419 protein-coding genes, 5 tRNA genes, 1 other RNA gene, 2 pseudogenes and 3 riboswitches (2 of these 430 running past the window's edge) are annotated in these 446,685 nt (G+C 67.4%); of the genes and pseudogenes, 215 read left to right on the plus strand and 212 right to left on the minus strand.

Annotated features, from left to right (window positions below):
• Nucleotides 1–7: the 5' portion of an adenine deaminase gene (gene ade, locus H1343_RS12335; protein WP_185983185.1), read on the minus strand. The gene continues 1,796 nt to the left of window position 1, outside the view; only the first 7 of its 1,803 coding nucleotides appear in the window; its start codon is at nt 5–7; its stop codon lies beyond the left edge, outside the window.
• A 44-nt stretch (nt 8–51) separates the two neighbouring features.
• Nucleotides 52–136: transfer RNA gene (locus H1343_RS12340), tRNA-Leu, on the minus strand.
• A gap of 275 nt (nt 137–411) precedes the next feature.
• On the opposite strand from H1343_RS12340, the gene H1343_RS12345 reads away from it, so the two are divergent.
• On the plus strand, nt 412–606 hold the full coding sequence (locus H1343_RS12345; RefSeq protein ID WP_185983186.1) for a hypothetical protein: 195 nt from the start codon (nt 412–414) through the stop codon (nt 604–606).
• 250 nt (nt 607–856) lie between these two features.
• On the opposite strand, the gene wrbA is transcribed toward H1343_RS12345, so the two are convergent.
• Nucleotides 857–1,456, minus strand: a complete 600-nt coding sequence (wrbA, locus tag H1343_RS12350; RefSeq protein WP_185983187.1) for an NAD(P)H:quinone oxidoreductase — start codon at nt 1,454–1,456, stop codon at nt 857–859.
• Nucleotides 1,457–1,674: 218 nt separating this feature from the next.
• Here wrbA and H1343_RS12355 point away from each other — a divergent pair, with 218 nt between their 5' ends.
• Nucleotides 1,675–2,421, plus strand: coding sequence for a competence/damage-inducible protein A (locus H1343_RS12355; RefSeq protein WP_246333021.1), 747 nt, complete (start codon nt 1,675–1,677; stop codon nt 2,419–2,421).
• A gap of 81 nt (nt 2,422–2,502) precedes the next feature.
• Here the strand turns inward: H1343_RS12355 and H1343_RS12360 are convergent, their stop codons facing one another.
• Nucleotides 2,503–3,174 carry an LssY C-terminal domain-containing protein gene (locus tag H1343_RS12360; protein ID WP_246333023.1) on the minus strand — a complete coding sequence of 224 codons (672 nt, stop codon included), beginning with the start codon at nt 3,172–3,174 and terminating at the stop codon, nt 2,503–2,505.
• Nucleotides 3,175–3,290: 116 nt separating this feature from the next.
• On the opposite strand from H1343_RS12360, the gene gpt reads away from it, so the two are divergent.
• On the plus strand, nt 3,291–3,788 hold the full coding sequence (gene gpt / locus H1343_RS12365) for a xanthine phosphoribosyltransferase (RefSeq protein WP_185983188.1): 498 nt from the start codon (nt 3,291–3,293) through the stop codon (nt 3,786–3,788).
• Between the two features lie 41 nt (nt 3,789–3,829).
• Here gpt and H1343_RS12370 read toward each other — a convergent pair whose 3' ends face one another.
• A complete protein-coding gene (locus H1343_RS12370; RefSeq protein WP_185983189.1) occupies nt 3,830–4,972 on the minus strand; it encodes an NADH:flavin oxidoreductase in 1,143 nt (380 codons plus the stop codon).
• A 98-nt stretch (nt 4,973–5,070) separates the two neighbouring features.
• Between H1343_RS12370 and H1343_RS12375 the strand changes: the two genes are divergently transcribed.
• From H1343_RS12375 to H1343_RS12400, 6 genes are all read left to right on the plus strand, one after another.
• Complete coding sequence (locus tag H1343_RS12375) at nt 5,071–5,448, plus strand: winged helix-turn-helix transcriptional regulator (protein WP_185983190.1); 378 nt, start codon at nt 5,071–5,073, stop codon at nt 5,446–5,448.
• Nucleotides 5,449–5,554: 106 nt separating this feature from the next.
• Nucleotides 5,555–7,033 (plus strand): alkaline phosphatase, encoded by a 1,479-nt coding sequence (locus H1343_RS12380; protein WP_185983191.1) that lies wholly within the window; start codon nt 5,555–5,557, stop codon nt 7,031–7,033.
• A gap of 126 nt (nt 7,034–7,159) precedes the next feature.
• Nucleotides 7,160–7,594, plus strand: a complete 435-nt coding sequence (locus tag H1343_RS12385; RefSeq protein WP_185983192.1) for a hypothetical protein — start codon at nt 7,160–7,162, stop codon at nt 7,592–7,594.
• 6 nt (nt 7,595–7,600) lie between these two features.
• Nucleotides 7,601–8,284, plus strand: a complete 684-nt coding sequence (locus H1343_RS12390) for an ABC transporter ATP-binding protein (protein ID WP_185983193.1) — start codon at nt 7,601–7,603, stop codon at nt 8,282–8,284.
• Nucleotides 8,281–9,609, plus strand: coding sequence for an FtsX-like permease family protein (locus H1343_RS12395; RefSeq protein WP_210270034.1), 1,329 nt, complete (start codon nt 8,281–8,283; stop codon nt 9,607–9,609). The genes H1343_RS12390 and H1343_RS12395 overlap by 4 nt, the downstream gene beginning before the upstream one ends.
• A 43-nt stretch (nt 9,610–9,652) precedes the next feature.
• Nucleotides 9,653–10,117 carry a thiol-disulfide oxidoreductase DCC family protein gene (locus H1343_RS12400; RefSeq protein WP_185983194.1) on the plus strand — a complete coding sequence of 155 codons (465 nt, stop codon included), beginning with the start codon at nt 9,653–9,655 and terminating at the stop codon, nt 10,115–10,117.
• A 39-nt stretch (nt 10,118–10,156) separates the two neighbouring features.
• On the opposite strand, the gene H1343_RS12405 is transcribed toward H1343_RS12400, so the two are convergent.
• Complete coding sequence (locus H1343_RS12405) at nt 10,157–10,849, minus strand: DUF4166 domain-containing protein (protein WP_185983195.1); 693 nt, start codon at nt 10,847–10,849, stop codon at nt 10,157–10,159.
• A 70-nt stretch (nt 10,850–10,919) separates the two neighbouring features.
• Nucleotides 10,920–11,753, minus strand: coding sequence for a MipA/OmpV family protein (locus tag H1343_RS12410; RefSeq protein WP_185983196.1), 834 nt, complete (start codon nt 11,751–11,753; stop codon nt 10,920–10,922).
• Nucleotides 11,754–11,982: 229 nt separating this feature from the next.
• On the opposite strand from H1343_RS12410, the gene H1343_RS12415 reads away from it, so the two are divergent.
• A complete protein-coding gene (locus tag H1343_RS12415) occupies nt 11,983–12,717 on the plus strand; it encodes a response regulator transcription factor (RefSeq protein WP_185985640.1) in 735 nt (244 codons plus the stop codon).
• Nucleotides 12,717–14,042 (plus strand): ATP-binding protein, encoded by a 1,326-nt coding sequence (locus H1343_RS12420; protein ID WP_185983197.1) that lies wholly within the window; start codon nt 12,717–12,719, stop codon nt 14,040–14,042. The genes H1343_RS12415 and H1343_RS12420 overlap by 1 nt, the downstream gene beginning before the upstream one ends.
• Nucleotides 14,043–14,052: 10 nt before the next feature.
• Here the strand turns inward: H1343_RS12420 and H1343_RS12425 are convergent, their stop codons facing one another.
• Both H1343_RS12425 and H1343_RS12430 read right to left on the minus strand, forming a co-directional pair.
• Nucleotides 14,053–14,253, minus strand: a complete 201-nt coding sequence (locus H1343_RS12425; protein WP_246333033.1) for an I78 family peptidase inhibitor — start codon at nt 14,251–14,253, stop codon at nt 14,053–14,055.
• Between the two features lie 162 nt (nt 14,254–14,415).
• Complete coding sequence (locus H1343_RS12430; RefSeq protein WP_210270035.1) at nt 14,416–15,039, minus strand: TetR family transcriptional regulator; 624 nt, start codon at nt 15,037–15,039, stop codon at nt 14,416–14,418.
• A gap of 132 nt (nt 15,040–15,171) precedes the next feature.
• On the opposite strand from H1343_RS12430, the gene H1343_RS12435 reads away from it, so the two are divergent.
• Nucleotides 15,172–16,575, plus strand: a complete 1,404-nt coding sequence (locus H1343_RS12435) for an efflux RND transporter periplasmic adaptor subunit (RefSeq protein ID WP_185983200.1) — start codon at nt 15,172–15,174, stop codon at nt 16,573–16,575.
• A 10-nt stretch (nt 16,576–16,585) separates the two neighbouring features.
• Entirely contained in the window at nt 16,586–19,762 is a 3,177-nt protein-coding gene (locus H1343_RS12440; protein ID WP_185983201.1) for an efflux RND transporter permease subunit, read from the plus strand.
• Between the two features lie 415 nt (nt 19,763–20,177).
• On the opposite strand, the gene H1343_RS12445 is transcribed toward H1343_RS12440, so the two are convergent.
• The 6 genes from H1343_RS12445 to H1343_RS12470 form a co-directional block, all read right to left on the minus strand.
• Nucleotides 20,178–20,717, minus strand: a complete 540-nt coding sequence (locus tag H1343_RS12445; RefSeq protein WP_185983202.1) for a MerR family transcriptional regulator — start codon at nt 20,715–20,717, stop codon at nt 20,178–20,180.
• A gap of 19 nt (nt 20,718–20,736) precedes the next feature.
• Nucleotides 20,737–21,078, minus strand: coding sequence for an integration host factor subunit alpha (locus tag H1343_RS12450; protein WP_185983203.1), 342 nt, complete (start codon nt 21,076–21,078; stop codon nt 20,737–20,739).
• Nucleotides 21,079–21,184: 106 nt separating this feature from the next.
• Nucleotides 21,185–22,162, minus strand: coding sequence for a beta-ketoacyl-ACP synthase III (locus H1343_RS12455; RefSeq protein ID WP_185983204.1), 978 nt, complete (start codon nt 22,160–22,162; stop codon nt 21,185–21,187).
• Nucleotides 22,159–23,193: a phosphate acyltransferase PlsX gene (gene plsX, locus H1343_RS12460; RefSeq protein ID WP_210270114.1), complete on the minus strand. Its 1,035-nt coding sequence runs from the start codon at nt 23,191–23,193 to the stop codon at nt 22,159–22,161. Before plsX ends, H1343_RS12455 begins: the two co-directional genes overlap by 4 nt.
• Nucleotides 23,194–23,311: 118 nt before the next feature.
• Nucleotides 23,312–23,884, minus strand: a complete 573-nt coding sequence (locus H1343_RS12465; RefSeq protein ID WP_185983206.1) for a DUF177 domain-containing protein — start codon at nt 23,882–23,884, stop codon at nt 23,312–23,314.
• Nucleotides 23,874–24,419, minus strand: a complete 546-nt coding sequence (locus H1343_RS12470; protein ID WP_185983207.1) for a ubiquinol-cytochrome C chaperone family protein — start codon at nt 24,417–24,419, stop codon at nt 23,874–23,876. The genes H1343_RS12465 and H1343_RS12470 overlap by 11 nt, the downstream gene beginning before the upstream one ends.
• A gap of 179 nt (nt 24,420–24,598) precedes the next feature.
• On the opposite strand from H1343_RS12470, the gene H1343_RS12475 reads away from it, so the two are divergent.
• Nucleotides 24,599–25,108, plus strand: a complete 510-nt coding sequence (locus H1343_RS12475; RefSeq protein WP_185983208.1) for an outer membrane protein assembly factor BamE — start codon at nt 24,599–24,601, stop codon at nt 25,106–25,108.
• A 135-nt stretch (nt 25,109–25,243) separates the two neighbouring features.
• Here H1343_RS12475 and nusB read toward each other — a convergent pair whose 3' ends face one another.
• From nusB to H1343_RS12520, 9 genes are all read right to left on the minus strand, one after another.
• Nucleotides 25,244–25,747, minus strand: coding sequence for a transcription antitermination factor NusB (gene nusB / locus H1343_RS12480; RefSeq protein ID WP_185983209.1), 504 nt, complete (start codon nt 25,745–25,747; stop codon nt 25,244–25,246).
• Nucleotides 25,748–25,751: 4 nt separating this feature from the next.
• Entirely contained in the window at nt 25,752–26,201 is a 450-nt protein-coding gene (ribH, locus tag H1343_RS12485; protein WP_185983210.1) for a 6,7-dimethyl-8-ribityllumazine synthase, read from the minus strand.
• Nucleotides 26,202–26,279: 78 nt separating this feature from the next.
• Nucleotides 26,280–26,897, minus strand: coding sequence for a riboflavin synthase (locus tag H1343_RS12490; RefSeq protein WP_185985641.1), 618 nt, complete (start codon nt 26,895–26,897; stop codon nt 26,280–26,282).
• Complete coding sequence (gene ribD / locus H1343_RS12495; RefSeq protein ID WP_246333617.1) at nt 26,894–27,976, minus strand: bifunctional diaminohydroxyphosphoribosylaminopyrimidine deaminase/5-amino-6-(5-phosphoribosylamino)uracil reductase RibD; 1,083 nt, start codon at nt 27,974–27,976, stop codon at nt 26,894–26,896. Before ribD ends, H1343_RS12490 begins: the two co-directional genes overlap by 4 nt.
• 26 nt (nt 27,977–28,002) lie before the next feature.
• On the minus strand, nt 28,003–28,488 hold the full coding sequence (gene nrdR, locus H1343_RS12500; protein WP_185983212.1) for a transcriptional regulator NrdR: 486 nt from the start codon (nt 28,486–28,488) through the stop codon (nt 28,003–28,005).
• A gap of 6 nt (nt 28,489–28,494) precedes the next feature.
• On the minus strand, nt 28,495–29,814 hold the full coding sequence (gene glyA, locus H1343_RS12505; protein WP_185983213.1) for a serine hydroxymethyltransferase: 1,320 nt from the start codon (nt 29,812–29,814) through the stop codon (nt 28,495–28,497).
• Between the two features lie 174 nt (nt 29,815–29,988).
• Nucleotides 29,989–31,314 carry a L,D-transpeptidase family protein gene (locus H1343_RS12510; protein ID WP_185983214.1) on the minus strand — a complete coding sequence of 442 codons (1,326 nt, stop codon included), beginning with the start codon at nt 31,312–31,314 and terminating at the stop codon, nt 29,989–29,991.
• Nucleotides 31,315–31,631: 317 nt separating this feature from the next.
• On the minus strand, nt 31,632–32,141 hold the full coding sequence (gene ldtR, locus H1343_RS12515; protein ID WP_185983215.1) for a transcriptional regulator LdtR: 510 nt from the start codon (nt 32,139–32,141) through the stop codon (nt 31,632–31,634).
• Nucleotides 32,142–32,311: 170 nt separating this feature from the next.
• Nucleotides 32,312–32,734: a DUF6163 family protein gene (locus tag H1343_RS12520; RefSeq protein WP_185983216.1), complete on the minus strand. Its 423-nt coding sequence runs from the start codon at nt 32,732–32,734 to the stop codon at nt 32,312–32,314.
• 185 nt (nt 32,735–32,919) lie between these two features.
• Here H1343_RS12520 and hemB point away from each other — a divergent pair, with 185 nt between their 5' ends.
• The 3 genes from hemB to H1343_RS12535 all read left to right on the plus strand — a co-directional run bounded on the left by hemB (nt 32,920) and on the right by H1343_RS12535 (nt 35,365).
• Nucleotides 32,920–33,945, plus strand: coding sequence for a porphobilinogen synthase (hemB, locus tag H1343_RS12525; protein ID WP_246333035.1), 1,026 nt, complete (start codon nt 32,920–32,922; stop codon nt 33,943–33,945).
• A 71-nt stretch (nt 33,946–34,016) separates the two neighbouring features.
• Nucleotides 34,017–34,478 (plus strand): RDD family protein, encoded by a 462-nt coding sequence (locus H1343_RS12530; RefSeq protein ID WP_185983218.1) that lies wholly within the window; start codon nt 34,017–34,019, stop codon nt 34,476–34,478.
• A 125-nt stretch (nt 34,479–34,603) separates the two neighbouring features.
• Nucleotides 34,604–35,365, plus strand: a complete 762-nt coding sequence (locus H1343_RS12535) for an arginyltransferase (RefSeq protein ID WP_185983219.1) — start codon at nt 34,604–34,606, stop codon at nt 35,363–35,365.
• Nucleotides 35,366–35,382: 17 nt separating this feature from the next.
• Here the strand turns inward: H1343_RS12535 and H1343_RS12540 are convergent, their stop codons facing one another.
• Nucleotides 35,383–35,883, minus strand: a complete 501-nt coding sequence (locus H1343_RS12540; RefSeq protein WP_185983220.1) for a MarR family winged helix-turn-helix transcriptional regulator — start codon at nt 35,881–35,883, stop codon at nt 35,383–35,385.
• Nucleotides 35,880–36,071, minus strand: a complete 192-nt coding sequence (locus H1343_RS12545; RefSeq protein WP_185983221.1) for a hypothetical protein — start codon at nt 36,069–36,071, stop codon at nt 35,880–35,882. Before H1343_RS12545 ends, H1343_RS12540 begins: the two co-directional genes overlap by 4 nt.
• Here H1343_RS12545 and H1343_RS12550 point away from each other — a divergent pair.
• The 3 genes from H1343_RS12550 to H1343_RS12565 all read left to right on the plus strand — a co-directional run bounded on the left by H1343_RS12550 (nt 36,070) and on the right by H1343_RS12565 (nt 40,250).
• The gene (locus tag H1343_RS12550) at nt 36,070–38,244 is read left to right on the plus strand and encodes a TonB-dependent receptor domain-containing protein (RefSeq protein WP_185983222.1); all 2,175 of its coding nucleotides are present in this window, start codon (nt 36,070–36,072) and stop codon (nt 38,242–38,244) included. The two genes, H1343_RS12545 and H1343_RS12550, sit on opposite strands and share 2 nt — an antisense overlap.
• A gap of 68 nt (nt 38,245–38,312) precedes the next feature.
• Nucleotides 38,313–39,233 carry a siderophore ABC transporter substrate-binding protein gene (locus H1343_RS12555; protein ID WP_210270036.1) on the plus strand — a complete coding sequence of 307 codons (921 nt, stop codon included), beginning with the start codon at nt 38,313–38,315 and terminating at the stop codon, nt 39,231–39,233.
• Nucleotides 39,234–39,839: 606 nt separating this feature from the next.
• The gene (locus H1343_RS12565; protein WP_185983223.1) at nt 39,840–40,250 is read left to right on the plus strand and encodes a hypothetical protein; all 411 of its coding nucleotides are present in this window, start codon (nt 39,840–39,842) and stop codon (nt 40,248–40,250) included.
• 93 nt (nt 40,251–40,343) lie between these two features.
• On the opposite strand, the gene parC is transcribed toward H1343_RS12565, so the two are convergent.
• Complete coding sequence (gene parC, locus H1343_RS12570; RefSeq protein WP_185983224.1) at nt 40,344–42,593, minus strand: DNA topoisomerase IV subunit A; 2,250 nt, start codon at nt 42,591–42,593, stop codon at nt 40,344–40,346.
• A gap of 167 nt (nt 42,594–42,760) precedes the next feature.
• Here parC and H1343_RS12575 point away from each other — a divergent pair, with 167 nt between their 5' ends.
• Nucleotides 42,761–43,963: a hypothetical protein gene (locus H1343_RS12575; protein WP_185983225.1), complete on the plus strand. Its 1,203-nt coding sequence runs from the start codon at nt 42,761–42,763 to the stop codon at nt 43,961–43,963.
• Nucleotides 43,964–43,987: 24 nt separating this feature from the next.
• Nucleotides 43,988–44,581: a 2'-5' RNA ligase family protein gene (locus H1343_RS12580; RefSeq protein ID WP_185983226.1), complete on the plus strand. Its 594-nt coding sequence runs from the start codon at nt 43,988–43,990 to the stop codon at nt 44,579–44,581.
• 58 nt (nt 44,582–44,639) lie between these two features.
• Here the strand turns inward: H1343_RS12580 and aspS are convergent, their stop codons facing one another.
• Nucleotides 44,640–46,430 (minus strand): aspartate--tRNA ligase, encoded by a 1,791-nt coding sequence (gene aspS, locus H1343_RS12585; RefSeq protein ID WP_185983227.1) that lies wholly within the window; start codon nt 46,428–46,430, stop codon nt 44,640–44,642.
• A 220-nt stretch (nt 46,431–46,650) separates the two neighbouring features.
• Here aspS and rnd point away from each other — a divergent pair, with 220 nt between their 5' ends.
• Complete coding sequence (gene rnd / locus H1343_RS12590; protein WP_185983228.1) at nt 46,651–47,805, plus strand: ribonuclease D; 1,155 nt, start codon at nt 46,651–46,653, stop codon at nt 47,803–47,805.
• Nucleotides 47,806–47,828: 23 nt separating this feature from the next.
• Here the strand turns inward: rnd and H1343_RS12595 are convergent, their stop codons facing one another.
• The 5 genes from H1343_RS12595 to H1343_RS12615 all read right to left on the minus strand — a co-directional run bounded on the left by H1343_RS12595 (nt 47,829) and on the right by H1343_RS12615 (nt 54,529).
• Nucleotides 47,829–48,212, minus strand: coding sequence for an ester cyclase (locus tag H1343_RS12595; protein ID WP_185983229.1), 384 nt, complete (start codon nt 48,210–48,212; stop codon nt 47,829–47,831).
• Between the two features lie 317 nt (nt 48,213–48,529).
• Entirely contained in the window at nt 48,530–50,056 is a 1,527-nt protein-coding gene (locus tag H1343_RS12600; RefSeq protein ID WP_185983230.1) for a Ppx/GppA phosphatase family protein, read from the minus strand.
• Nucleotides 50,040–52,232: an RNA degradosome polyphosphate kinase gene (locus H1343_RS12605; protein ID WP_185985643.1), complete on the minus strand. Its 2,193-nt coding sequence runs from the start codon at nt 52,230–52,232 to the stop codon at nt 50,040–50,042. The genes H1343_RS12600 and H1343_RS12605 overlap by 17 nt, the downstream gene beginning before the upstream one ends.
• A gap of 444 nt (nt 52,233–52,676) precedes the next feature.
• Nucleotides 52,677–53,360, minus strand: a complete 684-nt coding sequence (locus tag H1343_RS12610; protein WP_246333037.1) for a P-loop NTPase family protein — start codon at nt 53,358–53,360, stop codon at nt 52,677–52,679.
• Nucleotides 53,357–54,529, minus strand: a complete 1,173-nt coding sequence (locus H1343_RS12615; protein WP_185983231.1) for an AI-2E family transporter — start codon at nt 54,527–54,529, stop codon at nt 53,357–53,359. Before H1343_RS12615 ends, H1343_RS12610 begins: the two co-directional genes overlap by 4 nt.
• Before the next feature lie 152 nt (nt 54,530–54,681).
• Here H1343_RS12615 and purM point away from each other — a divergent pair, with 152 nt between their 5' ends.
• From purM to H1343_RS12630, 3 genes are read left to right on the plus strand one after another with little or no spacing between them, the layout of a single operon-like run.
• Nucleotides 54,682–55,755, plus strand: a complete 1,074-nt coding sequence (purM, locus tag H1343_RS12620; RefSeq protein WP_185983232.1) for a phosphoribosylformylglycinamidine cyclo-ligase — start codon at nt 54,682–54,684, stop codon at nt 55,753–55,755.
• Complete coding sequence (gene purN, locus H1343_RS12625; RefSeq protein WP_185983233.1) at nt 55,752–56,414, plus strand: phosphoribosylglycinamide formyltransferase; 663 nt, start codon at nt 55,752–55,754, stop codon at nt 56,412–56,414. The genes purM and purN overlap by 4 nt, the downstream gene beginning before the upstream one ends.
• Before the next feature lie 29 nt (nt 56,415–56,443).
• Nucleotides 56,444–57,379 carry an acetamidase/formamidase family protein gene (locus tag H1343_RS12630; protein ID WP_185983234.1) on the plus strand — a complete coding sequence of 312 codons (936 nt, stop codon included), beginning with the start codon at nt 56,444–56,446 and terminating at the stop codon, nt 57,377–57,379.
• A 99-nt stretch (nt 57,380–57,478) separates the two neighbouring features.
• Here H1343_RS12630 and H1343_RS12635 read toward each other — a convergent pair whose 3' ends face one another.
• The 3 genes from H1343_RS12635 to H1343_RS12645 all read right to left on the minus strand — a co-directional run bounded on the left by H1343_RS12635 (nt 57,479) and on the right by H1343_RS12645 (nt 61,071).
• Complete coding sequence (locus tag H1343_RS12635; RefSeq protein ID WP_185983235.1) at nt 57,479–57,631, minus strand: hypothetical protein; 153 nt, start codon at nt 57,629–57,631, stop codon at nt 57,479–57,481.
• 111 nt (nt 57,632–57,742) lie between these two features.
• Nucleotides 57,743–59,848, minus strand: coding sequence for a molybdopterin-containing oxidoreductase family protein (locus H1343_RS12640; protein WP_185985645.1), 2,106 nt, complete (start codon nt 59,846–59,848; stop codon nt 57,743–57,745).
• Between the two features lie 110 nt (nt 59,849–59,958).
• On the minus strand, nt 59,959–61,071 hold the full coding sequence (locus H1343_RS12645; RefSeq protein ID WP_185983236.1) for an alkene reductase: 1,113 nt from the start codon (nt 61,069–61,071) through the stop codon (nt 59,959–59,961).
• 140 nt (nt 61,072–61,211) lie between these two features.
• Between H1343_RS12645 and H1343_RS12650 the strand changes: the two genes are divergently transcribed.
• The 3 genes from H1343_RS12650 to H1343_RS12660 are packed head-to-tail and all read left to right on the plus strand — an operon-like array spanning nt 61,212 to nt 63,239.
• Nucleotides 61,212–62,060, plus strand: a complete 849-nt coding sequence (locus H1343_RS12650) for a 23S rRNA (adenine(2030)-N(6))-methyltransferase RlmJ (RefSeq protein ID WP_185983237.1) — start codon at nt 61,212–61,214, stop codon at nt 62,058–62,060.
• A gap of 44 nt (nt 62,061–62,104) precedes the next feature.
• Nucleotides 62,105–62,584, plus strand: coding sequence for a hypothetical protein (locus H1343_RS12655; RefSeq protein WP_185983238.1), 480 nt, complete (start codon nt 62,105–62,107; stop codon nt 62,582–62,584).
• A 58-nt stretch (nt 62,585–62,642) separates the two neighbouring features.
• Complete coding sequence (locus H1343_RS12660) at nt 62,643–63,239, plus strand: glutathione S-transferase family protein (RefSeq protein ID WP_185983239.1); 597 nt, start codon at nt 62,643–62,645, stop codon at nt 63,237–63,239.
• A gap of 76 nt (nt 63,240–63,315) precedes the next feature.
• On the opposite strand, the gene H1343_RS12665 is transcribed toward H1343_RS12660, so the two are convergent.
• Nucleotides 63,316–63,972 (minus strand): outer membrane protein, encoded by a 657-nt coding sequence (locus H1343_RS12665; protein WP_185983240.1) that lies wholly within the window; start codon nt 63,970–63,972, stop codon nt 63,316–63,318.
• Nucleotides 63,973–64,305: 333 nt separating this feature from the next.
• On the opposite strand from H1343_RS12665, the gene uvrC reads away from it, so the two are divergent.
• From uvrC to H1343_RS12685, 4 genes are all read left to right on the plus strand, one after another.
• A complete protein-coding gene (gene uvrC / locus H1343_RS12670; protein ID WP_246333039.1) occupies nt 64,306–66,333 on the plus strand; it encodes an excinuclease ABC subunit UvrC in 2,028 nt (675 codons plus the stop codon).
• Between the two features lie 94 nt (nt 66,334–66,427).
• Entirely contained in the window at nt 66,428–67,009 is a 582-nt protein-coding gene (gene pgsA, locus H1343_RS12675; RefSeq protein ID WP_185983241.1) for a CDP-diacylglycerol--glycerol-3-phosphate 3-phosphatidyltransferase, read from the plus strand.
• A 48-nt stretch (nt 67,010–67,057) separates the two neighbouring features.
• A complete protein-coding gene (moaD, locus tag H1343_RS12680; protein WP_185983242.1) occupies nt 67,058–67,309 on the plus strand; it encodes a molybdopterin converting factor subunit 1 in 252 nt (83 codons plus the stop codon).
• A 61-nt stretch (nt 67,310–67,370) separates the two neighbouring features.
• The gene (locus H1343_RS12685; protein ID WP_185985647.1) at nt 67,371–67,769 is read left to right on the plus strand and encodes a molybdenum cofactor biosynthesis protein MoaE; all 399 of its coding nucleotides are present in this window, start codon (nt 67,371–67,373) and stop codon (nt 67,767–67,769) included.
• Nucleotides 67,770–67,824: 55 nt separating this feature from the next.
• Here H1343_RS12685 and ndk read toward each other — a convergent pair whose 3' ends face one another.
• The 4 genes from ndk to H1343_RS12705 form a co-directional block, all read right to left on the minus strand.
• Nucleotides 67,825–68,247, minus strand: coding sequence for a nucleoside-diphosphate kinase (gene ndk / locus H1343_RS12690; protein WP_185983243.1), 423 nt, complete (start codon nt 68,245–68,247; stop codon nt 67,825–67,827).
• Between the two features lie 71 nt (nt 68,248–68,318).
• The gene (locus H1343_RS12695; RefSeq protein ID WP_185983244.1) at nt 68,319–69,020 is read right to left on the minus strand and encodes a glutathione S-transferase family protein; all 702 of its coding nucleotides are present in this window, start codon (nt 69,018–69,020) and stop codon (nt 68,319–68,321) included.
• A gap of 57 nt (nt 69,021–69,077) precedes the next feature.
• On the minus strand, nt 69,078–69,467 hold the full coding sequence (vapC, locus tag H1343_RS12700; protein ID WP_185983245.1) for a type II toxin-antitoxin system VapC family toxin: 390 nt from the start codon (nt 69,465–69,467) through the stop codon (nt 69,078–69,080).
• Entirely contained in the window at nt 69,468–69,674 is a 207-nt protein-coding gene (locus H1343_RS12705) for a type II toxin-antitoxin system VapB family antitoxin (protein WP_185983246.1), read from the minus strand.
• A gap of 99 nt (nt 69,675–69,773) precedes the next feature.
• Here H1343_RS12705 and H1343_RS12710 point away from each other — a divergent pair, with 99 nt between their 5' ends.
• Nucleotides 69,774–71,672: an ABC-F family ATP-binding cassette domain-containing protein gene (locus H1343_RS12710; protein WP_185983247.1), complete on the plus strand. Its 1,899-nt coding sequence runs from the start codon at nt 69,774–69,776 to the stop codon at nt 71,670–71,672.
• Nucleotides 71,673–71,686: 14 nt separating this feature from the next.
• Nucleotides 71,687–72,844 (plus strand): aminodeoxychorismate synthase component I, encoded by a 1,158-nt coding sequence (locus tag H1343_RS12715; RefSeq protein WP_185983248.1) that lies wholly within the window; start codon nt 71,687–71,689, stop codon nt 72,842–72,844.
• A gap of 109 nt (nt 72,845–72,953) precedes the next feature.
• On the opposite strand, the gene H1343_RS12720 is transcribed toward H1343_RS12715, so the two are convergent.
• Together H1343_RS12720 and H1343_RS12725 are read right to left on the minus strand one after the other, a co-directional pair.
• Entirely contained in the window at nt 72,954–73,406 is a 453-nt protein-coding gene (locus tag H1343_RS12720) for a DNA polymerase III subunit chi (RefSeq protein WP_185983249.1), read from the minus strand.
• 8 nt (nt 73,407–73,414) lie between these two features.
• Nucleotides 73,415–74,920 carry a leucyl aminopeptidase gene (locus tag H1343_RS12725; protein ID WP_185983250.1) on the minus strand — a complete coding sequence of 502 codons (1,506 nt, stop codon included), beginning with the start codon at nt 74,918–74,920 and terminating at the stop codon, nt 73,415–73,417.
• A 247-nt stretch (nt 74,921–75,167) separates the two neighbouring features.
• On the opposite strand from H1343_RS12725, the gene H1343_RS12730 reads away from it, so the two are divergent.
• The 6 genes from H1343_RS12730 to rsmA all read left to right on the plus strand — a co-directional run bounded on the left by H1343_RS12730 (nt 75,168) and on the right by rsmA (nt 82,859).
• A complete protein-coding gene (locus H1343_RS12730; RefSeq protein WP_185983251.1) occupies nt 75,168–76,361 on the plus strand; it encodes an LptF/LptG family permease in 1,194 nt (397 codons plus the stop codon).
• Nucleotides 76,358–77,437, plus strand: coding sequence for an LPS export ABC transporter permease LptG (gene lptG / locus H1343_RS12735; RefSeq protein WP_185983252.1), 1,080 nt, complete (start codon nt 76,358–76,360; stop codon nt 77,435–77,437). The genes H1343_RS12730 and lptG overlap by 4 nt, the downstream gene beginning before the upstream one ends.
• A 1-nt stretch (nt 77,438) precedes the next feature.
• A complete protein-coding gene (locus H1343_RS12740) occupies nt 77,439–79,898 on the plus strand; it encodes an LPS-assembly protein LptD (RefSeq protein WP_246333042.1) in 2,460 nt (819 codons plus the stop codon).
• Between the two features lie 167 nt (nt 79,899–80,065).
• Nucleotides 80,066–81,010 (plus strand): SurA N-terminal domain-containing protein, encoded by a 945-nt coding sequence (locus H1343_RS12745; protein WP_185983253.1) that lies wholly within the window; start codon nt 80,066–80,068, stop codon nt 81,008–81,010.
• On the plus strand, nt 81,007–82,038 hold the full coding sequence (gene pdxA, locus H1343_RS12750) for a 4-hydroxythreonine-4-phosphate dehydrogenase PdxA (protein WP_185983254.1): 1,032 nt from the start codon (nt 81,007–81,009) through the stop codon (nt 82,036–82,038). Before H1343_RS12745 ends, pdxA begins: the two co-directional genes overlap by 4 nt.
• 2 nt (nt 82,039–82,040) lie before the next feature.
• Nucleotides 82,041–82,859, plus strand: a complete 819-nt coding sequence (rsmA, locus tag H1343_RS12755; protein ID WP_185983255.1) for a 16S rRNA (adenine(1518)-N(6)/adenine(1519)-N(6))-dimethyltransferase RsmA — start codon at nt 82,041–82,043, stop codon at nt 82,857–82,859.
• A 31-nt stretch (nt 82,860–82,890) separates the two neighbouring features.
• Here rsmA and gmk read toward each other — a convergent pair whose 3' ends face one another.
• The 7 genes from gmk to fabD all read right to left on the minus strand — a co-directional run bounded on the left by gmk (nt 82,891) and on the right by fabD (nt 89,126).
• The gene (gmk, locus tag H1343_RS12760; RefSeq protein ID WP_185983256.1) at nt 82,891–83,559 is read right to left on the minus strand and encodes a guanylate kinase; all 669 of its coding nucleotides are present in this window, start codon (nt 83,557–83,559) and stop codon (nt 82,891–82,893) included.
• A complete protein-coding gene (locus H1343_RS12765) occupies nt 83,556–84,440 on the minus strand; it encodes a YicC/YloC family endoribonuclease (RefSeq protein WP_185983257.1) in 885 nt (294 codons plus the stop codon). Before H1343_RS12765 ends, gmk begins: the two co-directional genes overlap by 4 nt.
• Nucleotides 84,441–84,462: 22 nt before the next feature.
• Complete coding sequence (mltG, locus tag H1343_RS12770) at nt 84,463–85,593, minus strand: endolytic transglycosylase MltG (protein ID WP_246333044.1); 1,131 nt, start codon at nt 85,591–85,593, stop codon at nt 84,463–84,465.
• 129 nt (nt 85,594–85,722) lie between these two features.
• Complete coding sequence (gene fabF, locus H1343_RS12775; RefSeq protein ID WP_185983258.1) at nt 85,723–86,982, minus strand: beta-ketoacyl-ACP synthase II; 1,260 nt, start codon at nt 86,980–86,982, stop codon at nt 85,723–85,725.
• 43 nt (nt 86,983–87,025) lie between these two features.
• Complete coding sequence (locus H1343_RS12780; RefSeq protein ID WP_185983259.1) at nt 87,026–87,262, minus strand: acyl carrier protein; 237 nt, start codon at nt 87,260–87,262, stop codon at nt 87,026–87,028.
• A gap of 157 nt (nt 87,263–87,419) precedes the next feature.
• Nucleotides 87,420–88,157, minus strand: coding sequence for a 3-oxoacyl-[acyl-carrier-protein] reductase (gene fabG, locus H1343_RS12785; protein ID WP_185983260.1), 738 nt, complete (start codon nt 88,155–88,157; stop codon nt 87,420–87,422).
• A 30-nt stretch (nt 88,158–88,187) separates the two neighbouring features.
• The gene (gene fabD / locus H1343_RS12790; RefSeq protein ID WP_185983261.1) at nt 88,188–89,126 is read right to left on the minus strand and encodes an ACP S-malonyltransferase; all 939 of its coding nucleotides are present in this window, start codon (nt 89,124–89,126) and stop codon (nt 88,188–88,190) included.
• Nucleotides 89,127–89,471: 345 nt separating this feature from the next.
• Here fabD and rpsF point away from each other — a divergent pair, with 345 nt between their 5' ends.
• The 10 genes from rpsF to H1343_RS12840 all read left to right on the plus strand — a co-directional run bounded on the left by rpsF (nt 89,472) and on the right by H1343_RS12840 (nt 99,279).
• Nucleotides 89,472–89,909 carry a 30S ribosomal protein S6 gene (gene rpsF, locus H1343_RS12795; RefSeq protein WP_185983262.1) on the plus strand — a complete coding sequence of 146 codons (438 nt, stop codon included), beginning with the start codon at nt 89,472–89,474 and terminating at the stop codon, nt 89,907–89,909.
• Nucleotides 89,910–90,158, plus strand: a complete 249-nt coding sequence (rpsR, locus tag H1343_RS12800; protein WP_062011642.1) for a 30S ribosomal protein S18 — start codon at nt 89,910–89,912, stop codon at nt 90,156–90,158.
• Between the two features lie 132 nt (nt 90,159–90,290).
• Nucleotides 90,291–91,256, plus strand: a complete 966-nt coding sequence (locus tag H1343_RS12805) for a hypothetical protein (RefSeq protein ID WP_185983263.1) — start codon at nt 90,291–90,293, stop codon at nt 91,254–91,256.
• A gap of 26 nt (nt 91,257–91,282) precedes the next feature.
• Nucleotides 91,283–91,897, plus strand: coding sequence for a 50S ribosomal protein L9 (gene rplI, locus H1343_RS12810; RefSeq protein WP_185983264.1), 615 nt, complete (start codon nt 91,283–91,285; stop codon nt 91,895–91,897).
• A gap of 239 nt (nt 91,898–92,136) precedes the next feature.
• Nucleotides 92,137–93,648: a replicative DNA helicase gene (locus H1343_RS12815; RefSeq protein WP_185983265.1), complete on the plus strand. Its 1,512-nt coding sequence runs from the start codon at nt 92,137–92,139 to the stop codon at nt 93,646–93,648.
• Between the two features lie 14 nt (nt 93,649–93,662).
• The gene (alr, locus tag H1343_RS12820; protein WP_185983266.1) at nt 93,663–94,811 is read left to right on the plus strand and encodes an alanine racemase; all 1,149 of its coding nucleotides are present in this window, start codon (nt 93,663–93,665) and stop codon (nt 94,809–94,811) included.
• On the plus strand, nt 94,811–96,208 hold the full coding sequence (radA, locus tag H1343_RS12825; protein WP_185983267.1) for a DNA repair protein RadA: 1,398 nt from the start codon (nt 94,811–94,813) through the stop codon (nt 96,206–96,208). The genes alr and radA overlap by 1 nt, the downstream gene beginning before the upstream one ends.
• Nucleotides 96,209–96,289: 81 nt before the next feature.
• Nucleotides 96,290–96,895 (plus strand): CvpA family protein, encoded by a 606-nt coding sequence (locus H1343_RS12830; RefSeq protein ID WP_185983268.1) that lies wholly within the window; start codon nt 96,290–96,292, stop codon nt 96,893–96,895.
• A 139-nt stretch (nt 96,896–97,034) separates the two neighbouring features.
• On the plus strand, nt 97,035–98,516 hold the full coding sequence (gene purF / locus H1343_RS12835) for an amidophosphoribosyltransferase (protein WP_185983269.1): 1,482 nt from the start codon (nt 97,035–97,037) through the stop codon (nt 98,514–98,516).
• Between the two features lie 22 nt (nt 98,517–98,538).
• Nucleotides 98,539–99,279 (plus strand): SDR family NAD(P)-dependent oxidoreductase, encoded by a 741-nt coding sequence (locus H1343_RS12840; RefSeq protein WP_185983270.1) that lies wholly within the window; start codon nt 98,539–98,541, stop codon nt 99,277–99,279.
• Nucleotides 99,280–99,289: 10 nt separating this feature from the next.
• Here H1343_RS12840 and pssA read toward each other — a convergent pair whose 3' ends face one another.
• The 5 genes from pssA to H1343_RS12865 form a co-directional block, all read right to left on the minus strand.
• Entirely contained in the window at nt 99,290–100,093 is an 804-nt protein-coding gene (gene pssA, locus H1343_RS12845) for a CDP-diacylglycerol--serine O-phosphatidyltransferase (RefSeq protein ID WP_185983271.1), read from the minus strand.
• Between the two features lie 5 nt (nt 100,094–100,098).
• Nucleotides 100,099–100,797 (minus strand): phosphatidylserine decarboxylase, encoded by a 699-nt coding sequence (locus tag H1343_RS12850; RefSeq protein ID WP_185983272.1) that lies wholly within the window; start codon nt 100,795–100,797, stop codon nt 100,099–100,101.
• An 88-nt stretch (nt 100,798–100,885) separates the two neighbouring features.
• Nucleotides 100,886–102,811: an ABCB family ABC transporter ATP-binding protein/permease gene (locus H1343_RS12855; RefSeq protein ID WP_185983273.1), complete on the minus strand. Its 1,926-nt coding sequence runs from the start codon at nt 102,809–102,811 to the stop codon at nt 100,886–100,888.
• A 92-nt stretch (nt 102,812–102,903) separates the two neighbouring features.
• Nucleotides 102,904–104,163: a LysM peptidoglycan-binding domain-containing protein gene (locus tag H1343_RS12860; protein WP_185983274.1), complete on the minus strand. Its 1,260-nt coding sequence runs from the start codon at nt 104,161–104,163 to the stop codon at nt 102,904–102,906.
• 200 nt (nt 104,164–104,363) lie between these two features.
• A tRNA-Met gene (locus tag H1343_RS12865) sits at nt 104,364–104,440 on the minus strand.
• A 176-nt stretch (nt 104,441–104,616) separates the two neighbouring features.
• Between H1343_RS12865 and H1343_RS12870 the strand changes: the two genes are divergently transcribed.
• Nucleotides 104,617–105,567 carry a Gfo/Idh/MocA family protein gene (locus tag H1343_RS12870; protein WP_185983275.1) on the plus strand — a complete coding sequence of 317 codons (951 nt, stop codon included), beginning with the start codon at nt 104,617–104,619 and terminating at the stop codon, nt 105,565–105,567.
• Between the two features lie 4 nt (nt 105,568–105,571).
• Here H1343_RS12870 and mnmA read toward each other — a convergent pair whose 3' ends face one another.
• Nucleotides 105,572–106,744, minus strand: a complete 1,173-nt coding sequence (gene mnmA / locus H1343_RS12875) for a tRNA 2-thiouridine(34) synthase MnmA (RefSeq protein WP_246333053.1) — start codon at nt 106,742–106,744, stop codon at nt 105,572–105,574.
• A gap of 218 nt (nt 106,745–106,962) precedes the next feature.
• On the opposite strand from mnmA, the gene sciP reads away from it, so the two are divergent.
• A complete protein-coding gene (gene sciP, locus H1343_RS12880) occupies nt 106,963–107,256 on the plus strand; it encodes a CtrA inhibitor SciP (RefSeq protein WP_185983276.1) in 294 nt (97 codons plus the stop codon).
• A 377-nt stretch (nt 107,257–107,633) separates the two neighbouring features.
• On the opposite strand, the gene H1343_RS12885 is transcribed toward sciP, so the two are convergent.
• Complete coding sequence (locus tag H1343_RS12885; protein ID WP_185983277.1) at nt 107,634–107,993, minus strand: flagellar FliJ family protein; 360 nt, start codon at nt 107,991–107,993, stop codon at nt 107,634–107,636.
• Nucleotides 107,994–108,377: 384 nt separating this feature from the next.
• Here H1343_RS12885 and ctrA point away from each other — a divergent pair, with 384 nt between their 5' ends.
• On the plus strand, nt 108,378–109,073 hold the full coding sequence (ctrA, locus tag H1343_RS12890; protein WP_185983278.1) for a response regulator transcription factor CtrA: 696 nt from the start codon (nt 108,378–108,380) through the stop codon (nt 109,071–109,073).
• A 55-nt stretch (nt 109,074–109,128) separates the two neighbouring features.
• Here ctrA and H1343_RS12895 read toward each other — a convergent pair whose 3' ends face one another.
• Together H1343_RS12895 and chpT are read right to left on the minus strand one after the other, a co-directional pair.
• Nucleotides 109,129–109,524: a response regulator gene (locus tag H1343_RS12895; protein WP_185983279.1), complete on the minus strand. Its 396-nt coding sequence runs from the start codon at nt 109,522–109,524 to the stop codon at nt 109,129–109,131.
• 146 nt (nt 109,525–109,670) lie between these two features.
• A complete protein-coding gene (chpT, locus tag H1343_RS12900; RefSeq protein ID WP_185985651.1) occupies nt 109,671–110,336 on the minus strand; it encodes a histidine phosphotransferase ChpT in 666 nt (221 codons plus the stop codon).
• 322 nt (nt 110,337–110,658) lie between these two features.
• On the opposite strand from chpT, the gene H1343_RS12905 reads away from it, so the two are divergent.
• Entirely contained in the window at nt 110,659–111,234 is a 576-nt protein-coding gene (locus tag H1343_RS12905) for a DUF1134 domain-containing protein (RefSeq protein ID WP_185983280.1), read from the plus strand.
• Nucleotides 111,235–111,484: 250 nt separating this feature from the next.
• Entirely contained in the window at nt 111,485–112,534 is a 1,050-nt protein-coding gene (locus tag H1343_RS12910) for a hypothetical protein (protein ID WP_185983281.1), read from the plus strand.
• Here H1343_RS12910 and H1343_RS12915 read toward each other — a convergent pair.
• Nucleotides 112,467–113,291 (minus strand): TrmH family RNA methyltransferase, encoded by an 825-nt coding sequence (locus tag H1343_RS12915; protein WP_185983282.1) that lies wholly within the window; start codon nt 113,289–113,291, stop codon nt 112,467–112,469. The two genes, H1343_RS12910 and H1343_RS12915, sit on opposite strands and share 68 nt — an antisense overlap.
• Before the next feature lie 140 nt (nt 113,292–113,431).
• Nucleotides 113,432–113,633, plus strand: a riboswitch (cobalamin riboswitch).
• Between the two features lie 116 nt (nt 113,634–113,749).
• On the opposite strand from H1343_RS12915, the gene H1343_RS12920 reads away from it, so the two are divergent.
• Genes H1343_RS12920 through H1343_RS12935 form a run of 4 tightly spaced genes read left to right on the plus strand, consistent with a single transcriptional unit; the run spans nt 113,750 to nt 118,294 of the window.
• Nucleotides 113,750–115,684 (plus strand): TonB-dependent receptor plug domain-containing protein, encoded by a 1,935-nt coding sequence (locus H1343_RS12920; protein WP_185983283.1) that lies wholly within the window; start codon nt 113,750–113,752, stop codon nt 115,682–115,684.
• A gap of 5 nt (nt 115,685–115,689) precedes the next feature.
• A complete protein-coding gene (locus tag H1343_RS12925; RefSeq protein ID WP_185983284.1) occupies nt 115,690–116,547 on the plus strand; it encodes an ABC transporter substrate-binding protein in 858 nt (285 codons plus the stop codon).
• Nucleotides 116,544–117,533, plus strand: coding sequence for a FecCD family ABC transporter permease (locus H1343_RS12930; RefSeq protein WP_425484587.1), 990 nt, complete (start codon nt 116,544–116,546; stop codon nt 117,531–117,533). Before H1343_RS12925 ends, H1343_RS12930 begins: the two co-directional genes overlap by 4 nt.
• The gene (locus H1343_RS12935; RefSeq protein ID WP_185983285.1) at nt 117,533–118,294 is read left to right on the plus strand and encodes an ABC transporter ATP-binding protein; all 762 of its coding nucleotides are present in this window, start codon (nt 117,533–117,535) and stop codon (nt 118,292–118,294) included. Before H1343_RS12930 ends, H1343_RS12935 begins: the two co-directional genes overlap by 1 nt.
• A 50-nt stretch (nt 118,295–118,344) precedes the next feature.
• Here the strand turns inward: H1343_RS12935 and H1343_RS12940 are convergent, their stop codons facing one another.
• Complete coding sequence (locus H1343_RS12940) at nt 118,345–119,085, minus strand: metallophosphoesterase family protein (RefSeq protein WP_185983286.1); 741 nt, start codon at nt 119,083–119,085, stop codon at nt 118,345–118,347.
• Between the two features lie 587 nt (nt 119,086–119,672).
• Here H1343_RS12940 and H1343_RS12945 point away from each other — a divergent pair.
• Genes H1343_RS12945 through H1343_RS12965 form a run of 5 tightly spaced genes read left to right on the plus strand, consistent with a single transcriptional unit; the run spans nt 119,673 to nt 124,858 of the window.
• Entirely contained in the window at nt 119,673–120,350 is a 678-nt protein-coding gene (locus tag H1343_RS12945; RefSeq protein ID WP_185983287.1) for a sugar transferase, read from the plus strand.
• Nucleotides 120,350–121,582, plus strand: a complete 1,233-nt coding sequence (locus tag H1343_RS12950; RefSeq protein ID WP_185983288.1) for a polysaccharide biosynthesis/export family protein — start codon at nt 120,350–120,352, stop codon at nt 121,580–121,582. The genes H1343_RS12945 and H1343_RS12950 overlap by 1 nt, the downstream gene beginning before the upstream one ends.
• Nucleotides 121,583–121,600: 18 nt before the next feature.
• Entirely contained in the window at nt 121,601–122,872 is a 1,272-nt protein-coding gene (locus tag H1343_RS12955; protein WP_185983289.1) for an O-antigen ligase family protein, read from the plus strand.
• Between the two features lie 4 nt (nt 122,873–122,876).
• Complete coding sequence (locus tag H1343_RS12960; RefSeq protein ID WP_185983290.1) at nt 122,877–123,839, plus strand: glycosyltransferase; 963 nt, start codon at nt 122,877–122,879, stop codon at nt 123,837–123,839.
• Nucleotides 123,836–124,858, plus strand: a complete 1,023-nt coding sequence (locus tag H1343_RS12965; protein WP_185983291.1) for a glycosyltransferase family 2 protein — start codon at nt 123,836–123,838, stop codon at nt 124,856–124,858. Before H1343_RS12960 ends, H1343_RS12965 begins: the two co-directional genes overlap by 4 nt.
• A 3-nt stretch (nt 124,859–124,861) precedes the next feature.
• Here H1343_RS12965 and H1343_RS12970 read toward each other — a convergent pair whose 3' ends face one another.
• The 4 genes from H1343_RS12970 to galU (H1343_RS12985) all read right to left on the minus strand — a co-directional run bounded on the left by H1343_RS12970 (nt 124,862) and on the right by galU (H1343_RS12985) (nt 129,553).
• On the minus strand, nt 124,862–125,899 hold the full coding sequence (locus H1343_RS12970) for a polysaccharide pyruvyl transferase family protein (protein WP_185983292.1): 1,038 nt from the start codon (nt 125,897–125,899) through the stop codon (nt 124,862–124,864).
• Nucleotides 125,896–127,386 carry an oligosaccharide flippase family protein gene (locus H1343_RS12975; RefSeq protein ID WP_185983293.1) on the minus strand — a complete coding sequence of 497 codons (1,491 nt, stop codon included), beginning with the start codon at nt 127,384–127,386 and terminating at the stop codon, nt 125,896–125,898. Before H1343_RS12975 ends, H1343_RS12970 begins: the two co-directional genes overlap by 4 nt.
• Before the next feature lie 10 nt (nt 127,387–127,396).
• Nucleotides 127,397–128,548, minus strand: a complete 1,152-nt coding sequence (locus H1343_RS12980) for an acyltransferase family protein (protein WP_185983294.1) — start codon at nt 128,546–128,548, stop codon at nt 127,397–127,399.
• A gap of 102 nt (nt 128,549–128,650) precedes the next feature.
• Complete coding sequence (gene galU / locus H1343_RS12985; protein ID WP_185983295.1) at nt 128,651–129,553, minus strand: UTP--glucose-1-phosphate uridylyltransferase GalU; 903 nt, start codon at nt 129,551–129,553, stop codon at nt 128,651–128,653.
• A 376-nt stretch (nt 129,554–129,929) separates the two neighbouring features.
• On the opposite strand from galU (H1343_RS12985), the gene H1343_RS12990 reads away from it, so the two are divergent.
• The gene (locus H1343_RS12990) at nt 129,930–130,094 is read left to right on the plus strand and encodes a hypothetical protein (RefSeq protein WP_185983296.1); all 165 of its coding nucleotides are present in this window, start codon (nt 129,930–129,932) and stop codon (nt 130,092–130,094) included.
• Between the two features lie 52 nt (nt 130,095–130,146).
• Here H1343_RS12990 and H1343_RS12995 read toward each other — a convergent pair whose 3' ends face one another.
• On the minus strand, nt 130,147–130,452 hold the full coding sequence (locus H1343_RS12995; protein WP_185985736.1) for a hypothetical protein: 306 nt from the start codon (nt 130,450–130,452) through the stop codon (nt 130,147–130,149).
• A gap of 67 nt (nt 130,453–130,519) precedes the next feature.
• On the opposite strand from H1343_RS12995, the gene H1343_RS13000 reads away from it, so the two are divergent.
• From H1343_RS13000 to H1343_RS13035, 8 genes are all read left to right on the plus strand, one after another.
• On the plus strand, nt 130,520–131,578 hold the full coding sequence (locus H1343_RS13000; protein WP_246333055.1) for a glycosyltransferase family 2 protein: 1,059 nt from the start codon (nt 130,520–130,522) through the stop codon (nt 131,576–131,578).
• Nucleotides 131,572–132,546, plus strand: coding sequence for a UDP-glucose 4-epimerase GalE (gene galE, locus H1343_RS13005; protein ID WP_185983297.1), 975 nt, complete (start codon nt 131,572–131,574; stop codon nt 132,544–132,546). The genes H1343_RS13000 and galE overlap by 7 nt, the downstream gene beginning before the upstream one ends.
• A 29-nt stretch (nt 132,547–132,575) precedes the next feature.
• Complete coding sequence (locus tag H1343_RS13010) at nt 132,576–133,364, plus strand: family 16 glycosylhydrolase (RefSeq protein ID WP_246333057.1); 789 nt, start codon at nt 132,576–132,578, stop codon at nt 133,362–133,364.
• Between the two features lie 94 nt (nt 133,365–133,458).
• Entirely contained in the window at nt 133,459–134,607 is a 1,149-nt protein-coding gene (locus H1343_RS13015; RefSeq protein ID WP_185983299.1) for a glycosyltransferase family protein, read from the plus strand.
• Nucleotides 134,604–135,581, plus strand: a complete 978-nt coding sequence (locus tag H1343_RS13020) for a glycosyltransferase family 2 protein (RefSeq protein ID WP_185983300.1) — start codon at nt 134,604–134,606, stop codon at nt 135,579–135,581. Before H1343_RS13015 ends, H1343_RS13020 begins: the two co-directional genes overlap by 4 nt.
• The gene (locus H1343_RS13025; protein ID WP_185983301.1) at nt 135,578–136,504 is read left to right on the plus strand and encodes a glycosyltransferase family 2 protein; all 927 of its coding nucleotides are present in this window, start codon (nt 135,578–135,580) and stop codon (nt 136,502–136,504) included. Before H1343_RS13020 ends, H1343_RS13025 begins: the two co-directional genes overlap by 4 nt.
• A complete protein-coding gene (locus tag H1343_RS13030) occupies nt 136,494–137,480 on the plus strand; it encodes a glycosyltransferase family 2 protein (RefSeq protein WP_185983302.1) in 987 nt (328 codons plus the stop codon). Before H1343_RS13025 ends, H1343_RS13030 begins: the two co-directional genes overlap by 11 nt.
• A 5-nt stretch (nt 137,481–137,485) precedes the next feature.
• Nucleotides 137,486–139,846: a Wzz/FepE/Etk N-terminal domain-containing protein gene (locus H1343_RS13035; protein WP_246333620.1), complete on the plus strand. Its 2,361-nt coding sequence runs from the start codon at nt 137,486–137,488 to the stop codon at nt 139,844–139,846.
• A 170-nt stretch (nt 139,847–140,016) separates the two neighbouring features.
• Here H1343_RS13035 and H1343_RS13040 read toward each other — a convergent pair.
• Both H1343_RS13040 and H1343_RS13045 read right to left on the minus strand, forming a co-directional pair.
• Nucleotides 140,017–140,091 (minus strand) — tRNA-Glu (locus H1343_RS13040).
• A 90-nt stretch (nt 140,092–140,181) separates the two neighbouring features.
• Nucleotides 140,182–140,520 carry a hypothetical protein gene (locus tag H1343_RS13045; protein WP_185985737.1) on the minus strand — a complete coding sequence of 113 codons (339 nt, stop codon included), beginning with the start codon at nt 140,518–140,520 and terminating at the stop codon, nt 140,182–140,184.
• 75 nt (nt 140,521–140,595) lie between these two features.
• On the opposite strand from H1343_RS13045, the gene H1343_RS13050 reads away from it, so the two are divergent.
• Together H1343_RS13050 and rpoH are read left to right on the plus strand one after the other, a co-directional pair.
• Nucleotides 140,596–141,567, plus strand: coding sequence for an RluA family pseudouridine synthase (locus H1343_RS13050; RefSeq protein ID WP_246333059.1), 972 nt, complete (start codon nt 140,596–140,598; stop codon nt 141,565–141,567).
• 192 nt (nt 141,568–141,759) lie between these two features.
• Entirely contained in the window at nt 141,760–142,671 is a 912-nt protein-coding gene (gene rpoH / locus H1343_RS13055; protein ID WP_185983304.1) for an RNA polymerase sigma factor RpoH, read from the plus strand.
• 78 nt (nt 142,672–142,749) lie between these two features.
• Here the strand turns inward: rpoH and H1343_RS13060 are convergent, their stop codons facing one another.
• Nucleotides 142,750–144,405, minus strand: a complete 1,656-nt coding sequence (locus H1343_RS13060) for a hypothetical protein (protein WP_185983305.1) — start codon at nt 144,403–144,405, stop codon at nt 142,750–142,752.
• A gap of 48 nt (nt 144,406–144,453) precedes the next feature.
• The gene (locus tag H1343_RS13065; RefSeq protein WP_185983306.1) at nt 144,454–145,746 is read right to left on the minus strand and encodes an adenylosuccinate synthase; all 1,293 of its coding nucleotides are present in this window, start codon (nt 145,744–145,746) and stop codon (nt 144,454–144,456) included.
• Between the two features lie 160 nt (nt 145,747–145,906).
• Here H1343_RS13065 and H1343_RS13070 point away from each other — a divergent pair, with 160 nt between their 5' ends.
• Nucleotides 145,907–146,812: a DMT family transporter gene (locus tag H1343_RS13070; protein ID WP_185983307.1), complete on the plus strand. Its 906-nt coding sequence runs from the start codon at nt 145,907–145,909 to the stop codon at nt 146,810–146,812.
• 52 nt (nt 146,813–146,864) lie between these two features.
• Here H1343_RS13070 and serA read toward each other — a convergent pair whose 3' ends face one another.
• Together serA and H1343_RS13080 are read right to left on the minus strand one after the other, a co-directional pair.
• Nucleotides 146,865–148,457: a phosphoglycerate dehydrogenase gene (gene serA / locus H1343_RS13075; protein ID WP_185983308.1), complete on the minus strand. Its 1,593-nt coding sequence runs from the start codon at nt 148,455–148,457 to the stop codon at nt 146,865–146,867.
• A 142-nt stretch (nt 148,458–148,599) separates the two neighbouring features.
• Nucleotides 148,600–149,775 (minus strand): phosphoserine transaminase, encoded by a 1,176-nt coding sequence (locus tag H1343_RS13080; protein ID WP_185983309.1) that lies wholly within the window; start codon nt 149,773–149,775, stop codon nt 148,600–148,602.
• Between the two features lie 161 nt (nt 149,776–149,936).
• On the opposite strand from H1343_RS13080, the gene H1343_RS13085 reads away from it, so the two are divergent.
• Together H1343_RS13085 and H1343_RS13090 are read left to right on the plus strand one after the other, a co-directional pair.
• On the plus strand, nt 149,937–150,449 hold the full coding sequence (locus H1343_RS13085) for a hypothetical protein (protein WP_185983310.1): 513 nt from the start codon (nt 149,937–149,939) through the stop codon (nt 150,447–150,449).
• Nucleotides 150,450–150,545: 96 nt separating this feature from the next.
• Nucleotides 150,546–150,878 carry a DUF1236 domain-containing protein gene (locus H1343_RS13090; protein ID WP_185983311.1) on the plus strand — a complete coding sequence of 111 codons (333 nt, stop codon included), beginning with the start codon at nt 150,546–150,548 and terminating at the stop codon, nt 150,876–150,878.
• A gap of 74 nt (nt 150,879–150,952) precedes the next feature.
• On the opposite strand, the gene H1343_RS13095 is transcribed toward H1343_RS13090, so the two are convergent.
• From H1343_RS13095 to ybgC, 12 genes are all read right to left on the minus strand, one after another.
• Nucleotides 150,953–151,756, minus strand: coding sequence for an outer membrane protein (locus tag H1343_RS13095; RefSeq protein WP_185983312.1), 804 nt, complete (start codon nt 151,754–151,756; stop codon nt 150,953–150,955).
• A gap of 199 nt (nt 151,757–151,955) precedes the next feature.
• Complete coding sequence (locus H1343_RS13100) at nt 151,956–152,801, minus strand: outer membrane protein (RefSeq protein ID WP_185983313.1); 846 nt, start codon at nt 152,799–152,801, stop codon at nt 151,956–151,958.
• Between the two features lie 120 nt (nt 152,802–152,921).
• Nucleotides 152,922–154,268, minus strand: coding sequence for a phosphoglucosamine mutase (glmM, locus tag H1343_RS13105; RefSeq protein ID WP_185983314.1), 1,347 nt, complete (start codon nt 154,266–154,268; stop codon nt 152,922–152,924).
• A 144-nt stretch (nt 154,269–154,412) separates the two neighbouring features.
• Complete coding sequence (gene ftsH, locus H1343_RS13110) at nt 154,413–156,347, minus strand: ATP-dependent zinc metalloprotease FtsH (protein WP_185983315.1); 1,935 nt, start codon at nt 156,345–156,347, stop codon at nt 154,413–154,415.
• 63 nt (nt 156,348–156,410) lie between these two features.
• On the minus strand, nt 156,411–157,769 hold the full coding sequence (gene tilS / locus H1343_RS13115; protein ID WP_185983316.1) for a tRNA lysidine(34) synthetase TilS: 1,359 nt from the start codon (nt 157,767–157,769) through the stop codon (nt 156,411–156,413).
• A gap of 37 nt (nt 157,770–157,806) precedes the next feature.
• Complete coding sequence (gene ybgF, locus H1343_RS13120; protein WP_185983317.1) at nt 157,807–158,772, minus strand: tol-pal system protein YbgF; 966 nt, start codon at nt 158,770–158,772, stop codon at nt 157,807–157,809.
• A gap of 189 nt (nt 158,773–158,961) precedes the next feature.
• Complete coding sequence (gene pal, locus H1343_RS13125) at nt 158,962–159,495, minus strand: peptidoglycan-associated lipoprotein Pal (protein ID WP_185983318.1); 534 nt, start codon at nt 159,493–159,495, stop codon at nt 158,962–158,964.
• A gap of 192 nt (nt 159,496–159,687) precedes the next feature.
• Nucleotides 159,688–160,932, minus strand: a complete 1,245-nt coding sequence (tolB, locus tag H1343_RS13130; RefSeq protein WP_425484661.1) for a Tol-Pal system beta propeller repeat protein TolB — start codon at nt 160,930–160,932, stop codon at nt 159,688–159,690.
• 178 nt (nt 160,933–161,110) lie between these two features.
• Complete coding sequence (locus H1343_RS13135) at nt 161,111–162,193, minus strand: hypothetical protein (RefSeq protein WP_185983320.1); 1,083 nt, start codon at nt 162,191–162,193, stop codon at nt 161,111–161,113.
• Between the two features lie 10 nt (nt 162,194–162,203).
• On the minus strand, nt 162,204–162,659 hold the full coding sequence (gene tolR, locus H1343_RS13140; protein WP_185983321.1) for a protein TolR: 456 nt from the start codon (nt 162,657–162,659) through the stop codon (nt 162,204–162,206).
• 51 nt (nt 162,660–162,710) lie between these two features.
• Complete coding sequence (gene tolQ / locus H1343_RS13145) at nt 162,711–163,427, minus strand: protein TolQ (RefSeq protein ID WP_185983322.1); 717 nt, start codon at nt 163,425–163,427, stop codon at nt 162,711–162,713.
• A 239-nt stretch (nt 163,428–163,666) separates the two neighbouring features.
• Nucleotides 163,667–164,116, minus strand: a complete 450-nt coding sequence (gene ybgC, locus H1343_RS13150) for a tol-pal system-associated acyl-CoA thioesterase (RefSeq protein WP_185983323.1) — start codon at nt 164,114–164,116, stop codon at nt 163,667–163,669.
• Nucleotides 164,117–164,367: 251 nt separating this feature from the next.
• Here ybgC and H1343_RS13155 point away from each other — a divergent pair, with 251 nt between their 5' ends.
• Nucleotides 164,368–165,774, plus strand: coding sequence for a DUF2254 domain-containing protein (locus H1343_RS13155; RefSeq protein WP_185983324.1), 1,407 nt, complete (start codon nt 164,368–164,370; stop codon nt 165,772–165,774).
• Here the strand turns inward: H1343_RS13155 and ruvB are convergent.
• The 5 genes from ruvB to ruvC all read right to left on the minus strand — a co-directional run bounded on the left by ruvB (nt 165,771) and on the right by ruvC (nt 168,746).
• Entirely contained in the window at nt 165,771–166,811 is a 1,041-nt protein-coding gene (gene ruvB / locus H1343_RS13160) for a Holliday junction branch migration DNA helicase RuvB (protein ID WP_185983325.1), read from the minus strand. The two genes, H1343_RS13155 and ruvB, sit on opposite strands and share 4 nt — an antisense overlap.
• Nucleotides 166,812–166,863: 52 nt before the next feature.
• Nucleotides 166,864–167,484 carry a Holliday junction branch migration protein RuvA gene (gene ruvA, locus H1343_RS13165; RefSeq protein ID WP_185983326.1) on the minus strand — a complete coding sequence of 207 codons (621 nt, stop codon included), beginning with the start codon at nt 167,482–167,484 and terminating at the stop codon, nt 166,864–166,866.
• Nucleotides 167,481–167,906 carry a type II toxin-antitoxin system VapC family toxin gene (locus H1343_RS13170; protein WP_185983327.1) on the minus strand — a complete coding sequence of 142 codons (426 nt, stop codon included), beginning with the start codon at nt 167,904–167,906 and terminating at the stop codon, nt 167,481–167,483. The genes ruvA and H1343_RS13170 overlap by 4 nt, the downstream gene beginning before the upstream one ends.
• Complete coding sequence (locus H1343_RS13175) at nt 167,884–168,159, minus strand: AbrB/MazE/SpoVT family DNA-binding domain-containing protein (RefSeq protein ID WP_185983328.1); 276 nt, start codon at nt 168,157–168,159, stop codon at nt 167,884–167,886. Before H1343_RS13175 ends, H1343_RS13170 begins: the two co-directional genes overlap by 23 nt.
• A 68-nt stretch (nt 168,160–168,227) precedes the next feature.
• A complete protein-coding gene (ruvC, locus tag H1343_RS13180; protein ID WP_185985655.1) occupies nt 168,228–168,746 on the minus strand; it encodes a crossover junction endodeoxyribonuclease RuvC in 519 nt (172 codons plus the stop codon).
• 137 nt (nt 168,747–168,883) lie between these two features.
• On the opposite strand from ruvC, the gene H1343_RS13185 reads away from it, so the two are divergent.
• A complete protein-coding gene (locus tag H1343_RS13185) occupies nt 168,884–169,915 on the plus strand; it encodes a serine hydrolase domain-containing protein (protein ID WP_185983329.1) in 1,032 nt (343 codons plus the stop codon).
• Here H1343_RS13185 and H1343_RS17215 read toward each other — a convergent pair whose 3' ends face one another.
• Nucleotides 169,916–170,566, minus strand: coding sequence for a cell wall hydrolase (locus H1343_RS17215; RefSeq protein WP_185983330.1), 651 nt, complete (start codon nt 170,564–170,566; stop codon nt 169,916–169,918).
• A gap of 172 nt (nt 170,567–170,738) precedes the next feature.
• Nucleotides 170,739–171,488, minus strand: coding sequence for a YebC/PmpR family DNA-binding transcriptional regulator (locus H1343_RS13195; RefSeq protein ID WP_185983331.1), 750 nt, complete (start codon nt 171,486–171,488; stop codon nt 170,739–170,741).
• Between the two features lie 337 nt (nt 171,489–171,825).
• On the opposite strand from H1343_RS13195, the gene H1343_RS13200 reads away from it, so the two are divergent.
• Nucleotides 171,826–172,461, plus strand: a complete 636-nt coding sequence (locus H1343_RS13200; protein WP_343048878.1) for an MBL fold metallo-hydrolase — start codon at nt 171,826–171,828, stop codon at nt 172,459–172,461.
• 23 nt (nt 172,462–172,484) lie between these two features.
• On the opposite strand, the gene H1343_RS13205 is transcribed toward H1343_RS13200, so the two are convergent.
• From H1343_RS13205 to H1343_RS13215, 3 genes are all read right to left on the minus strand, one after another.
• Nucleotides 172,485–174,158, minus strand: coding sequence for a peptide chain release factor 3 (locus H1343_RS13205; protein ID WP_185983332.1), 1,674 nt, complete (start codon nt 174,156–174,158; stop codon nt 172,485–172,487).
• Between the two features lie 116 nt (nt 174,159–174,274).
• Entirely contained in the window at nt 174,275–175,096 is an 822-nt protein-coding gene (locus H1343_RS13210) for a TIGR00282 family metallophosphoesterase (RefSeq protein WP_185983333.1), read from the minus strand.
• Nucleotides 175,093–175,716 carry a glutathione S-transferase N-terminal domain-containing protein gene (locus H1343_RS13215; protein ID WP_185983334.1) on the minus strand — a complete coding sequence of 208 codons (624 nt, stop codon included), beginning with the start codon at nt 175,714–175,716 and terminating at the stop codon, nt 175,093–175,095. Before H1343_RS13215 ends, H1343_RS13210 begins: the two co-directional genes overlap by 4 nt.
• Before the next feature lie 84 nt (nt 175,717–175,800).
• On the opposite strand from H1343_RS13215, the gene H1343_RS13220 reads away from it, so the two are divergent.
• Nucleotides 175,801–176,346: a CAP domain-containing protein gene (locus H1343_RS13220; protein ID WP_185983335.1), complete on the plus strand. Its 546-nt coding sequence runs from the start codon at nt 175,801–175,803 to the stop codon at nt 176,344–176,346.
• Here H1343_RS13220 and H1343_RS13225 read toward each other — a convergent pair.
• The 4 genes from H1343_RS13225 to H1343_RS13240 form a co-directional block, all read right to left on the minus strand.
• Complete coding sequence (locus H1343_RS13225; RefSeq protein WP_185983336.1) at nt 176,312–176,899, minus strand: 5-formyltetrahydrofolate cyclo-ligase; 588 nt, start codon at nt 176,897–176,899, stop codon at nt 176,312–176,314. The two genes, H1343_RS13220 and H1343_RS13225, sit on opposite strands and share 35 nt — an antisense overlap.
• 44 nt (nt 176,900–176,943) lie before the next feature.
• Nucleotides 176,944–177,102: non-coding RNA, 6S RNA (gene ssrS, locus H1343_RS13230), on the minus strand.
• A 65-nt stretch (nt 177,103–177,167) separates the two neighbouring features.
• The gene (locus tag H1343_RS13235) at nt 177,168–177,533 is read right to left on the minus strand and encodes a cell division protein ZapA (protein ID WP_185983337.1); all 366 of its coding nucleotides are present in this window, start codon (nt 177,531–177,533) and stop codon (nt 177,168–177,170) included.
• Between the two features lie 20 nt (nt 177,534–177,553).
• The gene (locus tag H1343_RS13240; protein WP_425484662.1) at nt 177,554–177,856 is read right to left on the minus strand and encodes a DUF4164 domain-containing protein; all 303 of its coding nucleotides are present in this window, start codon (nt 177,854–177,856) and stop codon (nt 177,554–177,556) included.
• Nucleotides 177,857–178,048: 192 nt separating this feature from the next.
• Here H1343_RS13240 and gap point away from each other — a divergent pair, with 192 nt between their 5' ends.
• The 4 genes from gap to H1343_RS13260 all read left to right on the plus strand — a co-directional run bounded on the left by gap (nt 178,049) and on the right by H1343_RS13260 (nt 182,896).
• Nucleotides 178,049–179,062, plus strand: coding sequence for a type I glyceraldehyde-3-phosphate dehydrogenase (gap, locus tag H1343_RS13245; RefSeq protein ID WP_185983338.1), 1,014 nt, complete (start codon nt 178,049–178,051; stop codon nt 179,060–179,062).
• A gap of 11 nt (nt 179,063–179,073) precedes the next feature.
• Nucleotides 179,074–179,637 (plus strand): putative glycolipid-binding domain-containing protein, encoded by a 564-nt coding sequence (locus H1343_RS13250; protein ID WP_185985658.1) that lies wholly within the window; start codon nt 179,074–179,076, stop codon nt 179,635–179,637.
• A gap of 11 nt (nt 179,638–179,648) precedes the next feature.
• Nucleotides 179,649–180,842: a phosphoglycerate kinase gene (locus H1343_RS13255; protein ID WP_185983339.1), complete on the plus strand. Its 1,194-nt coding sequence runs from the start codon at nt 179,649–179,651 to the stop codon at nt 180,840–180,842.
• Between the two features lie 143 nt (nt 180,843–180,985).
• Entirely contained in the window at nt 180,986–182,896 is a 1,911-nt protein-coding gene (locus H1343_RS13260; protein ID WP_185983340.1) for an autotransporter domain-containing protein, read from the plus strand.
• A gap of 200 nt (nt 182,897–183,096) precedes the next feature.
• Here H1343_RS13260 and H1343_RS13265 read toward each other — a convergent pair whose 3' ends face one another.
• Entirely contained in the window at nt 183,097–184,113 is a 1,017-nt protein-coding gene (locus H1343_RS13265; RefSeq protein WP_185983341.1) for an LLM class flavin-dependent oxidoreductase, read from the minus strand.
• Nucleotides 184,114–184,395: 282 nt separating this feature from the next.
• Between H1343_RS13265 and H1343_RS13270 the strand changes: the two genes are divergently transcribed.
• On the plus strand, nt 184,396–185,334 hold the full coding sequence (locus H1343_RS13270) for an alpha/beta hydrolase (protein ID WP_246333061.1): 939 nt from the start codon (nt 184,396–184,398) through the stop codon (nt 185,332–185,334).
• A 114-nt stretch (nt 185,335–185,448) separates the two neighbouring features.
• On the opposite strand, the gene H1343_RS13275 is transcribed toward H1343_RS13270, so the two are convergent.
• Complete coding sequence (locus H1343_RS13275; protein WP_185983342.1) at nt 185,449–186,204, minus strand: SDR family oxidoreductase; 756 nt, start codon at nt 186,202–186,204, stop codon at nt 185,449–185,451.
• 76 nt (nt 186,205–186,280) lie between these two features.
• Here H1343_RS13275 and H1343_RS13280 point away from each other — a divergent pair, with 76 nt between their 5' ends.
• Entirely contained in the window at nt 186,281–187,234 is a 954-nt protein-coding gene (locus tag H1343_RS13280) for an AraC family transcriptional regulator (protein WP_343048879.1), read from the plus strand.
• On the opposite strand, the gene H1343_RS13285 is transcribed toward H1343_RS13280, so the two are convergent.
• The gene (locus tag H1343_RS13285; RefSeq protein WP_185983343.1) at nt 187,213–188,226 is read right to left on the minus strand and encodes a ligase-associated DNA damage response exonuclease; all 1,014 of its coding nucleotides are present in this window, start codon (nt 188,224–188,226) and stop codon (nt 187,213–187,215) included. The genes H1343_RS13280 and H1343_RS13285 overlap by 22 nt on opposite strands.
• Nucleotides 188,227–188,324: 98 nt before the next feature.
• On the opposite strand from H1343_RS13285, the gene H1343_RS13290 reads away from it, so the two are divergent.
• The 5 genes from H1343_RS13290 (at nt 188,325) to pdeM (ending at nt 194,761) form a co-directional block, all read left to right on the plus strand.
• The gene (locus H1343_RS13290) at nt 188,325–189,251 is read left to right on the plus strand and encodes a methyltransferase (protein ID WP_246333063.1); all 927 of its coding nucleotides are present in this window, start codon (nt 188,325–188,327) and stop codon (nt 189,249–189,251) included.
• Between the two features lie 62 nt (nt 189,252–189,313).
• A complete protein-coding gene (locus H1343_RS13295) occupies nt 189,314–189,985 on the plus strand; it encodes a YitT family protein (RefSeq protein ID WP_185983344.1) in 672 nt (223 codons plus the stop codon).
• Between the two features lie 49 nt (nt 189,986–190,034).
• Nucleotides 190,035–192,569, plus strand: a complete 2,535-nt coding sequence (locus H1343_RS13300; RefSeq protein WP_425484663.1) for a ligase-associated DNA damage response DEXH box helicase — start codon at nt 190,035–190,037, stop codon at nt 192,567–192,569.
• Nucleotides 192,570–192,637: 68 nt separating this feature from the next.
• Nucleotides 192,638–193,924: an acetamidase/formamidase family protein gene (locus H1343_RS13305; RefSeq protein ID WP_210270037.1), complete on the plus strand. Its 1,287-nt coding sequence runs from the start codon at nt 192,638–192,640 to the stop codon at nt 193,922–193,924.
• A 120-nt stretch (nt 193,925–194,044) separates the two neighbouring features.
• Complete coding sequence (gene pdeM / locus H1343_RS13310) at nt 194,045–194,761, plus strand: ligase-associated DNA damage response endonuclease PdeM (RefSeq protein WP_185983346.1); 717 nt, start codon at nt 194,045–194,047, stop codon at nt 194,759–194,761.
• Between the two features lies 1 nt (nt 194,762).
• On the opposite strand, the gene H1343_RS13315 is transcribed toward pdeM, so the two are convergent.
• Nucleotides 194,763–195,656, minus strand: a complete 894-nt coding sequence (locus H1343_RS13315; protein ID WP_185983347.1) for an SDR family oxidoreductase — start codon at nt 195,654–195,656, stop codon at nt 194,763–194,765.
• 78 nt (nt 195,657–195,734) lie between these two features.
• On the opposite strand from H1343_RS13315, the gene H1343_RS13320 reads away from it, so the two are divergent.
• On the plus strand, nt 195,735–196,577 hold the full coding sequence (locus H1343_RS13320) for a helix-turn-helix transcriptional regulator (RefSeq protein WP_185983348.1): 843 nt from the start codon (nt 195,735–195,737) through the stop codon (nt 196,575–196,577).
• On the opposite strand, the gene H1343_RS13325 is transcribed toward H1343_RS13320, so the two are convergent.
• From H1343_RS13325 to H1343_RS13335, 3 genes are all read right to left on the minus strand, one after another.
• Nucleotides 196,564–197,337 (minus strand): TIGR02186 family protein, encoded by a 774-nt coding sequence (locus H1343_RS13325; RefSeq protein WP_185983349.1) that lies wholly within the window; start codon nt 197,335–197,337, stop codon nt 196,564–196,566. The two genes, H1343_RS13320 and H1343_RS13325, sit on opposite strands and share 14 nt — an antisense overlap.
• Complete coding sequence (locus tag H1343_RS13330) at nt 197,334–198,263, minus strand: sulfite exporter TauE/SafE family protein (RefSeq protein ID WP_185983350.1); 930 nt, start codon at nt 198,261–198,263, stop codon at nt 197,334–197,336. Before H1343_RS13330 ends, H1343_RS13325 begins: the two co-directional genes overlap by 4 nt.
• A 123-nt stretch (nt 198,264–198,386) precedes the next feature.
• Nucleotides 198,387–202,301 (minus strand): peptidoglycan-binding protein, encoded by a 3,915-nt coding sequence (locus H1343_RS13335; RefSeq protein ID WP_185983351.1) that lies wholly within the window; start codon nt 202,299–202,301, stop codon nt 198,387–198,389.
• Nucleotides 202,302–202,608: 307 nt separating this feature from the next.
• Between H1343_RS13335 and H1343_RS13340 the strand changes: the two genes are divergently transcribed.
• The 4 genes from H1343_RS13340 to H1343_RS13355 all read left to right on the plus strand — a co-directional run bounded on the left by H1343_RS13340 (nt 202,609) and on the right by H1343_RS13355 (nt 208,743).
• Nucleotides 202,609–203,022, plus strand: a complete 414-nt coding sequence (locus tag H1343_RS13340) for a MerR family transcriptional regulator (RefSeq protein ID WP_246333065.1) — start codon at nt 202,609–202,611, stop codon at nt 203,020–203,022.
• Nucleotides 203,023–203,350: 328 nt separating this feature from the next.
• Nucleotides 203,351–205,144 carry an acyl-CoA dehydrogenase C-terminal domain-containing protein gene (locus H1343_RS13345; protein WP_185983353.1) on the plus strand — a complete coding sequence of 598 codons (1,794 nt, stop codon included), beginning with the start codon at nt 203,351–203,353 and terminating at the stop codon, nt 205,142–205,144.
• A gap of 174 nt (nt 205,145–205,318) precedes the next feature.
• A complete protein-coding gene (locus H1343_RS13350) occupies nt 205,319–206,527 on the plus strand; it encodes an acetyl-CoA C-acetyltransferase (RefSeq protein WP_185983354.1) in 1,209 nt (402 codons plus the stop codon).
• Between the two features lie 14 nt (nt 206,528–206,541).
• Nucleotides 206,542–208,743 (plus strand): 3-hydroxyacyl-CoA dehydrogenase NAD-binding domain-containing protein, encoded by a 2,202-nt coding sequence (locus H1343_RS13355; RefSeq protein ID WP_185983355.1) that lies wholly within the window; start codon nt 206,542–206,544, stop codon nt 208,741–208,743.
• 81 nt (nt 208,744–208,824) lie between these two features.
• Here H1343_RS13355 and H1343_RS13360 read toward each other — a convergent pair whose 3' ends face one another.
• A complete protein-coding gene (locus H1343_RS13360) occupies nt 208,825–209,898 on the minus strand; it encodes a YihY/virulence factor BrkB family protein (protein WP_185983356.1) in 1,074 nt (357 codons plus the stop codon).
• A 176-nt stretch (nt 209,899–210,074) separates the two neighbouring features.
• Here H1343_RS13360 and H1343_RS13365 point away from each other — a divergent pair, with 176 nt between their 5' ends.
• Together H1343_RS13365 and H1343_RS13370 are read left to right on the plus strand one after the other, a co-directional pair.
• Nucleotides 210,075–210,707, plus strand: coding sequence for a S24 family peptidase (locus H1343_RS13365; protein ID WP_185983357.1), 633 nt, complete (start codon nt 210,075–210,077; stop codon nt 210,705–210,707).
• Nucleotides 210,708–210,747: 40 nt separating this feature from the next.
• Complete coding sequence (locus H1343_RS13370) at nt 210,748–211,554, plus strand: thermonuclease family protein (RefSeq protein ID WP_185983358.1); 807 nt, start codon at nt 210,748–210,750, stop codon at nt 211,552–211,554.
• Between the two features lie 18 nt (nt 211,555–211,572).
• Here H1343_RS13370 and H1343_RS13375 read toward each other — a convergent pair whose 3' ends face one another.
• Both H1343_RS13375 and H1343_RS13380 read right to left on the minus strand, forming a co-directional pair.
• Nucleotides 211,573–213,213 (minus strand): lysine--tRNA ligase, encoded by a 1,641-nt coding sequence (locus H1343_RS13375; RefSeq protein ID WP_185983359.1) that lies wholly within the window; start codon nt 213,211–213,213, stop codon nt 211,573–211,575.
• A gap of 121 nt (nt 213,214–213,334) precedes the next feature.
• Nucleotides 213,335–214,099, minus strand: a complete 765-nt coding sequence (locus tag H1343_RS13380; RefSeq protein WP_246333073.1) for a transporter substrate-binding domain-containing protein — start codon at nt 214,097–214,099, stop codon at nt 213,335–213,337.
• Nucleotides 214,100–214,265: 166 nt separating this feature from the next.
• On the opposite strand from H1343_RS13380, the gene H1343_RS13385 reads away from it, so the two are divergent.
• Nucleotides 214,266–216,176, plus strand: a complete 1,911-nt coding sequence (locus H1343_RS13385; protein ID WP_210270038.1) for a glycosyltransferase — start codon at nt 214,266–214,268, stop codon at nt 216,174–216,176.
• 28 nt (nt 216,177–216,204) lie between these two features.
• Here H1343_RS13385 and H1343_RS13390 read toward each other — a convergent pair whose 3' ends face one another.
• Together H1343_RS13390 and H1343_RS13395 are read right to left on the minus strand one after the other, a co-directional pair.
• Nucleotides 216,205–216,453 carry a DUF2188 domain-containing protein gene (locus H1343_RS13390; protein WP_185983361.1) on the minus strand — a complete coding sequence of 83 codons (249 nt, stop codon included), beginning with the start codon at nt 216,451–216,453 and terminating at the stop codon, nt 216,205–216,207.
• 64 nt (nt 216,454–216,517) lie between these two features.
• Complete coding sequence (locus H1343_RS13395) at nt 216,518–217,234, minus strand: L,D-transpeptidase (protein WP_246333075.1); 717 nt, start codon at nt 217,232–217,234, stop codon at nt 216,518–216,520.
• A gap of 397 nt (nt 217,235–217,631) precedes the next feature.
• On the opposite strand from H1343_RS13395, the gene exbB reads away from it, so the two are divergent.
• From exbB to H1343_RS13420, 5 genes are read left to right on the plus strand one after another with little or no spacing between them, the layout of a single operon-like run.
• Nucleotides 217,632–218,762 carry a tonB-system energizer ExbB gene (gene exbB / locus H1343_RS13400; protein WP_185983362.1) on the plus strand — a complete coding sequence of 377 codons (1,131 nt, stop codon included), beginning with the start codon at nt 217,632–217,634 and terminating at the stop codon, nt 218,760–218,762.
• A 7-nt stretch (nt 218,763–218,769) separates the two neighbouring features.
• Nucleotides 218,770–219,234 carry a TonB system transport protein ExbD gene (gene exbD / locus H1343_RS13405; RefSeq protein ID WP_185983363.1) on the plus strand — a complete coding sequence of 155 codons (465 nt, stop codon included), beginning with the start codon at nt 218,770–218,772 and terminating at the stop codon, nt 219,232–219,234.
• Between the two features lie 5 nt (nt 219,235–219,239).
• Complete coding sequence (locus H1343_RS13410; RefSeq protein WP_185983364.1) at nt 219,240–220,184, plus strand: energy transducer TonB; 945 nt, start codon at nt 219,240–219,242, stop codon at nt 220,182–220,184.
• 36 nt (nt 220,185–220,220) lie between these two features.
• Nucleotides 220,221–220,598: a YbaN family protein gene (locus tag H1343_RS13415; protein ID WP_185983365.1), complete on the plus strand. Its 378-nt coding sequence runs from the start codon at nt 220,221–220,223 to the stop codon at nt 220,596–220,598.
• A gap of 32 nt (nt 220,599–220,630) precedes the next feature.
• On the plus strand, nt 220,631–220,858 hold the full coding sequence (locus H1343_RS13420) for a hypothetical protein (protein WP_185983366.1): 228 nt from the start codon (nt 220,631–220,633) through the stop codon (nt 220,856–220,858).
• 65 nt (nt 220,859–220,923) lie between these two features.
• Here H1343_RS13420 and H1343_RS17110 read toward each other — a convergent pair whose 3' ends face one another.
• Complete coding sequence (locus H1343_RS17110) at nt 220,924–221,100, minus strand: DUF2934 domain-containing protein (RefSeq protein WP_185983367.1); 177 nt, start codon at nt 221,098–221,100, stop codon at nt 220,924–220,926.
• Between the two features lie 157 nt (nt 221,101–221,257).
• Complete coding sequence (locus H1343_RS13430; protein WP_246333077.1) at nt 221,258–221,704, minus strand: PaaI family thioesterase; 447 nt, start codon at nt 221,702–221,704, stop codon at nt 221,258–221,260.
• Nucleotides 221,705–221,945: 241 nt separating this feature from the next.
• Between H1343_RS13430 and H1343_RS13435 the strand changes: the two genes are divergently transcribed.
• The 6 genes from H1343_RS13435 (at nt 221,946) to H1343_RS13460 (ending at nt 226,512) form a co-directional block, all read left to right on the plus strand.
• On the plus strand, nt 221,946–222,911 hold the full coding sequence (locus H1343_RS13435) for a sulfate ABC transporter substrate-binding protein (RefSeq protein WP_246333622.1): 966 nt from the start codon (nt 221,946–221,948) through the stop codon (nt 222,909–222,911).
• A gap of 110 nt (nt 222,912–223,021) precedes the next feature.
• Nucleotides 223,022–223,912, plus strand: a complete 891-nt coding sequence (gene cysT / locus H1343_RS13440) for a sulfate ABC transporter permease subunit CysT (protein ID WP_185983370.1) — start codon at nt 223,022–223,024, stop codon at nt 223,910–223,912.
• Entirely contained in the window at nt 223,896–224,768 is an 873-nt protein-coding gene (gene cysW / locus H1343_RS13445) for a sulfate ABC transporter permease subunit CysW (protein WP_185983371.1), read from the plus strand. The genes cysT and cysW overlap by 17 nt, the downstream gene beginning before the upstream one ends.
• Nucleotides 224,769–224,785: 17 nt before the next feature.
• Entirely contained in the window at nt 224,786–225,817 is a 1,032-nt protein-coding gene (locus H1343_RS13450; protein WP_185983372.1) for a sulfate/molybdate ABC transporter ATP-binding protein, read from the plus strand.
• 48 nt (nt 225,818–225,865) lie between these two features.
• The gene (tsaA, locus tag H1343_RS13455; RefSeq protein WP_185983373.1) at nt 225,866–226,360 is read left to right on the plus strand and encodes a tRNA (N6-threonylcarbamoyladenosine(37)-N6)-methyltransferase TrmO; all 495 of its coding nucleotides are present in this window, start codon (nt 225,866–225,868) and stop codon (nt 226,358–226,360) included.
• A 77-nt stretch (nt 226,361–226,437) separates the two neighbouring features.
• Nucleotides 226,438–226,512: transfer RNA gene (locus H1343_RS13460), tRNA-Gly, on the plus strand.
• A gap of 21 nt (nt 226,513–226,533) precedes the next feature.
• Here the strand turns inward: H1343_RS13460 and H1343_RS13465 are convergent.
• Nucleotides 226,534–227,622, minus strand: a complete 1,089-nt coding sequence (locus tag H1343_RS13465; protein ID WP_185983374.1) for a 2'-deoxycytidine 5'-triphosphate deaminase — start codon at nt 227,620–227,622, stop codon at nt 226,534–226,536.
• Between the two features lie 101 nt (nt 227,623–227,723).
• Nucleotides 227,724–227,801, plus strand: a riboswitch (SAM riboswitch).
• An 86-nt stretch (nt 227,802–227,887) separates the two neighbouring features.
• Here H1343_RS13465 and H1343_RS13470 point away from each other — a divergent pair.
• Nucleotides 227,888–229,081, plus strand: a complete 1,194-nt coding sequence (locus tag H1343_RS13470; RefSeq protein WP_185983375.1) for an O-succinylhomoserine sulfhydrylase — start codon at nt 227,888–227,890, stop codon at nt 229,079–229,081.
• 127 nt (nt 229,082–229,208) lie between these two features.
• A complete protein-coding gene (gene apaG / locus H1343_RS13475) occupies nt 229,209–229,601 on the plus strand; it encodes a Co2+/Mg2+ efflux protein ApaG (protein ID WP_185983376.1) in 393 nt (130 codons plus the stop codon).
• On the opposite strand, the gene H1343_RS13480 is transcribed toward apaG, so the two are convergent.
• The 3 genes from H1343_RS13480 to H1343_RS13490 are packed head-to-tail and all read right to left on the minus strand — an operon-like array spanning nt 229,594 to nt 232,744.
• A complete protein-coding gene (locus tag H1343_RS13480) occupies nt 229,594–230,616 on the minus strand; it encodes an Hsp33 family molecular chaperone (RefSeq protein WP_185983377.1) in 1,023 nt (340 codons plus the stop codon). The genes apaG and H1343_RS13480 overlap by 8 nt on opposite strands.
• Entirely contained in the window at nt 230,613–231,539 is a 927-nt protein-coding gene (argF, locus tag H1343_RS13485; RefSeq protein ID WP_185983378.1) for an ornithine carbamoyltransferase, read from the minus strand. The genes H1343_RS13480 and argF overlap by 4 nt, the downstream gene beginning before the upstream one ends.
• Nucleotides 231,536–232,744, minus strand: coding sequence for an aspartate aminotransferase family protein (locus H1343_RS13490; protein ID WP_185983379.1), 1,209 nt, complete (start codon nt 232,742–232,744; stop codon nt 231,536–231,538). The genes argF and H1343_RS13490 overlap by 4 nt, the downstream gene beginning before the upstream one ends.
• Nucleotides 232,745–233,150: 406 nt before the next feature.
• Here H1343_RS13490 and H1343_RS13495 point away from each other — a divergent pair, with 406 nt between their 5' ends.
• Entirely contained in the window at nt 233,151–233,717 is a 567-nt protein-coding gene (locus H1343_RS13495) for a GcrA family cell cycle regulator (RefSeq protein WP_185983380.1), read from the plus strand.
• A 3-nt stretch (nt 233,718–233,720) separates the two neighbouring features.
• The gene (locus tag H1343_RS13500) at nt 233,721–233,984 is read left to right on the plus strand and encodes a DUF3297 family protein (protein ID WP_246333080.1); all 264 of its coding nucleotides are present in this window, start codon (nt 233,721–233,723) and stop codon (nt 233,982–233,984) included.
• 129 nt (nt 233,985–234,113) lie between these two features.
• Here the strand turns inward: H1343_RS13500 and phoB are convergent, their stop codons facing one another.
• The 7 genes from phoB to H1343_RS13535 all read right to left on the minus strand — a co-directional run bounded on the left by phoB (nt 234,114) and on the right by H1343_RS13535 (nt 241,710).
• Entirely contained in the window at nt 234,114–234,818 is a 705-nt protein-coding gene (gene phoB, locus H1343_RS13505) for a phosphate regulon transcriptional regulator PhoB (protein WP_185985666.1), read from the minus strand.
• 59 nt (nt 234,819–234,877) lie between these two features.
• Complete coding sequence (gene phoU / locus H1343_RS13510) at nt 234,878–235,594, minus strand: phosphate signaling complex protein PhoU (protein ID WP_185983381.1); 717 nt, start codon at nt 235,592–235,594, stop codon at nt 234,878–234,880.
• 35 nt (nt 235,595–235,629) lie between these two features.
• The gene (pstB, locus tag H1343_RS13515; RefSeq protein ID WP_246333623.1) at nt 235,630–236,376 is read right to left on the minus strand and encodes a phosphate ABC transporter ATP-binding protein PstB; all 747 of its coding nucleotides are present in this window, start codon (nt 236,374–236,376) and stop codon (nt 235,630–235,632) included.
• Between the two features lie 89 nt (nt 236,377–236,465).
• Complete coding sequence (pstA, locus tag H1343_RS13520) at nt 236,466–237,782, minus strand: phosphate ABC transporter permease PstA (RefSeq protein WP_185983383.1); 1,317 nt, start codon at nt 237,780–237,782, stop codon at nt 236,466–236,468.
• Entirely contained in the window at nt 237,779–239,257 is a 1,479-nt protein-coding gene (gene pstC / locus H1343_RS13525; RefSeq protein ID WP_185983384.1) for a phosphate ABC transporter permease subunit PstC, read from the minus strand. Before pstC ends, pstA begins: the two co-directional genes overlap by 4 nt.
• A gap of 189 nt (nt 239,258–239,446) precedes the next feature.
• A complete protein-coding gene (locus tag H1343_RS13530; protein ID WP_185983385.1) occupies nt 239,447–240,721 on the minus strand; it encodes an ATP-binding protein in 1,275 nt (424 codons plus the stop codon).
• Complete coding sequence (locus H1343_RS13535; RefSeq protein WP_185983386.1) at nt 240,718–241,710, minus strand: hypothetical protein; 993 nt, start codon at nt 241,708–241,710, stop codon at nt 240,718–240,720. Before H1343_RS13535 ends, H1343_RS13530 begins: the two co-directional genes overlap by 4 nt.
• A 172-nt stretch (nt 241,711–241,882) precedes the next feature.
• Between H1343_RS13535 and H1343_RS13540 the strand changes: the two genes are divergently transcribed.
• Together H1343_RS13540 and H1343_RS13545 are read left to right on the plus strand one after the other, a co-directional pair.
• Nucleotides 241,883–243,739 (plus strand): glycoside hydrolase family 15 protein, encoded by a 1,857-nt coding sequence (locus H1343_RS13540; protein ID WP_246333088.1) that lies wholly within the window; start codon nt 241,883–241,885, stop codon nt 243,737–243,739.
• Nucleotides 243,726–244,532 (plus strand): SDR family oxidoreductase, encoded by an 807-nt coding sequence (locus H1343_RS13545; RefSeq protein WP_185983387.1) that lies wholly within the window; start codon nt 243,726–243,728, stop codon nt 244,530–244,532. The genes H1343_RS13540 and H1343_RS13545 overlap by 14 nt, the downstream gene beginning before the upstream one ends.
• A gap of 68 nt (nt 244,533–244,600) precedes the next feature.
• Here H1343_RS13545 and H1343_RS13550 read toward each other — a convergent pair whose 3' ends face one another.
• Both H1343_RS13550 and H1343_RS13555 read right to left on the minus strand, forming a co-directional pair.
• Entirely contained in the window at nt 244,601–245,302 is a 702-nt protein-coding gene (locus H1343_RS13550; RefSeq protein WP_185983388.1) for a DUF1013 domain-containing protein, read from the minus strand.
• A 127-nt stretch (nt 245,303–245,429) separates the two neighbouring features.
• Nucleotides 245,430–246,425, minus strand: a complete 996-nt coding sequence (locus H1343_RS13555; protein WP_185985668.1) for an NAD(P)H-quinone oxidoreductase — start codon at nt 246,423–246,425, stop codon at nt 245,430–245,432.
• 391 nt (nt 246,426–246,816) lie between these two features.
• Between H1343_RS13555 and rcdA the strand changes: the two genes are divergently transcribed.
• Both rcdA and H1343_RS13565 read left to right on the plus strand, forming a co-directional pair.
• Nucleotides 246,817–247,341, plus strand: a complete 525-nt coding sequence (gene rcdA, locus H1343_RS13560; protein ID WP_185983389.1) for a protease adaptor protein RcdA — start codon at nt 246,817–246,819, stop codon at nt 247,339–247,341.
• A gap of 11 nt (nt 247,342–247,352) precedes the next feature.
• Complete coding sequence (locus H1343_RS13565) at nt 247,353–247,835, plus strand: GNAT family N-acetyltransferase (RefSeq protein WP_185983390.1); 483 nt, start codon at nt 247,353–247,355, stop codon at nt 247,833–247,835.
• Here H1343_RS13565 and H1343_RS13570 read toward each other — a convergent pair.
• A complete protein-coding gene (locus tag H1343_RS13570; protein WP_185983391.1) occupies nt 247,832–248,833 on the minus strand; it encodes a GlxA family transcriptional regulator in 1,002 nt (333 codons plus the stop codon). The genes H1343_RS13565 and H1343_RS13570 overlap by 4 nt on opposite strands.
• 108 nt (nt 248,834–248,941) lie before the next feature.
• Here H1343_RS13570 and H1343_RS13575 point away from each other — a divergent pair, with 108 nt between their 5' ends.
• Complete coding sequence (locus H1343_RS13575) at nt 248,942–249,907, plus strand: alpha/beta fold hydrolase (protein ID WP_185983392.1); 966 nt, start codon at nt 248,942–248,944, stop codon at nt 249,905–249,907.
• A 72-nt stretch (nt 249,908–249,979) separates the two neighbouring features.
• Here H1343_RS13575 and rpmE read toward each other — a convergent pair whose 3' ends face one another.
• Entirely contained in the window at nt 249,980–250,201 is a 222-nt protein-coding gene (rpmE, locus tag H1343_RS13580) for a 50S ribosomal protein L31 (protein ID WP_185983393.1), read from the minus strand.
• A 172-nt stretch (nt 250,202–250,373) separates the two neighbouring features.
• Between rpmE and H1343_RS13585 the strand changes: the two genes are divergently transcribed.
• Nucleotides 250,374–252,167 (plus strand): ABC transporter transmembrane domain-containing protein, encoded by a 1,794-nt coding sequence (locus H1343_RS13585; protein WP_246333089.1) that lies wholly within the window; start codon nt 250,374–250,376, stop codon nt 252,165–252,167.
• Nucleotides 252,168–252,170: 3 nt separating this feature from the next.
• Here H1343_RS13585 and H1343_RS13590 read toward each other — a convergent pair whose 3' ends face one another.
• The 7 genes from H1343_RS13590 to H1343_RS13620 form a co-directional block, all read right to left on the minus strand.
• Nucleotides 252,171–253,196: a peptidoglycan -binding protein gene (locus H1343_RS13590; RefSeq protein ID WP_185983394.1), complete on the minus strand. Its 1,026-nt coding sequence runs from the start codon at nt 253,194–253,196 to the stop codon at nt 252,171–252,173.
• Between the two features lie 3 nt (nt 253,197–253,199).
• Nucleotides 253,200–254,240: a flagellar motor protein MotA gene (locus tag H1343_RS13595; protein WP_185983395.1), complete on the minus strand. Its 1,041-nt coding sequence runs from the start codon at nt 254,238–254,240 to the stop codon at nt 253,200–253,202.
• 114 nt (nt 254,241–254,354) lie between these two features.
• Entirely contained in the window at nt 254,355–255,170 is an 816-nt protein-coding gene (locus H1343_RS13600) for an inositol monophosphatase family protein (RefSeq protein WP_185983396.1), read from the minus strand.
• Between the two features lie 51 nt (nt 255,171–255,221).
• Complete coding sequence (gene efp, locus H1343_RS13605) at nt 255,222–255,785, minus strand: elongation factor P (protein WP_185983397.1); 564 nt, start codon at nt 255,783–255,785, stop codon at nt 255,222–255,224.
• A gap of 103 nt (nt 255,786–255,888) precedes the next feature.
• Nucleotides 255,889–256,929 (minus strand): tetratricopeptide repeat protein, encoded by a 1,041-nt coding sequence (locus tag H1343_RS13610; RefSeq protein ID WP_246333090.1) that lies wholly within the window; start codon nt 256,927–256,929, stop codon nt 255,889–255,891.
• A complete protein-coding gene (locus tag H1343_RS13615) occupies nt 256,926–257,585 on the minus strand; it encodes a thiamine phosphate synthase (protein WP_185983398.1) in 660 nt (219 codons plus the stop codon). Before H1343_RS13615 ends, H1343_RS13610 begins: the two co-directional genes overlap by 4 nt.
• A 175-nt stretch (nt 257,586–257,760) precedes the next feature.
• Nucleotides 257,761–257,931, minus strand: coding sequence for a YdcH family protein (locus H1343_RS13620; protein ID WP_185983399.1), 171 nt, complete (start codon nt 257,929–257,931; stop codon nt 257,761–257,763).
• 198 nt (nt 257,932–258,129) lie between these two features.
• Between H1343_RS13620 and H1343_RS13625 the strand changes: the two genes are divergently transcribed.
• The 5 genes from H1343_RS13625 to H1343_RS13645 all read left to right on the plus strand — a co-directional run bounded on the left by H1343_RS13625 (nt 258,130) and on the right by H1343_RS13645 (nt 260,973).
• Complete coding sequence (locus tag H1343_RS13625) at nt 258,130–258,333, plus strand: YdcH family protein (RefSeq protein ID WP_185983400.1); 204 nt, start codon at nt 258,130–258,132, stop codon at nt 258,331–258,333.
• Entirely contained in the window at nt 258,330–258,854 is a 525-nt protein-coding gene (gene purE, locus H1343_RS13630) for a 5-(carboxyamino)imidazole ribonucleotide mutase (protein WP_281374657.1), read from the plus strand. Before H1343_RS13625 ends, purE begins: the two co-directional genes overlap by 4 nt.
• 5 nt (nt 258,855–258,859) lie before the next feature.
• Nucleotides 258,860–259,969 (plus strand): 5-(carboxyamino)imidazole ribonucleotide synthase, encoded by a 1,110-nt coding sequence (locus H1343_RS13635; protein ID WP_185985671.1) that lies wholly within the window; start codon nt 258,860–258,862, stop codon nt 259,967–259,969.
• Nucleotides 259,970–260,087: 118 nt separating this feature from the next.
• On the plus strand, nt 260,088–260,213 hold the full coding sequence (ykgO, locus tag H1343_RS13640) for a type B 50S ribosomal protein L36 (protein ID WP_185983401.1): 126 nt from the start codon (nt 260,088–260,090) through the stop codon (nt 260,211–260,213).
• An 85-nt stretch (nt 260,214–260,298) separates the two neighbouring features.
• Nucleotides 260,299–260,973: a tetratricopeptide repeat protein gene (locus H1343_RS13645; RefSeq protein WP_185983402.1), complete on the plus strand. Its 675-nt coding sequence runs from the start codon at nt 260,299–260,301 to the stop codon at nt 260,971–260,973.
• A gap of 18 nt (nt 260,974–260,991) precedes the next feature.
• Here H1343_RS13645 and pyk read toward each other — a convergent pair whose 3' ends face one another.
• Nucleotides 260,992–262,428, minus strand: a complete 1,437-nt coding sequence (pyk, locus tag H1343_RS13650; RefSeq protein ID WP_185983403.1) for a pyruvate kinase — start codon at nt 262,426–262,428, stop codon at nt 260,992–260,994.
• Between the two features lie 104 nt (nt 262,429–262,532).
• Nucleotides 262,533–262,997, minus strand: a pseudogene (locus H1343_RS13655) (DUF1036 domain-containing protein); the annotation flags it as partial.
• Between the two features lie 188 nt (nt 262,998–263,185).
• Here H1343_RS13655 and H1343_RS13660 point away from each other — a divergent pair.
• Together H1343_RS13660 and H1343_RS13665 are read left to right on the plus strand one after the other, a co-directional pair.
• A complete protein-coding gene (locus H1343_RS13660) occupies nt 263,186–263,485 on the plus strand; it encodes a DUF1244 domain-containing protein (RefSeq protein ID WP_185983405.1) in 300 nt (99 codons plus the stop codon).
• A 99-nt stretch (nt 263,486–263,584) separates the two neighbouring features.
• Nucleotides 263,585–263,845 (plus strand): DUF2312 domain-containing protein, encoded by a 261-nt coding sequence (locus tag H1343_RS13665; RefSeq protein ID WP_185983406.1) that lies wholly within the window; start codon nt 263,585–263,587, stop codon nt 263,843–263,845.
• A gap of 96 nt (nt 263,846–263,941) precedes the next feature.
• On the opposite strand, the gene H1343_RS13670 is transcribed toward H1343_RS13665, so the two are convergent.
• A complete protein-coding gene (locus H1343_RS13670; RefSeq protein ID WP_185983407.1) occupies nt 263,942–264,370 on the minus strand; it encodes a Ros/MucR family transcriptional regulator in 429 nt (142 codons plus the stop codon).
• Between the two features lie 403 nt (nt 264,371–264,773).
• Entirely contained in the window at nt 264,774–266,576 is a 1,803-nt protein-coding gene (locus H1343_RS13675) for a peptidoglycan L,D-endopeptidase MepK (RefSeq protein WP_185983408.1), read from the minus strand.
• A 272-nt stretch (nt 266,577–266,848) separates the two neighbouring features.
• On the opposite strand from H1343_RS13675, the gene H1343_RS13680 reads away from it, so the two are divergent.
• Both H1343_RS13680 and H1343_RS13685 read left to right on the plus strand, forming a co-directional pair.
• A complete protein-coding gene (locus H1343_RS13680) occupies nt 266,849–268,678 on the plus strand; it encodes a M3 family oligoendopeptidase (protein ID WP_185983409.1) in 1,830 nt (609 codons plus the stop codon).
• A 295-nt stretch (nt 268,679–268,973) separates the two neighbouring features.
• Nucleotides 268,974–269,260: pseudogene (locus H1343_RS13685) on the plus strand (GIY-YIG nuclease family protein).
• Nucleotides 269,261–269,326: 66 nt separating this feature from the next.
• Here H1343_RS13685 and H1343_RS13690 read toward each other — a convergent pair.
• Nucleotides 269,327–270,289 (minus strand): small ribosomal subunit Rsm22 family protein, encoded by a 963-nt coding sequence (locus H1343_RS13690; RefSeq protein ID WP_185983410.1) that lies wholly within the window; start codon nt 270,287–270,289, stop codon nt 269,327–269,329.
• A 140-nt stretch (nt 270,290–270,429) separates the two neighbouring features.
• Here H1343_RS13690 and H1343_RS13695 point away from each other — a divergent pair, with 140 nt between their 5' ends.
• From H1343_RS13695 to H1343_RS13720, 6 genes are all read left to right on the plus strand, one after another.
• Nucleotides 270,430–271,875, plus strand: coding sequence for a homospermidine synthase (locus H1343_RS13695; protein WP_185983411.1), 1,446 nt, complete (start codon nt 270,430–270,432; stop codon nt 271,873–271,875).
• A gap of 126 nt (nt 271,876–272,001) precedes the next feature.
• Nucleotides 272,002–272,466, plus strand: coding sequence for a nuclear transport factor 2 family protein (locus tag H1343_RS13700; RefSeq protein ID WP_185983412.1), 465 nt, complete (start codon nt 272,002–272,004; stop codon nt 272,464–272,466).
• 119 nt (nt 272,467–272,585) lie between these two features.
• Nucleotides 272,586–272,966, plus strand: a complete 381-nt coding sequence (locus H1343_RS13705; protein ID WP_185983413.1) for an Omp10 family outer membrane lipoprotein — start codon at nt 272,586–272,588, stop codon at nt 272,964–272,966.
• Between the two features lie 226 nt (nt 272,967–273,192).
• Nucleotides 273,193–274,254 (plus strand): ferrochelatase, encoded by a 1,062-nt coding sequence (gene hemH / locus H1343_RS13710; RefSeq protein ID WP_185983414.1) that lies wholly within the window; start codon nt 273,193–273,195, stop codon nt 274,252–274,254.
• A gap of 149 nt (nt 274,255–274,403) precedes the next feature.
• Nucleotides 274,404–275,411, plus strand: coding sequence for an SPFH domain-containing protein (locus tag H1343_RS13715; RefSeq protein ID WP_185983415.1), 1,008 nt, complete (start codon nt 274,404–274,406; stop codon nt 275,409–275,411).
• Nucleotides 275,412–275,416: 5 nt separating this feature from the next.
• Complete coding sequence (locus tag H1343_RS13720) at nt 275,417–275,866, plus strand: NfeD family protein (RefSeq protein WP_185983416.1); 450 nt, start codon at nt 275,417–275,419, stop codon at nt 275,864–275,866.
• A 2-nt stretch (nt 275,867–275,868) separates the two neighbouring features.
• Here the strand turns inward: H1343_RS13720 and H1343_RS13725 are convergent, their stop codons facing one another.
• Nucleotides 275,869–276,852 carry a KpsF/GutQ family sugar-phosphate isomerase gene (locus tag H1343_RS13725; RefSeq protein WP_185983417.1) on the minus strand — a complete coding sequence of 328 codons (984 nt, stop codon included), beginning with the start codon at nt 276,850–276,852 and terminating at the stop codon, nt 275,869–275,871.
• Between the two features lie 184 nt (nt 276,853–277,036).
• Here H1343_RS13725 and H1343_RS13730 point away from each other — a divergent pair, with 184 nt between their 5' ends.
• Nucleotides 277,037–278,677: an outer membrane beta-barrel protein gene (locus H1343_RS13730; RefSeq protein WP_185983418.1), complete on the plus strand. Its 1,641-nt coding sequence runs from the start codon at nt 277,037–277,039 to the stop codon at nt 278,675–278,677.
• Nucleotides 278,678–278,708: 31 nt separating this feature from the next.
• On the opposite strand, the gene galU (H1343_RS13735) is transcribed toward H1343_RS13730, so the two are convergent.
• The gene (gene galU, locus H1343_RS13735; RefSeq protein ID WP_185983419.1) at nt 278,709–279,611 is read right to left on the minus strand and encodes a UTP--glucose-1-phosphate uridylyltransferase GalU; all 903 of its coding nucleotides are present in this window, start codon (nt 279,609–279,611) and stop codon (nt 278,709–278,711) included.
• Between the two features lie 199 nt (nt 279,612–279,810).
• On the opposite strand from galU (H1343_RS13735), the gene H1343_RS13740 reads away from it, so the two are divergent.
• Together H1343_RS13740 and H1343_RS13745 are read left to right on the plus strand one after the other, a co-directional pair.
• Nucleotides 279,811–280,230, plus strand: a complete 420-nt coding sequence (locus H1343_RS13740; protein ID WP_185983420.1) for a PaaI family thioesterase — start codon at nt 279,811–279,813, stop codon at nt 280,228–280,230.
• A gap of 64 nt (nt 280,231–280,294) precedes the next feature.
• Nucleotides 280,295–280,370 (plus strand) — tRNA-Ile (locus H1343_RS13745).
• Between the two features lie 232 nt (nt 280,371–280,602).
• On the opposite strand, the gene H1343_RS13750 is transcribed toward H1343_RS13745, so the two are convergent.
• The 5 genes from H1343_RS13750 to H1343_RS13770 are packed head-to-tail and all read right to left on the minus strand — an operon-like array spanning nt 280,603 to nt 285,235.
• Nucleotides 280,603–281,664 (minus strand): L-idonate 5-dehydrogenase, encoded by a 1,062-nt coding sequence (locus H1343_RS13750; RefSeq protein WP_185983421.1) that lies wholly within the window; start codon nt 281,662–281,664, stop codon nt 280,603–280,605.
• 3 nt (nt 281,665–281,667) lie between these two features.
• Complete coding sequence (locus H1343_RS13755; RefSeq protein ID WP_185983422.1) at nt 281,668–282,948, minus strand: TRAP transporter large permease; 1,281 nt, start codon at nt 282,946–282,948, stop codon at nt 281,668–281,670.
• Nucleotides 282,949–282,951: 3 nt separating this feature from the next.
• Nucleotides 282,952–283,458, minus strand: coding sequence for a TRAP transporter small permease (locus tag H1343_RS13760; RefSeq protein WP_185983423.1), 507 nt, complete (start codon nt 283,456–283,458; stop codon nt 282,952–282,954).
• Between the two features lie 57 nt (nt 283,459–283,515).
• On the minus strand, nt 283,516–284,484 hold the full coding sequence (locus tag H1343_RS13765; protein ID WP_185983424.1) for a TRAP transporter substrate-binding protein: 969 nt from the start codon (nt 284,482–284,484) through the stop codon (nt 283,516–283,518).
• A 31-nt stretch (nt 284,485–284,515) separates the two neighbouring features.
• Nucleotides 284,516–285,235: a GntR family transcriptional regulator gene (locus H1343_RS13770; RefSeq protein ID WP_185983425.1), complete on the minus strand. Its 720-nt coding sequence runs from the start codon at nt 285,233–285,235 to the stop codon at nt 284,516–284,518.
• Between the two features lie 101 nt (nt 285,236–285,336).
• Between H1343_RS13770 and uxuA the strand changes: the two genes are divergently transcribed.
• From uxuA to H1343_RS13785, 3 genes are read left to right on the plus strand one after another with little or no spacing between them, the layout of a single operon-like run.
• Complete coding sequence (gene uxuA / locus H1343_RS13775) at nt 285,337–286,554, plus strand: mannonate dehydratase (protein ID WP_185983426.1); 1,218 nt, start codon at nt 285,337–285,339, stop codon at nt 286,552–286,554.
• Nucleotides 286,551–288,008, plus strand: coding sequence for a mannitol dehydrogenase family protein (locus H1343_RS13780; protein ID WP_246333091.1), 1,458 nt, complete (start codon nt 286,551–286,553; stop codon nt 288,006–288,008). Before uxuA ends, H1343_RS13780 begins: the two co-directional genes overlap by 4 nt.
• Before the next feature lie 12 nt (nt 288,009–288,020).
• Nucleotides 288,021–289,091 carry an Ldh family oxidoreductase gene (locus H1343_RS13785; RefSeq protein WP_185983427.1) on the plus strand — a complete coding sequence of 357 codons (1,071 nt, stop codon included), beginning with the start codon at nt 288,021–288,023 and terminating at the stop codon, nt 289,089–289,091.
• 18 nt (nt 289,092–289,109) lie between these two features.
• Here H1343_RS13785 and H1343_RS13790 read toward each other — a convergent pair whose 3' ends face one another.
• The 6 genes from H1343_RS13790 to H1343_RS13815 all read right to left on the minus strand — a co-directional run bounded on the left by H1343_RS13790 (nt 289,110) and on the right by H1343_RS13815 (nt 295,517).
• Nucleotides 289,110–290,111 (minus strand): 4-hydroxyproline epimerase, encoded by a 1,002-nt coding sequence (locus H1343_RS13790; RefSeq protein WP_185983428.1) that lies wholly within the window; start codon nt 290,109–290,111, stop codon nt 289,110–289,112.
• 14 nt (nt 290,112–290,125) lie between these two features.
• Complete coding sequence (locus H1343_RS13795) at nt 290,126–291,379, minus strand: NAD(P)/FAD-dependent oxidoreductase (RefSeq protein WP_185983429.1); 1,254 nt, start codon at nt 291,377–291,379, stop codon at nt 290,126–290,128.
• Between the two features lie 22 nt (nt 291,380–291,401).
• A complete protein-coding gene (locus tag H1343_RS13800; protein ID WP_185983430.1) occupies nt 291,402–292,343 on the minus strand; it encodes a dihydrodipicolinate synthase family protein in 942 nt (313 codons plus the stop codon).
• Between the two features lie 105 nt (nt 292,344–292,448).
• Nucleotides 292,449–293,165, minus strand: coding sequence for a GntR family transcriptional regulator (locus H1343_RS13805; RefSeq protein WP_246333093.1), 717 nt, complete (start codon nt 293,163–293,165; stop codon nt 292,449–292,451).
• 49 nt (nt 293,166–293,214) lie between these two features.
• Complete coding sequence (locus H1343_RS13810; RefSeq protein ID WP_185983432.1) at nt 293,215–294,438, minus strand: M24 family metallopeptidase; 1,224 nt, start codon at nt 294,436–294,438, stop codon at nt 293,215–293,217.
• A 38-nt stretch (nt 294,439–294,476) separates the two neighbouring features.
• The gene (locus H1343_RS13815; protein WP_185983433.1) at nt 294,477–295,517 is read right to left on the minus strand and encodes a CobW family GTP-binding protein; all 1,041 of its coding nucleotides are present in this window, start codon (nt 295,515–295,517) and stop codon (nt 294,477–294,479) included.
• Between the two features lie 191 nt (nt 295,518–295,708).
• Between H1343_RS13815 and H1343_RS13820 the strand changes: the two genes are divergently transcribed.
• The 15 genes from H1343_RS13820 to H1343_RS13890 all read left to right on the plus strand — a co-directional run bounded on the left by H1343_RS13820 (nt 295,709) and on the right by H1343_RS13890 (nt 313,848).
• Nucleotides 295,709–296,941: a metal-dependent hydrolase family protein gene (locus tag H1343_RS13820; protein ID WP_185983434.1), complete on the plus strand. Its 1,233-nt coding sequence runs from the start codon at nt 295,709–295,711 to the stop codon at nt 296,939–296,941.
• A gap of 43 nt (nt 296,942–296,984) precedes the next feature.
• A complete protein-coding gene (locus H1343_RS13825; protein WP_185983435.1) occupies nt 296,985–298,253 on the plus strand; it encodes a metal-dependent hydrolase family protein in 1,269 nt (422 codons plus the stop codon).
• Entirely contained in the window at nt 298,250–299,092 is an 843-nt protein-coding gene (locus H1343_RS13830; protein WP_185985738.1) for an ABC transporter permease, read from the plus strand. Before H1343_RS13825 ends, H1343_RS13830 begins: the two co-directional genes overlap by 4 nt.
• A gap of 4 nt (nt 299,093–299,096) precedes the next feature.
• The gene (locus H1343_RS13835; protein ID WP_185983436.1) at nt 299,097–300,158 is read left to right on the plus strand and encodes an ABC transporter ATP-binding protein; all 1,062 of its coding nucleotides are present in this window, start codon (nt 299,097–299,099) and stop codon (nt 300,156–300,158) included.
• A 72-nt stretch (nt 300,159–300,230) separates the two neighbouring features.
• A complete protein-coding gene (locus H1343_RS13840) occupies nt 300,231–301,289 on the plus strand; it encodes an ABC transporter substrate-binding protein (protein WP_185983437.1) in 1,059 nt (352 codons plus the stop codon).
• Nucleotides 301,290–301,353: 64 nt separating this feature from the next.
• Nucleotides 301,354–302,220 carry an ABC transporter permease gene (locus H1343_RS13845; protein WP_185983438.1) on the plus strand — a complete coding sequence of 289 codons (867 nt, stop codon included), beginning with the start codon at nt 301,354–301,356 and terminating at the stop codon, nt 302,218–302,220.
• A 325-nt stretch (nt 302,221–302,545) separates the two neighbouring features.
• Nucleotides 302,546–303,325 (plus strand): FadR/GntR family transcriptional regulator, encoded by a 780-nt coding sequence (locus H1343_RS13850; protein WP_185983439.1) that lies wholly within the window; start codon nt 302,546–302,548, stop codon nt 303,323–303,325.
• The gene (locus tag H1343_RS13855; protein WP_185983440.1) at nt 303,322–304,344 is read left to right on the plus strand and encodes an ABC transporter ATP-binding protein; all 1,023 of its coding nucleotides are present in this window, start codon (nt 303,322–303,324) and stop codon (nt 304,342–304,344) included. Before H1343_RS13850 ends, H1343_RS13855 begins: the two co-directional genes overlap by 4 nt.
• Entirely contained in the window at nt 304,341–305,459 is a 1,119-nt protein-coding gene (locus tag H1343_RS13860) for an ABC transporter ATP-binding protein (RefSeq protein WP_185983441.1), read from the plus strand. Before H1343_RS13855 ends, H1343_RS13860 begins: the two co-directional genes overlap by 4 nt.
• A 54-nt stretch (nt 305,460–305,513) precedes the next feature.
• The gene (locus H1343_RS13865; RefSeq protein WP_185983442.1) at nt 305,514–307,040 is read left to right on the plus strand and encodes an ABC transporter substrate-binding protein; all 1,527 of its coding nucleotides are present in this window, start codon (nt 305,514–305,516) and stop codon (nt 307,038–307,040) included.
• Between the two features lie 14 nt (nt 307,041–307,054).
• On the plus strand, nt 307,055–308,560 hold the full coding sequence (locus tag H1343_RS13870) for an ABC transporter substrate-binding protein (RefSeq protein WP_185983443.1): 1,506 nt from the start codon (nt 307,055–307,057) through the stop codon (nt 308,558–308,560).
• Between the two features lie 64 nt (nt 308,561–308,624).
• Entirely contained in the window at nt 308,625–310,127 is a 1,503-nt protein-coding gene (locus H1343_RS13875; RefSeq protein ID WP_185983444.1) for an ABC transporter substrate-binding protein, read from the plus strand.
• A gap of 66 nt (nt 310,128–310,193) precedes the next feature.
• The gene (locus H1343_RS13880) at nt 310,194–311,138 is read left to right on the plus strand and encodes an ABC transporter permease (RefSeq protein ID WP_185983445.1); all 945 of its coding nucleotides are present in this window, start codon (nt 310,194–310,196) and stop codon (nt 311,136–311,138) included.
• On the plus strand, nt 311,138–312,025 hold the full coding sequence (locus H1343_RS13885; RefSeq protein ID WP_185983446.1) for an ABC transporter permease: 888 nt from the start codon (nt 311,138–311,140) through the stop codon (nt 312,023–312,025). The genes H1343_RS13880 and H1343_RS13885 overlap by 1 nt, the downstream gene beginning before the upstream one ends.
• Nucleotides 312,026–312,054: 29 nt before the next feature.
• Nucleotides 312,055–313,848 (plus strand): gamma-glutamyltransferase family protein, encoded by a 1,794-nt coding sequence (locus H1343_RS13890; protein ID WP_185983447.1) that lies wholly within the window; start codon nt 312,055–312,057, stop codon nt 313,846–313,848.
• Between the two features lie 79 nt (nt 313,849–313,927).
• Here the strand turns inward: H1343_RS13890 and H1343_RS13895 are convergent, their stop codons facing one another.
• Nucleotides 313,928–316,498 carry a GAF domain-containing protein gene (locus tag H1343_RS13895; protein WP_185983448.1) on the minus strand — a complete coding sequence of 857 codons (2,571 nt, stop codon included), beginning with the start codon at nt 316,496–316,498 and terminating at the stop codon, nt 313,928–313,930.
• Between the two features lie 313 nt (nt 316,499–316,811).
• Between H1343_RS13895 and H1343_RS13900 the strand changes: the two genes are divergently transcribed.
• Nucleotides 316,812–317,543 carry a Crp/Fnr family transcriptional regulator gene (locus H1343_RS13900; protein WP_246333095.1) on the plus strand — a complete coding sequence of 244 codons (732 nt, stop codon included), beginning with the start codon at nt 316,812–316,814 and terminating at the stop codon, nt 317,541–317,543.
• A gap of 286 nt (nt 317,544–317,829) precedes the next feature.
• On the opposite strand, the gene H1343_RS13905 is transcribed toward H1343_RS13900, so the two are convergent.
• The 15 genes from H1343_RS13905 to H1343_RS13975 form a co-directional block, all read right to left on the minus strand.
• Nucleotides 317,830–320,634, minus strand: coding sequence for a glycosyltransferase family 4 protein (locus H1343_RS13905; RefSeq protein WP_185983449.1), 2,805 nt, complete (start codon nt 320,632–320,634; stop codon nt 317,830–317,832).
• A gap of 65 nt (nt 320,635–320,699) precedes the next feature.
• Complete coding sequence (locus tag H1343_RS13910; RefSeq protein ID WP_185983450.1) at nt 320,700–322,664, minus strand: methyltransferase domain-containing protein; 1,965 nt, start codon at nt 322,662–322,664, stop codon at nt 320,700–320,702.
• Entirely contained in the window at nt 322,661–323,893 is a 1,233-nt protein-coding gene (locus H1343_RS13915; RefSeq protein WP_185983451.1) for an ABC transporter ATP-binding protein, read from the minus strand. The genes H1343_RS13910 and H1343_RS13915 overlap by 4 nt, the downstream gene beginning before the upstream one ends.
• Nucleotides 323,890–324,675: an ABC transporter permease gene (locus H1343_RS13920; protein ID WP_185983452.1), complete on the minus strand. Its 786-nt coding sequence runs from the start codon at nt 324,673–324,675 to the stop codon at nt 323,890–323,892. The genes H1343_RS13915 and H1343_RS13920 overlap by 4 nt, the downstream gene beginning before the upstream one ends.
• Entirely contained in the window at nt 324,668–325,606 is a 939-nt protein-coding gene (locus H1343_RS13925) for a GDP-mannose 4,6-dehydratase (protein ID WP_425484592.1), read from the minus strand. The genes H1343_RS13920 and H1343_RS13925 overlap by 8 nt, the downstream gene beginning before the upstream one ends.
• 179 nt (nt 325,607–325,785) lie before the next feature.
• Nucleotides 325,786–326,772, minus strand: a complete 987-nt coding sequence (locus H1343_RS13930; protein ID WP_210270040.1) for a GDP-mannose 4,6-dehydratase — start codon at nt 326,770–326,772, stop codon at nt 325,786–325,788.
• A gap of 155 nt (nt 326,773–326,927) precedes the next feature.
• Nucleotides 326,928–327,698, minus strand: a complete 771-nt coding sequence (locus H1343_RS13935) for an ABC transporter ATP-binding protein (RefSeq protein WP_185985675.1) — start codon at nt 327,696–327,698, stop codon at nt 326,928–326,930.
• A gap of 5 nt (nt 327,699–327,703) precedes the next feature.
• A complete protein-coding gene (locus H1343_RS13940; RefSeq protein ID WP_185983455.1) occupies nt 327,704–328,684 on the minus strand; it encodes a FecCD family ABC transporter permease in 981 nt (326 codons plus the stop codon).
• Nucleotides 328,681–329,655, minus strand: coding sequence for a FecCD family ABC transporter permease (locus H1343_RS13945; RefSeq protein ID WP_185983456.1), 975 nt, complete (start codon nt 329,653–329,655; stop codon nt 328,681–328,683). Before H1343_RS13945 ends, H1343_RS13940 begins: the two co-directional genes overlap by 4 nt.
• An 8-nt stretch (nt 329,656–329,663) precedes the next feature.
• Nucleotides 329,664–330,695: an ABC transporter substrate-binding protein gene (locus H1343_RS13950; RefSeq protein ID WP_185983457.1), complete on the minus strand. Its 1,032-nt coding sequence runs from the start codon at nt 330,693–330,695 to the stop codon at nt 329,664–329,666.
• Between the two features lie 18 nt (nt 330,696–330,713).
• A complete protein-coding gene (locus H1343_RS13955; protein WP_185983458.1) occupies nt 330,714–332,876 on the minus strand; it encodes a TonB-dependent siderophore receptor in 2,163 nt (720 codons plus the stop codon).
• 295 nt (nt 332,877–333,171) lie between these two features.
• Nucleotides 333,172–333,933 (minus strand): malonate transporter subunit MadM, encoded by a 762-nt coding sequence (madM, locus tag H1343_RS13960; protein WP_185983459.1) that lies wholly within the window; start codon nt 333,931–333,933, stop codon nt 333,172–333,174.
• Nucleotides 333,926–334,324 (minus strand): malonate transporter subunit MadL, encoded by a 399-nt coding sequence (gene madL / locus H1343_RS13965; RefSeq protein WP_185983460.1) that lies wholly within the window; start codon nt 334,322–334,324, stop codon nt 333,926–333,928. The genes madM and madL overlap by 8 nt, the downstream gene beginning before the upstream one ends.
• Nucleotides 334,325–334,397: 73 nt before the next feature.
• Nucleotides 334,398–335,933, minus strand: coding sequence for a malonate--CoA ligase (locus tag H1343_RS13970; protein ID WP_185983461.1), 1,536 nt, complete (start codon nt 335,931–335,933; stop codon nt 334,398–334,400).
• 44 nt (nt 335,934–335,977) lie between these two features.
• Nucleotides 335,978–337,303: a malonyl-CoA decarboxylase domain-containing protein gene (locus H1343_RS13975; RefSeq protein WP_185983462.1), complete on the minus strand. Its 1,326-nt coding sequence runs from the start codon at nt 337,301–337,303 to the stop codon at nt 335,978–335,980.
• Between the two features lie 198 nt (nt 337,304–337,501).
• Between H1343_RS13975 and H1343_RS13980 the strand changes: the two genes are divergently transcribed.
• Nucleotides 337,502–338,164, plus strand: a complete 663-nt coding sequence (locus H1343_RS13980; protein ID WP_185983463.1) for a GntR family transcriptional regulator — start codon at nt 337,502–337,504, stop codon at nt 338,162–338,164.
• Between the two features lie 3 nt (nt 338,165–338,167).
• Here H1343_RS13980 and H1343_RS13985 read toward each other — a convergent pair whose 3' ends face one another.
• Nucleotides 338,168–339,367 carry a pyridoxal-phosphate-dependent aminotransferase family protein gene (locus H1343_RS13985; protein ID WP_185983464.1) on the minus strand — a complete coding sequence of 400 codons (1,200 nt, stop codon included), beginning with the start codon at nt 339,365–339,367 and terminating at the stop codon, nt 338,168–338,170.
• A gap of 160 nt (nt 339,368–339,527) precedes the next feature.
• On the opposite strand from H1343_RS13985, the gene H1343_RS13990 reads away from it, so the two are divergent.
• Nucleotides 339,528–342,482, plus strand: a complete 2,955-nt coding sequence (locus H1343_RS13990; protein ID WP_185983465.1) for an FAD-binding and (Fe-S)-binding domain-containing protein — start codon at nt 339,528–339,530, stop codon at nt 342,480–342,482.
• Complete coding sequence (locus tag H1343_RS13995; RefSeq protein ID WP_185983466.1) at nt 342,479–343,144, plus strand: GntR family transcriptional regulator; 666 nt, start codon at nt 342,479–342,481, stop codon at nt 343,142–343,144. Before H1343_RS13990 ends, H1343_RS13995 begins: the two co-directional genes overlap by 4 nt.
• 4 nt (nt 343,145–343,148) lie before the next feature.
• Here the strand turns inward: H1343_RS13995 and H1343_RS14000 are convergent, their stop codons facing one another.
• From H1343_RS14000 to H1343_RS14020, 5 genes are all read right to left on the minus strand, one after another.
• Nucleotides 343,149–343,934, minus strand: coding sequence for an enoyl-CoA hydratase (locus H1343_RS14000; protein WP_185983467.1), 786 nt, complete (start codon nt 343,932–343,934; stop codon nt 343,149–343,151).
• Nucleotides 343,927–345,114 (minus strand): CaiB/BaiF CoA transferase family protein, encoded by a 1,188-nt coding sequence (locus H1343_RS14005; RefSeq protein ID WP_185983468.1) that lies wholly within the window; start codon nt 345,112–345,114, stop codon nt 343,927–343,929. Before H1343_RS14005 ends, H1343_RS14000 begins: the two co-directional genes overlap by 8 nt.
• Nucleotides 345,115–345,169: 55 nt before the next feature.
• Nucleotides 345,170–346,453 (minus strand): TRAP transporter large permease, encoded by a 1,284-nt coding sequence (locus H1343_RS14010; RefSeq protein ID WP_185983469.1) that lies wholly within the window; start codon nt 346,451–346,453, stop codon nt 345,170–345,172.
• The gene (locus H1343_RS14015) at nt 346,450–347,058 is read right to left on the minus strand and encodes a TRAP transporter small permease (RefSeq protein ID WP_185983470.1); all 609 of its coding nucleotides are present in this window, start codon (nt 347,056–347,058) and stop codon (nt 346,450–346,452) included. Before H1343_RS14015 ends, H1343_RS14010 begins: the two co-directional genes overlap by 4 nt.
• A gap of 77 nt (nt 347,059–347,135) precedes the next feature.
• A complete protein-coding gene (locus H1343_RS14020; protein ID WP_185983471.1) occupies nt 347,136–348,113 on the minus strand; it encodes a TRAP transporter substrate-binding protein in 978 nt (325 codons plus the stop codon).
• A gap of 346 nt (nt 348,114–348,459) precedes the next feature.
• Between H1343_RS14020 and H1343_RS14025 the strand changes: the two genes are divergently transcribed.
• Entirely contained in the window at nt 348,460–349,068 is a 609-nt protein-coding gene (locus tag H1343_RS14025; RefSeq protein WP_246333625.1) for a GntR family transcriptional regulator, read from the plus strand.
• Between the two features lie 253 nt (nt 349,069–349,321).
• Here the strand turns inward: H1343_RS14025 and H1343_RS14030 are convergent, their stop codons facing one another.
• Nucleotides 349,322–350,113: a TetR/AcrR family transcriptional regulator gene (locus H1343_RS14030; RefSeq protein ID WP_343048883.1), complete on the minus strand. Its 792-nt coding sequence runs from the start codon at nt 350,111–350,113 to the stop codon at nt 349,322–349,324.
• 375 nt (nt 350,114–350,488) lie between these two features.
• Between H1343_RS14030 and H1343_RS14035 the strand changes: the two genes are divergently transcribed.
• The 4 genes from H1343_RS14035 (at nt 350,489) to H1343_RS14050 (ending at nt 353,827) form a co-directional block, all read left to right on the plus strand.
• Nucleotides 350,489–350,797 (plus strand): hypothetical protein, encoded by a 309-nt coding sequence (locus H1343_RS14035; RefSeq protein ID WP_185983472.1) that lies wholly within the window; start codon nt 350,489–350,491, stop codon nt 350,795–350,797.
• Nucleotides 350,798–350,850: 53 nt separating this feature from the next.
• Nucleotides 350,851–351,159 carry a hypothetical protein gene (locus H1343_RS14040; RefSeq protein ID WP_185983473.1) on the plus strand — a complete coding sequence of 103 codons (309 nt, stop codon included), beginning with the start codon at nt 350,851–350,853 and terminating at the stop codon, nt 351,157–351,159.
• A gap of 160 nt (nt 351,160–351,319) precedes the next feature.
• The gene (locus H1343_RS14045) at nt 351,320–352,075 is read left to right on the plus strand and encodes an SIMPL domain-containing protein (protein ID WP_246333098.1); all 756 of its coding nucleotides are present in this window, start codon (nt 351,320–351,322) and stop codon (nt 352,073–352,075) included.
• 183 nt (nt 352,076–352,258) lie between these two features.
• Nucleotides 352,259–353,827, plus strand: coding sequence for an EAL domain-containing protein (locus H1343_RS14050; RefSeq protein ID WP_185983474.1), 1,569 nt, complete (start codon nt 352,259–352,261; stop codon nt 353,825–353,827).
• Nucleotides 353,828–353,890: 63 nt separating this feature from the next.
• On the opposite strand, the gene rpoD is transcribed toward H1343_RS14050, so the two are convergent.
• Both rpoD and dnaG read right to left on the minus strand, forming a co-directional pair.
• Complete coding sequence (gene rpoD, locus H1343_RS14055) at nt 353,891–355,903, minus strand: RNA polymerase sigma factor RpoD (protein ID WP_185983475.1); 2,013 nt, start codon at nt 355,901–355,903, stop codon at nt 353,891–353,893.
• A 326-nt stretch (nt 355,904–356,229) separates the two neighbouring features.
• Nucleotides 356,230–358,176, minus strand: a complete 1,947-nt coding sequence (gene dnaG, locus H1343_RS14060) for a DNA primase (RefSeq protein WP_185983476.1) — start codon at nt 358,174–358,176, stop codon at nt 356,230–356,232.
• Nucleotides 358,177–358,310: 134 nt separating this feature from the next.
• Between dnaG and H1343_RS14065 the strand changes: the two genes are divergently transcribed.
• From H1343_RS14065 to carA, 3 genes are all read left to right on the plus strand, one after another.
• Nucleotides 358,311–358,667, plus strand: coding sequence for a CidA/LrgA family protein (locus H1343_RS14065; RefSeq protein WP_185983477.1), 357 nt, complete (start codon nt 358,311–358,313; stop codon nt 358,665–358,667).
• Entirely contained in the window at nt 358,664–359,386 is a 723-nt protein-coding gene (locus H1343_RS14070; RefSeq protein ID WP_185983478.1) for an LrgB family protein, read from the plus strand. Before H1343_RS14065 ends, H1343_RS14070 begins: the two co-directional genes overlap by 4 nt.
• A gap of 75 nt (nt 359,387–359,461) precedes the next feature.
• Entirely contained in the window at nt 359,462–360,646 is a 1,185-nt protein-coding gene (carA, locus tag H1343_RS14075) for a glutamine-hydrolyzing carbamoyl-phosphate synthase small subunit (protein ID WP_185983479.1), read from the plus strand.
• Nucleotides 360,647–360,735: 89 nt separating this feature from the next.
• Here the strand turns inward: carA and H1343_RS14080 are convergent, their stop codons facing one another.
• Nucleotides 360,736–360,873 carry a hypothetical protein gene (locus H1343_RS14080; protein WP_185983480.1) on the minus strand — a complete coding sequence of 46 codons (138 nt, stop codon included), beginning with the start codon at nt 360,871–360,873 and terminating at the stop codon, nt 360,736–360,738.
• 211 nt (nt 360,874–361,084) lie between these two features.
• Between H1343_RS14080 and H1343_RS14085 the strand changes: the two genes are divergently transcribed.
• From H1343_RS14085 to H1343_RS14100, 5 genes are all read left to right on the plus strand, one after another.
• Nucleotides 361,085–361,378, plus strand: a complete 294-nt coding sequence (locus H1343_RS14085) for a helix-turn-helix domain-containing protein (protein ID WP_246333099.1) — start codon at nt 361,085–361,087, stop codon at nt 361,376–361,378.
• A 131-nt stretch (nt 361,379–361,509) separates the two neighbouring features.
• Entirely contained in the window at nt 361,510–364,941 is a 3,432-nt protein-coding gene (carB, locus tag H1343_RS14090; RefSeq protein ID WP_185983481.1) for a carbamoyl-phosphate synthase large subunit, read from the plus strand.
• A gap of 159 nt (nt 364,942–365,100) precedes the next feature.
• Nucleotides 365,101–365,574: a transcription elongation factor GreA gene (gene greA / locus H1343_RS14095; RefSeq protein WP_185983482.1), complete on the plus strand. Its 474-nt coding sequence runs from the start codon at nt 365,101–365,103 to the stop codon at nt 365,572–365,574.
• A gap of 19 nt (nt 365,575–365,593) precedes the next feature.
• Nucleotides 365,594–366,184: a Uma2 family endonuclease gene (locus H1343_RS17035; protein ID WP_246333100.1), complete on the plus strand. Its 591-nt coding sequence runs from the start codon at nt 365,594–365,596 to the stop codon at nt 366,182–366,184.
• A 4-nt stretch (nt 366,185–366,188) separates the two neighbouring features.
• Nucleotides 366,189–367,280, plus strand: a complete 1,092-nt coding sequence (locus H1343_RS14100; protein WP_246333101.1) for a glycosyltransferase family 4 protein — start codon at nt 366,189–366,191, stop codon at nt 367,278–367,280.
• Here H1343_RS14100 and H1343_RS14105 read toward each other — a convergent pair.
• The 3 genes from H1343_RS14105 to H1343_RS14115 all read right to left on the minus strand — a co-directional run bounded on the left by H1343_RS14105 (nt 367,223) and on the right by H1343_RS14115 (nt 371,356).
• Entirely contained in the window at nt 367,223–368,017 is a 795-nt protein-coding gene (locus tag H1343_RS14105; RefSeq protein ID WP_185983484.1) for a glycosyltransferase family 25 protein, read from the minus strand. The two genes, H1343_RS14100 and H1343_RS14105, sit on opposite strands and share 58 nt — an antisense overlap.
• 5 nt (nt 368,018–368,022) lie before the next feature.
• A complete protein-coding gene (locus H1343_RS14110; RefSeq protein ID WP_185985680.1) occupies nt 368,023–369,420 on the minus strand; it encodes a TrkH family potassium uptake protein in 1,398 nt (465 codons plus the stop codon).
• 151 nt (nt 369,421–369,571) lie between these two features.
• Nucleotides 369,572–371,356 (minus strand): ABC transporter ATP-binding protein, encoded by a 1,785-nt coding sequence (locus H1343_RS14115; protein ID WP_185983485.1) that lies wholly within the window; start codon nt 371,354–371,356, stop codon nt 369,572–369,574.
• A gap of 411 nt (nt 371,357–371,767) precedes the next feature.
• Between H1343_RS14115 and trxB the strand changes: the two genes are divergently transcribed.
• The 3 genes from trxB (at nt 371,768) to H1343_RS14130 (ending at nt 375,879) form a co-directional block, all read left to right on the plus strand.
• Nucleotides 371,768–372,742, plus strand: a complete 975-nt coding sequence (trxB, locus tag H1343_RS14120) for a thioredoxin-disulfide reductase (RefSeq protein ID WP_185983486.1) — start codon at nt 371,768–371,770, stop codon at nt 372,740–372,742.
• Between the two features lie 109 nt (nt 372,743–372,851).
• Complete coding sequence (locus H1343_RS14125; protein WP_185983487.1) at nt 372,852–373,748, plus strand: LysR family transcriptional regulator; 897 nt, start codon at nt 372,852–372,854, stop codon at nt 373,746–373,748.
• A 343-nt stretch (nt 373,749–374,091) separates the two neighbouring features.
• The gene (locus H1343_RS14130; protein ID WP_185983488.1) at nt 374,092–375,879 is read left to right on the plus strand and encodes a DEAD/DEAH box helicase; all 1,788 of its coding nucleotides are present in this window, start codon (nt 374,092–374,094) and stop codon (nt 375,877–375,879) included.
• Between the two features lie 57 nt (nt 375,880–375,936).
• On the opposite strand, the gene H1343_RS14135 is transcribed toward H1343_RS14130, so the two are convergent.
• The 3 genes from H1343_RS14135 to H1343_RS14145 form a co-directional block, all read right to left on the minus strand.
• The gene (locus H1343_RS14135) at nt 375,937–377,142 is read right to left on the minus strand and encodes a pyridoxal phosphate-dependent aminotransferase (protein WP_185983489.1); all 1,206 of its coding nucleotides are present in this window, start codon (nt 377,140–377,142) and stop codon (nt 375,937–375,939) included.
• A gap of 188 nt (nt 377,143–377,330) precedes the next feature.
• Nucleotides 377,331–377,735 carry a hypothetical protein gene (locus tag H1343_RS14140; protein ID WP_185983490.1) on the minus strand — a complete coding sequence of 135 codons (405 nt, stop codon included), beginning with the start codon at nt 377,733–377,735 and terminating at the stop codon, nt 377,331–377,333.
• Between the two features lie 144 nt (nt 377,736–377,879).
• On the minus strand, nt 377,880–378,374 hold the full coding sequence (locus H1343_RS14145) for a PRC-barrel domain-containing protein (protein ID WP_185983491.1): 495 nt from the start codon (nt 378,372–378,374) through the stop codon (nt 377,880–377,882).
• Between the two features lie 222 nt (nt 378,375–378,596).
• Here H1343_RS14145 and H1343_RS14150 point away from each other — a divergent pair, with 222 nt between their 5' ends.
• Nucleotides 378,597–378,986, plus strand: a complete 390-nt coding sequence (locus H1343_RS14150; RefSeq protein WP_246333626.1) for an acyl-CoA thioesterase — start codon at nt 378,597–378,599, stop codon at nt 378,984–378,986.
• A gap of 12 nt (nt 378,987–378,998) precedes the next feature.
• Here H1343_RS14150 and H1343_RS14155 read toward each other — a convergent pair whose 3' ends face one another.
• Nucleotides 378,999–379,493 carry a hypothetical protein gene (locus H1343_RS14155; RefSeq protein WP_185983493.1) on the minus strand — a complete coding sequence of 165 codons (495 nt, stop codon included), beginning with the start codon at nt 379,491–379,493 and terminating at the stop codon, nt 378,999–379,001.
• A gap of 103 nt (nt 379,494–379,596) precedes the next feature.
• Nucleotides 379,597–380,889: an extensin-like domain-containing protein gene (locus tag H1343_RS17040; RefSeq protein ID WP_246333102.1), complete on the minus strand. Its 1,293-nt coding sequence runs from the start codon at nt 380,887–380,889 to the stop codon at nt 379,597–379,599.
• 214 nt (nt 380,890–381,103) lie between these two features.
• On the opposite strand from H1343_RS17040, the gene H1343_RS14165 reads away from it, so the two are divergent.
• Nucleotides 381,104–382,120, plus strand: a complete 1,017-nt coding sequence (locus tag H1343_RS14165; RefSeq protein ID WP_185983494.1) for a LysM peptidoglycan-binding domain-containing protein — start codon at nt 381,104–381,106, stop codon at nt 382,118–382,120.
• A 77-nt stretch (nt 382,121–382,197) separates the two neighbouring features.
• Nucleotides 382,198–385,206 carry an excinuclease ABC subunit UvrB gene (uvrB, locus tag H1343_RS14170; RefSeq protein WP_185983495.1) on the plus strand — a complete coding sequence of 1,003 codons (3,009 nt, stop codon included), beginning with the start codon at nt 382,198–382,200 and terminating at the stop codon, nt 385,204–385,206.
• 137 nt (nt 385,207–385,343) lie between these two features.
• On the opposite strand, the gene H1343_RS14175 is transcribed toward uvrB, so the two are convergent.
• On the minus strand, nt 385,344–386,243 hold the full coding sequence (locus tag H1343_RS14175) for a LysR family transcriptional regulator (RefSeq protein WP_185983496.1): 900 nt from the start codon (nt 386,241–386,243) through the stop codon (nt 385,344–385,346).
• 163 nt (nt 386,244–386,406) lie between these two features.
• On the opposite strand from H1343_RS14175, the gene H1343_RS14180 reads away from it, so the two are divergent.
• The gene (locus H1343_RS14180; RefSeq protein WP_185983497.1) at nt 386,407–387,546 is read left to right on the plus strand and encodes an epoxide hydrolase family protein; all 1,140 of its coding nucleotides are present in this window, start codon (nt 386,407–386,409) and stop codon (nt 387,544–387,546) included.
• 1,203 nt (nt 387,547–388,749) lie between these two features.
• Here H1343_RS14180 and H1343_RS14185 read toward each other — a convergent pair.
• Nucleotides 388,750–389,157: a hypothetical protein gene (locus tag H1343_RS14185; RefSeq protein ID WP_185983498.1), complete on the minus strand. Its 408-nt coding sequence runs from the start codon at nt 389,155–389,157 to the stop codon at nt 388,750–388,752.
• A 428-nt stretch (nt 389,158–389,585) separates the two neighbouring features.
• On the opposite strand from H1343_RS14185, the gene H1343_RS14190 reads away from it, so the two are divergent.
• Together H1343_RS14190 and H1343_RS14195 are read left to right on the plus strand one after the other, a co-directional pair.
• Nucleotides 389,586–389,801: a cold-shock protein gene (locus H1343_RS14190; protein ID WP_185983499.1), complete on the plus strand. Its 216-nt coding sequence runs from the start codon at nt 389,586–389,588 to the stop codon at nt 389,799–389,801.
• Nucleotides 389,802–390,453: 652 nt separating this feature from the next.
• Nucleotides 390,454–391,269, plus strand: a complete 816-nt coding sequence (locus H1343_RS14195; protein ID WP_185983500.1) for a BA14K family protein — start codon at nt 390,454–390,456, stop codon at nt 391,267–391,269.
• On the opposite strand, the gene H1343_RS14200 is transcribed toward H1343_RS14195, so the two are convergent.
• From H1343_RS14200 to H1343_RS14210, 3 genes are all read right to left on the minus strand, one after another.
• Entirely contained in the window at nt 391,270–391,911 is a 642-nt protein-coding gene (locus H1343_RS14200) for an MBL fold metallo-hydrolase (protein ID WP_185983501.1), read from the minus strand.
• Nucleotides 391,912–391,978: 67 nt separating this feature from the next.
• Nucleotides 391,979–392,845, minus strand: coding sequence for a Rossmann-fold NAD(P)-binding domain-containing protein (locus H1343_RS14205; protein WP_185983502.1), 867 nt, complete (start codon nt 392,843–392,845; stop codon nt 391,979–391,981).
• Nucleotides 392,846–392,946: 101 nt separating this feature from the next.
• Nucleotides 392,947–393,837 carry a branched-chain amino acid aminotransferase gene (locus H1343_RS14210; RefSeq protein WP_185983503.1) on the minus strand — a complete coding sequence of 297 codons (891 nt, stop codon included), beginning with the start codon at nt 393,835–393,837 and terminating at the stop codon, nt 392,947–392,949.
• Between the two features lie 190 nt (nt 393,838–394,027).
• On the opposite strand from H1343_RS14210, the gene H1343_RS14215 reads away from it, so the two are divergent.
• Genes H1343_RS14215 through H1343_RS14225 form a run of 3 tightly spaced genes read left to right on the plus strand, consistent with a single transcriptional unit; the run spans nt 394,028 to nt 396,749 of the window.
• Nucleotides 394,028–394,594: a MarR family winged helix-turn-helix transcriptional regulator gene (locus H1343_RS14215; protein WP_246333109.1), complete on the plus strand. Its 567-nt coding sequence runs from the start codon at nt 394,028–394,030 to the stop codon at nt 394,592–394,594.
• A 38-nt stretch (nt 394,595–394,632) separates the two neighbouring features.
• On the plus strand, nt 394,633–395,337 hold the full coding sequence (locus H1343_RS14220) for a response regulator (RefSeq protein WP_185985683.1): 705 nt from the start codon (nt 394,633–394,635) through the stop codon (nt 395,335–395,337).
• Entirely contained in the window at nt 395,337–396,749 is a 1,413-nt protein-coding gene (locus H1343_RS14225) for an ATP-binding protein (RefSeq protein ID WP_185983504.1), read from the plus strand. Before H1343_RS14220 ends, H1343_RS14225 begins: the two co-directional genes overlap by 1 nt.
• 25 nt (nt 396,750–396,774) lie before the next feature.
• Here the strand turns inward: H1343_RS14225 and H1343_RS14230 are convergent, their stop codons facing one another.
• The 4 genes from H1343_RS14230 to H1343_RS14245 all read right to left on the minus strand — a co-directional run bounded on the left by H1343_RS14230 (nt 396,775) and on the right by H1343_RS14245 (nt 399,108).
• Nucleotides 396,775–397,086 (minus strand): tRNA-binding protein, encoded by a 312-nt coding sequence (locus H1343_RS14230; protein WP_185985684.1) that lies wholly within the window; start codon nt 397,084–397,086, stop codon nt 396,775–396,777.
• 42 nt (nt 397,087–397,128) lie between these two features.
• Nucleotides 397,129–397,896 (minus strand): pyrroline-5-carboxylate reductase, encoded by a 768-nt coding sequence (gene proC / locus H1343_RS14235; RefSeq protein WP_246333627.1) that lies wholly within the window; start codon nt 397,894–397,896, stop codon nt 397,129–397,131.
• Nucleotides 397,897–397,955: 59 nt separating this feature from the next.
• A complete protein-coding gene (locus tag H1343_RS14240) occupies nt 397,956–398,459 on the minus strand; it encodes a type III secretion system chaperone family protein (RefSeq protein WP_185983505.1) in 504 nt (167 codons plus the stop codon).
• Nucleotides 398,460–398,802: 343 nt separating this feature from the next.
• Nucleotides 398,803–399,108: an accessory factor UbiK family protein gene (locus H1343_RS14245; RefSeq protein WP_185983506.1), complete on the minus strand. Its 306-nt coding sequence runs from the start codon at nt 399,106–399,108 to the stop codon at nt 398,803–398,805.
• Nucleotides 399,109–399,270: 162 nt separating this feature from the next.
• Between H1343_RS14245 and lgt the strand changes: the two genes are divergently transcribed.
• From lgt to H1343_RS14275, 6 genes are all read left to right on the plus strand, one after another.
• The gene (gene lgt / locus H1343_RS14250; protein WP_185983507.1) at nt 399,271–400,155 is read left to right on the plus strand and encodes a prolipoprotein diacylglyceryl transferase; all 885 of its coding nucleotides are present in this window, start codon (nt 399,271–399,273) and stop codon (nt 400,153–400,155) included.
• A complete protein-coding gene (locus tag H1343_RS14255; protein WP_246333118.1) occupies nt 400,152–401,240 on the plus strand; it encodes a class I SAM-dependent methyltransferase in 1,089 nt (362 codons plus the stop codon). Before lgt ends, H1343_RS14255 begins: the two co-directional genes overlap by 4 nt.
• 32 nt (nt 401,241–401,272) lie before the next feature.
• Complete coding sequence (pgeF, locus tag H1343_RS14260) at nt 401,273–402,082, plus strand: peptidoglycan editing factor PgeF (RefSeq protein ID WP_185983508.1); 810 nt, start codon at nt 401,273–401,275, stop codon at nt 402,080–402,082.
• Nucleotides 402,083–402,124: 42 nt separating this feature from the next.
• Nucleotides 402,125–403,276, plus strand: a complete 1,152-nt coding sequence (locus H1343_RS14265) for a M24 family metallopeptidase (protein ID WP_185983509.1) — start codon at nt 402,125–402,127, stop codon at nt 403,274–403,276.
• A 111-nt stretch (nt 403,277–403,387) separates the two neighbouring features.
• Nucleotides 403,388–404,320: a ribose-phosphate pyrophosphokinase gene (locus H1343_RS14270; protein ID WP_185983510.1), complete on the plus strand. Its 933-nt coding sequence runs from the start codon at nt 403,388–403,390 to the stop codon at nt 404,318–404,320.
• A gap of 80 nt (nt 404,321–404,400) precedes the next feature.
• Nucleotides 404,401–404,655, plus strand: a complete 255-nt coding sequence (locus tag H1343_RS14275) for a hypothetical protein (RefSeq protein ID WP_185983511.1) — start codon at nt 404,401–404,403, stop codon at nt 404,653–404,655.
• Here the strand turns inward: H1343_RS14275 and H1343_RS14280 are convergent.
• The gene (locus H1343_RS14280; protein WP_185983512.1) at nt 404,642–404,851 is read right to left on the minus strand and encodes a hypothetical protein; all 210 of its coding nucleotides are present in this window, start codon (nt 404,849–404,851) and stop codon (nt 404,642–404,644) included. The genes H1343_RS14275 and H1343_RS14280 overlap by 14 nt on opposite strands.
• A 233-nt stretch (nt 404,852–405,084) precedes the next feature.
• On the opposite strand from H1343_RS14280, the gene H1343_RS14285 reads away from it, so the two are divergent.
• The 5 genes from H1343_RS14285 (at nt 405,085) to H1343_RS14305 (ending at nt 408,916) form a co-directional block, all read left to right on the plus strand.
• Nucleotides 405,085–405,750, plus strand: coding sequence for a 50S ribosomal protein L25/general stress protein Ctc (locus H1343_RS14285; protein WP_185983513.1), 666 nt, complete (start codon nt 405,085–405,087; stop codon nt 405,748–405,750).
• 58 nt (nt 405,751–405,808) lie between these two features.
• Nucleotides 405,809–406,534: an aminoacyl-tRNA hydrolase gene (pth, locus tag H1343_RS14290; RefSeq protein WP_185983514.1), complete on the plus strand. Its 726-nt coding sequence runs from the start codon at nt 405,809–405,811 to the stop codon at nt 406,532–406,534.
• Between the two features lie 82 nt (nt 406,535–406,616).
• Nucleotides 406,617–407,720 (plus strand): redox-regulated ATPase YchF, encoded by a 1,104-nt coding sequence (gene ychF / locus H1343_RS14295; RefSeq protein ID WP_185983515.1) that lies wholly within the window; start codon nt 406,617–406,619, stop codon nt 407,718–407,720.
• Between the two features lie 276 nt (nt 407,721–407,996).
• Nucleotides 407,997–408,449 (plus strand): MaoC family dehydratase, encoded by a 453-nt coding sequence (locus H1343_RS14300; RefSeq protein WP_185983516.1) that lies wholly within the window; start codon nt 407,997–407,999, stop codon nt 408,447–408,449.
• Nucleotides 408,446–408,916 carry a MaoC family dehydratase gene (locus H1343_RS14305; RefSeq protein ID WP_185983517.1) on the plus strand — a complete coding sequence of 157 codons (471 nt, stop codon included), beginning with the start codon at nt 408,446–408,448 and terminating at the stop codon, nt 408,914–408,916. Before H1343_RS14300 ends, H1343_RS14305 begins: the two co-directional genes overlap by 4 nt.
• A gap of 73 nt (nt 408,917–408,989) precedes the next feature.
• On the opposite strand, the gene H1343_RS14310 is transcribed toward H1343_RS14305, so the two are convergent.
• The 5 genes from H1343_RS14310 to H1343_RS14330 form a co-directional block, all read right to left on the minus strand.
• Nucleotides 408,990–409,805 carry a cytochrome c1 gene (locus H1343_RS14310; RefSeq protein WP_246333629.1) on the minus strand — a complete coding sequence of 272 codons (816 nt, stop codon included), beginning with the start codon at nt 409,803–409,805 and terminating at the stop codon, nt 408,990–408,992.
• Between the two features lie 380 nt (nt 409,806–410,185).
• Nucleotides 410,186–411,475 (minus strand): cytochrome b, encoded by a 1,290-nt coding sequence (locus tag H1343_RS14315; protein ID WP_185983518.1) that lies wholly within the window; start codon nt 411,473–411,475, stop codon nt 410,186–410,188.
• 17 nt (nt 411,476–411,492) lie between these two features.
• Entirely contained in the window at nt 411,493–412,053 is a 561-nt protein-coding gene (gene petA, locus H1343_RS14320) for a ubiquinol-cytochrome c reductase iron-sulfur subunit (protein ID WP_185983519.1), read from the minus strand.
• 460 nt (nt 412,054–412,513) lie between these two features.
• Nucleotides 412,514–414,403, minus strand: coding sequence for an ABC transporter ATP-binding protein (locus H1343_RS14325; RefSeq protein ID WP_185983520.1), 1,890 nt, complete (start codon nt 414,401–414,403; stop codon nt 412,514–412,516).
• Nucleotides 414,400–416,289, minus strand: coding sequence for an ABC transporter ATP-binding protein (locus tag H1343_RS14330; protein WP_185983521.1), 1,890 nt, complete (start codon nt 416,287–416,289; stop codon nt 414,400–414,402). Before H1343_RS14330 ends, H1343_RS14325 begins: the two co-directional genes overlap by 4 nt.
• Nucleotides 416,290–416,434: 145 nt before the next feature.
• Between H1343_RS14330 and H1343_RS14335 the strand changes: the two genes are divergently transcribed.
• The 3 genes from H1343_RS14335 to H1343_RS14345 all read left to right on the plus strand — a co-directional run bounded on the left by H1343_RS14335 (nt 416,435) and on the right by H1343_RS14345 (nt 418,666).
• Entirely contained in the window at nt 416,435–416,908 is a 474-nt protein-coding gene (locus H1343_RS14335; RefSeq protein ID WP_185983522.1) for a tRNA (cytidine(34)-2'-O)-methyltransferase, read from the plus strand.
• A 73-nt stretch (nt 416,909–416,981) separates the two neighbouring features.
• Entirely contained in the window at nt 416,982–417,911 is a 930-nt protein-coding gene (locus tag H1343_RS14340; protein ID WP_185983523.1) for a calcium/sodium antiporter, read from the plus strand.
• A 45-nt stretch (nt 417,912–417,956) separates the two neighbouring features.
• Nucleotides 417,957–418,070, plus strand: a riboswitch (TPP riboswitch).
• Complete coding sequence (locus H1343_RS14345; protein WP_185983524.1) at nt 418,061–418,666, plus strand: YkoF family thiamine/hydroxymethylpyrimidine-binding protein; 606 nt, start codon at nt 418,061–418,063, stop codon at nt 418,664–418,666. Its footprint overlaps the riboswitch before it by 10 nt.
• Here the strand turns inward: H1343_RS14345 and H1343_RS14350 are convergent, their stop codons facing one another.
• The gene (locus tag H1343_RS14350; RefSeq protein WP_185983525.1) at nt 418,667–418,918 is read right to left on the minus strand and encodes a hypothetical protein; all 252 of its coding nucleotides are present in this window, start codon (nt 418,916–418,918) and stop codon (nt 418,667–418,669) included.
• A gap of 167 nt (nt 418,919–419,085) precedes the next feature.
• On the opposite strand from H1343_RS14350, the gene hemF reads away from it, so the two are divergent.
• Both hemF and H1343_RS14360 read left to right on the plus strand, forming a co-directional pair.
• On the plus strand, nt 419,086–419,994 hold the full coding sequence (gene hemF, locus H1343_RS14355; RefSeq protein ID WP_185983526.1) for an oxygen-dependent coproporphyrinogen oxidase: 909 nt from the start codon (nt 419,086–419,088) through the stop codon (nt 419,992–419,994).
• Nucleotides 419,995–420,094: 100 nt separating this feature from the next.
• Nucleotides 420,095–420,271: a DUF1059 domain-containing protein gene (locus tag H1343_RS14360; protein ID WP_185983527.1), complete on the plus strand. Its 177-nt coding sequence runs from the start codon at nt 420,095–420,097 to the stop codon at nt 420,269–420,271.
• A gap of 164 nt (nt 420,272–420,435) precedes the next feature.
• Here the strand turns inward: H1343_RS14360 and H1343_RS14365 are convergent, their stop codons facing one another.
• From H1343_RS14365 to H1343_RS14375, 3 genes are read right to left on the minus strand one after another with little or no spacing between them, the layout of a single operon-like run.
• The gene (locus H1343_RS14365) at nt 420,436–421,668 is read right to left on the minus strand and encodes a CCA tRNA nucleotidyltransferase (protein WP_185983528.1); all 1,233 of its coding nucleotides are present in this window, start codon (nt 421,666–421,668) and stop codon (nt 420,436–420,438) included.
• Nucleotides 421,665–422,309, minus strand: coding sequence for a CoA pyrophosphatase (locus H1343_RS14370; protein ID WP_185983529.1), 645 nt, complete (start codon nt 422,307–422,309; stop codon nt 421,665–421,667). Before H1343_RS14370 ends, H1343_RS14365 begins: the two co-directional genes overlap by 4 nt.
• Nucleotides 422,302–422,877: a DUF1285 domain-containing protein gene (locus tag H1343_RS14375; RefSeq protein WP_425484594.1), complete on the minus strand. Its 576-nt coding sequence runs from the start codon at nt 422,875–422,877 to the stop codon at nt 422,302–422,304. The genes H1343_RS14370 and H1343_RS14375 overlap by 8 nt, the downstream gene beginning before the upstream one ends.
• A 203-nt stretch (nt 422,878–423,080) precedes the next feature.
• Here H1343_RS14375 and H1343_RS14380 point away from each other — a divergent pair, with 203 nt between their 5' ends.
• From H1343_RS14380 to H1343_RS14400, 5 genes are read left to right on the plus strand one after another with little or no spacing between them, the layout of a single operon-like run.
• Nucleotides 423,081–424,091 (plus strand): AAA family ATPase, encoded by a 1,011-nt coding sequence (locus tag H1343_RS14380; protein WP_185983531.1) that lies wholly within the window; start codon nt 423,081–423,083, stop codon nt 424,089–424,091.
• Between the two features lie 5 nt (nt 424,092–424,096).
• Nucleotides 424,097–425,011: a DUF58 domain-containing protein gene (locus H1343_RS14385; protein WP_185983532.1), complete on the plus strand. Its 915-nt coding sequence runs from the start codon at nt 424,097–424,099 to the stop codon at nt 425,009–425,011.
• A complete protein-coding gene (locus H1343_RS14390; protein WP_185983533.1) occupies nt 425,011–427,851 on the plus strand; it encodes a DUF4159 domain-containing protein in 2,841 nt (946 codons plus the stop codon). The genes H1343_RS14385 and H1343_RS14390 overlap by 1 nt, the downstream gene beginning before the upstream one ends.
• Nucleotides 427,848–429,929, plus strand: a complete 2,082-nt coding sequence (locus tag H1343_RS14395) for a hypothetical protein (protein WP_185983534.1) — start codon at nt 427,848–427,850, stop codon at nt 429,927–429,929. The genes H1343_RS14390 and H1343_RS14395 overlap by 4 nt, the downstream gene beginning before the upstream one ends.
• A 1-nt stretch (nt 429,930) precedes the next feature.
• The gene (locus H1343_RS14400) at nt 429,931–430,962 is read left to right on the plus strand and encodes a patatin-like phospholipase family protein (protein WP_185983535.1); all 1,032 of its coding nucleotides are present in this window, start codon (nt 429,931–429,933) and stop codon (nt 430,960–430,962) included.
• Between the two features lie 11 nt (nt 430,963–430,973).
• On the opposite strand, the gene H1343_RS14405 is transcribed toward H1343_RS14400, so the two are convergent.
• Nucleotides 430,974–431,483 (minus strand): GNAT family N-acetyltransferase, encoded by a 510-nt coding sequence (locus H1343_RS14405; RefSeq protein WP_185983536.1) that lies wholly within the window; start codon nt 431,481–431,483, stop codon nt 430,974–430,976.
• Between the two features lie 310 nt (nt 431,484–431,793).
• Between H1343_RS14405 and H1343_RS14410 the strand changes: the two genes are divergently transcribed.
• The gene (locus tag H1343_RS14410; RefSeq protein ID WP_185983537.1) at nt 431,794–432,783 is read left to right on the plus strand and encodes a glutathione S-transferase family protein; all 990 of its coding nucleotides are present in this window, start codon (nt 431,794–431,796) and stop codon (nt 432,781–432,783) included.
• A gap of 3 nt (nt 432,784–432,786) precedes the next feature.
• Here the strand turns inward: H1343_RS14410 and H1343_RS14415 are convergent, their stop codons facing one another.
• Nucleotides 432,787–433,245: an NUDIX domain-containing protein gene (locus H1343_RS14415; RefSeq protein ID WP_246333120.1), complete on the minus strand. Its 459-nt coding sequence runs from the start codon at nt 433,243–433,245 to the stop codon at nt 432,787–432,789.
• 56 nt (nt 433,246–433,301) lie between these two features.
• Here H1343_RS14415 and H1343_RS14420 point away from each other — a divergent pair, with 56 nt between their 5' ends.
• Both H1343_RS14420 and H1343_RS14425 read left to right on the plus strand, forming a co-directional pair.
• On the plus strand, nt 433,302–434,264 hold the full coding sequence (locus H1343_RS14420; protein WP_185983538.1) for a metallophosphoesterase family protein: 963 nt from the start codon (nt 433,302–433,304) through the stop codon (nt 434,262–434,264).
• A gap of 150 nt (nt 434,265–434,414) precedes the next feature.
• Nucleotides 434,415–435,581 carry a benzoate/H(+) symporter BenE family transporter gene (locus H1343_RS14425; protein ID WP_185983539.1) on the plus strand — a complete coding sequence of 389 codons (1,167 nt, stop codon included), beginning with the start codon at nt 434,415–434,417 and terminating at the stop codon, nt 435,579–435,581.
• Here the strand turns inward: H1343_RS14425 and H1343_RS14430 are convergent.
• Both H1343_RS14430 and leuA read right to left on the minus strand, forming a co-directional pair.
• A complete protein-coding gene (locus H1343_RS14430; RefSeq protein WP_185983540.1) occupies nt 435,574–436,194 on the minus strand; it encodes a hypothetical protein in 621 nt (206 codons plus the stop codon). The two genes, H1343_RS14425 and H1343_RS14430, sit on opposite strands and share 8 nt — an antisense overlap.
• Nucleotides 436,195–436,292: 98 nt before the next feature.
• The gene (gene leuA / locus H1343_RS14435; protein WP_425484664.1) at nt 436,293–437,957 is read right to left on the minus strand and encodes a 2-isopropylmalate synthase; all 1,665 of its coding nucleotides are present in this window, start codon (nt 437,955–437,957) and stop codon (nt 436,293–436,295) included.
• Between the two features lie 380 nt (nt 437,958–438,337).
• Here leuA and H1343_RS14440 point away from each other — a divergent pair, with 380 nt between their 5' ends.
• Together H1343_RS14440 and H1343_RS14445 are read left to right on the plus strand one after the other, a co-directional pair.
• Complete coding sequence (locus H1343_RS14440; protein WP_185983542.1) at nt 438,338–438,880, plus strand: TetR/AcrR family transcriptional regulator; 543 nt, start codon at nt 438,338–438,340, stop codon at nt 438,878–438,880.
• A complete protein-coding gene (locus H1343_RS14445) occupies nt 438,877–440,034 on the plus strand; it encodes an MFS transporter (RefSeq protein WP_185983543.1) in 1,158 nt (385 codons plus the stop codon). Before H1343_RS14440 ends, H1343_RS14445 begins: the two co-directional genes overlap by 4 nt.
• Nucleotides 440,035–440,041: 7 nt before the next feature.
• Here the strand turns inward: H1343_RS14445 and H1343_RS14450 are convergent, their stop codons facing one another.
• The 3 genes from H1343_RS14450 to putA form a co-directional block, all read right to left on the minus strand.
• Nucleotides 440,042–440,989, minus strand: coding sequence for a cation diffusion facilitator family transporter (locus tag H1343_RS14450; protein WP_185983544.1), 948 nt, complete (start codon nt 440,987–440,989; stop codon nt 440,042–440,044).
• Nucleotides 440,990–440,993: 4 nt separating this feature from the next.
• A complete protein-coding gene (locus tag H1343_RS14455; protein WP_185983545.1) occupies nt 440,994–443,183 on the minus strand; it encodes an anthranilate synthase in 2,190 nt (729 codons plus the stop codon).
• Nucleotides 443,184–443,417: 234 nt separating this feature from the next.
• Nucleotides 443,418–446,504: a bifunctional proline dehydrogenase/L-glutamate gamma-semialdehyde dehydrogenase PutA gene (gene putA / locus H1343_RS14460; RefSeq protein WP_185983546.1), complete on the minus strand. Its 3,087-nt coding sequence runs from the start codon at nt 446,502–446,504 to the stop codon at nt 443,418–443,420.
• A gap of 111 nt (nt 446,505–446,615) precedes the next feature.
• Between putA and H1343_RS14465 the strand changes: the two genes are divergently transcribed.
• Nucleotides 446,616–446,685, plus strand: partial view of an Lrp/AsnC ligand binding domain-containing protein gene (locus H1343_RS14465; RefSeq protein ID WP_185985689.1) — the 5' end (the start) only. 404 nt of this gene lie beyond the right edge of the window; the window shows 70 of its 474 coding nt (coding positions 1–70); it begins with the start codon at nt 446,616–446,618; its stop codon lies beyond the right edge, outside the window.

Consider the following 446,685-nt stretch of genomic DNA (forward strand, 5'->3'; position numbering starts at 1 on the left):
AGGTCATGAGGGCGCTCCCTGAACGGCGACGGTCATCCGGCGCGGGCCGTGTGGTGCGGGCTGCGGGGCTCGAACCCGCACGGTTTTCACCGAGGGATTTTAAGTCCCTTGCGTCTACCAGTTTCGCCAAGCCCGCCCGGCGCAGCGCGTGCCGTGCGCTGCGGTTCTCCACGATTTGCGCCCGCATCTCAAGCACTGTGCACAACGGGGATTGCCGTGGATCGTCATCGCCCGTTCATCCGAGGTTCATGGCGCAAATGCATGAACAAGCGTCAAAGGATCGGTCTTCACGAAACCTCACGAAGACCTGTCGCATCGCAACGTCGAATCCCATTGCGGCCGCCCCTGAGCCGTGATTTGGTCCTGTTTCTACGATCTCTTTATCGGGGCGATGAACGGAGGGCTCTTCCCATGCCCGTCGAAACCCGTACGGATCTCAAAGTCCTCGGCACCAGCGCGCCCGGGATTGATCCTTCCGCCGGCACGGAAAACGCCGTGCTGACGAACCTGCGCGACGGCAACCGCGCCCTCGACAATCTGCGCCGTGCCCTTGAGATCGACGAGCGTCGTGGAGAGGAACGGCTCTACACCGACCGTCTTGTCTGACGAGCCGGCACGCCCCGCACCGTGAAAGCGCGGCAGCCTGAACTGCGTCATTCCGCCGCCTGTTCAGAGTAAGGGCTCGCGTAGCGGGTCTGCGGCCGCATGGCGCGCCGTGCCGATCAGGGCAGGTGAACCGGATACTTTCAGCCTTGGTCCGCGTCGCGGCGAGACCGATCCGATCTCGCCCAAAACGAAGAGGCGGGGCAAACCCCGCCTCTCTCCCGTCAACATACGCAAGTTGGCGTCCAGGCGCTCAACCGACGAGCTTGGCCGCGATCTGCGCGATGTGCTTGCCCTGGAAGCGGGCGCCGTCGAGTTCCTCGGCGCTCGGCTGGCGTGAGCCGTCGCCTGCGGCGATCGTCGTTGCGCCGTAGGGCGAGCCGCCGTTCACCTTATCGACGCCCATCTGCCCCTGGAAAGAGTAGGGCAAGCCGACGATGATCAGGCCGTGGTGCAGGAAGGTCTTGTGAAGGGACAGGAGCGTCGCCTCGTTGCCGCCATGCTGGGTGGCCGAGGACGAGAAGGCGCCCGCCACCTTGCCGATCAGCTTCCCCTGCGCCCACAGGCCGCCCGTGCGGTCCCAGAACGAGGCCATCTGCGAGGACATGTTGCCGAAGCGGGTCGGCGCGCCGACGATGATGGCGTCGTACTCGGCGAGTTCGGCGGGCTGAGCTTCGGGATGGTCGGTGTTGGCGCGGAAGCCGGCGGCCTGCACCACCTCGGCCGGCGCCGTTTCTGGAACCCGCTTGATGTCCACACTCGCGCCCGCACTCCGTGCGCCCTCGGCTGCGGCCTCGGCCATCGCCTCGATATGCCCGTAGCTCGAATAGTAGAGAACCAGAACCTTCGCCACGTCGTCGCTCCGTCCGTTTGATTTGCGTCGAAGGCAGACATGGCACACGAGCGGCGGATTGGCACCCATCTGCGCGTTCGACGCACCGTCAACGCTCCCTGTACAGCCCCATGGCAATGGCCAGGCGCCGATCGGAGGTGGCTTGGCGGCCGGGGCGCTTGCTTTTGGCGCTGTGATCGGTGAGCGATGGACATTGCCAATCGCCACGGGCTCACCGCATGGTTCCCTCCCCGCCGCAGACCGCCGCCATGCTCGCCATCGGCGACGAAATCCTGTCCGGGCGCACTAAGGACAAGAATATCGGCCATCTCGCCGAGGTGCTGACGCTGGCGGGCATCGACCTGAAGGAGGTGCGCATCGTCGGCGACGAGCCGCGCGCCATCTGCGATGCGCTGAACACACTGCGCCGCGCCTATGACTACGTCTTCACCTCCGGCGGCATCGGTCCGACGCATGACGACATGACGGCGGATGCCGTGGCGAGCGCCTTCAACCTGCCGATCGGCTACCACCCCGACGCCTATCGGCGGCTGGAAGAGAACTACCGGACGCGCGAACTGGAGTTCACCGAGGCGCGCAAGCGGATGGCACGCACGCCGCAGGGCGCGAGCCTCATCAACAACCCGGTCTCGGTCGCGCCGGGGTTCCGGGTGGAAAACGTCTACGTGATGGCGGGCGTGCCGTCCGTCTTCCAGGCGATGGTCGCGCAGGTGGTGGCCGGCCTCCCGCAGGGCCAGGCGATCATGAGCGAGACGATCGTCTGCCCCTTCGGCGAAGGCGAGATCGGAGGGCCTCTCGGCGCGGTGCAGAAGGCGCACCCCGCCGTAATGATCGGCTCCTACCCGAAATTCGAAGGCAATCGCTTCTACGCCGACATCGTGGTCAGATCGAGGGACGCCGCCGCGCTCGCATCGGCGCGCGAGGCCGTCGAGGCGATGCTCGCCGAGCTCGCCGCGAAGCGCTGAGGACGCCCGATCCGGTCCATCTGCACCGCGTCGCTGCACGCGGGCGCCGCGCCGCCCTGACGATGTGAGAACGGCGTCCGTTCAGGGGGCAGTTAGCGTGACGATCTCCGCCCGCCCGTCCGTCTCGTAGCGATCCCCCTCGCCGTTGCGCCCCTTCGTCGTCGGTCCCACGCCTTCGATCATGGCGGTCCCCGCCGCCTGCCCCGCCCGCTCCAGATCGTCGACGAGGCCGTCACGCGCAGCGTCGATATCGGGTGCGATGTCGTGGGTCACCGCTCCGGTATAGTGGCTGAGCCCGACGCCCTGGTCGAAGGTGACGGAGCCGAGCCACAAGGGGGTGCCGTCGCGCTCGCCGGCCTGCCAGAAGCGCACGTGCTGGCGGCGATCCGCGCTGCGCCCCACCGGCTTTTCGAAGGCGAGATCCTCGCGGCGGCCGAGATAGAAGAGCGGACTGACGGGAGCGTCCTCGTCGGGCCTGTCGAGGACGACGCTGCCGACGATCCCGACGCTCGTCTCGAGCGTCACCGGATCGGCCGGGAACCAGCCCGCGGCGTGCATGGCCGAGACGAGCACCGACTGCGTGCCGACGATGCCGACGTTCAGCGGATCTCCGGGCCGGCCGTCGCTCGTGCGCGTCACCATCGCTTCCGCGGGGAGTTCGCGATCCCGCTCGCTCCAGAAACCGGGCAGGAGGGCGTAGGCGACCGCGAGATAGGCGAGGAGCGTGACGGCGAGGCCGGATGCCAGGCGCACCCACGTGCGCGGCCTGCGGCGGGTCGGACCGATGCTCCTCGTCAAGGTCCGACTTGCCCGCAGGGCGCCGAGAAGCTATCGCAGCCCCCTTGCGCCGCCAGCCGAAGGGTTCGCCGATGTCGACGACCGAAAAGTCCTTTCCCGTCTCGTGGGAACAGTTCCACCGTGACGCCCGCGCCCTTGCCTGGCGTCTGGCGGGCCAGCGCAGCGACTGGAAGGCGATCGTGTGCATCACCCGCGGCGGTCTCGTTCCCGCGGCGATCATCGCGCGCGAGATCGGCATCCGCCTCATCGAGACGGTCTGCATCGCTTCCTATCACGACTACGACACGCAAGGTGAGCTCCAGGTCCTCAAGGATATCGCGCCGAACCTGCGCGAGGACGACGGCGAAGGCATCCTGATCGTCGACGATCTGACCGATACGGGCAAGACCGCCGCGCTCGTGCGCGCCATGCTGCCCAAGGCGCATTTCGCCACCGTCTACGCCAAGCCGAAGGGGCGGCCGCTGGTCGACACCTTCATCACCGAGGTCAGCCAGGATACCTGGATCTTTTTCCCGTGGGATCTCGGCCTGTCCTTCCAGGCCCCTCTCGGCAAAGGCATCCCCGGCTGAATGAAAACGCCGACCTTTTTCCAGGCCGGCGTTCCCTTCGATCAGACGAGTTCGCGCAGGGCCGCCGCGTCGAAGCCCTTCAGCGCCGCGCCGCCGCGTACCTTGTTCGGCCATTGCGGATCCGAGATCAGCGCGCGACCGACGGCGACGAGATCGAACTCGTCGCGCTCGAGGCGCCGCAGCACTTCGCCGAGCCCGCTCGTTCCCGAGCTCTCGCCGCCGAACGCGCCCATGAAGTCTCCCGACAGGCCGACCGAGCCGACCGTGATCGAGGCCTTGCCGGTCAGCTTCTTGGCCCATCCCGCGAAGTTCAGGCCCTTCTCGCCATCGATCTCGGCGAATTCGGGCTCCCAGAAGCGACGCTGCGAGGCGTGGAAGACATCGACGCCGGCGTCCGCCAGCGGCTGTAGCCAGGCCGCCATCTCGTCCGGCGTGTGGGCGAGCCGCGACTTGTAATCCTGCTGCTTCCACTGGCTCAGACGCAGGATGATCGGGAAGTCGGGCCCGACCGCCGCACGCATCGCCTTCACCACCTCGACCGCGAAGCGCGCGCGCTCCGGCAGCGTCCTGCCGCCATAGATGTCGGTGCGCTCGTTGGTCGGCGCCCAGAAGAACTGGTCGATCAGATAGCCGTGCGCGCCGTGAATTTCGGCGACGTCGAAGCCGAGGCGCCTGGCGTCGGCGGCCGCGCGCGCAAAGGCGGCGATCGTGTCGGCGATGTCGGCGTCGGTCATCGTCGATCCGCGCGGCTTGCCCGGCGCCTCCAGCCCGGACGGCCCCTCGACGCCTTCGGGCACCCATTCGGTGAGGAAGCTCTTCACGGAACCGACATGCCAGATCTGCGGCCCCATGCGCCCGCCCGCCGCGTGGACGGCCTCGATCACGCCGCGCCAACCGGCAAGCGCCTCCTCGCCGTGGAAGAACGGAATGCCGGGATCGTTGCGCGCGGCCGGCCGGTCGATGACGGTGCCCTCGGACAGGATGAGCCCGACCCCGCCCTCGGCACGACGACGGTAATAGTCGGCCTGGCGCTGATCCGGCACGCCGTCCCGCGCGAAGGAGCGCGTCATCGGCGCCATGACGATCCGGTTCGGCAGTTCCAGCGAGCCGATGCGGAAAGGGCGAAAGAGCGCCTCGACGTCGCCTTGAGTGGCGACGTCGGAAAGGGTCTGCGGTGCGTCCATCGGAAAGGTCTCCATTGCGGTCGCACCTAGGTATCTAATAGATACTTGGCGTCAAGAATGCACCGAAAGACTACCAGGTTTCGAGAAGGATACCGCCCATGCGCCCGGATCGCGTCGTCCCCATCAATGCCCACAGCTGTCCCAATCGTCTGGTCGTCGAGCAGATCGCGGACAAGTGGTCGCTGCTGGTCCTTGCCGCCTTGTGGGGCGGGCCGATGCGCTTCAACGCCATTCGCCGCAGTGTCGAGGGCATCACGCAGAAGGCTTTGACGCAGACGCTGCGCAAGCTCGAGCGCAACGGCATCGTGGCCCGGCGAGTGCTCGCGACCTCGCCGGTTTCGGTGGAGTATTCGGTGACGCCGATCGGCCTCTCGTTGCAGGGCGCCTTCGACGCCTTGCATGCGTGGGCCGTCGAGAACAGGCCCGCTGTCGAAGAAGCCCGCATCGCCTTCGAGGCGCGCAGCGGGGAACGCTGAAGCGTTGCGCACCGATAGCTTTTCCGCGGGGCCGCGAACCTCCTTCAATCGTCTGTCACGCAAGCGCTTTAACAGCGTTCGTCGTTGAACCGGATTGGAGGCAAACATGTTTCGTCGGACCCTGACGTCGATCACCGCGCTTGCGCTGTCAACGTCCACCCTCGTCGCCCAGGAGCTGCCGCAGGCGCAGAGCGAGTACTTCACCGCAGGCCAGAGCGCGATCGCCGAGCGCGTCGCGATGGAGAACAACACCAACCGCGCGAAGAACATCGTCCTGTTCGTCGCTGACGGCATGGGTATCGGCACCAATTACGGCATCCGCCTGTTCGACGGCCAGCAGAAGGGCATGCTCGGCGAGGAGCACAATCTCCCGCACGACCTCTTCCCGCACTCCGCGATCATGAAGACCTACAACATCAACGCCCAGACGCCGGACTCCGCGCCGACGGCCGGCTCGATGAACACCGGCGTCAAGCAGGTCTTCAACACGATCAACGTCGACGACAGCGCCGTCTACAGCGACTGCTCGACGGAAGTGCCGCTGCGCCTCTTCTCGGAGATCGTCTCGGACGCGGGTAAGTCGGTCGGCGTCGTCTCGACCGCCTCCGTCGCGCATGCCACGCCCGCCGCGGTCTACGCCAAGACGGTCGACCGCCAGTGGTTCCACGATGCGCCGGAAGGCTGCCTCGACATCGCCCAGCAGCTCGTCAACCAGTTCGAAGCTGGTGTCATCGACGTCGCGCTCGGCGGCGGCGTGCGCGACTTCGCGCCGGAGGGCACCGAGCTCGAAAAAGGCACCGGTCGCCGCCTCGACGGCCAGAACCTCTTCGAGCGTCTCGAGGAGCTGAACGTCCAGTACGTGTACGACGCCGAGACGCTGGCCGCCGCGGATCGCTCGCAGCCGATGATCGGCCTCTTCGCCAATTCCGACATGTCCTACGAGCACGATCGTCCCGAGGGCGAGCCCTCGCTCAGCGACCTCACGGCCGCCGCGCTCGACAATCTCGAATCCAACGAGGACGGCTACTACCTGATGGTTGAGGCGGGCCGCGTCGATCACGCGAACCACGCGGGCAACGCCCATCGTGCCTTCAGCGACGGCGTTGAGTTCGCCGAGGCGATCCAGACCGTTCTCGACCGCGTGAACCTCGAGGAGACGCTCGTGATCGTCACGGCCGACCACGAGCACGTCATCACCTTCCAGGGCTATTGCGGTCGTGGCAGCCCGGTTACGGGCCTGTGCATGGAAGTCGGCGAGGGCCAGGTCGAGCACACCGGTGAGCCGACGCTCGCCGACGACGGCAAGCCCTTCACCGTCGTCACCTACGGCAACGGCCCCGGCTCGGTGCTGATCCAGCAGGAAGACGGCAGCTATTCGGGCGAGCGCCCGGAGGTCACGGCCGAGGAGGCTCAGGACCCGGACTATCTGCAGCAGGCGCTGCTGCCGATGAGCTCGGAAAGCCACTCCGGCGTCGACGTCGCGCTGTGGGCGACCGGCCCGTGGGCGCACCTCTTCGGCGGCACGATGGATCAGGAGATGATCTTCCACGTCATGAACCAGGCGGCCTTCGGCTCCGACCAGTAGGCCTGCCGTCGCCTCACCGGAGAAGGGGCGGCTGCTGCCGCCCCTTCTTTTTTCGTCGAACTGTCACACGACGCGCGAGCACGCCTGCTAAAATGCGGGCACAGATCGAAGGAAAGGAGCGAACCCATGAACCGACGCGGCTTCCTCGCAGGCGCCACAGGTGCCGCCCTCATCCCCTTCACGTCCGGTCTCGGCCACGCATCCGAGCCGGCGGTTCGCCTTCGCGAACTCTACGAGAAGGACATGAGCTTCACGCCCTTCGCGCAGGAAAACGAAGGCGTTCGTGTTGCGATCAACGGCTTCATGGCTCCGCCTCTCAAGGCCGACAGCAATTTCTACGTCCTGACCAACATGCCGATGGCCGTCTGCCCATTCTGCTCCTCCGCTGCCGAATGGCCGAACGACATCCTCGCGGTCTACGCCCAGCGCGTCGTCGACGTCATCCCGTTCAACGTGCGCATCGTGACGCGCGGCACGCTGGAACTCGGCACCTACAAGGACCCCGAGCTCGGCTTCGTCAGCCGTGTGCGGCTTGTCGACGCCGTGCAGGAGCGCGCTTAAGGCCCAATGGCGCTCGGCCTGGAAATCAACGGCCTTGAGGTGCGGGCCGGCGGCGGCGCGCGCACGATCCTGTCGGTGCCGGCGCTGTCCGTCACGCCGGGCACCCTCCTCGGCATTCGCGGGCCCTCGGGCGCCGGCAAATCCACTTTCCTCTTCGCGATCGCCGGACTTGCCGAAAACGCCTCCGGCGCCGTGCGCTGGGGCGCCGACGATCTCCTTGCCCTGTCTCACGAAGCGCGGGCGCGCTTCCGGCGCGAGCATGTCGGCCTCGTCTTCCAGGACTTCCTGCTCTTCGAGGAGCTTTCCGCGCTCGCCAATGCCACCCTGCCCGCTGCCTACGGGCCACGCCGCAATGGAGCGCGGCTTCGCGAACGGGCCGGCGCCATTCTCGAGCGACTGCGCGTGCCGCACGGCACCCGCACCGTTGAAAGCTTCTCAGGCGGCGAGCGGCAACGCGTGGCCATCGCGCGCGCGCTGGCCGCGGACCCGGAAATCATCCTCGCCGACGAGCCGACGGCGAGCCTCGACCGCCAGACGGCCGACAAGCTCGTCGGCGATCTCGTTTCCGTGGCCCGCGACGAAGGCAGGACGCTTGTCGCCGTCAGCCACGACCCGGCCGTCCACGCGCATATGGACCGTGTGATCGACATCGTGGATGGAAGGCTCCAGGGCGGCGGGGGCATCGCTTGAACCCGCTCCATCCGCTCTACCGCGCCATCGAATGGATGCCCGTCGCCGCGCAGGACGTGGTGGTCTTCCTCATCCTGCTCCTTCCGGCCGTTGCGATCGGCGGCCTCGTCCTGTGGGGTTATCGCCCCTTCGCGCTGGTGCGTGCGATGCTCTGGCGCTTTCGATGGACGAGCGCGCTGTTCGTCGTCCTCATCGCCGTGTCCGTGAGCGTCGGTGTCGGTCTCATCGCGCAGGAGCGCGGGCTGAGGCAGGGCACGGCGCGCGCCGCCGCGCCCTTCGACCTCGTCGTCGCGGCGCCCGGCAGCGAAATCACCATGCTCTTTGCCGCCGTCTATCTCCAGCCTTCGGACGTGCCGCTCCTGTCCGGCGCGATCTACGAGGAGGTGGCGAACGCGCCCGACGTCTCGCTGGCCGCACCCATCGCTTATGGCGACAGCTTCGAGACCTATCCGATCGTCGGCTCGACGGCCGAGTTCGTCGGCCATCTCTCGCGCGAGCTGACAGAAGGCGCGATGTTCACCGCCCACGAGGAGGCCGTCATCGGCGCGCGCGTGGAACTCGAGATCGGCGCCGAGTTTTCGCCGGCCCACGGCGTGGGCGACGCGGCGGAGCACGGTGCCCACGCCGACGTGCACTACAGGGTGGCGGGCCGTATGGCGCCGACCGGCAGCCCGTGGGACCGGGCCATCATCGTGCCCGTCGAAGCGGTGTGGGAGGCCCACGATCTCGGCGATGGTCATTCGCCGGAAGATGCCGGACAGCTCGGCCCGCCCTTCGATCCCGAGCGCTTTCCCGGAACGCCGGCGATCCTCGTCTCCGCCGAGGAGCTCTACGCCAATTACGCCTTGCGCGCCCGCTTCACGACGGCCGAAACGATGGCGTTCTTTCCGGGCTCCGTCCTCGCCGGCCTGCATTCGCTGATGGGCGACGTGCGGCAGGTCATGAGCATCATGGCCGTGATCACGCAGATCCTCGTCACGGCCGGCGTCCTGACGGGCCTCGTCATCCTGACGCGCCTCTTCGCGCGGCGTCTCGCGCTCCTGCGCGCGCTCGGCGCGCCGCGCCGCTTCGTCTTCGCCGTCGTATGGTCCTACGCCGCGACGCTCATCGTCCTCGGCGCCGGGCTGGGCGTGGTATTCGGCTACGCGGCCGCAGCGATCATCGCGCGCATCGTCTCCGCGCGCACCGACATCCTCGTCAACGCAACGCTCGGCTGGCCCGAGTTCCATCTCGTCGCCGGCTTCACCACCGTGACGATCCTCCTTGCGCTGGTGCCGGCCTTCATCGTCCTCTCGCGACCTGTGGCCGCCGACCTGCGAAGCTGAGGGACGCCTTTTTCTCGAGCGCCAAATCCGGCACAGTACCGGGATGACGGCGCAGGGCGATGCACGAGCCAGGGCGAACGAAGCGCTCGCCCCCGACGGGCTGATGGTCTTCGACGGCTTCTGCAATTTCTGCTCGGCTCAGGTGCAGCTGCTTCTGCGCCTCGACCGCACGGGCGTGATCCGCTTCACCGCGATCCAGTCGCCTTACGGACGCCATCTCGCCGAGCGCTTCGGGCTCGATCCGGACGATCCCTCGACCTTCCTGTTCTTCGAGAAGGGCCGGCCTCTCCAGGCGAGCGACGCGGCGATCGCCGTCGCGCAGAGGCTCGGCCGTCCCTGGCACTGGCTGCGTGCCGCATCCGCCCTGCCCCGACCGATCCGCGACGGCGTCTACCGCTTCATCGCACGCAACCGCTACCGCATCGCCGGGCGCCGTCGGAGCTGCATGGCGCCGAGCCCGCAGATGCGCGCACGCTTCGTCGACGACGTGCCGCCGGGCGAAGCCTGAGGAAATGCGCCGGGCCCCTCGGCGTCTCGCCCGTTGCGTTCAGGGCGTTGTGCGCGCCAACGGCGGCGAGGGGGCACGGCTTTCGGAACGAGCAGCCGGCTCATCGAGCTTGAAACGGCCGCTGTAACGGAAGATCTCGCCGAAGAGCGGGTGGACGAGATCCATGCGCATGGTGAAGGTGTCGTGGTTCACCGGGCGCTCCTCGATATAGGCGCGGCCCAGAAGCAGCCCGAGCGGGATCGGTACGTTGATACCGAAAAGGCGCCAGACATAGCCTTCGTCATGGAAGACGAGCACACCGTTCTTGGCGCTCACCCGCAGGCGCGTGCCGACGCCGAAGCGAACGAACTCGATCACCTGCCCGCGCCCCGCATGTTCCATGCGCGAGCGGAAGTGGAAGGGCGGACGGCCCTCGAAATGGAAGACGCGGTCCCAGTAGAGCGCCTCGTCATCCGGCCGCGTCGCGTAATGGACCTCGATCGGGACGTCGCGCCCCTTGTAAGGCACGAGAGCGCCGAAAACCCGCGCCAGCGGGATCAGGAGCGCGGCGATGGCGCTGTGTTCGACCTCATCCATCGTCCCGCGCACGGTGATCGCGTCCTCGCCGAACGGCCGCAGGAAGTAATGCCGCCGGATCACCTCGCCGAGATCATGCCAAGCCTTGCCGAGCACGGTCTGGAAGATGGGTGTGCCCGCATTCGCCCGGCGGATCGGCTCGGTACCCAGTTCCATGCTGCCTCCATCGCCGCTGGGGCGCCCTTTCCGTATGCAACGGAAAAAGCCGCCCTGCCAAGACGCGGAATCAGAAGCGGTAGCCGACGAAGAGCGAGGCGGCCGGCTGTAGTTCCTCTTCGACGATCGGGCTGTCGGCCGCATCGCCCGTGAGGAAGCCGACGCCCGCCTCGCCGCGCAGCAGCCACTTCTCCGTAACGAAATAGGTGGCCGACGCGGACAGGTCGACGCGCTTCAGGCCGGCCTCCGCGGTGTATTCCGGCAGGCCGGATGCTGCCGACTGGATGGCGTCCACCCCGAAATAGGCTTCCATGTGATTGTCATCCGCGACCACCGCCTCGACATTGGCGCCTAGGATGAGGCGTTCGCTGACGGGCGCCGTCAGCGACAGCCCCGCCGTACCGATGAGGCTTTCGCTGCCGTCGATCGTCTGCTCCGCTGCAGCGTAGAGTTCGAAAGGCCCTCGCTCGTAAGCGAGCCGGCCGCCTACGGTGGCGGTGAAATCGATGTCTCCCAGCCCCTCCAGCCGATCGGCGTCGTCCTCGTCGCGCCCCGTTTCGTAGCCGACAAGGCCCGAGACAGAGAAGCCCTCATGCGCGAAGACCCGCAGCGCGACGCCGGTCGGATCGACCTCCAGCCAGTCAGAATAGGTGAAGAGGAAAACCGGCACCGGGCTCACCTCGAAATCCTCACCGCCTTCGTATTCAGGCTCGTAGGTCGCGCCCGCGCCGATGATCAGCGTCCAGTTGCGGAAGGGCTCCTGCGGCGTCTCGAAAGGCTCGAAGGCGTGTGCGGGCTCGGCAATATCCGCCGCAGATACGGTGTGCGCGGTCGCCGTGAGGCCCGCTGCGGCACAAGCGAGCACGAGGGCGGCGCGTCGGTTGTGGCGAAGATTGGAAGGCATGGTTGTTCCCCGGTGGCATGACCGGCAACTTCCTGCCACGGCAAGGTTCGAGACAGGGTGTCATCCTGTTGCGCATTGTTTCGGCTTCGCCACATTGAGGCCCTTTTGGAGCAAACTCTGCTCACCGCCCGCTGCCTGAAACACAATTTAACAGTTCACAACGCCCCCGCAGGACGCACAGCGGTCTAAGGGAACGGAACCGATGCCGACACGAAGCCCCGGCCACCCTATGCTGCCTCCTCCCAAGCGTGACCGCGACCAGCCGAGCATCCTCGTCGTCGAGGACGACATCGAGATCGCGCGCCTTGTCGCCTCCGCGCTCGCCGACGCCTCGATGACGGTGGAGACCGCGGGCAGCGGCACGGAGATGGATGCGTGGCTGAGGCGCGCCTCCTTCGACCTCATCGTGCTCGACGTGATGCTGCCGGGCGAGGACGGCTTTGCCATCTGCCGCCGCCTGCGCGCCACCAGCAGCGTGCCGATCCTGATGCTGACGGCCCAGCACGAGGAGATCGACCGGATCGTCGGTCTCGAACTCGGCGCCGACGACTACGTGACGAAGCCCTTCAGCACGCGCGAGCTCGCGGCGCGCATACGCAGCATCCTGCGCCGCGCCGGCAGCGGGCAGGACGAGCGCGACGCCTCGCGCGCGATGCGCTTCGAGGGCTGGACGATCGACCCGCAGCGCCGGCAGGTGCGCGATCCGGGCGGCGCGCGCGTCTCGATGACCACGACCGAATTCGACCTTCTTCTCGCGCTCTGCCGAAATCCGGGGCGCGTCCTGTCGCGCGAGCAGCTTCTGTCACTGACCCATGCCGGGCTCGCCGGGCCCATCGAGCGCAGCATCGACGTGCATGTGAGCCGGCTGCGCCAGAAGATCGAGCCGGACCCGAGCCAACCCACGCTGCTGACGACCGTGCGCCTCGCCGGCTACATGTTCTCGGCGCGGGTGGAACTGGTCTGATGCGGCTTCCACGCCGCTCGGCGCCCTCCATGCGCGGGCAGATGGCGGTCGTCATCCTCGTCGCGGTGATCGCGGTGGTGACGCTCGGCCGCGTCAGCGAAGCGTTGCGCGACACCTACCTTTCCATCGAGGACACCGACCAGATCGCCGACCTCGCCACTCTCGTCACCCACATCCTGACCGACGCAAGTGATGAGGAGCGGCGCTGGCTGGTCGAACGGGCCCGCACGCCCAGCTTCGACCCCGCGCTCCTCGACACGGCCGAACTCGACGGCCTCGGGCCGCCGGCTCTTGCCAGAACGGCTGCCGAACGTTGGCTGAACTGGCTGTTTCCCTTCGACGGCCAACTGCCGGCCGGCGGCCGGCAGGTCGAGTTCGAGGGGCGCCTCGCCTTCGCGATCCCGCTCGACGAGCGCACGACGCTCCTGATCCGAAACCTGCCGAGCCTGACCTCGACGAGCGACTTCCTCACGCCGCTGACCTATTATCTCCTTTCCATCATAACCCTGATCGTCCTCTTCTCCTTCTACGGCGCGCGCGCGATCTCCGGTCCGCTCGACCGCATCGTCGATGAACTCGACCGCACCGACGGCGTCGCCGAAGACAGGCATTTCGAGGAGACCGGAACGATCGAGGTGGTGAAGCTCGCCCGCGCCCTCAACGGCATGCGCGAGCGGATCCGCAACATGGTCGACATGCGAATGCGCATGCTGCGCAGCGTCAGCCACGACCTGCGCACACCACTGACGCGCCTGCGCCTGCGGGCCGAGCGCCTGGAAGACGCGGCGCTCCGCCAGTCCATGACCGCCGACATCGACGGCATCGACGCGCTCGTGACCGAGACGCTCGACTATCTGAGGGTGGACGCGCAGGGCGAGCCGCTCGAGCGTGTCGACGTCTCGAGCCTTCTCCAGACGATCCAGGCCGATTTCGCCGATGTGGGCTTCGATGTGCGCTACCAGGGCCCGGACCGGCTCGTCGCCGCCTGCCGCCCCGTGGCGCTCGCGCGCGCGGTCACCAATCTGTGCGACAACGCGGTAAAGTTCGGCACGAGCGTGACGATCTACCTCTCGCGTCTTTCCGAGGGTCTGCGCATCGACATCGCCGACGACGGCCCCGGCATCCCGGCCGACAAGCGCGCCCTCGTGCTGGAGCCGTTCTTCAAGCTCGACGCCGCGCGCGGTGCCGGCGCGCAGACCGGCTTCGGCCTCGGTCTGTCCATTGTCGCCGACATCGCACGCGCCCATGGCGGGCGCGTGGAATTTCACGACCGGGCGCCGCACGGGCTGATCGTGCGGCTCGTCCTCCCGGTTCAGGCGGCGTGAACCAGATGGATCAGCCGCAACTCGCCGCCGTGACCCTGCCGGTGGCCGGATCGGTCTCGATCGTCACGCGGTCGACGCGGAAATCGCGCGTCACCGGGTCGCCGGGGCCGATCTGGCGCACGGTGGACGCTCCGGTGGCGGTTCGCGCGGCATCGTCCGTGGGCCGGGCCTGGCCGACGAGGCGCTCGGCGGCTGCGCGATCGCAGGCCATGGGCGACGGCTCCGTCATATCGGGTGAACCCTCGGTCGTGCAGGACGCGAGCGCCAGGAGAGAAGCTGCCGCCAGGGCACCGTTGCGTATGAATTTCATAAGATCGTCCTCTACGTGGGGCGGTGCACGTAACGCGGAAATGAGGAGAGCGGGAGGCAGGGCTCAGGCGGAGCGCAGAAGCTTCTTGTCGCAAGCGCCGGCGCAGCGGAAACCTTCGAAGAGCGAGCGCATCATCCCTTCCCCGGCGAGCAGGAGGTCGAAAGGACAGTCGTATTTCAGCCAGTGCGTGATAAGCCCGGACATCGTCGACATATGCGCGATGGTCGCCGTCTCGGCGGTCCAGTCGCGCGAAAGGAAACGGCGTCGCTCGGCCTCCTCGAAGGCGGCGACCACCGTCCTGAACATCGATTCGTCAGCCTGCCGCATCCGGTCGAGAACGCGCTCCATCTCGCCCACGAACTCGCAGCGCAGGAGCATGATCGTACAGATACGCTTGGCGCGCTCGTTGCCCGACAGGAAGCGAAGGGACTCGAGGGCGGAATTCTGGATGAGATCGAGCGGATCGGGCGCGCCATGCGCCTGCACCATGCTCGCCACGTATTCCTGCGGCAGCGAGCCACGCTCCACCATCGCCTCGAACAACGCGACCTTGTCGGCGAAATGCCAATAGATCGCGCCGCGCGTCAGCCCCGCAGCGCTCGCGATGTCTGTCAGGCTGGTGCGGGAGACCCCCTTCTCGAAGAACACCGCCTCGGCCGCGTCCAGAAGGGCTTCACGGGTCTCCATCGCTTCGGCTTTGGTGCGACGCAAGATTCAATCACCTCCTCGGTTGCCAAATTTATACATACATGTATGTTGCCTGGCAACAATGTCGGACCGGTCATGGCGGTTCCGATCTGGATTCACTGGAAAACGCCTATGTCCGCCAACCGTTCGTTCGGCCCGATCCTCGCGTTCGCGCTTCTCGCGCTGGCTGCCTGCCAGGATAGCGAAGAGGCCGCCGCGCCCGCGCAGGGGGGCGGTACGCCGCCCCCGCCTCCTGTCGGCATCGTAGAGATGCAGCCGCAGGCCCTTCCCGTCACCTCGGAGCTGCCGGGCCGCATCGCGCCGACGCGGATCGCCGAAGTGCGTCCCCGCGTTGGCGGCATCGTGCTCGAGCGCGTCTTCGAGCAGGGCACCAATGTCGAGGAAGGCGACCCGCTCTTCCAGATCGACCCCGTCACGTTCGAGGTGGCTGTGGAGGCCGCGCAGGCGAGCGTTGCGCGCGCCGAGGCCGTGCTCACACAGGCGCAGGCCGAGGCCGACCGCACGCAGTCGCTCGTCCAGTCGCGCACGGTCAGCCAGGCCAATCTCGACACGGCAATCGCCAACCAGCGCCAGGCCGAGGCCGACCTCGCCGCTGCGCGCGCAAGCCTTCGTCAGGCCGAGATCGAGCTCGAGTACGCAACCATCCGCGCGCCGATCTCCGGCCGCATCGGACGCGCGCTCATCACGGAAGGCGCGCTCGTCTCCACGACCGGCACCGAAGCCCTCGCCACGATCCAGCGGCTCGACCCGGTCTATGCCGATATCCAGCAGCCGGTCGCGGAACTGCTGCGCCTGCGCGAGGCGCTCGCGGACGGCACGCTGACGCAAATCGAGCCCGATGTCGCGCAGGTTCGCCTGCTCATGGACAACGGCGATCAGTATCGTCATCCGGGCCGGCTTCTCTTCTCCGAAGCCACCGTCGACCCCACCAGCGGCCAGGTGACGCTGCGCGCCGAATTCCCGAACCCGGACGACAGCCTCCTGCCCGGAATGTACGTGCGGGTTTTGGTCGAGCAGGGCATCGACCAGGCCGCTTTCGCGGTGCCGAACCAGGCCGTCCAGCGTGATACCGCCGGCCGCGCGCTCCTCTACATCGTCAACGCCGAGAACGTCGTCGAGAGCCGTCCCGTCACCGTCGCGCGTGTCGTCGGAAATCAGTCGATCATAGACAGCGGCGTGCAGCAGGGTGACCGCGTGGTCGCAGACGGCTTCCAGAAGACCGGCCCCGGCGCGCCCGTGACACCGGTTCCGTGGGAAGCGCCCGGAGAGGCGGCCGAGCAGTCAGGCATGGAGGACGGTGCTCAGGCAGCCGAGCCCGAGGCCGGCGAAGGCCAGCAGCAGCCCGAAGCCGCGGCGCCGGAGGGTGGCGAGCCCGCCGCCGAGGCAAGCAATCCGGCCGAGGGTGGAGCCCAGGGCGACAGCACTCCCGAGGCATCCGGCACGGCCCGCGCCGCGCCTGTGCCCTCGGCCGCACCACGCGAGGCGCAGGCGCCTTCCGAAACGCGCAACGACTGAGGACTGATCGATGCCTCGCTTTTTCATCGACCGGCCCATCTTCGCATGGGTCGTCGCGATCTTCATCGTGCTCGCCGGTGTCCTCGCGCTGCCGAACCTGCCGATCGCGCAGTATCCGAACGTCGCGCCGCCGCAGATCACCATCTCCACCGCCTATCCCGGCGCCTCGCCCGAGGACCTGTATCTGCAGGTCACGCGGCCGATCGAGGAGGAGCTGAACGGCATCGAGGGCATGCTCTACTTCGAGTCCACCTCGGAGGCGACCGGTGCCGTCTCGATCAACGTCACCTTCGAGTCCGGCACGGAAGTGTCGCAGGCCGTGGTAGACACGCAGAATCGTCTGCGACGCGTGGAATCCTCCCTCCCCCAGGAGGTCATGCAGCAGGGCGTCCTCGTCGAGGAAGCAGGCACGAGCTTCCTGATGGTGGTGGCGCTCACCTCCGACGAGACGAGCGACCTCGACGCCGTGGGTCTCGGCGACTACATCGCGCGGAACGTGCTCAACGAGGTGCGGCGCGTAGAGGGCGTCGGCCGCGCTCAGCTCTTCGCCTCCGAGCGCGCCATGCGCATCTGGATCGACCCCGACAAGCTCGTCGGCCTGAACCTTTCGACCGCCGACGTCACCGCGGCGATATCGCAGCAGAACGCCCAGGTGGCTGCCGGCTCGATCGGCGCCTCCCCCAATCCGGTGAGCCAGCAGATCACCGCGACCATGCTGGTGCAGGGCCAGTTGCGCACGCCCGAGGAGTTCGGCCAGATCGTGCTGCGCTCGAACGCCGATGGCTCTCTCGTGCGCCTATCGGACGTCGCGCGTGTCGAGATCGACGCGGAAGACTATAACTTCAACACCTTCCTCAACGGTCAGCCTTCGGCGGCCATCGGCGTGCAGCTCTCGCCGACCGGCAACGCGCTGGAAGCCTCGCAGGGCGTGCGTGCGGTCATGGAGGAGCTCGCGCCCCTCTTCCCGCCGGGCGTCACCTACGCCATCCCCTACGACACGACGCCCTTCGTCTCGGCCTCGATCGAGCAGGTGCTGCACACGCTTCTCGAAGCCGTGCTCCTCGTCTTCGTCGTGATGTTCGTGTTCCTGCAGAACTTCCGCTACACGATCATCCCGACGCTTGTCGTTCCGATCGCTCTCGCGGGCACGCTTGCCGTGATGTTCGTGGCCGGATTCTCGATCAACGTCCTCACCATGTTCGCGATGGTGCTGGCTATCGGCATTCTCGTCGACGACGCCATCGTGGTCGTCGAGAACGTCGAACGCATCATGGCGAGCGAAGGGCTGCCTCCGAAGGAAGCGACCCGCAAGGCGATGGACCAGATCACCGGCGCGCTGATCGGCATCGTGCTGGTGCTGACGGCGGTGTTCATTCCGCTCGCTTTCTTCCCCGGCTCGGTCGGCATCATCTACCAGCAGTTCTCGCTGACGATGGCGACGTCCATCCTGTTCTCGGGCTTCCTCGCCCTGTCGCTGACCCCGGCGCTGTGCGCGACCTTCCTGAAACCGATCAAGGGCGGTCACGGGCATCAGAAGAAGGGGCCCTTCGGCTGGTTCAACCGCGGGTTCGACCGGACTTCGAAGGGCTATGTCTCGATGGTGGGCAGCTTCGCCAGACGTGCGGGACGGATGATGATCATCTATCTCGCGCTGCTGGTCGGGCTCGGCTACTTCTACACGCAGATTCCGTCGGCCTTCCTTCCCCAGGAAGACCAGGGCTTCCTTATCGCCAATTTCCAGGGGCCTTCGGGCGCGACCTCCAACCGTCTGCGTGAAGTAACTTCGGCCGCCGAGGATTTTGTCCTTGAGCAGCCGGGCGTCGCCAACATGATCACGATCCAGGGCTTCTCGTTCTCGGGACAGGGCCCGAACGCGGGCCTGGCCTTCATCACGCTGGACGACTGGGGCGATCGAGGGCCGGAATCGAGCGCCGACGCGCTTTCGGGTGCCATCACGGGACACATTATCCAGTTCCGCGACGCGATCGCCTTCGCGCTCTCCCCGCCGCCGATCCAGGGCCTCGGCAACACGGGCGGCTTCGCCTTCCGTCTGCAGGACCGAGCCAACAACGGCACGGCTGCCCTTCTGGCCGCCCGTGACCAGTTGATGGCAGCGGCGAGCGAAAGCCCGATCCTCGGAGACCTGCGCTTCGAGGGCCTGCCCGATGGGCCGCAGGTGGCGCTGTCGATCGATCGCGAAAAGGCCAACGCCTTCGGCGTAACCTTCGCCGACATCAACCAGACCATCTCTTCGAGCATGGGGTCCGCGTACATCAACGACTTCCCGAACGCCGGACGCATGCAACGCGTCACGGTCCAGGCGGACGAGCGAGGGCGCATGCGCGTCGAGGACGTCCTGAACCTCAACGTGCGCAATGCGCAGGGCGGCATGGTGCCGATCTCGGCCTTCGCCACGGCGGACTGGACGCTCGGCTCCTCGCAGCTCGTGGGCTACAATGGCTATCCCTCGGTGCGCCTCTCCGGAGACGCGGCTCCCGGCTACTCGTCCGGCGCGGCGATCGCGGAGATGGAGCGGCTGGCGTCCGAGCTGCCGGCGGGCTTCGCCTACGAGTGGACGGGACAGTCGCTGCAGGAGATCCAGTCGGGCAACCAGGCGCCATTCCTGATCGGCCTGTCCATCCTGTTCGTGTTCCTCTGCCTTTCCGCGCTTTACGAGAGCTGGTCGATCCCGTTCTCGGTCATGCTGGTCGTGCCGCTCGGCATCATCGGTTGCGTAGCGGCGGTGACGCTGGCGGGTCTGGAGAACGACGTCTACTTCACCGTCGGCATCATCACGATCGTGGGCCTTTCGGCCAAGAACGCGATCCTGATCGTGGAGGTCGCCAAGGACCTGATGATGGAGGGCCGCAGCCTGACGGAGGCGGCGCTGGAAGCGGCGCAGTTGCGCTTCCGCCCGATCCTGATGACCTCGCTCGCCTTCACGATGGGCGTCCTGCCCATGGCGCTCGCCTCGGGTGCCTCGGCCGCCAGCCAGAACGCCATCGGCATCACGGTGATCGGCGGCATGATCTCCGCGACGATCCTGGCGATCTTCTTCGTGCCCGTCTTCTTCGTGTTCGTCCTGCACTGGACGGGCTGGAGCAAGAAGATCGAGAAGAGGCGCGAGAGCGAAAAGAATGAAGGCGGCGGCAGCGGCAACGAAATGCACCCCGCCCCCGCCGAATAAGCCGCGGGTTCGCCCCAGCGCATCGAGCCGTCGCCCTTCGGGCGGCGGCTTTTTCGTTACGACGTGCGCTATTCGACGAAGACGCTCAGCGCCACCGCGGCGGCGAGCGTTACGTAGAACTGCAGGCTGGCTGTGGTGAAGAATTCGATGACAGTGTGCATAGCGACCTCCCGTCGGGCCGGCTGAAAACACGCCGACCGCGCTTTTCTCCAAGCGCGAAGACAGGCCGAAGGCCGCGTTTCACTTTCCTCCCGCGAACGAGCGACCTCCTTCGCTTCTCAGATTATAGCGCGGAGGAATACGTCATGAAAGGGTCATGCGGTCGCCACATTTGACGCACCGCACAATCGGCGCGGCCGAGATCACTCGTTGGGGGACAGGTATCGGGCCGGCAAAAACAGCCTCGCCGAAGACCTCAGCGCGTCTGATCGAGCAGACGCTTGAGTTCCAGAAGCTCGAGGAGGACGCGGTTGAGTTCCGCGGTCTGTGCGGGCGGAAGCGTGGATGCTGCCCTGCCCTTCTCGCCGAAGAACAGGTTCGACAAGGGGCGGCGGCGCTCGGCCACGTCGCCCGCCATCACGCCCGGCGGCTCGATCTCGTCATCATGGAGCGCGGGCTGCGGCCCATCATCCTCGCGCGGCATCGGCTTCTGGGCCTGCACGGCCTCGAGCCCCGACAGGTCGCCGGCGCCGATCGAGATGACGAAGCGGTTGCCGTTCTCCTTCAGGATGCGCTGCACGCCCTTGATGGTGAAGCCGCGCACGTAGAGAAGGAAGCGGATGCCCTTGAGCAGCGCCACGTCGTCCGGGCGATAGTAGCGCCGGCCGCCACCGCGCTTCATCGGCTTGATCTGCGGGAACCGTGTCTCCCAGAACCGCAGCACGTGCTGCGGCAGGTCCAGATCCTCGGCGACCTCCGAGATCGTGCGGAAGGCGTCTGCGCTCTTGTCGCTCATGGCCGTGCGTGCGCCGCGTCTACTCGGCGGCCTTCAACGCGCCCTCGCCGCTACCGGCCTGCGCCATGTGCGCCGCGAGGATGCGCTCCTTCATGACATTGGACGGCTTGAAGACGGCGACGCGGCGCGGCGAAATCGGGACTTCCTCACCCGTCTTCGGGTTGCGGCCCACCCGCTCGTTCTTTTCACGGACGAGGAAGGAGCCGAAGGACGAAATCTTCACGCCCTCGCCCCGGGCGATGGTGGAGCAGATCTCCTCCAGCACCGTCTCGACGAGATAGGCGGATTCGGTGCGCGAAAGGCCGATCTTGCGGAACACCGCTTCGGCAAGGTCAGCTCTCGTGATCGTCCGGTCGGCCATTTCCATCCCCTCGGAAACGCTTTGCGCCCGGCCGGCGCACCCCTCGCGCCCCGACCGAACCGTGAGGCAACAATACCGAATTCCCCAACAAGTTCAAGGCGTGAGCCTACCAGCGTACGACGACGGCGCCCCATGTGAAGCCACCGCCCATCGCCTCCAGGACCACGACATCGCCGCGCTTCACCCGCCCGTCGCGGACCGCCGTGTCCAGAGCGAGCGGGATCGAAGCGGCGGACGTGTTGCCGTGATCCTGCACCGTGGTGACGACCTTTTCCGGCGCGATGCCCAGCTTCTTGGCCGAAGCGTCGATGATGCGGCGGTTGGCCTGGTGCGGCACGAACCAGTCGATGTCGTTCGGCCCGATGCCGAGTTCGGAGAAGGAATCCTCGATCACGTCGGTGATCATGCCGACAGCATGCTTGAAGACCTCGCGGCCCTCCATCCGCAGCTTGCCGACCGTGCCCGTGGAGGACGGACCGCCGTCGACATAGAGCTTCTCGTGATGGGTGCCGTCCGAGCGCAGATGCGAGACGAGGACGCCGCGATCGGCCAGCGTGCCCTCCCCCTCGGCAACTTCGAGCACCAGCGCGCCGGCGCCGTCGCCGAACAGGACGCAGGTCGAGCGGTCCTCCCAGTCGAGAATGCGCGAGAAGGTCTCCGACCCGATCACCAGCGCGCGCCTGGCCATGCCGCTCTTCAGATAAAGATCGGCGGTGGTGACGGCGTAGACGAAGCCCGAGCACACCGCCTGCAGGTCGAAGGCGAAGCCGTGGGTGATGCCGAGGCGCTGCTGGAGTTGCACGGCGGAGGCTGGAAACGTGTTGTCGGGTGTCGCGGTGGCCAGCACGATGAGGTCGATGTCGCCCGGCTGGAGGCCAGCGGCGTCCAGCGCGCGGCGCGCGGCGGCCTCGGCCATCGAGACGGTGGTCTCGCCTTCCGCCGCGATGTGGCGGTTGCGAATGCCCGTGCGCTGCTGGATCCACTCGTCGGAGGTTTCGAGGATGCCCTCGAAGTCTCGATTGTTCATCTTGCGCGCCGGCAGGTACGAACCCGTCCCGCGCACGACGGAGCGCGTGACGCTCATTTCACCGACTCCACGGTTTTGGCGGCGTTCTCCTGCGAGACGCTGAGATAGAAGTCCTGAAGGTCGCGCTCGATCTTCCCGCGCAGACCCGAGCGCGCCATCGCATGGGCGACGTCGATCGCCGCGGCCGTGCCTTCCGCGTCCGAGCCGCCGTGGCTCTTGATGACGATGCCGTTGAGGCCGAGGAAGACGCCGCCATTGACCTTGCGCGGATCCATGCGGTCCCGAAGCTGGTCGAAGGCGCCCTTGGCGAAGAAGTAGCCGATCTTGGCCAGAAGCGTGCGAGACATGGCCGCGCGCAGATAGGTGGCGATCTGCTTGGCTGTCCCCTCGGCGGTCTTCAGCGCGATATTGCCCGTGAAACCCTCGGTCACGACGACATCGACGGTGCCCTTGCCGAGATCGTCGCCCTCGACGAACCCGTGATAGGCAAGCCCCGCGAAGCGCGTCTCGCGCAGGAGCCGGCCGGCCTCGCGGATCTCGTCCTGGCCCTTCACCTCCTCGACGCCGATGTTCAGGAGGCCGACTGTCGGACGCTCGACGCCGAAGAGAGCGCGCGCCATCGCCGCGCCCATCATGGAGAAATCGACGAGCTGCTGGGAATCGGCGCCGATCGTCGCCCCGACGTCGAGAACGACGCTCTCGCCGCGCACCGTCGGCCAGACCGCCGCGATCGCCGGACGCTCGATATTGGCCATCGTGCGCAGGCAGAACTTGGCCATGGCCATCAGCGCGCCGGTGTTGCCGGCCGAAACCGCGACATCCGCCTCGCCGGTCTTCACCGCCTCGATCGTCTTCCACATGGAGGATTTGTGCCGACCCTGGCGCAGAGCCTGCGAGGGCTTGTCGTCCATACGGACGGCGATCTCGCAATCGTGGAAGGTCGAGACGGCCTTCAGGGCGGGATGCTTTCGAAGAACCGGCTGCACCGCGTCTTCACGCCCGAACAGGGCGAAGCGCAGTTCCGGATGCCGCTCCAGCGCGATGGCCGCTCCGGCCAGGATCACCTCGGGACCGTGATCGCCTCCCATGGCGTCGAGCGCAATCGTGATGCCCGATGTCAATACCTGCTCCTCAACGCTCCGGCCACTTCCCGCGGCCGCGCGAACATAGTCATTTGCCGGCGCGCGGCAACAGGGCTGCTCTGCATCACTTCTCGCCGGGTTTCAGGCGCGAAAGGGCCGCAAAGGGCGAGACCGGCCGCTCGGGCTCGGCATCCGCCGCATCGTCCGGCGCCGGCTCGAAGCTCTCGCCACCCCCGCGCGGATAAGGATCGAGCGCCAGCGCCACGATCTCGGCGAAAGCGCCGCCAAGGGGAATGCGATCGCCCGTGAAGGTCTCGGGAACGTCATCGCCTTCGGGGTCGACGACGAGTTCGCCGTCGGCGGCCTGGCGGGGGCGCGCGAGGCGCGAGCCCTCCGGCAGAAAGACGAGGTCTACCTCCTCGTCGATCGCCTGTTCGACGGGCTCCAGCGAGACGACGGAGGCCTGCGTGACCTCGGCGGTTAGGCGGCCGCGCACCGACACGCCGTCCCGCCGCCAGGGCGAGACCGTCACGCGGGCCGTGACGCTCTCGACGTCCAGAACCGAGAGAAGGTCGGCGAGCGCGGAGCGTTCGCGTGCGTTCGCCTCGTAGGTCACCTCGAGACCCGAGCGCGGCAGCCGCGAGACGACCACGTCGCAATCGAGAACCGGCTTTTGCGCACGCCGCTCAGCGGACATCTGCATCCTCTCCCTGCGCATGCGGCGCGATGCGGCCGGACAGGATATCGTCCGCGCTCAAAGCCTCATAGCCGCGCGCCGTGGCGATCATCTGGCGGGCGAGAAAATCAGCCGCACCCTCCGGCGCCTCGCCGGCGAAGACGCGCTTGCGCAGCGCGGCGGCAAGGGCAACCTCGTCGCGCGCGGTGAGCGGGCCGTCGTAGTCCGCCACGCGCGTGTAGAAGCGCTCGGCCAGGCGCCGCATCCGACGTGGCACGCCCTGATAGCCGATGCCGATCTCGCGCAGCGAATGGTCCATGTCGAGCATGAAACGGTCCACGACGTCCTGCGAAAAGGCCCTCAAGGCGGGGTCGGCTCGGCAGCGCTCCATCAGGAGCAGCACCTCGATGCCGAGCGCCTCGTAGCGGCCGAGCACCGTATCCGGGACGGCGCCCTCCAGATAGAGCGCGGGACGACGCGCGCGCGCCACCACGGCCCCGTAGGTCCGCTCCACCACTTCGCGGTTCTGCCGCCTGCGGCGCCAGCGCTCGAACATTCGCGATCCGTCTTTCTTGCCTCGCGTGAGCGGCGGTCGCACGACGCGGCGCCGATTGCAACGGTGCGCGCCGTGCTTTACCAAGACGCAAGGTCCCGCCGCCGGACGGTTCGCCGCAATTTCGCGCCGTCGAGCCGTCTAGAGGGGCGGGGAAACGAGGTGCGAGGAGCCCCATGCGCATGAGATCGATTGCCCGTCACCGCCGCCCCCTCGCCGTCGCGGCGGGTCTGGGTGTGGCGCTGGCCCTTGCGGGCTGCACGACGGCCCAGGTCTACAACCAAGGCTACGTGATCGACGAGCAGGCGCTCTCGCTGGTTCCTGAAGGCTCCTCGCGCGAGCAGGTGCTTCTGGCGCTCGGCTCCCCCTCCACTACGGCGACCTTCGATTCGGAGGTGTTCTACTACATCTCCCAGCAGCGCGTTCGCCCCATGCAGTTCATGCAGCCGCGTCTCGTCGACCAGCGGATTCTCGCCGTCTATTTCGGGCAGGACGGGCGCGTGCGCCAGATCGCCAATTACGGCCTGCAGGACGGGCGCGTCTTCGACTTCATTTCCCGCACAACGCCGACCGGCGGGCGCGACCAGAGCTTCCTCGGCCAGCTTCTGTCCTCTGAGGCCGGCGGTGGGCTGGGTGGCCAGCCGACGCTCGGCCGGCCGCGCACGGCGGGTGACATCGGCCCGCAGCGCTGAGTCCATCCACCGCGAAAGAAAAAAGCCGGGGTCGCGAGACGCCGGCTTTTTTCATGCCCTGGAGCGCGGCGCGTCCTCTCGGACGCGCAGAGGTCGCTCCAACTTATGGAATCGACGCATCAGGCTTTCGGCCGGTCAGCTCTCGATCTCGCGCCCGCGCCCTTCGCCGCGCGAGCGACGCGCCACCCGGTCGAGGACGGCATTGACGAGGCGTGGCTCGTCGTCGGTGTAGAACGCCTTGGCGATGTCGACATATTCGGCGACGATCACCGCCATCGGCACGTCCTGCCGGTTCGTCAGCTCGTAGGCGCCAGCGCGCAGGATGGCGCGCAGCGTCGTGTCGAGCCGCGAAAGCGGCCAGTCCGCCGTCAGCGAGGAATGGACGAGCGGATCGATCGTCTTCTGGCCGCGCACGACGCCCGAGACGATGTCGCGGAACCAGGCCGCGTCGGCCTCGCGATAGGTGTCGCCGTCGAGCTCCTGGCCGAGCCGGAAGTTCTCGTGTTCCGCCATCGTCTCCAGAAGGCCGGTGCCGCCGACATCCATCTGGTAGAGCGCCTGCACGGCCGCGAGACGCGCGGCGCCGCGCTTGTTGGCGGGACGCAGCGGGCGCTGCTGTTTCTGCTCGATCTCGGACACCGGCTCAGGCTCCGAGCTTTTCGCGCAGCGCGATCATCGTCAGGGCGGCGCCCGCCGCTCCCGCGCCCTTGTCCAACCTGTCCGGCCGGGCGCGCTCCAGTGCCTGCGCCTCGTTCTCCACGGTCAGGATGCCGTTGCCGATGGCCGCGTTCTCCGCGATCGAGAGATCCATGAGGGCGCGCGAGCTTTCGCCCGCGACGATGTCGAAATGATACGTCTCGCCGCGGATGACGCAGCCGAGCGCGACGAAGCCGTCATAGTCACGCCCGCCCTCGTCCGCGCCGCTCAAAGCGAAGCCGATCGCGGCGGGGATCTCCAGCGCGCCGGGCACGGTGACGACGTCGTAGGTGCCGCCCGCCTCCTCGATGCGCGCCTTGGCGCCCGCCAGCAGGAAGTCTGCGATGTGATCGTAGAACCGGGCCTCGACGATGAGGAGATGCGGGGCGCTGGACATTTGGACAACCTTCGATCGGACAGGGCGAGGCCCGCGAAAGGTATCCGCTTCGGGCATCATCGCATTGAGAAAATTCGGTCAGGCCGCAGGGGCGGCCGAGAACAGGCGCTCGGCATAACGCGCAATCTGGTCAACCTCAAGGTTCACCGTGTCGCCAACCTGCCGCTCGCCCCAGGTCGTGACGGCCAATGAGTGCCGGATGAGGAGGACGTCGAAGACATCGTCCTCGACGCCGTTGACTGTGAGCGAGGTGCCGTCGAGGCAGACCGAGCCCTTCTGAGCGATGAAGCGCGAAAGCTCGGGCGGCGCGCGCAGGCGGAAGCGGCGCGCCTCCCCCTCGTCCTCGATCGAGACGATCTCGGCACGACCATCGACATGGCCGGACACGAGATGGCCGCCGAGTTCGTCGCCGACCTTGAGCGCGCGTTCGAGATTGAGGGAGGTGCCCTCCCCCCAGACGCCGGCGCTCGTCAGCCGCAGGGCCTCCTCCCAAGCCTCCACCTCGAACCAGCGCGCGTTGGCGCCCGCTTCCGGCAGCGCGGTCACCGTGAGGCAGACGCCGGCGCATGCGATGGAGGCGCCGATCTCGATCCCGGCCGGATCGTAGGCCGTGGCGATGCGGAAGCGCCGGCCCTCGGCGAGCGTCTCGGCATGCTCCACATGGCCGATATCGGTGACGATCCCGGTGAACATCAGCCCTCTTTCCGTTCGAACTCGTACCAGCGGTCGTCGCCGAACCGCACCTCCCGCGTCAGATAAAAACGCTCGGACGCTTCCGCCAGCCCGATCGGCCCGCGCACGCCGTCCTCTCCCACGGTGCAGGGGGCGACGACGAGCGTCAGCCTGTCCACGAGATCGTCCTCCAGGAAGCTGCGAGCCAACGCGGCGCCCCCTTCCACGAGAATGGTCGAGACGCCCCGCGCGCCGAGATCGTCGAGAAGTTCGGGCAGTGCCACGCGGCCCTTCTCGTCCGGTTCGGCGGCGAAGAAGTCGAAGCCGGCCTCGCGCAGCGCGCGGCGCCGCTCCTCGTCGGCATGGGAGGAGGCGACAAGATGGGTCGGGATCGCGCGCGCTTCCTCGGCAAGGCGTGCCGAAACCGGCGTATCGAGGCGCGGATCGACCACGATGCGCATCGGCGAGCGCTCGGTGAGGCCCGGCAGGCGGCAGGTGAGCGCCGGGTCGTCCTCCAGTACCGTGCCGACGCCGACGAGGATCGCGTCCGAGCGCGCGCGCACCAGATGGGTCTGCGCGTTGGCGACGGCGCCGGTGATCGCGACCTGGCCACGCCCGCGCGCGCCGATCATCCCGTCCGCCGAAAGCGCCATCTTCAATGTCACCTCCGGGCGGTTCAGGCGGTGGCGTGTGAGATAGCCGGAGAGCGAGCGCGCGGCCTCGGCCGCCATCACGCCGGGCACCACCTCGATGCCACCGGTGCGCAGGATCGCGTGGCCCTTGCCATCGACGCGGGGATCGGGATCGGCCGCCGCCGAGACGACGCGCGTGATGCCCGCCGCGACCAGCGCCTCCGCGCAAGGCGGCGTGCGGCCGTGATGGGCGCAGGGCTCCAGCGTGACATAGGCCGTCGCGCCGCGTGCCAGTTCGCCCGCCTCTGCAAGCGCCACCGTCTCGGCATGGGGCCGGCCGCCGAGCGCGGTGACGCCGCGCCCGACGATGCGCGGGCCACCCTCATCGAAGCGAACGACGAGGGTCGAGACGGACGGGTTGGTGCCGGTGAGCCCCGCGTGGCGCTCGCCATAGCGGATGGCGGCAGCCATCAGGCGCCGATCCGTTTCGCTGGCGCTCACTCCTCGTCCTCGCGCTCGATCGGCAAGGTCGGGCGCGTGGCAAGCTCGTTCAGGATGTCGCCGAAATCGCCCGCCTCGCGGAAGTCGCGATACACGGAAGCGAAGCGCACATAGGCGACGTCGTCGAAACCACGCAGCGCCTCCATCACCAGAAGGCCGATATCGTTGGAGGAAACCTCCGCCTCGCCCGTCTGTTCGAGGCGGCGCACGATGCCGGAGATCATACGCTCCACGCGCTCGCCCTCGACGGGGCGCTTGCGCAGCGCGGTCTGCACCGAGCGGGCGAGCTTGTCACGGTCGAACGGGACGCGACGACCCGAGCGCTTGACGACGCTGAGGTCCCGCAGCTGCACCCGCTCGAAGGTGGTGAAGCGGCCGGAGCAGTCCGGGCAGACGCGCCGGCGACGGATCGCGGCCCCGTCCTCAGCGGGGCGCGAATCCTTCACCTGGCTGTCCTGCGAGCCGCAATAGGGGCAGCGCAAGACGCGTCAGCCGAGGCTCGGATAGATCGGGAAGCGGCTCGTGAGCGCGACGACGCGCTCCTTCACCGACTGCTCGACCGCCGCATTGCCCTCGTCCGAGTTCGCAGCCTTCAGCCCGTCGAGAACCTGGACGATGAGCTGGCCGACCTCGCGGAACTCGGCCGGACCGAAGCCGCGTGTCGTCGCGGCCGGGGTGCCGAGGCGGATGCCGGAGGTGATCGTCGGCTTCTGCGGGTCGTTCGGCACGCCGTTCTTGTTGCAGGTGATGCCGGCGCGCTCGAGCGCGGCCTCCGAGGCCTTGCCCGTCAACATTTTCGGGCGAAGATCGACCAGCATCAGATGCGTGTCCGTGCCGCCGGAGACGATGTCGAGGCCGCCCTCGCGCACTGTCTGGGCCAGAACGCGGGCATTCTCGGCGACGGCCGCGATGTAGGAGCGATAGGCCGGCGTCAGCGCCTCGCCGAAGGCCACCGCCTTGCCGGCGATGACGTGCATCAGCGGGCCGCCCTGCAGGCCCGGGAAGATCGCCGAATTGATCTTCTTGGCGATGTCCTCGTCATTGGTGAGGACGAGGCCGCCGCGCGGGCCGCGCAGCGTCTTGTGCGTGGTCGAGGTCGCGACATGGGCGTGCGGGAACGGGCTCGGATGCTCGCCCGCCGCCACCAGACCGGCGAAGTGGGCCATGTCGACCCAGAGATAAGCGCCGACGCTGTCGGCGATCTCGCGGAAGCGGGCAAAATCGATCCGGCGCGAATAGGCCGAGCCGCCAGCGATCACGATCGCGGGGCGATGCTCCTGCGCGAGGGCCGCCACTTGGTCGTAGTCGATCAGGCCGGTCTCGACGTCGAGCCCGTACTGAACCGCGTTGAACCAGCGGCCGGACAGGTTGGGCTTGGCACCGTGCGTCAGATGGCCGCCGGCATCGAGGCTCATGCCGAGCAGCGTGTCGCCCGGCTTGGAGAGCGCGAACAGCACGGCCTGGTTCGCCTGGCTGCCGGAGTTCGGCTGGACGTTGGCGAAGCCGCAGGAGAAAAGCTCCTTGGCGCGGTCGATCGCGAGCTGCTCGACGACGTCGACGAACTGGCAGCCGCCGTAGTAGCGCCGGCCGGGGTAGCCCTCGGCATACTTGTTGGTCAGCACCGAGCCTTGCGCCTCGAGAACGGCACGCGAGACGATGTTCTCGGACGCGATCAGTTCGATCTCGTGCTGCTGACGGTGCAGCTCGTCCTTCATCGCCGCGAAGAGCGCGGGGTCGCCGGAGGCGATGCCGCCGGAGAAGAAGGTGTCGGCGGGTGCCTGCGGCTGGATGGCGGGGGCCTCGGACATGGGTCGTGCTCCGTAACGCGCGCTCTCGGGCGCCCAACGCGCCAACCTCGAACGTTCAGCGCGAACTCGCGCGCGCTCTATCATGGAAGCGTCACTTACGCCAACCGAAGCGGGAAAAGGAAGGACCGGCGGATCGCTCCGCCGGCCCTCGAATTTCGTGCCTGAACCGATCGATCAGAACGGCAGGTCGGCGTAGGCCTGTTCGCCCGGCTGATAGGCGGCGGGCGCCGCATCGGACATCGCCAGCTGCTGCGAACCGTCGCGGTGGTAGATGTCGTCGCGGAACTGGACGACCGTCGGGTCCGTCGCCCAGGCGGTGATGTAGGAGAAGTGCAGCGGGATCGGGTTGGCGAGATCGATGTCCTGGCGCTGGCGCGAGGCGATCTGCTGCTCGATTCGCGCCCGGTCCCAGCCCGTGTCGCGCGCGATCCAGACGATGAGATCACGCACGTTCTGGATGCGCACGCAGCCCGACGATTCGAAGCGCATGAGCTGCGAGAACGTGCTCTGCTGCGGCGTGTCGTGCATGAACACCGCATGCGGGTTCGGGAAGTTGATGCGCACTGACGACATCGCGTTGTTGCGGCCCGGCTCCTGCCGGAACAGGTAGCGCACGGCTTCCTCGGTGTTCCAGTCGATCGTCTCGGGCGGAATGACCGAGCCGTCGGAGGCGTAGATGTAGATCTCGTTGCGCTCGAGATAGGTCGGATCGTTGCGCATGAGGGGGATGATGTCCTTGCGCACGATCGAGGCCGGGGCATGCCAGTATGGGTTGAGATTGAGGTTCGTGATCCGCGAATCGAGGATCGGCGTCTGGCGGTCGACCTTGCCGACAACGACGGTGTGACGCTGCACGACGCGGCCGTTCTCGACCGCCTCGACGAAGGCGGCCGGAATGTTGACCGTGACCGAGCGGCCCGACGCCGGCTGGACCGCCTGCACGCGGCTGATATTGGTCTGGAGCTGGCCAAGGCGGATATTGGCCGGCACGTTCAGTGCAGCGAAGCTGTGTTCGGCGACGACACCATCGGCCGGCAGGCCGTGGCGCGCCTGGAAGCGGCGCACCGCGCCCTCGACATAGCTGTCGTAGGCCTGGCCGTTGCCGGCCGAGCGCGGCAGATCGCCGGAGATGGCAAGGCGCTCACGCAGCGCCTGTACGGCGGGCCCCTGAACGCCGAGCTTCATCGTGCCCTGCTCGGGCACCATCGGCCAGCCGCCGGACATGACGATCTGGTTGTAGGAATTGATGGCGCCCTGCATCGCCATCACGGTGTTCTGCGAGAAGATCGGCTGGTAGCTCGTCACGTCGTGCGAGCTGGCGCCACGCGTATCGAACTGGTCGTTCCAGCCGCCGCGCGAGGGCGCGGCGAGGAGGCCGTCCAGCGCCGACTGGGCGAAGGCCGCTCCCGGAAGGGCGGCGCCGGCCAGAGCCGCAGCGCTGGTGACGAAATGACGGCGCGAGATTTGCGAGCGCCCGTTCGCCGACTTGCCGTCGTTCATGATCTTCCCCTTGAAATTTCGGACAAGGCCGAACCTGACGCCTATTTGGGCGCAGCGTGGTAAACAACCCGGAAATCATGCGCGCACGGTCGCGTGATACCGCACGCGCGCAGCTTCGTCGTAGCCACGGCATTATGGCCAAAGCGTGGGAAGTGCCTGGCGTCGCATGTCTTTGGACGCTCTTGTGACCTCTCGGCAACGCCGGCGCCGGTCGTTCCCCTCCCCTGAAATGCAGTCGGCCCCCGGACCCTGGACGAAGGGTGCGGAGGCCGATGTGGGTCCGGCGGCTGGAGGCTCGCCGGCTGCTGTCTGTCCTCTTAAAGGCGATACATGATCGAATCGTTCCAGAAGCGATCGAGACGCTGGAGCGAGCGGTTCATTTTCTGGAATTCCTGCTCGTCGAGACCGCCCACCTTGTCGATCGAGCCGATGTGGCGCTCGTAGAGCTCGGCGACGATCTCCGCGATGGCGAGACCCTCTGGCGTCAGCGAGACGCGCACCGAACGGCGGTCGACCCGCGACTTCTGGTGATTGATGAAGCCGAGCTCGACCAGCTTCTTCAGATTGTAGGAGACGTTCGAGCCGAGATAGAAGCCGCGGGTGCGCAGCTCGCCGGCGGTGAGCACCGAGTCGCCGATATTGAAAAGCAGCAGCGCCTGCACGGCGTTGATGTCGGTGCGGCCGGCGCGGTCGAACTCGTCCTTGATGACGTCGAGCAGACGGCGGTGAAGGCGCTCGACGAGCTGGAGCGTCTCCAGATACAGCGACTTCAGATCGACCTTGTCGGTACCGGCGACGTCTTCACGCTTGAGCTGCTGATTGATCATAGTAACGGCCCCTACTGTTGCTTTGTGGAGCGTTCTCTTTGGTGCTCCATCTTGGGACCGAAATTACGCGGGGCCTCTAAAATTCGACTTAAAACCCAGCCTTAATGGGCCGTTACTCGAAGCAGATCAAAGTCTTGCCTAACGCGAAGTGTATCGCCGCTTAAGTTTCTCTACACCTTCACGGCGCGGCGCCCGCCGAGCCAGGCGTTGAGGCGCAGGCCGGCGAAGACGAGAAGGCCGAGACCGTGGGCGATGGCGATGACGCCGTTCATCTGCGCCTCCGCGCCGAAGCCGCAGGCGATTCCGGCCTCGACCAAGGCCACGATCACCCAGACGACGACGCCCCAGGACACCGCCATCCACAGGCCGACGCCGGCGACAGGACACAGGACCGCGAGCGCGGCCGCCGCCGTCTTCCACTGGGTTGGCATCAGGTCGAAGCGCCAGAGCGAACCGCCATAGATGCCGACGAGCCGGACCCAGTAGAAAAGGCCGAGGCCGAACAGTGCCAGCGCCGCCACGCGATAGAGCCAGAGCGTCAGCCTGCCGTTCAGCGTCCTATCGGGTCCTGTTCCGTCGATCTCGATCGTCATGGTCTCACGCTGGCTGGCGGAAGGTGCCGCCACCTCGGGTGCGGGACGCTATATCATCGATCCCGCGATGCGACTCGATTTTCAATCAATCTTGAAGGACCTGGTCACTCCGAGACGGGCTTTCCGTCCGCCGCGCCGATGCTGTAGACGCAAGGCCGATGAAAGACGACAGCGGGACAGGGCTCATGAACGACGGCGGCATCGGCGACATCACGCGCAAGGTGACGGCGGCGACGGGCGGGCGGCGCATGCGCCGGCTGCGCCAGAACGACTGGTCGCGAAGGCTCGTGCGCGAGACGCAGCTTCGCACCGACGATCTCATCTGGCCGATCTTCGTGCGCGAGGGAGCGGGCGCTGCCGAGCCCGTCTCATCCATGCCGGGTGTCGACCGCCTGTCGGTCGAGGGCTGCGTGGAAGCGGCACGCCGCGCGGAAGACCTCGGCATCCCGGTCGTCGCGCTGTTCCCCTATACGCAGGCCGCTGACCGCGACGAGCGCGGCTCCGCGGCGCTCGATCCGAACAACCTCGTCTGCTCCGCAACGCGCGCCATCAAGGCCGCCGTGCCGGGCGTCGGCGTCCTGTGCGACGTCGCGCTCGACCCCTACACCAGCCACGGCCATGACGGCATCGTGCGCGACGGACGCATCGTCAACGACGAGACGGTCGAGATTTTGTGCCGGCAGGCGCTGGTGCAGGCCGAGGCCGGCTGCGACATCATCGGACCGTCCGACATGATGGACGGTCGCGTCGCCTGCATCCGCGATGCGCTGGACGGGGCGGGCCTCACCGACACGATGATCATGGCCTATGCGGCCAAATACGCCTCGGCCTTCTACGGCCCCTTCCGGGACGCGGTCGGCTCGTCGGGCGCGCTGAAGGGCGACAAGCGCACCTACCAGATGGATTTCGGCAATTCCGACGAGGCGCTGCGCGAGGCGCGCCAGGACATCGCCGAGGGCGCGGACATGATCATGGTCAAGCCCGGCCTGCCCTATCTCGACATCCTGTCGCGGCTCGCACGTGAACTCGACCTGCCGACCTTCGCCTACCAGACATCCGGCGAGTACTCGATGATCATGGCGGCGGCCGAACGCGGCTTCATCGACGCGGAGGCGGCGATGATGGAGACGCTCGGCGCCTACAAGCGGGCGGGCGCGAGCGGCGTCCTCAGCTATTTCGCGCCGCGCGCGGCCGAGCGCCTGCGCAGTTGACGGCGTTGCGAGCGGGGCGTGGCATCACCATCTGAAGCCACATGACTCAAGAGTTCCGACCGGAGACGACGATGACGATGCCCGCAGGCAACACCGCCTATGCCCTCGACGAGAGCCGCGCGCTGGCGGGAACGCGCTCGCGGCGCATCGTGGCCTTCCTGTTCGACTATCTGGCGATCCTCGTTCTCTCGATCCCGGCCGCGATCGTCATCGCGCTTCTCGGCATCGTGACGCTCGGGCTCGGCTGGGGCCTCTACGCCTTCCTCCTGCCGGCGATCGCGATCCTGTATGTCGGCTTCACGCTCGGCGGCGACCGCCAGGCGACGCCCGGCATGCGCGCCTGCGGCATCCGCTTCGTGCGCCTCGACGGCCAGCCGATCGACCCGGTCTACGCCGTGCTCCACGCCGTCCTGTTCTGGGCCTCCGTCACGGTGCTGACGCCGCTTGTGCTGCTCGTCGCGCTGTTCACCGAGCGCAAGCAGACGCTGCACGACTATCTTCTCGGCACGGTGGCGGTGCGCCGGCGCGGCTGAGCGTCGCGCGTCGAGATTCAGGCGCTCGCAAAGCGAGGAGGTACCTTCCCCCAACCCGCGCTTTGCGCCAGATTGCTGGAGGCCCCGCCAGCTTTCGGATGCGGGGCGAAATGGTGCGGGCGCGCATGACCGTTCATTCCCAGACCCCGCAGTTCTTCCTGACCTCGCCATCGGTGTGCCCGTATCTGCCGGGCCAGTTCGAACGGAAGGTCTTCACGCACCTGGCCGGCAACCGCGGGCCCGAGCTTCTCGATCTCCTGACGCAAGGCGGCTTCCGCCGCTCGCAGAACATCGCCTATCGCCCGGCCTGCGAACGCTGCAGGGCCTGCGTCTCCGTGCGCATCCTCGTCGACGAGTTCCGCCCCACGCGCTCCATGCGCCGCGTTCTCGCCAGCAACTCGGACCTCGTAGGGCGCATGTCGGGTGCGGCGGCCTCCACCGAGCAGTACGCGCTCTTTCGCCGCTATCTCGAGACGCGCCACACGGGCGGCGGCATGTCGGAGATGAGCGTCCTCGACTATTCGATGATGGTGGAGGACAGCCCGGTCGACACGCGCACGATCCAGTACCGGCGGCGCGGCCCGGACTCGGCCTTCTCCGAGCGTTCTGACGGCGCACTGACCGCCGTCGCCCTGTCGGACGTGATGGCCGACGGCATGTCGATGGTCTACTCGTTCTTCGAGCCGGACGAGGCCCATCGCAGCCTCGGGACCTACATGATCCTCGACCATATCGAGCGCACGCGTACACTCGGCCTGCCGTATCTCTACCTCGGCTACTGGGTCGAGGGTTCGCGCAAGATGGACTACAAGATCCGCTTCCAGCCGCAGGAGCATCTGCGCCCGGCCGGATGGGAGCGTTACGAAGGCGAGAGCGCGGTGTCTTGAGACCCTTGCGAATGCTCTCAGGAGGCCCGCGGCCTGCCTGCGAAGCCTCGCATCACGCCGCGCATGCGCCGCAGCTTTTCCTTCAGTTCCTGCACCTCGGACACCGTCAGGCCGGAGAGCATCGTGCGCGCAAGGTCGGCGCGCCGCACCAGCATCTGCGCGAAGAGTTCCGTGCCACGGTCTGAAAGCGTCAGGAGCACAGAGCGTCTGTCCTCGGTCGAGCGCGTTCTCAGGATCAGCCCCGCCTCCTCGAGTTCGAGAGTGAGGCGCGTCACCTGTCCCCTGTCGCGCCTGGTCCGCTCGCATATTCCCGCCGGCGTGACGCCGGGGCGGCGGCCGATGATCTTGAGGACGTCGCGCTGCGGCATGGAGAGCGCCGCGGCCGGACTGTTGGGCAGGCTGCGCAGATTGGCCTTGAACGTCCGTCCGACCTCGGACAAGAGATCGACGATCTCTTCGGCCTCTTCGAGACTGAGCACCCCCGCCTGCTCTTCCTCGGTCCGGTCGATTACCTTCAACCCGTTTCCCCCTTGATGCCGAAAACCGGGCGCACCCTAACGATGGCAGCGCAGGGCGGCCACGTTTTTTTGACTGATTCCAATGTTTTGTCGCCACCACCATTTTTGTTGACTCGGTCAATCACCTTTCCGTAGTTCATCCTTTGCCGCCGGGGGGCGGCCTGAACTCCAGAGGGGATTTCGACCATGCGCGCGGACCGCGTCCTTCATCCAACGATCGCGAGTGCGCTTCTTGGCGTCTCCCTTATGGCCCTGTCGAGCGGCGCCGCCGTTGCTCAGACGGTGCAGACGGCGCCCGGCCAGACAGAGGCTCCGATCGAGGAGACCGACGACGGCATCGCTGCCGACGGCCTCGCCATCACGCTCGACACGGTCGTCGTCACCGCCGCAGGCTTCGAGCAGTCCGTTGCCGACGCGCCGGCCTCGGTTTCCGTCGTCACCCGCGAGGACCTCGACCGCGGCCAGTTCCGCGACCTGACCGACGCGTTGCGCAACGTCCAGGGCGTGTCTGTCACGGGCGTCGCCAACGAGCGCGACATCTCGATCCGCGGCTTGCCCGGACAGTACACGCTCATCCTCGTGGATGGCGTGCGGCAGGGAACGCGCGATTCGCGCGTCAACGGTTCGGCGGGCTTCGAGCAGAGCTTCATCCCGCCTCTGAATGCGATCGAGCGCATCGAGGTGCTGCGCGGCCCGGCTTCCACGCTCTACGGTTCGGACGCGGTCGGCGGCGTCATCAACATCATCACCCGCGCCGTCGCGTCAGAGCCCAGCGGCTCGGTGACGATCGAGGGCACGGCACAGGGCAGCGGGCGCCACGGCAATTCCGGCCAGGTCCAGCTCTATGCCTCGACGCCGCTGATGGAGGACATCCTCGGCCTGCAGGTCTGGAGCCGCGGCTACAAGCGCGGCGAGGACCGGCTGATCGCCGGCGACACGGAGCGCGAGGAAGGCGACCTCACTGCACGCCTGACCTACGCACCCAATCTCGACCACCGCTTCTTCCTCGAAGGCGGAATGACACGTCTCGAGCAGACGGCCACGGCCGGACGCACGCAGGCCGAAGGAACGCTCGGGCGCATCCAGGACAACGACCGCGACCATCTGCGCGCGAACTATGACGGCGTCTTCGGCTGGGGCGACGTGACGGCATCGCTCCAGCGCGAATGGGGCGAGCGTACCTATCGCAACGAGGACCGGATCAGCGGGGCCTTCATCGAGAACCCGCGTTCACCTGAGATCGTCAACACGGTGGGCGACCTGAAGACGGTCGTTCCCTTCGATGCTTTCGGCGGCCACCGCCTGTCGCTGGGCACGCAATACATCAAAAACGAACTGACCGACCAGAATCCGGGTCGGCGCACCGGAGAGGATGAGGAGTTCTCGCTCTACCAGTACGCCTTCTTCCTCGAGGACGAGTGGCAGGTGACGGACACGTTCGCCCTCACGGGCGGCGTGCGCATGGATTACCATGAGGTCTACGAGGAGAACTTCGCGCCGCGTCTCTACGGCGTGTGGCGCCCCTTCGACATGTGGACATTCAAGGGCGGCGTCTCGACAGGCTTCCGCGCGCCGGACATTCGTTCGATCACGCCGGACTATGCCTACACGACGGGCGGCGGCGGCTGCTTCTACGGTCCGGCAGAGCAGCTGGGCGGACGCAACCCGTGCGGGGTCATCGTCTCGAACGAGGATCTCGATCCCGAGACCTCGACCAATTTCGAGGCGGCCGTCCTCTTCGACGATCTCGCGGGCCTAACCGCCGGCGCGACATTCTTCTACACGGACTTCAAGGACAAGATCGCCAACGATCGCGTCTACAACGCGGATGGCTCCTTCGCGCGCTGGGACCTCGACCCGAACTACACGCTGTTCCGCGTCTTCAACATCGAATCGGCGATCATCCAGGGCGTCGAGCTGACGCTCGGCTTCCAGGCGACGGACACGATCTCGGTGCTCGGAAGCTACACCTACACGGACTCCGAGCAGCAAGGCGGCGAGTATGACGGGCTGGCGCTGACCCGCACGCCCGAGCATACCGCCAATGTGCGCGTCGACTGGCTGACCCCGATCGAAGGCCTCACGGCCTTCGCGGCAGGCTTCTACGAGGGCGAGCAGATCAATGCCGGGCTTCGCATTGGCTCGAACGGCGACCCGGTGCGCAACAAGGACGGCGACGTCGTGGCGCGCCGCTACGACGGCTACTTCACCGCCGACATCGGCGCCTCCTACCAGATCAACGAGAATTTCACGCTGAACGGCACGATCTACAACCTCTTCGACGAGGAGGTTCTGCCCGACGACTACAACACCGTCGTGGAAGGACGCCGCTTCTGGGCGAGCCTGAACGCGAGCTTCTGACGACGTCGCCCCCCGCCGGCGCATCGCCGGCGGGGGCTCATTCCAAGACGCTTTCCGGGAGACCGATCATGCTGAAGAGCCGCATGCGCGCCGCCTTTCTCGCAACCGCCCTGGCCGGTGCGGCCCTCGCTTTGCCCGCCATGGCGCAGACCACGGTCGAGCACGCGCAGGGAGAACTGGTTCTCGACACGACGCCGCAGACCGTGATCGTCACCGACTGGGCCGCTTTCGACAATCTCCAGGCGCTCGGCGTTCCGGTCGCGGGCGTGCCGGCCTCCGCGACGCCGCCCTACCTCGCGTCCTTTCTTCCAGAGGACATGCCGCGCGTCGGCTCGCTGCAGGAGCCGGACGTGGAGGGCATCGCGGCCGCTGCGCCCGATCTCGTGATCGTCGCCGCGCGCTCACGGCGCTCCTATCCGACGCTTGCGTCCGTCGCGCCGACGCTCGACATGTCGGTCGACAACACCGACATCGTCGCCGGTGTGAAGGCCAACCTCGCCAGATACGGCGAGATCTTCGCCGTGGAGGACAAGGCGGCCGAACTCTCCGCCGCTCTGGACGCGCGTATCGAGGAGGCGCGCGCGGCCGCTGAGGGCAAGGGCACGGGGCTCGTCGTCGTCACCAATGGCGGGCGCCTCGGCATCTACGGCCCGCGCTCGCGCGTCGCCTGGCTCTACGACGCGCTGGACATCCCGCCGGTGGTGGAGAATGTCGACGACCGGCGCGACGGCGGCGACGCGGCCTCCTTCGAATACGTCCTGGAGCGCAACCCGGACTGGCTGTTCGTGGTGGACCGCGATGCCGGCGTCGGCAACGAGGGCTCGGCCGAAGCGACGCTCGACAACGAGCTGATCCACGAGACGAGTTTCTGGCAGAAGGGCCAGATAATCTATCTCGATCCGGCCGCCGCCTACGTCACCATGCACGGCTACACCGGCCTGATGCGCCTGCTCGATCAGGTCATCGAAGGCTACGAGAACGCATCTTGAGCCAGAATCGCCGCCATCGTCCTGATGATGGCGAGCCCCACCATCATCAGGACGATGGCGAGGAAGGTCTTCACCAACCGAGCGGGTCGAGCCACATGACCGGCGTCACGACCGCCGCCGAGAGCATGTAGAAGACCGACAGGGCAATACCCGCGTAAAAGCCGGCGCGGCAGGTGCGCCGGAGGCGCCGGGAGGCGCCGGGAGGCGCCGAGAACGACGGCGGCGGGCAGCGCGCGCGACGAAAGCCGCATCACGCGACCGATGCGCCATCAGTCGATCCTCGACCCAGCGGACTTCCTCAGTTGGGAGGCTTTGCAGGCGGCGGAAAGCCGGCAGGTACGGCGGTTGACGATGGTCCCATCAAGCCGCGTGGGTGCGCTCTGCGCGGCTGACGTCTCCGATTTCGCTAGCCGTTCTCCCACGTAACTTTCATGTAATTCGCCGCTCCCATAACCTGATCGAACGTCCTGTCGACGAGCTCGATCGGCGCAGCGAAGATGCGCATGGGAAAGCGGCGGAGCGTTCGCCTCTTATACGCTGTCCGAGATGGACGTTACCCGGAGTGCGAGCCGTTGATCCTTCTCCTCGTCTGGAGCGCGATGCGCTTTGCTGATCGGCGAGGCCCGGTGGGCTGGCGGCGCGTTCCTGCGCATCGCGAAAACGCGTGCTCCGCAGACACGTGATCTCGTCTTTCTTCAACTGACGATTAAAGAGACTTCCACGATGACGATCCTCAATATCCGCATCGCGCGCGCCGGCGCTGTTCTTTTCATCGCCGCCGCGCTCGCCGGCTGCATGTCGGCCGAGGAACAGCGGCTGGTCAATCTGAACGAGGACCAGCGCCAGTGTGCCGGGATGGGCGCGCAATACGGCTCGCCGGCGCACACGCAGTGCATGCTCCAGCAGCAGCAGCGGCGCGACCAGCAGCAGCAGTCGGCACTCGAGCAGGCCTATCTCAGCTCCGAGATCGCCCGCAACAGCCAGCAGATGCTGCGCGAAAGGCGCAAGGACGACTGATCGAGCCGAAACGCATCGGCGGAGGCCGTGATGGCGGAACCGAGAGAAACAGCCGGGCATGTGCGCCCGGCATCGCCCGGCGCGGAATCCCGTTCAGCCGGAGAACTTGCCGCTTTTTGGGAAGCCTTTCGGCACGAGACGGCCGGCCTGGGCTCGATCCCCGCGCCACTCGAGGAGATCCTCGAAGGAGCGCTGGAAGACCCGACCGGCCGGATCGGTCCAGGCAAGGCCTTCCTCGCGCGGGAAGATGCGGATGTCGAGGATGCCGCCGTCCTTGTAGCGCTGCAGGCGCACGCCCTTGCCGCGCGTCATCTCCGGGACCTGCATCATCGGGAGGACGAGCATCTTGCGGTTCTCGCCGACGACGGCGGCGTGATCGCCGGCAACGCGCACGGCGAGCGCGAGGCGCGCGGGCGGCGCGACGTTCAGCACCTGCTTGCCTTTGCGCATGCCGGACAGAAGCTCGCCCTCGCCGACCACGAAGCCGTTGCCGTCCGAGGAGACGACGAGACGCTTGGCCGTCGGGTCGACGACGAAGCCGGCGACGATGTCCTGATCGTCCTCCAGCTCGATGGCGAGGCGCAGCGGATCCCCCTGCCCGCGCCCGCCGGGCAGCTTGTCGGCGCCCAGCGTGAATGCGCGTCCGTTGGTGGAGAGGAGCACCAGCTTGTCGGTGGTCAGCGCCGGGAAGGCGAATTTCAGCGCGTCGCCGTCGCGGAAGGACAGCGCCGAGTAATCGGTCAGATGGCCGCGAAGGGCGCGCAGAAACCCCTTCTGCGACAGGACGACGGTGATCGGCTCCTTCTCGATGAGGGCGCCCGCGATGTCGCCGAGATCATGGCTCGGCGCATCGGCGAAGGTGGTGCGGCGGCGGCCGAGCTTCGTCTTCTTGGAGAAGGCCTCGCGGACCTCGCGGATCTCGCCCGCCACGGCCTGCCACTGGAGCGTATCGGAGCCGAGAAGCGCCTCCTTCTGCGCCCTTTCGTCGGTGAGCGCGGCGTGCTCGCGCTTCAGCTCCATCTCCTCCAGCTTGCGCAACGAACGCAGGCGCAGGTTCAGGACGGCTTCGGCCTGCACGTCGGTGAGCTCGAAGGCGGCCATCAGCTCGACCTTCGGCTCGTCCTCCTCACGGATGATCCGGATCACCTCGTCGAGGTTGAGGAAGGCGACGATGTAGCCGGCCAGAACCTCCAGCCGCCGCTCGATGGCCGCGAGCCGGAAGGCGGTGCGCCGCTGCAGCACCTCGCGGCGGTGGCCGAGCCATTCGACCAGCACCTCCTTGAGCGACATGACCTTCGGCACCTTGCCGCCGGACAGGACGTTCATGTTCAGCGAGACACGGCTTTCCAGCTCCGTCAGGCGGAACAGGGATTCCATCAGCAGCGCCGGGTCCACCGTGCGCGCCTTCGGCTCGAACACGATGCGGACGTCCTCGGCCGATTCGTCCCGGACATCGGCCAGGAGCGGCAGCTTGCGCGCGTTCAGAAGCTCGGCGATCTTCTCGATCAGCTTCGACTTCTGCACCTGATACGGGATTTCGGTGACGACGCAGACATAGCCGCCGCGCCCGGCCTCCTCACGCTCCCATCGCGCGCGAACGCGGAACGAGCCGCGCCCCGTCGAGTAGGCCTCGCGGATGGACGCGCGCGTATCGATGATGATGCCGCCGGTGGGAAGGTCCGGCCCTTCGACGAGCCGCATCAGCGCGTCGATGTCGGCATCCGGCTTCTCGATGAGCTTCAGCGCCGCGTCGCAGATCTCGGCCGCGTTGTGCGGCGGGATCGAGGTCGCCATGCCGACGGCGATGCCCGAGGCGCCGTTGGCCAGAAGGTTGGGGAAGGCGCCCGGCAGGACGACGGGCTCCTCGTCCTCCTCGTTGTAGGTCGGCTTGAAGTCGACGGCGTTCTCGTCGATGCCGCGCAGAAGCAGCGTCGCGACCTCGGTCATGCGCGCCTCGGTGTAGCGCATGGCGGCCGCGGCATCGCCGTCGACATTGCCGAAATTGCCCTGCCCGTCCACCAGCGGGTAGCGGATGGCGAAATCCTGCGCGAGGCGCACCAGCGCGTCGTAGATCGATGCATCGCCGTGCGGATGGAACTTGCCCATCACGTCACCGACGATACGCGCGCATTTCTTGTAGCCCTGTCCGGGATCGAGGCGCAGCACGCGCATGGCATGGACTATGCGGCGATGAACGGGTTTCAACCCGTCCCGCACGTCCGGCAGCGCACGGCCCATGATCGTGGACAAGGCATAGGCGAGGTAGCGCTCTTCAAGCGCCGCCTTCAGGTCGATCGGTTCGATCTCGCCGCCACCGACCGGGGGTTCCACCGTCTTGCCCATGCCTTGGCGCTAGCGCATGACGGCGCCCGGAACAAGAGCGGAACAAAGCTGCCCCACAGCTTTCGCACCGACCGCTCAACTTGCCGCCCGCAAGCAAGGCCCTACCTGCGCCGCCAGGGAGCCGCTTGCGGCCCAACGACCTCACAGAAAATATGAAAGAGGACCGCATGCAGTTCACCCTACGCAACAGCCTCCTGGCGACCGCCGCCGCCCTTTGCCTGACCGGCGCCGCCGGCGCGCAGGAGATCGACGGCGACGCTTTCGCGACCCGCCTCCAGAGCCTGATGGCGGAGAGCGGCACGCCTTTCACCTACGATTCGGTGAACGTGGAGGGCCAGAACATCGTCATGGAGGGCGTGTCCATCGGCGAGGGCGACAACGTCATCCCCATCGGCACCTCGCGCTTCGAGAACGTTTCGGGCTCCAATGCCGAAGGCTGGACCGTCGAGCGTAACACGGTCGACGACTTCTCGATCGAGGCCGAGGGCACGACGACGTCGGTCGGCGGGCTCGTCGCCGAGAACGTGACGATCGCGCCCGAGGGTGCCGCTGCGCCCGAGGCCGGCGCCGCCGTGCAGACGCCGAACGGCGCGATACCGGTCTGGTTCGAGCGCCTCGTGATGGGCTCGCTCGCCATCGAGAGCGACGGTCACCAGGCCTTCGTCCTCAACGACATGAACGTCTCGAACGAGGTCGATGGCAGCGCCTTCGCCTTCGATCTCGAGGTCGCGTCCTTCACCGCCACGCCTGCTCCCGCCCCCGAGGGGCAGGCGCCCTCGCCGGCCACGCAGATGGGCTACGAGGAGATCACCGGCGATCTGTCGGCCGAAGGCCTGTGGAACACGGAGACGGGCGAACTCGCGCTGACGCCGCTGCAGGTCAACCTGGAGGACGTCGCCAACCTCACCTTCGCCTACAACGTCACCGGCTACACGCCGTCCTTTATCGAGCAGCTTTCGGCGATCCAGCAGCAGATGGCGGCCAACCCAGATGCGCAGGGCGCCAGCGGAATGGCCATGCTCGGCCTGATGTCGCAGCTGAACCTCGTCTCGGCCGAGCTGCGCGTGGAGGACCAGTCCATCACCAACCGCTTGCTCGACCGTCAGGCCGAGGAGAACGGGCAGACCCGCGAGCAAGTGATCGACCAGCTTCTCGGCATGCTGCCGGTCGCCCTCGGTTACCTGAACAACCCGCAGTTCCAGGAAGAGGTGACGGAGGCGGTCAGCAACTACCTGCGCGATCCGCAGTCGATCACCGCACAGATCGCTCCGTCCCAGCCGGTGCCGGTGACGCAGATCATCGGCGCGGCGACGGGCGCCCCGCAGACGCTGCCGGCGATCCTCTCGATGACGGTGACCTCGAACGACTGACGACCGCGAGGCGGCGCCTTTCTCATGGACGAGGCGCCGCCCCTCATCGTGACCGTCGCGCTCGATGCTGCTGCGTTCGATCGCCTCCAAGCGCTGCGCCGGCGGCATTTCCCGCCGGCGCGCAATCTCATCCCCGCGCATCTGACGCTGTTCCACAAGCTGCCCGGCGAGAGCGCAGCCGAGGTGGTAAGAACGCTCGGCGCGCTGGTCCGCCGGACGACACCCTTCGCCTTCGATCCGCAGCGCATGGGCCTGCGCTTTCTCGGCCGTGGCGTCGCGATCGAAATGCCCTCGCGCGAACTCGACGCGCTGCGCCGGACGTTGGCGGACGGCTGGCAGGACTGGCTCACGCCGCAGGATCGGCACGGTTTTCGCCCGCACGTGACGATCCAGAACAAGGTGGATGCCAGTGAGTCGCGCGCGCTGTTCGACGCGCTCACCGCGTCCTTCACGCCGTTCGACGCCAGCGCGACCGGCTTACTGCTCTGGCGTTATCTCGGCGGACCGTGGGAGGCGGCAGGGCATTTTCCGTTCACCGCTGAGACGAAGAATCAAGACGCTGAAGCCCCGCGCGAAGCGGCTGCGGATCAGATTCCGTTACGTCATCCAACATCCTGATCGCGAATCGAAAAGGGCCCGCGTGAGCGAGCCCTTTCACAGCGTCTTCCGGGTTCCGTCAGGCCTTGGGAGCCGGCGGGATCGCGCGAAGGCCGAGCTCGCGCATCTGCGCCGGGGTCGCTTCGGCCGGCGCGCCCATCAGGAGGTCGTGCGCCTGCTGGTTCATCGGGAACAGCGCAATCTCCCGCAGGTTCTTGGCCCCGCACAGGAGCATGACGATGCGGTCGACGCCCGCCGCCATGCCGCCATGCGGCGGCGCGCCGTACTGGAAAGCACGGTAGAGGCCTCCGAAGCGCTCCTCGACGTCGGCGCGCGAGTAGCCGGCGATCTCGAAGGCCTTGACCATCGTCTCGGGAAGCTGGTTGCGGATGCCGCCCGACGCGATCTCGAAGCCGTTGCAGACGATGTCGTACTGGAACGCCTTGATCTTGAGCGGTTCCTCGCTCTCCAGCGCCGCCATGCCTCCCTGCGGCATGGAGAACGGGTTGTGGGCGAAGTCGACCTTCTTGTTGTCCTCGTCCCATTCGTAGAACGGGAAGTCGACGATCCAGGCGAGCTCGAAGCGGTCACGGTCGACCAGATTGAGTTCCTCGCCGACGCGGGTGCGCGCAAGCCCGGCGAACGGGTAGAACTTGTCCGGCTTGCCAGCCACGAAGAAGCAGGCGTCGCCCGCCTCGAGGCCGAGTTGCCCGGCGATCGCCGCCGTGCGCTCCTCGCCGATGTTCTTGGCGAGAGGACCGGCGCCGCCGACCTCGCCGTTCTCCTCGCGCCAGAAGATGTAGCCGAGGCCCGGCTGCCCTTCCCCTTGCGCCCAGGAGTTCATCCGGTCACAGAACGCGCGGCTGCCACCCGTCTTGCCCGGGATCGCCCAGACCTCGACCGCCGGATCGTTCGCGATCATGTTTGCGAAGACCTTGAAGCCCGATCCCGCGAAATGCTCCGTCACGGCCTGCATCTCGATCGGGTTGCGCAGATCCGGCTTGTCGGAACCGTAGGTTCGGATGGCGTCGGCGTAGGGAATGCGCCGGAAGGCCTGCGAGACGGGCTTGCCCTCGGCGAACTCCTCGAAGATGCCGCGGATCACCGGTTCCATCGTCTGGAACACGTCCTCCTGCTCGACGAAGCTCATCTCGAGGTCGAGCTGGTAGAATTCACCGTAGAAGCGGTCGGCGCGCGGGTCCTCGTCGCGGAAGCAGGGCGCGATCTGGAAGTAGCGGTCGAAGCCCGACATCATCAGGAGCTGCTTGTACTGCTGCGGGGCCTGCGGCAGCGCGTAGAACATGCCCTGGTGAAGACGCGAGGGCACGAGGAAGTCGCGCGCGCCCTCCGGCGAGGAGGCCGTCAGGATCGGCGTCTGGAATTCGTTGAAGCCGATCTCGTTCATGCGCCGGCGCATGGCCGCCACCACCTGGCTGCGGCGCATGATGTTCCGGTGCAGCGTCTCGCGGCGCAGGTCGAGGAAGCGGTACTTGAGGCGCACGTCCTCGGGATACTCAGGCTCGCCGAAGACCGGCAGCGGCAGTTCCTTGGCCGGTCCCAGCACCTCGATCTCGCTCGCGTAGAGTTCGATCTCGCCGGTCGGCATCTTGGCGTTAACTGTCTCGGGCGCACGCTGCTTCACCTGCCCGTCGACGCGGATCACCCACTCGCCGCGCACCGTCTCGGCCACCTTGAAGGCCGGCGAGTCGGGATCGACGACGATCTGCGTCAGGCCGTAATGGTCGCGCAGGTCGATGAAGAGCAGGCCGCCGTGGTCGCGCACGCGGTGCACCCAGCCCGAGAGGCGCACGTTCGAGCCGACGTCTTCGCTGCGAAGATCCGCGCAGGTGTGGCTGCGATAACGGTGCATGGTCAAATCGTCTTCCCGGGTCTCTTGATGGGCGCGCGAAAGGGCCGCCGGCGGGCCCCTTCGGATCGCGCGGGACAAGCGCATGCCACCCCCGCGATGTCAAGATTCCGGCCGGGGCGCCACTGCCTTGCCTCGTGGCTTTGATCGCGCGGGCAAAGCGTTCTAAGACGGTTCATCACGCCGCCGGCCGCTCCAAAGGCCCCTCAGAAGACGGATGCGCATGAACCTCATCACGACCACGGCCGCGCTCGCTGAAGCCTGCGAAACGCTCGCCCGCGCGGACTTCGTGACCGTCGACACCGAGTTCATCCGCGAGACGACCTTCTGGCCGCAACTCTGCCTCGTCCAGATGGCGAGCGACGACCTCGCCGTTCTCGTCGATCCGCTGGTGGAGGGGCTCGACCTTGCGCCCTTCTTCGCGCTGATGGCCGACACGAGCGTCGTGAAGGTGTTCCACGCCGCTCGTCAGGACGTCGAGATCATCTACAAGCTCGGCAACCTCATCCCCGAGCCGCTCTTCGACACGCAGGTCGCCGCGATGGTCTGCGGCTTCGGCGAATCGATCGCCTACGACCAGCTCGTCGCGCGCACGACGGACGGGCGCATCGACAAGACCAGCCGCTTCACCGACTGGCGCCGACGTCCGCTTTCGGACAGCCAGCTTGAATACGCGCTCGCCGACGTCACCCATCTGCGCGACGTCTATCGCGCGCTCATCGCACAGCTCGACAAGGACGGCCGCACGGAATGGGTGGAAAGCGAGATGGCGATCCTCACCGCGCCCGAGACCTACGATCTGCACCCGGACGATGCGTGGACCCGGCTGAAGCTGCGCGTGCGCAAGCCGATCGAGCTCGCCGTCCTGAAGGAGGTCGCGGCCTGGCGCGAGCGTGAGGCGCGCGAGCGCGACCAGCCGCGCGGTCGGATCCTCAAGGACGACGCGATCTTCGAGATCGCCCAGCAGCAGCCCAGGGACGAGGAGGCGCTGTCGCGCCTGCGCACCATCCCGCGCGGCTTCGAGCGCTCCGCCGCCGGCAAGGCGATTCTCGCCGCCACCGCCCGCGCCCTCGCCATTCCCAAGGCCGAGCTGCCTCGCATCCCGCGCCCGCCGCAACTGCCGGAGGGAACGGCCGCTGCAGTGGAGTTCCTGCGCGTCCTCCTCAAGATCGTGACGGAGGAGCGCGGCGTCGCCGCCCGCCTCATCGCCACCGGCGACGATCTGGAGAAGATCGCGACACACGGCGCCGAGGCCAAGGTGCCCGCGATGGAGGGCTGGCGCCGCGAACTCTTCGGCGAGCGGGCGCTGGAGCTTCTGGCCGGGCGCGCCGCCCTTGCCTTCCGCGACCGCAAGGTCGTTATCGTCCCGCTGGACTGAGGCGGCTCCGGCGCTCCTCTGCCTCAGAGCTGCGCCTCGATCGCCGCCTTGTCGATGACGGACCAGACAGCCGAAATCCGACCGTCCGCGAACTCGTAGAAGGCGTTCTCGCCGAAAGAGACCGTCCGCCCGTTGACGGGAAGGCCGAGGAACTCGCCCCTCGGTGTGCAGCGGAAGAGAAGGCGCGCGGCAACATGCGGCGGATCGCAGACAATCCGCTCGGCCTCGAAGCGCAGGTCCGGGATCGCCTCGAAATCGGCGAGGAGCATGTCGCGATAGCCATCGACGCCGAGCGGCTGACCATTGTGGTGAACATCGGTCGAGACATGACGATCGAGTTCGTCCCACGCCTGCCGGTTCAGGCAATCGAGATAGGCGCGGTATCGCCGTTTCAGCGTTTCGGCCACGAATCTTTCCCTGCATGCGCCTCCGCCGGGGCAGGCCCGGCGTAGGCTGTGTGGCCTCAGGCGCCGAGTTCGACGAGGCGGCCGCCGATCTTCTCCAGCCGCGAAAGATAGGTCTCCGCCTCCAGAAGGTCGCGGGTCCTGCGCGAGGCGCTGGCACGGGCCACAGACGCTCACGGACGCCGCCACGCTGATCGCGCGGACCTATATCCATTGCGGCGTCCACAACGGCGAGGAGTGGCACGCGGTCGGCGCGGCGCTGGCGGGCAGCGAGGAGGAGGCCGCTGCCGCCCTCGCGCCATCATCGCGGGCGCTGTTTGCTAGCGCGTGATCGCACGCAGTTCGCGCCCCGTCGCCTTGGCGAAATGGCCGAGGCGCACGAGCGGGCGTTCGCCCACGATGTCGGCGAGTTCAGGCGGGAAGACCAGCGCTAGCCCCTTCCCGTCCGGCTCCCATCGAAGCGCAGGGAGTATGCCCGGCATGCCGCCCGTCAGAAGATAGGCGACGCGAAAGAGCGAGGCGAGGATACGCGCGCGCTCCAGAAGACGCGGCTCGATCAGCCGCTCGAGTGCCGGCATCTGGTCCTGGTCGAAGGTGCCCTCGTAGCGGAAGTAATTGGTGAGCCCGAGGAAGGTGCGACCGGGATGATCCACCGCCGGCAGGTTGGAATGAACGACGAGTTGCAGGCTCTGGCGTCCGCGATAGTCCGGATGGGCGCGCCAGGACACGTCGGCGATGAGGCAGGCAGCCTCGCGAAGGCGGCGCTCTTCGGTGCTCTCTTCGATGCCGAAGGCGGCGAAGGTGTGAGACGCCCAGTCCACCAGTTCGCGCTGGTGCAAAGGCGAGCGCGAACGCAGGAGCGAAAGCTCCTCGGCCGCCTCGATCAGCGGGTCTCGCTCTCGCTCGGCGTCCGGCAGCAGCGCGTGAAGATAGCCCTCGCGCACGCCCGTCGCCGAAAGGATGACGACGGACGGGTCGAGCCGGGCGATGACGCTCTGGAGCGCGACCGCGCCGTAGGCGAGGAGCGGCCGGCGGGAGCGCGCCACGGAGCGGATGCCCGCCAGCTTCTCCGGGTCGCCCGCCGCGACGTCCTTGAGGAAGCCCGCGATGTCGGCCGGGCGCATCGCATAGCCGTGCATGACGTGCAGCGGATAGCCGCTCTGCTCGATGTGCAGCTTGGCGAGATTTCGCCAGGTGCCGCCGACCGCAAAGAAGGGCCGACCCTTGCCGGCTGCGGCAAACGGCAATGCAGCCAGATGCTTGTCCGCGATCGACCGGGCCTTCGACAGGTTGCCGCCGGCCATATCCTGCAGACGCAGCCCGCCGAGCGGCATCGTCACCCCCTCACCGATCGCCCCCTTGTCGATGGTGACGAGTTCCAGGCTGCCGCCGCCGAGGTCACCCGCGATCCCGTCCGGTTCATGAAAGCCCGCGATGACGCCCTCCGCCGCATACCGCGCCTCGTCCTGACCGGAGAGGATCACGATCTCGCAGCCGATGGCGGCCTCGGCGGCCTCGATGAACTCCGGCCCGTTCTCGGCCTCGCGCGCGGCGGCGGTGGCGATCGGATGGATCTTGCTGACGCCCATGTGCCGGCAGAGCGCCCGGAAGCGGCCGAGCGCGCCCACCGCGCTCGCCACCGCCTCGTCGTTCAGCCGCCCCGTCTGAGCGATGCCCTTGCCGAGCCCGGACAGCACCTTTTCGTTGAAGAGGACTGCGGGCGCGCGGCTGTTGCGCTCGTACACGACGAGGCGCACCGAGTTCGAGCCGATGTCGACCACCGCGACGGGCTGGTGGCCCGGCAGGCGACCGAGGCCGTAAGCCTTCGCGTCAGTCGAACTTGGCATGCTCTGCGCGTTGTCGTGCAATGAGTCTCGGAGCATTGGTCTTGAGGGCCTTTCCCCGGCCCGAAAGGCTCGGGTTGGTCATGAAGTAGCGCTGCGCATTGAACGAGGGCTCCGATCCCGAAGGCTCGATGCGGCGCGACGTGCCGTCGGCCAGAACCGACCAGCTCTGCTGATTGTCGAGGATGTTGGCGAGCATGATCTGCGACAGCACCTGGCTGTGGACGGTGGGCGTGGTGATCGGGATCATCGTCTCCACGCGCCGGTCGAGATTGCGCGGCATCAGATCCGCCGAGCTCATGTAGACGATCGCGTTCTCGGAGGGGAGCCCCTGCCCCGCGCCGAAGCAGAAGATGCGGCTGTGCTCCAGGAAGCGGCCGACGATCGACTTGACGCGGATGTTCTCCGACAGGCTGGGCACGCGCGGGCGCAGGCAGCATATGCCGCGCACGATGAGGTCGATCTCCACCCCCGCCTGGCTTGCCCTGTAGAGCGCGTCGATGATCGTCGCGTCCACCAGCGAGTTCATCTTCATCCAGATCTGGCCGGGCCGGCCGGCGCGCACGTGCTCGATTTCCTCCTCGATGTTCTGAAGGATGCGCTTGCGCAGCGTCAGCGGCGAGATCGAGAGCTTGCGAAGGTCCGTCGGCTCGGCATAGCCGGTGATGTAGTTGAAGATCTGGCTGACGTCGTTGGCGATGTCCTTGTCGGCCGTGAAGTAGGAAAGGTCCGTGTAGATCTTCGCGGTGATCGGGTGGTAGTTGCCTGTGCCCACATGCACGAAGGAGACGATCTTGCCCTCCTCCCGGCGCACCACCAGGCTCAGCTTGGAGTGGGTCTTCTTCTCGATGAAGCCGAAGACCACCTGCACGCCCGCGCGCTCCAGATCGCGCGCCCACTTGATGTTGGCCTCCTCGTCGAAGCGGGCCTTCAGTTCCACCAGTGCGGTGACGGACTTGCCCGATTCGGCCGCGTCCACCAGTGCTCGCACGATCGGCGAGTCGTTCGAGGTGCGGTAGAGCGTTTGCTTGATGGCCACGACGTCCGGGTCGCGCGCGGCCTGGCGCAGGAACTGCACCACCACGTCGAAGCTCTCATAGGGGTGGTGGACGACGATATCCTTCTCGCGGATCGCGGCGAAACAGTCACCGTTGTGCTCGCGGATGCGCTCGGGGAAGCGCGGGATATAGGGCTCGAACTTCAGATCGTCGCGCGGGGCCTTCACGATCTGCGAGACCGAATCGAGCGCCAGCATCCCGTCCATCACCGAGACGCGGCTCTCCGAGACGCCGAGTTCCGTCGAGACGAAGTTGCGGAGCGATTCCGGCATGACCGAATCGTATTCGATGCGGATCACCGAGCCGCGGCGGCGACGCTTGAGCGCCGTTTCGAAGAGGCGCACGAGATCCTCGGCCTCCTCCTCCACCTCGATGTCCGAATCGCGGATGATGCGGAAGGTGCCCTGCCCGCGCACGCGGTAGCCTGGGAAGAGCCGGCCGATGAACAGCGCCACGACGCTTTCCAGGGGCACGTAGCGATACTGGCCGTCGGCCGTCGGCGGAAGCTCCACAAAGCGCGAGAGCGCCACGGGCAGGCGCAGGAGCGCGTTCATCTTGTGGCTGTCGGCCTCGCGCACCAGCGCCAGCGCCATCGAGAAGCCGAGGTTCGGGATGAACGGGAACGGGTGCGCCGGATCGATCGAGAGCGGCGTGAGAACGGGGAAGATCGCCTCGTCGAAATGGCGCTGGAGCCACGCGCGGTCGTCCTTCTTCAGGTCCCCCGCCGCCACGATGACGATCTTCTCGGCCTTAAGTTCGCGCACGAGACCGGCGAGCGCGGCCTGCTGCTCCTCCTGGAGGACGCCGACTTCCTTCAGGACGCGCTCGAGCTGTTCCTGCGGCATCAGCCCGTCGACCGAGCGCACCGGAATCTCCTCGCGCACCTGCCCGGCGAGGCCCGCGACGCGGACCATGAAGAACTCGTCGAGATTGCCTGCCGAGATCGACAGGAAGCGCAGACGCTCCAGGAGCGGATGGTTGCGGTTGCCCGCCTCCTCCAGAACGCGCCGGTTAAACTGGAGCCAGGAGATTTCGCGGTTCACGAAGCGGTCGGCCGGCAGTTCCCCCGGGGCGGCCTGCGCGGCGGCCTCGCTCGCCGGAACGGCGCCGACCGCCTGCATCGGCGAGCGGTCCGGAAGCTCGTCGGCGTCGCCCGCGGGACCGGCGATCGCCTCGGCAACGCTTTCCGGGCGACCGTCGTCTATGATCTCCGCGAGCTCGGGCCCAGCGGGAACGGGGGCGACGGGAGGCGGCTCGGTCTGTGCCTCGGCGGCGATCCTTGGCGAGGCGGGCTCGCGGCCCCGCTTCGCGGTTGCCGTCTTCGTTCCGGCAGTCCGCTTCGCCTTCGACTCAGGCGTCTCACCGTCCCCCGCCACCGTCGCGCCCGACTCCTGCATGGCGCTGGCGGCCACCGTCTTGGCGCGTGGGCGCCGCGGCGCCGCGGCGCGTGGCTTGCGAGCAGGCTGGCTGGGCGGGGTCTGCGAGGATTGGCTCATGGGCTGACTGCTGCTCTCGAATGCTGGGCCTGATGCGAGGTCAGGCCATAGCCCGTTCCCTCGTCGGATTCACGACAACGCGCCGGCATTGTCGTCCATGCGGGCGAGAAGGTCGAGGACGAGTTGGCGCGTGGGGCGGCGCTTCGTCGCCAGCGTTTCGCGGTCGAGCGCCTCGGCGAGCGCGCGCGCGGCATCCAGCGAGCGCTCCATGCGCCTGGTCATCAGTTCGAGGAGCTTCACGTCGAGCTCGATCTGGCGATCGGCGAAGAGCTTGGCGAGGACGCCGGACAAAAGCGCCTCGTCGGGCTGGCCGAGTGTGAAGGTGGTGGCGGCGCGTAGGCGCGAGGCGAGATCCGGCGTCGCAAGCTTGAGTTCGCCGGGCGCGCGGCGCGCGGTGACGAGGACCGTGCCGCCGCCGAGCCGCGCGGCGTTGAGAAGCGCGAAGATTTCCGCCTCCGAATGGCCGGCGCGGTCGAGATCGTCGAGGAGGACGGCAAAGGGGCGCTCGGCCGGCAACGCATCGCCGGGCGAAAAGCGCGCAGCGCCCGAGATCGCGCGCCACGCCGCGCCCAGATGCGACTTGCCCGAGCCCGCCGGGCCGTGGACGTAGAGGACCGGGTGCGGCCAGTTCGGCCAGGCGTCGAGCGCCGCGACGGCCAGGCGGTTGGAATCGCCCACCACGATGTCCTCGCGCGCCATCGACGGGCGATGCGGCCAATCGAGCGGAAGCTGCCGGGTGCGGGCGGCGGTCAATCCGTGCCCTTCTCGCCCGGCTCGAAGGTGGCACGCAGCGCCGAGGAGAGCTCGACGCCCTCGATCTGCGCAGGCGCTGGCCCGGCCTCGACCGTGCGGCCGAAATACATCTCGCTCTCGAGGTACTTGTTGAGCGCGAAGCGGACGAGCACGCCGATAGCCGCCGCCGCCGGCACCGCGATCAGAAGGCCGACGAAGCCGAAGATCGCGCCGGCCGCGAAGAGCGCGAACATCAGCCAGACCGGGTGCAGGCCGACGGAGGCGCCGACAAGCTTGGGCTGGAGGATGTTGCCCTCGAAGAACTGGCCGGAGAAGAAGACGGCGAGCGTCGCGACGATCCAGATCCAGTCCGGCGAGAACTGCACCAGAGCGACGCCGAGCGCGATGATGAGGCCGACGGCCGAGCCGACATAGGGAATGAACGAGATCATTCCCGCGAAGAAGCCGATGAGAAGGCCGAAATTGAGCCCGACGAGCGACAGGCCGACGGCGTAGTAGGTGCCGAGGATCAGGCAGACCGTGCTCTGCCCGCGGATGAAGCCGGCGACGGAGCGGTCGACCTCTCGCGCCAGCCGGCGCACCGTTTGGACGTGCTGACGCGGGATCCAGCCGTCGATCTTCTCGATCATCCGGTCCCAGTCCAGAAGCAGATAGAAGGCGACGACGGGCGTGACGACGAACAGCGCCATGAAGTTCACGACCGCGAGGCTCGAGCTCCAGACCTGTGCGGCGAAGGTGGTGACGTAGCTCGACGCCTCACGCGCGATGGCTGAGAAATCCTGCGTCAGCGACTGCTCCGAATCCTCGAACAGCCATGAGAGCGGCCCGGCGCGCGCCTCGATCGCCAGTTCCTGCAGGCGCTGGAGATATTGCGGCAGGCGCTCCACGAAGGCCGCGATCTGCGAGCCGATGACCGGCACGACCACGAGGATGACCGTGACGAAGAGGAAGATGAACGAGACAAGGATCACGATGGAGGCCGCGAGCCGCGAGAAACCACGCCGCTCGAACCAGTCCGCGATGGGGTCGAGGAAGTAGGCCATCGCCATGCCCAGCACGAAGGGCAAGAGAATTCCGCGAAACACCCAGAGGAAGACGCACAGGACGAGCGCGCCCAGCCCCCAGAAGAGCGCCTGACGCCGCAAAAGCCGGCTTCGATCCATGACCATGTCCCGCGCACTCCGCTCCGGTCCGCCACTGGAGATAGAGTCGTGTAAGGCAGCGGGTCAAGCGCGCCGGCCGCCTGCCCCCGCTATCCCCGCTCTTGCCTCCCGGCTGCTTCTGGTGCAACCGGGCGCAAGGCTTCAGGAGCGAGGCGAGAATGACGGGCGAGACGAAGAACGGGCTGACCTACGCGCAGGCGGGCGTCGACATCGACGCCGGCAACGAGCTGGTGCAGCGGATCAAGCCGCTGGTGCGCTCGACGCGCCGCGCGGGCGCGGACGGCGAAATCGGCGGTTTCGGCGGGCTGTTCGACCTGAAGGCCGCCGGCTTCACCGATCCGGTGCTGGTGGCCGCGAACGACGGTGTCGGCACCAAGCTGAAGATCGCGATCGACGCAGGCCGGCATGAGACGATCGGCATCGACTTGGTCGCCATGTGCGTCAACGACCTCGTCGTGCAGGGCGCCGAGCCGCTGTTCTTCCTGGACTATTTCGCCACCGGCAAGCTCGACGTCGCGCAAGGCACGGCCATCGTCTCCGGCATCGCGGAAGGCTGTCTTCTGGCGGGCTGCGCGCTCATCGGCGGCGAGACGGCCGAAATGCCGGGCCTCTACGCCGAGAAGGACTACGATCTCGCGGGCTTCGCGGTGGGCGCGGCCGAGCGCGGCCGGCTTCTGCCCTCCGCCGAACTCGCCTCGGGCGACGTCATCCTCGGCCTCGCCTCCTCCGGCTGTCATTCCAACGGCTATTCGCTGGTGCGGCGCATCGTCGAGGCGAGCGGCACTGCCTACGACGCACCCGCGCCCTTCGACGCTTCGAAGACGCTCGCCGAGGCGCTGCTCGAGCCGACACGCATCTATGTGAAGCCGCTTCTGGAGGCGATCCGCGCCGGCGAGGGCGTCAAGGCGCTGGCGCATATCACCGGCGGCGGCTTCCCGGAGAACATCCCGCGCGTCCTGCCCGAGCATCTGCGCGCGGAGATCGACCTCTCGGCGATCCCCGTGCCGCCCGTCTTCGGATGGCTGGCGCGCGAGGGCGGCGTCGCGACGAACGAAATGCTGCGAACCTTCAACTGCGGCGTCGGCATGATCGTCGTCGTCGGCGAAGCCGAGGCGGCGGAAATCTCCGCGATCCTGCAGGGCGCGGGCGAGAGCGTCGTGCCGCTCGGCCGCATCCTGCCACGCGAGGGCGGGGATGCCGTGACCTACGACGGCGAGCTTCGCCTCGCATGAGCCGCCCTGCCAAGCGCGTCGCGGTGATGATCTCCGGGCGCGGCTCCAACATGGGTGCGCTGGTGGAAGCGGCGAAGGCTCCGGGCTTTCCGGGAACGATCGCCCTCGTCCTCTCCAACAAGCCGGATGCCGGCGGGCTGGAGGCGGCACGCGAGGAGGGCATCGAGGCCGTCGCGATCGACCAGAAGGCCTACGCCTCGCGCGCCGAGCACGAGGAGGCCGTGGCCGAGGCGATCGAGGCGGCGGGCTGCGAGATCGTGTGCCTTGCCGGCTACATGCGGCTTCTGACGCCCGCCTTCGTGCAGCGCTTCAAGGGCCGGATGATCAACATCCACCCCTCGCTGCTACCGCTCTTTCCAGGTCTCGACACGCACCAGCGCGCGCTCGACGCCGGGATGCGCGTCCACGGCTGCACGGTGCACTTCGTGACCGAGGAAATGGACGAGGGGCCGATCATCGCGCAGGCCGTGATCCCCGTACGCCCCGGCGACAACGCGCAGAACCTCGCGACGCGCCTGCTCGGCGCCGAACACCACCTCTATCCGCATGCGCTGCGGCTCGTCCTCGACGGACGCGCGCGCATGGAGGGCGAGCGCGCAGTGATCGACATGGAAGAGGCCGACGGCGCCGCGATGCTCGTTTCACCGCAAGCCTCCTGAGGGCCGAGAACCGATCGAAGGGACGCCGCATGACCGCCCATCACCTGCCCGCCTCCGTCGCCAATTGCGCCTGGGGCTTCTTCGACCCGGCGCGTGAGCCGGTCCTGACGATCGACAGCGGCGAAACGGTCGTCATCGACACCGTGTCCGGAAGCCCCGAAGTCGTCCCTGAGGGCGATTTCATCGTTCCCGAGGCGCTGCGTGCGATCCATCGCGACGGGCGCATGGAGATGCCGGGCCACATCCTGACGGGTCCCGTCGCGGTGCGCGGCGCGCGTGCGGGCAGCGTTCTGGAAGTCCGCATCCGCGCGGTCGAGCTCGCGCAGGACTGGGGCTTCAACGCGATCCGGCCGCTCTCCGGCACCCTGCCCTACGACTTCACCGAAAAGCGCATCCTCAACATCCCGCTCGACCGCGAGGCGATGACGGCGCAGATGCCCTGGGGCCTGAAGCTGCCGCTCTCGCCCTTCTTCGGGGTGATGGGCGTCGCCCCGCCTCCGCACTGGGGGAGCATCTCCTCGATCCAGCCGCGCGCCCATGCCGGCAACATCGACAACAAGGAGCTCGTCGCCGGCACGACGCTCTATCTCCCCGTCTTCAACGAAGGCGCCCTTTTCTCCTGCGGCGACGGCCACGGCGCGCAGGGCGACGGCGAAGTCTGCGTGACGGCGATCGAGACGGCCCTTCGCGGCACGTTCGAGCTGGTGGTGCGCGACGATCTCGCCTTCACTTATCCGCGCGCCGAGACGCCGACGCACTTCATCACGATGGGCATGGATCCGAGCCTCGACGTCTGCGCCGAGATGGCGCTGCGCGACATGCTGGACCTCATCGTCGAAACGCGCGGCCTGTCGCGCCACGATGCCTACACGCTCTGCTCACTCGCCGGCGACCTGCGCGTCACGCAGACCGTCAACGGCTGCAAGGGCATCCACATGATGCTGGCGAAGTCGCTTCTCGCGTAGAGGCCGGAGGGGCAGACCCTCCGGCCACGCCGACCCGCGCTATTCGGCACGCGTCACCCCGCGAAGGCTGATCAGCCCGGTCGGGATCGGCTCGAAGCCCTAGATGCCGGCCGCCAGCACGTAGGGGAACGGCTGGTGGTAGACGTAGACGATCGGCAGCTTGTCCTGCATCCTGATCCGCATCTCCTGCGCCGACGCGGCCGATACGACGGCCAATAGCGACACCGCCGCGGCGATCAACGCGAGTTTCATAGCGAAAGCCTTCCCCGGATCAGGCGGCACGACGATGCGCCTACGACGAAGGCATATCAGTCCAGCGCCTTCCCAAGAGGCAATAGACCGATCGCGGCAGCGAGGAGGCCGTCAGGCGGGCCTTACCCACACCGCCGTATCGTGGAAGCCGACACCCCCGAAGGGCGCGACCGAATCGGCGCCGACGAGCGTGTTGATCCCCTCGCCGCGCACGAACGCCGCGTTCGGCCACAGCCCTTCATGGATGACGACACCCGGCTTGGCCGCAGGCGTGACCTTCGCCGGCATCTCGACCTCGCCGCGGCGATTGCCGACGAGGACAGTCTGGCCGTCCTCTAGGCCCAGCCGATCCGCGTCGTCCGGATGGACCATCAGTTCCGGCCGCCCCTCGCGGCTCGCCGATCCCTTCGTCTCCGAGAAGCTGGAGTTGAGGAACTGGCGCGCCGGCGAGGTCGCCAGCTTGAAGGGATGCGCCTCGTCCACCGGCTCGATCAGCTCGACATGGTCGGGAAAGCGCGGCAACCCATCCACAGGGCCCTGCAGGCCCATCGAGGCGGGCGGGCGGTTCGGCCCGTTCATGCCGATCCAGTCGGGCGCGAGGCGGAAGCGGCCGCTCTCGTTGTGGAAGCCGCCAAGGAAATGCGCCTCTTCGAAGGATGGCTGCACGTCGATCCAGCGCTCCGTCTCGAGCCGCTCGAGATCGCCATGTCCACTGATCGTCAACAGCGTGTCCACATGCTCGCGCTCGCTCATGCCGAAGCCCGACCGGTCCGCGACGCCGAGGCGCCTTGCCAGTTCCTCGACGACGAAATGGTTGGAACGCACGGTCTCGGGCCCATCGACGAGCTTGGGGCCGAACAGGATGTGGCTCTGCCCGCCGGCGCGGTAGATGTCATCGTGTTCCAGGAACATCGTCGCCGGCAGAACCAGATCGGCCATCTTCGCCGTGTCCGTCATGAACTGCTCGTGGACGGCGACGAACAGATCCTCGCGCGCGAAACCCTGCCGCACCAGCCGCTGCTCGGGCGCGACGTTCATCGGATTGGTGTTCTGCACGAGCATCGCCGTCACGGGCGGGCCACCGTAGAGCGCTTCCGCGTCGCCCGTCAGCACGCGGCCGATCTTCGACTGGTCGAGATGGCGCACGGCGGGATCGGCGAATTCGTGACCCTCGATCACGCGCTTGTCCAGCTTCCAGATCGCGCCGTTGTTGTGGAAGGCGCCGCCGCCCTCGCGCTGCCAATGGCCGAAGACCGTGGGCACGCAGAGCGCCGCATGCATGGCGACCGAGCCGTTTCGCTGGCGGGTGAAGCCGTAGCCGAGGCGGAAGAAGGTGCGCGGCGTCGCGCCCACAAGTGCCGCGAACGCCTCGATCTCCTCGACCGAAAGACCGGTGATGGCCGCAGCCCATTGCGGCGTGCGCGAGGCCAGATGCGCCTCCAGCCCGGCCGGATCGTCGGTGTATTTCGCCAGATAGGCGCGGTCCGCCGTCCCGTCGCGGAAGGCGACGTGCATGACGGCACAGGCGAGCGCGGCGTCCGTGCCGGGCCGCAGCTTCAGCGCCATGTCTGCCTGCTTCATCGTGGCGTTGTCGTAGATGTCGACCACGACGATCTTCGCGCCGCGCTCCTTGCGGGCGCGGATGGCGTGGGTCATCACGTTGACCTGCGTCGCCACCGCGTTGGTGCCCCAGATGACGACGCAGTCGGCCAGCGCCATCTCGCGCGGATCGACGCCCATCAGCTTGCCGGTGCCCGCCACGAACCCCGTCCACGCCGTGTTGGTGCAGATTGAATCGAACGTGTTGGAATAACGCTTGGCGTGGCGCAGGCGGTTGATGCCGTCTCGCTGAACGAGGCCCATCGTGCCGGCGTAGTAGTAGGGCCAGACGGCTTGCGAGCCGTGCGCGGCCTCGGCCTTGACGAAGGCTTCCGCGATCATGTCGAGCGCGTCGTCCCAGCCGATCTCGCCCCACGAGCCCGAGCCCTTGGCGCCGGTGCGCCGCATCGGCGTCATCAGACGATCGGGGCTGTGGATGCGCTCGGCGTAGCGTGCGACCTTGGCGCAGATGACGCCGGCCGTGTAGCTGTTGTCGCCTGCCCCGCGCACCCTGCCGATCGTGCGCGCGTCGAGGATGTCGACCTCCAGCGCGCAGGTGGAGGGGCAGTCGTGCGGGCAGGCCGTGAAGCCCGTCCTGTGATCGAGCGGCTTGTTCATTCCGGCACTTATAGCTGCCTTCGCCGCCCGGCCGAAATTCATTTCGCTCATGTCAGCGATCAACGGCCCGCCGCCCCGCCAAGAGCAGGCTCGCGGGCCGTCATCGAACGTCAGGCAGCTTCCGCGTAGCGCGCCAGATCTTCCGGCGTGAGCGCCGGATAATCGACATAGCCCTCTGCCCCGCCGGCATAGAACGTGTCCTTGTCGCCCTCGTTCAACGGCGCGCCGACCTTCAGGCGCGTGACGAGATCGGGATTGGCGATGAAGGGACGGCCGATGCAGACGAGATCGAGCTTCCCGGCCTCCAGTCGTTCGCCGGCTAGATCGGCGTCGTAGCCGTTGTTGCCCATGTAGACGCCGTCGAAGCGGGCCCGCAGGGCGTCGTAGTCGAAGGCGATGTTGTCGCGTGGGCCGCCCGTCTGACCTTCGATCACGTGCAGATAGGCAAGGCGCCGCTGCGACAGGGCCTCGACGTAACGCTCGAAGAGCGGCTGCGGATCGGTGTCGGCGAGGTCGTTGGCGGCCGTCACCGGGGAAATCCGGATGCCGACATGCTCGGCATCCCAGGCATCGACGACCGCATCGACGACCTGGAGCGGGAAGCGCATGCGGTTCTCGATCGAACCGCCATATTCGTCGTCGCGCTTGTTGGCGCCGTCGCGCAGGAACTGGTCGAGCAGGTAGCCGTTCGCGGAGTGAACCTCGACGCCGTCGAAGCCTGCCGCCCGCGCGTTGCGTGTCGCCCTGACGTAATCGGCGATCAGGCGGGGCAGTTCGCTCGCCTCCAGCGCGCGCGGCGTGACGTGAGGCTTGAAGCCATCCTCGGTGAACGCCTGCCCTTCGGGCTTGACGGCGGATGGCGCGACGGGGAGTTGTCCGCCCTCCTGCAGATCGGGATGGGAGATGCGCCCGACATGCCAGAGCTGCAGGAAGATCTTGCCGCCCTCCGCGTGGACCGCGTCCGTCACGCGCTTCCAGCCGGCGACGTGCTCGTCGGTGTAGATGCCAGGAGTGAAGGCATATCCCCGCCCTTCGACGGTGATGTTCGTGGCCTCGCTGACGATGAGCCCCGCGCCCGCGCGTTGACGGTAATACTCGACCTGCAGGTCGCCGACGTCACCCTCGCTCGTCGCGCGCGATCGCGTCAGCGGCGCCATCACGAAGCGGTTGGAGAGGCGGATCGGTCCGAGATCGAAGGGCTCGAACAGCTTGTGGTCGACCATTCCATATCCTTTCGCTGCAATCTGCCGTCGGTGCCACTGCGGCTTTGCGTCGGCGGCAACGCCGTCGCATATGGAGGCCGCAAGGGCGCCCGAAGGTGCCGTTCTGGTGAACGATCCGTTCAATACACAGCAGGCCCGCGTTGAATTACCGCCACGCCTTCCATGCCGGCAATTTCGCCGACGTCCACAAGCATGCGCTCCTGGCGCGGCTCGTCGATTATCTGAAGCGCAAGGAGAAGCCCTTCCGCGTCTTCGACACCCACGCCGGGCGCGGGCGCTACGACCTTCTGGCCGACGAGGCGCGCCGCACCGGCGAGCACGAAGCCGGCATCTCCGCGCTCCTCGCTTCGCCCGCCGCAGGCCATCCGCTTCTGGCCGACTACTGCGAGATCGTGCGCGCGCTGCGCGAGGAGACCGGCACGCTCGCCTATCCCGGCTCGCCGCTTCTCGCACGCCGCCTGATGCGCCGGCAGGACCGGCTTTCGGCCTATGAGCTGCATCCGGAGGATGCTCAGGCCCTGGCGGCGGAGTTTGCCGGCGACGTTCAGGTGAAGGCGATCCACCTCGACGGGTGGCTGGCGATGGGCGCGCATCTGCCGCCGAAGGAGCGGCGCGGGCTGGTGCTCGTCGATCCGCCCTTCGAACAGGCGGGCGAGACCGAGCGGATCGTCGAGGGGGTGGCCAAGGCCCATGCGCGCTGGGGGGGCGGCATCTACGCGCTGTGGTACCCGATCAAGCGCGCGAGCGAGCGCGAGAAGCTGCATCGGCTGCTTGCCCAAAGCGGCATTCCCGACATCGTCACGGCCGAGTTCTTCCGCGAGCCCTTCGGCCCGGACGAGAAGCTCGTCGGATCGGGGCTGGCCGTCGTCAACCCGCCCTATATCTTCGCCGAGGAAGCGCGGGCGATCATGGACGCGCTCACGCCGGTTCTCGCCGTGCGCCCCGGTGCCCATTGTGGCATCATTGCGCTGGCGGCGGAGCGGCGGTGATGCGATACAGTGCGGGTCGCCGAATGCGCCCGACAGGAGGGGTCATGCCGAAGAACCGGATCGCCGCGCTCGCCGCGCTTTGTCTTGCCGTCGCCGCGCCGCTTTCGGCCGGCGCCGCCGATTATCGGACCGTCGTCGTCGAGACGGAGCCGATGGTGATGCAGGAAGCGCCGGTGCCGGCCTGCGAGGACCCGCGCGTTCTCGCCCAGATCGAGGACCAGTTCGAATATGGCGCGCCGCGCGTCATCCCTGCGCCGCTCGAAGTCGCGCAATTCTCCAATCTCTTCGAGCGCGCCTATTTCCCGGTCGGCGGAGACCGCCAGATCGAGCGCCGCTACTGCCAGGGCGAGGCCGCTATCGCCGGCGTCGACATCAAGGACGGGAACCCGCTGACCACCGTCTACTACGTGATCGAATACCCGATGGGCTACGCCTCCATGGGCTGGCGGGCGGAAGGCTGCTTCCTCGGCTTCGACAAGTGGAAGGTCTACGGCGCCAACTGCGAATCGCTGCGCCGCTTCTGATCTTCGAACACCTCCAACGGCCGGGCCCCTACCCGGCCGTTTTCATGAAGGGACACCGATGCGCCTCCTCTGTTCGCCTGCCTCCCCCTATTCCGCCAAGGTCCGGCTCGCGGCCGCTCATTGCGACATCGCCGTCGAGGACGTGGCGACGGACACGGGAGAGCCGGCGGCGGATTTCCTTTCGGCCAACCCGCTCGGCAAAATCCCGACGCTGGTGCTTGAGGACGGCACCGGCATCTACGACAGCCGTGTCATCTGCGAATATCTCGACCGGATGAGCGGCAATCTCCTGATCCCGCAGGGCGACGCCGAATGGCTGCGCGCCAAGCGCGTCGAGGCGCTGGCGGACGGCATTGTCGATGCGGCCATCCTCGTCGTCTACGAGGCGCGCTTCCGCCCGGAGGAGAAGCGCTTTTCCGGCTGGACCGACCGGCAGTGGGCGAAAGCCGAGCGCGGCCTCGATGCGCTGGAGGCCGAGGTGGCCAGGCTGCCGGAAGCGCTCGACATCGGCCATTTCGCGATCGCGGGCCTGCTCGGCTGGATGGACCTGCGCTTCAAGGGCCAGTGGGACGAGGGGCGCCCCGCGCTCAAGGCGTGGTTCGCCGAGTTCCCGACGCGCTTCCCGGCCTACGCTCAGATCGGCCCGCGCGGCTGAGCGACCGCGAAGGGCGAAGCGGCGCGCACCCTCGCGGGCGCGGCCGCGACCCGAGACGATCGGGGCTCTCGGGAAATCAGAACTTGAGCGCGAGGCCCGCGCGGATCGAGTGCTCGTCGTAGCCCGACGAGATCGTGACGTTGCCGAGATTGTAGTCTTCGGACTCGAAGTCCGAGTACCTGTACTCGACGCGCGAGGTGATGTTGTCCGTCACCGCCGCCTCGACGCCCGCACCCACCGTGTAGCCGAAATGGGTGTTGGAATCCTGCGCCCCACCGAGCGAAAGCTCGTTGCCGGCCACCGCAAGGCCGCCCGTGGCGAAGAGGAGGATCGGATCGTAGGCGATGCCGACTCGTGCGCGCAGCGAACCGAAGGCCGTCGAATCGGCGCCGATCGGCGTGCCCGTCGCGACGTTGAAGCCGCCGGCTGAAAGATCCGAGGCGCCGATGTCGCCTTCGATGCCGTAGACGAACTGCTCGGTCTGGAGATTGTAGCCGGCGTAAACGCCGCCAACGAGCCCCTCACCGTCGAAGCTCGCGCCGCCCGCCTGATCGAAATCGGCGAAGTTGTAGCCCACGAAGCCGCCCGCATACGGGCCGGACCAAGTGTAGACCGAAGGGAATTCGGCCGAAGCCAAAGGAGGTGTGTCCACGATCACAACGTCCGCCGCAGACGCGCCGACCGTCATCGCCGCAAGGGCGCCTGCCACACTGAATGCGCGCACGATACGCATCACCCGCAACCACTCCGACCAGACCGCACTGAACGCCGCGGTCCCTGACAACATCCGCAAGGCGGATGAACGGCCGGATCAAGCCGGACGTTCCGCCTGCCCCTCAGGGGTACGGCTCCGTGACCGGGGCCGTCTTCCCCGATATAAGCGCGAGCGCGCGACGCTGCCAATGGCAGGGAAGTGACACTGGTCGGGAATCGAACTTGGCCGGAGCCTCGCGCAAGGAACACGCCTCGCAAGGGTGAAATCGCGCCCGCGAACCGACATATAGGAGCGGCAGGATTGACCGCGCCGCACGCGCCCCTGCCCGCAATGCCCCATGCATGGACCAAGATGAGCAAGATCGACGAGGATTTCGGGGCGGAGGAAGCCTTCGACGAGGACGAGACGGCCGAGGAGACGCCCGCCCCGCTCGATCCGCGCATCGCGGCGATCGACTGGAACGACGGCGGCCATCTGCCCGAGGGCGCATCGTCGGGCGCCGAACTCATCGCCTCGCTCGTCAAGCGCTTGCCGAACGGGCCAGGCGTCTACCGCATGTTCGACGAGGCCGGCGACGTTCTCTATGTCGGCAAGGCGCGCTCGCTGAAGAAGCGCGTCTCCTCCTATGCGCGCCACGGCGGCCACACCAACCGCATCGCGCGCATGATCCGCGCGACGCGGCACATGGAGTTCGTCTCGACACGCACCGAGACCGAGGCGCTGCTGCTCGAGGCGAACCTCATCAAGCGCCTGCGGCCGCGCTTCAACGTGCTGCTGCGCGACGACAAATCCTTCCCCTACATCCTCGTCGCCGAGGATCACAAAGCACCGGCGATCATGAAGCACCGCGGCGCGCGCTCGCGGAAAGGCGCCTATTTCGGCCCATTCGCCTCGGCGGGGTCGGTGGGGCGGACGGTCAATGCCCTGCAACGCGCCTTCCTCATCCGCACGTGTACGGACAGCGTCTACGCCACGCGCACCCGACCTTGCCTCCTCTACCAGATCAAGCGCTGCTCGGCGCCCTGCACACGCGAAATCTCGCTGGAGGATTACGGCGCGCTCGTCGGCGAGGCGAAGGCCTTCCTCTCCGGGCGCTCGCGCGAGGTGACGAAGGGCCTTTCGACCGCGATGCAGGAGGCCTCGGCCGACCTCGATTTCGAGCGCGCCGCCATCTATCGCGACCGCCTATCGGCCCTGTCGCACATCCAGAGCCATCAGGGCATCAACCCGCAGAGCGTGGAGGAGGCCGATGTCTTCGCCATCCATCAGGAGGGCGGGCTGACCTGCATCCAGGTCTTCTTCTTCCGCACCGGCCAGAACTGGGGCAACCGCGCCTACTTTCCGAAGGCCGATCCGTCGATCGAGCCACAGGAGGTGCTGGCCGCCTTCATCGCCCAGTTCTACGACGACAAGCCGCCCGCCCGCCTCCTCCTCCTGCCGATCGCGATGGAGGATGAGGAACTCCTCGCCGAGGCGCTGTCCGTGAAGGCGGGGCGCAAGGTGCGCCTTCAGGTGCCGGCGCGCGGCGAGAAGAAGGACCTCGTCGACCATGCCGGCGCCAACGCGCGCGAGGCGCTCGGCCGGCGGCTGGCCGAATCCTCCTCGCAGGCGCGGCTACTGGACGGGCTTCGCGAAACATTCGGGCTCGCCCATCCGCCACGACGTATCGAGGTCTACGACAACTCCCACATCATGGGCACGAACGCGGTGGGCGCGATGATCGTCGCCGGCCCCGAAGGCTTCGCCAAGGGGCAGTATCGCAAGTTCAACATCCGCGACACGACCATCACGCCCGGCGACGATTTCGGCATGATGCGCGAGGTGATGACGCGCCGGTTCTCGCGTCTTCTGAAGGAGCACGAGGACGGCCCCACCCCTGCGTCGGCCGCACTTGAGAGCGAGGACGAGGCCGGCGAGATGCCGGCCTGGCCCGACCTCGTGCTGATCGACGGCGGCAAGGGCCAGATCTCGGCGGTGCGCGAAATCCTCGACCAACTCGGCATCGCCGACAAGGTGACGACGATCGGCGTCGCCAAGGGCGTCGACCGCGACGCGGGACGCGAGCGCTTCATCGTCGACGGGCGGGAGCCCTTCTCGCTGCCGCCGCGCGACCCGGTGCTCTACTTCGTTCAGCGTCTTCGCGACGAGGCGCACCGCTTCGCCATCGGCTCCCATCGCGCGCGCCGCAAGAAGGAACTCGTCAAGAATCCGCTCGATGAGATCGCCGGTATCGGCCCCTCGCGCAAGCGCGCGCTCCTGCACCATTTCGGCACGGCGAAATCCGTCTCGCGCGCCGCGCTCGGTGATCTTCTAAAGGTCGACGGCATCTCGGAGGCGATGGCGAAGTCCATCTACGACCATTTCCACGAGCGCGGATGAAACTTGATCGAAGCCGCATGGCAGCCTGTTGACGCAGCAGGATGTCGCGGGGAAAAGAGGCGGGCCCGGCCCGACACAAGCGGACGCGAATTTCATGGCATCCAAGGCGCTGAGCCTCCCCAACATCCTCACCTACGCGCGGATCGTCGCCGTGCCGCTGGTGGTCCTGTGCTTCTTCATCGAAGGACGGCTCCATGGCTCGGACACGGCGCGGTGGTGGGCGCTCGGCCTTTTCGTGGCCGCCAGCCTCACGGACTGGCTTGACGGCTATCTTGCCCGTATCTGGCAGCAGACGTCGACGATCGGCCGGATGCTAGACCCGATCGCCGACAAACTCCTGGTCGCGGCCGCACTTCTCCTCCTGGCAGCCGACGGGACCATCGCCGGATGGACGATCTGGGCCGCCATCGTGATCCTGTGCCGGGAGATCCTCGTCTCGGGCCTGCGCGAATATCTGGCCGAGCTCAAGGTCTCCGTCCCCGTCACACGGCTCGCCAAGTGGAAAACCGGCACGCAGATGGTGGCGATCGCCTTTCTCCTTGCCGGCCCGGCGGGGGACAGGCTCGTGCCCTACATCTCGGAGACGGGCATCTTCCTGCTCTGGGTCTCGGCGATCATCACGCTCTACACGGGCTACGATTACTTCCGCGCGGGTCTGCGCCATATCGACGTCTGACGCCGCGATGCCCATCTGGAAAAGATGGGCGAAAGGAGCCCATCTGCGATGAAACTCGTCTATTTCGCCTGGATCCGCGAGCGGATCGGCATGAACGAAGAGGAGGTCGTGCTGCCCGCGGGGATTGTCACCGTGGCCGATCTCCTGCACTGGCTGAAGGGTCGCGGACCGGGCTACGATGCCGCCCTGCAGGCGCCCGAGATCGTGCGCGTGGCGCTCGATCAGGAGCATTGCGACCATTCCGACCCGATCGGCCATGCGCGAGAGATCGCGATCTTCCCGCCGATGACGGGGGGCTGAGGCGTTGATCGAGGTCGGAGTTCAGGCCGAGCGCATCGCCGTCGGCGCCGAGACCGAGGCTATGGGCGCCGACGGCAAGGCCGGGGCGGTCGTGGCCTTCGCGGGCCATTGCCGCGACGAGGACGGACGGCTCTCGGCGCTCGAGATCGAGCACTATCCAGGAATGGCGGAGCGCGAGATCGAGGCAGTGTGCCAACAGGCTGCCGAGCGCTGGGAGCTGATGCGCGTGCGCGCCGTCCATCGCTTCGGCATGATCGCCCCGGGCGAGGAGATCGTCTTCGTCGCCTGCGCCTCGCGCCACCGCCAGGCCGCCTTCGATGGCGCCAGCTTCATCATGGATTTCATGAAGACGCGTGCGCCCTTCTGGAAGCGCGAACATCTCGAGGACGGCACGACCGGTTCATGGGTCTCGGCCAGGGACACGGACGAAGCGGCCGCCGACCGCTGGCACCGGCTCTGAAAACGAAAACGCCGGCCACGAGGGCCGGCGCTTCCATGTCGCCGAAGGGGCTTCTTCAGCCGACGATTTCGGTCTCGGAGAACCAGTAGGCGATCTCGATCTTGGCCGTCTCGGGCGCGTCCGAGCCGTGCACCGAGTTCTCGCCGATCGACAGCGCGTGCGTCTTGCGGATCGTGCCCTCGTCGGCGTTCGCCGGGTTGGTCGCACCCATGATCTCGCGGTTCTTCAGGATGGCGTTCTCGCCCTCCAGAACCTGCACGACGGTCGGGCCGGAGGTCATCGTCTCGACGAGTTCGCCGAAGAACGGGCGCTCCTTGTGGACCGCGTAGAAGCCCTCGGCCTCGCGCGCGCTCATGAAGACGCGCTTGGATGCCACGACGCGCAGGCCCGCATCCTCCAGCATCTTGGTGATCGCGCCGGTCAGGTTGCGATTGGTCGCGTCGGGCTTGATCATCGAGAAGGTGCGTTCGATCGCCATGCGGTGTCTGTCCTTGTTCAAGGGCTTGGAAAGTGGCGGCTCTATAGCCGCGACCTCCCCTCACGGCAAGGTCAGGCCGCTTTTGCCGGCTCGACCTTTCGCCCGGCGCCCTCGTGGAGGTCGAGGCAGCGGGTGAACCAGTCGGTCACAAGATCGTCAGGCGCCAGCACGTTCGCGGGAGAGGAGACGCGCAACCATTGAAGCGCGCCGAAGACGATGTAGTCGGCAAAGAGCGGCGAGGAGCCGCCGATGAAGGGCTGGTGGCCGAGCATGGTGCGCAGCGGCTCCAGCGCGGCGTTCAAGGCAGCGATGCGCTCGGGCGCAGCGCCGCAGGGCACCTCCTCCAGCCTGCGGCCGAAGCGCTGCTCGCGCGTGCGCCGGAAGTGGGCACGATCGGGCTCGTCGAGCATGTCGAAGATGTCCATCAGCGCGATCTGCGTCACCAGCGGATGCAGCGTCTTGAACGACCAGGCCTCGACGAAACGGGCCGCCGCGCGGCCACCCTCCCCGGCGAAAAGCGTCGGCCGGTCGGGATAGGTCGCCTCCAGATATTCGGCAATGGCGAAGCTGTCCTGCACCACGGTGTCGCCGTCGCGGATCACCGGGATCGTCCGGTCCGTTCCGCCCTCCATCGTCTTCACGCCTGTGAAGGGCGTCGGCACGCTCTCGAACGGCAGGCCCTTGTGGGCGAGCGCCATGCGCGTCTTCCAGCAATGCGGCGAGAAGGGCCGGCCCGCGTCAGAGCCCACGAGATCGTAGAACAGAATGGTCATTCGCGCGTCTCCTGCTTCCGGTCCCCTGTACCACGACTTAAGACGACCTCGCGACGCTCAGGCGTAGGCGACGAGACCGAGATGCTCCTCCATCGCCGCCATGTCGCGGTCGTTGTGGAGGATCGGCACGCCGTTCTCGATGCACCAGGTGGCGATGATCACGTCGATCGTACCGCGGACGGTGATGCCGCGCTGGCGCATGAGGCGGTAGTTGGCTGCGGCCTTGACGGCGATCTCACGTCCTCCCAGTGGCTCGAAGTTGAACCCGGACATGACGTCCGTCACCAGTTCCACTTCGGACGGGCGCAGGCCCTGTAGCACCTCGGCCAGAACGAGATCGCCGACGATTGCGACAGAGCGATCGAGGACGCGATCGACGGCGCGCCCGAGCGGTGTATCGACCGGGCGCCAGAAGGCGATCCAGGCCGAGCTGTCGATCAGGACCATCTACTCTTCAGGCTTGTCGCGCCGCATGGCGTCGAGATCGTCGTTCCATTCGATCTTGCCACGGAGTGCCCGCATGCGCTGCTGACTCTGCTTCCAACTGACGAGCGCCCGCAGCCCTTCCTCTACCGTCTCGCGCTTGGTCTTGAGGCCCGTCGCCTCCATCGCGGAACGCATCAGTTCGTCGTCGATCTCGATATTGGTGCGCATGGCGGCCTCGATGTGTATGTTCCGCACCGAATATACACATCGCGAGAGCCGCGTTCAACGACCCTTCCCCACGCTCGCGCGCCGTGCGAAAAGCCGCCCATGCTTCAGATCACCGATCTCTCGGCGCGCGTCGCCGGCCGTCTTCTCATCGACCATGCGAGCCTGTCGATTCCCGCGGGCACGAAGGCCGGGCTCGTGGGCCGCAACGGCGCCGGCAAGTCGACGCTGTTCCGCGCGATCACCGGCGAGCTCGCGACAGAAAGCGGCTCGGTCTCCTACCCGAAGAACACGCGCGTCGGCCAGGTGGCGCAGGAGGCGCCGGGCACCGACCAGTCTCTTCTCGAGGTCGTCCTGGCCGCCGACGAGGAGCGCGTGCGCCTTCTCGCCGAGGCCGAGACGGCGAGCGATCCCGCGCGCATCGCCGACATTCACATGCGCCTTGCCGATATCGAGAGCCATTCGGCCGAGGCGCGCGCCGCCTCGATCCTCGACGGCCTCGGTTTCGACGCGCAGGCGCAGGCGCGGCCCGTCGGCTCGTTCTCGGGCGGCTGGCGCATGCGCGTCGCGCTCGCCGCCGTCCTCTTCTCCCGGCCCGATCTCCTGCTGCTCGACGAGCCGACCAACTATCTCGACCTCGAGGGCACGCTCTGGCTCGAGAACTTCGTCCAGCGCTACCCGTACACCGTGCTCCTGATCAGCCACGACCGCGACGTGTTGAACAACGCGGTCAACGCCATCGTCCATCTCGACCAGAAGAAGCTCGTCTTCTATCGCGGCGACTACGACAGCTTCGAGCGCCAGCGCGCCGAGAAGATGGAACTGCTGCAGAAGGCCATCGTCAAGCAGGACGCGGCCCGCAAGCACATGGAGGCCTTCGTCGAGCGCTTCCGCGCCAAGGCCTCCAAGGCCCGGCAGGCGCAGTCGCGCCTCAAGGCGCTGGAGAAGATGAAGCCGCTGACGGCCGTCATCGAGGAGACGGTGATCCCGTTCACCTTCCCCGAGCCGGACAAGATCCTCGCCTCGCCGATCATCCGCATGGAGAACGTCGCCGTCGGCTACGAGGCCGGACGATCGATCCTGCGCGGCCTCGACCTTCGCATCGACGCCGACGACCGCATCGCGTTGCTCGGCGCCAACGGCAACGGCAAGTCCACCTTCGCAAAGCTCCTTGCCGAACGGCTGAAGGAGCAGGCCGGCTCGATCACCCGCGCGCCGGGGCTGAAGATCGCGATGTTCGCCCAGCACCAGATCGACGATCTGCGCCCCGACGAGACCGCCGTCCAGCACGTACGCCGCTTCATGCCCGACGCGCCGGAGGCCAAGGTGCGCGCCAAGGTCGCGCGCATGGGCCTCGCCACCGCCAAGATGGACACCAAGGCCGACGACCTTTCCGGTGGTGAGAAGGCGCGGCTGCTGATGGGCCTCGCCACGATCGAGGCGCCGAACCTCCTGATCCTCGACGAGCCGACCAACCACCTCGACATCGAGGCGCGCGAAAGCCTCGTCCACGCGCTGAACGACTATCCCGGCGCCGTCATCCTCATCAGCCACGACCGGCACATGGTCGAGGCGACGATGGACCGTCTCTGGATCGTCGGCGACGGCACGGTCTCCCGCTATGACGGCGATCTCGACGACTACAAGAAGCTGATCCTCTCGGGGGCGCGCGCCGGTGCCGGCAACCAGGGCACGACCTACGAACTGCCTGTGCAGCAGGTCTCCAAGGTGGACCAGCGGCGGCAGGCGGCCGAGCGCCGCGAGGCGTTGAAGCCCCTGAAGAAGAAGATCTCGACTCTGGAAATCCAGATCTCGCGGCTCCAGAAGACGATCGGCGACCTCGACGCGCAGCTCGCCGACCCGGCGCTCTATACAAGGGAGCCGGCCAGAGCCGCGCAGCTCGCCAAGCAGAAGGCCGACGCCGACAAGACCCTGACGAAGGCCGAGGGTGAATGGCTGGAGCTCACCGAGGAGCACGACGCCGCGATGGCGGCCGAATAGGCGGCAGAGGCGCGATGACGCAGGATCATCGCGGCTTCGCCCTCTTTCGCGACGACTTCTCCGGCGAGGAGCTTCTGTTCCGCGAGCCCTCCGCGCTCATCGTCGCGCAAGAGGCGGGCGAGTTCGCTTCGGCGCTCGACGCAGTCGAGGAGGCGCGTGGCGCCGGGCGGTGGCTGGCCGGCTACGTCTCCTACGAGGCCGGCTATCTCCTGGAGCCCAAACTTGCCCCGCTCCTGCCGGCCGGGCGCCGCGCGCCGCTTCTTTGCTTCGGCGTCTTCGACGGGCCGGATGATCCACGCGCCCGCCGGCCATTCCGCCCCTCCTCCAACGAAGAGCCACGGATCGAAGCGTCCCGGCCGCGCTGGTCGCGCACGGACTACGCGCGGCGCTTCGAGCGGCTGCACGCGCATCTGCGCGCGGGCGACTGCTATCAGGCGAACCTCACCTTCCCGATCGACGCCCGCTGGCAGGGCGACCCGCTGGCGCTCTTCGACGATCTGGCGCGTCGCCAGAGCGTGCGGCACTCCGCGCTGATCGAACTCACCGGACCGGTGGTGCTCTCGCGCTCGCCGGAGCTGTTCTTCGAGGTCTCCCGCGAGGGGATGATCGAGGCGCGCCCGATGAAGGGGACGGTGCCGCGCGGGCGCACGCGCGAGGAAGACGACGCGGCCCGGCATTTTTTGGCGAACGACGCCAAGAACCGCGCCGAGAATCTGATGATCGTCGATCTCCTGCGCAACGACATCTCGCGCGTCACCGAGACGGGCTCGCTCGACGTTCCCGAGCTCTTCCGCGTCGAGAGCTTCTCGACGGTGCACCAACTCGTCAGCCATGTGCGGGCGAAGCTCGCGCCGGGTGTCGATTTCAGCGAAATCCTCGCCGCGCTCTTTCCGTGCGGCTCGATCACCGGGGCGCCGAAGATCCGGGCGATGGAGATCCTGCGCGAACTCGAAGGAGCCCCGCGCGACGTCTATTGCGGGGCCGTCGGCTGGATGGCGCCGGGTCACCGGATGGCCTTCAACGTCGCGATCCGCACGCTATCGCTCTTCGGCAACGGCGAGGCGCGCTTCGATGTCGGCGGCGGCGTGGTGTTCGATTCCACCGCCGACGGCGAGTATGACGAATGTCTCCTGAAGGCCCGTTTCGCCACGGGAGCTTCGTTGCAGGGTTGATCCTCGCATCGCACCGCCCCAAAATCAGAGACATCATGGAGTGACGGAGCGCATGCCGGAAGCGGTCTGCGCGATCCGAGAGCCGCGCATAGCGTGACCGGACGGCGCGTCAGGCCTTCTTGATCCAGCGCCGGTCCTCGCTCTGCTGCCAGTAGGTGATCGCGTGGCCGGCGGCCTTCTCGGCCTTCCAGCGCTCGCGCGCCGAGGCAAGCTGGTCCGGGTCGTGCCCGTCGAAGAGGTAGACGCCGCGCTCGTAGCCTTCAAGCGTCGCGGGCACGGCGCCCTCCACCATGAAGCGCACGGCCGGGTCGTTCGCCCGTGCTTCCGGTTCGACGGTCAGGAGAATGGGCTGGAGCGCCCCGCTGCCGCCGACATCGGTGCCGTGCGGCAGGAAGCTGTCGTCCTTGTAGGACCACAGATGAGCATCGAGCGCGTCGCGGCGCTCCTCCGTCGCGGTCTGCACCACGACGCGCCAGCCACGCGCGATCGAGCGCTCCAGAAGATCTGGAAGCGCCTCTTCCATCCGGCTCTCGGTGAGGTGGTAGAAGAGGACTTCCGTCATTGGCCCGGCTACTTCGCCTCGTAATGGTCGGCGATCAGGCGGTCGAGCAGGCGCACGCCGAAGCCCGAGGCCCAGGACTGGTTGTACTCGCTCGCGGGCGAGCCCATCGCCGTACCGGCAACGTCGAGATGGGCCCAGGGCACGTCGTTGACGAACCGCTGCAGGAACTGCGCGGCGGTGATGGAGCCCGCCGCGCGCCCGCCGCCGATGTTGCGGATGTCGGCGAACTTGCCCTCGATCATCTTGTCGTATTCCTTGCCCAGCGGCATCCGCCAGACCTTCTCGCCTGTCGCGAGGCCCGCCGCCGTCAGGCGCTGCGACAGTTCATCGTCGTTGGAGAACAGGCCCGCATGATGGTTGCCGAGCGCGACGATGATCGCGCCCGTCAGCGTGGCGAGGTTCACCATGAACTTCGGCTTGAAACGGTCCTGCGTGTACCAGAGCGCATCGGCGAGGACGAGGCGGCCTTCCGCGTCGGTGTTCAGGACCTCGATCGTGGTGCCGGACATCGCCGTCACGATGTCGCCCGGCCGCTGGGCGTTGCCGTCCACCGCGTTCTCCACGAGCCCGACGACGCCGATGGCGTTGACCTTCGCCTTGCGTCCGGCGAGCGCGCGCATCAGGCCGACGACGGCGGCCGAGCCGCCCATGTCGCCCTTCATGTCTTCCATTCCGGCGGCCGGCTTGATCGAGATGCCGCCGGTATCGAAGATGACGCCCTTGCCGACGAAGGCGACGGGCGCCTCGCCCTTCGTGCCGCCGTTCCAGCGCATGATGCAAAGGCGCGGCGGCATCGGCGAGCCCTGAGCGACGCCGAGGAGCGCGTGCATCTTCAGGTCGCGCATCGCGGCCTCGTCTAGAATCTCGACCTCGAGCCCGTGCTCCGCGAGAGCCTCGATGCGGCTCGCATATTCGGTGGTGGTCAGGATGTTCGCCGGCTCGTTGACGAGATCGCGCGCCAGCACCACCCCCTCGCCGACAGCTGCCGCGATCTCGTAGGCGGCGGTCGCGGCCTGCGGGTCGGACACGGCGAGCACGATCGAGGACGGCGCCTCCTCCTTCTCCTTCTCCTCGGCGGCCTTTTCGCCCTTGCCACTCTTGTAGCGATCGAACTTGTACGCACGCAGCACCGCGCCGAGCGCGACCTGGGCGGCATCCTGCGCCGACAGCGGGCCGTCCGGCGTCTCGCAGCGGATCGTCACGGCCTTGGAGCCTGACGTCTTGCCGGCCGCGACGCCGCCGATCTTCAGCCAATCTTCGCCCGTGGGAGCGGCGTCGCCCTTGGTGCCGATCACGAGCACACGGTCGTTCGTCTCGCCCTCCGGCGTGGTGGCCTCCACCGTGGAGAGGCTCTTGCCCTTGAACTTGCCGACGGACGCGGCGCGGCGCGCGAGCGACGCGGTCGCCTCGTTCAGGCCGCCGGGCAAGGCTCCTTCGGCGCCCGCCAGGAGGACGAGCGTCCCCTCGCCGGCTTCATCGAGCGGCGAGAAGGTGACGGAGGGTTTGGCGGCCATGACTGCTCCGGATGTGGATTGAAGGCATTTGCGGGAAGGCCGGCGGCTGGCACCGGCGCGATCACCGCCTATCTTGTCCCCGTCGGCGGGCTTTGCAAGGCAGTGTCGACCGCAACCCCGCGTTAACCCTGTTTCTTCGCCCTTCTTTAGCCAAGCTCACTCACTCTATGTTCGCCACCCAGCCGTCGCGGGTGATCGGCCCCGATCAGGCCGTCGTCGCGGCCCCCGCGGATCCTTCGGACGGTCGATGACGCTTCTGGAACGTTACATCTTCGGCCGTGCCCTCCTGTTCAGCCTGGCCTCGCTCGCCTCGCTGGTGACGGTGGTCTGGATCGTGCAGGTCCTGCAACGCATCGACATCGTGCGCACGACCGCCTCGGCGGCGGGCGATTTTCTCTGGATCGCGCTGATGCTGATGCCGGACCTTGCGGCCGGCGTCGTGCCCTTCGCCATCCTGATCGGCTGCGTTCAGGCGCTGAACGCGCTCAACGCGGATTCGGAGCGCGCGGTCATCGACGCTTCGGGCGCCGGGCGGCTGACAGTTTCCAACCCGATCATGCTTCTTGGCATGCTCGCGGGGCTGGTCGTGCTCTTCAACTCGCACGTCGTCGGCCCGGCGGCCTCCACCGCCTTCCAGAACGGGCTGCGCACGATCAACGCGGACGCCATCACCCTCTTCCTGCGCCCCGGCCGCTTCGCGCAGATCCAGGACGGGCTCGTCATCAGCATCGACGAGGCTCGTGGCTCGCGCCTGACAGGGCTGTTCCTCGCTGATTCCCGCGACGAGACGGTGGATCTCAACTATTTCGCCCGCGAAGCGCAGATCCTCGAGCGCGGAGCGGAATCCTACCTCATCCTCCAGAACGGCCAGCTCCACCGCCGCACGCGCTCCAACGGCGCGGTCTCGGTGATCGAGTTCCAGGCCTACGCCTTCGACCTGTCCAGCCTGCGCCCGACCACGAGCGGCGACTGGACGCGCATGGCCGAACGCTCGACGGCCAGCCTCCTGAACCCCGATCCGAGCGACCCCGTCTGGCAGCGCAACCCGGCCGGCTTCACGGAAGAGCTGACGGCGCGGCGCACCGACTGGCTCTATCCCATCGCCTTCGCCTTCTGGGCCGTCGTCGTGGCGGGCCACGCGCGCACCAACCGCCAGCAGTCGAGCCCGGCGATGCTCATCGCGCTCGGTGGCGCGCTCGTTCTGAAGGCGCTCGGCTTCGTCGCGCTGTCGCTTATCGAGGCGGACATGCGCCTCGCCATCGTCGCCTATCTGGTGCCAGCCGCCTCGATCGCGCTGAGCGCCGCGCTCTACGCCTTCAATATCGACGTGCTTCAGACACGCCTCGTGCGGGCGCTCGGGCGCTTCTTCTCGGCCATCGGCGCCGCCCTGCGCCGGCTCGTACCAGGACAGGGAGCGCGCCTTCGCGCGGAGCGCTCATGAGACGCACGCTCCAGTTCTATTTCCTGCGCCGCTTCATCGCGAGCTTCCTGTCGACGCTCGCGATGGTGTTCGCGCTCGCCTACCTCATTGACCTCATCGAGCTCAGCCGGCGCGGGCGCTTCGAGGACATCCCCTTCTCCACCCTCGCGATGATCTCGGCCCTGCGGGTGCCCTCCTTCGTCGAGCAGGCGTTTCCCTTCATCGTCCTCTTCGCCTCCATCTTCACCCTCCTCACGCTCAACCGGCGCATGGAGCTGACCGTGGCGCGCGCCTCGGGCGTCTCGATCTGGCAGATACTCGCCCCCTTCCTGTTCGGGGCGACGATGCTGGGCCTTCTCGCCGTCACCGCCTACAACCCGCTCGCCTCTCTGGCACAGGCCAATTCGGCTCGGATCGAGACGCTCGTGGGCGGGGGTGAACTGAGCGTCAGCGACGACCGTCCGCCCTGGCTGCGGCAGGATGCGGAAGGCGTGCGCTCAATCATCGGCGCTCGCGCCGTCGCGGATGGCGGCCGGGCGCTGGGCGGCGTCGCCGCCTTCATCTTCGATGCGGACGGCAATGTCTCCGAGCGCATCGACGCACGCGGCGCTCGGCTCGTCGATGGCGCGTGGGAGATCGACGACGCGACCGTCACGCGCATCGGCTATCCGCCCGAGCCGCGAGAAGAAATCCGCCTGCCGACCGAGCTCCTGCCCGAATATGTCGAGGAGCGCATCGCCGATCCGCAGACGATCTCCATCTGGCAGCTCGGGGAAAAGATTCGCGCCGCGCGCAGCCTCGGATACGACGCGGACGCCTTCGCAATGAGATTTCACACATTGATCGCCATGCCGGCGCTTTTCGCGGCGATGGTGCTCGTGGCTGCAACAGTGGCCGTGCGTTATGCACGCATCGGTCAGTCCGGCCCCACGATCGTCCTTGGCATCGCGGCCGGCTTCGTGCTTTACGTGGTCAACTTCCTGGCGCAGGCGCTGGGATCGAATGCACTGGCACCGGCTGTCTTGGCGGCCTGGTTCCCGGTCGTGGCGGCAGGATTGTTGGGGACGACGATCCTGCTCCATCAAGAGGACGGATAGTATGGGGCCGAGGGGGATCTCGAGCCGCGCGATGGTCGCCCAGCGGCCTTTCGCAAGGCTGGCTCTTCTCACCGGCGTGGCGCTTTTTGCGCTCGCGGCCGGAGGGAACGCCTTGGCGCAGCCGTCCGTCGGCGGCCTGGGGTCGAACGTCTCGGTTCCGGAGGGCACGCAGCTCTTCCTCGAGGCAGACACCGTCACCTATGACAGCGAGCGCTCGGTCGTCACCGCCGCCGGCGGCGTGCAGATCGACTATGGCGACTACCAGCTCGTCGCGCGCGAGGTGGTCTACGACCAGAACACACGCCGTCTCCTCGCACGCGGCGACGTCGAGCTGATCGAGCCCGGCGGCAACCGCATCTACTCCGACGCCGTCGACATCACCGACGACTTCGCCGACGGGTTCATCACCGCCCTTCGGATCGAGACGCCCGAGAACACCCGCTTCGCGGCCTCGCAGGCCGTGCGCCGCGAAGGCGAGGTCACCACCTTCGAACGCGGCGTCTACACCGCGTGCGAGGCTTGCGCGGAACGGCCGGACCGCCCGCCTTTGTGGCAGGTGAAAGCCAAGCGCATCGTCTGGGACCAGGGAGACGAGGTCGTGCGCTATTACGGCGCGCGCTTCGAGCTCTTCGGCCTGCCGTTGGCCTACCTGCCCTATTTCGCCACGCCCGATTCCCAGGCGCAGCGCCAGAGCGGCTTCCTGATGCCCGAGATCCGCCAGTCAGACGAGACGGGCACGGGCGTGCGGGTGCCGTATTTCTGGGCGATCTCGGAAGACAAGGACCTGACGGTCGCCGGGACCTACTATTCCAATCAGGGTTTCCTCGGCGAGGCCGAGTACCGGCAGGCCTTCCAGAGCGGCTACTTCACGCTGCAGGTCGCCGGCATCTCGCAGGACAATCCCGGCGATTTCAACGACTTCCGCGCCGACGGCGTCAACCCGCCCGAGTTCGACGTGACGCCGGGCGACCGCGGCATGATCGGCACCACCGGCCGCTTCGCGCTGAACGAGCGCTGGACCTTCGGCTGGGACATCCTCGCCCAGAGCGACCCGAACTTCTCCAACGTCTACGAGATCGCCAATTTCGACGATGTCTACCGCACCTCAGAAATCTATCTGACGGGCCTCGGCGACAAGAGCTTCTTCGACCTGCGCGCCCAGAAGTTCGACGTGCAGTCGATCAACACCTTCACCGAGGAACTGCAGCCCTGGGCGCTGCCCTCGCTCGACTACGAGTACATCTCCGAGAGCCCGGTTATGGGCGGCGAGGTCGAATTCGACGTCAACGTCGCCAGCCTGCGCCGCGACGAGACCTCTCCCTCAGGCATCCTCGTCTGCCGGGAAGGCTTCATCATCGACGGAGCCTGCAACGGGAGCCTCGGCTTTCCGTTCCGCGACGATGTCTTCCGTTACCGCGGGATGGAGGGCGACTACACGCGTGCCACCGCCGAGGCGAGCTGGCGGACGTCTTTCACCACGGAACAGGGCCTCGTGCTGACGCCTTCGCTCTCGACGCGCGGCGACCTCTACACCGCCGACATGAGCACGGATCCCTATCTGGCGGGCACGCCCAATGCCCTTGGTGGCGTAGACATCAGCGAGACGGGTGCGCGCGGCATGGCGACGGCCGCCATCGAGGCGCGCTATCCGTGGCTGATCGAGACGGCGAATTCCTCCCACGTCATCGAGCCGATCGCCCAGCTTCTCGTGCGCCCCGACGAGATGGACGCCGGCATGCTGCCCAACGAGGATGCCCAGAGCCTCGTCTTCAACACGACCAACCTTTTCGCGCACGACAGGTTCTCCGGCTACGACCGGATCGAGGGTGGCACGCGCGCCAATGTCGGCGTCCAGTATTCGGGCGTGATGGGCACGGGCTACCAGATCGACGCGGCTGTCGGTCAGTCCTTCCACCTGTTCGGCGAAAACCCGTTCGAGCAGCAGGACCTCGCCCTCGTCGGCTATGATTCGGGCCTGGAGAGCGACCGCTCCGACTATGTCGCCTCGGTCGGCCTGACCCTGCCGGTCGGCGTCTCGCTTGCCGTCCAGAGCCGCTTCGACGAGGAGAGCCTCGACATGGAGCGCGCTGACGTCTCCGCGTCCGCCAATTTCGGCCGCCTCGCCTCATCGCTCACCTACTCGCAGATCGCCGATCAGCCGACCTACGGCTTCGCAGAGGATCGCCAGCAGGTTTCGGCCAACGCCTCGTTCCGCGTGACCGACGAGATCGTGACCTTCGGCTCGATCGGCTACGACATCGAGAATTCGTCGGTGATCTCCAGATCCTTCGGCGTCGGCTATGCGGACGAATGCTTCTCGCTGCTCGCCGAATATCGCATGACGAACGATCGCTATCAGCTCGAGTCCGCTGAATCGCAGGTGCTTTTCCGCCTTTCGCTGCGCACCCTGGCCGAGGCCGAATACTCCTTCGACGTCGACGGCGACGAAGACCGGTTCTGAGGCTGCGTTTCTCGGCCATTGGGATAGCTCGCGAAAGGATGAGCGCACGCGGGGGTTTCCTCGCGGCGGCAGGCGATCTACAAGCCATCATTGTTTCGCCAAAGGCGCGCGCTATCCGTGCGCATGCCGCCGCGCCTGCGGTGCTTTCGATGGGAGATTGCCAGACGATGTTCGCAGGACGCCCCCTCGCCCGATCGGCTCTCGCCGTGATGCTCATGGCCGGTGCCGCCGCCGCTGCCGTGGCGGCGACCAGCGTGCCGGCCGTCGCCCAGCAGTCCGAGATCCGCGCGGTCGTGAACCGCGAGGCGATCACCAGCTATCAGATCCAGCAGCGCGCCGCTTTCCTGCGGCTGCGCCGGGCCCCTGCCTCGAACGAGGCGGCGTTGAACGAGCTGATCGACGAGACGGTGAAGAAGCAGGAAATCCGGCGGCGCGGGATCAACATTCCGGATTCGGCGGTGGATGATGCCTTCGCCAATTTCGCCCAGCAGAACCGGATGCAGCCGGCCCAGCTCAACCAGCTCCTTTCGCAGGCCGGTTTCTCGCAGGACGGCTTCAAGGACTACATCCGCACGCAGATGGGGTGGGGCCAGGCCGTGCAGGCCAATGTCCGCCAGACGGAGCGCCTGAGCGAGCAGGACGCCGTTCAGAGGATGCTTCAGCAGGGCGGCGACAAGCCGAGCACCACGGAATACACGCTGCAGCAGGTGATCCTTGTGGTACCGGCCGCCGAGCGCTCGCGCGCGCTCGACCGCCGGATGCAGGAGGCCAACGCCCTGCGCCAACGCTTCACCACCTGCCCGGCGACCTATCAGTACGCACAAGGGCTGCGGGACGTGACGGTGCGTGATCTCGGCCGCGTCACCGAGCCCGAACTGCCACCCAACTGGAAGGACGACATCGTCTCGCTCCAGCCCGGGCGCACCACCCGCGCGCAGGCGACCGAGCGCGGCGTCGAGTTCATCGGCATCTGCGATGCTCGCACCGTTTCGGACGACCGCTCGGCGACGCTCGTCCTTGAGGCGCGCGACCTCGAGGCCCTGAACAACAGCGAGCCTGACATCGCCTTCCTGAACCAGCTCAAGGAGCGGGCGACGATCATCCGTCGATGAGCGCCGCCGCCGAAAAGCCGCTCGCCGTCACGGTCGGCGAGCCATCCGGCGTCGGGCCGGACATTATCCTGTCGAGTTTCAACGACCGCGCTGCACTCGCGCTGCCGCCCTTCGTCGTGCTCGCCGATCCGGCGATGCTGGCCGCGCGTGCCGACCGTCTCGGTTTGTCCGTCGAATTCCGCACCGTCGGCATGGCGTCCGAAGCGACCGCCCTCTTCGCCGAAGTCCTTCCGGTGCTGCCGCTCGTCAACGGCCATTCCGAGGAACCCGGCCGCATCGACCCGGCCAACGCCTTCGGCACGATCGAGGCGATCGACCGCGCCGTGCGCCTTGCGCGTGACGGCGAAGCATCGGCCGTCGTCACCTGCCCGATCGACAAGAAGGCGCTCTACGACGCGGGCTTCGCCCATCCCGGCCACACCGAGTATCTCGCGGACCTGTGCGCGAAGGCCGAAGGCCGAACCTTCACCCCCGTGATGCTCCTGACCGGGCCGGACCTCTCCTGCGTGCCGGTGACGATCCACGTTCCGCTCGCCGAGGTGCCGGCGCTTCTGACGCGCGAACTGATCGAGGAAACCGCGCGCATCGTCGCTACCGATCTCAAGCGCCGCTTCGGCCTCAAGAGCCCTCGCATCGCCGTTTCCGGTCTCAACCCGCACGCCGGCGAGCGCGGAGCGCTCGGGCGCGAGGACGAGGCGGTGATCGCGCCGGCCGTCGCCGCGCTGAAGGCCGAGGGCCTCGACATCGTCGGCCCCCTGCCCGCCGACACGATGTTCCACCCGCAGGCCCGCGCGCGCTACGACGTGGCGCTGTGCATGTATCACGACCAGGCGCTGATCCCGGCCAAGACGCTCGCCTTCGACGAGACGGTGAACGTGACGCTGGGCCTGCCGCTGATCCGAACCTCACCCGATCACGGCACGGCGGCAGACATCGCCGGCACGGGCAAGGCGCGCCCGCAGAGCTTCATCGCCGCGCTCGCGCTCGCCGCGCGCATGGCCGGTATCGAACGCGGGCCCGCCGCCTGACGATGGACGATCTGCCGCCGCTGCGCGCCGTCCTCGCCGAGCACGGGCTCGACCCGAAAAAGGCGCTCGGTCAGAATTTCCTGCTCGACCTCAACCTCACCGGCCGCATCGCCCGGCAGGCCTCGCTTGCGACCATCGAGACCGTCGTCGAGATCGGCCCCGGCCCCGGCGGACTGACGCGCGCGCTGCTGGCACACGGCGCCCAGCGCGTCGTGGCGGTGGAGAAGGATCCGCGCTGCCTGCCGGCGCTTCACGCCATCGCCGCGCGATATCCGGGCCGGCTCGAGGTCGTCGAGGGCGACGCGTTGAAGGTCGATTTCGCCGCAATCGCGGCCGGGCCGTTCGCGGTGGTCGCCAATCTTCCCTACAATGTCGGCACACAGATCCTTCTCGATCTCGTCGCGGTGCCCGAATGGCCGCCGCGCTGGAGCGAACTGGTGCTGATGTTCCAGAAGGAGGTCGCGCAGCGCATCGTCGCCGGCCCCGGCGACAATCACTATGGCCGGCTCGGCGTCCTGTGCGGTTGGCGCACGCACGCCGAGATCCTGTTCGACGTCTCGCGCGAGGCCTTCACGCCGCCGCCGAAGGTCACGTCCGCCATCGTGCGCCTGACGCCGCGCGAAGAGCCTCTCCCGGCTTCGCTTCACGCCATGGAGAAGGTGACGGCCGCAGCCTTCGGCCAGCGGCGCAAGATGCTCCGCCAGAGCCTCAAGGCCATTGGCGGTGAGGCGCTGCTCGCGCGCGCGGAGATCGATCCGCAGCGTCGCGCCGAGACGCTGTCGGTCGCCGAGTTCGCCGCGCTCGCCAACGCGCTGGAATAGCGCACCGTCGGGAAAACAGCGAATAGGGCCCTCAGCCCTTCTCGGCTTCCTCCAGAAGCTTGGTGGTGAAATCGAAGAGGCCGGGGCGTCGGTCGCGGCGCAGCCGTTCGGCATTGACGATCGACAGGACCGCCGAGAAGGCGCGGTCGAGATCGTCGTTCACCACGACATACTCGTAGTCGCGCCAACGCTCGATCTCGATGCTGGCGTTCTTCAGGCGCGTTGCGATCGTCTCGCCCGAATCCTCGGCGCGGCGCAGAAGGCGCGCCTTCAGTTCCGCCATGGAAGGCGGCAGGATGAAGATGGACACGACGTCGCTCTTGGCTTGCTCGACGAGCTGGCGCGCACCCTGCCAGTCGATGTCAAAGAGCATGTCGCGGCCTTCGCGCATGGCCCTTTCGGCCGCCTCGCGCGGTGTACCGTAGAGATTGCCGTGTACCTCGGCCCATTCCAGCAGCGCATCGCCCGCGCGAAGGCGTTCGAACTCCTCGCGGCTGATGAAGTGGTAGTGCACTCCGTCGATCTCGCTCGCGCGCCGCTTGCGCGTCGTCACGCTGACGGACAGCGAGAAGCGCGAGTCTAGCTCGAGGAGATTGCGCGCGATCGTCGACTTCCCCGCGCCGGATGGCGAGGAAATGACCAGCATGAGGCCGCGGCGAGCGATCGGCAGCGGCGATTCGGTATCGATGATCGGCCTCATTCGACGTTTTGAACCTGTTCCCGGAACTGGTCGACGACCAGCTTGAGCTCCAGCCCGACGACAGTCAGGGAAGCTGCGTTCGATTTAGAACAAATCGTGTTCGATTCGCGATGGAATTCCTGCGACAGGAAATCGAGCCGTCGCCCCACCGGCCCACCCGCCGCCAGCAGCGCGCGTGCCGCCTCCACATGGGCACGCAGGCGGTCGATCTCCTCCCGGATATCGGCGCGCGTGGCGATGAGCGCCGCCTCCTGCGCCAGACGCGCCGGGTCGAGTTCCGCATCGGCCGACAGAAGCATCTCGACCTGACCCCGCAGTCTGGCCGCGATCGCGCCGGGCGTTCGGGATGGATCAGCCTCGGCCCGTTCGATCAGCGCGTCGATCTCGCCGAGGCGCGAGAGGAGCACCGCGCCGATCGCCGCGCCCTCCTCTTGCCGCGCTTCGAGAAGCCTTTCGGCCGCCACCTCGAAACCGGAAATGATCGCCTCGGACGGATGCTGGCGCCAGTCGGCCGCAGCGGTGGCACCGCGCGGCTCGATCACGCCGCGCAGCGCGAGAAGTCCGTCCGCCGTCGGCGGTGTCGCATGGCCCCTGCTGACGAGGTCGCCCGCGATCGCGACGATCCGCGCCAGAAGCGCCTCGTTGACGACGAGTTCGGGCGCCTCGTTTTCGGTCGTTATCTGGAGCGCACCCTGCACGTTCCCGCGCGTGAAGCCTGAGACGCGCCGCTTCAGCTCCGGTTCCAGCGCCTCGAAGCCGGGCGGCAGACGCAGCCGCAGGTCGAAGCCCTCGCCGTTGACCGATCGCAGTTCCCAGACGACGCGCGTCGCGCCCGTCACGCCTTCCCATCGGGCAAAGCCCGTCATGCTCGTGACGGGCATCGCCCCTCCCTTGGGCCGCGTCCTACTCGACGAGGGTCGCGTCCTCTTCGGCCTCGGCGGCGACATCCGGCGGGGCTGCGGCGCGCTCGGCCATCAGCGCGCGATAGGCGCGGACATTGGCGTTGTGCTCCTCCAGCGTGCGGGCGAAGGCATGACCGCCGGTGCCGTCCGCGACGAAGTAGAGATCGTCGGTCTCGAGCGGATGGGCCACCGCCTCCAGCGCCGCGCGGCCGGGATTGGCGATCGGGCCCGGCGGCAGGCCGTTGATGCGATAGGTGTTGTAGGGTGTGTCGGATTCGATGTGCGAGCGACGCAGAGGCTCCTCCGGCGGCTTACCCGCTCCACCCCAGATTCCGTAGATGAAGGTCGGGTCCGACTGAAGACGCATGCCCTGGCGCAGCCGGTTGATGAAGACCGAGGCAACGTGCGGGCGTTCGGCGGCAACGCCCGTCTCGCGCTCCACGATCGAGGCGAGTGTGACGAATTCCTCGATCGTGTCGATCGGCAGCCCCTCGTCGCGACCGTCCCAGATTTCCTGCACGAGCGCCCTCTGCGCCTCGACCATGCGCGCGACGATGCTGGCGCGCGTCTCACCCCGCGTGAAGGTGTAGGTGTCCGGCAGGAGCGCACCCTCGGCAACCTTTTCCGGCATCTCGCCCGTGAGCGCCTCGTTGCCTTCGATGCGTTCCCAGACGCGGTCCACCGTCCAGCCTTCCGGCATGGCCACGGCGTGCTGCACCGAGCGGCCATCGCGGATCGCCTCCATCACGGAGCGCATGGAAGCACCCGGCTCGAACTCGTATTCGCCGGCCTTCAGGTCTCCGGCAGCGCCCGAGACGCGCGCGGCCGCCTGGAACAGTTCGGCGCTGGAAATGATGCCCTCGGCCTCGAGGCCCGTCGAGATGTTCTGCAGCCCGCTTCCGCGCGGCACAAGGAACACGGCTTCCGCCTGCAGCGGTCCGGCGCGCTCGTACTCGCCCTTGCCCCAATAGAGCGCGACGCCGCCGACCACGACGGCGATCAGCGCCATCGTGAAGCAGAAGGAGAGGAAGATGACGAGGCTGTTGCGCGCACCGTTCGAGCGGCGGCGCTGCTTCGGGCGGCGGGAAAAGAAGCCTCGCCGCGTTTCCGCCGGATGATAACTGTCGGCCACGCTTGTCCCTCACGTCGATGAACGGGCAGCACGCCCGCCGGCGCGCCGCGATACCCCGGACGCCGAAGCATCACTGCTTTGTGGCGAAAGGCGGGAAGCCGGCGCAATCACGCCTGCCTCCCGAAAGGTTCAGACGCGCCGCAAGACCAGCGAGGCGTTGGTGCCGCCGAAGCCGAAGGAGTTCGACAGGGCGACATCGATCTGCTTCTCGCGCTTCTTGTGTGGCACGAGGTCGATCTTCGTCTCGACGGACGGATCGTCGAGATTGAGCGTGGGCGGCGCGACGTTGTCGCGGATCGCGAGGGCGGAGAAGATCGCCTCCACCGCGCCGGCGGCGCCGAGCAGGTGGCCGATGGCCGACTTGGTGGACGACATCGAGACGCCGGGGGCCGCATCGCCGAGAAGGCGCTCGATGGCGCGCAGCTCGATCTCGTCGCCGAGCGGCGTCGAGGTACCGTGGGCGTTGACGTAGTCGATCTGCGAGGCGTCGATGCCGGCGCGTTTGAGAGCCGCGCTCATGCAGCGATAGGCACCGTCGCCATCCTCTGCCGGTGCCGTGATGTGGTACGCGTCGCCCGAGAGGCCGTAGCCGATGATCTCGGCGTAGATGCGCGCGCCGCGCGCCACGGCGTGCTCGTATTCCTCGAGAACGACGATGCCGGCGCCCTCGCCCATGACGAAGCCGTCGCGGCCCTTGTCATAAGGGCGCGAAGCGGCGGTTGGGTCGTCGTTGTAACCGGTGGAAAGCGCGCGGCAGGCGGCAAAGCCCGCGAGCGCCAGGCGGCAGACCGGCGATTCGGCACCGCCCGCGACCATGACGTCCGCATCGCCGAGCGCGATCAGGCGCATGGCGTCACCGATGGCGTGCGCGCCTGTGGAACAGGCGGTCACGACCGAATGGTTCGGACCCTTCAGCCCGTTGCGGATCGAGACGTGGCCCGAGGCCAGGTTGATCAGCGATCCGGGAATGAAGAAGGGGCTGATGCGGCGCGGCCCCTTTTCGGCAAGGATCAGGGACGTTCTCTCGATACCCTGCAGGCCGCCGATGCCCGAGCCGATCAGAACGCCCGTGGCGGTCTGATCCTCGTAGGTCTCGGGATGCCAGTCGGCATCGTCGAGCGCCTCGGCGGCAGCGGCGACGGCGTAGGTGATGAAGTCATCGACCTTGCGCTGCTCCTTGGGCTCCATCCACTGGTCGGGATTGAAGGTGCCGTCGGAGCCGTCGCCGCGCGGAATCTGCCCGCCGATACGACAAGGGAGATCGGAGACCTCGAAGCCATCGATGCCGGAAATGCCGCTCTTTCCTTCAAGCAGACGCTTCCAGTTGATGTCGGCCGTGGCGCCCAAGGGGCTGACCATGCCGATTCCCGTAATGACGACTCGTCTCATTCAACTCCCTTCCGCTTCAGCGGACAGATCCGCACTCGAAGCGTCAGGCCTGGTTCTTCTCGATGAACTTCACCGCGTCGCCGACCGTGAGGATGGTCTCGGCAGCATCGTCGGGGATCTCGACGCCGAACTCTTCCTCGAAGGCCATCACGAGTTCGACGGTATCGAGACTGTCGGCGCCAAGGTCGTCGATGAAGCTGGCGTTCTCCGTCACCTTCTCCTGCTCGACGCCCAGATGTTCGACGACGATCTTCTTCACCCGTTCGGCGATGTCGCTCATGTTCAGTCCTCTATTGAGATGGCTTTCGCCGCTTTCGTTAGACGCCGGGCGCTCGTTAATCAAGCGTTAGACCCGCGCCGCGAGGGCGCCCGCCGGGCACCCCACACCTAAAAGACGGCCGGACGAGGCCCGGCCGTATCGTGATCGGCCAAGCCGATCAGATCATCGCCATGCCGCCGTTGACGTGGATCGTCTGCCCCGTGACGTAGGCGGCCTCCTGCGAGGCAAGGAACAGGGCGGCGGCCGCGATCTCGTCCGATTCGCCCATGCGCTTCATGGGGATCTGGCCCATGATCGCGTCCTGCTGCTTCTCGTTCAGCTTGTCGGTCATGGCCGAGCGGATGAAGCCGGGTGCGATGCAGTTCACCGTCACGCCGCGCGAGGCGATCTCCTGCGCGAGCGACTTCGACATGCCGATCATGCCGGCCTTGGCCGCGCAATAGTTCGCCTGCCCCGGATTGCCGGTGACGCCGACGATGGAGGTGATGTTCACGATGCGCCCGTAGCGGCGCCGCATCATCGGGTGCGTGAGCTGGCGGGTCAGGCGGAAGGCGGCCGTGAGGTTCACCTCCAGCACCGCGTCCCAGTCCTCGTCCGACATGCGCACGAACAGCCCGTCACGGGTGATGCCGGCGTTGTTGACGAGGATGTCGACGCCCTCGAGCGCGGCTTCGGCCGCCTCGCCGAGGCCCTTCTGGCCGTCGCGGTCCGAAAGGTCGGCGGGCAGCACGACAGCGCGCTCGCCGAGGGAGGCGGCGAGCTCCTCCAGTTTCTCGCGGCGCGTGCCGTGGAGGCCGACGGTCGCTCCCACACCGTGGAGCGTGCGGGCGATCGCCTCGCCGATGCCGCCGGAGGCGCCGGTGACGAGGGCCTTGCGGCCGGAAAGGTCGAACATGGTGTCTTTATCCTGTGTTCGGGAAAGGGTTCAGACTGCTGCTTCGAGCGCGGCGTCGATGTCTGCGGGCGCGCCGACGCTATGGGCCGCAAGGCGCTTGTCGATGCGCTTCGCCAGACCCGTCAGCACCTTGCCGCTGCCGATCTCGAGAAGCGTCGTGATGCCCTCCTCGGCGAGCCAGCCCATCGATTCGCGCCAGCGCACCTGCCCCGTCACCTGCTCGACGAGGCGCGTGCGGATCTCGTGCGGATCGGTGATCGGGCGCGCCAGGACGTTGGCGACGAGTGGCACGACGGGCGCCGCGATCTTCGCCTCGGCCAGCGCCTCCGCCATGCGCGCCGCCGCCGGCTGCATCAGGGCGCAGTGGAAGGGCGCGGAGACCGGCAGCGCGATGGCGCGCCTGGCACCTGCCTCGCTTGCCAGCGCCATCGCGCGCTCCACCGCCGCCTTGTCACCGGAGATCACGAGCTGGCCGCCGCCGTTGTCGTTGGCGATCTGGCAGACCTCGCCTTCGCGGGCCTTCTCGCAGATGGCGGCCAGCGGCTCGGCCTCGAGGCCGATGATCGCGGCCATCGCGCCGCGCCCGGCCGGGACCGCCGCCTGCATCGCCTCGCCGCGGATGCGCAGGAGACGCGCCGTCTCCGTGATCGTCAACGCACGGGCGGCGGCGAGCGCGGAATATTCGCCGAGCGAGTGGCCCGCGACATACTGCGCCTTCGCGACGTCGAAGCCGCGCGCTTCCATTGCGCGCAGGGCGGCGAGCGAGACGGCCATCAGCGCCGGCTGGGCGTTGGCCGTAAGGGTCAGCGTCTCCTCGGGGCCGTCGAACATCGTCGCCGACAGCTTCTCGCCCAGCGCCTCGTCGACCTCGTCGAAGACGGCTTTCGCCTCGGGAAAGGCTTCGGCCAGCGCGCGGCCCATGCCGACGGACTGGCTACCCTGGCCCGGAAAGATCAAAGCGAACGACATTGCGGCTCCCGTTCCTATCGTTGGCGGGGTGAATGGGTGCATGGCCGGGCAGTGTCAAGTTTACCGGCCCATGGAAGCCGCTATGGTTGCGCCGCCGCAGCGGATGGGATATGGCACCGCCCGTCAATGCCGTTGTCCCGGCCGGGGGCTGAACGGAAGGCGTGCCGGCTTGCCGGTGCGCGCGGAGGGGTTCTCCTCTCCTGCTTCCCGTGTTCCCGCTCTCGACCGTCTCTATGACGCGCCTTTCCCGTTCGCCTTCGGGCTTTATTCGGAGAGTCGCAGAGGCTTAGCCGCCGGGGCCCTGGCATCGCGAACCGAAACGCAAACGGAAAGGCCAGAACGCTCATGGCGCTCTACGAACACGTCTTTCTTGCACGACAGGACATCAGCGGCCAGCAGGTCGAGCAGCTCGTGGAGAGTCTCCGCGGCATTCTCGAGGCCAATGGCGGCACCGTCGGCAAGGTCGAGAACTGGGGTCTGAAGACCCTCACCTACCGGATCAAGAAGAACCGGAAGGCCCACTACACCCTCATGAACATCGACGCTCCGGCGGCGGCTGTCCAGGAGATGGAGCGCCAGATGCGCTTCAACGAGGACATCCTGCGCTACATGACCATCAAGGTCGAGGAGCACGACGAGGGCCAGTCGGCCATGATGCAGAAGCGCGACGACCGTCCGCGCCGTGGCCGCGACGACGAGCGTCCGCGCCGCGACCGCGAGGACCGTCCGCGCCGCGATGACGACGACCGTCCGCGCCGTCCCCGCACCGAGGAGGCCGCGTAAATGGTCGATATCGCACAGCTCCCGACCCGCCGTCCGTTCCATCGCCGGCGCAAGTCCGATCCGTTCGCGTCCGGTGAGTCGCCGAAGATCGACTACAAGGACGTCCGTCTCCTGCAGCGCTACATTTCCGAGCGCGGCAAGATCGTGCCGTCGCGCATCACGGCCGTCAGCCAGAAGAACCAGCGCGCCCTCGCCCAGGCGATCAAGCGCGCCCGCTTCCTCGGTCTGCTGCCCTACGTCCTCAAGTAGGACCTGCCTTCAGCGGGCGGCGTCGCGGAGACGCCGCCCGCTTCCCGGCGTCGTTCGGCGCCCGCCGGGAACTTCCATCAGCCGAGTTGGGGCACGCGCCCCTAACTGCGATCCGCAGGACAGCGACATAAGATGAACGCCCGAGCCCTCCTCGTCGGCCTTGCTGCCGGCCTTGCCAGCGCCCTTCTGTTCGCCGGACTGGTGACGCAGTCGGTGTCCGCGCTCGGCCTTTCGCTCGCGGCACCCATTCCGATCCTGATCGCCAGCCTCGGCTGGGGCAGCGCCGCCGGCATCGCCGCCGCGCTCGTCTCGGCCGGCGTCATCGCGGGCATCACCGGCACCCCCGCCGGCGGCCTGATGATCCTCGCCACCATCGGCGCCCCGGCCGCATTCATCGGCCATCTGTGCGGTCTCGCGCGCCCGAGCGATGACCCGCAGCGTCAGGCGACCCCACCCCTCACCGGCCCGGCGCCCGTCCCGCTGGACTGGTATCCGCTCGACCGCGTGCTCTTCGCCGCGGCGCTCTCGGCCAGCGCGGGCTGCCTCGTGATGGGCTGGCTCATCGGCTACGACGCCGAGAGCGCCGTGCCGATGCTGCAGGAAGCGCTCTCGGCGCAGGCGGGCGCGGGCCTCGACATCGACGATGCGCAGATCGAGGACCTGTCGCGCATGGTGGTCTCCATCGTGCCCTTCGTGCAGCCGGCTGTCCTGACGCTCACTCTGTGCGGATCGCTGTATCTGGCGGCCGCGATCACCCGGCTCAGCGGCCGGCTCCAGCGCCCGAAGGACGACATTCCCTCTCAGGCCGGTCTGCCGCGTCTCGCCCTGCCGATCTTTGCGGTCGCGCTCGCCATCTCCTTCCTCGAGGGTGCGCTCGGAAACGTCGCGGCGGTCTTTGCCGGCGCGCTGGGCGCGGCCTTCACCCTCGTCGGCCTCGCCGCCTTCCATCACCGCACCCGCGGGCGAAGCGGACGGGGCCTCCTCCTCTTCACTGTCTATTTCGCGATCGTCGTCCTGACGTTCCCGATCTTCGCCTTCCTCGTCTACGGCGTCTTCAAGGCCGCCCGGCCGGGCGTCGGCACCCAATCCTCGAATTGACACTCCAGAACGCAAGGAAAACCATCATGGACGTCATCCTCCTCGAACGCATCGCCCGCCTCGGCGGTCTCGGCGACACCGTGCGCGTGCGCGACGGCTACGCCCGCAACTACCTCCTGCCGACCGGCCGCGCGCTTCGCGCCAACGAGGCCAACCAGGCCAAGTTCGAAGCCCAGAAGGCGCAGCTCGTCGCGCGCAACGAGGAGCGCAAGGGCGAAGCCAGCCAGATCGGCGAGACGCTCGACGGCAAGACCTTCGTTATCGTGCGCTCGGCCGGCGAGACCGGCCAGCTCTACGGCTCGGTCTCGGCCCGCGACATCTCCGATCTTCTGAAGGCCGAGGGCTATTCGGTCTCGCGCAACGCGGTCGAGCTCAACCAGCCGATCAAGTCCATCGGCCTGCACAAGGTCACGATCGCGCTGCACGCCGAGGTCTCGATCGAGATCACGGCCAACGTCGCCCGTTCGCAGGACGAGGCCGAGCGGCAGGCGCAGGGCGAGACGCTGACCTCGGCCGACGCGATCTACGGCTACGACGAGGACGCGCTGCGCGCCGAGGACCTCGGCGGCGCGATGTTCGACGAGGACGAGGGTGAAGAGCCCCGCCGCGAAGAGGCCCCGCAGATCGGCGAAGAAGAGTAAGCGCCGTTCCGCACAGCTCTTCCAGAGCTTATCAACAGGGGAGCCGGCACGGCTGCGCGCCGGCTCCCCTTTGCATTCGAGACCGCAAGCACCGCTCGTCCACAAAGCCGGCGAGATCAGGTGCGACATCGGCGCCGCGACGCGCCAAAGCGCGAGCGTTGGCGGCGCGAAGGCATTAGATAGGGTCGCAACGGTGCCACGCGCGTACCGGGAACGACCGACGACAGGAGTGCCAGCCGATGGCCGAAGCGGCACGCAAGTTCGAGGGAGACGATGCCCGGCATCAGGGTGACCAGGGTGCCCCACTCCATCGCGAGGCGCCCGGCAACATCGAGGCCGAGCAGGCGCTGCTCGGCGCCATCCTCGTCAACAACGACGCCTATTACATCGTCCACGACTTCCTGAAGCCGGACCATTTCTACGAGCCCCTGCACCGGGACATCTTCGACAAGACGTCGCAGATGATCCGCATGGGCAAGATCGCCAATCCGGTCACGATCAAGACCTTCCTGGCCGCCAACGACCGCGTCGGCGACATCACCGTCGCGCAGTATCTCGCGCGCCTCGCGGCCGAGGCCACGACGATCATCAACGCCGCCGACTACGGCCGGGCCATCTACGACCTCGCGCTGCGCCGCTCGCTGATCCGCATCGGCGAGGACATGGTCAACGTCGCCTTCGACGCACCGCTCGACATGGAGCCGAAGGCCCAGATCGAGGATGCCGAGCGGCGCCTGTTCGAACTGGCCGAGACCGGCCGCTACGACGGCGGCTTCCAGTCCTTCACCGACGCGATGGCGCTGGCGATCGAGATGGCGGGCGCGGCCAAGGACCGCGACGGTGGCCTTTCGGGCATCTCGTCCGGCATCCGCGAGCTCGACCGGCGCATGGGCGGCCTGCAGCCCTCCGATCTCATCATCCTCGCCGGACGCCCGGCGATGGGCAAGACGTCGCTCGCCACCAACATCGCCTTCAACATCGCCGGCGCCTACGAGCCGGCCGAACAGGCCGACGGCACCTTCAAGGCCAAGAACGGCGGCGTCGTCGGCTTCTTCTCGCTGGAAATGAGTGCCGAACAGCTCGCCACGCGCATCATCTCCGAGCAGAGCGAGGTCTCCTCGTCGAAGATCCGGCGCGGCAACATCACCGACGCCGAATACTCCAAGCTCGTCGCCTGCACCGAGATGATGCAGCGCGCCCCGCTCTACATCGACCAGACGGGCGGCATCTCCATCGCCCAGCTCTCGGCGCGCGCGCGCCGCCTTAAGCGCCAGCGCGGGCTCGACGTGATGGTGATCGACTACGTGCAGCTCATGCAGGGCTCGTCCAAGAACTCGACCAACCGCGTGCAGGAGATCACCGAGATCACCACCGGCCTGAAGGCGCTGGCCAAGGAGCTGTCCGTGCCGATCATCGCGCTGTCGCAGCTCTCTCGTCAGGTCGAGAACCGCGATGACAAGCGACCGCAGCTCTCCGACCTTCGCGAATCGGGCTCGATCGAGCAGGACGCCGACGTCGTCATGTTCGTGTACCGCGAGGAGTACTATCTCCAGAGCAAGGAGCCGAAGGCCGGCACCGACGAGCATCTCAAATGGCAGCAGGAGATGAACGACGCGCGCGGCAAGGCCGAGGTCATCATCGCAAAGCAGCGCCACGGCCCCACCGGCACCGTTCCTCTCGCCTTCCAGGCCGAGTTCACGCGCTTCACCGACCTGGCCGAAGACACCCACCTTCCCGAGCGCTTCGAGTAGCAGACGAGAAGACGATGAGTACCCAGTCCGCAGTGGCCTCTTCCGGCCTTCATGCAGCCCCGGCCCTGGGCCGGCGCCCCGTCGCGCGGATCGACGGCTGGGCGCTGAAGTCGAACTGGCGCTCGGTCGCCATCCGCAGCGGGCAGGCGCGAACGGGCGCGGCGGTAAAGGCCGACGCCTACGGGCTGGGCGCGGAAATGGCGGCAAAGGCCTTGTTCGGCGCAGGCTGCCGCGACTTCTTCGTCGCCTGGGCCGAGGAAGGCGTGCGCATTCGCGAGGCGATGCCGGGCAAGAACTTCCGCGTTTTCGTGCTGCAGGGGCTCGACGCGCAGGCGGCCGCCCTCTGCCGGCTGCACCGGCTGATCCCGGTCCTTTCGACGCCGGACGATGTTGCGCTGTGGCGCGAGGCCGCGCTCGGCAGCTTTCCAGGTGTCTGCGCCGTCCAGCTCGAGACCGGAATGAACCGCCTCGGCCTCGACGAGGAGGACGCCAGGGCCGCCGCGAAGCTGGCGCGCGAGGGCGCGATCGACCTCGCCCTCGTGATGAGCCATCTGGCGAGCGGAGACGATCCTGCGTCCGGGCAGAGCGTCGTCCAGCTCGAGCGTTTCCGCGCACTATCGGCTCTGTTTCCCCATGTCGGGCGCTCGCTCGCCAATTCGGCCGGCGTCTTCCTCGGGCCCGACTACCACTTCGACCTGACGCGGCCGGGCATCGCGCTCTATGGCGGCGAGACGGCCCTCGACGGCGACGGCACGCTGCGCCCGGTCGTGACGCTTCAGGCGCACGTCCTCCAGATCCGCTGGGCGGCGAAAGGCGAGGCGATCGGATATGGCGCGACGGCGAAGCTGAAGGCGCGCCGCCGTATCGCGACGCTCGGCATCGGGTATGCCGACGGCTACCTGCGCAGCGCCTCGGCACCGGACGGCGCCACCGGCCCGCAGATGTTCGCAGCCGGGCGCCGTGTACCGGTGATCGGCCGCGTCTCGATGGACCTCACCACGATCGACGTCACCGACGTGCCGGAGGACGCGCTTGCGCCCGGCGACGCTGTCGAGGTGTTCGGCCCGAATGTCAGCGTGGACGAGACGGCCCGGCACGCCGGCACGATCGCCTATGAGATGCTGACCTCGATGGGCTCGCGCGTCCAGCGCCAGTGGGTCTGATGGCGAAGGCCAAGGCGACCTTCATCTGCCAGAACTGCGGCGCTGTCACCGCGCGCTGGCAGGGCCGCTGCGACGCGTGCGGCGAGTGGAACACCATCGTCGAGGAGAACGAGACGGGCGGCATCGGCGGCGGCCCGGCCGGCATGACGCGCGGACGCCGCAAGGGACGCGTGGCCGCGCTCGTCGGGCTGTCCGGCGAAGCCGAGGAAGCGCCACGCGTCGTCTCCGGCATCGCCGAACTCGACCGCGTCACCGGCGGCGGCTTCGTGCGCGGCTCGGCACTCCTCGTCGGCGGCGATCCCGGCATCGGCAAATCAACGCTGCTGATGCAGGCGGCCGCGGCGCTCGCGCGCGGCGGGCACAAGGTCGTCTACGTCTCGGGCGAGGAAGCGGTGGCGCAGGTGCGCCTACGCGCCCAGAGGCTCAAGGCGGCCGACACCTCCGTCGAGCTGATGGCCGAAACCAATGTCGAGGACATCCTCGCGACCCTGACGGCATCGCGGCGACCGGATCTCGTCATCATCGATTCCATCCAGACCGTGTGGACGGACATCGCCGAATCGGCCCCCGGCACCGTCACTCAGGTGCGCGCGGGCGCGCAGGCCCTCATCCGCTACGCCAAGTCCTCCGGCGCGGCCGTAATCCTCGTCGGCCACGTCACCAAGGAAGGCCAGATCGCCGGCCCGCGCGTCGTCGAGCACATGGTCGACGCGGTGCTCTACTTCGAGGGCGAAGGCGGACACCACTACCGCATCCTGCGCACGGTGAAGAACCGCTTCGGCGCGACCGACGAGATCGGCGTCTTCGAGATGGGCGATTCGGGCCTGCGCGAGGTGTCGAACCCGTCCGAGCTCTTCCTCGGCGAGCGCAACGACAAGGCGCCGGGGGCGGCCGTTTTCGGCGGCATGGAAGGCACGCGGCCGATCCTCGTCGAGATACAGGCGCTCGTCGCGCCCTCCGCGCTCGGCACCCCGCGTCGCTCGGTGCTGGGATGGGACCAGCCGCGCCTCGCCATGGTGCTGGCGGTGCTGGAGGCGCATTGCGGCGTGCGGCTCGGCCAGCACGACGTCTATCTCAACGTCGCCGGCGGCTACCGGATCAATGAGCCGGCGGCCGATCTGGCAGTCGCGGCGGCGCTGGTCTCGTCCCTGTCGGGCAAGGCTTTGCCGGCGGACTGCGTGTATTTCGGCGAGATTTCGCTGTCGGGCGCCGTGCGCCCCGTCGCGCATGGCGGCCAGCGGCTGAAGGAAGCGCAGAAGCTCGGCTTCGCGCGCGCCGTCCTGCCCTCGGCCGGGGCGGAAGCCGCGGCCACGAGGGGCCTCGGCGTGCAGGAGATCGAGACCCTCGCCCACCTCGTCGCCCACATCGCATCCGCGCCCGCGCAAACGGACGCTTGATTTTCGCCGCATCCGCGAGTGTAAGACTGATCGTCACGAGCCGCCGTGCTTGCGGGCGATGAAGAGAGACCAAGGACCGGAATGACCGTCACGCTTCTCGACGCGATCCTGATCGCCATCATGCTGATCTCGGCGATCCTGGCCATGGTGCGCGGCTTCTCGCGCGAGATCCTGTCGATCGTCGCCTGGATCGCGGCCGCTGCCGCCGCCTTCTTCTTCTATCCGACGCTGACGCCCTTCGCACGCGAGTACATCAACTCCGACACGGCCGCGATGGCGGCCTCCGCGCTCGGCATCTTCCTCGTGGCGCTGATCATCGTGTCCTTCATCACGCTGCGCATCGCCGATTTCATCATCGACAGCCGCATCGGCCCGCTCGACCGCACGCTCGGCTTTCTGTTCGGCGCCGCACGCGGCCTGCTCCTTGTCGTCGTTGCGATGGTGTTCTTCAACTGGCTGACGCCGGAGAACCAGCCCGAATGGGTGGCGAACGCCTACTCCAAGCCGACGCTCGACGATCTCGGCAACCGCCTGATCGCGGCCCTGCCGGAAAATCCCGAGGAGACGATCCGCGAGCGCTTCGGCGCGCCGGAGCCGGCGCCCGCGACCGACGGCTCGCCCGTCACGATCGAGGACGCGATCGAAGGCGCCGGACAGCCCGCCGCCGAAGAGCCGCCGGCCAACTGACCGCCAGGCTTCGGGGGGAAGTCAGGAAACGATCTGCCGCGGGGGCGCCTCGCGGCAGGTTCTTTTGTTTACCGCATGAACGCTCCCATATGAGCGGCGAACCCTCAACGAGCCCCAGCCGGCGAAGCGAGTGATCCCCATGGAAGAGACGCCTTTCGGTCTCGACGACGACACCCTCCACGAGGAGTGCGGCGTCTTCGGAATTCTCGGCCATCCCGACGCCGCGACGCTGACGGCGCTCGGCCTCCACGCGCTCCAGCATCGCGGGCAGGAAGCGGCCGGCATGGTCTCCTTCGACGGCTCGCAGTTCCATTCGGAACGCCGCATGGGGCTGGTGGGCGACCATTACACGGACCCCGCCACCCTCGCCCGTCTGCCCGGCCACATGTCGATCGGCCATGTGCGCTACTCGACGACCGGCGAGACGATCCTGCGCAACGTCCAGCCGCTTTTCGCCGAGCTGCACGACGGCGGCATCGCCATCGCCCACAACGGCAACTTCACCAACGGCCTGACGCTGCGCCGCAACCTGATCGCGTCCGGCGCGATCTGCCAGTCGACCTCCGACACCGAAGTCGTCCTTCACCTCATCGCCCGCTCCAAGCTCGCCTCCTCCGGCGAGCGCTTCGCCGACGCCATCGCGCAGGTCGAGGGCGGCTACGCGATGCTGGCGCTGACGCGCACCAAGCTGATCGCCGCGCGCGATCCGAACGGCGTGCGCCCGCTCGTCATGGGCGAACTCGACGGCAAGCCGATCTTCGCCTCCGAGACCTGCGCGCTCGACATCATCGGCGCCAAGTTCGTGCGCGACGTGGAGAACGGCGAGGTCGTGATCTGCGAGATCCAGCCCGACGGCTCGATCACGATCGATGCGCGCAAGGCGCAGGTGAAGCGTCCCGAACGCATCTGCCTGTTCGAGTACGTCTATTTCGCCCGGCCGGATTCGGTCGTCGGCGGGCGAAGCGTCTATGTCGCGCGCAAGAAGATGGGCGAGAACCTCGCAGCGGAGGCACCGGTCGAGGCCGACGTCGTCGTGCCCGTACCAGACGGCGGCACGCCGGCCGCGCTGGGTTTCGCGCAGGCGAGCGGCATTCCGTTCGAATACGGCATCATCCGCAACCATTATGTCGGGCGTACCTTCATCGAGCCGACGCAGCAGATCCGCGCTTTCGGCGTGAAGCTGAAGCATTCGGCCAACCGCGCGATGATCGAGGGCAAGCGGGTCGTCCTCATCGACGATTCCATCGTGCGCGGCACGACTTCGGTGAAGATCGTGCAGATGATGCGCGACGCGGGCGCCAGCGAAGTGCATATCCGCGTCGCGAGCCCGATGATCTTCCACCCGGACTTCTACGGCATCGACACGCCGGACGCGGAGAACCTCCTCGCCAACCAGCATCCGGACCTCGAATCCATGTGCCGGTTCATCGGGGCCGACTCCCTGCAGTTCCTCTCGATCGACGGGCTCTACCGCGCCGTCGGCGGGCGCCCGCGCGATCCGGCGAAGCCGCAGTTCACCGACCATTACTTCACCGGTGACTATCCCACGCGCCTCGTGGACCGCGACGCGACGACCCACAACAATGTGCGCCGGCTCGCGCTGATGGCCGGCAACGGCTGACGACGCTTTTCAAGGACCATTCATGACCGGAAGACTGCAGGGGCGCGTCGCGCTGGTAACGGGCGCATCGCGCGGGATCGGCTACCAGCTCGCCAAGCTTCTGGCTGCCGAAGGGGCACATGTCGTCGCCGTCGCACGCACGGTGGGCGGCCTCGAGGACCTCGACGACGAGATCCGCGCGGCGGGCGGCGCCACCACGCTCGTGCCGCTCGACCTAACCGACATGGCCGGGATCGACCGGCTCGGCGGCGCGATCCACGAGCGTTGGGGCAAGCTCGACGCGCTCGTCGTCAATGCCGGCGCGCTCGGTGTCCTCGCGCCCATCGGGCATATCCAGGCGAAGGTGTTCGACAAGACGATGCGCCTGAACGTCGACGCGACATGGCGCCTGATCCGCACGGCCGATCCTCTTCTGCGCGCGGCTCCCGCCGGGCGCGCCGTCGTGATGTCGTCGGGCGCGGCGCATTCTGCCAAGGCCTATTGGGGGCTCTACGCCGCCACCAAGGCCGCGGGAGAGGCGATGGTGAAGAGCTGGGCGAACGAGACGCGCTCGCTGCCCTTGCGCGTCAACTCCGTCAATCCGGGCGCCACGCGCACGGCGATGCGTGCGCTGGCAATGCCCGGCGAGGATCCGCAGACTCTGCCCTCGCCTGCCGAGGTCGCCGCGAGCGTGTTGCCGCTTCTGACCGATGAGACCACCGAGACGGGCCGCCTCTTCGACGTGCGCCAGAACCGCTTCCTGACCTACCGCGACCCGGACTGAGGCCCCGCCTCTACCCCTCCGCGTGGCGACGCTGTGCGCGGCGATAGGAACGGATCGAGAAGGGGATCGAGACGAAGTAGGCCAGCGTCGACAGCGACAGCGTCTGCCACGGATAGGCCAGCAGCATCGCGATGTAGAACACGACCAGAAGCATGAAGGGCACGACCCATTCGCGTTTCAAAGGCAAGCCGATGGTCTTGCCCGAATAGGTCGGGATGCGGCTCGCCATCAGAAGGCCGATGCCGACGAGATAGATCGAGGCGACGGCCGCCGTCAGCTCCGGGAAGCCCGTCTTCTGCGACAGAAGGCCGAGATAGATCGGAAAGAGCGCGAGCGCCGCGCCCGCCGGGGCCGGCACGCCGACGAAATAGGCGCTCTTCCAGGCAGGACGGTTCGGCTCGTCCAGCATCGTGTTGAAGCGCGCGAGGCGAAGCGCCGAGCCTGCGGCATAGAGAAGCGCCGCCGTCCAGCCGATCGCACCGGCGTCGTGCAGGGTGAAGGCGTAGAGCAGCATGGCCGGCGCCACGCCGAAATTGACGATATCCGCCAGCGAATCCATTTCCGCCCCGAAGCGGCTCTGGCCGTTGACGAGGCGCGCGATGCGCCCGTCGATCCCGTCGAGGAACGCCGCGCCGAGGACAAGCGCGACCGCCATCTCGATTCGTCCCTCGAAGGCGAAGCGCATACCCGTCATACCGGCGCAGATGGACAGGATGGTGACGAGGTTCGGCACGATCTGGCGCACGGGGATGCGCGCTCGCATCGCCATCGGGCCGAAGCGGCTCTCCTCCTCGCTCTCGTCTTTCGGCTCCATCGCGCTCAGTCCTTGCGGAAGGACCAGTTCGCCAGGCCCTCCCCGAACGAGGCGATCACGGTCTCGCCAGCCACCGCCTTCTGCCCCTCGCCGACACGCGCTACGGTCCCGGCCGGGAAATAGATGTCGAGCCGCGAGCCGAAGCGAATAAGGCCGAAGCGCTGGCCGGCCTCGAGCGCGTCGCCGGCCGCGCAGAACGGCACGATCCGTCGTGCGACGGCACCGGCGATCTGCACGACGCCGATCTGGCCATGCGGTCCCTCGATCACCATCGAGGAGCGTTCGTTGACCTCGCTGGCCTTGTCGAGCTCGGCGTTCCTGAACTCGCCCTCGCGATAGACCATGCGTGCGACGCGCCCGCGCACCGGGGCGCGATTGATGTGGCAGTCGAAGACGTTCATGAAGATCGAGACGCGCAGCATGGGCTCGGCAGGCAGGCCGAGCTCGACCGGCGGCACGACGGGTCCGACGAAGGAGACCTTGCCGTCCGCGGGGCTGACCGCGATGTCGCCAGCCTGCGGCGTCACGCGCTCGGGGTCGCGGAAGAAATAGGCGCACCAAAGCGTCAGGATCAGGCCGAGCCAGAAGAGCGGCTCCCACAGCAGGCCGAGCAGCACAGCGGCGACGAGGAAGGTCGCGATGAACGGGTAGCCCTGCCGGTGGACCGGCACGAGGACGTTGCGGATCGACTGGATCATGTCCATCGGAGAGGCGGTATCCTTGTCTGGCGGCCGTCGGGGTTGGTGGCGTGTGGCACCAACCCCGAGCGGATAGAAAACAACGTTGCTCTGTTCAAGGCGTCTCGTCGCCGGTGGTTCCGGCCTGCGCGGCCGGATCGTTCAAGCGGCGGCGCTCGAGAATGCCCGCCTCGTCGGCCTCGCGGGCGCGGCGAAGCGTCTCCTCCGCCTCGCTCGCCTCGCGCTGCATGGCCCACATCTCGGCATAGAGCCCGCCAGCGGCCATCAGTTCGGGATGCGCGCCGCGCTCGACGATCTCGCCGGCGCGCAGCACCAGGATCTCGTCGGCCGCGACGATCGTCGACAGGCGATGCGCGATAGTCAGCGTCGTGCGGTTGCGCGAGACGAGATCGAGCGCCGACTGGATCTCCTGCTCGGTGTGTGTGTCGAGTGCGGAGGTCGCCTCGTCCAGGATCAGGATCGGTGGAGCTTTCAGGAGCGTGCGGGCGATCGCGACCCGCTGCTTCTCGCCGCCCGAGAGCTTGAGACCGCGCTCGCCCACCATCGTCTCGAAGCCCTGCGGCAGCGCCTCGATGAAGCTTTGGATCTGCGCGCGCTCGGCGGCCTGGCGGACCTCGTCCTCGGCCGCGTCCACCCGCCCGTAGCGAATATTGTAGGCGATGGTGTCGTTGAAGAGCACCGTATCCTGCGGCACGATGCCGATCGCCGCGCGCAGCGAGTTCTGCGCGACGCCCGCGATGTCCTGCCCGTCGATCGAGATGCGCCCGCTCGTCACGTCGTAGAAGCGGAAGAGAAGCCGCGAGATCGTGGACTTGCCGGCGCCGGACGGGCCGACGATGGCCACCGACTTGCCCGGCGGCACCTCGAAGGAGATGCCCTTCAGGATCTCGCGGTCAGGGTCGTAGGAAAAGCGCACGTCCTCGAAGCGGATCGCGCCATGGCTCACCTGCAGCGGTGGCGCAGCCGGCGCGTCCACCACCTCGCGGCGCACCTGCAGGAGATCGAACATGTTCTCCATGTCGGTCAGCCCCTGCCGGATTTCGCGGTAGACGAAACCGATGAAGTTGAGCGGCACGGAAAGCTGCATGAGCAGCGCGTTCACGAAGACGAAGTCGCCGAGCGTCTGTGTGCCCGCCCGCACCTCGAGCGCGCTCATCACCATCACGATGCCCATGCCGATCGAGAAGATGACGCCCTGGCCGAAGTTCAGCCAGCCGAGCGAGGTCCAGGTCTGCGTCGCGGCGCGCTCGTAGCGCGCCATGGAGCGGTCGAACCGCTCTGCCTCCATCGCCTCGTTGCCGAAATACTTCACGGTCTCGAAGTTCAGGAGCGAATCGATCGCCTTGGTGTTCGCCTCGGTGTCGGAGTCATTCATCTCGCGCCGAATCGCGATGCGCCAGTCGCTCGCTCGGATGGTGAACCAGCCGTAGAGGAAGATCGTCGCGGCGATGACGACGACGTAGGACAGGCCGTAGGCGAAGCCGAAGATGACCGCCGTCAGCGCGAATTCGAGGACCGTGGGCACCGAGTTGAGGATCGTGAAGCGCACGATCGTCTCGATGCCCTTGGTGCCGCGCTCGATGATGCGCGAGAGACCGCCCGTCCGACGCTCCAGATGGAAACGCAGCGAAAGCTCGTGCATGTGGACGAAGGTGCGGAAGGCGAGCCGGCGCACCGCATACTGCCCGACGGACGCGAACAGGGCGTCGCGCAACTGGTTGAAGCCGACCGATACGACGCGCACCACGTTGTAGGCGACGACGAGTGTGATCGCACCCGTCAGGAACAGCGGCAGCCAGTCGGACGGCGCGACGTCGTTCAGAGAATCGGTCGCCCATTTGTAGAAATACGGGATCGCGACCGTCAGGAGCTTGGCGAGGACGAGATAGAAGCTCGCCCAGGCCACGCGCGCGCGAAGATCCGGCCTGTCGTGCGGCCACATGTAGGGCCACAGGTTATTCAGGGTGCGGAAGATCGCGCCGGAATCACCGGAAACGGCGCGCGGATCGTCGGATGCCATGGGGAAAAGTCTCGTGCCTCAGGCGCCGGTCAGCCGGTGCTCGGAGCCCTTCTAAAGCGCAGGCGCGCGAACGGCCACCCTCGGCGTGGACATCAGCCGCCGGCAGCCGCCGTCTCGTCCTGCGGCATGCGGAAGATCTGGCCGGGATAGATCAGGTCCGGGTCGCGGATCTGGTCCCCATTGGCAAGATAGATCACGGTGTAGCGCGCGCCGCGCCCGTAGGTGTCGCGCGAGATGCGCCAGAGCGTGTCGCCGCGCCGGATGATGACGCGCCCCTCCACCGGCTCAAGCGCGGCCTGCACCGGCGCGTCCTCGCCGTCAACGGCCGGGACCGCGAGCGCCGAGACGTCCCGGCCTTCCGGCCGCTCGAACGGCACCTCGACGCGCGAGACGACGTCGCCCGCCGCGTCGATCTCGTCGGCGCGCACGATTCGCGAACCGGTTGGCACCTCGGCCTGCGCGGAGGCCAGGAACTCGGCGCTCTCGCCGCGCTCCGCCTCTGCGACGAAAGCGTCATCAACATAGATGCGAACCGTCGATCCCGGCTTGCGTGTGCCGGCGACGTAGATGCGTTCGTCCTCGATCTCCACCGCAGCGATGGCGAGGTCCAACGGCCTGGCGGAAGCGATGGGTGCGGCGACGCTCTCCACGGGCGCCGCTGCCATGGGTGCGGGGGCCTGCGAGATGTCGCCCTGGGGCGCCGAGGCGACCACGGTCTGTTCGGATACGGGTAATGCCTCCGGCGCGGCCCGCGCAACCTGCGGCGTTGGCGTGACGAGAAGCTGCGAAGGCGCGTCCGTCGTCTCGATCATCACCATCAGTTCGCTCTCGCGGCCGCGTGGCGGCACGCTGACGATGGCGGTCTGCGCGGACAGCGTCGTCTCGCCGCCCTCCCCTTGCGATTCGAGCTGGAGCGTGTGATCGCCGACCGGCAGCGCCTCGTCGAGCATCATGGCAAAATCGCCGCCCGCCCCGGCCGTGTCCTGCGCGATCACCTGCCCGGCGCGGCGCAGGAGAACCTGCGAACCGGGCAGTGCGACACCCGCGACGACGGCCTGCCCGTCCGGATCGACGCGCAGGAGCTCGAAGCTCGGGCCATCGGACGTCGCGGCGGCTTCTTCAGGGCCGGCGTCCGACGTCGGCGCGCCAGCGTCTGCCGTGTCGGATTCGGTTCCCGCCGACCCTTCACGCGCTTCGGCCACCGCGGGCAAAGCCCCGCTCTCCGCCGGTGTGGAGGCGGGCGCGATCTCGCGGGCCTCCTCGCCCGTGCGCGGCAGGATGCCGCCGAAATGCCAGTAGCCGAGCGAGACGCCGAGGATGAGGACAAGCGCCAGCGCGGCGGATCCGATCATGAACCTCTTCATCTCGTCGCGCCTCCGATTCCCTGCCCGGCAGGACCACCTGCCCCTGCGCCATTCTTAACGCATGCTCCGAACACCCTCCACGGCGAGGCGCTATCGCGTGCAAGGCCGGCAAGGGGTACGCGGCGGAATTTATCACGCCTGTGTCATTCGCACGACAATGCGACAGGTCAAGATGACGGATGGAGAGGTGGTAGCAGCGGGCAGACTTGAACTGCCGACCCCCGGGTTATGAGTCCGGTGCTCTAACCAACTGAGCTACGCTGCCATGCGGAATGCGGCCGAGGCCAAGTGTCCGCTCGGCGCTCCCCCAGGGGCGCGCCGCGATGAGCGCCCGTATAGGGACAGCGGCGCCCGCCTGTCAAGAATTCAAGCGAGCCCTTCGCCTTGCCTCGCGCGGCCGCGAGGGCTAGGCCCTGCCTCGTTCGTTTCAGACGAGGCATCATGTCCGATCATTCCATCGCTGTCATCGGCTGCGGCCAATGGGGCCAGAACCACGTCCGCACGCTGAAGGAACTCGGCGCGCTCGCAGCCATCGCAGACGGCAACGCGGAGCGCGCGGCCGAAATCTCGAGCCGCGCCGGCGTGCCCGCGCGATCCGCCGAGGACATCCTCGCCGATCCCGCCATCGACGCCGTGGTCCTTGCGCTGCCCCCTCGCCTGCACGGGCCGATGGGGCGCAAGGCGATCGAGGCCGGCAAGGACGTTCTGATCGAGAAGCCGATCGCGCTCGACGTCGCAGACGCGCAGGCGACCGCCGATCTCGCGCATGCGCGCGGCCGCATCCTGATGGTGGGCCATGTCCTGCGCTTTCACCCGGTGTTCGAGGCGCTGTGCGAGGCGGTCGAGGCGGGGCGCATCGGCAAGGGCCGGCACGTCATCTCGACGCGCCTCGGCCTCGGACGTTTCCTTGGCATGGATGCGGTGTGGGACCTCGCCCCGCATGACCTCTCGCTCGTCCTGAAGATCGCCGGCGAGGCGCCATCATCGATCGAGGCCTTGCGCCGCACGGTCCTGAGCGACGAGACGGACGTCGCCGACATCCGCCTCGACTTCCCGTCGGGGCTTTCGGCCGAGGTCCATGTCTCGCGCGTGTCGCCGTTCCGAGACCGTCGCTTCACCGTGGTCGGCGACGCGGGAATGATCACCTTCGACGATCTGGCGCCCGAGGGACAGAAGCTCGCGCTCCATGCCCACCGCGTCTGGCGCGAGGGCGCGGCCTTCGCCATGCACAACGCCGATCCGGAGTATCTGGAGACCGTGCCGGGCCTGCCGCTCGACCGCGAGCTGCGCCATTTCCTGTCGTGCATCACCTCGCGCGCGCAGCCCGAGACGGGAGCGGCGGAAGCCGTGGAGACCGTCCGCATCCTCGCGGCCGCCTCGCCCCTCTCCTGAAACGTCAGGCGGCCTTCAGCGCCGCTTCGCGCACGGTGCGGGCGATGACGCCGCCGCCCAGAACGCGCGCGCCGGCGCCTTCGCCCGAGTAGAACACGCAGGCCTGGCCCGGCGACACTCCGTCCTCGCCGCCGGCGAGTTCGACCAGCGGCGCCCCGTCCTCCACCACAAGGCGCGCGGGCGCCGGCGGGCGGGTGGAGCGAACTTTCACGAAGAGATCCTTGCCAAGCGAGGCGGCCTCAGCGAAACCGCCCTCGCCCAGCCAGTTGACGTCGCGCAGCGACAGACGCCCCACCCGCAGCGCCTCGCGCGGGCCGACGGTAACGGTGCGCGTCGCCGGATCGATCGCCACCACGTAGAGCGGCTCGCCCGCGGAGACACCGAGCCCCTTTCGCTGGCCGACGGTGAAATGGACGATGCCCTCGTGGCGGCCGAGCGTGCGCCCGTCGACGTGGACGATGTCTCCCGGCTCGCCTGCGCTCGGGCGAAGCTTGGCGATGACGTCAGCGTAGCTGCCCTTGGAAACGAAGCAGATGTCCTGACTGTCGGGCTTGGCGGCGACGCCGAGGCCGTGGCGCTCGGCGATCTCACGGACCTGCGGCTTCGTCAGCGCGCCGAGCGGAAAACGCAGGAAGTCCACCTGGGCCTGCGTCGTCGCATACAGGAAATAACTCTGGTCGCGGTCCAGGTCGGCGGGGCGGAAGAGCGCCCGGTGCCCCCCGGACTGGCGCGAGTCGATGTAGTGGCCCGTCGCCATGCAATCGGCGCCCAGATCCATCGCGGTGTTCAGGAGATCCTTGAACTTGACGGTCTGGTTGCAGGCGACGCACGGGATCGGCGTCTCGCCCGCCAGATAGCTTTCCGCAAAGGGATCAATCACCTGCTCGCGGAACTTCTGCTCGTAATCGAGGACATAGTGAGGGATCTTCAGGATCTCTGCCGTGCGGCGCGCGTCATGGATGTCCTGCCCCGCGCAGCAGGCGCCGGCGCGGCGCGGCGTCGCGCCACCGTCGTACAGTTGAAGGGTGATGCCGACGACGTCGTAGCCCTCGGCCTTCAGGATCGCCGCCGTCACGGAGGAATCGACGCCGCCCGACATGGCGACGACGACGCGCGTCTGCGCGGGCGGCTTGCCGAAATCGAGGCTGTTGGTCACGGCGGTCATCTCATCGGGCATGGGGTTCGAGTGGGCGCGGCGCCTTTTTGCGCCTCGAACTCATCTAATGCAAAGGGCGAGCGAATGCGACAACCGCATGGCAGGACAGTGCCTTACGCGCGCCGTTCAGGGGCTGCCTCAAGTTGTTATCGAATCCTTGCCGGCCGTTTAGCGAATTCTTCAGCCGACGACGCCTAAGGTCTTTTGGCGATTAGGTCTTGCGTTGTGTAGAGAGTTCAATGACCGATCAGGTTAGACCCAGAGTGAAGTACGTCATCGGGCCCGATGGGAGCCCGCTGACGATCGCCGATCTTCCCCCGTCCAACACCCGTCGCTGGGTGATCCGCCGCAAGGCGGAAGTGGTGGCGGCTGTGCGCGGCGGCCTTCTGAGCCTCGACGAGGCCTGCTCCCGTTATACGCTGACGGTGGAGGAGTTCCTGTCCTGGCAGGTGTCCATCGACCAGCACGGCCTTGCGGGCCTGCGCACGACGCAGCTTCAGGAGTACCGCAAGAAGATCGACCTTCACCACTGAAGGTCCGGCCCACGAGGCTGATGGGGAAGCCGGCGCCTGCGCCGGCTTTTTTCTTTCAGGTTTTACTCGGGAAGCAAGACCCTCGGGACGCGCGGCAAAGCGGCTGGCCTGGAGACAGGAACGGCGCGATCAGCGCGCAAGTTGTCGAGATGGCATACGGGATCGCGAGGCGAATGGTGCCGGAACCGTCCGGCGCGCCCCTCCGGCGGATCACGCCGGGACGCTGACAGGTGGCCGGCGCTGCGAGGAGCGACGCGCGTCCTTTGAGACACTCGAAAGTCGCTCCGTCATTCTGTCCGACGCGTCAGCTTTCGGAAGACAGGACACGACTCTCGGGCCGGTGCCGCAGGCACCGGCCGGGATCGTTCCGCAAAGCCTCAGGCGGAAGCGGAGCGGCGCTCGTCCATCTGGTCGCGCTGCTCGAGCTTCTCGGCGTGGGCGAGTTCCGCCTCGGCCTCCTCAAGCGCGATGTTCGCCGCGCTCATCTGGCCGCGAAGGTCCTTCACGGAATCCATGAGGTTGTCGCGGCGCGTGCGGGCAGCCTTGGCGAAGGTCGGATAGGCGAAGTGGTTCACGTCGCTGATGCCGGCCTTCTTCTCTTCGCTCGAGATCTGGGCGTCGAGTTCGCTCGCCATGCGCTCGAACTCGCCCATCATCATCTGGAGTTGGTCGACCTGGCGGCGCTTCTCGCCCGTCTTGAACTTCATCAGCCTGACAAGACTGTCTCGCTTGCTCATCGAAGAAGCCCCTTCTGCGGCCTTGGCTTTGCGCACGAGGTTCGCCTCCAGCGCTGCGGCTTCGGGCAAGGCTCGGCGGCTAAACGCTTAACCGTCTGTTTACGTGCAACGTTAATCCTAGGGTCGACGACTTAAGGCCGGGTAAATCGCTTCGGGACAAAGCGCGCCATCTCCTTCGCAGAAGGGGTTTGCGTGCCCGAAGGATCGGTCGGGTGGCCGGAGATGCCGGGGATTTCGCAGCCGTGACACGCTGCCCGTCCCGCTGACGGAATGGTTACGGAAGGCTTCGTTAACCATTCAATGTCACGATCATCGACGGCTGAGAGACGAACTGTGATCGGCGGCGCGCGAGGGCGCGGGCGGATCGACGGAGAGGGAAACTGGATGCGCGTTCTTTTGATCGAAGATGACAGCGCGATCGCGCAGAGCATCGAACTGATGCTCAAATCCGAGAGCTTCAACGTCTACACGACCGACCTCGGCGAAGAGGGCGTCGACCTCGGCAAGCTCTACGACTACGACATCATCCTGCTTGACCTGAACCTTCCGGACATGTCGGGCTACGAGGTGCTGCGCACGCTGCGCCTTTCCAAGGTGAAGACGCCGATCCTCATCCTCTCCGGCATGGCCGGCATCGAGGACAAGGTACGGGGCCTCGGCTTCGGCGCCGACGACTACATGACCAAGCCCTTCCACAAGGACGAGTTGGTGGCGCGCATCCACGCCATCGTGCGCCGCTCCAAGGGCCACGCCCAGTCGGTCATCAACACGGGCGACCTGACGGTGAATCTCGATGCCAAGACCGTCGAGGTCAACGGCCAGCGCGTCCACCTCACCGGCAAGGAATACGCCATGCTGGAGCTGCTTTCGCTCCGCAAGGGCACGACGCTCACCAAGGAAATGTTCCTCAACCACCTCTATGGCGGCATGGACGAGCCCGAGCTGAAGATCATCGACGTCTTCATCTGCAAGCTGCGCAAGAAGCTGTCGACCGCGACCGAGGGCAAGAACTACATCGAGACCGTCTGGGGTCGCGGTTACGTGCTGCGCGAGCCCGAGGAAGGCACCCGCGCCGCCTGACGCGAGGCGCATCCAGAAGATCCGAAGGGCCCGCCTCGCGCGGGCCTTTCTCGTTTCAGGCCAGCTCGCGGGTCTTGGCTTCTTCGGCGGGCGCGTAGGCGCGCAGCCAGCCCGTCAGGCTCTCGCGGTCGAAGGGACGGTAGATGAAGCCGAGCGCGCCCGCGCGCTTGGCGCGCGTCATAAGCCCGAGATTGGCTTCCACCAGGGATGCCAGAACGATCGCGCGCGACGCGCCGGGCTCCTGGCGCACGCGCCGCACCGCATCGTCCACCGACGCATCCGGAAGCGTTGCCGACACGACGACGATATCCACTGTGCCGGCTTCGGCGATCATGCCGATCGCCTGCTCCAGCGTGTCGGCGACCAGCGCGTTGTAGCCCGACAGGGTCAGGATGCGGCTCGCGACCTTGCGCACCACCGCGAACTCGTCGATGACGAGGCAGGTCTGCATGGTTCGGCCCTCCACCGGCACGGAGCCCCAAGCGGGCCCGATCGAACGATGCGGCGACGTTACGGCACCGAGTTTTGCGATCGGGTTGCCGACCATGGCAAAGAAAGCATGAAACGCGGGCCTTCGCCCGCGCCCGTGCCGGCCCCTCAGGCAGCCGTCGCAGGCCCTTCCGGCGCGCTTGCGGTCTCTACGGTGAACACCGCCTGCCCCTCGCTCTGGTCGAGCGTCACCGTCAGCCCCGCCTCGTTGGCGAGAAGCAGCGTGTAGTAGGGCTGCACGCCATGCGCGTCGATCGGCTCTTCCTGCGGCTCGCCGGCGAGGAGCTGGCGAAATTTCGCCGGAACGCGCAGCGGGCTGCCTATCGCCGTGAGGACGACGCGCACGCGCGGCTCGAGGCTTTCGATCTCGACCCTTACCTCCTTGCCACGCGGGACGGAGGCGTTTGCGATGACGACGAGGTTGAGAACGAGCTTGGCGATGTTCTTTGGCACATAGGCGCGCTCGCCCGTCCAGGAGAAGTCGGCCCGCTCGAAGGACATGAAGCCCTCGGCCACGCTCTTGGCGTCGCCCGTGTCGATCTGCGCCGTGCTAGAGCCGGAAGAGCCGTAGGCAATGCGCGCGAATTGCAGCTTGGCGACCGCGCTCTTGGTGGACGAGCGTACCAGCGCCATCGACTCCTCGTCGCCCGGCATCTCGTCAAGGAGCTCGAGACCGCTCTGGACCGCGCCGACCGGCGAGATGATGTCGTGGCACAGGCGGCTGGCGAGAAGCGCGGCCAGCTCGGGCGCGGACAGGGTCGGCAGGTTGATCATCTCGGCTCCATTGTCGAGGGCGCCGGCGAGGCCGGCCTGTCTTTCGGGCCGCCAGCGCAAGGCATGTCCGCCGAGCGCTCCGCGCCGCGAATCGCTTCCGCGACACCGCCTTTCACGGCCCGCCGGGACAATGAGTCGGGCGGCCAGCGGCGTCAACCGCGCATCGAAAGGCGTTTTCCGCCCCCGGCGAAAGACACCGATTCAAGCCGCGCCGTTAGGCAATTGAAAACCTTAACGTGTTCCAATCCCAGACTGTAACGGGCGAGCCACGCCCCGACGCGCGCTATCGGTCGCGCTCATCCGGATTCGAAGGAATGCGCCGATGATCCGAATCTTCAAGGCCTTCACCGCTCCCGTCCTCGCGCTGGCCGCGCTTCTCTCCATCGCCCTCGCCGCGCCCGCAAGCGCGCAGCAGAGCGGCTACACGATGGACGAGATCGTGCAGGAGGGGCACAACTTCTTCGGGTCGACAGCAGGCGGCCTCGCCTCCGTCGTCGAGAACGCCTTCCAGCGCTTCGGTCTTCCGAACGGCTACATCCTCGGCGAGGAGGGCGGCGGCGCCTTCATCGGCGGCCTGCGCTACGGCGAGGGCACGCTCTTCACCAAGAACGCCGGCGAACACCGCCTGTTCTGGCAGGGCCCCTCCGTCGGGCTCGACGCCGGCGCGGACGGCGCGCGCATGATGATGCTGATCTACAATCTGCCGTCCGTGCAGGGCGTCTACGGCCGCTTCGGCGGCGTCACGGGCAACGCCTATCTCGTCGGCGGCCTCGGCATGACCGTGCTCCAGCGCGACAACGTCATCCTCGTGCCGATCAAGACCGGCGTCGGCGCCCGACTCGGGCTCAATCTCGGCTATCTGAAGATCACGCCCGCGCCGACCTGGAACCCCTTCTAGAGCGCCGTGCATCCTTTCGGGCGCACAAAGTCCCTCTAACCTGTTGAATCGACCCATCGGCTTTCGGGAACCGGATACGGTTCGCGGGCCGATGCTCAGAGACAGCGTCCCCCGCGAGAACGGCCGGCCGTGCGAAAGTGCGGTCGGCCGTCGCCCTTCACGCGGCACGCTTGCCAAGGCGCCGGACCGGCTCCACAATCGGAGCGAAGTGCGGTGTCCGGCCGTTTGTCATTGATCCGCTAGGTTCCGCATGATCGCCACAGGCCTCGTTTTCGCTCTCGGCGCTCTCGTCGCGACCCTCGTAGCGCTGCTGTTCGTGCCGATCCTGTGGCGCAACGCCCAGCGCCTCGCCCGCCGCGACATCGCCGCCACCATGCCCGCGACCATGAACGAGATCCGCGCCGAGGTGGACCGCGCGCGTGCGGAAGCGGCGGTCGCGATCCGCCGCAGCGAAATGGCCTCCAAGCGTGCCGCCGAGCGCGCTATCGCCGAGCGCGCTGAAGTCGGGCGGCAGGTGCGCGCCGTCGCCGACATGACGGTGGAGCGCGACCGGGCACTCGCCGAGAACGACAGCCTGCGCACCGACATTGTCGACCTCGAAGCCGTCATGCGGGAGATCGACGACGAACGCGCCCGCCTAGAGACGGAGAACGAACTTCTCCGCCGCAAGCTCGTCGAGGCCGAGACGCCGCCTCCCGAAGTAGAGACCGAAGAAGCCGATCAGCCGGCACCGGTCGCAGACGAGCGGCCGGAAATCGAGGAGGACGCGGAGGACGAAGCGGCCCATCGCCGCGTGAAGACGGCCACCGCCGCACTCTCGGCGATCCTCGCGCAGCGCGCTGCGGCACCGAAGGCCACGGGCGAGCCCACGACGACGCAGGCGGCCGCCGACGCGGAAAGGTCGGACGCCCCGCCCGCCGCCGCACCCGCGGCGGTGGCAGTGGCGAACGCGCCTTCCCCACCGGCCGGGCCGATCTCGCTGCCCGAGGCCGAGCGCGCAAAGGTAAACGAGTTGCGCGCCCTGTCGGTGCCGACGCGCCGCCCGGCCGATCCCGCCGAGCGCGCCGCCGAGAACGCCAAGGTGCTGGAAGCCGTGTCAGCCATCGCCGCGCGGGTGATCCATGATGGCGCCGAAGCGGGCAATGCGGAGGGCAGGCCCGCCGACGGCGCCAGACCGACACTTGCCGAACGCGCCGCCGCGCTCGGCACCGCCGAGCCGCAGGAAGCGACCGTCAGTCCTGCTCCGAACGGCAAGCGTAGGCGTGGTGGAGCGCGATCGCGCCGGCCGTCGCCACGTTGAGGCTGTCGAGGCCAGGCGCCATCGCGATGCGCAGCGTGCGCAGCCGCGCCATCACCGTATCCGGCAGGCCCGGCCCTTCGGCGCCGAGGAACAGCGCCACCGGCCCCTGCGGGCGCCAGAGGTCGAGCCGCCCTTCCCCCCGAGGCGAGAGCGCCACGCAGTCGAAGCCAGCCGATTGCAGGAGATCCGCCGTCGCCTCGACGCTGCCGAGGCGCGCGAAGGGCGTCGTCAACGCGCTGCCCACCGAGACGCGGATCGCCTTGCGGTAAAGCGGGTCGCACGCGGTCTCGTCGAGGAACACCGCGCGCGCACCGAAGGCAGAGGCCGCCCGGAAGATCGCGCCCATATTGTCGTGATTGGCGATGCCGGCCGCCACGACCACCAGCGCGCCGGCTCGGGCAAGGCTCGCCGGATCGGGCTCGGGAGCATCCGGCCGTCGCTCCGCATGGGCCATCACGCCGCGATGGACTGGAAACCCCGCGATGGCGTCGAAGACTTCGCGTTCGGCAACGTAGACGGGCGTCGCTCGGTCGAGGCGCGCGAGCCTGGGAAGAAGACCCTCCAGCCGGTTTCGCAGGAGGAGGAGCGCCGTGGGGCGGAAGCGCTCGGAGCGCAGCAGTTCGTCCAGCACGACCGAACCCTCGGCGATAAAGCCACCGCGCCGCACGAGATCGCGCTCGCGGATATCGCGGAACGGTTCGATGCGCTGGTCGCGCGCGTCGGCGATATGCTGGATGAGAAGATCCGCCTGTTCCATCCGGGCGCCTCTACAGCATAGGCGCCGCGCACGGTACTTCGATCTACGCTCGCGGCTCTTCGAGAGTGGCGCGTCTGCAACCCTTGCAGCCCCGCGTGAGCAGACACGCCTGCGCGCCGTTGACGCGCCGGACCCCACACCGCAAGACCTTGAGGGACGGTTCCCCTCGGGGATCAAAAGGGAATGCGGTGCGATCGGAAACTCGATCAATGCCGCAGCTGTCCCCGCAACTGTGAGCGGCGAGTCCATCGTCAACAGCCACTGGGCTTTCGGGTCCCGGGAAGGCGACGAAACGGACGGCGACCCGCGAGCCAGGAGACCTGCCGTCAGCCGTGGTCACACGCGAGCGCGCCGGGCGGGGTGTCCAGGCGGGGATCGATCCGCATGGCCTCCGGGCGTGCGGGACGAAGCCGGGTTTCGCGGTGACGTGCCACACACGCGTGACCCGAGGCCCGACCTTGCCGAAGCTTTCCCTCCGCCGCAGCGCCAGTCGCCCTGCCCTCCTCGCCCTTTCCCTGAGCGCATCCGCCGCGCTGCCCAGCCTCGCGTCGGCCCAGGAGGCCGCGCCCTTCAGCCTCCAGCTCGACGAGGTCGTCGTGTCGGCGAACCTCGTTCCGACCCCCCTCACGAAGGTCGGCAGCGCCGTCACCGCTGTCGAGGGCGAGGAGTTGGAGCATCGCCAGACGCGTCTCGTCTCCGACGTGCTGCGCGAGATTCCGGGCGTCGCCGTCAATCGCGCCGGGCCCGTCGGCCAGTTCACGCAGGTGCGCATTCGCGGCTCGGAGAGCAACCAGACGCTCGTTCTCATCGATGGCATCCGCGTCAACGACCCGTCCGCCGATTCGGAATTCGACTTCGCCCATCTCCTCGCTCAGGAAGTGGAGCGCGTCGAGGTGCTGCGCGGACCGCAGAGCGCGCTCTACGGATCCGACGCGATCGGCGGCGTCATCAACATCGTCACCCGTCGCGGTTCGGGCGCGCCCACCGTGCGCATCCGTGCCGAGGGCGGCTCCTTCGGCACGGCGATGGGCCAAGCCTCCGTCAGCGCCGGCGACGAGACATACGACTTCATCGCCAGCGGGGCCGGCTACCGCACCGACGGCATCTCGATCGCCAGCGAGGCGCGCGGCAACTCGGAGCGCGACGGCTACGAGAACGCCACGGGCTTTGCCAAGCTGAACCTTCGCCCGAGCGAAATCTTCGAGCTGTCGCTCGTCGGCCGCTATGTGGACTACAAAGCCGACGGCGACGACTTCTTCGGCGGCATCGGCGCGGTCGATGCCGACATCGAGACCGACGGCAAGCAGTTCTTCGGGCGCGCCGAGGGCAAGCTCTCGCTCCTCGACGGACGCTGGGACCACATCTTCGGCCTCGGCTACACGCGCAACGAGCGCGACACGACCACCGAGACGACACCCTACGGCTTCACCGGCGAGACGCGGCGCGTCGACTACCAGACGAACTTCTCCTTCGACACGCCGGCCCTGTTCGACACGACCCACATCTCCACTTTCGCGATCCAGCACGAGGAGAACTCGGCCGTCAGCGAGAACGCCTTCTCCTCCTTCGACCGCACGATCGACACGACGGGTTTCGTCGGGCAGCATCAGGTGACCTTCGCTGACCGGCTGTCGCTGACGGGCAGCCTGCGCCATGACGACAACGACATCTTCGAGGACGCCGACACCTACCGCCTGACGGGCGCCTATTCCTTCCTCGAGACGGGCACCAAGCTGCGCGCCTCTTTCGGCACGGGCGTCAAGAACCCGACGCTCTACGAACTTTACGGCTACTCGGAGGACTACCGGGGCAACCCGGACCTTCAGCCGGAAGAAGCGCGCGGCTGGGACGTGGGCATCGACCAGACTCTCTGGGACGGGCTGGCCTTCATCGAGGCCACCTATTTCGACCAGCGCATCGAGAACCTGATCACCGGCTCGGGCCAGACCTCGATCAACCTGCCGGGCGAATCGAAGATCGACGGCGTGGAACTCGGCCTGACGCTTCAGCTCCTCGACGGCCTGACCGCGCGCGCGGCCTACACCCGCACCAACGGGGAGGACGCCGACGGCGACGAACTCGTCCGCCGCCCGCGCGATATCGCCAGCCTGAACCTCGATTACCGCTTCGGCGAGGAAGAGCGCGCCGGCGTCAATCTCGGCATCATCTACAACGGCTCCCAGAAGGACCTCTTCTTCGACGAGTTCTTCGCCAGCCAGGTTGTCGAACTCGACAGCTACGTGCTGGTGAACGTCGCCGGCTCCTACAGGCTGACCGACAATGCGGAAATCTACGGGCGCGTCGAGAACCTCTTCGACGAGGGCTACGAGGAAGTCTTCACCTACGGAACGCCGGGGCGGGCCGCCTATGCGGGCCTCAACCTGACCTTCTGACGCGCATGCGGCAGCGTCTCCTCCCCCTCCTTTTCGCGCTTTCCGCCTTCGGGCCGGCAACCGCATGGGGAGAGGAGGCGCTGCCGCGCGTCGCATCGCTCAATCTGTGCGCGGACGAGCTCGTCCTGCGTCTCGCGGACCGCGCGCAGATCGCTTCCGTGACATCGCTTGCGCGCGACGGGCAGCTCTCGAACGTCTCGGCTCTTGCAGCGGAGGTTCCGATCAATGACGGGGCCGCAGAGGAGATCGCCCTCCAGGCGCCGGACCTCGTTCTCACCGGCGCCTTCACCACGCAGGGCGCGAGCGGCTTCCTGCGCCGTATCGGCACCCCGATCCTCGAACTCTCCATGCCGCAGACGCTGGACGGAACCTACGATCAGATCATCGAGATTGCCACCGCGCTCGGCCAGCGCGAGCGCGGTGCGGCGATTATTGGGAACATGCACGCGACGCTCGACACGTCGGCCGCCACAGGCGAGCGCCCCCGCGCGCTCGTCCTCGAACCCAACGGCTTCACGGTCGGCCCCGGCTCGCTGAGCGACGAACTTCTCGCCCGCGCGGGCCTTTCCAACGCCGCAACGGAGCTCGGCATCGCGGCATACGGGCACGTGCCGCTGGAAACTATCGTCCTCTCGGCGCCGGACATTCTCGTCGTCGATGCCGACGACGACGCCCCCTCGCTCGCGACGGAGATCCTGCGCCATCCAGCGCTGGCCCGCCTCGAAGGGCGCACGCAGATCGTGGCGGTGCCCTCTCGCCTGTGGACATGCCCCGGCCCCGGCCTCGTCGAAGCCGTCCAAAGGTTGCGTGATGGCGCGGCGCGCTGGCGCGATGCCAAGGGCGACGCCGGAGGCGGATCGTGATCGCGCGACCGGCTCTCGCGGGAACGCTCGCGGCTCTCTGCCTCCTCGCCTTCGGTGCATCACTCGCCCTCGGCTATGCGCCGCTCGACCTTCGGGCCGCCTTCTCCGACGCGCTGGCCGGCCGCCAGACGCTGCCCGCGCTCGTCCTCGTCGAACTCCGCCTGCCCCGCGCGCTGCTCGGGTTTCTCGTCGGCTTCTCGCTCGGCCTTGCGGGCGCGGCCATGCAGGGCCTCCTGCGCAATCCCCTCGCCGAACCCGGCATTGTCGGCATCTCCGGCATGGCGGCGCTGGGCGCCGTCCTCACCTTCTACACCGGGTTGGCGGGTGCCTTCGCGCTCGCTCTGCCGCTCGGCGGGATCGCAGGTGCCTTTGCCGCCACCGCGCTCCTCTTCGCCTTGGCCGGACGCACGGCCAGCACGACGACGCTCATTCTGGCCGGCGTTGCCGTCAATTCCTTCGCCGGTGCTATGACGGCGCTTGCGCTCAACCTCTCACCCAACCCCTATGCGGTGATGGAGATCGTGTTCTGGCTGATGGGCTCGCTCGCCGACCGCAGCCTCCTCCATGTCTGGCTGGCGCTACCGCTGATGCTCGTCGGCTGGGCCCTGATGCTGGCGAGCGGCCCGGCGCTCGACGCGCTGACGCTCGGCGAGGACACCGCGCGCAGCATGGGCGTGCGGCTCGCACGCCTGCGCCTTCAACTCGTTCTCGGGGCCGCGCTGGCCGTAGGCAGCGCCGTATCGGTGGCGGGTGCCATCGGCTTCGTCGGGCTCGTCGTGCCGCATCTCCTGCGCCCGCTCGTCGGCCATGGGCCAGGACGGCTCCTTCTCGTTTCGGGGCTTGGCGGCGCGCTCCTGACGCTCGGCGCCGATATCGCCGTGCGGCTCCTGCCCGTCACCCCGGAACTGAAGCTCGGCGTCGTCACCGCCATCGTCGGCGCGCCGTTCCTCTTCAGCCTGATCTGGCGCCTGCGGAGGGATGGCTGATGCGCCTCGCGGCGAAGAGCCTGCGATACGGCGCGGGTGGCACGACGATCGTCGACGGCGTCGACATCGCGGTCGAGCCCGGCCGCCTAACCGGCCTGATCGGGCCGAACGGCGCGGGCAAGACGACGCTCCTGCGGCTTCTTGCAGGGCTTCTCGAACCGCAGGCCGGTGAAATCCGTCTCGGCGACGAGGCCCGGACCGCCCCCCGCGCCCGCGCCCGGTCCCTCGCCTATCTGGCACAGGGCGGCGACGTCGCCTGGGCGATGAGCGTCGAGGCGCTGGTCGCGCTCGGGCGCCTGCCGCATCGCAGGCTCGGCGGGCCTTCGGCAGACGATCGCCGCGCCGTGGAGGAGGCGATCGCGCGCTGCGACATCGGCCATCTGCGCTCGCGCACCGTCGCCACGCTATCGGGCGGCGAGCGCAGCCGTGTGCTTCTCGCCCGCGCGCTGGCCGTCGAAGCCCCTCTGCTTCTGGCCGACGAACCGGTGACAGCGCTCGATCCCTACCACCAGCTCGCCGTGATGGAGATGCTGCGGCGCGAGGCCGATGGCGGCAAGGGCGTCGTGGTCGTCCTGCACGATCTGACGCTCGCGCACCGCTTCTGCGACGAACTCGTGCTTCTGGAGCATGGGCGCGTCGCCGCCTCCGGCGAACCCGCCGAGGTGCTCGGCGGCGGGACGGTGCGGCGCGTCTACCGGGTCGCGTTCCACAGCGGCGAGGCGCCCGGCGGCTCCTTTGTCGTGCCGTGGCAGCGGCTATGAAACGCGCGAGAAAATGAACGGCGCTCTGGCGCGCCGGTCGCCTCGCTGCGTTAGACGGAGAGAAAGCCGACGGCGCCGTCGCGGGTGATCCGCGCGGCAGTCAGTGCGCCGCCGTAGCATGCGCCCGTATCGACGGCGATCCGCCGACCGTCCGCCAAAGGACGCTCGAGCGGCGTATGCCCGTGGACGACGATCTTCGGCAGCGGCTGGCTCAACGCCAGGAAAGGCTCGCGGATCCACAACAGGTCGTCCTCGCTCTGGTCCGCGATAGGCACGCCGGGGCGGATGCCAGCATGCACGAAGAGGTGGTTCGGCATTTCGAGCAAGACCGGCAAGGCGCGCAGGAAGGCCCGATGACGCTCCGGCACGAACGTTGCGAGTTCCTGCTGCAGCCGCCGTTGGTTGAGGTGCAGGCCGCGGTGGTACTCACGCAGATCGCATCCGTAAGCTTCCAGCGTCGCCTCGACGCCAAGGGCGAGCGCGCGCTCGACCGGCAGCGTGCCATCGAGCAGCGCGTGGAACGCCCAGTCGTGGTTGCCGCAAAGACAGATGCGATGGAAACCCTCGGGCGCAGGGCCGATCAGATGTTCGATGACCGCATCGGAGCGGGCGCCCCGGTCGACATAGTCGCCCATCATCACGATCAGCTTCACGCCCTGAAACAGAGCGGCATCGGAGACGATGGCGGCTTCGAGCTCGAGAAGCTTGTCGAAGCAGCCATGCACGTCGCCGACCGCATAGGTGACATGAGGCTGGGCGGACAGGCTGTAGCGGCGGCGGCCGGAAATCATTGCATCCTAAAGCGGAAAGCGAAGGGGATCGCCAGGATAGGGTTGGGTCCGAGCGGCGACAAGACCGACCGCGCCCGCTGCCCGATGCGATTTTTTTCGCCGGTGATGGCGAGATGGAGCGGCGGCGGGAGAAAATCGCGACGCCGGCCCGCTTTCTGGACAGTTCGCATTCACCTTCCACATTCATCTAACGCAGTTGCCGATACTGAGCTGCACGCGATTTTCGAAGTCCCGGCCGACCGTTCGGGAGGTCGCACGCCCAATATCGGCGGAGGACATTACTCGAGAGATGTGAACGAAATCGAAAATCGCCACAAATCACGAGCGGCTGATGACGCTACGTCATCAAGATCAATCCAAATACAAGCAACGGTTTACGCGTTCGCACCACGCAATGCGACACAATCATGAAGCGACGCGACAACTGCGAAACTTCCTAAGCGGCAGATCATCGCCTCCACATCGCCTCATTTGGGCAACTTAGTCAGTCATGCGCAAGTTGCATTGCAGCTATGCGGCCTCACTGTTGATTGAGATGAATTTTATGTAAGGATCATCCGCACCTGAAACAGCGGGGGGCGACCGTCATGGGAACCTCGGTAAATTCGCCGTCGATCGCGGGCAGTGCCATCGGTATTCCTGCAAGCTGCCGGACGAACCACCCGGTCAAGCGCACGCTTGACGTCACTGGGGCGGTGCTGGGGATCCTGTTCCTCAGTCCGTTGCTGCTCGTCGTAGCGGCGCTGGTCAAGCTGACGGATGGCGGCTCCATCTTCTACGGGCACAAGCGTGTCGGTCGCTATGGCCGCGAGTTCCGCTGCTGGAAGTTCCGCACCATGGTGCAGAACGGCGACGAGGTGCTGGAGCGGCACCTGGCGGAAAATCCCGAGGCCCGGCAGGAGTGGCTCGCCACGCGCAAGCTGCAGAACGACCCGCGTGTCACCCGTGTCGGCGCGGTCCTGCGCAAGCTGAGCCTCGACGAACTGCCTCAGCTCCTCAACATTGTCACCGGCGAGATGAGCATCGTCGGCCCGCGCCCCGTCGTCGCGGACGAGCTGCGCTATTACGGGTCGCATGCCCATTGCTACCTGCGGGCGCGCCCGGGCCTCACGGGCCTCTGGCAGGTCTCGGGCCGCAACGACGTGTCCTACGACGCCCGCGTCGCCTTCGATCGGCACTATGTCGAGAACTGGACCTTCGTCAGCGACCTCTCGATCATAGCGCGCACCATTCCCGCCGTATGCCTGTCACGCGGAAGCTATTGATGCGCGTCCCCCGCGCCCTTGCGGCCGCACTCGCCCTCGGCGCGCTTCTGGCTGTACCAGCCGGCGCGCAGGAGGGCGCCTACACGCTCGGCCCGATGGACATGGTCAAGCTGCGCGTCGCCGAGTGGCAGACGGCGGAGGGCGCGTTCCGCGACTGGTCGTCGGTGACGGGCGACTATTCCGTGAGCCCCTCCGGCACGATCTCCATCCCCTTCATCGGCGAACTGGCCGCGACCGGCCGCACCACGGCTGAACTCGGCAAGGAAATCGGCGACGCGCTCCAGCAGCGCTTCGGCCTCGCCGACAGGCCGGAGGCCGCCGTCGAGATCGGCGAATTCCGCCCGATCTACGTTTCGGGCGACGTCCAGACGCCCGGCGCCCTTCCCTTCGCCCCGGACCTAACCGTCATCAAGGCGCTGTCGATGGCCGGCGGTCACCGGCGCGCGGCGGATGCGGGCCTGCGCGTCGAGCGCGACCTGATGCGCGCCCAGGGCGAGGTGGACGTCCTTCGTCTCGAGCACCAACGCCTTCTCATGCGTCGTGCGCGCCTCCAGGCCGAGCTCGATGGTGCGGAAAGTTTCGAGATCCCGGCCGAACTTGCGGAAGCGCCGGCGGCACAGGCGCTGCACGCAGACGAATTGTCGATCATGCGCGCGGACCGCCAGCGCATCGCGCTGCAGAAGCAGTCCCTCGAGGACCTCAAGGAGCTGCTGCAGGGCGAGGTCGAGGCGCTGACCGGCAAGCGCGAGACGATGGACCGGCAGCTCGAGCTTTCGCGTAGCGAGCTGGTGGATGTCGGCGGCCTCGCCGAGCGCGGCCTCGTGGTGAACACCCGCGTCTCCGAACTCGAACGCCGCATCGCCGAGTACGAGGGCCGCGGGCTCGACATCGACACCGCGATGCTGCGCGCGCGCCAGGACATGTCCGAGGCCGATCAGGACCTCATCAGCCTCGAGAACGACCGCATCGCTCAACTGGCCGAGCAGCGCCAGCAGGCCGACGCGCAGATCGAGGCGGTCATCTCGCAGGCGCAGACGCAGGCCAATCTCGTGCGCGAGGCAGCGCTCTTCTCCCCGGCCGCTGCCGGCCTGAACAACGCCGAGAACTTCTCCTATTCGATCGTGCGCACGGTCGCGGGCGAGGTCAGCGAGTTTGCGGCCACGGAGAACACCGCGGTTCAACCCGGCGATGTCGTCAAGGTACGCTACGACCTGCCGGCCAGCCTCTTCTGAGGCCGTGATGAGGGCATCATGAGGATCGCTCGGAGCACGCTGGTCGAGCCGGCGCGGAACCAGCTCTACGCGACCTTTGCCGTCGCGTTCTCGCTGTTCGTCTTCGCCTATTCCTCCCGCCTCGGCGCAATCACGATCCTCGCCTATTACGGCGTCTGGCTGCCGCTCCTCCTCGTCGACTACAAGCGCCTCGTCGGGAATCCGCGCGAACTGATCCTGCCGGCGGCCTTTACGATCTTCGTCATCCTCTCGGTGCTGTGGTCGGACGCGCCGTCCGTATCCCTGCGCGGCGGCATCCAGTACGCGACGCATTTTGTCTGTGCGGTGATCGCCGCACGCCTCGTCGACCTGCGCTCGCTGACGCGGGGGATGGTCCTCGGCGTCTTCGTCGTCGTCCTCTATTCGCTCGCCTTCGGCTATTCGGCCTACGACGCGATGGACGGCAGCTACACCTTCGTCGGTGCCTTCGGCTCGAAGAACCAGCTCGGCCTGTTCTGCTCGCTCGGGGTCTACTTCGTCGCGGTGCTCGTCCTCGTCATGCGAGAGACGCAGCTGGTCAAAGCCGGCGCGCTCGCGCTCGGCGCTCTGTTTTCGGCAACTTTGATGGCCAGCCATTCGGCGACTTCGGTCATCGCGCTGGCGATCTCGCTCATGGCCTTCGTCGCTCTGCTCGGTTTCCTGCGCTTTTCACCGGGCCACCGGCTGGCGATGGCGCTGCTGCTCGTGCCGGCCGCCGCGCTTGTCGTCATTGCCGCGTTGCGCTTCGGCGCGGCCGACGCCGTTCTCGGCGCCTTCGGCAAGGACACGACGCTGACCGGGCGCACCTATCTGTGGGACGTCGGAATCCGCGCCGCGCTCGACCACCCGCTGCTGGGCGTCGGCTACCAGGCCTACTGGGTGCAGGGCTTCCCCGAGGCGGAGCGGTTGTGGGCCGAATTCTTCATCACCTCGCGCACCGGTTTCCACTTCCACAACACCTATATCGAATCCTTCGTCGAGCTGGGGGCGCTCGGCACCGCGCTTCTGGTGCTCATGCTTCTGACGATGCTCCTGAGGCTTGTCGTGCGGATCGTCGTGCAACGCGATTCCGAGGCGGCGATCCTCCTCGGGCTTCTCGCGCTGTTCCTGGTGCGCTCGATGTCGGAGGTCGACTTTCTCTTTCCCTATACGGTCGGATCGTTCCTGATCTTCCTCCTCTCCATCATGGCGAGACGCCCGCGCGAGGCCCCTCCCGTGCCGCTGCGCGCCGCGCGCGCTCCGCTTCACACGCCCCATCTCGCGAGGATCTGACGACATGCGCATTACGCTCGTCATGTGCACCCGCAACCGCGCCGAGCAGCTTCGCCGCGTGCTCGACAGCGCCGCCGCCATGCGGGTACCGGAGGGCCTTGCCTGGGAGTTCGTGCTCGTCGACAACGGCAGCACCGACCACACGCGTGAGGTCGTGGAAAGCTACGCGGACCGCCTGCCGATCCGCTGGGTTTCCGAGCCGGTTGCAGGTCTCTCCAACGCCCGCAACAGGGGCGTCGCCGAGGCGAAGGGCGAATACATCTGCTGGACGGACGACGATGTCGTCATCGACCCCGAATGGCTCGCGGCCTACGCGCAGGCCTTCGACGAGCACCCCGAGGCAGCCTTCTTCGGCGGCGTCATCGAGCCGGTTCTGGAGGGCGAGCAGCCCGACTGGTTCCAGGAGAACCGGCAGGCGCTCTACGCGCTTCTCGCCGAACGCGATCTCGGCGCCGATCCGATCGCGCTTGCCGAGGAAGGCAACCGCCTGCCCTATGGCGCCAACTACGCGCTGCGCGGCGCCGAGCAGCGCCGCCATCTCTACGATCCGGACCTCGGCGTCTCGCCCGGACAGAAGCGCCTTGGCGAGGAGGTTGACGTCGTCCTGAAAGTGATCGGAGACGGCGGCACCGGCATCTGGGTGCCGGGCTCGCGCGTGCGCCACATCATCCCGCAAGCGCGCCAGACGCTCGATTACGTCCGCGTCTACCAGCAGTCCGCCGGCGAAACCTGGGCCTATCTCGCATCGCGCCGTTTGCGGAATTTCATGGGTCCGTCGCTCGACGTCGAACGGCGCACCATCTTCGGCGTGCCGCGCTGGATCTGGCGCGAGGCGGCACGGCACCGCATTCTCTTTCTTCTGAGGCGGCGGGGGGCCTCCACGATCTGGCTCGATCACTGGCGCAACTACGCCTACTATCGCGGTGCGATCGATTATCTGCGCCGCCAGCCGGCAGCGAACGGATGAGCGCCAGCGTCGCGGTCGTCGTTCCCTTCTTCCAGAAGGAGCGCGGCATCCTCGCACGCAGCCTGGCGTCGGTGTTCGCACAGGAGCTGCCCGCCGAGACACGGATGCGGGTGATGGTCGTCGACGACGCGTCACCGGTGCCGCTCGCGCACGAGCTTGCCAACATCACCGTGCCCGAGCATATCGAACTCACCGCCCTGAAGCGCGAGAACGGCGGACCGGGCGCGGCCCGCAACACCGGCCTCGACGCGCTCGATCCGGCGCAGACCGAGTTCGTCGCCTTCCTCGATTCCGACGACACATGGGCGTCGAACCACATCGCCGACGCGCTCCACGCGCTGCGGACGGCTGACGCCGACTTCTACTTCTGCGATCATACGCGTTTCGACATCGAAGGCACCTGGTTCGGCGAGCGCCGCGCCTTCGCTAACTGGGGCGGGCCGGGCCACCCGGATTTCTCCGCCCTGCCCGGCAGCGACGCCGCCGTCTCCATCGCGGCCGCCGATCTCTTCCCGGCCATGCTGGACGAGTATCTGAGTCAGACCTCGACGGTGGTCTATCGCTATGCCCGGCATCCGGCCCTGCGCTTCGACGTGACGCTTCGCAATGCTGGCGAGGACCATCTGTTCTGGCTCGAACTCGTCAAGGCGGGCGAACGGTCGGTCATCTCGTTCGCGCCGAACGTTCATTGCGGGCGCGGCGTCAACGTCTATTACGACGCGCTCGACTGGGCCTCGCCCAAGGTCACGTCGCGCTACGGTTATCTCGTGATGTTCCGGCTGAAGATCATGCAGAGCTTCGCGCTCGACGCCGAGACGCGAACGGCGGTCTCCCGCCAGCTCGACGTCCACACCCGCGCCTATTCCTACCTCTTCGTGCGCCAGCTCGCCAAGGGCACGATGCCCGACCTCAAGCTCGCCTCGAAGCTCTTCGCCATGTCGCCGGCCCGAATGGCCGCGATGCCGATGCACTTCGCGCGGGGCCTGCGCACCCGCAAGAGCGAAGCGCATCTCTGGTAGGCGTCAGCCCGCCGTGCGGGCCTTGGCGAGCGCGATCGCCTCTTCCAACGTCTCGGCGTGATCCGCCCCTTCCCAGCGCGTGCCGAACGCGTCCGACAGACCACGGATCTTGCCGTAGGAATTGTCGAGGAAGACGTGCGGCAGGCCCAAAAGCGTCGACAGGATGTGGACGTGCAGCCTGTCCGTGATCACGAACCGGGCGCGTGACAGCATGGCGATGCCCCGGTCGAAGCGCATCTGCGCCAGCGTCTCTAAATAGCGTGTCTCGCGCGCCGGCCGCGACCATTGACGCGGGTCGAGTGTCTTCAGGGCGTCGATCCGCGTCGCCTTCAGCGCATGAGGATAGAGGCCGGGCTCGTCTACCAGCCAGTCATCCATCTCCCAGCCGGCCGGCAGGTCGGCGGGATCGAGCGCCGCCGTCGAGCGCTCCAGATCGGTGCGCAGGAGAAGAAGCACCGGGATCTGCGGCGCCGGCCGTTTCTGCGCGCCGATGCAGAAGGCCATGTCCGGGCAGAGCGCGACCGTGCAGTCGAACCGCTCGCGGGCCAGCGCGAGGCTCTTCTCGTCGCGCACCAGCAGCGCGAAGGCGCCATGCGCGGCGATCACCCGTGCCGTTCGCTCGATCGCCGCCGGGTCGCGATAGTGGATCGACTGGGGCAACTGGATGACCGTCCGCCCGGAATAGCGCTCCAGCACCTCTTCGCGGAAGAGCTGGTGCTGCGGCCAGAGATCACCGAAATTTCCCCCACCGTGAAGAAAGATCGGCCCTTCCGGAACCAAGCGGTCGAGTGTCTGCCAGTCTGCCTCCTGGCGGCAGACATAGGCCGGCATCGCGCCGAGCGCATCGCGCATCCAGGCGGTCTCGCCGAGCCAGATGGCGCTGTCGCCGACATTGGGATGGTCGGGATAGTCGAGGAGCGCGAAGGGCGTGCCTCGAGCGGCCGCACGCGCGGGGGCCAGCTTCTCGTCGATCAGGCCGCGCAGCCGGGCGATCAGCGCTTCGTGCGTCTCGCGTTCGATCGTGGACGGAATGGCGCTCATGCGGCTCTCTTCTTCAAGGGCGACATCGACAGCGCCAGGGACAGGAACGGCTTCAGCATCCGCCAGCCGAGGACGAGGATCGCGCCCGCGTAGACGAGGCCGCCGAGCACGACGCAGACGAGGACCGCCGGCCAGCCTTCGCCGACCTGTGCGGCGATCGGCGCCTTGGCGAAATAGACGGCGACGGCCATCATCAGCGATGCGGCGAAGGGCGGCCACATCGCCGCGAGCGTCGCCGACGGCATCACGGCGGCATGCTTCTTCAGCGCATATTGCTGGTAGGGCATGGTGAGGTAGGCCCGCGCGACATAGGTGGCGGCGACCGCGATGAGCCCGTAGGGCACGGCGATCCATGTGAGGATCAACGTCGCGGCGAGTTGCGCCGCGGCCACTGCCAGCACCGACTGCGCGCGGTCCATCGCCGCGAGGGCGGGCGTTGCGAAGAAGTTCATCACGAAGGGCACGGCCATCAGGACGAGCACCGCCGCGATGTCGCCCGAGCCTTCCCACTGTGCGCCGAACAGGAGGGGGATCATTTCGTCCGACAGCGCCCCGAAGCCGAAGAGCAGCGGGAAGGTCGCGAGCGCCGCGGCGCCGACGATGCGGTTGTAGGCGACCTGGAAGCGCTCCGGCTGCTCCTGCAGGCGCGACAGCGTGACCAGCGAGACGCTGCCGATCGGCTGCAGCGCCGCCTGCCCGATCAGCTCGATCATCCGCCAGGCGATCCGATAGCGCCCGACCTCGACCGGCCCGTACCAGCGCGAGATGAAGATGTCCTGGACACGCGCGAGCATCATCCAGAGGACCTGCGTGACGACCATCGAGGCGCTGAACAGGAACACCGAGCGGAAGCGCGCGATGCTGAAGCGCAGGTGCGGGCGCCAGCGATAGGCATGCCACGCGAGCGCCACGGTGACGACGGCGTTCACCGCCGCCTGCACCACCAGTGCGTAGACGCCCCAGCCGGCGAAGGCGGCCGCGATGGCGGCGGCGCCCGAAAGCACGCTGCCGGCGATGGCCTGTGTTGCGAGCTTCCTGTGGCCGAAGTCCCGCGCGAGCCGCGCATTGTGGATGACGGCGAGCGCGGAGAGCGGCAGGACAGGAGCGAGCCAGCGCAGGATTTCGGCCACCGCCGGATCGTTGACGAAGGTGCCGTAGGCAGGCGCGGCGAAGAAGACGATGGCCGCGACGGCCGTAGAGAATCCAAGCGTCGACCAGAAGGCGGTGTCGGCCAGTTCCTCGTCGAGCGTGAGCTGTCGCGTCACCGCGTCGCCCATCCCCGCATAGGCGAGGATGCGGCCGATCTCGACGAACAGGCTCGCGAGCGCGAAGGTGCCGAATTCGGCCGGCCCGAGAATGCGCGCCAGCACCACGAAGATGACGAAGGTCGCGAGCGTCGTCGATGAGACGCGCAGCACCGACCACAACGCCGCGAACGCCGTCTTGGTCTTCAACTCGTGCGTCTCGTTGCGGACTTCCGTCGTCATCGTCCGTCCGTCATGCCGTGCGCGGCACCCGCTCGGCCGCGCGCGCCTTGCCCTTACCGCTCCGCGCACCGAGCGCGACGGCGAGCACGCCGGGCATTACCGCGCCCAGGATCGCGTGGAGCGCCAGGAGAAGCACGACGGTCACGGGGACCGAGAGGAGGTAGAAGAGCGGGTAGGACGTGCCGGTCTTCATCCAGACCATGAACAGGACCACCAGCGCGGGAGCGTGGGTGCAGAACAGCCAGAAGGCCTTCGAGCCGTTGCGCGCGACGAACTGTCCCGCCGGCAGGCGCACGAGGCACGCGGAGAGAATCCAGACGGAGACGCAGATCGCCACCTGGGCGGCGAGAAGGACGCCATATCGGCCGGCCTGTCCGAGGGGAGCGGCGGGCGCCATAGCCCAGGCCATGACGAGGCCACCGACCGCGCAGACGAGGATAGCCGGCGCGACATGTCCGTCGAGACGCGTCAGGTCCGCCTTGCGTAGACCGAGGAGAAGCCCGGCGAACAGAAAAAGTGGGATGCTGGGGCGGAAGATGACGAGAGCCTGGAGCTCTCCCCAGACGGGCACCTGCCGACCGAGCACCACCATGAAGACGAGAAAGGCGAGCGTCGGCCAAGGGGCCCTGCGCGCTCCGATGAAGAGGAGCGGCGCAAGGATCATGCAGACCACCATGTCGCGCAGGAAATACAGGGGTTCGTTGATCGGGTAGTCGGTGAGGCCGAAGGCGTAATTGATCTTCTCGCCGACGCTTGCGCCGGCGACGTCGTGCCAGAAGGTCCCGCCGCCTGCGAGTTGCATGGCGTAGACGGCCAGAAAGGTGCCGACGTTGAAGATCAGGAACGGCACGAGCAGCGTGCCGGCCTTCTTTCTCAGGAGATCGCCATAGGGCTTCGACATCTGCCGCGCGAGCAGAAAGCCCGAGATGACCGAGAGCGCCGGCACGCCGGCCCTGAAGAGCCCGTCACGCAGGTAGATCATGAGATATTCAAAGCTGCCGCCCGTTCCGGCATAGGGCTCGTACTGCGCCGTGAACGGAATGTGGACGAACATGATCCCGACGATGAGGACGAGCCGCAGGAAGTCGATGCGGGCAGAGATGTCGCCGGCGGCGGCAGGCAACGGCGGACGGACGTCCGGGGTGGGTCGCGCTTGCGTCACGGATGTCTCCTCGCGCTTGCGGGAGGTCGGCTCCGTCGGCCGGCCCTTCGAAGGTACCGGGCGGCGCCATGCACCGCCCGGCCGTTCTCTCCTCGCGCGGTGCTACTCGGCGGCCGCGGCGAACTTCGGCTCGACGTTTTCGATGAGTTCCTGAAGGTTGTCGTAGACCTTCTCGCGGATGTCGGGGCGCCAGAGGGCGAAGGCGACGTTGGCCTCGATGAAGCCCTCCTTGGAGCCGCAGTCGAAGGTGCGGCCGGTGAAGTGGTAGCCGTAGAAGTCCTGCCGGGCGGCGAGCTTGAGCATCCCGTCGGTCAGCTGGATCTCGTTGCCCGCGCCCTTCTCCTGCGTCTCCAGGATGTCGAAGATCTCCGGCTGCAGGATGTAGCGGCCCGAGATGAAGAAGTTCGACGGCGCCTCGGCCGCCTTCGGCTTCTCCACCATGCCGTCGATGCGAAAGCCGGTGCCCACGTCCTCGGCCCGCCCCACGATGCCGTATTTGTGCGTCTCGGCCGGGTCGCACTGTTCCACCGACAGGATGTTGCCGCCCGTCTCCTCGTAGAGCTCCACCATCTTCTTCATGCAGCCCTGCTCGGCCTGCATGATCATGTCGGGCAGGAGCAGCGCGAAGGGCTCGCCCCCGACGAGATCGCGCGCACACCACACCGCATGGCCGAGGCCGAGCGGCGCCTGCTGGCGCGTGAAGCTCGCCGTGCCCGGCTTGGGCTGCAGCGAATCCAGAAGCGAGAGCTCGGCCTCCTTGCCGCGCTCGGTGAGCGTGTTCACCAGTTCGACCTGAATGTCGAAATAGTCCTCGATGACGCCCTTGTTGCGCCCGGTCACGAAGATCAGGTGCTCGATCCCCGCCTGACGAGCCTCGTCAACCACGTACTGGATCACCGGACGGTCCACCACCGTCAGCATCTCCTTCGGAATCGCCTTCGTGGCTGGAAGGAACCGCGTCCCCAGACCGGCCACCGGAAACACTGCCTTGCGAATCTTGCGCATTGAAACCCCTCAGAACGCTCGAAGCTGCACCGTCACCATGGGTGCATCGCAATATCACGATTTTGTGGCCGCGAGAACCGCAGACAAGTCCATCCAAGTGATTCGCTTATCATCGCGTAAGTTGAATGAAGCCTGAGCAAGATGACGACAAAGTCATGACAACAGAAGGTCGACTGCCGAACGTCTGTGCAATTTAAATATTCTGCTAATAATTTTCTGACGATTTCAGCGCCATGCCGCAGTGCGACAAAAGATTCTCAAGACAAACGTACTCAAACTCTGCTGAATAGAGCGAGGGTGGCCGGTGCCGCCCCGCAACCGACGGAGACGGGGCTGGATTGCTCTGTGCGACGGTTGGTCAATGGGACGGTGAATAATGGATCTCTCGACAAAGACACCTCCTTATATCGACGAAACGGCGCGCCGTGACGAGCGCGTCGAACGCTCCAAACGGCCGTTGAACGCCGTTCGCGGACTGGTCATCGGCGCGGCGATTTGCTTGGTCTTCTGGGTCGGGGTGGCACTCTACTTCTTCCGCTAGACGTTCGGAAAGAGCGCCGCGCCGATCATGCCCCTAGGGGACGTCACCACGCTCACAGGTTGATTTCAATCGATTTTTGTAGCCGTTTCGGGCGGTCTATTTTTCTTTCGCACATCTCGCCCCGCCGTCCCCCGCCGCCGCGCGAGACGTTTTTCGGCGCTCCGGCGAAATTGATGCAGCTCCATAAAACGTAGACGTTGCAAAGACTTGTGAGCTGCGGCGCACAGGCACGACCGCTGCGCACCGACTCGCGATTTCGCGAGAGGGTCGAAATTTGGCCCCGAACTGCCAGAATGTTCGCGTCACCTTCACGCCGGCGTGTTTCTTCGTCGTGGAGTTTCGCTGACGGTCGCCTCATCAGGTTTCCGTCTATCCGGCAGATGCTCTCTGGGAGGAGGAGCGGCCATCCGAGAGGTTCGCTTTTCGTGGCACCTTCCGTCTGCGTGATCATCGCGGCCAAGGATTCCGCCCTGACCATCGGGGCGGCCGTCGCATCGGCCCTGCGAGAGAGTGAGGTCGCCCGCCTCGTCGTCGTCGACGACGGATCGAGCGACGACACCGCGACCGTCGCCGCGCAGAGCGACGACGGCTCCGGCCGCCTCGAGTTGATCCGCCTCGCCGAAAACCGCGGCCCATCGTTTGCCCGCAACCGGGCGCTGGAGCGCTGCCGCGAGGACTTTGTCGCCATCCTCGATGCCGACGACCGCTTCCTGCCGGGCCGTTTCGCGCGCCTGTTCACGGATGCGGACTGGGACATGGCGGCGGACAACATCGCCTTTCTGGACGAGAACGCGAGCGGCGACCTCGAGGCCCGGATCGCGGCTTTGCCTTCATGCGCGCCTGCGGGCGGTGCCTCGTCCTTCGTCAGCACGCAGGCCTTCATCGAGGGCAATCTCAGCCTTCGCGGCCGGCCTCGCGGCGAACTCGGCTTCCTCAAGCCGGTGATCCGCCGCTCGATCCTGCCGGCAGACGGGCCCGTCTATGACGAGGCGATGCGGCTCGGCGAGGATTACGACCTTTATGCGCGGCTGCTCCTGGCCGGCGCGCGGTTCCGGATCGTGCCGGGCTGCGGTTATGTCGCGATGGTGCGGGGCAACTCGCTGAGCGGCCGCCATTCGACGCAGGACCTCGCGCTGTTCATGGAGGCCGACACTCGGCTTCTGACGCGCAGCGACCTTTCTGCCGGCGTGCGCGCGGCACTTCGCGCACATGAACGCCAGACCCGTGCGCGGCTCGATCTGCGGCGCTTCCTCGATGCCAAGAAGGCTGCGGGTCTCCCCTCTGCTGCGGTCGCGCTCCTGCGCGAGCCCGGCGCCTGGGCCGCCGTTGCCGGAGGGATCGCGCGAGACAAGGCCGCCGCGCTGCGCGCGCGTCTCGTCCCGCCACCGCCGGTCTCGCCGGAGCCGCGCTTCCTCTTTTCCACGAGCGACGCGGCCGAAACCGCCGACGCTCCTCTCAAACCAGGGAAGGCTGCCTCGTGGTGAACATTCTCGTCGTCGGCGGCGCCGGCTATATCGGCTCGCACACCTGCCTCGACCTCGCGTCGAAGGGCTTCACGCCGATCGTCTACGACAATCTCTCACGCGGCCATGCCGAGTTCGTGCAGTGGGGGCCGCTCGAGGAGGGCTCGCTCGCCGACGGGGCGCGCCTCGATGCCGTCTTCGAAAAATACCAGCCCGCGGCCATCGTCCATTTCGCGGCGCTGATCGAGGTGGGTGAATCTACGAAGGACCCGCTCGCCTTCTTCGACAACAACGTCGCCGGCACGATCTCGCTCCTGCAGGCCGCAGGCCGCGCCGGCTGCGACAAGCTCGTCTTCTCCTCGACCTGCGCAACCTACGGCGATCCGGTCTCGGTGCCGATGGACGAGACACACCGCCAGGCGCCGCTCAACCCCTACGGCCACTCGAAGTTGATGGTCGAGCTGATGCTGCGCGACCTTACAGCCCATCGCGGGCTGAACGCCGTGACGCTGCGCTATTTCAACGCCGCGGGCGCCGATCCCGAAGGGCGCATCGGCGAGCGTCACGAGCCCGAGACCCACGCGATCCCGCTCGCCATCGAGGCCGCGCTGGGCCGGCGCGCCGACTTCAAGATCTTCGGCACCGACTACGACACGCGCGACGGCACCTGCATCCGCGACTTCATTCACGTCATGGACCTCGCCGACGCCCATTCGCGCGCTGTCCGGTACCTGATCGACGGCGGCAAGAGCACGGCACTGAACCTCGGCACGGGGCACGGCACCACGGTGCGCGAGCTCCTCGGCGAGATCGGGACCGTCGCCGGCCGCCCGGTGAACGCCATCGAAACCGGCCGCCGTCCGGGCGATGCCCCCGCACTCGTCGCCGACAACAGCCTCGCGCGGCAAACGCTCGGCTGGCAGATCCGCCACGATCTGTCCTCCATCGTGAACACCGCCTGGCGCTGGCACGCGGCCAGCAACGCATGACGCATCAGCCGAACCAAGGAGAACTCACCGTGACCCACGTTCGATCGCTCGCCCTTTCTGCCCTCGCCTTCTCGATGTGCGCGACCGCCGCGCTCGCGCAGGAGCGGCAGGGCACCTCTTTTGTCGAGGAGTTCGACGCAGGGCTCGACCGCTCCTTCTGGTACATCTCCGACGGCTGGACGAACGGCGCCCACCAGAACTGCGGCTGGGGCAGAGAGGAGGTGTCGGTGCGCGACGGCAAGCTGATCCTCGGCTTCTCCAGGAACGAAAAGGCCGGCGAGTCCTATCGCTGCGGCGAGGTGCAGACCGTGCCCGTCTTCGGTCAGGGTACCTACGAGACGCGGGTGAAGACACCGGCCGGCTCGGGCCTGAACGCCAACATGTTCACCTATATCGGCGAGGTCCACGGCAAGCCGCACGACGAGATCGATTTCGAGTTCCTCCTGAAGGACACCAGCCAGGTGCAGCTCAACGTCTACAAGGATGGCGTCGGCAACAACGAGCATCTCACGCCGCTGACACCCGCCTCGGACGAAGCGTTCCGCGACTACGCCTTCGTCTGGGGACCGGACTCGATCGAGTGGTACATCGACGGCGAACTCGTCCACCGCCTCGACGATCCCTCGAAGCTGCCAGGCAACGATACCAAGATCTATCTGAGCCTATGGAGCACCGACACGCTCACCTCCTGGCTCGGCCCTTTCGAGGAGCCTGACGGCCCGCTGGAAATGGAGGTCGAGCGGGTCTCGTTCACCGCTCTCGGCGACGAATGCCAGTATCCCGATTCGCTCGTCTGCAAACAGGCACCGGGCGAGTGAAGACGCTGGCGCGCGGCCTCTGCCCTTGCGGCATGTTGCAACGCAGCATGCCGCTCGATAGCCTGCGGCCGGGAGCAGGAGCGGGTTCGCATCGATGACGACGATCCTCTATCTCGTCCACGACCTCGGCGATGCGGCCGTCGAAAAGCGCGTTGCCATGCTTCAGGCCGGCGGCGCGCGCGTCGCGCTGGCAGGCTTCCGGCGCGGCGAGGCGCCGCCCGACGCGATCCGCGGCGTCGTCCCGGTCGACCTCGGGCGCACGTATGACGGTGACTTCCGCCAGCGCATCGCCAAGCTCGCCTCGGCTCTCGTCTCGCGGCAGAAGGGAGCGCTGGCAGCGCTCAACCCCGATGTGGTGGTGGCGCGCAATCTCGAGATGCTAGCGCTCGCCCGCAGCCTTCCGTTCGCGGCCCCGGCGCAGCCTCGCTTCGTCTACGAGACGCTGGACATCCACCGCCTGCTCCTCCGTAAGGACGCCGTGGGACGGGCGATGCGGCGGCTGGAGCGCAGCCTCCTGTCGCCCGCCGCGCTGATCGTCACGAGTTCGCCGGCCTTCATCGAGAACTATCTGCGCCCGCTCCAGAAGGTCGATGCGCCGATCATGCTTCTGGAGAACAAGGTTCTCGACCTTTCGGGCTCCCCTGCCCCAGCCGTCGCGCGCGACCCCACCTCTGGACGACCGCTGCGCATCGGCTGGTTCGGCGCGCTTCGCTGCTCCCGCTCGCTCGATCTCCTCGGCGCCTTCTCTCGCGCGATGGAGGGACGGTACGAGATCATCCTGCGCGGACGGCCCGCGACGCGCGAGTTCGCCAACTTCGAGGGCCAGGTCGCGGCCGAGCCCTTCATGCGTTTCGAGGGCCCCTATCGGGCCGAAGACCTGCCGCGCCTCTACGCGGAGGTCGATTATGTCTGGGCGATCGACTTTTTCGAAGCCGGGCTGAACAGCGACTGGCTCCTGCCGAACCGACTCTACGAAGGCTGCCGTCACGGCGCGGTGCCGATCGCGATGGCGCACACGCAGACCGGCCGCACCCTCGCCGGCCTCGGCATCGGCGTCCTCCTCCAGGAGGCCGAGCCCGACCATCTCGCCCACCGCCTCGCGCTGGCCGACCCCGACGCCCTCCGCGACGACGTCGCCTCGCTCGACCCCTCACTCTTCGCCTTCGACCGGGAAGATTGCCGCGCACTGGTCGCAGCCCTCGCCGGCTCGGGCGAAGCGGCGGTGATGAAGGAGGCAGCATGACGCGTCATCGCTGCCTGATCGTCGTGCCGACCCTCAACGAGCGCGATCATATCGGCCCGCTTCTGGACGCGCTGGTGCGCGAGGCCGCCATCATCGACGCGCTGGTCGTGGTCGCCGACGGCGGCTCGGGCGACGGCACGCAAGGTATCGTGGAGGAGGCCGCTCTCCGGCATGATCGCGTCCGGCTGATCCACAACCCGAAGCGCATCCAGAGCGCGGCGGTAAATCTTGCCGTCGAAACCTTCGGAGCCGGGGCCGACTATCTCATCCGCATCGACGCGCACGGCGCCTATCCCGCTGACTTCTGCGCCGTCCTTGTCGCGGAGGCCGATGCCACGGGCGCCGATTCCGTCGTCGTCTCGATGAAGACCGAAGGTGCGCCCGGCTTTCAGGCGGCGGTCGCCGCGGCCCAGAACGGGCGCCTCGGCACCGGCGGCTCCCGCCATCGCATGGGCGCGGCGAGCGGCTGGGTCGATCACGGCCACCATGCGCTGATGCGCGTTGCCGCCTTTCGCGCGGTCGGCGGCTACGATGAGAGCTTCTCGCACAACGAGGACGCCGAGCTCGACCATCGCCTCGCACTCGCCGGCTTCCGCGTCTGGATGACGACGCGCACGGTGATGACCTATTTCCCCCGCGCGACGCCCGGCGGCCTCTTCCGGCAGTATCTCGGCTACGGGCGCGGACGTGCGCGCAACATGCTCAAGCACCGCATGGTGCCGAAGGTCCGCCAGGTGCTGCCGCTTCTCGTCGCACCGGCCCTTGCGCTGGCACTGCTCGTCCCGGTGCACTGGATCTTCGCGCTGCCTTTCCTGCTGTGGGCTGGCGCGTGTCTCGCCTTCGGCGTCGTGGACGCGCTGCGAAGCGGTCCGCAGGCGATCGTCTCGGCCTTTGCGGCGATGGTGATGCACCTCGCCTGGTCCACCGGCTTCTGGCTTCAACTTATGGGCCTTCGCCCGAAAGGCGCCCGATGACCGACACGACGACGATCACGATCTGCGTGTGCACTTTTCGTCGGCCGCATCTCGCCGAGACGCTCGCCTCGCTGGCGCGCCTGCGGCTTCCCGGGGGTGCGGCGGTGGACGTCGTCGTCGCCGACAACGACCGCGAGCCGAGCGCGAAGCCGGTGGTGGACGCGGCGCGCGCCGGGCTGCCGTTCGAGCTGACCTATGTCCATGCGCCGGGCGCCAACATCTCGATCGCCCGCAATGCATGCCTCGACGCAGCACGCGGGCGCTTCGTTGCCTTCATCGACGATGACGAGATCGCCTCGCCGGACTGGCTGGCGGCGCTCCTCGCCAAGGCGCGCGAGACGAAGGCGACGGCCGTCCTCGGCCCCGTCCATGCGCTCTACGAAAACGATGCGCCCCGCTGGATGCGCGAGGGCGACTTCCACTCCACCTTCCCGGTCTGGGTGAAGGGCGAGATCGTCACCGGCTACACCTGCAACGTCCTCATCAACCGCGCCGCGCCGGACGTGGATGCGTTGCGCTTCGATCTCGCGCTCGGGCGCAGCGGCGGCGAGGACACGGCCTTCTTCGACCGGCTGCACAAGGGCGGCGGGCGTATCGCTTATGCCGAAAGCGCGCTTCTGGAAGAGGGCGTGCCGCCGGGCCGCGCGCGCTTCTCCTGGCTCGCCAAGCGCCGCTTCCGCATGGGCCAGACGCACGGACTTCTGCTTCGCGAGGCCGGGCGCGGCCGCCCCGCCGAGATCGCGGTCGCTTCCGGCAAGGCTCTCGCCTGCGTGGCGATGTCGGTCGCGAACCTCGGCTCGCCCGTGGAGCTGCGCCGCAATCTCCTGCGCGGGCTTCTGCATGTCGGCGTCGTCGGCAGCCTTCTCGGCATGCAGAGCCTCGTCCAGTACGGCGAGACGAAGGAGCGCCCGCATGCAGCCTGACGTCACCTTCCTCGTCGCCGCCTACGATGCCCGCGCCACGATCGCCCGCGCCATCGACAGCGCGCTGGCCTCCCAGGGCGTTAGCTTCGAGATCGTCGTCGCCGACGATGCCTCGCGCGACGACACGGCTTCGGTGGTGGAGGCAATCGGCGACGAGCGCGTGCGTCTCGTGCGCCTTTCGCGCAACAGCGGCCCCGGCGGGGCGCGCAATGCCGGGCTGGACGAGGCGCGGGGCCGATATGCCGCCGTCCTCGACGCCGACGACACCGTCCACCCCGATCGCATGGCGCGGCTTGTCGCGCTTCTGGAAGAGAGCGGCGCGGCCGCCGCCGTCGACGGGCTGGAGGTGCAGTCCGGTTCGGCCCCGGTCGCGCCGATGTTCACGCAAGGCGAACTCGACGAACGTCCGACGCTGACCTTCCCGGACTATGTGCGCGCCAACCGGCTGTTCGCCGGCGGCTTCAACTTCGGCTATCTGAAGCCGGTGTTCCGCCGCGCCTTCCTCCAAGAGCACGGCATCCGCTATCCGGAGGAGATCCGCATCGGCGAGGACTACCAGTTCCTGGCGACAGTGCTGGCGAAGGGCGGCGAATGCCGGGTCGAGCCACGCGTCGGCTACACCTACCACGTCACGGCCGGCTCGATCTCGCGCGTCCTGCATCTGCATCACGTGGAAGCCATCATTGCGGGCGACAGGGCCTTCCTTTCACAGCACAGGATCGACGCAGAGACGGCACGCGCCTACGAGGAGCGCGCGACGAGCCTTCGTCTCGCCGCATCCTTCCTGACCATGGTCGAGGCGTTGAAGCGGCGGGATGCGCCCGCCGCACTCGGCGCGGCGATCCGTGACCCCGCCGCGCTCCTTCATTTCCGCATGCCGATCGCCAAGCGCCTCGCGAGCCTTCGCCCGCACCGCGCCGCAGTGGCCGGCCCCGATATCCACCCTGCCGAAAGCCGGGAGACCCTCCGACCTTGAGCACCGTGGCCCCGCACAATCCGCACCCGATCGCCGCGATGGCGCGCGCCTCGCGCTCGGAGGACTATATCGACCTCGAGCGGCTATGGACCATCGCCCGGCGCAACCTGAAGCTGGTGATCATCTGCACCGTCTTGGCGATGGCGCTGGGGCTGGTCTATCTGCGCATGGCGCCGCCGGAATATTCGGCGCAGACGCGCATCCTCGTCGACGACAGCATCGGGCAGGTCGTCGGCGACTTCAGTTCCTCGGTGCCGGCGAACATGCAGCTCGACGCGCGGATCTCGAGCCAGATGGAAGTGCTGCGGTCGATGCGGCTGGCACTGGCTGTGGTGGATTCGGCAGGCCTTGCCGAGGACGAGACCTTTCTCAACCCGCCTTCGTCCCCGGTGAGCACGGTGCTCGCCCCCGTGCGCCGCGTCGTCGCCTTCATGCGAGGGCCGCAGGAGCCGTCGGGCCGGGCGCAGGCGGCCAACGCCGCCCTCGAAGGGCGCGAGCCACGAGCCCTGGAGAGCGCCACCGACGCGCAAAGTGCGACGGAGGCTGATCCGCGCCGGCAACTTGCGGCCTTGATGCTGCAGCGCGGCCTTTCCGTCAGCCGCGTCGAGCGATCCTCGGTCATCGGCGTGTCTTTCCGCTCGCACGACCCGGAACTCGCCTATCGTGTCACGCAGGCCTATGCCGATGCGTTCCTGCAGGAGCAGCTTCTGGCCAATGTCGACGCGTCGGGACGAGCCACCGGCTGGATGGAGGCGCGGCTCGCCCAGCTTGGCGAGGACCAGCGCCGGGCCGCTCTCGCGGTCGAACAGTTTCGCGCCAACAACAATCTGTCGGTGGCGCGCGGCGAACTCATCTCCGAGCAGCGGCTCGCCGAGCTCACGGGCCAGCTTGCGCTCGCGCAGAGTGAGGTGGCGCAGGCCCGCGCGCGGTCGGACCAACTCGCCGAAGTCGTCGCCTCCGGCCCGGAGGAGGCGTTCGAAAGCGCCGCCTTCGCCAGTGCCGAGATCACCGACAGCGTCGTGCAGCAGTTGCGCGGACGCTATCTCGACATGAGCCGCCGCATCGATCAGATCACCCAGAACTTCGACGAGAACCACCCCCAGGCGGTTCAGCTCCGCCGCCAGCGCGACGAGCTCTCGGCCCAGCTCTTCCGCGAGCTGCAGCAGCTCGCCTCGCGCTATCGCAACGAGTTCCAGGTCGCGCAGAGCCGCCTCGGCGCGCTCGAGAGCGCGCTGGCCGAGCAGACGGGCCAGAACTCTGAAGCCGGGGGAGCGCTGGTCGAGCTTCGCGAACTGGAGCAGGAAGCGCAGACGCTGAACCAGATCTACGGCTCGTTCCTCACGCGCTACGAGGAAACGGTGCAGCGCGAGAGCTTCCCCGTCTCCAACCTTCGCGTCATCTCCGCCCCGACCGAACCCGAGCGCCCGGTCGGCCCACGCTTCGGCAGCACGATGGCGGTCTTCGCCGCGCTCGGTCTGATGCTCGGCTGCGGTGCAGGAGCGTTGCGCGAATTCAACGAGCGCTCTTTCCGCACCGGAGACGAGGTCAGCCGCCATCTCGGCCTGCGCTTCCTCGGCTATCTGCCGCTGCTGCCGGGAAGCCGCAGGCCTTCGCGCTGGTCACTCGGCCGCCGGAAGACCATCACAGGGCCCGCCGCGACGGAAGCGCCCGATACGCCGATCGGCCTTCAGACCGCCTTCGCAGAAACGCTGCGCAACGTCATTCACGCCAGCGCCGATCCGTCCGGCGCGGGCGGCGCACAGGTGCTCGGCGTCCTGTCCGTGCTGCCTGGCGAAGGCAAGACCACGGTCGCCACCCACCTCGCCCATCTTCTGGCGCGCACCGGCTCGCGCACCATCCTGATCGACGGCGATTTCCGCAGGCCGGCACTCAGCCGCTCGCTGAAGGCGCCCCCCAAGGCGGGCCTGGCCGATGCCGTTCGCGGCCAGGACTGGCGCCCGCTGCTCCAACGTGACGAGGCGACGGGCCTTGCCATCCTGCCCATCGCGGAGGGGCGCGACTCCTCGCTCGGCAGCGTCATCCTCTCGGCACCGGGCATGGCCAAGCTCCTCGGCGAGCTGCGCGCCGAGTTCGACCATATCATCGTCGATCTGCCACCGATCGGCCCCGTCGTGGACGCCAAGGCCTTCGCGCCCTTCGCCGACAGCCTGCTGCTCGTTCTTCGCTGGGGAGAAACGCCACGCGCTCTGGTCCAGTCGGCGCTGAGCGACGATCCGGAGATCACGGGCAAGCTCGTCGGCGCGCTCCTGACGGCGACGGATCTCGATGACCTGCGGCGTTACGGAGATCGCGGCACGCGCGAACACGCCTACCAGAGCTACCAGAGCTACTATCACACGAATTGAAGGATCGCCGGACGGAGCGCCGGTGGCGGTCGAAAGACCGGCCACCGCTCCTGACCGGCGCGAGACGTGCGATTGAATCGCCTGTGGCAGCCTTGACGACCGCTACACTGCGTAGTCCGCGAGCATTCATGGCTGAATGCGGCGGGTGCATACGAAATTACTTGGGAAACTGGTACGCCCAAGGGGAATCGAACCCCTGTTTGCGCCGTGAGAGGGCGCCGTCCTAACCGCTAGACGATGGGCGCGTAACCAGTGTGGGGCTCGTATAATGGGAGCTTGGCGCGTTGGCAACACCCCCATTCCAAGAAATCCCGAGGTCCCCCGTCAGCCGTAGGTCAGGGCCGCACCAGCGGGTGCCGCGAGAGAACCGCGCCCGAATTGCGGTCGTAGACGACGAGTTCCTCGCCCCCTTCGGCGCTCACGCGCACGAACAGGCGGTCACCGTCCATCCCAGCCTCGAGGATCATGGCGCCGGCCGGAAGCATCAGGGGCACCTCCGCGCCCTGCGTCAGTTGCGCCTCGCCGCCGACGCGATAGACAACCGCGAAGAGCACGGCCATAACGCCGATGAACATGATGCCGATGGAGACGGCCAGAAGCCGCACCATCTTGCGTCTCACGCGCTCGGTCGCCGGATCGAGGGGTGCGTCGGGCGCGTCGTCAGTCTCGTTCATTCACCGAACCTTCCGGAGGGTCGCATTCAGCCCGTCGATAGCGTCGAAGAAGAGCCCGAGGCAACCCGCCTCGTCGTGACACCCGAGGATGCCGGTGCGCGCATCGACCGGTTTCTGGCCAAGGCGCTGGGCGGAGAGATGTCGCGCGCGCGCCTGCAGGCTCTGGTCGCGGAAGGTGGCGTCACGGTGAACGGCGCGCCCGCCACGCAGCCGAGCCGCAAGGTCCAGGCCGGCGAGACGGTCGAGCTCGCAGTTCCCGAGCCGGAGGCGCCCGAGCCCGAGGGCGAGGACATTGCGCTCTCGATCCTCTTCGAGGACGAGCATCTCGTGGTGGTCGACAAGCCGGCCGGCCTCGTCGTCCATCCGGGCCCCGGCAACTGGACGGGCACCCTCGTCAATGCGCTCATCCACCATTGCGGCGACACGCTATCGGGCATCGGCGGCGTGAAGAGGCCCGGCATCGTCCACCGCCTCGACCGCGACACGAGCGGGGTGATGGTGGTGGCCAAGACCGACGCCGCCCACCGCGCCCTTGCCGACCAGTTCGCCGCCCACGGCAAGGACGGGCGCATGGAGCGCGCCTACCTCGCCCTCGTCTGGGGCGTTCCCGCGCGCCCGGCCGGCGTGATCGACGCCGCTCTCGGACGCTCCAACGCCGACCGCACCAAGCGCGCCGTGGTGCCGGAGGGCAGGCCCGACGCGCGCCATGCGCGAACGGCCTACGAAGTGGTCGAGCGGCTCGGCCGCCCCGCTCCCCTCGCCTCCCTCGTGCGATGCCGGCTCGAGACCGGCCGTACGCACCAGATCCGCGTCCATATGGCCCATATCGGCCATCCTCTGATGGGCGACGAGGTCTACGGCGCGGGTTATCGCAGCAAGAGCGCGAAGCTCGGCGAGGATGCGGCCAAACGCCTTATGGCGCTCGGGCGGCAGGCGTTGCACGCGGCCCGCCTCGGCTTCATGCATCCCGCGAGCGGCGAGCGCATGGTTTTCGAAACGCCGCTACCGGCGGACATGGCGGAACTTTTGGCCGCGTTGCAGCATTAAACTTTCGTCACAACCGCGCGAGGTCGGGTCAAACCGTTGAAATCGCGACGAGTATGAACGGTCCGTTCGATACGAGCGGAGCGTGCAATTGATGTGACGCGTTCCCATATGACATCAGGGCTCAGGCGTGTTGCGGGGCCCAGATACGGTCGGCTCGACGGAGCGGCCGTTCTCGACATGGAGGGCATCTCGATGGCTCAAGCCAATCTTCCCAGCATCGCGTCCGGAGAGGGCGGCCTCAGCCGCTATCTCGAGGAAATCCGCCGTTTTCCGATGCTGGAGCCCCAGGAAGAATACATGCTGGCGAAGCGTTACGCCGAGCATGACGACCGGGCAGCGGCACATAAGCTCGTCACCAGCCATCTGCGGCTCGTGGCCAAGATCGCCATGGGCTATCGCGGCTACGGGCTGCCGATCGGTGAAGTCGTATCCGAAGGCAATGTCGGCCTGATGCAGGCCGTCAAGCGCTTCGACGCCGAGCGGGGCTTCCGCCTGGCGACCTACGCCATGTGGTGGATCAAGGCCTCGATCCAGGAATACATCCTGCGGTCGTGGAGCCTCGTCAAGATGGGCACCACGGCGAACCAGAAGCGCCTGTTCTTCAACCTGCGCAAAATGAAGAGCCGCATTCAGGCTCTCGATGAGGGCGACCTGCGGCCGGATCAGGTGAAGACGATCGCCACGCAGCTCGGCGTCAGCGACGAGGAAGTCGTGTCCATGAACCGTCGCCTTTCGGGCGATGCCTCGCTCAACGCGCCGATCCGCGCGGGCGAAGGCGAATCCGGCGAGTGGCAGGACTGGCTGGTGGATCAGTCGGAGAGCCAGGAAGAGGTTCTCGCGCGTGAGGACGAGCTGGATCAGCGCCGCGGGATGCTGCGTGGCGCCATGAATGTCCTGAACGATCGCGAGCGCCGCATCTTCGAGGCCAGGCGCCTGTCCGAAGACCCGCTGACGCTGGAAGCGCTTTCGGGCGAGTTCGACATCAGCCGCGAGCGCGTGCGCCAGATCGAGGTGCGTGCGTTCGAGAAGGTCCAGAAGGCGGTCCAGGATACGGCGGAAGCCGCACGCCGACAGTTGCGCGTGGTCGAAGAGGCCGGCGCCTGATCACCTCGCCGATCGCGTGACATGAAAAAGGCCGGGGCGCTCGAGCGCCCCGGCCTTTTCTCATTCTGACGAATCCTGTCAGCTCCGCGAGGCCCAGGCGTCCAGCGCCTCGTTGAAGACGCGCTCGCCCGGCGTGCCCTTCTCCAAAGACATCAGCGCACGCTGGCCCGACGAATAGGCCATCGGAATGTCGATCCACTGCTCGTCGCGCATCAACGCCGTGTTGTTGTCCACGGCCTGCTGTAGATCGTTCAGCGCGATGATGAAGAAGCCGTCCGAGATCTTGCCGGCGACACCGATCAGCGGCTCGCCGCGCGCCTGCTCGGTCGGCTTCAGGGCCAGCCTCTGGACGTTGTCGATCTGCCCCCCGGGGAAGTTCTGGGGCGTGTTGAACAGGATCTCGATCACATGGCTCGCCGGCAGCGTCTCGTCCGCGTTGCGGCGGATCGTCATCGTCATCGTCAGATTGGAATCCGTCACGTCGGCGACGGCGCGGATCGCCGGCTCGGGCGGCTGACCGGCCGTCGGCGGTTCGTTGACGAGGCTCCAGACGACGTTACCGCCATGCTGCGCCCCATCGCGGTCGCCCGAGCGTTCCTCGTAGAAGACGGCTCGCTGGCCGACGGGCAGCGCGCTCTGGTCGCCGGCGGGTGCCTCTGGCGCGGGCGTCGCAGCGGCCGATTGCTCGGCGCCAGGTTGGGTGATCCCGGGCGCAAGCACCGGTGACGCCGCAGACACGTCTGTCCCCTCGTCGAAGGCGTTCGGCGCGCCGGGTGCCGGCCCCTCGTCCACCTCGGAGCCGTCGGCGAGGAGACGCTGGGTGTACTCGCGCTGACTTGGATCGGGCGCGGGCGGCGTGCTCGCGGTTTCAGGCGCGGCGGGCGCGCCAGGGGCCTCGGCTTCGGGCTCGGTCCCTGAGGTGGAAGGATCGACAGCCGCAACCTCGGTGCCGGTCAGCGCCTGCGAAATCTCCTCGCCGTAGAAATAGCCGACGGCGCCGAGCGCGCCGATGAAGAGAAGGGCGGCGATGCCGGTGTAGAGCGGCGCGGACGAACGACGGCGCGAGCGCGAGCGCGCATAGTTCGGCGCGGCCATGTCCGCCTTCGGGATCTGGTCCGCATGCGCTTCGTGGTCGCCGACGTCCCCCGCGACCGGCGCGGGGGTGCGGGCGGCGACCGGCTCGGCCTGGTGGGTGACGGGGCCGATCTCGCCGATGCGATTCTCTTCCGGCTCCGCAACGGGCGGGACGGGACGCGTGTCTCGGGCGGCCGGCCGGAGCGACGGCGCCTCGGCGCGCTCACCGGGGTGTGTGCGATCTTCGGCCGAATGCGTGGAGACCGGTGGCGGCACGACAGGCGGCGTCGGCGCCCGGTCGTCACGCGGTCCATCCTGACGCGCCGGAGCGGCAGACGTTGGCTCCGATGCACGCGGGGGCGGCGGCACGGGCTGCGAAACCCGCGGCTGGGAGGCTGAAGCGCTCGGCTGCGGCGGGGTAGCGGCCGGCGCTTCCGCCGCCGGCGCGCCGCCCGAATAATGTGCTTCGGTGCGCGCGATCGCATCTTCGAGCGCGTTCTGGCGCGCCTCGATCAGTTCGTCGGACAGAGGCGGATCTGCTGCCGCGATCTGTCTCTGGATCGCGGCGCGTGCCTTCTCGTAGACCTTCGCGCGGAGCTGGGGGGTCGCCGAGGGAAGTGCGTCGATCGTCTTGCGTAGAACGGCGCTCAGATCGGCCATGTCATGCTCTGCTCACTGAAGACGAGATTTGCCCCAACTGTCTGAATCCTAATCTTCAAACGGGTCGCGAACAAGTATCGTATCGTCACGCTCGGGCGAAGTGGACAGGAGCGTCACGGGCGCGCCGACAAGTTCCTCGATATGGCGCACGTATTTTACGGCCTGCGCGGGCAACTCGCTCCAGCGGCGGGCACCCGCCGTCGTGTCTTTCCAGCCCTCGAGCTTCTCGTAGATCGGTTTGATGCGCTTCTGCGCCGCGGGGCTCGCGGGGAAATAGTCGATGCGCTCGCCATCCAGTTCGTAGGCGACGGCGATGCAGAGCTCGTCGAGCCCGTCGAGGACATCGAGCTTGGTCAGCGCGAGGCCGTGAATGCCGTTGATCGCCACCGCCTGGCGCACGAGCACGGCGTCGAACCAGCCGCAGCGGCGCTTGCGCCCGGTCACCGTCCCGAACTCGTGCCCCTTCTCGCCGAGGAACTGGCCGATCTCGTTGTCCTGCTCCGACGGGAAAGGCCCCTCGCCGACGCGCGTTGTGTACGCCTTGGTGATGCCGAGGACGAAGCCGGCCGCGGATGGGCCGAGACCCGAGCCCGCCGCCGCCTGGCCCGCAACGGTGTTGGATGAGGTGACGAACGGATAGGTGCCGTGATCGATATCGAGAAGCGTACCCTGCGCACCCTCGAAGAGGATGCGGTCTCCCGCACGGCGGCGCTCGTCCAGAAGGCGCCAGACGCGATCGAGATAGGGGGTGATCTCGTCGGCGACCGAGACGAGCTCGTCGAGAATCGTCTCGACGGCAATCTCCGGCTCACCAAGTCCGCGACGCAGCGGGTTGTGGTGCGCGAGAAGCCGCTCCACGCGCTCGCGCAGCGTGTCGGGCTCGGCAAGGTCCATCGCGCGGATGGCGCGCCGGCCCACCTTGTCCTCGTAGGCCGGGCCGATGCCGCGTCGCGTGGTGCCGATCTTGGTTCCGGCGGCCGCGCTCTCGCGGATGGCGTCGAGCTCACGATGCAGGGAGAGAATCAGCGCCGTGTTGTCGGCGATGCGCAGCGTCTGCGGGGAAATTGAGACCCCCTGCCCTTCCAGCCGGACCTTTTCGGCGACGAAGGCGTGAGGATCGAAGACCACGCCGTTGCCGATCACCGAGAGCTTGCCCTGGCGCACGACGCCGGAGGGCAGAAGCGAAAGCTTGTAGGAGACGCCGTCCACGACAAGCGTGTGACCGGCATTGTGGCCGCCCTGGAAGCGCACGACCACGTCTGCCCGCTCCGACAGCCAGTCGACGATCTTGCCCTTCCCTTCGTCTCCCCACTGGGAGCCGACGACCACAACGTTTGCCATTTCAACTCCTTGCGGGCACACGCCCGACCAGGCGCCACCCTGTGGCGCCCCCTTCGCAAAACGGCCGGACCATAGACAAAGCCTGCCCGCGATGCGAGGCCCGCCCCGAAGCTTTTTGGCGAACTTGCCGTAAACCGTCAGGCCGGCTTATGGGGGCTCTATGAACCGGTTTTGGACGCATCCCTATCTGCTTCTGTGCCTGACCGCCGCATGCTGGGGCGCGAACGCGGTCGCAGGGAAGCTCGCCGTCGGCCACGTGTCGCCGATGATGCTCACTCTCGTGCGCTGGGCCATCGCCATCGCGATCGTTCTGCCCTTCGCATGGGCCCCGCTGCGCCGTGACTGGCCCGTGGTGCGGGCCAACGTCCTCTTTCTGTTCGCGCTGGGCGTCTTCGGCATGGCCCTGTTCAACGGGCTTTTCTACACGGCGCTCCTTTACACCAGCGCCGTGCAGGCGACGATCGTGCAGTCGGCTATGCCGCTCGTCGTCTTCATCGGAATGTTCTTCCTGTTCGGCCAGCGCGTGCGGCGCGCACAGCTCATCGGCTTTTCGATCACCGCGCTCGGCGTGGCGATCGCCGCCGCGCGCGGCGACCTCTCAACGCTCCTCTCGCTCGACCTCAACCGGGGCGACGCGCTGATGGTCGTCGCCGTCGTCCTCTACGCGGGCTACACGGTGGCGCTCGGCTTCCGGCCGAAGCTGCACTGGCTGACGATGATCCTCGTCCTGTGCGTGGGCGCTCTCGTCGCCTCGGTGCCGATGCTGATCTGGGAGATCGAAACCGGCGGCTACATCGCTCCGGACGCGCGGGGCTGGGCGGTCGCGCTCTTCACCGCCATCTTCCCCTCGCTCGTCGGTCAGGTCCTCTACATCCGCGGCGTGGAGATGATCGGGGCAAGCCGCGCCAACCTCTTCATCAACTTCGTGCCGATCTTCGGCGCGGGGCTCGCGGTCCTCGTCCTTGCCGAACCGCTCCTGCCCTATCACTTCGTGGCGCTGGCGCTCGTGATCTGCGGCATTACGATAGCGGAGCGCGCGCGGCTGGGCACCGGCAGCGGCGCATGAAAAAGGGCGCCCTCGGGGCGCCCTTTTCGTTTTCGCATCATCGCAGCCGCGATCAGATCTCGAACTCAAGGAGCTTGGCCTGACCGATGGCGTTGAGGCCTTCGATCTCCTGGATGAAGGCCGGCGTCAGCGGCGCATCAAGATAGAGAAGCGCGATCGCATTGCCGCCTTCCTCGTCGCGGCCGAGATGGAAGTTGGCGATGTTGATGCCCGCCTTGCCGAAGGTGGTGCCGAGCTGGCCGATGACACCCGGCACGTCCTTGTTGGTCGTGTAGAGCATGTGGCGGCCGACATCGGCCTCCATGTTGATGCCCTTGATCTGGATGAAGCGCGGCTTGCCGTCGGAGAAGCAGGTCCCGGCGATCGAACGCTCCATCGTCGGGGTCTTGATCGTCACCTTGATGTAGCCGTCGAAGATGCCGGTCTTGTCGCGCCGCACCTCGGAAACCTGGATGCCGCGCTCCTTGGCCATCAGCGGCGCCGAGACCATGTTGACGCTCTGCATCTGCGGCTTGAGAAGCCCGGCGAGGGCCGCCGCCGTCAAGGCGCGGGTGTTCATGCCCGCCGGCTGGCCGTCGAACAGGATCTCGACGGCGGTGATCGAATCCTCGGTCACCTGGCCGGCGAAGCCGCCCAGCACTTCGGCGAGCTTGACGTAGGGCGTCAGGATCGGCGCTTCCTCGGCCGAGATCGAGGGCATGTTGATGGCGTTCGTCACCGCGCCCTGGATCAAATAGTCCGACATCTGCTCGGCAACCTGCAGCGCGACGTTCTCCTGCGCCTCGGAGGTCGAGGCGCCCAGATGCGGCGTGCACACGACGTTCTCCAGGCCGAAGAGCGGCGAATCCGTCGCCGGCTCGGTCTCGAAGACGTCGACGCCGGCGCCCGCGACCTTGCCCGACTTGATCGCCTCGGCGAGGTCCTTCTCGACGATCAGCCCGCCGCGTGCGCAGTTGATGATGCGCACGCCGTCCTTCATCGTCGCGATCGCCGCCGCATCGATGATGTTGCGGGTCTTGTCCGTCATCGGCACGTGCAGGGTGATGAAGTCGGCGCGCTTGAACAGATCGGCGAGCTCGACCTTCTCGATGCCGAGTTCCTTCGCACGTTCCGGCGAGAGGAACGGGTCGAAGCCGATGACCTTCATCTTCAGGCCGACGCCCCGCGAGGCGACGATCGAGCCGATATTGCCGCAGCCGATCACGCCCAGCGTCTTGCCGGTGATCTCGACGCCCATGAAACGATTCTTCTCCCACTTGCCGGCCTGCGTGGAAGCGTCGGCGGCGGGAAGCTGGCGCGCGGTGGCGAACATCAGCGCGATGGCATGCTCGGCGGTGGTGATCGAGTTGCCGAAAGGCGTGTTCATCACGATGATGCCCTTCCGCGAAGCGGCCGGGATGTCGACATTGTCGACGCCGATGCCGGCGCGGCCGACGACCTTGAGCTTGGTCGCGGCCTCGATCAGCTTCTCGGTGACCTTGGTGGCGGAGCGGATCGCGAGGCCGTCATACTGGCCGATGACCTCGAGAAGCTTGTCCTTGTCCTTGCCGAGGTCCGGCAGATAGTCGACCTCGACGCCGCGATCCTTGAAGATCTGGACGGCGGTGGGGGAAAGCTTGTCGGAAACGAGAACGCGGGGTGCCATTCGGATTGTCCTGTGGTTGGGGCGAGCGGAGCTTCAGCCCTGAAAGGAGCGGTTCGGCGCGGTTCGGTGGCGCCAACGCTGAATCGATGATCTGGAACGGATCCCGGCACGAGGCCGGGACGACGCTTGCGGGGCGCGAGCCTCAGGCGGCCTTGGCCAGCGTGCCCTTCTGGACCTCGTAGGCATAGGCGAGCCACGGCATCAGGGCTTCGAGATCGCCCTTCTCCACCGTCGCGCCGGCCCAGATGCGCAGACCCGGAGGCGCGTCGCGATACGCACCGATATCGAGCGCGACGCCTTCCTTCTCCAGCGCCGAGGAGACGCCCTTTGCGAAGGCGGCCTGGTCGTCGGCCGAAAGCGCGGTGATCGCGGGATCTGTGAAGGTGAGGCAGACCGAGGTGTTGGAGCGCGTCTCTTCGGTCTTCGCAAGGAAACCGATCCAGTCGTTCTCGGCGACGAAGCGCTCGATCACGGCCAGATTGTCGTCCGCGCGCTTCTTCAGGCCGTCGAGCCCGCCGATGGACTTCGCCCATTGCAGCGCGTCGAGATAGTCCTCGACGCAGAGCATCGAAGGCGTGTTGATCGTCTCGCCCTTGAAGATGCCCTCGATCAGCTTGCCGCCCTTGGTCATGCGGAAGATCTTCGGCAGCGGCCAGGCCGGCTTGTAGCTTTCCAGCCGCTCGACCGCGCGGGGCGAGAGGATGATCATGCCGTGCGCGGCCTCGCCGCCCAGCACCTTCTGCCAGGAGAAGGTCACGACATCGAGCTTGTCGAAGGGCAGGTCCTGCGCGAAGGCGGCCGAGGTCGCGTCGCAGATCGTGAGACCCTGACGGTTTGCAGGGATCGCGTCGCCGTTCGGAACGCGCACGCCGGAGGTGGTGCCGTTCCAGGTGAAGACGACGTCGTTGTCGAAATTGACGTCCGCGAGGTCGACGATCTCGCCGTAACCGGCTTCGAGAACGCGCGCATCCTTCAGCCCAAGCTGCTTGACGGCATCCGTCACCCAACCGGCGCCGAAGCTTTCCCACGCCAGCATGTCGACGCCGCGCGCACCGAGAAGCGACCACATGGCCATCTCCACAGCGCCCGTGTCGGAGGCCGGCACGATGCCGATGCGGTAATCGGCCGGAACGCGCAGAACCTCGCGCGTTTCCTCGATCGCCTGAAGGAGTTTGGATTTACCGACCTTGGCGCGATGCGAGCGCCCGAGCGGGGCGTCGGAGAGCGCATCCAGCGTCCAGCCGGGACGCTTGGCACAAGGGCCGGAAGAAAAACGGGGGTCGGCCGGACGCAATGCCGGCTGGGTGATGTTCGCCATCTGATAGCTATCCTTACAGATAGTTGCCTCTCGTTGGGGAGAGGTGTCCCACTGGCGGCTCTATGCCTGTCGGGGCATGGCGTCAAGTGAACTCTGAATGACGGAACCTCAGCGGCGGCAAGCCATTGGTTTTTCGTGAATTGCAGACGAAAGGAGACATCATGGCCACCCGCAGGAAGGACGAGCAGCGGATTCTCGACAAGGATGAATTCGAGATGGTGGAGAAGACCCACCGCCCTCATCTGCAGGATCTCGGCGATGGCGATCTGAACCAGCTGATCTCCCGGCTCCGCGAGAGGCGGGATCGGGCACGTGACCTGTCTACCCGACGCCGGGGTGCGGCGCGCCGCAGCGGAAGCGGGATCGAGCAGAGCGAGTCCAGCGGCCTGCGGCAGAAGTCCGGCCTCCTTGCGGAAGCCGTGCAGCGTGCCAACAAGGAGCGCACGCGCCGGCGCAAGGCGGAGGAGAAGAGCGAGCTTCAGTCGAGCGCCCGTCGTGCGCTGAAGCTCAAGCGCGCGGCGCCATCCCCCAAGCGTCCCTCGTCCGGACGCACCGCGAACAGGGGCATGGAACCGGCACCGAACGAGAAGACGAAGGAGATCGGCAGCTCGATGGAGGCCGGGCGGGTTTCACAGTTCGTGCGCGACGCACAGGGCAAGCGCGACAGCCGCTGAGGCGGCAACTGCGGCCCGCCCTCAACGAACGCAGCAGCAACTAAAGCCACGGCTAGGGCGTTCATCAGCCAAATGAAACAGCAAATGGAGCTTTCCATGCGCACCGCTCTTCTGGCCGCTTCGACCGCCGCCATCGCCTTGGCTGCGCCGACTTTCGCCCAGACCACCACGACCACGACCACGACAGTGGTCGAGGAAACGACCGCTGCACCGGTGGTCGAAATCCCCGGCACGGTTCGGACCTACGTGGTCGAGCAGGCACAGCCTTCCGTGACGCTCGAAGGACGTCTCGTGCGCGGCGAGATCTTGCCGGACACAGTCGAGTACTACGATATCCCGGAAGAGCCGGACTATGCCTACACGGTGGTGAACAACCAGCGCGTGCTGGTGCGGCCCTCGACGCGCGAGATCATCGAGATCTACGAGTAATTCGCCCTCCTGGAACGTAAAAGAGGCCGGCGGTGCATCCGCCGGCCTCAATCGTATAGGATAGCGTACTGAGCCTACCAGAGCTTGTAGCGAAGGCCAGCGGTGATGATGTGGCGGTCGTATCCGTCGTCCTCGGCAAAGATCGAGGGATCGATCGGGTCGGACGAGGTGAACGAGGCGACGTCTCCGCCATCGATGTTGAGGTAGCGATAGCCGATGTCGAGCGTCAGGCTGCGGTTCAGGTTGTAGCCGACCCCTGCCATCAGCGCGTAGGCGAAACGCCAGCTGTCATCGCCGTCGAAACTGGTGGTGGTGCAGAAGGCTGGATCACCCTCGCAACCGACCGTCGAAACGTCCTCGTAAGAGACGTTCACCGCACCGAGACCGCCACCGACATAGGGCGTGAAGCCTGCGAACGTGCCGAGATCGACATAGGCGTTGGCCATCAGGTCCCAGCTGCGCGCCTCCGCCGAGGCGCCAAAGCTGCACGGGCCGGCGCCGAAGCACTCGAAATCCGAAGCCGCACCGACATCGAACTTGGAGTAGCGCGCCGTCAGGTCGCCGCGCAGATAGTCGGTGAGCTGGTAGCCGACACCGAGACCGCCACCGAACCCCTCATCGAGCCCGAAATCGGTGTAGGCCGGGCCGAAATCGGTGCCGAAGATGCTGTAGCTCGCCGAACCATCGTAGTCGCTGTCGAAGCCATATTCGACGTCGCCGCGCAGATACCAGCCCGTGCCGACCTCGACAGGCACGATCTCCGGCGCCGGGCTTAGCATGCCGGCATAGACCGGGCCGTAATCCGCGGCGGCCGCAACGGACGCGCCGAGGGCCAAGGATGCGGCGAGTGTCGCCAGGATAGTGCTGCGGATGGTCATCGCCTCGGCTCCGGGATCGTGTGCCCCGGCGGCGCCGGTGCGTCACGCTCTTCTTGAGGCCAAATGATTGACGCCTCGTTAACCCTGTTTCTTAACCTTGCGTCAGCCTTAGCAAAGCAAGCCGCCGGCGGATGCGAGAAGGCCGCCGCGGTCTTGCCCGCGACGGCCTTTCCAGATTCCGGTGAAGAGCCCGTTCGGCTCAGAAGAAGCTGTAGCGAAGGCCCGCGCGGACCGCGTGGACGTCGAAGCCGTTGTCCTTCGTCTGGATGCCCGTCGCCCCGAACTCCGTGTCCTGCGCGTCGTAGCCCCAAGCGTCGCCTTCCCAGATCTTGGTGAAGCGATAGCCGATGTCGAGGGCGAGCTGCTGCGTCAGGTCGATGCTCGCGCCCGCCATCAGCGAGGAGGCGAAACGCCAGTCGTCGGCGCCTTCGTTGGTGCCCGAGTAGCGGACATAGGACGGGTCGCAGGGCGGGCAGACTTCCTGCGCGTTGTTCGTGTCGTAGCTGACATAGGCCGTGCCGATGCCGGCGCCGATATACGGGGTGATGAGACCGAACTGCGGCAGGTCGACATAGGCGTTCGCCATGATCGTCCAGACGTCGGCCTCGGTGGAGTCCTCATAGTAGCACTCGCCGAAGGGGCCGATGTTGTGCGCCGGGTCGGTGCGGATCATCAGCGGGCAATTGGTGCGGCCCGAAACGTCGGCGCGGAAGAAGTCCACCGTCGCGTCGGCGCGGAAGATCTCGTTGAAGCGGTAGCCGGCGCCAAGGCCGAAGGTCGCCCCGTCTTCCAGCGTCAGCTTGTCGTAGCGATAGTAGTCGTCGATGCCCTCGACGCCCGGGAAGATGTTGTAGAAGGCCCAATGACCATCGGTCTCGGACTCGAACTGGTAGCCGACGTCACCGCGGATGTACCAGCCGCTGTAGTTCGGCTTGACCTCCTCGACGTACTCGACCGGCGGCGGAACGAAGATGTCCGCGGCCGAGGCTGCCTGCGGGGCGAGAGCGCTCGCACCCATCAGGGCGAGCACGAAGAGCCGGTTCATGTCTATTCTCCGAAGTTGCCAGCAATGGGCGCGGCTCGACGTCCGCAACAACGGAAAATCTAAAGATTAACTATTAACAGAGCGTTTACGGTAGGGAATGATTCACCCTGCGCGTGCCTCTCACGCGGCCGACTGGTGCAACGCGCCCACGATATCGTCGACCACTCCTGCGACCAGCGCCGGATCGTCCCCTTCGGCCATCACGCGGATCAGAGGCTCGGTGCCGGACGGGCGGATGACGAGCCGGCCGCTGTTGCCGAGGCGAACGCGGCCGTTGTCGATCGCGCTGCGCACGCTGTCGCGCTCCAGTGGCTCACCGCCTGCAAAACGCACGTTCTTCAGGACCTGCGGCACCGGCTCGAAGCGGCGGCAGACCTCGGACACCGACCCGCCGGCCTTGCGCACCACCGACAGCACCTGCAACGCGGCCACTAGCCCGTCGCCCGTCGTGCCGAAGTCCGAGAGGACGATGTGGCCGGATTGCTCGCCGCCGACATTGTACCCATGCTCGCGCATGTGCTCGACGACATAACGGTCGCCCACCTTGGTGCGGGCGAGCTGGATGCCCTGCCCCGCAAGGAACCGCTCAAGGCCGAGATTCGACATGACGGTGGCGACGACGCCGCCCGCCGTGAGGCGCCCATCCGCTGCCCAGGCCTCGGCGACGACCGCCATCAGCTGGTCGCCGTCGACGATCTCGCCCTTCTCGTCGACGATGAGGACGCGGTCGGCGTCACCGTCGAGCGCTATGCCGATGTCGGCGCGCACCTCGCGCACCTTCTGCTGGAGCGCCGCCGGGCTGGTCGAGCCGCAATTGAGGTTGATGTTGGTGCCGTTCGGCTCCACGCCGATTTTCACGATCTCGGCGCCGAGTTCCCACAAGACCTCGGGCGCTACGCGATAGGCAGCGCCGTTGGCGCAGTCGATTGCGATGCGCAGGCCCTCAAGCGTAAATTCGCGGGGCAGCGTGCGCTTGGCGAACTCGATATAGCGATCGTGGACCCCGTCGACGCGCTTGGCGCGGCCGAGCTGCGAGCCGTCGGGCATACGGCCGGACAAGTCCTCCTCAATCAGCTTCTCGATTTCGAGTTCGACCTCGTCAGAAAGCTTATAGCCGTCCGGACCGAAGAGCTTGATGCCGTTGTCGTCAAAGGGGTTGTGAGACGCCGAGATCATGATGCCGAGATCGGCGCGCATGGAGCGGGTCAGCATCGCCACCGCCGGGGTGGGGATCGGGCCGAGCAGGAAGACATCGACGCCGGCCGAAGTGAGGCCCGCGACGAGCGCGTTCTCGAACATATAGCCGGACAGGCGCGTGTCCTTGCCGATCACGACGCGGTGCCGGTAGCTGCCACGCCGGAAAGCCAGACCGGCGGCCATGCCGACCTTCATCGCGACCTCGGGCGTCATCGGATGGCGGTTCGCCCTGCCTCGGATACCGTCCGTTCCGAAATAGCTTCTCGACATCGTAAATCCCTGCCGTCGTTCGAGCGATGGACGTAGACGAAGCAGTTTGGCACTGAAAGTAAAAAAGAATGTCGCCCCTGACATGAAAAAAGGGGCGGCCGCCGGGCCACCCCATTCCTCTCATCGGCGTCGGCGCGAATGCGCTCAGGTCGTCGGCTGCGGCTCCAGCCCGCCCTCGTCCGTCTTGCCGGACGGGTGCTTGGCCGAACCCGCCTTGGGTACGGCGGATCCGCGCGAGGGCGGCGTGTCGTCGCCCATGTCGCGAGCCAGCGACTTGCCGGCGAGGAGATCGCGCACCTCGTCGCCGGACAACGTCTCGTATTCGAGAAGGCCGTTGGCGAGCGTGTGCAGGTCCTCGATATGCTCGTTAAGGATCTTGCGCGCCTTGTTTTCGGCGACCTCGATGATGCCACGCACCTCCGAGTCGATCAGGCGGGCAGTGTCCTCGGACATGTTCTGCTGCTGCGAGACCGAATGACCAAGGAAGACCTCCTCCTGGTTCTGACGGTAGCGCAGGCGGCCGAGCTTGTCGCTCATGCCGTATTCCATGACCATCGCGCGCGCCATGTTGGTGGCCTGCTGGATGTCGTTCGACGCACCGGTCGTCACGTTGTCGAGACCGTAGATGATCTCTTCAGCCGCACGGCCGCCGAAGATCATGGCGAGACGCGCCTCCATCTCGTTCTTGCGCATACCGTAGCGGTCGCGCTCGGGCAGGTTCATCGTCACGCCCAGCGCACGGCCGCGCGGGATGATCGTCACCTTGTGGAGCGGGTCGTTGTAGGGCTCGTAGATACCGACGAGCGCGTGGCCAGCCTCGTGATAGGCGGTCAGCTTCTTCTCGTCCTCGGTCATGGCCATCGAACGGCGCTCGGCGCCCATCATGACCTTGTCCTTGGCATCCTCGAATTCGAGCATGGTGACGAGGCGCTTGGAGCGGCGTGCGGCCATCAGCGCCGCCTCGTTGACGAGGTTGGCGAGATCGGCGCCCGAGAAGCCCGGCGTGCCCCGCGCTATCGTGCGCAGGTCCACGTTCGGAGCGAGCGGCACGTTGCGCACATGCACCTTCAGGATCTTCTCGCGCCCGCCGACATCCGGGTTCGGCACCATGACCTGGCGATCGAAGCGGCCCGGACGCAGGAGCGCCGGATCGAGGACGTCCGGACGGTTCGTCGCGGCGATGAGGATGATGCCCTCGTTCGCCTCGAAGCCGTCCATCTCGACGAGGAGCTGGTTCAGCGTCTGCTCGCGCTCGTCGTTGCCGCCGCCGAGGCCTGCGCCGCGATGGCGACCGACCGCGTCGATCTCGTCGATGAAGATGATGCAGGGCGCGTTCTTCTTGGCCTGCTCGAACATGTCGCGCACGCGGGATGCGCCGACGCCGACGAACATCTCCACGAAGTCGGAGCCGGAAATGGTGAAGAAGGGCACGTTGGCTTCACCTGCGACGGCACGCGCGGTCAGCGTCTTACCGGTGCCCGGAGGGCCGACGAGAAGGACGCCGCGCGGAATCTTGCCGCCGAGGCGCTGGAACTTCTGCGGCTCGCGCAGGAATTCGACGATCTCTTCAAGATCCTGCTTGGCTTCGTCGACGCCCGCGACGTCCGCGAAGGTCACGCGGCCGTGGGCCTCGGTCAGGAGCTTGGCCTTCGACTTGCCGAAGCCCATCGCCTTGCCGCCGGCGCCGCCCTGCATCTGGCGCATCAAAAAGATCCAGACGCCAAGGATGAGGAGGATCGGGCCGAAGGACAGGAGCATCGACCAGAACGGATTGGAATTGTCCGACGGCGGAGCCGCGTTGATCTGGACGTTGGCGCCCTCGAGACGCTGGACGAGGCCCGGATCCTCAGGCGCGTAGGTCTGGAAGCCGGTCGACTGGTCCGTGTAGTTGCCGGAAATCCGCTGGCCCTGGATGGTCACGGATCGCACGCGGCTGTTGTCCACGTCCGTCAGGAACTGCGAATAGGGAATTTCCCGGGCGCCGGCCTGCTGGCCGCCATTCGAGAACATTTGGAACAGTGCGATCAGAAGGAGCGCGATGATCGCCCATAGAGCGAAATTCCGGAAATTCTGGTTCATTATACGTCCTGGAATGGCGCCCGAACCGTATGCCTCGGTGAGCAAACGTCGAGCTCGTCGCTCCTAGTCCCAGCGAAGATAGTCAGCCGTCAATTCGTTGCCAACGGGTCGGGGCGCTTTTGCGGCATTTTGGTCAAGAAGACGATACGGCCCGGCTGGCAGATCGCGGCGTAATCGCCACGTGACCTGCTCGCGAATATCGAGCGGGCAGGCCTTCGCGCCGAGCCTTGCCAGCGCCTGAGGATGCGCGGCGAGCGGCTCCCTACCGGATGAGACGATGACCGGCAGGGTCGCGTTCACGCGGTTTCCAAAGCCGAGGGCACCGAGCGACACGACGCGAGCGCCCGTCCACTCCTGCGGCACGCCGATCTCGAATCGGCCGTCGAAGAGAACGGCGGCCCCACCTTCGATCACAAGTTCGCGTGGCCCTGTCCGCCCGAATTCGCGCGCGGCGCAAAGACGATCGGGCCTCACCTCCAGCCGGCAACCAGCAAGCGTCGCCACGAAGGTCCCCCCCTCCCCGATCCGCTCAGCGAGACGGCGCGCCTGAAAAGCCGTAGGAGGCTTACTGCCGCCCGAAACGGCGGTGAGGATGCGCGAGAGCGCTGCGGCGCGAACGGCCGGCGATGCGCCGCGCCACTCTCCAAGGCTTGTCGAGACCATGCCCGCCGTGTCGACGATGGCCGGGGCGAGAAACGCCGCCACCTCGCTGTCAAGTTGGTCGCGGGCGGCGGCGAGCGCGGCAATCCGCGCCAGATGCCGCTGCCGCTCGGCGTGCGGCATCGCTTTCAAAATCGCGCGCATGCGCGTGCGGGCATAGCGCGCGTCCCGATTGGTTGGGTCCTCGGCCCATTCGAGGCCGCGCGCGCGAAGGCTCGCCTCGATGCGGGTGCGCGCAAGGGCGAGGAACGGACGCAGAAGCGTCACGCCAGGTGCGAGCGCACGCGCCCGACGCATTGCCGCCTGCCGCCCCTTCCCTTCGCCGCGCTCGGCGGCAAGGAGATGAGTCTCGATCTGATCGTCCTGATGATGGGCGGTGATCACCGCGCCGGCGCTCGCTTCGCGTGCCGCTTGGGCCAGCAGCGCATAGCGGCCCTCGCGAGCCTGCGCGCTGAGATTGCCCGAACCCTGCGGGCCACGCCATTTCATCGTGTGGTGGGGCAGGCCATAGTGTGCGGCCGCCTCGCGGACAGCCTCAGCCTCGGCGCCCGACTCCATCCGCAGGCCGTGATCGACGGTGACCACCGTGATCGGACGGCCAAGGCGAGCGCGATTTTCGCCGGCCAGAACCAGAAGCAGCAGAGAATCGGCACCGCCCGAGACTGCGAGGACGACACCACCGTCGCCGCCGAGCGTCAGCGATGGCCGCAGGAGCTCGAACCCCTCGTCCGGGCCTACGGGATCATCGCCGATTTCGCTCATGCGCCGAGGATGGCCCGGCGCGCCGGGCGCGGCAAGATCAGGAGCAGCGCGCGGCCGTCTCTTCCTCGTCGAGCTTGCGCTTGACGTTCGCGCTCATCGAGGGGTAGCGGCGCTCCACCTCGGCATAGGTCACGCAGGCCGTTTCGGCGTTGTCGAGGCGAGCGAGCGACATGCCGAGCTTTAGCATCATCTCCGGCGCCTTGGTGCTTTCGGGATGCGCCTTCTGCGCATTCAGGAAGACCTCGGCGGCGTCGCGGAACTTGTTCTGCGCGAAAAGGCTCTCGCCGAGCCAGTAGCGCGCATCCGAGGCGTCCTCGGAATCGGGATATGTGTCCGCGTACTGGCGGAAGCTCTGCTCGGCGAGCTGATAGTCGCCGGCGAGCATGTAGTTGTAGGCGAGTGAATAGAGTTCGACCGGGCCGTTGGCGTTGATCGAGGCGACGGTCTGCGAGCCGCCGGATGCGCCGTCCTGGCTGATCGCGCCGCCGAGGTCTTCCAGGCTCGCCTGATCAAGCAGTGTCCCGATGTCGTCACCCTGCCCGGACGTTGCGTTGACGCCCGCTGACGTCCCCTGCGGCGGCAGGCCGAGGGCGAACTCGCCGTCGCCGCTGCCGCCGGCGGCCGGCGGGGTCGCCTCGCTGCGGCGCTCAGGCGTCTGCCCGCCGCCACCGGAGCCTCCTTCCAGATCCTGGAAGCGCAGTTCGTTGTCCTCCTGCGCGTTGCGCAGCTGCTCCTGAAGCTGGAGGACGAGGAAGGACATCTCCTCGACGCGGCCGGTCAGGCGACGGATCTCCTCCTCCATCTGGGAGAGGCGAACGCCGGCATCGCCGGCCTGCGCCATCAGGACGGGGGGCTGCGCGGCGGGTGCGGGCTGCGTTTGCACGCGATCGTTGCCGCCGCCGAGACCGAGGTCGAAAGGAAACTCGACGGCTGCGGCCTGTGCCGCGCCGATCAGGAAGACTGCCGTCGCCGCGCCGGCGAGACGTGCCGAGAAATGTGCCATGTGCCGAACTCCGCTGTCGCGATCCGCGCGCCTTCTACACGCAAGAAGGTGCCGCGATCCATCCGTGCTCGGCAAGCTTCAGGACGGGGAGTTCGGCTAAAATGGGGCTCTTGGCCCTTTGCGAGAACACAGAAACGAAAGCGGCCCCGTGAGGGGGCCGCGTCGTGGTCACACTGTTGCTTGAAAGCCTCAGGAGCCGGCGCCGGAGAGCACCGTGACCGCGCGGCGGTTCTGCGACCAGCAGGAGATGTCGTCGCAGACCGCGACCGGGCGTTCCTTGCCGTAGGAGATGGTGCGCATGCGGTTGGCCGGCACGCCGCGCGCGGCCAGGAAGTCCCGCGTGGCGGCGGCACGGCGAGCGCCGAGCGCGAGGTTGTACTCGCGGGTGCCGCGCTCGTCGGCATGTCCCTCCACGACGATCGCGTAGGACGGATACTGCTGCAGCCACTGCGCCTGGCGCGACAGGGTCTGCTGGGCATCGGCGCGGATCGACGACGAGTCGGTGTCGAAGAAGATGCGGTCGCCGACATTGACCGTGAAGTCCTGGCTGGTGCCGGGCGCGGCAGAGCCGCCGGCGCCACCTACGCCGCCCGGGCCGCCGAGGCCGAGACCGGCGGCGTTGTCGGGCAGCTGCTGATTGCGGTTGGCACAGCCCGTGACGAGCAGCGCGGCTGCCAGCAGAAGTGCGACGCGGCTATGGGCCCCTGATGCGATGCGGCGCATGGCCGGCTCCTTCGAATGCGGTGGATTCGTCTCATCTCCGGTTTACCGAGACAAGGTTAACACCTCGTCACCAGACAAACCGCGAGTTGCGAATCACATCCCCCTTTTGATCCTTTGCCCGGATTGAATCGGCAATGAGTCCGAAAGGCGGCAGACGCCGTCACGATCGTGTGGGCCGCTCGCCTTCTCCGATCAGTCGAGCGCAGGCGACCATGCGGGATCGGAAGCCGAGTTCGGCGTCGGGACGCGCTGCTCGTTGCGGCCTGTCAGGTCGATCGAGTGAAGCTGCGGCCCCGCCGGCCCCTGCGGGTCGCGAAAGAACATGAGGACCCGGCCGTTCGGCGCCCAGGTCGGCCCTTCGTTGTGGAAGCCCGAGGTCAGGATGCGTTCGCCCGAACCATCGGGTCGCATGACGCCGATCTGGAACTGCCCGCCCGATTGCTTGGTGAAGGCGATCAGGTCTCCGCGCGGCGACCAGACCGGCGTCGAGTAGGCACCGTCGCCGAACGAAATGCGGGTCTGGTTCGAACCGTCCGCGCCCATCGTGTAGAGCTGCTGGCGCCCGCCGCGGTCGCTCTCGAAGACGATGCGCGTGCCGTCCGGCGAGTAGGAGGGAGAGGTATCGATGGCGTTGGTCGACGTCAGCCGCGTGGTGGCACGCGAGCGCAGGTCCATCGCGTAGATGTTCGATGTGGCCTCCTGCTGAAGGCTCATGATCACGCGCTGACCGTCTGGAGAAAAGCGCGGAGAGAAGGTCATGCCAGGGAAATTGCCGACGATCTCGCGCTGGCCGGTCTCGAGTTGCAGGAGATAGACGCGCGGTTCGCCCTGGCCGAAGGACATGTAGGTGATTTCCTGCCGGCTCGGCGAGAAGCGCGGCGTCAGCACGAGATCGTTGCCGTCGGTCAGGTAACGGACGTTCGCGCCGTCCTGATCCATGATGGCGAGGCGCTTGCGCACCGCACTCGCGGGGCCCGTCTCGTCGACGAAGACGACGCGCGTGTCGAAATAGCCTGCTTCGCCCGTCAGGCGCTCGTAGATCGCGTCGGAGATGATGTGGGCGATGCGGCGCCAGTTGTCCGGATTGGCGTAGAACTGCTGCCCGTCGAGCTGCTGGCCGGCATAGGTGTCCCACAGGCGGAACTCGACGCGCAGGCGGCCATCCGCCTCCGGAGTCACGCGGCCGGTCACCAGAGCCTGCGCGTTGATGACCGTCCAGTCCTGGAAACGCGGCGTCGCGTCCGGTCCGATGTCACGCTGGATGTAGGCCGCCTGCTCGATGGGCGCGAAGAGGCCCGAGCGCTGGAGGTTGGCGCGCACCACCTCCACGATCTGCTGGCCGAGCTGGTTCTGTGACTGGAAGTTCGGCAGCGCGATCGGCAGCGGCTGAATGTTGCCCTGGGTGATGTCGATCTCGACCTGCGCCTTCGCCGGCATGGCGGTGGCGGCGATCCCGGCCGCGGAGAGGGCGAGAAGGGCGGCGAGTGTCTTGACGGCGGTGTTCATGGATTGGCCCTTCTCGTGCGGGGATGCGGCGGCGTGGTGCTGAGCGCCCTTGCGCGTTGTCGTGTCGGCGGCGCGCTCGGCGCGGCGCATCGGGGAACGGCGAAGGCGCTCAGAACATCTCGCTCGGATCGAAATTGATCTGCACCTGGCTCCAGGTCTCGTACTTCTCAATCGGGAGATTGTATGGCGCGCAGCGACGCACGGCGCGTACCGCCGCTTCTCCGGCGATGCGCTCGATCGAGGAGCCGCCACCGCCCGAAACGATCTGCGGCATACCCTGGAGCTGGCCGGACGGGTCCAGCGACATCTGGATGGAGATGCGCAGCGAACCGGCCTCGGCGACCCCTGCCGGCGGGCTCCAGCAGCGCTGGATCTGGCCACGCAGCGCGTCCAGCTCGCTCTGGGAGAGACGTTCGCCGGTGTTACGCGTCGCCCCGAGAGAGGCCTGGTCCTGCGAGCGCTGCGCGCCGCCGCCCGCCGAGCTCTCGCGGTTCAGGAGCGCAGCGATCTCATCGGCGTCGAATTCGGGCTCTTCCTGCGCCTGGCTTTCTGCGGTTTCGCGCTCGGGCTCGCGCGCCGGCTGTTCGCGCGGCGGCGTCGGCGGCGTCTCAGCCGGGCGCTCTGCCTCACGCACCGGCGGAACCGGGCGCACCTGCGGGAGCGGCACGTTCTGTGGCGCGGGCGCCTCCTGCGGCTCGGGCTCGGCTTCTGCCACCTGCGGCGCGGCCTCGTCTATGACGGGTTCCGGCTCGGGCGCCGGGGCCGGCGCGGGCTCGGCCACCTCGGGCTCAGGCGGTGCCGGCTCGGGCTCGGGCGCCGGCTCCACGACGGGCTCCGGTTCGGGCGCAGGGGGTGGCGGAGGCGGCGGGGCTTCGGAGGTCGCGGTCTGCACGCGCTCGCGCGGGGCCGTCTCGGGGCGCGGCGGCGAGGCCAGGTCGACCTCGTTCTCGCCGACATTCTCGGCCGGCATAGGCAAGGTCTCGGGGGCCTCGGTGGGTTCCGGCGCGGGCGTGTCGGTCATCTCGGCCTCGCGCTCGCCGACCATCGCCTGGCTGTATTCCTCCACCGGCACGATCGACACCGGCAACGACTCGCCCTGCGTCATGTCGAGCGGGCGCGGCTGGCCGAACGACCACAGCCCCCAAGTCAGGAGCAGCGTGTGCAGGATGGTCGAGGTGGTGAAGGCCTTCATCGCGCCGCGATCAGCTTCCCGCTTCCGAAGCGGTGACGAGGCCGATGTTGCGGAAGCCCGCGGCGGAGATGCGCGCCATGACGTTCATGACCGTGCCGTAGTCGGTCGCGGTGTCGCCGCGCACGAAGATACGCTCCTCGTAGCCGGCCTGGCCGATGGCTTGAAGCTGGGCGACGACATCCTCGGCCGCCACCGGCGTGTCCTGGATGAAGATCTCGCCGCCGCTCTGGACGGAAATCGTGATCGGCTGCGTGTCGGAATTGAGCGCGCGCGCCTGCGTCTCGGGCAGTTCCAGCGGCACGCCCACCGTCATCAGCGGCGCGGCGACCATGAAGACGATGAGAAGCACGAGCATCACGTCCACGAAGGGCGTGACGTTGATTTCGCTCATCGGCGCGCGGCGGCGCCCGCCCCTGCGGCGGCGCCCTCCTCCCGAACCGGACGCGGCGCCCGTCGACATGCCCATGATCTGAAGCCCTCGGCCGATGGCCCTTCGAGTTGCGTTGGACGGCTGCGCTCAGCGCGCCTGCGACTTCTCGTCGATCTGCCGCGAGAGGATGGCGGAGAACTCGTCGGCGAAACCCTCGAGGCGCATGCCGAGGCGGCCGGCTTCCGAGGTCAGCTTGTTGTAGGCGATGACCGCCGGAATGGCCGCGACGAGGCCGATGGCCGTGGCGAGCAGCGCCTCCGCGATGCCGGGCGCGACGACCGCAAGGCTCGTCTGCTCGGAGGTCGCGATCGCCTGGAAGGAGGTCATGATGCCGACGACCGTGCCGAAGAGGCCGACGAAGGGCGCGGCCGAGCCGACGGTCGCGAGAAAGCCGAGGCGTGATTCGAGCCCGTCCATCTCGCGGGCGAGCGTGACGTCCATCGCCTTCTCGATGCGTGCCTGCAGGCCGAGCGGCGAGCGTGCGCCCTTCTCGAAGCTCTTCTTCCATTCGCGCATGGCGGCGACGAAGAGCGCGCCCATGCCGCTGGTCTTGCGGTCGTTGAGCGTGTGGTAGAGCTCCTCGAGCGACTGGCCGGACCAGAAATTGTTCTCGAACTGGTTGAGCTGGCGGCGGAACGCGGCATAGCGCGCCCACTTGTCGAAGATGATCGTCCACGTCCACACGGACGCGGCGACGAGGCCGATCATGACCAGCTTGACGATGAAGCCCGCTTGCCAGAAAAGGCCGAGGAGGGACATGTCGTGGCCCGGGGCCGCGAGCGCTGTCTGCGCGACTTCGTTCATGCGTTTGGTCCCTCGAAAGGTCGATGGTCTCCGGGTGCGACGGGCCCGGACGGTTTCGTTGGCATGTTGAGATCCGAAGACGGCGCGACGCACCGCCCTCGCGCCGCATGCACCCGCCTCGCCCGTCCTTCACCATTGATTTCGGTAAAAGAATGGCGTCGCCAGTGACCTCGCGGCACCGCATCATCATCATGCGTTAGGGTTAACAGGGCGTTAGCGCGGATTTCTCGCGCCCGCCGTCAATCCTGGGATGGCCCGCGTCCGAGCCTTTCGGCCACGGCTGCGGGCATCCGCCGCGGCTTTCCCTCCGGCGAGATCACCGCGACCTTGACCTTCGCGCCCACCAGCGTGCGCTCGCCGAGAAGGATGCGCTGGTCGAGAACGACGCGCGCGCCGCCCAGAAGCGTCGTACGCGTCTCGACGGTCAGGACATCGTCGATGCGGGCGGGAGCGAGGAAGTCGATGTCCATGTGCCGCACGGCGAACGCCATCGGCTCGCCGAAGCGCCCGTCCATCAGTTCGCGATGGCCGATGCCGTGCAGGCGCAGATAGTCCGTGCGGCCGCGCTCCAGAAAATGCAGATAACGCGCGTGGTAGACCACACCGGAGAAATCGGTGTCCTCGAAATAGACGCGCACGTCGAGGTTGTGGCCGCCTTCGACGAGGCGGCCTGCGAGGGCTTGTTCCATCCCCCGCCCATAGGCGATCGTCGGCGCCCTGTCACCCGCGAGAAAGCGCTTCGACTGTCACGAAGATCGACGCCGCGCCGCCCGATCGATACGTTCACGCTTTTGGAACTGCGGCGGTCACGAAGGCTTGGCGCCATCAGCGACGGCGGGCTCCCTGCGGTTTCCGCTGCCCCTTCGCGTGTCGGCGCTTGCCGCGGGCGTGCCGCACCCGTTATCGCAGCCTTCGGCGTCACGCTCGGGGGGCATTACAGATGCACGCACGGATCCAGAGCTTTCTTGCCGAGATCAGGGCAAGCTACTGGTTCATTCCCGCCGCGATGGCACTTGCAGCCGCCCTTGCTGCGCTGGTCCTCGTCTCGCTCGACGCGCGTTTCGAAGCGGAGATCCGAGCCGCCCTGCCCTTTATCTTCGTGACGCAGGCCGACGGTGCGCGCGCGGTTCTCTCCGCCGTCGCCTCCTCGATGATCGGCGTCGCCGGCACGGTATTCTCCATCACCATCGCCGCCGTCGTCTACGCCTCCGGAAATTACGGCCCGCGCATCCTGACGAACTTCATGAACGACAGGGGCAACCAGTTCACGCTGGGCACCTTCACGGCCACCTATCTCTACGCGCTCCTCGTCCTGCGCACCGTGCGCGCGCCATCGGGCGACGACGCCCCGGTGCAGGTCGATCCTTTCGTGCCGATCCTCGCCACCTTCGGCGGCACGTTGCTCGCCATCGCCTCGGTCTGCGTCCTCATCTTCTTCATCCACCACGTGCCGTCCAATATCCACGTCTCGAATGTGGTCGCCGGGATCGGCCGATCGCTCACGGGCAAGATCGCGGAGCGCTTTCCAAAGCGTCTCGGCATGCCGCCGCAGGAGCCGGCAGAGCGCGCTCGCGCGCTGTGGCAGCTTCCGCCGTCGCTCGCGCTGGAACCGTCGCTCGATCCGTCGGAACCGGCCCAGGCCGAGATCGAGGCGCAAGACACCGGCTACATCCAGATCATCGACGAGGATGCGCTGGTGGCGATCGCCAAACGCCACGAGGTGGTGGTGCGGCTTAACGTACGCCCGGGCGCCTTCCTGCACCCCGACCGAATCGTGTTCGACGTCTTTCCCATCGGGCGCGTGAGCGAAGAGCTGGCTGTAGAGCTGCGCGGGACCCTGGCGCTCGGCGCCAAGCGCACTTCGACGCACGACCTCCTGTTCCTCTTCGACGAACTGGTGGAGATCGGTGCGCGGGCGCTCTCCCCCGGCGTCAACGATCCTTACACGGCGGTCAACTGCATCGACTGGCTGGGCGCCGCGCTCGCCGACCTGGCCGGACGCGATGCGCCCGATCCGCTACGCCTCGACGAAGACGGACAGTTGCGCGTCGTCGCCCTGCCGCTCGACTTCGAGGCCTATCTCGAGCACTCTTTTGGCAATCTCAGGCAATATGCGGCGGCCGACATGATCGCGGGCGCACACTTCCTTGCGACGCTTGCCAAGATCGCCCGCAGCACCCACGATCCGATGCATCTGGCGGCGCTCCGCGCGATGGGCGATCGGATGATGGAGACGGCGCGCGACGGCCTGTCGGGACCTTCGCTAGCGCATCTGGAAAAGCGCGAGCGCGAACTGCACGCGACGCTCGTTCATCCCCGACGGCGCATCAGGCTCGGCAGCGCCTAGCCTTCGCCCTCTTCGAAGAGGCTCGACTGGCTGCCCTGCCAGCCCCCGGGCACCGCCATGCCGATGTGCCTGAAGGCGTGCGGCGTCATCAGACGGCCGCGCGGCGTGCGCTGGATGAAGCCCTGCTGCAAGAGATAGGGCTCGACGATGTCCTCGATCGCGTCGCGCGGCTCGGACAGTGCCGCCGCGATCGTCTCGATTCCGACCGGACCGCCGCCGAAATTCAGCGCGATGAGGTCGAGATAGCGCCGGTCCAGTTGATCGAGACCGAGGCTGTCGACCTCCAGCCGCGACAAAGCCTCGTCGGCGATGCGCCGATCGACCTCGGCGACCTTGGCGACATCGGCGAAATCGCGCACCCGGCGCAGGAGCCGGCCCGCGATGCGGGGCGTGCCGCGCGAGCGCCGTGCGATCTCGCGCGCGCCGTCCTCGCGCATGGCGAGCCCCATCAGCCGCGCGCCGCGCCTGACAATGTGTTCCAGTTCCTCGACCGTGTAGAAATTCAACCGCACCGGAATGCCGAAGCGATCACGCAGCGGCGTTGTCAGGAGCCCGATGCGCGTCGTCGCGGCGACCAGCGTGAACTTCGACAGGTCGATCTTCACCGAGCGCGCCGCCGGCCCCTCCCCGATGATGAGATCGAGCTGGAAGTCCTCCATCGCCGGATAGAGGATCTCCTCGACGGCCGGGTTGAGGCGGTGGATCTCGTCGATGAAGAGGACGTCGCGCTCCTCCAGATTGGTCAGAAGCGCAGCGAGGTCGCCGGCCTTGGCGATCACCGGCCCCGAGGTAGAGCGGAAGTTGACCCCCAGCTCCTTCGCCATGATCTGCGCGAGCGTCGTCTTGCCGAGGCCCGGCGGGCCGACGAAGAGAACGTGATCCAGCGCCTCGCCGCGCGTTCGCGCCGCCTCGATGAAGACCTTGAGATTGGCACGCGCCTGCGCCTGGCCGACAAAATCGTCCAGGCGCTGCGGACGCAGCGTGGCGTCGATGTCCTGCCCATGCTTTTCCGGCGTGATGATGCGGCTTTCGCTCATGGGACGCGGGAGTGGCCCGGCACGGCGACTCTGTCAACGACACGCGTCGTCCTCATCGGCTCAGCGCCTTCAGGGCGAGGCGGATGAGCGTAGCCGAAGATGCGCCCTCTCCGCCCTCCTTCACCGCGACGGCGACCGCGCCCGCCGCCTGGTCGCGCGCATAGCCGAGGTTGGCCAGCGCGGACACGGCATCGGCGATGGGCGCCGATGCCACGCCCTGCCCGATCTCGCGCTTCAGCCCGAAGCTCTCGATCTCCGCCGCGCCCGAGAAGGCCGGCGTCTTGTCCTTCAATTCGGCGACGATGCGCGCGGCGACCTTCGGTCCGACGCCGGGCGCGCGCGCCACCATCGCCTTGTCCTGTAAAGCAACCGCATTGGCGAGATCGTCCGTCGAGAGCGTGCCGATCACCGCGAGCGCCACCTTGGCCCCCACCCCTTGGACGTTCTGCAGGAGGCGGAACCAGCCGCGCTCGGCTTCCGTGGCGAAGCCGTAGAGGCGGATCATGTCCTCGCGCACATAGGTCTCGATGAAGAGGATGGCCGCCTCGCCGACGCCGCCCAGCGCAGACAGCGTGCGCGCGCCGCAGAAGGCGACGTAGCCGACGCCGTGAACGTCGACGACGACGTGATCCTCACCGATCTCGTCGACCGTGCCTTTCAATTTGCCGATCACGGGTGGGTCTCCGGGCTGACGATGGCGAGGTCGGGAAAATAGTCGCGGTAGCGCGAGCCGTCGCGCGTCAGAAGGCGGTGGCCGGCGACCAGCGCATGCGCGCCGATCAGGAAGTCCGGCAGCGTGCGCTCCCGCCGCCCGCCGCGCTCGCGATAGCGGCGATGCGCCTGGCCGGCAGGGTAAGCGGCGGCGAAGGGGAGCGGCTCTTCCACGACGTCGAACGGCCTGAGAAGTTCGCGCAGTTCGCGCTCGCTCTCATAGGGTTGCGTGACTTCCGTCCAGGCGATGGCACTCACACAGACGCGTCCGTGCTCAACCGCATCGAGAAGTCTCTCCATCGACCAGTCGCGATGACAGGACACAGAATTGCGCGCGAAGAGATCGATGATGACGTTGGAATCAACGAGGGTCGAAATCGTCACGCGGTCCCCTGATCCATTCCATGTACTCGTCCGTCGTCCTGCCCCCCAGATCAAGCGTCCCCCGCACGCTTTCGAGATAGCGCGCCAGGCGTTCACGACGTTCATCCACGGTTTCCGACACCTCGTCGTTTCGGACAAGTTCTACGACGCTGCCCTCGCGCTCCACGAAATCGACTTCGCTGCCCGGACCGATGCCGAGCTTGTCGCGGATGGGCTTGGGGATCGTGACCTGGCCTTTCTCCGTCACGCGCATGCAAGAGACTCACAGGTAATACCGGATTGGTATTACCTACGCCCATCAACAGAACAAGTCAAGAACATCTACAGCCCGGCGAGGGTCGCGCGCGCCTGCGCCGACTGCCGATGGTGGCTGTGGCAGATCGCGATGGCGATGGCATCCGCCGCGTCATCGGTATCGAACGTCGCCTTCGGCATCAGAACCCTCACCATCATATGGATCTGCTTCTTGTCGCCATGGCCGACGCCGATGACCGCCTTCTTCACCGCGTTCGGCGCATATTCGGCGACAGGCAGACCAGCGATCGCCGGCACCAGCATGGCGACACCGCGCGCCTGGCCGAGCTTCAGCGTCGCCGTCGCGTCCTTGTTCACAAAGGTTTGCTCGACGGCCGCCTCGTGCGGATGGTGCTCATGAATGATGGACGCCAGTCCGTCATGGAGCTGGCGAAGACGCGAAGCGAGGTCGAGCTTGTTGTCGGACGTCACGGTGCCGCTGGCAACGAAGCGCAGCGAATTACCGAGCGTCTCGACGACGCCCCAGCCGGTCCGCCGAAGGCCCGGATCGATGCCGACAATGCGAATGACGCGCTCCTGTAACAATTGCTTAACCCTTGCCTTACCCGAATCGCTATGAATTGGACAGACAAAGAGTGAACGAAAAGAAAACGGATCGGGCACACGTCACCTTGCGGTGATGAGCCTTTGGCACGGCGTGCGCAAAGCCCATCTTCAACGCCATGAATCGACGCCGCTTCCTCATCACGGCCGCGCTCGCGGGCGCCGCCTATCCGCTGCCGGCCTTTGCGCAGGGAACGCCCGACCCGTTCCCGGATGCGGTCGAGCGGGCGGGCGCGTTTTCGAACCTGCGCACCCTGCTGATCGCACAGGGCGGCGAAACCCTCATCGATGAAGGTTTCGGCGGTTATCGAACCGACCGGGCGACGAATATCAAATCCGCATCGAAATCGCTGATTTCACTCCTCGTCGGCATCGCCATCGACCGCGAGATCCTGGAGAGCGCGGACCAGCCGATCGCCGAGTTCCTGCGGCGGGATTTTCCCGCTGATGCCGATCCGCGTCTGTCCGAAATCACCATCGGCAATCTGCTGTCCATGCAGGCCGGGCTCGACCGAACGTCCGGCGGCAATTATGGCGGCTGGATCGCCAGCGGCAACTGGGTGCGCAACGCGCTGGCGCGACCCTTCGTCGATGAGCCCGGCGGCAACATGCTTTACTCCACCGGTTCGACGCATCTTCTCTCCGCCATCCTGACACGCGCAGCAGAGCGGCCGACACGTGAACTCGCCCGTGAATGGCTGCGGCCGGCCGGCGTCGAAGTGACGGGCTGGGAGCGCGATCCGCAGGGGATCGATCTCGGCGGCAACCAGACGGCGATGACGCCGCGCTCGCTTCTCGCCTTCGGCGAGCTTTACCGGCGGCGCGGCGTGGCGGCAGACGGCACGCGGATCGTCTCGGAAGACTGGATCGACGAAAGCTGGACGCGGCGCACGCGCTCGCGCTTCCAGAACGCCGACTATGGCTATGGCTGGTTCATGGCGCGCTTTGGCGGGGCGGATGGCTATTACGGCTGGGGCTATGGCGGGCAGATGATCTACGTCTTCCCGAGCCTCGACCTCACCGTTGCGATCACTTCGGACGAGACGATGCCGTCCGGGCGCGGCGGCTACGTGCAGGATCTGCACCGCCTCGTAGCCGAGGCAATCGTGCCGCCCGCACGCGAGCGGGCCGCGGCAAGCGCCCGAGGCTGATCAGCGGGCTCCGTCCGAGCGGATCAAATCCTCGATAGACATCGGCGCGAGGCTGGAGGCTGCAACGGGGACGGCGACCGCACGCGGTGCCGACCTTGCCGGGGCCGACGGTGCCGCCGATGCCGAAACACGCGAACGGGACGCCGGTGCGGCGACCGCCCCTCCCTGGCGCTGGCGGACCTGTTCCTGCGTCACCGAAGCGTCCCTGCGCTTCTCGTAGAAGGCGTTGCCGCCCGCGATCGCGACGTAGTGCATGTTGTTGTACGGAAACGAGTAGCCGGCGGTGTGGAAGAACATCGAGCGCCGGCCGACATCGCCGTGACGCGCGCCGCGCATCACCTTCTGCGCTGTCTCCATCGCAAGATCGCGGCCCTTGGCCATGTCGCGCGTCAGGACGCCCGGCGCGAACTGGTTCTTCTGGCCGACGACGCCACAGATGGTGTCGGGGAAGTCCGGCGAGTTGACGCGGTTCATCACCACGGTCCCGACCGCGATCATCCCCTCCTCGCTCGAACGGTTGCTCTCGAAATACATCGCGCGCGCCATGCACTCCTGCTGGCTCATGCCCCGGCCCGTGGGCTTGCTGGCGCAGGCAGAGAGGATGGCGAGGCAGGAAAGAGCCAGGACGTTCCGCGCGAGACGCATGGACATGGATCGGGCCGCCGATGGTTGGACAGGCCCCGATTATCGTTCCATCAATCCTAACAGAGCGTTGCCGAGCGGCGTCACGACGCGCGCTCCGCAACCCACCGAGCTCGGCGTCCCCCGCTCATAAAGTCCAAATAACGCATCGTACCGGAATGAAACCTCCGCCCGTCTCGCCTCAGGCGGCCGAGAGCTTGGCCATAACCGCGTCGTCCACCTCGAAGTTCGCGTAGACGTTCTGGACGTCGTCGTCGTCATCGAGATTGGCGATGAGGCGCAGAACCGACTGCGCCTTCTCCTCGTCGACCGGGGTGCCGGTCTGCGGGCGCCAGATGGCCTTCACGCTCTCGGCCTCGCCGAGGCTCTTCTCGAGCGCGGCCGAAACCTCGCCGAGATCCTCGAAGGCGGTGATGATGCGGTGCCCGTCCGCGTCAGACTGCACGTCGTCGGCACCGGCCTCGATCGCGGCCTCCATCACCTTGTCCGCATCGCCGACGGTCACGGGAAAGACGATCTCGCCGACGCGGTCGAACATGAAGGCGACGGAGCCCGTCTCGCCGAGCGCGCCCCCGGACTTGGTGAAGTAGGAGCGCACGTTGGAGGCGGTGCGGTTGCGGTTGTCCGTCAGCGCCTCGACGATGACGGCGACGCCGCCGGGCCCGTAGCCCTCGTAGCGGACCTCGTCGTAGTTCTCGGTGTCGCCGCCGGCCGCCTTCTTGATGGCGCGGTCGATGTTGTCCTTGGGCATGGACTGCGCCTTGGCGTTGTTCACCGCCAGGCGCAGGCGCGGGTTCATGTCCGGGTCGGGCAGGCCGGCCTTGGCGGCCACGGTGATTTCGCGCGCGAGCTTCGAGAACATCTTGGAGCGCACCGCGTCCTGCCGGCCCTTGCGGTGCATGATGTTCTTGAATTGGGAATGACCGGCCATCGGGCACCTTGCTTGGAAGAAACGGAATTTGCTGCCGCTGATATAAAAAACGCCGGCGCCCGCGTCCAGAACGGGCAGCGGAGCGGATGACGAGATTATGATGCGACGTGCCCGAGGCCCAGTCTAATCTCGAAGGCGCCACCAGCGGAGCTGTCGGACATGCGTCTTCGAGCCTGCCTCCTCGCCGCCGCCCTGCCCTGCGTGACGCCGGCTGCCGCGCAGATGGTGCCGAGCACGTGCTACGCGCTCGCGGAGAGGATGCCGGGCACGACGTTCGTTTCGCAAACGGGCCATTCCGGGCAACCCGTTTCGCGTCGCGCAGCTCGCCAGCGACGAGGTGCGCATCACCTACGCCCACCACTCGACCTACCTGATCGAAAGCGCCGAAGGCGTCGTCGTCGCAACCGACTATTCGGGCTATGCCGGGCCGGGCGTCGTCCCCGACGTCGCGACCATGAACAAGGCGCATTCCACCCACTTCACGCTCTATCCCGATCCTGCGATCGGCACCGTCCTGCGCGGCTGGGGGGAGAACGGCGAGCCGGCGCGCCACGCGGAGACGGTCCGCGACGTCTACATCCGCAACGTGACGACCGACATCAACCGCTACGGCGTCTTCGAGGCGGACGGCAACTCGATCTTCATCTTCGAGGTCGCGGGGCTGTGCATCGGCCATCTCGGGCACCTGCACCACGAGCTCGACGCCTCCGACTACGCCGCCATCGGGCGGCTCGACATCGTGATGGTGCCGGTGGACGGCGGCTACACGATGAGCCAGGCGGGCGTCGGCGAGATCGCCGCGCGCCTGCGCTCCTCGATCGTCCTGCCGATGCATCGTTTCCGCACGCCGATCGAGCAGTTCCTGGCGCGCATCCCGGACTTCGCGGTCGAGCGGCGAGCCGAGCCACGTTTCACCGTCTCGATGCGCGGACTGCCGGATCGTCCGACGGTGATCCTGCTCGACGGCGTGTGAGCGACCGCCGCGCGGAGGAGGCTTCAGCCGACGATTTCGCGCACGGCCTCGAAGACAAGGTCGGGATTGTGCGTCGCCGCGTGGCGAAGGTCCCACTCGGTGCGCGGCAGGTAGACCGGCTTCTCGTCGCGATCGAGCGCGATCTCGAGCTTGTTGTCGCGGATGAAATTGGCGACCGCCGCCGGATTGTCGGACCGTATCCAGCGCGCGACCGCGTGAGGCGCCGGCTCGAACGAAACCTCGACCTTGTATTCGGCAGCCACGCGCGAGGCGAGGACGTCGAGCTGCAGGGGGCCGACGACGCCGACGATCCAGTTGGAGCCGAGCATCGGCCGGAACACCTGCGTCAGGCCCTCCTCGGCCAGATCCTCCAGCGCACGGCGCAGCTGCTTGACCTTCATGGAATCCTCCAGCCGCACGCGGCGCAGGATTTCCGGCGCGAAGGACGGCAGGCCGGTGAAGCGGAAGCGCTCGCCCTCGGTCAGCGTATCGCCGACGCGCAACGTCCCGTGATTGGGGATGCCGATCACGTCTCCGGCGAAGGCCTCCTCGGTGCGCGCTCTTTCCTGCGCGAAGAAGTAGATCGGATTGGCGACCGCGATCGGCTTTCCCGAGCGCACGTGATCGAGCTTCATGCCGCGCTCGAAATGCCCCGAACAGAACCGAACGAATGCCACCCGGTCGCGGTGCTTGGGGTCCATGTTGGCCTGCACTTTGAAGACGAAAGCCGAGACCTTCTCATGGGCGGGGTCGACGGGCCCGGCGTCGCTCGGCTGCGGGCGCGGCGGCGGGGCGTGACTGGCGACGAGGGACAGGAGCTCGTCCACGCCGAAGGAGCGCAGCGCGCTGCCGAAGATCACGGGCGTCAAATGCCCGCCGCGGTAGCTTTCCGGATCGAACTCCGAATAGCCCTCGGCCGCCAGCGCCACCCGGTCGCGGAACTCGGACAGGATCTCGCCCGGAACGTCTCGCTCCAGCGACGCGTCGTCCGGCCCGGTGAGGGTGCGGGCGGTGTCGCAGACGCCGTTGCGCCCCTGCGCGCTGACGAGATGCCGGTTGGTCTGGATGTCGAAGAGCCCGTTGAAGGTCGAGCCCTGTCCGAGCGGCCAGACCACGGGCGCGACGGCCAGCGCCAGCTTCTCCTCGATCTCGTCCAGAACCTCGAGAGGATCGCGGCCCTCCCGGTCCACCTTGTTGACGAAGGTGATGATGGGGATGTTGCGGAGCCGGCAGATCTCGAACAGCTTCAAGGTCTGGGCCTCGATGCCCTTCGCCGCGTCGATGACCATGATCGCGGAATCGACCGCGGTCAGCGTGCGATAGGTGTCTTCCGAGAAGTCACTGTGGCCCGGCGTGTCGAGAAGATTGAACGTCACGCCGTCCCGCTCGAAGGTCATCACCGACGAGGTGACGGAGATGCCGCGGTTCTGCTCGATCTCCATCCAGTCGGACTTGGCCCGCCGCGTCTCGCCCTTGGCCCGAACCGCGCCAGCCATGGAAATCGCGCCGCCCGCCAGAAGCAGCTTCTCGGTCAGCGTCGTCTTGCCGGCGTCGGGGTGCGAGATGATGGCGAAGGTGCGCCGCGACAGATGCCGGTTCGCCGAGGATTTCTTCCCGGCCCCGATCGCGGCGGCCTGCGGTGGGTGGTCAGTCACGCGAACGTCCTTCGATAAGCAGCGAGCCCGGCGGGGCGGCATGACGATGCCTTCGGACCGAAGCGACATGGCAGGCGGTTTTCAGGCAGGACGGCTTCCTGCCTGCGCCCAATGCGGAATGCAAGGACGGACCTCGTGCAAGGCCCAGTGACCGTCCCTCACCACCCGACCGGCACGGCCTCATGAAGCCGGGCGCCGAGGCGCACGGGCGAGATCGTCTCCGCAAGACCCGTGCGGTCGGAAATCTCCACTGCGAGGCCGCAGATCGTCGCCGGGCCGCTGGCCGCCTCGAAGCGGCCGCGCGGCACCTTGGTGAGAAACCGGTTCAACGGTTCCTCCTTCTCCATGCCGAGCGAGGAATCGTAGTCGCCGCACATGCCCGCATCCGACTGGTAAGCCGTGCCGCCATTCAGGATCTGGTGATCGGCCGTCGGCACGTGCGTGTGCGTGCCGACGACGAGCGAGACGCGCCCATCGAGATAGTGGCCCATCGCCTGTTTCTCGCTCGTCGCCTCGGCGTGGAAGTCGAGGACGATCGCATCCGCCTGCTCGCCCAGCGGACAGGCCTCGACGATCTCGGCGACGCATCGGAACGGATCGTCGAGGTCGGGGTGCATGAAGGCCCGGCCCATGACATTCATGACCATCACGCGCGCGCCATTGCGGGCCGTGAAGAGGCCGGAGCCGCGCCCCGGCGTGCCGGCGGGATAGTTCGCGGGGCGCAGGAAGGCGTCGTGGCGCGGCGCAAAGGTCAGCGCCTCGCGCTGGTCCCAGACGTGGTTGCCGGTGGTGACGACATCGGCGCCCGCGTCGATCGTCGCCTCGAAGATGTCCTCGGTGATGCCGAAGCCGCCGGCCGCGTTCTCGCCGTTGACGATGACGAAATCGAGCTTCCAGTCCGCGACGAGCCCCGGCAGGCGCTCGGCGACGGCCGTGCGGCCCGAACGCCCGACCATGTCTCCCAAAAAGAGGAGCCTCATGCCTTGAGGGCCTCGCGCGCCGTCTTCAGGCGGTCGAGCGCGCGGCGCACCGGCTCGCGCGCATCGATCGCGTCCACCCAGCGGGCGAGCGAGGGAAAGGTGTCTCGCGCCTTCAGGCCGTTCAGTCCGCTGCGTGCCCACGAGACGTTGATCATGTCGGCGATGGAGTAATCGCCCGCCAGGAATTCGTTCGCCGACAGCCGCTCGTCGAGGACGCCGAGAAGGCGACGCGATTCCGTCGCGTAGCGCTCGATCGCATAGGGGATTTTCTCGGGCGCTGCGCTGTTGAAGTGATGCCACTGGCCGATCATCGGCCCGGTGCCGCCGATCTGGAAGAAGGTCCAGGACAGGACTTCGGCGCGCGCCGCCGCGTCCGCGGGCAGGAAGCGTCCGGTCTTCGCGGCGAGATGGACGAGAATCGCTCCCGATTCGAAAACGCGCACCCCGTCATCGACGAGAGCGGGGATGCGTCCGTTCGGGTTGATCGCAAGAAAGTCCGATTTTTTCTGTTCTCCGGTGGAGATGTCGACGAGATGCAGATCGTAGTCGACCCCGCACTCCTCGAGCATGATGACCGGCTTTTCGCCGTTCGGCGTGGTCCAGGTGTAGAGATCGATCATCGTTCGGGTCTCGCTGATTCGTCGTGCGCGCAAATTAGCGCCTCGACGCGCCAGTGCGAGGCCAACCCCACCGACGGACCCGCCTTGCAGCCATTTCGCAGACTTCTTCTCCTCGCCGCCCTCTGCTTGGTGCTCGCCGGTTGCGTCTCGAGCGGCGATCCGTCCGCCGTCCAGCCGATCGCCGTGAGCGGATCGGAAGCACTGGCCCCGCTCAACGCCTATCGCGAGCGCAACGGCCTCTCGCCCGTCACGATCGACGAGCGCCTGACGCGCGCCGCCGAGCGCCAATCGCGCGAGATGGCCGCGCGCGACACGATGGGGCACAGCGTCGCCGGCCGCCTGCCAGCGCGCGTCGAGGCCGTCGGCTACGACTGGGCGGCGATGGCGGAAAATCTCGGGCGCGGCTACCCGTCGTACGCTTCGGCGATGGAGGGCTGGATCGGCTCGCCGAGCCACCGCGTGAACCTTTTGAACGAGCGCGTCACACATGTCGGCGTCGCGGCGGCGCGTGATACCCGCAGCGGCCGCCTGTACTGGACGCAGATTTTCGCGGCCGAGCGTCCCCCTCGCGGGGAGGGCGGCGGAGACATCGCGTTCAGGGGCGCACCGTTCCCGCTTCCGTCACGATGAGGTCGAGGGCGAGATCGAACGGCTCTGTCGGCACGCTCTCCACTTCCTGCGCTGCAAAGGCCAGGCCGATGGCGACGAGCGGTCCGCCGCCCGAGCGCAGCGCGGCGATCGCCCTGTCGTAGAACCCGCCGCCGTAACCGATGCGGTTGAGCCGGGCGTCGAAGGCGACGAGCGGCACCAGCAGAATGTCGGGGCGCAGCCTCTCGACGCCGCTGCCAGGGGCCAGCGTGCCGAAGCCCTGCGGCTCGAGCGAGGTTCCGTCCTCCAGCGCGCGGAAATCGAGGTCGTTGCCGACGATCGCCGGTACGCAAAGATGCAGGCCACGCTCGGCGCCGCGCTCCATCGCGGGGCGCGGATCGACCTCGGAGCGGATCGGGAGATAGCCGCCCAGGACGGCGAAATCGCCGCGCGGCCATGCTGCGGCCAGGCGGTTTGCGATGGCGTGGGATGCCTCGATGCGGACGGAAAGACCGAGTGCGTCCCGCCTGGAAAGCGCTTCGCGGCGCAGACGCGCCTTCGCTTCGGACCGGACTTCTTCAGGGGTATCGTCCACGGCGATCCCGTTGCGCGCGGCTCTTGTCCGCGATGGCGAGGCAGTGGCGGGCCACCTCGGCCGATGAGATAGTCGATCCCGGGAACCTACTAAGTAGGTGGGCGCCGTATGTCCCGATCCACGGACCGGGCCAGGAACAGCTCCCTAAGGGATGCGTAAGGCCCCGGGGAATATGTCATCCCTGTCGCACCGCGCAGCCCGCCGACACCCAATATAGATCGCCACGGGGCGCGCCGCCATAGGCTGCGAACAGCAATGGGCGGATTGATCAGTTCCCGCGCCGCTCGAGCTTGGCCGTGATGCGTTCGAGCTGTTCGGCAACGCCGATCATCGTCTCGGCCAGCACCTCGCGACCCGAGGCGGCCGAGCGCGAAGCGCTCTGCTGGCTACCGTTCGCTTCCGAGAGCTCGGCCTCCAGCTCCTCGATGCGCCCTCGCGCCTCCGACAGTTCGTCCGAGGCCATGATGGCGGCCATCACGGTCAGGCGCTGGTCGCCTATTTCGCCGAAGCCCTTGCGCAGTTCGTTGATGCGCGCATCGACATCGGCCGCGAGGCCGACGAGATGATCCTCCTCGCCCTCGCCGCAGGCCATGCGGTAGGTCTTACCGTCGATGGTGACGACGATCTGCGGCATGCGGGTTCCCTCGCCTTCTCTCAGCCGCCGGTCATGACGCCGCGGATCTGCTCCATCGCCGTCACGAGCCTGCGGGATACCTCGCGATTGGCCTCTTCCAGTCGCATCCCGCGCGCGAGCGCGGCGTCAAGTTCGCCGGCCAGCCGCCCGCGATCGGCCGTCATGCGCTGGACCTCCTCCTCCACGCTGACGACGACGCTCTCGCGGTCCAGACGCTTGTCAACGGCCGCCTCCAGCCGCTCCAGCGCCTTCTGGAGCCGTTTCGTCGCCTCGTCCAGGGAGGTCTCGTTGCCCAACGCGTTCTCCTCGAAAGCCTCGCTCATCACCTTGAGGTCTATCGCGTCGAGGCCCGCGCGGGAAGGCATCAGCCTCACTGAGGCATCGTATCGTTTGAAATCGGGGCGAAGCGCGTCACACGCATGCAAGACGCTTTACCCGCCGGACAAACGCGGTAGAACCCCAGCCGAAACGGTGCCGCGCGGCGGCTCCGTCACCGACCCAGCAGGAGGTATGACATGGCAGTTCGCGTCGCTATCAACGGATTCGGCCGCATCGGACGCAACGTCCTGCGCGCGATCGTCGAATCCGGGCGCACCGACATCGAGGTCGTCGGCATCAACGATCTCGGCCCTGTCGAGACCAACGCACACCTCATCCGCTACGATTCCGTCCACGGCCGCTTCCCGGGCGAGGTCAAGGTAGACGGCGAAACGATCGACGTCGGCCGCGGGCCGATGCGCGTCACTGCCGAGCGTGATCCGAAGAATCTGCCGTGGGGCGGACTGAACGTCGACGTTGCGCTGGAATGCACCGGCATCTTCACCGATCCGGCAAAGGCGTCCGCCCATCTCGACGCAGGCGCGAAGAAGGTTCTGATCTCCGGCCCGCTATCGAACGCGACGTCCGAGAAGACCATCGTCTACGGCGTCAACCACGATACGCTGGCAGCGGGCGATAGGATCATCTCGAACGCCTCCTGCACCACCAACTGCCTCGCCCCCGTCGCAAAGGTGCTGAACGATGCCATCGGCATCGACACCGGCTTCATGACGACGATCCACTCCTACACGGGCGACCAGCCGACGCTCGACACCATGCACAAGGACCTCTACCGCGCCCGCGCGGCGGCCCTGTCCATGATCCCGACGTCGACGGGCGCGGCCAAGGCCATCGGCCTCGTGCTGCCGGATCTGAGGGGCAAGCTCGACGGCTCGTCCATCCGCGTTCCGACGCCGAACGTGTCGGTGGTGGACCTGAAGTTCACCGCCAAGCGCGAGACGAGCGTCGAGGAAATCCAGAAGCTCATCCGCGAAGCGGCCGACGGCCCGCTGAAGGGTATTCTCGGCTACACGGACGCGCCGCTCGTCTCCCACGACTTCAATCACGACCCGCACTCCTCCATCTTCGCGATGGATCAGGTGAAGGTCATGGCCGGCACCTTCGTGCGCATCCTCTCCTGGTACGACAACGAGTGGGGCTTCTCGAACCGCATGTCCGACACGGCCATCGCGCTTCACAAGGCCGGTTGAGCCACGCCGTCTTGTTCCGCCCGCTCGCTCCGCGCACCGTCCGCTGGCGTCCGCTGCAGGGCGAGGGACTGGAGCACATGAGCATCGAGGCGACGCCAGCCGGCGTCGTCGCGCGCTCGGTGGTCATCGGCTCGCAGGACGGCGCCGGCTTCGGCGCCGCCTGGCAGATCCGCTGCGATACGCTCTGGCGCACGCGTGAAGTGCGCGTGCGTGCCGCCGACGGGCGCACCCTCGCCCTCGACAGTGACGGAGAGGGGCGCTGGTCGCGGCCGGACGGCGCACCCCTGCCCGCCTTCGACGGCTGCATGGATGTCGACCTCTCGGCGACGCCCTTCTCCAACACGCTGCCGATCCGGCGGCTCTCGCTGGACCTTGCGGACGGCACCGCCGAACTGCGCATGGTCTATGTGCCGTTCGACACTCTCGAGCCCTTCGTCGACGGCCAGCGCTACACCTGTCTCCTGTCCGGTCGGCTCTATCGCTATCAGGCGGTTGACGGCAGCTTCTCCGCCGACCTGCCGGTGGACGAGGACGGGCTCGTCACCGATTATCCGACCCTTTTCGCCCGAGTTTGAGGACCAACGCCATGCAGCCCTTCAAGACGCTCGACGACGCCGACCTCGCCGGAAAGCGCGTGCTGGTGCGCGTCGACCTGAACGTTCCGATGCAGGACGGCAAGGTCTCCGACGCGACGCGCATCGACCGCGTGCTGCCGACGATCGAGGAGATCGCAGGCAAGGGCGGGCGCGTCATCCTGCTCGCCCATTTCGGCCGCCCGAAGGGCACGGTCGACAAGGCCCAGTCGCTCGAGCCGGTCGCCGAGGTGCTGTCGGACAAGCTCGGCAAACCGGTGGGCTTCGCTGAAGACTGCATCGGGCCGGTGGCGGACGGCATCGTCGCCAACATGGCGGACGGCGACGTCCTGCTTCTCGAAAACACCCGCTTCCACCCCGGCGAGGAGAAGAACGACGAGGACTTCGTCTCCGCCCTCGCTGCGCTCGGGGACGTCTTCGTCAACGACGCCTTCTCGGCCGCGCATCGCGCACACGCCTCGACGGAAGGGCTGACGCATCATCTGCCGTCCTACGCAGGCCGCGCCATGCAGGCCGAGCTCGAGGCGCTCGAGAAGGGCCTCGGAGATCCGCAGAAGCCGGTCGTCGCGATCGTCGGCGGCGCGAAGGTCTCGACCAAGATCGACCTTCTCTCCAACCTCGTCGAAAAGGTCGACTGCCTCGTCATCGGCGGCGGCATGGCCAACACGTTCCTCGCCGCGCAGGGGCGCGACGTCGGCAAGTCGCTGTGCGAGCACGATCTGGCCGACACCGCGCGCTCCATCCTGAAAACTGCGGAGAAGGCCGGCTGCGTCGTCCTCCTGCCCTCCGACGCCGTCGTCGCCAGGGAATTCAAGGCCGGCGCCGAGAACGAGGTGCTGCCGGTGGACCGCATCCCGGCGGACGGCATGATCCTCGATGTCGGACCCGCCAGCGTCGGCAGCGTCAACGAGTGGATTGACAAGGCGAAGACGCTCGTCTGGAACGGCCCCCTCGGCGCCTTCGAGATCGCCCCCTTCGACAAGGCGACGGTGGCAGCCGCGCGGCACGCCGCCAAGCGCACCACCGAGGGTGCGCTGGTTTCGGTGGCCGGTGGCGGCGACACGGTGGCGGCGCTCGCCCATGCCGGCGTGACGGACGCCTTTACCTACGTCTCGACGGCGGGCGGCGCTTTCCTCGAATGGATGGAAGGCAAGCCGCTGCCGGGCGTCGAAGCGCTCAAGGCCTGACGACGGCGTCGTCCATGTGATGGAAACGGCACACGGTGCGCGCGAAGACGCGCGCACCCGTCACACGTGCGATAAGGCCGCTTGCTACGAGGCTCCCGCTCGGATCATCTAACGCTGACGTAGGCGTTTCTTCGGGGGGAGACATGACGCATTCGATCCGCCGGCTTTGGCTGGCATCCGCTTCCATCGCCGTAATGTGTGCGCCGGCCTCGGCGCAGAGCGTCATCTCCTTCGGCGACAGCCTGTCGGATAACGGCAACCTCTTCGCCGTCTCGCAAGGCACCCAGCCGCCCTCGCCTCCCTATTTCCAGGGCCGATATTCGAACGGTCCGACCTTCACCGAGATTCTGGCCGGCGGCCTGAACTCGATGCAGCGCGCCGGCGCGGCCACCGCCGCCGGCCTTCCCATCGATCCGAACGCCAGCCAGAACTACGCCTTCGGCGGTGCGCGGACCGACCGCCTCGACACGATACCGCCCGGCATCCCAGCGCAGATCGACTTCTTCCAGGCGCAGGACGGCAGCTTCGCGCCGGACGATCTCGTGACGCTGTATGGCGGGGCGAACAACATCTTCCAGGCCTTCGAGGCCGTGCAGGCCGGCGGCAGCCCCGCCGCCCTCGGCCCGGCCGCCATCGGTGCGGCGGGCGACGTCGCAGCGTCCGCCAATCGCCTCGCCGGGCTCGGCGCACCGACGCTCGTCGTCCTGAACCTGCCAGACCTCGGACGCACGCCTCAGTTCAATGCCGATCCCCTGACCGCCGCCCTTGCCAGCAATGCGACGACGGGCTTCAACACGGCGCTCGCCACCGGGACCGCCAACGTCGCGGCGGCCAATGGCGGCACCAGCGTCCATTTCGTGGACGTACAGCCGCTCTTCTCGGAAATCTTCGCCGATCCGGGGCGCTTCGGCTTCACCAACGTCACGCAGGGCTGCGTGCTGGTCCCGTCTTGCGCGACCGCGCCGGCGTCGGCACAGAACTCCTACCTGTATTTCGACACCGTCCACCCGACCACGCGCGGCCACGAGCTCTTTGCCGGGCTGGTCACCGACCATCTGACAGCCGGTGCGCGGGCGGGCGACGCGGTCTCGCTCTCCGAAGTCGCGCTGGCCGACCGCCTCGCCGGCGAAAGCGCCGTGCGCGAGCGCGCCCGCAAGCTGCTGGCCGCCACCAACGCGATCGCGCAGGGCGCTGACGTGATCGAGGCGAGCGCGCCGATGCCCTCTTACGGCTCGGCTTACGTCTCGCTGGAAGGCGCGGCCTTCGATCGTGATGCCTCGTCCCTCACCTCCGGTTACGAGTACCGCGCCGGCACGCTTCGGGTGGGCGCAGACTACCGCGTCTCCGACCGACTGCTCCTCGGCGGCGCCGTCTCGGCCTCGCAAGGCGAGGTCGACGAATCCGCGCTGACCTACGACACGCAGTCCTTCTCCGCCGACCTCTACGCCACCGGCGTCTACGGCCCGGCCTTCGTGACGCTTTCGGGCGGCGTGGCGCATTTCGACTTCGACGATTTCCGCCGACAGACCGCGATCCCCGAGATCACCAATCGCGGCGGCGACACGAACGGTTTCGCGGCCAGTGTGGGTGTGGAGGCCGGTTACGCCTTCGCGCTCGGCGCCCTCACCGCGACGCCGACGCTTGGCCTCTCCTACGTCCATTTCGACGTCGACGGCTTTGCCGAGGACGGCTCGGGCGCACGCATCGGCTATGGCGGCTACGACCGCGACGCGCTGTACGGCGCGGCGAACCTCAACCTCTCCTACGCCGCCGCCTTCGCGGGCCGATACACGCTACTGACGGCGCGCATCGGCTATGAGGACGCGCTGTCGGACGGCGGCGACGAGGGCATCGTGTCGACCATCGTCGGCAGTCCGGCGCAGCCGAGCTTCGCGGCCTTCGACGACGTACCGCGTCGCGGCCTGATCCTCGGCGTCGGCGCCGATGTCGACGTGACCGAGCGCTTCGCGATCGGCGCGGACTATTCGGTGGGCTTCGGCGACGAGGTCGACGTCAGCCATATCGGCCGCGTCAGCCTGAACTATCGCTTCTGAGGCATTGCGCCTTCGAGGGGCCCTCGGGCCGCGAGAAGGAACACCGACGATGACGAGCGGATCGAGGTCATTTCGCTCTCCCGCGGCGAGGTGACAGGCACCGTCTCCCGCGCCCATGCGCTCGAGGCGTCAGCCCCGGCAGGATAGGATCAGGCCAGCATGGCAAACTGCCCTGATCCGCGTCGCCCTGATCCTCGATATCAGCGCCAGCCGAGCGCCGGGGCGACGTGCTCGAGGATCGCCTCGATGACATGAGCGTTGTAGGCGACGCCGAGTTGGTTCGGCACGGTCAGAAGCAGCGTGTCTGCCTCCGCGATCGCCTCGTCCGCCTTCAGCGCCTCGACCAGCCGGTCGGGTTCATCCGCGTAGGAGCGTCCGAAGATCGCGCGCATGTCGTCGATGATGCCGACGTGATCGCTGTTCTCGCCGCGCGCGAAATAGGCCCGGTCCTGATCGTTCACGAGCGCGAAGATCGAACGTGAGACCGAGACGCGCGGCTCGCGGGTGTGGCCCGCCGCCTTGAACGCCTCGCGATAGAGCCGGATCTGCTTGGCCTGCTGAACATGGAACGGCTCGCCCGTCTCGTCCGCCTTCAGCGTCGAACTCTGCAGGTTCATGCCCTTCTGCGCGGCCCATTCAGCGGTCCCGTTCGAAGCCGAGCCCCACCAGATGCGCTCGCGCAGCCCTTCGGAGAAGGGTTCGAGGCGCAGAAGCCCCGGCGGGTTCGGAAACATCGGGCGCGGGTTCGGCTGCGCGAAGCCCTCGCCCTTCAGCAGTTCCAGGAACACCTCGGCGTGGCGGCGGCCCATGTCGCTGTCGCTTTCGCCCTCGCCCGGCGCATAGCCGAAATAGCGCCAGCCCTCGATCACCTGCTCGGGTGAGCCGCGCGAGATGCCGAGTTGCAGGCGCCCGCCGCTGATGAGGTCGGCCGCGCCCGCGTCTTCGGCCATGTAGAAGGGGTTTTCGTAGCGCATGTCGATGACGCCGGTGCCGATCTCGATACGCTTGGTGCGCGCGCCGATCGCGGCCAGAAGCGGGAACGGCGAGGCGTGCTGACGTGCGAAATGGTGAACGCGAAAATAGGCGCCATCGGCGCCCAGTTCCTCGGCCGCGACGGCAAGATCGATGGACTGGAGGAGATTGTCGGCCGCCGTGCGCGTGCCCGAGTGCGGCGAGGGCGACCAGTGGCCGAAGGACAGGAAGCCGATCTTCTTCATAGGGATAAGGTCCTCGTGCCGGCGGGCCCACAAGGGCCGCGCGATCAGAATGTTCGGCGCTGATTAGGTGCCGCGGCCACACCGGCGCAAGGCGTACAGCCGCCGCCAGCGGCCCGCGAACGGTGAACGGTCAGTCGCCCCCTCGATATCGGCGGTTTCGGGAGCGGCGATGACCGCTATCGAACCGTCAGAGACGCTTCGCCCCGGTCCGAGCTTGTTCGGAAGGGGGCACGGCACTAACCAGTCCCTGAAGAACTGTCCGGACAAGGGGATGGAGATGTCATGCTTCTGTTCGCAGCCATGACGGCGCTTGCGGTCGCCACATTGCCGACGGAGGAAATCGCGGCGCCTAGTCTCGCCGGAGACCTGAAGGGAATCTGGACGAAAGCCCCGGACGCGGCGGCTCCGATCGTCGTCATCATCCCGGGCTCCGGGCCCACGGATCGCGACGGGAACAGCCCGCTGGGGATAAGCGCCGGATCATACCGCCTTCTGGCCGAAGGATTGGGGGCGAAAGGGATATCGTCGGTTCGAATCGACAAGCGCGGCATGTTCTCGAGCGAGGCTGCCATTCCGGACGCCAACGCCGTAACGATCGACGACTATGTCGACGATATCCGTTCCTGGGTGGACGTCGTTCGTCGCAGGACCGGAACGGAGTGCGTCTGGCTCCTCGGCCACAGCGAAGGCGGCCTCGTCGCGCTGGCAACGGCGCAAGAGGAGCCGAATATCTGTGGGCTGATCCTCGTGGCGACGGCGGGGCGGCCGCTCGGCGACGTGCTGAAGCAACAGCTTCACTCCAACCCTGCCAACGCGCCGTTTCTGTCTCGGGCCGACGCGGTCATCGATGCTTTGGCAGCGGGCGAGCGCGTCGACAGCGCCGACCTGCCGCCGCCACTGGCTCCGTTGTTTGCCCCCGGCATCCAAGGTTTCCTGATCAGCGCATTCTCGCTCGATCCGGCGGAATTGGCCGGGCGCGTCGCCAAGCCAATTCTGATACTCCAAGGTGACAGCGACCTTCAGGTCGGAACAGAGGACGCGAACGCTCTGAAGGCGGCCGCGCCGTCGGCCGAACTTGTGACGCTTACCAACACCAATCACGTCCTCAAAACAGTCGACCCCCAAGACACCGCTGCCAACGTCGCTTCCTACGCCGATCCACACCTGCCCCTCGAGCCAGGTATCGTCGACGCGATCGTAGATTTTCTCGCGTCGCACTAAGTCGCGGATCGACCGTCCGCCACAGTGTAATGGCCGCAAGACGCTTGTCCTTCCCGAAACCGCCTTCGTCTCGTCGCAGCCCTTCAACCAAAGGGCAGCGACGGGATCGATCGTTCAGCGGCCCTCGAAAAGGGTAACGGCATCGGCGCCGGCGGCCAGGATCGTCGGGCAGGCGGGATCGGTCGCCGCCCGGAACACCGCATCGGCGACTTCCTCGGGCGTGGTCACGGGTCCACCGGCGGCTTCCTGCATCCCGGCGAGCGTGCGCTGGGTGAAGTCGGCATAGGCTTCAGGGAAGCCGCCATTCGCCGCGATCTTCGCCCGAGCGCTCTGGCCGAAGCTGGTCGAAGGGGCAGCGCCCGGCAGGACCGCCGCGACGCGGATGCCGAATTCGGCAAGTTCCAGCGCGGCCGATTGGGTGAGCGCGTTCACCGCCGCCTTGCTGGCGCTGTAGATCGACAGGAGCGGCAGCGGCTTGAGCGTCACGCTCGAGCTGACATTGACGATGACGCCGGACCGTCGCTCACGCATGGCAGGCAGAACCGCCTGCATCATCGCGACCACCGCGAAGGTGTTGGTCTCGAATATGTGGCGCATCATCTCCATCGGAGTGCCTTCGACCGCGTTCAGCCAGCCGATGCCGGCGTTGTTGACGAGGACGTCGACCGTGCCCGCCTCCGCGATCGAGGCGCTGATCGAGCCTGGATCGGTGACGTCCAGCCGCAGGACGCGAAGCCGGTCGGAAGCGGGGAGCGTACTGGCGGACCGGTCGCGCATCGTGGCGACGACGTCCCAGCCTTCGGCGAGGAAGCGCTCGGCGGTCTTCAAGCCGAAGCCTGTTGAGGCGCCGGTGATCAGGACAGTCTTCATGGGGCAGGTCTCCGTTCGAGGTGAATGACGTAGTCCGCCGACACCGGACGTGCTACGATCGATCGTCCATTGTTCGTTGGAGATAGTCCGAATAGTCGACCCGCTCGCCCAGATCATCGCGCTGCTCCAGCCCAGCGCCTCCTTCACGAAGATCGTCACGGCCACCTGCCCCTGGGCCGTGCGCCCGCCCAACATGGGCCCCTTCTACGCCGCCGTGCTGGAGGGCGACCTCGAATTGCGTGTTCGCGACCATGCGCCCGTGCAGCTTCGCTCGGGCGACTTCGTGCTGCTTCCCGCTTCCGACGACCTCGAGGTGACGAGCATCATTCCGCCGCCGGGGCGCCGCGCGATGGATCCGGCCGAAATCACGCCCGGCGTGTTCCATCTGGGCGGCCCCGGCGTGCCCACGACGCGCATGATGATCGGCTATTGCGCCTTCGAGGCAGACGACGCGGCGCTTCTGGTCTCGCTGCTGCCGAGGCTCGTCGTCGTGCGTGGAGAGCGGCGGTTGACGATGCTGGTGGAACTCGCCGGCGACGAGGCACGCGCCGAGAGACCTGGGCGCGACGCGGTGCTGGCTCGTCTTCTGGAGGTGCTTCTGATCGAGGCGTTTCGAAGCGCCGGTGATACGAGCCCGGCTCCAGGCCTTCTGCGCGGGCTGGCCGACGAGCGGCTGGCCGCGGCGCTTCGCCGGATACACGGCGAGCCGAGACGACCCTGGACGGTCGGCGAGCTGGCGCAGGAGGCCGCCCTGTCGCGGTCCACCTTCTTCGACAGGTTCCGCCGTGAGGTGGGGGTCGCGCCGATGGAGTACCTCGCCGGCTGGCGCATGGCGCTCGCCAAAGATCTGCTGAGCAAGGACCGCGCGAGCGTCGGCGAGATCGCCGAGCGCGTCGGCTACAGCTCGCAGAGCACGTTCAGCGTCGCCTTCGCCCGGCATGTCGGCGCGTCGCCAACGGCCTACGCTCGCAGCCGCATGACCGCCCGGGACCCCGCATCTCTCGTGCCTCAGTCGCCCTCGTCCTCGTAGCCGACGAGATGCAGCGGACGCGCAGCCACGCCCTTCAGCGAGCACCAGCGCACCAACGCCTCCTCGCGCCCGTGCGTGACCCAGACCTCTGCCGGCGCGATCTCGTCGATCGTCTCGACGAGTTCGTCCCAGTCGCAGTGGTCCGAGATGATCAGCGGCAGTTCAATGCCGCGCTGGCGGGCGCGCTGGCGCACTCGCATCCAGCCGCTCGCGAAGCACGAGACCGGGTCCGGGAAACGCCGCGCCCATTTGTCGGCGAAAGCCGAGGGCGGGCCAACGACGATCGCGCCGGCGAAATCCGCCTTGGCGCCGCGCTCCACCGTCGCCGGGCGCAGCTCGCCCAGATGGATGCCTTCGCGTTCGTAGAAGTCGCAAAGCCGCTTCAGCGCCCCGTGGATGTAGATCGGCTCGTCGTATCCCTCGTCGCGCAAGAGCCGGATCACGCGCTGCGCCTTGCCGAGCGCGTAGGCGCCGACGAGATGCGCGCGCTCCGGGAACTGCTTCGTCGAAGCGATGAGCCGCCGCGCCTCCTCTCGTGCCTCCGGGTGACGGAAGACCGGCAGCGCGAATGTCGCCTCCGTGATGAAGACGTCGCAGGGGACCGGCTCGAAGGGCTCGGCCGTCGGGTCGACGCGGCGCTTGTAGTCGCCGCTCGCCACGATCCGCGTGCCGCCGTGCTCCACCGCGATCTGCGCCGAGCCGAGAACGTGGCCGGCCGGATGGAAGGAAACGGTGACGCCGTTGATGTCGATCCGCTCGCCCCAGGGCGCCTCCTGCCGCTCGGCGCAGAAATCCTCGCCGTAGCGCAGCGCCATGATGTCGAGCGTGCGGCGCGTGGCCAGAACCTTCGTGTTGCCCGGCCGCGCGTGGTCGGCGTGACCGTGCGTGACGAGGGCGCGCTCCACGGGGCGCACCGGGTCGATGTGGAAATCGCCGGGCGGGCAGTAGAGGCCGGCGGGCGTCGGCCGCAGGAGATCTTCGTAGCGCGTCATCGCCCTTGATGTAGGCGGCTCGCGGCCTTGCGGAAGGTGCTTGCGAGGCGGCGTCTTCCGGCGCATATGCCGCCGATCATCGAAATGGAAGACGCCCCGTGTCCCGTGACCCATCCCGTTCGGGCGATCCGCGCGCCGACCGCCGTGCCGAGACCGCGCAGAGGCTGGCGCGCGAGGGTGACGCGGAAGCCGCCGCCGACCTGATGCGACAGGCGGTCGAGATCGCGCCCGGCTGGGCGCTCGGCCATGTCCGCCTCGCCGAGCTGGAGGAGGAGGCGGGGCGGCCCGAAAGCGCAGCGGCGATCCTCAAGGGCGTCGAGGAAAGCGATGAGGACGGGCGTCTCGGCGTTGCGCTGCGCCTTGCCGCGCTGGGCGAGGCGCCGCTGCCGGATGCCGCGCCACCGGCCTATGTCGAGGGCCTGTTCGACGATTACGCCGAGCGCTTCGAGCGCTCGCTCGTCGGCGCGCTCGGCTACCGGATGCCCGATATCCTCCTCGCCGATCTTCTGGCGCTGCGGCCGCACGCGCGTTTTAAGGCGGCGCTGGATCTGGGCTGCGGCACCGGCCTGATGGGCGAGCGACTTCGGCCCCATGCCGCGCGGCTCGACGGGCTGGACCTTTCAGCCGGCATGCTGCGCAAGGCACGCGCGAAGGGCGTCTACGACAGCCTCACCCAGGGCGACCTCCTCGACGAGCGGCACGAATGGGCGGGCGCCTACGATCTCGTCGCCGCCGCCGATGTCCTCATCTATGTCGGCGACCTTTCGCCCGTCTTCGCTAGTGTCGCCCGGCGGCTGCAGACTGACGGCATCTTCGCCTTCTCGGTCGAGCGCGCGGACGACGACGTACCCTTCGCCATCCGGCCTTCCCTGCGCTTCTCGCACGGTGCGCGGCCACTTCGCGAAGCGCTGGATGCCGCCGGCTTCGATGTCCTCTCCTTGCGTGAATGCACGGTGCGCAGGGACCGCGGTGCCGACATTGCAGGTCTTGCCGTCATAGCTGCCCTGCGGCCTCGGCAGGGCTGAGCGCTTTCACCGGCACGCGAACGGCCCTAACCTTGCCCACTGTGCGAACAACGAGGGTCGCGATGAGCGTGGCGGACGGCGAGCAGGAGATACCGAGCGACGTGCGACGCGCGCATCGCTTCGGCAACTGGAGCTCCACCGCCACCCATCACAGCCCATGGGAGGATGCGCTCGGCATCGTCTCCGGCTGCGCAATCCTGACGCTCGGTATCGCCATGCTCGCCCATCTCGGGCTGCTCACCGGCGGCATGGCGGGCCTGGCCTTCGTCGTGTTCTACTTCACCGGCTGGAACTTCGGCCTCATCTTCTTCCTCCTCAACCTGCCCTTCTTCGCGCTGGCGGTCGGGCGGATGGGCCGTGCTTTCACCATCAAGACCGCGATCGGCATCACGACCCTTTCGCTGATGACGGCCTTCATCCCCGAACTAATCGCCTTCGACCGCATCGACCCGTGGTTCGGCGCGCCCGTCGCGGGCCTTTTGATGGGCTTCGGCCTCCTCGCGCTCTTTCGCCACCGCTCCTCGGCCGGCGGCGTCGGCATCCTCGCCGTCTATCTGCAGGATCGCTTCGGCTGGCGCGCGGGGCTGACCCAGCTCCTCATCGACCTCCTGATCCTCGCCTGCGCGTTCTTCGTCGCCTCGCCGACCGCGATCTTCTTCTCGGTGCTCGGCGTCCTCGTCCTCAACCTGTTCCTGGCGATCAATCACCGCAACGACCGCTACCGCGCGCTCTGATCGCATTGGCCGGGCGCGCCGGCCGCCTTATCTTCGGGACGTGACAGCGCTGCCGCCCCACCCTGCCCCCGAGCCGACCGAGGGCTTTCCCAGCTTTTCCCTTCCCGAGCCGTTTCTCCAATGGTTCGCGAACAAGGGCTGGGCGCCGCGCGCGCATCAACTGGACCTCCTGGCGCGCGCGCAAGCCGGCGCATCGGTCCTCCTCATCGCGCCGACGGGGGCGGGCAAGACGCTCGCGGGCTTCCTGCCCTCGCTGATCGACATCCACCGCCGCGGCAAGGCGAAGCCCGGCACCGCGCCGCGCGGGGTCCACACGCTCTACATCTCGCCCTTGAAGGCGCTCGCGACGGACATCCAGCGCAATCTCGAGAAGCCGGTGTCGGAGATGGGGCTCGCCGTCTCGATGGAGACGCGCACCGGCGACACCTCGCAATACAAGCGGCAGCGCCAGAAGCTCGCCCCGCCCGACATCCTGATGACGACCCCCGAGCAGCTCGCGCTCCTGATCGCGCAGAAGGACGCGGATCGCTTCTTCGCGGACCTTCAGACCGTGATCTTCGACGAACTGCACTCGCTCGTCATTTCCAAGCGCGGGCATCTCCTCGCCCTCGGGCTCGCGCGGCTGCGCAAGCTGCGCCCCGGCCTCAAGACCATCGGGCTGTCCGCGACGGTGGCCGACCCGGACGAGTTGCGACAATGGCTGGTCGCTCAGGGCCCCGACGCCGCGCCGATGGCCGACCTCATCACCGTGGAGGGCGGGGCGAAACCTGAAATCTCGATCCTGAAATCGTCCGAGCGCGTGCCGTGGCAGGGCCACCGCGCACGCTACGCGATGGGCGAGATCTACGAGATCATCAAGGCGCACGGCACGACGCTGCTCTTCGTCAACACGCGCTCGGGCGCCGAGATCCTGTTCCAGGAGCTGTGGCGGATCAATGAGGACACGCTGCCGATCGGCCTGCATCACGGCTCGCTCGACGTGACGCAACGCCGCCGGGTGGAAGCGGCGATGGCGAGGAACGAATTGCGCGCCGTCGTCGCCACCTCGACGCTGGACCTCGGCATCGACTGGGGCGACGTCGATCTCGTCGTCCATGTCGGCGCGCCGAAAGGCGCCTCGCGCCTCGCCCAGCGCATCGGGCGCTCCAATCACCGCATGGACGAGCCGTCCAAGGCCATCCTCGTGCCATCGAACCGCTTCGAGATCATGGAGTGCCAGGCCGCGCTCGACGCCAATTACCTGGGCTCGCAGGACACTCCGCGCCTGCGCGAAGGCGCTCTCGACGTCCTCGCCCAGCATGTGCTCGGCATGGCGGTGGCGGGACCGTTCCGGGCCGACGACCTCTACGCCGAGGTGACGAGCGCCGCGCCCTATCGCGACCTCGACCGCGAGACCTTCGAACGCGTCATCGAGTTCGTCGCGACCGGCGGCTACGCGCTGAAGGTCTACGACCGCTACGCCAAGATCCGGCTGACCGAGGACGGGACATGGCGCCTGACGCACCCCTCGATCGGCCAGCAGTACCGGATGAACGCCGGCACCATCATCGAGGCGGAGGCCCTGACGGTGCGCCTTGTGCGCGCCCGCACGCGATCGGCCGTCAAGCGCGGCGGGGCGGTGCTGGGCAAGATCGAGGAGCATTTCCTCGAGACCCTTTCGCCCGGCGACACCTTCATGTTCGGCGGCGGTGTGGTGCGCTTCGAAGGCATCCACGAGATGGAGTGCCTCGTCACGCGCGCCGGCGCGGAGGAAGAGCCGAAAGTGCCCTATTATGGCGGCACGAAATTTCCGCTGACGACCTTCCTAGCGGCGCGCGTGCGCGAGATGCTGGCCGACCCGAAGCGCTGGGGCGCCCTGCCTGCGCAGGTGGGCGACTGGCTCGCCATCCAGAAGCGCAAGAGCGTCATTCCCGGCCCGAACGACCTCCTGATCGAAACCTTCCCGAACGGCAACCGCTTCTTCATGATCGCCTATCCGTTCGAGGGGCGGCTCGCGCACCAGACGCTCGGAATGCTCCTGACGCGGCGTCTGGAACGCGCCCGCGCCAAGCCGCTCGGCTTCATGGCAAACGACTACGCGTTGTCGATCTGGGGCCGCGCCGACATGGGCGCGCTGTTCGAAAGCGGCAGGCTGCCGCTCGACGCCCTGTTCGACGAGGACATGCTGGGCGACGACCTCGAAGCCTGGATGGCGGATTCGTGGATGCTCAAGCGCACCTTCCGGCAATGCGCGGTGATCGCCGGGCTCGTCCAGAAGCGCCATCCCGGCCAGGAGAAGACGGGGCGGCAGGTCACGGTGTCCTCCGACCTCGTCTACGACGTGCTGCGCGCGCACGAGCCGGACCACATCCTCCTGCGCGCGACCTGGGCGGACGCGGCGACCGGGCTTCTCGACGTCAAGCGCGTCTCGGACCTTCTGGCGCGCGTGAAGCACCACATCGTGCACAAGGATCTCGACGAGATTTCGCCGCTGGCCGTGCCGATCATGCTGGAGATGGGCCGCGAGCGCATCGAAGGCGAAGCGCGCGATGAGCTTCTGCAGGAGGCCATGGAAAAGGAGCTGATCGAGCGGGCGCTGTCGTAGGAGGCGTCCGGTTGGCCCGCATCTTGCATCGCTTCCCTCGGGAATACCCCCGAGAGGAGAACGACCGGATGAATTGCCTAAAGACCGCGCTCGCCGCTGCCACCATGCTGGGCAGCGGCGCGGTTGGTGCGCTGGCGCAGGAGGCGCCGACTATTGCCCCGCCGATCGAGGTCGATCGCTGGGACGGGCCATACCGCTCTCTCCAGCCGCTGGACCAGGCCGCCGGCCCTGTCGAGGCCGAAGGCTCGGTGGAGGGCGAATACTATCTGCCGTCCGACCCCGAAGCGGTGATGTGGGGCTATCTGCCGAACCGCACGGTGGAGCCGGTGCTGACCGTGCCTTCGGGTGCGACGGTCACGGTCGACACGGTGTCGCACGAGGGCGTGCTCGAGGATCAGGGCCGCGACCCGAGTGCCTATTTCGCTCAGTTCGGCGTTCCTTCCGAGCACGTGCTCAGCGATGCGATCGCCGTCGCGGGCTCTGCGATCGAGCACGACTTCATCGAGGCCGGCCCGCATGTCGTCACGGGACCGATCGCGGTCGAGGGCGCCGAGCCGGGTGACGTCCTGATGATCGAGACGCTTTCGATCGCGCCGCGCGTGCCCTACGGCGTCATCTCCAACCGCCACGGGAAGGGTGCCCTGCCCGGCGAATATCCGCTCGGGCCCGAGCCTGACGAGGACGCCTCGGCGGACAATCCGGAAGCCTATCGCAACGTCTCGATCTTCACGCCGCTACGCTACCTGCGCGGCCAGCTCTACGGCGTCCTCAACGCGGGCGAGCGTGGCGAGGTGATGTTCCGCGCGACGCCCTTCATGGGCATGATGGGCGTTGCCGCAGACACCGACGAGCCGGTGCATTCGGTGCCGCCGGCCGAGTACGGTGGCAACATCGACGTGAAAGATCTCGGCGCCGGCTCCACGCTGTATCTGCCGGTGCAGGTTGCGGGCGCGAACTTCTACACGGGCGATCCGCACGCCGCGCAGGGCGACGGCGAGGTCGCGCTGACGGCGCTGGAACTCTCGGCGCGCACGACCTTCCGCCTCACTGTCCTGAAGGCGGGCGACCCACGCCTGCCGATGGGCGGCGAGATGGCCGACCCATTCGGCGAGACAGACGAGTTCTGGATTCCCGTCGGCCTCGATCCCGATCTCGACGAGGCGATGAAGAACGCGGTGCGCACCTCCATCGCCTTCCTGACCGACCGCTTCGGCATGGACCCGCAAACGGCCTACGCCTATCTCAGCGCCGCGACCGACTTCGCGGTTTCGCAGGTGGTCGACCGGACGAAGGGCATCCACGCAAAAATCCGCAAGAGCGACTTCGCCGATCTCATCGAGGCGAGCGCCGACTGAACGCGTCTCGAATGATTGCCGCCCGTGGCCGCGCGTCGCGGGCGGCATCGGTGGCCTTCCACCCGCCGCGATCCTTTGGCATGAACAGGACGAAACGGGAACAAGACTGATTCGTCCGCGATGAACATGATGCAGCGACGCTTCCGGCAGGCCGAAAGCGAAGGCGTGGAGACGGTGCTGAACGGCGGCGCGATCGTCTGCGATCCGTCGGGCGTGTTCTACGCGCCGGGCGAGCGCCTGCTCGTCGTCTCGGACCTGCATCTGGAGAAGGGCGCGGCCTTCGCACGGCGCGGCATGATGCTGCCGCCCTACGACACGGCGGCAACGCTCGCGCTGCTTTCCGGCGCCCTCGACCGCTACGACCCCGCGCGGGTGATCTGCCTCGGCGACAGCTTCCACGACCGGCACGGCGCCGCCTTCATGCCGGCGCAGAACCGCGAGGCGCTGAACGCCCTGATGGCCGGGCGGGACTGGACCTGGATCGTCGGCAACCACGACCCGGAGCCGCCCGCCCTCGTCGGCGGGCAGACGCAAGAGGAGGTCACGGTCGGCCCGTGGATCTTTCGCCACGAGCCGAGCCCGCATCCGCGCCCCGGCGAGGTCGCCGGCCATCTTCATCCCGTGGCGAAAGTCTCCGGCAACGGCCGCTCGGTCCGTGGCGCATGCTTCGCCTCGGACGGCTCGCGCATGGTGATGCCGTCCTTCGGGGTGACGACGGGCGGTCTCAACGTCCTCGATCGTGCCTTCGCCGGCCTCTTCGCGGCGGACAGGGCGCGAGCCTACGTCATCGGCCTCTCGCGCGTCTATCCGCTCTCCTTCGCCTCGCTCTGCCGGTAGCCTATCCGAAATAGCCTGATCGGCCAATGTCGGAGATCAGATCCGGCCCGGTCGGCGTCCAGCCGAGACGCGAACGCGTAATTTCGCTGGAGGCTGCCTGGTCCATGGTCGCAAAGCCGTAGAAGCCTTCGAAATGTGCCTCGGCTTCGTGGTCCGACAGCGAGACGCAGGGCAGCCCCAGACCTTCCCCGATCGCCTCGGCGATCTTGCGGAAGGCGACGCCCTCCTCTGCGTTGGCGTGCCACGTCCCACCGCTCGCGCCGTTCTCGACGACAAGGCGGTAAAGGCGCGCGGCATCGTCGCGATGCACCGCCGGCCAGCGGTTCGCGCCCTCCCCGATGTAGGCGGAACAACCCTTGCGGCGCGCTATGCCGATCAGCATCGGCACGAAGCCGTGGTCGCCCGCGCCGTGAACCGAGGGCGGCAGCCGCATGAGTTCCGCCGCGATGCCGCGCTCAAGCAGCGCCTGCGCCGCCGCGTCCGACGCACGCGGATAATCCAGAGAGGGCGGGAAGGCTTGGTCCTCCTCCGTGGCCAGGCGACCGGCGGCATCCAGTGCCGCAAGGCCGGTGGTGACCACGAGCGGTTTGCCCGTTCCCTCGACGACCGATCCGAGCGTCTCGATAGCAACCCGATCCACCGCGCAGACCTCGGCGAAGCGGGTGAAGTCGTGGACGAAGCCGGTATGGATGACAGCGTCCGCCGCCTCAGCCCCCGCGCGCAGGGTCTCCGGCCTTTCCAGGTCGCCTCGATGGACGCGCGCGCCACGCTTCTCGATCTCGGCCGCTCCGCGGTCGGACCGCGCGAGGCCCAGCACTTCGTGGCCGTTCGCCAGCAACTCATCGACGACAGCCGAGCCGACGAAGCCCGTGGCGCCCGTGACGAACACTTTCATGACCGTTCTCCTTCTTGTGCGAGAGGCTAATATCGTCCAAATATAAACCTGTTAAAGTCGTTATTATATCCGGGTATAATGAGTGACAGGATAGAGGTTCCGGCGAAGGACAATCGTCTTGGCGCCTTCCTCAGGGATCGCCGGCAGCGGCTCGATCCCGCCGCCTTCGGCTTTGCCGGACGTCGCCGCACGCCCGGCCTGCGCCGTGAGGAAGTGGCGCAGCGCGCCCATATCAGCACCACCTGGTACACCTGGCTGGAGCAGGGGCGCGGCGGCGCCCCCTCCCCGCGCGTCCTCGACAGCCTCGCAGACGCACTGATGATGACAGATGCCGAGCGCGAGCATCTGTTTCTCGTCGGCATCGGCCGGCCGCCCAGAGCGCATCCGACTGCCTCGGCGGGCATCACGCAGCGCCTGCAGAGGCTGCTCGACGGTCTTGGAGCGATCCCCGCGACCGTTGCCACCGCGACATGGGACATCATCGGCTGGAACCTGGCCGCGCGGCGCGTCCTCACGGACTACGAAACGTTGCCTGCCGGCGAGCGCAACATCCTGAAGCGCATGTTCCTGGATCCCGAGACACAGGCTGCCCAGAGCGATTGGGAGAGCGTCGCGCGTTTCCTCGTCGCCACCTTCCGGGCCGAGACGGCGCGTGCGGGAGACGACGAGCGGGCGGCGGCGCTCGTTGCGGAACTCACCAAGGCCAGCGAGGCCTTCGCCCGCATGTGGACGGAGAAGGACGTGCGCGTCGCCGGAGAGGGCGAGAAGACCATCCACCACTCGACCGCCGGTCAGATCGCCTTCGAATTCGCGTCCTTCTCGGTCGACGGGCGTCCAGACCTGAAGCTGATGATCTACAATCCGGCAAGGGACGCGGACGCCGCGAAGGTCCGCGCCCTTTGCGCGGTCAGTCCCGCTTGAAGAGGATGCGCCCGAACCAGCCGACCGCGAAAGCCAGAAGCACGGCCACCACGCCATAGGCCAGGCCATTGTTGGCGGCATAGACGGAGATGTTGTTCTCGAAGCCCGTCTTGCGCACGATCATGTCCTCGTTGCGCCCCTGCACGAAGCCGCCCTCGCGGAAGAGAAAGGCACGCACCGTGTGCCGGCCGACCGGCAGGTCCGGCGGGAGCGAGATCGTGGCGCGAAACAGGGTGGAACTGACGAACTGGATGCTGCCATAGCTCTCGCGGTAGAGCCCGGCATCGCGGCGGAGCCGGTTGAGCGCCGCGACATATTCCGGGCGCTCTTCGTCGCCAGGGTCGACGCGGTTGAAGGCAAGGTTCGACACGCCCACCGAAAGCTGCTGCATGACCTCGCGCGGGGCGATGTCGCGCAAGGGGCGCGTCGCCGAGAGCGAATAGGATTCGGGCACCGCGCCGAAGCGCTCGGCGCCGCGGTTGATCCAGATTCCGAGAAAGCGGCTGCGTTCGCGCACCACAAGCGGCCGGCGCGGGCCTTCGAGGACGACCACGATATCGTAGCGGCCCTGACGCAGGATCCGCTGGTCCGCATTGTCGAGCGCGCCGAAGACGACGAGCTGCGAACCCGCGAAATTGGTGCCGACCGCGATCGCGTCGGTCGACAGGCCGATCTCGAAGGTCTCGGTCTGCGCGCGTGCCGCTCCGGCGCCGAAAAGCGCCGCCAAGGCCAGCGTAAGAATGACGGCCAGCGCCCTCACAGTGCCTCTCCCGAGGAGAGGCTGATCGAGAACAGTTCGTCCGGCGTCACCACCAGCTCGAAGAACAGGCGTCCCGCGACGGCGAGGACGAGGATGGCGAGGAGCGCGCGGAGCTGATCACCGCGCAGCTTGCGCCCCGCCTCGGCGCCGAACTGAGCGCCGAGGACGCCGCCCACCATCAGGAGAAGCGCGAGGAGGATGTCGACCGTCTGGTTCGTGGCCGCCTGCAGGATCGTGGTCACGGCGGCGGTGAACATGATCTGCACCAGCGAGGTGCCGACGACGACATTCGTCGGCACACGCAGGAGATAGATCATCGCCGGCACCATGATAAACCCGCCGCCCACGCCCATGATGGCCGCCAGAACGCCGATGGCGAAGCCGAGCCCGAGCACCGGGATGGCCGAGACGTAGAGCTTGGAGCGCTGGAAGCGCATCTTGAACGGCAGGCGGTGGATCCAGTTGTGGTGGCCGGAGCGGCGCACCTCGCCCGAGCCGCCGGCGTGGACGCGGCGCATCGCCTGTACGCTTTCCACGAGCATCAGCCCACCCACGACGCCGAGCATCACGACGTAGAGGAGCGAGACAGCCAGATCGAGCTGGCCGAAGCGGCGCAGGATCGTGAACAGCCAGACACCGACGACCGAGCCGAGCGAGCCACCCAGAAGCAGCATCAGCGCCAGCTTCATGTCGACCGTGCCGCGCTTGAAATGCGCCAGCGCGCCCGAGAAGGACGCGGCGATGACCTGGTTGGCGCCCGTGGCCACCGCGATGGCCGGCGGAATGTTGTAGAAGATCAGAAGCGGCGTGATGAGGAAGCCGCCGCCCACTCCGAACAGGCCGGACAGGAAGCCGACCGCCGCGCCCATCCCGACGAGGACGAAGACGTTCACCGAAAGCTCGGCGATGGGCAGGTACAGGTTCACGCTGCGCAATCCGCTGAGATGCCGGCGGCATACGGGAAGAAGGGCTCGAGACGTCTTCGCCCGAACCTTTCCTTCAAGTCAAACCGAAAGCCCCCGAAAAAGGGCTTGCACATCAGCGGATGATCAAACGTTGCGCTTGAGCAATTCGCGGATCAGCGTCTCGTCGATCTCGCCGGTGACGGCGAGCCCGTTCTGCTCCTGGAATGCGCGGATCGCCGCCGTCGTCCTGTCCCCCACGACGCCGTCCGGCGTGCCCGCGTCGAAGCCGAGATTGCCGAGGATGGCCTGGACGTTGCGCACCGCGCGGCGCATGTCGACCGACGCCGTCTGCTCCGGTGGGGATTGCCATTCGGGCGGGATCTCGACGGAGTTCGCCGCTTCGTTGCGCGCCTGCGGCTGCCAGGCGGCCACCTCCTCGTCGAGGCTCGCGCGCTGGTCGGCGCTCAACGTGCGCGCCACCTCCTCGCCCTTGGCGACGGCGTCCCGGTCGCCGCTGTTGCCGACGATCCTGAACCATTTGTAGGACTGGCCGAGATCCTGCTCCACGCCAGCGCCGCGCGCATGGAGGATGCCGAGATTGTACTGGCTGTCGCGCATGCCGTGCTCGGCCGCCTCGGTGAACCAGCGCGCGGCGGTCTCCGGTTCCGCCTGCCCGTCGATGCCCGTGGCGTAGAGGACGGCGAGATTGTGCATGGCGCGCACATTGCCCTGCCCAGCGGCCAGCTCATACCACTCGCGCGCGGCGGCGCCGTTTCGTTCCACGCCGTTGCCCTTCTCGAAGAGGGTGCCGAGGCTGTACTGCGCCGGCGCGTAGCCGAGATTGGCTGCGTGGGCGAACCAGACGAGCGCCTGCGCGGGATCGGGCGCACCGGTGCGCCCTTCGACGAGACGGAGGCCGATCTCGAAGATCGCGCGCGGATCGCCGTTGTCCGCGGCCGCGACGAGCTCGGTGGAGCCGATGCCGGACGGTGCCGTCGGAAGAGCGCCTCGTGCCGCTTCGGGAAGGGTCGCGATCGCCGCCTCAGGGATTGCTGCCCGCTCCGCCACGACCGGCGCCGGCGGCGCAGCGGGCGTCGGCGCCGGCCCCGCGATCGCGGTTTCGACGGCAGCCTCGGATGCGGCCGGAGCCTGCGCGACGACCGGTTCTTCGGCGGGGATCGCGGTGATCGGCGCGGCCGTCTCGGGCGCGGACATCCGGGGCGCGGCGGCCGGCGGCTCGACGGCGGCGACCTGCGGCTCGGCCCCGGCCGGCTCCATTGCCGCGTTGCCGGTCTGCACATCTGGTGCCGTAGCGGCACTCTCCTCGGCCACGGGCCGATCGAGGCCCGCGATCGCTTCCTCGCCGGCCGGCTCACGATCGAGATAGGCACGGCCGAGCGGGATGGCCATCAACGCAAGGAGGACGGCGCCCACGGCCATGAGGATGGGCTTGCGATGCCGGCGGCCTGTCGCGCCTGGCTCATCACTGCTGCTCTCGGCCCCGTCGTTGGCCGCTTCGGCCCGCAGCGTTTCGGCCTCGGCCGCCGCCGCCAGCGCGGCCTTGCGCGCGGCTGCGATCAGGTCCGCCTTCACGGCCGGCTCGGTCCTCGCGCCCCGGTCATTGGCGGGCGCAATGGTATCGAGTTCCTCGCGCTGGCGACGCACGCGCTCCAGAAGAGAGGCGATGTCGGGCGCGCCCGATCCCGGCTCCAGTGGCCGGTTGAACTCGCGCGCGACGAGACTGTCGGAGGCATCCAGCGAAGGCGCTTCGTCGATGCGGGTGCGGGTATCGGGCGCCAGCGCGATCGTCTCGCTGTAGCGGTCGTCCCACTCGTCGCGACCGGCGACGGCATCGGCGAGCGCTGCGGCAGCGCCGCGCTCTGCGCGCGGCTCGGCGGAACTCCGTGAGAAGCGCCGCAACAAGGAGGCCCGCAGGCCACGGGGTTCGTGGGCCGGCTCGGCGTCGGACGAGGCCATTTCAGGCGGCGCGCGCTCGGCCATCGGCTCGGGCACGGGCATCGCGGCGAGAAGGGATGCGGCGAAGGGCGAAGCCTGGCGCGCGGGGCGCTCGCCGTCCTTTGCGACTTCACCCTCGATCACCGTCAGGCGCTCGACGATCTTCAGGAGCGTCGCATGAACGGCCTCGAACACCTTCAGAGAGCGATCGTCGCTCTGGCGGCTCAGCGCCTCGAGCCGCTGCAGATCCTCCGAGAGGTCGCGCACATGCTCGCTCTCGCGTCCGCGGCCGTCCGCCAGAACGAGGCGCACCGCCTCGTCGGCGGCGGCGCGCGCAGCGGCCATGACGTCGGCGCGGCCTTCCTCCAGTTTCTCCTCGATCGCGGCGAGGCGGCGACCGGTCTCCTCGTCGAGGGTCGCGCCGCTCGCCACGACAGCGCGAGAGAGCTGTTCGGAAAGACGCGCGATCTGCACCTCCAGCCCGGCGACCATCCCATCGTCGAGGCGCGTGCTCGCGGCGCCTTCCAGCCGCTCGGCGAGCTCGGTCAAGCGGCGCTCGAATTCGGCCATCTCGGGCCGCGGCTCCTCGACGGCGGCGAGTGCGGCGTCGAGCCGCTGCGAAAAGGCCTCCAGCCGATCCTCGAGTGCAGCCTCGCTCGGGCGGGTGGCGAGGAATTCGATGCGCTCGGAGAGTTCGGCAACGCGCGCCGACAGGATGTCGGCGTCTCCGCGCGCGGCCAGATGCTCGATCCGCGCGGCAAGGTCGGCGACGCGAGCCTCGATGCGTTCGACGGGCGCCATGTCGAAGGCCGCCTCGTCCCGCACAGACGTCGCAACGATCGCCTGCGCGATCTCGTCGAGGCGCTCCTCGAGGATGAGGAAGTGCTCCAGATCGGGTTCGTCCTGGCGCGCGGCGAGGATCGCGACGCTTTCGCCCAGCGCGTGCAGGCGGTCCTCGATGCGCTCGACGCCCAGCATCGTCGGCAGGCCGACGAGAGCTTCTTCCAGTTCGTCGAGGCGCAAAGCGAGGCGGTGGACGCCCTCTTGAAGCGCGGCGAGCGCACGGGTGTTCTCAGCCGTCGCCGTCCGGTCTTCCTCGCGCGTGTCAACGGCATGGTTGGACAGGGCGTCGAGGCGGGCGCGGATGGCGTCGATCTCGCCTCTCAAAAGACGGTCGAACTGACCTTCCGTCTCGCTGCGGACCGTGTCGAAATAGCGCGCCTCGAAATCGTCCCAGCGGCTTTCGACGGCCCGCACCTGTTCTTCGCTGGCAAGGCCGCGCACGGTCTCTCGCAGGCGCTCCAGCTCCGCGCGAAGGTCGAGCTTGGCCTCGCGATCGAGCTCCACATGCTCGGAAAGCCGAGCCTCGAACGCATCCCAGCGCGCATTCACCGCAGTGGCGGTGTCGTCGCGCGCCATCGACGCGATCCGACCGGAGACGTCGTCGAGTTCGACTCGGATCGCCTCCACCGAGGCGCGATCGACGCCTTCCGCCTGCATCTGCGAAAGCCTGTCGAGAATCATCGAGACGTGCCCGCCGAGGGCGTCGGCACCTTCGCGCGCGGCGAGCGCCGAGCGTAGTTCGTCGAATGCGGAGCGAATGCCGGCGAACTCGCTCTCGGAGCGCGCCGCAATGTTGTCGGCGATCTCGGCCTTCAGCGCCTGGAGATCGTCGGCGACGCCGGAGACGAGCTGGAACGTCGCGCCCTGCATCTGAAGGGATTCCACCTCGCCGGCGATCGTGCCGAAGCGGCGGTCGAGCGCGGAGGCCATGCTCCGGCGTCGGGCGATCTCGCCTTCGGCGCGCCCTGCCCCATCGGCTGCGTCCATCGCGAGGCGCGAGGCGGCGGCATCGAGCTCGGCGCGCTGGGCAAGGCGTTGCTCGATGACGGCGCGCAGACGGGCCGTGGTGGTGATGGGCTCGGATTTCGGCAGGGTCTCGTCGACATGGACAGGCTCGGGCGTCGAACCCTTGGCATGCGCGAGGCGTCCGAGCCGGGCTTCGAGGTCTTCCAACGTGCGCGTCAGCGACGCCAGAGATCCGCCCGCCGGAGCGGACGGCCGAATCACTTCCTCCGAAGCATCCTTCTGTCGTGCGCTCATCTGCCCCTCGTGGTTCCGCCCCCGTCCGAAAGCGGTCCCCGCCCCTCGGACTTCCGTTAGGGAAGGCTTAATAAAAGATCAAACCTTCCTCTGCGCGTTTACTTCTTAGAAACACAACCGGGATCGAAGCTGGATTTCGGTGTTGCCTCGAGCTTGCGAGCCCCCGATATTCGCACCTTACAGCCGGGGATTCTTGCCGACTGACAGTTGTGCAGGAAGGTCGGCGCCAGGAGAGGTGAGGCGTCCCATGATATCGGAGTCCGACAAAATCCGACGACCGCAGACGGACCCACTTGCAGGAATCAACGTGCTGCTCGGCCTGGAAGGCGATGACGGCGACCGGCGCGAAACATACAAGATCGGCGATCTCGCGAAGGAGTTCGGCGTCACGCTGCGCACGCTGCGTTTCTACGAGGACCGGGGCCTTCTCAAGCCGATCCGCCGCGGCACCGCCCGCCTGTACACGCGGCGTGACCGCGTCCACCTGATGCTGATCCAGCTCATCAAGACGCTTGGCTTTTCGCTCACCGAAGCCAAGCAGATCATCGAAGGCCGCGAGGAGGCCGAGGGCGGTCTTGCGCAGCTTCAGGACATGCTCAAGCGCTTCGAGGAACAGCACGCCCAACTCCTCGCCCAGCGCCAGGAAATCGAGACCTCGCTCGAGGCGATGGAACGCGCGCTGGCCGTGGTGCGGCACGCCCTCGCAGCTCCGGCACGCTGACGCTGCCTCTCTGGCCGGCCGAGGCTTTCGGCCGCCCTCTCCCGCCACCTTGTTCCCCTCTTCAACCTGTCGCGCCACGCGACCCGACCATCGGCCGCAGCCGTTCGGCGGCCGGTGGAGACCGGTGCAGCACCGCCGTCCCGCGCGTCGGGGGAGGATGTCGAAGGTCTTTCGACCTCTGCGATCGCACATCATAGTCGTCGACGATCGGGCGTGAGCGCAGGGCACGACGCCCTTGCCTCGCAACCGACCGATTGGTAAAAGCCACTCGATTACGTTTACGCAAACGTCAATCGGACGGATGCGGCGTTGTGGGAGAAATGCAGACATGCCGATCTACAATGCGCCCGTGCGCGACACGCTCTTCGTCCTCAACGACGTTCTCAAGATCGGACGCTTCGACAATCTGCCGGGGTTCTCGGACGCTTCGCCTGACGTGACCGAGGCGATCCTCGGCGAAGCCGGCAAGTTCGCGACGGAAGTCTTTCACCCGCTGAACCAGATCGGTGACCGCGAGGGCTGCAAGCGTGCCGAGGACGGTTCGGTAACGACGCCGAACGGCTTCAAGGCAGCCTACGACCAGTTCCGCGAGGCCGGCTGGGGCGGGCTCTCGGCGGAGGCCGAATATGGCGGCCAGGGCCTGCCCCACACGCTGGCGGCGGCGGTCAACGAGTATCTCTCCTCGGCCAACATGGCCTTCGCCATGTATCCAGGCCTGACGCGCGGCGCGATCGCCGCGATCCAGCAGCACGGCAGCGACGATCAGAAGCAGACCTATCTGCCGAAGATGATCGAGGGTTCGTGGACCGGCACGATGAACCTCACCGAGCCGCATTGCGGCACGGATCTCGGCCTGCTGCGCACCCGCGCGACGCCGCAGGACGATGGCAGCTACAGGATTTCCGGTCAGAAGATCTTCATCTCGGCCGGCGAGCACGACCTCTCCGACAACATCATCCACCTCGTTCTGGCGCGCATCGACGGCGCGCCGGAGGGGGTGAAGGGCATCTCGCTCTTCATCGTGCCGAAGTTCGTTCTGGACGATGCCGGGAACCCCGGCTCGCGCAATGGCGTGAAGTGCGGCTCCATCGAAGAGAAGATGGGCATCCACGGCAACGCCACCTGCGTCATGAACTACGACGAGGCGACGGGCTATCTCATCGGCGAGGCGCACAGGGGCCTTCGCGCCATGTTCACGATGATGAACGAGGCGCGGCTCGGCGTCGGCATCCAGGGGCTGGCGATCTCCGAGATCGCTTACCAGAACGCCGTGACGTACGCGAAGGAGCGCATCCAGGGCCGCTCGCTGTCCGGACCGAAAGCGAAGGATAAGGCGGCCGACCCGATCATCGTCCATCCGGACGTTCGTCGGATGCTAATGACCATGCGCGCCGTCAACGAGGCGGGCCGCGCGCTCGTCCTCCACACCGCGCTGAAGGGCGACCTTTCGCACGTCGCCGAGGACGAGAAGGAGCGCCAGGCCGCCGACGACTGGATGGGCCTCCTCACCCCCGTCATCAAAGGCGTTCTGACCGACAAAGGCTTCGAGAACGCGGTGATGGCGCAGCAGGTCTATGGCGGCCACGGCTACATCGCGGAATGGGGCATGGAGCAGTTCGTGCGCGATGCGCGCATCGCCCAGATCTACGAAGGTGCCAACGGCATCCAGGCGCTCGACCTCGTCGGCCGCAAGCTCGCGCTGAACGGCGGGCGCGCGATCCAGGCGTTCTTTGCCGAGGTCGGCAAATTCGCCGAGGAGAACCGCTCCGACGAGGCGATGGCGCCTTATACCAAGGGTCTGAAGAAGGGTCTGAACGATCTGCAGCAGGCGACGATGTGGCTGATGCAGAACGCCATGGCCAGGCCCGACAATGCGGGCGCCGCCTCCAACGACTACATGCACCTCATCGGGCTCGTCGCGCTCGGCTACATGTGGGCGCTCCAGGCCAAGGCCGCGCAGGAGAAACTGGCCGGAGGTGGCGGCGACGAGGCCTTCCTGAACGCCAAGCTGACGACGGGCAAGTTCTTCATGGACCGGCTGATGCCCGAGACCGCTGCTCATCTTTCGCGGATCTCGTCCGGCGCCGATTCCATGATGGCGCTGGAAGACGCGGCGTTCTGAGGCGCCGTCCGATCAATGAAGTGTCACCCCGGCCATGCCCCGGGGTCCATTCCAAACCGCCGCCACCGCCTACATGCCCCCGAAGCGGATCGCATCGCGCACCGGCATGAGTCCCGGCCCAGAGCCGGGACGACGCGGGCGGCAGGCCGGCGGACCAGTTCAAGGGAGATCATCATGGCCGAAGCCTATATCTACGATCACGTTCGCACCCCGCGCGGGCGCGGCAAGAAGGACGGCGCCCTGCACGAGGTGCCGGCCGTGCGCCTCGGCGCGAAGGTGCTCGAGTCGCTTCGCGAGCGGAACGGCATCGACACCGCCAAGGTGGACGACATCATCTTCGGTTGCGTCGACCCGGTCGGCGAGGCCGGCTCGGTGATCCCGAAAGCCTCGGCCTTCGAGGCAGGCTACGCCTTCTCCGCTCCAGGCATGCAGATTTCGCGCTTCTGTGCGTCGGGCCTCGACGCGGTGAATCTCGGCGCTGCCAAGATCGCGCAGGGCGCGGACGACCTCGTCATCGCGGGCGGTGTGGAATCCATGTCGCGCGTCGGAATGGGTATGTCCGGCGGCGCCTGGATCATGGATCCCTCGGTCGGCATTCCGTCCTACTTCATGCCGCAGGGCGTCTCGGCGGACCTCATCGCCACCAAGTACGGCTTCTCGCGTGATGACGTGGACTCCTATGCGGTGGAAAGCCAAAAGCGCGCAGGCAGGGCGTGGGAGGAAGGACGCTTCTCGAAATCCGTGGTCGCGGTGAAGGACCAGAACGGCCTCACCATCCTCGACCGCGACGAGCACATGCGCCCGACGACGGACATGCAGTCGCTGGGAAGCCTCAACGCCTCCTTCGCCATGCACGGCGAGATGGGCGGCTACGACGCCGTCGCGATCCAGGCTCATCCGGAACTGGAGAGCGTCAACCACGTCCACCACGCCGGTAACTCGTCCGGCATCGTCGACGGCGCCGGCGCGGTCCTCCTGGGCTCGAAGGAGGGCGGCGAGATGCTGGGCGTGAAGCCGCGTGCTCGCATCCGCGCCTTCGCCAATATCGGTTCGGACCCCGCGCTGATGCTGACCGGCCCGGTGGACGTGACGGAAAAGCTTCTCGCCCGCTCGGGGATGCAGCTTTCGGACATCGACCTTTTCGAGCTGAACGAGGCCTTCGCGGCCGTGGTGCTGCGCTATCTCCAGGCTTTCGAGATCGATCCGTCGGTCATGAACGTCAACGGCGGCGCGATCGCCATGGGCCATCCGCTGGGCGCCACGGGCGCCATGATCCTCGGCACCGCTCTCGACGAGCTCGAGCGGCAGGACAAGAACACCGCGCTCGTCACGCTGTGCATCGGCGCCGGCATGGGCACCGCGACGATCATCGAGCGCGTCTGAGGGAGGCAGAGACCATGACCTACAAGAACTTCACCGTTCAGACCGACGCCGACGGCGTCGCCCTCGTCACCTGGGACATGACGGACCGCTCGATGAACGTCTTCACCGAGGAGGTGATGGGCGAGATCGACGCGATGATCGACGAACTCGCGCGCGACGCGGCGGTCAAGGGCGTCATCATCACCTCCGGCAAGAAGGGCTCCTTCACCGGCGGCGCGGACCTCAAGATGCTGCGCGGCATGTTCGACGGCTACGAGAAGAAGCTCGAGGCCGACCGGGGGGGCGCCGTCGAGGAGCTTTTCGCGCGCGCCGGCGAGATGGGCCGTATCTGGCGCAAGCTGGAGACGAGCGGCAAGCCCTTCGTCGCCGCGATCAACGGCACCTGCATGGGCGGCGGCTTCGAGCTGGCGCTCGCCTGCCATGCGCGCGTCGCCAGCGCCTCGGCCAAGATGGGCCTGCCGGAAGTGAAGGTCGGCATCTTCCCCGGCGCGGGCGGCACACAGCGCGTGCCGCGCATGACCGACACGCAGTCCGCGCTCCAGATGCTGCTGCAGGGCCAGACGCTCTCGGCCGACAAGGCCAAGCGCATGAAGCTCATCGACGAGGTGGTGGCCGACGACGGCGATCTCGTCGGCAAGGCAAAGGACATGCTGAAGGCCGGGCTCTCGGCCGTGAAGCCGTGGGACGAAAAAGGCTTCAAGCTGCCTTCGGGGCCCGTCTACTCGCCAGCCGGCGCTCAGGTCTGGCCTGCCGTCGCCTCACTCTATCGAAAGGAGACGGCCGACAACTACCCTGGCGCGCGCGCCATCGTCAAATGCGTCTACGAGGGGCTTCTCGTCCCGATGGATACGGCGCTGAAGATCGAGCAGCGCTATTTCGCGCAGGTCCTCCAGACGACCGAGGCGGCGATGATGATCCGCTCGCTCTTCGTGTCCATGCAGGCGCTGAACAAGGGCGCGCGCAGGCCCAAAGACGTGCCCGAGCAGGCGATCCGTAAGGTCGGCGTCCTCGGCGCGGGCTTCATGGGCGCAGGCATCGCCTATGTCTCGGCCAAGGCCGGCCTCGAGGTCGTCCTGATCGACCGCGATCAGGAAGCGGCCGACAAGGGCAAGGCCCATTCGCGCACGCTGATGGAAGGTCTGGTCAAGAAGGGCCGCGCCAGCGCCGAGGAGACCGAGACGGTGCTTTCGCGCATCACCGCGACACCGTCCTACGACGCGCTTTCCGACGTCGATCTCGTGGTCGAGGCGGTCTTCGAGGATCGCGACGTCAAGGCGGACGTGACGAAGAAGGCGGCCGCCGTGATGAAGGACGGCGCGATCTTTGCGTCGAACACTTCCACCATCCCGATCTCGACGCTCGCCGGCGCGTTCCCTGACACGGCGCGCTTCATCGGCATCCACTTCTTCTCGCCGGTGGACCGGATGATGCTCACCGAGATCATCCTCGGCGAGAAGACCGGCGACACGGCGCTCGCGGTCGCGCTGGACTTCGTGCGCGCCATCAAGAAGACGCCGATCGTCGTCAACGACACGCGCGGCTTCTTCGCCAACCGCTGCGTGCTTCGCTACATGTCGGAAGCCTACGACATGCTGGTCGAGGGCGTGCCCGCTCCGATGATCGAGAACGCGGCCAAGTTCGCGGGCATGCCCGTCGGCCCCCTCGCTCTCAACGACGAGACGGCGGTGGATCTGTCTCAGCGCATCATGAAGGCGACAATCCGCGACGAGGGCGAGGACGCGGTCGATCCGCGCCATTTCAAGCTCGTCAACGCGATGGTGGACGGCGACGGGCGGCTCGGGCGCAAGGCCGGCAAGGGCTTCTACGACTATCCGGCCAAGCCCGCCAAGAAGAGCCTGTGGCCGGGCCTGAAAGAGATGTTCCCGCAAAAGAAGGCCGAGGATGTCGACTTCACCGAGCTGAAGCAGCGCTTCCTCGTGACGATGGCGCTGGAGGCGGCCCGCACGATGGAGGAAGGCGTCGTCACCGATCCGCGCGAGGCCGATGTAGGCTCGATCCTCGGCTTCGGCTATGCGCCCTATACGGGCGGGACGATCTCCTACATCGACGGCATGGGCGTGAAGGCTTTCGTCGCGCTCTGCGAGAAGCTGGAGGCGAAGCACGGAGAGCGCTTCGCGCCGACGCCGCTCCTTCGGGAGATGGCCTCGCGGGGCGAGACCTTCTACACGCGCTTCGCCCCGGCCGAGGCCGCCTGACGGGGGCGCGATCAGTGGGGAGACCGAAAAGGCCGGGAGCGATCCCGGCCTTTTGCTTATTCCGCTCTCTTCTCGTTCGCTCTATCCGTGCAAGCGCTTCTTGCGATGGAAGAAGCTCTTCTTCTCAGGCGTCGGGTCGTCGACCTTGCGGGTGGACTGGCCGATCGTGTCGGCCACGCGCGCGCCGCGCTCACCGATGGGGCGCTCCTCCTCGTCGGTGGTGTCGAAGGCCGTCTGGTGTTCCATTTCGGCGTTGATCTCGGCGCCGACGATGAAGATCGTCGAGGAAATCCAGACCCACATCATGAAACCGATGACCGCGCCGAGCGAGCCGTAGGTCGCGTTGTAATTGGCGAAGCTCTGGAGATACCAGGAGAAGCCCATCGAGGCGGCGAGCCAGACCACCGCCGTCAGCGTCGCGCCGAACATCACCCAGCGCCACTGGGCGCGTCGGCGGCTTGCACCGTAACGGTAGAGGAGCCCGATGGCGAAGACGATCAGCGCAAAGAGCACCGGCCAGCGGCCGATGAGCACAATTTCGTCCGTGAAGCTCTGCGCACCGATGATGGCCATGGCGGCAGGGATGATGCCGATGGCCAGGAGCATCACGGTCGCCAGGACGATGCCGCCGAGAGTGAAGGTAAAGGCGATCAGATTGAGCTTGATGAACGAGCGTTTCTCCTGCTCGCCATAGGCGACGTTCATCGCCTCGAAGAGCGTCTTAACGCCGTTGTTCGCGCTCCACATCGCGAACAGGAGGCCCGAGACGAAGCCGAAGGAGAGCGATGCGGGGTCCTGCGTCACCAGCGTCTCGAGCTGGGAGGTCAGGATATCCGTGCCGGCCTGCGGCAGGAACTGGCCGATGAAGGCGATATGATCCGCGATCGTGTTCGGATCGGCGACGAAGCCGTAGGCCGAAACGAAGACGGCGAAGGTTGGAAAGAGCGCGAGCAGGAGATAGAAGGTCGCCCCCGCCGCGATCAGCATGATACGGTCTTCGAAGAAGGACGTGTAGAGCCTTGCGGCGATATCCTTCCAGCCCTTCATCGGGATCGAGAAGGGTCCGCGCGCGTCGCGTCCGCGCCCAGGCTCGCTTGCGCGGCGGCGAACCTCGTCGCTCGTATTGGGCGCGAAGCGCAGGCTCTTGACCGCCATGCCGGTCTCCTCTGGAACGCATGCGACACTCTTCGGGCCGGTCGACGATCGGCTCGTTGCCCCATCAATGACACAATCGCGCCGGTGGTTCCGTTAATCCGACGGCGATCCATTGCCGTGAGGTTTATATTCCTCTAGATAGCGTGGCAGTCGGGGCTTTGCCGGGAGAGCATGTCATGCTGTCGCACGAGCGGATCTGGGGCGCGATCGACGCGCTGGCCGCCCGCCACAAGCTTTCACCCTCCGCCCTCGCCCGCAAGGCCGGGCTCGATCCGACGACGTTCAACAAATCGAAGCGCGCGGCAGCCGACGGGCGCGCGCGCTGGCCCTCGACGGAGTCTCTGTCGAAGGTTCTCGACGCGACCGGCACCAGCCTCGACGGCTTCACTCAGCTCGTCGGCGGTACCGTGCCGGTGCGCGCGAGCCAGACCGTCCCGCTCCTCGGTTTCGCGGAAGCGGGAGCGGACGGTTATTTCGATGATGCCGGCTTCCCCGTCGGCCAGGGGTGGGACGAGATCGAGCTGCCGCCCGGCACCGAGGAGGACGCCTACGCGCTGGAGGTTTCCGGCCATTCCATGATGCCGCTCTACCGCGACGGTGACGTCGTGATCGTCTCGCCGAGCGCGGCGGTTCGGCGCGGAGACCGTGTCGTGGCGCGCACGCGCAAGGGCGAGGTTATGGTGAAGATCCTGCAGCGCCGGACCGCGCGCACGGTCGAGCTCGCCTCGGTCAATCCGGACTATCCCGACCGCCAGTTCGCGGTGGAAGAGATCGAATGGCTGGCGCGTATTCTATGGGCGAGCCAGTAGGCGCCGGGCCAGGCGGATCGGCCGAAGACGGATCAGGCGGATGGAAGCACTGACACAATCTCTGAAGATCGGCGCCGCGCTGGCCGTTCTCGTCGCCGTCGCGATCTATGCCATGCCCGAGCGGCCGAGCCTGCTCGCCGGGCGCGGCGAGGAGGCCGCACCGCAGGTCGCGCAGGCACCGGCGCCAGAGCCCGTCGAAACGCCAGCGCCCGCACCAGTTCCCGCCACCCGCCCCGAGGCGCCGGCATCAGCACCCGCCGAGCCGACCGCCGGCCAGCGGCATCTGGAAAGGCTGCGCCAAGGGGCGGGGCGTCCCGCAGGCAGCACGCCGCCGGAAGCTGCGCCGGAAGCGTCGGCGCCCCTCAGCCCGCCGCCGGTCGCGACCGAGGCACCGGCAGAAATGCCCGCCGAGGCGCCGGAACAGGTCCCGGCTCCTGCAAGCGAGCCGCCGCGCGGCCTTGCTGAGATCACCGAGCCGGTGCCCGCTCCCAGTTTCCGCCTCTTCCGCGACGCGGCGGCGGGAGCCGGCGCCACCATCTTCACCGAAGACCAGACGATCCGCATCGCCGGCGTCGAGCCGCCGGCCGCAGGTGCGCGCTGCGCCGGCGGCTCGTGCGAAGAGGAGGCGCGCGCAGCGCTGTCGGACTTCCTGTCCGATCGCTCGCTCCTGTGCGCCGTCGATCCAGGCGCCGGCCCAAGCACGACCGCGCCCTGCGTTGCGGGGGAAGACGATGTCGGCCAGTGGCTCGTGTCGAACGGCTGGGCATCGGCCTCGCCGGGCAGCCGCTATGCACGCGACGAGGAGACGGCGCGCGCGAACGGCATCGGCATCTGGACCGGCGACTGACGCGGCCGCCCTCCCCGCTCAAGCCGTGAGTCGGCCCGCGAGCGCGTCGGCGATCAGCGCACGGGTCTCCGCGATACCATACAGCGCCACGAAGGAGCCGAAACGCGGGCCGCGCTCCTGCCCGATCAGGATCTGGTAGAGCGCCGAGAACCATTCGAGCGAGACACCGGGACCGCCATCCGGGCCCTTCTTCTTCTCGTCCTGATAGCGCGGGATCGGCCGGGCGACGTCGAGGACGGCGTCCTGGATCGCGCCGGCATCGCTGCCCTGCGGCAGAGCCGCCAGTTTTTCGTCCAGCACCTCGAGCGCGGCACGCTCCACCTCGTCCGGCGTACGGAAGCGCTTCGTCGGACGAACGAAGTCCTCGAAATAGGCGAGCGCGTAGGCGACCAGCCGGTCGAGTTCGGGCTCGCTCTGTGCCGTCACACCCGGCGCATAGCGCGAGATGAACCCCCACAGCGTCTCCTTGTTGGAGGCGTTGGAGGCGGAGACGAGATTGAGCAGCATGGCGAAGGGCACGGAAACGCCATGCGCCGGCGGCTCGCCGTCATGGATGTGCCAGACCGGGTTCTGAAGCTGCTGGCGCAGATCCTGCCGCCCGTAGGCCGAGACGAAGCTGTAATAATCGTCGACCGCCTTCGGGATGACGTCGAAATGCAGCTTCTTGGCCGCGCGCGGCTTGCCGAACATGTAGAAGGACAGGCTCTCGGGCGAGGCGTAGGTCAGCCACTCGTCGATCGTCAGGCCGTTGCCCTTGGACTTTGAGATCTTCTGGCCCTTCTCATCGAGGAAGAGCTCATAATTGAAGCCTTCCGGCGGCTCGGCGCCGAGCGCGCGCGCGATCTTCGAGGAGAGCGTGACCGAATCGATCAGGTCCTTGCCCGCCATCTCGTAATCGACGCCGAGGGCGGCCCAGCGCAGTGCCCAGTCCGCCTTCCATTGGCACTTCACGGCGCCGCCGGTCACGGACGTCCAGACGCGCTCGCCGGTCTCGGGGTCGTCATAGGCGATGCGCCCGCCTGCCACGTCCCGCTCCACCATGGGCACCTGCAGGACGATGCCGGTGCGCGGGCAGATCGGCAGGAAGGGCGAATAGGTGGCGCGCCGATCCGGCCCGAGCGTCGGCAGGATGATCTCCATCACCTCGTCGTAGACGGCGAGCATCTTCAGGAGCGTCTCGTCGAAGCGGCCGGACGTGTAGGTGTCCGTCGCCGAGATGAACTCGTACTCGAAGCCGAAACGGTCGAGGAAAGCGCGCAGGCGCGCGTTGTTGGCCGCGCCGAAGGATGGATATTCGTTGGAGAACGGGTCCGGCACGCGCGACAGCGGCTTGCCGAGGAAGCCCGCCATCATCTCGCGGTTCGGCACGTTCTCGGGCACCTTGCGCAGCCCGTCCATGTCGTCGGAGAAGCAGACGAGGCGCGTTGGCACGGCGTCTTCGGTCAGGACGCGGAAGGCATGGCGCACCATCGAGGTCCGGGCGACCTCCCCGAAGGTGCCGATATGGGGCAGGCCGGAGGGACCGTAGCCCGTTTCGAACAGAACCTCGCCATCCTTGCCGAGGCGCTTCCGGCGCTCGACGAGCTTTCGCGCCTCCTCGAAGGGCCAGGCGTTCGAGCGCGCCCCTTCCTCGATCAGGCTTTGCGAGCCGTCGTCCATGATCCGTGCCGTTCCTGCGAATGCGTGTTCACCGGCGCGGGTCTCGCATATCCTGCGGCCTCGCGCCCTCTCAGTCGTTCCGTCTATGGGGCGCACAGCGCTCCGTCAACGAATGGCGAGTTCAGAAGGCACTGATCGGAAAGGCGCGCAGAAGAAGCTCGGAGAAGCGCCGCTTCTCCACGAGCCGCACGATCGCATCGTCGAAGGCATCGGCAAGGGTCGCGTTCTCGTCGCGCACCGCGATCGCGAGCCCTTCGCCGAGGAAGCGGTCGGAGAGATAAGGGCCGCCAGCGAAGGCGCAGCATCCTTGCGCCGCCTCGCTCGCCAGCCAGAAGGAAAGGCCGACGCCATCGCCGAACACAGCCTCGACGTCGCCCGCGCGAAGGGCCGTGAGAGCGGCGTCGCGCGTTTCGAGAGGGGTCGCGGTCGCGGCCGGAAAGAAGGCGGCGAGCATCGCCGCATGCGCGGTGTTCTGGACGACACCGACGCGCCGCCCGCTCATTCCAGCGGCAAGCGAGGCCGAAAGATCCAGTTCGGTAGAGGCCACGAAGCGCGCCGGGTAGCGGAAATAGGGCTCGGTGAAGGCGAGCGCCTGCCGGTTCTCGGCCGTCACGGCCAGCCCCGCGATGATCGCCTCCCCTTCCCCCGCTTCCAATGCCGGCAGCAACTCTTCGAAGGGCCGCGCCTCGATCTGGCAGATGTCGGTGATCTCGAGCTCCTCGCAGATCGCGCGCGCCAGCTCGACATTGAGCCCGGCCAGGCGACCGCGGGCATCGAGGAAGTTGAACGGGGGATAGTCGACGCTGGTCAGGAACCGCACGCGCCACAGGCCCGAAAGAGCGGGCGCGGAAGGGCGCTGGCGCTGATCCGAGAAGTTCGGGGTCACCACCTGTGCTGTGAGCGCGCGGCTCGGCGGAGCCTCCTGCGCCCGCGCACCTGAAGCCAGAATAGAAAAAGCAACCAAGGCGAGTGACATCGCCACCGATACGTGTCTCAGTAATTCGCGGAGCGTCCCTGTGGAAAGGGCGCGACGAGCAGGGGGAATGAGTGCGTTGAGTGTCATCGTTTCCCTGCCCAGCGACGGCGTTATCGTCCAGTCGACCTCATATCTCCTTTCGCATGATGTGGCCAAGGGAGCGGCTCTCTCGCTCACCGCTTCGCCGGTTCTGCAACGCGTTCTTGCAAGCCTCGGCGTCTCTTGGGAGCAGTATTGGCGGGCGTGCGAACAAGCGCTTCTGAACGGTTCGGACGCGGCGCGCGAGCTGGTCGCCGCACGGGTCGTCGGCGAGGAGACGCTCGGGCGCGCGATGGCCGATGCTTTGGGCCTGCCCTTCTCCGCGCCCGAGCCGCAGGACCAGATCATAGAAGGGCCGCCGGGCAGCGAGCGGAGGCACCTGCGCACCTGCACGCCGGCGCTCGAGGCCAAGCTGTTCATCTGGCCGCGGCTCGAGGCATTGGACGATGTGGCCGCCTGGTTCGCCCGCGCACAGGGCGGCAGCGTCCTCGTCGCGACACCGCGAGCCCTGGACGCGCATCGCGCCCGCTTCACGGACAGGCAGCGCCACCACGACGCGCGTTTCGCACTCGCCTCCGCGCGCCCGGACCTTTCGGCACGCACGGTCTTCAGCAGCGGACAGGCCTTCGGCTTCGGCTTCCTGACGCTCGCGTTTCTTCTGCTGCTCGCCGCCTATGGCCTCGAGGCCCTGCGGCCCTTCCACATCGCCCTCAGCGTCTTCTTCGCCGCCTTCACGCTGTTTCGTTTCGCGGTCCTCCTCGACCACGCGCGGGAGGAACGGCGGCGCGCCGCGGAGCGCGCAGACCGGGAGGCCGCGCTGGTGCTGCCGCCCGCCGAGCCGCTGCCGACATACACGGTGCTCGTCGCCCTCCATCATGAGGCCGAGATGGTCTCTCCGCTGGTCGACGCCCTGACCGCGCTCAATTGGCCGAGGGCGCTTCTCGACATCAAGCTGATCTGCGAGGCGGACGATCCGCACACCATCGCGGCAGTGGAGGCGCGGATCGCTCAGGAGCCGGGCATCGAGCTGGTGCTCGTCCCGCCCTCGCTGCCGCGAACCAAGCCGAAAGCGCTGAACCACGCGCTGCCGCTCGCGTGCGGAGACCTCGTCGTCCTCTACGATGCGGAAGACCGGCCCGATCCGGACCAGCTTCTGGAGGCATGGCTGACCTTCCGCTCGGCCGATGCGAGCCTCGCCTGCCTGCAGGCGCCGCTGACGATCCGCAACGGCGGCGACAACTGGTTCGCGGGGCTCTTCGCGCTGGAATACGCCGTCCTCTTCCGCGCGACGCTGCCGTTCCTCGCGCGGCGCGATCTGCCGATACCGCTCGGTGGCACGTCCAACCATTTCCGCCGAGAGGCGCTCGAGGCCGTTGGGGGCTGGGACGGATTCAACGTCGCCGAGGATGCCGATCTCGGCGTCCGGCTGTGCCGTCACGGATACCGCACCGGTGTCCTCACGGCCGCAACCTGCGAGGCGGCACCGACGAGCTGGCGGGTCTGGCGTAACCAGCGCACGCGTTGGCTGAAGGGATGGATGCAGACCTGGCTCGTCCACATGCGCCGACCCCGGCGGCTCGTCGAGGATCTCGGGCTGCGCCGCGCGGCCGCGTTCTACTTCCTGTTCGTCTCGATGATCGCGGGCGGCGTGATGCACACCGTGTTCGTCGCGCATCTTTTTCTGACGTTCGCCGCCCTGGCCTCGGGGGCAGCCGTTCAAGTGGCGGCCGACTGGCTCGCCATCCTCGATCTTTCCAACATCGTCTTTTCGTGGATCGCCTTCGCGCTTCTGGCCGGCGCGGTCGTCTCGCCGCGCGAGGCGCCTCTTCTCATCCGCCTGCCGACACTTTGGGCCTATTGGGGGCTGGTCAGCTATGCCTGCGTGCGAGCGGGCGTACAGCTCTTGTGGCGCCCGCATCTGTGGGAGAAGACGCCGCATCACGAGTGAGCGACGCGCGCGTCTTCGATCCCGTGGCCTATCGCGGCTCGTCGACGACCTCGGTCACCGGGCGATCATCGCCACGCGACACTTCTTCATGCCAATGGCCGGCATTGTCCTGATAGGAGATGCCTTCCGTCTCGCCCGCCAGGTGCTGGCGCTCGGCGGCATCACGGGCCGCGCGCAACGCGTCGTCGTGGCTGCGGAACGTCTCGGAGAAGACGTCCCCCACCTTGTAGGCCCAGCCGCCGTCGTGCTCGACGACCTCGTATTTCAGTCCAGACATGTTCCGTCTCCCGTCCTTTCGCTTCGGCTGGAACGAGAGGACCGGGTGACGGTTCCGCCGCGCGTCAGGCGATCGGCTCGCCGCTGCCGCCCGCTGTGCGGTCCGCCGAGCCGTGCGGAAGGACCATGACGCTGGTGCCCGTCGGCACGCGGCGGTGCAGGTCGATGATGTCGTGGTTGAACAGGCGCACGCAGCCGCTGGAAACCGAGCGGCCGATGCTCCACGGCTGATGTGTGCCGTGGATGCGGTAGAGCGTGTCGCGCCCGTCGCGGTAGAGATAGAGGGCCCGCGCGCCTAGCGGGTTCTGGGGCCCGCCCTCCATGCCGCCGGCATAGGGGAGGTTCCGCTCAGGGTCGAGGCGAATCATGTTCGGGGTCGGCGTCCATCGCGGCCATGCGGCCTTTCGCTGGATGATCGCCGCGCCTTGGTAGTCGAAACCGGCGCGGCCGACGCCGCAGCCGTAGCGCAGCGCCTCGCCGTTCTCCTGTACGAGATAGAGGAAGCGGCGCTGCGGATCGACGACGATCGAGCCGGGGTGCTCGGGGCCGGAAAAGCCGACGATCTGGCGGAAATAGCGCGGATCGACGTCGGTAAGGTCGATCGCCGGAACCGGATGCGGCTCGTCGTTGATTGCCGAGTACATGGTGATGTAGGCGCGGTCGATCGGGCGACGCACCGGCCCCGTCGCGAGGGTCTGCGGCCCGCCCGCCACGCAGGCGCCGAGCGTGAGCGGCATACCGGCAAGGAAGAGGCGACGGGAGATCGTGCTGACGGGTTTCATTCGGGTTCCGCTCGGTAACAGGTGTCAATTGCACTCGGCCATCCGTCACGAAACCGCCTCGAATGAGGCGACGCGACAAATCGGCCACGCTGCGATGCAGATTTGCCACAGCCGATTTATCCACACAACGCCCTGCGCCACGAAGATATGGTTAATTCGCAACGTCTCTCACGATATCGTCAGAGAGGCAGCATGGGGTCACGGCGGGCGTTTCCCATCGTGCGCGAACAGCAAAGAACCTGCGCCTTCCCTGTCGACATCCGAAGCCACTGGAAATAAGAGTGCCGCAGTCAACTTATTGACCGGCGAAAGCGCTCTCTCGCGACGGTAGACGCGTTCAAGCCCAGTTTGGAACGATTCCTGCCGGTGCCCGACGGCGCACCGAGAAAGACGACAGATGACGACCCGCAAGAAGGCTCGATTCCTGCTTCCCGCGCTCTTCGGCACCCTCCTCGCTGCAACGCCCGGCCATTCGCAGGAAACGCAGCAGCCGGCCCCCACCGAGCAGAGCGCGCCGTCATCGCCCGTCACGCCGCCCGCGGTGGAAACACCTGCGACAACTCAGGATACGCCGCCCCCCCCTGCCGAGGAGGCTCCCGCCGCCCCGGCAGCCGGCGATCCGGCCCCTGCCGCTCCGGCTTCGTCTCCTTCCGTAACACCGGCGCCTGCGGGCCAGACCACGCCACCCGCGACGGCCGTCGACGAGCCCGCCACGAGCGGCCAGCCCGGCCCTGTGACCGCCCCCGCACCGCCGCCCTCCTCTGCCCAGCCCGGCCCCGCTGATACCGCAGCGGCCGAGCGCAGCGATCAGATCCCTCACGACCTGACCCCGCTCGGCATGTTCATGGCCGCCGACTGGGTTGTGAAGGGCGTAATGATCGGGCTCGCTCTTGCCTCGCTCGTCACCTGGACGATCTGGCTAGCCAAGGCGCTGGAGCTCGCCTTCGCGCGACGCCGGGCGCGGGCGGGTGTGCGCCGGCTGGAGCGCGCAGCGACCTTGCACAAGGCGATCGACGAAAGTGGCCGCCGCTGGCGCGGCCCGGTCGCGGCGCTGGCGCTCGCTGCTCAGGAGGAGCGCGCGCTATCGGGTGCGGCGCTCTCAGCAGAAGGCGTGAAGGAGCGCGCGGCGATCGCCCTCTCGCGCATCGAGGCGCGTGCCGGCCGCTCCATGTCGCGCGGAACCGGCATCCTCGCCACGATCGGTTCGACGGCGCCCTTCATCGGCCTGTTCGGCACGGTCTGGGGCATCATGAACTCGTTCATCTCGATCTCGGAATCGAACACGACGAACCTTGCCGTCGTCGCGCCGGGCATCGCAGAGGCGCTTCTGGCAACGGGCATCGGCCTCGTCGCCGCGATCCCCGCCGTCATCATCTACAACGCCTTCTCGCGTTCGATCGCCGGCTACCGCGCGATCCTGGCGGACGGCTCGGCGGCGGTGATGCGCCACCTGTCGCGCGATCTCGACCGCGACGAGGCGCATCCGCACGTGGCCGCCAGCGCGCCGCGCGTCGCACCGGCGGAGTGATCCCATCATGGCGATGAACCTTAAGGACAGCGACGGCGACGGGGCGGACGAGGTCTCCGAGATCAACATCACGCCCTTCATCGACGTCGTTCTCGTGCTCCTCATCATCTTCATGGTAGCCGCGCCCCTCTCGACGGTGGATGTCGCGGTGGACCTGCCGACTTCGAACGCGGCGCCGCAGGAGCGACCGGACGAGCCGATCTACCTCACCGTGCAGGACGACCTGACGCTGTCGCTCGGCGAGAACCCGATCGCGAGCGAAGCCCTGCAGGCCGCTCTCGACGAGCGCACCGGCGGCGACCGCGAACAGCGCATCTTCCTGCGCGCCGACGAGACAGTGGCCTATGGCGATCTGATGGAGGTGATGAACGGCTTGCGCAACGGCGGCTATCTCAAGATCGCGCTCGTCGGCCTGGAGGATCCGAACACGGCGACCGCAGCTGCGCCTGCGCAAGCGCAAGCGACGAATTGACGTCCGTGGCGCGCGAACCGCTCACATCCAGCGCGGCCGAAGGCGGCTCCGGCTTCGGCGCGGTCGCCCGCTGGGGCATTGCCGCTGCGGCGATCGTCAGCGCGCATGTGGCACTGGCGATGGCCGTCTTGGACCAGACGCCCAAGCCGACGCCCGCCGGCGCCGAACAGGCGCCCATCCTCATCGACCTCGCCCCGCCCGCGGCGGCTCCACAGATCGCTTCCGTCGAAGCGCCGACGGGGCCGGAGGTCATCGAGGAAGAGGTGGAGGAGCCGACACCCGAGCCGGTTCCCGAACCCCCTGCTCCGGAACCGGAGCCGGAGCCCGTCGTCGAACCGCTACCCGAACCGGAACCGGAGCCTGTCGTCGAGCCCGAGCCCGAACCGGAGCTCGTCGAGCCTGAGCCCGAGCCCGAAGAACCCGAGCCCGAGGTCGCCGAACTGCCCGAGCCGCAGCCGGAAGCGGAAGCGGTCCTCAACGTGCCGATGCCGACCGCGCGCCCCAATCCACCGCCGCGCCGGGTTCGCGAGGAGCCGCGCCGCGAGGAACCGAGGCGGCAGGCGCGCCGCGAGGAGCCGCAGCGTGCGGAGCCTCAGCGCCGCCAGCAGCGCCAGGCGCCACCGCCGTCAGCCGCCTCTCAAGGGCAGTCGCAGCGGCAGGCTTCGCAGGGCGCGCGCTCCAACTCGGTGTCGCCCGCCCGCTGGCAGAGCCAGGTGCAGGCGCGCCTCAATCGAGCCAAGCGCACGCCGCGCGGCGCCGGGCGCGGTACGGTGAGCGTGTCCTTCACCATCTCGGCGAGCGGTTCGGCCGGCGGCGTGCGCATCGCGCGTTCGAGCGGCAACGCAACGCTGGATCAGGCGGCAGTGCAACTCGTGCAGCGGGCGAGCCCCTTCCCCGCGCCGCCGAGCGGCGGCTCCGTTTCGCTCACGGTGCCCATCCGCTACGATTGATCGGTGGACGTCGAAGATCGAAGACAGGACGAGAAGATGGCGAGCCGTCCAGCCCGGCTCGTCATCGTGGCCTATCGCGCGCTCGGCAGCGCTGCGGTCGCCCTCGCGGCAGCCGGCGTCGTTCTGCCCGGCCTGCCGACGACTCCCTTCCTCCTCGTCGCCGTCTGGGCCTTCGGGCGGTCGTCGCCCGAGCTTGCGGAACGCCTACGCCAACACCCGCGCTTCGGGCCGGCCCTGCGAGACTGGCAGGACCGGCGCGCCGTTCCGCGCCGCGCCAAGGTTCTGGCGGTCGTCTCGATGGCGGCAAGCTTCGCGCTTCTGGCGTGGTCCGGCGCGCCGGCTTTCGCGCTCGCGGCGACGGGAGCGATCCTTCTCACCGTCGCTGCTTGGCTCGTCACCCGGCCAAATCCGTGATGCCCCGGGGGGCGTCCGGGATCGAGCGCGCCGTGATCTGGCGTGCGGCGCCGATCGCGCTATCTGTGACGGCAGACGACATCCACGATGGATCGCGAAAGATCATGCTGCGCACCGGACTCTTTGCCCTTCTCCTCCTGACGATTGCCGGCTGCGCGCAAGGCTATGTGCCGACCAGCAACTCTGCCGACCCTGCAGAGAGCAGCCCGCCGCCGGACACGCCTTTCATGGAACGACGCTTTGAACGCGTGAACTCCTGAACGAAAAGGCCGCCGACGGCTGGGCCGCGGCGGTCCGTTCTATCTCGGCGGCTGACGCGCGCGGTTCAGCGCGCTACACTTCGCCCCTCACGCTCGGCCGGCTTGTCATTGCCGCGTTCTCCTTCGATCTCGCGTGAAGCCTGCGCCCAGAACTCGTGCTCTCGCCCGCAGGGCTTGCCGGCTGCTTCCCAGAGAAAATAGGCCCGGTCCCTAACCTTTTCGGAGATATCGTCCGCCGTCATCGCTTCCACCCACTCGAACGCTCGAATACTCGAGGTGTCGTCACGATGCGCTTGTCCAAGCGAATCGACGGCTACCCGCTTCTATTCCATCTCTCGAAACGTCAGCGAGGCAACCGAGTTCCGCCGCGGCTGATCGCCGCCCGTATAACCGTTCTTGTCAGAGATCGAAAACGAGAAGGGTCGAGGTCGCCGAGGCGCAGAGCCGCTCCTGCTCGTCGTAGAGCTTGGCCTCGGTAAACGCGGCGCGTCGCCCGAAGGACAGCACCAGGCCTTCAGCGCGGACGCGCGTGCCGGGCTTCAGCGCGCGATGATAGGCGACCTTCAGCTCCATCGTCGTGTAACCTTGCGTCGCGGCCAGCCTTGTGTGGGTCGCGCAACCACAGCAGCTGTCGAGGACGGCGGCCGCATAACCACCGTGGACGCTGCCGATCGGATTGAGGCTCCGCTCGTCCGGCTGCCCCTCGAAGACGACGCGCCCCTCATCCGCCTCCACCAGCGTGAAGCCCAACGTCTGCCCGATCGGCGGACGCCCGCCGAGTTCGATCATTGCCCGAAGCTGTGCGAGCCCGCTGCGTCCATGCTCGTTGTCCCGCAGAATATCCAAGGCTCTCCCTCCCGCGTGTCTCACGTCCGCAGGATGTCGGCCTGCCACGCGCCACGTCAACTGCGGGCGGGGCGCCACGCCGCCCACGAAATAATAATCTACCATCTCGATAGAATTAGTCGCATTTTCCTTCTGGCGTTCGCGTGCCTCTGCCTATCCTTACCCCATTGCCACAGCGCTCCGGAGGGACCTCATGCGCTTTCGTCGAACGATCCTCGCAGCCTCGGCCGCGGTCCTTGCCATGATGGCGCCGGCCTCGGCCCAGGCGCTCCTCAACGTCTCCTACGATCCGACGCGCGAACTCTACCGCGAGTTCAACGCGGCCTTCGACACGCATTGGCAGGCCCAGGGGAACGACCGCGTGACGGTGCGCATGTCGCACGGCGGTTCGGGCGCGCAGGCCCGCACGGTGATCGACGGGCTGGACGCCGACGTCGTGACATTGGCGCTGGAGGCCGACATCAACGCCATTGCCGAGAACACCGGAAAGATTCCGGAGAACTGGCGTACCCTCCTGCCGAGCAATTCCGCGCCCTACACGTCGACGATCGTCTTCCTTGTGCGCAAAGGCAATCCGAAGGCAATCAACGACTGGGGCGACCTCACGAAGGAGGGCGTGCAGGTGATCACGCCCAACCCGAAGACCTCGGGCGGCGCGCGCTGGAACTATCTGGCGGCGTGGGCCTGGGCCAACCGCGAATATGGCGGCGATCTCGACCGCGTGCGCGACTATGTGGGCCAGGTCTATCGCCACGTCCCCGTGCTCGACACGGGCGCGCGCGGCTCCACCACGACCTTCGTCCAGCGCGGCATCGGCGACGTTCTGCTCGCCTGGGAAAACGAGGCGTTTCTGGCTCTGGAAGAACTCGGCCCAGACCAGTTCGACATCGTCGTGCCGTCGATCTCGATCCTCGCCGAGCCGCCGGTCGCCCTCGTTCCCGGCAATTCGGATGCCAAGGGCACGACAGAGGTCGCACAGGCCTATCTGGAATATCTCTATTCGCCGGAAGGGCAGACCATCGCGGCCCGCCACTTCTACCGTCCCTCAGAGCCTGAAACAGTGACGGATGCCTCGCTTCTGGAGCGTTTTCCCGACCTCGAGCTCGTGACCATCGACGACGACCAGTTCGGAGGCTGGGCCCGCGCGCAGCCCGAGCACTTCGGCGACGGCGGCATCTTCGACCAGATCTACCAGCCCGCCAACTGAGCGCTCCATAAGGAGGCCGGCAGCGGCGTCGCCAAGGCGCCGCTGCCGGCTTGTGTTCATCGGGAAGCGGGAGGATGCTCTCGCGCCCACATCCAGAATGAGAGCCCTCGATGGCAGCAAGCGCCGCCAGACCCTCCTTCATGTTCCGCGAGCACAGCGTCGTGCCCGGCTTCGGCCTCGCCTTCGGCTTCACGCTCGCCTATCTCGGTATCATCGTCCTGGTGCCGCTGGCAGCGCTTGCGCTGCGCGGCGCCGGGCTCGGCCTCTCCGACTTCCTGGCGCTGGCGTCAGACCGGCGCGTCGTCTCGGCGCTCACGCTTTCCTTCACGACATCGCTGATCGCGGCGGCGATCAACGCCGTCTTCGGTGTCCTCATCGCCTGGGTGCTGGTGCGCTACCGCTTTCCCGGACGGCGGCTGATAGACGCCGTCATCGACCTGCCCTTCGCGCTGCCGACCGCCGTGGCGGGCATCGCGCTGACGGCGCTCTACGCGCCCAACGGCTGGGTGGGTAGCCTCTTCGCACCCGGCGGGGCGCTCGCGCCGCTGTTCGGCGATGCGGGCTTGCGCATCGCCTATTCTCCGATCGGCATCGTCGTCGCGCTGACCTTCGTCTCGCTGCCTTTCGTGGTCCGCACCGTCCAGCCCGTCCTCGAAGACCTCGACATCGAGCTGGAGCAGGCCGCCGCGACGCTCGGCGCGGGGCGCCTTCAGACGGTGACGCGCGTTGTCCTGCCGGCGGTGCTGCCGGCGATCCTGACCGGCTTCGCATTGGCTCTCGCCCGTTCGGTCGGCGAATATGGCTCGGTGATCTTCATCGCCGGCAACATCCCTTACGTTTCCGAGATCGCTCCGCTCCTCATCGTCATCCGGCTGGAGGAGTTCAACTACGCTGGCGCCACCGCCGTCGCTGTTCTCATGCTCATGATCTCCTTCACCATGCTCCTCGTCATCAATCTCATCCAGGCCTGGAGCCGGCGGAGGCATGGTCATGGCGCCTGAAACGCCCCTTCGTCACCCCCGCCGGGCCACCGAGGAGAGCCCGGCGGTGAAGTGGACGCTGATCGCGATCGCACTCCTGTTCCTCGGCCTCGTCCTGTTCCTGCCGCTCGTCGCCGTCTTCGTCGAGGCGTTCCGCAGCGGCGCTGCGGCCTATATCGCCGCGATCACCGAGCATGACGCGCTGGCCGCCATGCGCCTGACGCTGACGGTCGCGGCCATCGCGGTGCCGCTCAACCTCGTCTTCGGCCTCGCGGCGGCCTGGGCGATCGCCAAGTTCGAGTTCCGCGGCAAGACGCTGCTCATCACGCTCATCGACCTGCCCTTCTCGATCTCGCCGGTGATCGCGGGCCTAGTCTTCATCCTGCTCTTCGGCTCGCAGGGCTATCTGCAGCCGTTGACGCAGGCGGCGGGCATCCAGGTCGTCTTCGCGCTGCCGGGCATCGTGCTCGCCACCGTCTTCGTCACCCTGCCTTTCGTCGCGCGCGAACTCATCCCGCTGATGCAGGAGCAGGGCACGGGCGAGGAGGAGGCCGCGATCTCGCTCGGCGCGAACGGCTGGAAGACGTTCTTCCTCGTGACGCTGCCGAACGTCAAATGGGCGCTCCTCTACGGCGTTCTCTTGTGCAATGCACGCGCGATGGGAGAGTTCGGCGCCGTCGCGGTCATCTCCGGCAAGATCCGCGGCGAGACCAACACCATGCCGCTGCATGTCGAGATCCTCTACAACGAATATGCGTTCTCGGCCGCCTTCGCGGTGGCGACCCTTCTCGCGGGCCTCGCGCTCGTCACCCTCGTCCTCAAGACGATCCTCGAATGGCGCTTTTCGGGCCATCTCAACGGCCGCGGCGGCCACTGACCTCGGGACCCACATTCATGAAGATCAGCGTGCGCGACATCGCAAAGTCGTTCGGCGACGACACCGCCCTCGACAGCGTGTCGCTCGACATCCAATCGGGCGAACTGATCGCGCTTCTCGGCCCCTCGGGCTCGGGCAAGACGACACTCCTGCGCCTCATCGCGGGGCTCGAATTCCCCTCCTCCGGCCAGATCTTCTTTGGCGAGGAAGACGCCTCGATGAAGAGCGTGCAGGAGCGCAATGTCGGCTTTGTGTTCCAGCATTACGCGCTGTTCCGGCACATGAGCGTCGCCGACAATATCGGTTTCGGCCTGCGCGTGCGCGGTTCGAACCGGCCTTCGCGCTCGGCCATCCGCCAGCGGGCCGAGGAACTCCTCGATCTCGTCCAGCTTCCCGGTCTCGGCCGCCGTTATCCGCAGCAGCTTTCGGGCGGCCAGCGCCAGCGCGTCGCGCTCGCCCGCGCGCTCGCGATCGACCCGCAGGTGCTTCTCCTCGACGAGCCCTTCGGCGCGCTCGACGCCAAGGTGCGCAAGGACCTTCGGCGGTGGCTGCGCACGCTGCACGACCAGACCGGCCACACCACCGTTTTCGTGACGCACGACCAGGAGGAGGCGCTGGAACTCGCCGACCGCGTCGTCGTCATGAGCAAGGGCCGGATCGAGCAGATCGGCTCGGCGGACGACATCTACGACCGCCCGGCGAGCCCCTTCGTCTTCTCCTTCATCGGCCAGTCGAACGAACTGCCGGTCACGGTGCGAGCGGGCGAGATCGCTTTCGCGGGCACGCCCCTCGGCCGCACGGACGAGCCGGACGGCGAATGGCTCATGTTCACGCGGCCGCATGATTTCGAGGTCGTGCAGCCCGGCACGCCCGCGCTCGCGGGGACAATCTCCCTGGTTCGCCGGGCCGGCGGCTCGCGCGTCGTCGAATTCCACGTCGAGCCCGGCGATCACCGGATCGAGGTGGAGCTTCCCGCCGATCAGGGCGGTGAGGTCGGCCAACCTATCGCGGTGCGCCCGCGCAAGTGGCGGCTCTACCCTTCGGCGTGACAAGGCGCGCGCACCGTGCATGATCGTCGGGCAATGGGAGCATGTCGCATGGTCCGGCTGAACGAAGTCCGCGAGAACGAAATCGCCGTCGCGCCGCCGGACGCATCGGATGCCGGCCTCGTCTTCATCGGACGCATTCACACGCCCTGGACCTCGCGGCTGGAATGCCCGCGCCAGGGACGGCAGGACGGGCCGACCTGCGAGATCGAGATCTTCGAGCCTTGGGTGCCCGCACTCGACGGTGTGGAAGCCTTCGAGCGGCTGGAAGTGCTCTACTGGCTCGACCGGTCCCGGCGCGATCTCGTCCACCAGAGCCCGGCGAGCGACGGCACGACGCGCGGCACCTTCGCGCTACGCTCGCCAGTGCGCCCGAACCCGATCGGCACCTCGCTCGTGCGGCTTCTCGGGCGCGACGGAGCGCGCCTCAAGGTTCGCGGCCTCGACTGTCTCGATGGCACGCCGCTGATCGACCTCAAGCCCGATCGGTGCCTGTTCACGCCCATCGCCCCGCCGCAGCCGGGCGACTTCCAGACCGGCGATTAGAGCGCCCTGCTCGACGCGCCCCGGCGATCAAAAAGCTTGTCTGGGGCGCGGCGATCCTCTACGGATTCAGCCGGAGCGCGGGTGTAGTTCAGCGGTAGAACGCCAGCTTCCCAAGCTGGATGTCGTGGGTTCGATCCCCATCGCCCGCTCCAACTCCCCATCGAAGCGCAAGCCTACCCCATGAAATGCTTGGAGAGCTTGAGCCGCTGCGCCTGGTAGTTCGACTTCAGGTCGAGGCCGTAGAGCTTTTCGGGCGCACGGGCCATCCGCTCGTAGACCAGGCGGCCGACGATCTGCCCGTCCTCCAGGATGAACGGCACCTCGTGGCTGCGCACTTCCAGCACCGCGCGGCTGCCCGTACCGCCGGCCTGCGAATGGCCGAAGCCGGGGTCGAAGAAGCCGGCGTAATGGACGCGGAATTCGCCGACCAGCGGATCAAAGGGCGTCATCTCGGCGGCATAGGCCGGTGGAACGTGTACGGCTTCCTTGGAGACGAGGATGTAGAACTCGTCGGGGTCCAGAACCAGCTCGCCCGATCCCGAGCGGTGGATCGGCTCCCAGAAGTCGGAGACGGCGTGCGCCTCGCGGCGATCGACGTCGACGACCGCCGTGTGGCGCTTGCCGCGATAGCCGACGAGGCCGCTCTCGTCACCCGCGAGATCCACCGACAGTGCAATGCCGCCTTCGCCGGAGATGTTGGCGTCGGCCGCGTCCGTCAGGCGCTCCGCCGTGTTGAGGAGCGCAAGCTCCTCGCCCGACAGGCCGGCCGCGCCGCGCCGGAAGCGGATCTGCGACAGGCGCGAGCCGGCGCGCACCAGAATCGGGAAGGTGCGCGGCGAAATCTCGATGTAGAGCGGGCCGCGATAGCCCGCCGGCACCTTGTCGAACTCCTGCGCGCGGTCTGTGATGATGCGCGTGAAGATGTCGAGGCGGCCGGTGGAGGATTTTGGATTGGCCGAGGCGCGCAAATCCGCCGGCAGCGCGAGGCTCTCCATCAGCGGCACGATGTAGACGCAGCCCGTCTCTAGGACGGCGCCCTCGCTGAGATCGACCGCGTGGAGCGAGAAGCGCGCCAGCGTCTCCTCCACCGTGCGGCGCGGGCCGGGCAGGAAGCTCGCGCGCACGCGGAAAGCGCGCTGGCCGAGACGCAGGTCGAGGCTCGCGGGCTGGATCTGGTCACTCGCCAGCGGTCGGCCGAGCGCGATGGCGCCCGTATCGACCAGCGCCGCGATATCCCGATCGGGAAGGATGCCCTCGCTCATGTCCGCCCCGCCCCTTGGCCTCGCGCCCGGGATTGTCCCGCGCGCGGAGCGTCCGCTTTACCAGAGAATTGACCACAGTCCACCGCAGGGCTAGTGTCCCGGCCCGTCGACGTGGTGATTTGGCCGGCCGGCTTGCAGCCACGAAAAACAATTCGCTAAAGGGCCGTGCCTCGGGAACAGCGATGATCTCAGGGACCGGCCTGTCGCCCGGCCGGCGATGGCGTTCACGCCTCGCCGTCCGCCGTCATCAGGAGTGGACCGCCCCATGAGCCAGACCGATCGTACCCGTGCCCTTCGCCCCGCCACGCGCATGGTACATGCGGGCACGATGCGCTCGCAGTTCGGCGAGATGTCCGAGGCGCTCTTCCTGACGCAGGGCTTCATCTACGACACGGCGGAAGCCGCCGAGGCCCGCTTCAAGGGCGAGGACGACGGCTTCATCTACTCGCGCTATTCCAACCCGACCACGCGCATGTTCGAGGAGCGGATGATGGCGCTGGAGGGCGCGGAGGACGCGCGCGCAACCGCCTCCGGCATGGCCGCCGTCACCGCCGCGCTCCAGTGTTCGGTCAAAGCCGGCGATCATGTGGTGGCCGCCCGCGCCCTCTTCGGCTCCTGTCGCTACGTGCTCGAGACGGTGCTCGGGCGCGCGGGCGTCGCCTGCACGCTCGTCGACGGGCGAAATCTCGACGCATGGCGGGCGGCGGTGACGCCGCGCACGAAGCTCTTCTTCCTCGAAAGCCCGACCAACCCGACGCTCGAAGTCGTCGACATCGCGGCCGTCGCCGAGATCGCCCACGCAGCGGGCGCCCGCCTCGTCGTCGACAACGTCTTCGCCACCCCCCTCCAGCAGAAGCCGCTGGAGCTCGGTGCCGACGTCGTCGTCTATTCGGCCACCAAGCATATCGACGGCCAGGGGCGGTGCCTCGGCGGCGTCATCCTCTCCTCCAAGGCGTGGATCGACGAGAACCTGCATGACTTCTTCCGCCACACCGGCCCGTCGCTCTCGCCGTTCAATGCCTGGACCCTACTGAAGGGTTTGGAGACCCTCCCCCTGCGCGTCGCCGCGCAGACAGCGAACGCAGCACTCCTCGCCGACCATCTGGCGGACAGCGAGAAGGTCTCGCGCGTCATCTATCCCGGCCGCGCCGACCACCCGGACGCAGCCGTGATCGCGCGGCAGATGAGCGGCGGATCGACGCTCCTCGCCTTCGAGGTGAAGGGTGGCAAGGAGGCGGCCTTCCGCTTCGCCAACGCGCTCGAGATCGTTTCCATCTCCAACAATCTCGGCGATGCGAAGAGCCTCATCACCCACCCCGCGACGACGACGCACAAGAACCTCTCGCCCGAGGACCGAGCCGAACTCGGCATCGGCGACGGTCTCCTGAGGCTTTCGGCCGGCATCGAGGACGCTGCGGACCTGATCGACGACGTGGAGACCGCCCTCGCCGCCACCTGAAGGCGACGCGCATCCGCAACACCTTACGCAACGTAACTCGTCATGGTAAGGCGCGCCCCAAAAGGGCGCCAATCGTGGCGATGATATCGCCCGCCGCAAAGGCCGGAACGACAGACTGTAGCGTAAGATGTACGAAACGACGACGGCGCTGATCACCGTGAGGGTCAGCCCGAGCTACCTCGAGACACAATCGGACCCCGACGAGGGTCGCTGGGTCTTCGCCTACACGATCGAGATCGTGAACCGTTCGGAGCAGCGCGTGCGGCTACGTTCGCGCTACTGGCACATCACCGATGGCGTCGGTCATGTGGAAGAGGTTCGCGGCCCCGGCGTCGTCGGGGAGGAGCCGACGCTCATGCCGGGCGACAGCTTCACCTACACGTCGGGTTGCCCGTTATCGACGCCGTCTGGCATCATGCGCGGACACTTCCACATGCAGCGCCCGGACGGCAGCTTCTTCGACGTCGAGGTTCCCGCCTTCTCGCTCGATGCCCCCACGGGACGCCGCACGCTCAACTAGCGTCGTCGGCCTCGCCGCCCTTACCGAACTCGTCTGGCGAGAACTCGTAGGTCTCGCCGCAGAATTCGCAGACGACTTCGATCTTGCCGTCCTTCGTGCTCTCGGCCAGTTCGTCGGCCGTGAAGTTCACCAGAACGTCGCGGATGCGCTCTCGCGAGCAGGAGCAGTCGTCGGCCACCGGCGTCGGGGGGAAGACCCGAACGCCGCGCTCGTGGAAGAGCCGGAAGAGAAGCCGCTCCACGCCGACATCAGGATCGGCGAGCTCGGACGGCTCGATGGTGTCGACGAGCGCGCGGATTTCCGTCCAGGAATCATCCGGTTCGTGTCCGCCCACCTCGATCGCGCCTTCCGGCAAGTCGCCCCCTGGCAGGTCCGGCAGGCGCATGCGCTCGGGCGCCTCGGGCAGGAACTGCGCGACGAGGCCGCCGGCCCGCCACGTTTCATCGAAGCCGCCACCCTCGCGGCGGCGCGCGATGCGCGCGACGGCAAGGCGAACGGTCGTCGGAATCTGCTCGGACTGGCGGAAATAGCCTTCCGCCACTTCCTCCAGCGAGGTGCCATCGAGCGCCACGATGCCCTGATAGCGCTGCATGTGGCGGCCCTGGTCGACCGTCAGCGCCATCGTGCCAGTGCCGAGGAGATGCTCGGGCTCCGTGCGTCCCTCCGCCACCGCCGCCTCGACACGCTCGGCGTCGAAGCGTGCATAGGCGCGGACCGACGACGGGGTCGTGAAGTCGACGACGAGAAGGTCCACCGGCCCGTCGGTCTGCGTCTGCGCGGTGAACTTGCCGTCGAACTTCAGGGAGGTGCCGAGAAGGACCGTGAGGACGATCATCTCCGCGAGAAGGCGAGAGACAGGCTCGGGATAATCGTGGCGCGACAGGATCGCGTCCACCATGTCGCCGAGCTGCACCGCGCGGCCGCGCGCATCGAGCGCCTCGACCTGGAAGGGCACGACCGCATCATCACCGGCGTAGCCGAACTCGCCGAGCTCGATTTCCTCGATATTGCTCATCGGCCTACCTCGCCGAACATCCATGCAAGGATCGATTTCTGTGCGTGCAGGCGGTTCTCCGCCTCGTCGAACACCACTGACTGCGGCCCGTCGATGACGCCATCCGTCACCTCCTCGCCGCGATGGGCGGGCAGGCAGTGCATGAACAGCGCGTCCGGGTTCGCCTGCGCCATCAGCGCTTCGTTCACCTGATAGGGGAAGAAGACGTTGTGGCCGCGCGCGGCCTCCTCGCGGCCCATCGAGACCCAGGTGTCGGTGACGACGCAGTCAGCGCCCGCGACGGCCTCGCGCGCGTCGTGCGTGACGAGGATGGAAGCACCGGCGCTCTTCGCCGCCGCGATATAGGCCGGATCGGGCTCGGAGCCCTCGGGAGTCGCGATGCGCAGGGAGAAGTCGAAGCACGGCGCGGCCTCGATCAACGAGTTGAGGACGTTGTTGCCGTCCCCGCTCCAGGCGAAGGTCCTGCCGGCCACCGGCCCGCGATGCTCCTCGAAGGTCATCAGGTCCGCCATGATCTGGCAGGGATGCGTGTCGTCGGTCAGGGCGTTGACGACGGGCACCGACGCCGCCTCGGCCATTTCCAGAAGCCGGGAATGCTCCGTCGTGCGGATCATGATCGCGTCGACGTAACGCGACAGGACACGCGCGGTGTCGGCGATCGTCTCGGCACGGCCGAGCTGCATTTCCGATCCCGACAGGAACAGCGTCTCGCCGCCGAGTTGGCGCATGGCGACGTCGAAGGAGACGCGCGTGCGTGTCGAGGGCTTCTCGAAGATCATCGCCAGCATGCGGCCCTCGAGCGGGCGCGGCGAGGCGCGCCCCTCGGCCTTGCGGCGGCGGGCGTCGTCGAGAATGGCGCGCAGGTCGGCGGGCTCGACGACAGAGATGTCCAGGAAGTGGCGGATCGGAGTCGAGGCGTTCATGCCGCCGCTCCCTGCGTCGAGGACAGCGCCGCGGCGGCCGCCTCGATGCGCTCCAGCGCGCCCCGGGCCTCCTCGGCCGTCACGATCAGGGGTGGCAGAAGCCGGACGACATTGTCGCCGGCCGGAACCGCCAGAAGCCCGCGCTCGCGCAGCTTGGCGACGAACTCGCCATTGGACCCGCGCACCTTGATGCCGACCAGAAGCCCCTCGCCGCGAATTTCCTCGACGACACCCGGATGGCGATCCTTCACCGACTCCAGCCCCTGCTTGAACAGAAGGCCCATCTCGCGGACATGCTCCAGGAAACCCTCTTCCAGCACCACGTCGAGAACCGCGTTGCCGACGGCCATCGCCAGCGGATTGCCGCCGAAGGTGGTGCCGTGGGTGCCGGCCGTCAGGCCGGAGGCAGCAGCCTCGGTGGCGAGACAGGCGCCGATCGGGAAGCCGCCGCCCAGGCCCTTGGCCGAGGCGAGGAGATCGGGCGTCACGCCGGCGCCCTGATAGGCGTAGAAGTGCCCGGTGCGGCCGAGGCCCGACTGCACCTCGTCGAAGATCAGGAGCAGGCCGTTCTCGTCGCACAGGTCGCGCAGCGCTTGCAGGAAGCCCGGCGGCGGCACGCGCACGCCGCCCTCGCCCTGGATCGGCTCGATCAGGATCGCGGCGGTCTGCGGGCCGATCGCCGCCTTCACGGCGGCGAGGTCTCCGAACGGCACTTGGTCGAAGCCCTCGACCTTGGGCCCGAAGCCCTCAAGGTATTTCTTCTGGCCACCTGCGGCGACGGTCGCCAACGTGCGGCCGTGGAAGGCGCCTTCGAAAGTAACGATGCGATAGCGCTCGGGCTCGCCCCCCACGAAATGGTAGCGCCGCGCGGCCTTGATCGCGCATTCCAGCGCCTCGGCGCCCGAATTGGTGAAGAACACACGATCGGCGAAGGTCGCCTCGCACAGCCGCGAGGCCAGACGCGCCTGGCCCGGAATCTCGTAGAGGTTCGAGACGTGCCAGAGCTTGGTGGCCTGCGTGGTCAGCGCTTCGACGAGATGCGGATGCGCATGGCCGAGCGCGTTCACCGCGATGCCGGCGGCAAAATCCATGAAGCGGCGCCCATCGTCCGCGATCAGCCACACGCCTTCGCCTCGCTCGAAGCGAAGGTCCGCGCGAGCGTAGGTTGCGAACAGCGGCGAGTGGGCTTCTTGGGGGGCGGCCATGAGACTACTTCACGGGTTAAGCTTGAAGAAAATGCGGACGAAGACTTCCTGAAACGAAGCAAGCCTGCCGTGGGCAGGCTTTGCGTCGGTTGCGGCGGGCATTTGAACACGCGTGCTATACCATGTCGAAAGGCCGCCTTGTCAACGAACGACGCCTGAGCCCCGGGCGCTCTGCACGCGAGCGCAGTCCGTGCGGCAAGCTGGGGATAACCGCAAATCGATTCGAGGCGCCCCGGCGCGACTCTTGTCAGCGAGTCACCCGATATATAGTTTGGGGACGTACCAGATTTCGTGCGGCAAGCATCAGCAGTCACATAGATATGGTGGATCATCCGGCGGGCCTCGGCCCGTGGACTGTAAACGGATTCCGATGATCCGCCCTGTCCGAAACGAGGAGCTTACTAAAATGAGCTGGACGGACGAACGTATCGACCTTCTCAAGAAGCGCTGGGCCGATGGTCACAGCGCCAGCCAGATCGCGGGCGAGCTCGGCGGCGTCACCCGAAATGCGGTGATCGGCAAGGTCCATCGCCTGAAGCTCGAAAGCCGGATCAAGACCGCGCCCGTCACCGAGCCCGTAGCCACGGTGAAGGCCAAGCCCGCAACGGCGGAGCCCGTACGCCCGGCCGAGACGGCCGCCCCGCGCCTCGTCGTTGCCTCGCAGGCCGGCATTTCGCGCCAGCCGACGGCGCGCGCCATCGGCGCCACCGCATTGAAGATGGAGGAAGAGGTCGATCTCGTCGCAGAGCGCGGTCTCGTCACCGAGCAGCAGCAGAGCGCGGAGATCGTGCCGATCTCGCGCAACCTCACGCTGGTGCAACTCTCCGAGCGCACCTGCAAATGGCCACTCGGCGATCCGCTCTCGCCCGATTTCCGCTTCTGCGGCAACCATTCAGGCGACGCCTCGCCCTACTGCCAGTATCATGCCCGGATCGCCTTCCAGCCGGTGTCCGAGCGCCGCCGGGTTCGCTGATCGATGAGCGACAAGCTTCCGGCCGATGCCGCCATGCCCGATCGCCTGTCGATCGACCCCGACAGCCCGTTCCACGACGAAGCCCTGCTCGCGCGGGGCGTCGGCATCCGCTTCAACGGGGCGGAGAAAACCAATGTCGAGGAGTATTGCGTCAGCGAGGGCTGGGTGCGCGTGGCGGCCGGCAAGACGCTGGACCGCAAGGGCAAGCCGCTGACGATTAAGCTGAAGGGCACCGTCGAGCCCTATCCGAAGGGCGACGGCGAGTAAGGCTGGGCCCCGTCGTTGAGGGGCATGAAAAGGGCGCCGATCCGAAGATCGGCGCCCTTTTTCGTACTCGATTTCTCGCACCCGATGGAACGATGACCGCCGGCCGCGTCCAGGAACGGCGACAGCCCCTCAGGAGGCGCGGCCCGTGAAGGTTTCATCGAAAGCGTAGCCCGAACCGCGCACGGTGCGGATCGGGTCGATACGCTGGCCCCGGTTCAGCGTGCGGCGAAGGCGACCGACATGCACGTCAACCGTGCGCTCGTCGACATAGACACCCTGCCCCCAAACTCCGTCCAGGAGCTGCTCGCGCGAGAAAACGCGGCCGGGGGCCTGCATCAGGAATTCCAGGAGCTTGAACTCCGTCGGTCCGAGCTTCACCTCGCGGCCCGATCGGCGCACGCGGCGCGTCTCGCGGTCGAGCTCGATATCGCCCGCCGCAAGGCGCGCTGCGATCCGTTCAGGCTTCGTCCGGCGCAGCATGGCCCGCACGCGCGCCATCAGCTCGGGCGTCGAGAACGGCTTGACGATGTAGTCGTCCGCACCGACCGAGAGGCCGCGCACGCGCTCGCTCTCCTCGCCGCGCGCCGTCAGCATGATGATCGGCAGCATCGCCGTCTCCTCGCGCTGCCGCAACCGCCGACACAGCTCGACGCCGGAAAGGCCGGGCAGCATCCAGTCGAGAAGCAGAAGATCGGGCTGCGCCTCCCGCAGCCTGATGTCAGCCTCGTCGCCGCGCGCGATCACCTCGACGTCGTAGCCCTCGGCTTCGAGATTGTAACGCAGGAGGATACCGAGAGCCTCTTCGTCTTCGACCACCGCGACACGGGGTGCCATCGCCATCACTCCAGCCTCCTGGTCAGCCCCGGCGCGTCATCGAGCCGGGGGCCCTCGCCTCAGACGCTCGCCTGCGCGGTGCCGATCGTGTGGGTTCGATCGTCCTTGGGGCGATCGAGATCCATCTGCTGACCCGTCTTGATGTAGTAGATCGTCTCCGCGATGTTGGTCGCGTGGTCGCCGATCCGCTCAATGTTCTTGGCCGAAAAGAGAAGATGCGTGCAAGCGGTGATGTTGCGCGGATCCTCCATCATGTAGGTCAAGAGTTCCCGGAAGATCGACGTGTACATCGCGTCGATTTCCTCGTCGCGCATGCGCACGGCCTCTGCTCGGGCCTCATCGCGCACCGCATAGGCATCGAGCACGTCCTTGAGCTGCTCGAGCGCGAGCTCCGAAAGATGTTCGATGCCGCGCACGAGCTTGACCGGCTGGTTGTGCTCCGCGATCGAAATCACGCGCTTGGCGATGTTCTTGCCGAGATCACCGATGCGTTCGAGGTCGTTGGAGATGCGGATGGCGCCCACGATCTCGCGCAGGTCCTGCGCCATCGGCTGGCGCTTGGCGATCGTCATGATCGCGTGCTCATCGAGGTCGCGCTGGGCGGCGTCGAGGACCTTGTCCTCGGCCACGACGGAGCGGGCAAGGACCGCGTCGCTGCGGGTGAGCGACTCGACGGCGCGCGCGACGATGCGCTCGGCCTGCCCGCCCATCGACGAGATGTCGCTGAGGATGGACTTGAGCTCGGCATCGTAGGACGAGACGATATGTTCGGCCATGAGGTTCTCCCGCCCCGCCGCCGGGGCATGTTGCGTCAGCCGAAGCGGCCGGTGATGTAGTCGCGCGTGCGCTTGTCGTCCGGGTTCTGGAACATCTTCTCCGTCGGCCCGACCTCGACGACGCGGCCGAGATGGAACATGGCCGTCGCCTGGCTCACGCGCGCCGCCTGCTGCATGGAGTGGGTGACGATGACGATCGTGTAGTTGCGCTTCAACTCGTCGATCAGCGCTTCGACGGTGGCCGTCGCAATCGGGTCGAGCGCCGAACAAGGCTCGTCCATCAGGATGACCTCGGGCGAAACCGCGATGGCGCGCGCGATGCACAGGCGCTGCTGCTGACCACCCGACAGGCCGGTGCCCGGCTCATTCAGGCGGTCCTTCACCTCTTCGAAGAGGCCCGCGCGCTTGAGGCTCGTGACGACGATCTCCTCCAGCTCGCTCTTGTTGGCGGCGAGGCCGTGGATACGCGGACCGTAGGCCACGTTGTCGAAGATCGACTTCGGGAACGGGTTCGGCTTCTGGAACACCATGCCGACGCGGGCGCGCAGTTCCACGACGTCGAGATCCGGCGCGTAGATGTCCTCGCCATCAAGGGTGATGTCGCCCTCGACGCGCGCCGATTCCACCGTGTCGTTCATCCGGTTGAGACAGCGCAGGAAGGTCGACTTGCCGCAGCCGGACGGCCCGATGAGGGCCGTGACGCGGCGCTCGGCGACGTCGAGATCGACATCGAAGAGGGCCTGCTTGGCGCCGTAGAAGACGTTGACCTTCCGGCCGCGCATCTTGACCGGCGAATTGTCCGGCGCGACCGAAGCGGGGGTCTGCACATGCGTCTCGATGACGGGTTGGCTCTGGCTCATGATCGGTCCCTTTACCAGCGGCGTTCGAAGCGGCGGCGCAGCAAGACGGCGGCGATGTTCATCACCGCGAGGAAGAGAAGTAGGACGATGATCGCACCGGAGGTGCGTTCCACGAAGGCGCGGTCAGCCTCGTTCGCCCACATGAAGATCTGCACCGGCAGGGCCGTCGAGGCGTCCATCGGCCCCGAGGGGTGATCGGCGACGAAGGCGACCATGCCGATGAGGAGCAGCGGCGCCGTTTCGCCGAGCGCCTGCGCCAGGCCGATGATCGTGCCCGTCAAGATGCCGGGCGCGGCCAGCGGCAGCACATGGTGGAACACCATCTGGTTCTTCGAGGCGCCGAGTCCAAGAGCCGCCGCGCGGATCGATGGAGGGACGGCGCGCAGCGCGGCGCGGGTCGCGATGATGATCGTCGGCAGCGTCATCAGCGTCAGCACAAGTCCGCCGACGAGAGCCGCTGAACGTGGCAGGCCGAACCAGTTGACGAAGACGGCCAGGCCGAGCAGGCCGAAGACGATCGACGGCACGGCCGCAAGATTGTTGATGTTGACCTCGATGAGATCGGTCAGTCGGTTCTTCGGCGCGAACTCCTCCAGATAGATGGAGGCGGCGACGCCGATCGGCAGCGCCAAGAGAAGGACGATCACCATCATCATGAAGGAGCCGGCGATCGCCACACCCACGCCCGCCGTCTCGGCGCGCGAAGAGGCGCCGTTGGTGAAGAAGCCGGTGTTGAAACGCTGGGCGAGGTCGCCGCTGTCCTGGAGCTGAGCGATCCAGGCCAGCTGACGATCGTTCAGCGGACGGCGGTTCTCGGGCACGTCGAGATTGTACTGCCCCTTGACCGCCGAATCGACGATCGAGTTGGCCGGGAGCCAGATTTCCTGGGTCGTGCCGATGATCGTCGGATTTGCCAGCACCTCGTCGCGCAGAAGACCGCGCACGCCGTTGGAGACGAGCGCCGAAACCTGCGAGAAGGCCTGACGGTCTTCGCGATCGACGCCCAGCTTGGCGGCGATCGCCTCGTTGGCGAGGCGCGGATAGTCCGCACGCATCATAGCGCTACGGTCGCGCTCGCCGTTCGGGTCGATCACCTCTTCCGAAAAGGTGATCGGAAGACGCAGCTCGGTCTGCCAGAAGGCGGTGTAGCCTTGGCTGATCACAGTCCACAGGAGCCACACGAGGAAGACGAGGCCGACACCGACGGCGGCGATGCCATACATCTTGAAGCGGCGTTCTGCGGCGTAGCGGCGGCGGATGCCGATGTCCCGGCGCGCAGGCGCCACGCTTGTCGGCGCTCCGGCGCGCCCTGCGGTCGTATCGCTCATTCGTACTGCTCCCGATACTTGCGCACGATGTAGAGGGCGAAGACGTTCAGCCCGAGGGTGATCACGAAGAGCGACAGGCCGAGGGCGAAGGCGACGAGGCTCTGCGGTGAGGTGAAGTCGATGTCGCCCGTCAGCTGGCTGACGATCTTGATCGTCACCGTTGTCATCGCCTCGAACGGGTTGATCGTCAGATTGGCGGCGATGCCTGCCGCGAGCACCACGATCATGGTCTCGCCGATGGCGCGCGACATGGTCAGCAGTAGCGCCGAGACGATCCCCGGCAGCGCCGCCGGCAAGATCACCTTGCGCACCGTCTCGGAGCGCGTGGCACCGAGGCCCAGCGAACCGTCGCGCAGCGAGCGCGGAACCGCCGTGATGACGTCATCCGAAAGAGACGAGACGAAGGGGATGAGCATCACGCCCATCACGAGGCCCGCTGTCAGCACCGACTGAGCCTGAATGAAGCTCGAGTAACTTCCCGTCAGGAGACCGTTGAGCTGGCCAGAAAGGTCACGCAGGAACGGGCCGACGGTGATCAGCGCGAAGAAGCCGTAGACGATGGTGGGAATGCCGGCCAGCACCTCCAGCAGCGGCTTGACGACGCCACGCGCACGAGGGCTCGCGTATTCGGCCATGTAGATCGCCGCGAAGAGGCCGATCGGCACCGCGAAGCACATGGCGACGAGGGCGATGTAGAGCGTGCCAGCCAGGAGCGGCACGAGGCCGAACTGCCCCGCCGCGCTCGTGCCGGCCGCCGCAAAGCGCGGCTCCCACACCGTTCCGAACAGGAAGTCGGTGATCGGCACGAAGGAGAAGAACTGCATCGCCTCGAACAGCATCGAGAAGACGATGCCGACAGTGGTGAGAATGGCGATGGATGATGCGACGATCAGGAGCGCGCGGGTCACACGCTCGACCGTGTCGCGGGCCCGCAGCCGCAGTCGGATGCGGCTGATCGCGAAGGCTGCGCCCGCGACGGCCAGCGCGATCACGACGACCGTCATGGCAAGGCGGCTGGTGTCTTCAGCCTGGATCTGCGCGAGCGCAGCGGGAATCATGAAATCCTGCGCTGCGGTCACGACCGGAACGCCGCGAGCCTGAAGGATCGGGCCGAGTTCGGCGATGCCCATATCGGCGACGGCGCCACGCTCATGCTCGGGTATCAGGCGGATGCCGCGCGCCAGGCTGTCGACGATGCTCTCGGCCAGCCCTGGGAAAGCATTCAGCTGCGGGCCGACATCCTCGGGGAAGTTCGACCGCACGACGCCGTCGATGACGAAGGGTGAAACGATGATCCACGCCACGAGCGCGAGAATAGAGGGCAGCGCCGCCCAGGTGAAGGCATAGGCGCCGTGATAGATCGGCCGCGAATGGAGATGCTCGCCCTTGGCCACGGCGCGGGCGCGGTGCACCGCGACGAAACCGGCGACAATCGCCAGCACGAGAACCGTCAAAACGATCATCGAAGTCGTCATTGCCTGAGCGTTCCTTCGGCCACGTCGCCTGAAAGACGACCGGACACCGAAGCCGGCCATCACGCCGGGAAACGCGCGCCGCTCCATAGCTTCCGCTACGCACCACGGCGCCGTTTATCGGCGACCGCCACCGTATAGGGGGAGGCCGTCTCACTTTTATGACACCCTAAGATATTGATTTTTATGGAATCAGGCTGATTCCATGTCGGTTTTGCGACGGAACCGGACCGAGAAGGTCGAGCCCTTGCCCTCCACCGACTCGATGCGCAGCCGCGTGCCGTGCCGGATCAGGATGTTGCGCACGATCGAAAGACCGAGCCCCGTGCCGTCGCGCGCCTTCGGGTCGCCCTCCGCCACGCGGTAGAAGCGCTCGGTGAGGCGCGGCAAGTGCCGGGAAGCGATGCCGGGTCCGAAATCCCGGACCTCGGCCTCCGCCTCGTTCTCCCCCACGGCGGACAGGTCGATGATGACGCGTTTGCCCGACGCGGCGTAGCGGCAGGCGTTCTCGACGAGATTGACAAAGACGCGGACGAGTTCGTCGCCGTCGCCCTCGACGAGGAAGCTGTCGTGCCCGTCCGTGTCCAGTTCCAGTTCGACGCCCGCTTCCGCGGCCAGCGGCTCCATCAGCGCGCGCACGGTGGAAAGCACAGCGACGAGGTCGGCCTCGTCACCCGGTCCAAGCCGTGGCCGCGTCTCGATCCGCGAGAGCGAGAGAAGATCATCGATGAGCCGCGACATGCGTCCCGCCTGATCGCGCATGATGGAGAGGAAGCGCGTGCGTGCCTCACGGTCGTCGCGCGCAGGGCCTTCCAGCGTCTCGATGAACCCGATGAGGGACGCGAGCGGCGTGCGCAGTTCGTGGCTGGCGTTGGCAACGAAGTCCGAGCGCATTCGCGCGGCCTGATGCTCGGCGGTGCGGTCGCGGAAGGTGAAGAGGGCGTAGCGCGTGGTGCCCGGCCTGTCCTCGCGGATGGGCGATATGCTCAGCGACCAGACGCGCTCCTCCAGCCGGCCTTCGCGGTGGATGGTCTCGCAGGGGATCGAATCGGCAAAGACCTCGCGCGCCAGCATGGCGACTTCCGGCGTGCGGAAGCGCAGGGTCACCGGCTCGCCCGGCGCCACGGTGCCGAAGGTCTGAACGGCCGCGCGGTTGCAGAAGCGGATGAAGAGCGCGCGGTCGACGATGAGCACCGGATCGGTCATCGCCTCGAGGACAGGGCCGGCAGCCCCCTCACCCCATAACGGCCCCTGGACGGTGACCGGCCCGGCCGCCGCGCGCGGACGCGACCGGCGATCGATGAGGGCAAAAGCGACGACGACCAGCGAGGCGATGGCGGCAAGCGGCACCGCCTGTGGAACGAGGAACGCAATCAGCGCGAAGCCGGCGACGGCGGCAAGGTCGGAGCGGCGCCTGAGCGCTGCCTCGTATCGTCTTCTCCAGGCGGCCTTGCGTTCGTCCTTCACAGGCGACGCATGCGGACCGAGAAGAGATCGATGTCGGGCCCGTCCGCCGAGAGGCCGGGTCCAATGGCGAGGTTGGCCGGCGCTTCGGCGCCCTCCGGCACGGTTACGTCGAAGACAAAGGCCTCCTCGTGCATCGTGGTGAGAAAGCGCTGGCGCTCGCAGACATTGGCGTCCGAGAAGACGCATCGCACGGAGAACTCGCGCGCGTCGTCGTCGGGGGAGCCCGCGACGACCTCGATGCGCACGTCGGCGCCAGCGAGATCGCGTGCGAGCCCGGCGCCAAGGTCGAGGACGATCTCGCCCTCGGAGCCCTGCGGGCCTGCAAGGCGAACGGCCTGACGGCCCTGGGCATCGACCTCCTCGATGCGCCCGCCGGAGGGGGCTGCGAGGCGCTGGAGATCCGTGCCGTCGAAGACGTTGATCCAGTCGAGCGGCGGCGGCGCCGCCTCGCCGACGGCGGGGGTGAGCGAAGCCGTCTCGTCGGCCTGCGAATCGCTGCCGTCGGCCAGAAACCAGTAGAGCGCGGCGGCGAGCACGAGAACGGCGAAAATGACCGCGATCAGCGCCGGCAGGCGGTTTGCGCGGCGTGTGCGGGCGCGGCCGGCGCCGGGCGTCCAGACCTCTTCCTGCACCGGCTCGCCCTCCTGCGGAACAGCGGCAGGGGCCGCATAGCTGCCGGGCGCGCGCGCCCCGGAGGGCTGGATGCTCGAATGCGGATCCGCCGGCTCGTAACGCGCCGGTTCGCTGGCGTCGGCCCGCTCGCCGTCGAAGGTCGCCGCAGGCGCGCCGGAATATTCCGCCTCCACCCTCTGCATCGTCTCGTAGAGGCGCATGCGCTCGGCGTAGGCGCGTTCCTCGTCGAGGCCCCTCGCCTCGATCATGCGCTCGATGGCGCGCTGGGAGGCCTCATAAATGGATTGCCGGAACGCTGGATCTTGCGCATCGCCTCCACCCAAGGCGCGTCGCAGGCTCTCTTCGATGCCGTCCATCAAGCTCTTTCCGTCCATTGGCGCCCGAAGGCGAAAGGGCATCCCTTCTGCCCTGTGGATGTGGAGCGAAACTTAGCAAAGGCCATGGAGGCCCGATAGCGCCACCGGCGCGCCTTTACTTCGCGACGCGGAGCACAATCTGATTTTGCCGCCCCTCCACTCCCGAGGCCCCATGCCGAACGCTCTTCCCAAGCCGCGCAATCCGATCGACCAGCACGGGGTCATCGGCGACATGCGAACGCTGGCGCTGGTCACGCCGGACGGGCGGATCGACTTCTTCTCCTATCCTGAGATCGATTCGCCGACGCTTTTCGCCAGCCTTCTCGACGAGGAAAAGGGGGGAGAATTCCGCCTCTGGATGGATGCCGACCAAGCCAAGCTCAAGCAGATATACCTTCCCGACACCAACATCCTGCTCAACCGTTTTCTCACCGACGGGCAGATCGGCGAGGTGACCGAGTTTATGCCGCTCGACGGCTCGGGGCGCATCATCCGCCGTGCACGCGCCATCGTCGGCAGCGTCGACTTTCTCCTCAAGATCACGCCGGCGCCCGACTACGCGCGCCAGACGCCGCGCTACGACCCGGTCGACGGCGGCGGGGTCAAGGTATCCTGGGGCGATGGAGACGATGCGGTTTACTTCTACGCCTCGGCGCCGGTGGAGATCGGCGAGAACGGGATCGGAGCCCGAATCCGGCTGAAGGAAGACGAAACCTGCCATGTCGTGATGTGCCCAGGTCGCGCGGAGGTGCCCAAGATCGACGAGAACTACGTCGCCGAGGCTTTCCGCCAGACGAGCGACTTCTGGCACAACTGGGTTCGGCGCGGCACCTACCCGACCTACTGGCGCGAACTCGTGGTGCGCTCCGCACTGACGTTGAAGCTGCTCACCTCGTCCAAGCACGGCTCGATTGCGGCGGCCGCGACCTTCGGTCTGCCCGAGACGCCGGGCGGAGAGCGCAACTGGGACTACCGCTTCTGCTGGGTGCGCGATTCCGCCTTCACGCTCTACGCGCTCTCGCGCCTCAACTATTACGACGAGGCCGAGGCCTTCATGCACTTCCTGATGGAGCGTGCGGTCGAAAGGGCCCCGCACCTCCAGATCATGTACAAGATGGACGGTCAGGGCGAGCCGGTCGAGAGCGAGCTCGATCACCTCTCCGGCTATATGGCCTCTCGGCCCGTGCGCATCGGCAACGGTGCCTTCGACCAGCGCCAGATGGACATCTACGGCGAGCTTCTGGATTCCATCTACATTTCGACCCGCGCCCGCGGCAAACCGTCCTATTCGGTCTGGACCAGGATCTCGGGGATCGTCGACTGGCTCTGCGACAACTGGCGCCTGCCCGATCGCGGCATATGGGAGAGCCGGGGCGAGGATCGGGAGTATCTTTCGTCGCGGCTGATGTCCTGGGTCGCGCTCGACCGTGGCATGAGGATCGCCGCGCGCCACTCGCTGCCTGCCGACATCGTGCGGTGGCGCGTCGAGCGCGACAGGATCCAGAAGTCGATCGTGGAGGAATTCTGGAACGAGGAGGTCGGCGCCTTCACGCAGGTCAAGGGTGGTACAGGACTCGATGCCGTCGTTCTCCTGATGCCGCTCGTGCGCTTCATCAACCCGCGCGATCCGATGTGGACGTCGACGCTGCGTGCCGTGCGCCGCGAACTCGTCCACGACTGCCTCGTCATGCGCTACCACAACACCGACGAGAACCCCGACGGCCTGGAGGGCGAGGAAGGCGCGTTCACCATCTGCTCGTTCTGGTACATCGAGGCCTTGGCGCGCACCGGCTATACGGCAGAAGCGCGCCTTCTGTTCGAGAAGCTCCATGCCTACGCCAACCATCTCGGCCTCTACTCCGAAGAACTCTCCAAGTCCGGAGAGCATCTCGGCAATTTCCCGCAGGCCCTCACGCATCTGTCGCTGATCTCAGCGGCGATATGGCTCGATCGCGCGCTGAATGGCGACCGGCAGGACCCGACCAATGCGACCTACGGCATTCTGGAGGATCCCGATGGCATCACCTGATCTTCTCTCGCTCGCAGGCCAGCGCGCACTCGTCACGGGCGCGGCAACGGGTATCGGCAAGGGCATCGTGGAGGCGCTCGCCAAGGCCGGAGCGGACGTCGCCCTCAACTATCGGAGCCACGGCGAGGAGGCCGAGAAGCTCGCACGCACCGTCGAGGCGATGGGGGGCAAGGCCGTCGCCCTCCAGGCGGACGTTTCGAAGGAGGCCGAGGTGATCTCGCTCTTCGACGCTGCCGAACGCGACCTCGGCCCGATCGACATCGTGGTTTCCAACGCCGGCCTCCAGCGTGACGCGAAGATCGCGGACATGACGCTGGAGGACTGGAACACGGTGATCGAGGTGAACCTCACCGGCTCGTTCCTCATCGGACGTGAGGCGATCCGCCGCTTCCGAGGGAAAGGCATGGGCCAGAGCCGCTCGCTCGGCAAGCTCGTCTTCAACTCATCCGTCCACCAGCGCATCCCCTGGGCCTTCCACGCCAATTACGCGGCGTCGAAGGGCGGCCTGAAGCTCCTGATGGAATCTCTCGCGCAGGAGGTCGCGCCGGAGCGCATCCGTGTCAACGCCATCGGTCCTGGCGCGATCGCGACCGCGATCAACGCCGCCGAACGCGAGGGCGACGGTGAGAAGGAGATGCTGAAGCTGATCCCCTACGGGCGCATCGGCGAGCCGGAGGATATCGGGCGCTGCGTGGCATGGCTGGTTTCGGACGCCGCCGACTACGTCGTCGGTCAGACGATTTTCATCGACGGAGCGATGACTCTCTATCCGGAGTTTCGCGGCAACGGATGAGCGCCGGCGCCGGAACGAAAAAAGGGCGCCGCGCGGCGCCCTTTTTTCAACCCATGCGCTGACTCCCGTCAGCGGGTTTCTTCGTCGCTCTCGTCCTCGTTCTCCGTGCTGCGCATGGAGGTGAGCTTGGCGAAGACGGCCGCCGCGTCCAGCTCGTCCTCCTCGCCGCGCGGGGCGCTGCGATAGTTCTGCGTCTGTGCAGCCGAGAGCAGGCGCTCTTCCTCGGCCGCCTCTTCCGGGCGCGGCATCCCGCGCGAAGCCTTTTCGACCTCGAGGTCGAGATCGATCTGCGAGCAGAGGCCCAGCGTCACCGGGTCCATCGGGGTCAGGTTCGCCGAGTTCCAGTGCGTGCGCTCGCGGATCTGCTCGATCGTGTTCTTCGTCGTGCCGACGAGGCGCGAAATCTGCGGATCCTTCAGCTCGGGATGGTTGCGCACCAGCCAGAGAATGGCATTCGGCCGGTCCTGACGCTTGGAAACGGGCGTGTAGCGCGGCCCCTTGCGCTTGGCCTCCGGCACGCGAACCTTCGGCGGCGCGAGCTTCAGGCGATAGTTCTCGTCGTTCTCGCCTCGCACGATCTCGTCGCGTGTGAGCTGGCCGGTGATGATCGGGTCCATGCCCTTGATGCCCTGCGCCGATTCGCCGTCGGCGATCGCCTTCACCTCGAGCGGATGCAGCGTGCAGAACTCGGCGATCTGGTCGAACGACAGAGCCGTGTTGTCGACGAGCCAGACCGCGGTCGCCTTGGGCATCAGGAGCTGCTGAGCCATGGATATAGGTCTCCTGTTCGCCCGCTCGGCAGAGCGGGCCGTGGACGTTGCCACATTCTCGAGAATTCGCCGGGACTATAGGCACTGGGCGAAGGCTTCGCAAGGAAAGCCCGCACCGCATGCCGCATTATCCGGCAGCGCGCCCCTTCGCCGTCGTCAGCATGATCTTGCCGACATGATCGGCGTCCATCGCGCGATGCGCCTCCGCCGCCTCCTCGAGCGGCAGGACGAGATCGATCAGCGGCGCGACCTTGCGCTGTTCCAGGAGCGGCCACACCCGTTCGACGACCTCGCGCGCCAGAGCGCCTTTGAAGTCGAGGCCGCGTGGCCGCAGCGTCGAACCCGTAAGCGTGAGGCGCTTGCGCATGACGAGACCGGCGTTGATCTCCACCTTGTGGCCCTTCATCGTCGCGATCTGCACGATGCGCCCGTCATCGGCCGCCGCCACGATGTTACGGCCGACATACTCCCCGCCGACCATGTCGAGGATCACGTCGGCACCGCGCCCGCCGGTGTGTTCGCGCACCGCTTCCACGAAATCCGCCTCACGGTAGTTGACGGCGAGTTCGGCGCCGAGGTCTCGCGCCACCTTCGCCTTGTCGGCGCTGCCGACCGTCGTGATGGCGCGTGCCCCCGTCGCGACGGCGAGCTGGATCGCCGTCGTCCCGATGCCGGACGTGCCACCGTGTACGAGAAGCGTTTCGCCCGCCTTCAGCGCGCCGCGCTGGAAGACGTTGTGCCAGACGGTCATGAAGGTCTCGGGAACGGCCGCCGCCTCGACGAAGGAATAGCCCTGCGGCACCGGCATGACCGTCTCCTGCGGCGCGGCGGCGTATTCGGCATAGCCGCCACCCGCCAGAAGCGCCGTCACACGGTCTCCCACCTTCCACCGCGTGACGCCCGCGCCCGCCTCGACGACGACGCCCGCGACCTCGAGGCCCGGCCAGTGCGGGGCACCGGCCGGGGGCGGATACAGACCGGCGCGTTGCATGACGTCCGGCCGGTTGACGCCGGCGGCGTGGACTTCGATCAGGACCTCGCCGGGCGCGGGCTGCGGGCGAGGCATGGTCTGAGGCTTCAGCACCTCCGGCCCGCCAGCCGTCTCGATTGCGATCGCCTGCATCACCTGTCCGTTGCTCAATGCCGTGTCCTCTTCTGCTCGTCGCACTCATAAGGTAGACGCGTGGTGAATATTGCGAGGGAGCGTCAACGCTTCGTTAAGCATCCGCAGCGTAAGCTCTGCCCATCCAGTTTTTGGATGAGCGCCTCGCTGCGAGGTGTTCGACGCCTCCCTGTTGAACTTCACAGAGCCGCCCATGTGCGGCTCTCTTTTTTTGGCGCCCCCGGCGGCACGGGCTCTTGCTCCGAAAGATGAAGGGCGGTTAACCAAACCGCGCGCCCTTGCTTGCCTCCGGCTCACGATCGGCCCACTTTCAGCGCGCCGGCCGAGAGCGGAACGATTCCGCGTCGCGAGCCGATTGCAACCTTGTGAAGCCAAGCCGGTTCTCGCCACCATGACGACCATCTCATCCGAAACCGTTTCGCGAGCCGAGACGATCCGTCTCGCCGAACGGCTGGCATTCTCGCAATCGTTCCAGCCGATCTTCAACGAGGGGATGGGACTGGTCGACGAAACGGCGGCCTATCTCGACGGAGACGGACGACGCGAGGTGAAGGGGCTGACCAAGGCGGCCTCGACGCTCTACGCGGCCGAATCCATGCGTCTGACGACCCGCCTGATGCAGATCGCGTCTTGGCTCCTTTTGCAGCGCGCGGCCAATCAGGGTGACATGTCGCGCGCGCAGGTCGAGGCCGAGAAAGTGAAGGTTCGGCTGGAAGGGATCGGCAGCGGTCGCGAGCTTCCGGCCTTCGGTGATCTGCCCGAGACATTCCGCGATCTCGTGGAGCGGGCGATCCAGCTCGAAACGCGTATCTCGATGCTCGACCGCGAAATCTACGGGCGAGAAGAGGAGCCGCGCGAGGGGCGCAACCCCGTGGCCGAGCAGATCGACCTCCTGCGCACCGCCTTTGCGGTCTGAACCCGCGTCCCATGCAGATCAGACTGGCCGAAACGCAAGACGATGACGCGGTCTGGGCGATCGTGGGCCCCGTCCTTCGGGCGGGAGAGACCTATTCGCTGGACCGCGACATGAGTCGCGAAGATGCCCTCGCCTATTGGACGGGCCCCGACCGCGAGACCTTCGTCGCCGAGGACGATGGCGAGATCCTCGGTACCTACTACATCCGTGCCAATCAGGCCGGCGGCGGCCGCCATGTGTGCAATTGCGGCTACATGACGAGCGAGGGCGCGGCCGGGCGTGGCGTCGCCCGGGCCATGCACGCCCATTCGATCGAACGCGCGCGCCAGACCGGCTTCCGGGCAATGCAGTTCAACTTCGTCGTGAGCACCAACGAGCGCGCGGTGCGGCTGTGGGAATCGCTCGGCCACGCGGTCGTCGGCCGCCTGCCCGGCGCCTTCGAGCATCCGACGCGCGGCTTCGTCGACGCCCTGGTGATGTACCGCACGCTTTAACGGACCGCGATGCCGAAGCGCTGGCGGAAGGTCGCGGGCGTCAGCCCCGTTATTCTCTGGAACGTCTTGCGGAACGCCGCCGGGTCCGAATAGCCGACCTGCCACGCGATCCGGTCCACAGGCTGGCGCGTCAGTTCCAGCGCCTCGCGCGCCTTGGCGATGCGCACCTCCTGGACGTAGTCGATCGGGCGCAGGCCCGTCGCCTTCACGAAGCGGCGCAGGAAGGTTCGCTCCGTCAGTCCGGCCGAGGCGGCGAGCTCGGCGACGCTCGCGCCCTTGCCGCCATCCGCGTGGATGCGATGCTGGGCGCGCCGCACGGCTTCGTCGGAATGGTCGAGCCTCGGTACGAACTCGCCGAAGGGGCGCTGCGAGCGCCTTGGCGGGTCGATCAGGAGGAAGCGCGCGGTCGCCAGCATCACGCTCGGCCCCAGAAGCCGCTCGACGAGCGTCAGGCCGAGATCCGTCCACGCAAGGATGCCGCCTGCCGTCATGATGTCTCCCTCGTCGACGACGAGGTTTTCCGCCGCCAGTTCGATCGTGGGGAAGCGCGCCGCCAGTTCGCTCGCGAAGGCCCAATGCGTGGTCGCGCGACGGCCGTCGATGAGGCCGGTCTCCGCGAGCACGAAGGCACCGGCGCAGACCGAGCAGAGCGTGCTGCCTTGGGCATGGCGCTCGCTCATCCACGCCGCCGCGGCGGGCATGGGGCGCATGTTCTTCGGCGATATGATGCTCGGCGGCGCGATGACATGGCTGAGGCGATGCGGCAGGCCGGGATGGCTGTCATAGACGCAGGAAACCTTCCCTTCGTCCTCGTCCGCGCGCCAGTGCGAAACGCGCATGAATGGCGGCGCGATATCGGCTGTCTCCAGTGCCTCAATCCGCTCCGTGCTCTCGTTGGCGATACGGAAGAGATCCGTCAGCCCGTGGACAGCCGCGAGTTGGCAGTCGGGATAGATGAGGAGGCCGATTTCCGCGACCGGGACACCGGGTTTCTCCATCTGTCCGCTCCGCCTCGTACTATGTCGGTTCCGCCACGTCCGTTCGTATCAGCGGCCGCCTATCTCGTCCATGCAACCAGCGAACCTCGGGAAGAAGGACAGAGGGCAATGACGCAAGACAGACAACACAGGGTGCTAGAACTGCGACGCCGCGACGTCTTGATCGCGGGCGGCACCGCACTCGCAACCCTCGCTCTCCCCACCATCTCGTTCGCAACCACACCGCAAACAGGAGACTTCGTCATGGCGACGATCACCACGCAGGACGGTACGGAAATCTTCTACAAGGACTGGGGTCCGAAGGACGCGCAGCCCATCGTCTTCCATCACGGCTGGCCGCTTTCGGCCGATGACTGGGACGCGCAGATGCTGTTCTTCCTCGGCGAAGGCTACCGCGTCGTCGCCTTCGATCGGCGCGGGCACGGCCGTTCCACGCAGACCGATACCGGCAACGAGATGGACACCTATGCGGCGGACACCGCCGACCTCGTGAACGGCCTCGATCTGCGCAACGCCATCCATGTCGGCCACTCGACCGGCGGCGGCGTTGTGGCGCGCTATGTGGCGCGGGCCGAGGCGGGACGCGTGGCCAAGGCCGTCCTGATGGGGGCGGTTCCGCCGATTATGCTGCAGTCGGCCTCCAACCCGGAAGGCACGCCGATGGAGGTCTTCGACGGCTTCCGAAAGGCGCTGGTCACCAATCGCGCGCAGTTCTTCAAGGACGTGCCGGCTGGGCCGTTCTACGGCTTCAACCGCGACGGGGCCGAGGTCAGCCAGGGTCTGATCGACAATTGGTGGCGCCAGGGCATGATGGGCGGTGCGAAGGCGCACTACGATTCCATCAAGGCCTTCTCGGAGACCGATTTCACGGGCGATCTGCAGGCAATCCAGCTGCCGGTGCTCGTCATGCATGGCGAGGACGATCAGGTCGTCCCGATCGCGGCCTCCGCCCACAAGGCGGTGAAGCTCCTGCCGAACGGCACGCTGAAGACCTATCCGGGCCTTTCGCACGGAATGTTCGCGACGCATCCCGACCAGATCAATGCCGATCTGCTAACGTTCTTCCGCGCCTGATCGCACGCGGCACGCAAAGAAAAAGCCCGGCTCGCGCCGGGCTTTTTTCGTTTCGACCCCGAGGTCGGCAACTTAGATGCCGAGGCCCTCGTAGCGCTTCTTGAAGCGCGAGACGCGGCCGCCGCGGTCCAGAAGCTGCTGGTTACCGCCTGTCCAGGCCGGGTGGCTCGTCGGGTCGATGTCGAGGTTCATCTTGTCGCCTTCCGAACCCCAGGTCGACCTCGTCTGGTACTCCGTGCCGTTCGTCATCACGACCGTGATGGTGTGGTAGTCGGGATGAATGTTCTGCTTCATGGGTCCTGATCCTGAACGGGCGACGTTGCGCCGCATGCCGCGCCACCGCCGGCACTCCGGGACGGAGACACCGAAAAGCCGCCGCTGGCGGCACGATCGCTTCCAAATTCGAGGGTGAGCCTATACATCACGGCCCAAAGAGGCACAAGGGCCGGCGCGGCCGGAGAATTCATTGAAAAGCGAGACCGCCCGAACGCCGTCGGCAGGCAAGCTGAAACCCCTCGCCCGGCTCCTGCCCTTCCTGCGGCGCTATCGCTTTCTCGTCACCGGCGCGCTCGTCTCGCTCGTCCTCGCCTCGCTCACCGCGCTCTCGCTTCCGCTCGCCGTGCGTCGCGTCGTCGATCACGGCTTCGACACGCCCGACACGGCCTTCGTCGACACTTATTTCGCCATGCTGGTGGTTCTGAGCGTCGTCCTGGCGCTGGCCAGCGGCGCCCGATACTTCTTCGTCGTGACGCTTGGCGAGCGGATCGTCGCCGATCTTCGCCGCAGCGTCTTCGCGCATGTCGCGCGGCTTTCGCCGGCCTTCTACGACCGCAATCTCTCCGGTGAGATCGTCTCGCGCCTGACCGCCGACACGGTGCAGATCAAGTCGGCCGTGGGCGCGGCCGCCTCTCTGGCCCTGCGCAACGCCATCCTTTTCGTGGGCGCCGTCGCGATGATGGTGCTGACGGCGCCGGACCTGTCTCTGATCGTCGTCGCAGCGATTCCCTTCGTGGTGCTGCCGCTCATCGCCTTCGGCCGAAAGGTGCGCAAGCGCGCACGTGCTGCGCAGGACCGCCTCGCCGAGGCGACCGCCTATGCAGGCGAATCGATCGCGGCCGTGCGCACGGTGCAGGCCTTCACCGGCGAAGCCGAGGCGACGCGGCGCTATGAGAGCGTCGTCGAGGAGGCGTTCGATGCCGCGAAGGCCTCGATCCGCGCACGCTCGGGCCTCACGGCCTTTGCCATCTTCACGATCTTCACCTCCGTGATCCTGGTCCTGTGGGTCGGCGCGCAGCAGGTGATCGCCGGCACAATGACGGCAGGCACGCTCGGCCAGTTCCTGCTCTACGCCGTCTTCGCGGCAAGCTCGCTCGGCCAGCTCTCCGAGGTCTGGGGCGAACTCGCACAGGCCGCCGGCGCGACCGAGCGCTTGTCCGAACTGCTTGCCGAGCCCTCGCCCGTCCGCTCTCCGGCCGACCCGTTGGCGCTGCCCCAACGCGCACTCGGCGCGTTGCGCTTCGAAGGCGTCTCCTTCGCCTATCCGGCCGCCCCGGCGCAGACGATCGTCGAGGACCTGTCCTTCGACGTCCGGCCGGGCGAAACCGTGGCGATCGTCGGCGCGTCAGGCGCCGGCAAGTCGACGATCGTCGCGCTCATCGAGCGGTTCTACGATCCGGTCGCCGGCCGTGTCCTCGTCGATGGCGTCGATGTCTCGCGCGTCGATCTTGAGGCGCTGCGCAGCCGCATCGCTTTCGTGCCGCAGGACGTCGCGGTGTTCGCCGCGAGCATTGCCGAGAACATCGCCTTCGGCCAGCCGGACGCTTCACGCGAGGCGGTGGTCGCGGCCGCCGTCGCGGCGCAGGCAGACGGCTTCATCCGGCGGCTCCCGGACGGTTACGACACGCTCGTCGGCGAGCGCGGCGTGACGCTCTCGGGCGGCCAGCGCCAGCGCATCGCCATCGCACGCGCGGTGCTTCGCGACGCGCCGATCCTCCTCCTCGACGAGGCGACCTCGGCGCTCGACGCCGAAAGCGAGCGCCTCGTGCAGGATGCGCTCGACGGGCTGACGCGCGGGCGCACGACGCTCGTCATCGCCCACCGCCTGGCGACGATCCTCAAGGCGGACCGCATCCTCGTCATCGACGACGGGCGGATCGTGGAAGAAGGCACGCACGCCGCGCTGATGGCGCGCGGCGGGGCCTACGCTCGCCTTGCCGCCCTCCAGTTCAACACCGAACCGGTGACGAGCGCGGCGGAATAGGCGTCAGCGTTCGGTCAGCTTGAGTTCGATGCGGCGGTTGCGGGCGCGCGCCTCGGCGCTGTCTCCCGTATCGAGCGGCTGGAATTCGCCGAAGCCGGTCGCCGCCAGCCGGTTGGCCGGCACGCCCTGCTCCACGAGATAGCGCACCACCGCCGAGGCGCGGGCGGTGGAAAGCTGCCAGTTGTCGGCGAAGCGCCCGCCGGTGATCGGCACATTGTCCGTATGGCCGTCCACGCGGATGATCCAGTTGAGGTCGGACGGGATTTCGCGGTTCAGTTCGATGATGGCGGTCGCCAGCCCGTTCATCTGTTCCTCGCCGGCCGGTTGCAGCACATCCGAGCCCGAGCCGAACAGCACCTCGGACTGGAAGACGAACCGATCCCCGACGATACGGATGTTCTCGCGATCCGACAGGATTTCGCGCAGACGCCCGAAGAAGTCCGAGCGGTAGCGCGCGAGTTCCTGCACGCGCTGGGCGAGCGCGACGTTCAGCCGGCGCCCCAGGTCGGCGATCTGCGTGCGGCTCTCGCGATCACGCCCCTCGGAGGCGTCGAGCGCGTCCTCAAGCGCGGCGATCTGCTGGCGCAGCGCCGAAAGCTGGGTGTTGAGAAGCTCGACCTGGCTGCGGGCCTGATCGGAAATCGCGCGCTCCGAATCGATCGCGCCTTCCAGTTCGCCGATGCGCGCCTGCGCGCCGGCCCCAGCGCCGGTGCCCTGATCGAGCGCGCTCTGCAGGCGCGAGCGATCGTTTTCGGCTGAAGCGAGCGAGGCGCGAAGGGCCGCGATCTCGTCCTCGAAATCGGCGCCGCTGGCGCGCTCCAGTGCCAGAAGCTCGTTGAGCTCGGCGATCTGCGAGTTCAGCCGGCTCAGCACCGTGTCCTGCCCGGAGAGTTCGCGCGAGAGCAGGAACTGCGCGATGACGAAGACCGAAAGCAGGAAGATGATTGCCAGAAGCAGGGTCGACAGCGCGTCGACATAGCTCGGCCAGTAGTTCGTCTCCCGTGCCTTGCCGCGCTTCGACAGGGCCATGGCTCAGCGCCGCCCCGGCTCGTTGAGCGTCGAGGAGAGCCGCTCGAGGACGCCGCGCATCTGCCGCTGCTCGCCCGCCTGGCTCTCCACGAAATCACGCAACATCTGCTGCTCGGAGCGCATGTGCTGGACGAGGCCCTGAATGCTTTCGGCGAGATTGGCCATGGCCGCACTGGTGCGCTGGCCGGAGCCCTGCTCCTGCACCAGCCGATTCAGGCGCTCCGACAGGAGATGTATTTCGTCGATGCCGCTTGGCGCGAGCGACCGCCCGGCAACCGGCACCGCGACATCGGAGCCGATATCGGTGATCGAGGACAACCAGTCTTCGAGCTCGGTGTAGAAACGATTCTGAGCGCGCCCCACCTGCAGGTCCAGGAAGCCCAGCACCATCGAGCCGGCAAGGCCGAAGAGCGAGGACGAGAAGGCCGTGCCCATGCCGGCGAGCGGCGCCGAGAGGCCCGTCTGGACGGAGTTCAGGATGGTCGCAGCGTCGCCGGCGCCCGGATCGAGAGTCTCGATGGTGGCGGAGATCGAGCCGATCGTGGCCAGAAGGCCCCAGAAGGTGCCGAGAAGGCCGAGGAAGACCAGGAGCCCGATGAGATAGCGCGCGACGTCGCGGCTTTCGTCGAGGCGCGTCGCGACCGATTCGAGGATCGAGCGGACCGACGGGTTGGCGAGCGCGAGGGGGCCGCGCCGGCCACCGATCAGGGCCTGCATCGGCGACAGGAGCACCGGCGGCTTCACGCGCTCGGCGTCCGCCGCGCCATCGCGGAAGGCATTCACCCAGCGCACCTCGCGGCGCAGCTTCAGGATCTGCCGCAGCGCCATCAGGATGCCAACGACGAGAACGCCGATGATGAGGCCGTTCAGGCCGGGATTGGTGCCGAAAGCCGAGAAGACCTGCCGCCCGAGGATCGCCGCCACGAAGCCGGCGAGCGCCAGGAAGACGAGCATCGCCCACAGGTAGACGAGCGGACTGGACAGGCGATCGGGCGCACCGCTGGCCGGGCGCCTTTCCTCGGTGGTCGAACTCAAGACCTGCATCGGCTCCGCTTCCGCATGGTGCCGCCGACAGGGCGGCCTTGTGGGCTCGTCAAGCCCTTTTAGCCGCGCCGCGCCTCATTCTCCAGTGCCGGAGGCGTATGTATCTCGCCGAAGTCAGGCGCCCGCAAGGCGCGCTTTGGACGCCTTCAGGAGAAGCCCCTGCAGGGCGCGGTGCGCGAATTCGTTGCCGCAGAGGATGTCTCCGGCCACATGGTCGAAGCCGGACGCGCCCTGGATGTTGGTGACGAAGCCGCCGGCCTCGCGCACGAGGATGGCGCCGGCCGCGAGATCCCAAGGCGAGAGCGCGCGCTCCCAGAAGCCGTCGAGCCGCCCCGCCGCGACATAGGCAAGGTCGAGCGAGGCTGCGCCGATGCGGCGCACGCCCGAGCATTCGGCCATCACGTGGCGCAGCTCGTAGAGGAAGCGCGCGTGGTCGCCCTTGCCGAGGAACGGGATACCCGTGCCGAACAGCATCTCGGGCAGGTTCTGGCGCGCGGCAACGCGGATGCGGCGATCGTTCAGGAAGGCGCCGCCACCCTTTTCGGCCGAGTAGAGTTCGTCCTGCACGGGGTTGAAGATGACGCCCGCCACGATCTGCCCGTCGCGCTCCAGCGCGATGGAGACGGCGAAGTTCGGGATGCCGTGAAGGAAGTTCGTGGTGCCGTCGAGCGGATCGACGATCCAGCGGTGCTGGCTGTCGCGCCCTTCGACCGTGCCGCGCTCCTCCATCAGGAAGCCCCAGTCGGGCCGTGCTCGCGACAGTTCCTGGAAGACGATATCCTCCGCCTTTCGATCGGCGTTGGAGACAAAATCCGCCGGCCCCTTCATCGAGACCTGGAGGTTCTGCACCTCGCCGAAGTCGCGCACCAGCGAGCGGCCGGCCTTCATGGCGGCCTGCGTCATCACGTTGAGAAGGGCCGAACGGGCCATCGTGTCTCTTTCAGAAGATTGCCGCCCGCCTCGGGGGCCGACGAGGCGCCGTCAGTCGGCGCGGCGGACGTAGGTGATCTCGTTGGTGTCGACGACGATGCGCTCGCCGCTCTCGATGAAGGGAGGAACCATCACGCGGATGCCGTTCTCCATCATCGCCGGCTTGTAGGAGGAGGCGGCCGTCTGGCCCTTCACCACCGGGTCGGCCTCGACGATCTGCAGCGTCACGTAGTCGGGCAGCGAGATACCGATCGGGCGCTCCTCGTGGCTCTCGACCGTCACCTTCATGCCGTCCTGCAGGAAGGCGGCGCGCTCGCCCACGAAGTCCTTCTGGAGCTCGAGCTGCTCGTAGGTCTCGTTGTCCATGAAGACCAGCATCTCGCCCTCGGCGTAGAGATACTGGTAGTCCTTCTGCTCCAGACGGATGCGCTCGACCGTCTCGGAAGCGCGGAAGCGCTCGTTGAGCTTGGTGCCGTCGATCAGGTTCTTCAGCTCGACCTGGTTGAATGCGCCGCCCTTGCCGGGCTTCACGTGGTTGGTCTTCACCGCCGCCCAGAGCCCGCCATTGTGCTCGATGACGTTGCCGGGACGGATTTCGTTTCCGTTGATTTTCATGGGAGAGGGTGTTCCGAGAGTTCGGGCCGCCCGAGCGGCAGCGCGCGTCGATGGCGGGAAGAACCACAACGCCCGCGCTTTTTCAACCGTGCCCCGTACCCGTTCAGCGCGCCTTGAAGCGGTTGGCGTCCTGCAGCGCGCGCTGCTGCATATCCTGCGGCAGGCCGCGGATGAAGCCATCGAGGCCCGGATCGGTGTTGCCCGCGCGGCGCGCGAGCACGGCCCACATGGCGGCCGCTTGCGTGTCTCTCGGCGTGCCGATGCCTTCGCGGTAGAGATGGGCAACACGATTGATGGCGATGGCGTTGCCCCGCTCGGCCGCGCCCTTCAGCCAGCGGAAGCCAGCCAGCGCGTTCGCCTCCCCGCCCCGGCCGTTGATGAGCCAGATGCCAAGCTCGACACGCGCCGTGTCGTGCCCGCGGATCGCCGCCTCGCGCAGCCAGCGGCGCGCCTGGGTGTCATCCTGCGTCTCACCCTGCCCATAGGCGTAAAGCTGGGCGAGCGCATACTGCCCGTCCGGCACGCCAGACTCGGCCGCCACGCGAAAGTAGCGCGCAGCTTCGGTGAAGCCGCCCGTCGGCGATGACTGGATCAGCATCTGCCCGTAGTTGAAAGCGGCCGTCGGCTCGCCGGCGTCGGCGGCCTGGCGCATCAGGTCTCGCGCCGCAGCCTCGTCGGGTGTCACGCCCTCGCCCTCGATCAGCATCATGGCGTAGCGGAACTGGGCCCGCGGCACGCCGGCCTCGGCGGCCACGCGATACCAGCGGGCGGCCTCGGCCTCATCACGCGGGACGCCGAAACCACCGGCATAGATTTCGCCGAGCAGGGTCTGCGCGGCGCTGTCGCCGAGATTGGCCAGCGGTTCGGCGATGCGAAGTGCCGAGAGATAGAGGCCGCGCTGGAAGGCGCCGTAGGCACCATCGGCCGTCGCCGGGAAGCCTTCCGCCGGCACGCCGTCGCCCGTCGGCCCCAGCGTCGGCACCGGCAGGAGGCGTTCGCCATCACGCGGCGTTTCGGCACTCCCCGGCAGCATCGGCGCCTCGCCCACGGCCCCCGACGCCGGTGCGCCCGGCGCATCCTGCGCGAAGGCGGAGCCAGCCGCAAGAAGGCCGAGCGCCAGCGCCGGGAAGGCCGCGCGCCTCACTCGACAGCCCTTTGCGCATGGACCTCGTCGAGAATTTCGTTCGCCCGCGCGACGGCTGCCGCCTCCTCTCCCGGCACGCCGAATACCGCGCTCGAGAGGGCGACGAATTCGGCACCGGTCTGCGCGGCCGCGTTCAGGGTCGTGAGATCGGAGCCCGCCATCAGCACGCAGGGCACCTCGACGATCCCCGCCCACCACGCGGCGAGTTCGACGTCCTTGGCGGAGGGCGCCGTGTCGGGCGCGCCGGTGAGGCGGCCGAAGAACAGATAGTCAGGCATCATCTCGCCCGCTTCCAGCGCATCGTGGCGCGTGCGAAAGCCCGAACCGCCGACGATGAGCTTGGGCGAGAAGCGCCCGATCGCCTCCTGCAGATCCTCCAGCGAGCCGCCCGAGACATGCACGCCGTCGGCCTTCACGCGGCCGGCGCAGCGCGTGTCGTCGGCCACGATCGCGGCGGCGCCCGCTTCCTGCGCGAGCGGTACGATCGCCTCCGCATAGGCCTGGAAGGCAGCCGCGTCGCGCCCGGAGGGAGCGAGGAAGACGGTGGCGACGTCGCCGCCGGAAAGCGCTCGCGACAGGGCTTCGGGCGGCGGCGCCTCGCCTTCGGCCGAAGCGAGGACCAGTGCGAGGCGCGGGCGAATGAGATCGGTCGACATGGGGGCTCGGGGCTGCGGGCTTTGCCGGTTGCGTTGAGGCGAGACATGACAGGCTCGCGCTGCTTTTTGAAGCCCGCGCCCGACAAGGTCCGGTCAGCCGCGCGCGGGGGCGGCGCCCCTTCAACGAAAAAGGAGGCCGGCGCGGCCGACCTCCTCATCCGAATGCCATGTCCCTTCAGCCTTGGGTGCGAAGCCTTTCGATCTCGTCCTTGAGGACGAGCTTCTTCCGCTTCAGTTCCTGGATGTGTACATCGCTCATCGCCGGCGCCTGCCTGAGCGCCGAGATCTGTGTGTCGAGCGCCGAATGGCGCTGTTCCAACGTGGCGAGATGGCTATCCAAGGACATTCCAAGCTCCTCTTGCTGACATTGCAGGCCGCCCGGCCCGGATGGACGCGGAGATGATGCGGCCGTCTCCAGACTGTCACATAAGATGTGCCGAGACGATGGCGAGGAAGAGCACGAATTGGCTATTTTCGCCGGGGCTGGTATCGGTGCCTTGAAAACCGGCCGACAGGCCAGGCGCTGCGGGGTTGCGGGACGAATATGTCGGATCAGGAGCAGGCGACCTTGAGGCTTCAGGTCGCGCGTCTGCGTCAGGAACACGCGGATTTCGATGCCGCCATCGAGGCGATGGAGATCACCGGCTGCGACCGGCTGCAGATCCAGCGCATGAAGAAGAAGAAGCTGTCGATCAAGGATCGACTGCAGGACCTCGAGGACCAGATCCTGCCGGACATCATCGCGTGAGCACCCGACCTCCCGTTCCCGCGCATGCGGACGTCGCCATCATCATGGGCAGCCAGTCCGACTGGCCGACCATGAAGAACGCCGCCGACACGCTCGACGCGCTCGGCGTCTCCTACGAAGCGCGCATCGTCTCGGCCCACCGCACGCCGGACAGGCTCGTCGCCTTCGCCAAGGGCGCGCGGGCCGAGGGCTTCAAGATCGTTATCGCGGGTGCGGGCGGCGCGGCGCATCTGCCCGGCATGACCGCCGCGATGACGCCGCTGCCGGTCTTCGGCGTGCCGGTGGAAAGCCGCGCGCTCTCGGGCCAGGACAGTCTCCTCTCCATCGTGCAGATGCCCGCCGGCGTCCCCGTCGGCACGCTCGCCATCGGCCGTGCGGGCGCGGTGAACGCCGCGCTTCTGGCTGCCGCGGTCCTCGCCCTCTCCGACCTCGCGCTCGCGGAGCGGCTCGACGCCTGGCGCGAGCGCCAGAGCGCGCTCGTCGCCGAGACGCCCAGCGACGAGACGGGAACCAAGCATTGAGCGACATGCCTCTCGCGCCCCTTCGTCTCGGAGGCACCATCGGCATTGTCGGCGGCGGCCAGCTCGGGCGCATGCTGGCAACCGCCGCCGCCCGCCTCGGCCTGAAGACGGTCATCCTCGACCCGCAAGCGGACTGCCCCGCTTCCTTCGTGGCGGCCCGCACCATCGTCGCCTCCTATGACGACCGCGCGGCGCTCGCCGAACTCGCCAAGGCGAGCGGCGTCGTCACCTACGAATTCGAGAACGTGCCCTACGAGCCCCTCGCGGCACTGGCCGAGCACGTCCCCGTCCATCCGACAGTGGAGGCACTTGCCGTCGCGCAGGACCGCGTCACGGAGAAGGCGTTCCTCAACGGGATCGGCATCGCCACCGCTCCCTGGCGCGCGGTCGACGACGAGCCGGAACTCGCCCACGCCCTCCTCGACCTTGGCGGCGACTGCATCGTGAAGACGCGGCGCATGGGCTACGACGGCAAGGGCCAGGCGTCGCTGCGCGACGGCGCGCCGATCGACGGCGTGCTCGACAGCCTCGGGCGCGTTCCCGCGATCCTCGAAAAGCGCGTCGCCTTCGAGCGCGAGATTTCCGTCGTCGCCGCGCGCGCGGCGGACGGCACGGTGCGGGCCTTCGATCCGGCCGAGAACGTCCACCGCAACGGCATCCTGCGCACCTCCACCGTGCCGGCGCGGGCCAGCGAAGCGGCGCAGGCGCAGGCCCGCGAGATCGCCGGTCGAATCCTCGAAAAGCTCGGTTATATCGGCGTCATTGGCGTCGAGTTCTTTCTCCTCGAAGGGGATCGTCTCCTCGTCAACGAGATCGCCCCGAGGGTCCACAATTCCGGCCACTGGACGGAGGCAGCCTGCGCGGCCTCGCAGTTCGAGCAGCATGTGCGCGCCGTCGCCGGCTGGACGCTGGCCGCCCCCGCCCGCCACAGCGACTGCGTGATGGACAATCTCATCGGCGAAGACATCGACGCCGTACCCGCCATCCTCGCAGAGCCAGCGGCTGTGCTGACGCTCTACGGCAAAGCCGAGACGCGGGCGGGCCGCAAGATGGGCCACGTCACTCGCCTGTCGCCGCGCGCCGATACCCTTGGGGATCACGCCGCCGCTCGTTGACAGCAACGGGTGCCGCCTGTATGTCGGCGGCATCGAAGCGCGGCCGGTGACGGGCGCGTTTTTCCCAGCGACGGCATGGAGGCATGGATCGTCGCGTTATTATCGACGGTCGGGTCCCATGAAGATCAAGAATTCGCTGAAGGCTCTGAAGGGTCGCCATCGCGCCAACCGCATGGTTCGCCGCAAGGGTCGTATCTACATCATCAACAAGCAGGCCCCGCGCTTCAAGGCGCGCCAGGGCTGATCGAAAAGCGGATCGTTCGGGCGGCCTGATGCCGCTCGCGCGATTATTGCTTGAGGGCATGCGCGGTATCGTTAAAGTCGATGCCATGCGTGCCCTTTTCCTTTGTGCCGTCCTCGGCACCGCCCTCGCCTTTCCCACCGCCGAGCGCGTGAACGTGCAGAAAGGCGGCGCGCTTCCCGAAACCGGGGAGCCTCAGCAGCCCGACGTGAAGCTGAAGGCCGCAGAAGGCCTTGACGCGCAAGCTCCCGCCGCTCCTGTGGACTCAACGTCCGACGACCCGGCCGACCGGCTCGACGCGCTCTTTGCGCAGCTCAAGCGCGAGCGATCGCCGGAAGCGGCCGAGGCGATCGCCGGCCAGATCCAGGCTGCATGGCTGGAAAGCGGCAGCGCGACCGTCGATCTCCTGATGCTCTGGGCGGCGACCGCCAGCGCCACTTCCGATGCGGGCGTCGCCTTCGACCTTCTCGAACAGGCGATGGTGCTCAAGCCGGACTACGCTGAGGCTTACAATGCGCGCGCGACGGCCAATTTCCTGCTGTCGCGCTACGGACGCTCGCTTGCCGACATCGAACAGACACTGATTCGCGAGCCCCGCCATTTCGGCGCGTTGATGGGGCTGGGTGCCATCCTCGAACAACTCGACCGCAAGGACGGTGCGATGGACGCCTACCGGCGCGCGCTCGCGGTTTATCCGGCGATGCGCGAGGCGCAGGAGGCGCTCGGCCGCCTCGCCGACGAGACGAGCGGCCAGAGCCTCTGATCATCGCCTGACGCGCTGTCAGGCGGCTGAAATGCCGTCCGAGCCGATATAGGCGATGCGCAGCATGTTGGTGGCACCCGGCGTGCGCAGCGGCACGCCCGCCGTCACGATGATCCGCTCGCCGACATGGGCATGACCCTCGGCGACGGCCACGCGGCAGGCCTTGTCGACCATCTCGTCGAGGTCGCTCGCATCTTCCGTCACTACGCAGTGAAGGCCCCAGACGAGCGCGAGGCGCCGTGCCGTGCCGAGCACCGGCGAGAGCGCCACGATCGGCAGGAGCGGACGCTCACGCGAGGTGCGCAGGCCGGTCGTGCCGGTCGAGGTGTAGGTGACGATCGCCGCGACGCTCAGCGTCTCGGCCATCTGGCGTGCGGCGAGCGACACCGCGTCGGCCCCCGTCGCCTCGGCGAGCGGGCGCGAGGCCGAGATGATGCTGGGATAAAGGGGGTCCTTTTCCACCTGCACCGCGATGCGGCTCATCGTCTCCACCGCCTCGACAGGATAGTCGCCGGCGGCCGATTCGGCCGAGAGCATCACCGCGTCGGCGCCCTCGAAGACGGCGATCGACACATCTGAAACCTCGGCGCGCGTCGGCACGGGCGCCGTGATCATCGATTCCAGCATCTGCGTGGCGACGACGACGGGCTTGCCGGCCTTGCGCGCGAGGCGGACCATGCGCTTCTGGATGCCCGGCACGGCCTCCAACGGCATCTCGACACCGAGATCGCCGCGCGCGACCATGATCGCGTCCGACAGTTCGATGATGTCGTCGAGACGCTCCACCGCCTGCGGCTTCTCGATCTTCGACATCAGCGCAGCGCGGCCGCGCGCGATCTTGCGCGCTTCCGAAAGGTCTTCCGGGCGCTGGATGAAGGACAGCGCCACCCAGTCGACCCCTTCGGCGAGGACGGCGTCGAGGTCTCGCCGGTCCTTCTCGGTCAGCGCGCCGCTCGACAGCAGCGTATCCGGCAGGCTGACGCCCTTGCGGTCCGAGATGCGGTTTCCGGCAACGACCTTCGTCTCGACCCGGCGCCCATCCGTTTTCGTCACGACGAGTTGCAGACGCCCGTCGTCGATCAGGAGACGGTGACCCGGCTCGACGGCGGACAGGATCTCTGGATGCGGCAGGTAGACCCGCGTCGCGTCCCCCGGCGTCTCGTCGTCGTCGAGGACGAAGGTCTGGCCGGCCGTCAGATCGACCTTGCCCTCGGCGAACTTGCCGACGCGCAGCTTCGGCCCCTGAAGGTCGGCGAGGATGCCGATCGGGCGGCCCACCGCCTCTTCCACACTGCGGATCCGCCGCACGAGCTCGCGCATCAGATCATGGTCTGCGTGGCTCATATTGATGCGGAACGTGTCCGCACCGGCCTCATGCAGCTTGCGGATCATCGCCTCCTCGGAGGAGGCGGGGCCGAGAGTGGCGAGAATCTTCGCTCGGCGATTGCGCTTCATTGACCGGTCGCTTCTTCTTGAGTTTCGTCGCCCGCATCCGGGGCAGGCTCGGCATTTGCGTCCGGCTCGGCGGCATCGGCAGACGCGGGCTCGGCGTCCGAGCGCGGCGCCTCGGTCAGCTGGACCATCCAGCTCGCCTGGCCGCCGGTGTCGTACTCTCGGAAGCCCATCTCCTGGAAGCCGCGCGAGAAGCAGTCCTGAACGCCGACGACGCGGAACTCGTTCTCGGCGATGCACAGCTCGATGTCGCCGGCCCAGCGGCCGACCCCGTCGGAGTCTTCCGCGTAGAGGTAGTAGTAGCGCGAGGACAACTGCCCCTCGACGACGGAGCGGCAGGTGGTGGCGGGAATGCGCCACCAACCCTCGCTAACCCATCCTTCCGCGTCACGATAGCCGATGGCGACGCCCACGAGAGCCTGCGTGCCGTTGCAGACGCGGAAATCGGCCTTCGCGGTGGAGACGGCCTGCGGGGCGAAGAGGAAGAGCGTGGCTGCCGAGGAAAGGATCGCGAGACGGGCGAGCGCGCGGGCGACGGGCGGCCGGATCGGCATGAAGGGGACCTCGCACATCCTGGACTGGAGACGATACGGACTCTTCCATACCGTCGCATTGTGTCAACGCATCGTCGCGTCTTTTGCGTCTTCTGGAACGATCGCCGCGCGCGCGCAAGGGAAACGACGGGGCAAGCGGCGGCTTGAAGCAGCGGCGGACACCGTCGATATGGCGGGCAGGTATACAAAGTGAGGGAGACCATCATATGGACGAGGACCGGGCGCGCATCGAATACGAGGCAGCCGTCTATCGCCGGCTGCGCGATCATCTGCGCGAGCGCACCGACGTGCAGAACATTGACTTGATGAACCTCGCCGGATTTTGCCGCAACTGCCTGTCAAACTGGTATCGCGAGGCCGCCGAGGCGAGCGGCGAGACCATGACCAAGGACGAGGCGCGCGAGATCGTCTACGGCATGCCCTACGAGGAATGGCGCGCCCTTCATCAGACTGAGGCGAGCGCTGAACAGAAGAGTGCATTCGAGACGTCGGGGAAGCACGGCTGAGTGAACACCCGCCCGCTTCGGAAGCCATTGCGGCTTCCATTGGCGGCCCGAAGTCTGCTATCGCCCCCCGCACAGCAGACAGAATGGGGTTCACCGAACATGTCCGACGCCAGCCCGGTCGCGCAGGACCATCTCCGATCCTTCGTGGAGCGCATCGAGCGCCTGGAGGAGGAGAAGAAGACGATCGCGGACGACATCAAAGACGTCTATGCGGAGGCCAAGGGCACCGGCTTCGACACCAAAGTGCTGCGCAAAGTGATCTCGCTGCGCAAGCAGGACCAGAACGAGCGCGCCGAGCAGGACGCGATCCTGGAACTTTACCTTCAGGCACTCGGCATGACGCCCGGCGCGTCTGCCTGAGTTCGACGCGCGACCGCGAGGGGCACATGCAAAAGGCGCGGGACCCTTCGGCCCCGCGCCTTTTGCATGCCGTAAGAGAGCGACCTGCGTCTGCGCTCAGCGTGTCCCGCGGCGACGCTTGTGGCCGAGGCCCATCTGCTTGGCGAGGCGCGAGCGCGCAGCCGCGTAGTTCGGGGCGACCATCGGATAGTCGGCCGGCAGATCCCACTTCTCGCGGTATTCCTCGGGCGAAAGATTGTAGTGCGTCATCAGGTGGCGCTTGAGCGACTTGAACTTCTTCCCGTCCTCGAGACAAATGATGTAGTCGTCGGTGACGGACTTCTTGATGGCGACGGCCGGCTTCGGCTTCTCGATCTGCTGCACCACCGGCGCGGCGGTGGTGCGCCCGAGCGCGCCGTAGACGTCCGAGATCAGGCCCGGCAAATCGGAGACCGGAAGGGAGTTGTTGCTGACGTAGGCTGCGACGACTTCGGCGGTCAGCTCCATCAGCATTTCGTTGTTGTCGGGCGTCTCGATCTGATCCATCACATCACCTGTTCCGTGCGCGCGCGCCCACAAAGGTGCCGCGCGATTTCTTCAAAGATCCGCCCTCGGTGCGCGCCATGGTAAGCCGCATAGGAGAATCGTTCTTCGGGCTATCAAACTTCACAGGTCTATTTAATGTCTGCTATCGCGTGTCAAGCCTAAGCTTAATCGACATGCCGCAATAGCGCGTGTTTCGTGACGTTAAAATACAAACATTACATCGCTGTCAGCTTTCCGGGCGGCGATGTCGGCGGCCCAAGCTGACGATGTCCGCTCGTTCTCGCAACCAATGCTTGGACTGCAACTGACAACTTGAACTTGTTTCGCACATTCCATGATTGAGAAGAGGCCGCACTCCCTTCGGAATACGGCCTCTTCCCGGATATTGATTGGCGAGGAACGGTTAGTTGAGTTGGCGCATCGCGGGACGGTCGACGGCGGACCCGCTGAAGCGGTCGCTCGCCGGGTTTGCCTGCGACGGTGCAAAGCCGGTTGCAAGCACCGAGACGGGGACGTCCACCACGAGAAAGCCGTTGCCCGAGCGTCGACCAAGGCCCTGGCCACCGCCGTCCACTTCGCCGCCCGCCGTCACCAACGAGGCGACCTCGATGCGATTGGCGATGGCTTCGTGCGAGCCGGCGGACTCGTCGCTGGCAGGCTGCGCCGCCTGCCGCAGGACGCGACCGGACTTGCCGCTGAGCCCGGCCACCTGTTGCTGCGGCTCCTCCGCCGGCATTTCGGGGCTCTCGTTGAGGGCGGCGAGCAGCGCTGAGCGTGCTTCAGCCGGAATCTCGGCGGGCTGCCCCTCGGCGGGCGGGACGGCCGCGGCAATCTCCGCCGCGATCGCATCGCCCGGCAGCGCAGCGATCGCGGTTTCCCCGGCATCGGCCAGGTCTTCGACCGCGGATGACAGAGCGGACTCCCCCGCCGGCGCCGAGACCGGGATCGGGGTGGAGGCTGCTGCGAGCAACGCCTCGAACGCGGGCCGCTGGCTGGGCGTGGGAACGGCGTAGGCAAGCTGGCCTGGCGCAGCGGCGCTCGGTGCCGGCTCATCGAGCGCGGCCATCAAGGTCGATTCCACCTCGTCTTGCGGCTCTGCGGGTGCCGCGCCGGCCGCAGCTGCGGCACGGCTCGGCGCGCTGGTCGGGACCGGTACGCTGACGAGCGCGGCGATCTGGCGCTCGATGGGCGCGGCCGGCGCGGCCGGCTGTTGCGCCGCATTCTCGGGAATGCCGGCGCGCGGCGTCGGAATGCGGGCGCTGACGTCGAAACTGTCGCGATCGGGCATGGCGATGCCGGCCGGCAAGGCGTCCGGGCGCCGGGGCTCTGCGGCAGCCACCTGCACGGCGGGCTCGGGCGCACGGCGAGCCGGGGCCGCGGGCGCTGCCGGAGCCGCGGGGCGACGGGCCGGCGTCGGAGCGGCTTCCGCCTCGGCGTTGTCCTCGGCTTCCTCCGCACCACCACCGAAGAGGCGGGCAAGTAGCGTCGGGCCGCCGCGTCGGGCATCGGCCATCTGGATGCTCTCGCCGGAGCGGCGCTGGTTGTATGAGGCGAGCGCGGTCTCGTAGCCGGGGAGCGGCTTGCCGTCGGCAGGCATGTAGATCGTGTTGCCGTTCGGGAAGATGCGCGCAAGCTCGTTGCGGCTCATGCGCGGCCAGTAGCGGCCGTTGCCCGTATCGATATGGACGAAGGGCGAGCCCGAGCGCGGATAGTAGCCGACGCCGCCGACCTGGAGCTGCAACGCTGCCGAGCGCACGCGCGAAAGCGGCACGTCAGGAATGAAGAAGTCGATCGCCTTGCCCTTCGTGTGCTGGCTGTTCTCGGCGACACCCGAGGAACGCGAACGAAGGGTGCGATTGGTGGTGGGCGAGCGATAGCCGCCGATGATGTGGATCGGCCCGCGCGCGCCGGATCGGCGATAGGTCTCCCAGAGCATGTCGAGGAGATGCGGATCCATGTTGGTGGGCTTGCTCTCGCGCCAGTCGCGCAACGCCCAGTTCGCCTGCTTCAGCCCGTCGGGCAGGAAGCGCCCGTTGCGCTTGTAGGTGACCTCGGTGCTCTCGCGCAGATGCACGTGATAGAGCTTGAGGGTGCGGGTTTCCGCCTGCGCTGCGACGTTGGCCGTTGCCAGGACGACGAAGCTGGTGGCGGCGATCGCGACAACATGCGCCACGCGGCGCAAGGCGCGTCCGGTCAGTCCGAACATACGGCTTTCCCCTCGGATCAGCGATCTCGACGCCCACCGGTCCCCGGCATCGGATCGAAGGCAAGAACCAACGTTGACCGTGGTCGGTCGAAACTGCGGCATTTAAATGACACTTGCCTAATTTCTGCACGATTACAAACGAAACTGGTTAACAGGCCGTGAAGCGTGTTGCAGCCGCGACCCGCGATCACCAGGCGCGGCGCCACGCCTCGCCTTCCTGCTCTTTTGCGGTTAGACAGCGGCCCGTCGAACGAGACGCGAAGCGAGGCATCATGCAGACCATCACCCTCGATGCGGCCGAACCCGCGACGTCTTCCGGCGGCGCGCCTGAACTGCCGCGGTGGAACCTCGGCGATCTCTACGCCTCCCTCGACGCGCCCGAGATCGCGCGGGACCTGAAGGAATCCGCCGATCGTGCCGCCGCCTTTCAGGCGCGCTATCGGGGCCAAGTCGCGGCAGAGGCCTCCAAGCCCGGCGGCGGTGATCTGGCGGAGGCCGTGGTCGAGTTCGAGGCGATCGACGAACTTCTCGGCCGCCTCGCTTCCTATGCCGGGCTCGTCTACGCCAGCGACACCGCCTCGCCCGCCAACGCCAAGTTCTACGGCGACATCCAGGGCAAGGTGACGGACGTCTCGGCCCAGCTCCTGTTCTTCACACTGGAACTGAATCGCGTGGACGACGCGGTGATGGACGCCGCGATCGCCTCGAACGAGACGCTGGCGCGCTATCGCCCCTGGTTCGTGGACCTTCGCCTCGACAAGCCTTTCCAGCTCGAGGACCGCGTCGAGGAGCTGTTCCTGGAGAAGGCCGTCACCGGCCACGGCGCCTGGAACCGTCTGTTCGACGAGACGATGACCGGCCTGCGCTTCACCGTCGATGGGCAGACGCTCTCGCTCGAGGAGACGCTGAACCTTCTGCAGGACGACGACCGCCACAAACGCGCCGCCGCGTTCGCCGCGCTGGCCGAGGTCTTTGGCGAGAATCTGCGCCTCTTCACGCTCGTCACCAACACGTTGGCCAAGGACAAGGAGATCGCCGACCGCTGGCGCGGCTTCTCCGACGTCGCCGACTCGCGGCATCTGGCCAACCGCGTCGAGCGCGAGGTGGTGGACGCGCTGGCGCAAGCCGTGCGGGAGAGCTACGCGTCGATCTCGCACCGCTACTACGCCATGAAGGCGCGCTGGCTCGGCCTCGACGCGCTGGAGGCCTACGATCGCAATGCCCCCCTGCCCGGCCCCAAGCGCCCGGACATCGCATGGGATGCTGCAAAGGACACCGTTCTGTCAGCCTATGGCGGGTTCTCGAGCGACATGGCCGAGATCGCCTCGCGCTTTTTCGACAGGGGCTGGATCGACGCTGGCGTGCGCCCCGGCAAGTCGCCCGGCGCCTTCGCGCATCCCACGGTGCCAAGCGTCCACCCCTATGTGCTGATGAACTACATGGGCAAGCAGCGCGACGTGATGACGCTCGCTCATGAACTCGGCCACGGTGTCCATCAGGTGCTCGCCGGCGAGCAGGGCGGGCTGATGGCGCCGACGCCGCTGACGCTCGCCGAGACTGCCTCCGTCTTCGGTGAGATGTTGACCTTCCGCTCGCTGCTGGAGCGCACCACCGACAAGGCCCAGCGTCGCGCGCTCCTCGCCTCGAAGGTGGAGGACATGATCAACACGGTGGTGCGCCAGATCGCCTTCTATCTCTTCGAGAGACGCGTCCACGAGGAGCGGCGCGAGGGCGAACTGACAGCCGAGCGCATCGGCGAGATCTGGTTGGAGGTGCAGGCCGAGAGCCTGGGGCCGTCCGTGCGGCTCGGGCAGGACTACGCAGCTTTCTGGACCTACGTGCCGCACTTCATCCACTCGCCATTCTACGTCTACGCCTATGCGTTCGGAGACTGCCTCGTGAATTCGCTCTACGCGGTGTATCGCAGCGCGCCCGAGGGCTTTCAGGAGAAATATTTCGCGATGCTGCGCGCCGGCGGCACCAAGCACCATTCGGAGCTTCTGGCGCCCTTTGGCCTCGACGCGACCGACCCCGCCTTCTGGCGCCAGGGCCTCGGCGTCATCTCCAGCCTCATCGACGAGCTGGAAACGCTGGAGGATTAGGCTGCATCGGCCCTAGGTTGGATAGGGGCGCGAGAACTGCGACGCGAGCGACGACGCCTTCCTGGGTGGCAACAGTGATGCCAGTGGCCGCCACATTGCCCCGCGAGCTTTCGATAGCTCGGGCGCTCTCAGGACGATCCTCGGGCCAAGCCCGAGGATGACGAAGAAGCGACAGCGAATTTCCAGAGCCTCTTGCGGCCTACGGAGCAACACGGCAGCGGCAAGTTCCGCTGCTTCTTTCCCACCTCGTCATCCTCGGGCTTGGCCTGCGGAACGCGCAAGGCGCCGCTGTGCCATGTCGGGATTCGTCTACATCATCACGAACCGCCCGCGCGGCACGCTCTACATAGGCGTGACGTCCGATCTCGAACGACGCATCTTCGAGCACCGCGAAAGCTGCTCCGTGGCTTCAGCGAGAGATACGACATCACGATGCTCGTCTGGTACGAGGAGCATTACGATATCCGCACAGCGATCCAGCGCGAGAAGTCGCTGAAACGCTGGTATCGATCGTGGAAGATCGATCTCATCGAAGCGATGAACCCGAATTGGGAAGACCTCTACGTCTTTCTTGGACGCTGACGCTCGCCGATCGGTCCTTGGGTCAGCCCAGAACGGCGGAGGAATGCAGCGGAAGCGCCCGCAAGCTCACCAGGCATCGCCCCAGCCAGACTTGCGGGCGGCCTTGAACGTCGCGCCCTCGCGCTTCGTCACCACCCGCTCCTCCAGCATCCCGCCATGCGTGCAGAGCTTGAGCCGCACGAGGCCGCTCGCAGTCCGGGGCATGGCGAGGACCCGTTCGCGCACCGCCGAAGGCGGCTCGCGCGATACCGCGAGGTAGCAGAATTTCTCGTCCTCGAACGGCGCCTCGCCGCCCTTCACCTGTCGGTGCGTGCGCGAGCGCGCGAGGCGCTGGGCGAAGTGGCACCAGTCGGGCTCGCCCACCGGGCAGGCCTTCTCGTGCGCGCAGGGCGCGACGACATGCGCGCCCTCGCGCAAAAGCGCGTCGCGAACGGTGATGATGCGGCGCCAGCCGGCGGGCGTGCCCGGCTCCACGATCAGGAGCGTGTCCGTCGTCTTCGCCCACAGGTCCAGCACGAGACGCGCGCCTTCCTGCGGCGAGAGCTCGTCGAGGACATAGGCGAGCGTGACGAGATCGGCGGGGCGCGCCGCGTCCAGCGCCCGCCGTGCATCGCCGCTGACGAAGCGGGGACGGAACGAGAAGGCATCGGCCGCCAGCCGCTCGGCCATTGCGCGGATCGGCTCGCTCGCCTCCAGACACTCCGCTTCCGCGATGCTCTCCCACGTCTCGCAGGCCGCCCACAGCGCCGTGCCGGGCCCGGAGCCGACATCGAGAAGGCGCGTCGGCGCAAAATCCGACCTTGCGATCGCGACCTCCTCCATCGCGCGCCGCACGGCAGCGAAGGTCGCGGGCATCCGCGCGGCGACGTAGGCGCCCGCGTGAACCTCGTCGATCAGATGCAGCCGCCCGTCGCGGGTCTCGGCTCGGTAGCGGCTCGAAAGCGTCTCGCCCGCCGTCTTCAGCGCGGCGAGCGGGGTGGCGACGAGCGCCGCGTCGATGGCCGCGCGCAAGTGGGCTGGAAGGTCCATGGCGGCGAGCTTGTGACGTCTCGTCGCCGAAAAGTCACGTCCGGCTTCTACACAGGGCCGCCCTTTCAATTCCCGGCGTTCTGGTCTAGCCGAACGCCGACCCGGCAACGTGCCGCAGAACGACAGGAAGATCCGAGACGATGGCGAACGAGACCCACCCGATCCACGGAAAGATCACCGGCCCGATCGTGATGATCGGCTTCGGCTCCATCGGGCGCGGCACGCTGCCGCTGATCGAGCGCCATTTCGAATACGACAAGTCGCGCTTCACCGTCATCGACCCGCGCGACACCGACCGCAAGCTCCTCGATGAGCGCGGCGTTGCCTTCCGCCAGGAAGCCGTGACGCAGGACAACTACCGCGAACTCCTGACCCCGCTCCTCACCGAGGGAGAAGGCCAGGGCTTCTGCGTGAACCTTTCGGTCGACACCGGCTCGGTGGACCTCATGCGCCTGTGCCGCGAGCTGGGCGTCCTCTACATCGACACGGTCGTGGAGCCCTGGCTCGGCTTCTACTTCGATGAATCCATGTCGAACGCGGACCGCACGAACTACGCGCTGCGCGAAACGCTGCGCAAGGAGAAGCGCAAGAACCCCGGCGGCACGACCGCCGTCTCCACCTGCGGCGCGAACCCGGGCATGGTTTCCTGGTTCGTCAAGCAGGCGCTCGTCAATGTCGCGAAGGAAACCGGCCTCGACTTCGAGGAGCCGGGCCCGGACGATCGCGAGGGCTGGGCGAAGCTGATGAAGAAGGCGGGCGTCAAGGGCATCCACATCGCCGAGCGCGACACCCAGCGTACCAAGAACCCCAAGCCGATGGACGTGTTCTGGAACACCTGGTCTGTCGAGGGCTTCCTGTCGGAGGGCATGCAGCCGGCCGAACTCGGCTGGGGCACGCACGAGAAGTGGATGCCCAAGAACGCCAAGGAGCACAAGAAGGGCTGCCGCGCGGCGATCTATCTGGAGCAGCCGGGCGCCAACACGCGTGTGCGCTCATGGTGCCCGACCCCCGGCGCGCAGTACGGCTTCCTCGTCACGCACAACGAGTCGATCTCGATTGCGGACTACTTCACCCATCGCAACAAGGACGACGAGGTCACCTTCCGGCCGACGGTCCACTACGCCTACCACCCCTGCAACGACGCCGTTCTTTCGCTGCACGAAGTCTTCGGCGCGGCCGGCAAGATGCAGCCGGTGCATCACGTCCTCGACGAGGACGAACTGGTCGATGGCGTCGACGAGCTCGGCGTCCTTCTCTACGGCCACGAGAAGAACGCCTACTGGTACGGCTCGCAGCTTTCGCTGGAGGAGACGCGCCGCATCGCGCCCTACCAGAACGCCACCGGCCTGCAGGTGACGTCGGCGGTGCTGGCCGGCATGGTCTGGGCGCTCGAGAACCCGGAAGCGGGCATCGTCGAGGCCGATGAAATGGACTACAGGCGCTGCCTGGAAGTGCAGATGCCCTATCTCGGTCCGGTCAAGGGCTACTACACGGACTGGACGCCGCTGACGGACCGTCCGGGCCTCTTCCCCGAAGATATCGACGAGAGCGATCCCTGGCAGTTCAGGAACATTCTCGTCCGCTGAGGGAACCGATAGTCATCTCCCGTCTTCCCTTAGGGGGCCGTTAAGCATACCGGGCGGCTCGTTTCGCCCGGTTTTCTCGCGGCTCCTCGAGCGGCGGTCCCTTCTGCGGGCCGTCAAGGAGGCGGGATGAACGAGTTCTGGATCGACGATCGAAGAGAACACCGCGTCGTGCGCGAGGTGATGCAGGCCGTCATGTCGTCAGGATCGGCTGAGGATATCTCCCGCCATTTCGCGCCCGGCGCCGTCTTTTCGAGCCGCTCCAACGCCGGAGTCATCGACGCTCCCTGGTTCGGCCGTATGGAGGGCGAGTATCGCCTTGCCAGCCAGAATGAGGCGCGCGCCTTTCTCTCCGAACTGATGAAACGCGCGCGCTACATTTCGTTCGAGACACGCGGCATCCTCGTCGACGGGGAAAGCGCGGCCAGCCGTTGCGACTGGACGCGGCAGGACGAGAGCGACGGCTCGCTCGTCACCGGCACGACGATGTACTGGTTCTCCTTCACCTCGGACGGGCGCATCCGCTCGGTGGAGACCGTCGCCTCCGTGCACTCCGTCATCCCCGCGCGACGGGACCTGCCAGAGGCCGTCTGAACTCGCCTGTGCGACGCGGAATAATTGGCTTTATGCGCCCGCGCGCCTTCCAACGTCGGCCGGACGCTCCATAATGGGCGGATCAGAATTCAGAGCCGACTGCCGTGGAGAGACGCGACATGAAGAACATCCTGCCCCTCACCGCCCTCGCGCTGTCGGCCCTGACGCTGGCGGGATGTATGTCGCCGATGGGCCCCGGGGATCGAGCCGATATCGCGCCGCGCCAGACGGGCATCGAGGGTCGCTGGGCCGCTGTCGGCGGGCCTGTCGCCTACACCGCGAGTTTCTCTGGCGGCAGCTTCTCGTCGGTTGAGGACGGCACAGGTGCCCCGCTCGCCACCGGCAGCTATCGCAATGTCGGCCCCGGCCAGATCACCATTGCCTCGCGCTCCAACACCAGCGGTCAGGAATCGGCGATCAATTGCTCGCAGATGGCGGCAGACCGCATGGCCTGCGTGACCTCCGGCGGCAACCGCTTCGAGCTGACGCGACGCGTATGAACACGCAACCGCGACAACGCGGCCGCTGGCGCCGGCCGCCACGATAGGCCATATCGGTCCGCGTTACGGCATCGGCCCGAAGACCATATTCGGTTTTGGGACACCTGATGCGTCAATCAATAGGTTAGAGCGACCCTTGTGTGTCCAATAGGACGCGCGGCGCTCCGGCTCTCGTGCGGCCCCGTGCGAGGGCTTCTTCTTTGACGGCAAGACGCGGAGCCCCGCGATGAACGCACCCTTCTTCAACAGTCCGGCGACAGCCATCGGCCCCCTGCCCACCGGCCACCCACCGGTCGCGGCCAAGCGCGTCGGCGTCCTTCTCGTCAATCTCGGCACGCCGGACGGCACCGACTTCCAGCCGATGCGACGCTACCTGAAGGAATTCCTGTCCGACCGACGCGTCATCGAATGGCCGCGCGCCGCCTGGTATCCGATCCTCTACGGCATCGTTCTGAACACGCGGCCGAAGAAGTCGGGCCACGCCTACGAGCAGATCTGGAACCACGAACGAAACGAGTCTCCGCTGCGAACCTTCACGCGTGCGCAGGGCGAAAAGCTCGCCGAGCGGCTGGCCGGTCTCGAAACCGTCGTCGTCGACTGGGGCATGCGATATGGCAATCCGTCGATCGCCGAGAAGGTCGATGCGCTGATCGCCAAGGGCTGCGAGCGCATCCTGTGCTTCCCGCTTTACCCGCAATACTCGGCCGCCACGACCGCAACGGTGAACGACAAGTTCTTCGAGCACCTGATGAAGAAGCGCTGGATGCCGGCCGCGCGCACCGTCCCCGCCTATCATGACGAACCCGTCTATATCGACGCACTCGCCCGCTCCATCGAGGCGCATCTGGCCACGCTCAACTTCGAGCCCGAGCGCGTCATCGCTTCCTATCACGGCATCCCGCAGAGCTATTTCAAGAAGGGCGATCCGTATCACTGCCACTGCCAGAAAACCTCGCGGCTCCTGAAGGAGCGGCTCGGCTGGGCGGACGGGCGGCTGATGACGACCTTCCAGTCCCGCTTCGGCCCGGAGGAGTGGCTCCAGCCCTACACCGACAAGACGCTGGAGGCTCTGGCGAAGGACGGCGTGAAGTCGGTCGCGGTCTTCAACCCCGGCTTCGTCGCGGATTGCCTCGAGACGCTCGAGGAGATTGCCATGCAGGGCCGGGACAGCTTCCTGGAGAACGGTGGCGCGGACTTCTCCTATATCCCCTGCTTGAACGATTCGCCCGAGGGGATGGACGTCATCGAACACATGGTGCGCCGCGAGTTGTCCGGCTGGGCGGGGTAGGCCCCGCGGCTCCCCCTCTTTCGCTCGCCGGCGTCCCGCACCCCGGCACGGCCAGCGTCGCGGAATGCGACGCCTCTTTTCGCGCGGCTTTCCTTCTTCGACCGCGATGCGTATGCCAGAAGCACGGCAGACGAGCGGAGGAAAACGGCATGCCCCTCGATATCATCAGCGGTTTCGGCATCCTCGTGGTGGCGCTGGTCGTCCTCGCCATCATCGTCCTCCTGTCGACGATCAAGATCGTGCCGCAGGGCTACAACTACACGGTCGAGAATTTCGGGCGCTACACCCGCACGCTGACGCCGGGCCTCAACATGATCGTGCCCTTCGTGGAGCGCATCGGCCACAAGATGAACATGATGGAGCAGGTGCTCGACGTGCCGACCCAGGAGGTCATCACGCGTGACAACGCCTCCGTCGCGGCCGACGGCGTCGCCTTCTTCCAGATCCTCGACGCCGCGGCCGCCGCCTACGAGGTCTCGGGTCTCAAGAACGCCATCCTCAATCTCGTCATGACCAATCTGCGGTCCGTTATGGGCTCGATGGACCTCGACGACCTTCTCTCGAACCGTGATGCGATCTCCGAGCGCATCCTGCGCGTCGTCGATCAGGCGGCCCATTCCTGGGGCATCAAGATCACCCGCATCGAGATCAAGGACATCAACCCGCCCGCCAATCTCGTGGAATCGATGGGCCGTCAGATGATGGCCGAGCGCGAGAAGCGCGCCGAGATCCTCGAGGCGGAAGGCGCGCGCGCCGCCAAGATCCTGCGCGCCGAAGGCGAAAAGCAGTCGCAGATCCTGAAGGCCGAGGGCGAACGCGAGGCCGCCTTCCGCGAGGCCGAGGCTCGCGAGCGCCTTGCGGAGGCCGAGGCGACCGCGACGAAGCTCGTCTCGGAGGCGATCGCCGCCGGCGACGTTCAGGCGATCAACTACTTCGTCGCCCAGCGCTACACCGAGGCGCTGTCGAAGATCGCGAGTGCGCCCAACCAGCGCGTCGTGCTGATGCCGCTCGAAGCGTCCTCGCTGATCGGTGCCATCGGCGGCATTGCCGAGATCGCGCGCGCCAGCTTTCCCGAAGCGCAGGCGCCTGGCACGACCGCCCCGCCAACGGCTACGACGCGCCGCGCCGGCGTGCCGAGCGCCGGCGATCGCGGATAACGCCGATGGTCGATTTTCTTGCCACCTATGGCTGGTGGATCCTCGGGTTGTTGCTCCTCGGCGCTGAGGTCCTGGCGCCCGGCGTCTATCTTCTGTTCTTCGGCATCGGCGCGCTGGTCGTCGCGGCCAACTCCCTTTTCTTCCCGGACCTCGGCTGGCAGGGTCAGAGCATCGGCTTTGCCGTCGTCTCCATCGTCGCCGCGCTTCTCGGCCATCGCTGGTATGGCCAGCGCGGCGACACGACATCGGCGCAGGGACTCAATCGGCGCACCGAACGCCTCGTCGGGCGCACCGCCACACTCACGCAGGCGATCCACAACGGTCAGGGCCGCGTGTCGGTCGAGGACAGTTGGTGGACCGTCGAGGGGCCGGACCTGCCTGCCGGCGAAACCGTCGAAATCGTCGGCGCGAAAGGCAGCGTCCTTCTCGTGCGCCCCGTACCGCCTTCCACCTGACCTCAGACCACGCCGATCCGCAGAAGATCGTGCATGTGGAGGACGCCGACGGCCATGCCGCCCTCCTCCACCACCATCAGCGTCGTGATGTTGGAGGCGTTGAGGATTTCGAGCGCCTTCACGGCCAGCGTCGTCGGCGCCACCGTGCGGGGATCGCGCGTCATCACCTCGTCGACGTGCATCGAGAGCAGGTCGCCGCCGAGGTGCCGGCGCAGGTCGCCGTCCGTGACGATGCCGAGGAGGCGCCCCCGCTCCACCACCGCCACGCAGCCGAAGCCCTTGCGCGACATGGTGATGATCGCCTCGGACATCGGCGTGCCGCTCGCCACCAGCGGCAGGGCCTCGCCGGTGTGCATGATCTGGCCGACATGGGTCAGGCTCGCGCCGAGCTGCCCGCCCGGATGGAAGATGCGGAAGTCACCCGGCGTGAAGCCGCGCGCCTCCAGGAGCGCGACGGCGATCGCGTCACCGAGCGCGAGCTGCATGGTGGTGGAGGTCGTCGGGGCCAGCCCGTGCGGGCAGGCCTCCGCCGCGCGCGGCAGGATCAGCGCCTCGTCCGCCTGCACCGCCAGTGCCGAGGTCTCGCGCGAGGTGATCGCGACGAGCGGGATGGAGAAGCGGCGCGTATAGGCGACGATGCCCTTCAGCTCGGCGCTCTCGCCCGACCACGAGATCGCGATCACGGCGTCGTCGCGGCCGATCATGCCGAGATCGCCGTGGACGGCCTCGACCGGATGGACGAAGAAGGCCGGCGTGCCGGTGGAGGCGAGCGTCGCGGCGAGCTTGGAGCCGATATGGCCGCTCTTGCCGACGCCCGTCACGATGACGCGCCCGCGCACCTTGCCGATCAGTGAGAGCGCGCGTGCGAAGGGCGCGCGCATCTCGCCTTCCAAAGCTTCCGCCAGCAGCCGCAGGCCGTCTGCTTCCATCGCAATGGTCCTCACGGCGGAGGCGAGGACGCCCGTGTCATCCAGCGTATCCATCATCGACGTGACCTTCCCGCGTTTTCCGCTCCGAACCCGAGCGAGATAAAGCAAAGCATCACGCTGGGCAAAGCGGCCCCGCCGCCGCCGCCGCGTAAAGGCTCCGTTAACCATGCGCGTTTAGGAATTGGAAAGGATGCGCGACGGCGTCTCCACCCCGGTTCCGTTGGAAAGAGCCTCTCACCGTATGGCGAAACGCGCGCGCAACGCCGGTTTCCTCCTCGCGCTCGCGCTGGCAAGCGGCCCCGCGCTGGCGCAACTCAACGCGCCGCTCTCGACGAACGATGTCGATACGGACGGCGAACTGCGGCTCGAAACGCTCGACGCGAACGATCTCGGCAACGCGAACCAGAGCCTGCAGGACCCGTTCATTCCAGATGCGCCGGGCGATCCCGCTTCGCCGGCCCTGCCGGAGACGCGATCGACGCCGCGCGAGCCCGAGGCCCCGCTCGCCGGCGAGCCCGCTCTCGACTTCGACCTCTTCGACGGGCCGGACGAGCTGCCGCGCTCGCAGCGCCAGAACCTGCCGATAGATGGCGCCGAGCCGATCGATCGCGAGGTCGATGCGCAAGTGCCGGCCACCGCGCGCGATCTCGCGGTGTTCCGCGCGACAGGCCCGGTGCGCTCGCCCACCTTCGCACCGGCCGCGCGCGAGGATCGGCTGAACCCGGCGGCGATGGGTCTGCGGCCTTCCATCCCGCTCGGCGAGGAAGACCCCTTCGCGCCGGATGGCCTGCGGGCCGGCCGCTTCCTGCTGTTTCCCGTTCTCGAACAGGAGGTCGGCGTCTCCGACAATCTCGATGCGGCCCCCGACAGCCAGTCAGGTGCCTTCACAGAGACGCGCCTGTCGGCCCGCCTCCTGTCGGACTGGTCAAGGCACGAGGCCCAGATCAACGCCACTGCCGCCTATCGGCGCAATTTCGGCGGTGAGGCCGAGGAAGATCCGCGCCTCGGCCTCGATGGCCAGATGCGTATCGACATCAACCGCGAGCTCACGGCCCTCCTGCGCGGTGCCGTCAGCTATGCGCGCGAAGACCCGATCCTGGCCGATCCACTTCTCAACGTCGAAGACAGGCCGGACGTCCTCACCTACTCCTTCGGCGCCGAACTGCGGCGCGAGGCGGGGCGCTCGTCCCTCGCGTTCACCGGCGACATCGTGCGCGAAGAGCGCGACGTCGACGGCATCACCTCGGGCACTGACGATTTCTCGACCGCGAGCCTCGGACTGCGCGCCGGCTTCGACATCTCGCCAGCCCTTCAGCCCTTCGTCGCCGCCTCCATCGGTTCGCGCTTTTTCGACGAGGACAGCCCGATCACCGGCGGCAATCGCGATTCTCGCATTCCGGCCCTTCGCGGCGGCGTCGCCTTCGATTTCGGAGAAAAGCTCTCCGGCGAGGCGGCCATCGGCTACGCCTGGAACGTGCCGGAGGACGACGGCCTGCCGACCATCGGCGCGCCCACCTTCGACGTCGCGCTCAACTGGTCGCCCCGTCGCGGCACCGATCTGGCGTTGACCGCCGCGACCTTCTTCGATCCGGATTCCTCGAGCCTGTCGACCTCAACTGTCTACGAGACGGCGCTCGCCCTTCAGCATCGCGTGACGACGCGCACGCTCCTCAACGGGCGCCTCAGCGCCGCCTTCCGCAATCGCGAGGGCGCCGGCTCGATCGACGACACGACCTACGCCGCGCAGGTCGGCCTGGAGCACTGGCTGAACAGGACGATGGCGCTCACCGCTCTGGCCCGCCACGAACTGCTGGAGAGCGACTTCGCCCCAGCCGAATACACTGCCAATTCGGTGCGGGTCGGGGTGCGCTTCCAGCGCTAGGACGGAACGATCCAGCGCACCCCGCTATCGATCAGGCAAAGGCCCGGCGCCTCGAAGGCTCGACGTTTTCGATGAGTTCCTGAAGGTTGTCGTAGACCTTCTCGCGGATGTCGGGGCGCCAGAGGGCGAAGGCGACATTGGCCTCGATGAAGCCCTCCTTGGAGCCGCAGTCGAAGGTGCGGCCGGTGAAGTGGTAGCCGTAGAAGTCCTGCCGGGCGGCGAGCTTGAGCATCCCGTCGGTCAGCTGGATCTCGTTGCCCGCGCCCTTCTCCTGCGTCTCCAGGATGTCGAAGATCTCCGGCTGCAGGATGTAGCGGCCCGAGATGAAGAAGTTCGACGGCGCCTCGGCCGCCTTCGGCTTCTCCACCATGCCGTCGATGCGAAACCCCGTGCCCACGTCCTCGGCCCGCCCCACGATGCCGTATTTGTGCGTCTCGGCCGGGTCGCACTGTTCCACCGACAGGATGTTGCCGCCCGTCTCCTCGTAGAGCTCCACCATCTTCTTCATGCAGCCCTGCTCGGCCTGCATGATCATGTCGGGCAGGAGCAGCGCGAAGGGCTCGCCGCCGACGAGATCGCGCGCGCACCACACCGCATGGCCGAGGCCGAGCGGCGCCTGCTGGCGCGTGAAGCTCGCCGTGCCGGGCTTGGGCTGCAGCGAATCCAGAAGCGAGAGCTCGGCCTCCTTGCCGCGCTCGGTGAGCGTGTTCACCAGCTCGACCTGAATGTCGAAATAGTCCTCGATGACGCCCTTGTTGCGCCCGGTCACGAAGATCAGGTGCTCGATCCCCGCCTGACGAGCCTCGTCAACCACGTACTGGATCACCGGACGGTCCACCACCGTCAGCATCTCCTTCGGAATCGCCTTCGTGGCTGGAAGGAACCGCGTCCCCAGACCGGCCACCGGGAAGACGGCTTTACGAACTCTTCGCATCAAGTCCCTCTCGAATTGGGCAGAGGTCGCACGGCGCCTCGTTCTTCACATCCTAGGCCGCGACACGCGGAAATGAAGAGGTGACGCGCGAGCGCGGCAAAGGGAAGGCCGTCACGTCCGATTTGCAGAAAGCCGGCGCGCTTGACAGGCCCCCCAGTGGATGAGACCGGCTTGAAGAGAACATCGAGGGGGACGAGCGGTGGACGAGGCACATGGCACAGACATTTTCGGGGCGACCATCCCCTTTGCCCGCCATTGCGGGATCGAGGCGGTAGACGCGAACGAGGACCGCACGCTCCTTCGGCTCGAACTGCGCGCCGAGCACGGAAACAATCTCGGCAACGCGCATGGCGGGTTGATCTGCACGGCCCTCGACGTCGCGATGGGCACCGCCGCGCGTCTCAAGCTCGGCGCCCCGGTGATGACGCTCGATATGAATGTCAGCTTCCTGTCGATCGGACGCGGAACGCTCATGGCCGAGGGTCGCGTGCTGCGCGCGGGACGCTCGATCGTCTTTTGCGAAGCGGTCCTGACGGGCCCGGACGGGGGTGTCGTCGCCAAGAGCTCCGGCGTCTTCAAGACGGCATCCCACCGAAGCTCGGCCGCCGGCGACGGCTGACGATCGGCATTGCCTTTCGATCGCGCTTGAGACGCGTGATGGTTTCGGCTAGGCGGAGTGCGTGGGGCCTGTAGCTCAATGGTTAGAGCCGGCGGCTCATAACCGCTTGGTTGCAGGTTCGAGTCCTGCCGGGCCCACCAGTAAACCCACAAGCAGCTGCAGTCACTTAGCAATCGTCGCCAGAACAGTCTCGACAGAGGCCGAACTGCATGACATGGACGACGATTCGATGCCCCTGCCCTCTCATGTGCGCACCCGCGAACCCGGGACATAGCCGAGCCTGCGAGGCCGGCGATCGCCGCCAGGGCCGCGTTCCCCTCATGGTCGGTATCTTTGAGCTCTACGCCGTCCTGAAGAAGCCCTCGGCTTCCGTCATGCTTCCCGAAACGAAAGCTGAACCTTCACGGCCCTGCGGCGGTCGGCGGCAAGCGCGAAGGCGGCCGGCGCCTCGGAGACGTCCATCTGCGCCGTGATGATCGGCCTCACGTCGATCTCGCGCGTGTCGATCAGGCGCACGGCCTGCGCGTATTCCGCGAAGAAGCGGTGGGTGCCGACGACGTTCAGCTCCTTGCCGACGATGACGTTGAGCGGCACCGGGACCGTGCCGCCGACACCGACGGCGACGAGCGTCGCCCGGGGACGCAGGCAAGCGGCCGCAGACGCGAAGGCGGCGGGTGCCGCCGAGCACTCGAAGGCGAGATCGAAGCTGCCCTTCTCGGCCGCAAACGGCTCCAGACTTTCGGCCTGTGTGCGTACGTTGATCGTTTCGCTCGCGCCCATCCGCGCGGCGACCGAAAGCGTCTCGTCCTCAAGATCGGTGACGACAATACGTCCCGCGCCCGCACGACGAAGAGCCGCCACCGTCAGCGCTCCGATCGGCCCGGCGCCAGTGACGAGCACCGAACGCCCCTCGATGCCGCCGGCGATCCGCCGGGCCTGCTCCAGCGCGTGCAGGCAGACCGCAAGCGGTTCGGCGCAGGCGGCCTCGCCGAGCGAGATTTCGGCGTTCCGGATGGGCTCGCATTGGAAGGCATCGACCACCATCCGGTCACGAAAGCCGCCCTGCTCGTGGGGAAAGCGCATCGCCGAACCGAAGAACCGCATGTTCAGGCAGTGATGTTTCAGGCCCTCGCGGCAGTAGCGGCAGTCGTTGCAAGGGCGGCTCGGATTGACCGCGACGCGATCGCCGACCGCGAGCGAGGTAACGCCCGGGCCGAGCGCACGCACTGTCCCGGCGACCTCGTGGCCGAGGATGATCGGCTCCTTCACGCGGATCGGCCCGAAGCCGCCGTCCTGGAAGTAGTGGAGGTCCGAGCCGCAGATGCCGCCCGCTCCCATCGAGATGAGCACTTCGCCCGCGCCGGGCTCGCCGACCTCGATCTCCTCGACCCGAAGATCACCCTGCGCGTGCAGCCGGCAGATTCGCGTCTTCATCGCTCAGTTCCCCATCAGGACGGAAGGAAGCCAGGTGGCGAAGGGCGGATAGTAGGACACGAGAAGCAGGACGATGATGTTCGACAGGAGGAAGGGGATGACCGCCTTGATGACGGGCAGCAGCGGAATGCGCGCGATGTTGCACGCGACGAAGAGGCAGACCCCGACGGGCGGCGTCGTCAGCCCGATCATCAGGTTGAGGACGGCGAAGGTCGCGAAGTGGACGGGGTCGATGCCGACGCTCGTCGCCAGGGCCAGAAGCGGGACGAAGAGGATAATCAGCGCCGCGATCGTCTCCATGAACATGCCGACGATCAGGAGCAGGATGTTGATGAGGAGGATGACGAGGATCGGGTTGTCGGTGATCGTCAGCACCGTCGAGGCGAGCGCCTGCGGGATACGTTCGGAGGCGAGGATCGAGCCGAAGACGTTGGCGAAACCCACGAGGGCGAGGATGCCGGCAGAGGAGATGGCGCTGTCGATAATGATCTTCGGCACCTTGGCCAGCGGCAGCTCGCGATAGACGAGCGTGCCAACGAGGAACGCGTAGATGCAGGCGACGACGGCCGTCTCGGTGGGGGTCGCGATGCCGGTGATGAGGCCGCCGATGATCAGCGCGATCATCGCGAGCGCCCACGAAGCGGAGAGCGCGGCGGCAACGAGTTCGCTCCAGCCTTTCCATGGCATGCGCGGGTAATTGCGACGAACTGAGATCACGTAGCAGGTGATGCCCATGCCGATGCCCATCAGGATGCCGGGAACGGCTCCCGCGAGGAAGAGCTGGCCGACGGAGATGCCGGAGAGGGCGCCGACGATGATCATCGGCACGGACGGCGGCAGCATGGGGCCGACCGTGGAAGAGGCGGCGGTGATGGCGGCGGAGAAGTCCGCCGGATAGCCGGACTTCTTCATGCCAGGGATCATCACCGAACCCGTCGCCGCCACGTCAGCGACGGCGGTGCCCGAGACGCCGCCGAACATCATGGAATCGGCGACATTGGCCATCGCGAGACCCCCGCGCATCCAGCCGACCATGGCATTGGCCAGGCGGATGATGCGCTCGGTGACGCCGCCGTAGTTCATCAGATTGCCGGCCAGGATGAAGCCGGGAATGCACAGGAGCACGAACACGTCCATGCCGGCATACATGCGCTGCGGCAGGATGACGATCGGCAGGCCCGCGGCGAGCATATAGGCGAGCGAGGCGAGCGCGAGACAGATCGCGACCGGAACGCCGATCGCGAGCGTGACGACGAAGGTGCCGAGAAGAAGCGCCAGTTCCATCGATCAGATTTCCTCGGGACGCTGGGGGCGCCCGTCATCGGTCCCGGCGAGCATGCCGACGACGCGCAGGGTGGCGAACAGGAAGAGGAGGATCGCCAGCGTGAAGACGCTTGCGTGGACGATGTCCATCGTGATGCGCAGGCTGGGCGAGCGCTGGAAGGCGCCGATGGAGACGAAGCGCCAGGCCGGCCAGATCATCACGGCGGCGAGCACGGCGGTCGCGGCCGTCGCGACGAGCCGCATCCACCAGGCGATGCGCTCGGGCACGGCCTCCTGAACGAGATCCACTGCAACGAACTCGCCCGTCATCAAAGAGAGGCCGATGCCGAAGGCGACCATGTAGAGGAGAAGGTATCGCGACAGCTCCTCCGTCCAGACATAGGAGGGCAGGTCGAAGGTGCGGGTGGTGATCTGGATCGTCACCACGACGATGAGCGCGAAGAAGGTCAGCCCGACGGCAATCCGGCAGGCGAGAGACAGAAATCGCGTGACATGACTGAGGAACGGCATCGCTCTCCCCTTTTCACCGGGTGGGGAGGCCTGCGGCCTCCCCTGTCTTTAGCGAGTTCAGCGCGCGAAGAGCTGTTCCACGATCGGGCGCAGTTCCTCGTCGACGGCGTCGATCACGGGCTGACGCGCCTGTTCGGCGAAGGCGCCCTGATCGACCTCGACGAAGGTCATGCCTTTCTGTTCCAGGTCGGCGCGGATGGCGTCCTCGTCGGCCAGGAACTGCTCACGCTCGAACTCCTGGGCGATGCGGGCCGCCTCCATGACGTGGCCCTGATCCTCTTCGGAAAGCTGGCTCCAGACCTGCTCAGCGATGGTGAGGTAGATCCAGGAGCGCACATGCTCGGTCTGATTGACGTGGCTCTGAACCTCGTTGAACGATGCCGACTGGATGAGCGCCAGCGGGTTCTCCTGACCCTCGATGGTGCCGTTCTGGAGCGAGGTGAAGACCTCGGAGAAGGCCATCGGCGTCGGCTGGGCGCCGAGCGCGGTCCACACATCAACGAAGAGCGGCACGTTGGGCACGCGCATGCGCAGGCGGTTCAACTCGTCCGGCGTCGTGATGGCGCGGTTGGCGGTCAGGTTGCGCGGCCCGCGGGCGAAATAGGCGATCGGCCGGACCTGGGCGCGCTCGACGATCTGCGCCTCGATCTGGTCGCCGATCTCGCCGGAGGCGACCTCGTCCATCTCCTCGAGGGTCTCGTAGGCATACGGCAGCGCCAGAAGGGCGGCCATCGGCGCCCAGTTCTGAAGGCTTTCGCCGGTGATCGTCATCTCGACGGTGCCAAGCTGCATGCCGTTGATCAGGTCGATCTCGCGCCCGAGGGAATCGTTCGGATAGACCTCCACGGCGATGCGCCCACCGGTGAGGTTCGACAGCTCCTCGCCGAAGCGCAGTGAGGCCTTGTGCCAGGAGTTCTGCTCGTTGGCGAGGTGCCCGAGCTTCAGCGTCAGCTCCTGCGCGAAGGCGGCGCCGGAGACGGCAGCGGACAAAGCGAGAGCGGCGAGCGTGGTTTTCAGAAGCGTCATGTTGGTTCCTCCCGGATGGTTCAGGTCGATGTCAGGAGCCCGCCCCGAACAGTTCGGGATGGGCGGCGGCTATGACGGGCAGCGAGATCAGGATTTCACGCAAATGGGTGCGCATCGTCTCCTCGGCGGCGTCGGCGTCGCCGCTGGCGACGGCCTTCGCCACGGCCTCGTGCTGGGCGATGAGGCGGCGCACATGCACCTCCTCGACGCTGAGAAAGCGGATACGGTCCATCTGCGCCTTCACGCCCTCGACGACGCGCCACGCGAAAGGGGTGCCGGCGGCGTCCGCAAGCGTGCGATGGAACAGTTCGTCGAGCTTCATGAAGGCGTCGACATCGGTGTCCGCGACGCGCTTCTGCGCCGCCACCTGATCTAGAAGCTCGCGAGCGGCGGCGGGATCGGCGCGGGTCGCAGCGGTGCGGGCAACGTCCGCCTCGATCGCCTCGCGCACGAAGCGCGCCTCCATGACGGAGGAGACCGAAATCCGGCTGATCATCGTGCCCCGCTGCGGGCGGATCTGCACGAGCCCAGCCTCGGAAAGCTTGATGAAGGCTTCGCGCACCGGTTGGCGAGAGACGGCATAGGCACGGGCGATCTCGGTCTCCGAGATCGTCTCCCCAGGCAGGAGCTCCGCGCGCACGATGCGCTCGCGCAGACGCTCGAAGAGCTGCGGCGCGATCGCGCCGACCGCGTCGAGATCGACGATGCGTCTTTCCGCCACGCTCACGGCCAAAGCCTCCCGCTTCCTCATGCCTCTTCTCTCCCATACTTCCATACTAGTCAACTCTGCGCTAGGAGAGTTGGTGAAAAGGGCGCGCCACGGCGCGTCGCATATAAGGGAGTGGCAGTTCAGTGCGACAGACATGGCGCTGGTTCGGTCCCAAGGACCTGACGACGATCGACGATATGCGGCAGGCGGGCGTCGAGGGCGTCGTCAGCGCCCTGCACCATGTGCCAACGGGTGCCGTCTGGACGCGCGAAGAGATCGCCCGGCGCAAAGGCGAGATCGCCCGCATGAAGGACGGCTCGCCTGCCGCTCTCGCCTGGGAGGTGGTCGAGAGCCTGCCGGTGTCCGAGGACATCAAAAAGCAGAAGGGCGACTGGCGCGCGCACATCGCCGCCTACAAGGAAAGCCTCGGCAACCTCGCCGAGGAAGGGCTCGAGACCATCTGCTACAATTTCATGCCGGTCCTCGACTGGACACGCACCGATCTCGCCTTCCGCGTGCCGCACGGCGGGACGGCGATGCGTTTCGACCTGATCGACTTCGCGGCCTTCGACATCCACATTTTGAGGCGCGACGGCGCGGCCGAGAGCTTCGCCGAGGATGTGGCGGAGGCAGCCGCAGAGCGTTTCGCGCAGATGAGCGAGGATCGCCGCCGCGAGCTCGCGTCGAACGTCACGGCCGGCCTCCCGGGTTCGACCGAGAGCATGTCCACCGACGACGTGAAGCGCCACCTCGCCGAATACGACCAGATCGACACGGACCGGCTGCGTGCGCATTTCGTCGCGTTCCTGGAAGAGGTGGCACCCGTCGCGGAAAAGCTGGGCATGCGCCTGTGCTGCCATCCCGACGATCCGCCCTTCCCTCTGCTGGGCCTGCCGCGCATCATGTCGGGAGCCGCCGACTACCGCGCGATCCTCGACGCCGTCGACAGCCCCGCCAGCGGCATGACACTGTGCTCGGGCTCGCTCGGTGCGCGCGAGGACAACGATCTGCCGGCGATCATGCGCGAATTCGCTCCGCGCGTTCACTTCCTGCATCTGCGCAACGTCACGCTCGAAGGGCCCGGCACGCCCGCCTCCTTCCACGAAGCCGAGCATCTGGGCGGCGGCACCGACATGGTGGCGCTGATCGCCGAGATCGTGCGCGAGGAAGCGCGGCGAAAGGCCGAGGGGCGCGCCGACCATCAGATCCCCATGCGGCCGGACCACGGGCAGGACATCATCGACGACCTCGGCCGGCGCGGCCAGCCCGGCTATCCCACGATCGGACGCCTGAAGGGCCTTGCCGAACTGCGCGGCATCATGACCGCTCTGACGCATCCCAGCGTCTCGGTGCAGGCGTGAGCGATCGCCTGACGGCCGCCTCCGCCTTCACGGTGCCGGGTGTCGAGACGCCGGGCTATGCGCCGGAGCAGCACGCGGTCGGCATCGTCCATCTGGGTCTCGGCGCCTTTCACAAGGCGCATCAGGCAGTCTACACCGATGCCGCGCTGGCCGCCGAGGGCGGCGACTGGCGCATCCTCGGCGTCAGTCTGCGGAGCCCGGACGCGGCGGCGGCGATGAACCCTCAGGATGGGCGCTACACGCTGCTCGTGCGCGGCGAGGACGGCCCGAAGGCGCGGATCGTTGGAAGTGTCTCGCAGGTGCTCGTCGCGCCGCACTCGCCCGAGACCGTGATCGAGGCGATCGCCCGGCCGCAGACGCGTATCGTGACCCTCACCGTGACCGAAAAGGCCTACGGGCTCGATCCGGCAACGGGCGGCCTCGATGCCGCGCACGAGGCCGTCGCAAAAGATCTGGCCGCGCCGGAAAGTCCGCACGGCGTCGTCGGCTTTCTCGTCGCCGGCCTCGCGCGCCGCGCCGGCAACGGGGCCGGGCCTCTCACGCTCGTCTCCTGCGATAACCTCCCGCACAATGGCGGCGTCCTGAAGCGCCTCGTCCTCGAATTCGCCGGGCAGGTGCGGCCCGAAATCACAAGCTGGATCGAGGCGAACGTCGCCTTCCCCTCGACGATGGTGGATCGAATCACGCCGGCCGCGACCGAGCGCACGCTCGCCGACGCCAAGGCGCTGACCGGCTTCGACGACGCGGCGGCGATCGAGACGGAACCCTTTACACAATGGGTCGTCGAGGACGACTTCGCGGCCGGGCGCCCCGCCTGGGAGGCCGGCGGCGCGATCTTCGTCGATGACGTGGCGCCCTTCGAGATGATGAAGCTGCGGATGCTGAACGGCGCGCACTCGCTGATCGCCTATGCGGGTTTCGCGGCCGGGTACGAGACGGTTTCGCAGGCGATGGAGGACGAGGCGCTCGTGCGCCTGGTCGAACGCCAGATGCGCGCGGCGGCCGCGAGCCTGCCGCCGATGCCGGGCATCGACCTCGATGCCTACCACGCGGATCTTCTGGCACGCTTTCGCAACCCGTCGATCCGCCATCTCACCTACCAGATCGCGATGGACGGCACGCAGAAGCTACCGCCGCGTATCTTCGCGCCGCTGGGCGAGGGCGTGGAGCCCGCGCCCTTCGCCTTCGTGCTGGCGGCCTGGATGCGATACGCGCTCGGCCTTCACGAGGACGGCGCGACCTATGCGCTGCGCGATCCGCGCGAGGGCGAGATCGCCGCGCGTCTTGCCGGGGTGCCGCGCGAGGCGGGCGCGATCTTCGAGGCGCTCGCGACGCTGCCCGGATGGATGCCCGCCGTCGTTTCCGGCAATGCGGCGTTCCGAGAGGGCGTCGTCGCGCATCTGCGGTCCATTCTGGCGGACGGCATGCGAACGGCCGTCCGGCGGGCGGTATAAGGGAGGATCGAGATGGCTGACGGCGAGACCATCACCCTCCTGCGCGACGGCGAACTGGAGGAGCTCAGTCGGGCGCTGCTATCGGCGGCCGGCGCCGACGAAGCGACATGCCTGGCCGCCACGCGCGCCATGATGCATGCCTCGCGCCTCGGCGTCGACAGCCACGGCATCCGGCTGCTGCCGCATTATCTCGCCGCGATCGAAGGCGGGCGGGTGAATGGCCGACCGACGCTCCGCTTCGAGGCGGGGGGCGGTGCGGTGGCGACGCTCCACGCGGACAATGCACATGGCGCTGTCGCCACCTTCGCGGCGATGGAGCGTGGCGTCGAGCTTTCACGTCGCTTCGGCATCGGCGCCGTCGCCATCCGCGACAGTTCGCATTTCGGTGCGGCGGGGGCCTATGCGCTCGCCGCCGCCGAGTGCGGCGTCATCGGCATCGCCACCTGCAATTCGGACAGTTTCGTGCGCCTGCACGGCGGGGCCGAGCGCTTCCACGGCACCAATCCGATCGCCGTCGGCGTGCCGGTTTCGGGTGCGCGCCCCTGGCTTCTCGACATGGCGACCAGCGCCATCCCCTACAATCGCGTCCAGCTCTACCGCAGCCTCGGGGTGCCGCTGCCTGAAGGCACCGCTTCGACACCCGACGGCCGGGATACGAGCGAGGCGGCCGAGGCCGACATGCTGGCGCCGCTGGGCGCAGCATTCGGCTTCAAGGGCGCGGGGCTCGCGGGCATGGTCGAGATCCTGTCGGCGGTGCTGACCGGCATGCGCCTCTCCTTCGAGATCGCGCCGATGCCCGGTCCGGACATGACGACGCCGCGCGGCATGGGCGCCTTCGTCATCGCCATCGACCCGGCGGCCTTCATTTCGCGGGCCGAGTTCGACGAGGGCATGCGGCGCTATCTGGACGGCCTGCGCAGCTCACGCCGCGCCGACGGTGTCGAGGCCGTCATGGCGCCGGGCGATCGCGAATGGACCACGGCCGAACGTCGCGCTCGCGAAGGCATTCCGGTCGATGTGACGACGCATCGAATCCTGCGGGAACGCTCCGAAGCCCTGGGCCTGCCGATCGGGCACGGCTGAGCGGATCGCAGCTTTCGTCTAGATGACCTGAAACCCTCGCGCGAACGGGTCGCGATCATCGACGAAAATCGTGTTGAGGCCGGTCATGCGCGCCCAGCCCGCGATGGAGGGCACGACGGCCGCGCGGTCTCCGACGCGTGTCGCGCTCTCGACGCGTCCCTCGAAGAGCGAACCGATGATGGACTCGTGGACGAAAGCGTCGCCCGGCCGCAGCTTGCCCTTGGCCGCCCACTGCGCGATCCGCGCGGAGGTCCCCGTTCCGCACGGGCTGCGATCGATGGCCTTTTGACCGTAGAAGACCGCGTTCCGCGCGCTTGCCCCGGCAACGGTCGGCGCGCCGGTCCATAGGATATGGGACAGGCCGGCGATCTCGGGCTTCTCGGGATGGACGAACTCGTACTTCTCGTTGAGCGCTTCGCGCAGCGCCCTCGACATCTCCACCAGCTCGCTCGCCGTGTGATCGGCCATGTCGCGGAAGTTCTCCTGAGGATCCACGATGGCGTAGAAGTTGCCTCCGTAGGCGACATCGACCCGCAGCGAGCCGAGCGCCGAGCTCTCAACCTCCAACCCCTCCGAGTGAAGAAAGGCGGGGACGTTCACGAGCCGCACCTCCTCCACATGCGCGCCCTCCTGCCGATAGGTGGCGACGACGACGCCCGCTGGCGTATCGAGCCGCAACGTACCGGGCTGACGCGGCACGACGAGGCCGTTCTCGATCGCCATCGTCACCGTTCCGATCGTGCCGTGGCCGCACATCGGAAGGCAGCCGGAGGTTTCGATGAACAGGATCGCGATGTCGCAATCGTCGCGCGTCGAGGGATACAGGATCGATCCTGACATCATGTCATGCCCGCGCGGCTCGAACATCAACGCGGTGCGGATCCAGTCGAACTCCGCGAGGAAATGCGCCCGCTTCTCGATCATGGACGCACCCTCGAGCCTCGGCCCGCCGCCGGCGACCAGCCTCACAGGGTTGCCGCAGGTATGACCGTCGATACAGAAGAAGGCGTGGCGAGCCATGGGCGCGGATCCTGTCAGAAGCGGCTTGCGCGAAAGGGCGAGAGGTCGATTGCGGGAGGGCGGTCGGCAACGAGGTCGGCCACGAGGCGCGCCGTGGCGGCGGACTGCGTGAGGCCGAGATGTCCGTGGCCGAAGGCATGGATCACGCGCGCGCTCGCCGAGGATCGGCCGATGACGGGAAGCGAATCCGGCAATGATGGGCGGAAACCCATCCAGCGGTGCCCCCCTTCCGTGCGCAGCGCCGGAAGAAAGCTCTTGGCCTTTCGAAGCATCGCATCGGAGCGCTCGAAGTTCGGCGGCAGGTCGAGCCCCGCGAACTCCACGGCACCGCCGATGCGAATGCCGGACGTCAGCCGCGTGACGACGAACCCGTGCCCGGCGAAGGTCAGCTGGCGCTTGAGGTCGAAGGCCTCGCCCGGAAGAGTCGTGTTGTAGCCGCGTTCAGTGTCGAGGGGCACGTGATCGCCGAGGGCCGCGGCCAGCGGCCTGGACCAAGCCCCGCACGCGACGACCGCGTATCGCCCCCGGATGCTCGATCCATCGGAAAGAAGAACCTTCGCGTGGTCCGGTTCGGCTTCGAGCCCGCGCACCTCGCCGCTCATCAAGCCGGCACCGAGGCGTCTCGCACTTTCCCACAGGGCTCGCGTATAGTCGCTCGGATCGGCGATCGACTGCCAGCCCGGCACGAAGGTCGCGTGCGTGAAGCGCGGGGACAGACCGGGCTGAAGTTCGGCGATCTCCTCGCCGGACAACTGGCGGAACTCGATTCCTTCCTCCTCGCGCGCCTGCCAGCCCGGCATCGACGCCGCCAGTTCCTCGGCCGATTCGTAAAGTTCGAGATTGCCGTCGGATCGAAGCATCGATGTCAGACCGGCCGTTTCGATCAGGCGCTGCGTTTCGCTCCGAGCCAAACGCATCAGCGCGGCCTGCGCGCTCGTCGAACGGCCGCAGGCTTGGGGCGCGCTCGCTCGCCAGAACCGCCAGAGCCACGGAGCGATCTTCGGCAGATACGCAGGCCGCACGCTCAACGGACCGAGCGGATCGATAAGCCAACGCGGCGCCTTGCGCATGATGCCCGGCGAGGCCAGCGGCATGATGTCCGAGAAGGCGAACGCACCTGCATTGCCGAAGCTCGCTCCGCAGGCGATCTCGCCACGCTCGACAAGAACGACCTTCGCCCCCTCCTCCGCGAGAAGGTGAGCGCAGGAAACTCCGATGACGCCGCCGCCGATGACGACGACCTCTGCATCGCGGTGCTGCGGCGTCATCGACGGGCTCCTTCCGTGGGCGTCAGGCCGCTTTCGCCGGCCAGCCGGCGTACCAGGTCCGGAAGAGGGCGTACTGGGTTTCGGCGAACGCCTTCTGTGCGGAACTCAAGGCATCCGTCTCGTTGAAGTGGAGGCTGTATTCCTCCTCGCCGTTCAGAACCATCAGGTGCTTGTAATAAAGGACCAGGTCCGCGCCCTCATCGAATTTCGAGAGGACGGTGAGCGCCGCTTCCAACTCGCGCGCGTCGCTGCGGGCCTTCGCGTCGCCCCTCGCCGCCCGTTCGCACAGCGAGACGAGATGCAGGACCTCGCGCGGCAGGGCGTTGCCGATCCCGGTGATCGCGCCGCGCGCTCCGCAACTGACATATCCATGAAAGACGCCCGTATCGACGCCGACCATCAGCGTCAGAGCCTCGTCGCCCGAGGTGATGTGCTCGGCCGCGTAGGAAAGATCGGCCGCACCGCCGAATTCCTTGAAGCCGACGAGATTGGAATGCTCGCGGCGCAGTTCGAAGAAGAGATCGGCGCGGGTGGCGAAGCCATAATAGGGGCTGTTGTAGATGACCGCCGGCAGCTCACCGCCCGCCTTCAGGACGGCCGAGAAATGCGCGCGCTGGGCGGAGGGCGAGGAGCCGCGCGACAGGACTCGCGGGATCACCATCAAACCCTGCGCCCCGATCTTCGCGGCGTGCGCGGCATGGGCGACGGCGGACTTCGTGTTCACCGCGCCGGTGCCCACGATCGTCGGCACGCCCGCTTCGACCAGATGCCGCACGCCCTCCATGCGCTCTTCATCGGTGAGCAGCGGCCAGTCGCCCATCGACCCGCAGTACACGACGGCGCGCATGCCGTGATCGACGAGTTCGCGGCCCTTGCGCGCGAGCGCCGTAAAGTCCGGCGTCCGGTCGGGCCGGCAAGGCGTCATCAGCGCCGGAATGACACCTTCGAAAACGGCAGACGACATTCGACGATCCTCGCACGATGAACGGGTGAAAGTCCGCCGGAAGACGACGGGTTCTCTCACTCTAAGCGTCTGCATAATCTGTGTCGACAGGAAATCGACAGATTGTCACTGAACTCGAAGCTCGGGATGCTGGCGAAGGTCCGAGGCGAAGAGGCGCCGGATCTGCCCGACGATCTGATCCGCGTGCTGACGTCCGAGCGCGTCCGCACGATCGATGTCGCGCGCGGCGATCGCCGCGATCATCTCGTCGTGCTCGCCCACATATTGGCGGGGCAGGTCGTCGTCGAAGGACTGGTAGTAGAGCCGCAGAAGACGACGTCCGTCGTCGAGAAGGCGGACCATCAGCGAGTGGTAATAGGGGTTGCGCCCGGCTTCGGCGATGGCGGCGTGGAACTCGCGATTGACAGAGATCATGGCCAAGGCGTCGTGCGCCTCGACCGTTCGGGTGTACTCGGCCTGCAGGACCCGGATGCGCGCGAGATCTCCCGCGCGATGGTTCTGGGCGGCCAGCCGCATGGTCACGCGGTACATCAAGGTGATCGCGTCGAAGAACGCATTGAGGTTCAGGACGTCGATATTGGCGACCATCGTCGAGCGGTTCGGCAGCATCTCGACAAGGCCCTCTCCGGCAAGGCGCACGAGCGCTTCGCGGATGGGCGTGCGGGACATGCCGAACCGCTCGGCAAGGTTCACCTCGTCGAGCGGGCTGCCGGGCGCCAGAGAGAGCTCCAGGATTTCGTCACGCAGGATGCCGTAGACATGTTTGACCCCCGAGCCGCGCTTGCGTTCGGGGGCCTCGATGCGATCGATCTCGTTCGACACGGGAAATCTCCAGGCGGTTCTGCGCTCCGCCGCCCTTGCGGCGGGCCCCTCAGGCCTCGTAGCCGAAGGGATCCTCGACGCTATGGCACGGCTGCGTAAACCAACGCACGCCATCTTCGGCCATATAGGCGCAATCCTCGAGCCGGATGCCGAACTCGCCGTAGATGCAGATCATCGGTTCGATCGAGAAGCACATGCCGACCTCGAGCGGTCGCTTGTTGTTGCGAACGATGTAGCTTTCCTCGTGGACTTCGATCCCGATCCCGTGGCCGGTGCGGTGTGTGAGGCCAGGCGCCCCGTACTCCTTCTCGTAGCCGGGCGTCGCCTCGATCAGGTCGCGGGCACCATAGTCGACCGCCTCGCATGGCGCGCCGAGCTTTGCAGCCGCAAAGCCTGCCGCTTGCGCCGCCTTCTCGAGATCCCAGACCTCACGCTGCCGCGGCGTCGGCTCGCCGAAGACGTAGGTGCGCGTCATGTCGGAGCGATAGTCGGCGACGAAGCAGCCGAGATCGAGGAGCACCATGTCGCCGTCGTTCAACGTCTGCGGATAGTCGACGCCGTGGGGATAGGCGGTTGCCTCGCCGAACAGGACGATCGGACGCCCCGACTGGGGCGCCTTGCCGCCAAGCCGGCGATAGGCCTCCAGCACGAACTCCTCGACTTCGACCGTTCCGATTCCCTCGCGAAGGATGCGCGCGGCTGCCTTGTGCACTTCCAGCGTGATCTCGTTGGAGCGCTGCATCAGCGCGATCTCCCGCTCTGACTTCACGGAGCGACACGCACCAGTGATGGAAGCGCCGTTCACAAGCTCGTAGCGGTTGCCGGCGCGCCGCAGCCCGTCGACGTTGAAGAAGGGAGCGTTGGGATCGATCGCGAGCCGGCCGCTCGGAATGCCGAGGCTTTCGATCGTGTCGATAACCAGCGCGCCGGGGTCCTCGTGCTCCTCCCAGACGCGGATGTCACCCTCGATCTTCAGCATGGAGCGCGTCTTCGGCTCCTCGAAGGCGGGGCTGAGATAGGTGATCGCGCCGTCGGCCGGCAGGATCGCGCCGTGCAGGCGCTCCGTGAGTTTCAGGTTCAGCCCGGTGAAGTAGTTCAGGTTGACCGTCGTATCGAGATAGAGCGCGTCGATGCCCTGCTCGCGCATCAGCGCCTGTGCCTTCGCAAGGCGCGCCTCGCGGTCGGAATTGTCGATCGGCACGATGCCGGCCGTCATGTCCCGCATGTTCGAGAATTCCGCTTCTGCGGTCGAGCCGCCCACGCCGATGGTCATCCGTTCGGTTCTCCGTTTTTTGGGGTCTGGTTTCGAGTTCAGGTCGCGTCGGCCGCGACAGTCTGGGCGCGGCAGGCGTCGAGCGCTCGGTCGATCGCCGCGCCGTTCATCGTCTCTCGCGGACCGATCGCCACGAAGATGCTGGCCGGACCGGGATCGAGGTCGACGGCGGTCAGGCGGCTGCGCTTGCCGACCTGCTGGTACTCGTAGAGCGTCTGGGTGCCGTCCGGGCTCCGCGCGCGCAGGAGGCCCTTCGCGCGAAGGAGGCCACGGCCGATCTTGCGCAATGCCGCGCGCAGGGCCGCTTCATCGAGGAGCTCTTCCGTTTCCCAGGAGCAGGAAACAAATGCATCGGTGTGAGATCCGTGATCGTGGTCATGGCCGCATCCGCAATCGGGCCCGTGGACGTGGTCCGCAAAGCGATGGCCCGGAAGTTGGCCCGTGGCGCCTCCGCGCGCAATTCGTTCGGCGCGGGCCGGTCCGAACAGGATTTCGCGCGGGACATCGCCGTACCGGGAGGTCACGATGCGCAGCGCCGGCATAAGGCCTGCGAGTTGCCCGCCCAGGCGCTCCACTTCGTCGTCGGGCACGAGGTCCACCTTGTTCAGGATCAGGAGATCGGCGCCGGTGATCTGGTCGATCGCCAGTTCCGTCGTCGCATAGTCGAGTTCGGGAAACGAGGCCGCGTCGACGAGGCAGAACATGCCGTCCAGCGAGACGACGTCGGCGAGTTCGTCCGACAGGAGCGTGTCGGCCAGCGGCAGCGAGCGTGAGACGCCGCTTGCCTCGATGACGATGCGGTCGAGGTCCGGGCGCGAGGCGACGAGGTCGCGGATCGCCGTGACGAGTTCGGTCTGGATGGTGCAGCAGACGCAGCCGTTGCTCAGCGAAATGCTCTCGCTCGTGCCCTCCACGATCAGCGCGGCATCGATATTGATCTCGCCGAAATCGTTGACGAGGACACCGATGCGCTCGCCTTCGGGAGTAGCCAGGATCGTTCGCAGGAGCGTCGTCTTCCCGGCTCCGAGAAAGCCGGTGAGAACCGTTGCCGGCAGCGGCTTTCGCTTCGAATTCGTCATCGAATGCCTCGAATTTGTGCGCTGCGTCATTCTCATGCAACGCCTATTGCGTTGCATATTATCTGTATGCATAGTCGTGGCAAGTCGGCTTCGCCATCCTGGATCACGGTCGGGCAAGCGACGTCGAAACATGTCCGGAACTGCGCCCGAAGCCTTGTCTGGCTGGGCATTCACCATTTGAGGGGGCCGGGTTGCGGCAGATCCTTTTCAAGAATTTCGCGATGCTCGACCCCGAGGTGGGTGAATTGCGCGGCGGCCATTCCCTCCTCGTCGAGGGCAGCCGTATCCGGGAAATCCGCGAGGGTGAGGTGCAGGCGACCGGCGCCGAGGTGGTCGATTGCGGTGGCGGCACCCTCATGCCGGGCCTCATCGACAGCCACGTCCACGTGGTCTTCAGCGAGGTCTATCTCCGCAATCTCGAAGCGATGCCGATCACGCTGATGACGGCGCACACCATGAACGAGATGCGCGCGATCCTCGATCGCGGCTTCACAACCGTGCGTGACACGGGCGGCGCAGACTGGGGCCTTCGGCAGGGCGTGGAGCAGGGTCTGATCACCGGGCCCCGACTGTTCATCTCGGGCCGGGCGATCGGGCCGACAGGTGGTCACAGCGATGCGCGTCGACGCACCGACACGTCGATCGGCTGCCCGTGCTGCAACGTCCTGTCCTTCGCCATGGGCATCGCCGACGGCGAGGCCGAGGTTCGCCGTATCGTGCGCGAGGAGATGCGCCAGGGTTGCGACCACATCAAGATCATGATGTCGGGCGGCGTCGCCTCTCCCTACGACCCGCTCTACTCGCTGCAATACTCGGAGCGCGAGGTGCAGGCGGCCGTCCAGGAGGCGAATGCCTTCGGCCGCTATGTGACCGCCCATGCCTATACGCCCGAAGCCATCACGCGCGCGGCCAACAACGGCGTGCGCTGCATCGAGCACGGCAACCTCATCGACGAGGCCTCCGCCGCCCTGATGGCCGAGAAGGGCATGTTCATGGTGGCCAATCTCGTCGCGTACTATGCGATGCGCGAGCGCGCGGCGGAGTTCGGCATGACGGCCGACATGCTGGAAAAGAACGACATGGTGATCGAGGGCGGGCTGCGCTCGCTCGAAATCTGCAAGCGAGCCGGCGTGCCGGTCGCTTACGGCTCCGATCTTCTCGGTGGCCTGCGCATCGACCAGAGCCGTGAGTTCACCATCCGCGCTGAGGTTCTTCCCGCGATCGACATCATCCGCTCGGCGACGACGATCGGCGCGCGCCTTCTGCGAAAGGAGGGCGAGATCGGCTGCCTGCGCGAGGGCGCGCTCGCGGACATCATCGTGGTGGACGGAGACCCGTTGCAGAACCTCGAACTCCTGACGGGTCAGGGCCAGCACCTCAAGGCGATCATGAAGGACGGGGTGTTCCACAAATGCACGCTCTGATGCCCATCCCCGCAAGAGACGCCCATCGCGGAGGAGCCGCACAGTGACGAAGACGGACGCAAAGACGGGCACGCCGCTGCTTTTCCGGAACCTGCGCCTTCTCGATCCCGCATTCGACGAGACGCGCGGCGGTTACGAGATCCTGATCGAGGGCGAGAAGATTCGCGAGGTCTCCGACAGGCCCATCGAGAGCGCTTCGGCGCAGGTGGTCGACTGCGGCGGCCGCGTGGTCATGCCGGGGCTCATCGACAGTCATGTCCACTCGATGCATTCCGAGGTCTTCACCCGGAAGCTGGAGGACATCCCGCTGACGCTGACGGCAGCGCGTGGTGCCAAGCGCCTGAAGGACATGCTGGATCGCGGCTTCACCACGGTCCGCGACGCCGGCGGCACGGACTGGGGCATGAAGCAGGCCGTCGAGCAGGGGCTGATCCCCGGCCCGCGCCTGTTCATCGCCGGGCGCTCCATCGGGCCGACGGGGGGCCACAGCGACGGGCGCAGCCGCACCAATCCGGGCTATCCATGCCTGTGCTGCAACGGGCAGGCCTTCCTGCGGCTCATCGTCGACGGCGAGGACCAGGTGCGCAAGGCTGTGCGCGAGCAGATGCGCCAGGGAACCGACCACATCAAGATCATGGTCTCGGGCGGCGTCGCCTCCCCGTACGACCCGCTGATGTCGGAACAGTTCTCCGACGCCGAGATCAGCGCGGCCGTCGAGGAGGCCGAGGCCTTCGGCCGCTACGTGGCGGCGCATGCCTATTCGGCAAGCGCGATCACGCGGGCGGTGAACCTCGGGGTGCGCACCATCGAGCACGGCAACCTCGTCGACGAGGCCGCCGCGAAGCTGATGGCGGAGAACGGCGCCTATCTCGTCGCGAACCTCGTCGCCTATGTCGCGATGAAGGAGCGCGCGGCGGACTACGGCATGCTGCCGGAGATGCTGGAGAAGAACGAGATGGTGATCGAGGGCGGCTATCGCTCCCTCGAGATCTGCAAGGCCGCTGGCGTCAAGGTCGGGTACGGGTCGGACCTTCTCGGCGCGCTGGCCGAGGACCAGAGCCGCGAATTCTCGATCCGCAGCGAGATCCAGCCGGTGATCGAGGTGATCCGGTCCGCGACGACGATCGGCGCGGAGATCGTGCGCCGCCCGGGCCAGCTCGGCACGATCGCGCCGGGTGCATGGGCCGACCTCATCGTCGTCGACGGCGATCCGCTCGTCGACATCACGTTGCTGGAAGGCCAGGGCAGGCATCTCGCCGCGATCGTGAAGGGCGGCGCCTTCTACAAGAACCGTCTCGGGGAAGCCGCGTGAGCGCGGCACGCGCCAGCGCGGGGAGTTTCCTCGGCGGGCGCCGGCTCGGCCGCTGGGCGCTGAACGGGATTGCGGCGCTCGCCTTCCTGTTCCTGCTGCTGCCGCTGATCTTCGTCACCTGGCTTTCCTTCTACGAGCAGGAGATCCCCACCTATCCGCCGGCAGGCTACTCGACGCAGTGGTATGGTCAGGCGATCGCCAACGACCGCTTCATCGACGCCTTCGTCCTCAGCGCGCAGGTGGGCATCGCAGCGACCGTCATCGGGCTTCTCGTTGCGATCCCCGCTTCGATCGCGCTGACGCGCTACAGATTCATGGGGCGCGGGGCGATCTCGAACCTTCTGCTGATGCCCCTCGTCATCCCCGGCATCGTGCTCGGTTTCTCGCTCTACATCTTCCAGGTGGAGACGGAGATCGCCACCGGCCTGCCGCTGATGGGCTCCTTCTGGGGCCTTGTCTTCGGCCACATCCTCCTCGTGATCCCGTGGAGCGTGCGGCTCATCACCGCGAGCCTCATCGGCTTCGACCGCACGCAGGAAGAGGCCGCGATGAACCTCGGGGCGACGCCGTTCACCGCGTTCCGGCGCGTGACCATGCCCGCCATCCTGCCCGGCATCGTCGCGGGGGCGATGTTCGGCTTCGTCAGTTCCTTCGGCAACCTGGAGGTCAGCCTGTTCCTCGTGGTGCCGGGCCAGACGACGCTGCCGATCGCAATCCTCCAGTATCTCGAATGGAAGATCGATCCGACGATCGCCGCGATCTCCGTTCTCCAGATCCTGATCATCATCGCCGCGATGCTGATCACCGACCGTTTCGTCCGAATTAGCCGAGTGGTGTAGCGATATGGCTGGCGTCAATCTTCAGGGGCTGTCCAAGCACTATGGCGAGTTTCAGGCCGCCGAGGACGTGAATCTCGACATCGCGGACGGTGAATTCCTCGTGCTTCTCGGGCCCTCGGGCTGCGGCAAGACGACGACGCTGCGCATGATCGCCGGCTTCATCGAGCCGACGAAAGGGCGGATCACGGTTGGTGGCGCGGACGTCACCCATCTGCCGCCCTGGAAGCGCTCGACGGGGCTCGTCTTCCAGAACTACGCCCTGTTCCCGCACATGACGGTGGCGCAGAACGTCGCCTTCGGGCTGGAAATGCGCAAGATCGGAAAGGCCGAGACAGCCGAGAAGGTGGCGACAGCCCTCGATCTCGTGCAACTCGGGCATCTGGCCGACCGCTATCCGCGCCAGATGTCCGGCGGCCAGCAGCAGCGCGTGGCGCTGGCCCGCGCGCTCGCCTTCCAGCCGGACGTCCTCCTTCTGGACGAACCGCTCTCCAACCTCGACGCCAAGCTGCGTCACGAGGTCCGACACCAGATCCGCAACCTCCAGCAGCGCCTCGGCATCACCACCATCATGGTGACCCACGACCAGGAGGAGGCGCTGACCATGGCCGACCGGATGGTCGTTATGAAGGATGGGCGCGTCCAGCAACTCGGCACGCAGCGCGAACTCTACGACGATCCGAACAGCGAGTTCGTCGCCTCCTTCGTCGGACGCTCCAGCTTCATAAAGGGGCGCTTCCAGAACGGCCAGTTCGTCAGCAGCGGCGGCATCACCGTCGAGACGGATCGCCGTCTTGTGGGCGAGGCCGTTCTGGCGTTGCGCCCCGAGCGTGTGACCCTTGCCAAGGGAGCCGGGATGGAGCCGCAGGGCGGCAACACCTATCGCGGACAGGTGGAGTCCATCTCCTATCTCGGCAGTTCGATCGATGTCGAGGTGAGGCTCAACGAGACCGATCGCGTCATCGCGCAGGTGGTCAACAGCGGGCGCCACAGCGGAGCCGCCGTGGGCGAGGAGGTTTCGATCACCTTCCCGCGCGACGTTCCCGTGTTCTCCGCCTCCGCTGCCTGAGGCCACTTGGCAAGCATTACCCGCAGACCTCGTTTCAGTGCCTTTCCGTCAACAACCAACAGGATGACGAGAATGACCAGACAGACGAACCGATTTTCGATCAGCCGTCGCAGCTTCCTGGCCGGCACGGCCGGCGTCGCCGCCTCCTCGCTCATCCTGCCCTCGCGTTCTGCCTTCGCGCAGGGCGGCGGCCGTGTGGTCGTGGGCACCTGGGGCGGCGATTATGCGCGCCTCCTCACGGAGAACATCGACCGGCCGCTGATGGAGCCTGCAGGTTACCAGATCATCCAGGATCAGGCGGGGGACCCCGAGCGCCGCGCCAAGATGCTGGCCGAGCGCCGGCTGCCGCGCGGTTCGGTCGACACGAACGGCCTCCAGGACGGCTCGATGTATCAGGTCTTCTCGCAGGGGCTGGTCGAGGAACTCGACTTCGACAAGATTCCCAATGCCGCGAACCTCCTGCCCAACATGCGCCTTGCCTACGGCATCCCGCAGATTTTCTCCGGCATGGTGCTGCTCTACAACCCGGACAAGATGGACGCGCCGGCCGCCTATGCGGATCTCTTCAACCCGGACCTCGGCAGCCGCCTCGGCATCATCGACATCCAGTATCGCCACAACATCGCGGTCGCCTCGCTGATCGCCGGCGGTTCCGTAACGGCCGTGGACGAGGGGAAAGCTCTGCTCATGGAGCTGCGCCAGGCCGGCGTAAGGGTCTACCCGACCAACGAGGCCTTCGCTCAAGCCTTTCAGACAGAGGAGATCGACGCCGGCCCGATGTGGAAGGCGCGCGCCCTGCAATGGCAGGATGCGGGGATCAACGTTCAGGCTGTCGTGCCCTCGGAAGGCATGGTGCCCTACGTCTCGGGCTTCGTCATTCCCAAGAACGCCCCCAATCCGGACGGTGCCTACGCCTATCTGAACGCGCTGCTCGATCCGGCCGCGCAGATCGGCTTCGCAGAGAACATGGGCTACGCCGGCACCACGAATGTCGAGCTGCCGGCCGAGTTGCAGGCGCGCGTCGGCTTCACGCCTGAAGAGGTTGAAGCGATGAACCCAATGGACTTCGAGTTCTTCTCCGAGAACGATCTCGACCTGAAAACCTGGTGGGACCAGGAATTCATCGGCTGACCATGCACGGCCCGTCCCTCAACCATTTCGTATTCAGACCATCCCGAAATACGGGGGACGGACTATGAGCGACATCGCCGCCCGCAAATCCAGGACGCTGACGGCCGCATCGCTGATCGGGCCGGCGACCTTCATCGCCGGCCTCGGGGTGATTGGGCCGATGCTCTATCTTCTGCGATACAGCTTCAATCAGTACGACCCGATGGAGTTGATGATCGAGACCTTCACGTTCACCAACTACGTGGAGTTCTTCACCAGCCCCTACTACCTCAACGCCTATCTGACGACGCTTCGGGTCGGGCTGATCGCAACCGCGATCTGCCTCGTCTTCGGCTTTCCGCTGGCCTACGTGCTGGCTCGCTCCACCTCGCGCTACAAGAACCTGATGATCATCGGCATCGTGGTGCCGCTGTTCGTCGGCAACGCGGTCCGCGCCGCCGGCTGGATGAGCTTCCTCGGGAGCCGGGGGCTCCTCTCCGTAACCCTGATGGACTGGGGCATCACCAACGGCCCAACCGACTTCATGTACACAGAGGGAACGGTGATCGTGGGCATCATCGCAGTGAACCTGCCCTATATGGTCCTATCACTGCAGAGCGTGCTCGAGGGAATCAACCGCAATGTCGAGGAGGCCGCCTTCTCGATGGGCGCACGGCCGCTGACGATGGCGCGGCGCGTTCTCCTTCCGCTGGCGCTGCCCGGCATCGCGGCCGGCACGATCCTGACCTTCATCCTGGCGATGAACGCCTACGCGACGCCGGTACTGCTGGGTGGCCCGAGCTTCAACATGATGGCGCCGCTCGTCTACGGCCGCTTCCAGCTCAACCATTGGCCGGGCGCGGCCGCAGTCGCTTTCGTCCTGATGGCGACGACGCTGCTCCTGACACTTCTCGTCGGAGTCATCACGCGCCAGAAGTTCCGGGAGGGCTGAGCCGCCCTCACCCGGGTGAGGCCGAATGCTCTCGGGCCTGAAGCTTGCTGTAGGCGATTCCATCGCACACCCACGCTGCCTCGATTCGGCATGTCGCCGCGGACGCGGGCGAACCTCTGATCGCGCCGAAGAGAGCCCCAATGGGAAGCGTAAACGCAGGGCATCTCATGGCGGAGACGAACCGCGGTGGAAAAATCCGCCGATGCACAGCGCGCATGCAGTCTGGTGAGACTAGAGCCCTCTTCTTCAGCAGGCGGCCGATTGACAGCGACGCGGTACCGATCGAGCATGGGTGACCTTTTGACTAAATGGTTCCGCTCCTCGATTGGCAACGTCCTTCGCCCCACGCTCGGTAACGAATTCCTCGCTCGCGCTCGAAGGACTGCGCGCGCTGATCCACGAGCATCGGAACCGCGTGGATATCCCCCTTCCGTCGGAGCGGGAGCTCGCCCTTTCGATGTCGGTCGGCCGCCGTGCCATTCGGCGGGCGATGGAGGTTCTCGAGGCGGAGGGCACGATCTGGCGACAGCAAGGCAAGGGAACCTTTGTCGGCAGTCGTCCCTCGCGGGCATCTCTTGATCTGAACGGCCTCCTGGGCCGCACGAGCCCCGCCGAGGTGATGGAGACGCGGCTTCTGCTGGAGCCGGGCCTGGCTCGCCTGGCCGCGTTGCGGGCCACGCGGGAGGACATCGAGGCCTTGGAGCGCCTCGCCCACAAGACCGAGACGGCCAAGGACGACGATGGCTGGGAATTGTGGGACAGCGCGCTGCACCGCCGCATCGCGCAGGCGGCAGGCAACCAGATGATGATGTCGATCCTCGATGTCGTACAGCGCATCCGCCAGGAGCCCGAATGGCGCCATCTGCGTGCCTCCACCCGGACCGAAAGCCGCCGGGCGCGCATCTTCGCGGAGCACGACGAGATCGTCGCCGCGATCTCACGGCGCGACGGCGCGGGTGCCGAGCGGGCGATGCTCCGCCACCTCGGCACCATCGACGCGAACCTGCGCGCCCATATCGCGGGCGACATCGCCCCGATGGCACCGCAGCCATCCACCGACGACGAAATCGTGCCCGCATCTCATCTGCAAAGGACGGACGCATGACCGCCTCCGCCGCCCCTTCCGACATTGCCGGGGCACCGCTCCTGTCGGTCGAGAACTTCTCGCTCTCCTTCTCGGCCAACGCGCCGGCCAATCTTGTCGACGGCATCTCGTTTTCGGTGCGGCGCGGAAAGACCCTGTGCATCGTGGGTGAATCGGGCTGCGGCAAGAGCGTCACGTCGCTGGCGCTGATGGGGCTTCTACCGACGCCGCCTGCCCGCATCGAGAGCGGTCGGGCGCTGTTCGAGGGCCGCGACCTCTTCACCATGAACGAACGCGAGCGCTCGGACCTGCGCGGCAACGAGATCGCGATGATCTTCCAGGAGCCGATGACCTCCCTGAACCCGGCCTTCACGGTCGGCCATCAGATATCGGAGGGCATCCGCCGCCATTCGAAGAAGTCGAAGGCGGAGGCGCGAGCCGAGGCGCTCAGTCTTCTGGAACGGGTGCGCATCCCGGCGCCCGAAAAGCGCCTCGATGCCTTCCCGCATCAGCTTTCGGGCGGCATGCGCCAGCGCGTGATGATCGCGATGGCGCTCGCCAACCGGCCGAAGCTCCTCATCGCGGACGAGCCCACCACGGCGCTCGATGTGACCATTCAGGCGCAGATCCTCGCCCTCGTCTCGCGTCTGCAGGAGGAGACCGGCACGGCGATGATCCTCATCACCCATGATCTCGGCGTCGTCGCCGAAGTCGCCGACGAGGTGGCGGTGATGTACGCCGGGCGGATCGTCGAGCAGGGTCCGGTCGCCCAGATCTTCGACAGCCCGCAGCATCCGTACACGATCGGCCTCCTCGGCTCGATGCCTTCACTCGGGCGCCGCGAAGCGAGCCTCGCCACGATCGAAGGCTCGGTTCCGCCGCTGGCCGAGATGGCCGCCGGCTGCCGCTTCGTCGATCGCTGCCCATTCGGCGACGGACACTGCGCCGCCGAGGTGCCGCCGCTGCGCGAGCTCGGGCCCGGCCATCATGCGGCCTGCTGGCATGCGCCGCTTGAAGAAAGCTTCGGAGCCGCGGCATGAGCCCCACCGTCACGCCCGCTCCGATCATCGAGGGCCGCCATCTGCACAAACGCTTCGGCGGCGGTAGAAATCTGTTCAAGACCGCTCCGGTCGTCCACGCGGTCAACGATGTGTCCTTTGCCGTCGGCAAGGGTGAGACCTTCGCGATCGTCGGCGAGTCCGGCTGCGGCAAGTCGACCCTCGGGCGCCTCCTGCTTCGCCTGATCGAGCCGAGCGAAGGCAGCGTCATCTATGAGGGCCGCGACATCACCGCGATCCCAGCCGGCGAGCTGCGCCGGCTGCGACGCGAGATGCAGATCGTCTTCCAGGACCCCTTCGCCTCGCTCAACCCGCGCATGAGCGTCGGCGCGATCGTCGGCGAGCCGGCGCGTCTGCACGGGCTGGCGAGCGGCCGGGCCGTCAACGACCGCGTCGCGGAACTTCTGCGTCTGGTCGGCCTGCGTCCGGAATTCGCCGAACGCTACCCGCACGAATTCTCCGGCGGCCAGCGCCAGCGCATCGGCATCGCCCGTGCGCTGGCGAGCGAGCCGACGCTGATCGTCGGCGACGAGCCCGTTTCGGCGCTCGACGTCTCCGTGCAGGCGCAGGTGGTCAACCTCCTGGAGGAGTTGAAGGGAAGGCTCGGGCTCACGCTCATCGTCGTCGCACACGATCTGGCGGTGATCCGCCATATGAGCGACCGGGTGGCCGTGATGTATCTCGGCGAGATCGTCGAGCTCGCGCCGGTCGACCAACTCTACGACGCGCCACTGCACCCGTATACGCAGGCGCTTCTCAAGGCCATTCCGGCCCCTTCCGTCCATCGACGCACCGCCCGCGAACTCCTGCAGGGCGATGTGCCGAGCCCGACCGCGCTGCCCTCGGGCTGCCGCTTCCACACCCGCTGCCCCCATGCCCGCCCGCGCTGCTCCAGCGAGCACCCCTCGCTGACAGTGGTGGAGGGCGGACGCTCGGTCGCTTGCCACTTCTGGCGCGAGATAGCCGATGCCGGCGGCAGCGCGCCCGTCGCCGCCGCCCATGTCAGCGCCAAGCGCGAACAGCGTCTCGACCTCTATCGCCGCGCTCAGGCCGGCGATTTCGGCGCGGCGAAAGCAACACGGACAGCTGCCGGCTGACCGCCAACTGAAACCAAAGATGACGGCCGGAAGCGGCCGAGCGGGAGAAGGACGATGAAGGCAACGATCAATCGCAGCGCCGAGGGCCGCGCAACGCGCCTCGGGCTCGCCGCACTGGCCGCCGTTCTGGCGCTCGGCGCCGCCCCGGCAGCGGCGCAGACCCTGACCATCGGCCTTCAGGACGACCCGGACATCCTCGATCCGCACCGCGCGCGGACCTTCGTCGGCCGCATCGTCTTCACCTCGCTTTGCGACAAGCTCGTCGACATCACGCCAGAGCTCGACTTCGTGCCGCAGCTCGCAACGGACTGGAGCCTCGACGAGGCGCGCACGACGCTGATCTTCGATCTGCGCGACGACGCCGTGTTCCACGATGGCTCGCCGATCGACGCCGAGGCGGTCAAGGCCAATCTCGACCGCGCGCGGGAACTGCCGGACTCCCTGCGTCGCAGCGAACTGGCCTCGGTCGAGAGCGTCGAGGTGACCGGCCCGCACCAGGTGGCGCTGCATCTGGCTGCTCCCGATGCCGCGCTCCTGTCGCAGCTCTCCGACCGCGCCGGCATGATGATGTCGCCCGCCTCCTTCGAGAACGGCTCGCCCAGCGCCGATCCGGTGTGCTCGGGCCCCTACCGCTTCGTGGAGCGCGTCCAGAACGACCGCATCGTCCTCGAGAAGTTCGCCGATCACTGGGACGCGGAGAACTATCCGACCGAGAACGTCGTTTTCCGCGCGATCCCGGACAACACAGTTCGCTTCGCCAATCTCCAGTCGGGCGACCTCCAGCTGATCGAACGCATCGGTGCGAACGACATCGCCGCGGCCGAGTCGGCGGCAGGCATCACGGTGGTGCCGGTCACGGGGCTCGGCTACCAGGCGCTCACCTTCAACCTGCGCGATGCCGACAGCCCGCTCACCGACGCGCGCGTGCGCCGCGCTTTCGATCTCTCGATCGACCGCGACATCATCAACCAGGTGGTGGGCGCGGGCACCTTCCAGCCGGCCTACCAGCCCTTCCCGCCGGCAAGCTTCGCCTACGAGCCGGGGCTCGAGCGTCAAGGGCGCGACGTCGAGGGCGCGAAGGCCCTTCTCGCCGAGGCCGGTCAGGAGCGCGTCGCCTTCGAGCTGTCGTTCGGCAACAACACGGCCATGCAACAGGTGCTGGAACTGGTGCAGGCGATGGGCGCCGAGGTCGGGTTCGACATCTCGCTGCGTCCGACCGAATTCGCCGCTCTCCAGGGAGAGCTGCGCGAGGGCCGGTTCGAGGTCGCCCAGTCCGGCTGGTCGGGCCGTGTGGACCCCGACGGCAACATCCACCAGCATGTCACCTGCGAAGGGGGCCTCAACGACGGTCGCTACTGCAACGAGGAGGTCGACCGCCTGCTCGACGAAGCCCGAGAGACCGGCGACCCGGCCGACCGAGCACCGCTCTACGCGCAGGCGCAAGCGATCCTCGGTCAGGACAAGCCGGTCAGCTACCTCTACTACCTGCCATACCCCTTCGCTCACACCAACGCGCTGACAGGCTTCGTCGGATATCCGGACGGCATGATCCGCCTTCGCGGCGTCAGCCTCAGCCAGTAAGGGAGCAAGACGCCATGACCTTCAGAACGACACTTCTCGCCGCCGCGCTCATGGCCGGTGCCGCCATGCCGGCCGCTGCGCAGACATCGACCCTGCGGATCGGGCTCGCCGAGGATCCGGACCTTCTCGATCCGCACCGCTCGCGCACCTTCGTCGGCCGCATCGTCTACGCCTCGATGTGCGACCGGCTGATCGACATCACGCCAGAGCTCGACTTCGCGCCGGCATTGGCGACGGACTGGTCCTGGAACGAGGGCGGCACCGAGCTGACCTTCAATCTTCGCAAAGACGCCGTCTTCCACGACGGCGAGCCTTTCAACGCGGAGGCCGTGAAGGCGAACATCGAGCGGGCGCAGACGCTGCCGGACAGCCTCGTGCGCACCGACATCGCCGCCATCACCGGCGTCGAGGTGGTGGACGAGTACACCGTCCGTCTGCTCCTCGACGAACCGGACGCTACGTTGCTCGCCCAGATCTCGGACCGCGCCGGCATCATGATGTCGCCCGCCTCCTTCGAGCAGGAAGGGAACTGGACGCCCGTATGCTCCGGCCCCTACCAGTTCGAGACCCGCGTTCAGAACGACCGCATCGTCCTCTCGAAGTTCGACGACCACTATGCGGCCGACGACTACAGCTTCGACGAAGTGGTCTTCCTGCCGATCCCGGACGGGACGGTGCGCCTCGCCAACCTCCAGTCGGGCGATCTCGACATGCTGGAGCGGATGACGCCGAGCGACGCGCAGGCAGTGGAATCCAACCCGGACCTTCAGCTCGTCGTCGCCCCCACGCTCGGCTATCAAGGCATCCGCATCAACACGAACAACGGCCCGGCCGCCGAAAACCCGCTCGGCCAGGACAAGCGGGTGCGACAGGCCCTGCAACTGGCGATCGACAAGTCGATCATCACGCAGGTGGTAGGCAACGACATCTGGGACCCCGCCCAGCAGCCCTTCCCGCCCGCCAGCCCCTACCACGACGAGACGATCGAGCCCTCGACGCGCGACGTGGCGGCGGCCCGCGCCCTCCTCGACGAGGCCGGCGTCGACCGCCTCGCCTTCGAGCTGACCATCGCGACGTCGACGCAGGCCGCCCAGCTCGGCGAGCTCATCCAGGCGATGGTCGCCGAGGCCGGCTTCGACGTCTCGTTGCGGCCGATGGAGTTCGCCTCGCTGCTCGCCGAGATGAAGGCCGGCAACTTCACCGCGACGGCCAGCGGCTGGTCGGGCCGCGTCGACCCGGACGGAAACATCTACTCTCATCTGGCCTGCGACGGGGCCAACAACGACTCCCTCTACTGCAACGAGGAGGTCGACCGGCTCCTGAACGAGGCGCGCCGCGTCTCGGACGTCGCCGAGCGCAAGGCGCTCTACGATCAGGCACAGGCGATCCTGCAGGACGAGCTGCCGCTCATCTACACCTACCATCAGAACTCGCCCTTCGTGCTGCGCACCGGCGTCGAGGGTTTCACGCCCTATCCGGACAATTTGATCCGCCTGCGCGGCATGACGAAGGCGCAATAGCATCGAAACACGGTGCCGGCCGCGTGCCGGCGCCCCCATCCATCCTCTCGCGGAGACCTTCGACATGCGCATCGCACGCCCTCTCCTCCTCGCAGTCCTTCTCGCCGGCACAGCCACTCAGGCGATGGCCCAGGCCACGACCCTGCGCATCGGCCTGCAGGAAGACCCCGACGCGCTGGACCCGCATCGCGCGCGCACCTTCGTCGGCCGCATGGTCTTCACCTCGCTTTGCGACAAGCTTGTGGATGTGGCGCCCGACCTGTCGATCGTGCCGCAACTGGCGACGGAATGGTCCTGGAACGAGGACTTCACCGTCCTGACCTTCACGCTGCGCGACGACGCCACCTTCCATGACGGCGAGCCGGTCAACGCCGAGGCCGTGAAGCTCAACATCGAGCGCGCCCTGACGCTGCCGGACTCGCTGCGAAAGAGCGAGCTCTCATCGGTCGAGAGCGTCGAGGCAGTGGACGAGTTCACCGTGGCGATGACGCTGAGCGAGCCGGACGCGACCCTCCTTGCCCAGCTCTCGGACCGCGCCGGCATGATCCTCGCGCCCTCCGCCTTCGAGGAGTTCGCCTCCAACCCCGTCTGCTCGGGCCCCTATTCCTTCGTGGAGCGCGTGCAGAACGACCGTATCGTCCTCGAGAAGTTTCCCGAGCACTGGGATGCGGACTCCTACTCCTTCGAGGAGCTCGTCTTCCTGCCGATCCCGGACACGACCGTGCGCCTCGCCAACCTCCAGTCCGGCGACATCCAGCTTCTGGAGCGTCTAGCGCCGTCCGACATCGCGGCCGTGGAAGGTGATTCAAATCTCGCCTTCCTGCAGGAGGCCGGCACCGGCTACGTATCATTGCGCCTGAATCTGGCCAACGGAGAGCGTGCGCAGACGCCCTTCGGCCAGGACAAGCGGGTGCGCCAGGCGTTCCAGCTCTCGATCGACCGCGAGGTGATCAACCAGGTCGTTGGCTTCGGCACCTATACGCCGGCGCAGCAGCCGTTCCCGCCGGCCAGCGAGTTCTACGACGAGGCGTTCCCTGCGACGACGCGTGACGTCGAGGCGGCCAAGGCTCTCCTCGCAGAAGCCGGCGTCGAGCGTGTCGCCGTCGAACTCGCCTACGGCAACTCGACGACGACGCAGCAGATCTCGGAGCTGATCCAGGCGATGGCCGCCGAAGCCGGGTTCGACGTGACGCTTCGCCCGACCGAGTTCGCCGCCATGCAGCAGGAGATGACGTCCGGCAACTTCCAGATCGCGCAGATCGGATGGTCCGGCCGCATCGATCCGGACGGAAACATCCACCAGTTCGTCACCTGCGAGGGCAGCCTCAACGACGGCGGCTATTGCAACGAGGAAGTCGACCGCCTGCTGAACGAGGCGCGGCGCACGACGGACACCGCCGCGCGCATCGCGCTCTACGGCCAGGCGCAGGCGATCCTCCAGGATGAGCTGCCGCAGATCAACCTCTACTATCAGCCGCGCGCCTTCGGCGTCTCCGCGCGTCTCGAGGGCTTCACCGCCCATCCGGACGGCATGATCCGCCTGCGCGGCGTGACGCTGGCGAACTGACGACACGGAACCGGTGCAAGGCCCCGCCGGCCTTGCCCCCGCACGCACCGACGAAGGACGGCCTCCATGCTGCAGATCATCGCAAAACGCGTCGCGATAGCGATACCGACGCTCGTCCTCGTCTCGATCATCGTCTTCGCGCTCCAGAAGCTCCTGCCGGGCGATCCGATCCTGACGCTCGCCGGGGAAGAGCGAGACCCGCAGGTGCTGGAATACCTGCGCGAGCAGTACCGCCTGAACGACCCGATCTACGTGCAGTACTTCTTCTGGGTTCTGGAGGTCCTTCGCGGAGACTTCGGCGTCTCGCTGCGCACCGACATCCCGGTGACGACCCTGATCATGCAGAAACTGCCGGTGACGATCCAGCTTGCGACGATGGCGATGTTCTGGGCCATCGTCATCGGCATCCCGGTCGGCATCCTCGCGGCGGTCAAGAAGGGCACCTGGATCGACTACGTCGCCAACGTCTTCGCCCTTTCGGGCCTGTCGATCCCCAATTTCTGGCTCGGAATCCTGCTGATCTTCTTCGTCTCGGTGCGCATGCAGTGGCTGCCGGCCTCGGGCTACGTGCCGCCCTCCGAAGACCTCTGGCAGTCCCTTCGCACCATGCTGATGCCATCGATCGTGCTCGGCACCGCACTGGCCGGCAATCTGATGCGCCACACCCGCTCGGCCATGCTCGGCGTCTTGAAGGCGGACTACATCCGCACCGCGCGCGCCAAGGGCCTCCTGCCGGCGATCGTCATCTACAAGCACGCGCTGCGCAACGCGCTCGTGCCGATCGTCACGCTCCTCACGCTGATCTTCGGCGAGCTGATCGCCGGGGCGGTCCTGACGGAGCAGATCTTCACAATCCCCGGCTTCGGCAAGCTGATCGTCGACGCCGTCTTCACCCGCGACTACGCGGTGGTGCAGGGCGTCGTCCTCGTCACCGCCATCGGATTCATCATCATGAACCTCATCGCGGACGTGCTCTACGTCCTGATCAACCCCCGCCTGAGGCACGCCTGATGAGCACCGTCGCCTCCTCCCACAAAGCGGTCGTGCCGCCCGTCCTGCCGCACAAGGCCAAAAGCCGTGCGATGACGAAATTCATGCGCAACAAGGCGGCCGTGGCCGGCGCGCTGGTGGTCGCTTTCTTCGCGCTCGCCGCCATCTTCGCGCCCCTGCTGGCGCCCTACGACCCCTTCCAGACGAGCTTCCTAACGATCCGCCAACCGCCCTCGGCGGAGTTCTGGTTCGGCACGGACGAGCTCGGCCGGGACATTTTCTCGCGGATGCTCTACGGCGCGCGCGCTTCGCTCATGGCGGGCGTCGTCTCGGTCGCGATTGCGGTCGCGATCGGCGTGCCGCTCGGGCTCGTCGCCGGCTATTTCGGCTCGTGGACGGACATGGCGATCTCGCGTCTGACCGACGCGCTCCTGGCGATCCCGTTCCTGATCCTCGCCATCGCGCTCGCCGCCTTCCTCGGCCCCTCCCTCACCAACGCGATGATCGCCATCGGCCTTTCGGCCGTGCCGATCTTCATCCGCATCACCCGCGCGCAGACGCTCTCGGTGAAAGCGGAGGACTATGTGGAGGGCGCGCGGGCCATCGGACTGCCGAACCTCTGGATCCTCCTGCGCTACGTGTTTCCCAACACGCTGCCGCCGATCATCGTTCAGGCGAGCCTGACGATCGCCGCCGCGATCATCGCCGAGGCGTCCCTCTCCTTCCTCGGCCTCGGCCAGCAGCCGCCGAACCCCTCCTGGGGCTCGATGCTGAACACGGCCAAGAATTTCATGAGCCAGGCACCGACCATGTCGGTCTTCCCCGGCGCGGCGATCTTCCTCGTCGTCCTCGGCTTCAACCTCCTCGGCGACGGCCTGCGCGACGCGCTGGACCCACGCGAACAGTAAGAACGATCAGAAAAGCGAGAAGCGCAGCGATGTTCACGACCCGCCCCGAACTCATCGGCACCTTCGGCGCCGTCACCTCCACGCACTGGCTGGCGACGGCGAGCGGGATGTCGCTTTTGGAACGCGGCGGCAACGCCTTCGACGCTGGTATCGCCACCGCCTTCGTCCTGCAGGTTGTGGAGCCGCATCTCGTGGGCCCCGGCGGCGAGGTGCCGATCGTCTTCTATTCGAAGAAGACCGGCCGCATCGAGGTTCTGTGCGGGCAAGGCCCCACCCCCGCCGGTGCCACGATCGAGCACTATCGCAGCGAAGGGCTCACGCTCGTCCCGGGCAACGGCCTGCTCGCCGCCGTCATTCCCGGCTCGTTCGACGCCTGGATGACGCTTCTGCGCGATCACGGCACGATGAGCATCCGAGACGTTCTGGAGCCCGCGATCTACTACGCGGAACACGGCCACCCGCTCCTTCAGCGCATCTCCAACACCATCGCCGGCCTGAAGGACTTCTTCGAGAAGGAGTGGCCGACGACGGCCGCCATCTACGTGCCGAACGGCGCGGTGCCGCAGGCGCGCCGCCTGTTCCGCAACGAGCCGCTCGCCAATACCTGGAAGCGCGTTCTGAAGGAGGCCGAGAGCGCCGGACCGGACCGCGAGCGCCAGATCGAGAAGGCGCGCGAGGCCTTCTACAAGGGCTTCGTCGCCGAGGCGATCGACAGGTTCGCGCGCGAGAACGCGGTGATCGATCAGAGCGGCGAGCGCCATCGCGGCGTCATCAACGCCGACGACATGGCCGGTTGGCAGGCGAGCTATGAGGCACCCGTCGCGCTCGACTACGGCGATTGGCGCGTGAACAAGATCGGCCCCTGGGGTCAGGGTCCGGTCTTCCTCCAGACGCTGTCCATCCTGAAGAATTTCGACCTCGCCTCGATGGGTCCGCGCTCGGCCGAATTCGTCCACACAATGACCGAGGCGATGAAGCTCGCCTTCGCCGACCGCGAGGCCTACTACGGTGACCCCGCGCAGGTAAACGTGCCGCTCGATGCGCTGCTTTCGGACGCCTACGGCACCGAACGCGCAAAGCTCATCGGGCATCAGGCCTCGCGTGACCTTCGGCCCGGCACGGTGCCGGGCTTCGAGGCACAGGTGGAGCGCTTCATGTCATCGCTCGACCGCCTGTCGAAGGTCGGCACGGCGTCCGCCGCCAACGAGCCGACGACGGCCGAAATGCGCTCGGCGCGTCGCGGCGATACGGTCCATGTCGATGCGATCGACCGCTGGGGCAACATGATGGCGGCGATGCCGTCCGGCGGCTGGTTCCAGTCCTCGCCCGTGATCCCCGAACTCGGCTTCGGCCTCAACACGCGCGCGCAGATGTTCTGGCTCGAGGAAGGCCTGCCGACCTCGCTCGCGCCCGGCAAGCGCCCGCGCACGACGCTGACGCCGACGCTCGCCGAGAAGGACGGCGAGCCGCATATGGTCTTCGGCACGCCCGGCGGCGACCAGCAGGAGCAGTGGCAGCTCCAGTTCTTCCTGCGCCACGTCCATCACGGGCTGAACCTGCAGGAGGCCATCGACACGCCGATGAGTCACACAGGGCACTTCCCCTCCTCCTTCTACCCGCGCGAGCGGCGGCCCGCGAACCTCACCATCGAGGAGAGCTTCGGTGAGGAGGTTCTGGCGGATCTCGCAGCGCGCGGCCACGAGCTGGAACGCTCGCCCGAGTGGACGATCGGCCGTCTCGTCGCCGCCTCGCGCGACCCCGACGGGCTGATCCACGCGGCCGCCACGCCGCGCCTGATGCAGGCCTACGCCGCTGCGCGGTGACCTGAAGCCCGCCGATGGCGGCCTTCGCTCCGGTGGGCGGGCCGGGTTCGCCGAGGGCGGAAGCGTCGGATCGTCGCCTTTATTCCGGGCCTTGCGAACCCAGCAGTCGATCCAACGCGCGGGCGATGTTCTCCAGCGTGTACGGCTTCTGGATGATCGGCCGCTCGCGATGCTCCGACGGTAGCTGCGCCTGCTCGCCGTACCCGCTCGCGAACAGAAAGGGGATGCCGAGTTCAGTCAGGCGATCCGCGATCGGGAAGCTGTTGCGGTCGCCGAGATTGATGTCGAGCATGGCGACCGTCGGACGATGCGCTTCGATGCTGTCGAGAGCGGCGTCGACCGTGGCCATCGGCGTGATCGAGGCGGCCCCGAGACGAGACAGGATATCCTCGGCATCGAGGGCGATAATGAGACTGTCCTCCACCAGAAGGGCATCGTGCCCGGTCAGCATCTTCGGCGGCGGCGCGGTCGGGTGTCCCCTCGACGAGCGCGGAAACTTGATCGTCGGCCCCGCGAACGACCGGGCTTCCGAGACATGACGGGCGGGAATTCGGAACGTCGCCTCGACCCCCTCCGGCTTGTACTGGATGTCGGATCGACCACCGAGATCGTAGGGAACCGAGCGATCGATGATCGTCGAACCGAACCCGCGTCGCGTCGGCTCGTGAACCTCGGGACCGCCGCTTTCGACCCAGCGCATGAGGAGATCGCCGTCGCCTTCACGCTCCCACGAGAACCTGACCTTTCCGGTCGTCGACAGGCTGCCGTACTTCGTCGAGTTGGTGACCAGCTCGTGCAGGACCAACGCCATCGTCGAATAGGCCTGGGGGTTCAGGAGGATGGGCTCCCCATCCGAAATGACGCGTTCATGCTCGTCGACGAAGGCTCGGGCCTCGGCATCAACCAGCGCCTGGAGTGGCGCGGGACCCCAATGGTCATCGGTGATCTGGTTGTGGGCCCGCGCGAGCGCGTGAACACGGCCGTCCACCACCTGGATGAACTCGGCGGCCGCAGGATCATCGGGCCGCGACTGGCGGATCAGTCCGCGGATGACGCCGAGAATGTTGCGGACGCGATGGTTGAGTTCGGCGATCAGGAGCTCTTGACGCGCGCTGGCCCGCTGCCGCTCCACGGAGGCCTCGTCGGCGAGGCGGAGCACGACTTCGATCAGCGTCGCGCGCAGCGTTTCGGCTACCCGCAGTTCCGACTCGTGGAACGGCTTCGAGCGTCCCTGAACGAGCTCTTTCCATTCCGCGAAGCTTTCCCGGGGAGACAGGCGCGGTCCGTTCGGCCCGTATTCCACCGGCTTGTGCGGATCGCCGCCCCAGCGCACGGAGCGAACCAGCTCGCGCCGGAAGAGGATCACGTAGTCGCGTGGGGCGCGGGAGATCGGGATGGCGAGCATGCCCGCGGCCAGCGAGACGAACGCCTCAGCCCCCTCGACGATCGAGCCGATGCGATCGGTCGCATAGACCCGACCGGACGCGGTGCCGTTCAGGGCGCGCACGATCCGGCGAAAGTTCTCAGCATCCGGCGTTATGCCTGAGGCGGCATGCTTGCCGTTGATCCAGACGCCAACGCCATCAGCGTCGATCACGCTGGTCAGGATGTCCGCGAGCCAGTCGGGATCGCGCAGCAGGGTCTCGTCGGTCGCAACCGCGCTCAAAAGCTGGTCGGAAACGTCGCGTGCCCGACGCTCGTATTCAACCACCGCCAGACCCTCGCGGCTCTCGAGCCGCATCGAGAACATCTGCGCGAATAGCTCGGCCACCGACCGGCGCGAGACGTCGGGCCACCTTGGAGCGTAGTGATGGCAGGCGAAGAGCCCCCACAGCTTGCCGCCGACGATGATCGAAATCGACAGTGAGGCGTCGACCCCCATGTTGCGCAGGTATTCGAGATGGATGGGGGAGACCGAGCGCAAGACCGATAGCGAAAGGTCGAGCGGCTGGCGGCGCTCGTCGAGTTGCGGCACGACCGGTACCGTCTCGGCGCGCACGTTGGAGATGATGCGCAGGATGTTGCGTTTGTAGAGTTCGCGGGCCTGCGCCGGAATGTCGGTCGCAGGATAGCGCAGGCCCATGAACTGGCCGATGCCGGCGCGACAGGTCTCCGCGACGACCTCTCCGGATCCGTCTGCCGAGAAACGATAGACCATGACGCGATCGTAGCCAAGCAAGGCCCTGACCTGCCGTACTCCCTCGCGAAAGAACGTCGTCATGTCCTCGCACTGGTCGAGCCGCGAGATCATGGAACGCACGGTGCCGCTGATGTCGCCCATGTCCCCGACGGAAGGTTCGGCCTCCAGGACCAGTTGCCTGCCGCTGACATGGATTGCGACGTCGAACGGGTCGGCACCCTCGACAAGCATGCAGCGCGCCAGTCGCTCGACCGCGTTGGGTCCGCGCAGCGTCGCCGTCCTGTTTCGCAGGTCATGGACGGTCTGGGCCGGAATGAGATCCATCAACGGGCGACCGAGCACGGCATCCGGAGCAAGCCCGAGGAACTGCGCGACATTGGCGGAAACGCGCGCGACCATCCAGTCGGAGGTCAGCGCCAGCAGGAAGCCCGCGGGCTGGATCGATCCGGGGACATGGATCGGCTCGCGGTCGCAATTGCTCAGATCAACCGTCTCGGACAAATCGGACAAAGCGTTCGGGCTCTCGTTCTCGTTATTCCGTCGGCAAGCCGCGGCGTGTGTCAGGCATCACTCGTCGTCGGCGCTCGACAAAGGTTATTGGAACCCGCCCTCTCTGATCGCTGTTGCACGCTCGCAAAGCTTAGAGCGCGACTGCGCAAAAGCGCGCAAAGCGTGCGGACAACGTTCTTCGGTCGCCTATGTTCTCGGCGAGACGCGTGCCGCCCGCTCTCGCGTTCTGTGCGCGAGTAACATAGCGACGAGGGGTCGTCTGCGCACTTGTGCACATTGGCAACGACGGCTCCGTAGCCCCCGGGAGAAAAGCTTGGTTCCAACATCCGATGACCTCGCCAGCAATATCCTGCTGGGAACGCTCAAAGACGATGACCGACGGCGGCTCGCCCCGCAGATGAAGGTGATGGACCTGACGAGCCACCATGTCCTCCAGCAAGCTGGAGACGAGGTGGTCAACACGTGGTTCCCCTGCGGCGGGGCCATGGCCGCATTCTGCATCGCGACCGACGATGACAGCACGGCGGTTGAAGTCGCCCTGGTCGGTAGTGAGGGGGCGATCGGCGGGATCGTCTCGAACGGCCACGTGCCAGCCTACGCGACCGCGCGCGTTCGTCATGGCGGACGGTTCCTCCGCATCAAGACGACCGCGCTTGAGCAGGCGAAGCTCGACTCCATCGCCCTTCGGCACTGGTTCTCGCGCTACTCCGACTGCCTTCTCGCCCAGGTGTTTCAGACCTCGGCCTGCAACGCCACCCACACCATCACCCAACGGACCGCCAAGTGGCTGCTGGCCGCGATGAGCCGGACGCAATCCTGCGAACTCCAGATGACCCACGAGCAGTTGGCCGACGTGCTCGGAGTGGGCCGGACTTTCGTGACCCGCATCATCAGCCGCCTAAGGCAGGAAGGGACGATCGAGACGCGCCGGGGCGTGTTCATCGTCAAGAACGAGCAGGTTCTGCGCGATACGGCGTGCGGCTGCACGACCGCGATCGAGGAGCATTTCGATACCGTCATGCATGGCATCTATCCCAGCGCCTGATGCCGAGAGCCATGCTGCGGCTTTGAGTAGGCACCACGCACCGCGATGCGGACACGCGACGCGCTCCTGACCCGCCCGCGCCGCCTTGATCACAGGGCTTCGGTTGCCCTGGGGCGCTGGTGAGGGGCGTCGGTACGCACGCTTTCCTCCGGCACGTTCAAGGGCGGAACAGCACGGGATCGCCTGACCTCGGATCCCCCGGACCTTATCCCATCGCCCTAGCCTTGGAGGGGCCTCACGCCCCTCGCAGGGGCATCCAGACACGGTTTATCCCTTCGCGCAGCGGTCAGATCGCGACGCGCAGAGGGTTGTCGAACCACGCGACGCTCTCCTGGACGAAACGAATCTCCACGAACGCGCCCCCGTTCTCGCGAGCGACGGTCGGGACCGTGACGGCGAAGTAGTTCGGGTCATTCGGCGCGAGCACGAGCGGGAAGATGGTCCGGCCGCCGTCGCCATCTATGATCGCGCCGCTGGCGTCGAGAACGCGGTAGGCGATCCGCACGCCGAGCGCGCCGTCCGTGGGGCCTTCACTGGACCACGACCGTTTCGTTCGGTTCACCGCCCTTACGGTGATCTTCAGCGTGGCGCCGTCGTCGGAAACTGTCGGCCCCTCGACCAGCTCGATGGTGCCTTGGCGCTCGTCCGGCGGCAACGCCGCGTCCATCCGGGGGCGTGCCATGACTTCCGAGGAAACGAAGGTCGGCCGATCCCGGGGCTGATACGTGCGATACCAGTCGTCCTTGGTGATGATGTCCTGCAACTGCCGGGCGCTCGTGCGCCAGCTCGGCCAGGCCGTCGCCTCCGCAACAGGTTCGACGGCACGTGTCTCGATGTCGCCGATGAAACGTTCCAGCACCTCGGCAAGGGAGTCCGGAGAGCCGACGTCGAAGAAGTGTGCGCCCCGCGCCCCGGCAGCCACCTCACGGAAGACGGCGATGTCGCTGGCGATGACGGGTTTGCCGAAATGGCCGGCTTCGACGATCGGAAGGCCGAAACCTTCGGCGAAAGACGCGGCCAGAAGGCAGTCGCACCCCTCGTAAAGTGCGGCGAGCGTGGCGTCGTCGACACGCTCGTGCCAGGACAGTCGCCGACCGTACTCCATGTGGTCGCGCAGTCGTTGCGCCAGAGCCCCGGTGCCCCAGCCGGGCTTGCCCACGATCACCAGTTCCGCGTCGAAACCACGCGCCCAGAGCTTCTCGAAAGCGTCCAGCGCGACCCTGTGGCCCTTTCGCGGCTCCAGCGTGCCGACCATGAGGAAAACCGGACGCTGCTTGGCCGCCTGCGGTCGTGCGGGCGCCGAGTCGAGCGCGGTGAAGTCCGCGCCGAGCTGCCAGTAGCCGATCTTGACCGCGCGCGGGAACGCGATCGCCTCGAGGATCGCATGGAGTTCGTCGGCGACGGCGCGCGAGATGCACACGAAACCACTCGAATGGGTCAAGGCGGTGCGGAACCATTCGGCGAAAATGATCGGCATTCCCGCGTCGCAGAAGCCGGGCGTGCGCAGCGGGACCGTATCGTAGAGGCAAGAGACGATCTGGGCGCCTTTCAGCCGTGCCTCGGAGAACAGACGCTGGTGGATCGTGTGAAAGGCCCAGGAACTGTCGAGCATGAGAAAGGTGTCGCCGCGCCGCGCGCTGACGAGGTTGGCCTTCGTCTTGACGATCGGCCGGGCCTCCCAACGGCGCGATGCGTACCAGCCCGAGTGGTCGTCGCAGAACAGGATCCGGGTATCGACCTCGGGATCGGCATCGAGGATATGCTGGCAGATGCGGTTGACGACACGCTGGATGCCGGTCTTGTGGTCGACGAGCATCGTGGACGACCCTTCGACGAACAGCCTGCGGCGCCCTCCATCGGTCTGCAACTCCGACAGGGCCATCATCTCGGCGACGTGTTCGCTCGGGGCCGTCGAATGCGAAGCGCCGATCTGCGCGAGCGCCAGGCTTCTCGGGTCGTCCTTGCGAACGGTGGAAGCACGGGGGGCCGCGTCCACGAAACGCTCCGCGGCACGGCTCCACGTAAAGCGGTCGGCGGCCTTTCGCTCGTGTCTCACGGCCTTGGCGCGGTCGAAGGCCGGCGATGACACCTCCCTCATCAGGCCCGCTAACATGCCGGGGGACGAGGGATCGAAGACGAGGTCGCTGTCGCCGACGATCTCGGGCACCGCGCCCGCGTTGGCGACGATCGCGGGCGTGCCGCAGGTCAGTGCCTCCAGCGCCGTCAGCCCGAACCCTTCCATGAAGGATGGCTGGATGAGAGCGAGCGCGCCGCGATAGTGAGACACCAGCTCCTCGTCGGAGACGTGCGACAGGAAGCGAACTTTCGTGTCGTCGAGCCCCCTGTTCCGTGCATGCTGTCGAATGTCGTGAACGATCGACGGGGAATGATCGCCGACGATCCGCAACGTCGTGCCGCTCGTGTCGGATTGCGCGAACTCGGCGAAGGCGTCGATCAGGACGGCGAGGTTCTTCCGCCAGTCGAGGCCACCGACGTAGAGAAAGTAGCGTTCGGTTCCACGCGGAAGCCCACGCATCCTGGCGACGATCTCCAGCATGTGGCGGGAAACGCCTGCGCCGATATCGACGGCGTCCGACACCCCCGCAACGCTCGCCGCCTCGCGTGCGGCGAAGTCCGAGATCGCATAGACCCGGTCGAACCCGGGCAACATTGCGAGCCGCCGGCGATAATACTCGCGGCTCGCCCGGTTCGGCAGGTAGTGCTCCGCGAACCGCCACGGGATCGCATCGTAGAAGATGGCAGCGGTGGGGACGATGCATTGCGGCCCTCCCACGAAGGGAACGGCAACGTCGAACGTCCCCTCGAACGGACTGGCCGAAAGGGCGAGATCGGGCTTCAGCGTGTTGACGTGATGCACGAGAGCGATCTCGCTCAGGCGGCGCCATTCGGTAAAGCCGGTCCCGACCTCGCCGCCTTCGACCTTGCCGTGCCATACGTGGGTGTCGTCGGGCGCGACGAAGTCGGACAGAACGCTCCTTGCGATCAGAGCGGCATCGGACATGGCGGCATTGAAGGAGACGCTGATCCGTACCCCATCGATATCCGACAGGGCGCGGACGAGTTCGTGCATGTACCTGCCGATGCCGCGGCTACGACTTGCGGTCTGAAAGCATTGGCCGTCGAGCCAAAGATGCATCACGCGTCCGCCCTTTTGCTGGCCGAGCGCAGGGCCCGGCTCCATTCACCCACCGCCTTCTGGTCCGGTTCGACGTTCCAGCGGGAGGACCAGCCGGGCTGGAGGCCCCGCGAGGTGCCGTCGAGGCCGGCAAGGGCGCGGACACGGCGATCGAGCGGCGGGAAGATTCGCAGGACGAACAATGCGGCCGCCCTGGCGCGCGGGCTACGCTTGGCCAGATCGACGGCGTACCGTACCCCTCGCCGAGCCGCGCGGCCCGGCGAGGACAGGACGAAGCGCATCGCTCGGATAGCGAAGCGCATCGGCGCCGTCATTCGCCACGAGGTCGACCGCCTGAGCGCGGCGACGTCCGCCTCGAGCATTGCGACCCGCGCGCTTTCACCCTCCAGACGGGCAACCATCTCGCCAGCCCGCGCCTGCTGTACGGCCGCCGTCTGTTGCGCGAGAAGAATGGACGCTTCGACGGTTCGCCTTTCGGCCAGTTCCTTCTGGATTGAGGCGAGAGCGTCCATCATCTGGTGCGTCGTACCCGCCGACGCCGCCCCTGCGACAGCCGCAAGGAGATTGGTGTGCTGCTGCCGCAGCTCGGCCTCGACCGCCGACATCCTCTGGCGGACGGATTCCGTCTCATGCTTGGTCCGCTGCACTTCGTCCGCGAGGGCGGCCCGGCCAGCTCCCAGTTCCCCGATGCTCGCCTCGAACGTCCGGGCCAGGCGGTCGAAATCCGCTGAGAAGCGAAGCTCCAGCGTTTCCAGCGACATCTCGACCGCTTGCCGTTCGGCGCTCGCCTGCCTCGTGGCGGCCGCCATCTGGGCCAGAACATGTTCATTCGCGGCCGCAAGGCCGGCGTGAGCCGTCGCCGTTTCGGCAATGATGCCTTCGAGCCTTTCGGACAGCCGCGCTCCGCCGGCGACATCGTTCGTGGCCAACGCGGCGACGGCGGCATCGAGGCTTCGCGCCAGGCGGTCGAAATCCGCCGCGAAGCGAACCTCCAGCGTCTCCAGCGACGTCTCGACCGCTCGCCGTTCGGCGCTCGCTTGTTTCGCGCTCAAGGTGAACTGCGCCAAAAGATGCTCGTGGGCGGCCGCGATGCCGGCATGCCTCGTGCTGGTGTCGGCGGCAATCCCTTCGATCCGTTCGGACAAACGCGGGAGGGCATCGACGCTGTCGGAAAGCGCGGCGATCTGCCGGTCGGCGCTGCGCAACTGGTCGAGAACGGCCACGAGATTGGCGGGGTTGGGCTGTGAATGAGCCTCGGCGAAGGCTGCAAGGACCGAAGGGGCCTCAGCGCTCGCGCCTTCCCGCTTCTGACCGAGGCAAGCGTAATCGCGCGAGGCTTCCCACACGACGCCCATCGCGCGTTCGATCGGACCCGCCTCGACGTCGGGCATCGTGCCGTTGATCCGCAGGATTGCGTGATCGGCGAAACCGCTTTGCTCCGCCAGGAATGCCAGCAGCGGCGGTGGCAGCGGCCTGCGATGCGTCGGGTCGAAGTGGAAGGTGTGGGCACCAACCGAAAGGTTTTCCGGATTGGGCGTTTCGAGAATGAGCAGTCCGCCGTCCGCTAGAACGCGATAGGCTTCGCGCAGGAGGTCGAGCACATAGTCGATCGGCACGTGTTCCACGACGTGGAACGCGCTGACGATGGCCGCGCTCGCATCGGGCTCTTCCCGCAGGAACTCGACAGCGTCGCGCAGGAACACCTGCGCGCCCCCTTTCCGCGCAACCTCCAGCATGCCCTCGTCGGTGTCCACGCCGACCGCCTCGAAACCCGCCTCTGCGAGGATGCGCAGCCACTCTCCCCGGCCGCAGCCCAGGTCGATCGCCCGAGCCGCAGCACGCGCCTCCGGTGGAAGTTCGTCGAGAAGCGGCCCGTATTGCGCGAGCCGCGCGGCGATCGTGTCCGCGCTGCCGCGAAAGCGATCCTCGAACTGGCGGTAGAGATCGGAGAAACCCGGACTCATCGTGAAACCGCGAAGCGGAGATCGAGACGCGTCGAGCCGATGAAGAACGGTTCGGAGCCGTTGATCACGTCGAACACTTCCACGTTGTCGATCCAGGCGAAGTTGCTTTCGACATGGACGTCGCTCGCGTGCAGCGCGAGCGATATGCCGTAGGAGCCCTGGCCGAGAGAGCAGGGAAAACGGAGATCGTAGAGGATGTGCTCGCCCGCCTCGAGCGCCTTCACCGTCTGGCGCGTGTGCCAGGTGTTCGTTCCGAAGACGACATGACCGGTCCGATCGCGGATCATGAACCCCAGAACCAGTTCGGGAATGGCCTTCGATACTTCGACGCTCACACGCAGAACGAGATCCTGGCCGGTCTGCGCGGTCTTCAGCGGCGCGAGCGTCGCGGCATCGACGAGTTCGGTCGTGACGATCCTCGCCTCGCCGCTGCCGCTCTTGCTGTAGAGCCAGCCGTCCTTCTGGCGACGCTGCTCGACGGTCAGCTTCTCGTTCTCCTTGGCCGTGACGAGTGCGTTGTAATAATCGACCACCTCGTCGGGCGGGCCGTCCTTCAGCACCCTGCCTTTGTCGAGCAGGATCACCCGGTCACACAGCGCGCGAACGTCGCTCATTGCGTGCGAGACCAGGATGATGGACGTGCCTTCCGCCCGGAATCGGCGGATCCGCTCGAAGCTCTTGTGCTGGAAGTAGCTGTCCCCGACGGACAGGATCTCGTCGACGATCAGGATGTCCGGGCGCCGGGCCGTGGCCAGTGCGAAGGCCAGGCGCGCCTGCATTCCGCTCGAATAGACGCGCAACGGCTGCTCGAAGAAGGCGCCGATCTCGGCAAAATCCTCGATGGCGGGCATCATCGCCGTCAGTTCGTCCTGCGAAAAGCCCATCATGCCGCCCGCCTGATAGACATTCTCACGGCCGGTGAACTCGGGATTGAAGCCGAGGCCGAGTTCGAGGAGCGCGCTCACGCGCCCGGCAATGCCGATCGATCCGCGCGAGGGGCGGACCGTGCCCGTCACGAGCTTGAGGAGGGTGCTCTTGCCAGCGCCGTTCTGGCCAATCAGCGCGATCGACTCCCCCGGTGCGACGCTGAAGGAGATGTCCTCGACGGCCCAGAACTCGCTCTCGGGGCGCAGCCGGGCTCCGAACCAGTTGGCGAAGCGCTGCAGGTTGGTGGCATAGGTCGTATATCGCTTGCCGATGCCACGCACGTCCAAAACCGGTGCCGTCATAGCGCGTCCACCAGTTCGGGGCTGGCGCGCCGGAAGACCAGGAAGGATAGGACGAACGTCGCCGCCCCGAGAAGCGCGGGGACGAGAAGCGGCCCCATCGCGGGCAGTCGGTCGAAGAGCAGCGCGTCTTGGTAGACGCCGACCAGCGGCGTCATCGGGTTGATATGGATCAGCCACTCGAAGCGGGCGGGGACGATGTCCGCGTGGTAGACGATCGGCGTCAGCCAGAACCACATCTGGAGGACGACGGTCATCACCTGCCCGACGTCGCGCGCAAAGACGTTCATGATGCCGCACAGAACGCCGATGCCGAAGCCCAGAAGCGAGATGAGGACGATGCCGAGCGGCACGGCCAGCCAGCCGCTGCCCGGCGTGTGTCCCATGAAGGCGAAGACGACGACGATGGCGAGCAGAAGCAGCGCATGATTGATGAGCGCGCTTCCCCACACGATGACCGGCAGGCACAGGCGCGGGAACGCGATCTTCTTCATCGCCGAGCCCTGCTCGAGAAAGATCGTCATCGAGCGGTTGACGATCTCGGAGAACAGGCCCCAGGCGGCGATGCCGGACAGGAGATAGATCGCGTAGCTGGCCGTGTCGTCGACGCCGGGCAGACGCGCCCCGAGCACTTCCGAAAGAATGATGGCGAAGATCAGAGCCTGCGCCAGCGGGTGCAGGATGAACCAGAGGGCGCCGAGCCGCGAGCGCGCGAAACGCCCCCTGATGTCGCCGCGAATGGCCGCGAGGATGAAGTGGCGGTAGCGCCAGAGCCCCCTAAGCATCGCGGCACCTTGCGCGCCAGTCGTCGAGCGTGTCGGCGAGCGTCTTTTCAAACGGGATGCGCGGCTCCCAGCCCAGCGCATCGCGGGCGGCCGAGGCATCGCCCGAGGCCCTCGCTATGTCGTTCGGCTTCAGCCGCGCGGGATCACCCGTCACGGTCACCGGCACGCGCGCCATCGAAAGCAGCGTCTCCAGAATTCGACGGATCGACCAGGGACTGCCCGTGGCGAGGTTGAACGCTGCCCCAGCCGCGGGCGCTTCGCGCCCGCACGCCGCCTTCGCATACGCCTCGACCACGTCGCGCACGTCGAGAAAGTCGCGCTCAGCCTTCAGATTGCCCACGCGGATCGACGGCTCCTCAAGTCCTGCCTCGATGCGGGCGATCTGTCGCGCGAAATCCGAGACGACATAGCGCGCGCTCTGTCCGGGCCCGGTGTGGTTGAACGGCCGGAAGCGCGTCACCGCGAGGCCGTCGCGGGCCATCTGGCCGAGCATGAGGTCGGCGGCCGCCTTGGTCGCGCCGTAGACGCCCAGCGGCTCGAACCCGGAATTTTCGGCGATGGGCGTCTGGCTGCGCACAAAGGCACCGCCATAGGCCTCGGAACTGCCGGCGTAGACGAAGCGGGCGGACGGCGCATGCTTCATGACCGCCTGCGCGAGATGCAGCGTACCCATGAGGTTGATGTCCCACGCCTCGCGCGGGTCGGCACGGGCTTCCGCCGGCGCCGCGACGGCGGCCAGATGGACGACGGCGAAGGGCCGCAGCCCCGCGACCGCCGCCTCGACTGCCGCCGGGTCCCTGATATCGTCGCCAGCGACCGCGTCACGCGAGAGGATTGGAACGACCTCAACGCCGGTTTCACGCAGCCGCCGGCAGAGCCAGCCGCCGACGAAGCCCGAGGCGCCCGAAACGGCAACGATCCTCTCCTTCAACTGCACTCTTTCACCCCGGTGGTTATTGCGCGGGCGCATACGGCCCTCGGCCGCACGGACGCCCCTCGTCTCGATCTTCGGGACCAGCAGCGCCCCGAACTGGCGGCAAACGGCGCGCGAAGCGGTCGAAGGCTCTCACACTCGTCCTGCGCAGCAGGCCTCTGCGCCCCATCGACGGATCAGGCAGCGGCCGCGAGCGTCAGCCGCCGCAGATCGGCATCGACCATCTCGCGGATCATCTCCTCCAGCGTCGTGGTCGCCTCCCAGCCGAGCTTTTCCTTTGCCTTGGCCGGATTGCCGAGAAGCACGTCGACCTCGGCCGGGCGAAACAGTTCGGGATCGATCACCAGGTAGCGGTCCATGTCGAGGCCCGCGTGTTCGAAGGCAATGCGGCACATCTCGCGTACCGTCGTGGTGCGGCCGGTCGCCACCACGTAATCGTCCGGCTCGTCCTGCTGCAGCATCAGCCACATGGCGCGGACATAGTCCTTCGAATGCCCCCAATCGCGCTTGGCGTCGATGTTGCCGAGCCTCAACTCGCTGACTTGCCCGCGCTTGATGCGCGCCACACCGTCGGTGACCTTGCGCGTTACGAACTCGATCCCGCGCAGCGGCGATTCATGGTTGAACAGGATACCGCTGGAGGCGTGCAGACCGTAGCTTTCGCGATAGTTGACGGTTAGCCAGTGGCCGTAGAGCTTGGCCACCGCGTAGGGCGAGCGCGGATAGAAGGGCGTTTCCTCCGACTGCATCGGCTCCTGGATCAGGCCATACATCTCCGAGGACGACGCTTGGTAGAAGCGGGCTTCGGGGCGCTCGAGACGCATTGCCTCGAGGATGTTCGCAACGCCGATGGCCGTGACCTCGCCGGTCAGGATCGGCTGCTGCCAGGACGATTTGACGAAGGACTGCGCACCGAGATTGTAGATTTCGTCCGGCTGCACCGTGCGGAAGGTTCGGATGAGACCCGACAGGTCCCGCAGATTACCGTCCACGAGCCTCACGTCGTCGGCGATGCCCAGCCATCGAAGCCGCACGTCGTTCACATCCGCCGTGCTGGAGCGACGTACGAGGCCGAAGACTTCGTACCCCTCGTTCAGCAAGAGCTGGGAAAGATAGGCACCATCCTGACCGGTGACGCCTGTGACGAGCGCGCGCTTTCCCAAACCGACGTCCATTCCTGCAAGGCACCGCGAACGATCTCGAGATCGCCCATGAGTTGAGCGGAAGCTCGCTCAACTTGTAAATGCCTTCGGTTGTACAGGTCAACCGGAAGTGGATGAGATTTGCGTGTGTAACCGGATGTCCCGCGCATTACCGACTAGAGTGGGATGACCATCGGTGTCCCCGCGACGGGGTCGGGCATCACTTGGGCGCGCAGTCCGAACGCGCGCATCAGGTTCTCCGCCGTCAAGACCATGTGCGGCTCGCCGAGCGCGACGAGCCCCTCGGCCCCCAGCAGAACAAGGTGATCGGAGAATCGCGCGGCAAGGTTGAGATCATGCAGGACGCTGACGACAGTGGTGCCCTCGTCCCTGTTGCGCTGGCGCACGAGCGTCAGCACCTCGATCTGATGCGGCAGGTCGAGAAAGGTCGTCGGCTCGTCGAGGAGAACCAGCGGTGTCGACTGGGCAAGCGCAAGGGCGATCCAGGCCCGCTGGCGCTGCCCACCGGAGAGTTCGCCCAGCGGTCGCTCCGTCAGATCGTCCATCGCCACGGTCGAGATGGCCCTCGCGCAGGCCGCCTCGTCGGCGGCGTTCCAGGGCTGGAGAAAGCCGCGCCAAGGGGCACGCCCGCGCTGCACGAGTTCGCCGACCGTGATGCCGTCCGGCGCCAGCGGCGATTGCGGCAGGATGGCAAGGCGGCGCGCGAGGGTCCGCGTGTCCTGCGCGTGGACGTCCTGCCCGTTGAGCGTGACCTTACCGGCGAGCGGAGCGATCAGACGTGCGAAGGCGCGCAGCAGCGTGGACTTGCCACAACCGTTGGGGCCGAGGATCGCGGTTACGCGCCCGGCCGGCACGTCGAGCGTCAGGTTCTCGATCACGGTGCGGTCGCGATAGCCCAGCGTCAGGTTTTCCGCGCGCAGATGCATGTCGGTCAAAGTCCGCCCCTCTCCATTTCGCGCGACAGCCGCCACAGGAGATAAGGGGCGCCGAGAATGCCCGTCATCACGCCCACCGGGAGCTGGACACCCGGGATCGCCGCGCGCGCGACGAGGTCTGCGAGGACGCAGATCGCTGCGCCCGCTGCGGCCGCTGCCAGAAGCCTGGCCGCCGGTGTCCGCGCACCGGTGAGCGCCGCGCCGAGCGGCGCGGCCATCAGCGCGATGAAGGGAACGGGCCCGGCAGCGGCAACGGCTGCGGCGGCCAGCAGCACCGCCATCATCACGAGCCCCCAACGGGCCCGCTCCACGCGAAGCCCCAGCCCTGCCGCGAGATCCTCGCCCAGTTCCATCAGCTTTAACGACCGCACCTGCGTGGCGAGGATGACGGCGAGAACAGCGCCGAGCGCCCAGACCTGCCCCGCCTGCGCCCAGCTTCGCGCCGCGAGCGAGCCCGACAGCCAGCGCTGCGCTTCCAGCGCCTGCGAGGCCGGCAGCGCCAGGATCAGGAACGAGCTCAAAGCGGCGGCGGTGAAGCCGACGCCGAGACCCACGAGGATGAGCGTCAGCGTCGAAGTCGAATGGCCCGGCCGCCATGTGAGCGCGACGAGAACCACGGCCGCCGCGATCCCCCCGCCAGCCGCCAGCAGAGGCGCGGGCCAGGCGATGCCGAAGGACGTCGCCGCGATGATGGCGAGCCCGGCGCCGGGGTTGAAGCCAAGAAGATCGGGCGAGGCCAGCGGATTGCGCAGGAGCGACTGGAGGAGCGCGCCGGACAGGCCCAGGAGCGCGCCTACGGCGATGGCCGTGACGACGCGCGGGCCACGGATCACCCACAGCGTCAGCGCGCCCGGCCCCTCCCTCGTCCACAGGCCACGCCACAGATCGGCGGGAGATACCATGACGTCGCCGATCGCGAGCGCGGCGACGATACCGGCGATGAGCATGACTGAAAGGGCGATCGTGCCGGACCTCATGCCCGCCAGCCTCCCTTGAGACCGCGTGCGATCCATATGAAGACAGGCCCGCCCATGAGTGCCGTCATCACACCGACGCGCACTTCGGCGGGCGCCAGGAGGAGGCGGCCGATCGTGTCGGCGAAGAGGAGGATCGTCGCGCCGATGGCCGCCGCCACCACGAGCTCGGCCCGCAGATTGTGACCGGTGATGCGCCGCGCGAGAGGCGGCACCATCAGGCCGAGAAAGGCGATCGGCCCTGCGACGGCGACGGCCGCACCGGTCAGCACCGTGACGAGGAACAGCGCGCCGGCCTGCGCGCGCATCAGGCGCGTGCCGAGCCCGCGCGCCATCGCCGCGCCGAGCGAAAGCGTCTCGATCACGGGCGCGAGCACAAGGCCGAGAAACGCGGTTGCGGCGACGACGAGCCCCATGGCGAGAAGCGGACGCTGCCCTGCCTGGGCCAGCGAACCAGTGACCCAGAAGCGGTAGACCTCGAGGGACTCGCTGCGCAGAAGGACGAGCGCGGCGACGAGCGAGATCAAAAGCGCATTCATCGCCGCACCCGCCAGCGTCAGGCGAACGGCGCCGACATCGCCGCGCAGGCCGCCGCCGAGCGCGAACACCATCCCGGCCGCGATCGCAGCACCCGGAAACACCAGCGCCGTGACGATCCCCGTATCGGCACGGCCGAGAAGGAGCGAGCCCAGAACCACCGAGAAGGCCGCTCCCGCACTGACACCGAGGAGCCCCGGATCGGCAAGCGGGTTGCGCGTCAGCGCCTGCATCACCGTTCCGGCCATACCCAGCGCGGCGCCGGCGACGAGGCCAGCGACGAGACGCGGCAGGCGGATGGAGGCAACCGTCAGATGTGCAGGGTCGCTCGGATCGAAGGCCGTCAGAATCCGCCAGAGTTCCGCTGGGCCCACGCCGCGCGCCCCGACGCCGAGCGTCAGCGCGCAGGCGACGACAAGCAGCGTGGCAACGACCACACAGGCTCTCAAGGCGCGATGCCGGCCTCGACGGCGGAGGCGACGGGCGTTGCCGGATCGCCGTCGAGCGCTGCGGCAATGTCGCCCTCGAGCTGCGTAAGCGCATAGGGCAGCGACAGGATGCTGCCGAAGGATAGGGCGGCCGCCGTCACCTCACCCGCGAAGACCTCGCGCCCCTGCGTGTGGGCCGCCAGAGTGCGGCGCATCGGCAGCGCCACGAGATCGGGCGCGGCGTCGAAGGAGGAGATCCAGACGAGAAGGTCGACGTCGAGCGGCGAAAGGTCCTCCGGCGAAAGCGCGGCGTAGAACGTGTCCGCACCGAGGGTGTCGATCGTCTCGCTCGGCCGGAAGCCGAGTTCGGCGAGGAAGCGTCCACGCCCGTCATTGCTGGTGAAGGCGCCGGTCTCGCCCGCGAAGTGATAGGCGGCGACGGCCGTCTGCCCCGCCCAGTCCGGGTGGCGCTCGCGGGCGGCCTCGAACTGTGCTTCGGTCTGCGCGATCAACTCTTCGGCCATCGCGTCCTTGCCGGTGGCGCGGGCGAGAACGCGCGTCACCTCGTCCCACGGCGTCCCGTAGACCGGCGCCCCGCGCGCATGCATCACCGTGGGCGCGATCTGCGAGAGGATCGCGTATTCGGCCTCCGAGATGCCCGAGCCGATTCCGACGATGAGGTCCGGCTGGAGGGACGCCACGGTCTCGATGGCGACCTCGCCCGAGATCACCGGCGGTTGCGCATCGCCGAGCTTCTCGCGCGCCCAGGGCCAGACGCCGAAAGGCTCGTCGCCGAACCACTGGCGGGTGGCGAGCGGCACCACATCCAGCGCCAGCAGCGTGTCATGGGTCGTATAGCCCAGCGAGACGACGCGCGTCGCGGGCCCCGGCAGGACGGCCTCGCCGAAAGCATGCTCAATGCGGATCTCGCCGGCCGCGAAGGCGCGCGGGGCGAACGCAGCGGTCGCCGTGCCCGCCAAGGCGCCGCCCATCGCGGCGAGGATAGCGCGGCGTGTCGGGCGGATGGCATCGAGCCTTGGCGTTCTCATGGTTCGGACCCCTTCGCCTCAGAAGCGGTAGCGCAGCGAGCCGATGACGTTGCGCCCTTCCTCGCGATAGCAATAGCCATTGTTGCACAGCGCCTCGCGGTCATCGAAGATGTTCGTCGCGTTGAGTTGCGCGCTCACGCCTTCGAAATTTCCGCCCAGATGGCTGAAGTCGTAGGAAATCGCGGCATCGACCAACGCTCGGGCCGAGTTCTTGTCGAGATTGGCGTCCGTCTCGTAGGTCTCGCCGATGAAGCGCACGCCGAGGCCGAGGCCGAGGCCCTGCGCCGGGCCGCTGAGGAACTCGTAGTCACCCCAGATCGAGAACTGATGCTCGGGCGTGCTCGCCGGCACATTGCCGAAATTGGCCTCCTCCCGGATCTCCATGTCAAGGAAGGTGTAGGCGGCCGTCAGGCTCAGCCCGTCCGTCAGGCCCGCGGTCGCCGAGAGCTCGAGCCCCTGCGAGCGCCGCTCGCCGGTCTGCACCGTCGTGTTGTCGCCGAGCGTCTGCGTGGTGTTGGATTGGGTGATGCGGAACAGCGCCGCGCTCATCGAAAGGTTGAGGTCGGTCGGCATGTAGCGCACGCCGATCTCCTGCATTTCGCCCGTCGTCGGCACGAAAGCCTCGCCCGTCGTCGTGTTCACCCCCACAGTCGGCGTGAAGGACGTCGAGTAGCTGACATAGGGCGCGATGCCGTTGTCGAAGAGATAGGCGAGGCCGATGCGCCCCGTGAACTCCTCATCGTCCTGGTCGCTGCTCGAATCCGGGAAAACGAAGTTGTCGCTCCTGTTCTCGGCCCAGTCGTACCGTCCGCCAGCCGTAAGCACGAAACGGTTGTACTCGATCTGATCCTGCAGATAGAGGCCGATCTGGCGAAGCTCGGTCGCGGTCGAGGCGTCGTCGTGCGAGGACGGCCCGTCAATTGGCTGCCGACCGTAGTTGCGCGTCACGAGATCAAGCGGCGGAGCTTCCACACCGCCATAGCGGTAGGTGCTGTCGAGATAGGCGTAATCCAGCCCGCCGAGCACCGTGTGGGCGACCGGTCCGGTGGCGAAGCGTCCCTCGATCTGGTTGTCGATTGTCAGGGCCCGGCTGTCATCGAGGATCTGGCCGGCCGTTCGAAAGCCGGTAAGGCCATCGTCGCTGATGCCCGTCACCGAAACGAAGCGCATGTTGGTGTCGACGTTCTGATAGCGCAGGTTCTGGCGCACGGCGAGTTGGTCGCTGAAACGGTGCTCGAACTCGTAGCCGATGCGCCACTGCTCGTTGTCCAGATCGCGGAAGGCCGGATCGCCCTGCTCGATCCCTGTGATGTCACCTTCCGGCGTCGTGTAGAAGCCGCGCCCACCGCCCGACTTCAGGTCGCTGTACTCGCCCAGCACCGTCAGATGCGTGTTGCGGTCGTCGGAGCGGAAGGTCAGCGCCGGCGCCACGTAGAAGCGGTCGTTGCGGGCGGCGACGAACTCGGTGTCGGCCGAGCGCCAGAGACCCGTCAGGCGATAGAGGACGTTGTCGTTCTGGCCGATCGGACCTGAGAGGTCGAGCGCGCCCTGGTAGCGGTCGTGCGAGCCGATCTGCGTTTCGACTTCCCGGAAGGCTTCCTCGGTCGGGCGCTTGGAGATGACATTGACGAGGCCACCCGGGGAGCCCGCCCCATACAGCACCGAACTCGGGCCCTTGAGGATGGTGATGCCCTGCAACCCGTAGGGCTCGTGGCGGAAAGTCGAGAAGCTGCCGCCTAGATTGCGAAGTCCGTCGCGGTAGTTGCCGATATAGGAGACGTCGAAGCCACGGATGTAGAGCGTGTCAAAGGCCGGATCGAAGCCGAACTGGCCGGCACGCACACCCGCCGTGTAGCGCGCGGCGTCGACCACGGACTGAACCTGACGGTCCTCCAGCTCTTCCCGGGAAACAGTGCCGATCGACTGCGGCACCTTGCGGATGTCGGTGTCGGTCTTGGTGCCGGTGGTCGTTGCGCGCGCGACGTAGCCCCCGCTCGTCAGGCCGCCACCGCCGCCCTCGCCGGGCGTTCCGCCAGTGCCGCCCTGTCCCTCGACCACGACGGTGTCTAGCTGGATCGTCTGCTGCGCCACGGCCGGCGCGCCTGCGCAAAGCGCCACGAGCGAGGTGGTCAGCGCGCTCCAGCGCGTGAAACGGCGGGTGGCGGAGGAAGGCGCGGGCATGCTGCAGGACCATCGTCTAGAGGAGCGAATGTCCGTTGGCTCTCGCTTTGTAGAGTGAAAAAGTCAACATTAGAGCGCGGGGCTGCCCGCATCTTCGCGAGCCGACCCGAGCTTTTCGCCGGCCTGTGGTATTTGGGCAGCCCTGCCCCGCACCCCTCGCGCGGCCAACGTGTGCGCCGCCGCGCCTTGCGCGCAGAGCCGGTCGGCCAAGCCCTTCGCGAGGTCTGAACGCGACGCGCGGCGAGGACGTCTTCGCCCTTCGCCGCGAGCCATGTCTTCTGTGAGATCGCCGCTGTCAGCCGGCGATTGCCCGGATCACCAGATACATCAGCGAGGGGCCGACGAGGCAGCCGAGCCCGGTATAGAAGGTCGCGGTCATCGCCCCGTAGGGCACGAGCCTTGCGTCCGTTGCGGCAAGACCGGCGGCCACGCCGCTGGTGCTGCCCATCAGCCCGCCGTAGACCATCGCCGTCCTCGGACTGTCGAGGCCGATGGTCCGCGCCGCGAGCGGCGTCGCGATCATGATCAGGACCGCCTTCACGAGACCGGCGGCGACCGAGATCGCGATCACGTCGGACGAGGCGCCGAGCGCGGTGCCCGTTACCGGGCCGACGATGTAGGTCGCGGCCCCCGCGCCGATCGTCGTCATGCTGACGGGATCTGTGTAGCCGAAGGAGAAGGCGACCACCGCTCCGACGAAGAAGGAGACGACGACGCCGAAGATCAGCGACAAGGCACCGCTCAATCCCGCGCGGCGGATTTCGGCGAAGTCCACGCCGAAGGCCGTCGCCACGATCGCGAAGTCCCGCAGCATCGCCCCGCCCATCAGGCCGAGGCCGGTGAAGAGCGGAATATCGGCAAGGCCCTTCGAGCCGCCGGTGGTTATGCCGCCGAGATAGGCGAGCACCAGGCCGATCAGGATGGCGATCGCCGAGCCGTGGATGCGCCCGCGCGTCAGCCACGCCGAGAGACGGTAAGAGACGAGCATCACGAGGCCGACGAAGACGAAGGCGAAGAGCAGGCCGTTGGCGGCCAGCAGCCTGGTGAGTTCATCCATGGCGCGCAGCCTCCGCGCCGGCCGGTGCGGTATCGTCGCTTGCGCCGACGCGGGCGATCACGGGCACCAGCGCCATGCAGGCCGCGACCGTGAGGACGCCGGCGATGATGGCGACAGGGCCGCCGCTGAGCGCGGCGACGACATTCTGCTGTGCCGTCATGGCGACGACGATCGGGATGTACATTGCGCTCCAGAAGGCGATGCCGCCTTCCGAAACCGGACATAGCCGACCAGTGCGCCGCAGGTGGTCCGTCACGAAGATCAGGACCAGCATGGCGAAGCCGACGCCGCCGACATTGGCCTCGACGCCGATCAGGCGTCCGAGCACGTCGCCCGCGGCGACGCCGAAGATCATGGATGCCGCGAGGATCGCGACGCCATAGATGACCATTGTTCTTTCCTCCCAAGGTGGTTCGGCGCCGGCGGCCTCCTCCAAGGCCGTGCGGCGCCGTATTCTCTTTTCCCTATTGCGCGGCGCTCGCCTGGCCTTCGGCGTAGAGATCGGCGAAACGCTTGCGCAGCTCGGCCTTCTGCACCTTACCCATGACGTTGCGCGGCAGGGCGTCCACCACGATCACGCGCTTGGGCTGCTTGTAGCGGGCGAGCGAGCCGGCCACCGCGGCGATCGTCTCGCGCTCATCGACGTTCGCGCCGCCCTTCGGCACGACGATGGCCGTCACCGCTTCGCCGAAATCGGGATGGGGCAGGCCGATAACCGCCGATTCCTCGACGCCCGGCAAGGCGTCGATCAGCGTCTCGACTTCCTTCGGATACACGTTGTAGCCGCCCGAGATCACGAGGTCCTTGTCGCGGCCGACGATGCGCAGATAGCCGTCCTCGTCGATCGAACCGACGTCGCCGGTCTTGAAGAAACCGTCCTCGCGGAACTCCGCGGCAGTCTTCTCCGGCATGCGCCAGTATTCACGGAAGACGTTCGGCCCGCGCACCTCGACGGCGCCGATCTCGCCGTCCGTCAGCGCCTCGCCGCTCTCACGATCCGTCACGCGCAGCTCGATGCCGGGAAGCGGGCGTCCGACGGCGCCCGGCTTGCGCGCGCCCTCATAGGGGTTCGACGTGATCATGCCCGCCTCGGTCATGCCGTAGCGCTCGAGGATGGCGTGGCCCGTGCGCTTTTCGAACTGGGAATGGTCCTCGGCCGAAAGCGGCGCCGAACCCGAAACGAAGAGGCGCATCCCCTCGCCCACTTTCGCATCGAGGCGGGGCGAGCGCAGGAGCCGGGTGTAGAAGGTCGGCACGCCCATGAGGACGCTCGCGTCGGCCATCTCGTCCAGCACCTCGTCGGCATCGAACCGCGTGAGGAAGATCATCGTCGCACCGGCCGCGAGCGCCATGTTGCAGGCGACGAACAGGCCGTGGATGTGGAAGATCGGCAGCGCGTGGATTAGCCGGTCGGCCTGCGTGAAGCGCCACGTTTCCAGAAGCGTGCAGCAGTTCGAGGTCAGGTTCTCGTGGGTCAGGACCGCGCCCTTCGAGCGCCCGGTCGTGCCCGACGTGTAGAGGATCGCGGCCGCGTCCCGCGCGCCCACCGGTTCGACCTCGGCGCTCGGCGCGGCCCTCTCGGCACGCTGCATGAGGCTGCCGTCGGCTTCCGCGCCCAGCGTCTCGACATGCATCGTCGCCGTGCGGCGGTGGGCGTGCGCGCCCTCTTCACCCGGCGAACAGACGAAGAGCGCGGGCTCGGCATCGCCGAGGAAATAGTCGATCTCGCCGCCCGTATAGGCCGTGTTCAAGGGCAGGAAGATTGCGCCGACCTGAAGGGTGGCGAGGTAGAGGCACACGGCCTCGGTGCTCTTCTCCACCTGCACGGCCACGCGGTCGCCCGGCCGGATGCCGAGCTCGTGCAACGCGCCGGCGAGGCGATGCGTAGTCTCCAGCGCCTCGTCATAGGTAACGTTGGGTCGACCGGGGCGTCGGAACAAAGCCTTGGCGCCATCGCGGGCCGCGCTTGCGGCGAACATCGTATAGATCGTGTCGGTCATCGTCGTTCCTCCCTTGCCGGGGCGTTTCTTCGCGGGGCGCTTCTTCAGGCCGCCGGCTGGCGGCGGCGGGCGAGCGCCTTGTCGAGTTCGGGTCCGCGCGCGATCCGGCCGTCACGTGCGAAGGCTTCCTGACGCTCTTCCACGGCGTCGAGTTCGTAAAGGTAGTTGATCATCAGACCGTGCGCACGCTTGAGCGCGCCGGGCGCGAGGTCCGCCGGCCAGTTGACGCGATGAGCGGACGCGCCGTTGCCGAGATGGAAGCGGGCGACCGGGTCGCGCGGGGCGCCGCGCTTGTCTCGCGCCTCGGTGAAGTAGCGCGCTGCCGCCGACTGAACGAGCGGTGCCAGTTGCGCCACGCGCGCCTCGTCGCCGCGCCAGTTCGACCCGGAAAGTTCCGCCGCCAGAGCGCGGCCCGCCTCGTCGCTCTCTTCGGAGAGCCAGCGCGCGAAGTCCGGCGCCGGCGAAAGCGTCACGAAGGTCTTCACCACGGGCAGTTCTTCGGCGAGATCGCGCGCCACCTGCTTGATGAGGTAGTTGCCGAAGGAGACGCCGCGAAGCCCCGGCTGGCAGTTGCTGATCGAATAGAAGACGGCCGTGTCGGCTTCTTTGCCGGCCGCTGCGCGCCCCTCCTCCAGAAGCGGCGCGATCTTGTCCGGGATGCCGTGGCACAAGGCGACTTCCACGAAGATCAGGGGCTCGTCGCCGGTCGCCGGGTGGAAGAAGCCGTAGCAGCGCCGGTCGAGCGGGTCGAGCCGGCGTCGCAGGTCCCCCCAGCCCTGGATCTCGTGCACCGCCTCATACTCGACAACCTTCTCAAGAAGCGCGGCCGAGGTGTTCCAGTCGATCCGCCGCATCACCAGGAAGCCGCGATTGAACCAGGATGCGAAGAGATGCGCGAAGTCGGTGTCGAGCGGCGCGAGGCTCTGATCCTCGCGCATCAGCGAGAGAAGGTCGGCGCGCATGCGCACGAGTTGCAGCGTTCCGCCGACGGCCATGTTCAGGCGGCGCAGGAGCGCCTGACGCTGCGGCTCCACCGCTTCGAAGAGATCGGCGAGATGCGCGTGGGAAGGCTCGTCCTCCCATGCGCCGTAACGCGCGCGGATGGCCTCGGCGTCGGCGCCGTAATCGTCGAGAAGCTTGTGGAAGAAGGCGAGCTTGCCCGCGCTGTCGAGCTCGGCGAAGGCGTCGAGCGCCTCTCCGGCCACCGCGATCCGGGACGCCTCTCCGCTCGGCCGCATGATCCGGGCCAGCGCTTCGTCCAGCCGCAGGCTCGCCGCGCGTCGCGACAGCTTTCGACGCTGGGGCTCACGCCGCACGCCGGCGCCGAGCGACTGGAAGAAATCGTTCAGGAACGCGATGTTCGAACGCACGGGCCTATCTCCTCCCAGGACTTGCCACGCTCGTCATATACACAACATGCGGCGCTGTTGTATATAACAAAGTGATGACAGGCGTTGGCCCGGCGATCGCGGGAAGATCCCCCGGAGCCTCGGATTCCCGTTTCACGGCCGATGCTGTAGGCTTTCCCGGCCGGAGGATCGGAAGCGTCGAAGGAGGCGAAAACGGAAATGCGCGCGCGTTCCAACAGCGCCCGAGTGCGACAGGCGCTGGAGAACGAGATCATCCAGGGGCGTTACGCCCCCGGTCAGAAGCTCGACCCGGAGGAGCTGGCGCACGACCACAATTGCTCGCGCACGCCCATCCGCGAGGCACTCCAGCAGCTCGAGAGTTCCGGGCTCGTGCGGGTGGTTCCCAAGCGCGGCACCTTCGTGTCCAAGTGGAGCGTCGCCGAACTCGCCGAGCGGTTCGAGGCGATGGCGGAGATGGAGGCGGTGTGCGCGCGCCTCGCAGCCGCCCGCGCCCAGCCCTCCGAACTGACCCGGATCGAGGCGCTGCACGAGACGTGCCGCCGACGCGCCGAGGAGGGCGACGTCGACGGCTACTACTTCGCCAATTCGGATTTCCACGGCGCGATCTACCGCGCCAGCCACAACGGCTTCCTGGCCGGCGAAGCCGCTCGGCTCCATGCCGTTCTCCAACCCTATCGCCGGATGCAGCTTCGCGTGCGCGGGCGCGTCTCCCGCTCCTTCGACGAGCACGACGAGATCGTCTCCGCGATCCGCGCGGGCGACGGCGAGCGAGCCGCGGTCGTCATCCGCGATCACGTGCGGATCCAAGGCGAGCGCTTCCACGACCTCGTGGCGGCGCTCAGCGAGGCGACGCCGGCCTGAGCGCTACTCGGCGGCCGCGCGCATCGCCGGTTCGGCCGCGGCGGCGGCCAGATGGTCGAGTGCGGCCTGCGCGCCTCCGGCCCGATGCTCCACGCCGGCGAGCTTCAGCCCCATCTCGACGCCCGACAAGGTGCCCATCAGCGTCAGGTCGTTGAAATCACCGAGATGGCCGATGCGGAAGATGCGGTCGGCGAGCTTCGTCAGCCCGGCGCCCAGCGACATATCGAAATGGTCGAGCACGACCTTGCGGAAGGCGTCCGCGCCCTTGCCGCCCGGCATCATCACAGCCGTCAGCGAGGAGGAATGGGCCGCCTCGTCGGCGCACAGCACCTCGAGGCCCCAGGCCTCGACGGCGGCGCGGGTCGCCGCGGCATGCCGGTCGTGGCGCGCGAACACCTCGGCAAGCCCTTCCTCCTCCAGCATGTCGAGCGCGGTATCGAGCCCGTAAAGAAGGTTCGTCGCCGGCGTGTACGGGAAGAAGCCGTTGCGGTTCGGCTCCAGCATCTCGTCCCATGCCCAGTACGACCGCGCGAGGCCGGCCGTCTTCGAAGCTTCCAGGGCCTTCTCCGAAACCGCGTTGAACGACAGGCCCGGCGGCAGCATCAGGCCCTTCTGGGACCCCGCGACGGTGACGTCGACACCCCACTCGTCGTGGCGATAGTCGATCGAGCCGAGCGAGGAGATCGTGTCGACGAGAAGAAGCGCGGGATGGTTCGCGGCGTCGATCGCCCGGCGCACGGCCGCGATCGGCGAGACGCAGCCGGTCGATGTCTCGTTGTGGACGACGCACACCGCCTTGATCTCGTGCGCGTTGTCGGCAGCGAGACGCTCTCCGATGGCGTCGGCATCGGCGCCGTGCCGCCAGTCGCCCTCGATGAATTCGGGCTTCAGGCCCAGCCGCTCGGCGAGTTTCTTCCAGAGCGTGGCGAAATGTCCCGTCTCGAACATCAGCACCCGGTCACCGGGCGAGAGCGTGTTGACGAGCGCGGCCTCCCAAGCCCCCGTTCCCGATGCCGGGTAAATGAACACCGGGCCAGCGGCGCCGAAGACCTTGCCGATCTTGCCGAAGATGCGTTCGCCCAGGGCCCGGAAATCCGGCCCGCGATGGTCGATCGTCGGATAGTCCATCGCGCGCAGAATGCGGTCGGGCACGTTTGTCGGGCCTGGTATCTGCAGGAAATGGCGGCCGGCCTGATGGGTCATCGCGGGGTCTCCCGTTGGCGGGCGGCGCGGTTTTCCTCCCGGCGCGACCCTGTTGCATGCGACGGCGCCCTTGCGCCGCGCCTTCGTTTCGGCTCTCATTGGATTATGAATTCATAATGCAGTCAAGCCGCATGGCTTGGCGCCGGCCGGGAGGACCGTGATGGGAGAGATGCTACGCCCTGCGCTCGTGCAGAAGCTGCGGCGGCGTGTCGAAGGAGACGTCCTGGCCGATCTCTTCTCGCGCGGGCGCTACGCGACGGACGCCTCCATCTACCAAATCATGCCGGCGGCCGTGGTCGTCGCGCGCGGCGCGGACGACGTGGCGGCCGCGCTGGACGCGGCGCGCGAGGAGCGCCTTCCGCTCACCATGCGCGGCGGCGGAACATCGCAATGCGGCCAGACGGTCAATTCGGGCATCGTCGTGGACACGTCGCGTCACATGAACCGGCTCCTCGAACTCGATGTCGAGGGGCGGCGCGCGCTGGTGGAGCCCGGCATCGTGCTCGACGACCTCAACCGCCTCCTCAAGCCGCATGGGCTCTGGTTCCCGGTGGACGTCTCCACCGCCTCACGGGCCACGATCGGCGGCATGGCCGGCAACAATTCCTGCGGCTCGCGTTCGCTGCGCTACGGCACGATGCGCGACAACGTCTTCGCGATCGAGGCGATCCTTGCAGACGGCAGGGGCGCGCGCTTCGCCGAACTCGACCAGTCCGCATTGCGCGAGCCCCCTCAGGACCTCGTCGCGACGCTCCTGTCGCTCGGCCGGCGCGAGGCGGACGAGATCGTGGCGCGCTTTCCGTCCGTCCAGCGCCGCGTCGGTGGCTACAATCTCGACGCGGTCCTGCCGGATGCGGGGCCCGTGAATCTCGCGCATGTCCTCGTCGGGTCCGAGGGCACGCTCGGCGTCTCGACCGCCGTCGAAATCCGGCTGTGGCCCCTGCCCTCCTCCGACAAGGTGCTCGGGGCCTGCCACTTCCCGACCTTCCGCGCGGCGATGGAGGCGGCCCAGCATATCGTGCCGCTCGCGCCTACCTCGGTCGAGTTGGTCGACGCGACGATGATCGGCCTCGCCCGGCAGATCGAGATGTTCGTGCCGACGCTCGACGCGTTCGTGCGCGGCGATCCGGCTGCGATCTTGCTGGTCGAATTCGCCGATACGCCCGAGGAGAACGAGCGCTCGCTGGAGGCGCTCGGGGACCTGATGAGCGATCTCGGCTACGGGTTCGGCAGCGGCGGAGCGAAGGAGGGCGGCGTCGTCAACGTTCGCGAGACGAAGCTGCAAGCGGCGATCGCGGAGCTGCGCGCCTCCGGCCTCAATATCATGATGTCGATGAAGGAGGAGGGAAAGCCGGTCTCCTTCGTGGAAGACTGCGCCGTGCCGCTGGAGCATCTGGCCGACTACACCGACCGGCTGACCGCGATCTTCGAGCGCTACGGCACACGCGGCACCTGGTACGCGCACGCCTCCGTCGGCTGCCTCCACGTGCGCCCCGTCCTCAACGTCAAGCTGGAGAAGGACGTCGCCACCATGCGCGCCATCGCGGAGGAGGCCTTCGCCATGGTCCGCGAGTACAAGGGCTCGCATTCGGGCGAGCACGGCGACGGCATCGTGCGCTCCGAGTTCCACGAGGCGATGTTCGGTGCTCGGATCGCCGGCGCCTTCGGCGAGGTGAAGCAGGCTTTCGACCCGGCCGGCATCCTCAACCCCGGCAAGATCGTGGATGCGCCGAAGATGGACGACCGCCGGCTCATGCGATACCCGCCCGGCTATGGCGTGAAGCCCTTCGAGACGGCCTTCGACTGGTCGGCCTGGCCGGGCGCATCCGGCGGATTCCAGGGCGCCGTCGAGATGTGCAACAACAATGGCGCCTGCCGCAAATCGGCCGGCGCGGTGATGTGTCCGAGCTACCGTGTCACCCGGCAGGAGAAGGACGTCACGCGCGGACGCGCCAACACGCTGCGTCTTGCGATCTCCGGCCAGCTCGGCCCGGATGCCCTCCTTTCCGACGAGATGGCCGAGACGCTGAAGCTCTGCGTCTCCTGCAAGGCGTGCCGGCGCGAGTGCCCGACCGGCGTCGACATGGCGAAGATGAAGAGCGAGATCCTTCACCAACGCGGCAAGGCGAAGGGCTTCTCGGCCAAGGATCGGCTGATCGCCGAGCTGCCGCGCTACGCGTCGAAGGCCGCGAAAATCGGCGGCCTGCTCGCGCTGCGTGACAGGCTTCCCGGCGCCGCCGCCCTCTCGCAGAAGCTCTTCGGCTTCGCGGCTGAACGCTCGCTCCCCGCCTTCCGCAAAGACTGGTTCCGGGACGAGGAGGGCACGGTCCCGCCCCGCGCCAAGTTGGCCGACGACGCTCCGACCGGCGTCGTCCTCTTCGCCGATACGTTCGGGCGCTGGTTCGACCCGCAGACCTTGCGCGCGGCCGTGAAGGTGCTGGCCGCCGCGGGCTATTCGGTGGAAACGGCCAGCGCGCCGGCCGGCCCCAAGCGCCCCTTGTGCTGCGGGCGCACCTATCTCGCCTCCGGCATGGCCGATCGCGCTCGCGAGGAGGCCGCCCGCACGATCGAGGCGCTGCGCCCGCATCTGGAGGCCGGCAAGGTGGTGGTGGGGCTGGAGCCCTCCTGCATCCTCACCTTCCGCGACGAGTTCCCCGCGCTCGTGCCGGGCGAGGACGCCCGCCGGCTCGCCGCGCGCTCCTTTCTGTTCGAGGAATTTCTCGCTGCCGAGGCCAAGGCCGGGCGCTTGTCGATCCCGTTCGACGAGGCGCCGCGCAAGGTCATGCTGCACGGCCACTGCCACCAGAAGGCTTTCGGTGCGATGCCGGCGGTGGAAGCCGCTTTGCGCCTCGTGCCGGGGCTCGACCTCACGGTGATCGAATCGTCCTGTTGCGGAATGGCGGGTGCTTTCGGCTACGATGCGGAGACGATCGACGTCTCGCGCGCGATGGGCGAGCTCTCTCTTCTGCCGGCCGTGCGCGCGGCGCCGGCCGACACGATCCTGGCGGCGGACGGCACGTCCTGCCGCCACCAGATCGCGGACGGAAGCGGGCGCGAAGCCCGGCACGTGGCGCAGATCCTCGCGGACGCGCTGAGGGAGGACGAGCCCGCATGAGCCTTGCAGAGCCGATCGGAAAGATCGCGCGCCCCGCGCTTTCGGTGGAGATCACCGATCGCCTGCGCGCGATGATCATGGAGGGCGAGCTCGCGGAGGGCGAGAAGGTGCCGGAGCGCCGGTTGACCGAGCTCTTCGCGGTCTCGCGCACGCCGCTGCGCGAGGCGATCAAGGTTCTCGCGCACGAGGGCTTCGTGACCCTCGTTCCCAATCGCGGCGCGGTGGTCGCGCCGCAGAGCCTGCGCGAGGTCGAGGAGCTGATGCCGATCGTCGCCGCGCTCGAGGGCGCGGCGGGGGAACTCGCCGCCGAGGCCGCGAGCGCGTCCGAAATCGAGGCGATCGGCGAAATGACGCGCGCGCTGCGCACAGCCTTCGAGGCGGGCGACCGGCCGGCCTATTTCGACCTCAACCAGCGCATCCACGCCGCCATCATCGCCGCGGCGCGCAACCCGACGCTCGCGCGCACGCACGCAACGCTCGCCCAGCGCGTCTACCGCGCGCGCTATCAGGCGAACCTTTCATCCGAGCGGTGGCGCGAGGCGACCGAAGAACACGAAGCCATCGCCGTCTCCCTCGCTTCGCGAGATGCGGCCCGGCTCGGCGCGGCGCTGCGCGCGCACCTGACGCACAAGCTGCGCTCGCTGCGCGTGGTGCTCGGCTGAAAGGTCAGGCACCGCTCCAGCGGGGACTGCGCTTGGCGAGGAAGGCGGCGACGCCCTCGCGGAAATCGGCGCTGCCGTAGACGCGCGAGACGATGTCCTCGTCGGGCGGCGCGGCGGATCGCAGCCGGCGGAAGGTTTCGCGTGTGGCCGCGACGGTGAGCGGCGCGGCATCGCGCAGCCGCCCGACGCATTTCTCCAGTTCGCCCTCCAGCTCCTCCGGCAAAACGCACGCGAAGGCGAAGCCGAGGCGGTGAGCCGCCTCCCCGTCGATCATCTGCGACAGGATCAAAAGCGCCTTTGCCGGCCCTTCGCCGAGCGCGCGCACCAGCCGGGCGACGTTGCCGGCCGACAGGCAGTTGCCCACCGTGCGCGCGATCGGCACGCCGAAGCGGGCGCGCGGCGTCACGAGACGCAGATCGCAGGCCGCCGCGATAGCGAGGCCGCCCCCCACCGCCGCGCCGTCGATCACCGCGAGCGTCGGCGCCGGCAGCGCCTCGATGCGCGCCAGCGCCTCGTCGATCCGCCGCTCGTAGGCGACGCCATCGCTGCCGTCCGAGAAGGCGGTGAACTCGGAGATGTCGGTTCCCGCGACGAAGGCGCCGCCCGCCCCGCGCAGGACGATGGCCGAGAGATCGCGACGGCCGCCAAGCTCTTCGCAGATCTCGGCCAGCCGCCCGTACATGGCGAAGGTCATGGCGTTGCGCGCCGCCGGCCGGTCGAAGACGATCGTGGCGACGCCGTCCTCGACGCGAAGCTGGACATCGCCCGCCGGGCTCCCCGCGTCAGGCATCTTCGGACGCCCCCTGCCGAGCGAGGCCGATCTCGGCGAGGATTTCCTCGCGGTGCTCGTCGAGAAGCGGCGGGTGGCGGCGCACCTCCTGCGGCGTGCCCATGAGCTTCACCGGGAAGCCGATATTGTTGACGCGCCCCTCCACCGGATGGTCGATCGGCATCACCATGCCCCGCGCCTGCGCATGCTCATTGCCGAGCGCCTCGGCGTAATCGAGGATCGGGCCGGCCGGAATGCCGGCCGCCAGCAGCGTCTCCACCCACTCCTCGCGCGTGCGGGTGCGGAAGCTCTTTTCGAGTTCCACGATCAGCGCCTCGCGATGTTCCAGGCGCTTGGCGTTGGTCACGTAGTCGGGGTGGTCGACGAGGTCCGGCCGTTCCAGAAGCGCGCAGAGCTTGCCGAAGGCGCGGTCGTTGTTGGCGCCGAAGACGAAATGCCCGTCGCTCGCCTGCACCGCCTGATAGGGCGCCGCCATGCGGTTGCCTGTGCCGATGCGGCCCGGAATACGGCCCGTGCCCCAGTAGTCGCAGATGTCCCACACGGCGAAGGAGAGGCCCGCCTCGTAAAGCGAGGCGTCGATATACTGACCCTCGCCGCTCTTCTCGCGCCCGATATAGGCCGAAAGGACGGCGTAGACGGTGAAGAGCGAGCAGCCGATATCGGCGACGGGCGCGCCGGCCTTCGTCGGCGGGCTGTCCGGATGGCCGGTGATCGACATGACGCCGCAGGCGGCCTGCGCCATCAGGTCGAAGCCCGGCCGCTCCCACCACGGGCCGCTCTGCCCGAAGCCGGAGATGCTGGCGTAGATGATCTTCGGGTTGATCTTCGAGACGACGTCGTAGCCGACGCCGAGGCGCGACAGCGCGCCCGGCCGGTAGTTCTCGATCACGACGTCGGCCGTCTCGACGAGCTTGAGATAGGTCTCGCGCCCCTCCTCCGACTTCAGGTCGATGACGATCGAGCGCTTGTTGCGGTTCATGGCGATGAAGCCGAGGCTGTCGTCGCCCTTCATCTTGAAGCCCATGGAGGAGCGCGTCTGATCTCCCGTCGGCGGCTCCACCTTGATGACGTCGGCGCCGAGGTCCCCGAGCAGCATGCAGGCGAAGGGGCCGGCCATCACCTGGCTGACATCGATGACGCGGATGCCCTCGAGCGGCAGTTTCCTTGCGGGTTCGGTCAAGTCGGTCTCCTTGGCATGCGAAGAAGGATCGCCCGGCGCGAGGCCGGGCGAGAGGTCATCCGTAGATGAGGTTGACGAGGGCCAGCGAGATGCCGGGCAGGTAGGTGCACACGATCAGAAGCACGAGCAGCGCCAGGATGAAGGGCACATTGACCTTCGTTGTCTCCCAGATGTCGGACTTGGCGATCGAGCAGGCCGCGATGAGCACCGAGGCGACGGGCGGCGTCTGCTGGCCGATGGCGAGGTTGAGCGTCACGATCAGCCCGAAATGGACCGGATCGATCCCCGCCGCGAGCACCATCGGCATCACGATCGGCACGACGAGAATGATCGCGGCCGCCGAGTGCAGGAACATGCCGAGCACCAGGAAGGCGACGTTCAGGAGAAGCAAGATGAGATACTTGTTCTCCGTCAAGTTGCTGATCGCCATCGCCAGGCGCTGCGGCACCTGCGCTTCGGTGAGAAAGCCTCCGATCAGGTAGGACGCGGCGACGAGCAGCATCACCACCGCCGTCTGCAACCCGCTGTCGACCAGCGCCTTGTAGAGCGCGCGGATGTCGAACTCCCGATAGATCACGATCGAGATGAACAGCGCCGCAAGCACCGCGAGGCCCGCGCCCTCGGTGGCCGTGACGATGCCGCCGAAGATACCGCCGAGGATGATCACCGGCAGCATCAGCGCCCAGCCCGCCTCCTTGAAGCGCAGCCAGACATTGGAGAGCTGGAAGCGCTCTTCCACCGGGAAGTTATAGCGCCGCGCCTGCACGTAGGCGGCCACCGCCAGGCAGATGGCGCCGACGATGCCCGGTCCGAAGCCGGCCACGAACATCTTCACCACCGACTGCTGCGCCATGACCGCATAGAGGATCATCGGGATCGACGGCGGCAGGATGATCGCCAGCGAGGAGGCCGACGAGCAGATCGCCGCCGCGAACTCCTTCGAATAGCCCTTGCGCCGCATTGCCGGAATGAGGATCGAGCCGAGGGCGGCGACGCCCGCGACCGCCGAGCCGGAGATCTCGGCGAAAAACATCGAGGCGCCGATTGTCACGAAGGACAGGCCGCCGCGCACGAAACCCACGAGCGAGGACGCGAAGGCGATCAGCCGCCGCGAGATCGACGAGGCGTTCATGATCGAGCCTGCGAGGACGAAGAGCGGGATCGCCAGAAGCGGGAAGCTCGACGCGCCGTCGAACATGGTCAGCGCCATGTTCGGCAGCATTTCCGCGCCCTGCACGAGGACGATCGCCACGATCGCCACGATGCCGAGCGCCACCGCGATGGGAACGTTGAGAAGCGCCAGGGCGAACATCCCGGCGAGCATGTAGCCGATGGTCATACCGCGCCCCTCCCCGTCTCGCGGGCGGCATTGCGCGGCTCTCCTGTGGCCGGCGCGTGGCCGTCCTCCAGCGGTGTGTTGGAAAGATCGCCGAGCGCTTCCTTGAGCTCGTGGTCGACGAAGCCTTCGCTGCGCGCGTCGGCAAGGATTTCCGGCAGGCGCAGGGCCTCGGCAACGATGAACATGGCCGCGCCGAGCGGGATGATCGCCTGCGTGATCTGCACCGAGATGCTCGGCAGCGAGGTCATCGTCATGCCCTCGAGGATCACCAGCACTTCCCACCCCGCGTAGGCGAGCAGGATGAAGAAGGCGAAGACGCACAGTTCGGAAAAGATGACCGTCGGCACCCGGAAGCGGGGCGGCATGGCGTTCACGATGCCCGGAAAGCCGATATGGGCCCCCTTGGCCGCCGCCAGCGCGCTGCCGAAATAGGTCATCCAGACGAGCCCGACCGAGGCGACCTCGTCGTACCAGGTGAGCGAGGCGCCCGTGTAGCGAAACACGATCGCGAGGACGATGAGGATCGTCAGGGCCGCGACGATCGTCGCGGTGGCGATCTCAAGGAAGGTGGTGAAGCCCCACCTCACTTGCCGAAGCGTTTCCATGAAGGTCTCCCGGAAGGTCGAGGGTCCGAACAGGGGGCGGGACCGAAGCCCACTGCCGCCCCCGCTCTCGGCTTTCGTCAGTCGGCCCGCAGGGCGCGGATCTGCTCGATCATCTCGCCGCCGCCGTCCACGGCATCGGCGAAGGCGGCATAGACGGGCTCGCTCGCCGCGACGAAGGCCTCCTGATCGACCTCGTTGATCTCCATCCCGGCTTCCGTCAGGCGCGCCAGAAGTTCTTCGTCGAGCCTCGCGGCGGTCTCGGCCACGAAGTCCTGCGTCTCCACGGCCGTGTCGCGCAGGATCTCCTGCACCTGCGGGTCGAGCCTGTCGAAGGAACGGCCGGCCGTCACATAGGCGGGCGTGAAGACGTGGTTGGACTTCGAGAGGTAGCGCTGCACCTCGTAGAGCCGCGAGGGATAGATCTGCGCGTAGGGGTTCTCCTGTCCGTCCATCACGCCCGTCTGCAGCGCTACGAAAACCTCGGAAAGCGCCATCGGACTCGGGTTGGCGCCGTAGGCCTCGAACATGCGCATGCGCCACTCACCGCTCGGGGTGCGCAGCTTGATGCCGCCCAGATCCTGAGGCTGCACGATCGGCCGGCGGTTGTTGGTGATCTGCCGGAAACCGTTCTCCCAGACGGCGAGGACGTTGAACCCTGCCTCGGCGGCGGCCGGTGCCATCTGCGGCATCACGACCTCGTCGCGGATGCGAGCCATGTGCTCGCGATCGCTGACGAGGTAGGGCATGTCGAACAGACCGAAGATCGGCACGGTGGACGACATGATCGAGGACGGCAGCGCCAGTTCCACGGTGCCCAGGCGCAGCTTGCGCATGAGTGTCTCGTCGTTGCCGAGCTGGCTCGAGCCGTAGACGCTGACGCGCGCCATGTCGCCGAGCTTCTCGTTCGCCCGGCGCGCGAATTCCTCCGTGCTGAGCGCCATCAGCGAGCCCGGCTCGCCGACATGGCCGAAGCGGATTTCCGTCTGCGCCTGCGCGGCCGACGCCCAGCCGAGCGCCGCCAGCATGGCCGCGGCCACGCATGTCCTGATACCCATGACTTCCTCCCAAACTGTCGGGCGTCGCTCGCCCGGCCTCCCGTCGCAGACGCTCTCCCGTGCGCCTGATCCTCCTGCGCCTCGCCGGCTCTCCACCTCGCTCCGCGCATATCGCATACTGTATAAAGTATTAGGCGGCGACTTGGAACGCTTGTCAAGCGGCGCCCGACAGTGCAGGCGGATGAGGCGAGATCCCCGCTCGGGGGCTTGCCGAGCCTTACCGTCCAAGGCATCTGAGCGGAATCAAGGACGACGGCGGCGCTGCCGCCTCACAGGAGGGCACTTCGTGTCCCAGGCCATCCAGAGACAGTACCTGCACGACGAGGCGGCCTCGCGGCTTCGCCGGATGATCTCCTCGGGCGAGCTGAAGCCGGGCGATCGTGTGAACGAGAGCGACCTCGCAGAAGCGTTCGGCATCTCGCGCACGCCCATGCGCGAGGCGATCAAGATGCTGGCGGCCGAAGACCTCCTCGAGATCCTGCCGAACTACGGGCCGCGCGTGCGCCTCATCAGCGCGCGCGAGCTGACGGACATGCTGGAAGTCATCGCGGTCCTCGAGGCGACGGCGGGCGAACAAGCCTGCCGGCTCATCACCGACGAAGCCGTCGCCGCCATTGAGGCGGTGCACCGCGCGATGGTTGCGGACTGGAAGGCCGGCAACGCCTCCGGCTATTTCGAGAAGAACCGGCGCATACACGATTCGATCATCGAAGCGAGCGGCAACGAAACGCTGGCGCGGCTCTATCGATCGCTCTCCGGCCGCATCCAGGTCGCGCGCTACTCGGCGAATAAGACCACCGAACAGTGGGAGAAGGCCGTCGGTGAGCACGAGGCCATGATCGAGTGCCTGCGCGCACGCGACGGCGACCGGCTCTTTACGGTCCTGCGCGGCCATATCCGCAGCCAGGAGGGCGTCATCGCGGCCGCCTACGGCGCCGGGCGCGCACCGAACTGATCCGCCGCCCCTCGATAGGAGGTCCACGGCGTATGAAGGGGTCGCGATAAGCCGCGAGGGGACGCCGCCACCGATGCGCGAGGCGTCGGCGGCCGCCGCCCACGCGTTCCATATCCGGCGGCAACGGCTTAGCGAGCGACCATGCGATCCGCCGCGTTCTCGCCGATGAACGCATCCTCAACCTCTTCGAGGGCGCAGGCGAGGTCCAGATTCAGCATGGACCGCCGCCTGCTCGAGGCTGCGGGAGCAGCCGTCAGGCCATCTCGGAAAGTCGCTCTGCGCCCGACCGAACAGGCGGCGCTGGCCAGGCGCGCATCGCGGTCTCGGCGATGGCAGCGAGCTGGTCACGGCACGCGCCGCCGCTTGCCTGGACCGACATACCGTTGGCGACCGTCATGATGTAGCTCGCGAGTTCCGCGCTGGAGGCGTCCGCCGGCAGGTCGCCGGCCGCCTTCCACTCCTCGATCCGCACGCGCAGCGCTTCTTCCTTCTCGGAACGGCGCCGAGACAGTTCTTCTCGAGCGTGCGCGGCCTCTTCGCCGCAGGCCAGAGCGCCCTGCACCAGAAGGCAGCCGCGCGGTGCATCGGTGGAGGCGCCGAGCTCTACATACATGGACAGGATGCGCTCCACGCCCCGGCGCGAAGTCTCTTCCTTCAGCGCCTCTTCGAACGCAGCGAACTTCACGCAGAGATAGCGCTCCAGCACCTTGTTAAAGAGCGCGCTCTTGTTGCCGAAAGCGGCATAGAGGCTGGGCCTCGTGATCTGCATGGCGTCGGTGAGATCTGACAGCGACGCGCCTTCATAGCCCTGACGCCAGAAGACATCGAGCGCACGGTCAAGTGCCTTCTGCGTATCGAATTCTCTCGGTCTACCCAGCGCCATGGTGCTCGTTCTCCGATCCTGACCAGACTGTATCCCGTTTCCATACCGACCGGTAGCGACAGTCTCTTGACGATCCGCGACCTTCACACCAATTGCTTCCATACCAAACGGTATTGAAAGCGTGAGAGGCTGCGAGGAACTGGTGTTGATATGGGGTAACAAGGAGGACTGTTCCAGTGTTCGCTCAGAGCGCCGATACAGAATAATTATTTAAATCAATTAGTTATTATTTTTATACCGATCGGTATTGATCGCCTCTTGAAGGATTTCTCACCACTCCCCAGATAGGGTTCCATACCGATCGGTACTGATCGATGTTCGACGAGTTCGGTGATCGGGGGCAAGGAAATGAAACATCGCTAGATGCCGATCGCTCATCGGCCGGCCCACGACCGGTGAGCGATGCGCATCGAACGCATCCAACGAGGGGATGGGACGTCCCCACCTACGAAACGACCAGGCGCAGGGCCCTACGAGCCGACGACCAACATGGGTCGCGGACGCGGCCGAACACGCCCGAACACAAGGTTCAGAACCATGATCCGCAAGACCTTCCTGACCGCTGTCGCCGCCGCTGCCGCCCTGTCCGCAGCTCCTGCCATGGCCGACGTCTATCTCGGCACCTACGGCCGCGAGGACAACAATGCCGACATCATCCGCATCGAGCAGGCCGCGCCTCTCGTCTCTGCCTTCGCAGAGGGTGACCGCGCGTTCGGCGCTCCGCGCATGACCGTCGCGACCACGCAGAGCCACCGCCCGAACGTCGCGCCCGAGCAGGCCAACGACAACGAGTACCTGGGCACAGCTCGGCGCTACCAGAACAACGCCGACGCGAACCTTCGCTGAACACGCTGGCTCCCCAGCGCACCCGATCCGCAAGTCATAAGGATACCGACATCATGATCCGCAACACCCTTCTGGCCACCGTCGCCGCCGCCATCGCCTTGTCTTCGGCTCCCGCCATGGCCGACGTCTATCTCGGCACCTACGGCCGCGAGGACAACAACGCCGACATCATCCGCATCGAGCGGGCCGCGCCTCTCGTCTCTGCCTTCGCAGAGGGTGACCGCGCGTTCGGCGCTCCGCGCATGACCGTCGCGACCACGCAGAGCCACCGCCCGAACGTCGCGCCCGAGCAGGCCAACGACAACGAGTATCTGGGCACAGCTCGGCGCTATCAGAACAACGCCGACGCGAATCTTCGCTAAGCGCTGGTTCGCTCTCGCGCCTGTCGCACAAGGCCGCGGATCCTCCGGGATCCGCGGCCTTTTCGTTTTTAACCATCCGAAACGATCCCTGGAATCCTGCCGTGTTTAGCCGTATTCCGGTGCGACAGAGAGCTTCCCGAACGGCCAAACGAGGTGCCCCATGGCGATGCCCCGCCCCCTTTCCCTTCTCGCGTTCATTCTTCTCGCCTCGGGCCCGGCCCTCGCGCAACCGGCCGATCGAGGGCCCGGCCCTCGCGACGTGCCCCGCGTGACCGTCGTCGGCGAGGGTGAGGCCCATGCCGCGCCGGATCTCGCCGTCACCAATCTCACGGTCCTGCGCACGGCCGAAACGGCCGAGGCCGCGGTCACCGACGCCAACGGCGCCATCGCCGCCGTCACCGATGCGGTGCGCGAGATGGGCATTGAAAGCCGCGACGTTCAGACGGGTCGCTTCTCCATCACACCGCAATATCGCTATGAGAACCGGCAGGACGGCACCTCTGCCCCACCTGAACTCGTCGGCTACGAGGTGCGCAACACGCTGACCGTGCGCGTGCGCGATCTGGACCGTCTCGGCGATCTCCTCGACCGTGCGGTCGAGCTCGGCGTCAACGAAGGCGGCGACATCGCCTTCCAGATCGAGGATCCCTCCTCTCTTCAGAACGAGGCCCGCCGCCAGGCGGTAGAGCGCGCCCGGGCGAGCGCCGAAGTGCTGGCCGATGCCGCCGGGCAGTCGCTCGGGCGCATCATCCGCATCACCGACGATCCCGTTCGCGTCTTTCCGCAGCCCGAGCGCGGCCAGATGATGATGGCCGCCCGCGCAGCCGACGCTTCCGTGCCGATCGAAGCCGGCGAGAACACCGTCAACGCTCGCGTTGAGGTCGTGTTCGAACTGTCTGACGACACGGCCGAATGAGGCTTCTCGCGGCGGCGCGATGACAGCGCCGCCGCGCCCTGCCTGCCGGTCTTCCAGCACTTGATAACCATGTCGAAGGGAATGCGCCCACCGCTGTTTCCTTTAAGGCATGTTAGCCCAATGCGATCTATCCTCGGTTGCGCATAGGAAAGAGGATCCGGCCTCGAGCGGTGGGGTGAAGCAGTGCAGGCTCGCAGTTTCCTCCGGCCCTCCTTCTGGGCCTACGCGCCGATCACCTTCTGGTGCCTCCTGGCGATCGCCGTCCTGTCGCTGGCCGACGTCATCCGGCCGCACCCCGGGCCCACCGGCCATATCCTCGTCTCGGTGCTGGCTGCGGCTGCGCTCTTCGCTCTCGTTCGTGCCCATGTGGAGCGGGCGCGACGCCGTATAGCGGCTGGTCGCCGCGATCTGCAGCGTCAGCACGACCTGTCGCACGACGTGGGCACGGGTCTGATGATCCGCCGCGTCTTTCTGGACGCCTGCGAAAGACGGATCGCGATGCGTGGCGAGGCCGAGAGCCTGGCCTATTTCGCCGTCGACATGGATTTCCTGAAGACCTTGAACGACAGCCTTGGCCACAAGGTCGGTGATGCCGCCCTGCGCCGGCTGGCGGAGGCGCTGCGCGACCTGGCGGGCGACGAGGACGCCGTGATCGGGCGTCTTGGCGGCGACGAATTCGCCATCCTCGCCCCCTGCGCCGACGAGGCCGCGGCGCTCCAGAAGGCTCAGGCGCTTCTGTCGCGCATCCGCATCTCCACTCTCGTCCACGGACAGGAGATCGCACTGTCGGCCACGATCGGGATCGCGATGCTGCCGGCTCACACGATCTTCCTGGCCGAGGCGCTGCAGTTCTCCGATCTCGCGCTCTACGAGGGCAAGAACGCCGGTCGCAACCGCGCCGTGCTCTTCACCAAGCGCATGCTCGGCCAGTTCCGGCAGGAGCGCCAGATCGAGCGCGAGTTGCGCATCGGGCTCCTGCGCAACGAGCTGACGCAGCTCTACATCCCCGTCGTCGATGCTCAGGGCAGGATGGTCGGCGCGCGCTCGGTCGTCGAATGGCAAAGCAAGTGGCTCGGCACCGTTCCGAGCGAAACCTTCTTGCGCGTGGCGGAGACGACGAACCTCATCGACCATCTGGGCGAGTGGTCGCTGCGCCGGGCCTGCGAGGACGCCCGTGGCTTCGGCAGGCTCAGCGTCGCCTTTCCCCTGTCCAGTGCCCAGCTTCGGCGCGAGGGCGTTCTGGACATGGTTTCGCGCGTTCTCGCCGAGACCGGCACCGAGCCGACGCGCCTGATCGCGCTGGTCAACCGCATGGCGACGACGACAGGCGATGCGGAGGCGAAGCGCAGGCTTGCAGCGCTGCGCGCCCTCGGCATCCGGGTGTCTATCGATGATCTCGGCGCCATCGTGTGCGACTTTGATCGCCTGCGCGACTTTCCCGTCGACATCGTGCGCGTTCGGCCCGAGCAGATCGGCCAGCTGGGCGCGAGCGAAATCGACAACACGGTTGTCTCCGCGCTGACGAGCGTCTGCAAGGCGATGGGGCTGGAGGTCGTGGCCGACGGGGTGCGCGATCCCGATCAGCTGCTTCTCGCCCGCACGGCGGGCTGCGATCTCTTCAGCGGACCATGCTTCTCGGGCCCTGTGGACGCCAGCGCCATCGCGGCAGACGTAGCGCGCGAGGAGGCGCCGCGCATCCGCCTGCCCGTTTCCGGCCGAGCGCAGGCCCCCGGCCAGACCGCCGACGCCTGAGCCTCCGCCACGAAAAAAGCCGGCGCTCTTCGCGCCGGCTTCCCTATTTCTTCGAATGCGATCTCAGCTGTCGAGGAACGAACGCAGCTTCCTGGAGCGGCTCGGGTGCTTCAGCTTGCGCAGCGCCTTCGCCTCGATCTGGCGAATGCGCTCGCGCGTCACCGAGAACTGCTGCCCGACCTCTTCCAGCGTATGGTCGGTGTTCATGCCGATGCCGAAGCGCATACGCAGCACGCGCTCCTCGCGCGGGGTGAGCGAAGCCAGAACGCGCGTCGTCGTCTCCCGCAGATTTGCCTGAATCGCCGCGTCGATCGGCAGGACGGCGTTCTTGTCCTCGATGAAGTCGCCGAGGTGGCTGTCCTCCTCGTCGCCCACCGGGGTCTCGAGCGAGATGGGCTCCTTGGCGATCTTCAGGACCTTGCGGACCTTCTCCAGCGGCATCGCCAGCTTCTCGGCCAGTTCCTCCGGGGTCGGCTCGCGGCCGATCTCGTGCAGCATCTGGCGCGAGGTGCGTACGATCTTGTTGATCGTCTCGATCATGTGGACCGGGATGCGGATCGTGCGCGCCTGGTCGGCGATCGAGCGGGTGATCGCCTGCCGGATCCACCACGTCGCGTAGGTCGAGAACTTGTAGCCGCGGCGGTACTCGAACTTGTCGACGGCCTTCATCAGGCCGATGTTGCCCTCCTGGATCAGGTCCAGGAACTGCAGGCCGCGGTTCGTGTACTTTTTGGCGATGGAGATGACGAGGCGCAAATTCGCCTCCACCATTTCTTTCTTCGCCTGCCGGGCCTCGCGCTCGCCCTTCTGCACCATGTGGACGATGCGGCGGAACTCGGTGATCTCGACGCCCGTGGTCGTGGCGAGGCTCTGGATCTCGGAGCGCAACGCGCCGATCTGCGCCTCGTCGCGCTCGACGAACTTCGCCCAACCCTTACCGGGCAGATTGGCGACGTTGGCGGCCCAGTTCGGATCGAGCTCCGAGCCGTGATAGCTCTTGAGGAAGTCCTCGCGCTTCACGCCATGCCCTTCGGCAAGGCGCAGGAGCCGCCCCTCGTTGCTCACGAGCTGCTTGTTGATGTCGTAAAGCTGCGCAACGAGCGAATCGATACGGTTCTGGTTGAGCGAGAGGCCCTTCACCGCGGCGATCAGGTCGTCCTTGAGCTTGCGATAGGAGCGTTCTTCGCTCCGCGACAGAGCCTCCTGCGCGGCCAGCTGGTTCTCGACCTGCTGGTCCTGCAGCTTGCGCAGCCGCTTGTAGCTGTCGGCGATGAGGTCGAAGGTCTCGATCACCTGCGGCCGAATCTCTGCTTCCATCGCCGCCAGCGACAGCGAATTCTCGAGATCGTCGTCGTCCTCGTCGTCCTCGCCCGGCTGGCCGCCCTCGCCCGGCTGACCTGCTCCATTGGCCGTATTGGCGCCGTTGACACCGTTCGCTTCGCCGCCACCCTCGCCGTTCGGGGGCGCCACCGGCATCTTGGCCTCGGGACCAGCATAGGTCGCCTCGAGGTCGACGACCTCGCGCAGCATGATGTTGCCTTCGTTCAGCTCGTCACGCCAGATGATGATGGCCTGAAAGGTCAGCGGGCTCTCGCACAGGCCCGCGATCATCGTCTCGCGGCCGGCCTCGATGCGCTTGGCGATGGCAATCTCGCCCTCGCGCGACAGGAGCTCCACCGAGCCCATCTCGCGCAGATACATGCGCACCGGATCATCGGTGCGGTCGCCCGCTTCCTTCTTCGGAGCCGCCGCGACGGCGGAAGGGCCGGCCTCGGCGACCTCCGTCGAGCCTTCCTTCTCCTCACCGTCCTTGTCTTCGCTGTCTTCGTTCTCGTCGTCCTCGACGACGTTGATGCCCATGTCGTTGAGCATGGCCATCGTGTCCTCGATCTGTTCCGAGGTCACTTCCTCGGTGTTCAGCACCGAGTTGAGCTTGTCCATGGTCACGAAGCCGCGCTTCTTGGCGGCCTTGATCATCTTCTTGACGGCGTCGTCCGACAGGTCCAACAATGGGCTGTCAGGCGTCTCTGGACGCTCCTCGACGGCCGTCTCGCTTTCCTTGACCCGTGTCGCCATTCGAAATGTTCTCCGTTTCGCGCGCCTCGGTTGCGAAGCCCGCGCGGCGTGCATCTGCACCCCGCGAACCCGTTTCCTACGCGACGGCCGTAAACGTCCGATTAACCATGACAATCGAACGCGGAGACGAGACGGCCGGCCCGGCCCCGCATAATCATTCTACCGCCCTTCCCCGCCGACCATCTGCGGCGGGACACGGACGTGAAACCGACAAGCGGCCCGTTTGGTCGAACAACCCGTTCCGAGTCAAGAGACTAGCGGGAAAACGGTCGCGCGCGTCCGTCCCATATCGATCGCGCGACGCGCCCTTCAAGATGCGAAACCATCTAAAAGGTGCGCGACGGCTTGCCGGACAGAAGTCCGAATCCGTCGATCAGAGCTTCCGTGCCGGCAAAATTGTCGATCTCTCGCTTGATCTCGACGATCTGGCCATAGGCCAGCTCGGACGAGTCGGCCGCGAAGGCCGCCTCTGCGTTGCGCAGTTCCCTATGTAAGAACCGGTAACGGTGCTGCAAGTGGAGGGCCTGGCGCAGCGTGTCACGCGCGTCTTCCAGTGCCGCCTCGCCCAGCACCGACCAGATGCGCAGATGCCGCAGCTTCTCCTCGAAATCAGCCAGCACGCCTGAAAGCCCCCGGTCGGCGATGCCTTCCAGAAGCTCGTCTCGCCCGTGCGGCAGATGGTCGGCATAGATGTCGAGGACGGTCGAGCGCAGCCGTTCGAGCTCGCCCGTCGGCAGTTCCAGTTCGGCGAAATGATCGAAAGCCTCGTCCAGAAGCCGCGGATGGTTGATGAAGCCGACGACGATGGCGATCTCGCGCGCGGAAGGTGCCGTCGCGGCCCTGCCCTGCATCAGGCCGGAACGCATCAGCCGGTCGGAGACGACCGATCGGCGCCCAGCGCCCCCGGGCCTTCGTGCCGCTCCGCCCATGCCGCCTCCGGCGCCGCCGCGCCGGTCGTCGCGCCCACCGCCGCGCCGGGCGGCGGGAGGCGGCCCGAAGAAGCCCTCCAGCCGCTCCTGCATGTCCTGCCCGTAATGGCGCCGCACGCTTTCGTCGCCGATCTGGCGCGTCAGCGCCTTCATGCGATGCTCGAGGTCGGCGCGCCGCTCGGGCGTGTCGAAGACGCCGCCGGCCGTCTCGCGCATCCAGAGGAGGTCGGCGAGCGGGCGCGCGGCATCGAGGACGGCGCGAAACGCCTCCGCACCGCCGGACCGCACGAGATCGTCCGGATCCTTTCCCTCGGGCAGAAGGGCGAAGCGCAGCGAGCGGCCCGGCTTCAGCGCCGGCAGCGAAAGCTCGGCCGCCCGGTAGGCCGCCTTGAGGCCCGCCGCGTCGCCGTCGAAGCACAGGACGGGTTCGGCGGCGTTGCGCCACAGGAGGTCGAGCTGGCGCTCCGTCAGCGCCGTGCCGAGCGGGGCGACGGCGTTCTCGAAGCCGGCCTGATGGATCGCGATCACGTCCATGTAGCCTTCGACGACGACGAGCGTACCGGCGTCGCGCGCGCCGCGCCGCGCGCGGGCTAGATTGTAGAGCGTCTCGCCCTTGTGGAAGACCTCGGTCTCCGGCGAATTCAGATACTTGGCCGGAACGCCCGCCGCGAGCGCCCGGCCGCCGAAGGCGATCGGTTTCTCGCGCACGTCGTCGATCGGGAACATCACGCGGTCGCGGAAGCGGTCGTAGGAGACGGCGATCCCCTCGCCGTGGACGACGAGCCCCGCCCCTTCGATCTCGGCCTTGCCGACACCGCGCCCGACCAGAAACTCCTTGAGCGCCGAACGCGAATCGGGCGCGTAGCCGAGGCCGAAAAGCTTCTGGGTCGCAGGGTTCAGGCCACGATCGCGCAGGTAGGCGCGGGCCTTGGCGCCCGGCGCCTCCTGCAGCACCTGCCGGAAGAAGCCGCTCGCGAGCGCCATCGCGTCCATCACGCTCTTGCGCACTTCCGACCGCTTCTCGGCCTCGGGATCGCGCTCGGGCAGCGCGAGGCCCGCCTCGCCGGCAAGGCGCTCGACGGCCTCCGGGAAGCTCATGCCTTCGAGTTCGGTCAGGAATCGGAAATGGTCGCCCGAGACCCCGCAGCCGAAGCAGTGGTAGCGGCCCTTGGCGTCCTCGCAGTGGAAGGAGGGCGACTTCTCGCCGTGGAAGGGGCAGCAGGCCCAGTAGTCCCCGCGCGAGGCCTGCGTCTTGCGCCGGTCCCAGGTCACGCGGCGGCCGATCACGTCCGAGATCGGAATCCGCGCGCGGATGTCGTCGAGGAAGTGGGGCGAGAAGCGCATGGCCCTCATATCGGCCTTGCGGCGAGAGGATGCCAGCGCTCCGAACTTCTCAACACCAATCCACAGGCTGCGCGGATGCGATGCGGCAAATGCCGCTAAGGTGCCCGTACCCCGCACCATGAGCGAGTCCGACGATGCTGCGCGCCCTCACCGCAATCTTCCTGTTCCAGCTGGCCGGCGAGCTTCTGGCCGCCAGCCTCGGCCTGCCCCTGCCCGGCCCGGTGATCGGGATGATGCTGCTGTTCATCTTTCTTCTGGTGCGTGGGCGCGGCGGAGCTGGGGTCCCCGCGGGAATCGGCCGCGTCGCGGACGGGCTCCTCGCCCATCTCTCGCTTCTTTTCGTGCCGGCAGGCGCCGGCATCATGCTGCATGTGGCGCGGATCGAGCGCGAGGCGCTGCCGATCGGCGTGACGCTCGTCGTCGCGACGCTCGCCACGATCGCGGCGACGGGCCTTGCAATGCGCTTCCTCAACCGGGGCACGCCGCGATGATCGTCCAGCAGCTTCAGGAGATCTGGGTCTATCTCGCCGCAAGCCCGCTTCTGGCGTTGACGATGACGCTCGTCGCCTTTCAGGCCGCCGACCTTCTCTACCAGCGCGCCGGCCGGCTCGCGCTCCTCAATCCCGTGCTCGTCTCGGTCGCCATGATCGTCGCGGTCCTCGCCCTCACCGGCACACCCTATGCGACCTATTTCGAAGGCGCGCAGTTCGTCCACTTCCTGCTCGGCCCGGCGACCGTGGCGCTTGCCGTGCCGCTCTACCGCCAGTTCGACCGCATCCGCGCGAGCTGGAAGGCGATCCTCGCCAGCATCCTGACCGGAGCGCTCGCCTCCATCGCGGTGACGCTGATGCTCGGCCGCCTCCTCGGTGCCTCCAGCGAGACGCTGGCCTCGCTCGCGCCGAAATCGGTGACGGCGCCCGTCGCCATGGGCATCGCGGAGGCCATCGGCGGGGCGCCCTCGCTCGCCGCCGCGATGGTGGTGACGACCGGTATTCTCGGCGCGGCGCTCGGCCCGGCGCTTCTGAGCGCCATCGGCGTTCGCGACGATGCAGCGCGCGGCGTCGCGCTCGGCACCGCCTCGCACGGCATCGGCACGGCCCGCGCGCTGCAGGAGAGCGAGGCAGCCGGCGCGTTCTCGGGGCTGGCGATGGGCATCAACGCGGTGGCGACGGCCATTCTCCTGCCGCTCGTCTGGCGCTTCCTGTTCTGATTGCCCAAATGAACGCGAGGCGCTAAGACGCGCCCGATCAAGATTTCAGACCCCGCCCGAAGGAGACCTTTAGCGATGAGCGAAGGCTGGACCACACGCGACGCCACCGCCCTTCTGGTGCTGGCCGACGGAACGGTCATCGAGGGTGACGGGCTCGGAGCTGCCGGCGAGGCGCTCGGCGAGGTCTGCTTCAACACGGCGCTGACGGGCTATCAGGAAATCCTGACGGACCCCTCCTACGCGCGCCAGATCGTCACCTTCACCTTCCCGCATATCGGCAATGTCGGCGCCAACGAGGAGGACGTCGAGGACCTGACGCCCGCCAATTCGGTGGGCGCGGTCGGCGCGATCTTCCGCGCCGAGGTCTCGGCGCCCTCCAACTACCGCTCGACGGGCGATCTCGATGCCTGGCTGAAGGCGCGCGGCGTCGTCGCACTGTCGGGCATCGACACGCGCGCCCTCACCGCGCTGATCCGCGAGAAGGGCATGCCGAACGCCGTCATCGCGCATTCGCCGGACGGAAAGTTCGACGTCGATGCGCTGAAGAAGCGCGCGGCCGAATGGTCGGGCCTTGTCGGCCTCGACCTTGCTAAGGACGCGGCGAGCGCCGAGACCGAGGTCTGGACGGAAGGCCCTTGGGCCTGGAACGCGGGTTACGCCGCGAACAAGGCGCCGGCCTACACGATCGTCGCCATCGACTACGGCGCCAAGCGCAACATCCTGCGGCTGATGTCCGGTCAGGGCGCGCGCGTCGTCATCGTGCCGGCCACCGCTTCCGCCGAAGAGGTGCTGAAGCACGATCCCGACGGCATCTTCCTTTCGAACGGTCCCGGCGATCCGGCCGCGACGGGCGAATACGCCGTGCCGGTGATCCGCGAACTGGCCAGGTCGGGTGTTCCGATGTTCGGCATCTGCCTGGGGCACCAGCTTCTGGCGCTCGCGCTCGGCGGCAGGACGCAGAAGATGCATCAGGGCCATCATGGGGCGAACCATCCGGTGAAGGACTTCACCACCGGCAAGGTCGAGATCGTCTCGATGAACCACGGCTTCGCGGTCGCCGCCGATTCGCTGCCCGAAGGCGTCGAGGAGACGCACGTCTCGCTCTTCGACGGCACCAATTGCGGCCTGCGCGTGAAGGACCAGCCGGTCTTCTCGGTGCAGCACCACCCGGAGGCCTCCCCCGGCCCGCAGGATTCGCACTACCTGTTCCAGCGCTTCTTCGACATGATCGACGCGCACCGGGCGAAGAAGGCCGCCTGAGGCCGAACACCTATCCAGATGCAATAAAGGCGCCGGATCGCTCCGGCGCCTTTATTCGTTGAAGCTCCCGGTCTGACGCGGGAGCGGCCTCATGAGAGGCGCAGGAACTTCAGAAGACGAGCAAAGCGCGAACGCAAGCCGTATTCGAAGGTCGCGTGACGATGCAGGTCGTCACGGTCACGGTCGGCACCGGCCGAGGCACGGTGGACGAGGATGTCTGCAAGCATGGCAGTCTCCCGAAATGGGCAAGGCCCCTGCCCGGATGACGGCGAAAGCCGACGACAGTCCGCCTATAAATGCGCACATCGTGCGCCTATTCAAGACCCAAAAGACGCACGAGGTGCATTTTTTCTTGCGGCGGTTCCTTCTCTCGGCTAGGCCACACCCACGAGACGATCCGAGGCGGCGTGCGAGCGCCCGTTTCGACAGGAGGATCCCGTGACGCAGGGAATGAATTCAGCCCGGTTCCGCGAATGGCGGAAGGCTTACGGGCTGAAGCAGAAGGACGCCGCCGACAAGCTCGGCCTGAAGAAGCGCGTCATCCAGTATTACGAGAAGGGAGACCGCGACGGGAAGGCGGTCGAGATTCCGAAAAGCGTCGAACTCGCCTGCCTCGCGCTCGCGCTCGGCCACGAGGGCTACGACGGCGGCCCGGTGCCGAAGGCCCGCGCACTAGAGCGCGTCGATACGACCGGCGACGACATGGCTGGGGACGGCGCGTCCGACGATTGACGCTTTGCCCTTTCGTCCTCGCGTACGCTCGCCTATAAGCCGCTTCTAGCCTGACAGCCGACGTGATCGGACCCGCCCGCGAACCGCGCGGGCCGGGTCTTTCGCGCGCACGAACATGAGACGGACCCGCCATGCCCAAGCGTACCGACATCCAATCGATCCTCATCGTCGGCGCCGGTCCCATCATCATCGGACAGGCCTGCGAGTTCGACTATTCCGGCACGCAGGCCTGCAAGGCCCTGCGCGAGGAGGGCTACCGGATCATCCTTGTCAACTCGAACCCGGCGACGATCATGACCGATCCCGATCTCGCCGACGCGACCTATATCGAGCCGATCACGCCCGAGGTCGTCGCCAAGATCATCGCCAAGGAGCGCCCGGACGCGATCCTGCCGACGATGGGCGGGCAGACCGCGCTCAACACCGCTCTCTCGCTGAAGCGCATGGGCGTTCTCGACAAGTACGACGTCGAGATGATCGGCGCCGATGCGCAGGCGATCGACAAGGCCGAGGACCGCGCGCTCTTCCGCGAGGCGATGGCCAAGATCGGCCTCGCGACGCCCAAGAGCTTCCTCGCCAACGCGACCGAGGCTAAGCACGCCGACAAGCTGGCGCACGAGGAACGCCGCGCGGCGCTGATCCGCGAGATCCCCGCCGGGCACCAGCGCGACGAGGCGCTGGCTGCGATGGAGAACGAGTGGAATCTCGGCGAGAGCGACCGTAAGCAGCGCTACATGACGCGCGCGCTCGGCGCCGCAGCCGAGGGGCTGGAGCATGTCGGCCTGCCGGCGATCATCCGCCCGTCCTTCACCATGGGTGGCACGGGCGGCGGCATCGCCTACAACCGCTCGGAATTCTTCGAGATCGTCGAGGGCGGGCTCGACGCCTCACCCACCACCGAGGTGCTGATCGAGGAATCGGTGCTCGGCTGGAAGGAGTACGAGATGGAGGTCGTCCGTGACCGCGCGGACAACTGCATCATCGTCTGCTCCATCGAGAACGTCGATCCGATGGGCGTCCACACCGGCGATTCGATCACCGTCGCCCCGGCGCTGACGCTCACCGATAAGGAATACCAGGTGATGCGCAACGCCTCGATCGCGGTGCTGCGCGAGATCGGGGTCGAGACCGGCGGATCGAACGTGCAGTTCGCGGTGAACCCGGCGGACGGGCGCCTCGTCGTCATCGAGATGAACCCGCGGGTTTCCCGTTCCTCGGCGCTCGCCTCCAAGGCGACCGGCTTCCCGATCGCCAAGGTCGCGGCCAAGCTCGCGGTCGGCTACACGCTGGACGAACTTAAGAACGACATCACCGGCGGCGCGACGCCAGCTTCGTTCGAGCCCTCGATCGACTATGTCGTCACCAAGATCCCGCGCTTTGCCTTCGAGAAGTTCCCCGGCGCCGAGCCGACGCTGACCACGGCGATGAAGTCGGTCGGCGAGGTCATGGCGATCGGCCGCACCTTCGAGGAGAGCCTGCAGAAGGCCCTGCGCGGTCTCGAGACCGGCCTCGACGGGCTCGACGAGATCGACATTCCCGGTCTCGGCGAGGGCGAGGATCGCAACGCCATCCTCTCCGTTCTGGGCAAGCCGACACCGGACCGGCTGCGCCAGGTCGTGCAGGCGCTGCGCCTTGGTCTGACCAAGGGCGAGGTCCATCAGGCCTGCAAGATCGACCCCTGGTTCCTTGATCGCTTCGAGGCCATCGTGACGATGGAGGCGCGCGTTGCCGAGCACGGCCTGCCGCAAGACGCCGACAACCTTCGCTTCCTGAAATCGATGGGCTTCTCGGACGCGCGCCTCGCCAAGCTCGCCGGCACTGACGAGGCGGCCGTGAAGGCGCTGCGCGACAAGCTCGCCGTGCGTCCCGCCTTCAAGCGCATCGACACATGCGCGGCCGAGTTCGCCTCCCCCACCCCCTATATGTACTCGACCTACGAAAAGCCCTTTGCCGGAGAGCTGCGCTCGGAGGCCGAGGTCTCGGCCGCCCGCAAGGTCGTCATCCTCGGCGGCGGGCCGAACCGGATCGGCCAGGGCATCGAGTTCGACTATTGCTGCTGCCACGCTGCCTTCGCGCTGAAGGATGCCGGCTTCGAGGCCATCATGGTCAACTGCAACCCGGAAACCGTCTCGACCGACTACGACACCTCCGACCGGCTCTATTTCGAGCCGCTCACGGGCGAGGACGTGCTGGAAATCCTGCGGGCCGAGCAGGAGAAGGGTGAGCTCGTCGGCGTCATCGTGCAGTTCGGCGGCCAAACGCCGCTGAAACTCGCCGAGGCGCTGGAGAAGGCCGGCATCCCGATCCTCGGCACCTCGCCCGACGCGATCGACCTCGCCGAGGACCGCGACCGTTTTCAGAAGCTTCTCAACGACCTGTCGCTGCGCCAGCCCAACAACGGCATCGCGCGCTCGGTCGAGGAGGCGCGCGCCATCGTCGAGCGCATCGGCTATCCGGTCGTGGTGCGCCCGTCCTACGTTCTGGGCGGCCGGGCGATGGAGATCGTGCGGCAGGACAGCCAGTTCGAGCGCTACATGAAGGAGGCCGTCGTCGTCTCCGGCAAGTCGCCCGTGCTGATCGACAGCTATCTCTCCGACGCGATCGAGGTCGACGTCGATTGCCTCTGCGACGGCACCGACACTTTCGTCGCCGGCATCATGGAGCATATCGAGGAGGCCGGCATCCATTCGGGCGACTCGGCCTGCTCGCTGCCCGTCCATTCGCTCTCCAAGGCGATCACCGACGAGCTGGAGCGCCAGACCCGCGAGATGGCGCTGGCACTCAAGGTCGGCGGGCTGATGAACGTCCAGTTCGCGATCAAGGGTGAGGACATCTACGTCCTCGAAGTGAACCCGCGCGCCTCGCGCACGGTGCCCTTCGTGGCGAAGACCGTCGGCTCGCCCATCGCCAAGATCGCCGCGCGCGTCATGGCGGGCGAGACGCTGAAGGCTGCCTTTGCCGCCTACGGCGGCAAGCCGGACGTCCAGGGCCTCAAGCACATCGCGGTCAAGGAAGCTGTCTTCCCCTTCGCCCGGTTTCCCGGCGTCGATACGCTGCTCGGCCCCGAGATGCGCTCGACCGGCGAGGTCATGGGCCTCGACACAGATTACGCGCTCGCCTTCGCGAAGGCACAGCTCGGTGCCGGCGTCGACCTGCCGCGCGAGGGATGCGTCTTCGTCTCGGTGCGCGACGGCGACAAGGAAGGCATGATCGCACCGATCCGCCGGCTCGTCTCCCTCGGCTTCCGCGTCATGGCGACGGAGGGCACGCACCTCTTCCTCGCGGAACAGGGCATCGCGTCGGAGAAGATCAACAAGGTTCTGGAAGGCCGCCCGCACATCGAGGACGCCATCCGCAACCGGCAGGTCCAGCTCGTCCTGAACACCACCGAGGGTGCCAAGGCGGTTTCGGATTCGCGCTCGCTTCGCCGCGCCGCGCTGATGCACAAGGTGCCCTACTTCACGACGCTCGCCGGCATGGTCGCAGCCAGCGAAGCCGTGGAGGCGCTGAAGGCCGGGAACCTTGAAGTACGGCCCGTCCAGTCCTACTTCAAAGCCGCTTGAACTCTGCGCGAACGGGGTGTTTCATCCCTGTCGTGAGTGATTCACTTTGAGGGACCGGTTCGCTCGGCGGGCCGGTCCGAACTATATTCGGCCAGGCGCCGAGCAACGAAAGACGAGGTTCCGGCCGCCCGGCCGGCACCATCGCGGGAAGGTGAGGGCATGGATAAGGTCCCGATGACCGTTGGCGGGTTCGAGGCCCTGAAGGAGGAGCTGCGCCGCCGCCAGCAGGAGGAGCGTCCGCGCATCATCACGGCGATTTCGGAGGCGCGCGCCCACGGCGACCTTTCGGAGAACGCCGAGTATCATTCCGCCAAGGAATCGCAGAGCCTGAACGAGGGCCGCATCTCCGAGCTGGAAGACCTCACCGCGCGTGCCGAGGTCATCGACGTGAGCAAGCTCTCGGGCGACCGCATCAAGTTCGGCGCCACCGTCAAGCTCGTGGACGAGGACACCGAGGAGGAGAAGACCTACCAGATCGTCGGCGAACAGGAAGCCGACGTGAAGCAGGGCCGCATCTCCGTCACCTCGCCCATCGCCCGCGCCTTGATCGGCAAGGGCGAAGGCGACACGGTCGAAGTGTCGGCGCCCGGCGGCGCGCGCTCCTACGAGGTCCTCGAGGTCCGCTGGGCCTGACGCCGCAAGGGAGGGCGCGATGAGCGAAACGTCCCGCCGCATCTTCTCGCTGGCCGACTTCCTCGTCTGGGAGTCGGAACAGGAGCGGCGGTTCGAGCTCGTCGACGGTGAGGCGGTGATGATGGCCGGCGGCACGCAGGCGCATGCCCTGATCGCCGCGAATATCGTCTCCGCGCTTCGCTCGCGATTGCGCGGCTCGTCATGCCGCCCTTCCGGCTCCGACATGCGCGTTCCGATCCCGGCGACCGGCAATTCCCGCTACCCGGACGTAACGGTCGACTGCGGGCGCTACGATCCGACGTCGAACGATGCGAGCGAACCGGTGATCCTTTTCGAGGTCCTTTCAGACTCGACCGGGTGGTACGACCAGGCTCGCAAGCTCCGGGACTATGACAACGTCCCGTCCGTGCGTCAGTATGTCTGCGTCTCGCAGTCCGAATGTTGCGTCCCGGTCTGGGAGCGCGATGCGTTGGGTCGGCTCGTGCCGGAGGACGTCCTGCTCGACGGCTCGCTCAGCCTCGCTCTGCAAGACGGTCCCGCCGATCTGCCGCTGGCAGAGATCTACGAGGACGCCGGGCTCCTGCAGGGCTCAGGCAGCCACGCCGTCTAGACCCTTGTCCGGCCCGTTTCTCGACCCTGCCGAAATCCTCGTCGTCGCGCCGAATTTCAAGCGGCGCCTGTCCGGCGTCACCTCCACCATCGTTCAGCTCGTTCCGCTGCAGGCTCGTTCGCTGGGCATCGTCGCCTTCGGGCCGGGCCTGCCGGATACGCTGCCAAAGCTGCGCTTGCGCGATCTGCCGACCCTCTTCCGCACGCCGTCCGGGCGCCCATTCCGCATCTGGCACGCGCGGCGCAATGTCGAGATGCTGCCGGGCATCGTCATGCGCGATGTCCTGCGCATGCCGCTCAGGCTCGTCTTCACCTCCGCGTCGCAGCGCGAGCACACCGGGTACACGCGCTGGCTGATTGCGAAAATGGACGCGGTGATCGCGACGTCCACGCGCACGTCCGCCTATCTGAAGGTGCCCTCGACGGTCGTCACCCACGGCATCGACCAGACGCGGTTTCGCCCGCCGGAGGATCGGATGGAGGCCCGCCGCGCGCTCGGTCTGGATCCGGCGTTGCGCACCGTCGGCTGCTTCGGGCGCATCCGGCACCAGAAGGGCACGGACCTCTTCGTCAACGCGATGATCGATCTCCTGCCCTCGCGGCCCGGCTGGCAGGCCGTGGTGGCTGGCCGCGCCACCGAGGCGCACGGCGCCTTCCTCGCCGACCTCAGGGCGCGCGTGGATGCAGCGGGCCTTTCCGAGCGCATCCGCTTCGTGGGCGAGCACACCGACATCGAGAACTGGTATCGCGCGCTCGATCTCTTCATCGCTCCGCAGCGCTGGGAGGGATTCGGCCTGACGCCGCTTGAGGCGATGAGCTGCGGCGTGCCGGTGGTCGCGAGCGATGTCGGCGTCTTCTCGGACGTCGTTGCCGCCGGCACCGGAGCGATCGTGCCGGCGGACGACCTCCCCGCGATGATCGCCGAGAGCGCGGCCTTCATGGACGATGCGGCGCGGCTGGAGGGCGCGGGCCTCGCGGCGCACGAACATGCGCTCGCCCGCTTCCCGCTGGAGCGCGAGGCCGCCGAGATCGGCGCGGTCTACGAGGCCTTATGGACTTCGGAGAAGTCCGAGGGCTCGAACCGAATCCGGCGGTAATCCGTCCCCGCGAGCCTTCCGAGATGATGCGGCAGGAGCGCGACCTGCGCGCCGAACCGCCGCAGCCGCTGCACTGTCGTCGTCCGTTGCCTGCCGCGCGGGGCCTGAAGATGGCTGCGCCCGTCGATCTCGCCGCTCAAGCCGCGATCTTCCAGAACGGAAAGCTGCACGGCCCCGGCGGGCTCGCAGACATAAGCGAGGAGCCCTGCCCCGTGCAGCATGGCGTCGGCGGGGCCCGCGCGGTCCCCGGCCATCGAGAGAAGGCGTTGCGCCCCTTGCGGCCACACGACGTAGGCGGCCGAGCCGGCCTTGTCGCGCAGGCAGCGCACGGCGCTGACGCCATCGGCCAAAGGCCGCTCGCTGCCGCGCCGCAGGAATCGACGCTTGCCGTAATCCTCCAGGTTCAGGACCTCGATGTCGGACAGCGCCGACGCCGCGGCGAGGACTGCCGGAAGGCGCGGCGAGAACACCGCGTCATCCTCGAGGATCACCGCGGGCGCGTCCTCGCGCACGACGCGCTCCCATTGCCCCTTGTGCGAGAGAAAGCAGGCAACCTCGCCGGCGCTCATCGGTCGCTGCCATGATGCCGCGAGGCGCGCGAGCTCGCCGGGGTCGATCTCACCACCGTCGACCGCCCGCACACGCTCCATCGCAAGGCCGTGCCGCTCGCCCTGCCGCTCCATGAAGGCGCGGCGCTCGGCGGCGCGGTCGAGATTGATGAAGCGGATGGGAAGCACGCCGGTCAATCCCGCCAGAAGCCGGGCGTCAGAAGGATCAGCACTGTGACGATCTCCAGTCGCCCGACGAGCATCAGGAAGGACAGGATCCAGAGCGAGCCGTTCGGCAGGGCCGCGAAATTGCCCGCCGGGCCGACAAGCGGGCCGAAACCGGGGCCGACATTGCCGATCGCCGAGAGCGCGGCGGAGAAGGCGGAGATGAAGTCGATGCCGAACAGGGTCAGGAGAATCGTGCCGGCGATCGTCAGCGCGAAATAGAGAACGATGAAGATGATCAGCGTCTCGATGGCGAGCTGCGAGATGTCCGAGGGCCCGTATTTCAACGGTTGGATCGAGTGCGGCCGCAGGAGGCGCCGGAAGTTGGCGCGCACCAGCGTGAACAGAACGATGATGCGCTGCATCTTGATGCCGCCGGAGGTCGAGCCGGCACAGCCGCCGATGAACAGGGCCGGAAGGAGGATGCCGAGCGCAGCCGTCGGCCACAGCATGTAGTCCTGCGTCGAATACCCCGTCGTCGTGATGAGAGAGACGAGGTTGAAGAAGCCGGTCAGCAGGGCGGTGGGCACCGGCACGCCTTCGATGAAGTGGCGCACGGCCGACAGCATCAGCCCCAGCACGAGGCAGGTGGCCAGGAAGGCGAAGACCTGCGGATCGCGCCAGCGCTGCAGGGAGCGCGGCAGGAAGAAACGGATGTACAGGACCGCCGGCAGCGCGCCGAGGATCATGAAGACGAGCGCCACCAGAAGCACGCTTGGCTGGTCGTAATGGCCGAGCGAGGCGTCGTGGGTGGAGAAGCCTGCCGTCGTCACCGTGGTCATGGCATGATTGACGGCGTCGAACAGCGTCATCCCCGCCATGTAGTACGCCGTCGCGCAGGCGAAGGTCAGGCCGCAATAGACCCAGACGAGCGCCGTCGCGAGCTGCGAGAAGCGCGGCAGCAGTTTTTCCGAGCGGTCCGAGTTCTCCAGCTTGAAGAGGAAAACGCCGCCCGATTTCAGCTGCGGCAGGATGAGGATCATCATGGCGACGAGGCCGACGCCGCCCATCCACTGCAGGAGCGAGCGCCAGAAGAGCAGGCCGCGCGGCATGTCGTCGAGCCCAACCAGCGCCGTGCCGCCCGTCGTGGTGATGCCCGAGACCGATTCGTAGAACGCCTTCTCGAAGGAGATCGGCACCTCCGAGAGATGGAACGGCAGCGAGCAGATGAAGGCGGCCGTCAGCCACACCGAGGTGACGAGCAGGAAGCCGAGGCGCGGCGAGGCCGAGAAGCGCCCTCCCCGCGTGCCCACCGCCACCAGTGCGCAGATCGAGGAGACGATGGCGCTGACGCCGACGAAGACGACCCAGTCGTCGTTGCCGTCCACATGGTCGATCAGCGCCGGCAGCAGCATGGCGCCGGCCAGCGCCAGGCCGAAGAGCGAGCAGACGTGGGCGACGGTCCTGAAGATGGAAATGCTCTCCGATCGGCTCGTGCCCGGCATGAGGCCCGGCCACGCCGGGCCGGGCTCTCTTACATGATGATGCGCGAAACGAAAACGTCATCGCCACCGTGTCTCAGGCGGCGATCCCCTGTCGGTCGCACAGGCCGCGATAGAGGCCGTCCGCCTGCGCCAGAAGGTCCTGATGCGTTCCGTCCTCGGCGATGCGGCCGCGATCAAAGACGAGGATGCGGTCCAGATCGCGCACGGTGGACAGACGGTGCGCGATGACGAGCGCGGTGCGGCCGGCCATCAGCCGCGTCATCGCCGCCTGGATCAGCGCCTCCGATTCCGAATCGAGGCTCGACGTCGCTTCGTCGAGGATCAGGATCGGCGCATCGGCCAGGAAGGCGCGCGCAAGCGCGATCCGCTGGCGCTCGCCGCCCGAAAGCTTCACCCCGCGCTCGCCGACCAGCGTGTCGTAGCCGAGCGGCAGGCGCTCGATGAAGCGGTCTGCGCTGGCCAGTTCCGCCGCGTGCTCGATCTCGGCGCGCGTGGCACCGGGTCGGCCGTAGGCAATGTTGTCGCGCAGCGAGCGGTGGAACAGGATCGGCTCCTGCGGCACGATGGCGATCTGCCGGCGCAGGGTCGCCAGCTTCACGTCCGCGATGTCCTGCCCGTCGATCACGATGCGCCCGCCGGTGACGTCGTAGAGCCGCTGGATCAGCTTGACGAAGGTCGTCTTGCCCGAGCCCGAATGCCCGACGAGGCCGACGCGCTCGCCCCCTTCGATCGTCACCCACAGATCGTCGTAGAGCGGCGTCGCGTGCTGTCCGTAGCGGAAATGCACGGCCTCGAAGCGGATTTCGCCCGCACTCACGCCCAGCGTTCCCGCCTGCGGCGCGTCCGCAACGCCGGGTGTCTCCTCGTAGAGATCGACCAGCTCCTCCATCTCGTTGACCGAGCGCTGAAGGTTGTTCACATGCATGCCGATCTCGCGCAGGTAGCCGTGCACCACGAAGTAGGTCGTGAGGACGTACGTCACGTCGCCAGGGCTCGCGCGCCCCTCAGCCCACAGCCACAGGGCCGTCGCGGCGATGGCGATGCGCATCGTCCACAGAAGCGCGTTCTGGATCGTGCCGGCATAGGTCGCGCGCATCCAGGCATGGCGCGTCATCCGCCGCCAGCGGCCGACGGCGAGCGCCAGCCGTTCTTCCTCGCGCGTTTCGGCGCCGAAGGCCTTGACCACGGCGTTGCAGGCGAGCGCATCGGCGAGGACACCGCCGACCCGCGTGTCCAGCCGGTTGGCGACGCGCGCCGCCGGCGCGACGTAGCGTGTCGACAGGAGGATCGTCGCGATCACGTAGGCGCCCGCCCCCAGCGCCGTCACCAACCCCATCACCGGCCACGTCCAGCCGAAGAGCGCGACCGTGCCCACCAGCACCACCGCGGAAGGCAACAGCGCCAGGAGAAGGATGTCGTGCAGGAGGTCGAGCGACCAGGCGCCGCGCGTGATCTGGCGCACCACCGAGCCCGAGAAGGCATTGGCATGCCAGTCCGTCGAGAAATGCTGCACGCGCCCGAACCCCTCGCGGGAGACCCTGGACATGATGCGCAGGGTGAGCGGGATGACGAGGCTCCAGGCGACATGCCGGAAAAGGAGGAACGTCACGCCGAGACCGACCATCGCGCCGAGCGCCGGCAAGGCGGCGGAAACGCCAGCAGCCGCATCGCCCGGATGAGCGGCGATCGCATCGACCATTCGTCCCGCAAAGACCGGCACGAGAATGTCGGCGATTGTCGCGACGGTGATCGTCACGGCGATTGCGCCGACCAGCAGGCGCTCGCGCGCCCAGTTGGAGACGGTGAAGGCGAGGACGCGGCCAAGCGCGGAGGCGCGCCGGCGTTTCTTTGAGATCATGGCAGCGATTCCCCGGACCGGCGCCCATCTGGTGCGGTCCGTTTCGAACGCATCGCGGCGCCCTCATGGGCTGCGGCGGGAGCGTCGATGTCCTGGAGGGGCCCTGTCGGGCCAGGCGTTTGTTCCGGGCGGCGCGCGGGTCAGCCGCGGCGCGGGAACGAGCCGGTGGAGCCGGCCGGGCGGAGAGTTGCTGGTTCAGCCATGCGTGCTCTCCTTCTCGTCCAGGGGCCCCAGGGGAATGATTTGCCCATACCATCGGGTAGCGGCCCGCCGCAAGGCCTGTGGATCGCCGGACAAGCTCCGGCGCGCAGACGGCGCGCGTGTTGTGTCCCTCCGGCCCCTCACCTATTGAAGTTCGACATCGCGCCGCCGACCTTCGGGGCACGAAGCGACAGCCATCCGGGAAGCGCCATGACCGAACGCCACGCCGAAGTCCTCGTCATCGGGTCCGGACCTGCGGGCTACACCGCCGCGATCTACGCCGCGCGTGCGATGATGAAGCCCCTGATCGTCGCCGGCCTGCAGGAGGGCGGCCAGCTCACCATCACGACCGATGTCGAGAACTATCCCGGCTTCCGCGATCCCATCCAGGGTCCGTGGCTGATGGAGGAGATGAAGGCGCAGGCTCTGCATGTCGGCGCCGAGATCGCCTCCGACCTCATCGTCGACGCCGACATCTCGAAGCGCCCCTTCCGCCTCACCGGCGACAGCGGCACCGTCTACACATGCGACGCGCTGATCGTGGCGACGGGCGCGCAGGCCAAGTGGCTCGGCCTCGATTCCGAAGCCTTCTTCCAGGGCTTCGGCGTTTCGGCTTGCGCCACGTGCGACGGCTTCTTCTACCGCCAGAAGGACGTCGTGGTCGTCGGCGGCGGCAACACCGCCGTCGAGGAGGCGCTGTACCTCGCCAACATCGCCAGGACCGTCACGGTCGTGCATCGCCGCTCGGAGTTCCGCGCGGAGCGTATCCTGCAGAACCGCCTGATGGCGCTCGACAACGTCAACATCGTCTGGGATTCCGAGATCGCGGAGATCGTCGGCGCGCACAAGCCGATGAAGTCGGTGACCGGCGTGAAGCTGCGCCATCGCGAGAGCGGAGAGATCACCGAAGTCGCGGCGGACGGCGTCTTCATCGCCATCGGCCATGCTCCCGCCACCGAACTCTTCCAAGGCAAGCTCAAGCAGAAGCCGGGCGGCTATCTCTGGGTGGAACCGGGTACGACGCGCACTTCCGTCGAGGGCGTCTTCGCGGCGGGCGACGTTGCGGACGACGTCTACCGGCAGGCCGTCACCGCGGCGGGGCTTGGCTGCATGGCGGCGCTGGAGGCCGAACGCTGGCTTGCGGAAACGCGCATTTCCGAGGGCGCCCGGCAGGCAGCCGAGTAAAAAACTGCCTATGCGGCAGGCTGAAATGCCTGTTGCGCATCCTTTAGACAATTGGCATGCAAATAGCGGTCCGCGAAGAGACCGGCGGGACGGGAGATAGAGACGGACGATGGCGCTCGACTGGGACAAGCTGCGCATCTTTCATGCGGCAGCCGAGGCGGGCTCCTTCACCCACGCCGCCAACGCCCTCAACCTTTCGCAATCGGCGATCTCGCGCCAGGTCGCAGCGCTGGAGCAGGAGATCGGCACCCCGCTCTTCCACCGCCATGCGCGCGGCCTGGTCCTGTCCGAGGCGGGGGAACTCCTCTACCAGACCGCGACCGACGTTCTCAAACGGCTCGAGACGGTGCGCATGCAGCTCACCGACACGCGCGAGAAGCCGCAGGGGCGGCTGCGCGTCACCACCACGGTCGGCCTCGGCTCCGGCTGGCTGACGCAGCGGGCGCAGGAGTTCCTCGAGCTCTATCCCGAACTCGAACTGCAGCTCGTCTTCGACAACGAGGAAATCGACCTCACCATGCGGAAGGCGGACTGCGCCATCCGCCTGCGCCAGCCCCAGCAGCCGGACCTCATCCAGCGCCGGCTCTTCACCGTGCACCTCCACGTCTACGCGGCCCCGTCCTATCTCCAGCGCTACGGACGCCCGGAGACGATCGAGGATCTCGACCGCCACCGCATCATCACCTTCGGCGAGCCGGCGCCCGATTATCTGCGCAACCTCAACACGCTGGAGACGGTCGGCCTGCCGGACGGGCAGACGCGCCGCCCCATTCTCCAGATCAACAACCTGATGGCGATGAAATCGGCGATCGAGCGCGGGATCGGCCTCGCGCTTTTGCCGGACTACATGATCGACAAGGAGTCCAAGCTCGTGCAGGTCCTGCCCGAGATGGAGATGCCGGCCTTCAACACCTATCTCTGCTACCCGGAGCAGCTTCGCGACGCCGCCAAGCTCAAGGTCTTCCGTGACTTCCTGATCTCCAAGGCCCGCACCTGGGCCTTCTGAAGCCAGCCACGAAAGTCTGCGAGCCATGCAGATCGGCATGGCTGCCCTTCGCAAAGTGCGCTGGCTGAACGGAAGCGTTCCGCTATGCTTGCCGTGTTCGGGCGCGGATTTCCTCCCATATCCGCCTCGAGCGTTTCCTCCCGAGGGTTTCGACCCTTCCTGCCGGGCCTTTGGGTCCGGCTTTTTTTTCGCTGTCGAAAAGGCTCGGCCGAAACTCTCGCCGCGCCTTCGGCATATTCCGCGAGCTTGTACGCACGGGACGGGCTAATCTCCCCCGCAGCTTCCCCGCGTCACCGCGCGCGAGCGGCTCCCCGAGCCGCCTCTTCCAAGGACGTTTCATTCCGTGCCCTTCCCCGCCCTGCCCGCCCCGCTCACCGACGCCCTTTCCGAGCGAGGCTATGGGGAACCGACCCCCGTCCAGGCCGCCGTCACCGAGGAGCGGACCGCCGGGCGCGACCTTCTCGTCTCCGCGCAGACTGGCTCCGGCAAGACCGTTGCCTACGGCCTCGCGATCGCCGGCGAACTCATGGACGCTGGCGGCTCGCTCGGCCCCGCAAGCGAGCCGGTCGCCCTCGTCGTCGCGCCCACGCGCGAGCTCGCCCTGCAGGTCCGTCACGAGCTCGACTGGCTCTACGGCAAGGCCGGCGCGCAGATCGTCACCTGCGTCGGCGGCATGGATCCGCGCGCCGAGCAGCGCCAGCTTCAGCGCGGCGCGCACATCGTCGTCGGCACGCCCGGCCGCCTGCGCGACCATCTGGAGCGCGGCCGCCTTCTGATCGGCGCGCTGAAGGCGCTCGTCCTCGACGAGGCGGACGAGATGCTCAATCTCGGCTTCCGCGAGGACCTGGAGTTCATCCTCGAGGCGACGCCGGCCGAGCGCCGCACGCTCCTCTTCTCTGCGACGCTGCCCAAGCCCATCGTCTCGATGACGAAGCGCTATCAGCGCGACGCGCTGCGCATCGAGGTCGCGGGCACCGGGCGCAGCCACGCCGATATCGACTACCGCGCCGTGCGCATAGCGCCCAATGAGATGGAGCACGCGGTCGTCAACGTCCTGCGCTACCACGACGCGCCGGGCGCCATCGTCTTCTGCAACACGCGAGAGACGGTGCGCCACCTGCATTCCAGCCTGCTCGAGCGCGGCTTCTCAGCCGTCGCCCTTTCGGGCGAACTCGGCCAGAACGAGCGCAACAGCGCCCTCCAGTCGCTGCGCGACGGCCGCGCTCGCGTTTGCGTGGCGACCGACGTCGCCGCGCGGGGCATCGACCTGCCGGGCCTCGGCCTCGTCATCCACGCCGAACTGCCGAACGACGCCGAGACGCTGCAGCACCGCTCGGGCCGCACCGGCCGCGCAGGGCGAAAGGGCGTGTCCGTCCTTCTCGTGCCGATCTCGCGCCGCCGTAAGGCCGAGCGCCTTCTCTCGGAGGCCAAGATCCGCCCGGAATGGGAAGGCGCGCCGACCGCCGACGTGATCCGCGCGCGCGACGAAGAGCGGCTTCTGGCCGATCCCGTCCTCTTTGCAGAACCGAGCGAGGAAGATCTGGCGACGGGCCGCGCGCTCCTGTCCGGCCGCAGCGCCGAGGAGATCGCCAGCGCCTTCGCCCGGCTCTACCGCTCGCGCCTGCCGGCGCCTGAAGACGTCTACGATCCGGGCTTCGGAGCCGATCCGCGCGGCGTGGACCACGGGCCGCAGGAGAAGGGTGCGCGCAAGGAGCGCGGCCCCGGCGGGCCGACCGTCTGGTTCAAACTCGACATCGGGCGGCGCAACGAGGCCGATCCGAAATGGCTGCTGCCGCTTCTGTGCCGGCGCGGCCGCGTCACCAAGCAGGAGATCGGCGCGATTAAGATCTACGATCGCGAAACGAAGTTCGAGGTCGCCGAGGCAGCGGCCAAGAAGTTCCTGGCCGCCGCCGAAGGCATGGACGACGACATCACCATTTCGCTGGCCGACGGCGCGCCCTCCGGTGACGGGGCCGGCAAGCCGCGCGGCCGCCCGGCCAACCGCAGCCGCCCGCCATTCGGAGCGGCACGCCCGCCCGCCGAGGGCAAGCCGCGCGGACCGTTCCACAAGAACCACAGCGGTGGCGGGCGCGACGGCGGCAAGCCGCGTCGCCCCAAGCGCAAGGCGTAATACGAAAAGGCCCGGCCGCCTGCGCGACCGGGCCTTTCTCTTGTCAGCGATTGATCGTCAGCGACGCAGGCTGGCGCAGAAGCGCTGGATTCGCCCGCAGGCATCCTCCAGCTTCTCGTCGGACTCCGCATAGGAGAGACGGAAGTTCGGGCCAAGGCCGAAGGCCGAGCCGTGAACCACCGCGACGCCCTCGGCATCGAGAAGCTCGGTGACGAAGTCCGCGTCGGTCTCGATCGTCTTGCCCGCTTCCGTCTTCGTGCCAATGAGCGCCTGCACCGAGGGGTAGACGTAGAATGCGCCCTGCGGCGTCGGGCACTTCAGGCCGTTCGCCTGGTTCAGCATCGAGACGACGAGATCGCGGCGCTTCTCGAAGGCGACGCGGCTCTGCGGGATGAAGTCCTGAGGCCCGTTCAGCGCCTCGAGCGCGGCCCACTGCGCGATCGAGCAGGCGCCCGAGGTCTGCTGGCCCTGGATCATGTCCATCGCCTTGATGAGGTTCAGCGGCCCGCCGGCATAGCCGATGCGCCAGCCGGTCATCGCGTAGGCCTTGGAGACGCCGTTCATCGTCAGCGTGCGCTCGTAGAGCGCCGGCTCCACCTGGGCGGGGGTGGCGAAGGTGAAGTCGCCGTAGACGAGATGCTCGTACATGTCGTCCGTCAGCACCCACACATGCGGGTGGCGCATCAGCACGTCCGTCAGAGCCTTCAGTTCGGCGTGGCTGTAGGCCGCGCCCGACGGGTTGGACGGCGAGTTGAAGAGGAACCACTTGGTCTTCGGCGTGATCGCCTTCTCCAGCGCCTCGGGCGTCAGCTTGAAGTCGTTCTCCAGCGTCGCCTCGACATAGACGGTCGTGCCGCCGCACAGCGCCACCATCTCCGGATAGCTCACCCAGTAGGGCGCCGGCACGATCACCTCGTCGCCGGGGTTCAGCGTCGCCATGAAGGCATTGAACAGAATCTGCTTGCCGCCGGTGCCGACGATGGTCTGCGCCGGCGTGTAGTCGAGGCCGTTCTCACGCTTGAACTTCTTGGAGATCGCTTCGCGAAGCTGCGGGATACCGGCCACAGGCGTGTACTTGGTCTCGCCGCGGTTGATGGCGTCGATCGCGGCCGCCTTGATGTTGTCCGGGGTGTCGAAGTCCGGCTCGCCGGCACCGAGGGAAATCACGTCGCGTCCCTGCGCCTTCAGGTCGCGCGCCTTCTGCGAGACGGCGATGGTGGCGGACGGCTTGACGCGGTCTAGGGCGGCGGCGAGGAAGGCCATGGGACGATGCGACTCCGGTCGTGTGACGAAGCCTTCGCGGGCGCGCCCCGCCAAGGCGCGCGGACCCTAATGCATTGCCGCATGACTTGAAAGCGTCATGCCCGCCTTTCAGCCATGACGAAAAAAACCCCGCAGCGAACTGCGGGGCTTCAGGGTGTCTTCCGCAGACGCGGACGAGGACGATGCCGTTACTCGGCAGCTTCGTCAGCGCTCTCCGAACCGGAGTTCTCCGCGGCCGGCGAGGTCGGAATGCCCGGCTCCTCGGTGTTGCTCGAGCTGCCGGCCGGCGGCGCGATCGGGGCCGCGCCCTGGGATGCCGTTTCGGGCGTGGTGTTGCCGGCGGCGGTCGGATCAGCGGAGTTCTGACCGGCATTGTCCTGCGTGGGGCTCGTCGGGATCGCGTTGGTTTCGGTCTCCATCGTGCCCATCGAGCCGGTCGACGTGCCAGTACCGGTCGTCGAGTTACCCGCAGCCGACGGATCGGCCGACTGCTGACCCGAGTTCTCGGTCGCCGGCGATGTGGCAACCTGCGCGAGTGCCGAACCGGTGAGGACGGCGGTCGCCGCGACGGCGGAGAGGATGGTCTTCTTCATCGTGTGAATTCCTTGTTATTGTCTCGCGGTCCGCGAGGTTCGGGGAGCCGCTGTTTCCTGCCCCTTGCGTTGTCGGCAAGAACAATGCGGCCGCCCCATCATGGTTCCAGCGCAGCTAAGCTTCCTGCCGCCCTATGGCTCTCTTCAGTCGTGGCCAACCAGCAGCGTGTCGAGGTCAACACCCTCTGCCTCTTCCAGCATCTCGCGCGTCAAGGTCGGCGCCATCACGCGCACGTCGTCACCCTCGGTCACGATCTCGACCGCATTCCAGTCAACGAGGACGTCCTTCTCGCCGATGCCGAGGAAGCCACCGACCTCGATCACGATGGCCGCTACGGTGCCATCGGCGGCCAGCACGATATCCTCGACCTCGCCGATCTCCTCATTGTTGGCGCCGTAGACGTCCTCGCCGTCGAGGTCCTCGGCAAGGAAATGCGCGGGCGCGGCGCCGGCCTGGACTTCAGGCAGCGTCACGATCGGCGAGCCGCCCTCCACGCCCAGGGTCTCTGGCGCCGTTGCGCCGTCGGCCGTGGAGCCGGTCACCGGCTGGGTCGTCTCGCCGGCGGGCGCGGTGGTCTGGGCAAGGGCCGTGCCGCCGAGAAGGACAGCGAAACCGGCCGCGAGGGCAAAGGTCTTCATTGGCGATACTCTCTCTCTTGTCGAATGCCGCGTTCGTCTTTCGAACGAACGCCTTGGACCGTCACAATCGCCAGCACGCGCATTCGTTCCCCGCTGCTTTCAAGCGTCATCGAACTCATGCTAACGCCGGAACCCGAAAGCCGCGGACCCACGCGGCGCCCACCGACAGGAGACGCGTCCGTGAGCGAGGCCGTAGACGAACTGCCACAGGGAACATTGACGATGCGCGTGCCGGCCATGCCGGCAGACGCCAACGCGGCGGGCGACATCTTCGGCGGTTGGGTGATGTCGCAGATGGATCTGGCGGCGGGCATTCGTGGAGCGGAGCGCGCGCACGGGCGCGTCGTGACGATGGCCGTCCAGACCCTCGTCTTTCGCCGGCCCGTGAAGGTAGGTGACACGCTCTCGATCTACACGAACGTCGAGAGGATCGGGCGCAGTTCGATCACCCTATCGGTCGAGGCGTGGGCCCAGCGTTACCTCACCCGCGACGTGGAGAAGGTCACCGAAGCGAGCTTCGTCATGGTCGCACTTGACCGGGACGGCCGGCCCGTGGCCGTGCCGCCGGAGGCTCCGGAGACGCCGGCCGTGAGAGCCGACGCCGCCGGCTGATCGCAGCCGGCCTCAGAGGTTCGACGGCGCGTCGTTTGGCACTTCGGCCGGAGGCGGCGGGGGCGTATCGCCCGCGCCCGGAGCAGGTATCCCGATACGGCCGCGCGGCCCGGCCGGTGGCATCTCGCTCATCCGGTCGAAGAGCGGCTGTGCCGCCTCAAGGCATGTCACGATATCGGTGTCGCCGCACTGAAGCTGCATCGACCGCCCGCCCCCGAGGCGGATCGCGACGCTCGGCGCGTCGAGCCCGGCTTTGCCACGAGGGCCGGGGCCACCACGCCCGCCATACGGGCCACGCATCCCATGCGGGCCGCCGCGGCCGTGCTCCCAGCGCGGACCATCTTCGCGCTCCCGGCGTTCTCGGTTGCCCTCGCCCCGCCCAGGCGGCGGGCTGGCACGTTCGACGTTCTCGGCGGGTGCCGCGGCCTGTGGCTGCTGCTGCGCGGCAGCAAGTGGCATCGTCACGGCGAGCGCGACGGTGGCCATCGTCCAGTGTCTGATCATCACGGGTCTTGTCCGTTGCGGTTTCGAAGTGAGCCCTCGGGCTCCTTCGCCAAACGCGCCGGACAGACCTTCGTTGCCGCCCGCAAGGGCTAGACGGCCAGCCAAACTACTTGCAGACCGGCCGCATCCGCGACTTCACGTCGAAGTGGAAATGGTCGTCATGGGCCTTGTTGTAGCCCGGACCGAGCACCGTGCCGAAATACTTGCAGCCCGCCACGCGCACCTTCTGCTGGAACGAGCGCTCGCGCGGCGAGAACATGCCCTTCGGCTCGACCAGAACCGTGGATCCATCCGAGAAGCGAAAACCTCGAATGTCGAGCGCGTTGCCGAGAGCGTGCTCCGAGATCGTGCGCGAGCCGGCGATGCGCGAGCAGCGATAGGAGGATGCGTTGATAATGGCCGTCGGGCGCTTGAACAGTGTCCAGCGCGCAGCCGAGCGCACTTCGTCGTCGAGCCAGCGCGCGGTCTGCAGCGCCGTCTGGCATGAGAGAGTCGCCGCCGGCTGCATGGCGATGCCCTTGGCGGCCTGCGTCACGCGGATCGGCGTCTGGATGCCGCAACTCCCTGATCCGTTGATCGTGTTGGCCTCGGTGAACTGCGCGCCGAGCCGTTGCAGCTCGCGCCGGCACATCGCCTCGGTACGCGGCAGCGAGCGATAGCCCGTCGGCGTCTTCTCCTCGAGCGATCCCCGGCCCCAGCGGAACGGGTTCCAGCTCCGGCCCCGCTCGGCCGGCGGCTCGGGGCGCACGGTCTCCAGCGCGGCATAGGACGGGACGGACGGCGGCGTCTCGCGCGCGGCGGGCGCCACCGGAGCGCTCGGCATCGGCACGGAGGACGGCATCGGCGCCGGCACGGCGGCCGCCGGGTCGATATCCGTCAGCCCCTCCCAGGGGTCGAAGCTTTCGTCCGGCAGGGCACCGTGAAAGGAGCCCGGCGTCGCGTCATCGATAACTTGGCCGGGTCCGAGCGGCGGCAGGGCCGCCTGTTGCACGGGCGCCGGCGGCGGCAACATCGAAGGCGCCTGCTGCACGGGGTAGGTGCGACCGTACTCGCCGGGGCCGCGCTCGGCCGGCATCGCGACGTCCGGAGCCACGCCGACATCCTCCTGGATCGGCGGCGGCAGGAATTGCGGCGGAGTCGGCTGCACGCCACGGAAGGACGACTGGTTGACCGTCTCGTAGTCGGAGGAGTGCGGCTGGCTCGGCACGTAGACCGGCGCCTCTCCGGGACGGGGCGGCGGCGGCACGTGCCCGCCCCAGACAAGATTGCCAGCAGGCGCGACCGAGCCGGTCGTGTCCGAAAAATTCTGCGCCAGCGGCTGGCCGGTCAAGGCGCTCGCCGCCGCGAAACCTGCGACGGCGAGCGTGACGATGCGCCATCCTTGATTACGCGATACCATTCAGGACGGCCTTTCATCTCCGCGAAACTCGAGCGGATGAGCATCAGCCTAGGATGGTTTGGTAAGCGAAACCTAAACGCGGGACCGGGTTTTTCTTCGATGCCCGTCGGCCGCCTTCGCGCCGTTCAACTGGCTTTCAGCTTCGCCGTCCTATCTTTTCCTTCGCGGCGAGCCTGATCGCCGAAGGGCGCAGCGCCCGAGGGGAGACGATCCGATGCTGAAGGCCGCAACCATTCGTCTGGCGCTCGCCGCCGCGCTCGCCCTGCCGTTGGCCGGTGCGTCGCACGCGCCCAGTGCGCAGGCGCAGACTCGCTGCGGCGACACGTGGCGCGTCTCGCCGGGCGACACGCTCTCCTCCATCTCGCGCGCCTGCGGCATCCCGTCCGCCGCGATCGAGGCGGCCAACCCCTCGATCGACTGGCGGCGCCTGCAGGTCGGCGCGCGCGTCAACCTCGACACGCGCGGAGCGCGCCCGCCCGCTGGAAACTCCGGCCGCCCGCAGGCTTATGTCGTGCAGCGCGGCGATACGCTCTCCTCCATCGCCCGCTCCTTCGGCGTCTCGCTGCAGGCGCTTCTCGCGGCCAATCCGGGCTTGAGCGAACGCGATCTGCAGGTCGGCCGCACCATCTACTTCTCGGGCTTCGCCGGCCGCCCGAACACGGCGCCTCCCCCGCCCGTCCGCCCGGCACCGACGCGCGTCGACGTGCGCATCGACGATCGCGACAGCTATCCGGGGGGCGGCATCAACCTTCTCGTCGAGGGCCTGCGTCCCGGCGACGCCGTCTCCGCCGAGGCCGGCCCCACCAACGGGCGCGGCGGTACCGAGGCGGAGACCCGCGTCGACCGGCGCGGCTTCGCCAATCTCGCGCTCGACATCTCGCCGCGCGCCCGGCCCGGCGAGCGCTGGAGCTACGAGATCTACGACGGGCGCGGCCGCGTGGTCGCCGACGGCACCTTCCGCGTCGGCGAAGAGCCGCGCCAGCCCGGCCGCCCGGGTGGTCCGGGTCGCCCTGGAAACCCAGAGCGCGTCTCCATCACCGGCGTCATCTCCAACGAGGGCGTCGAGTGCCCGGTGATCCGCGCCGAGAACGGCCGGCTCTATTCGCTGGCCGGCGGCCTTTCCGGCTTCCGGCCGGGCGACCGCGTCACCGTGCTCGGCGAGATCGCGCAGATGTCCACTTGCATGCAGGGCACCACCATCGCGGTGAATTCCATCCGCCCGGCGCGGTGAGACGCCGGCCTCGCCTGCCGCTCGTCGCTGGCGGGGCCCTCTTCACCAGGCTCGTCTTGTTCCCCATATTGCGGCGCATGGCCGACACTCCCCGCAAGTCTCCCCGGCGCTCGCCGATCCTCGATTACTCCGACGCGTCCGAACGCCTGGAGCCCGGCTTCGGCGAGGCGCCGCAGCCGGACCTCGAAGGCACGCCGCTTACGGGGCCCCTCTCGGGCTGGGCCGATGAGATCGCCCAGAACCTGGAGGAGGAGGCCGAGCGCAAGGCCGCCGAGAAGCCGAAGAAGGCGAAAAAGCCCTCCAGCCCCGCCGAGCCGCCGAAGTCCAAAACCACCAAGACCGCGCGCGGCACGTCGATGGGCACGACCTCGGACCCCAAGGCGCGTGCCGCAGCCGGGCTGAACCCCGTCGCCGGCATGGACGTCTCGCTGGAGGATGCGGCTGCGCTGCCCGAAGGCGGCGTCACCGCCACCGTGCAGGCGCTGCAAGACCTCATCACCTCCGGCAACCCGCTGCACAAGAACGGCGAGCTGTGGATCCCCCACCGCCCCGCCCGGCCGGAAAAGAGCGAGGGCGGCCACGCCTTCCGCATCGCCTCCGACTACACGCCGAAGGGCGACCAGCCGACGGCGATCCGCGACCTCGTGTCCGGCATCACCGAGGACAACGACCAGACGCAGGTGCTGCTCGGCGTCACCGGTTCGGGCAAGACCTTCACGGTCGCCAACGTCATCGAGCAGACACAACGCCCGGCGCTGATCCTCGCGCCGAACAAGACGCTGGCGGCCCAGCTCTACGGCGAGTTCAAGAACTTCTTCCCCGACAACGCCGTCGAGTATTTCGTCTCCTACTACGACTACTACCAGCCGGAGGCCTACGTCCCGCGCTCGGATACCTTCATCGAGAAGGAGTCCTCGATCAACGAGCAGATCGACCGGATGCGCCACGCCGCCACCCGCGCCCTCCTGGAGCGCGACGACGTCATCATCGTCGCCTCGGTCTCCTGCATCTACGGCATCGGCTCGGTCGAGACCTACACGGCGATGACCTTCCAGATGTCGATTGGCGACCGGCTGGACCAGCGCCAGCTCCTCGCCGACTTGGTCGCCCAGCAGTACAAGCGCCGCGACATGGACTTCATCCGCGGCTCGTTCCGCGTGCGCGGCGACACGATCGAGATCTTCCCCGCCCACCTTGAAGACCGCGCCTGGCGCATCTCCATGTTCGGCGACGAGATCGAGGCGATCCACGAGTTCGACCCGCTCACCGGCCAGAAGACCGACGACCTCAAGTCGGTGAAAATCTACGCCAACTCGCACTACGTCACGCCGCGCCCGACGCTGCAGCAGGCGGTGAAGTCGATCAGGGCCGAGCTGAAGGCCCGTCTCGTCGAGCTGAACAAGGCGGGGCGCCTGCTCGAGGCGCAGCGACTGGAGCAGCGCGTCACCTTCGACATCGAGATGATCGAGGCGACGGGCTCGTGCAACGGCATCGAGAACTATTCGCGCTACCTCACCGGCCGCTTGCCCGGCCACCCGCCGCCGACGCTCTTCGAATACCTGCCCGACAACGCCCTCGTCTTCATCGACGAGAGCCACGTCACCATCCCGCAGATCGGCGCGATGTACCGGGGCGACTTCCGCCGCAAGGCGACGCTGGCCGAATACGGCTTCCGCCTGCCCTCCTGCATGGACAACCGCCCGCTGCGCTTCGAGGAGTGGAACGCCATGCGCCCGCCCACGGTGGCCGTCTCGGCGACGCCGGGCCCGTGGGAGATGGAGCAGAGCGGCGGCGTCTTCGCGGAGCAGGTCATTCGCCCCACCGGCCTCACCGATCCCCCGGTGGAGATCCGCCCGGCCCGCGCGCAGGTGGACGATCTCGTCGGCGAGATCCGCGAGACCGTCGCCAAGGGCTACCGCGTCCTCGCCACCGTGCTCACCAAGCGCATGGCCGAGGACCTCACCGAATATCTGCACGAGCAGGGCATCCGCGTGCGCTACATGCACTCGGACATCGACACGCTGGAGCGCATCGAGATCATCCGCGATCTGCGCCTCGGCGCGTTCGACTGTCTCGTCGGCATCAACCTGCTGCGCGAGGGCCTCGACATCCCCGAATGCGGGCTCGTCGCTATTCTCGACGCCGACAAGGAAGGCTTCCTGCGCTCCGAGACCTCGCTGATCCAGACCATCGGCCGCGCCGCGCGCAACGTCGACGGCAAGGTGATCCTCTACGCCGACCGCGAGACCGGCTCGATGGAACGCGCCATCGCCGAGACCAACCGGCGCCGCGAGAAGCAGGAGGCCTACAACGCCGAGAACGGCATCACGCCGGAATCGGTGAAGGCGAAGATCGCCGATATCCTCGACAGCTATTACGAGAAGGACCACGTGCGGGTCGATACCGGCGCCACCGCGAAGGAAGGCGCGATGGTCGGCAACAATCTCCAGTCGCATCTCCAGTATCTGGAAAAGGAGATGCGCGAGGCGGCCGCCGATCTCGACTTCGAGAAGGCCGCGCGGCTGCGTGACGAGATCAAGCGGCTGCAGGCGACGGAACTCGCCGTCTCGGAGGACCCGCTGGCGCGCGAGTACGACATCGACGCCGAGGGCGGCTCGGCCAACAAGCGCACCGGCAAGGGCCGCAAGCCCGCGCCCAATCCGCGCTTCGGCCCGCGCGGCGAGCCGTTGAAGCCGCGCGGCCCGGATGCCAACCGCGACAACAGCTACTTCGCCAAGCCGTCCATCGATGACATGGGGCCCGGCACCGACACCGCGACGCCCAACCGCTCAGGCTTCCGCAAGCCGGAACTGGATGAAATGGGCGGCGACGGTGTCACGCCGAACCGGCCTTCGATGTTCCGCAAGAACTCGCTCGACGAGATGACTGTCGGCCGCACGGAGAAGCCGAAGGGCGGCCCGGCGCCGCAGCGTCCCGTGCACTCTCCTGCTAAGGGAGCGCCTTCGAGCGAGGACGACGCTCGCCCCATCCGCCGCGAGCGCATCGGCGTCGGCTCCTACGAGGACCCCTCCGACGAAAAGCGCCGTAAGCGCCGGCCCGGCAAGACGGGGCGGCCGGGGCGGTAAAGCGCAGCTTGGGGTAGGAAGCTTCCGGTCAGCTTTCGGAGCAGAACGGCGATAAGCTGCTATTCGCGATCACTAAAGCTTTCCCGGAAACGATGGCGTTCGCGAACGCCGCGCGCAGCCTCCAGTCCAGTCGGTAACTAACCTTCGGCGGCCAACGTCGACAGACGTTCACGCAGCCAGCGTTGTGCCGGATGGTAAGTGGCCCGGTCGTGCCAGACACTCGCGACGGTAACGCGAGGGATGGTGAGTGGCGGTTCCAGCACTTGCAGGCGATCCGACCAGCCATCGGCAAGACGCCGAGGAACCAGCGCAATCATGTCGGACCGCGACACGACCTCCGGCACGATCAGGAACCCCGACGTGGACAGGGCTACGGTGCGGCGGCGGCCGACGGCCTCTAGTGCCGCATCGGTGGGTCCCGAGAACCCGCCGCCTTGGAGAGACACCACAACGTGCTCCAAAGTACAGAACACGTCTAGGCTGACATGTCCTTGTACGGCAGGGTGTCCCTGCCGGGCGATCACCGTGTAACCCTCACAATAGAGCTGACGCTGGCGCATGGCCGCCGGTGCATGGTCGGGAGTTGCCAAGGCTAGATCGACCTCGCCGCGCTCCAGCTGTGCGGCGAGCGCCAGCACGTCAAGGGCACGCCAGGCGATGCGGACCATGGGCGCCTCGGTCCTAAGCGCGACCGAGAACCGGGTGAGAAGCGCATACTGCTGGTAGTCGCTAGCGGCGATCACCAGCGTCGCCTGCATGGTCGCCGGGTCGAATGGTGCTCCATCTGCCACAACCCTGCGGACGCCCTCCAGCGCTTCGTGCAATGGCTGCTGAAGCTCGACTGCGCGCTGGGTCAGGACCATCCCGCGCTGTGCCGGAATGAGGAGGGGATCGCCGAAGGCGTCGCGAAGCCGCGCCAACCGGGCCGACAAGGCAGGCTGGCTTAGGTTCAGGCGCCGGGCGGCACGCGTGACGTTCCCTTCCGCCAGAAGGGCTTCGAGCGTGACGAGCAGGCCGAGATCGAGATTGGTATCCATCTGTTCGATAACAGCAGGCAGAAGGTTTTATTTCAATACCACAACCTGAAGCGCGATATGCCGAGCGGGCCCCAAATCCCGGAGACTCCATAGACAGCACGGATAGCAGATTAACCCGACACCCTCTCCGTCGAACCGCATCCCAGCTTGAGCGGAAAACATCATGATTTCACCCTACACGATCAACATCCCTGACGAACGGCTCGCCACGATCAGAGCGAAGATCGAGGCTTATGACTGGAGCCAGCTGCCGGATGCGGGGGGCTGGTCAGCGGGGGTCGGGGTTGATGACCTCAAGCGGCTCGCCGCGTATTGGCAGGACAGCTACGACTGGCGTGCGGTCGAACGGCGCCTCAACGCACTCCCCAACTTTACGATCGATGTGGAAGGCGAGCACCTCCACTTCGTTCATGTGAAAGGCGACGGCTCCAGGCCGCCCGTCCTGCTTCTCCACGGCTGGCCGGGCTCGTATCTCGAGTTCGAGCGGCTATTGGAGCCGCTCGCAGCAGACGGGCACGATGTTGTCGTCCCCTCGCTTCCTGGCTTCGCGTTCTCCAACCCGATCACGCGCCCGATCGGCCCGCGGCGGGCCGCTGCGCTCGTGCACGGGCTGATGAGCCAACTGTTCGGCGGCGCGCGGTATTTCATTCAAGGGGGCGATTGGGGCCACGCCCTCGCGGTCTGGGCAGCACACGATCGACCGGACGCTCTGCTCGGCATCCATATCAATATGATGACCGTGCGTGCGGAGGATGCCGCTCCGACGACCGACGAGGAGAAGTCCTTCGCCGCCGAGCGGGCTGCGATTGCCGATCAGGAGAGCGCCTACTTTCACGAGCAGGCGACCCGTCCGCAGACGCTCGGCGTCGCGATGACCGACAGCCCGGTCGGAGCGGCGGGCTGGATACTCGAAAAGTTCGGAAAATGGGCCGATCTCCCGACAACCGCCGATGGCGCCCCCGACATCTGGAGCAAGTTTTCCGAGGAGGACCTCCTCACCAACATCATGCTCTACATCGCGCCGGCATCGTTCGTGACTGCAACGTGGATCTACTATGGCAGCCGGCTTGAGAAGTCGCGGATGCTTCCGCCTGGCACCCGCATCCAGGTGCCGACCGGCTTTGCGGCCTTCCCCGATCCGGTGTTCTTGCCGCCGCCGCGCTCGTTCGCGGAGAAGACCTACAACATCGTGCATTGGACCGACATGCCGCGGGGCGGGCATTTCGCCGCGCTGGAGGAGCCGGAACTGATGCTGGCCGACCTGCGCGCCTTTATCGCGACGGTGTCGGGAGCGCGCTCCTGAAGGCGGAGTTCTCCCTTTCCAAAGCGCGGCGCGTGGGCGCTGGCGGCGCAGGGCTTCAATGCCCTGCGTCGTCACGACCGCATCAGCGCAGGCCAGTTGTGAAGGGCGATCGACAAGCTTGGCCTGCTCCAGATCGACAGCGTCGAGACCCGCCACCTAACCCGTAACGCCATCTATGTGCCGCAAGGGCGGGCCTTAGCGCATGTGTCGACCATCACCGGAGCCCCCTAACGCACTTTACGGCCGCAACAATGTGATCCTAGTCGCGCAGGCCGCGCGTTCGAATGACCGCTTTCGGGGAGGCGCTTGGGCTTCGGACCGGCAATAATGGTCGGAAGCGGTCAATCACTTATCCCCGCCCTCCCCGCCTCCACCATACTTCCCTGACCACCAGCCCTGACGGGCGCGAATGATCACCGGGATCGTTCGGGGCTGGCGGGCGGGTCCGGTCGTAGGGCGGCGCACGGTCGGGCGGGACGAGTCGATGCCGGCGCCGAGAGAAAAGGCGGCGCCGGGAGCCACCCGAGGAACCCCCGTAGCCTGTTTGGGCCGGACCAATTTCGGGGCACGCCCTTGAGGCCGGACAAGCCATCCGGTCGAAGGCATCGGCAGCCGCCGCGTGGCAGCGGACGGTCAAGACCCGCAGCACCCGTGTGGAGCGCCGGAGGCGAGCCGCATCACACACTACCCATCGGAGGCGAGCCTCCGGTGCTCCACCCGCTCGTTCCCGACGGAACGGGTTCAGGGGCCCCTCACCGACGAGCCGAAGGGCGAGGAGGTTAAAGAGGGGACAGACATTCTCATCCACCCGGCCGCGAGCGCGGCGCGGGAACGCGAAGTCGCGTCAGGAGGCGACAGCCGCATCGTTTCGATCGACAGCATCGCCATCCTCGACGCTTTGCCGAAGCGCGTCATCCTCGGGCTCGACACGAGGATCGCCCTCAACCGTCACCACATCGGCGGTGGTCCGGAAGCTTCACCCTATCCTCGGGTCGAGCCCGAGGAAGCAGCCCGAGGTTATGGAGGAGCCACTCTGAAGTGACGGAGGACAGCAACGGGAGCGGGCGGGAGGCCCGGAAGCGCCAAGCCCTGCAACGAAAAAGCCCCGCCGGAGCGGGGCTTCATCATGCGGCGCGATGGATCGCCTACCAGCCGCGGCCGTTGTGCGTGCGGCGCCCCTTCGTTCCGCAAGATCGCGACGGTTCAGTTGGCCGGGGCCGTGCCCGGCACCCCCGGCGTCGTCTCGATCGGGATGCCCGTGCCGGGGGCGGTCGTGCCGGTGCCGGGCACGCCGCCGCCGACATTGCCGGCGGTGCCCGTCGTGTCGGGCGCCATTGTCCCGACCGCGCCGACGCCGTTCTGCAGGCCGCCCGGCCCCGCCGGCGCGTTCTCCTCTGTCATCGTCGTGGTGCCGACGCCGACGCCCGGCAGTGCACCCGCGCCGAGGACCGAGCCGACATCGGCCTCGCTGCCAGGCGCGGGTTCGATCGTGGGCTCGCTGGCTGGCGCGGGCGTCGGGGTCGGCGCAGGAGCCCCGCTCGTCTGCGCGAAGGCGGGTGCGGTCAGGAGCGCGAGCGCGGCACCGGCGGCAAGGAGGGTCTTGTTCGTCATCGGATCGATCCCTGTCGTTTGGCGGCAACAGAAGCGATGGTAACGGCTGCCGCGGGCAAATGAAGTCGAAGGGGCCAACGGTGTCGGTGCGCTCGCGTTCCCTGACATCTGCGGCATCCAAGAGTGGCGCATAGAAGGCGAAAAGGCGGTGCGGGGAAGGTTGCCAGAAACGTCAAAGAGGATCGGCCTTAGCGAATTGTGAAGATGAGGCACGAAACTTTCGCTTGCAAAGTCAATTGACGGCTTGCAAGAAAGTAGGGTTCGGGCAATTTCGCGAACACGAGTGATGGACGAATTGCGTATCGGGGGCGCATCCCTCGGGCGACCGTGAAAGCGGTTGCGATGTGTCGGTTCCTTTTCCTCGCATCAAGACTTGCCTGCCACCGCCCCTTGGGGCGTCATGTACAGCCAAAGGAAAAGGGTCCCCAATGGCACAGACGGGTACGGTTAAATTCTTCAACACCGAGAAGGGCTTCGGCTTCATCAAGCCGGACAATGGCGGCGCCGACATCTTCGTCCACATCTCGGCCGTGCAGGCTTCCGGTCTCACAGGCCTCGCCGAGAACCAGAAGGTCTCCTACGACACCGAGCCGGACAAGCGCGGCAAGGGTCCGAAGGCCGTCAACCTCCAGGCCGAAGACTGAGCGACACGAGGGCCGCTGGCGGCCTCAACGCTTGCACGGCCCGTAAGGCGCCGCCGCGAGGCGGCGGGATCGCAGCGCTGGACAGCACGCTTCCTGTGGGCGTCCGGTCGACGCATTGCCGATGAACGACCGGGCGACGCCGCAAGCGCGCTCGGATGAAGCTCGACCCTGCGCCCGGTCTGCCGGTCGCGCCTCGCCCGCTGCCGGGATCCGCGGCGGGCGTATGGCTCCGCCGGTGCTGGGTGCGTGCGCCCCTCCTCGCAGCACGTCGCAACGCGCGCGAAGCCAGCGCCTTCGTCATGCGCCGCGAAACCTCATCGCGCGCCAAGTGAGCCGATCGCGCCCCGTCTCCTAGTCTAGAACGGCTCGCAAACGCGCGCGGCGGCGACAACCCCTATAAGTTCGATCCGGCCGGACGCTCTCTCACGCGCCCTTTCGCCGTCGGCGCAATACGACATCCCGCCGCCATCCCCCGGATCCATGAGCGCCGTTAACCGCGTTGGCGCAAATGCGCGCCGGACGATCGCGCACGTCTTCCCTCGCGGCGGCGCGGCACATATCCCTTAACGTTGTCTTAACGCCGCGCGCCGATAGCGCGGCGCCGGCGGGCCGCCGCAAACGGCCACGCCGGCGCGAAGGAAGGAAAACCGGCATGCCGTTCGCATTTCGCCGCATCGCCCTGTCCGGCCTTCTCGTCGCCGCGGGCCTCGCCGTCACGCTCTTTCCCGCCGCCTCGCAGGGCCTCATCGAGTTCGGATCGCCCGCCGGGGAAGACACCCTTCTCGGCGGGAACGCGTCCTACGGACCTCCATCCGTCTCGAGCAGCGAATGGGGCCGGGCCGGCCATCGCAGCTTTCGGCGTGATCGCGACGGCCGCGAGGACTACCGCTACCATGTGCCCGGCCGCGTCTGGAACGAATACCGGCCGATCAGCCGCTCGATGATCCATGCGAGCCGCGTCCGCGAGCCCGCGTTCTACCGGGGCACCGGCATCTTCGCGAATGCCGTCGGCGGCAGCGTCGTCGTCTACGGTGCCGCGTCCGCTCCCATCTTCGTGACACGCGATGCGCCGGGCCCGAAGATCATCGACGTCGAGGCCGAACGCCTCGATCGCCAGCCGATCGGCGCGAGTGGTGTCAGTGTGGAGCAGCGCGGCACGACGAAGATCATCCGCCTCGCCTCGGGTTATGGCGATATGGCGATGCCTAACGGCCGGAGCCATGCCGAGCGTGCGCTGACCGAGGCTGGCCCGGTCTTCTATCCGGACCCGGATGCGGAACCCGCTGCTGCGCCGGGGGCGGCGCGTGAGCACGCTGCGGTGCCCGCCGCCTCGGGCGAAGAGTTCGAGCCCTGGACCGACGCCTGGATGCAGCATTGCGTCGAGCGCTACGAAACCTTCGACGCCTCTCTCGGCACCTTCACCGACGACACCGGCCGCCGGCATTTCTGCATCGCTGGCACCCAGTAGTCAGACGAGGAAGGGGTTCGTCAGGCGCTCCTGACCGAGCCGCCCGCCGGGGCCGTGCCCACAGATGAAGCCGACATCGTCGCCGAGCGGCAGGATCTTCTCCTTGATGGTGGCGATCAACGTCGGGTGGCTGCCGCCCGGCAGGTCGGTGCGCCCGATCGAGCCGGAGAAGAGGACGTCGCCGGCGTGCAGGAAACGGGCGTCGCGGTTGAAGAAGACGACATGGCCAGGTGAGTGGCCGGGTGCGTGGATCACCTCGAACCGGTGAGCGCCGAGCGTCAGAGCGTCTCCGTCTTCGAGCCAGCGATCGGGCTCGCAGTTGCGGTATCGGCCGGTCAAGGCAAACATCTTTGCCTGATCCTCCAGGCGGCCGAGGAGCGTGGCATCCTCGCGCTGCGGACCAATGATGTCGACGCCGCCGAGCGCATCCTTCAGTTCCATTGCGCCGCCCGCATGATCGATATGGCCGTGTGTCAGCCAGATCGCCTCGACGGTGAGGCCGAGACGATCGATTGCGGCGCGGATCGCATCGACGTCGCCGCCGGGATCGACGACCACCGCCTTCCTCGTATCCGTGTCGAAGAAGATGCAGCAATTCTGCTGGAAGGGGGTGACGGGCACAATCTCGGCGGAAAGGGGCATGACGCGTCCTACGACTGGAGGGCCCTTGCGGGCTAACACGGTGCGCGTGGGAGGCATAGCCTTACGCTCATCGTGCCGCGAGGGCCGCCATCGCGGCGCTCTCGTCGAGAATCTCGCGATAGCCCAGAGCATTGCGAATGAGCCCCGTCGCAAGAACGAGCGACTGTCGGAAATCAAAATCCGGCAGATCCGGCGCAGGGCCCTCCCGGCCCGCCAGCCGAGACAAGCGCTCGTCCATCGTCGGTGTCGTGCGCTCTCCGACATTGAAGACACCGGCGGCCGCAAGCGGATGGCTGGCGGCCAGAACAATCGCCGCGGCGGCGTTCACGGCATGCGCATGAGTCCAGCGCCAGTTGGGGGCGGCCGCAAAGCCGTAGATGGTCGCGAGGTTCGCATTGTCTTCCGCGCCGTAGAGCTTGGGAAAGCGCAGGATCGCCCATTCGAGCCCGTCCGACGCGCGGACGGCTGCCTCGGCGTGGATCTTCTCGTAATCGTGCGCCCACGGGCCGAGTGAGGCCGCCATTCGGCGGTAAGGGTAAAAGACCGTGCGCAGCGGCGCGTCTTCGCCGAGCGGCGTCGGATCGGGCTCGCCCGGCTCCATTTTCGTCAACCGCCCGTAGGCGCGATAGACGTCCGCGCTGGAGATCACGATCATCCGCCGCGCCCGCCCCCGAAAGGCATCGATAGCCGCTTGCATATCCCGCTCGCCCATCGCCCCCATATGGACGACGACATCCCAGTCTCTGCGGAGCGCCGGTGGGAAAGCGAGAACCGGCCATCCGGCTCGTTCGTCACACACCTGCCGGATTGGTGGCAGCTCCGGCTGGAGCGAGCGGCCACGATGATAGACGGTAACCGTCGCGCCCGCCGCGTGGAACTGCCTCACGGCGTGGGCGCCGGCAAAGCGCGTGCCACCGATCATCAGGACCTTCATCGCGCTCTCCTTCGCCATTCCCTCGAGAGAGTAGGCGACGAAGCGGCACGAAAAAGGCCCGCTCGAAGGCGGGCCCGATCCTGTCCGGCGAGACGATCCGCCTATTCGGCCGCAAGGCGCTTGGGCTGAACCTCGGCCATGTAGTCGGCGACGAGTGTGCGGCTGATGTCGCCCGGGGTGAAGCGGTAGGGCCCGATCTCGGAGACCGGCGTCACCTCCGCCGCCGTGCCGCAGAGGAAGCACTCGGTGAAGCCCTCCATCTCGTCCGGCATGATGGTGCGCACCTGGACCTCGTAGCCGCGGCGCTTCGCGAGTTCGATCACCGTGCGGCGCGTGATGCCGTCGAGGAAGCAATCGGGGTTCGGCGTATGGATCACGCCATCCTTGACGAAGAAGACGTTCGCGCCGGTCGCCTCGGCCACATAGCCTCGCCAGTCGAGCATCAGCGCATCCGCATAACCCTTGGCCTCCGCAGCGTGCTTGGAGATGGTGCAGATCATGTAGAGGCCTGCCGCCTTCGACTTCGAAGGCGCCGTGCGCGGATCGGGCCGCCGGTATTCCGCGAGGTCGAGGCGGATGCCCTTCATCCGCTGCTCGGGGTCGAAATAGCTCGGCCACTGCCAGATCGCGATGGCGACGTTGATGCGATTGGACTGCGCTGAAACGCCCATCATCTCAGAGCCGCGCCAGGCGATCGGACGCACGTAGGCATCGCTGAAACCCTGCCGCTGGAGGAGTTCGTTGCAGGCCGCGTCGATCTCGTCGGCGCTGTAGGGCACCTTGAAGCCGAGGATACGGCCGGATTCGATCAGGCGCTCGGTATGCTCGCGCAGCTTGAAGATTTCGCCGCCATAGGCCCGCTCGCCCTCGAACACGGCGCTCGCATAATGCAGGCCGTGCGTGAGCACGTGAATCTTGGCGTCCTTCCACGGCAGGAACTCGCCGTTGAACCAGATCTGCCCTTCAAGTTGATCGAATGGAACGCTCATCATAGCTCTCCCGCGCCACCCTACGGCGCTTTCTGCGTCCGGCCCGTCGTCGCAAACAAGGTCGTTGATCCGGGTCGGCATCGCCGCCGCCCTCTTTTCCGGGACGGCTTTGCCGGAGCATAGCCCCTTGCGAAGTGCAAGGCGACTGTTCGACCCCGTGCCGAGGGTGTAACAATGGACGGCAAATACGTCAATGGTGCTGACCTATTTCATGGATGCTCCCCTGCCAGAGACCGATGCGCGTGAATTCGAAGAGGGCTCCATCGCCTTCGAGCCCCTGGAAACGCGCGGGGAGGTCGACTTCCGGCTGATCGAGCTGTTCTTCTTCGCCTATCGCGAGTTCACGGCCGATGCCGATGAGATTCTCGCGCGCTACGGCTTCGGGCGCGCCCACCACCGCATCCTGCATTTCGTGAATCGCGATCCGGGCATGACGATCGCCGCGATCCTCGACCTCCTGCAGATCACCAAGCAGTCGCTCTCGCGTGTCTTGCGCCAGCTCGTCGACGATGGCTTCATCGTGCTTCTGCCGGGCGACGATGACCGGCGCCAGCGTCGCCTCTACCCAACGGCCAAAGGGCGCGAGCTGACGCTGGAACTCTCGCGGGCGCAGGCCCGACGCATCGACGCCGCGCTCGCCCATTCCGGCGGTGAAGACGCCCCCTGGGTCGGCGACTTCCTCTTCGAGATGGGCTGCGACCGGTTGACGACGCGCGACTGGTTCGCCCGCAAGGGCATCGTGAAGGAGGACACGCGGTGAGCGCGCACACCCCGAGCGCAGAAGGCGAAGCGACGCCGATCGATACGGCACCGGCCGCGATCGGCGACGACGCGCCACATCTCCTGGTGGTGGACGACGATCGGCGCATCCGCAGCCTCCTGTCCCGCTTCCTTTCGGAGCGGCAGTTCCGTGTCTCGACCGCGGCCGACGCCGCGGAGGCGCGACGCATTCTCGCCGGGCTCGATTTCGACCTCATGGTGGTCGACGTGATGATGCCGGGTGAAAGCGGCCTCGAACTCGTGCGCTCCTTCTCACCGACGCGCGACACGCCGATCCTGATGCTGACGGCACGCTCGGAAATCGACGACCGCATCGAGGGTCTCGAGGCGGGAGCCGACGACTATCTCGCCAAGCCCTTCGACCCGCGCGAGCTTCTCCTGCGCGTCAACGCCATCCTGCGGCGCGGGGCGCCGGCGACCACACCGAAAGTGGAAACGGTGCGCTTCGGCCCCTTCACATTCTCGCTCTCGCGGCGCGAGCTGAAGCGCGGCGGCGAGGTGATCCGCCTGACGGACCGCGAGCAGGAAATCCTCTCCCAGTTCGCCGCTCGCGCCGGCGAGACGATCCAGCGCCAGGATCTCATCGGCTCGGAGGTCGATGTCGGCGAACGCACGGTGGACGTCCAGATCAACCGCCTGCGCCGGAAGGTCGAGAGCGACCCGGCCAACCCGCTCTGGCTGCAGACGGTGCGCGGCATCGGCTACCGCCTGAACGTCGACTGATGACCCTGATCGAGCGGGTCTGGCGCCCGACGCGGCGCGGTTGGAAGAAACTCGGCGCGAAGCTGCCCTTCCGCCTGCCCCGCCGCGTGCACTTTCCGAACTGGCTGGCGAAGTTCGCCCCGACCGGTCTCTACGGACGCTCGCTCATCATCATCATCACGCCGATGGTGCTTCTCCAGGTCATCGTCTCAGTCGTCTTCATGGAGCGCCACTGGGCGACGGTGACGCAGCGCCTCTCGACGGCCGTCGTGCGCGACATCGCCTCGATCATCGACGTGATCGAGAGCTACCCCCAGGACGCCGACTATTCGACGATCACGCGGATCGCGCGCGAGACGCTGGACCTCAACATCTCCGTCCTGCCGGCAGAGCCGCTGCCAGCGGCCGCCCCGCGCCCCTTCTTCAACATCCTCGACGGCATCCTGTCGGAGGAGATCACCAACCAGATCGCGCGGCCCTTCTGGATCGACACGGTGGGCGACTCGCGCCTCGTGGAGATCCGCATCCAGCTCGACAATGCGGTCTTGCGCGTCTTTGCCCGGCGCAACTCAGCCTACGCCTCCAACACGCACATCTTCATCGTCTGGATGGTCGGCACCTCGCTGGTGCTGATCCTCATTGCGGTGCTCTTCCTGCGCAACCAGATCCGGCCGATCCAGAAACTCGCGGAAGCCGCCGACGGCTTCGGGCGCGGCCTGCCGATGCCACCGAACTTTCGCGTGCGCGGCGCCTCCGAAGTGCGGCGCGCCTCGCTCGCCTTCATCCAGATGCGCGACCGCATCGAGCGCCAGATCGAGCAGCGCACGCAGATGCTCAACGGCGTCAGCCACGACCTGCGCACCGTCCTCACGCGCTTTCGCCTGCAACTCGCCTTCTTCGCCGAGAGCGAGGACCGGCGCGAGCTGGAAAACGACGTCGACGAAATGCAGCGGATGCTGGAGGGCTATCTCGCCTTCGCCAAGGGCGAAGCCGGCGAGGAGTTCGGCGAACTCGATCTTTCCCGCGTCTTCGCCAAGCTCGAGACGCAGGCACAGATGAAGGGTTGCGCCTTCTCGGCCGACATTCAGGGCGATCCGCGCATCATGGTCCGGCCGGACGGCTTCACCCGGCTGATCAACAATCTCGTCGTCAACGCCATGCGCTACGCCGACTCGGTGCGCGTGACGGCGCGCCACGACGGGCGCTGGCTGACGGTGAGCGTGGAGGACGACGGGCCGGGCATTGCGCCGGAACAACGCGAGGAGGCCTTCAAGCCCTTCGTGCGCCTCGACACGGCCCGCAACATCGACGACGGGGGCACGGGCCTCGGCCTCGCCATCGCCCGCGACATCGCCCGCTCGCACGGCGGGGACGTCCTGCTCTCGGCGTCCGAGCTCGGCGGCCTGCGCGCGATGGTGCGGATACCGGCCTGAAGCGTTTCCGGAAAAGCGATGCGCTCTAGAAGAGCCGGCCGCCGTTCGGGACTGGCATCGACAGGGCGCCGAGGACGACGTTCCCGGCTTCGTCGGGGAAGCCGAGGGTCAGCACTTCGGAACGCATCGGACCGATCTGGCGCGGCGGAAAATTGACCACCGCCATTACCTGACGGCCCACGAGCTCATCCAGCGAATGCCGCACGGTGATCTGCGCCGAGGACTTCTTGACGCCGATCTCGGGCCCGAAATCGATCTGCAGCCGGAAGGCCGGCTTGCGCGCTTCGGGAAAGGGTTCGGCCGCGACGATCGTGCCGACGCGGATGTCGACCTTCATGAAGTCGTCGATCGTGATCTGCGGCGCGACCGGTTCCAAGCGCTATCCCTTCGACAGTTCTTCGGCCCGGGCCTTCGCGGCGGCCACGGCACGCTCCATCAATGGCACGAGGCCGCCCTCGCCCATCAGGACGTCCAGCGCGGCCTGCGTCGTCCCGTTGGGCGAGGTCACGTTGCGGCGAAGCTGCGCCGGCTCCTCTTCGGCGCGGATCATCAGTTCACCCGCGCCCGCGACCGTATGGCGCGCAAGACGCATGGCCAACTCGGGCTCAAGCCCGGCCTTCGCACCGGCTTCGGCCAATGCCTCGGCGAGATGGAAGACATAGGCCGGACCGGAACCGGAAACGGCTGTCACCGCGTCGATCTCGCCTTCCGAGCGCACCCACTCCACCGGCCCGCAGGCCGACAGGAGCGCGTCGGCCGTCGCGCGGGCATCCTGCGAAACGCGCTCGTTGGCATAGGCGCCGGTGATGCCCCGCCCGATCAGCGCCGGCGTGTTGGGCATGGCGCGGACGACCGGCCGCTCGCCGACCACCGCTTCGATCGAGGCGATCGTTCGCCCCGCCGCGATCGAGACGACGAGCGTGTCCGGCGTCAGGATCGGAGCCAGCGAGGGCATCGCCGCGTCCATGACCTGCGGCTTGACTGCCAGCACGACGATGTCGGCCGCGGCGCCTTCGGGCGTCGTGACATGCTTCACGCCGGCCGCCAGAAGCGGCTCGGCCGCGGTGCCGGGCCTGGGATCGACGAGAAGGAGGTTGCCCGGCTTCAGGCCGGCGGCAAGCCAGCCCTGCGCCATCGCCGCGCCCATGTTGCCACCGCCGACGAGAACGACGCGGCCCGAGGCGAGGGTGGAGGCGATATCGCCGCTCACGCGCGCCCCACGGTCTCGAAGAGCGAGCAGGCCAGCGCCTCCTGCGCAGAGCGGTTGGCGAAGATCACGAACTGGAAGGCGAGGTGATAGCGCTCACAATGCTCCAGCGCGCAGGACAGAAGTTGCTCGGCCTGCTGGCTGGTCGGCTCGGCCCCGCCGGAGAGGAGAAGCGTGTGGCGGAACATCACCACACCCTCGCTCGGCCACAGGTCGAAATGGCCGATGAGAAGGCCCTCATTGATGCGCGCCAGAAGCCGCAGCACCTCGACCTCGCGATGACCCGGCACCTTCAGATCGAAGGCGCAGGCCAGATGCAGCGCTTCGCACTGCTCCATCCACGAGAAGGAGACCGAGTAATCGGCGTGGAGCCCCTTCACCGAGACGGCGATCTCGTCGTCGCACGAGCGCTCGAACATCCAGTCGCGGGTGGCAGCCACCAGTTCCACGACGTCCACCGGGTTCGACTGCCGCCGGACCTCGGCCTCTGCTGCCAATTGCATTTTCGCTTCACCTTTTGCCGCATCGCGGCGCCCGCGTCCCGTCGCGGGTCCTCGTCCGCGACGGGACGCGGATGGCGTCGGGTCCTCGCCCAAGCCGTCCACCGCTTCCCCGGGGCGACCGGCCGAACGCCGAATCACCCTTTGGAATCAGTGTATCGACCGCGAGTCCTGACACCAGCGGTGAAACGAAATATTAACCGAAGCGCGGCCGACGGCGATCACGAAACGCGCGAATCGCCGACTCTAAGCGACTCACTGCGCTGGGTTTTCGCGCAGCGAACAAGACGGGCGAATGACGCGCAAAACCTGTCGAAAGCCTGTGGAAAACGCCGGGCCGGAACGCTCAGAGCGTCGGCGCGGCCGGGCTTGCCGGCGCACCCGGATCGACGGGCGAGGAATGCGAGCGCCCTTCGAGTTCGGCGATGCGCCTCTTGAGCTCTTCGTTCTCGGCGCGCGCACGGATCGCCATCTCGCGCACCACCTCGAACTCTTCACGCTGAACGAGCTCGAGTTGGTGGATGACGCGCTCGGTCTGCGAGCGGATCGCGGTCTCGACCTCGCGGCGCACCCCCTGCGCGGCGCCGGCCGTGTCGGTGAAGATGCGCGCGAACTCGTCGAGGACGCGGTTCGGGGTGCGGCTGTTGTTCATGGGTCGGGCCTCGGGCTTTCGGGCGAATGGGTTCGACGGTTGAGGTAAGCCCCGCCGAGGCCCTTGGCAATGGCACGGGAGGCGCCACAGGTCTGTCGCTTGACCTCACCGCGGGGCCCGTCCAAAGCTCCGCGCGAACGCAAAAGAGCCGGGTCTGCGCCGATGTCCACCCTCTCCTTCGCCGGCGTCCTCGCCTATCCGGCCATCGACCCGGTGCTCCTCCAGATCGGGCCGCTCGCCATCCGCTGGTACGGCCTCGCCTATGTCGCGGGCATCCTGTGCGGCTGGCTCTATGGGCGCGCGCTCGCCTCCAACGGCAAGCTCTGGCCGGGCGGCGTCTCCCCGATCTCCAAGACCGATGTCGACGACTTCATCGTCTGGATCACCGCCGGCATCGTGCTCGGCGGGCGCATCGGTTCCATCCTCTTCTACGATTTCGACCGCTGGCTCGCCGATCCCCTGTCCCTCTTCCGGCTCTGGGAGGGCGGCATGTCGTTCCACGGCGGGCTGATCGGCGTCACGATCGCGATGCTTCTCTTCGCGCGCAACCGGAAGGTGCCGGCCTTCGGGCTCATCGACATCGTGGCCGCGAGCGTGCCCTTCGGCCTGTTCTTCGGCCGCATCGCCAACTTCATCAACGGCGAGCTCTGGGGCGCGCCGACCTCGGTGCCGTGGGCGATGGTGTTTCCGGGCGCCGGCCCCGAGCCGCGCCATCCGAGCCAGCTTTACGAGGCAGCGCTTGAGGGGATTCTCCTCTTCATCGTGCTTCGCATCTTCACGCACGGCCTGAAATCGCTGCATCGCCCACGCCTGACGGGCGGCGTGTTCATCCTCGGCTACGGGCTGGCGCGCATCTTCGTCGAGTTCTATCGGCTGCCGGACGCCCATATCGGCTATCTCCTCGGCACATCGTGGTTGACGATGGGTATGGTGTTGTCGCTGCCGATGGTTATCGTCGGCCTTTGGGCCGTGACGACCGCACGGCCGACAACGCAGACGCCGAGCCCGAGCGCGGTGAAGGCGGCAGGGGCGCCGGCCTCGGCGTGAGCGCACTCCTCCCGCGCATCGCCGCCGCCATCGCCGGGAGCGGGCCGATGAGTGTGGAGCGGTTCTGGAACATCGCGCTCTTCGACAAGGACGCCGGCTATTACACCACCGGCACGCCGATCGGCGCGGGCGGCGACTTCACCACCGCGCCGGAGATCAGCCAGATGTTCGGCGAACTCGTCGGCGCGTGGCTGGTGGCGGCGTGGCGCGAGGTCGGCTGCCCCTCCCCCTTTCTCCTCGCCGAGTTCGGGCCGGGGCGCGGCACGCTGATGGCCGACATCCTGCGCACGGTCATGCGGCTCGACCTCGACTTCGCCAAGGCCATGCGGGTGCGGCTCGTCGAGACGAGCCCGCGCCTTTCGGCCATGCAGGCCGAGCGGCTCGCGCCCTTCGATCTGCCGCTGCGCCATGTGGAGCGACTGGGCCAGTTGGAACCGCTGCCGCTGCTTCTCGTCGCCAACGAGCTCTTCGACGCGGTCGCCATCCGCCAGTACCGCTTCGACGGCGCGAACTGGCGCGAGCGCCTCGTCGGCCTCGATGCGGACGGCGCGCTCGCTTTCGTGGACGGTCCCGCCTCGCAACCGGTCGGCCTACCGGACAAGGCGCCGACGAAAGGCGCGATCTTCGAAAGCGCGCCCCTGCGCGAAGCGCTCGCCGCCGAGATCGGCTCGCATGTGACAAGCCACGGCGGCGCGGTGCTCGTGTTCGACTACGGCCATGCGCGCTCGGGTTTCGGCGATACGCTCCAGGCCCTGCGCGGTCATGCCTTTGCGCCGGTGCTCGCCGATCCGGGACGACAGGACATCACCAGCCACGTCGACTTCGAGCGCCTCGGCGCGGTGCTCGGCGCGGCCGGCGCGGCCGTCTCGCCGGCCATGGAACAGGGCGCGCTTCTGTTCGCGCTGGGGCTGGCGGAGCGCGCGAAGGCTCTGGCACGCAAGGGTGATCCGGCCAGCGTGGAGGCTGCCGCGCGGCGGCTCGCCGGCACCGGCGCGGGTGAGATGGGCGCCCTCTTCAGGGCCATCGCCTGTGCCTCGCGGCCCCTCGCGCTGCCGCCCTTCGCGGTGGCCACCGCGCTCGATTGACTTCCCCCGGCCCCTCGACCACGATCCGCGCCATGTTCGACAAGCGCCTCGAATCGGCCTCCCATCTGACCCTGCAGGACGTGGTTCGCAGCGATCGCCTGCCCGCCGAAGGCGGTATCGCGCACGCTTTCTTCACCCGCTCGGGCGGCGTCTCGAGCGGCATCTATCGCGGCCTCAATGTCGGCTCCGGCAGCCATGACGAGCCGGAAGCCGTGCGCGAGAACCGCTCTCGCGCGGCGCATTTCCTCGGGCTGACCGCGCCGGACCTCGCGACCCCCTGGCAGATCCATTCGCCGGACGTCGCCGTGATCGACCGTCCCTTCGGCGCCGAGCGGCCCAAGGTCGACGCAGTGGTGACCGCCACGCCCGGTTTCGCGGTCGCCGTCGTCACGGCCGATTGCGGCCCGGTCCTGTTCGCCGACGAAGAGGCTCGCATCGTCGGCGCGGCCCATGCCGGCTGGCGCGGAACGGTCTCCGGGGTCCTTGAAGCCACGATCGAGGCCATGGAAGGCCTCGGCGCAACGCGCGAGCGGATCGTGGCCGTGCTCGGCCCGACGATCATGCAGGCCAATTACGAGGTTTCCGCCGAGATGGCGGACGGCATCGTCGGCGACGACTGCGAGGCCGAGCGCTTCTTTGCGCAGGGCGCAGCGGGCGACAAGCGCCAGTTCGACCTGCCGGGCCTCATCGTCTCGCGCCTTTCGCGCGCCGGCGTTCATGCCAGCTTCGTCGGACGCTGCACTTATGGGGAAGAGGAGCGCTTCTTCTCCTTCCGCCGCACCACCCATCGCGGCGAGACCGACTACGGTCGACAGCTTTCGGCCATCGCCATCACGCACTGACGGCGAGCTGGACAACAACAAAGACAATTCGAGGACGGGACATTGTTGCACTTTGCGCCGGAGGAATTCGCCGGGCGCCTCAGCCGGCTGACGGTCGAGATGACCGAACGCAAGCTGGACGCCATCCTGATCTTCTCGCAGGAATCGATGTACTGGCTGACGGGCTACGACTCGTTCGGCTTCTGCTTCTTCCAGTGTCTGGTGGTGAAGGCGGGCGGCGAGATGCGCCTGCTCACCCGCTCGGCCGATCTGCGCCAGGCGCGCCAGACCTCGAACATCGAGACCATCACGCTCTGGCGCGACCGGGCCGGCGCCAACCCGGCGATCGACCTGCGCGACCTTGCCGACGACATGGGTCTTCTGGGCGCGCGCGTCGGCATCGAATGGGCGACCCACGGGCTGACGGCGGCCAACGGCCAGGCCGTGCAGGAGCGGCTCGGCTCCTTCGCTACCCTCATCGACGCCTCCGACCTCGTGCCGGCGCTCCGCCTCCTGAAGAGCCCCGCCGAGATCGAGTATGTGCGGCAGGCCGCGCGCATGACGGACGACGCCTTCGACGCGATGCTACCGCTCGTGCGGGAGGGCGCCAACGAGGCCGAGCTCCTGCACGCCCTGCAGGGCGAAGTGCTGCGTCAGGGCGGCGACTATCCGGCCAACCCCTTCATCCTCGGCTCCGGCGAAAGCGCGCTCCTGTGTCGCTACAAGTCCGGCCGTCGCCAGCTCTCGGCGCAGGACCAGCTTACCGTGGAGTGGGCCGGCGTGAAGGCGCAGTATCACGCGCCGGCCATGCGCACGGTGATCGTCGGCAGGCCCCTGATGCGCCATGAGGAGCTCTTCGCCGCCGCCCGCGAGGCGCTGCTGGCGGTGGAAGACGTGATGCGCCCTGACCACAGTTTCGGCGAAGTCTTCGACGCCCACGCGAGGGTGATGGAAGAGCACAAGCTGGTTCGCCATCGCCTCGCCGCCTGCGGCTATTCGGTCGGCGCGCGCTACGCACCTTCCTGGATGGATCCGCAGATGTTCATGGCGGGCAACGAGGAGCCCATCCTGCCCGGCATGACGCTGTTCGCGCACATGATCATCATGGATTCCGACGAAGGCACCGCGATGACGCTCGGGCGGACTTATCTGACCACCACGGGCGCACCCGAACCGCTTTCGCGCCTGCCGCTGGAACTCTCCGTCGTCGAGTGATGCGCTGCGGTCCTTTGACTCTCCGGGCGATCTTGCTAAGAGCCGCGCCATAGGCGGCCGCGACGGGCCACGCCGCCTTCTTGCGCAAGACGGCGGCGGGACAGCGGAAACATGAAACTCTTCTTCGGGAACTCCAACCGCGTTCTTGCCGAAGCCATCGGCAAGTATCTGGAGCTCCCGCTCGGTCGCGCCTCGGTCCGTCGCTTCGCCGACGAGGAGATTTTCGTAGAAATCCAGGAGAACGTTCGCGGCGAGGACGTCTTCATCGTGCAGTCCACCGCTTATCCGGCGAACGATCATCTGATGGAACTCCTGATCATGATCGACGCGATGCGCCGCGCGTCGGCGCGCCGCATCACCGCGGTCCTTCCCTATTTCGGCTATGCCCGGCAGGACCGGAAGGCCGGCGGGCGCACGCCCATCTCCGCCAAGCTGGTCGCCAACCTCATCACCGAGGCCGGTGCCGACCGCGTCATGACCCTCGATCTGCACGCCGGCCAGATCCAGGGCTTCTTCGACATCCCGACCGACAACCTTTTTGCCGTGCCGCTGCTCGCGCGCGACATCAAGGAGCATGTCGACCTCGACAACTGCATGGTCGTCTCGCCCGATGTCGGCGGCGTCGTGCGCGCTCGCTCACTCGCCAAACGGCTCGACGCGCCGCTCGCCATCGTCGACAAGCGCCGCGAGAAGCCGGGCGAGTCCGAGGTGATGAACATCATCGGCGAAGTCGACGGGCGGCATTGCATCCTCGTCGACGACATCATCGATTCCGGCGGCACACTCTGCAACGCGGCCGACGCGCTGATGAACCACGGCGCAGCCAGCGTGCGCGCCTACATCACGCATGGCGTCCTGTCCGGCGGCGCGGTGGCACGCATCGAGTCGTCGCGCCTCGAGGAGCTCGTCATCACCGATTCCATCCAGCCGCCGAAGGCCGTCCGCGAGGCGAGGAACATCCGTGTCGTGACCACCGCCAACCTTCTCGGCGAGGCGATCCAGCGCACGGCTTCCGAGGAATCGGTATCCTCGCTCTTCGACTGACCCGCCTTCGAGACCGCCGCCTCTTGGTGGCCGCCCGCCGCTCACCTACATCACACTCCCGGACGATGGGAGAATTCACGATGCGCGCACGGTTCGCGGCCTTTACGCTCGTGCTGGCCACACTGGCCGGATGCACGACGATGACTCCTGCCGAGCGACGCGCGGCCGACGAGGCGAGCTGCCGCGACTACGGCTTCCGCAACGGCACGGACGCCTTCGCCGAATGCCTCCAGCGGATCGACCTCTCGCGCGAGGCCGATCGCCGCGCCTGGCGCAACAACGATCCGTTCTACGGCCGCCCGTCCGTCGTCTACAGCCCTGTCATCGTGCGTTGAGGCTTCGACCCGCCCTTTCGATATCGTCCGGCAGATCGTTACCGCCCTCTTCCGGGTCCGGATCGATGGGCGGCAAGTCAGGGTCGGGCGGCTCGCGCACGGTGTCGTCCCCCACATGATCCGGGTCGGGCAGCGAGTCCGGCGGCGGCGGGGTGCCCTTGCCGGGGTCGATGATGTTCGGCTCGATGTTCGACACGACGTCTCTCCTTTCCGGCTGCATGTCCCGAAGCAATGAGGTCGCACCCGGCTGCGTTCCGCCGCGCCAGGATGTTCCGCGAACTTGCCCCGTCGACGCACGCGCGCTATAGGCACGCATCCCGCGCGGACACCCTTGGAGGCAGCGCGGGGGGGAAGCGGCTCCTCACGGGCCGCTTTTCGTCGTTCCGGCCTTGGCCGGCTCGACCACCTCTGATCAATAAGGACAAACCCATGAGCGAGAGCTACACGGTCAAGGCCGAAGCGCGCGAGAAGGTCGGCAAGGGGGCCGCCAGACATCTCCGCCGTAACGGCATGGTGCCCGCAGTCATCTACGGCGACAAGCAGGAGCCCCTGCCGATCGCCGTCCCCTACAAGGAAACCTTCCTGCGTCTGCACGCCGGCGGCTTCCTGACCACGATCGCCACCATCGAGGTGGGCGGTAAGAGCATCCGCGTGCTGCCGAAGGACTACCAGCTGGACGTCGTCAAGGACACGCTGGCTCATGTCGACTTCCTGCGCGTCTCGAAGAACACCATCGTGACGGTGAACATCCCCGTCCACTTCGAGAACGAGGACGCGGCGCCCGGCATCAAGGCCAATGACGGCTCGCTCAATATCGTGCTGCACGAAATCGAAGTGAACTGCCCGGCAGAGCAGATCCCCGAGGCATTCACCGTCGACCTGACGGGCCTCGAGATCGGCGACGCGGTCCATGTCTCGGCGCTGAAGCTGCCGACGGGCGTGACACTGACCTCCGACGAGGACTTCACCATCGCGACGATCGTGCCGCCGATGGCCGAGGAAGTCGACGAGGGCGAGGACGAGGCACCTCAGACCGAGGTGATCGGCGAGGATGCCGAGGCCGCCGAGGGCGAGGCGTCCGGAGAGGACAAGTAATCGGGCCGGGGGCGGCGACGCCCGTCCCCGCTGCCGCGAATACGAAGGAGGTCGGGACATGCTGCTCTTCGTCGGGCTCGGCAATCCCGGCCCCCAATATGCCGGAAACCGGCACAATGTCGGCTTCATGGCGCTCGACGAGATCCACCGCGATCCGTCCTTCTCGCCATGGTCGAAGAAATTCCAGGGCGAGATCTCCGAAGGTCGGATCGACGGCGGCAAGGTTCTGCTTCTCAAGCCCCAGACCTTCATGAACGAGAGCGGCCGTTCGGTGCTGGCTGCCGCGTCCTTCTACAAGATCGCCCCCGCCGGCATCGTCGTCTTCCACGACGAGCTCGACCTGCCGCCGGGCAAGGTGCGGGTGAAGACCGGGGGCGGGCACGGCGGCCACAACGGCCTGCGCTCCATAGATGCCCATCTGGGCAAGGACTATCGACGCGTGCGGATCGGCATCGGCCATCCGGGCGACAAGGACCGCGTCTCCCCTTACGTCCTTTCGGACTTCGCCAAGGCGGACGCGACGTGGCTCGACCCGCTGATCGAGGCGATGGCGCGGGATGCAAGCCTGCTGGCCAAGGGCGAGGACGCCCGGTTCATGAACCGCCTCGCGCAGACGACAGGCTCCGACGAGCCCGCCTCGGCACGCGGGGCCGCAAAACCCAAGGGCCAGAGCCATATCCGCCAGGCGCGACCGAAGATCGGCACCGGGTCGGGCACGGGCGCCGTGCCGCCGGGCGAGCCGCTCGCGGCCATGCTCGGCAAACTGTTCGGAAACAAGGACTGAAGCGGGTTCTCATCCTGCACGCCGGGGGCCGGATCGCCCGCGCGCAGACAGCCTCGCTCGCATAAGGCAAGGAACGAGACACATGGGCTTTCGCTGCGGCATCGTCGGACTTCCCAATGTCGGCAAGTCGACGCTCTTCAACGCGCTGACCAAGACCGCCGCGGCGCAGGCCGCGAACTACCCGTTCTGCACGATCGAGCCGAACACGGGCGATGTCGGCGTGCCGGACCCGCGCCTGAAGGACATATCGAAGGTCGCCAAGTCGGCGAACGTCATCCCGACGCGCATCACCTTTGTCGACATCGCGGGCCTCGTGCGTGGCGCCTCCAAGGGCGAAGGCCTGGGGAACCAGTTCCTCGCCAACATCCGCGAGGTGGACGCAATCGTCCATGTGCTGCGCTGTTTCGAGGACGACGACATCACCCATGTCGAGGGGCGCATCGACCCGGTGGCGGACGCCGAGACCGTCGAAACCGAGCTGATGCTGTCGGACCTCGAAAGCCTCGAGCGCCGTGTCGTCGGAACCCGCAAGAAGGCGCAGGGCAAGGACAAGGAGGCGATCGCGCAGCTTCCGATCATGGAGGCCGCGCTCACCAAGCTGAACGACGGTCAGCCTGTGCGCACGCTCCTCAAGGATCTCGACGTCGAGGAAACACGCGAGTTGCGCGGGCTGAACCTGCTCACCTCCAAGCCCGTCCTCTACGTGTGTAACGTCGCCGAAGCCGATGCGGCGGAGGGCAATGCGCATTCGCAGGCCGTCGCCGCGATGGCAGAGCGGCAGGGCGCGAAGACCGTCGTGATCTCCGCCGCCATCGAGGCCGAGATCGCGCAGCTCCCGGAAGACGAGGTCGGTGACTATCTGGATGCGATGGGCCTCGCCGAGCCCGGCCTCGACCGGCTCATCCGTGCCGGCTACGAGCTCCTGAACCTCATCACTTACTTCACCGCCGGCCCGAAGGAGACGCGCGCCTGGACGGTTCGTCGCGGCTCGAAAGCTCCGCAGGCGGCGGGCGTGATCCACACCGATTTCGAGAAGGGCTTCATCCGCGCCCAGACGATCGGCTACTCGGACTATGTCGGGCTCGGCGGCGAAGTGGCGGCCAAGGAGGCCGGCAAGGCGCGCGACGAGGGCAAGGAGTATGTCGTGCAGGACGGCGACGTGATGCTCTTCAAGTTCAACGTCTGACGAGACGGGCGCGGTTGACGGAGGGCGGGCCGCGCCGCAGCATCTTTCTCACCGCTTCGGCCATGTATCCACCGCGCTTCGCGCGAGGACGACGTCCTTTGTCCTTTCGGCAGGCTCATCCTCGGCCGCCAGGCCGGCGATCCATGCTCCGTACCTCTGCCGGTCCGGCACGCGGAGGTCGATGCGAAGCGCCGTTTCCCGCATTGCACGCCTTGGCCGCGCCGCAGCACTCCCTGTAGGATCGGCGACGACGCCGACGCGAAGGGAGGGCCAGCGATGCGCATGTTCGAAGACCTGCCGGTGGGGGAGCGCCTGCCGCTCGCTCCCTACCATGTGAGCCGTGAGGAGATCGTCGAATTCGCCACGGAGTTCGACCCCCAGCCCTTCCATCTGGATGACGCAGCCGGCGAGGCGAGCCTTCTCGGCGGACTCGCCGCCTCCGGCTGGCACACCTGCGCGATGATGATGAAGATGGCCTTCGACGGGCATCTGAAGGACATCGCCTCGCAAGGCTCACCCGGCGCCGAGCATGTGCGGTGGATGCGCCCGGTGCGCCCCGGCGAAACGCTCGGCGGCCATGCCGGCGTGACGGCCGCGCGCCGCTCGGCGTCCCGGCCACATCTCGGCCTCGTGACCTTCGACACCGACGTCACCGACAGCGCGGGGCAGACGGTTCTTTCCGCACGCTACACGGTGATGGTGCGCGCCGGCGCGGAGGCCGCCCGTTGAGCTATTGGGACACGCTGGAGATCGGCAGGGTACAGGAGCTCGGCAGCCACACCTTCGAGAAGGACGAGATCGTGCGCTTCGCGCGCAAATACGATCCGCAGCCCTTCCATCTCGACGAAGAGGCCGCACATGCCTCCACTCTCGGCGGCCTGTGCGCCTCCGGCTGGCACATCACGGCCGCGATGATGCGTCTTCTCGTCGACTTCCGGCGCGCCGAAGTCGCTGCGCACATCGCCGCAGGCAATCCCGCTCCCCTCCTCGGCCCCTCCCCCGGCGTGACGAACATACGCTGGCTGAAGCCGGTCTTCGCCGGAGATACACTGACCTACCGCGCGACCGTCACAGGCAAGCGCGCCTCGAAGTCGAAGGTCGGCTGGGGCGTGGTGGAGAGCCACACGACGGCGACCAACGGCGCGGGGACGGAGGTGTTCTCGCTGGATGCGGCGGCCTTCGTGGGAACGGACTGACCCGCATCTGTGCAAAACAGAAAGGGACCCTCGCGGGCCCCTCTCTGCTTTGCAGGCGGATGATCCTGCGCGATCAGTGCGGAGTGTTCGCCCAGACCTTGCGCTTCACGCCGTAGACCATCGCACCGAAGATCACGAGGAACAGAAGCACGACGAACCCCGTCGATTTGCGCTCCACGAGATGCGGTTCGGCCGTCCACATCAGGAAAGCGGAGATATCGCGCGAATACTGCTCGAGCGTCTCGGGCGCACCGTCGTCGTAGGTGACCTGACCGTCCTGGATCGGCTGCGCCATCGCCAGTGCCACGCCGCCCACGAAGTACGGGTTGAAATGCGTACCCGGCTGGATCTCGACGTAGGACGGCGGCTCTTGGCCATAGCCCGTCAGAAGGGCGTGGATGTAATCCGGGCCCGATTCGGCATACTGCGTGAACAGGTCGAAGACGAAGGTCGGAAAGCCGCGCTCGGTGGCACGGGCCTTTGCCATCAGGGAGAGGTCCGGCGGATATGCCCCGCCGTTCGAAGCGGCCGCCTGCTCCGGATTGGCATAGGGGTTCGGGAAGCGATCGGACGGGATGCCCGGACGCTCGAACATCTCGCCCTCGGCGTTCGGGAGGGGGTCCTGGATCTGGTACTCGGCGGCGAGCGCACGGACCTGCGCGTCGGAATAGCCGAGCGCCTCCAGGTTGCGGAACGAGACGAGCTCGAGCGAGTGACAGGCCGAGCAGACCTCGCGGTAGATCTTGAGGCCGCGCTGGAGCTGGCCGAGATCCCATGTGCCGAAGGGACCGGCGAAGCTCCAGGAAAGCTCCTCGGGCTTGATCATCGGATAGTGCGGGGTGCCGTGCTCTTCTTCCTCGTCGTTGGCGTGAGCATCGGCGCCCGCCACCGCCTCTTCGGTTCCGCCGCTTGCCTGCGGCGCCTCGCCGGGAGCGGCACCCTCGACGGTGCCGTCGGCGTCGGCGCCCGCGGGCGTCCCGTCCGCGTCTTGCGCGTCGGCCGGCTCGCCGGCCTGCTGCTCACGTGCCTCTTCGGCCTCCGCCGCGGCGTCAGCCCCATCGGCCGGGGTCGCATCCGGGCCTTCGGCCGGGGTCTGTGCCGGAGCCTGAGGAGCGGCTTCGGCGGGAGCTGGAGCGCTCTCGCCGGCAGCCGGAGCGCCGTCCTGCGGCGCAGGTGCCTGCGCCAGTGCCGGACCGGCTGCGACCAGAACCCCCGCCGTCATCCAGGCCGTCAGAAGCTTCTTCATTGCGAAATCCTTCGAGCGCTTCATCAGGCCTGATGCTCCCCGCCTGCGGGCGCCGGCTTGGCCTTGGCCGCATTCTTGGCAAGGACAGCCTCGGTGATCGAGTTCGGCAGCTTCTTCGGCGTCTCGATCAGTCCGAGCACCGGCAGGACGATCAGGAAGTGGCCGAAATAGTAGATCGTGCCGATGAGCGAGAGCAGCGGGTAGATTCCCTCCGCCGGCCGCGAGCCGAGCCAGCCGAGGAACACCGCATTGATCGCGAAGATCCAGAAGAAGACGCGGTAGATCGGGCGGTAGGAGGTGGACTTGACGCGCGAGGTGTCGAGCCACGGCACGAAGAACAGGATGATGATCGATCCGAACATCACCAGGACGCCGCCGAGCTGCGCGTCGATCGGGCCGATCGGGAAGGTGATGGCGCGCAGCATGGCGTAGAACGGCAGGAAGTACCATTCGGGCACGATGTGCGAGGGCGTCACCAGCGAGTTGGCCGGAATATAGTTGTCCGGGTGACCGAGGTAGTTCGGCATGTAGAAGACGAAATAGGCGAACACCGCGAGGAACACGATCATCGCGAAGCCGTCCTTCACCGTCGCGTGCGGGGTGAAGGGAACGGTGTCCTCCTCGCTCTTCACGTCGACGCCCGTGGGGTTCGTCTGGCCGGTGACGTGCAGCGCCCAGACGTGCAGAACCACGAGGCCAGCGATCATGAAGGGCAGGAGGTAGTGCAGCGAGAAGAAGCGGTTGAGCGTGGCGTTGTCGACCGAGAAGCCGCCGAGCAGCAGCGTCTGGATCGGCTCGCCGACGATCGGGAAGGCGGTGAAGAACGAGGTGATGACGGTGGCGCCCCAGAAGGACATCTGGCCCCATGGGAGGACGTAGCCCATGAAGGCGGTTGCCATCATCAGAAGGAAGATCACGACGCCGAGGATCCACAGGATCTCGCGAGGCGCCTTGTAGGAGCCGTAGTAGAGACCGCGGAAGATATGGAGATAGACGGCGATGAAGAAGAACGAGGCGCCGTTGGAGTGCATGTAGCGCAGCATCCAGCCCCAGTTCACGTCGCGCATGATGCGCTCGACCGAGCCGAAGGCGACCTCGGTGTTGGCCGCGTAGTGCATGGCCAGGACGACGCCGGTGAGGATCTGGATAACGAGGAAGACCGCCAGAATGCCGCCGAACGTGTAGGCGTAGTTCAGATTGCGCGGAACCGGATAGGCGACGAACGAATCGTAGACGAGACGCGGCAGCGGAAGGCGGGCGTCAACCCAGCGCTCGATGCCGGTGGAGGGAACGTAAGTCGAATGACCACTCATAGGTATGCGGCGCCCCCTCAGCCGATGCGAACGGTTGTTTCGGAGATGAATTCGAAGATCGGAACGTCGAGGTTCCGCGGTGCCGGCCCCTGCCGGATGCGCCCCGCCGTGTCGTAGTGCGATCCGTGGCACGGGCAGAACCAGCCATTGTAGTCACCGGCCTGGCCGAGCGGCACGCAGCCCAGATGCGTACACACGCCGAGCATGACCAGCCACTGCTCCTGCCCCTCGGCGGCGCGGTTCTGGTCCGTGGCCGGCGCGTCGGCCGGCAGGTTTTCGTTGCGCGCGATCGGATCGGGGAGCGTGGCCGGATCGACCTCCTGCCCCGCCTCGATTTCGGCGGCGGTGCGATGGCGCACGAAGACCGGGCGACCGCGCCAGCGCGCGGTGATCGACTGACCCTCGGCGATCTGGCTGACGTCGACGTCCACCTGAGCAAGCGCGAGCGTACCGGCGTCGGGGTTCATCTGGTCGATGAAGGGCCATACGGCCGCCGCCGCGCCGACCGCTCCTGCCGCGCCGGTGGCGATGTAAAGGAAGTCCCGGCGGGTGGGCTCGGCGGAATCGTTGGCGCTCACGGGAATCGACACTCCTTGACGGTCACGGGGGCGGGACCCCGCAGGCAGCGGCAAACGGCAGGACCTCGTGCCGGACGCATGTCGGCCGGCGGACGTCCTCACCTTCGCCACCCGCGCGGTTTTCTACGGGGCGCCTTGGAACTTGTCCAGACTGAGGCGAACCGACATTCAAGGTTCGGGCGTGGCGCAAGCGGATTTCGTGTCCGAACAGGAGAGAAAGCCGACGCGGGCGCCCCCCCGAGGATTTTTCGACGCATTCGGGCGAAATCCGCCGAGTCCCACGGCGAGATGGCGAAAAAGGCTGCTTTCGTCGTCGCGGGACTTCGATGGAAATCACGCTACCTTCGGCTCCGCTCCTAGACCGCATCCCTTTTCGCTCATACCACGCACCGAACGCTGAGTGTCGACCGGCCCCGAGCGACACATCAACGCAACATGGCGCCGCCGCCTCGCGACCACCTCACTCGGCGGCCTCCGAAGCGATGAAACCGCCCGACTGCCGCTGCCAGAGCGAGGCGTAGAGACCACCGGCGCGGACGAGTTCCGCGTGTGTCCCCTCTTCCACCACGCGCCCCTCGTCGAGGACGACCAGCCTGTCCAGATGGGCGATGGTAGAAAGGCGGTGCGCGATGGCGATCACGGTCTTGCCGGCCATCATCTCCCTCAGGCTCTCCTGGATCACGGCCTCGACCTCGGAATCGAGCGCCGACGTCGCCTCGTCGAGGACGAGGATCGGTGCGTCCTTGAGGAGGACGCGGGCGATGGCGATGCGCTGGCGCTGCCCCCCGGAGAGCTTGATCCCGCGCTCTCCGACATGGGCGTCGTAGCCCGTCCGCCCCTTCGGATCGCGCAGCTTCGGGATGAAGGAGGCGGCGTCGGCACGCTCGGCGGCAAGCGCGATCGCGGCGTCGTCCGCGTCCTGCGTCCCGTAGGCGATGTTGTCGCGGATCGAGCGGTGGAGGAGCGAAGTGTCCTGCGTGACGACGCCGATCGCGCCGCGCAGCGAGGACTGTCCCACATGCGCGATGTCCTGTCCGTCGACGAGGATGCGGCCGCCCTCGAGGTCGTAGAGACGCAGAAGAAGGTTCACGAGCGTGGTCTTGCCGGCGCCGGAGCGCCCGATGAGGCCGACCTTCTCGCCCGGCTTCACGTGCAGCGACAGATCCTGGACGATGCCGCCGCCTTTGCCGTAGTGGAAGGTGACGTTCTCGAAGCGGATGTCCCCGCGGCTCGCCCGCAGGGGCCGCGCGTGCGGCGCGTCGATCAGCGCTGGCGGCACGGAAATGGTCGCGACCGCGTCCTGGATCGTGCCATAGTTGCGCACGATGCCGTTGATGGAGAACATCATCCATCCCGACATCTGGTTGAGGCGCAGGACGAGGCCGAGCGCCGTCGCCACACCGCCCGACGTGACGGTGCCTTCCTGCCAGCCGACAATGGCGACGACGCCGACGCCCGTGATCATCAGCCCATTGAGGATCGCCACCGCGCCTCGCACCGTCGTCAGCGCCCGGCAAAGGCGCCAGACGGCGTCGAGATTGAGCTGGAAACCCTCGCGCACGAACGTGTCCTGCGTGCGCGCCGTGTCGAAGAGCTTGACCGAGAGAATGTTGGTGAAGGCATCGACGACGCGGCCCGTCCAGATCGAGTTGGCGTTGGCGCGCTCGCGGCCCAGCTCGCGGATGCGCGGCAGAAGCGCGTAGACGATCCACAGATAACCGAGCGACCAGAACCCGAGCACGACCATCATCCGCCAGTCGATCGAGCCGAGGATCGTCACCGTGAGGACGACGAAGGCGGCGAAACTCCAGAAGGTCTGGAGGAGCGTGACGACGAAGTCGCCCGTCGCCTGCCCCACCTGCTGCACCTTTGTGGCGAGGCGCCCGGCGAAGTCGTTCTGGAAGAAGGTGTAGGACTGGTCCATCAACCGGCGATAGCTCTGCCAGCGGATGCGGTTGTAGAAGGCGGGCGCGACGATCTGCTCCTCGAGCACCGAGGAGGCGATGAGAACGGCGGCGCGCAGAAAGAGCGTGACGGCGGCGAGGCCGAAGAGGAGCAGGCCGTGATCGGCAAGGAGCGTCTGCGGTGTCGAACTCTCCAGCGCGTCGACGATCCAGCCGACCCCGGTAAAGAGCAGCGCATCGATCAGCGCCGTCAGCCCACCGACGACGAGGATGCCCGCAAGCGGCCATTTGGCTTGCCGGGTGAAGTGCCAGATGAAGCGATTGGTGTCGTCCGGCAGCGGCTTGAGGCCGCCCACGGGACGGGGCTCGCCGGGGCGCCCCTCTTCCGGGTCGTCGCCGAAAGGCTCCAGGATCCGCTCGAAGCGCTTGAGCGCCCGTTCGATCACTCCGCCGCCCTCGCCGGTAGCGCGCCGGGAACCTTCTCGCCTCCATCGTCGAGGAACCCACCGGCCTGCCGCGCCCAGAGCTGGGCGTAAATCCCGCCGGCGCCCACGAGCTCGGCATGGGTGCCCTCCTCCACGATCCGGCCCGCGTCGAGGACGACGAGCCTGTCGAGCGCGGCAATGGTCGAGAGGCGATGCGCCACGGCGATCACCGTCTTGCCCTCCATCAGGCGATAGAGGTTCTCGGCGATCGCGGCCTCCACTTCCGAATCGAGCGCGGACGTCGCCTCGTCGAGCAGGAGGATCGGCGCGTCCTTCAGCATGACGCGGGCGATGGCGATGCGCTGGCGCTGGCCGCCGGAGAGCTTGACGCCGCGCTCGCCGACCTCAGCATCAAGGCCGTGGCGGCCCTCGATGTCGGTCAGCCCTTCGATAAAGCCCTCGGCCTCGGCCCGTCGGATCGCGCGGCGCACCTCCTCCTCGCTCGCTTCCGGGCGGCCGTAGAGGATGTTCTCGCGGATGGTGCGGTGGAGAAGCGACGTATCCTGCGTGACCATGCCGATCTGGGCGCGCAGCGAGGCCTGCGTGACGCCTCGAATATCCTGCCCGTCGATCAGGATTCGGCCCTCCTCGACGTCGTAAAAGCGCAGAAGCAGATTGAGGAGCGTCGACTTGCCGGCGCCGGAGCGCCCGACGAGGCCGATCTTCTCGCCCGGACGAATGGTGAGGTCGAAGCCTTTCACCACGGGCCCCGCCGCACGGTGCGGCTTGGCCGCACGATAGGCGAAGGAAACATTCTCGAAACGCACTTCGCCACGCGTCACTTCAAGAGCTTTCGCACCCGGCGCGTCCGCGAGCGCGATCGGGGCCGTGAAGGTCGAGATTCCGTCGCGGATCGTGCCGATGTTCTCGAACAGGGCCGAGACCTCCCACATGATCCACTGGCTCATGCCGTTGAGGCGCAGGACGAGGCCGACCGCCACCGCCACCGCGCCGACCGACACAAGCTCTCCCATCCAGAGCCAGATGCCGAGCGCGCCGATGGCGAAGAGAAGCAGCGAGTTGAGAAGATAAAGGCAGAGATAGAAGAGGTTGATCAGCCGCGCCTGGCCGTGGACCGTATCGAGGAAGGGCTCCATCGACTGGCGCGCATAAAGCGCCTCGCGCGTCGTGTGGGCGAAGAGCTTGACGGTGCCGATGTTGGAATAGGCGTCGACCACGCGGCCCGTCATCAGGGCGCGGGCGTCGGCCTGTGCCTGCGCGACGCGCATCAGGCGCGGGATGAAATGGCGCAGGATCAGGACGTATCCGAGGACCCAGAGCGCGAAGGGCGTGGCGAGTTGCCAGTCCGCCAGAGCCACCATCACGATGATGCCGGTGAAGTAGACCGCGACATAGAGGAAGACGTCGATCAGCTTCATCACCGTCTCGCGGACCGCCAGCGCGGTCTGCATGAGCTTGGTGGAGACGCGGCCGGCGAACTCGTCCTGGAAGAAGCCGAGCGTCTGGTCGAGCAGCCAGTTGTGGACGCTCCACCGGAAGCGCATCGGGAAATTGCCGAAAAGCGTCTGGAACGAGATCAGCGAGTTGAAGAAGACGAGGCCCGGCAGAAGGACGAGGATCACGCCGCCCATCAGCGCGAGGCGCCAGCCTTCGTCCTGGAGGAACGTCTCGCGCGAAGAGCTCGACAGCCAGTCCACCAGCGTGCCGAGGAAGCCGAAGAGGGACAGCTCGACGATCGAGATCGACGCCGTCAGGATCGCCATGAGCACGAGCAGCGGCCAGACCGGCCGCGCATAGTGCCAGACGAAGGGCCAGAAGGAGGCGGGCGGGCTCTTCGGCGAGTGCGAGGGGAACGGATCGACGAGCCGCTCGAAGAAGGTGAACATCTGTATTCCAGTCGGTGCGGGCAGGCGGCAGGCGGGCTCGCGCGCTGTAACGCAGGCGCAGCGCAGCCGATGCGCATATAGGTCTGCGCGCCGCGCTTTCACGCCGGCGCTCGCAAAGGCGAGGTGCAGGCCCTATCACGGCGCCATGACAGTTTCGATCGCCCTCTATCAGCCCGACATCGCCGGCAACACCGGGACCCTCATGCGCTTCGGCGCATGCATGGGCGTGGACATCGAGATCATCGAGCCCGCGGGCTTCGACCTGTCGGACCGGTCCTTGAAGCGCGCCGGCATGGATTACCTCGACGCAGCGCGACTGATACGCCATCTCGACTTTTCCGCCTTCGACCAGGCGCGACGTGCGAGCGGGCGCCGGCTCGTGCTGCTTACGACGAAGGCCAGCGAAGACTATCGTGACTTCGCCTTCGGCGCCGAGGATATTCTTCTGTTCGGGCGCGAGAGCGCCGGCGTTCCGGACCACGTTCACCAGACCGCCGATGAGAGGCTGACGATCCCGATGGCGCCGGGGACGCGCTCGCTTAACCTTGCCGTCTCCGCCGCGATGGTGACCGGCGAGGCACTGCGCCAGCTTCGACGTCCGCTCTCACTGATTTCATAGCGGCCCCGGTTCAAACCGGCGCCGAGCGCCCCACCTTCGCTGCGACGCAACAGGAACGGAGCAGGCGCAGCGAATGGCGTGGGATTTGGTATTGATAGCGGCGGGTCTCGTCTTCCTGTTCCTCGGCGGCGAGGCCCTCGTGAGGGGCAGCGTGTCTCTCGCGGCGCGATTCGGCCTTTCCGCCCTTCTCGTCAGCCTTGTGATCGTCGGCTTCGGCACCAGCGCACCGGAACTTCTCGTCTCGGTGCAGGCCGCGCTCGCCGGCTCGCCCGACATCGCGCTCGGCAATGTCCTCGGCTCCAACACCGCCAATATCCTCCTGATCGGAGGAACCGCCGCAGTGATCGCCCCGCTGGCTCTGGCCGGCGCGCATGTGAAGCGAGACGCGATCATGATGGTCGCCGCCTCTCTGGCCATCGTCGCGATCCTTTGGACGGGTACCGTCTCGCGCCTCTTGGCCCTCGCGATGGTGTCGGCGCTGATCGCCTATCTCGTCTTCGCCTATGTAAGCGAGCAACGCGACGAGGAGACGTCCGCCGCCCCGCCGCAGGCGAACCTCGGCCTCGCGATGTCGCTCTTGGCGGCGTTTGGGGGTATCGCAGCTCTCGTCTTCGGCGCCTCGCTGATGGTCGACGGAGCCACCGCTCTGGCGCGTGGCGTCGGGATCAGCGAGGCGGTCATCGGACTGACGGTGGTGGCTGTCGGCACCTCGCTGCCCGAACTGGCCGCCACCATCTCGGCGTCGCGCAAAGGTCAGACGGAGGTGGTTGTGGGCAACATCCTCGGCTCGAACGTCTTCAACCTCCTGGCGATCCTCGGCATCACCGCGCTTATCACCCCGATCCCGGTCGCCGCGCAGTTCGCGAGCTTCGACGCGCCCGTGATGGCCGGCGTCGCAGTCGTCGCGGCGATCGCGCTCCTCACGCTCAGGCGCATCGGCCGCACCGCCGGCGGAGCGCTCCTCGCCGCCTATGCCGGCTATGTCGCGATACAGGTCGTGTGAGACGCGGGCGGCGGTTTCACCCGGCGCACGGATGACGTAGTGTCGGCCTTGCGACAGGGGCGCCCCGCGATGCCGGGGCTGAGAGGACGGCGCGAGGCCGTCCGACCCTCAACAGCTGATCTGGATCATACCAGCGGAGCGAGGCGGCCATGTATGCAGGCGCACAGATTTCCCTTCACCCGATGAGCGCGGACTTCGTGTCGGTGATCATGAACGCGCTCGGAGCGCTCGATCCCTATCGCGAACGCATGCGCATCGAGACGGACGACATCTCGACGCATCTTTCGGGCGCGGCCGACGAACTTTTTCCCGCCATGCGCGACCTGTTCGCGGCGGCCGCCGCGACGGGCGAGCACGTCGTCCTTTCGGCCACGGTCTCGCGCGGCTGTCCCGGCGGCGCGGGAGAACCGGAAGGCCCCGAACCGGCCTTCGGCATGATCGAGCCGCTCTCCGCCAATATCGATGCGTGCCTTACAGCCGTCTCGGCCGCCCCCGTGCTCGGGCAGACCGTCGCCGCGCAGTTTGCCTATTATCCGCTGGGCGAGAATCGCCACATGGACGGAATCGAGGCGTGCATCGCGTTTCTGAGCAGATCCGGCGTGCTCGACAGGCCGAAGAATTTCGTCACCAAGCTGCGCGGCGACGCCGGGCCTGTCTTCGAGACGCTGGGCCGCTCCTTCCTGTGCTTCGCGCCGGCGCAGGCGCATGTGGCGATGGACGTGACCGTCTCGGCCAACAGCCCGAGCGCGCGTTGATCAGTCCGCGCTCGGCAGGCGGCGCATGGTGAACTCAACCTCGTCGCCCGGCAGGACGCGCCAGCTCTCCACCTCGGTCCAGTAGGCGGCCTTCGGGTAGCGCTCGAACCATTCGCGCGCCTTCAGCCGCGCTTCGCCGCGCGGCAGCGTGAAGGTCTCGCGCAGGAAACTGTCCCGCGCGCCGGCACGGTTCTTCCGGGCCCGCAGATGGCGGCGCAGATTCTCAAGCGGTGGAGGCGGCAGGCGGCTCATGGGCGGGCGGGCTCGTTCATCCAGCGGCTCTCGAGCCTTGAAGATAGGCGCGGCACAGCGCTTTGGCGAATCATTCCAAGGTCTTCCGCGATGGTCACGGACCTGTTACGCGAGAACGGAAAGGCGCCCGAACGGCGACGGCGCCGTTGCCGGAGGAACAGGTGCTGATGGAACGTCCCGAACTGCCGAAGGGCCTGCCGGAGAACATCTCCGAGAAGAAGGAACTCGCGCGGGTCTGGTTCGAGACGCTGCGCGACAAGATCATCACCGCGTTCGAGGCGCTGGAGGACGAGTTCGGGGAGGACACCGGCCTTCCCGCCGGGCGTTTCGAGCGCAAGCCCTGGACGCGCGAGGGCGATGGCGGCGGCGGCGTGATGTCGATGATGCACGGCCGCGTGTTCGAGAAGGTCGGCGTCCACACCTCCACCGTCCACGGCACGCTGTCGGAAGACTTCGCGCAGAACATTCCCGGCGCGGAGGAGGACCGCTCCTTCTGGGCGTCGGGCATCTCGCTGATCGCCCACATGCGCAATCCGAACGTGCCGGCGGTCCACATGAACACGCGCATGGTCGTGACCACCGGCCAGTGGTTCGGCGGCGGCGCCGATCTCACACCGGTGCTCGACAGGCGCCGGCGTGCCGACGATCCGGACACGCTCGCCTTCCACAAGGCGATGAAGTTCGTGTGCGAGCGCCACTCCGGCATCGTCAGCCACGACACGCTGAAGCAGTGGTGCGACGAGTATTTCTATCTGCCGCACCGCGACGAGCATCGCGGCGTCGGCGGCATCTTCTACGACTGGCTACATTCGCCCGCCGAGAAAGGCGGCTGGGATGCCGACTTTGCCTTCACCAAGGATGTCGGAAAGGCCTTCCTCGTGGTGTACCCACATCTGGTGCGGCAGAACGCCGCACATGCCTATACGGAAGCTGACCGCGACGAGCAGCTTGTGCGGCGGGGGCGCTACGTCGAATACAATCTGCTCTACGACCGGGGAACCCTGTTCGGGCTGAAGACAGGCGGCAATATCGAGGCGATCCTGTCCTCTCTCCCGCCGCTGGTGAAGTGGCCCTGAACGGCGCCGCAGCATGGGGCATGCGCCATTGTTTCATGTTGAAACATTCCGCGATAAGCGCATCTTAATCTCTCGTTAAGGCGTGACACGGGAGGCAGACATGTTCGAGCTGAAATGTGCAGGCGTCATACCGGGATGCGAGCGCGTGATCCGCGCCGAGAGCGAGGCCGAAGTGGTTCGGCGTGCTGTCGTCCAGGCCAAGCAGATGGGTGTCGATCGTATCACTCCCGTCATGCTGGATGCGCTGCGCGGCGCCACTGTCGAAGCGCGCCACTGAATAGAAACCACAACGATCGAACGCTTCGGGCGGGCCGCGCAGCGGCCCGCTTTTTCGCTGGCGCGGCGTGAGTCCTTTCGGACACACAACGACCGCTCCAACCCGTTGAATCCACGAATCGGACCTTGTGAAAACCGGACACGGTTTGCAAGCCGATGCTGTGGTCAGAGCTTTTCGAGAAGCGCGTCCCGGTCGAGCGCGAAGCCACTGTCGACATAGGCGGTTTCCAGGCGCCTCAGGGCTGCGCCGAAGTCCGGTCCGGGTTGAAGGCCCGCACGTACCAGATCCTCCCCCGACACCGGCAGCTCCGGCTTCTCGAAGCGCTCGGCATGAGCGAGGAGCGTGAACAGCCGAGCGGAAGCGGCCGAGCCTTCGACGGTGCCGCGCCCCCGCTCTGCCGCGAGCGCGAGGCGCAGCCGATCGATCAGCGCCTGCCGGTCGCCGTAGTAGAGAAGCCTGCGCAACGCCGCATCGGTGGTTTCAGCGTTCGGCGCCTCGCTCAGCGCCCAGGCCGTCAGCCGGTCGCGGTCGACGTTGGAGAAGCGCAGGCGCTTGGCGAGCGCGCCCATGCGGGCCCCATCCGGCGGAACGATAGCCATCAGGCGAAGAAGCGGGTCGGCCGGCCAGCCGAGCTCCGCCTCGGCACGCGCCAGCGGATGGATCGCGTCGATCCCCCACTTCTCGCTCTCGGGAAGGACCTGCGTGAGAACGCCGGACTGGCGCATCCACAAGAGCGCGCGCGAGGGATCTGGCGCGGCGAGGAGCTTCCTCAGCTCCGCCCAGACGCGCTCGGCCGAAAGCCGAGACAGCCCGTCCTTGAGGCGGACGGTGGCGCGAAGACCCTCAGCATCCGGACGCCCATCGCCGTACCAAGCGAAGAAGCGATAGAAGCGCAGGATGCGCAGATAGTCCTCCTCGATGCGCGCGGCCGCGTCCCCGATGAAGCGCAGCGTGCGCGTCTCGATGTCCGCCAGGCCGCCGACGAGGTCGAGGATTTCGCCCTCCGCGTCACAGTAGAGCGCGTTCACGGTGAAGTCGCGCCGCTCGGCGTCCGCCTTCCAGTCGCGCCCGAAGATCACCTTGGCATGCCGCCCGTCCGTCTCGTGGTCGCGGCGAAGGGTCGTCACCTCGAAGGGACGTTCGTCCGCAACGACCGTGACGGTGCCGTGGGCGATGCCGGTCGGTACCGCCTTGAAGCCGGCGGCCTGCGCACGCGCGATCACGGCCTGCGGCTCGGCGGTGGTCGCGATGTCGACATCGGTGATCGGGCGGCCGAGAAGATGGTTGCGGACCGCGCCGCCGACTACGCGCGCCTCCTCTCCGTCCGTGCCGAGGGCCTTCAAAATAGATCGAAGGCGCGGATCGGCCAGCCAGGCGGCCTCGATCCGTTGGGTCATGCGTAGAGCCTTTCGTACAGCGTGCGGATGATGCCGGCGGTAACGCCCCAGATGAAGCGCTCGCCAAAGGGCATCACATAGTAATGGCGCTCCCGCCCCTGCCACATCCGGCTTTCGCGGGTATGGTTCGCGGCATCCATCAGGAAGGACAACGGCACCTCGAAGACGTCGGCAACCTCGCCCGGCTCGGGCGCGAGCGCGAAGCCCGGCCGCACGAGCGCGAGTACAGGTGTGATCACAAAGCCGGTGCCCGAGACGTAAACCGGCAGGCGGCCGATCGTCTCGACGAAAGCCGGGTCGAGCGCGATCTCCTCGCGCGCCTCTCGCAGTGCCGCAGCCTCCGGCGAAGCGTCGCCCGGGTCGATGGAGCCGCCCGGAAAGGCGACCTGCCCGGAATGGTTACGCAGCCCCTTGGCGCGCGTCGTCAGGATGATCGTCGCGCCCTCCTCCCGGTCCACCACGGGCACGAGGACGGCGGCCGCACGCGCATCCGGACGTTCCGCAAGCTGCTGGAGGTCCGGGTTAAGCACGTGGTCTCCAAGGCGGCGCTCCAGCCCTTCCGCGCCGATGCTCGCTACCCGCTCGGCGAAGTCGCGCGCGTCGAAAGGCCGGCGGGCGTTCTCGCGCGCGGCCTCAGCCATGCGCTGCATCCTCCACGGAAAACCGCGCGCCGCCGGAGCGCAAGACGAGGCCTTCGGGTGTCTCCTCGATGAGATCGGCAAGCTCGAGGGCGAGCGCGCGCGTCAGCCGCGCTTCCAGTCGCCCGCGCACGAGAAGATACGGCACGAAGCCCTCCGTCGCCGACGAGACGCGAATCGGATGATCCGGACCGGCCTCGACGACATCGCCGACATTGGTGCGGAAGGTCAGGAGAGCGTCGCCGTCCCGCTCGCCCCGATCCATCTCGACAGCGAGGAAGGGTGCGTCCTCGACGCGGATGCGCATCATCTCGACGGGCGTCACCAGATAGGTCTCGCCGTCCTCGTCCTTGCGAAGGACGCTGGAGAAGAGGCGCACCATCTCCGGTCGCCCGATCGGCGAGCCCTCATGGACCCATGAGCCATCCGAGCGGATCACGATGTCGATATCGCCGCAGTGGTCGGGATGCCATTTCTCGACCGGCGGCGCGGAGCGCCCGGCGCGTTCGGCCCGTGCCACGAGAGCCGCGAGCCCCGCGCCAACGCCGGTCCTGCCGTCACCTTGCGCCAATCGCGCACCCTCCCGTCCGCTGTCCGAAAAGCCTGATACATGGATATGCTGCAGTGCGCTCGCGCACCCGTCCGCAGTCTTATTTTGGCCGGTCTTCACCCTCACCAGATAGTTTTCGCGGGCCGGCTTGCCAGACGCGCCCCCGGTCGTTTTCATGCGGCCGACGCCGTGCGGGCCCGCCCGGTCATGCCATTGGAGTGCCCATGACGATCCTCGAGCCGCAGACCCCCACGCTCGACGCCGATGCCATGGTGGGCCTCGCCGAACGCGCGCTTGCCGACATCGCGGAGGTCCGCGCTTCGGTCGGCCGCGTCATCTTCGGGCAGGAGGCGGTCGTCGAGCAGAGCCTCGTCGCGATTCTGGCGGGCGGGCACGCGCTCCTCGTCGGCGTGCCGGGCCTTGCCAAGACGAAGCTCGTGGAAACGCTCGGGACCGCGCTCGGCCTCGACGCCAAGCGCATCCAGTTCACGCCCGATCTGATGCCCTCCGACATCGTCGGCTCGGAGGTGATGGACCAGGACGAGAGCGGCCGCCGCTCCTTCCGCTTCGTGAAGGGGCCGGTCTTCGCGCAGCTCCTGATGGCCGACGAGGTGAACCGCGCCAGCCCGCGCACCCAGTCGGCGCTTCTGCAGGCCATGCAGGAATACCATGTGACGGTGGCCGGCGAGCGCCATGACCTGCCCGCGCCCTTCCACGTCCTCGCCACGCAGAACCCCCTGGAGCAGGAGGGTACCTACCCGCTGCCCGAGGCCCAGCTCGATCGTTTCCTGATGCAGGTCGACGTCCACTACCCCGACATCGAAGCCGAGCGTCGCATCGTCCTCGCCACGACCGGCGCCTCCGAGGAGCGCGCCGTTTCCGTCCTGTCCGCCGAGCGCCTGCGCGAGATCCAGACGCTGGTGCGCCGCATGCCCGTGACCGAGAGCGTCGTCGACGCGATCCTGAAGCTCGTGCGCTCGGCCCGGCCGGGGGAAGGCTCGAGCGAGGCTGACACGCATGTCGCCTGGGGCCCCGGCCCACGCGCTTCGCAGGCGTTGATGACCTGCGTGCGCGCCCGCGCCCTCTACGACGGCCGCCTCGCTCCATCGATCGACGACGTGCGCGCGCTCGCCGAGCCGATCCTGCAGCACCGCATGGCGCTGAACTTTTCGGCGCGCGCCGAGGGGGTCTCGATCCGCTCGGTGATCGCCGCCCTGAAGCGCGACATCGGCTGAGCCCGATGGCCGCGATCGGCACCACGGCCGAGATCACGCAAGCCGGCGAGGCGCTCGGGCGCGCCCGCCAGCGCGCGAGCCTGCTGCCCGATCTTCTCGTCGAGGCGCAGCGTATCGCCGCCAACGTCTCGGCCGGCTGGCACGGGCGGCGCCGGCGCGGCAGCGGCGAGAATTTCTGGCAGTTCCGGCCCTTCGTCGACGGCGAGCCTGTCAACCGGATCGATTGGCGCCGATCGGCCCGCGACGATCATCTCTACCTGCGCGACCGCGAATGGGAGGCGGCCCAGACCGTCTGGCTGTGGGCCGACCCCTCGCCCTCCATGCTCTATCGCTCGCAAGGGGCGAGCGTTTCGAAGGAGTCGCGCGCGCTCGTCCTGGTGCTCGCGCTCGCCGAGCTTCTGGCGCGCTCGGGCGAGCGGATCGGCTATCCGGGTGTGATGGAGCCGGTTTCGGCGCGCAACGCATCCGAGCGCGTGGCCGCCGCGCTCGCCACGACCCGACCCGCAGGCGGCCTGCCGCCGACAGACCGGCTGCGCCGCTTCAGCGAGCTTGTGCTTGTCTCCGACTTCCTCGATCCCGTCGAGGAGACCGAAGCGGCGATCTCCCGCATGGCCGCTCTCGGCGTGCGCGGCCATATCCTGCAGGTCGTCGATCCGGCCGAGGAGCGCTTTCCCTACAGCGGGCGCACCGAATTCCGCGACCCGGAGACCGGCGCGCGGCTGACGGCCGGCCGGGCCGAAGCCCTGAAGGCGGATTACGAGCGTCTGTTCGCCGCACAGCGCGCGACGCTCGCCGACCGCTGCCGCCATGTCGGCTGGAGCTTCACCGTCCACCACACCGATCGCCTCGCCTCCGAAGCGCTGCTGGCCCTTCACGGCCGCCTGTCCGGCGTGCCGCAGGTTGCAGGAGGACGCCGCTGATGGGCGCGCTCTCCTTCGGCGCGCCGCTCGTCCTCTTCGGGCTCCTCGCGCTGCCGGCGATCTGGTGGCTCCTGCGACTGACGCCGCCGCGCCCGCAGGCCGAAGTCTTTCCGCCCCTGCGCATTCTCCAACGCGTCGCGCGTCAGGAGGAAACGCCTTCGCGCAGCCCGTGGTGGCTGACGCTCCTGCGGCTTCTCCTCGCCGCGGCGATCATCCTCGCGCTCGCTGCTCCGATCCTGAACCCGCGCGCCGACGTCCTCGCCGGCTCCGGCCCGCTCGGCATCCTCGTCGACAATGGCTGGGCGAGCGCGCCCGACTGGGAGGCGCGGCAGGCGAGCGCCGAGGCACTGATCCGCGAGGCCGGCGAGCAGGGGCGCCCGGTGGCCCTCGCCTTCGCGGCCGAGAACGCCGCCGACGACGACGCGACGCCGGCGGAAGCCTCCACCGCACTGGAGCGTCTGGCCGCCGCATCGCCCCGCCCGGTTCCGAACGAGCGGCAGGCTGCCGCCGAGCGCCTGCGCACGGCGCTCGCCGGGCTGGACGCGCCGACGCTGGCGCTTCTGACGGACGGTCTGGAAGACGGCGAGACGCAAGCCGCCTACGAGGCGCTGGCCGGCCTTTCGCCGACGCAGACGATCCTCTACGCGCCGTCTATCGCGGGCCGGCTGGCGCTGACGGACGCCGCCAACGCCACCGACGCGCTCACCGTTTCGGCAGTGCGCCCGGCCGGTGAAACGGCGGCCGCAAGCCGCACCGTTCGTGCACTTGATGATCAGGACCGCGAGATCGGGCGCGCGACGCTCGCCTTCGCGGCCGGTGAAACGCAGGGCGAGGCGCGCTTTGCCGTGCCCGTGGAGCTTCGCAACGACGTCGCGCGGATCGAGCTGGAGGGGCTTCAGACGGCCGCCGAAGTCCGCCTCGTGGACGACAGCTTCCAGCGGCGGCGCGTCGCACTCGTGTCCGGCGAGGCCTCCGACCTCGCGCAGCCGCTGCTGTCCCCGCTCTACTACATCACGCGCGCGCTCGAGCCCTTCGCGGACCTCGTGCGCGCCGACAGCGCCGACCTTTCGGTCGCCATCCCGCGCCTCGTCGAGCAGCGGCCCTCGATCGTCGTCCTCGCCGATATCGGCGTGCTGCCCGAACCGGCGCGCGAGAGCCTGGAGACCTTCGTGGAAGGCGGCGGCATCCTCCTGCGCTTCGCAGGCCCGCGCCTTGCGGCGAACGCCGGCGACGACCCGCTGGTGCCTGTGCGCCTTCGCGGCGGCGAACGGCAGCTCGGCGGCGCGCTCTCCTGGTCCGAGCCGCAGGCGATCGCGCCGATCCCGCCCGAAAGCGCGCTCGCCGGGATCACCGTTCCGCCGGACGCCACCGTCTCGCGGCAGGTGCTGGCCGAGCCCTCCGCCGCGCTAGCAGAGCGCACCTGGGCCAGCCTCGCCGATGGAACGCCCATTGTCACCGCCGCGCAGCGCGGCGCCGGCACGGTGATCCTGTTCCACACCACCGCCGAGGCAACATGGTCGAACCTGCCGATTTCCGGCGCCTTCGTCGACATGCTGCGGCGGATCGTGACGCTGTCGCGCGCCAGCGGCGGGCCCGCTGACGCAGGAGAAGCCGTCGTCACCCTGCCGCCCTACCGCACGCTGGACGCGCGGGGCTTCGTGACCCTTCCACCGGGCGACGTGCGCCCGCTGGTGCTCACGCCGGGTGAGAGCACCGCCGTGACGCGCGAAAACCCGCCAGGCCTCTACGGCACGGATGCCGGCTACGCAGCGCTCAACCTCTTCGAGCGCGATGCGGTGCTTGCGCCGCTCACCCCGCCCGATTTCGCCGGAGCGACGGCCGCGCGCGGCTATGGCGACGAGACGTCGACGGACCTGACGCCATGGCTCTTCGCCGGGGCGCTCGCCCTCTTCGCGCTCGACGCGCTGGCGCTTCTGTGGATGAACGGCGGCTTCTTCCGTCGCCTCACCCGTCGCCCGGGCAGCGCACGCACGGCCGCAGCCTCGCTCGTCCTTGCCCTCCTGCTGCTGCCCGCCGCGAGCGCCTTGGCGCAGGACGCCGCCCCGCCCGCCGACGATCTTTCGGGCTTCGATGCCGAGCGCGCCATCGCCGCCACCGAGACGACGCATCTCGCCTATGTCGCGACCGGTGATGCCGCCACCGACGATATCTCGCGGCAGGGGCTCTCGGGCCTCTCGCAGTTCATCGCCGCCAAGACAGCGCTCGAGCCGGGCGACCCGATGGAAGTCGACATCGAAAGCGACGAACTCGCCTTCTTCCCGATCGTCTACTGGCCCGTGGACCCCGCTGCGCCAATGCCGAGCGAGGCCGCGATCAGCCGCGTCGACGCTTACATGAAGAGCGGCGGAACCGTCCTCTTCGACGTTGCGGACGATGCGATGAACGCGCTCGGCGGAACGGTCTCGGCCGGCCAGCGGCGCCTTCGCGACATCCTCGCCGATCTCGACATCCCGCCACTCGAGCCGGTGCCGGCGGATCACGTCCTCACCAAGGCGTTCTACATCATGCAGGACTTTCCCGGCCGCCACACCGGCTCGGAGCTCTGGGTGGAGGCGAGCACCCCGTCGCTCGACGGCGAGGTGCGGCCCGCGAGCGCCGGGGACGGCGTCTCGTCCATCATGATCACGTCGAACGATTTCGCGAGCGCCTGGGCGGTGGACGACAGCGGCATGTTCACCTACCCGACCGACTCGGCCGACCCGGCGCAGCGCGAATTCGCCTACAGGGCGGGCGTCAACATCGTGATGTACGTCCTGACCGGCAACTACAAGGCCGACCAGGTGCATGTGCCCGCGCTTCTGGAGCGGCTCGGCCAATGAGCTGGTCGCTCACCTTCTCGCCCTTCTTCCCCTATCTCGCCATCGGCGTGATCGCGGGCGCGGCAGCATTGATCGCGATCCTGCTTCTGGCCGCGCGCATTCGCGGCGCGCTCCTGCGCACGCTGGCCTTGGCCGCGCTCGTTCTCGCGCTCCTCAACCCGGTGGCGTTGCGCGAGGAGCGCGACCCGTTGCGCAGCGTCGTCGCGGTCGTCGCCGACCGCTCGCAGAGCCAGACGATCGGCGATCGCGCGGCACAGACGGACGCCGCGCTCGCCGCGCTCCAGGCCGAGTTCGCGGATCGCCCCGAGTTCGAGCTGCGCGTCGTCGAGGCGCGCTCGCCTTCCACTTCCGACGCCGATCGCACGACCGCGCTCTTCTCCGCGCTCGACACCGCGCTGCGCGACGTCTCGCCGGCGCGCGTCGGCGGCGCGATCATGATCACCGACGGGCAGGTCCACGACATTCCGCCGAGCCTTGCGGCCGAAGGTTTCGAGGCACCGCTTCATGCGCTCGTAACGGGGCGCGAGGACGAGTTCGACCGGCGTATCGAGGTGGTTTCGAGCCCGCGCTTCGGCGTCGTCGGCGAGGAGCAGTCGCTGACCTACCGCGTGATCGAGGAGGGCGAAGGCGCCTCGCAGACGCCGGTCGAGGTGCGCGTCTTCCTCAACGGCGACCTCGTCTCGCGCGAAGCCTCGGTGCCGGGCGCCGAGACGAACTTCGACTTCCAGCTCCCGCGCGCGGGCGAAAGCATCGTCGAGCTTTCGGTGGCGCGCGACGAGCGTGAGATCACCGGCGTCAACAACCGCGCCATCGCGCTCGTCGACGGCATCCGCGAGAATCTGCGCGTGCTGCTCGTCTCGGGCGAGCCGCACGCCGGCGAGCGCACCTGGCGCAACCTCCTGAAATCGGACGCGGCGGTCGATCTCGTCCACTTCACCATCCTGCGCCCGCCGGAAAAGCAGGACGGCACGCCCATTGACGAACTCTCGCTGATCGCCTTCCCGACCCGCGAGCTCTTCGTCGAGCGGATCGACGATTTCGACCTGATCATCTTCGACCGCTACCAGCGCCGCGGCGTGCTGCCGACGCTCTATTACGACTACATCGCGCAATACGTGCAGAACGGCGGCGCGGTGCTCGTTGCGTCCGGGCCGGAATATGCCGGCAACGATTCGATCGCCAACTCGCCTCTGAACAACATCCTGCCGGCCCTGCCGACCGGGGACGTCGATCAGCGCCCCTTCCGCCCGACGCTGTCCGACCTCGGCACGCGGCATCCCGTCACGCGCGACCTGCCGGGCTCCGAGGCCAGCCCTCCTGCCTGGAGCCCGTGGTTCCGTTCCATCGATGTCGGACAGGTGCAGGGCGAAACGGTGATGGACGGGCCGGACGGCAAGCCGCTGCTCGTGCTGGACCGCGCCGGCGAGGGGCGCGTCGCGCTCCTGCTTTCGGACCACGGCTGGCTCTGGTCGCGGGGCTTCGAGGGCGGCGGCCCGCACGTTCCGCTCTTCCGGCGCCTCGCGCACTGGCTGATGAAGGAGCCCGAGCTGGAAGAGGAGGCGCTCCGCGCGACGGCCAACGGCGGCGAGTTGACCATCACCCGCACCACGATCGGCGACGATCCGGGGCCGGCGACCGTCATCACCCCCTCCGGCAACGCGTCCAACGTGACGCTCGCCGACCAGGGGGCGGGCACATGGACGGCGAGCTTAGAAGCCGACGGGCTCGGCCTCTATCAAGTGGCGAACGGTGATTTGCGCACACTCGTCAATGTCGGTCCGGTCAATCCGCGTGAGTATCGCGAAGCGATCTCGACCACCGCGACGCTGGAGCCCGCCGCCGAGGAGACCGCAGGCTCGGTGCGGCGCCTCTCGGCCGATGGCTCGGGCGCCGAGGTGCCCGCGTTACGGGCCGTCTCCGGGCGAGGCAACACCAGCGGCGGCAACTGGATCGGCCTTCGCCAGACCGACGAGACGGTCCTGCGCGGCGTCGAGCGCACGCCGCTCTTCGCCGGCTTCCTCGGCCTCGCCGTCCTTCTCCTTGCGCTCTCGGCAACGTGGTACCGCGAGGGGCGCTAGGATGGCCGCGAAGAAGGTCTGTCTTGCCTTGCAGGGTGGCGGCGCCCACGGCGCCTTCACCTGGGGCGTGCTCGACCGGCTCCTGGAGATCGACGCGATCGAGGTGGCGGCGGTTTCCGGCACCAGCGCCGGGGCGATGAACGCGGCCGCGCTCGTCACCGGTTATCTCGAAGGCGGGGCGGACGCCGCGCGGCAGAGCCTCGAGCGGTTCTGGCGCACCGTCGCCCATCGCTCTCCGCTGGGGGCGGCCGAGCGCCAGCTTCCGGGCAAGAGCTTCCTCCCCTTCGCCGACAGTTTCATGCGCAGGAGCCTCGAGACGATGCGCGTCTTCGGGCAGCTTGTCTCGCCCTACCACCCCGCCCTTCCCGGCACGAACGCGCTGCGCGGTGTCATTGAGGAGACGATCGACCTCGAACGGCTCGCCAGCCAGCGCGACATTCCGGTCTTCGTCGCGGCGACAGAAGTCGAGAGCGGACGGGCACGGATCTTCACCGGGCCCGAACTCGGCGCCGACGCGCTCCTTGCCTCGGCCTGTCTCCCGAACCTCTTCCGCGCCGTCAAGATCGGCGGCACCGCCTATTGGGACGGAGGCTATGTCGGCAACCCTCCGCTCGCGCCGCTCTACGGCTGCGACTGCGGGACGGACGACCTTCTCCTCGTGCAGGTCACGCCGTTCGAGCGCGCCTCCGTGCCCGAGGACGCGTCCGAGATCATGAACCGCGTCAACGAGATCACCTTCAACGCCTCGCTTTTGCGCGACCTTCGCACCGTCGCACAGATCCAGAGGCTCGCGAAAGACGAGCATTTCGCGGACCGGACGCTGCGCGCCGTCGCCGCGCTGCGTGTTCACATGATCGCGGCCGGGTCAGAGTTGCAGCGGGGCGGCACAGCCGGCAAGCTCGATACGCGGTTCTCCGCTCTGACACGCCTGCGCGATCTGGGGCGCGCGGCGGCCGAAAGCTGGATGGGCGAGCATTACGGCGATGTCGGCATGCGCACCAGCGCGCGCGAGGCACTGGCCTCCCTCATCTGACCGGCAGCCGGTCAGCGCGGACCGACGGCTCCAGACAATCCCTGCAGCGCACCCGGTACGAGCGCGAGACCGAGGATGCGCCGCTCGTCCACCGGGCCGGGCATGAGGACGGAGCGCGCGGGCAGCGGCTCGTAGCCGAGCGGCATGTAATAGGCGCGGTCGCCGACGAGGAAGATCGCCGTCTCCCCGGCCAGGCGGGCGGCATCGGCCGCCATCGCCATCAGCGCGCGCCCGGCTCCCTTCCCCTTGAAGGCGGGCTTGACCGCGAGCGGGCCGAGCATCACCGCCGGCCGCGTGCCGACCATCACCCGCGTCTGTCGCACCGAGCCCACGAATTCGGCTCCGCGCATCGCCACGAAAGACAGAGAGCGGTCGTGCGGCGTCATCTCGCGCACCCGCGCGGCAGCGCGGGTGAACCGGCCCGGCCCGAAGGCTTCGGCGGACAGGGCTTCCACCGCCTCGTCATGGGCGGCGGTCTCAAGGGTGAATTCGATCTGGAGGTGCGCGGGAAGCGACATCATGGCTCGGGTTCCGGCAGGCAGGGCAATCTTGCCGCCCGCCGACCCCGAGAAGGGCTCAGGCGGAGGCGGCGCGCGGACGCGTGGCGTTGGCCACCGTCACCTGTCGTCGTCGCTCCATCCGCATGGAAGCTCCCCCCCCTAAAGCGCGCCCGGCGCGCTCCCGCTCGGATTCGCCCCATAGCACCGGCCGGCGCGTTCGTCCATCGCCATGCTTTCTCGCCTTGACGATCCGTCACCTCCAATCCGGTGGAACGGTGGCGCCGTGCCTGCTTTACGGACGGGAGGAAACCGGCAGAGACGGAGCAATGAGATGGGACTTCTGGTGAACGGCGAATGGCGCGACCAGTGGTACGACACGGAGAAGACGGGCGGCTCCTTCGAGCGCACCAAGACGAGCTTCCGAAACTGGATCACGCCGAACGGCGCGCCGGGCCCGGACGGGCAGGACGGATTTCCGGCCGAGAGCGGCCGCTATCACCTCTACGTCTCCCTCGCCTGTCCCTGGGCGCACCGGGCGCTGATCTTCCGCAAGCTGAAGGGGCTCGAGGAGGTCATCTCGCTCTCGGTGGTGGACTGGTTCATGGGCGAAAACGGCTGGGAGTTCTCCGACCGCCAGGGCACCATCCCCGACACGGTGAACGGCGCCTCGAAGCTCTACGAAGTCTACCTGAAGGCCGATCCGACCTTCACCGGCCGCGTGACGGTGCCGGTCCTGTGGGACAGGAAGACCGGGACGATCGTCAACAACGAGTCCGCCGAGATCATCCGGATGCTCAACACCGGCTTCGATGCCTTCGCGACGCGGCAGGCGCCGGACTTCTATCCGGCCGATCTGCGGGGCGAGATCGATGCGATCAACGCGACGATCTACGACGCGGTGAACAACGGCGTCTACAAATGCGGCTTCGCGACGAAGCAGGAGGCCTACGAGAGACCCTTCCACGCGCTCTTCGAAGCGCTGGACGAGCTGGAGGCACGGCTTTCGAACCGTCGCTACCTCATGGGCGAGCGCATCACCGAGGCGGACTGGCGTCTGTTCACGACGCTGGTGCGCTTCGACGCCGTCTACCACGGCCACTTCAAGTGCAACCTCAGGCAGATCGCCGACTATCCGAACCTCTTCGGCTACCTGCGCGAGCTCTACCAGTGGCCGGGCGTCGCGGAGACGACCGATTTCCACCACATCAAGCACCATTATTACGAGAGCCACGCGACCATCAATCCGACCCGGATCGTGCCGCTGGGCCCCGATCAGGATTTGGCGGGACCGCACGGGCGCGAGCGGCTGAAGGCGGCCTGACCCCTACCAGAAGGGGTCCGACGGCGTGCCCTCCAGAAGTTCGGCAAGGCGCCTGCGGGTCGCCTCGCTGGTGCCGTCCGGCAAGGCGTCCAGCGCGAAGAAAGCGCTTTCGGCGATCTCGCGGTCCGGCTCGCGCGGCGCGCTCTGCTGCACGCCATCGATGCGATAGAAGATCACATGGTCGCGGGACGAGCCCGCCCGGTTCAGATGAACCGAGACGAGGCGCGGTGTTTTCTCGCAAACGAGGTTGCCCTCCTCCGACAGTTCACGCCGCAGTGCGTTCTCGGCCGTTTCGCCGGCCTCCACGCCGCCGCCAGGCATCAGCCACCCCGAGACATAGGTGTGGCGCACGAGGAAGACGCGACCCTCCCGGTCGAAGGCCGCGCCGCGCACGCCGAGCGTCATCGGGCGGCGCACGAGATGGGCGAGGTGCAGCGCCCGCAGATAAATCGACCGCTTCACCGTTTCGCGAAGGCCCCTGCCCTTTCCTTGGCCGAAGCGCCGGTTAGATTGGCCGCATGTTCCGCCTTGCCCATCTGTCCGACATCCATCTCGGCCCGCTTCCACAAGTCTCGTACCGCGAACTCGTTTCGAAGCGGATCACAGGCTACATCAACTGGCAGCGCAACCGGAAACGGGCGATGTTCGGCGATACGCTGATCCACCTCGTCGCCGACATGAAGGCGCAGGCGCCGGACCATGTCGCCGTCACCGGCGACCTCGTCAACCTGGCCACCCGCAAGGAGGTCGAGGGCGCGAAGATCTGGCTGGAAGACCTCGGCGACCCGCACTGGGTCTCGCTGGTGCCGGGCAATCACGACGCCTACGTGCCCGGTGCGCTCAACCGCGCCTATCGCGAGTGGCACCCCTATCTGATCGGCGACCGCTACAGGAACGGCATGCGCAAGTTTCCCTATCTGCGCGTGCGCGACAACGTCGCGATCATCGGCGTCTCCTCGGCGGAGGCAACGGCACCCTTCTTCGCCACCGGCACGTTCAAACGCGGGCAGGCGCTGGCCACCGCGCGGCTTCTGCGGCAGACGAAGGAGAAGGGCCTGTTCCGCGTCGTCCTCATCCACCACCCGCCAATCTCCGGGGCGGCGGCGTGGTCGAAGCGGCTGATCGGCAAGCAGCTCTTTTCCAAGATGATCCGCGATCTGGGCGCCGAACTCGTGCTGCATGGCCACACCCATCTCGACACGCTCTACTGGCTCGGCGGCCCGGACGATGCGAAGGTGCCGGTCGTCGGTGTGCCCAGCGCCAGCCAGGGCGCGGGCGACGAAGAAAAGCCAGCCTCGCGCTACAACCTCTTCGAGATCGAAGGGGAGCCCGGCAGATGGTCGCTCGCCCAGCGCGAGCGTGGCCTCCGACCCGACAGCACCGGCATCGACTGGATCCGCGAGCGCGAACTTCTTGTGGATGGGCGCGCGGTGGAGGCCAAGCCGCGCGTCGACGCCAGGCCGGCGCGGATGGCGAGCTGATGCGAGGGGGTCGCCGGCTGTCGGGGGCAGGTGTTTTCGCCTCGCGGTCGATGCGGTAAGGCAGGCGAAGAGTCCTTCCGCGCATCTGGCTTTCCGAAATCCGAGAGGGGTTTGGGGCCGATGCCGTAGCGTCGAAAGCCGCCACCGCCCGTGCAAGCCTTCCTGCCGCCGATCGCTGCCGGCTTTCTTGCCGCCTTCGTCGCCTATTCCTCGACCTTCACCGTCGTCCTGCAGGGGCTGACCAGCGTCGGCGCAACGCCCGATCAGGCGGCGTCCGGGCTGCTCGCCATCTCGCTCGTCATGGGCCTCGGCGGCATCGTCTACAGCGCAGTCACGCGCATTCCGATGAATATCGCCTGGTCCTCTCCCGGCGCGGCCTTCCTCGTGGCGGCCGGCGTGCCGGAGGGCGGGTTCGCCGGCGCTGTCGGCGCCTTCATCGTGGCTGGGCTCCTGACGCTCGCCGCCGGCCTTGTGCGCCCCGTCGCGACGGCCATCGCACGCATTCCGAGCTCGCTCGCCAGCGCCATGCTCGCCGGCATCCTGTTCGATCTCTGCCTCGCGCCCGTCCGTGCCATGGTCGAGGCGCCTCTCGCGGCCGGTGCGATCATCGTCAGCTTCATCGCCATCTCGCTCTGGCGCCCGCTCTTCGCCGTGCCGGCTGCTACCGCCGTCACCGTCGCGCTCGTCGTCGCCGCGCTGCCGCCGGGCTTCTCCTTCGCGGGGCCACTCATGGCGACCCCCGTTCTCGTTACGCCCGAATTCCATCTTTCGGCGGCGGTCGGCCTCGGTGTCCCGCTCTTCGTCATCTCGATGGCCTCTCAGAACGTACCGGGCCTGACGATCCTGAAGGCCAACGGCTATGATCCCGCGCCCGGCCCGCTCTTTGCAACGCTGGGCGGCCTCGGCGTGGCCGCCGCGCCCTTCGGAGCGCATTCGGTGATCCTCGCCGCCATCACCGCGGGGCTCTGCGCCGGCGAAAGCGCGGGGCCCGACCGCAGCCTGCGCTGGATCGCGGGGGTCGTCTCGGGACTCTGCTACATCGCCTTCGGATTGTCGGCAGCGGTCCTTGTCGCGCTGACCGCTGGCTCGCCCCTGCTTGTCGCGACCGTCGCGGGGCTCGCGCTCCTCGGCGTCTTCGCCGCCTCGCTGAAAGCCGCGATGGAGCGCGACGGCGAACGCGAGGCTGCCGCGATCGCCTTTCTCGTGACAGCGTCCGGTATCGCGTTCTTCGGCGTCAGCGCCGCCGTCTGGGGACTTCTCGCCGGCGGGCTGGTGCTGGCCGCGCGCAGGCTCGCCGGGCGCCGCTTCCTCAGATGAGCGGGACGCCGCGCCAGGCCGCAAAGCCGGCGAAGGCCGCAAGGCCAAGGACGATACCGATAAGGAGCCAGGAGACGGCGATGACGAGACCGGCGGCAGGCCCTGCCGTGCGCGGCCTTGCCGGTGCCGCCATCGGCTCCTGCGAGCCGTCGCGGGCCGCGCTGCGCGCCGCCATGCCCTCGGCCGCGTTATCGATCAGCGCGAAGGCACGGTCACGCTCTACGATGCGTTCCGCGACATAGTCGGTCACGGCGTCGGCGACGATGCGCAGTTCCGGTGATTCGCACAGGGTGACGCGGCCGAGCCGGGTTTCCCGGGCGAAGTGGTAGGTGCGCCGGTCACGCGCCATCGTGACATGCGCCGTGCCGTCGACCCAGAAACGCGGCTGCGGGCCGCCCGAAAGATAGAAGTCGAAAAGGTCGTCCTCGGCCGGCACCGCCTCGACGATCGGCTGGAGTTCGTCGGCGAACATCTCCAGCCGCGCGCGGTCGGCCTCGCGGATGTCGACGACGACGTCGGTGCGCTGGGCGGCGGTGATCTTGGCGGCACGCACCGCCTCAGCCAGCCGCCGCGTGCCGCTCGCCGCCTTGCGCGTGATGTTCGCCTCGGCCATCTCCGCCACTCCCATCGGCGGCACCCGGCGCCGCTACTTTCCGTTACGTCATCTCCAGAGTAACGGGCAAGGCTGGCGCCGGGCCTTCCGCCGGTTTTTCAACCGGCGAGGATGCGGTTGGCGGCCGAGACGATCGCCTTCAAAGAGGACGTCACGGCGTTCTGGTCGATGCCGGCGCCGAAGACGCGGCCGCCCTCGTGCTCGATCTCCATGTAGGTGATCGCGCGCGCGTCCGAACCGCGCTGGAGCGAATGCTCGGAATAGTCCACGATGCTCATCGAGAGGCCGAGATGCCGGTTCAGGGCGTCGATGAAGCTCTCGATCGAACCCGAGCCGCGTCCCTCTATCGTCGCCTCCGTTCCCTGATCGCGGATCGTTGCCTCGAGGATGCGCGAGGCGCGGTCAGCCGTGGAGCGGGTGAAATGGTCGACATAGGCCACGCGCCCCTGCGGCTGCTCGACATAGGTGCGCAGGAACTCCTCGTAGATGCGCTTGGCCGGCAGTTCGCGCCCCTCCTCGTCGGTGATGCGCTGGATCGTCTCGCGGAACTCGACTTGCAAATTGCGCGGCAGGTTCAGCCCGTAATCGGCCTGCAGCACATAGGCGATGCCGCCCTTGCCGGACTGCGAGTTGATGCGGATGATCGCCTCGTAGGAGCGGCCGACATCCTTCGGGTCGATCGGCAGATAGGGCACTTCCCAAAGCGGCTTGTTGGCCGTCTCCTTCGCCTTCATGCCCTTGTTGATCGCGTCCTGGTGCGAGCCGGAGAAGGCCGTGTAGACGAGTTCGCCCACATAAGGGTGCCGCTCGCCGATCGGCAGCTGGTTGCAGTATTCGTAGACGTCCTTGATGCGGTTGATGTCGGAGACGTCGAGCTCGGGGTCCACCCCTTGCGTGAACATGTTGAGCGCCAGCGTCACCACGTCGACATTGCCGGTGCGCTCGCCATTGCCGAACAGCGTGCCCTCGACCCGATCCGCCCCCGCCATCAGGCCGAGCTCGGTCGCCGCGATGCCCGTGCCACGGTCGTTGTGCGGATGCAGCGACAGGATGATCGCGTCGCGATTGTCGAGATTGCGGCTCATCCACTCGATCTGGTCGGCATGGATGTTGGGCGTCGACATCTCGACGGTGGCCGGTAGGTTGAGGATCAGGCGGTTTTCGGGCGTCGGCTTCACGATCTCCGCAACGGCGTTGCAGATCTCCAGCGAGAATTCGAGCTCGGTACCGGTGAAGCTCTCGGGCGAGTACTGGAAGCGGTAACCGCCGCCCGCCTTCTCGGCGCGGTCGACGATCATCTTGGCCGCATCGGTCGCGATGCCCTTGATGCCCTCGCGATCCTTGGCGAAGACGACGCGGCGCTGAAGCTCGCTGGTGGAGTTGTAGAAGTGGATGATCGGGCGGCGCGCGCCCTCCACGCTCTCGAAGGTGCGCTCGATCAGCTCCGGCCGGCACTGCACCAACACCTGAAGGGATACGTCGTCCGGCACCTCGCCATTCTCGATCGCCCAGCGCGTGAAGTCGAAATCGGTCTGCGAGGCCGACGGGAAACCGATCTCGATTTCCTTGAACTTCATGTCCACAAGCAGCTTGAACATGCGCGCCTTGCGCTCGTGGCCCATCGGATCGACCAGCGCCTGATTACCGTCGCGCAGGTCCACCGAGCACCAGATCGGGGCCTTTTCGATGCGCTTGTCCGGCCACTGGCGGTCACGCAGATCGACGGGGGGATAGGGCTGATACTTATCGGCGGCTTTCGCCATCACGGGCGTGGAGCTCATGGGTCTTGACCTTCTTCGGCAGCGATGACGGGCGCGGATTGTCGCGGGACCTGCGTCATCGACCATTCAACGTTCGATGTGAAGCCGAAGGGACAGGGCGCTTCTTGTCGGCGCCGGCTCGACCGCCGGGCGCCCCTTCCTAACGGGCCCGACGGTCGCCGCTAAGGAGAAGGAGAAGGCCGAGCGAACGCGCGTCGACGCAGCGCGCGGCAGCGGCGCGGGTCGTGACCTGGATCATGGTCTGTGCAGCGTTCATGCCGGGAACATGCGGCAGGCCGCGGCGAAAGGCAAGAGGCGCGGCCCGTGCGCTGTCCGGCACGGTCGACCTTGTAATGTAAACCGATCGTTTTACATTGTTGTTGATGGACAAGCGCAACGACATCATCGCAGGGGCGAGCGAAGCCTTCGACGCGGGGGGCCTTCGCGGCGCCGGTATCGACGGCATCCTCGCTCCTTCCGGAACCTCCACCCGCACGCTCTACAAGCATTTCGGCTCGCGTGACGGGCTGGTGCTCGCCGTCCTGGAGGACCGCGACAACCGGTTCATGGAACGGCTCTCGCAATGCGACGCGGCCCCGGTGGACGCGGTCTTCGAGGTGCTGCGCGACTGGCTGCGCGAGCGCGGCGCGAACGGCTGCATGCTGATGCGCGCGCGCGCCGAATTCGGCAGCGGGAAGGCGGACATCGTCGCGCTCGTTCGCGAACGGAAGCGCGCCTTCGAGGAAGAGGTTGCCGCCCGCGTCGAAATGGAGACTGGCCGCGAGGACGCGGAACTCGCCACGCAGATCTGGCTCCTTTTCGAAGGCGCGACGGCGGCGGCGAGCGTCGCCGACCTCTCCGTCGTGGACGCGGCGCAGCGGGCCGCGCGACTGCTCGTGGTCGCCGCCAGGGAGCGCGCTCGATGAGCGGGCGTCTGAACCTCGTCGCAGCCGGTTTCGCACTGACAGCCGTGACCTACGGCCTCGCACGCTTCGCCTACGGGCTGCTCCTCCCCGACATCCGCGAGGATCTAGCGCTCGGCACTGTCAGCGCGGGCTGGATCGGCGGCAGTTCCTTCGCCGCCTACTGCGTCGGTATCATCTTCGCTTTCATGGCGAAGGGCAGCCTCGGCGAGCGCCGCATCGCCCTTCTCGCGGGCGTCACGGCGACCATCGGTCTCACGCTCGTCGTTTTCGCGCAGTCGGCCCTCGCCCTCGGCCCGGCCATCGCGCTCGCCGGACTCAGCACCGGCCTCACCTCGCCGCCGCTGGCCGCCGCCGTCTCACGTTCGATCGAGGACCATGCGCGGGCGAAGGCGAACGGGGCGATCAACGCCGGCACGGCCGCTGGCATCGTCTTCTCGGGAATGGCCGTCCTTGCCTTCGCGGGAAGCTGGCGGGAGCTCTACGCCCTCTTCGCTGCCATCGCGGCGGGCGTTTCGCTCTGGTTGTGGTTCGCCGTCCCCTCCGCCGAGAGCTACGAGGCGCGACCGGCGAGCGCCTCCCTTGCCGAGTTCAGGCGCCCGGGCGTTTTCGCGCTTTCGGCAAGCGCCGCACTCGTGGGTGTCGCATCGACTTCGATCTGGACCTTCGGTGCAAATCTCCTGCGGGAAGAGTTCGGCTTCGCGGACGGTGCCCTCGCCCTTGCCTGGATCGTTCTGGGGGCGGCCGGTGTCCTCGGCATCGCGACAGGCGCCCTCACCGACCGGTTCGGCGTCGGGGCGGTGCACCGGCTAGCCGTTCTGGCGATGGCTCTCGCGATCATGGCGATGGCAGCGGCGAGCGTCGTGCCGGCTCTCGCCTTCGCCGCGATGGGGCTCTTCGGCCTCGCCTACATCCTCTCGACGGGCGCGTTCCTCCTCTGGGGCATCGAGCTCTACCCCGACCGGCCGGAACTCGGTCTCGGCCTGCCGTTCCTGGTGCTGGCGCTCGGCCAGACGGCCGGCGCGCCGCTCTTCGGCGCCGTATGGGGCGCGGCGGGCAGCGCCGTCGTGTTGCCGCTCTTCGCCGCAATCATGGCCAGCGGGGCGGCAAACGCACCATCACCTGAAAGAAGGCAGGCGAGGGCAGCGGCCCCCTGACGGCCGGCTAGAGGATTGGCACGCCGGTCCGCTTGGCCTCTTCCTCGGGCTCGACATGGATCGTCACGACCGCGCCCTCGAACTCGGCTTCGAGCGCAGCCTCGACCCGGTCGCAGATGACATGCGCGTCGCCGACCGTCATCTCGCTCGGGACCACCATGTGGAATTCGATGAAGACCGCGCGGCCGGCGGCACGCGTCTTCAGATCATGGACCTCTATCGCGCCGTCGCCGTTCATCGAGACGATCTCGCGCACGCGCAGATCGTCGGCCGGCTCCATCGCCTCGTCGAGAAGGCCGGACAGCGACTTCGTCACCACATTGAACCCCTCCCGCAGGATGTTCAGCGCCACGAGCGCGGCGAGCGCCGGATCGAGCGCCGCCCAGCCGGTGAGGACGGCGAGGACAAGGCCGACGAGGACGCCCACCGACGTGACGACGTCCGCCATGATGTGCCGACCGTCGGCGTCCAGCGCCGGCGAGCGCAGTTCGCGCGCCTTGCGAAGAAGGAAGGTCGCCCAGCAGACGTTCACGAGCGTCGCGACGCCGTTGATCGCAAGACCCATGAGCGGCGCGTCCAGGAGGCGCGGTTCCTGCCACGCGCCCCAGGCCTCGCGCAGGATCAGCAGTGCAGCGAGGACGATGAGGACGCCTTCGACGACGGCCGAGAAGTACTCCGCCTTGTGGTGCCCGAAAGGATGTCCGGCGTCGGCGGGCTGGTGGGAGACGTGCACGGCCCAGAGCGCGACGAGCCCGGCGACGACGTTGACGATGGATTCCAGCGCATCCGAGAAGAGCGCGATGGAGCCGGTAACGGCGTAGGCCGCGTATTTCAGGCCGAGAACGATCACCGCGACGGCGACCGTCGCGATCGCCAGACGCAGGGTCGCACGCTCGCGTTGGGCGAGCGAGGCGCGCGGGCGCCCCGCCGGCTGATCGGCCGCGCTCGTGGTCATGCTCTCAGGCCGCCTTCGTCCTCGCCCGACGGGGCAGATGCTTCACGACATTCTCGATCATGCGCATGCCGGCCTCGCCACCGAGCGACATGATCGATTCCGGATGGAACTGCACAGCCGCCACGGGCTCGTGCTTGTGCTCGAAGGCCATGACCACGCCGTCGTCTGTCTCGGCCGTCACCTCGAAGTCCTTCGAGAGGCGAACCGGGTCGGCGAAGATCGAGTGATAGCGCCCGACCGTCACCTCGCCGGGGAGGCCCGCGAAGATCACGCCCGGCTTCTGCACGCGGATACGCGAGGGCTTGCCGTGGACGGGAACGTGCAGCGTGCGAAGCTGCCCGCCATAGGCCTCGGCAAGCGCCTGCAGGCCGAGGCAGACGCCGAAGATCGGCATGTCGCGCTTGCGCGCCTGCGCGATCGTGCCGCGGCAATCGAAATCGTCCGGCGTACCGGGCCCGGGCGACAACACGACGAGATCGGGAGCGACGCGGTCGAACACCTCCTCCGGCACGGGCGTGCGCACTGTGGTGACGTTCGCTCCCGTCTGGCGGAAGTAGTTCGCCAGCGTGTGGACGAAGGAATCCTCGTGATCGACGAGGAGGATGGAAACCCCTTCCCCGACCTTCGCGCCCGACCCGGCGGCGGGCGCGGCCTGCGCCTTGCCGGCTTCGCGGATGGCCGAGATCAGCGCCGAGGCCTTCAACTCGGTCTCGGCCTCTTCCTCCTCCGGGTTTGAATCGTAGAGAAGCGTGGCGCCAGCGCGCACCTGAGCGATGCCGTCCTTCAGACGGATCGTACGCAGCGTCAGGCCGGTGTTCATGTCGCCGTTGAAGTGCATCATGCCGACGGCGCCGCCGTACCAGGCGCGCGGGCTCTTCTCGTTCTTCTCGAGGAAGCGCATGGCCCAGAGCTTCGGCGCGCCCGTCACCGTCACCGCCCAGGCATGCGAGAGAAACGCGTCCATCGCGTCCATGCCCTCGCGCAGGCGGCCCTCGATATGGTCCACCGTGTGGATCAGGCGCGAATACATCTCGATCTGGCGGCGGCCGATGACGCGCACGGAGCCCGGCTCGCAGACGCGGCTCTTGTCGTTGCGGTCGACGTCCGAGCACATGGTGAGCTCGGACTCGTCCTTCTTGGAGTTGAGGAGTTTTAGGATCTGCTCGGAATCGGAGATCGCGTCGGCGCCGCGCTTGATCGTGCCGGAGATCGGGCACGTCTCGACGCGCCGGCCCGAAACGCGCACGAACATCTCCGGCGAGGCGCCGATCAGGAACTCATTGTCGCCGAGATTGACGAAGAACGAGTAGGGCGAGGGGTTGATGCTCTTCAGCCGCCGCGACACGGCCGAGGGCGCGCTCTCGCAGCGCTCAAGGAAGGTCTGCCCCGGCACGACCTCGAAGAGGTCGCCGCGCATGAACTTCTCCTTGGCGCGGCGCACGAGGCTCGCGTATTCGCCCGGCTTGTGATCCCCACGCGGCGGGATGGCGTCGGAGCGCTCGAACGGCGCGTCCGGATTGCCGCCGGAGAGCCCCTCGGTCGAGCGCCCGCCCTTCTCGAAGGTGAAGCGGTCGACATAGGCCGAGGCCGTGTGATGATCGACGGTGCGGATCTCGTCCGGCAGGAAGAGGACGAGGTCGCGGCCGTCCTCCGGGCGCTCCAGCGTCTCGGGCACGGCGTCGAACTGGAAGGCGAGGTCGTAGCCGAAGGCGCCGTAAAGGCCGAGATCGCCGTTGGCCGACGACTTGAACAGAGCGACAATCGCACGCAGCACCGAGAAGACGGTCGGCGCGCGCGAGCGTTCTTCCTCGGCGAAGATGCGGTCCGGCTCCTGGACGGTGAGGTCGATGCGCCCGCCGTCGACGGCGAAGGCGGCGATGTCGCCATGCCCCTTCAGCGCATCGGCGAGGAAGCCGAGGATGACGTCGCCGCGCGCGTTCAGCGCCTCGATGCGCATTTGCCGACGCGCCGCAGTGATGACGACGGGCGGATCGACGATGCCCGTGTCCCAGCGCGTATAGCGGCCCGGATATTCGTAGTTGGACGAGAAGACCGCGCCGCGCCGCGTGTCGAGGCGGTCGATCACCGCCTCCATCGCGCCGTCGTAGGGGATCGTCTCGCGAGAGCGCGTGACGGTCACGCCGCCTTCGGTGACGAAGCGCTCGGCGCCTTGGGTAATGGCTTCAACGGTCATCTTCGAATCGTTCCCTGTCGATGCCCGGGTTCGGCGGCCGTCAAAGAAAAAAGGCCGCCGGATGATCCGGAGCGGCCTTGGTTCGGTCGTCGCGCATGAGAGCGCAAAGCGTCACGGGCCGCCTGTCAGCGAGCCTGCCACCACTTCGTTGCGTTCGTGTTCCGCGTCATGGCCAGATCGTTAGCCAAAGCACGGGCCGGACGCAACGGGAAAGTCGTCGATCCGGCCCACCACCTATCCCGCATCGGCTGAGACGAGGCTGGCGTTGCCGCCGGCCGCCGTCGTGTCGGTGGAGACGACCTGCTCGCGAACGAAACGCAGGAGGTAGTTCGGCCCGCCCGCCTTCGGCCCCGTGCCGGACAGGCCCGAGCCGCCGAAGGGTTGCGAGCCGACGATCGCGCCGATCATGTTGCGGTTGACGTAGACGTTGCCGGCGCTGATCCGCTCGCTCACCGCCGCGATGGTCGTGTCGATGCGCGAGTGGATACCGAAAGTGAGGCCGTAGCCGGTCGCCTCCACCGCATCGACGGCCTTGCCGATCTCGCCGGCCTTGAAGGTCGCGACATGCAGGATCGGCCCGAACACCTCGCGATCAAGCGCCTGCGGACGATCGAGCTCGACGATGGCGGGCGCGATCCAGTGCCCGTCGGTCGGAAGGTCCGCGTCGAGTTCGGCCGTAAAGCGCACGCGCTGCGTCGCCCTCATAGTCTCCATGTGATCGCGCAGCATGGCGGCCTGCGCGGCGTCGATGACCGGCCCGACATCCGTCGCGATGTCACGCGGGTCCCCGATCGAAAGCTCGCGCGCCGCCCCTTCCACCATCTCGACGATGCGGTTAGCGACATCCTCCTGCACGAGAAGCAGGCGCAGGGCCGAGCAACGCTGGCCTGCGGAGCGGAAGGCGGAGCGGATCACATCGTCCGCCACCTGCTCCGGCAGAGCCGTGGCATCGACGATCATCGCGTTGATGCCACCGGTCTCCGCGATCAGCGGCGCGATCGGGGCATTGCGTGCGGCCAGCGCCCGGTTGATCGCGAAGGCCGTCTCGGTCGAGCCGGTGAAGGCCACGAGCGCGGTCGCGGGATGGGAGACAAGCGCGGCACCGACCTTGCCGTCTCCCGGCGCGAGCATGACGTGTCCGGCCGGAACGCCGGCCTCTTGTAGGATCGAGACCGCGAGTGCGGCGATCAGCGGCGTCTGCTCGGCCGGCTTGGCGATGACGACGTTGCCGCCGGCATAGGCCGCTGCAACCTGCCCGATGAAGATCGCCAGCGGGAAGTTCCAGGGCGAGATAGCGAGCGCGACGCCTCGCGAGCGGTAGCGAAGCCGGTTCTCCTCGCCCGTCGGACCGGGCAGCGCGACAGGGTTCTGCAACACCCGCTCGGCCTCGTCGGCGTAGAAGCGGCAGAAGTCTACGGCTTCGCGCAGTTCCGCGATGGCGTCCTCCAACGTCTTGCCGGCCTCGTCTGCCAGAAGCGCGAGGATTTCGGGCTCGCGCTTTTCCATCAGATCGGCCGCGCCGCGCAGGTGTGCCGCACGCGTCGCGGCGGGAACGACATCCGCTTCGCGGACGCTGGCGCGCGCCTTCTCGACCAGCGCGCTCGCGCCTTCGGGATCCAGAGCGACGACCTTGCCGACGAGACGGCCGTCGGCCGGAGAGCGCACCTCTCCGGCCGCCAGCGTCTGCATCCCCTTCGGCGGCTCGGCCGTGAGGCCTTCGAAGCGAACAGCATCGCGCGCGGCCAGAAGCGCGCCCAGCGCCTTGCGGTCGCCGAGTTCGACGCTGTGCGAGTTTCGGCGCGTGCCGAACAGCGCGGCGGGCGCCTTGATGCCGCCATGCGAGTGGCGGCCGCTGCGAAGGGCGTCCTGCGGATGGACGATCAGATCGGCGACCGGAACCTTCGGATCGCCCACCTTGGCGACGAAGGAGGAATTGGCGCCGTTCTCCAGAAGCCGGCGCACGAGATAGGCGAGAAGATCGCGATAGCCGCCGACCGGCGCGTAGATGCGGCAGGCGAGCGTGCCGCCTGTCTCCTCGCGCACCGCCTCATAGAGCGTCTCGCCCATGCCGTGCAGACGCTGGAACTCGAAACCCGTACGGTCCTCGCCGGCCATTTCGAGAATGGTCGCGACGGTGACGGCGTTGTGCGTGGCGAACTGCGGATAGAGCCGCGCGCGCTTGTCGAGCAGCGAGCGCGCCGCAACGAGATAGGACAGATCAGTCGCCGGTTTGACGGTATGGACTGGAAATCCTTCGGCGCCCTCTTCCTGCGCGCGCTTGATCTCGGTGTCCCAATAGGCACCCTTCACGAGGCGCACCATCATGCGGTTGCCGGCCTCCGCCGCCAGCGCATCGACATGCTCGATCACGGCTAGCGCGCGCTTCTGATAGGCCTGGATGGCAAGACCGAAACCGCTCCACCCCGAGAAGTCGGAGGTCGTCACCACCGCGTCCATCACGTCGAGCGAGAGTTCGAGGCGCGCAGCCTCTTCCGCGTCGATCGTAAAATTGAGGTCGTAGGACCGTGCCTTCTCGGCAAGCTCGCGCACGACGGGCACGAGTTCGGCAAGCACCGCCTCCCGGTGCGTCGGCTGGTAGCGCGGATGCAGCGCCGAGAGCTTGACCGAAATACCCGGCCTGTCCGGCAGCGCCTTGTTGCCGGCCGCGCGCCCGATCGCTTCGATGGCGTCGGCATAGGAGCGGCGGTAGCGCTCGGCGTCGGCACGGGTGCGGGCGCCTTCGCCGAGCATGTCATAGGAGTGGCGATAGCCCTTCTTCTCCGACGCTCGGGCGCGCTCCAGCGCGTTCTCGATCGTCTCGCCGAGCACGAACTGGCGGCCGAGAAAGCGCATGGCCTGACGTGTGGCGTTGCGCACGGCGGGCGCGCCGACGCGCTTGACGAGGCCGGACAGGACGCCGGACGGGGTCTCGCCCGGTCGGATGATGCGAGCCGAGAGGCCGAGCGCCCAGGCGGAGGCGGCCATCAGCGCGCCGTCACCGACCGGTTCACGGTTCGCCCAGTCGCCCGCGCCGATCTTGTCCTCGATCAGTTTGTCCTGCGTAGCCTTGTCGGGCACGCGCAGAAGCGCCTCCGACAGGACCATCAGCGCCAGCCCCTCGCGGCTCGACAGGCCGAACTCGCGCAGGAAGTCCTCCACCGCGCCCACGCCGCTCGCCCGAGCGCGGATCGCCTCGATGAGCCGATGCGCGCGCGCATCGACAGCCGCGCGCTCGTGCGGCCAGCCCTCGACATCGCGCAGAAGTCCGGCGACCGCCGTCTCGTCGGAGGGGGCGAAGGGAGCGGAGAACGGAGCTGGCATGGCACCTCGCGAAAGCTGGCTGGACAACGCGCCGCAAGATACAGACTTGCCCGCGGCGCTTCCCACTGATTAAGCCGCTGACGACCGAGCTTTCCGATGAAGGACGATCATATGGTCGAGGAAACCACAGCGATCGATGCGAAGGACAGGCGAATCCTCGCTTTGCTACAGGCGAACGGGC

It is taken from the genome of Aureimonas mangrovi (assembly GCF_014058705.1).
GTDB lineage: Bacteria > Pseudomonadota > Alphaproteobacteria > Rhizobiales > Rhizobiaceae > Aureimonas > Aureimonas mangrovi.

What these genes read in the sequence shown, in the direction of transcription:
- H1343_RS12345 (WP_185983186.1), top strand. Translation starts at nt 412, where the DNA reads ATGCCCGTCGAAACCCGTACGGATCTCAAAGTCCTCGGCACCAGCGCG.
- H1343_RS12355 (WP_246333021.1), top strand. Translation starts at nt 1,675, where the DNA reads ATGGTTCCCTCCCCGCCGCAGACCGCCGCCATGCTCGCCATCGGCGAC.
- gpt (WP_185983188.1), top strand. Translation starts at nt 3,291, where the DNA reads ATGTCGACGACCGAAAAGTCCTTTCCCGTCTCGTGGGAACAGTTCCAC.
- H1343_RS12370 (WP_185983189.1), bottom strand. Translation starts at nt 4,972, where the DNA reads ATGGACGCACCGCAGACCCTTTCCGACGTCGCCACTCAAGGCGACGTC.
- H1343_RS12375 (WP_185983190.1), top strand. Translation starts at nt 5,071, where the DNA reads ATGCGCCCGGATCGCGTCGTCCCCATCAATGCCCACAGCTGTCCCAAT.
- H1343_RS12380 (WP_185983191.1), top strand. Translation starts at nt 5,555, where the DNA reads ATGTTTCGTCGGACCCTGACGTCGATCACCGCGCTTGCGCTGTCAACG.
- H1343_RS12385 (WP_185983192.1), top strand. Translation starts at nt 7,160, where the DNA reads ATGAACCGACGCGGCTTCCTCGCAGGCGCCACAGGTGCCGCCCTCATC.
- H1343_RS12390 (WP_185983193.1), top strand. Translation starts at nt 7,601, where the DNA reads ATGGCGCTCGGCCTGGAAATCAACGGCCTTGAGGTGCGGGCCGGCGGC.
- H1343_RS12400 (WP_185983194.1), top strand. Translation starts at nt 9,653, where the DNA reads ATGACGGCGCAGGGCGATGCACGAGCCAGGGCGAACGAAGCGCTCGCC.
- H1343_RS12405 (WP_185983195.1), bottom strand. Translation starts at nt 10,849, where the DNA reads ATGGAACTGGGTACCGAGCCGATCCGCCGGGCGAATGCGGGCACACCC.
- H1343_RS12410 (WP_185983196.1), bottom strand. Translation starts at nt 11,753, where the DNA reads ATGCCTTCCAATCTTCGCCACAACCGACGCGCCGCCCTCGTGCTCGCT.
- H1343_RS12415 (WP_185985640.1), top strand. Translation starts at nt 11,983, where the DNA reads ATGCTGCCTCCTCCCAAGCGTGACCGCGACCAGCCGAGCATCCTCGTC.
- H1343_RS12420 (WP_185983197.1), top strand. Translation starts at nt 12,717, where the DNA reads ATGCGGCTTCCACGCCGCTCGGCGCCCTCCATGCGCGGGCAGATGGCG.
- H1343_RS12425 (WP_246333033.1), bottom strand. Translation starts at nt 14,253, where the DNA reads ATGGCCTGCGATCGCGCAGCCGCCGAGCGCCTCGTCGGCCAGGCCCGG.
- H1343_RS12430 (WP_210270035.1), bottom strand. Translation starts at nt 15,039, where the DNA reads ATGGAGACCCGTGAAGCCCTTCTGGACGCGGCCGAGGCGGTGTTCTTC.
- H1343_RS12435 (WP_185983200.1), top strand. Translation starts at nt 15,172, where the DNA reads ATGTCCGCCAACCGTTCGTTCGGCCCGATCCTCGCGTTCGCGCTTCTC.
- H1343_RS12440 (WP_185983201.1), top strand. Translation starts at nt 16,586, where the DNA reads ATGCCTCGCTTTTTCATCGACCGGCCCATCTTCGCATGGGTCGTCGCG.
- H1343_RS12445 (WP_185983202.1), bottom strand. Translation starts at nt 20,717, where the DNA reads ATGAGCGACAAGAGCGCAGACGCCTTCCGCACGATCTCGGAGGTCGCC.
- H1343_RS12450 (WP_185983203.1), bottom strand. Translation starts at nt 21,078, where the DNA reads ATGGCCGACCGGACGATCACGAGAGCTGACCTTGCCGAAGCGGTGTTC.
- H1343_RS12455 (WP_185983204.1), bottom strand. Translation starts at nt 22,162, where the DNA reads ATGAGCGTCACGCGCTCCGTCGTGCGCGGGACGGGTTCGTACCTGCCG.
- plsX (WP_210270114.1), bottom strand. Translation starts at nt 23,193, where the DNA reads ATGGGAGGCGATCACGGTCCCGAGGTGATCCTGGCCGGAGCGGCCATC.
- H1343_RS12465 (WP_185983206.1), bottom strand. Translation starts at nt 23,884, where the DNA reads ATGTCCGCTGAGCGGCGTGCGCAAAAGCCGGTTCTCGATTGCGACGTG.
- H1343_RS12470 (WP_185983207.1), bottom strand. Translation starts at nt 24,419, where the DNA reads ATGTTCGAGCGCTGGCGCCGCAGGCGGCAGAACCGCGAAGTGGTGGAG.
- H1343_RS12475 (WP_185983208.1), top strand. Translation starts at nt 24,599, where the DNA reads ATGAGATCGATTGCCCGTCACCGCCGCCCCCTCGCCGTCGCGGCGGGT.
- ribH (WP_185983210.1), bottom strand. Translation starts at nt 26,201, where the DNA reads ATGTCCAGCGCCCCGCATCTCCTCATCGTCGAGGCCCGGTTCTACGAT.
- ribD (WP_246333617.1), bottom strand. Translation starts at nt 27,976, where the DNA reads ATGGCTGCCGCCATCCGCTATGGCGAGCGCCACGCGGGGCTCACCGGC.
- glyA (WP_185983213.1), bottom strand. Translation starts at nt 29,814, where the DNA reads ATGTCCGAGGCCCCCGCCATCCAGCCGCAGGCACCCGCCGACACCTTC.
- H1343_RS12510 (WP_185983214.1), bottom strand. Translation starts at nt 31,314, where the DNA reads ATGAACGACGGCAAGTCGGCGAACGGGCGCTCGCAAATCTCGCGCCGT.
- ldtR (WP_185983215.1), bottom strand. Translation starts at nt 32,141, where the DNA reads ATGATCAATCAGCAGCTCAAGCGTGAAGACGTCGCCGGTACCGACAAG.
- H1343_RS12520 (WP_185983216.1), bottom strand. Translation starts at nt 32,734, where the DNA reads ATGACGATCGAGATCGACGGAACAGGACCCGATAGGACGCTGAACGGC.
- hemB (WP_246333035.1), top strand. Translation starts at nt 32,920, where the DNA reads ATGAACGACGGCGGCATCGGCGACATCACGCGCAAGGTGACGGCGGCG.
- H1343_RS12530 (WP_185983218.1), top strand. Translation starts at nt 34,017, where the DNA reads ATGACGATGCCCGCAGGCAACACCGCCTATGCCCTCGACGAGAGCCGC.
- H1343_RS12535 (WP_185983219.1), top strand. Translation starts at nt 34,604, where the DNA reads ATGACCGTTCATTCCCAGACCCCGCAGTTCTTCCTGACCTCGCCATCG.
- H1343_RS12550 (WP_185983222.1), top strand. Translation starts at nt 36,070, where the DNA reads ATGCGCGCGGACCGCGTCCTTCATCCAACGATCGCGAGTGCGCTTCTT.
- H1343_RS12545 (WP_185983221.1), bottom strand. Translation starts at nt 36,071, where the DNA reads ATGGTCGAAATCCCCTCTGGAGTTCAGGCCGCCCCCCGGCGGCAAAGG.
- H1343_RS12555 (WP_210270036.1), top strand. Translation starts at nt 38,313, where the DNA reads ATGCTGAAGAGCCGCATGCGCGCCGCCTTTCTCGCAACCGCCCTGGCC.
- parC (WP_185983224.1), bottom strand. Translation starts at nt 42,593, where the DNA reads ATGGGCAAGACGGTGGAACCCCCGGTCGGTGGCGGCGAGATCGAACCG.
- H1343_RS12575 (WP_185983225.1), top strand. Translation starts at nt 42,761, where the DNA reads ATGCAGTTCACCCTACGCAACAGCCTCCTGGCGACCGCCGCCGCCCTT.
- H1343_RS12580 (WP_185983226.1), top strand. Translation starts at nt 43,988, where the DNA reads ATGGACGAGGCGCCGCCCCTCATCGTGACCGTCGCGCTCGATGCTGCT.
- aspS (WP_185983227.1), bottom strand. Translation starts at nt 46,430, where the DNA reads ATGCACCGTTATCGCAGCCACACCTGCGCGGATCTTCGCAGCGAAGAC.
- rnd (WP_185983228.1), top strand. Translation starts at nt 46,651, where the DNA reads ATGAACCTCATCACGACCACGGCCGCGCTCGCTGAAGCCTGCGAAACG.
- H1343_RS12600 (WP_185983230.1), bottom strand. Translation starts at nt 50,056, where the DNA reads ATGCCAAGTTCGACTGACGCGAAGGCTTACGGCCTCGGTCGCCTGCCG.
- H1343_RS12605 (WP_185985643.1), bottom strand. Translation starts at nt 52,232, where the DNA reads ATGCAGGCGGTCGGCGCCGTTCCGGCGAGCGAGGCCGCCGCGCAGGCC.
- H1343_RS12615 (WP_185983231.1), bottom strand. Translation starts at nt 54,529, where the DNA reads ATGGTCATGGATCGAAGCCGGCTTTTGCGGCGTCAGGCGCTCTTCTGG.
- purM (WP_185983232.1), top strand. Translation starts at nt 54,682, where the DNA reads ATGACGGGCGAGACGAAGAACGGGCTGACCTACGCGCAGGCGGGCGTC.
- purN (WP_185983233.1), top strand. Translation starts at nt 55,752, where the DNA reads ATGAGCCGCCCTGCCAAGCGCGTCGCGGTGATGATCTCCGGGCGCGGC.
- H1343_RS12630 (WP_185983234.1), top strand. Translation starts at nt 56,444, where the DNA reads ATGACCGCCCATCACCTGCCCGCCTCCGTCGCCAATTGCGCCTGGGGC.
- H1343_RS12635 (WP_185983235.1), bottom strand. Translation starts at nt 57,631, where the DNA reads ATGAAACTCGCGTTGATCGCCGCGGCGGTGTCGCTATTGGCCGTCGTA.
- H1343_RS12640 (WP_185985645.1), bottom strand. Translation starts at nt 59,848, where the DNA reads ATGAACAAGCCGCTCGATCACAGGACGGGCTTCACGGCCTGCCCGCAC.
- H1343_RS12645 (WP_185983236.1), bottom strand. Translation starts at nt 61,071, where the DNA reads ATGGTCGACCACAAGCTGTTCGAGCCCTTCGATCTCGGACCGATCCGC.
- H1343_RS12655 (WP_185983238.1), top strand. Translation starts at nt 62,105, where the DNA reads ATGCCGAAGAACCGGATCGCCGCGCTCGCCGCGCTTTGTCTTGCCGTC.
- H1343_RS12660 (WP_185983239.1), top strand. Translation starts at nt 62,643, where the DNA reads ATGCGCCTCCTCTGTTCGCCTGCCTCCCCCTATTCCGCCAAGGTCCGG.
- H1343_RS12665 (WP_185983240.1), bottom strand. Translation starts at nt 63,972, where the DNA reads ATGCGTATCGTGCGCGCATTCAGTGTGGCAGGCGCCCTTGCGGCGATG.
- uvrC (WP_246333039.1), top strand. Translation starts at nt 64,306, where the DNA reads ATGAGCAAGATCGACGAGGATTTCGGGGCGGAGGAAGCCTTCGACGAG.
- pgsA (WP_185983241.1), top strand. Translation starts at nt 66,428, where the DNA reads ATGGCATCCAAGGCGCTGAGCCTCCCCAACATCCTCACCTACGCGCGG.
- moaD (WP_185983242.1), top strand. Translation starts at nt 67,058, where the DNA reads ATGAAACTCGTCTATTTCGCCTGGATCCGCGAGCGGATCGGCATGAAC.
- H1343_RS12685 (WP_185985647.1), top strand. Translation starts at nt 67,371, where the DNA reads ATGGGCGCCGACGGCAAGGCCGGGGCGGTCGTGGCCTTCGCGGGCCAT.
- ndk (WP_185983243.1), bottom strand. Translation starts at nt 68,247, where the DNA reads ATGGCGATCGAACGCACCTTCTCGATGATCAAGCCCGACGCGACCAAT.
- H1343_RS12695 (WP_185983244.1), bottom strand. Translation starts at nt 69,020, where the DNA reads ATGACCATTCTGTTCTACGATCTCGTGGGCTCTGACGCGGGCCGGCCC.
- vapC (WP_185983245.1), bottom strand. Translation starts at nt 69,467, where the DNA reads ATGGTCCTGATCGACAGCTCGGCCTGGATCGCCTTCTGGCGCCCGGTC.
- H1343_RS12705 (WP_185983246.1), bottom strand. Translation starts at nt 69,674, where the DNA reads ATGCGCACCAATATCGAGATCGACGACGAACTGATGCGTTCCGCGATG.
- H1343_RS12710 (WP_185983247.1), top strand. Translation starts at nt 69,774, where the DNA reads ATGCTTCAGATCACCGATCTCTCGGCGCGCGTCGCCGGCCGTCTTCTC.
- H1343_RS12715 (WP_185983248.1), top strand. Translation starts at nt 71,687, where the DNA reads ATGACGCAGGATCATCGCGGCTTCGCCCTCTTTCGCGACGACTTCTCC.
- H1343_RS12720 (WP_185983249.1), bottom strand. Translation starts at nt 73,406, where the DNA reads ATGACGGAAGTCCTCTTCTACCACCTCACCGAGAGCCGGATGGAAGAG.
- H1343_RS12725 (WP_185983250.1), bottom strand. Translation starts at nt 74,920, where the DNA reads ATGGCCGCCAAACCCTCCGTCACCTTCTCGCCGCTCGATGAAGCCGGC.
- H1343_RS12730 (WP_185983251.1), top strand. Translation starts at nt 75,168, where the DNA reads ATGACGCTTCTGGAACGTTACATCTTCGGCCGTGCCCTCCTGTTCAGC.
- lptG (WP_185983252.1), top strand. Translation starts at nt 76,358, where the DNA reads ATGAGACGCACGCTCCAGTTCTATTTCCTGCGCCGCTTCATCGCGAGC.
- H1343_RS12740 (WP_246333042.1), top strand. Translation starts at nt 77,439, where the DNA reads ATGGGGCCGAGGGGGATCTCGAGCCGCGCGATGGTCGCCCAGCGGCCT.
- H1343_RS12745 (WP_185983253.1), top strand. Translation starts at nt 80,066, where the DNA reads ATGTTCGCAGGACGCCCCCTCGCCCGATCGGCTCTCGCCGTGATGCTC.
- pdxA (WP_185983254.1), top strand. Translation starts at nt 81,007, where the DNA reads ATGAGCGCCGCCGCCGAAAAGCCGCTCGCCGTCACGGTCGGCGAGCCA.
- rsmA (WP_185983255.1), top strand. Translation starts at nt 82,041, where the DNA reads ATGGACGATCTGCCGCCGCTGCGCGCCGTCCTCGCCGAGCACGGGCTC.
- gmk (WP_185983256.1), bottom strand. Translation starts at nt 83,559, where the DNA reads ATGAGGCCGATCATCGATACCGAATCGCCGCTGCCGATCGCTCGCCGC.
- H1343_RS12765 (WP_185983257.1), bottom strand. Translation starts at nt 84,440, where the DNA reads ATGCCCGTCACGAGCATGACGGGCTTTGCCCGATGGGAAGGCGTGACG.
- fabF (WP_185983258.1), bottom strand. Translation starts at nt 86,982, where the DNA reads ATGAGACGAGTCGTCATTACGGGAATCGGCATGGTCAGCCCCTTGGGC.
- H1343_RS12780 (WP_185983259.1), bottom strand. Translation starts at nt 87,262, where the DNA reads ATGAGCGACATCGCCGAACGGGTGAAGAAGATCGTCGTCGAACATCTG.
- fabG (WP_185983260.1), bottom strand. Translation starts at nt 88,157, where the DNA reads ATGTTCGACCTTTCCGGCCGCAAGGCCCTCGTCACCGGCGCCTCCGGC.
- fabD (WP_185983261.1), bottom strand. Translation starts at nt 89,126, where the DNA reads ATGTCGTTCGCTTTGATCTTTCCGGGCCAGGGTAGCCAGTCCGTCGGC.
- rpsF (WP_185983262.1), top strand. Translation starts at nt 89,472, where the DNA reads ATGGCGCTCTACGAACACGTCTTTCTTGCACGACAGGACATCAGCGGC.
- rpsR (WP_062011642.1), top strand. Translation starts at nt 89,910, where the DNA reads ATGGTCGATATCGCACAGCTCCCGACCCGCCGTCCGTTCCATCGCCGG.
- H1343_RS12805 (WP_185983263.1), top strand. Translation starts at nt 90,291, where the DNA reads ATGAACGCCCGAGCCCTCCTCGTCGGCCTTGCTGCCGGCCTTGCCAGC.
- rplI (WP_185983264.1), top strand. Translation starts at nt 91,283, where the DNA reads ATGGACGTCATCCTCCTCGAACGCATCGCCCGCCTCGGCGGTCTCGGC.
- H1343_RS12815 (WP_185983265.1), top strand. Translation starts at nt 92,137, where the DNA reads ATGGCCGAAGCGGCACGCAAGTTCGAGGGAGACGATGCCCGGCATCAG.
- alr (WP_185983266.1), top strand. Translation starts at nt 93,663, where the DNA reads ATGAGTACCCAGTCCGCAGTGGCCTCTTCCGGCCTTCATGCAGCCCCG.
- radA (WP_185983267.1), top strand. Translation starts at nt 94,811, where the DNA reads ATGGCGAAGGCCAAGGCGACCTTCATCTGCCAGAACTGCGGCGCTGTC.
- H1343_RS12830 (WP_185983268.1), top strand. Translation starts at nt 96,290, where the DNA reads ATGACCGTCACGCTTCTCGACGCGATCCTGATCGCCATCATGCTGATC.
- purF (WP_185983269.1), top strand. Translation starts at nt 97,035, where the DNA reads ATGGAAGAGACGCCTTTCGGTCTCGACGACGACACCCTCCACGAGGAG.
- H1343_RS12840 (WP_185983270.1), top strand. Translation starts at nt 98,539, where the DNA reads ATGACCGGAAGACTGCAGGGGCGCGTCGCGCTGGTAACGGGCGCATCG.
- pssA (WP_185983271.1), bottom strand. Translation starts at nt 100,093, where the DNA reads ATGGAGCCGAAAGACGAGAGCGAGGAGGAGAGCCGCTTCGGCCCGATG.
- H1343_RS12850 (WP_185983272.1), bottom strand. Translation starts at nt 100,797, where the DNA reads ATGGACATGATCCAGTCGATCCGCAACGTCCTCGTGCCGGTCCACCGG.
- H1343_RS12855 (WP_185983273.1), bottom strand. Translation starts at nt 102,811, where the DNA reads ATGGCATCCGACGATCCGCGCGCCGTTTCCGGTGATTCCGGCGCGATC.
- H1343_RS12860 (WP_185983274.1), bottom strand. Translation starts at nt 104,163, where the DNA reads ATGATCGGATCCGCCGCGCTGGCGCTTGTCCTCATCCTCGGCGTCTCG.
- H1343_RS12870 (WP_185983275.1), top strand. Translation starts at nt 104,617, where the DNA reads ATGTCCGATCATTCCATCGCTGTCATCGGCTGCGGCCAATGGGGCCAG.
- mnmA (WP_246333053.1), bottom strand. Translation starts at nt 106,744, where the DNA reads ATGCCCGATGAGATGACCGCCGTGACCAACAGCCTCGATTTCGGCAAG.
- sciP (WP_185983276.1), top strand. Translation starts at nt 106,963, where the DNA reads ATGACCGATCAGGTTAGACCCAGAGTGAAGTACGTCATCGGGCCCGAT.
- H1343_RS12885 (WP_185983277.1), bottom strand. Translation starts at nt 107,993, where the DNA reads ATGAGCAAGCGAGACAGTCTTGTCAGGCTGATGAAGTTCAAGACGGGC.
- ctrA (WP_185983278.1), top strand. Translation starts at nt 108,378, where the DNA reads ATGCGCGTTCTTTTGATCGAAGATGACAGCGCGATCGCGCAGAGCATC.
- H1343_RS12895 (WP_185983279.1), bottom strand. Translation starts at nt 109,524, where the DNA reads ATGCAGACCTGCCTCGTCATCGACGAGTTCGCGGTGGTGCGCAAGGTC.
- chpT (WP_185985651.1), bottom strand. Translation starts at nt 110,336, where the DNA reads ATGATCAACCTGCCGACCCTGTCCGCGCCCGAGCTGGCCGCGCTTCTC.
- H1343_RS12905 (WP_185983280.1), top strand. Translation starts at nt 110,659, where the DNA reads ATGATCCGAATCTTCAAGGCCTTCACCGCTCCCGTCCTCGCGCTGGCC.
- H1343_RS12910 (WP_185983281.1), top strand. Translation starts at nt 111,485, where the DNA reads ATGATCGCCACAGGCCTCGTTTTCGCTCTCGGCGCTCTCGTCGCGACC.
- H1343_RS12915 (WP_185983282.1), bottom strand. Translation starts at nt 113,291, where the DNA reads ATGGAACAGGCGGATCTTCTCATCCAGCATATCGCCGACGCGCGCGAC.
- H1343_RS12925 (WP_185983284.1), top strand. Translation starts at nt 115,690, where the DNA reads ATGCGGCAGCGTCTCCTCCCCCTCCTTTTCGCGCTTTCCGCCTTCGGG.
- H1343_RS12935 (WP_185983285.1), top strand. Translation starts at nt 117,533, where the DNA reads ATGCGCCTCGCGGCGAAGAGCCTGCGATACGGCGCGGGTGGCACGACG.
- H1343_RS12940 (WP_185983286.1), bottom strand. Translation starts at nt 119,085, where the DNA reads ATGATTTCCGGCCGCCGCCGCTACAGCCTGTCCGCCCAGCCTCATGTC.
- H1343_RS12945 (WP_185983287.1), top strand. Translation starts at nt 119,673, where the DNA reads ATGGGAACCTCGGTAAATTCGCCGTCGATCGCGGGCAGTGCCATCGGT.
- H1343_RS12950 (WP_185983288.1), top strand. Translation starts at nt 120,350, where the DNA reads ATGCGCGTCCCCCGCGCCCTTGCGGCCGCACTCGCCCTCGGCGCGCTT.
- H1343_RS12955 (WP_185983289.1), top strand. Translation starts at nt 121,601, where the DNA reads ATGAGGATCGCTCGGAGCACGCTGGTCGAGCCGGCGCGGAACCAGCTC.
- H1343_RS12960 (WP_185983290.1), top strand. Translation starts at nt 122,877, where the DNA reads ATGCGCATTACGCTCGTCATGTGCACCCGCAACCGCGCCGAGCAGCTT.
- H1343_RS12965 (WP_185983291.1), top strand. Translation starts at nt 123,836, where the DNA reads ATGAGCGCCAGCGTCGCGGTCGTCGTTCCCTTCTTCCAGAAGGAGCGC.
- H1343_RS12970 (WP_185983292.1), bottom strand. Translation starts at nt 125,899, where the DNA reads ATGAGCGCCATTCCGTCCACGATCGAACGCGAGACGCACGAAGCGCTG.
- H1343_RS12975 (WP_185983293.1), bottom strand. Translation starts at nt 127,386, where the DNA reads ATGACGACGGAAGTCCGCAACGAGACGCACGAGTTGAAGACCAAGACG.
- galU (WP_185983295.1), bottom strand. Translation starts at nt 129,553, where the DNA reads ATGCGCAAGATTCGCAAGGCAGTGTTTCCGGTGGCCGGTCTGGGGACG.
- H1343_RS12990 (WP_185983296.1), top strand. Translation starts at nt 129,930, where the DNA reads ATGGATCTCTCGACAAAGACACCTCCTTATATCGACGAAACGGCGCGC.
- H1343_RS12995 (WP_185985736.1), bottom strand. Translation starts at nt 130,452, where the DNA reads ATGAGGCGACCGTCAGCGAAACTCCACGACGAAGAAACACGCCGGCGT.
- H1343_RS13015 (WP_185983299.1), top strand. Translation starts at nt 133,459, where the DNA reads ATGACGACGATCCTCTATCTCGTCCACGACCTCGGCGATGCGGCCGTC.
- H1343_RS13020 (WP_185983300.1), top strand. Translation starts at nt 134,604, where the DNA reads ATGACGCGTCATCGCTGCCTGATCGTCGTGCCGACCCTCAACGAGCGC.
- H1343_RS13025 (WP_185983301.1), top strand. Translation starts at nt 135,578, where the DNA reads ATGACCGACACGACGACGATCACGATCTGCGTGTGCACTTTTCGTCGG.
- H1343_RS13030 (WP_185983302.1), top strand. Translation starts at nt 136,494, where the DNA reads ATGCAGCCTGACGTCACCTTCCTCGTCGCCGCCTACGATGCCCGCGCC.
- H1343_RS13045 (WP_185985737.1), bottom strand. Translation starts at nt 140,520, where the DNA reads ATGAACGAGACTGACGACGCGCCCGACGCACCCCTCGATCCGGCGACC.
- rpoH (WP_185983304.1), top strand. Translation starts at nt 141,760, where the DNA reads ATGGCTCAAGCCAATCTTCCCAGCATCGCGTCCGGAGAGGGCGGCCTC.
- H1343_RS13060 (WP_185983305.1), bottom strand. Translation starts at nt 144,405, where the DNA reads ATGGCCGATCTGAGCGCCGTTCTACGCAAGACGATCGACGCACTTCCC.
- H1343_RS13065 (WP_185983306.1), bottom strand. Translation starts at nt 145,746, where the DNA reads ATGGCAAACGTTGTGGTCGTCGGCTCCCAGTGGGGAGACGAAGGGAAG.
- H1343_RS13070 (WP_185983307.1), top strand. Translation starts at nt 145,907, where the DNA reads ATGAACCGGTTTTGGACGCATCCCTATCTGCTTCTGTGCCTGACCGCC.
- serA (WP_185983308.1), bottom strand. Translation starts at nt 148,457, where the DNA reads ATGGCACCCCGCGTTCTCGTTTCCGACAAGCTTTCCCCCACCGCCGTC.
- H1343_RS13080 (WP_185983309.1), bottom strand. Translation starts at nt 149,775, where the DNA reads ATGGCGAACATCACCCAGCCGGCATTGCGTCCGGCCGACCCCCGTTTT.
- H1343_RS13085 (WP_185983310.1), top strand. Translation starts at nt 149,937, where the DNA reads ATGGCCACCCGCAGGAAGGACGAGCAGCGGATTCTCGACAAGGATGAA.
- H1343_RS13090 (WP_185983311.1), top strand. Translation starts at nt 150,546, where the DNA reads ATGCGCACCGCTCTTCTGGCCGCTTCGACCGCCGCCATCGCCTTGGCT.
- H1343_RS13095 (WP_185983312.1), bottom strand. Translation starts at nt 151,756, where the DNA reads ATGACCATCCGCAGCACTATCCTGGCGACACTCGCCGCATCCTTGGCC.
- H1343_RS13100 (WP_185983313.1), bottom strand. Translation starts at nt 152,801, where the DNA reads ATGAACCGGCTCTTCGTGCTCGCCCTGATGGGTGCGAGCGCTCTCGCC.
- glmM (WP_185983314.1), bottom strand. Translation starts at nt 154,268, where the DNA reads ATGTCGAGAAGCTATTTCGGAACGGACGGTATCCGAGGCAGGGCGAAC.
- ftsH (WP_185983315.1), bottom strand. Translation starts at nt 156,347, where the DNA reads ATGAACCAGAATTTCCGGAATTTCGCTCTATGGGCGATCATCGCGCTC.
- tilS (WP_185983316.1), bottom strand. Translation starts at nt 157,769, where the DNA reads ATGAGCGAAATCGGCGATGATCCCGTAGGCCCGGACGAGGGGTTCGAG.
- ybgF (WP_185983317.1), bottom strand. Translation starts at nt 158,772, where the DNA reads ATGGCACATTTCTCGGCACGTCTCGCCGGCGCGGCGACGGCAGTCTTC.
- pal (WP_185983318.1), bottom strand. Translation starts at nt 159,495, where the DNA reads ATGCGCCGCATCGCATCAGGGGCCCATAGCCGCGTCGCACTTCTGCTG.
- tolB (WP_425484661.1), bottom strand. Translation starts at nt 160,932, where the DNA reads ATGCCGGCGAAGGCGCAGGTCGAGATCGACATCACCCAGGGCAACATT.
- H1343_RS13135 (WP_185983320.1), bottom strand. Translation starts at nt 162,193, where the DNA reads ATGAAGGCCTTCACCACCTCGACCATCCTGCACACGCTGCTCCTGACT.
- tolR (WP_185983321.1), bottom strand. Translation starts at nt 162,659, where the DNA reads ATGGGCATGTCGACGGGCGCCGCGTCCGGTTCGGGAGGAGGGCGCCGC.
- tolQ (WP_185983322.1), bottom strand. Translation starts at nt 163,427, where the DNA reads ATGAACGAAGTCGCGCAGACAGCGCTCGCGGCCCCGGGCCACGACATG.
- ybgC (WP_185983323.1), bottom strand. Translation starts at nt 164,116, where the DNA reads ATGGAACAAGCCCTCGCAGGCCGCCTCGTCGAAGGCGGCCACAACCTC.
- H1343_RS13155 (WP_185983324.1), top strand. Translation starts at nt 164,368, where the DNA reads ATGCACGCACGGATCCAGAGCTTTCTTGCCGAGATCAGGGCAAGCTAC.
- ruvB (WP_185983325.1), bottom strand. Translation starts at nt 166,811, where the DNA reads ATGAGCGAAAGCCGCATCATCACGCCGGAAAAGCATGGGCAGGACATC.
- H1343_RS13175 (WP_185983328.1), bottom strand. Translation starts at nt 168,159, where the DNA reads ATGCGCGTGACGGAGAAAGGCCAGGTCACGATCCCCAAGCCCATCCGC.
- H1343_RS13185 (WP_185983329.1), top strand. Translation starts at nt 168,884, where the DNA reads ATGAATCGACGCCGCTTCCTCATCACGGCCGCGCTCGCGGGCGCCGCC.
- H1343_RS17215 (WP_185983330.1), bottom strand. Translation starts at nt 170,566, where the DNA reads ATGTCCATGCGTCTCGCGCGGAACGTCCTGGCTCTTTCCTGCCTCGCC.
- H1343_RS13195 (WP_185983331.1), bottom strand. Translation starts at nt 171,488, where the DNA reads ATGGCCGGTCATTCCCAATTCAAGAACATCATGCACCGCAAGGGCCGG.
- H1343_RS13205 (WP_185983332.1), bottom strand. Translation starts at nt 174,158, where the DNA reads ATGCCGCCCCGCCGGGCTCGCTGCTTATCGAAGGACGTTCGCGTGACT.
- H1343_RS13210 (WP_185983333.1), bottom strand. Translation starts at nt 175,096, where the DNA reads ATGAGGCTCCTCTTTTTGGGAGACATGGTCGGGCGTTCGGGCCGCACG.
- H1343_RS13215 (WP_185983334.1), bottom strand. Translation starts at nt 175,716, where the DNA reads ATGATCGATCTCTACACCTGGACCACGCCGAACGGCGAAAAGCCGGTC.
- H1343_RS13235 (WP_185983337.1), bottom strand. Translation starts at nt 177,533, where the DNA reads ATGCCGCAGATCGTCGTCACCATCGACGGTAAGACCTACCGCATGGCC.
- H1343_RS13240 (WP_425484662.1), bottom strand. Translation starts at nt 177,856, where the DNA reads ATGAGCGAGGCTTTCGAGGAGAACGCGTTGGGCAACGAGACCTCCCTG.
- gap (WP_185983338.1), top strand. Translation starts at nt 178,049, where the DNA reads ATGGCAGTTCGCGTCGCTATCAACGGATTCGGCCGCATCGGACGCAAC.
- H1343_RS13255 (WP_185983339.1), top strand. Translation starts at nt 179,649, where the DNA reads ATGCAGCCCTTCAAGACGCTCGACGACGCCGACCTCGCCGGAAAGCGC.
- H1343_RS13260 (WP_185983340.1), top strand. Translation starts at nt 180,986, where the DNA reads ATGACGCATTCGATCCGCCGGCTTTGGCTGGCATCCGCTTCCATCGCC.
- H1343_RS13265 (WP_185983341.1), bottom strand. Translation starts at nt 184,113, where the DNA reads ATGAAGAAGATCGGCTTCCTGTCCTTCGGCCACTGGTCGCCCTCGCCG.
- H1343_RS13270 (WP_246333061.1), top strand. Translation starts at nt 184,396, where the DNA reads ATGCTTCTGTTCGCAGCCATGACGGCGCTTGCGGTCGCCACATTGCCG.
- H1343_RS13275 (WP_185983342.1), bottom strand. Translation starts at nt 186,204, where the DNA reads ATGAAGACTGTCCTGATCACCGGCGCCTCAACAGGCTTCGGCTTGAAG.
- H1343_RS13285 (WP_185983343.1), bottom strand. Translation starts at nt 188,226, where the DNA reads ATGACGCGCTACGAAGATCTCCTGCGGCCGACGCCCGCCGGCCTCTAC.
- H1343_RS13295 (WP_185983344.1), top strand. Translation starts at nt 189,314, where the DNA reads ATGAGCGTGGCGGACGGCGAGCAGGAGATACCGAGCGACGTGCGACGC.
- H1343_RS13305 (WP_210270037.1), top strand. Translation starts at nt 192,638, where the DNA reads ATGAATTGCCTAAAGACCGCGCTCGCCGCTGCCACCATGCTGGGCAGC.
- pdeM (WP_185983346.1), top strand. Translation starts at nt 194,045, where the DNA reads ATGAACATGATGCAGCGACGCTTCCGGCAGGCCGAAAGCGAAGGCGTG.
- H1343_RS13315 (WP_185983347.1), bottom strand. Translation starts at nt 195,656, where the DNA reads ATGAAAGTGTTCGTCACGGGCGCCACGGGCTTCGTCGGCTCGGCTGTC.
- H1343_RS13320 (WP_185983348.1), top strand. Translation starts at nt 195,735, where the DNA reads ATGAGTGACAGGATAGAGGTTCCGGCGAAGGACAATCGTCTTGGCGCC.
- H1343_RS13335 (WP_185983351.1), bottom strand. Translation starts at nt 202,301, where the DNA reads ATGAGCGCACGACAGAAGGATGCTTCGGAGGAAGTGATTCGGCCGTCC.
- H1343_RS13345 (WP_185983353.1), top strand. Translation starts at nt 203,351, where the DNA reads ATGCCGATCTACAATGCGCCCGTGCGCGACACGCTCTTCGTCCTCAAC.
- H1343_RS13350 (WP_185983354.1), top strand. Translation starts at nt 205,319, where the DNA reads ATGGCCGAAGCCTATATCTACGATCACGTTCGCACCCCGCGCGGGCGC.
- H1343_RS13355 (WP_185983355.1), top strand. Translation starts at nt 206,542, where the DNA reads ATGACCTACAAGAACTTCACCGTTCAGACCGACGCCGACGGCGTCGCC.
- H1343_RS13360 (WP_185983356.1), bottom strand. Translation starts at nt 209,898, where the DNA reads ATGGCGGTCAAGAGCCTGCGCTTCGCGCCCAATACGAGCGACGAGGTT.
- H1343_RS13365 (WP_185983357.1), top strand. Translation starts at nt 210,075, where the DNA reads ATGCTGTCGCACGAGCGGATCTGGGGCGCGATCGACGCGCTGGCCGCC.
- H1343_RS13370 (WP_185983358.1), top strand. Translation starts at nt 210,748, where the DNA reads ATGGAAGCACTGACACAATCTCTGAAGATCGGCGCCGCGCTGGCCGTT.
- H1343_RS13375 (WP_185983359.1), bottom strand. Translation starts at nt 213,213, where the DNA reads ATGGACGACGGCTCGCAAAGCCTGATCGAGGAAGGGGCGCGCTCGAAC.
- H1343_RS13390 (WP_185983361.1), bottom strand. Translation starts at nt 216,453, where the DNA reads ATGTCTGGACTGAAATACGAGGTCGTCGAGCACGACGGCGGCTGGGCC.
- H1343_RS13395 (WP_246333075.1), bottom strand. Translation starts at nt 217,234, where the DNA reads ATGAAACCCGTCAGCACGATCTCCCGTCGCCTCTTCCTTGCCGGTATG.
- exbB (WP_185983362.1), top strand. Translation starts at nt 217,632, where the DNA reads ATGACGACCCGCAAGAAGGCTCGATTCCTGCTTCCCGCGCTCTTCGGC.
- exbD (WP_185983363.1), top strand. Translation starts at nt 218,770, where the DNA reads ATGGCGATGAACCTTAAGGACAGCGACGGCGACGGGGCGGACGAGGTC.
- H1343_RS13415 (WP_185983365.1), top strand. Translation starts at nt 220,221, where the DNA reads ATGGCGAGCCGTCCAGCCCGGCTCGTCATCGTGGCCTATCGCGCGCTC.
- H1343_RS17110 (WP_185983367.1), bottom strand. Translation starts at nt 221,100, where the DNA reads ATGACGGCGGACGATATCTCCGAAAAGGTTAGGGACCGGGCCTATTTT.
- H1343_RS13435 (WP_246333622.1), top strand. Translation starts at nt 221,946, where the DNA reads ATGATGGCGCCGGCCTCGGCCCAGGCGCTCCTCAACGTCTCCTACGAT.
- cysT (WP_185983370.1), top strand. Translation starts at nt 223,022, where the DNA reads ATGGCAGCAAGCGCCGCCAGACCCTCCTTCATGTTCCGCGAGCACAGC.
- cysW (WP_185983371.1), top strand. Translation starts at nt 223,896, where the DNA reads ATGGTCATGGCGCCTGAAACGCCCCTTCGTCACCCCCGCCGGGCCACC.
- H1343_RS13450 (WP_185983372.1), top strand. Translation starts at nt 224,786, where the DNA reads ATGAAGATCAGCGTGCGCGACATCGCAAAGTCGTTCGGCGACGACACC.
- tsaA (WP_185983373.1), top strand. Translation starts at nt 225,866, where the DNA reads ATGGTCCGGCTGAACGAAGTCCGCGAGAACGAAATCGCCGTCGCGCCG.
- H1343_RS13465 (WP_185983374.1), bottom strand. Translation starts at nt 227,622, where the DNA reads ATGAGCGAGGGCATCCTTCCCGATCGGGATATCGCGGCGCTGGTCGAT.
- H1343_RS13470 (WP_185983375.1), top strand. Translation starts at nt 227,888, where the DNA reads ATGAGCCAGACCGATCGTACCCGTGCCCTTCGCCCCGCCACGCGCATG.
- apaG (WP_185983376.1), top strand. Translation starts at nt 229,209, where the DNA reads ATGTACGAAACGACGACGGCGCTGATCACCGTGAGGGTCAGCCCGAGC.
- H1343_RS13480 (WP_185983377.1), bottom strand. Translation starts at nt 230,616, where the DNA reads ATGAGCAATATCGAGGAAATCGAGCTCGGCGAGTTCGGCTACGCCGGT.
- argF (WP_185983378.1), bottom strand. Translation starts at nt 231,539, where the DNA reads ATGAACGCCTCGACTCCGATCCGCCACTTCCTGGACATCTCTGTCGTC.
- H1343_RS13490 (WP_185983379.1), bottom strand. Translation starts at nt 232,744, where the DNA reads ATGGCCGCCCCCCAAGAAGCCCACTCGCCGCTGTTCGCAACCTACGCT.
- H1343_RS13495 (WP_185983380.1), top strand. Translation starts at nt 233,151, where the DNA reads ATGAGCTGGACGGACGAACGTATCGACCTTCTCAAGAAGCGCTGGGCC.
- H1343_RS13500 (WP_246333080.1), top strand. Translation starts at nt 233,721, where the DNA reads ATGAGCGACAAGCTTCCGGCCGATGCCGCCATGCCCGATCGCCTGTCG.
- phoB (WP_185985666.1), bottom strand. Translation starts at nt 234,818, where the DNA reads ATGGCACCCCGTGTCGCGGTGGTCGAAGACGAAGAGGCTCTCGGTATC.
- phoU (WP_185983381.1), bottom strand. Translation starts at nt 235,594, where the DNA reads ATGGCCGAACATATCGTCTCGTCCTACGATGCCGAGCTCAAGTCCATC.
- pstB (WP_246333623.1), bottom strand. Translation starts at nt 236,376, where the DNA reads ATGCGCGGCCGGAAGGTCAACGTCTTCTACGGCGCCAAGCAGGCCCTC.
- pstA (WP_185983383.1), bottom strand. Translation starts at nt 237,782, where the DNA reads ATGAGCGATACGACCGCAGGGCGCGCCGGAGCGCCGACAAGCGTGGCG.
- pstC (WP_185983384.1), bottom strand. Translation starts at nt 239,257, where the DNA reads ATGACGACTTCGATGATCGTTTTGACGGTTCTCGTGCTGGCGATTGTC.
- H1343_RS13535 (WP_185983386.1), bottom strand. Translation starts at nt 241,710, where the DNA reads ATGGACGGCATCGAAGAGAGCCTGCGACGCGCCTTGGGTGGAGGCGAT.
- H1343_RS13540 (WP_246333088.1), top strand. Translation starts at nt 241,883, where the DNA reads ATGCCGAACGCTCTTCCCAAGCCGCGCAATCCGATCGACCAGCACGGG.
- H1343_RS13545 (WP_185983387.1), top strand. Translation starts at nt 243,726, where the DNA reads ATGGCATCACCTGATCTTCTCTCGCTCGCAGGCCAGCGCGCACTCGTC.
- H1343_RS13550 (WP_185983388.1), bottom strand. Translation starts at nt 245,302, where the DNA reads ATGGCTCAGCAGCTCCTGATGCCCAAGGCGACCGCGGTCTGGCTCGTC.
- H1343_RS13555 (WP_185985668.1), bottom strand. Translation starts at nt 246,425, where the DNA reads ATGCAGGCGATCGCAATCGAGACGGCTGGCGGGCCGGAGGTGCTGAAG.
- rcdA (WP_185983389.1), top strand. Translation starts at nt 246,817, where the DNA reads ATGACGACCATCTCATCCGAAACCGTTTCGCGAGCCGAGACGATCCGT.
- H1343_RS13565 (WP_185983390.1), top strand. Translation starts at nt 247,353, where the DNA reads ATGCAGATCAGACTGGCCGAAACGCAAGACGATGACGCGGTCTGGGCG.
- H1343_RS13570 (WP_185983391.1), bottom strand. Translation starts at nt 248,833, where the DNA reads ATGGAGAAACCCGGTGTCCCGGTCGCGGAAATCGGCCTCCTCATCTAT.
- H1343_RS13575 (WP_185983392.1), top strand. Translation starts at nt 248,942, where the DNA reads ATGACGCAAGACAGACAACACAGGGTGCTAGAACTGCGACGCCGCGAC.
- rpmE (WP_185983393.1), bottom strand. Translation starts at nt 250,201, where the DNA reads ATGAAGCAGAACATTCATCCCGACTACCACACCATCACGGTCGTGATG.
- H1343_RS13590 (WP_185983394.1), bottom strand. Translation starts at nt 253,196, where the DNA reads ATGGCCCTGTCGAAGCGCGGCAAGGCACGGGAGACGAACTACTGGCCG.
- H1343_RS13595 (WP_185983395.1), bottom strand. Translation starts at nt 254,240, where the DNA reads ATGCAGGTCTTGAGTTCGACCACCGAGGAAAGGCGCCCGGCCAGCGGT.
- H1343_RS13600 (WP_185983396.1), bottom strand. Translation starts at nt 255,170, where the DNA reads ATGGCCCGTTCGGCCCTTCTCAACGTGATGACGCAGGCCGCCATGAAG.
- efp (WP_185983397.1), bottom strand. Translation starts at nt 255,785, where the DNA reads ATGAAAATCAACGGAAACGAAATCCGTCCCGGCAACGTCATCGAGCAC.
- H1343_RS13615 (WP_185983398.1), bottom strand. Translation starts at nt 257,585, where the DNA reads ATGTCGACCGATCTCATTCGCCCGCGCCTCGCACTGGTCCTCGCTTCG.
- H1343_RS13620 (WP_185983399.1), bottom strand. Translation starts at nt 257,931, where the DNA reads ATGTCCTTGGATAGCCATCTCGCCACGTTGGAACAGCGCCATTCGGCG.
- H1343_RS13625 (WP_185983400.1), top strand. Translation starts at nt 258,130, where the DNA reads ATGTCGGATCAGGAGCAGGCGACCTTGAGGCTTCAGGTCGCGCGTCTG.
- H1343_RS13635 (WP_185985671.1), top strand. Translation starts at nt 258,860, where the DNA reads ATGCCTCTCGCGCCCCTTCGTCTCGGAGGCACCATCGGCATTGTCGGC.
- ykgO (WP_185983401.1), top strand. Translation starts at nt 260,088, where the DNA reads ATGAAGATCAAGAATTCGCTGAAGGCTCTGAAGGGTCGCCATCGCGCC.
- H1343_RS13645 (WP_185983402.1), top strand. Translation starts at nt 260,299, where the DNA reads ATGCGTGCCCTTTTCCTTTGTGCCGTCCTCGGCACCGCCCTCGCCTTT.
- pyk (WP_185983403.1), bottom strand. Translation starts at nt 262,428, where the DNA reads ATGAAGCGCAATCGCCGAGCGAAGATTCTCGCCACTCTCGGCCCCGCC.
- H1343_RS13660 (WP_185983405.1), top strand. Translation starts at nt 263,186, where the DNA reads ATGGACGAGGACCGGGCGCGCATCGAATACGAGGCAGCCGTCTATCGC.
- H1343_RS13665 (WP_185983406.1), top strand. Translation starts at nt 263,585, where the DNA reads ATGTCCGACGCCAGCCCGGTCGCGCAGGACCATCTCCGATCCTTCGTG.
- H1343_RS13670 (WP_185983407.1), bottom strand. Translation starts at nt 264,370, where the DNA reads ATGGATCAGATCGAGACGCCCGACAACAACGAAATGCTGATGGAGCTG.
- H1343_RS13675 (WP_185983408.1), bottom strand. Translation starts at nt 266,576, where the DNA reads ATGTTCGGACTGACCGGACGCGCCTTGCGCCGCGTGGCGCATGTTGTC.
- H1343_RS13680 (WP_185983409.1), top strand. Translation starts at nt 266,849, where the DNA reads ATGCAGACCATCACCCTCGATGCGGCCGAACCCGCGACGTCTTCCGGC.
- H1343_RS13690 (WP_185983410.1), bottom strand. Translation starts at nt 270,289, where the DNA reads ATGGACCTTCCAGCCCACTTGCGCGCGGCCATCGACGCGGCGCTCGTC.
- H1343_RS13695 (WP_185983411.1), top strand. Translation starts at nt 270,430, where the DNA reads ATGGCGAACGAGACCCACCCGATCCACGGAAAGATCACCGGCCCGATC.
- H1343_RS13700 (WP_185983412.1), top strand. Translation starts at nt 272,002, where the DNA reads ATGAACGAGTTCTGGATCGACGATCGAAGAGAACACCGCGTCGTGCGC.
- H1343_RS13705 (WP_185983413.1), top strand. Translation starts at nt 272,586, where the DNA reads ATGAAGAACATCCTGCCCCTCACCGCCCTCGCGCTGTCGGCCCTGACG.
- hemH (WP_185983414.1), top strand. Translation starts at nt 273,193, where the DNA reads ATGAACGCACCCTTCTTCAACAGTCCGGCGACAGCCATCGGCCCCCTG.
- H1343_RS13715 (WP_185983415.1), top strand. Translation starts at nt 274,404, where the DNA reads ATGCCCCTCGATATCATCAGCGGTTTCGGCATCCTCGTGGTGGCGCTG.
- H1343_RS13720 (WP_185983416.1), top strand. Translation starts at nt 275,417, where the DNA reads ATGGTCGATTTTCTTGCCACCTATGGCTGGTGGATCCTCGGGTTGTTG.
- H1343_RS13725 (WP_185983417.1), bottom strand. Translation starts at nt 276,852, where the DNA reads ATGATGGATACGCTGGATGACACGGGCGTCCTCGCCTCCGCCGTGAGG.
- H1343_RS13730 (WP_185983418.1), top strand. Translation starts at nt 277,037, where the DNA reads ATGGCGAAACGCGCGCGCAACGCCGGTTTCCTCCTCGCGCTCGCGCTG.
- galU (WP_185983419.1), bottom strand. Translation starts at nt 279,611, where the DNA reads ATGCGAAGAGTTCGTAAAGCCGTCTTCCCGGTGGCCGGTCTGGGGACG.
- H1343_RS13750 (WP_185983421.1), bottom strand. Translation starts at nt 281,664, where the DNA reads ATGAAGACGCGAATCTGCCGGCTGCACGCGCAGGGTGATCTTCGGGTC.
- H1343_RS13755 (WP_185983422.1), bottom strand. Translation starts at nt 282,948, where the DNA reads ATGGAACTGGCGCTTCTTCTCGGCACCTTCGTCGTCACGCTCGCGATC.
- H1343_RS13760 (WP_185983423.1), bottom strand. Translation starts at nt 283,458, where the DNA reads ATGCCGTTCCTCAGTCATGTCACGCGATTTCTGTCTCTCGCCTGCCGG.
- H1343_RS13765 (WP_185983424.1), bottom strand. Translation starts at nt 284,484, where the DNA reads ATGACGCTTCTGAAAACCACGCTCGCCGCTCTCGCTTTGTCCGCTGCC.
- H1343_RS13770 (WP_185983425.1), bottom strand. Translation starts at nt 285,235, where the DNA reads ATGAGGAAGCGGGAGGCTTTGGCCGTGAGCGTGGCGGAAAGACGCATC.
- H1343_RS13785 (WP_185983427.1), top strand. Translation starts at nt 288,021, where the DNA reads ATGGCTGACGGCGAGACCATCACCCTCCTGCGCGACGGCGAACTGGAG.
- H1343_RS13790 (WP_185983428.1), bottom strand. Translation starts at nt 290,111, where the DNA reads ATGGCTCGCCACGCCTTCTTCTGTATCGACGGTCATACCTGCGGCAAC.
- H1343_RS13795 (WP_185983429.1), bottom strand. Translation starts at nt 291,379, where the DNA reads ATGACGCCGCAGCACCGCGATGCAGAGGTCGTCGTCATCGGCGGCGGC.
- H1343_RS13800 (WP_185983430.1), bottom strand. Translation starts at nt 292,343, where the DNA reads ATGTCGTCTGCCGTTTTCGAAGGTGTCATTCCGGCGCTGATGACGCCT.
- H1343_RS13810 (WP_185983432.1), bottom strand. Translation starts at nt 294,438, where the DNA reads ATGACCATCGGCGTGGGCGGCTCGACCGCAGAAGCGGAATTCTCGAAC.
- H1343_RS13815 (WP_185983433.1), bottom strand. Translation starts at nt 295,517, where the DNA reads ATGACGAATTCGAAGCGAAAGCCGCTGCCGGCAACGGTTCTCACCGGC.
- H1343_RS13835 (WP_185983436.1), top strand. Translation starts at nt 299,097, where the DNA reads ATGGCTGGCGTCAATCTTCAGGGGCTGTCCAAGCACTATGGCGAGTTT.
- H1343_RS13840 (WP_185983437.1), top strand. Translation starts at nt 300,231, where the DNA reads ATGACCAGACAGACGAACCGATTTTCGATCAGCCGTCGCAGCTTCCTG.
- H1343_RS13845 (WP_185983438.1), top strand. Translation starts at nt 301,354, where the DNA reads ATGAGCGACATCGCCGCCCGCAAATCCAGGACGCTGACGGCCGCATCG.
- H1343_RS13855 (WP_185983440.1), top strand. Translation starts at nt 303,322, where the DNA reads ATGACCGCCTCCGCCGCCCCTTCCGACATTGCCGGGGCACCGCTCCTG.
- H1343_RS13860 (WP_185983441.1), top strand. Translation starts at nt 304,341, where the DNA reads ATGAGCCCCACCGTCACGCCCGCTCCGATCATCGAGGGCCGCCATCTG.
- H1343_RS13865 (WP_185983442.1), top strand. Translation starts at nt 305,514, where the DNA reads ATGAAGGCAACGATCAATCGCAGCGCCGAGGGCCGCGCAACGCGCCTC.
- H1343_RS13870 (WP_185983443.1), top strand. Translation starts at nt 307,055, where the DNA reads ATGACCTTCAGAACGACACTTCTCGCCGCCGCGCTCATGGCCGGTGCC.
- H1343_RS13875 (WP_185983444.1), top strand. Translation starts at nt 308,625, where the DNA reads ATGCGCATCGCACGCCCTCTCCTCCTCGCAGTCCTTCTCGCCGGCACA.
- H1343_RS13880 (WP_185983445.1), top strand. Translation starts at nt 310,194, where the DNA reads ATGCTGCAGATCATCGCAAAACGCGTCGCGATAGCGATACCGACGCTC.
- H1343_RS13885 (WP_185983446.1), top strand. Translation starts at nt 311,138, where the DNA reads ATGAGCACCGTCGCCTCCTCCCACAAAGCGGTCGTGCCGCCCGTCCTG.
- H1343_RS13890 (WP_185983447.1), top strand. Translation starts at nt 312,055, where the DNA reads ATGTTCACGACCCGCCCCGAACTCATCGGCACCTTCGGCGCCGTCACC.
- H1343_RS13905 (WP_185983449.1), bottom strand. Translation starts at nt 320,634, where the DNA reads ATGCACGAACTCGTCCGCGCCCTGTCGGATATCGATGGGGTACGGATC.
- H1343_RS13910 (WP_185983450.1), bottom strand. Translation starts at nt 322,664, where the DNA reads ATGAGTCCGGGTTTCTCCGATCTCTACCGCCAGTTCGAGGATCGCTTT.
- H1343_RS13915 (WP_185983451.1), bottom strand. Translation starts at nt 323,893, where the DNA reads ATGACGGCACCGGTTTTGGACGTGCGTGGCATCGGCAAGCGATATACG.
- H1343_RS13920 (WP_185983452.1), bottom strand. Translation starts at nt 324,675, where the DNA reads ATGCTTAGGGGGCTCTGGCGCTACCGCCACTTCATCCTCGCGGCCATT.
- H1343_RS13935 (WP_185985675.1), bottom strand. Translation starts at nt 327,698, where the DNA reads ATGCATCTGCGCGCGGAAAACCTGACGCTGGGCTATCGCGACCGCACC.
- H1343_RS13940 (WP_185983455.1), bottom strand. Translation starts at nt 328,684, where the DNA reads ATGAGGTCCGGCACGATCGCCCTTTCAGTCATGCTCATCGCCGGTATC.
- H1343_RS13950 (WP_185983457.1), bottom strand. Translation starts at nt 330,695, where the DNA reads ATGAGAACGCCAAGGCTCGATGCCATCCGCCCGACACGCCGCGCTATC.
- H1343_RS13955 (WP_185983458.1), bottom strand. Translation starts at nt 332,876, where the DNA reads ATGCCCGCGCCTTCCTCCGCCACCCGCCGTTTCACGCGCTGGAGCGCG.
- madM (WP_185983459.1), bottom strand. Translation starts at nt 333,933, where the DNA reads ATGGATGAACTCACCAGGCTGCTGGCCGCCAACGGCCTGCTCTTCGCC.
- madL (WP_185983460.1), bottom strand. Translation starts at nt 334,324, where the DNA reads ATGGTCATCTATGGCGTCGCGATCCTCGCGGCATCCATGATCTTCGGC.
- H1343_RS13970 (WP_185983461.1), bottom strand. Translation starts at nt 335,933, where the DNA reads ATGACCGACACGATCTATACGATGTTCGCCGCAAGCGCGGCCCGCGAT.
- H1343_RS13980 (WP_185983463.1), top strand. Translation starts at nt 337,502, where the DNA reads ATGCGCGCGCGTTCCAACAGCGCCCGAGTGCGACAGGCGCTGGAGAAC.
- H1343_RS13985 (WP_185983464.1), bottom strand. Translation starts at nt 339,367, where the DNA reads ATGACCCATCAGGCCGGCCGCCATTTCCTGCAGATACCAGGCCCGACA.
- H1343_RS13990 (WP_185983465.1), top strand. Translation starts at nt 339,528, where the DNA reads ATGGGAGAGATGCTACGCCCTGCGCTCGTGCAGAAGCTGCGGCGGCGT.
- H1343_RS13995 (WP_185983466.1), top strand. Translation starts at nt 342,479, where the DNA reads ATGAGCCTTGCAGAGCCGATCGGAAAGATCGCGCGCCCCGCGCTTTCG.
- H1343_RS14000 (WP_185983467.1), bottom strand. Translation starts at nt 343,934, where the DNA reads ATGCCTGACGCGGGGAGCCCGGCGGGCGATGTCCAGCTTCGCGTCGAG.
- H1343_RS14010 (WP_185983469.1), bottom strand. Translation starts at nt 346,453, where the DNA reads ATGACCATCGGCTACATGCTCGCCGGGATGTTCGCCCTGGCGCTTCTC.
- H1343_RS14015 (WP_185983470.1), bottom strand. Translation starts at nt 347,058, where the DNA reads ATGGAAACGCTTCGGCAAGTGAGGTGGGGCTTCACCACCTTCCTTGAG.
- H1343_RS14020 (WP_185983471.1), bottom strand. Translation starts at nt 348,113, where the DNA reads ATGGGTATCAGGACATGCGTGGCCGCGGCCATGCTGGCGGCGCTCGGC.
- H1343_RS14025 (WP_246333625.1), top strand. Translation starts at nt 348,460, where the DNA reads ATGATCTCCTCGGGCGAGCTGAAGCCGGGCGATCGTGTGAACGAGAGC.
- H1343_RS14035 (WP_185983472.1), top strand. Translation starts at nt 350,489, where the DNA reads ATGATCCGCAAGACCTTCCTGACCGCTGTCGCCGCCGCTGCCGCCCTG.
- H1343_RS14040 (WP_185983473.1), top strand. Translation starts at nt 350,851, where the DNA reads ATGATCCGCAACACCCTTCTGGCCACCGTCGCCGCCGCCATCGCCTTG.
- H1343_RS14045 (WP_246333098.1), top strand. Translation starts at nt 351,320, where the DNA reads ATGGCGATGCCCCGCCCCCTTTCCCTTCTCGCGTTCATTCTTCTCGCC.
- rpoD (WP_185983475.1), bottom strand. Translation starts at nt 355,903, where the DNA reads ATGGCGACACGGGTCAAGGAAAGCGAGACGGCCGTCGAGGAGCGTCCA.
- dnaG (WP_185983476.1), bottom strand. Translation starts at nt 358,176, where the DNA reads ATGCGCTTCTCGCCCCACTTCCTCGACGACATCCGCGCGCGGATTCCG.
- H1343_RS14065 (WP_185983477.1), top strand. Translation starts at nt 358,311, where the DNA reads ATGCTGCGCGCCCTCACCGCAATCTTCCTGTTCCAGCTGGCCGGCGAG.
- H1343_RS14070 (WP_185983478.1), top strand. Translation starts at nt 358,664, where the DNA reads ATGATCGTCCAGCAGCTTCAGGAGATCTGGGTCTATCTCGCCGCAAGC.
- carA (WP_185983479.1), top strand. Translation starts at nt 359,462, where the DNA reads ATGAGCGAAGGCTGGACCACACGCGACGCCACCGCCCTTCTGGTGCTG.
- H1343_RS14080 (WP_185983480.1), bottom strand. Translation starts at nt 360,873, where the DNA reads ATGCTTGCAGACATCCTCGTCCACCGTGCCTCGGCCGGTGCCGACCGT.
- carB (WP_185983481.1), top strand. Translation starts at nt 361,510, where the DNA reads ATGCCCAAGCGTACCGACATCCAATCGATCCTCATCGTCGGCGCCGGT.
- greA (WP_185983482.1), top strand. Translation starts at nt 365,101, where the DNA reads ATGGATAAGGTCCCGATGACCGTTGGCGGGTTCGAGGCCCTGAAGGAG.
- H1343_RS17035 (WP_246333100.1), top strand. Translation starts at nt 365,594, where the DNA reads ATGAGCGAAACGTCCCGCCGCATCTTCTCGCTGGCCGACTTCCTCGTC.
- H1343_RS14115 (WP_185983485.1), bottom strand. Translation starts at nt 371,356, where the DNA reads ATGATCTCAAAGAAACGCCGGCGCGCCTCCGCGCTTGGCCGCGTCCTC.
- trxB (WP_185983486.1), top strand. Translation starts at nt 371,768, where the DNA reads ATGACCGAACGCCACGCCGAAGTCCTCGTCATCGGGTCCGGACCTGCG.
- H1343_RS14125 (WP_185983487.1), top strand. Translation starts at nt 372,852, where the DNA reads ATGGCGCTCGACTGGGACAAGCTGCGCATCTTTCATGCGGCAGCCGAG.
- H1343_RS14135 (WP_185983489.1), bottom strand. Translation starts at nt 377,142, where the DNA reads ATGGCCTTCCTCGCCGCCGCCCTAGACCGCGTCAAGCCGTCCGCCACC.
- H1343_RS14140 (WP_185983490.1), bottom strand. Translation starts at nt 377,735, where the DNA reads ATGAAGAAGACCATCCTCTCCGCCGTCGCGGCGACCGCCGTCCTCACC.
- H1343_RS14145 (WP_185983491.1), bottom strand. Translation starts at nt 378,374, where the DNA reads ATGAAGACCTTTGCCCTCGCGGCCGGTTTCGCTGTCCTTCTCGGCGGC.
- H1343_RS14150 (WP_246333626.1), top strand. Translation starts at nt 378,597, where the DNA reads ATGCGCGTGCCGGCCATGCCGGCAGACGCCAACGCGGCGGGCGACATC.
- H1343_RS17040 (WP_246333102.1), bottom strand. Translation starts at nt 380,889, where the DNA reads ATGGTATCGCGTAATCAAGGATGGCGCATCGTCACGCTCGCCGTCGCA.
- H1343_RS14165 (WP_185983494.1), top strand. Translation starts at nt 381,104, where the DNA reads ATGCTGAAGGCCGCAACCATTCGTCTGGCGCTCGCCGCCGCGCTCGCC.
- uvrB (WP_185983495.1), top strand. Translation starts at nt 382,198, where the DNA reads ATGGCCGACACTCCCCGCAAGTCTCCCCGGCGCTCGCCGATCCTCGAT.
- H1343_RS14175 (WP_185983496.1), bottom strand. Translation starts at nt 386,243, where the DNA reads ATGGATACCAATCTCGATCTCGGCCTGCTCGTCACGCTCGAAGCCCTT.
- H1343_RS14180 (WP_185983497.1), top strand. Translation starts at nt 386,407, where the DNA reads ATGATTTCACCCTACACGATCAACATCCCTGACGAACGGCTCGCCACG.
- H1343_RS14185 (WP_185983498.1), bottom strand. Translation starts at nt 389,157, where the DNA reads ATGACGAACAAGACCCTCCTTGCCGCCGGTGCCGCGCTCGCGCTCCTG.
- H1343_RS14190 (WP_185983499.1), top strand. Translation starts at nt 389,586, where the DNA reads ATGGCACAGACGGGTACGGTTAAATTCTTCAACACCGAGAAGGGCTTC.
- H1343_RS14195 (WP_185983500.1), top strand. Translation starts at nt 390,454, where the DNA reads ATGCCGTTCGCATTTCGCCGCATCGCCCTGTCCGGCCTTCTCGTCGCC.
- H1343_RS14200 (WP_185983501.1), bottom strand. Translation starts at nt 391,911, where the DNA reads ATGCCCCTTTCCGCCGAGATTGTGCCCGTCACCCCCTTCCAGCAGAAT.
- H1343_RS14205 (WP_185983502.1), bottom strand. Translation starts at nt 392,845, where the DNA reads ATGAAGGTCCTGATGATCGGTGGCACGCGCTTTGCCGGCGCCCACGCC.
- H1343_RS14210 (WP_185983503.1), bottom strand. Translation starts at nt 393,837, where the DNA reads ATGATGAGCGTTCCATTCGATCAACTTGAAGGGCAGATCTGGTTCAAC.
- H1343_RS14215 (WP_246333109.1), top strand. Translation starts at nt 394,028, where the DNA reads ATGGTGCTGACCTATTTCATGGATGCTCCCCTGCCAGAGACCGATGCG.
- H1343_RS14225 (WP_185983504.1), top strand. Translation starts at nt 395,337, where the DNA reads ATGACCCTGATCGAGCGGGTCTGGCGCCCGACGCGGCGCGGTTGGAAG.
- H1343_RS14230 (WP_185985684.1), bottom strand. Translation starts at nt 397,086, where the DNA reads ATGAAGGTCGACATCCGCGTCGGCACGATCGTCGCGGCCGAACCCTTT.
- proC (WP_246333627.1), bottom strand. Translation starts at nt 397,896, where the DNA reads ATGGGCGCGGCGATGGCGCAGGGCTGGCTTGCCGCCGGCCTGAAGCCG.
- H1343_RS14240 (WP_185983505.1), bottom strand. Translation starts at nt 398,459, where the DNA reads ATGCAATTGGCAGCAGAGGCCGAGGTCCGGCGGCAGTCGAACCCGGTG.
- H1343_RS14245 (WP_185983506.1), bottom strand. Translation starts at nt 399,108, where the DNA reads ATGAACAACAGCCGCACCCCGAACCGCGTCCTCGACGAGTTCGCGCGC.
- lgt (WP_185983507.1), top strand. Translation starts at nt 399,271, where the DNA reads ATGTCCACCCTCTCCTTCGCCGGCGTCCTCGCCTATCCGGCCATCGAC.
- pgeF (WP_185983508.1), top strand. Translation starts at nt 401,273, where the DNA reads ATGTTCGACAAGCGCCTCGAATCGGCCTCCCATCTGACCCTGCAGGAC.
- H1343_RS14270 (WP_185983510.1), top strand. Translation starts at nt 403,388, where the DNA reads ATGAAACTCTTCTTCGGGAACTCCAACCGCGTTCTTGCCGAAGCCATC.
- H1343_RS14275 (WP_185983511.1), top strand. Translation starts at nt 404,401, where the DNA reads ATGCGCGCACGGTTCGCGGCCTTTACGCTCGTGCTGGCCACACTGGCC.
- H1343_RS14285 (WP_185983513.1), top strand. Translation starts at nt 405,085, where the DNA reads ATGAGCGAGAGCTACACGGTCAAGGCCGAAGCGCGCGAGAAGGTCGGC.
- pth (WP_185983514.1), top strand. Translation starts at nt 405,809, where the DNA reads ATGCTGCTCTTCGTCGGGCTCGGCAATCCCGGCCCCCAATATGCCGGA.
- ychF (WP_185983515.1), top strand. Translation starts at nt 406,617, where the DNA reads ATGGGCTTTCGCTGCGGCATCGTCGGACTTCCCAATGTCGGCAAGTCG.
- H1343_RS14300 (WP_185983516.1), top strand. Translation starts at nt 407,997, where the DNA reads ATGCGCATGTTCGAAGACCTGCCGGTGGGGGAGCGCCTGCCGCTCGCT.
- H1343_RS14315 (WP_185983518.1), bottom strand. Translation starts at nt 411,475, where the DNA reads ATGAGTGGTCATTCGACTTACGTTCCCTCCACCGGCATCGAGCGCTGG.
- H1343_RS14330 (WP_185983521.1), bottom strand. Translation starts at nt 416,289, where the DNA reads ATGTTCACCTTCTTCGAGCGGCTCGTCGATCCGTTCCCCTCGCACTCG.
- H1343_RS14335 (WP_185983522.1), top strand. Translation starts at nt 416,435, where the DNA reads ATGACAGTTTCGATCGCCCTCTATCAGCCCGACATCGCCGGCAACACC.
- H1343_RS14340 (WP_185983523.1), top strand. Translation starts at nt 416,982, where the DNA reads ATGGCGTGGGATTTGGTATTGATAGCGGCGGGTCTCGTCTTCCTGTTC.
- H1343_RS14345 (WP_185983524.1), top strand. Translation starts at nt 418,061, where the DNA reads ATGTATGCAGGCGCACAGATTTCCCTTCACCCGATGAGCGCGGACTTC.
- H1343_RS14350 (WP_185983525.1), bottom strand. Translation starts at nt 418,918, where the DNA reads ATGAGCCGCCTGCCGCCTCCACCGCTTGAGAATCTGCGCCGCCATCTG.
- hemF (WP_185983526.1), top strand. Translation starts at nt 419,086, where the DNA reads ATGGAACGTCCCGAACTGCCGAAGGGCCTGCCGGAGAACATCTCCGAG.
- H1343_RS14360 (WP_185983527.1), top strand. Translation starts at nt 420,095, where the DNA reads ATGTTCGAGCTGAAATGTGCAGGCGTCATACCGGGATGCGAGCGCGTG.
- H1343_RS14365 (WP_185983528.1), bottom strand. Translation starts at nt 421,668, where the DNA reads ATGACCCAACGGATCGAGGCCGCCTGGCTGGCCGATCCGCGCCTTCGA.
- H1343_RS14370 (WP_185983529.1), bottom strand. Translation starts at nt 422,309, where the DNA reads ATGGCTGAGGCCGCGCGCGAGAACGCCCGCCGGCCTTTCGACGCGCGC.
- H1343_RS14380 (WP_185983531.1), top strand. Translation starts at nt 423,081, where the DNA reads ATGACGATCCTCGAGCCGCAGACCCCCACGCTCGACGCCGATGCCATG.
- H1343_RS14385 (WP_185983532.1), top strand. Translation starts at nt 424,097, where the DNA reads ATGGCCGCGATCGGCACCACGGCCGAGATCACGCAAGCCGGCGAGGCG.
- H1343_RS14390 (WP_185983533.1), top strand. Translation starts at nt 425,011, where the DNA reads ATGGGCGCGCTCTCCTTCGGCGCGCCGCTCGTCCTCTTCGGGCTCCTC.
- H1343_RS14395 (WP_185983534.1), top strand. Translation starts at nt 427,848, where the DNA reads ATGAGCTGGTCGCTCACCTTCTCGCCCTTCTTCCCCTATCTCGCCATC.
- H1343_RS14400 (WP_185983535.1), top strand. Translation starts at nt 429,931, where the DNA reads ATGGCCGCGAAGAAGGTCTGTCTTGCCTTGCAGGGTGGCGGCGCCCAC.
- H1343_RS14405 (WP_185983536.1), bottom strand. Translation starts at nt 431,483, where the DNA reads ATGATGTCGCTTCCCGCGCACCTCCAGATCGAATTCACCCTTGAGACC.
- H1343_RS14410 (WP_185983537.1), top strand. Translation starts at nt 431,794, where the DNA reads ATGGGACTTCTGGTGAACGGCGAATGGCGCGACCAGTGGTACGACACG.
- H1343_RS14420 (WP_185983538.1), top strand. Translation starts at nt 433,302, where the DNA reads ATGTTCCGCCTTGCCCATCTGTCCGACATCCATCTCGGCCCGCTTCCA.
- H1343_RS14430 (WP_185983540.1), bottom strand. Translation starts at nt 436,194, where the DNA reads ATGGCCGAGGCGAACATCACGCGCAAGGCGGCGAGCGGCACGCGGCGG.
- leuA (WP_425484664.1), bottom strand. Translation starts at nt 437,957, where the DNA reads ATGGCGAAAGCCGCCGATAAGTATCAGCCCTATCCCCCCGTCGATCTG.
- H1343_RS14440 (WP_185983542.1), top strand. Translation starts at nt 438,338, where the DNA reads ATGGACAAGCGCAACGACATCATCGCAGGGGCGAGCGAAGCCTTCGAC.
- H1343_RS14445 (WP_185983543.1), top strand. Translation starts at nt 438,877, where the DNA reads ATGAGCGGGCGTCTGAACCTCGTCGCAGCCGGTTTCGCACTGACAGCC.
- H1343_RS14450 (WP_185983544.1), bottom strand. Translation starts at nt 440,989, where the DNA reads ATGACCACGAGCGCGGCCGATCAGCCGGCGGGGCGCCCGCGCGCCTCG.
- H1343_RS14455 (WP_185983545.1), bottom strand. Translation starts at nt 443,183, where the DNA reads ATGACCGTTGAAGCCATTACCCAAGGCGCCGAGCGCTTCGTCACCGAA.
- putA (WP_185983546.1), bottom strand. Translation starts at nt 446,504, where the DNA reads ATGCCAGCTCCGTTCTCCGCTCCCTTCGCCCCCTCCGACGAGACGGCG.